Annotated in this window: 404 protein-coding genes, 2 tRNA genes, 4 other RNA genes, 7 pseudogenes, 2 riboswitches and 1 other annotated feature (2 of these 420 cut by a window edge); of the genes and pseudogenes, 229 read left to right on the top strand and 188 right to left on the bottom strand. The window is 57.9% G+C overall.

Annotated elements, in window-relative coordinates:
* Together ACL2XN_RS07325 and ACL2XN_RS07320 are read left to right on the top strand one after the other, a co-directional pair.
* Positions 1–95, top strand: the final stretch of a protein-coding gene (locus tag ACL2XN_RS07325; protein WP_410015432.1) for a DUF305 domain-containing protein. It extends 292 nt beyond the left edge of the window; 95 of the gene's 387 nt are visible here — the last part of the coding sequence; its start codon lies off the left edge, out of view; it ends in the stop codon at positions 93–95.
* Between the two features lie 335 nt (positions 96–430).
* On the top strand, positions 431–562 hold the full coding sequence (locus ACL2XN_RS07320; protein WP_410015431.1) for a hypothetical protein: 132 nt from the start codon (positions 431–433) through the stop codon (positions 560–562).
* A 601-nt stretch (positions 563–1,163) separates the two neighbouring features.
* On the opposite strand, the gene ACL2XN_RS07315 is transcribed toward ACL2XN_RS07320, so the two are convergent.
* The 4 genes from ACL2XN_RS07315 to ACL2XN_RS07300 form a co-directional block, all read right to left on the bottom strand.
* Positions 1,164–1,535 carry a helix-turn-helix domain-containing protein gene (locus ACL2XN_RS07315; protein ID WP_410015430.1) on the bottom strand — a complete coding sequence of 124 codons (372 nt, stop codon included), beginning with the start codon at positions 1,533–1,535 and terminating at the stop codon, positions 1,164–1,166.
* A gap of 188 nt (positions 1,536–1,723) precedes the next feature.
* The gene (locus ACL2XN_RS07310) at positions 1,724–2,944 is read right to left on the bottom strand and encodes a glycosyl transferase (RefSeq protein ID WP_413730567.1); all 1,221 of its coding nucleotides are present in this window, start codon (positions 2,942–2,944) and stop codon (positions 1,724–1,726) included.
* 50 nt (positions 2,945–2,994) lie between these two features.
* Positions 2,995–3,789, bottom strand: a complete 795-nt coding sequence (locus tag ACL2XN_RS07305; RefSeq protein ID WP_410015428.1) for a mannosyl-3-phosphoglycerate phosphatase-related protein — start codon at positions 3,787–3,789, stop codon at positions 2,995–2,997.
* A gap of 522 nt (positions 3,790–4,311) precedes the next feature.
* Complete coding sequence (locus ACL2XN_RS07300; RefSeq protein WP_410015427.1) at positions 4,312–4,545, bottom strand: DUF2525 domain-containing protein; 234 nt, start codon at positions 4,543–4,545, stop codon at positions 4,312–4,314.
* A 182-nt stretch (positions 4,546–4,727) separates the two neighbouring features.
* Here ACL2XN_RS07300 and dsrB point away from each other — a divergent pair, with 182 nt between their 5' ends.
* Entirely contained in the window at positions 4,728–4,925 is a 198-nt protein-coding gene (gene dsrB, locus ACL2XN_RS07295; protein WP_410015426.1) for a protein DsrB, read from the top strand.
* Positions 4,926–5,010: 85 nt separating this feature from the next.
* Here dsrB and rcsA read toward each other — a convergent pair whose 3' ends face one another.
* Positions 5,011–5,646, bottom strand: a complete 636-nt coding sequence (gene rcsA, locus ACL2XN_RS07290; RefSeq protein ID WP_410015425.1) for a transcriptional regulator RcsA — start codon at positions 5,644–5,646, stop codon at positions 5,011–5,013.
* A gap of 455 nt (positions 5,647–6,101) precedes the next feature.
* Between rcsA and ACL2XN_RS07285 the strand changes: the two genes are divergently transcribed.
* From ACL2XN_RS07285 to ACL2XN_RS07200, 18 genes are all read left to right on the top strand, one after another.
* Positions 6,102–6,359: a hypothetical protein gene (locus ACL2XN_RS07285; protein WP_410015424.1), complete on the top strand. Its 258-nt coding sequence runs from the start codon at positions 6,102–6,104 to the stop codon at positions 6,357–6,359.
* 260 nt (positions 6,360–6,619) lie between these two features.
* A complete protein-coding gene (gene otsB, locus ACL2XN_RS07280) occupies positions 6,620–7,417 on the top strand; it encodes a trehalose-phosphatase (protein ID WP_413730954.1) in 798 nt (265 codons plus the stop codon).
* Positions 7,414–8,796 carry an alpha,alpha-trehalose-phosphate synthase gene (gene otsA / locus ACL2XN_RS07275; protein ID WP_410015422.1) on the top strand — a complete coding sequence of 461 codons (1,383 nt, stop codon included), beginning with the start codon at positions 7,414–7,416 and terminating at the stop codon, positions 8,794–8,796. Before otsB ends, otsA begins: the two co-directional genes overlap by 4 nt.
* A 1,122-nt stretch (positions 8,797–9,918) precedes the next feature.
* Positions 9,919–10,269: a flagellar transcriptional regulator FlhD gene (gene flhD / locus ACL2XN_RS07270; RefSeq protein WP_410015421.1), complete on the top strand. Its 351-nt coding sequence runs from the start codon at positions 9,919–9,921 to the stop codon at positions 10,267–10,269.
* Positions 10,270–10,271: 2 nt separating this feature from the next.
* Entirely contained in the window at positions 10,272–10,853 is a 582-nt protein-coding gene (gene flhC, locus ACL2XN_RS07265) for a flagellar transcriptional regulator FlhC (protein WP_410015420.1), read from the top strand.
* A gap of 125 nt (positions 10,854–10,978) precedes the next feature.
* Positions 10,979–11,869: a flagellar motor stator protein MotA gene (gene motA / locus ACL2XN_RS07260; RefSeq protein ID WP_410015419.1), complete on the top strand. Its 891-nt coding sequence runs from the start codon at positions 10,979–10,981 to the stop codon at positions 11,867–11,869.
* Positions 11,866–13,035, top strand: a complete 1,170-nt coding sequence (gene motB, locus ACL2XN_RS07255) for a flagellar motor protein MotB (protein ID WP_413730566.1) — start codon at positions 11,866–11,868, stop codon at positions 13,033–13,035. Before motA ends, motB begins: the two co-directional genes overlap by 4 nt.
* Before the next feature lie 10 nt (positions 13,036–13,045).
* On the top strand, positions 13,046–15,103 hold the full coding sequence (gene cheA, locus ACL2XN_RS07250; RefSeq protein WP_413730953.1) for a chemotaxis protein CheA: 2,058 nt from the start codon (positions 13,046–13,048) through the stop codon (positions 15,101–15,103).
* A gap of 38 nt (positions 15,104–15,141) precedes the next feature.
* Positions 15,142–15,639 (top strand): chemotaxis protein CheW, encoded by a 498-nt coding sequence (gene cheW, locus ACL2XN_RS07245; protein ID WP_410015417.1) that lies wholly within the window; start codon positions 15,142–15,144, stop codon positions 15,637–15,639.
* Between the two features lie 1,205 nt (positions 15,640–16,844).
* The gene (locus ACL2XN_RS07240) at positions 16,845–18,515 is read left to right on the top strand and encodes a methyl-accepting chemotaxis protein (protein WP_413722605.1); all 1,671 of its coding nucleotides are present in this window, start codon (positions 16,845–16,847) and stop codon (positions 18,513–18,515) included.
* 40 nt (positions 18,516–18,555) lie between these two features.
* Positions 18,556–20,175 carry a methyl-accepting chemotaxis protein gene (locus ACL2XN_RS07235; protein WP_410016567.1) on the top strand — a complete coding sequence of 540 codons (1,620 nt, stop codon included), beginning with the start codon at positions 18,556–18,558 and terminating at the stop codon, positions 20,173–20,175.
* A 34-nt stretch (positions 20,176–20,209) separates the two neighbouring features.
* A complete protein-coding gene (gene cheR, locus ACL2XN_RS07230; protein WP_410015415.1) occupies positions 20,210–21,070 on the top strand; it encodes a protein-glutamate O-methyltransferase CheR in 861 nt (286 codons plus the stop codon).
* Positions 21,067–22,113, top strand: coding sequence for a chemotaxis response regulator protein-glutamate methylesterase (locus ACL2XN_RS07225; protein ID WP_410015414.1), 1,047 nt, complete (start codon positions 21,067–21,069; stop codon positions 22,111–22,113). Before cheR ends, ACL2XN_RS07225 begins: the two co-directional genes overlap by 4 nt.
* A gap of 40 nt (positions 22,114–22,153) precedes the next feature.
* Entirely contained in the window at positions 22,154–22,543 is a 390-nt protein-coding gene (gene cheY, locus ACL2XN_RS07220; protein ID WP_410015413.1) for a chemotaxis response regulator CheY, read from the top strand.
* Between the two features lie 12 nt (positions 22,544–22,555).
* On the top strand, positions 22,556–23,197 hold the full coding sequence (gene cheZ / locus ACL2XN_RS07215; protein WP_413722606.1) for a protein phosphatase CheZ: 642 nt from the start codon (positions 22,556–22,558) through the stop codon (positions 23,195–23,197).
* A gap of 148 nt (positions 23,198–23,345) precedes the next feature.
* On the top strand, positions 23,346–24,488 hold the full coding sequence (gene flhB, locus ACL2XN_RS07210) for a flagellar biosynthesis protein FlhB (RefSeq protein WP_413730565.1): 1,143 nt from the start codon (positions 23,346–23,348) through the stop codon (positions 24,486–24,488).
* A gap of 1 nt (position 24,489) precedes the next feature.
* Entirely contained in the window at positions 24,490–26,577 is a 2,088-nt protein-coding gene (gene flhA / locus ACL2XN_RS07205; protein ID WP_413730564.1) for a flagellar biosynthesis protein FlhA, read from the top strand.
* Positions 26,574–27,203 carry a flagellar protein FlhE gene (locus tag ACL2XN_RS07200; protein ID WP_410015409.1) on the top strand — a complete coding sequence of 210 codons (630 nt, stop codon included), beginning with the start codon at positions 26,574–26,576 and terminating at the stop codon, positions 27,201–27,203. The genes flhA and ACL2XN_RS07200 overlap by 4 nt, the downstream gene beginning before the upstream one ends.
* Here ACL2XN_RS07200 and ACL2XN_RS07195 read toward each other — a convergent pair.
* The 3 genes from ACL2XN_RS07195 to flgA all read right to left on the bottom strand — a co-directional run bounded on the left by ACL2XN_RS07195 (position 27,193) and on the right by flgA (position 28,785).
* Positions 27,193–27,636, bottom strand: coding sequence for a flagella synthesis protein FlgN (locus tag ACL2XN_RS07195; protein ID WP_413722609.1), 444 nt, complete (start codon positions 27,634–27,636; stop codon positions 27,193–27,195). The two genes, ACL2XN_RS07200 and ACL2XN_RS07195, sit on opposite strands and share 11 nt — an antisense overlap.
* Before the next feature lie 9 nt (positions 27,637–27,645).
* Positions 27,646–27,942: a flagellar biosynthesis anti-sigma factor FlgM gene (gene flgM / locus ACL2XN_RS07190; RefSeq protein WP_410015407.1), complete on the bottom strand. Its 297-nt coding sequence runs from the start codon at positions 27,940–27,942 to the stop codon at positions 27,646–27,648.
* Positions 27,943–28,038: 96 nt separating this feature from the next.
* Entirely contained in the window at positions 28,039–28,785 is a 747-nt protein-coding gene (flgA, locus tag ACL2XN_RS07185; RefSeq protein ID WP_413730563.1) for a flagellar basal body P-ring formation chaperone FlgA, read from the bottom strand.
* Between the two features lie 195 nt (positions 28,786–28,980).
* Here flgA and flgB point away from each other — a divergent pair, with 195 nt between their 5' ends.
* The 11 genes from flgB (at position 28,981) to flgL (ending at position 39,160) form a co-directional block, all read left to right on the top strand.
* Positions 28,981–29,391 carry a flagellar basal body rod protein FlgB gene (gene flgB, locus ACL2XN_RS07180; protein ID WP_410016566.1) on the top strand — a complete coding sequence of 137 codons (411 nt, stop codon included), beginning with the start codon at positions 28,981–28,983 and terminating at the stop codon, positions 29,389–29,391.
* A 7-nt stretch (positions 29,392–29,398) separates the two neighbouring features.
* On the top strand, positions 29,399–29,803 hold the full coding sequence (gene flgC / locus ACL2XN_RS07175; RefSeq protein ID WP_410015405.1) for a flagellar basal body rod protein FlgC: 405 nt from the start codon (positions 29,399–29,401) through the stop codon (positions 29,801–29,803).
* A gap of 12 nt (positions 29,804–29,815) precedes the next feature.
* Positions 29,816–30,484 carry a flagellar hook assembly protein FlgD gene (gene flgD, locus ACL2XN_RS07170; RefSeq protein WP_410015404.1) on the top strand — a complete coding sequence of 223 codons (669 nt, stop codon included), beginning with the start codon at positions 29,816–29,818 and terminating at the stop codon, positions 30,482–30,484.
* Positions 30,485–30,541: 57 nt separating this feature from the next.
* Complete coding sequence (flgE, locus tag ACL2XN_RS07165; protein WP_410015403.1) at positions 30,542–31,747, top strand: flagellar hook protein FlgE; 1,206 nt, start codon at positions 30,542–30,544, stop codon at positions 31,745–31,747.
* Positions 31,748–31,768: 21 nt separating this feature from the next.
* A complete protein-coding gene (locus tag ACL2XN_RS07160) occupies positions 31,769–32,527 on the top strand; it encodes a flagellar basal body rod protein FlgF (RefSeq protein ID WP_413722612.1) in 759 nt (252 codons plus the stop codon).
* Between the two features lie 19 nt (positions 32,528–32,546).
* Positions 32,547–33,329: a flagellar basal-body rod protein FlgG gene (flgG, locus tag ACL2XN_RS07155; protein ID WP_410015401.1), complete on the top strand. Its 783-nt coding sequence runs from the start codon at positions 32,547–32,549 to the stop codon at positions 33,327–33,329.
* Positions 33,330–33,599: 270 nt separating this feature from the next.
* Positions 33,600–34,226 carry a flagellar basal body L-ring protein FlgH gene (locus ACL2XN_RS07150; protein WP_410016565.1) on the top strand — a complete coding sequence of 209 codons (627 nt, stop codon included), beginning with the start codon at positions 33,600–33,602 and terminating at the stop codon, positions 34,224–34,226.
* 93 nt (positions 34,227–34,319) lie between these two features.
* Entirely contained in the window at positions 34,320–35,384 is a 1,065-nt protein-coding gene (locus ACL2XN_RS07145) for a flagellar basal body P-ring protein FlgI (RefSeq protein WP_410016564.1), read from the top strand.
* Positions 35,384–36,358 carry a flagellar assembly peptidoglycan hydrolase FlgJ gene (gene flgJ / locus ACL2XN_RS07140; protein ID WP_413730562.1) on the top strand — a complete coding sequence of 325 codons (975 nt, stop codon included), beginning with the start codon at positions 35,384–35,386 and terminating at the stop codon, positions 36,356–36,358. The genes ACL2XN_RS07145 and flgJ overlap by 1 nt, the downstream gene beginning before the upstream one ends.
* A gap of 141 nt (positions 36,359–36,499) precedes the next feature.
* Positions 36,500–38,146 (top strand): flagellar hook-associated protein FlgK, encoded by a 1,647-nt coding sequence (gene flgK / locus ACL2XN_RS07135; protein WP_410015399.1) that lies wholly within the window; start codon positions 36,500–36,502, stop codon positions 38,144–38,146.
* Between the two features lie 48 nt (positions 38,147–38,194).
* Positions 38,195–39,160, top strand: a complete 966-nt coding sequence (flgL, locus tag ACL2XN_RS07130; RefSeq protein WP_410015398.1) for a flagellar hook-associated protein FlgL — start codon at positions 38,195–38,197, stop codon at positions 39,158–39,160.
* A 110-nt stretch (positions 39,161–39,270) separates the two neighbouring features.
* Here the strand turns inward: flgL and fliR are convergent, their stop codons facing one another.
* The 13 genes and pseudogenes from fliR to fliF form a co-directional block, all read right to left on the bottom strand.
* Entirely contained in the window at positions 39,271–40,056 is a 786-nt protein-coding gene (gene fliR / locus ACL2XN_RS07125; protein WP_410015397.1) for a flagellar biosynthetic protein FliR, read from the bottom strand.
* A 2-nt stretch (positions 40,057–40,058) separates the two neighbouring features.
* Entirely contained in the window at positions 40,059–40,328 is a 270-nt protein-coding gene (gene fliQ / locus ACL2XN_RS07120; protein ID WP_410015396.1) for a flagellar biosynthesis protein FliQ, read from the bottom strand.
* A gap of 23 nt (positions 40,329–40,351) precedes the next feature.
* Positions 40,352–41,116, bottom strand: coding sequence for a flagellar type III secretion system pore protein FliP (fliP, locus tag ACL2XN_RS07115; protein WP_410015395.1), 765 nt, complete (start codon positions 41,114–41,116; stop codon positions 40,352–40,354).
* 77 nt (positions 41,117–41,193) lie between these two features.
* A pseudogene (fliO, locus tag ACL2XN_RS07110) lies at positions 41,194–41,511 on the bottom strand (flagellar biosynthetic protein FliO); the annotation flags it as partial.
* Entirely contained in the window at positions 41,512–41,931 is a 420-nt protein-coding gene (gene fliN, locus ACL2XN_RS07105; RefSeq protein WP_410015394.1) for a flagellar motor switch protein FliN, read from the bottom strand. It lies immediately after the preceding pseudogene.
* Positions 41,924–42,925: a flagellar motor switch protein FliM gene (gene fliM / locus ACL2XN_RS07100; protein WP_410015393.1), complete on the bottom strand. Its 1,002-nt coding sequence runs from the start codon at positions 42,923–42,925 to the stop codon at positions 41,924–41,926. Before fliM ends, fliN begins: the two co-directional genes overlap by 8 nt.
* Positions 42,926–42,930: 5 nt before the next feature.
* Positions 42,931–43,410 (bottom strand): flagellar basal body-associated protein FliL, encoded by a 480-nt coding sequence (gene fliL / locus ACL2XN_RS07095; protein ID WP_410015392.1) that lies wholly within the window; start codon positions 43,408–43,410, stop codon positions 42,931–42,933.
* Between the two features lie 149 nt (positions 43,411–43,559).
* Positions 43,560–45,014 carry a flagellar hook-length control protein FliK gene (locus ACL2XN_RS07090; protein ID WP_413730561.1) on the bottom strand — a complete coding sequence of 485 codons (1,455 nt, stop codon included), beginning with the start codon at positions 45,012–45,014 and terminating at the stop codon, positions 43,560–43,562.
* Positions 45,011–45,454 carry a flagellar export protein FliJ gene (fliJ, locus tag ACL2XN_RS07085; protein ID WP_410015390.1) on the bottom strand — a complete coding sequence of 148 codons (444 nt, stop codon included), beginning with the start codon at positions 45,452–45,454 and terminating at the stop codon, positions 45,011–45,013. The genes ACL2XN_RS07090 and fliJ overlap by 4 nt, the downstream gene beginning before the upstream one ends.
* Before the next feature lie 18 nt (positions 45,455–45,472).
* Positions 45,473–46,834, bottom strand: a complete 1,362-nt coding sequence (gene fliI, locus ACL2XN_RS07080) for a flagellar protein export ATPase FliI (RefSeq protein ID WP_410015389.1) — start codon at positions 46,832–46,834, stop codon at positions 45,473–45,475.
* Positions 46,834–47,523 carry a flagellar assembly protein FliH gene (fliH, locus tag ACL2XN_RS07075; protein ID WP_410015388.1) on the bottom strand — a complete coding sequence of 230 codons (690 nt, stop codon included), beginning with the start codon at positions 47,521–47,523 and terminating at the stop codon, positions 46,834–46,836. Before fliH ends, fliI begins: the two co-directional genes overlap by 1 nt.
* Positions 47,516–48,508, bottom strand: a complete 993-nt coding sequence (fliG, locus tag ACL2XN_RS07070; protein ID WP_413722617.1) for a flagellar motor switch protein FliG — start codon at positions 48,506–48,508, stop codon at positions 47,516–47,518. The genes fliH and fliG overlap by 8 nt, the downstream gene beginning before the upstream one ends.
* Positions 48,505–50,226, bottom strand: a complete 1,722-nt coding sequence (gene fliF, locus ACL2XN_RS07065) for a flagellar basal-body MS-ring/collar protein FliF (protein WP_413730560.1) — start codon at positions 50,224–50,226, stop codon at positions 48,505–48,507. The genes fliG and fliF overlap by 4 nt, the downstream gene beginning before the upstream one ends.
* 234 nt (positions 50,227–50,460) lie before the next feature.
* On the opposite strand from fliF, the gene fliE reads away from it, so the two are divergent.
* The gene (gene fliE / locus ACL2XN_RS07060; RefSeq protein WP_410015385.1) at positions 50,461–50,772 is read left to right on the top strand and encodes a flagellar hook-basal body complex protein FliE; all 312 of its coding nucleotides are present in this window, start codon (positions 50,461–50,463) and stop codon (positions 50,770–50,772) included.
* 264 nt (positions 50,773–51,036) lie between these two features.
* Here fliE and lysM read toward each other — a convergent pair whose 3' ends face one another.
* The gene (gene lysM, locus ACL2XN_RS07055) at positions 51,037–51,474 is read right to left on the bottom strand and encodes a peptidoglycan-binding protein LysM (RefSeq protein ID WP_413730559.1); all 438 of its coding nucleotides are present in this window, start codon (positions 51,472–51,474) and stop codon (positions 51,037–51,039) included.
* Positions 51,475–51,634: 160 nt separating this feature from the next.
* Between lysM and ACL2XN_RS07050 the strand changes: the two genes are divergently transcribed.
* On the top strand, positions 51,635–51,883 hold the full coding sequence (locus tag ACL2XN_RS07050) for a hypothetical protein (protein WP_413730558.1): 249 nt from the start codon (positions 51,635–51,637) through the stop codon (positions 51,881–51,883).
* A 29-nt stretch (positions 51,884–51,912) separates the two neighbouring features.
* Here the strand turns inward: ACL2XN_RS07050 and ACL2XN_RS07045 are convergent, their stop codons facing one another.
* Positions 51,913–52,347, bottom strand: coding sequence for a hypothetical protein (locus ACL2XN_RS07045; protein ID WP_413730556.1), 435 nt, complete (start codon positions 52,345–52,347; stop codon positions 51,913–51,915).
* 518 nt (positions 52,348–52,865) lie between these two features.
* Here ACL2XN_RS07045 and ACL2XN_RS07040 point away from each other — a divergent pair.
* Positions 52,866–53,069 (top strand): hypothetical protein, encoded by a 204-nt coding sequence (locus ACL2XN_RS07040; protein WP_410015381.1) that lies wholly within the window; start codon positions 52,866–52,868, stop codon positions 53,067–53,069.
* 29 nt (positions 53,070–53,098) lie between these two features.
* Here ACL2XN_RS07040 and ACL2XN_RS07035 read toward each other — a convergent pair whose 3' ends face one another.
* The 5 genes from ACL2XN_RS07035 to fliD all read right to left on the bottom strand — a co-directional run bounded on the left by ACL2XN_RS07035 (position 53,099) and on the right by fliD (position 56,151).
* Positions 53,099–53,260, bottom strand: a complete 162-nt coding sequence (locus ACL2XN_RS07035; protein WP_410015380.1) for a YnfU family zinc-binding protein — start codon at positions 53,258–53,260, stop codon at positions 53,099–53,101.
* Between the two features lie 144 nt (positions 53,261–53,404).
* A complete protein-coding gene (locus tag ACL2XN_RS07030; protein WP_410015379.1) occupies positions 53,405–53,659 on the bottom strand; it encodes a CsbD family protein in 255 nt (84 codons plus the stop codon).
* A gap of 119 nt (positions 53,660–53,778) precedes the next feature.
* Positions 53,779–54,153 (bottom strand): flagellar protein FliT, encoded by a 375-nt coding sequence (gene fliT, locus ACL2XN_RS07025; protein WP_410015378.1) that lies wholly within the window; start codon positions 54,151–54,153, stop codon positions 53,779–53,781.
* Between the two features lie 141 nt (positions 54,154–54,294).
* Complete coding sequence (fliS, locus tag ACL2XN_RS07020) at positions 54,295–54,684, bottom strand: flagellar export chaperone FliS (RefSeq protein ID WP_413730555.1); 390 nt, start codon at positions 54,682–54,684, stop codon at positions 54,295–54,297.
* A gap of 39 nt (positions 54,685–54,723) precedes the next feature.
* Positions 54,724–56,151: a flagellar filament capping protein FliD gene (fliD, locus tag ACL2XN_RS07015; protein WP_413730553.1), complete on the bottom strand. Its 1,428-nt coding sequence runs from the start codon at positions 56,149–56,151 to the stop codon at positions 54,724–54,726.
* A 280-nt stretch (positions 56,152–56,431) separates the two neighbouring features.
* Between fliD and ACL2XN_RS07010 the strand changes: the two genes are divergently transcribed.
* The 3 genes from ACL2XN_RS07010 (at position 56,432) to fliZ (ending at position 59,571) form a co-directional block, all read left to right on the top strand.
* Positions 56,432–57,961, top strand: coding sequence for a flagellin (locus ACL2XN_RS07010; protein WP_410015375.1), 1,530 nt, complete (start codon positions 56,432–56,434; stop codon positions 57,959–57,961).
* A 242-nt stretch (positions 57,962–58,203) separates the two neighbouring features.
* Positions 58,204–58,926: an RNA polymerase sigma factor FliA gene (locus ACL2XN_RS07005; protein WP_410016563.1), complete on the top strand. Its 723-nt coding sequence runs from the start codon at positions 58,204–58,206 to the stop codon at positions 58,924–58,926.
* 135 nt (positions 58,927–59,061) lie between these two features.
* Positions 59,062–59,571: a flagella biosynthesis regulatory protein FliZ gene (gene fliZ, locus ACL2XN_RS07000; protein ID WP_410015374.1), complete on the top strand. Its 510-nt coding sequence runs from the start codon at positions 59,062–59,064 to the stop codon at positions 59,569–59,571.
* Positions 59,572–59,634: 63 nt separating this feature from the next.
* Here the strand turns inward: fliZ and putA are convergent, their stop codons facing one another.
* Positions 59,635–63,573, bottom strand: coding sequence for a trifunctional transcriptional regulator/proline dehydrogenase/L-glutamate gamma-semialdehyde dehydrogenase (putA, locus tag ACL2XN_RS06995; protein ID WP_413730552.1), 3,939 nt, complete (start codon positions 63,571–63,573; stop codon positions 59,635–59,637).
* Positions 63,574–63,717: 144 nt separating this feature from the next.
* On the opposite strand from putA, the gene ACL2XN_RS06990 reads away from it, so the two are divergent.
* Positions 63,718–64,023, top strand: a complete 306-nt coding sequence (locus ACL2XN_RS06990; protein ID WP_413730551.1) for a hypothetical protein — start codon at positions 63,718–63,720, stop codon at positions 64,021–64,023.
* 355 nt (positions 64,024–64,378) lie between these two features.
* Positions 64,379–65,170 carry a phosphate starvation-inducible protein PhoH gene (gene phoH, locus ACL2XN_RS06985; protein WP_410015371.1) on the top strand — a complete coding sequence of 264 codons (792 nt, stop codon included), beginning with the start codon at positions 64,379–64,381 and terminating at the stop codon, positions 65,168–65,170.
* A 125-nt stretch (positions 65,171–65,295) separates the two neighbouring features.
* On the opposite strand, the gene ACL2XN_RS06980 is transcribed toward phoH, so the two are convergent.
* The 4 genes from ACL2XN_RS06980 to ACL2XN_RS06965 all read right to left on the bottom strand — a co-directional run bounded on the left by ACL2XN_RS06980 (position 65,296) and on the right by ACL2XN_RS06965 (position 69,052).
* Positions 65,296–65,385, bottom strand: a tRNA-Ser gene (locus tag ACL2XN_RS06980).
* Between the two features lie 372 nt (positions 65,386–65,757).
* The gene (locus ACL2XN_RS06975) at positions 65,758–66,606 is read right to left on the bottom strand and encodes an ATP-grasp fold amidoligase family protein (RefSeq protein ID WP_413730549.1); all 849 of its coding nucleotides are present in this window, start codon (positions 66,604–66,606) and stop codon (positions 65,758–65,760) included.
* A complete protein-coding gene (locus tag ACL2XN_RS06970; protein ID WP_410015369.1) occupies positions 66,575–67,897 on the bottom strand; it encodes a flippase in 1,323 nt (440 codons plus the stop codon). The genes ACL2XN_RS06975 and ACL2XN_RS06970 overlap by 32 nt, the downstream gene beginning before the upstream one ends.
* 336 nt (positions 67,898–68,233) lie before the next feature.
* Entirely contained in the window at positions 68,234–69,052 is an 819-nt protein-coding gene (locus ACL2XN_RS06965) for a winged helix-turn-helix domain-containing protein (protein WP_413730547.1), read from the bottom strand.
* Between the two features lie 958 nt (positions 69,053–70,010).
* On the opposite strand from ACL2XN_RS06965, the gene ghrA reads away from it, so the two are divergent.
* Together ghrA and ACL2XN_RS06955 are read left to right on the top strand one after the other, a co-directional pair.
* Entirely contained in the window at positions 70,011–70,952 is a 942-nt protein-coding gene (ghrA, locus tag ACL2XN_RS06960) for a glyoxylate/hydroxypyruvate reductase GhrA (RefSeq protein ID WP_413730545.1), read from the top strand.
* A gap of 74 nt (positions 70,953–71,026) precedes the next feature.
* On the top strand, positions 71,027–71,578 hold the full coding sequence (locus ACL2XN_RS06955) for a molecular chaperone (protein ID WP_413730543.1): 552 nt from the start codon (positions 71,027–71,029) through the stop codon (positions 71,576–71,578).
* A gap of 31 nt (positions 71,579–71,609) precedes the next feature.
* Here ACL2XN_RS06955 and ACL2XN_RS06950 read toward each other — a convergent pair whose 3' ends face one another.
* The 4 genes from ACL2XN_RS06950 to mdtH form a co-directional block, all read right to left on the bottom strand.
* Positions 71,610–71,903 (bottom strand): hypothetical protein, encoded by a 294-nt coding sequence (locus ACL2XN_RS06950; protein ID WP_413730542.1) that lies wholly within the window; start codon positions 71,901–71,903, stop codon positions 71,610–71,612.
* 366 nt (positions 71,904–72,269) lie between these two features.
* On the bottom strand, positions 72,270–72,845 hold the full coding sequence (locus ACL2XN_RS06945; RefSeq protein ID WP_413730541.1) for a lipoprotein: 576 nt from the start codon (positions 72,843–72,845) through the stop codon (positions 72,270–72,272).
* Between the two features lie 150 nt (positions 72,846–72,995).
* A complete protein-coding gene (grxB, locus tag ACL2XN_RS06940) occupies positions 72,996–73,643 on the bottom strand; it encodes a glutaredoxin 2 (protein WP_413722630.1) in 648 nt (215 codons plus the stop codon).
* Between the two features lie 104 nt (positions 73,644–73,747).
* The gene (mdtH, locus tag ACL2XN_RS06935) at positions 73,748–74,953 is read right to left on the bottom strand and encodes a multidrug efflux MFS transporter MdtH (protein WP_413722631.1); all 1,206 of its coding nucleotides are present in this window, start codon (positions 74,951–74,953) and stop codon (positions 73,748–73,750) included.
* A 283-nt stretch (positions 74,954–75,236) separates the two neighbouring features.
* Between mdtH and rimJ the strand changes: the two genes are divergently transcribed.
* The 4 genes from rimJ to murJ all read left to right on the top strand — a co-directional run bounded on the left by rimJ (position 75,237) and on the right by murJ (position 87,502).
* Positions 75,237–75,821, top strand: coding sequence for a ribosomal protein S5-alanine N-acetyltransferase (gene rimJ, locus ACL2XN_RS06930; RefSeq protein ID WP_410015362.1), 585 nt, complete (start codon positions 75,237–75,239; stop codon positions 75,819–75,821).
* 21 nt (positions 75,822–75,842) lie between these two features.
* The gene (locus ACL2XN_RS06925) at positions 75,843–76,793 is read left to right on the top strand and encodes a Gfo/Idh/MocA family protein (RefSeq protein WP_413723431.1); all 951 of its coding nucleotides are present in this window, start codon (positions 75,843–75,845) and stop codon (positions 76,791–76,793) included.
* Positions 76,794–77,209: 416 nt separating this feature from the next.
* Entirely contained in the window at positions 77,210–85,753 is an 8,544-nt protein-coding gene (locus ACL2XN_RS06920) for a GH36-type glycosyl hydrolase domain-containing protein (protein ID WP_413730539.1), read from the top strand.
* Between the two features lie 213 nt (positions 85,754–85,966).
* Positions 85,967–87,502, top strand: coding sequence for a murein biosynthesis integral membrane protein MurJ (gene murJ, locus ACL2XN_RS06915; protein ID WP_410015360.1), 1,536 nt, complete (start codon positions 85,967–85,969; stop codon positions 87,500–87,502).
* Positions 87,503–87,643: 141 nt separating this feature from the next.
* Here murJ and argS read toward each other — a convergent pair whose 3' ends face one another.
* On the bottom strand, positions 87,644–89,374 hold the full coding sequence (gene argS / locus ACL2XN_RS06910; RefSeq protein WP_413730538.1) for an arginine--tRNA ligase: 1,731 nt from the start codon (positions 89,372–89,374) through the stop codon (positions 87,644–87,646).
* A gap of 661 nt (positions 89,375–90,035) precedes the next feature.
* Here argS and ACL2XN_RS06905 point away from each other — a divergent pair.
* Entirely contained in the window at positions 90,036–90,605 is a 570-nt protein-coding gene (locus tag ACL2XN_RS06905) for a VOC family protein (protein WP_413730537.1), read from the top strand.
* Here ACL2XN_RS06905 and ACL2XN_RS06900 read toward each other — a convergent pair.
* The gene (locus ACL2XN_RS06900) at positions 90,602–91,747 is read right to left on the bottom strand and encodes a MalY/PatB family protein (RefSeq protein ID WP_413730536.1); all 1,146 of its coding nucleotides are present in this window, start codon (positions 91,745–91,747) and stop codon (positions 90,602–90,604) included. The two genes, ACL2XN_RS06905 and ACL2XN_RS06900, sit on opposite strands and share 4 nt — an antisense overlap.
* A gap of 97 nt (positions 91,748–91,844) precedes the next feature.
* Between ACL2XN_RS06900 and cutC the strand changes: the two genes are divergently transcribed.
* Positions 91,845–92,603 carry a copper homeostasis protein CutC gene (gene cutC, locus ACL2XN_RS06895; RefSeq protein WP_413730535.1) on the top strand — a complete coding sequence of 253 codons (759 nt, stop codon included), beginning with the start codon at positions 91,845–91,847 and terminating at the stop codon, positions 92,601–92,603.
* Positions 92,604–92,705: 102 nt separating this feature from the next.
* Here cutC and cmoB read toward each other — a convergent pair whose 3' ends face one another.
* The 4 genes from cmoB to ACL2XN_RS06875 form a co-directional block, all read right to left on the bottom strand.
* Positions 92,706–93,677 carry a tRNA 5-methoxyuridine(34)/uridine 5-oxyacetic acid(34) synthase CmoB gene (gene cmoB, locus ACL2XN_RS06890; RefSeq protein ID WP_410015355.1) on the bottom strand — a complete coding sequence of 324 codons (972 nt, stop codon included), beginning with the start codon at positions 93,675–93,677 and terminating at the stop codon, positions 92,706–92,708.
* Positions 93,674–94,417 (bottom strand): carboxy-S-adenosyl-L-methionine synthase CmoA, encoded by a 744-nt coding sequence (gene cmoA / locus ACL2XN_RS06885; RefSeq protein WP_410015354.1) that lies wholly within the window; start codon positions 94,415–94,417, stop codon positions 93,674–93,676. The genes cmoB and cmoA overlap by 4 nt, the downstream gene beginning before the upstream one ends.
* 89 nt (positions 94,418–94,506) lie before the next feature.
* Complete coding sequence (locus ACL2XN_RS06880; protein ID WP_410015353.1) at positions 94,507–94,902, bottom strand: MAPEG family protein; 396 nt, start codon at positions 94,900–94,902, stop codon at positions 94,507–94,509.
* A 100-nt stretch (positions 94,903–95,002) separates the two neighbouring features.
* Positions 95,003–95,818, bottom strand: coding sequence for a DUF72 domain-containing protein (locus ACL2XN_RS06875; RefSeq protein WP_413730534.1), 816 nt, complete (start codon positions 95,816–95,818; stop codon positions 95,003–95,005).
* Between the two features lie 262 nt (positions 95,819–96,080).
* On the opposite strand from ACL2XN_RS06875, the gene ACL2XN_RS06870 reads away from it, so the two are divergent.
* Positions 96,081–96,377, top strand: coding sequence for a hypothetical protein (locus tag ACL2XN_RS06870; protein ID WP_413730533.1), 297 nt, complete (start codon positions 96,081–96,083; stop codon positions 96,375–96,377).
* A gap of 440 nt (positions 96,378–96,817) precedes the next feature.
* Here the strand turns inward: ACL2XN_RS06870 and ACL2XN_RS06865 are convergent, their stop codons facing one another.
* Positions 96,818–97,384 carry a hydrolase gene (locus ACL2XN_RS06865; RefSeq protein WP_413722640.1) on the bottom strand — a complete coding sequence of 189 codons (567 nt, stop codon included), beginning with the start codon at positions 97,382–97,384 and terminating at the stop codon, positions 96,818–96,820.
* Between the two features lie 330 nt (positions 97,385–97,714).
* Here ACL2XN_RS06865 and aspS point away from each other — a divergent pair, with 330 nt between their 5' ends.
* The 6 genes from aspS (at position 97,715) to ruvB (ending at position 103,015) form a co-directional block, all read left to right on the top strand.
* Positions 97,715–99,505 (top strand): aspartate--tRNA ligase, encoded by a 1,791-nt coding sequence (gene aspS / locus ACL2XN_RS06860; RefSeq protein WP_413730532.1) that lies wholly within the window; start codon positions 97,715–97,717, stop codon positions 99,503–99,505.
* Entirely contained in the window at positions 99,505–99,948 is a 444-nt protein-coding gene (nudB, locus tag ACL2XN_RS06855) for a dihydroneopterin triphosphate diphosphatase (RefSeq protein ID WP_410015349.1), read from the top strand. The genes aspS and nudB overlap by 1 nt, the downstream gene beginning before the upstream one ends.
* Positions 99,949–99,971: 23 nt before the next feature.
* On the top strand, positions 99,972–100,715 hold the full coding sequence (locus ACL2XN_RS06850; RefSeq protein WP_410015348.1) for a YebC/PmpR family DNA-binding transcriptional regulator: 744 nt from the start codon (positions 99,972–99,974) through the stop codon (positions 100,713–100,715).
* A gap of 40 nt (positions 100,716–100,755) precedes the next feature.
* Entirely contained in the window at positions 100,756–101,277 is a 522-nt protein-coding gene (gene ruvC, locus ACL2XN_RS06845) for a crossover junction endodeoxyribonuclease RuvC (protein WP_410015347.1), read from the top strand.
* Positions 101,278–101,378: 101 nt separating this feature from the next.
* Positions 101,379–101,999: a Holliday junction branch migration protein RuvA gene (gene ruvA, locus ACL2XN_RS06840; RefSeq protein WP_410015346.1), complete on the top strand. Its 621-nt coding sequence runs from the start codon at positions 101,379–101,381 to the stop codon at positions 101,997–101,999.
* Between the two features lie 8 nt (positions 102,000–102,007).
* Positions 102,008–103,015 carry a Holliday junction branch migration DNA helicase RuvB gene (gene ruvB, locus ACL2XN_RS06835; RefSeq protein WP_410015345.1) on the top strand — a complete coding sequence of 336 codons (1,008 nt, stop codon included), beginning with the start codon at positions 102,008–102,010 and terminating at the stop codon, positions 103,013–103,015.
* A 633-nt stretch (positions 103,016–103,648) separates the two neighbouring features.
* Here the strand turns inward: ruvB and ACL2XN_RS06830 are convergent.
* The 3 genes from ACL2XN_RS06830 to znuC all read right to left on the bottom strand — a co-directional run bounded on the left by ACL2XN_RS06830 (position 103,649) and on the right by znuC (position 106,035).
* On the bottom strand, positions 103,649–104,383 hold the full coding sequence (locus ACL2XN_RS06830; protein WP_413730531.1) for a metallophosphoesterase: 735 nt from the start codon (positions 104,381–104,383) through the stop codon (positions 103,649–103,651).
* Positions 104,384–104,497: 114 nt separating this feature from the next.
* On the bottom strand, positions 104,498–105,283 hold the full coding sequence (znuB, locus tag ACL2XN_RS06825) for a zinc ABC transporter permease subunit ZnuB (RefSeq protein ID WP_413730530.1): 786 nt from the start codon (positions 105,281–105,283) through the stop codon (positions 104,498–104,500).
* Entirely contained in the window at positions 105,280–106,035 is a 756-nt protein-coding gene (znuC, locus tag ACL2XN_RS06820; protein WP_410015342.1) for a zinc ABC transporter ATP-binding protein ZnuC, read from the bottom strand. The genes znuB and znuC overlap by 4 nt, the downstream gene beginning before the upstream one ends.
* A gap of 74 nt (positions 106,036–106,109) precedes the next feature.
* On the opposite strand from znuC, the gene znuA reads away from it, so the two are divergent.
* The 3 genes from znuA to lpxM all read left to right on the top strand — a co-directional run bounded on the left by znuA (position 106,110) and on the right by lpxM (position 109,493).
* Positions 106,110–107,042 (top strand): zinc ABC transporter substrate-binding protein ZnuA, encoded by a 933-nt coding sequence (gene znuA / locus ACL2XN_RS06815; RefSeq protein WP_413730529.1) that lies wholly within the window; start codon positions 106,110–106,112, stop codon positions 107,040–107,042.
* Positions 107,043–107,054: 12 nt separating this feature from the next.
* On the top strand, positions 107,055–108,383 hold the full coding sequence (gene mepM / locus ACL2XN_RS06810) for a murein DD-endopeptidase MepM (protein ID WP_410015340.1): 1,329 nt from the start codon (positions 107,055–107,057) through the stop codon (positions 108,381–108,383).
* A gap of 153 nt (positions 108,384–108,536) precedes the next feature.
* Positions 108,537–109,493, top strand: coding sequence for a lauroyl-Kdo(2)-lipid IV(A) myristoyltransferase (lpxM, locus tag ACL2XN_RS06805; protein ID WP_410015339.1), 957 nt, complete (start codon positions 108,537–108,539; stop codon positions 109,491–109,493).
* Between the two features lie 319 nt (positions 109,494–109,812).
* Here lpxM and pyk read toward each other — a convergent pair whose 3' ends face one another.
* Together pyk and ACL2XN_RS06795 are read right to left on the bottom strand one after the other, a co-directional pair.
* On the bottom strand, positions 109,813–111,255 hold the full coding sequence (gene pyk, locus ACL2XN_RS06800; RefSeq protein ID WP_410015338.1) for a pyruvate kinase: 1,443 nt from the start codon (positions 111,253–111,255) through the stop codon (positions 109,813–109,815).
* A 187-nt stretch (positions 111,256–111,442) separates the two neighbouring features.
* Positions 111,443–112,312, bottom strand: a complete 870-nt coding sequence (locus ACL2XN_RS06795; RefSeq protein WP_410015337.1) for a MurR/RpiR family transcriptional regulator — start codon at positions 112,310–112,312, stop codon at positions 111,443–111,445.
* A 327-nt stretch (positions 112,313–112,639) separates the two neighbouring features.
* Here ACL2XN_RS06795 and zwf point away from each other — a divergent pair, with 327 nt between their 5' ends.
* A complete protein-coding gene (gene zwf / locus ACL2XN_RS06790; protein ID WP_410015336.1) occupies positions 112,640–114,115 on the top strand; it encodes a glucose-6-phosphate dehydrogenase in 1,476 nt (491 codons plus the stop codon).
* Positions 114,116–114,230: 115 nt separating this feature from the next.
* The gene (locus tag ACL2XN_RS06785) at positions 114,231–114,872 is read left to right on the top strand and encodes a bifunctional 4-hydroxy-2-oxoglutarate aldolase/2-dehydro-3-deoxy-phosphogluconate aldolase (RefSeq protein WP_410015335.1); all 642 of its coding nucleotides are present in this window, start codon (positions 114,231–114,233) and stop codon (positions 114,870–114,872) included.
* A gap of 86 nt (positions 114,873–114,958) precedes the next feature.
* On the opposite strand, the gene purT is transcribed toward ACL2XN_RS06785, so the two are convergent.
* Complete coding sequence (purT, locus tag ACL2XN_RS06780) at positions 114,959–116,137, bottom strand: formate-dependent phosphoribosylglycinamide formyltransferase (protein WP_410015334.1); 1,179 nt, start codon at positions 116,135–116,137, stop codon at positions 114,959–114,961.
* A gap of 230 nt (positions 116,138–116,367) precedes the next feature.
* Between purT and ACL2XN_RS06775 the strand changes: the two genes are divergently transcribed.
* The 3 genes from ACL2XN_RS06775 (at position 116,368) to ACL2XN_RS06765 (ending at position 120,049) form a co-directional block, all read left to right on the top strand.
* Positions 116,368–117,081: a YebF family protein gene (locus ACL2XN_RS06775; protein ID WP_413730528.1), complete on the top strand. Its 714-nt coding sequence runs from the start codon at positions 116,368–116,370 to the stop codon at positions 117,079–117,081.
* A gap of 156 nt (positions 117,082–117,237) precedes the next feature.
* Positions 117,238–117,894, top strand: a complete 657-nt coding sequence (locus tag ACL2XN_RS06770) for a tellurite resistance TerB family protein (protein WP_410015332.1) — start codon at positions 117,238–117,240, stop codon at positions 117,892–117,894.
* Between the two features lie 97 nt (positions 117,895–117,991).
* On the top strand, positions 117,992–120,049 hold the full coding sequence (locus ACL2XN_RS06765) for a S9 family peptidase (protein WP_413730527.1): 2,058 nt from the start codon (positions 117,992–117,994) through the stop codon (positions 120,047–120,049).
* A 36-nt stretch (positions 120,050–120,085) separates the two neighbouring features.
* On the opposite strand, the gene exoX is transcribed toward ACL2XN_RS06765, so the two are convergent.
* Together exoX and ACL2XN_RS06755 are read right to left on the bottom strand one after the other, a co-directional pair.
* Positions 120,086–120,769, bottom strand: a complete 684-nt coding sequence (exoX, locus tag ACL2XN_RS06760) for an exodeoxyribonuclease X (RefSeq protein WP_410015330.1) — start codon at positions 120,767–120,769, stop codon at positions 120,086–120,088.
* A gap of 427 nt (positions 120,770–121,196) precedes the next feature.
* Positions 121,197–121,424, bottom strand: coding sequence for a DNA polymerase III subunit theta (locus ACL2XN_RS06755; RefSeq protein ID WP_410015329.1), 228 nt, complete (start codon positions 121,422–121,424; stop codon positions 121,197–121,199).
* Between the two features lie 367 nt (positions 121,425–121,791).
* Between ACL2XN_RS06755 and ftnA the strand changes: the two genes are divergently transcribed.
* The 6 genes and pseudogenes from ftnA (at position 121,792) to ACL2XN_RS06725 (ending at position 126,123) form a co-directional block, all read left to right on the top strand.
* The gene (ftnA, locus tag ACL2XN_RS06750; protein WP_410015328.1) at positions 121,792–122,307 is read left to right on the top strand and encodes a non-heme ferritin; all 516 of its coding nucleotides are present in this window, start codon (positions 121,792–121,794) and stop codon (positions 122,305–122,307) included.
* A 197-nt stretch (positions 122,308–122,504) separates the two neighbouring features.
* Positions 122,505–122,885, top strand: coding sequence for a CopC domain-containing protein YobA (yobA, locus tag ACL2XN_RS06745; protein WP_413730526.1), 381 nt, complete (start codon positions 122,505–122,507; stop codon positions 122,883–122,885).
* Positions 122,886–123,770, top strand: a complete 885-nt coding sequence (copD, locus tag ACL2XN_RS06740; protein WP_413730525.1) for a copper homeostasis membrane protein CopD — start codon at positions 122,886–122,888, stop codon at positions 123,768–123,770.
* A gap of 48 nt (positions 123,771–123,818) precedes the next feature.
* A complete protein-coding gene (locus ACL2XN_RS06735) occupies positions 123,819–124,166 on the top strand; it encodes a YebY family protein (RefSeq protein ID WP_413730523.1) in 348 nt (115 codons plus the stop codon).
* Positions 124,167–124,582: 416 nt separating this feature from the next.
* Positions 124,583–125,699, top strand: a pseudogene (locus ACL2XN_RS06730) (IS3 family transposase).
* Complete coding sequence (locus ACL2XN_RS06725; protein WP_413730521.1) at positions 125,662–126,123, top strand: hypothetical protein; 462 nt, start codon at positions 125,662–125,664, stop codon at positions 126,121–126,123. Before ACL2XN_RS06730 ends, ACL2XN_RS06725 begins: the two are co-directional and overlap by 38 nt.
* A gap of 217 nt (positions 126,124–126,340) precedes the next feature.
* On the opposite strand, the gene ACL2XN_RS06720 is transcribed toward ACL2XN_RS06725, so the two are convergent.
* The 4 genes from ACL2XN_RS06720 to flhD (ACL2XN_RS06705) form a co-directional block, all read right to left on the bottom strand.
* A complete protein-coding gene (locus tag ACL2XN_RS06720; protein ID WP_413730520.1) occupies positions 126,341–126,751 on the bottom strand; it encodes a type II toxin-antitoxin system death-on-curing family toxin in 411 nt (136 codons plus the stop codon).
* Positions 126,751–127,020, bottom strand: a complete 270-nt coding sequence (locus ACL2XN_RS06715) for a hypothetical protein (protein ID WP_410015322.1) — start codon at positions 127,018–127,020, stop codon at positions 126,751–126,753. The genes ACL2XN_RS06720 and ACL2XN_RS06715 overlap by 1 nt, the downstream gene beginning before the upstream one ends.
* 1,769 nt (positions 127,021–128,789) lie before the next feature.
* Positions 128,790–129,338, bottom strand: coding sequence for a flagellar transcriptional regulator FlhC (gene flhC / locus ACL2XN_RS06710; protein ID WP_413730519.1), 549 nt, complete (start codon positions 129,336–129,338; stop codon positions 128,790–128,792).
* On the bottom strand, positions 129,335–129,691 hold the full coding sequence (gene flhD / locus ACL2XN_RS06705; protein ID WP_413730517.1) for a flagellar transcriptional regulator FlhD: 357 nt from the start codon (positions 129,689–129,691) through the stop codon (positions 129,335–129,337). Before flhD (ACL2XN_RS06705) ends, flhC (ACL2XN_RS06710) begins: the two co-directional genes overlap by 4 nt.
* 1,168 nt (positions 129,692–130,859) lie before the next feature.
* On the opposite strand from flhD (ACL2XN_RS06705), the gene ACL2XN_RS06700 reads away from it, so the two are divergent.
* Positions 130,860–131,729: a hypothetical protein gene (locus ACL2XN_RS06700; RefSeq protein ID WP_413730515.1), complete on the top strand. Its 870-nt coding sequence runs from the start codon at positions 130,860–130,862 to the stop codon at positions 131,727–131,729.
* A complete protein-coding gene (locus tag ACL2XN_RS06695) occupies positions 131,683–132,144 on the top strand; it encodes a lysozyme inhibitor LprI family protein (protein WP_413730514.1) in 462 nt (153 codons plus the stop codon). Before ACL2XN_RS06700 ends, ACL2XN_RS06695 begins: the two co-directional genes overlap by 47 nt.
* A 116-nt stretch (positions 132,145–132,260) precedes the next feature.
* On the opposite strand, the gene ACL2XN_RS06690 is transcribed toward ACL2XN_RS06695, so the two are convergent.
* Positions 132,261–133,166 (bottom strand): LysR family transcriptional regulator, encoded by a 906-nt coding sequence (locus ACL2XN_RS06690; RefSeq protein ID WP_410015318.1) that lies wholly within the window; start codon positions 133,164–133,166, stop codon positions 132,261–132,263.
* Between the two features lie 97 nt (positions 133,167–133,263).
* Here ACL2XN_RS06690 and ACL2XN_RS06685 point away from each other — a divergent pair, with 97 nt between their 5' ends.
* The 5 genes from ACL2XN_RS06685 to ACL2XN_RS06665 all read left to right on the top strand — a co-directional run bounded on the left by ACL2XN_RS06685 (position 133,264) and on the right by ACL2XN_RS06665 (position 143,186).
* The gene (locus ACL2XN_RS06685; RefSeq protein ID WP_413722751.1) at positions 133,264–133,890 is read left to right on the top strand and encodes a glutathione S-transferase; all 627 of its coding nucleotides are present in this window, start codon (positions 133,264–133,266) and stop codon (positions 133,888–133,890) included.
* A gap of 2 nt (positions 133,891–133,892) precedes the next feature.
* Positions 133,893–134,807 (top strand): pyridoxamine 5'-phosphate oxidase family protein, encoded by a 915-nt coding sequence (locus ACL2XN_RS06680; RefSeq protein ID WP_413730513.1) that lies wholly within the window; start codon positions 133,893–133,895, stop codon positions 134,805–134,807.
* A 172-nt stretch (positions 134,808–134,979) separates the two neighbouring features.
* Positions 134,980–135,168 (top strand): hypothetical protein, encoded by a 189-nt coding sequence (locus tag ACL2XN_RS06675; protein ID WP_410015315.1) that lies wholly within the window; start codon positions 134,980–134,982, stop codon positions 135,166–135,168.
* 797 nt (positions 135,169–135,965) lie between these two features.
* Positions 135,966–139,244 (top strand): hypothetical protein, encoded by a 3,279-nt coding sequence (locus tag ACL2XN_RS06670; protein WP_413730512.1) that lies wholly within the window; start codon positions 135,966–135,968, stop codon positions 139,242–139,244.
* A 390-nt stretch (positions 139,245–139,634) separates the two neighbouring features.
* A complete protein-coding gene (locus tag ACL2XN_RS06665; protein ID WP_413730511.1) occupies positions 139,635–143,186 on the top strand; it encodes a hypothetical protein in 3,552 nt (1,183 codons plus the stop codon).
* Here ACL2XN_RS06665 and ACL2XN_RS06660 read toward each other — a convergent pair.
* From ACL2XN_RS06660 to yebS, 5 genes are all read right to left on the bottom strand, one after another.
* Positions 143,172–143,705: a hypothetical protein gene (locus tag ACL2XN_RS06660; protein WP_413722755.1), complete on the bottom strand. Its 534-nt coding sequence runs from the start codon at positions 143,703–143,705 to the stop codon at positions 143,172–143,174. The genes ACL2XN_RS06665 and ACL2XN_RS06660 overlap by 15 nt on opposite strands.
* 179 nt (positions 143,706–143,884) lie before the next feature.
* The gene (locus ACL2XN_RS06655; RefSeq protein ID WP_410015311.1) at positions 143,885–144,076 is read right to left on the bottom strand and encodes a YebW family protein; all 192 of its coding nucleotides are present in this window, start codon (positions 144,074–144,076) and stop codon (positions 143,885–143,887) included.
* 227 nt (positions 144,077–144,303) lie between these two features.
* Positions 144,304–144,549: a DUF1480 family protein gene (locus tag ACL2XN_RS06650; RefSeq protein WP_410015310.1), complete on the bottom strand. Its 246-nt coding sequence runs from the start codon at positions 144,547–144,549 to the stop codon at positions 144,304–144,306.
* Between the two features lie 233 nt (positions 144,550–144,782).
* On the bottom strand, positions 144,783–147,413 hold the full coding sequence (locus tag ACL2XN_RS06645; RefSeq protein WP_410015309.1) for an MlaD family protein: 2,631 nt from the start codon (positions 147,411–147,413) through the stop codon (positions 144,783–144,785).
* On the bottom strand, positions 147,385–148,635 hold the full coding sequence (yebS, locus tag ACL2XN_RS06640; RefSeq protein WP_410015308.1) for a membrane integrity lipid transport subunit YebS: 1,251 nt from the start codon (positions 148,633–148,635) through the stop codon (positions 147,385–147,387). The genes ACL2XN_RS06645 and yebS overlap by 29 nt, the downstream gene beginning before the upstream one ends.
* A 236-nt stretch (positions 148,636–148,871) precedes the next feature.
* On the opposite strand from yebS, the gene ACL2XN_RS06635 reads away from it, so the two are divergent.
* From ACL2XN_RS06635 to htpX, 4 genes are all read left to right on the top strand, one after another.
* Positions 148,872–149,369: a GAF domain-containing protein gene (locus ACL2XN_RS06635; RefSeq protein ID WP_410015307.1), complete on the top strand. Its 498-nt coding sequence runs from the start codon at positions 148,872–148,874 to the stop codon at positions 149,367–149,369.
* Between the two features lie 95 nt (positions 149,370–149,464).
* Positions 149,465–150,187 carry an RNA chaperone ProQ gene (gene proQ, locus ACL2XN_RS06630; RefSeq protein ID WP_413730510.1) on the top strand — a complete coding sequence of 241 codons (723 nt, stop codon included), beginning with the start codon at positions 149,465–149,467 and terminating at the stop codon, positions 150,185–150,187.
* A gap of 19 nt (positions 150,188–150,206) precedes the next feature.
* Positions 150,207–152,255, top strand: a complete 2,049-nt coding sequence (gene prc / locus ACL2XN_RS06625) for a carboxy terminal-processing peptidase (RefSeq protein ID WP_413730509.1) — start codon at positions 150,207–150,209, stop codon at positions 152,253–152,255.
* A gap of 196 nt (positions 152,256–152,451) precedes the next feature.
* Positions 152,452–153,333 carry a protease HtpX gene (gene htpX / locus ACL2XN_RS06620; RefSeq protein WP_410015304.1) on the top strand — a complete coding sequence of 294 codons (882 nt, stop codon included), beginning with the start codon at positions 152,452–152,454 and terminating at the stop codon, positions 153,331–153,333.
* A 12-nt stretch (positions 153,334–153,345) separates the two neighbouring features.
* On the opposite strand, the gene ACL2XN_RS06615 is transcribed toward htpX, so the two are convergent.
* The gene (locus tag ACL2XN_RS06615) at positions 153,346–154,749 is read right to left on the bottom strand and encodes an MFS transporter (RefSeq protein WP_410015303.1); all 1,404 of its coding nucleotides are present in this window, start codon (positions 154,747–154,749) and stop codon (positions 153,346–153,348) included.
* Between the two features lie 213 nt (positions 154,750–154,962).
* Between ACL2XN_RS06615 and kdgR the strand changes: the two genes are divergently transcribed.
* The 7 genes from kdgR (at position 154,963) to cspE (ending at position 158,966) form a co-directional block, all read left to right on the top strand.
* Positions 154,963–155,754 (top strand): DNA-binding transcriptional regulator KdgR, encoded by a 792-nt coding sequence (kdgR, locus tag ACL2XN_RS06610; protein WP_410015302.1) that lies wholly within the window; start codon positions 154,963–154,965, stop codon positions 155,752–155,754.
* 29 nt (positions 155,755–155,783) lie between these two features.
* Complete coding sequence (locus tag ACL2XN_RS06605) at positions 155,784–156,032, top strand: DUF2766 family protein (protein WP_410015301.1); 249 nt, start codon at positions 155,784–155,786, stop codon at positions 156,030–156,032.
* A 163-nt stretch (positions 156,033–156,195) separates the two neighbouring features.
* The gene (gene mgrB / locus ACL2XN_RS06600) at positions 156,196–156,339 is read left to right on the top strand and encodes a PhoP/PhoQ regulator MgrB (protein WP_410015300.1); all 144 of its coding nucleotides are present in this window, start codon (positions 156,196–156,198) and stop codon (positions 156,337–156,339) included.
* A gap of 97 nt (positions 156,340–156,436) precedes the next feature.
* Positions 156,437–156,709: a YebO family protein gene (locus ACL2XN_RS06595; protein ID WP_410015299.1), complete on the top strand. Its 273-nt coding sequence runs from the start codon at positions 156,437–156,439 to the stop codon at positions 156,707–156,709.
* 114 nt (positions 156,710–156,823) lie between these two features.
* Positions 156,824–157,810, top strand: coding sequence for an MBL fold metallo-hydrolase (locus ACL2XN_RS06590; protein WP_413730508.1), 987 nt, complete (start codon positions 156,824–156,826; stop codon positions 157,808–157,810).
* Between the two features lie 788 nt (positions 157,811–158,598).
* On the top strand, positions 158,599–158,733 hold the full coding sequence (locus ACL2XN_RS06585; RefSeq protein ID WP_132921323.1) for a DUF2627 domain-containing protein: 135 nt from the start codon (positions 158,599–158,601) through the stop codon (positions 158,731–158,733).
* Between the two features lie 23 nt (positions 158,734–158,756).
* A complete protein-coding gene (gene cspE / locus ACL2XN_RS06580) occupies positions 158,757–158,966 on the top strand; it encodes a transcription antiterminator/RNA stability regulator CspE (RefSeq protein ID WP_005968829.1) in 210 nt (69 codons plus the stop codon).
* A gap of 189 nt (positions 158,967–159,155) precedes the next feature.
* On the opposite strand, the gene pgeF is transcribed toward cspE, so the two are convergent.
* Positions 159,156–159,887: a peptidoglycan editing factor PgeF gene (gene pgeF, locus ACL2XN_RS06575; RefSeq protein ID WP_413730507.1), complete on the bottom strand. Its 732-nt coding sequence runs from the start codon at positions 159,885–159,887 to the stop codon at positions 159,156–159,158.
* Between the two features lie 278 nt (positions 159,888–160,165).
* Here pgeF and ftsI point away from each other — a divergent pair, with 278 nt between their 5' ends.
* Together ftsI and rlmA are read left to right on the top strand one after the other, a co-directional pair.
* The gene (gene ftsI, locus ACL2XN_RS06570) at positions 160,166–161,848 is read left to right on the top strand and encodes a peptidoglycan glycosyltransferase FtsI (RefSeq protein ID WP_413730952.1); all 1,683 of its coding nucleotides are present in this window, start codon (positions 160,166–160,168) and stop codon (positions 161,846–161,848) included.
* 84 nt (positions 161,849–161,932) lie between these two features.
* Positions 161,933–162,757 carry a 23S rRNA (guanine(745)-N(1))-methyltransferase gene (gene rlmA / locus ACL2XN_RS06565; RefSeq protein WP_413730506.1) on the top strand — a complete coding sequence of 275 codons (825 nt, stop codon included), beginning with the start codon at positions 161,933–161,935 and terminating at the stop codon, positions 162,755–162,757.
* A 9-nt stretch (positions 162,758–162,766) separates the two neighbouring features.
* Here rlmA and mntP read toward each other — a convergent pair whose 3' ends face one another.
* The 5 genes from mntP to manX all read right to left on the bottom strand — a co-directional run bounded on the left by mntP (position 162,767) and on the right by manX (position 167,003).
* A complete protein-coding gene (gene mntP / locus ACL2XN_RS06560) occupies positions 162,767–163,348 on the bottom strand; it encodes a manganese efflux pump MntP (protein WP_410016559.1) in 582 nt (193 codons plus the stop codon).
* A gap of 3 nt (positions 163,349–163,351) precedes the next feature.
* Positions 163,352–163,551: riboswitch (yybP-ykoY riboswitch) on the bottom strand.
* A 198-nt stretch (positions 163,552–163,749) separates the two neighbouring features.
* Entirely contained in the window at positions 163,750–164,211 is a 462-nt protein-coding gene (locus tag ACL2XN_RS06555) for a DUF986 family protein (protein WP_410015294.1), read from the bottom strand.
* Positions 164,212–164,286: 75 nt separating this feature from the next.
* Entirely contained in the window at positions 164,287–165,132 is an 846-nt protein-coding gene (locus tag ACL2XN_RS06550; protein ID WP_410015293.1) for a PTS mannose transporter subunit IID, read from the bottom strand.
* Between the two features lie 12 nt (positions 165,133–165,144).
* Entirely contained in the window at positions 165,145–165,948 is an 804-nt protein-coding gene (locus ACL2XN_RS06545; protein ID WP_410015292.1) for a PTS mannose/fructose/sorbose transporter subunit IIC, read from the bottom strand.
* Between the two features lie 89 nt (positions 165,949–166,037).
* A complete protein-coding gene (gene manX, locus ACL2XN_RS06540; protein WP_410015291.1) occupies positions 166,038–167,003 on the bottom strand; it encodes a PTS mannose transporter subunit IIAB in 966 nt (321 codons plus the stop codon).
* A gap of 640 nt (positions 167,004–167,643) precedes the next feature.
* On the opposite strand from manX, the gene ACL2XN_RS06535 reads away from it, so the two are divergent.
* On the top strand, positions 167,644–169,194 hold the full coding sequence (locus ACL2XN_RS06535) for a TerC family protein (protein ID WP_413730504.1): 1,551 nt from the start codon (positions 167,644–167,646) through the stop codon (positions 169,192–169,194).
* Positions 169,195–169,378: 184 nt separating this feature from the next.
* Here ACL2XN_RS06535 and ACL2XN_RS06530 read toward each other — a convergent pair whose 3' ends face one another.
* The 3 genes from ACL2XN_RS06530 to pabB all read right to left on the bottom strand — a co-directional run bounded on the left by ACL2XN_RS06530 (position 169,379) and on the right by pabB (position 173,158).
* Complete coding sequence (locus ACL2XN_RS06530; RefSeq protein ID WP_413730503.1) at positions 169,379–170,743, bottom strand: L-serine ammonia-lyase; 1,365 nt, start codon at positions 170,741–170,743, stop codon at positions 169,379–169,381.
* Positions 170,744–171,215: 472 nt separating this feature from the next.
* A complete protein-coding gene (locus ACL2XN_RS06525) occupies positions 171,216–171,794 on the bottom strand; it encodes a CoA pyrophosphatase (protein ID WP_413728502.1) in 579 nt (192 codons plus the stop codon).
* Positions 171,791–173,158: an aminodeoxychorismate synthase component 1 gene (gene pabB / locus ACL2XN_RS06520; RefSeq protein ID WP_413730502.1), complete on the bottom strand. Its 1,368-nt coding sequence runs from the start codon at positions 173,156–173,158 to the stop codon at positions 171,791–171,793. The genes ACL2XN_RS06525 and pabB overlap by 4 nt, the downstream gene beginning before the upstream one ends.
* Positions 173,159–173,325: 167 nt before the next feature.
* On the opposite strand from pabB, the pseudogene ACL2XN_RS06515 reads away from it, so the two are divergent.
* Positions 173,326–173,508, top strand: a pseudogene (locus ACL2XN_RS06515) (YoaH family protein); the annotation flags it as partial.
* A gap of 126 nt (positions 173,509–173,634) precedes the next feature.
* Here the strand turns inward: ACL2XN_RS06515 and ACL2XN_RS06510 are convergent.
* Positions 173,635–173,979, bottom strand: coding sequence for a RidA family protein (locus ACL2XN_RS06510; RefSeq protein WP_410015286.1), 345 nt, complete (start codon positions 173,977–173,979; stop codon positions 173,635–173,637).
* 125 nt (positions 173,980–174,104) lie between these two features.
* Here ACL2XN_RS06510 and ACL2XN_RS06505 point away from each other — a divergent pair, with 125 nt between their 5' ends.
* The 5 genes from ACL2XN_RS06505 (at position 174,105) to rnd (ending at position 180,501) form a co-directional block, all read left to right on the top strand.
* Positions 174,105–176,006, top strand: a complete 1,902-nt coding sequence (locus ACL2XN_RS06505) for an ATP-dependent DNA helicase (protein WP_410015285.1) — start codon at positions 174,105–174,107, stop codon at positions 176,004–176,006.
* Between the two features lie 118 nt (positions 176,007–176,124).
* Positions 176,125–176,826: a tRNA (adenosine(37)-N6)-threonylcarbamoyltransferase complex dimerization subunit type 1 TsaB gene (tsaB, locus tag ACL2XN_RS06500; protein ID WP_413730501.1), complete on the top strand. Its 702-nt coding sequence runs from the start codon at positions 176,125–176,127 to the stop codon at positions 176,824–176,826.
* A 78-nt stretch (positions 176,827–176,904) separates the two neighbouring features.
* A complete protein-coding gene (locus tag ACL2XN_RS06495; RefSeq protein WP_413730500.1) occupies positions 176,905–177,516 on the top strand; it encodes a Slp family lipoprotein in 612 nt (203 codons plus the stop codon).
* A gap of 127 nt (positions 177,517–177,643) precedes the next feature.
* On the top strand, positions 177,644–179,308 hold the full coding sequence (gene fadD / locus ACL2XN_RS06490) for a long-chain-fatty-acid--CoA ligase FadD (RefSeq protein WP_413723438.1): 1,665 nt from the start codon (positions 177,644–177,646) through the stop codon (positions 179,306–179,308).
* Between the two features lie 38 nt (positions 179,309–179,346).
* Positions 179,347–180,501: a ribonuclease D gene (gene rnd / locus ACL2XN_RS06485; RefSeq protein WP_410015282.1), complete on the top strand. Its 1,155-nt coding sequence runs from the start codon at positions 179,347–179,349 to the stop codon at positions 180,499–180,501.
* Positions 180,502–180,554: 53 nt separating this feature from the next.
* On the opposite strand, the gene minE is transcribed toward rnd, so the two are convergent.
* The 3 genes from minE to minC are packed head-to-tail and all read right to left on the bottom strand — an operon-like array spanning position 180,555 to position 182,345.
* Positions 180,555–180,824 carry a cell division topological specificity factor MinE gene (gene minE / locus ACL2XN_RS06480; RefSeq protein WP_162365215.1) on the bottom strand — a complete coding sequence of 90 codons (270 nt, stop codon included), beginning with the start codon at positions 180,822–180,824 and terminating at the stop codon, positions 180,555–180,557.
* A gap of 3 nt (positions 180,825–180,827) precedes the next feature.
* A complete protein-coding gene (gene minD / locus ACL2XN_RS06475; protein WP_331120874.1) occupies positions 180,828–181,640 on the bottom strand; it encodes a septum site-determining protein MinD in 813 nt (270 codons plus the stop codon).
* A 21-nt stretch (positions 181,641–181,661) separates the two neighbouring features.
* Positions 181,662–182,345 (bottom strand): septum site-determining protein MinC, encoded by a 684-nt coding sequence (gene minC / locus ACL2XN_RS06470; protein WP_410015281.1) that lies wholly within the window; start codon positions 182,343–182,345, stop codon positions 181,662–181,664.
* Between the two features lie 135 nt (positions 182,346–182,480).
* On the opposite strand from minC, the gene ACL2XN_RS06465 reads away from it, so the two are divergent.
* From ACL2XN_RS06465 to ACL2XN_RS06450, 4 genes are all read left to right on the top strand, one after another.
* Positions 182,481–182,753: a YcgL domain-containing protein gene (locus ACL2XN_RS06465; RefSeq protein ID WP_410015280.1), complete on the top strand. Its 273-nt coding sequence runs from the start codon at positions 182,481–182,483 to the stop codon at positions 182,751–182,753.
* A 118-nt stretch (positions 182,754–182,871) separates the two neighbouring features.
* The gene (locus ACL2XN_RS06460) at positions 182,872–183,948 is read left to right on the top strand and encodes a lytic transglycosylase domain-containing protein (RefSeq protein WP_413730499.1); all 1,077 of its coding nucleotides are present in this window, start codon (positions 182,872–182,874) and stop codon (positions 183,946–183,948) included.
* A gap of 93 nt (positions 183,949–184,041) precedes the next feature.
* Positions 184,042–184,698, top strand: a complete 657-nt coding sequence (locus ACL2XN_RS06455) for a fumarylacetoacetate hydrolase family protein (RefSeq protein ID WP_410015279.1) — start codon at positions 184,042–184,044, stop codon at positions 184,696–184,698.
* Positions 184,699–184,775: 77 nt separating this feature from the next.
* Positions 184,776–185,222, top strand: coding sequence for a YcgN family cysteine cluster protein (locus ACL2XN_RS06450; RefSeq protein ID WP_413730497.1), 447 nt, complete (start codon positions 184,776–184,778; stop codon positions 185,220–185,222).
* Between the two features lie 19 nt (positions 185,223–185,241).
* Here the strand turns inward: ACL2XN_RS06450 and ACL2XN_RS06445 are convergent, their stop codons facing one another.
* Positions 185,242–186,333: an acyltransferase family protein gene (locus ACL2XN_RS06445; protein ID WP_410015277.1), complete on the bottom strand. Its 1,092-nt coding sequence runs from the start codon at positions 186,331–186,333 to the stop codon at positions 185,242–185,244.
* 302 nt (positions 186,334–186,635) lie between these two features.
* Positions 186,636–187,166, bottom strand: coding sequence for a disulfide bond formation protein DsbB (gene dsbB, locus ACL2XN_RS06440; RefSeq protein ID WP_410015276.1), 531 nt, complete (start codon positions 187,164–187,166; stop codon positions 186,636–186,638).
* A 385-nt stretch (positions 187,167–187,551) separates the two neighbouring features.
* Here dsbB and fadR point away from each other — a divergent pair, with 385 nt between their 5' ends.
* Positions 187,552–188,271: a fatty acid metabolism transcriptional regulator FadR gene (gene fadR, locus ACL2XN_RS06435; RefSeq protein ID WP_413722768.1), complete on the top strand. Its 720-nt coding sequence runs from the start codon at positions 187,552–187,554 to the stop codon at positions 188,269–188,271.
* 149 nt (positions 188,272–188,420) lie between these two features.
* Here the strand turns inward: fadR and ACL2XN_RS06430 are convergent, their stop codons facing one another.
* Positions 188,421–189,956: a SpoVR family protein gene (locus tag ACL2XN_RS06430; protein ID WP_410015274.1), complete on the bottom strand. Its 1,536-nt coding sequence runs from the start codon at positions 189,954–189,956 to the stop codon at positions 188,421–188,423.
* 287 nt (positions 189,957–190,243) lie between these two features.
* On the opposite strand from ACL2XN_RS06430, the gene ACL2XN_RS06425 reads away from it, so the two are divergent.
* Positions 190,244–191,530, top strand: a complete 1,287-nt coding sequence (locus ACL2XN_RS06425) for a D-amino acid dehydrogenase (RefSeq protein ID WP_413730495.1) — start codon at positions 190,244–190,246, stop codon at positions 191,528–191,530.
* Positions 191,531–191,564: 34 nt separating this feature from the next.
* Here ACL2XN_RS06425 and ACL2XN_RS06420 read toward each other — a convergent pair whose 3' ends face one another.
* Positions 191,565–192,761 (bottom strand): multidrug effflux MFS transporter, encoded by a 1,197-nt coding sequence (locus ACL2XN_RS06420; RefSeq protein ID WP_413730494.1) that lies wholly within the window; start codon positions 192,759–192,761, stop codon positions 191,565–191,567.
* 130 nt (positions 192,762–192,891) lie between these two features.
* On the opposite strand from ACL2XN_RS06420, the gene ACL2XN_RS06415 reads away from it, so the two are divergent.
* The gene (locus tag ACL2XN_RS06415; RefSeq protein ID WP_413730951.1) at positions 192,892–193,326 is read left to right on the top strand and encodes a MarR family winged helix-turn-helix transcriptional regulator; all 435 of its coding nucleotides are present in this window, start codon (positions 192,892–192,894) and stop codon (positions 193,324–193,326) included.
* Positions 193,327–193,406: 80 nt separating this feature from the next.
* On the opposite strand, the gene ACL2XN_RS06410 is transcribed toward ACL2XN_RS06415, so the two are convergent.
* Complete coding sequence (locus ACL2XN_RS06410) at positions 193,407–195,137, bottom strand: potassium/proton antiporter (protein ID WP_410015271.1); 1,731 nt, start codon at positions 195,135–195,137, stop codon at positions 193,407–193,409.
* A gap of 388 nt (positions 195,138–195,525) precedes the next feature.
* Between ACL2XN_RS06410 and ACL2XN_RS06405 the strand changes: the two genes are divergently transcribed.
* Positions 195,526–196,917 (top strand): diguanylate cyclase, encoded by a 1,392-nt coding sequence (locus tag ACL2XN_RS06405; RefSeq protein ID WP_413730493.1) that lies wholly within the window; start codon positions 195,526–195,528, stop codon positions 196,915–196,917.
* A 104-nt stretch (positions 196,918–197,021) separates the two neighbouring features.
* On the opposite strand, the gene ACL2XN_RS06400 is transcribed toward ACL2XN_RS06405, so the two are convergent.
* Positions 197,022–198,296: a YeaH/YhbH family protein gene (locus ACL2XN_RS06400; protein ID WP_410015269.1), complete on the bottom strand. Its 1,275-nt coding sequence runs from the start codon at positions 198,294–198,296 to the stop codon at positions 197,022–197,024.
* 125 nt (positions 198,297–198,421) lie between these two features.
* Positions 198,422–200,356, bottom strand: a complete 1,935-nt coding sequence (locus ACL2XN_RS06395; protein ID WP_410015268.1) for a PrkA family serine protein kinase — start codon at positions 200,354–200,356, stop codon at positions 198,422–198,424.
* Between the two features lie 435 nt (positions 200,357–200,791).
* Between ACL2XN_RS06395 and ACL2XN_RS06390 the strand changes: the two genes are divergently transcribed.
* Both ACL2XN_RS06390 and ACL2XN_RS06385 read left to right on the top strand, forming a co-directional pair.
* On the top strand, positions 200,792–201,541 hold the full coding sequence (locus ACL2XN_RS06390; RefSeq protein ID WP_410015267.1) for a MipA/OmpV family protein: 750 nt from the start codon (positions 200,792–200,794) through the stop codon (positions 201,539–201,541).
* An 89-nt stretch (positions 201,542–201,630) separates the two neighbouring features.
* On the top strand, positions 201,631–202,485 hold the full coding sequence (locus tag ACL2XN_RS06385; protein WP_413730491.1) for an aldo/keto reductase: 855 nt from the start codon (positions 201,631–201,633) through the stop codon (positions 202,483–202,485).
* Between the two features lie 114 nt (positions 202,486–202,599).
* On the opposite strand, the gene ACL2XN_RS06380 is transcribed toward ACL2XN_RS06385, so the two are convergent.
* Positions 202,600–203,472 carry a D-hexose-6-phosphate mutarotase gene (locus ACL2XN_RS06380; protein ID WP_410015265.1) on the bottom strand — a complete coding sequence of 291 codons (873 nt, stop codon included), beginning with the start codon at positions 203,470–203,472 and terminating at the stop codon, positions 202,600–202,602.
* An 87-nt stretch (positions 203,473–203,559) separates the two neighbouring features.
* Complete coding sequence (gene gapA, locus ACL2XN_RS06375; protein WP_410015264.1) at positions 203,560–204,555, bottom strand: glyceraldehyde-3-phosphate dehydrogenase; 996 nt, start codon at positions 204,553–204,555, stop codon at positions 203,560–203,562.
* A gap of 350 nt (positions 204,556–204,905) precedes the next feature.
* Between gapA and msrB the strand changes: the two genes are divergently transcribed.
* Together msrB and ACL2XN_RS06365 are read left to right on the top strand one after the other, a co-directional pair.
* A complete protein-coding gene (gene msrB, locus ACL2XN_RS06370) occupies positions 204,906–205,319 on the top strand; it encodes a peptide-methionine (R)-S-oxide reductase MsrB (protein ID WP_410015263.1) in 414 nt (137 codons plus the stop codon).
* A gap of 88 nt (positions 205,320–205,407) precedes the next feature.
* Positions 205,408–205,680 (top strand): YeaC family protein, encoded by a 273-nt coding sequence (locus ACL2XN_RS06365; RefSeq protein WP_410015262.1) that lies wholly within the window; start codon positions 205,408–205,410, stop codon positions 205,678–205,680.
* 74 nt (positions 205,681–205,754) lie between these two features.
* Here the strand turns inward: ACL2XN_RS06365 and pncA are convergent, their stop codons facing one another.
* The 3 genes from pncA to sppA all read right to left on the bottom strand — a co-directional run bounded on the left by pncA (position 205,755) and on the right by sppA (position 209,368).
* Positions 205,755–206,390, bottom strand: coding sequence for a bifunctional nicotinamidase/pyrazinamidase (gene pncA, locus ACL2XN_RS06360; protein WP_410015261.1), 636 nt, complete (start codon positions 206,388–206,390; stop codon positions 205,755–205,757).
* Positions 206,391–206,403: 13 nt separating this feature from the next.
* Complete coding sequence (gene ansA / locus ACL2XN_RS06355) at positions 206,404–207,420, bottom strand: asparaginase (protein WP_410015260.1); 1,017 nt, start codon at positions 207,418–207,420, stop codon at positions 206,404–206,406.
* Positions 207,421–207,517: 97 nt separating this feature from the next.
* Positions 207,518–209,368 (bottom strand): signal peptide peptidase SppA, encoded by a 1,851-nt coding sequence (gene sppA / locus ACL2XN_RS06350; RefSeq protein ID WP_413730490.1) that lies wholly within the window; start codon positions 209,366–209,368, stop codon positions 207,518–207,520.
* Between the two features lie 252 nt (positions 209,369–209,620).
* Between sppA and ACL2XN_RS06345 the strand changes: the two genes are divergently transcribed.
* Both ACL2XN_RS06345 and ACL2XN_RS06340 read left to right on the top strand, forming a co-directional pair.
* Entirely contained in the window at positions 209,621–210,172 is a 552-nt protein-coding gene (locus ACL2XN_RS06345; RefSeq protein ID WP_410015259.1) for an NAD(P)H nitroreductase, read from the top strand.
* Positions 210,173–210,315: 143 nt separating this feature from the next.
* A complete protein-coding gene (locus tag ACL2XN_RS06340) occupies positions 210,316–212,268 on the top strand; it encodes a DNA topoisomerase III (protein WP_413730488.1) in 1,953 nt (650 codons plus the stop codon).
* A gap of 77 nt (positions 212,269–212,345) precedes the next feature.
* Here the strand turns inward: ACL2XN_RS06340 and ACL2XN_RS06335 are convergent, their stop codons facing one another.
* The 9 genes from ACL2XN_RS06335 to ACL2XN_RS06295 form a co-directional block, all read right to left on the bottom strand.
* Positions 212,346–212,750 (bottom strand): pyrimidine (deoxy)nucleoside triphosphate diphosphatase, encoded by a 405-nt coding sequence (locus tag ACL2XN_RS06335; protein ID WP_413730950.1) that lies wholly within the window; start codon positions 212,748–212,750, stop codon positions 212,346–212,348.
* Positions 212,750–213,556, bottom strand: coding sequence for an exodeoxyribonuclease III (gene xthA, locus ACL2XN_RS06330; protein WP_410015257.1), 807 nt, complete (start codon positions 213,554–213,556; stop codon positions 212,750–212,752). Before xthA ends, ACL2XN_RS06335 begins: the two co-directional genes overlap by 1 nt.
* Before the next feature lie 148 nt (positions 213,557–213,704).
* A non-coding RNA gene (locus ACL2XN_RS06325) (RtT sRNA) lies at positions 213,705–213,834 on the bottom strand.
* 41 nt (positions 213,835–213,875) lie between these two features.
* Positions 213,876–214,005, bottom strand: a non-coding RNA gene (locus ACL2XN_RS06320) — RtT sRNA.
* A gap of 41 nt (positions 214,006–214,046) precedes the next feature.
* A non-coding RNA gene (locus ACL2XN_RS06315) (RtT sRNA) lies at positions 214,047–214,176 on the bottom strand.
* 41 nt (positions 214,177–214,217) lie between these two features.
* A non-coding RNA gene (locus tag ACL2XN_RS06310) (RtT sRNA) lies at positions 214,218–214,347 on the bottom strand.
* 41 nt (positions 214,348–214,388) lie between these two features.
* A tRNA-Tyr gene (locus ACL2XN_RS06305) sits at positions 214,389–214,473 on the bottom strand.
* A gap of 135 nt (positions 214,474–214,608) precedes the next feature.
* The gene (purU, locus tag ACL2XN_RS06300; protein ID WP_410015256.1) at positions 214,609–215,457 is read right to left on the bottom strand and encodes a formyltetrahydrofolate deformylase; all 849 of its coding nucleotides are present in this window, start codon (positions 215,455–215,457) and stop codon (positions 214,609–214,611) included.
* A 66-nt stretch (positions 215,458–215,523) separates the two neighbouring features.
* Positions 215,524–216,030, bottom strand: coding sequence for a YchJ family protein (locus ACL2XN_RS06295; protein WP_410015255.1), 507 nt, complete (start codon positions 216,028–216,030; stop codon positions 215,524–215,526).
* A 430-nt stretch (positions 216,031–216,460) separates the two neighbouring features.
* Between ACL2XN_RS06295 and rssB the strand changes: the two genes are divergently transcribed.
* From rssB to ACL2XN_RS06275, 4 genes are all read left to right on the top strand, one after another.
* Positions 216,461–217,474, top strand: coding sequence for a two-component system response regulator RssB (rssB, locus tag ACL2XN_RS06290; RefSeq protein WP_410015254.1), 1,014 nt, complete (start codon positions 216,461–216,463; stop codon positions 217,472–217,474).
* 206 nt (positions 217,475–217,680) lie between these two features.
* The gene (gene galU, locus ACL2XN_RS06285) at positions 217,681–218,583 is read left to right on the top strand and encodes a UTP--glucose-1-phosphate uridylyltransferase GalU (RefSeq protein WP_410015253.1); all 903 of its coding nucleotides are present in this window, start codon (positions 217,681–217,683) and stop codon (positions 218,581–218,583) included.
* 38 nt (positions 218,584–218,621) lie between these two features.
* Complete coding sequence (locus ACL2XN_RS06280; RefSeq protein WP_413730487.1) at positions 218,622–219,965, top strand: UDP-glucose dehydrogenase family protein; 1,344 nt, start codon at positions 218,622–218,624, stop codon at positions 219,963–219,965.
* A gap of 10 nt (positions 219,966–219,975) precedes the next feature.
* A complete protein-coding gene (locus tag ACL2XN_RS06275) occupies positions 219,976–220,983 on the top strand; it encodes an NAD-dependent epimerase (protein ID WP_410015251.1) in 1,008 nt (335 codons plus the stop codon).
* Between the two features lie 261 nt (positions 220,984–221,244).
* On the opposite strand, the gene hns is transcribed toward ACL2XN_RS06275, so the two are convergent.
* A complete protein-coding gene (hns, locus tag ACL2XN_RS06270) occupies positions 221,245–221,652 on the bottom strand; it encodes a histone-like nucleoid-structuring protein H-NS (protein ID WP_410015250.1) in 408 nt (135 codons plus the stop codon).
* 565 nt (positions 221,653–222,217) lie between these two features.
* Here hns and ACL2XN_RS06265 point away from each other — a divergent pair.
* Complete coding sequence (locus ACL2XN_RS06265) at positions 222,218–222,838, top strand: thymidine kinase (RefSeq protein WP_410015249.1); 621 nt, start codon at positions 222,218–222,220, stop codon at positions 222,836–222,838.
* 443 nt (positions 222,839–223,281) lie between these two features.
* On the opposite strand, the gene adhE is transcribed toward ACL2XN_RS06265, so the two are convergent.
* Positions 223,282–226,002, bottom strand: a complete 2,721-nt coding sequence (gene adhE / locus ACL2XN_RS06260) for a bifunctional acetaldehyde-CoA/alcohol dehydrogenase (RefSeq protein WP_410015248.1) — start codon at positions 226,000–226,002, stop codon at positions 223,282–223,284.
* Between the two features lie 1,101 nt (positions 226,003–227,103).
* Between adhE and oppA the strand changes: the two genes are divergently transcribed.
* The 5 genes from oppA to oppF all read left to right on the top strand — a co-directional run bounded on the left by oppA (position 227,104) and on the right by oppF (position 232,738).
* Positions 227,104–228,741 (top strand): oligopeptide ABC transporter substrate-binding protein OppA, encoded by a 1,638-nt coding sequence (gene oppA, locus ACL2XN_RS06255; RefSeq protein WP_410015247.1) that lies wholly within the window; start codon positions 227,104–227,106, stop codon positions 228,739–228,741.
* A gap of 103 nt (positions 228,742–228,844) precedes the next feature.
* Complete coding sequence (gene oppB, locus ACL2XN_RS06250; protein ID WP_410015246.1) at positions 228,845–229,765, top strand: oligopeptide ABC transporter permease OppB; 921 nt, start codon at positions 228,845–228,847, stop codon at positions 229,763–229,765.
* A gap of 14 nt (positions 229,766–229,779) precedes the next feature.
* Positions 229,780–230,688: an oligopeptide ABC transporter permease OppC gene (gene oppC / locus ACL2XN_RS06245; RefSeq protein WP_410015245.1), complete on the top strand. Its 909-nt coding sequence runs from the start codon at positions 229,780–229,782 to the stop codon at positions 230,686–230,688.
* Between the two features lie 11 nt (positions 230,689–230,699).
* Positions 230,700–231,725 (top strand): ABC transporter ATP-binding protein, encoded by a 1,026-nt coding sequence (locus tag ACL2XN_RS06240; RefSeq protein WP_410015244.1) that lies wholly within the window; start codon positions 230,700–230,702, stop codon positions 231,723–231,725.
* Positions 231,722–232,738: a murein tripeptide/oligopeptide ABC transporter ATP binding protein OppF gene (gene oppF, locus ACL2XN_RS06235; protein WP_410015243.1), complete on the top strand. Its 1,017-nt coding sequence runs from the start codon at positions 231,722–231,724 to the stop codon at positions 232,736–232,738. The genes ACL2XN_RS06240 and oppF overlap by 4 nt, the downstream gene beginning before the upstream one ends.
* A gap of 1,433 nt (positions 232,739–234,171) precedes the next feature.
* On the opposite strand, the gene ACL2XN_RS06230 is transcribed toward oppF, so the two are convergent.
* On the bottom strand, positions 234,172–234,495 hold the full coding sequence (locus ACL2XN_RS06230; RefSeq protein ID WP_410015242.1) for an HI1450 family dsDNA-mimic protein: 324 nt from the start codon (positions 234,493–234,495) through the stop codon (positions 234,172–234,174).
* Positions 234,496–234,572: 77 nt separating this feature from the next.
* Entirely contained in the window at positions 234,573–236,033 is a 1,461-nt protein-coding gene (gene cls / locus ACL2XN_RS06225; RefSeq protein ID WP_410015241.1) for a cardiolipin synthase, read from the bottom strand.
* Positions 236,034–236,217: 184 nt separating this feature from the next.
* On the opposite strand from cls, the gene ACL2XN_RS06220 reads away from it, so the two are divergent.
* Positions 236,218–236,397 (top strand): YciY family protein, encoded by a 180-nt coding sequence (locus ACL2XN_RS06220; RefSeq protein WP_410015240.1) that lies wholly within the window; start codon positions 236,218–236,220, stop codon positions 236,395–236,397.
* Between the two features lie 109 nt (positions 236,398–236,506).
* Here ACL2XN_RS06220 and ACL2XN_RS06215 read toward each other — a convergent pair whose 3' ends face one another.
* Entirely contained in the window at positions 236,507–236,728 is a 222-nt protein-coding gene (locus tag ACL2XN_RS06215; protein WP_410015239.1) for a hypothetical protein, read from the bottom strand.
* Between the two features lie 620 nt (positions 236,729–237,348).
* Positions 237,349–237,645 (bottom strand): YciI family protein, encoded by a 297-nt coding sequence (locus tag ACL2XN_RS06210; protein WP_410016555.1) that lies wholly within the window; start codon positions 237,643–237,645, stop codon positions 237,349–237,351.
* A 216-nt stretch (positions 237,646–237,861) separates the two neighbouring features.
* On the opposite strand from ACL2XN_RS06210, the gene ACL2XN_RS06205 reads away from it, so the two are divergent.
* Entirely contained in the window at positions 237,862–238,605 is a 744-nt protein-coding gene (locus ACL2XN_RS06205; RefSeq protein WP_413730486.1) for an energy transducer TonB, read from the top strand.
* Between the two features lie 61 nt (positions 238,606–238,666).
* Here the strand turns inward: ACL2XN_RS06205 and yciA are convergent, their stop codons facing one another.
* Genes yciA through ACL2XN_RS06185 form a run of 4 tightly spaced genes read right to left on the bottom strand, consistent with a single transcriptional unit; the run spans position 238,667 to position 240,941 of the window.
* Complete coding sequence (yciA, locus tag ACL2XN_RS06200; protein ID WP_413722781.1) at positions 238,667–239,092, bottom strand: acyl-CoA thioester hydrolase YciA; 426 nt, start codon at positions 239,090–239,092, stop codon at positions 238,667–238,669.
* 51 nt (positions 239,093–239,143) lie between these two features.
* Complete coding sequence (locus tag ACL2XN_RS06195; protein WP_410015236.1) at positions 239,144–239,689, bottom strand: septation protein A; 546 nt, start codon at positions 239,687–239,689, stop codon at positions 239,144–239,146.
* 39 nt (positions 239,690–239,728) lie between these two features.
* Positions 239,729–240,484 (bottom strand): YciC family protein, encoded by a 756-nt coding sequence (locus ACL2XN_RS06190; RefSeq protein WP_410015235.1) that lies wholly within the window; start codon positions 240,482–240,484, stop codon positions 239,729–239,731.
* A gap of 52 nt (positions 240,485–240,536) precedes the next feature.
* Complete coding sequence (locus tag ACL2XN_RS06185; protein WP_410015234.1) at positions 240,537–240,941, bottom strand: YkgJ family cysteine cluster protein; 405 nt, start codon at positions 240,939–240,941, stop codon at positions 240,537–240,539.
* A 272-nt stretch (positions 240,942–241,213) separates the two neighbouring features.
* Here ACL2XN_RS06185 and ompW point away from each other — a divergent pair, with 272 nt between their 5' ends.
* The gene (ompW, locus tag ACL2XN_RS06180) at positions 241,214–241,849 is read left to right on the top strand and encodes an outer membrane protein OmpW (RefSeq protein WP_413730485.1); all 636 of its coding nucleotides are present in this window, start codon (positions 241,214–241,216) and stop codon (positions 241,847–241,849) included.
* 58 nt (positions 241,850–241,907) lie between these two features.
* Here ompW and ACL2XN_RS06175 read toward each other — a convergent pair whose 3' ends face one another.
* The 6 genes and pseudogenes from ACL2XN_RS06175 to ACL2XN_RS06150 form a co-directional block, all read right to left on the bottom strand.
* Positions 241,908–242,222, bottom strand: a complete 315-nt coding sequence (locus ACL2XN_RS06175) for a BON domain-containing protein (RefSeq protein ID WP_410015232.1) — start codon at positions 242,220–242,222, stop codon at positions 241,908–241,910.
* A 115-nt stretch (positions 242,223–242,337) separates the two neighbouring features.
* Positions 242,338–243,144, bottom strand: coding sequence for a tryptophan synthase subunit alpha (gene trpA, locus ACL2XN_RS06170; RefSeq protein WP_413722783.1), 807 nt, complete (start codon positions 243,142–243,144; stop codon positions 242,338–242,340).
* Positions 243,144–244,334: a tryptophan synthase subunit beta gene (gene trpB / locus ACL2XN_RS06165; RefSeq protein ID WP_410015230.1), complete on the bottom strand. Its 1,191-nt coding sequence runs from the start codon at positions 244,332–244,334 to the stop codon at positions 243,144–243,146. Before trpB ends, trpA begins: the two co-directional genes overlap by 1 nt.
* Before the next feature lie 33 nt (positions 244,335–244,367).
* Positions 244,368–245,723 carry a bifunctional indole-3-glycerol-phosphate synthase TrpC/phosphoribosylanthranilate isomerase TrpF gene (gene trpCF / locus ACL2XN_RS06160; protein WP_413730483.1) on the bottom strand — a complete coding sequence of 452 codons (1,356 nt, stop codon included), beginning with the start codon at positions 245,721–245,723 and terminating at the stop codon, positions 244,368–244,370.
* A gap of 3 nt (positions 245,724–245,726) precedes the next feature.
* A pseudogene (gene trpD / locus ACL2XN_RS06155) lies at positions 245,727–247,321 on the bottom strand (bifunctional anthranilate synthase glutamate amidotransferase component TrpG/anthranilate phosphoribosyltransferase TrpD).
* Positions 247,321–248,883: an anthranilate synthase component 1 gene (locus ACL2XN_RS06150; RefSeq protein ID WP_410015228.1), complete on the bottom strand. Its 1,563-nt coding sequence runs from the start codon at positions 248,881–248,883 to the stop codon at positions 247,321–247,323. Before ACL2XN_RS06150 ends, trpD begins: the two are co-directional and overlap by 1 nt.
* Positions 248,884–248,906: 23 nt before the next feature.
* Positions 248,907–249,012, bottom strand: a sequence feature (Trp leader region).
* Positions 249,013–249,195: 183 nt separating this feature from the next.
* Here ACL2XN_RS06150 and rnm point away from each other — a divergent pair.
* The 3 genes from rnm to rluB all read left to right on the top strand — a co-directional run bounded on the left by rnm (position 249,196) and on the right by rluB (position 251,834).
* Positions 249,196–250,098, top strand: a complete 903-nt coding sequence (rnm, locus tag ACL2XN_RS06145; RefSeq protein ID WP_413730481.1) for an RNase RNM — start codon at positions 249,196–249,198, stop codon at positions 250,096–250,098.
* A 49-nt stretch (positions 250,099–250,147) separates the two neighbouring features.
* A complete protein-coding gene (locus ACL2XN_RS06140) occupies positions 250,148–250,768 on the top strand; it encodes an L-threonylcarbamoyladenylate synthase (protein ID WP_410015226.1) in 621 nt (206 codons plus the stop codon).
* A gap of 178 nt (positions 250,769–250,946) precedes the next feature.
* Positions 250,947–251,834: a 23S rRNA pseudouridine(2605) synthase RluB gene (gene rluB, locus ACL2XN_RS06135; protein WP_410015225.1), complete on the top strand. Its 888-nt coding sequence runs from the start codon at positions 250,947–250,949 to the stop codon at positions 251,832–251,834.
* 123 nt (positions 251,835–251,957) lie between these two features.
* Here rluB and cobO read toward each other — a convergent pair whose 3' ends face one another.
* Positions 251,958–252,548 carry a cob(I)yrinic acid a,c-diamide adenosyltransferase gene (cobO, locus tag ACL2XN_RS06130; RefSeq protein ID WP_410015224.1) on the bottom strand — a complete coding sequence of 197 codons (591 nt, stop codon included), beginning with the start codon at positions 252,546–252,548 and terminating at the stop codon, positions 251,958–251,960.
* Positions 252,549–252,565: 17 nt separating this feature from the next.
* Positions 252,566–253,324 (bottom strand): YciK family oxidoreductase, encoded by a 759-nt coding sequence (locus ACL2XN_RS06125; protein WP_410015223.1) that lies wholly within the window; start codon positions 253,322–253,324, stop codon positions 252,566–252,568.
* Positions 253,325–253,547: 223 nt separating this feature from the next.
* On the opposite strand from ACL2XN_RS06125, the gene sohB reads away from it, so the two are divergent.
* Positions 253,548–254,594 (top strand): protease SohB, encoded by a 1,047-nt coding sequence (gene sohB / locus ACL2XN_RS06120; protein WP_413722790.1) that lies wholly within the window; start codon positions 253,548–253,550, stop codon positions 254,592–254,594.
* Positions 254,595–254,674: 80 nt separating this feature from the next.
* Here the strand turns inward: sohB and ACL2XN_RS06115 are convergent, their stop codons facing one another.
* Complete coding sequence (locus ACL2XN_RS06115) at positions 254,675–254,926, bottom strand: YciN family protein (protein ID WP_410015221.1); 252 nt, start codon at positions 254,924–254,926, stop codon at positions 254,675–254,677.
* A 421-nt stretch (positions 254,927–255,347) separates the two neighbouring features.
* Between ACL2XN_RS06115 and topA the strand changes: the two genes are divergently transcribed.
* The 5 genes from topA (at position 255,348) to ACL2XN_RS06090 (ending at position 265,970) form a co-directional block, all read left to right on the top strand.
* Positions 255,348–257,936 carry a type I DNA topoisomerase gene (topA, locus tag ACL2XN_RS06110; protein ID WP_413730480.1) on the top strand — a complete coding sequence of 863 codons (2,589 nt, stop codon included), beginning with the start codon at positions 255,348–255,350 and terminating at the stop codon, positions 257,934–257,936.
* A 1,014-nt stretch (positions 257,937–258,950) separates the two neighbouring features.
* Entirely contained in the window at positions 258,951–259,925 is a 975-nt protein-coding gene (gene cysB / locus ACL2XN_RS06105; protein WP_410015219.1) for an HTH-type transcriptional regulator CysB, read from the top strand.
* A 147-nt stretch (positions 259,926–260,072) separates the two neighbouring features.
* Complete coding sequence (gene acnA, locus ACL2XN_RS06100) at positions 260,073–262,745, top strand: aconitate hydratase AcnA (RefSeq protein WP_413722791.1); 2,673 nt, start codon at positions 260,073–260,075, stop codon at positions 262,743–262,745.
* Between the two features lie 480 nt (positions 262,746–263,225).
* Positions 263,226–264,515, top strand: coding sequence for an HAAAP family serine/threonine permease (locus tag ACL2XN_RS06095; protein WP_410015217.1), 1,290 nt, complete (start codon positions 263,226–263,228; stop codon positions 264,513–264,515).
* A 90-nt stretch (positions 264,516–264,605) separates the two neighbouring features.
* Positions 264,606–265,970 carry an L-serine ammonia-lyase gene (locus tag ACL2XN_RS06090; protein WP_410015216.1) on the top strand — a complete coding sequence of 455 codons (1,365 nt, stop codon included), beginning with the start codon at positions 264,606–264,608 and terminating at the stop codon, positions 265,968–265,970.
* Between the two features lie 137 nt (positions 265,971–266,107).
* Here the strand turns inward: ACL2XN_RS06090 and ACL2XN_RS06085 are convergent, their stop codons facing one another.
* Complete coding sequence (locus tag ACL2XN_RS06085) at positions 266,108–266,515, bottom strand: helix-turn-helix domain-containing protein (RefSeq protein ID WP_410015215.1); 408 nt, start codon at positions 266,513–266,515, stop codon at positions 266,108–266,110.
* 124 nt (positions 266,516–266,639) lie between these two features.
* Entirely contained in the window at positions 266,640–267,233 is a 594-nt protein-coding gene (gene ribA / locus ACL2XN_RS06080; protein WP_410015214.1) for a GTP cyclohydrolase II, read from the bottom strand.
* 270 nt (positions 267,234–267,503) lie between these two features.
* Between ribA and pgpB the strand changes: the two genes are divergently transcribed.
* From pgpB to ACL2XN_RS06030, 10 genes are all read left to right on the top strand, one after another.
* Complete coding sequence (gene pgpB / locus ACL2XN_RS06075) at positions 267,504–268,259, top strand: phosphatidylglycerophosphatase B (protein WP_410015213.1); 756 nt, start codon at positions 267,504–267,506, stop codon at positions 268,257–268,259.
* 319 nt (positions 268,260–268,578) lie between these two features.
* Positions 268,579–269,520, top strand: coding sequence for a D-ribose ABC transporter substrate-binding protein (locus ACL2XN_RS06070; protein WP_410015212.1), 942 nt, complete (start codon positions 268,579–268,581; stop codon positions 269,518–269,520).
* A 45-nt stretch (positions 269,521–269,565) separates the two neighbouring features.
* Entirely contained in the window at positions 269,566–270,183 is a 618-nt protein-coding gene (locus tag ACL2XN_RS06065; RefSeq protein WP_410015211.1) for a DUF2291 family protein, read from the top strand.
* Positions 270,180–271,700, top strand: a complete 1,521-nt coding sequence (locus ACL2XN_RS06060) for a sugar ABC transporter ATP-binding protein (protein WP_413722793.1) — start codon at positions 270,180–270,182, stop codon at positions 271,698–271,700. The genes ACL2XN_RS06065 and ACL2XN_RS06060 overlap by 4 nt, the downstream gene beginning before the upstream one ends.
* A 1-nt stretch (position 271,701) precedes the next feature.
* On the top strand, positions 271,702–272,802 hold the full coding sequence (locus ACL2XN_RS06055; protein WP_410015209.1) for an ABC transporter permease: 1,101 nt from the start codon (positions 271,702–271,704) through the stop codon (positions 272,800–272,802).
* A gap of 101 nt (positions 272,803–272,903) precedes the next feature.
* Positions 272,904–273,734 (top strand): transketolase, encoded by an 831-nt coding sequence (locus ACL2XN_RS06050; RefSeq protein ID WP_410015208.1) that lies wholly within the window; start codon positions 272,904–272,906, stop codon positions 273,732–273,734.
* The gene (locus tag ACL2XN_RS06045) at positions 273,727–274,671 is read left to right on the top strand and encodes a transketolase family protein (RefSeq protein WP_410015207.1); all 945 of its coding nucleotides are present in this window, start codon (positions 273,727–273,729) and stop codon (positions 274,669–274,671) included. The genes ACL2XN_RS06050 and ACL2XN_RS06045 overlap by 8 nt, the downstream gene beginning before the upstream one ends.
* Before the next feature lie 2 nt (positions 274,672–274,673).
* Complete coding sequence (locus tag ACL2XN_RS06040; RefSeq protein WP_410015206.1) at positions 274,674–276,161, top strand: FGGY family carbohydrate kinase; 1,488 nt, start codon at positions 274,674–274,676, stop codon at positions 276,159–276,161.
* A gap of 19 nt (positions 276,162–276,180) precedes the next feature.
* Entirely contained in the window at positions 276,181–277,608 is a 1,428-nt protein-coding gene (locus ACL2XN_RS06035) for an L-fucose/L-arabinose isomerase family protein (RefSeq protein ID WP_410015205.1), read from the top strand.
* A gap of 157 nt (positions 277,609–277,765) precedes the next feature.
* Positions 277,766–278,821, top strand: coding sequence for an alpha/beta hydrolase family protein (locus ACL2XN_RS06030; RefSeq protein WP_413730479.1), 1,056 nt, complete (start codon positions 277,766–277,768; stop codon positions 278,819–278,821).
* Here ACL2XN_RS06030 and ACL2XN_RS06025 read toward each other — a convergent pair.
* Both ACL2XN_RS06025 and ACL2XN_RS06020 read right to left on the bottom strand, forming a co-directional pair.
* Complete coding sequence (locus ACL2XN_RS06025; protein WP_413722796.1) at positions 278,775–279,803, bottom strand: helix-turn-helix domain-containing protein; 1,029 nt, start codon at positions 279,801–279,803, stop codon at positions 278,775–278,777. The two genes, ACL2XN_RS06030 and ACL2XN_RS06025, sit on opposite strands and share 47 nt — an antisense overlap.
* A gap of 76 nt (positions 279,804–279,879) precedes the next feature.
* Entirely contained in the window at positions 279,880–280,824 is a 945-nt protein-coding gene (locus tag ACL2XN_RS06020) for a sugar-binding transcriptional regulator (protein ID WP_410015203.1), read from the bottom strand.
* Positions 280,825–281,115: 291 nt separating this feature from the next.
* Here ACL2XN_RS06020 and ACL2XN_RS06015 point away from each other — a divergent pair, with 291 nt between their 5' ends.
* The 4 genes from ACL2XN_RS06015 (at position 281,116) to yciH (ending at position 283,746) form a co-directional block, all read left to right on the top strand.
* Entirely contained in the window at positions 281,116–281,421 is a 306-nt protein-coding gene (locus ACL2XN_RS06015; protein ID WP_410015202.1) for a LapA family protein, read from the top strand.
* Positions 281,422–281,427: 6 nt separating this feature from the next.
* Entirely contained in the window at positions 281,428–282,597 is a 1,170-nt protein-coding gene (gene lapB / locus ACL2XN_RS06010; RefSeq protein WP_410015201.1) for a lipopolysaccharide assembly protein LapB, read from the top strand.
* A gap of 100 nt (positions 282,598–282,697) precedes the next feature.
* On the top strand, positions 282,698–283,423 hold the full coding sequence (gene pyrF, locus ACL2XN_RS06005) for an orotidine-5'-phosphate decarboxylase (RefSeq protein WP_413730477.1): 726 nt from the start codon (positions 282,698–282,700) through the stop codon (positions 283,421–283,423).
* Positions 283,420–283,746: a stress response translation initiation inhibitor YciH gene (yciH, locus tag ACL2XN_RS06000; protein ID WP_410016553.1), complete on the top strand. Its 327-nt coding sequence runs from the start codon at positions 283,420–283,422 to the stop codon at positions 283,744–283,746. The genes pyrF and yciH overlap by 4 nt, the downstream gene beginning before the upstream one ends.
* Before the next feature lie 159 nt (positions 283,747–283,905).
* Here the strand turns inward: yciH and osmB are convergent, their stop codons facing one another.
* A complete protein-coding gene (gene osmB, locus ACL2XN_RS05995) occupies positions 283,906–284,124 on the bottom strand; it encodes an osmotically-inducible lipoprotein OsmB (RefSeq protein ID WP_410015199.1) in 219 nt (72 codons plus the stop codon).
* A 235-nt stretch (positions 284,125–284,359) separates the two neighbouring features.
* Here osmB and araD point away from each other — a divergent pair, with 235 nt between their 5' ends.
* The 3 genes from araD (at position 284,360) to ACL2XN_RS05980 (ending at position 288,617) form a co-directional block, all read left to right on the top strand.
* Positions 284,360–285,055 carry an L-ribulose-5-phosphate 4-epimerase gene (gene araD / locus ACL2XN_RS05990; RefSeq protein WP_413730476.1) on the top strand — a complete coding sequence of 232 codons (696 nt, stop codon included), beginning with the start codon at positions 284,360–284,362 and terminating at the stop codon, positions 285,053–285,055.
* A gap of 532 nt (positions 285,056–285,587) precedes the next feature.
* The gene (gene kdgT, locus ACL2XN_RS05985; protein ID WP_410015197.1) at positions 285,588–286,604 is read left to right on the top strand and encodes a 2-keto-3-deoxygluconate transporter; all 1,017 of its coding nucleotides are present in this window, start codon (positions 285,588–285,590) and stop codon (positions 286,602–286,604) included.
* Between the two features lie 408 nt (positions 286,605–287,012).
* Complete coding sequence (locus tag ACL2XN_RS05980) at positions 287,013–288,617, top strand: TcdA/TcdB catalytic glycosyltransferase domain-containing protein (RefSeq protein WP_413730475.1); 1,605 nt, start codon at positions 287,013–287,015, stop codon at positions 288,615–288,617.
* A gap of 74 nt (positions 288,618–288,691) precedes the next feature.
* Here the strand turns inward: ACL2XN_RS05980 and ACL2XN_RS05975 are convergent, their stop codons facing one another.
* Both ACL2XN_RS05975 and ACL2XN_RS05970 read right to left on the bottom strand, forming a co-directional pair.
* Positions 288,692–290,632, bottom strand: coding sequence for an exoribonuclease II (locus ACL2XN_RS05975; RefSeq protein ID WP_413730474.1), 1,941 nt, complete (start codon positions 290,630–290,632; stop codon positions 288,692–288,694).
* Between the two features lie 148 nt (positions 290,633–290,780).
* Complete coding sequence (locus ACL2XN_RS05970; RefSeq protein WP_413730473.1) at positions 290,781–293,087, bottom strand: FdhF/YdeP family oxidoreductase; 2,307 nt, start codon at positions 293,085–293,087, stop codon at positions 290,781–290,783.
* 274 nt (positions 293,088–293,361) lie between these two features.
* Between ACL2XN_RS05970 and ACL2XN_RS05965 the strand changes: the two genes are divergently transcribed.
* Together ACL2XN_RS05965 and ACL2XN_RS05960 are read left to right on the top strand one after the other, a co-directional pair.
* A complete protein-coding gene (locus ACL2XN_RS05965) occupies positions 293,362–294,960 on the top strand; it encodes a PTS transporter subunit EIIC (protein ID WP_410015193.1) in 1,599 nt (532 codons plus the stop codon).
* Positions 294,961–295,071: 111 nt separating this feature from the next.
* On the top strand, positions 295,072–295,974 hold the full coding sequence (locus ACL2XN_RS05960; RefSeq protein WP_413730472.1) for a LysR family transcriptional regulator: 903 nt from the start codon (positions 295,072–295,074) through the stop codon (positions 295,972–295,974).
* A 1,065-nt stretch (positions 295,975–297,039) separates the two neighbouring features.
* On the opposite strand, the gene fabI is transcribed toward ACL2XN_RS05960, so the two are convergent.
* From fabI to pspF, 7 genes are all read right to left on the bottom strand, one after another.
* Positions 297,040–297,828, bottom strand: a complete 789-nt coding sequence (gene fabI, locus ACL2XN_RS05955; RefSeq protein ID WP_410015191.1) for an enoyl-ACP reductase FabI — start codon at positions 297,826–297,828, stop codon at positions 297,040–297,042.
* 183 nt (positions 297,829–298,011) lie between these two features.
* Positions 298,012–298,824: a putrescine export ABC transporter ATP-binding protein SapF gene (sapF, locus tag ACL2XN_RS05950; RefSeq protein ID WP_410015190.1), complete on the bottom strand. Its 813-nt coding sequence runs from the start codon at positions 298,822–298,824 to the stop codon at positions 298,012–298,014.
* A gap of 2 nt (positions 298,825–298,826) precedes the next feature.
* The gene (gene sapD / locus ACL2XN_RS05945) at positions 298,827–299,819 is read right to left on the bottom strand and encodes a putrescine export ABC transporter ATP-binding protein SapD (protein ID WP_410015189.1); all 993 of its coding nucleotides are present in this window, start codon (positions 299,817–299,819) and stop codon (positions 298,827–298,829) included.
* On the bottom strand, positions 299,819–300,709 hold the full coding sequence (sapC, locus tag ACL2XN_RS05940; RefSeq protein WP_410015188.1) for a putrescine export ABC transporter permease SapC: 891 nt from the start codon (positions 300,707–300,709) through the stop codon (positions 299,819–299,821). The genes sapD and sapC overlap by 1 nt, the downstream gene beginning before the upstream one ends.
* Positions 300,696–301,661: a putrescine export ABC transporter permease SapB gene (sapB, locus tag ACL2XN_RS05935; protein ID WP_410015187.1), complete on the bottom strand. Its 966-nt coding sequence runs from the start codon at positions 301,659–301,661 to the stop codon at positions 300,696–300,698. The genes sapC and sapB overlap by 14 nt, the downstream gene beginning before the upstream one ends.
* Positions 301,658–303,277, bottom strand: coding sequence for an ABC transporter substrate-binding protein SapA (gene sapA, locus ACL2XN_RS05930; RefSeq protein WP_413723439.1), 1,620 nt, complete (start codon positions 303,275–303,277; stop codon positions 301,658–301,660). Before sapA ends, sapB begins: the two co-directional genes overlap by 4 nt.
* A gap of 386 nt (positions 303,278–303,663) precedes the next feature.
* Complete coding sequence (pspF, locus tag ACL2XN_RS05925) at positions 303,664–304,659, bottom strand: phage shock protein operon transcriptional activator (RefSeq protein ID WP_410015186.1); 996 nt, start codon at positions 304,657–304,659, stop codon at positions 303,664–303,666.
* Between the two features lie 184 nt (positions 304,660–304,843).
* Here pspF and pspA point away from each other — a divergent pair, with 184 nt between their 5' ends.
* The 8 genes from pspA to ycjG all read left to right on the top strand — a co-directional run bounded on the left by pspA (position 304,844) and on the right by ycjG (position 312,581).
* Positions 304,844–305,509 (top strand): phage shock protein PspA, encoded by a 666-nt coding sequence (gene pspA, locus ACL2XN_RS05920; protein ID WP_413722801.1) that lies wholly within the window; start codon positions 304,844–304,846, stop codon positions 305,507–305,509.
* Positions 305,510–305,542: 33 nt separating this feature from the next.
* Entirely contained in the window at positions 305,543–305,764 is a 222-nt protein-coding gene (gene pspB / locus ACL2XN_RS05915; protein ID WP_410016551.1) for an envelope stress response membrane protein PspB, read from the top strand.
* Between the two features lies 1 nt (position 305,765).
* Positions 305,766–306,125: an envelope stress response membrane protein PspC gene (gene pspC / locus ACL2XN_RS05910; RefSeq protein ID WP_413730471.1), complete on the top strand. Its 360-nt coding sequence runs from the start codon at positions 305,766–305,768 to the stop codon at positions 306,123–306,125.
* Between the two features lie 157 nt (positions 306,126–306,282).
* A complete protein-coding gene (locus ACL2XN_RS05905) occupies positions 306,283–307,194 on the top strand; it encodes an SDR family oxidoreductase (RefSeq protein ID WP_413730469.1) in 912 nt (303 codons plus the stop codon).
* A 150-nt stretch (positions 307,195–307,344) separates the two neighbouring features.
* Positions 307,345–308,742, top strand: a complete 1,398-nt coding sequence (locus ACL2XN_RS05900; RefSeq protein ID WP_413728456.1) for a YcjX family protein — start codon at positions 307,345–307,347, stop codon at positions 308,740–308,742.
* On the top strand, positions 308,739–309,806 hold the full coding sequence (locus ACL2XN_RS05895) for a YcjF family protein (protein ID WP_413730468.1): 1,068 nt from the start codon (positions 308,739–308,741) through the stop codon (positions 309,804–309,806). Before ACL2XN_RS05900 ends, ACL2XN_RS05895 begins: the two co-directional genes overlap by 4 nt.
* Positions 309,807–309,945: 139 nt before the next feature.
* Positions 309,946–311,517, top strand: a complete 1,572-nt coding sequence (tyrR, locus tag ACL2XN_RS05890; protein WP_413722805.1) for a transcriptional regulator TyrR — start codon at positions 309,946–309,948, stop codon at positions 311,515–311,517.
* Between the two features lie 95 nt (positions 311,518–311,612).
* Positions 311,613–312,581, top strand: coding sequence for an L-Ala-D/L-Glu epimerase (gene ycjG / locus ACL2XN_RS05885; protein ID WP_413730466.1), 969 nt, complete (start codon positions 311,613–311,615; stop codon positions 312,579–312,581).
* Positions 312,582–314,332: 1,751 nt separating this feature from the next.
* Here the strand turns inward: ycjG and mpaA are convergent.
* The gene (mpaA, locus tag ACL2XN_RS05880) at positions 314,333–315,064 is read right to left on the bottom strand and encodes a murein tripeptide amidase MpaA (protein ID WP_413730464.1); all 732 of its coding nucleotides are present in this window, start codon (positions 315,062–315,064) and stop codon (positions 314,333–314,335) included.
* A 141-nt stretch (positions 315,065–315,205) separates the two neighbouring features.
* Between mpaA and ACL2XN_RS05875 the strand changes: the two genes are divergently transcribed.
* From ACL2XN_RS05875 to ACL2XN_RS05855, 5 genes are all read left to right on the top strand, one after another.
* A complete protein-coding gene (locus ACL2XN_RS05875) occupies positions 315,206–316,822 on the top strand; it encodes an ABC transporter substrate-binding protein (protein ID WP_410015177.1) in 1,617 nt (538 codons plus the stop codon).
* Positions 316,823–317,177: 355 nt separating this feature from the next.
* The gene (locus tag ACL2XN_RS05870) at positions 317,178–318,743 is read left to right on the top strand and encodes a diguanylate cyclase (RefSeq protein ID WP_413728454.1); all 1,566 of its coding nucleotides are present in this window, start codon (positions 317,178–317,180) and stop codon (positions 318,741–318,743) included.
* Positions 318,744–318,860: 117 nt separating this feature from the next.
* The gene (zntB, locus tag ACL2XN_RS05865; RefSeq protein WP_410015175.1) at positions 318,861–319,844 is read left to right on the top strand and encodes a zinc transporter ZntB; all 984 of its coding nucleotides are present in this window, start codon (positions 318,861–318,863) and stop codon (positions 319,842–319,844) included.
* Positions 319,845–319,848: 4 nt separating this feature from the next.
* Positions 319,849–320,205 (top strand): hypothetical protein, encoded by a 357-nt coding sequence (locus tag ACL2XN_RS05860; protein ID WP_413730463.1) that lies wholly within the window; start codon positions 319,849–319,851, stop codon positions 320,203–320,205.
* Between the two features lie 19 nt (positions 320,206–320,224).
* The gene (locus tag ACL2XN_RS05855) at positions 320,225–320,416 is read left to right on the top strand and encodes a hypothetical protein (RefSeq protein WP_410015173.1); all 192 of its coding nucleotides are present in this window, start codon (positions 320,225–320,227) and stop codon (positions 320,414–320,416) included.
* Between the two features lie 5 nt (positions 320,417–320,421).
* On the opposite strand, the gene ttcA is transcribed toward ACL2XN_RS05855, so the two are convergent.
* From ttcA to nifJ, 3 genes are all read right to left on the bottom strand, one after another.
* On the bottom strand, positions 320,422–321,357 hold the full coding sequence (gene ttcA / locus ACL2XN_RS05850) for a tRNA 2-thiocytidine(32) synthetase TtcA (protein WP_413730949.1): 936 nt from the start codon (positions 321,355–321,357) through the stop codon (positions 320,422–320,424).
* 100 nt (positions 321,358–321,457) lie between these two features.
* Complete coding sequence (locus tag ACL2XN_RS05845) at positions 321,458–321,946, bottom strand: hypothetical protein (RefSeq protein WP_413730462.1); 489 nt, start codon at positions 321,944–321,946, stop codon at positions 321,458–321,460.
* 136 nt (positions 321,947–322,082) lie between these two features.
* Complete coding sequence (nifJ, locus tag ACL2XN_RS05840) at positions 322,083–325,625, bottom strand: pyruvate:ferredoxin (flavodoxin) oxidoreductase (protein ID WP_413730461.1); 3,543 nt, start codon at positions 325,623–325,625, stop codon at positions 322,083–322,085.
* 240 nt (positions 325,626–325,865) lie between these two features.
* Between nifJ and ACL2XN_RS05835 the strand changes: the two genes are divergently transcribed.
* Together ACL2XN_RS05835 and ACL2XN_RS05830 are read left to right on the top strand one after the other, a co-directional pair.
* Positions 325,866–326,084 carry a DUF333 domain-containing protein gene (locus ACL2XN_RS05835; RefSeq protein ID WP_410015170.1) on the top strand — a complete coding sequence of 73 codons (219 nt, stop codon included), beginning with the start codon at positions 325,866–325,868 and terminating at the stop codon, positions 326,082–326,084.
* Between the two features lie 173 nt (positions 326,085–326,257).
* Positions 326,258–326,851, top strand: a complete 594-nt coding sequence (locus ACL2XN_RS05830) for a hypothetical protein (protein ID WP_413730460.1) — start codon at positions 326,258–326,260, stop codon at positions 326,849–326,851.
* 55 nt (positions 326,852–326,906) lie between these two features.
* Here the strand turns inward: ACL2XN_RS05830 and ACL2XN_RS05825 are convergent, their stop codons facing one another.
* Positions 326,907–327,899 carry a 2-hydroxyacid dehydrogenase gene (locus tag ACL2XN_RS05825; protein WP_413730459.1) on the bottom strand — a complete coding sequence of 331 codons (993 nt, stop codon included), beginning with the start codon at positions 327,897–327,899 and terminating at the stop codon, positions 326,907–326,909.
* 156 nt (positions 327,900–328,055) lie between these two features.
* Between ACL2XN_RS05825 and ACL2XN_RS05820 the strand changes: the two genes are divergently transcribed.
* Both ACL2XN_RS05820 and ACL2XN_RS05815 read left to right on the top strand, forming a co-directional pair.
* Positions 328,056–330,851 carry a YdbH family protein gene (locus ACL2XN_RS05820; protein WP_413730457.1) on the top strand — a complete coding sequence of 932 codons (2,796 nt, stop codon included), beginning with the start codon at positions 328,056–328,058 and terminating at the stop codon, positions 330,849–330,851.
* A complete protein-coding gene (locus ACL2XN_RS05815) occupies positions 330,848–331,069 on the top strand; it encodes a YnbE family lipoprotein (protein WP_410015166.1) in 222 nt (73 codons plus the stop codon). Before ACL2XN_RS05820 ends, ACL2XN_RS05815 begins: the two co-directional genes overlap by 4 nt.
* 143 nt (positions 331,070–331,212) lie before the next feature.
* Here ACL2XN_RS05815 and ACL2XN_RS05810 read toward each other — a convergent pair whose 3' ends face one another.
* Entirely contained in the window at positions 331,213–331,818 is a 606-nt protein-coding gene (locus tag ACL2XN_RS05810) for an FMN-dependent NADH-azoreductase (protein ID WP_410015165.1), read from the bottom strand.
* Between the two features lie 277 nt (positions 331,819–332,095).
* On the opposite strand from ACL2XN_RS05810, the gene hrpA reads away from it, so the two are divergent.
* Positions 332,096–335,938, top strand: a complete 3,843-nt coding sequence (gene hrpA, locus ACL2XN_RS05805; RefSeq protein WP_413730948.1) for an ATP-dependent RNA helicase HrpA — start codon at positions 332,096–332,098, stop codon at positions 335,936–335,938.
* Positions 335,939–335,971: 33 nt separating this feature from the next.
* On the opposite strand, the gene ACL2XN_RS05800 is transcribed toward hrpA, so the two are convergent.
* The 4 genes from ACL2XN_RS05800 to rstA all read right to left on the bottom strand — a co-directional run bounded on the left by ACL2XN_RS05800 (position 335,972) and on the right by rstA (position 339,808).
* Positions 335,972–336,793, bottom strand: coding sequence for a trypsin-like serine peptidase (locus tag ACL2XN_RS05800; RefSeq protein ID WP_410015163.1), 822 nt, complete (start codon positions 336,791–336,793; stop codon positions 335,972–335,974).
* A gap of 396 nt (positions 336,794–337,189) precedes the next feature.
* Positions 337,190–337,531, bottom strand: coding sequence for an acid resistance repetitive basic protein Asr (gene asr, locus ACL2XN_RS05795; protein ID WP_413722817.1), 342 nt, complete (start codon positions 337,529–337,531; stop codon positions 337,190–337,192).
* Between the two features lie 241 nt (positions 337,532–337,772).
* Positions 337,773–339,086: a two-component system sensor histidine kinase RstB gene (gene rstB / locus ACL2XN_RS05790; RefSeq protein WP_410015161.1), complete on the bottom strand. Its 1,314-nt coding sequence runs from the start codon at positions 339,084–339,086 to the stop codon at positions 337,773–337,775.
* Positions 339,083–339,808: a two-component system response regulator RstA gene (gene rstA, locus ACL2XN_RS05785; RefSeq protein ID WP_410015160.1), complete on the bottom strand. Its 726-nt coding sequence runs from the start codon at positions 339,806–339,808 to the stop codon at positions 339,083–339,085. The genes rstB and rstA overlap by 4 nt, the downstream gene beginning before the upstream one ends.
* Positions 339,809–340,100: 292 nt before the next feature.
* Between rstA and ACL2XN_RS05780 the strand changes: the two genes are divergently transcribed.
* Positions 340,101–340,526 (top strand): hypothetical protein, encoded by a 426-nt coding sequence (locus ACL2XN_RS05780; RefSeq protein ID WP_410015159.1) that lies wholly within the window; start codon positions 340,101–340,103, stop codon positions 340,524–340,526.
* Between the two features lie 104 nt (positions 340,527–340,630).
* Here ACL2XN_RS05780 and ydgH read toward each other — a convergent pair whose 3' ends face one another.
* Positions 340,631–341,584 carry a DUF1471 family protein YdgH gene (gene ydgH, locus ACL2XN_RS05775; protein ID WP_410015158.1) on the bottom strand — a complete coding sequence of 318 codons (954 nt, stop codon included), beginning with the start codon at positions 341,582–341,584 and terminating at the stop codon, positions 340,631–340,633.
* Between the two features lie 330 nt (positions 341,585–341,914).
* Between ydgH and pntA the strand changes: the two genes are divergently transcribed.
* Entirely contained in the window at positions 341,915–343,441 is a 1,527-nt protein-coding gene (gene pntA / locus ACL2XN_RS05770) for a Re/Si-specific NAD(P)(+) transhydrogenase subunit alpha (protein ID WP_410015157.1), read from the top strand.
* Positions 343,442–343,452: 11 nt separating this feature from the next.
* Positions 343,453–344,841, top strand: a complete 1,389-nt coding sequence (pntB, locus tag ACL2XN_RS05765) for a Re/Si-specific NAD(P)(+) transhydrogenase subunit beta (RefSeq protein WP_410015156.1) — start codon at positions 343,453–343,455, stop codon at positions 344,839–344,841.
* A 618-nt stretch (positions 344,842–345,459) separates the two neighbouring features.
* Here the strand turns inward: pntB and uspE are convergent.
* Together uspE and fnr are read right to left on the bottom strand one after the other, a co-directional pair.
* Positions 345,460–346,413 (bottom strand): universal stress protein UspE, encoded by a 954-nt coding sequence (gene uspE / locus ACL2XN_RS05760; RefSeq protein WP_410015155.1) that lies wholly within the window; start codon positions 346,411–346,413, stop codon positions 345,460–345,462.
* A gap of 141 nt (positions 346,414–346,554) precedes the next feature.
* Complete coding sequence (fnr, locus tag ACL2XN_RS05755) at positions 346,555–347,307, bottom strand: fumarate/nitrate reduction transcriptional regulator Fnr (protein WP_331119250.1); 753 nt, start codon at positions 347,305–347,307, stop codon at positions 346,555–346,557.
* A 207-nt stretch (positions 347,308–347,514) separates the two neighbouring features.
* Here fnr and ACL2XN_RS05750 point away from each other — a divergent pair, with 207 nt between their 5' ends.
* From ACL2XN_RS05750 to ACL2XN_RS05720, 7 genes are all read left to right on the top strand, one after another.
* A complete protein-coding gene (locus ACL2XN_RS05750; protein WP_410015154.1) occupies positions 347,515–348,423 on the top strand; it encodes an L-lactate dehydrogenase in 909 nt (302 codons plus the stop codon).
* Positions 348,424–348,566: 143 nt separating this feature from the next.
* Complete coding sequence (gene smrA / locus ACL2XN_RS05745; protein ID WP_410015153.1) at positions 348,567–349,127, top strand: DNA endonuclease SmrA; 561 nt, start codon at positions 348,567–348,569, stop codon at positions 349,125–349,127.
* Between the two features lie 17 nt (positions 349,128–349,144).
* The gene (tam, locus tag ACL2XN_RS05740; protein ID WP_410015152.1) at positions 349,145–349,921 is read left to right on the top strand and encodes a trans-aconitate 2-methyltransferase; all 777 of its coding nucleotides are present in this window, start codon (positions 349,145–349,147) and stop codon (positions 349,919–349,921) included.
* A 315-nt stretch (positions 349,922–350,236) separates the two neighbouring features.
* Positions 350,237–353,506: a hypothetical protein gene (locus tag ACL2XN_RS05735; protein WP_413730456.1), complete on the top strand. Its 3,270-nt coding sequence runs from the start codon at positions 350,237–350,239 to the stop codon at positions 353,504–353,506.
* A 67-nt stretch (positions 353,507–353,573) separates the two neighbouring features.
* The gene (locus ACL2XN_RS05730; protein WP_410015150.1) at positions 353,574–353,978 is read left to right on the top strand and encodes an antitoxin Xre-like helix-turn-helix domain-containing protein; all 405 of its coding nucleotides are present in this window, start codon (positions 353,574–353,576) and stop codon (positions 353,976–353,978) included.
* Positions 353,972–354,685 (top strand): RES family NAD+ phosphorylase, encoded by a 714-nt coding sequence (locus ACL2XN_RS05725; protein ID WP_413722821.1) that lies wholly within the window; start codon positions 353,972–353,974, stop codon positions 354,683–354,685. The genes ACL2XN_RS05730 and ACL2XN_RS05725 overlap by 7 nt, the downstream gene beginning before the upstream one ends.
* Before the next feature lie 677 nt (positions 354,686–355,362).
* On the top strand, positions 355,363–355,908 hold the full coding sequence (locus ACL2XN_RS05720; protein ID WP_410015148.1) for a hypothetical protein: 546 nt from the start codon (positions 355,363–355,365) through the stop codon (positions 355,906–355,908).
* 771 nt (positions 355,909–356,679) lie between these two features.
* On the opposite strand, the gene ACL2XN_RS05715 is transcribed toward ACL2XN_RS05720, so the two are convergent.
* The 21 genes and pseudogenes from ACL2XN_RS05715 to pduA form a co-directional block, all read right to left on the bottom strand.
* Complete coding sequence (locus tag ACL2XN_RS05715; RefSeq protein WP_413730454.1) at positions 356,680–357,540, bottom strand: GHMP kinase; 861 nt, start codon at positions 357,538–357,540, stop codon at positions 356,680–356,682.
* A 35-nt stretch (positions 357,541–357,575) separates the two neighbouring features.
* Positions 357,576–358,655, bottom strand: coding sequence for a threonine-phosphate decarboxylase CobD (cobD, locus tag ACL2XN_RS05710; protein ID WP_413722824.1), 1,080 nt, complete (start codon positions 358,653–358,655; stop codon positions 357,576–357,578).
* 102 nt (positions 358,656–358,757) lie between these two features.
* Entirely contained in the window at positions 358,758–359,489 is a 732-nt protein-coding gene (gene cobA / locus ACL2XN_RS05705) for a uroporphyrinogen-III C-methyltransferase (protein ID WP_413722825.1), read from the bottom strand.
* Positions 359,479–360,687, bottom strand: a complete 1,209-nt coding sequence (locus ACL2XN_RS05700) for an acetate/propionate family kinase (RefSeq protein ID WP_413722826.1) — start codon at positions 360,685–360,687, stop codon at positions 359,479–359,481. Before ACL2XN_RS05700 ends, cobA begins: the two co-directional genes overlap by 11 nt.
* A gap of 17 nt (positions 360,688–360,704) precedes the next feature.
* Positions 360,705–361,133 (bottom strand): EutP/PduV family microcompartment system protein, encoded by a 429-nt coding sequence (locus ACL2XN_RS05695; protein WP_413722827.1) that lies wholly within the window; start codon positions 361,131–361,133, stop codon positions 360,705–360,707.
* A 3-nt stretch (positions 361,134–361,136) separates the two neighbouring features.
* Entirely contained in the window at positions 361,137–361,487 is a 351-nt protein-coding gene (locus ACL2XN_RS05690; protein ID WP_331119159.1) for a BMC domain-containing protein, read from the bottom strand.
* A 16-nt stretch (positions 361,488–361,503) separates the two neighbouring features.
* On the bottom strand, positions 361,504–362,613 hold the full coding sequence (locus tag ACL2XN_RS05685; protein ID WP_413722828.1) for a 1-propanol dehydrogenase PduQ: 1,110 nt from the start codon (positions 362,611–362,613) through the stop codon (positions 361,504–361,506).
* A gap of 29 nt (positions 362,614–362,642) precedes the next feature.
* Positions 362,643–364,028: an aldehyde dehydrogenase family protein gene (locus ACL2XN_RS05680; RefSeq protein WP_413728442.1), complete on the bottom strand. Its 1,386-nt coding sequence runs from the start codon at positions 364,026–364,028 to the stop codon at positions 362,643–362,645.
* Positions 364,025–365,074: a cob(I)yrinic acid a,c-diamide adenosyltransferase gene (locus ACL2XN_RS05675; RefSeq protein ID WP_413730453.1), complete on the bottom strand. Its 1,050-nt coding sequence runs from the start codon at positions 365,072–365,074 to the stop codon at positions 364,025–364,027. Before ACL2XN_RS05675 ends, ACL2XN_RS05680 begins: the two co-directional genes overlap by 4 nt.
* Positions 365,075–365,098: 24 nt before the next feature.
* Positions 365,099–365,371, bottom strand: a complete 273-nt coding sequence (locus ACL2XN_RS05670; protein ID WP_410015139.1) for a EutN/CcmL family microcompartment protein — start codon at positions 365,369–365,371, stop codon at positions 365,099–365,101.
* A gap of 3 nt (positions 365,372–365,374) precedes the next feature.
* The gene (pduM, locus tag ACL2XN_RS05665; protein ID WP_413722831.1) at positions 365,375–365,881 is read right to left on the bottom strand and encodes a PduM family microcompartment protein; all 507 of its coding nucleotides are present in this window, start codon (positions 365,879–365,881) and stop codon (positions 365,375–365,377) included.
* A gap of 2 nt (positions 365,882–365,883) precedes the next feature.
* Positions 365,884–366,513, bottom strand: coding sequence for a phosphate propanoyltransferase (locus tag ACL2XN_RS05660; protein WP_410015137.1), 630 nt, complete (start codon positions 366,511–366,513; stop codon positions 365,884–365,886).
* 401 nt (positions 366,514–366,914) lie between these two features.
* Positions 366,915–367,166: pseudogene (locus tag ACL2XN_RS05655) on the bottom strand (BMC domain-containing protein); the annotation flags it as partial.
* A gap of 15 nt (positions 367,167–367,181) precedes the next feature.
* Positions 367,182–367,472 carry a BMC domain-containing protein gene (locus ACL2XN_RS05650; protein WP_331119175.1) on the bottom strand — a complete coding sequence of 97 codons (291 nt, stop codon included), beginning with the start codon at positions 367,470–367,472 and terminating at the stop codon, positions 367,182–367,184.
* Positions 367,473–367,519: 47 nt separating this feature from the next.
* Complete coding sequence (locus tag ACL2XN_RS05645) at positions 367,520–367,873, bottom strand: glycerol dehydratase reactivase beta/small subunit family protein (protein WP_413728439.1); 354 nt, start codon at positions 367,871–367,873, stop codon at positions 367,520–367,522.
* Positions 367,860–369,695, bottom strand: coding sequence for a diol dehydratase reactivase subunit alpha (locus ACL2XN_RS05640; RefSeq protein WP_410015135.1), 1,836 nt, complete (start codon positions 369,693–369,695; stop codon positions 367,860–367,862). Before ACL2XN_RS05640 ends, ACL2XN_RS05645 begins: the two co-directional genes overlap by 14 nt.
* 30 nt (positions 369,696–369,725) lie before the next feature.
* Positions 369,726–370,247: a propanediol dehydratase small subunit PduE gene (gene pduE / locus ACL2XN_RS05635; RefSeq protein WP_413730452.1), complete on the bottom strand. Its 522-nt coding sequence runs from the start codon at positions 370,245–370,247 to the stop codon at positions 369,726–369,728.
* Positions 370,248–370,308: 61 nt separating this feature from the next.
* Entirely contained in the window at positions 370,309–370,995 is a 687-nt protein-coding gene (locus ACL2XN_RS05630) for a propanediol/glycerol family dehydratase medium subunit (protein WP_413723440.1), read from the bottom strand.
* Positions 370,996–371,009: 14 nt separating this feature from the next.
* A complete protein-coding gene (gene pduC / locus ACL2XN_RS05625) occupies positions 371,010–372,674 on the bottom strand; it encodes a propanediol dehydratase large subunit PduC (RefSeq protein WP_413728437.1) in 1,665 nt (554 codons plus the stop codon).
* 18 nt (positions 372,675–372,692) lie between these two features.
* Complete coding sequence (pduB, locus tag ACL2XN_RS05620; RefSeq protein ID WP_410015132.1) at positions 372,693–373,505, bottom strand: propanediol utilization microcompartment protein PduB; 813 nt, start codon at positions 373,503–373,505, stop codon at positions 372,693–372,695.
* Entirely contained in the window at positions 373,502–373,786 is a 285-nt protein-coding gene (gene pduA, locus ACL2XN_RS05615; RefSeq protein WP_331119187.1) for a propanediol utilization microcompartment protein PduA, read from the bottom strand. The genes pduB and pduA overlap by 4 nt, the downstream gene beginning before the upstream one ends.
* A gap of 626 nt (positions 373,787–374,412) precedes the next feature.
* Between pduA and ACL2XN_RS05610 the strand changes: the two genes are divergently transcribed.
* The 28 genes and pseudogenes from ACL2XN_RS05610 to ACL2XN_RS05475 form a co-directional block, all read left to right on the top strand.
* Positions 374,413–375,243 carry an MIP/aquaporin family protein gene (locus tag ACL2XN_RS05610; protein ID WP_413722833.1) on the top strand — a complete coding sequence of 277 codons (831 nt, stop codon included), beginning with the start codon at positions 374,413–374,415 and terminating at the stop codon, positions 375,241–375,243.
* A gap of 229 nt (positions 375,244–375,472) precedes the next feature.
* Positions 375,473–376,408: a transcriptional regulator PocR gene (pocR, locus tag ACL2XN_RS05605; RefSeq protein WP_410015130.1), complete on the top strand. Its 936-nt coding sequence runs from the start codon at positions 375,473–375,475 to the stop codon at positions 376,406–376,408.
* Positions 376,409–376,721: 313 nt separating this feature from the next.
* Positions 376,722–376,905: riboswitch (cobalamin riboswitch) on the top strand.
* Between the two features lie 124 nt (positions 376,906–377,029).
* The gene (locus tag ACL2XN_RS05600; RefSeq protein ID WP_413722834.1) at positions 377,030–378,394 is read left to right on the top strand and encodes a cobyrinate a,c-diamide synthase; all 1,365 of its coding nucleotides are present in this window, start codon (positions 377,030–377,032) and stop codon (positions 378,392–378,394) included.
* Complete coding sequence (cbiB, locus tag ACL2XN_RS05595; RefSeq protein WP_413722835.1) at positions 378,391–379,353, top strand: adenosylcobinamide-phosphate synthase CbiB; 963 nt, start codon at positions 378,391–378,393, stop codon at positions 379,351–379,353. Before ACL2XN_RS05600 ends, cbiB begins: the two co-directional genes overlap by 4 nt.
* Before the next feature lie 49 nt (positions 379,354–379,402).
* Entirely contained in the window at positions 379,403–380,056 is a 654-nt protein-coding gene (locus tag ACL2XN_RS05590; protein ID WP_410015127.1) for a cobalt-precorrin-8 methylmutase, read from the top strand.
* Entirely contained in the window at positions 380,053–381,177 is a 1,125-nt protein-coding gene (cbiD, locus tag ACL2XN_RS05585; RefSeq protein WP_410015126.1) for a cobalt-precorrin-5B (C(1))-methyltransferase CbiD, read from the top strand. The genes ACL2XN_RS05590 and cbiD overlap by 4 nt, the downstream gene beginning before the upstream one ends.
* Positions 381,174–381,818, top strand: a complete 645-nt coding sequence (locus ACL2XN_RS05580; RefSeq protein WP_413730451.1) for a cobalt-precorrin-7 (C(5))-methyltransferase — start codon at positions 381,174–381,176, stop codon at positions 381,816–381,818. The genes cbiD and ACL2XN_RS05580 overlap by 4 nt, the downstream gene beginning before the upstream one ends.
* The gene (locus ACL2XN_RS05575) at positions 381,808–382,386 is read left to right on the top strand and encodes a decarboxylating cobalt-precorrin-6B (C(15))-methyltransferase (protein WP_410015124.1); all 579 of its coding nucleotides are present in this window, start codon (positions 381,808–381,810) and stop codon (positions 382,384–382,386) included. The genes ACL2XN_RS05580 and ACL2XN_RS05575 overlap by 11 nt, the downstream gene beginning before the upstream one ends.
* Positions 382,370–383,143 (top strand): cobalt-precorrin-4 methyltransferase, encoded by a 774-nt coding sequence (locus ACL2XN_RS05570; RefSeq protein WP_410015123.1) that lies wholly within the window; start codon positions 382,370–382,372, stop codon positions 383,141–383,143. Before ACL2XN_RS05575 ends, ACL2XN_RS05570 begins: the two co-directional genes overlap by 17 nt.
* On the top strand, positions 383,124–384,197 hold the full coding sequence (gene cbiG / locus ACL2XN_RS05565) for a cobalt-precorrin 5A hydrolase (protein ID WP_410015122.1): 1,074 nt from the start codon (positions 383,124–383,126) through the stop codon (positions 384,195–384,197). The genes ACL2XN_RS05570 and cbiG overlap by 20 nt, the downstream gene beginning before the upstream one ends.
* A complete protein-coding gene (locus ACL2XN_RS05560; RefSeq protein ID WP_413722839.1) occupies positions 384,197–384,937 on the top strand; it encodes a precorrin-3B C(17)-methyltransferase in 741 nt (246 codons plus the stop codon). Before cbiG ends, ACL2XN_RS05560 begins: the two co-directional genes overlap by 1 nt.
* 59 nt (positions 384,938–384,996) lie before the next feature.
* On the top strand, positions 384,997–385,803 hold the full coding sequence (gene cobK / locus ACL2XN_RS05555) for a precorrin-6A reductase (RefSeq protein WP_413730947.1): 807 nt from the start codon (positions 384,997–384,999) through the stop codon (positions 385,801–385,803).
* On the top strand, positions 385,800–386,588 hold the full coding sequence (gene cbiK, locus ACL2XN_RS05550; protein WP_410015119.1) for a sirohydrochlorin cobaltochelatase: 789 nt from the start codon (positions 385,800–385,802) through the stop codon (positions 386,586–386,588). Before cobK ends, cbiK begins: the two co-directional genes overlap by 4 nt.
* On the top strand, positions 386,585–387,316 hold the full coding sequence (locus ACL2XN_RS05545) for a cobalt-factor II C(20)-methyltransferase (protein ID WP_410015118.1): 732 nt from the start codon (positions 386,585–386,587) through the stop codon (positions 387,314–387,316). Before cbiK ends, ACL2XN_RS05545 begins: the two co-directional genes overlap by 4 nt.
* A 15-nt stretch (positions 387,317–387,331) precedes the next feature.
* Positions 387,332–388,066, top strand: a complete 735-nt coding sequence (gene cbiM / locus ACL2XN_RS05540; RefSeq protein WP_413722842.1) for a cobalt ECF transporter S component CbiM — start codon at positions 387,332–387,334, stop codon at positions 388,064–388,066.
* A 1-nt stretch (position 388,067) separates the two neighbouring features.
* The gene (locus ACL2XN_RS05535; RefSeq protein WP_413728432.1) at positions 388,068–388,424 is read left to right on the top strand and encodes an energy-coupling factor ABC transporter substrate-binding protein; all 357 of its coding nucleotides are present in this window, start codon (positions 388,068–388,070) and stop codon (positions 388,422–388,424) included.
* Positions 388,417–389,094: an energy-coupling factor ABC transporter transmembrane protein gene (locus tag ACL2XN_RS05530; RefSeq protein WP_410015115.1), complete on the top strand. Its 678-nt coding sequence runs from the start codon at positions 388,417–388,419 to the stop codon at positions 389,092–389,094. Before ACL2XN_RS05535 ends, ACL2XN_RS05530 begins: the two co-directional genes overlap by 8 nt.
* 9 nt (positions 389,095–389,103) lie before the next feature.
* Entirely contained in the window at positions 389,104–389,919 is an 816-nt protein-coding gene (locus ACL2XN_RS05525; RefSeq protein ID WP_413730450.1) for an ATP-binding cassette domain-containing protein, read from the top strand.
* Positions 389,916–391,457 (top strand): cobyric acid synthase, encoded by a 1,542-nt coding sequence (locus ACL2XN_RS05520; RefSeq protein WP_413730449.1) that lies wholly within the window; start codon positions 389,916–389,918, stop codon positions 391,455–391,457. Before ACL2XN_RS05525 ends, ACL2XN_RS05520 begins: the two co-directional genes overlap by 4 nt.
* A pseudogene (gene cobU / locus ACL2XN_RS05515) lies at positions 391,454–391,996 on the top strand (bifunctional adenosylcobinamide kinase/adenosylcobinamide-phosphate guanylyltransferase); the annotation flags it as partial. The gene ACL2XN_RS05520 and the pseudogene cobU, both read left to right, overlap by 4 nt.
* 74 nt (positions 391,997–392,070) lie before the next feature.
* On the top strand, positions 392,071–392,820 hold the full coding sequence (gene cobS, locus ACL2XN_RS05510) for an adenosylcobinamide-GDP ribazoletransferase (RefSeq protein WP_410015112.1): 750 nt from the start codon (positions 392,071–392,073) through the stop codon (positions 392,818–392,820).
* Positions 392,817–393,425 (top strand): adenosylcobalamin/alpha-ribazole phosphatase, encoded by a 609-nt coding sequence (locus ACL2XN_RS05505; RefSeq protein ID WP_413730448.1) that lies wholly within the window; start codon positions 392,817–392,819, stop codon positions 393,423–393,425. The genes cobS and ACL2XN_RS05505 overlap by 4 nt, the downstream gene beginning before the upstream one ends.
* Before the next feature lie 29 nt (positions 393,426–393,454).
* Positions 393,455–394,510 carry a nicotinate-nucleotide--dimethylbenzimidazole phosphoribosyltransferase gene (gene cobT, locus ACL2XN_RS05500; RefSeq protein ID WP_413730447.1) on the top strand — a complete coding sequence of 352 codons (1,056 nt, stop codon included), beginning with the start codon at positions 393,455–393,457 and terminating at the stop codon, positions 394,508–394,510.
* Between the two features lie 213 nt (positions 394,511–394,723).
* Positions 394,724–395,884 carry an efflux RND transporter periplasmic adaptor subunit gene (locus ACL2XN_RS05495; protein ID WP_413730446.1) on the top strand — a complete coding sequence of 387 codons (1,161 nt, stop codon included), beginning with the start codon at positions 394,724–394,726 and terminating at the stop codon, positions 395,882–395,884.
* Between the two features lie 66 nt (positions 395,885–395,950).
* Positions 395,951–399,157: an efflux RND transporter permease subunit gene (locus ACL2XN_RS05490; RefSeq protein WP_413730445.1), complete on the top strand. Its 3,207-nt coding sequence runs from the start codon at positions 395,951–395,953 to the stop codon at positions 399,155–399,157.
* 166 nt (positions 399,158–399,323) lie between these two features.
* Positions 399,324–399,908 (top strand): TetR family transcriptional regulator C-terminal domain-containing protein, encoded by a 585-nt coding sequence (locus tag ACL2XN_RS05485; RefSeq protein ID WP_410015107.1) that lies wholly within the window; start codon positions 399,324–399,326, stop codon positions 399,906–399,908.
* A gap of 53 nt (positions 399,909–399,961) precedes the next feature.
* On the top strand, positions 399,962–401,191 hold the full coding sequence (locus ACL2XN_RS05480; RefSeq protein WP_413730444.1) for an MFS transporter: 1,230 nt from the start codon (positions 399,962–399,964) through the stop codon (positions 401,189–401,191).
* 220 nt (positions 401,192–401,411) lie between these two features.
* Positions 401,412–401,723, top strand: a pseudogene (locus tag ACL2XN_RS05475) (helix-turn-helix domain-containing protein); the annotation flags it as partial.
* Between the two features lie 197 nt (positions 401,724–401,920).
* Here the strand turns inward: ACL2XN_RS05475 and ACL2XN_RS05470 are convergent.
* From ACL2XN_RS05470 to ACL2XN_RS05435, 8 genes are all read right to left on the bottom strand, one after another.
* The gene (locus ACL2XN_RS05470; protein ID WP_413730443.1) at positions 401,921–404,413 is read right to left on the bottom strand and encodes a virulence factor SrfC family protein; all 2,493 of its coding nucleotides are present in this window, start codon (positions 404,411–404,413) and stop codon (positions 401,921–401,923) included.
* A complete protein-coding gene (locus ACL2XN_RS05465; protein ID WP_413730442.1) occupies positions 404,410–407,394 on the bottom strand; it encodes a virulence factor SrfB in 2,985 nt (994 codons plus the stop codon). Before ACL2XN_RS05465 ends, ACL2XN_RS05470 begins: the two co-directional genes overlap by 4 nt.
* 3 nt (positions 407,395–407,397) lie before the next feature.
* Entirely contained in the window at positions 407,398–408,855 is a 1,458-nt protein-coding gene (locus ACL2XN_RS05460) for an SrfA family protein (RefSeq protein ID WP_413722853.1), read from the bottom strand.
* 171 nt (positions 408,856–409,026) lie between these two features.
* Complete coding sequence (locus ACL2XN_RS05455; RefSeq protein WP_413730441.1) at positions 409,027–409,884, bottom strand: transporter substrate-binding domain-containing protein; 858 nt, start codon at positions 409,882–409,884, stop codon at positions 409,027–409,029.
* Between the two features lie 63 nt (positions 409,885–409,947).
* Complete coding sequence (locus tag ACL2XN_RS05450; protein ID WP_410015101.1) at positions 409,948–410,673, bottom strand: ABC transporter permease; 726 nt, start codon at positions 410,671–410,673, stop codon at positions 409,948–409,950.
* Entirely contained in the window at positions 410,673–411,389 is a 717-nt protein-coding gene (locus ACL2XN_RS05445; RefSeq protein ID WP_410015100.1) for an ABC transporter permease, read from the bottom strand. Before ACL2XN_RS05445 ends, ACL2XN_RS05450 begins: the two co-directional genes overlap by 1 nt.
* A 46-nt stretch (positions 411,390–411,435) precedes the next feature.
* A complete protein-coding gene (locus ACL2XN_RS05440; RefSeq protein WP_410015099.1) occupies positions 411,436–412,896 on the bottom strand; it encodes a M20 family metallopeptidase in 1,461 nt (486 codons plus the stop codon).
* 236 nt (positions 412,897–413,132) lie between these two features.
* Positions 413,133–413,498, bottom strand: coding sequence for a winged helix-turn-helix transcriptional regulator (locus ACL2XN_RS05435; protein WP_413728796.1), 366 nt, complete (start codon positions 413,496–413,498; stop codon positions 413,133–413,135).
* A gap of 148 nt (positions 413,499–413,646) precedes the next feature.
* Here ACL2XN_RS05435 and ACL2XN_RS05430 point away from each other — a divergent pair, with 148 nt between their 5' ends.
* From ACL2XN_RS05430 to ACL2XN_RS05415, 4 genes are all read left to right on the top strand, one after another.
* Positions 413,647–414,420 carry an SDR family oxidoreductase gene (locus ACL2XN_RS05430; RefSeq protein ID WP_413728422.1) on the top strand — a complete coding sequence of 258 codons (774 nt, stop codon included), beginning with the start codon at positions 413,647–413,649 and terminating at the stop codon, positions 414,418–414,420.
* A 90-nt stretch (positions 414,421–414,510) separates the two neighbouring features.
* Entirely contained in the window at positions 414,511–415,128 is a 618-nt protein-coding gene (locus tag ACL2XN_RS05425; protein WP_410015097.1) for a glutathione S-transferase family protein, read from the top strand.
* A gap of 170 nt (positions 415,129–415,298) precedes the next feature.
* A complete protein-coding gene (locus tag ACL2XN_RS05420; RefSeq protein ID WP_410015096.1) occupies positions 415,299–416,912 on the top strand; it encodes an inorganic phosphate transporter in 1,614 nt (537 codons plus the stop codon).
* Positions 416,913–417,106: 194 nt separating this feature from the next.
* A complete protein-coding gene (locus ACL2XN_RS05415) occupies positions 417,107–417,880 on the top strand; it encodes a DUF3750 domain-containing protein (RefSeq protein WP_410015095.1) in 774 nt (257 codons plus the stop codon).
* Here ACL2XN_RS05415 and ACL2XN_RS05410 read toward each other — a convergent pair.
* Positions 417,834–418,484, bottom strand: a complete 651-nt coding sequence (locus ACL2XN_RS05410; RefSeq protein WP_413730440.1) for a YceI family protein — start codon at positions 418,482–418,484, stop codon at positions 417,834–417,836. The genes ACL2XN_RS05415 and ACL2XN_RS05410 overlap by 47 nt on opposite strands.
* Before the next feature lie 239 nt (positions 418,485–418,723).
* On the opposite strand from ACL2XN_RS05410, the gene ACL2XN_RS05405 reads away from it, so the two are divergent.
* The gene (locus tag ACL2XN_RS05405; RefSeq protein ID WP_413730438.1) at positions 418,724–419,746 is read left to right on the top strand and encodes a PfkB family carbohydrate kinase; all 1,023 of its coding nucleotides are present in this window, start codon (positions 418,724–418,726) and stop codon (positions 419,744–419,746) included.
* Positions 419,747–419,816: 70 nt separating this feature from the next.
* On the opposite strand, the gene gap is transcribed toward ACL2XN_RS05405, so the two are convergent.
* Together gap and ACL2XN_RS05395 are read right to left on the bottom strand one after the other, a co-directional pair.
* Complete coding sequence (gene gap / locus ACL2XN_RS05400; RefSeq protein WP_413722859.1) at positions 419,817–420,818, bottom strand: type I glyceraldehyde-3-phosphate dehydrogenase; 1,002 nt, start codon at positions 420,816–420,818, stop codon at positions 419,817–419,819.
* 201 nt (positions 420,819–421,019) lie between these two features.
* Complete coding sequence (locus tag ACL2XN_RS05395) at positions 421,020–422,075, bottom strand: alkene reductase (protein WP_413730436.1); 1,056 nt, start codon at positions 422,073–422,075, stop codon at positions 421,020–421,022.
* A gap of 241 nt (positions 422,076–422,316) precedes the next feature.
* On the opposite strand from ACL2XN_RS05395, the gene ACL2XN_RS05390 reads away from it, so the two are divergent.
* Positions 422,317–423,171, top strand: a complete 855-nt coding sequence (locus ACL2XN_RS05390; RefSeq protein ID WP_413730435.1) for a hypothetical protein — start codon at positions 422,317–422,319, stop codon at positions 423,169–423,171.
* A 104-nt stretch (positions 423,172–423,275) separates the two neighbouring features.
* Here the strand turns inward: ACL2XN_RS05390 and ACL2XN_RS05385 are convergent, their stop codons facing one another.
* Positions 423,276–423,980, bottom strand: coding sequence for an SDR family NAD(P)-dependent oxidoreductase (locus ACL2XN_RS05385; RefSeq protein WP_413730433.1), 705 nt, complete (start codon positions 423,978–423,980; stop codon positions 423,276–423,278).
* Positions 423,981–424,155: 175 nt separating this feature from the next.
* Between ACL2XN_RS05385 and ACL2XN_RS05380 the strand changes: the two genes are divergently transcribed.
* From ACL2XN_RS05380 to treY, 4 genes are all read left to right on the top strand, one after another.
* Positions 424,156–425,082, top strand: a complete 927-nt coding sequence (locus ACL2XN_RS05380; protein ID WP_413730431.1) for a LysR family transcriptional regulator — start codon at positions 424,156–424,158, stop codon at positions 425,080–425,082.
* 228 nt (positions 425,083–425,310) lie between these two features.
* Positions 425,311–426,219: an EamA family transporter gene (locus ACL2XN_RS05375; RefSeq protein WP_413722864.1), complete on the top strand. Its 909-nt coding sequence runs from the start codon at positions 425,311–425,313 to the stop codon at positions 426,217–426,219.
* 180 nt (positions 426,220–426,399) lie between these two features.
* Entirely contained in the window at positions 426,400–428,187 is a 1,788-nt protein-coding gene (gene treZ / locus ACL2XN_RS05370) for a malto-oligosyltrehalose trehalohydrolase (RefSeq protein WP_410015086.1), read from the top strand.
* A 41-nt stretch (positions 428,188–428,228) separates the two neighbouring features.
* Positions 428,229–430,718 carry a malto-oligosyltrehalose synthase gene (treY, locus tag ACL2XN_RS05365; RefSeq protein ID WP_413730946.1) on the top strand — a complete coding sequence of 830 codons (2,490 nt, stop codon included), beginning with the start codon at positions 428,229–428,231 and terminating at the stop codon, positions 430,716–430,718.
* A gap of 361 nt (positions 430,719–431,079) precedes the next feature.
* On the opposite strand, the gene ACL2XN_RS05360 is transcribed toward treY, so the two are convergent.
* Positions 431,080–431,547 carry an NUDIX hydrolase gene (locus ACL2XN_RS05360; RefSeq protein ID WP_410015083.1) on the bottom strand — a complete coding sequence of 156 codons (468 nt, stop codon included), beginning with the start codon at positions 431,545–431,547 and terminating at the stop codon, positions 431,080–431,082.
* Between the two features lie 378 nt (positions 431,548–431,925).
* On the opposite strand from ACL2XN_RS05360, the gene ACL2XN_RS05355 reads away from it, so the two are divergent.
* Complete coding sequence (locus ACL2XN_RS05355; protein WP_410015082.1) at positions 431,926–432,198, top strand: DUF3811 domain-containing protein; 273 nt, start codon at positions 431,926–431,928, stop codon at positions 432,196–432,198.
* Between the two features lie 63 nt (positions 432,199–432,261).
* Here ACL2XN_RS05355 and dcp read toward each other — a convergent pair whose 3' ends face one another.
* Together dcp and ACL2XN_RS05345 are read right to left on the bottom strand one after the other, a co-directional pair.
* Positions 432,262–434,322: a peptidyl-dipeptidase Dcp gene (gene dcp, locus ACL2XN_RS05350; RefSeq protein WP_413730430.1), complete on the bottom strand. Its 2,061-nt coding sequence runs from the start codon at positions 434,320–434,322 to the stop codon at positions 432,262–432,264.
* A gap of 207 nt (positions 434,323–434,529) precedes the next feature.
* A complete protein-coding gene (locus ACL2XN_RS05345) occupies positions 434,530–435,570 on the bottom strand; it encodes an NAD(P)-dependent alcohol dehydrogenase (protein WP_413722868.1) in 1,041 nt (346 codons plus the stop codon).
* A 419-nt stretch (positions 435,571–435,989) separates the two neighbouring features.
* Here ACL2XN_RS05345 and ACL2XN_RS05340 point away from each other — a divergent pair, with 419 nt between their 5' ends.
* Entirely contained in the window at positions 435,990–439,226 is a 3,237-nt protein-coding gene (locus ACL2XN_RS05340) for an autotransporter outer membrane beta-barrel domain-containing protein (RefSeq protein ID WP_413730429.1), read from the top strand.
* 107 nt (positions 439,227–439,333) lie between these two features.
* On the opposite strand, the gene xdhC is transcribed toward ACL2XN_RS05340, so the two are convergent.
* From xdhC to guaD, 4 genes are read right to left on the bottom strand one after another with little or no spacing between them, the layout of a single operon-like run.
* On the bottom strand, positions 439,334–440,125 hold the full coding sequence (gene xdhC, locus ACL2XN_RS05335) for a xanthine dehydrogenase accessory protein XdhC (protein WP_413722870.1): 792 nt from the start codon (positions 440,123–440,125) through the stop codon (positions 439,334–439,336).
* Positions 440,118–442,586: a xanthine dehydrogenase molybdopterin binding subunit gene (gene xdhB / locus ACL2XN_RS05330; protein ID WP_413730428.1), complete on the bottom strand. Its 2,469-nt coding sequence runs from the start codon at positions 442,584–442,586 to the stop codon at positions 440,118–440,120. The genes xdhC and xdhB overlap by 8 nt, the downstream gene beginning before the upstream one ends.
* Positions 442,579–444,051 carry a xanthine dehydrogenase small subunit gene (xdhA, locus tag ACL2XN_RS05325; protein WP_413730427.1) on the bottom strand — a complete coding sequence of 491 codons (1,473 nt, stop codon included), beginning with the start codon at positions 444,049–444,051 and terminating at the stop codon, positions 442,579–442,581. The genes xdhB and xdhA overlap by 8 nt, the downstream gene beginning before the upstream one ends.
* Entirely contained in the window at positions 444,048–445,382 is a 1,335-nt protein-coding gene (gene guaD, locus ACL2XN_RS05320) for a guanine deaminase (protein ID WP_413730426.1), read from the bottom strand. The genes xdhA and guaD overlap by 4 nt, the downstream gene beginning before the upstream one ends.
* Before the next feature lie 508 nt (positions 445,383–445,890).
* On the opposite strand from guaD, the gene ACL2XN_RS05315 reads away from it, so the two are divergent.
* The 4 genes from ACL2XN_RS05315 (at position 445,891) to ACL2XN_RS05300 (ending at position 450,215) form a co-directional block, all read left to right on the top strand.
* Positions 445,891–446,949: an aldo/keto reductase gene (locus ACL2XN_RS05315; protein ID WP_410015074.1), complete on the top strand. Its 1,059-nt coding sequence runs from the start codon at positions 445,891–445,893 to the stop codon at positions 446,947–446,949.
* Positions 446,950–447,009: 60 nt separating this feature from the next.
* Entirely contained in the window at positions 447,010–447,759 is a 750-nt protein-coding gene (gene ydfG / locus ACL2XN_RS05310; protein ID WP_410015073.1) for a bifunctional NADP-dependent 3-hydroxy acid dehydrogenase/3-hydroxypropionate dehydrogenase YdfG, read from the top strand.
* Between the two features lie 244 nt (positions 447,760–448,003).
* Positions 448,004–449,590 carry a M12 family metallo-peptidase gene (locus ACL2XN_RS05305; protein WP_413730424.1) on the top strand — a complete coding sequence of 529 codons (1,587 nt, stop codon included), beginning with the start codon at positions 448,004–448,006 and terminating at the stop codon, positions 449,588–449,590.
* 13 nt (positions 449,591–449,603) lie between these two features.
* Positions 449,604–450,215 (top strand): hypothetical protein, encoded by a 612-nt coding sequence (locus ACL2XN_RS05300; RefSeq protein WP_413722874.1) that lies wholly within the window; start codon positions 449,604–449,606, stop codon positions 450,213–450,215.
* On the opposite strand, the gene ACL2XN_RS05295 is transcribed toward ACL2XN_RS05300, so the two are convergent.
* A complete protein-coding gene (locus ACL2XN_RS05295) occupies positions 450,216–450,545 on the bottom strand; it encodes a YnfA family protein (RefSeq protein WP_413730423.1) in 330 nt (109 codons plus the stop codon). It lies immediately after the preceding gene.
* A gap of 134 nt (positions 450,546–450,679) precedes the next feature.
* Here ACL2XN_RS05295 and ACL2XN_RS05290 point away from each other — a divergent pair, with 134 nt between their 5' ends.
* Together ACL2XN_RS05290 and ACL2XN_RS05285 are read left to right on the top strand one after the other, a co-directional pair.
* Positions 450,680–451,027 carry a DUF1283 family protein gene (locus ACL2XN_RS05290; RefSeq protein ID WP_413730422.1) on the top strand — a complete coding sequence of 116 codons (348 nt, stop codon included), beginning with the start codon at positions 450,680–450,682 and terminating at the stop codon, positions 451,025–451,027.
* A 76-nt stretch (positions 451,028–451,103) separates the two neighbouring features.
* A complete protein-coding gene (locus tag ACL2XN_RS05285) occupies positions 451,104–451,439 on the top strand; it encodes a DUF1161 domain-containing protein (RefSeq protein WP_413722876.1) in 336 nt (111 codons plus the stop codon).
* Between the two features lie 38 nt (positions 451,440–451,477).
* Here the strand turns inward: ACL2XN_RS05285 and bioD are convergent, their stop codons facing one another.
* From bioD to ACL2XN_RS05270, 3 genes are all read right to left on the bottom strand, one after another.
* Positions 451,478–452,173: a dethiobiotin synthase gene (bioD, locus tag ACL2XN_RS05280; RefSeq protein ID WP_410015067.1), complete on the bottom strand. Its 696-nt coding sequence runs from the start codon at positions 452,171–452,173 to the stop codon at positions 451,478–451,480.
* Positions 452,174–452,288: 115 nt separating this feature from the next.
* Positions 452,289–453,506 carry an ROK family protein gene (locus tag ACL2XN_RS05275; protein ID WP_410015066.1) on the bottom strand — a complete coding sequence of 406 codons (1,218 nt, stop codon included), beginning with the start codon at positions 453,504–453,506 and terminating at the stop codon, positions 452,289–452,291.
* Between the two features lie 125 nt (positions 453,507–453,631).
* Positions 453,632–454,525, bottom strand: coding sequence for a LysR family transcriptional regulator (locus tag ACL2XN_RS05270; protein WP_413722877.1), 894 nt, complete (start codon positions 454,523–454,525; stop codon positions 453,632–453,634).
* Positions 454,526–454,652: 127 nt separating this feature from the next.
* Between ACL2XN_RS05270 and ACL2XN_RS05265 the strand changes: the two genes are divergently transcribed.
* Both ACL2XN_RS05265 and tus read left to right on the top strand, forming a co-directional pair.
* The gene (locus tag ACL2XN_RS05265; RefSeq protein WP_410015064.1) at positions 454,653–455,930 is read left to right on the top strand and encodes an MFS transporter; all 1,278 of its coding nucleotides are present in this window, start codon (positions 454,653–454,655) and stop codon (positions 455,928–455,930) included.
* 136 nt (positions 455,931–456,066) lie between these two features.
* Entirely contained in the window at positions 456,067–456,996 is a 930-nt protein-coding gene (tus, locus tag ACL2XN_RS05260; RefSeq protein ID WP_413730421.1) for a DNA replication terminus site-binding protein, read from the top strand.
* Positions 456,997–457,161: 165 nt separating this feature from the next.
* On the opposite strand, the gene fumC is transcribed toward tus, so the two are convergent.
* The gene (gene fumC / locus ACL2XN_RS05255) at positions 457,162–458,559 is read right to left on the bottom strand and encodes a class II fumarate hydratase (protein WP_413730420.1); all 1,398 of its coding nucleotides are present in this window, start codon (positions 458,557–458,559) and stop codon (positions 457,162–457,164) included.
* Positions 458,560–458,740: 181 nt separating this feature from the next.
* Between fumC and manA the strand changes: the two genes are divergently transcribed.
* Both manA and ACL2XN_RS05245 read left to right on the top strand, forming a co-directional pair.
* Positions 458,741–459,916 (top strand): mannose-6-phosphate isomerase, encoded by a 1,176-nt coding sequence (gene manA / locus ACL2XN_RS05250; RefSeq protein ID WP_410015061.1) that lies wholly within the window; start codon positions 458,741–458,743, stop codon positions 459,914–459,916.
* A 135-nt stretch (positions 459,917–460,051) separates the two neighbouring features.
* Positions 460,052–461,373, top strand: partial view of a YdgA family protein gene (locus tag ACL2XN_RS05245; RefSeq protein WP_410015060.1) — the 5' portion only. It continues 196 nt past the right edge of the window; 1,322 of the gene's 1,518 nt are visible here — the first part of the coding sequence; it begins with the start codon at positions 460,052–460,054; its stop codon lies beyond the right edge, outside the window.

Raw genomic sequence — 461,373 nt, 5'->3', positions numbered from 1 at the left:
TGCGGCAGATGGCGGAGAGGGTGATTAAAGCGCAAAAAGCCGAGATCGATACCATGAACAACTGGCTGAAGGATCATCCCGATAAAGCGCGGTAATCGTTCCTTCTTGCATTTAGCGTCCAGGTTTGATAACTCTAGGTGGCCCGGGTGTTATCGGGAAGTCTTTTGGTCAACCCCCTAAATCTGACAAGTAAGCGAGGTGTTTATGAGTAGAGGTAAGGACAAGTCAGCCAAGAAGAGACCGGAGAAGACACTGAAGGAAAAGCGCGCGGACAAGAAGAGCAAGAAAGGGCTCGAAATCTGACCCTGCATTTTTTTCGCGACGTAACCCGGCAATGGCCGGGTTTTTTTATCCAGGGCTCGCAGGGTTAACGTTTTTATACGCAATTGGTTATACTGTCCTCGGTGCTCACTAACGGGATATTTGAACCATGAACGATGATATTTTTGAATTTGATATTGATGCCGAATTGGCCAAGGCGCAGGAACATGCCGAACAAAAAGCCAAGGAAGTGCCGGAAGCCTTTTCGGCAGAGGACGATTGTGAAGGCTGTAAAATTTAAGCTTTTTTTGTCCACAGCGCCTGACATTATGCCAGGCGCCTTCCCCGGTATGCTGGAAAGATCGCCCGCGGCATAATAAATTGGATAACGACGGGCATTTTGCCTACGCCGGGCAGTGTCGTGGTGATGTGTGATTAGTACTGCTGATATTTAAAGTCGCCTGTAGAGACAAATGATAATTTCAAAAAATAAAATCTTAGCGACTTCCAAGAAGAGAGGCAGAAAAAAGGAATGGTATATCAATGCGTTATGGGGCGTGGTAAAAAAGCCCGCCGAAAAAAGCGGGCAACATTACTTCTTAAGTTACACCAGGGAAATTAATCTTACTTATACATAGTACGCTAAACTTGGGGAATTACTATTTATTTCAGTCATGTTTTAGCGTGTAAGCGGAAATTAAAATTGAATAACGATATGCTTATTTGAATATCACGTAATGAAGTGAATATTTAAAAGAGCAAAGACATTGATTTAATTAGCATCATGCAGTCTCGCTAATGCCGTGACCCGCGTGTGGCGTGAATTAAATTAATTCATTTGTAATAACACTTTTATCCAGAAATAGACAGGCCCTCGTCCGGGCGATCCTTGACCTTCCTGCTTAATAACGCAGCGGCGGCGTTAATGGCAATATTAGCGAGCAATCGTTACGGCACGCCTGCGGCGTGATGCCAAAATATTTTTTGAACAACGTCGTGAACTGTGATTGGGAGTTAAAGCCATAATCGAGGGCGATGTCCATGATTCTGTTGTCGCTATTGCGCAGGCGATAGACGGCTTCCGTCAATTTGCGCTCGCGGATATAACGACCGACGGCAATGCCGGTGGTCGCGCGGAACACGCCTTGCATATGCCATACCGAATACCCTGACCGGGCGGCGAGCTCAGGCAAGGCGATATCCCGGTCCAGATGATCCTCGATCCACTGCGCAAGGGCGGCGACCAGGGGTTCATTCGGTTTCAGTTCGCGCATAATCATTCTTTTCCGCCCGGACGATGACCGGTTTAGCACAAAGACAATAACGGGTTTATGGCACAGCCAGCCACATGATGAGCAGGGTATCACCGCGCATGACTCATCACCCTGCGGCATAACGAAAGCCGGTGGCGGGCAAACCGGGGGCAGCATGCCAGCGGCCCGCTGTTTGCCGCCAGCCGCGACTATACGTCGCCGTTATTATCTTCCTCCACCGCATCATAGATGCGCTGCATAATATCGGGGAAAGCGGATTGCACCCGGCTCCAGCTCGGGATAAAGGGTTTATCGTTCGGGCGTTCGATAAAGGCTTGTCCGGCGTCAAGGATGCATTGCATAAACAATTCCACCGCCGCCTCCTCGCTGTGCTGGTCGAATTTCAGTCCGTTCATGATGGCGTCATGATGATAAAACTCCAGGATGTCCAGCGCATTGCGGTAATAGGTAGCCTTGAGCACCCGGAAGGAGTCGCTGGTTAAATTGACGCCCATCGTGGCCAGCTTACGGTACAGGGACTGGATAATATCGTTGCTCATGCGCTTAAGGCCGCCGGAGCCATCCTCTTCCGCCAGGGGCTGGTGCTTGTGGTCATAATTATCGGCGATTTCCACCTGGCAAATATGATTTGGCGAGTAGTTGCGGTAAATCTCGGACAATAACCCAATCTCCAGCCCCCAATCCCCCGGAATTTTCATATCATGCATGACGCGGGTGCGCATGGCGAATTCGCCGGACAGGGGATAGCGGAAGCTGTTGAGATAATCCAGGTACGGGGATTGGCCGTAGACGTTTTCCAGCGAACGCAGCAGCGGTCCCACCAGTAAGCGCACGACGCGCCCGTTCATCTTGCCGTTGGCCACCCGGGCATAGAAGCCTTTACAGAATTCATAACTGAATTTGGGATGGACCACGGGATACAACAGCCGGGCCAGCATGCCGCGATCGTAGGTGACGATATCGCAATCGTGCAGCGCCACCGCCAGCGTACGATCCGACGCCAGCGTATAGCCGGTGCAGAACCAGACGTTGCGTCCTTTTCCCGGTTCGGTGGGAGAAAGTCCTTCTTTTTCCAGCTCGGCGTCAATAGCCTTTAACCGCGGTCCGTCATTCCAAAGAATGCGGTGATGCTGAGGCAGCCGGGAAAAAAAATCCCGGGCAAAAAGGAATTGATCGCGGTCGGCGCGATCCAACCCGATAACGATTTCCTCCAGATAGGGCACTTTGGCCAATTCATCAACGATATGGGCCAGCGCCGGTCCTTCAAGCTCAGAAAACAGCGACGGCAGGATCAGACCCATTTTGCGCTTTTTGGCAAACCCCAGCAGCTCTGTTTCTAACTCATCGACCTTGCGATCGGAGAGGTTGTGAAAATTGGCGATAATTCCATTTTGATGAAAATCACTCATGCGTTTTCTCCCCAAGCTTTTTTTTTCTTAAAATTGTTATCCGACTCTGATTAAGCCGAGGTAATAAAATAATCCATCCCTTCGCACCAGCCTTCCGGTCCATAGGCGTTGGTGCGATAAACATACCGCTGCTGCGGGCTGACGGTGACCGGCGTTTTCGTGTAACCCCGAATGATGACCGCATAGTCCACCGCGTCCAGCAGCGAAATATCGTTTGGCCCGTCGCCCAGGCCTATGGATTGCCACGGGCGGCCGTCCTGCTGACGATAGTGCTGCAAAAGCCGGCGCACCGCGGCGCCTTTGCTGCTGCCTTGCGACATCACGTGATAAAACCGTCCTCCCTGGGTCACCGCCAGGCCCTCCTTGGCCAGGAGGTCGGTAAAGTCGCGCAGCCGCTCGTCGCTTTCACGCCAGATAAAGGCCTCCGAGGCCTGCCGACGCTGCGCCAGCAGCGCGTCCTGGGCGGATAACCCGGTCCATTCGCCGACCAGCTTCTCATCAACGTCGCCGAAGCCGAAGAATTTGAAACCGTATTCCTGCCGCAGCCGTTCCATCGCTGCGCGTACCGCGGCATAGTCCTGTCCCATGATCCTGCCGGACAGTTCGCCGTCAAGCTGTAACAACGCGCCGTTTTCGGCAATAAATGGCGTTCCCGACAGCCCCATGCTCTCTTGCAGCGGCACAATCTCGGCGGTGGTCTTGCTTGAGCAAAACACCACGGGGATATGATGGGCCTTAAGCCTATCAAGCCAGGGCGCGGCAGGTTGCCAACTGTAGGTATGATGGTCGAGCAGCGACCCGTCCAAATCGGTTATGACCACTAACGGGTCGGTGAGACTTGGCATGTTTTTCCCGCCTTTTTGACAGTTGCGACAATGGGCTGACGTCATCTTATAAAACTGAGTATATACGAAGGATTGCCGCGGAAGCGGCAAATGTTCGCCGGATTCGGGTCAAGCTAATCGTGCCGATGTGCTGTAAAGCAGCATTTTTCCTAAAGTATAATTAAGAATAATCCTAAAAAATAGCGCGTAATACCGGCTGGGCCAGCGTGGAAAAATTGGGCGCAAAATCTAATTATTTTTAATAATCATATGAAATTAAACAATTATTATCGGGGATGCCAGGTGTTTTTCATCGTGACGACCCTTTTTGGCGCGGTTGTGGCGCGTAATGCGATAGAGTAGCAACCATTATGTTACTTGCCAAATTAAGTGATGCCGCTACTATGGGCGGGTAATTTGATTTCCTAGTGTAACGAACTTTAAAATTCCTTATGCACCCCGCAAAGGAATATGCTTTTTTTCGCCCGGCCTGATCGGCCGGGGTCTTTTTCTGTGTTTATCGCTGCCGCCAGGCCGCCATGGTCACCGATTGACTTCTGCCACGGTATAATCGCGTATATCCAGGTCATAGGCTTCCGCCAGGGCGCCGTAGGTGTTAAATTCGCGCCCGTCGGCCGTGACCATATGGGCGTGTTCATTGCTCTGGTGTTCATGTATTTCCCCTTGCGCCGCCTCCCTGACCGCCTGTAGCAACGCATCCACGTCTATACTTATTTCTCGCTGCAGCTGTTCATTGAATTCTTTGGCAAAGGCCATGATGTTTCCCCTCTGTGAAGACCAGCAAAAACGTGCCTGTTAAGTATAGCTTTTGCCGCGGGTTTGGATCGCCTTGCGTACGTTGGCCGGGGTGGAATAAATGTCCCGGCCGATCGGGTACGGGCTGACTGGACGGGGTGTTTTATACTAAACTAGCTATCGGGCATATTTAGAGGTAAGTCATGAAATTACACGATCGGGTGACGGTGAAAACCGATGGCGGGCCACGGCGTAAAGGCAAAATCCAGGCCATAGAAGAATTCAGCGAAGGGGTGATGTATCTGGTGGCGTTGGATGATTATCCTACGGCCATTTGGTTTTTTAACGAGACCAGCCATCCTGACGGCATTTTTGTTGAACCCTTGCTGGAGGAGCGCTAGTACGACGTAAAAAAACGGTATCAGGCGGCGCCCTGATACCGAAAAGCCCCCGCGCGCCCAGGCATTAAAGCGACGGGGCCTGTGGTCAGCGTACGTTAACGTAGATGCCGTTGGTCACGGTGTCTGTCAGCCGCACGACGTGATAAATCACCTGCTTGTTATGAGTCTTGATTTTCCGCTTGATATTGCCTTTATGCGAAGAGACCGTCTTGGCCTTGATCTGCATGCGGTCCGATATCTGGATGGTGTCGTGACCGGACATCCACATGCGCAGCATATTGGATTCGGTCTGGCTTAACCGCACCGGGTTCAAATCCACCGGCGACTTGTGGGCGCCGTCATCCAGGCATTTATGTTTATTGCAGCCCGTAAGCAGCGAATTGAGCGTCTCGGGCTTAATCGATTTTGAGGTGATAATCAGGTTTTTACGCACAAACAGATAATCTTCAAAATGGATGTTGGTCATTGCCATAAAAATGAAAAACAGCGTATCGGGATGCTGGGTAATGATCTTTTTGATTCTATCCGTCGCATCCGGTTCATGGATAAAACACTCTTCATTCACAAAAACCACATCAGGCTTCACGCGCGTGCATTTTGTCTGCAACTGGCCGATATCAGCTACGATATTGATATTGCGCTTTTTTACACCGGTATCCGTCAAAAATCCGGTAAGACCAAGGCGGGTATAGCTGCATGAATCCATGATGATCGTTGGCATAGCGCACCCTCATTTAATTTGATTATCTGTTTTTAGCAACGATAAAATGCTTCTTATTGGCCTGTAGATTTCATAAAGCTTCACAGTTACCTAATGTTTTAACAACAATTCACAATTAAGTTCAACGATATTTTTTTGAGACCCCTCTCCCAAAAGTGAATCGATAAATTTGACTTAAGTCTAACGATGCACCGTTCAAGGCAGGTAACGCTTTTGCTGGCCGCCACGCGAAGGAACTGCGCACGTTTTGCCAAGCGGCAGGCGCTTCCGTTTAAAGGCAAGCGGTTTGTTCGGAAAATGATATTACAAATTAGTCAAAATAAACATAAGAAAAATTCATGGACTTTTTTGTATGATTTTTTATGTTCATGGCGGTTGACAATATGACGCCGATCTATGGCTATTTCAGATTTTTTCTATTAATAATTAATGGTTTAAGTGATGTGTGCGTATAAATGAAACTGATTATCGTTTATATTTGTCTGATTTTTGAGCAAAATGCCTTTTTTTTAGCCTTATACGTCAAGGCGTATTTAACTTTATATACAATTTTTGACTTTTCCGGGCCGCTTTTACCGCATTTAGGCCAGCAGAGACGCTATCATGAAATGGAACCTATCTATAACGTTGAAGTATTGCCTGCCATTGCTTGGCCGGGCGGGGCGTTTGCCGCCATTTATGACAGATCAAAAATTATTGTCTATACTAACTAAAGTGTTCACTGCCGCCCGAAGGACAGGTGGGACAGAAAGCATGCCTTACCGGCCATGCAAAAGCGTTTTCTTTGCGCCTTATGTTCCGCGATAACGCCAGCGCAGTTTCAAGGAGAACGACGATTTTAAAATTCACCTCAATGCTTCTCACTCCTTTGTTACCGCTTACCACTTGTCATCCGGGCTGCGCTAATGCGCTGTAGCGCAACCACTTATCCAGCGATGCGCCCGGAATGCTGCTCGCTCGCGGTAACAGGAGGATAACAGGTATGACAGACAGTGATTCGCTACCCCCGATACCCTTGGACACCTTCGCCTGTTTTTTTGATGTGGACGGCACCCTGGCTCCCATTGAAAAACGGCCCGAATTAGTGTCCATCCCCGATAATATCAAACAGACTTTATATGCCATCTCCAGCGTCGGCGGGGGCGCCGTGGCGCTGGTATCGGGCCGCTCCTTAACGGAACTCGACGCCCTCTGCGCGCCCCTGCATGGCCCTGCGGCCGGCGTGCACGGCGCAGAACGCCGGGACGCGCGCGGAGAAATCCACCGCACCGACTTATCGCCGGAGCTGGCGATGAAGCTTGAACGGGAACTGACGCAGGCCATCGCCGCATTTCCCGGCTGCCATGTTGAAGCAAAAGGCATGGCCTATGCCTTGCATTATCGCCAGGCGCCGCAATATCAAGACGCGATCATGGCGGTGGCTGAAACCTTTGCCCGCCGTTATGCGGAACTGGCCCTGCAGCCGGGCAAATGCGTCGTGGAGCTCAAGCCGAAGGGCGTCGACAAAGGCGCCGCCATCCAGGCGTTTATGCAGGAAAGCCCTTTTGCCGGAAGAACGCCGCTGTTTATCGGCGACGACTTGACGGACGAAGCCGGATTTATCCAGGTCAACGCCCTGAACGGCATCTCAATAAAGGTCGGACCGGGCGCTACCGCGGCGCGTTATCATTTGGACGATGTGGGGCACGTTCATCTTTGGCTATTGTCATTGCTTAAACAACAAGATAATTATTCTATTAAAACCAAAAGCTCGGTTGGGGAGGATTTATGAGTCGCTTAATAGTAGTATCGAACCGTATTGCGGCTATGGAAGGTAAAAAAGAAAGCGCGGGCGGCCTGGCCGTCGGCATTATGGATTCGCTGAAGGACGCGGGCGGCTTGTGGTTCGGCTGGAACGGCAAAATCAGCGAAGAAGAGCTTCCTTTGGAGAAACACCAGCAGGACAACATTACGTTTGCTGCGTTCACATTGAACCAAAGCGAATATGACCAATATTATCTCAATTTTTCCAATACCGTTATCTGGCCGGCGTTTCATTACCGCCTGGACCTGGTGCAATACCAGCGTGAGGATTATGACGGTTATTGCCATGTTAACGAGAAGCTGGCGGGACGTTTGCAGCCTCTCGTGGAAGACGACGATATCCTGTGGATCCATGATTATCATCTGTTACCCTTCGCCGCCGCCTGCCGCAAGCTGGGCATGACCAATCGCATTGGTTTTTTCCTGCATATCCCGTTCCCGACCTCGGAAATATTCAATGCCTTGCCGCCGCGAAAAGAATTGTTGGAAATGCTGTGCGAATATGATCTCATCGGTTTCCAGGCGGAAACCGACCGTTTGGCCTTTATTGAAAACCTGTCGCTGGTGACCGACGTGGAGCAACTGGATGAAGACCGCTTTGCCGCCTATGGCAAATCGGTCACGGTGCGCGTGTATCCCATAGGCGTGGAACCGGACAGTATCCGTGAACTGGCGGAAGGGGCGCTGCCGCCTAAGCTTGCGCATCTGCGGGATAAAATGAACGGCAAGCTGATTATCAGCGTGGATCGCCTGGATTATTCCAAAGGTTTGCCGGAGCGATTCCAGGCCTTCGAGACCCTGCTTGAGAACTATCCACAGCACCGCGGCAATATACGTTTTTTCCAGATAGCGCCCACTTCGCGCGGCGACGTCCAGGCCTACCAGGATATTCGTCACGAACTGGAGACGGAAGCCGGCAGGATTAACGGCCATTTCTCAACGCTGGAATGGACCCCGTTATTCTATCTTAACCAGCATTATGAACGCAGCCTGCTGATGAAGATTTTCCGTCATTGCGAAGTCGGCCTGGTCACCCCGCTGCGCGACGGGATGAACCTGGTGGCGAAAGAGTATGTCGCCTCACAGGATCCCGCCAATCCGGGCGTACTGATTCTTTCCCGTTTTGCCGGGGCCGCCAACGAGCTTACCTCGGCGTTGCTGGTGAATCCTTATGACCGCGACGGTGTCGCCGCCGCCCTGGATAAAGCGCTCTGTATGCCGCTGGAAGAGCGCATTTCTCGCCATGCGGAAATGATGAAGGTGATTAATAAAAATGACATCGTACACTGGCGTCAATCGTTCCTGAACGACTTAAAAGCCGTTCCGGCCACCACGGCGGCGCACTAAAGCCTATCGTCCCGTACCCGCCGCCGCGCCCTTACGCTGGCCGGGGGCGGAGGGAACGGCATAGGTCCCGGCCAGCGGGACGCTTGCCCCGGGGTCCGTGACATAGCCCTGCTCAACGTATCGCCGCCGTAAACCCGGACCGGAATTACGGCGGCATTTTTGTAGCTGTATGATAACGTTATGCGTTATCACCCTTATTTTCCCTAACGGACGTGGACATAAATACCCGTCGCGGCGTTGCAAATCCCCTGGTATAAAAAACGATCTAAAATAAAGAGTTACTGCATATTTTGCGAATATTTTGATCAGTTTTATCTCAAGTTTTGAATAAGTATGCCGATGATAATCATACATGGCTATTTTGGGTTGTGGGCATGCCCTCATCCTTTTAACAGCCACATAAATGTTTACGTATCATTTCCCTCCCCAATCTCATTCCTTCCATTGTTAACATTCCACTGTAAAATCGTTCATTTTTAATACAAAAGAATCTGACCCTGACGGGCAAAAGCCGTTGGTATGTTTCAATAATGTTATTGATGTATCCATGACGTTTATCCTGGAAAAACAGCATTAATACTGATGAATTTAATTTTAAAAGATATTTTAGGGTGCGAATTTGTTTTTTCGAATGATATTCTGTCAAAATCAATATGATCAGATGAATCCGCTGATTGTGCGGGGATTTTTGCTAAAAATTTGTTGCAATCTTTTTTTGTGTTCATTTTTTGATCAGCAATCACATCAGACCAGTAGCAATTCTGATCAAGTAAGCTAAATTTCTGTGATCTAGATCACACTTTATCTAAAATTTGCCCAGGGGTAGATTGTATGAACGACAGAATCGGCGTTAGAGTTGCGGCGCAATTAGGAATAATCTCACTAAATTGTAAAAATGTTTCACGGAAGAAACCTTAATGATTCATGTTAATTTTGGGCATATTTTACACCAAGAATATTTAACGGTACGGCTTTTATAATTAGCCGCTTCGATTACCGGACAATTTAAGTATGTACGGTATCGTTGATTTCATTAGCCACCCAGGGGAAAAATCCCCGGATACCGGGCGATATTTTATCACCCAAGTTATGTTTTTAAACATAGTCTAGAGGGATGGGAAAATGAATACGAGTGAAATACGTAAACATGTTTACGATATAAATTTATCATATTTATTATTGGCGCAGCGTTTGATCAACCAGGAAAAAGCGTCGGCAATGTTTCGGCTGGGGATTAACGATACCATGGCCGATGTTTTACTGAAACTGACCTTGCCGCAAATGGTTAAACTGGCCGAAACGAATCAGCTATTGTGCCTGTTTCGTTTTGACGATCACCAAACCATTACGCAATTAACGCAGGATTCCCGCGTGGACGAATTACAGCAAATCCACACCGGCATATTGCTATCCAGTCAACTACAGGAACGGCTGGCGGCAAAAGACAACCATCTGCCTAAGAAAAGGGCATAGCGATGGCCGGCAAAAGTATTGTCCAGGAAGCGAAGGATATTCAGCTGGCTATGGAGCTGATTACGTTGGGCGCCCGGTTGCAAATGTTGGAAAGCGAAACGCAGCTTAGTCGCGGTCGACTGATCAAATTGTACAAGGAGCTGCGCGGCAGTCCTCCGCCCAAGGGTATGCTGCCGTTCTCAACCGATTGGTTCATGACCTGGGAACAGAACATTCATTCGTCGATGTTTTACAATATTTTCCAGGTGTTGCTGCAAAACGGGCAATGCACCGGTGTTGAAGCGGTGATCAGGGCCTACCGGTTATACCTTGAGCAGTGTCCCCAGCAGGACGGTGAACAGCCGATACTGGCGCTGACCCGCGCCTGGACCCTGGTGCGGTTTGTCGAAAGCGGCATGCTGCAGCTAACCCCGTGCAGCCACTGCCATGGCCACTTTATCACTTACGCTCATCAGCCCATTTACGGGTTTGTCTGCAGTTTGTGCCAGCCGCCGTCCCGGGCGGTAAAAAGACGTAAACTTTTGCCGGTAGCGGCCGATATCAATACCAAGCTGCTGGATGAGCAGGCGCAGCATGCGGTGTGATGGGCAATCCTAACGGATGACGACATCCACGACGATATCCTGGCATAAGCTTGCCAAGACTGTCGTCGTTCGGTTTCCCGGATGTGCTGCGTGCAGGCCGACATCTTTTTACCGGGAGAACGGATGTGTTAGTGATAGTGGGATACCTTGTGGTAATGGGCGCCGTATTTGGCGGTTATGCCTTAGTCGGCGGCCATCTGGGCGCGCTGTATCAACCTGCCGAGTTTCTTATGATTGGCGGCGCTGGCCTTGGCGCCTTTATTGTCGGCAATAACGGCAAAGCGATCAGATTGACAATAAAGGCCTTCCCGCAGTTATTTCGTGGCTCTAAATATAACAAATCCCTCTATATGGACCTCATGGCATTATTATTCCGTTTAATGGCCAAGGCGCGCCAGCACGGAATGCTGGTACTGGAATTTGATATCGATTCCCCCAATGAGAGCGACATCTTTAAACTCTATCCGCGTATTCTTGCCGACAAACATCTGATGGACTTTATTACGGATTATTTACGCCTGATGATCGGCGGCAATATGAACGCGTTTGAAATTGAAACGCTGATGGATGAGGAAATCGAAACTTATGAGCATGAATGCGATATACCGGCCAGCAGTCTGGGGCAGGTAGGCGATTCGCTGCCGGCCTTCGGTATTGTCGCCGCGGTTATGGGGGTGGTGCATGCCCTTTCCGCAGCGGACCGCTCGGCCGTTGAGCTGGGTGCGATGATAGCTGAGGCCATGGTAGGTACCTTTTTAGGCATACTGCTGGCTTATGGTTTTGTCTCGCCGTTGGCGTCGCTGCTGCGGCAAAAGAAAGATGAAAGCACCAAAATGATGCAATGCATCAAAATTACTCTGCTCTCCAGTATCCATGGCTATGCGCCGCAAATCGCCGTGGAGTTTGGGCGAAAAACGCTGTTCTCCGCCGAGCGCCCGTCGTTCAGCGAACTGGAGGCGCATGTCAGGTTGGCCAGGGAACCGATTAAACAGCAGCCGGTGGAAGAGGATGCATGAAAAACCAGCCGATCATCGTGGTACGCAAACGGCGTGGGTCCAAACGCCATGCCGAGCACGGCGGCTCCTGGAAAATCGCCTATGCCGACTTCATGACCGCCATGATGGCGTTCTTCCTGGTGATGTGGCTGCTGGCCATCGCCACGCCAAAGGAGCGGGTTTCCATCGCCGAGTATTTCCGCACCCCCCTGAGCGTGGCGCTGACCGGCGGCAATCGCAGCAGTTCGGATACCAGTCCCATCCCCGGCGGCGGCGCGGATCCGACGCGTCAGCAGGGCGATGTGCATAAGAACATTAACGATCTGTTGGACAAGCTGGAAAAGAAACGGCTGAACAAGCTGCGCGAACGTCTGGACCAGCTTATTGAATCCGATCCGCGCCTGCGGGTGCTGCGTCCCCAGTTGCTTATCAATCTGGTGGACGAGGGGCTGCGTATCCAGATCCTCGATAGCCAGAACCGGCCGATGTTTGAAACCGGCAGCGCGCGGGTGGAACCCTATATGCGGGATGTGCTGCGCGGTATCGCGCCGATCCTCAATGATATTCCCAATAAAATCAGCATATCGGGGCATACCGACGCCGCCCCCTACGCCAATGGCGAACGCGGCTACAGTAACTGGGAATTATCGGCTGAACGCGCCAACGCGTCCAGGCGGGAACTTATCACCGGCGGGCTGTCGGAAGGCAAAATCCTGCGGGTGGTGGGCATGGCCGCCACCATGAGCCTTGCGCCGCAGCAGCCCGACGCGGCGATTAACCGCCGCATCAGCCTGCTGGTGCTGAATAAGCAAACGGAACTGAGCATTGCACATGAAAACGTGCAAAGCCAGGGGATGGAAATCAATAACTCGAAAGGATTAACGCAGCAGCCGTCATTTAAGGACGCTACCGATACGCCGCCGGTTCCGGACCCGGCGACGCCGGGAACACCGGAATCGACGCCAGTGAAACCCGCGGCGCCGCCAGCGGCAGGGGAGCCGGCGGTAATCCCGCCAGGAACCGCGGAACCTGTGCCGTCCACCGCCCGGCAGACCAATGCCGGCGTCAACGCGGCGCCGGCGAGTTCATCATCCGGGGGACCGGCCGCAGCCCCGGCTACTTTGCCATCCGGGGCCTCCGTTCCGGCTGCCTCGCCGTTTAACGAACGTGATTCACAGCAGAGGTGATTTCGTGAGCATGGAATTAAGCGCTTTTTACCAAACTTTTTTTGATGAAGCCGCCGAACTGCTGGCGGATATGGAACAGCACCTGCTGGTACTGGATCCGCAAAATCCGGATAGCGAACAGCTGAATGCGATTTTCCGCGCCGCCCATTCGATTAAAGGCGGGGCGGGAACCTTCGGTTTTACGGTATTGCAGGAAACCACGCATTTGCTGGAGAACCTTCTGGACGAGGCGCGGCGGGGGGAGATGTCCCTCAGCACGGAGATTGTTAACCTGTTTTTGGAAACCAAAGATATCATGCAGGATCAATTAGATGCCTACAAAACGGCTCAGGAGCCTGATGCGGCAAGCTTTGCTTATATCTGCGAAGCGCTGCGCCAGCTGGCTTTGGAAGCTAAAGGCGCCGTTGCGCCGGCCGACGGCGCCGTCGCACAGGCGGTGGACAATGTCCAGCAGGACGCGGCGCCGCGTCCCGGTCAAACGGCCGCGGCGGATGCTGCGCTGCGCATACGGCTTAGCGGCCTTAAAGCCAGTGAAATTCCGCTGATGCTTGAGGAACTGGGCAATCTCGGCACGGTGCTGGCTCATGAGGAAACGCCCGACGGCCTGAGCGCCAGCCTGCAAACCACGGTGAGCGAGGATGACATCTGCGCAGTGCTGTGTTTTGTGCTGGATGCCGATCAGATTCATTTTGACGCCGAGCCCGACGCCGCGACCGTAGCCGAAGCCCCCGAAGCCCCCGATGCCAACCCGTTGCCGGCCGCCGCCGGCCAGGCCCAGGTCGGCGAAATCGCGCACGCCGGCCACGCCGACAATGTCACGCCCATCAACGCCGCGGGCGCGCCGGCCAGACAGGCCGATACCGGCGCGGCACGAGTCAAACCCGCTGATACCAGTATCCGGGTGGCGGTAGAGAAAGTGGACCAGTTGATCAATCTGGTCGGCGAACTCGTGATTACGCAGTCCATGATTGCCCAGCGCGCCGGCGCGCTGGATCCGGTGGAACATAGCGATTTAATGATCAGCATGGGGCAATTGGAACGCAATGCCCGCGATCTGCAGGAATCGGTGATGTCGATCCGCATGATGCCGATGGAGTATGTCTTTAACCGTTTCCCGCGCCTGGTGCGGGATCTCGCCGCCAAGCTGGATAAGCAGGTGGAGCTGACGCTTGAGGGCAGTTCAACCGAGCTGGATAAGAGCCTGATCGAACGTATTATCGATCCGTTGACCCATTTGGTGCGCAATAGTCTCGATCACGGGATTGAGTCGCCGGATATCCGTACGGCGCTCGGCAAGCCGGCCGTCGGCAACCTGCAGCTGCGCGCCGAGCATCAGGGGGGCAACATTTGTATCGAGGTGATCGACGATGGCGCCGGCCTTAACCGCGAAAGAATTCTGGCCAAAGCGTTGTCCCAGGGACTGCCGGTGAGCGACAGCATGACCGACGAAGAAGTGGGCATGTTGATTTTCGCGCCGGGATTTTCCACCGCCGAACAGGTGACCGATGTTTCCGGACGCGGGGTGGGCATGGATGTGGTGAAACGCAACATTCAGGCGATGGGCGGCCATGTGGATATTTTGTCCCAGGCCGGCAAAGGCACCACCATCCGCATCCTGCTGCCCCTGACGCTGGCGATCCTGGACGGTATGTCGGTACGGGTAAACCAGGATGTGTTTATCCTGCCGCTGAATACCGTGATGGAGTCGTTGCAGCCGCAGGCGGACGATTTGCACCCGCTTGCCGGCGGCGAGCAGGTCTTGCAGGTGCGCGGCGAATACCTGCCGCTGGTGGAAATGCACCATTTGTTTGATATCAACGGCGCCAAGACCGATCCGACCCAGGGCATCGTGGTGATCCTGCAAAGCGCGGGGCGACGTTATGCCCTGCTGGTGGATCAGCTTATCGGCCAGCATCAGGTGGTGGTGAAAAACCTGGAAAGCAATTATCGCAAGGTACCGGGAATTTCCGCCGCCACCATTCTTGGCGATGGCAGCGTGGCGCTGATTATCGATGTGTCCGCACTACAGGCCCTGAACCGTAGTAAACGGTTGGCCGGTGCTGCTTAATTTATCTTATTTAGCCGACTGATTAAAAGGTGAAAACCATGGCAGGACTTGCAAGCGTCACCGCGCTGAACGGAGAAACCGTGGGTCAGGAGTTTCTGATCTTTACGCTGGGCGATGAAGAATATGGTATTGATATCCTGAAGGTACAGGAGATCCGCGGTTATGATCAGGTGACGCGGATCGCTAATACGCCGGCTTTTATCAAAGGCGTTACCAATCTGCGCGGCGTGATTGTGCCGATATTGGATCTGCGCATTAAGTTCGCGCAGTCGGATGTTATGTACAATGACAATACGGTCGTGATTGTGCTGAACCTGTACCAGCGGGTGGTGGGCATTGTTGTCGACGGCGTTTCCGACGTGCTGTCGTTGACCGCCGAGCAGATCCGCCCGGCGCCGGAATTTGCCGTGACCCTGGCGACTGAGTATTTGACGGGCCTGGGGTCGCTGGGCGAACGGATGCTTATCCTGGTGGATATTGAGCGGTTGTTGAATAGCGAGGAAATGGCGCTGGTGGATAGCGTCGCCATGGCGTAAATAAGCCCCATAGGCACGCTCTCCCTTGAACACGTCTGCTTTAAGCGCGGTGTTGGCGGGCATACCGTGCCATGGGGCGCTCGGTCGGGCAGGAAAATCACGCCCGATTCGACCCCAGTGGCACGCTCTCCCTTGAACACGTCTGCTTTAAGCGCGGTGGTGGCGGGCATACCGCGCCATGGGGCGCTCGGTCGGGCGGGAAAATCACGCCCGATTCGACCCCATTGGCACGCTCTCCCTTGAACACGTCTGCTTTAAGCGCGGTGGTGGCGGGCATACCGCGCCATGGGGCGCTCGGTCGGGCGGGAAAATCACGCCCGATTCGACCCCATCGGCACGCTCTCCCTTTAACACGATTGCTTTAGGCCCGGTGCTGGCGGGCATACCGCGCCATGGGGCGCTCGGTCGGGCAGGAAAATCACGCCCGATTCGACCCCATTGGCACGCTCTCCCTTGAACACGTCTGCTTTAAGCGCGGTGGTGGCGGGCATACCGTGCCATGGGGCGCTCGGTCGGGCAGGAAAATCACGCCCGATTCGACCTCATAGGCACGCTCTCCCTTTAACACGATTGCTTTAGGCCCGGTGCTGGCGGGCATACCGCGCCATGGGGCGCTCGGTCGGGCGGGAAAATCACGCCCGATTCGACCCCATTGGCACGTTCTCCCTTGAACACGTCTGCTTTAAGCGCGGTGGTGGCGGGCATACCGCGCCATGGGGCGCTCGGTCGGGCGGGAAAATCACGCCCGATTCGACCCCATTGGCACGCTCTCCCTTGAACACGTCTGCTTTAAGCGCGGTGTTGGCGGGCATACCGTGCCATGGGGCGCTCGGTCGGGCGGGAAAATCACGCCCGATTCGACCCCATTGGCACGCTCTCCCTTTAACACGATTGCTTTAGGTTTGGTGCTGGCGGGCATACCGTGCCATGGGGCCTCGGTTGGGCAGGAACACCATGCCCAATTCGACCCCATCGGCACGCTCTCCCTTTAACACGTTTGTTTTAGGCCCGGTGCTGGCGGGCATACCGTGCCATGGGGCGCTCGGTTGGGCAGGCCAATTCGACCCCATTGGCACGCTATTCCTTGAACAGGCTCGGTTTGGTACTGGGTGCTCGCGGGCCTGGCGCTAATTTCTGACGATAGCGGTAAAGTTTGGCGGTTGCCTGCCGATACAATTAGCACCAGTTGTAGTGGGAAAACAGGCATGTTTAACCGAATAAGAGTAGTGACCGGCTTAGTTCTTGTGTTGATAATTTTTTGTTTATTACAACTCTCCTCCGGAGGCGTGTTTTATCATTCGCTGAAACAAGATCAGCACTATTTTGGCGTGTATCAGAATCTGCGTAAGCAGCAAACCGCGCTGAGCGCCAGTTGGGTTGCCCTGGTCCAGACCCGTAATACCCTTAACCGGGCTGCGGTGCGTTACCTGATGGACGAGAATAAAATGGGCAGCGGCGCAACGGTGACCGAATTATTATCCGAAGCGGTGGGGACCCTGCGGCGTTCGGAGCAGACCTTCGGTAATTTCATGGCGATGCCGCGCGAGGAAGGGCAGGACGAGGCCAATATTCAGGCCATGAAACAGCGCTATGATGCCCTGCACTCCGCATTGGCCGAGCTCAATACCCAATTGAGCAACGGCAATATCGTTGATTTTTACGCGCAGCCTACCCAGGCGGTGCAAAATAATTTCGAGGATACCTATAGCCGTTACCTGGCCGGGAATATCCGCCTCTATAACGACGCGGTGGACATGAACCAGCAGTCCTATAACCAGTCCCTCGGCGTGCTGGGCGGTGTTCTGGTCATTTTTATTCTGATTTCCCTGTTGGTGTGGGTCGGCATCCGCCGCATCCTGCTGCATCCGCTGCGCTATCTGATAAGCCATATCCGCGGTATCGCCGCGGGCGATCTTACCCAGGCGCTGACATTAAACAGCCGTAATGAAATGGGCATGCTGGCGGAGAGCCTGCGGGATATGCAGCATGCGCTGACTGGCACCGTGCATACCGTGCGCCAAAGCGCCGACGCCATTTACAGCGGCGCCGGCGAAATCGCCGCCGGCAATAACGATTTGTCCGCGCGCACCGAGCAGCAGGCGTCGGCGCTGGAGGAAACGGCCGCCAGCATGGAGCAGTTGACCGCCACGGTGAAACAGAACGCCGAGAATGCCCGTCAGGCGCGGCAACTGGCTCTGAGCGCGTCGGAAACCGCGCAAAAGGGCGGCAAGGTGGTGGATAACGTGGTCACTACCATGCATGAAATTGCCGGAAGCTCGCAGAAGATAGCCGATATTACTGGTGTTATCGACGGCATTGCTTTCCAGACCAATATCCTGGCCCTGAACGCGGCGGTAGAGGCGGCGCGCGCCGGGGAGCAGGGGCGCGGATTCGCAGTGGTGGCGGGCGAGGTGCGCAGTCTGGCGCAGCGCAGCGCCCAGGCGGCGAAGGAAATCAAGGGACTGATTGACGATTCGGTTAATCGTGTCGACGTGGGTTCGGCGCTGGTGGAAAGCGCCGGCGAAACTATGTCGGAGATTGTCGACGCGGTGACACGCGTGACCGATATCATGGGCGAAATTTCTTCCGCGTCCGATGAGCAAAGCCACGGTATCGACCAGGTGGGCGAGGCGGTGGCGGAAATGGATCGCACCACGCAGCAGAATGCCGCCCTGGTGCAGCAGTCGGCCCAGGCCGCTGCTCAACTGGAAGCGCAGGCCGGCCTGTTGACCCAGGCCGTGTCGGTATTCCGGCTGGAGACGGCGGCGGCGCCCGCGACGGAAAAGGCGGTGGTCCCTGTGCCGCAAACGCCCTCGTCCGCGACGGCAAAAAAAACCACGGAAAGCACGTCGCAGGAAAATTGGGAAACCTTCTAACTACGCATTATATAAGCCACACACCGGCATGAGGTTAATGATGTTAACGCGTATACGGATTTCCACCAGCCTGATCATGATTGTTTTGATCTTTGGCCTGATGCAGCTGGTCAGCAGCGGACTCTCGTTTGAAAATTTCAGGCGCAGCAGCGAGAACTTTCATCAGGTAGAGGCGGACAACCTGAAACGTAACTCGCTAAGCATGAGCTGGTCGGAGATGCTGCAAACCCGTAATTCCCTGAACCGGGCGGCAACGCGTTTTGCGTCTTATACGCCGCTTGAGCAGATCCTGCCCCTGATGGCGGACGCCAAAAAAAGGCTGAGCCATGGGGAAGCGGTGTTTAAGGAATTCAACGCCTATCCGGCGGACAACGAAGCGGAGCAGGCGCTGCGCGTCAAGACCGTGAAGAGTTTCAAGGAATTCGACCAGGCGATGCATGAGGCGATAGAGATGCTGGACAACGGTAATGTCCAGGCCTTTATGGGCCAGCCCACGCAGAAGTTCCAGGATGCGTTCGAACTGCAGTACAACGCCTATATGACCCAGCTTTCCGGGGTGATTGGCGAAGCCAGCGAGGCAAATCGCATCGCCTATGGCCGTTCGGGCTGGATGCTGGGGCTGATGACCGGCATGACCGCGCTGCTGACGCTGGTGGCCCTGCTGTGGCTGAAACGTATGCTGCTGCGGCCGCTGGCCGTAATGAGCGGCCATTTCAACGCCATTGCCGGCGGCGACTTGGGTAACCGTATCGAGGTCAGCGGACGCAACGAAATCAGCCAGCTGTTTCATCAGTTGGAGACGATGCGCGATGAACTGGCGCAAACGGTGATGACCGTACGCCAGGGCACCGATGCCATGCTTAGCGGCATCCAGGAAATCGCCAGCGGCAATAACGACCTGTCGTCACGTACCGAACAACAGGCTGCGGCGCTTGAGGAAACGGCCAGCAGCATGGAGCAGCTGACCTCGACGGTGAAGCAGAACGCCGAAAATGCCCGCCAGGCCAGCAAACTGGCCAGCGATGCATCCAGCACCGCGCAAAAAGGCGGCACGCTGACCGGCAACGTGGTTAAACGCATGGCCGATATCGCCGTAAGCTCGCGCAAAATCAGCGATATCACAAGCGTGATAGACGGCATAGCCTTCCAGACCAATATACTGGCGCTGAACGCTGCGGTGGAAGCCGCACGCGCGGGCGAGCAGGGCCGCGGGTTCGCGGTGGTGGCGGGCGAGGTGCGCAGCCTGGCGCAGCGCAGCGCCCAGGCGGCCAAAGAGATCAAGGGGTTGATTGACGAGTCGGCGACCCGGGTACAGCAGGGATCAGAGCTGGTGGCCTCCGCCGGTGAAACCATGGATGAAATCGTGCGTTCGGTGGCCCGTGTCACCGATATCATGGGTGAAATCGCCTCGGCGTCGGATGAGCAAAGCCGGGGCATTGAACAGGTCGCCACCGCCGTCAATCAAATGGACGCGGCAACCCAGCAGAATGCGTCTCTGGTGGAACAATCAGCCGCCGCCGGCCATGCGCTGGAATCACAGGCGGAAGCATTAATGCAGGCGGTACGGGTATTCAGGCTAACGCAGCATGAGCTGCAGGAAAACCAGGATGAACCATTGGCTTCAGACCTCAGCACCCGGCAACTCGGGTCCATAACCTAACGCCAAACGCAAGCGCGGCGCAGCGAGAAACCCTATGTCAAACCAAGCTGAAATTGCCGCAAAATGGTCTAACTGGGCACAACAGGTGCCCTTATCCGATGTGCATTTCCAGCGCATCTGCCAATTGATCTACCAGCGGGCCGGCCTTGTGCTGGCCAGCCATAAGCGGGAGATGGTGTATAACCGCCTGGTCAGGCGGCTGCGTACGCTGAATATAGCGGACTTCGGCACCTATCTGGCGCTGCTGGATGCCGATGTCAAGGGGCCGGAGTGGGAGATATTCGTCAATGCGCTGACGACCAATCTGACGGCCTTTTTCCGTGAACAGCACCATTTTCCGGTATTGGCGCGGCACGCCAAGGAGCGGCCGGGACCCTACAGCGTCTGGAGCACCGCGGCTTCCACCGGCGAGGAGCCTTATTCCATCGCCATGACGCTGATGGAAACCCTGACGGGTTCGCTGGCGCAGGTGTCGGTTATCGGCAGCGATATCAATACCCAGGTGTTGGACAAAGCCCGCGCCGGCGTGTACCGCCATGAAGAACTGCGCGGGCTGAGCACCGTGCAGCGGCAGCGGTTCTTTCTGCGCGGCACCGGTCCCCATGACGGGCTGGCGCGGGTCAGGCCCGAACTGAACGCCATGGTGCGGTTTCAGTACCTGAACCTGCTGGCGGCAGAGTGGGCGTTGCCCGGGCCTTTCGACGCGATATTTTGCCGTAATGTAATGATTTATTTTGATAAGGAGACGCAGGAGCGCATTTTGCGCCGCTTCGCGCCGTTGCTGAAGCCCGGCGGGTTGCTGTTTGCCGGCCATTCGGAAAATTTTAGTCAGATAAGCCAGGATTTCAAGCTGCGCGGACAAACGGTCTATCAGCTTACTAAGGAAAGAATATGAGAAAAATCAGAGTGCTTTGCGTAGATGATTCCGCGCTGATGCGCCAATTAATGACTGAAATCATTAATGGTTTTCCCGATATGGAAGTGGTGGCCACCGCGCCCGATCCGCTGGTGGCCCGCGATCTGATTAAAAAATTAAACCCGGAAGTGCTGACGCTGGATGTGGAAATGCCGCGCATGGACGGGCTGGATTTCCTGGAAAAACTGATGCGCCTGCGGCCGATGCCGGTGGTGATGGTGTCGTCACTGACCGGGCGCGGCTCGGAAATCACCCTGCGGGCTTTGGAGCTGGGGGCGATTGATTTTGTGACCAAACCCCAGACCGGCCTGCGCGACGGCATGCTGGCCTATAGCGAAGCCATTGCCGAGAAGATCCGCACCGCCTCCCGCGCCAGGCTGCCGCAGCGGCGCTCGACCGATGCCGCGCCGATCATCCATGTCCCGCTGCTGAGCAGCGAGAAGCTGATTGCCATCGGCGCGTCCACCGGCGGAACGGAGGCGATCCGCCACGTTCTGGAGCCGTTGCCGGCCAATAGCCCGGCGCTGCTGATTACCCAGCATATGCCGCCGGGATTTACCCGCTCCTTTGCCGAACGGTTGAACAAGCTTTGCCAGATAACGGTAAAGGAAGCCGAGGACGGCGAGCGGATATTGCCGGGGCACGCCTACATCGCACCCGGGGCCCGGCATATGGAGCTGGCCCGCAGCGGCGCCAACTACCAGATCCGGCTGCATGACGGCGAGCCGGTCAACCGGCACCGCCCATCGGTGGACGTCCTGTTTCATTCGGTGGCGCAATTCGCCGGGCGCAACGCCGTCGGGGTGATCCTGACCGGCATGGGCAATGACGGCGCCGCCGGCATGCTGGCGATGCGCAACGCCGGCGCCTATACCCTGGCGCAGGACGAGTCCAGCTGCGTGGTGTTCGGCATGCCGCGCGAGGCGATTGCCATGGGCGCCAGCAACGAAACCGTGCCGCTGCATCAGATGAGCCAGAGAATGATGGCGCAAATCAGCAGCGGTCAGGCATTACGTATTTAGCGGCCCGCGAGCGGGTTACATGTTAATAACAGGAGTAGGTATGGCGGACAAAGAACTCAGGTTTCTGGTGGTGGACGATTTCGCGACAATGCGTCGCATCGTCCGTAACCTGCTAAAGGAACTTGGCTTTAACAATGTGGACGAAGCCGAGGATGGCGTCGACGCTCTCACCAAGCTGCGCGCCAACAAGATTGATTTTGTCATTTCCGATTGGAATATGCCGAATATGGATGGACTGGCCCTGCTGCAGAATATCCGCGCCGATGGCGCGATGGCCGCGCTGCCGGTGCTGATGGTGACCGCGGAAGCCAAGAAGGAAAATATCATTGCCGCCGCGCAGGCGGGTGCCAGCGGCTATGTGGTTAAGCCGTTTACCGCGGCGACACTGGAAGAAAAGCTTAATAAGATCTTCGAAAAGCTGGGGATGTAATCAGGAGGGGATATGAATAATACACCGACCATGCCGAATGTTAACGCCACCGCCACGGATATCATCTCCCGTATCGGACAATTGACGCGTATGCTGCGCGACAGCCTGAAGGAACTGGGCCTCGACCAGGCCATCGCCCAGGCCGCCGAAGCCATCCCCGACGCCCGCGACCGGCTGGATTATGTGGTGCAGATGACCGCCCAGGCGGCTGAGCGCGCGCTGAACTGCGTCGAGGCGGCGCAACCACGGCAGACCGCCATGGAACGTGGCGCCAAGGGGCTGACCACCCGTTGGGACCAGTGGTTCGACAGCCCCATTGAGCTGGCCGACGCGCGCGAGCTGGTGACCGATACCCGGCACTACCTGGCCGAGGTGCCCGGCCATACCGCCTTTACCCATGCCCAATTGCTGGAGATCATGATGGCGCAGGACTTCCAGGATCTGACCGGCCAGGTGATCAAGCGCATGATGGATGTGATCCAGGAAATAGAAAAGCAGCTGCTGATGGTGTTGCTGGAAAACATGCCAGAGCCGGCGAAGGGCAAACGCGCCAGCGACGGCCTGCTCAACGGCCCGCAGCTTGATCACAGCGTCGACGGCGTGGTGGCCAACCAGGGCCAGGTGGACGACCTGCTCGACAGCCTCGGTTTTTAAATCCTTTCTCCCGGCCCGGACCGTCGTCCGGGCTACGCCTATGCGCCAAATAACCGTCGCTTTAACGCGCTGTTCCCGCCATCGGTCCGGGCGTAATTTGTCATGCTGGTAAGATAATGCCCATGGCAAAACGCATTCGGGAACAGTGATGGCGGAAGACAGCGATCAGGAAAAAAACGAGGCCCCCACCGCCCACCGGTTGGATAAGGCTCGTGAAGAGGGACAGATCCCCCGATCGCGTGAATTAACCTCGGTATTGATGTTGGTGACCGGGCTGGCCGTGTTATGGATGGGCGGCGAGCCGCTGGCGCGTCAGCTGGCGGCGATGCTGGCCCAGGGATTGCGCTTTGACCACGGTATTATCAGCGACGACCGGCAAATCCTGTTCCAGGTGGAATCGCTTATCGGCCAAACCGTCTGGGCGCTGCTGCCGGTGTTTGCCGGACTGGTGGTGATGGCGCTGGTAGCGCCGTCGCTGCTGGGCGGGGTGATGTTTAATCCCGGCTCGATAAAATTTGATTTAAAAAAACTTAATCCGCTGCCGGGCCTGAAACGGGTGGTATCCGCCCAGTCGCTGTCGGAGCTGTTCAAGGCCATTCTGAAAGCGTTGCTGGCGGGGTGGGTCACCGGCTGGTTCCTGTGGCATAACTGGCCGCGCATGCTGCATCTGGTGCTGGAATCGCCGATCGCGGCGCTGGGAGATGCCCTGGGCCTGATCGCCACCTGCGCGCTGATGGTTATCCTGTCATTTATTCCCATCGTGGCGTTCGACGCCTTTTGGCAACTGTGGAGCCATATCAAGAAGCTGCGCATGACCCGCCAGGAAATCCGCGACGAGTTCAAGGACCAGGAAGGGGACCCGCACGTCAAAAACCATATTCGCCAGCAGCAGCGCGCCATGTCGCGCCGGCGCATGATGCGCGACGTGCCGGCGGCGGACGTTATCATCACCAACCCGACCCATTACGCCGTCGCGCTGCGTTATGAAGACAGTAAAATGAGCGCGCCGAAGGTGGTGGCCAAAGGCGCCGGCGACATCGCCATGCGCATCCGCGCGCTGGGGGAAACCCATCATGTGCCGATGCTGGAGGCGCCGTCGCTGGCCCGCGCGCTTTACCGGCACAGCGACATCGGCGAGGCCATTCCGGCCCAATTGTACGCGGCGGTGGCCGAGGTGCTGGCCTGGGTTTACCAGCTCAAGCGCTGGCGCAGCCAGGGCGGCCTGATTCCGAAAAAACCTGAACATTTACCGGTGCCGGCGGCACTGGATTTTGCCCACGAGAAAGAGTGATATGGCCAATCTGGTAGCATTATTACGTTTGCCTTCGAATTTCAAGACTATCCAATGGCAGATCCTGGCCGGGCCGGTATTGATTCTCATGATCCTGTCGATGATGGTGCTGCCGTTGCCGGCCCTGGTGCTGGATCTGCTGTTTACCTTTAATATCGCCCTGTCGATCATGGTGCTGCTGGTGGCGATGTTTACCCGCAAAACCCTCGAGTTCGCGGCCTTTCCCACCATCCTGCTGTTTTCCACGCTGCTCAGGCTGTCCCTGAACATCGCCTCGACGCGCATCATCCTGCTGCACGGCCATTCCGGCACCGCGGCGGCGGGCCGTGTCATCGAGGCGTTTGGCCATTTCCTGGTGGGGGGCAATTTCGCCATCGGTATCGTGGTGTTTATTATCCTGGTGGTGATCAACTTTATGGTGATCACCAAGGGGGCGGGACGTATCGCCGAAGTCGGGGCGCGTTTCGTGCTCGACGGCATGCCTGGCAAACAAATGGCCATCGACGCCGACCTCAACGCCGGCCTGATCGGCGAGGAGGAGGCCAAGTCCCGGCGCAGCGAAGTGACCCAGGAAGCGGATTTCTACGGCTCCATGGACGGGGCCAGTAAATTTGTGCGCGGCGACGCCATCGCCGGCCTGATGATCATGGTGATCAATGTGATCGGCGGGCTGCTGGTGGGCATGATCCAGCACGGCATGAGCCTGGGCAACGCGGCGGAAAGTTATACCCTGCTGACCATCGGCGACGGCCTGGTGGCGCAGATCCCGGCGCTGGTGATCTCCACCGCCGCGGGCGTTATCGTCACCCGCGTGGGCAGCAACGAGGACGTCGGCCAGCAAATGGTCGGCCAGCTGTTCAATAATCCGCGGGTGATGCTGCTGAGCGCCTGCGTGCTGGGGCTGCTCGGGCTGGTTCCCGGTATGCCCAACCTGGTGTTTTTATTCTTTACCGCCATGCTGCTGGGACTGGCCTGGTGGCTGCGTGGCAAGACCATGGACGGTCCCGCGGCCGATGCGCCGCCCGCGGTGGCGCAGCAGGAAAACGCCTTCGCCAAGGAAGCCAGCTGGAGCGATGTGCAGCTGGAGGATCCGTTGGGCATGGAGGTGGGGTACCGTCTGATCCCCATGGTGGATTTCCAGCAGAACGGCGAGCTGTTGGGCCGTATCCGCAGTATCCGCAAAAAATTCGCCCAGGAAACCGGTTATCTCCCGCCGGTGGTGCATATCCGCGATAACCTGGAGCTGCAGCCCGCCAGTTACCGTATCCTGCTGAAAGGCGTTGAAATGGGGCGCGGCGAAGCCTACCCCGGTCGCTGGATGGCGATTAATCCCGGCGGCGCGGCGGGAGAACTGGCCGGCGACGTGACCCGCGATCCGGCGTTCGGCCTGCCGGCGGTCTGGATTGACAGCGCCCTGAAAGAGCAGGCGCAGATACAAGGCTACACCGTGGTCGAGGCCAGTACGGTGGTGGCCACCCATCTCAACCATCTGATCGGCATCCATGCCAGCGAATTGCTGGGCCGTCAGGAGACGCAGCAGTTGCTGGAACGCGTTACCCAGGAAATGCCGAAACTGACCGAAGACTTTATTCCCGGCACCCTGTCGCTGACGATTTTCCATAAGGTATTGCAAAACCTGCTGGCGGAAAGCGTGCCGATCCGCGATATGCGCACTATTATCGAAACCCTGGTCGAACATGCCCCGGTACAAAAAGATCCGGTGGAGCTGACGGTCGTGGTGCGGGTGGCTCTGGGACGGGCCATTACCCAGCGCTGGTTTCCGGGCGACAGCGAAATCCAGGTCATCGGCCTGGATCTGGCGCTGGAGCGCGTCCTGCTGCAGGCGTTGCAAAGCGGCGGCGGGCTGGAGCCGGGCATGGCGGATCGCGTACTGGCCCAGGCCAGGGACGTACTGGCGCAGCAGGAAAACCTGAACGCGCCGCCGGTATTGCTGGTCAACCATAGCCTGCGCCCGCTGCTGGCGCGCTTTTTGCGCCGCACCTTGCCGCAGATGGCGGTGCTCTCTAACCTGGAGGTCAGCGACCAGCGGCAAATCCGCATGACCTCCATGCTGGGCGCCACCCAGTGACCGGGCGGCGGCAGCGAATCAGGCGTCGTCCGCTGGCGGGGTATCTGATTGCGGGCGCGCTAACCGGCCTGGCGCCGCTGGCCGCCGCCATGCCCGCACTGGGCAATGGCGTGCCGGCCGCCGGGGCGGCGCTTGGCGTCAGCGCGCGAGTGGTGGCGCCGGGGGGCGGTACGGGCCCTGTCCGTATGCCGCCTGCGGATCTTGCCGCGCGGCGCGCGGCGCCGGACGCCCCCGCGGGTTTTGGCCATCAGATCAAGGGCGGCGCGCAGGGAGGATGGCAGGGGACAGGGCAAATGCTGGTGCTTTCCCAGCGCGGCAGCGCCAAAAGCAGCCCGCCGATGCGCCCCTTCGCGCCTTTACCGGCCGGGGTGCGCGTCACGTCGATCAACTGGCGGATAGAAACCGGGCGGCCATTGCCGTCACAGGTTGTTCTGGCGCTCTGCATGCCGGGGAAATGTGTTTATCTGGACGGCCTGGCCGGGCGCAGCGACGCCATGGCTGGCCAGCCCGCGGACAATCCGGTGACGCTATTGATACAAGTCGCTGGGCGCGGGGTGATAAATCAACCGCTGATAGTAAACCGCTACCAGGTGCTGGTGAATTACCAGGGAGACATTAAACGCTGAATTTGCGCCCGAGCGCGCTGCCGCCCAGGGCCTGGCCGTCGGGGCCGTACATGCGGCGCTGGGTTTGATATTCATCCAATACCGATAATACCTGATCGTTATGCTTAAGGTGCTGCGCCAGCAATAAACCGTTACGGTAGTTATTGCGGCTGAGATCTTCCGTCAGGCGCGTGATGGCCAGCCAAATCCGGTGCAGGCCGGGATGCGGCTCATAAGGAGGATTGCCGGCGTCGCTGGCTTGCGCCTGCTGCTGGCGGTGGTGATCCACATACTGCAGGGTGGTTAACTGCTCGTTTTTGTTTTCCGTCACCCGGTGCAGCAACGCCGTATTCACCTGGCCGGCGCTCAATAAACGCTGTTCTTCCACCAAGGTCAGTTCCAATTGCTGCAAAATACCCAGCATCCGGGCGCAGATCTGTTCCAGTTCGTTCATGGCGGTCGCTTATTCATCCAGCATCGATTGCGTTTGCGCTATCAGCGCATCGGCAATTTTGCCGGTATCTATTTTTAATTCGCCGTTGCGGATCGCCTGCTTCAGGCTTTCCACCTTGGCGACGTTGATGTCATTGCTGCCGGGCTGGCGCAGTTGCGCCTGGGCATCGCTCAGCTTAACCCGCGTCTCTTCGCCGGGCGTGACGGCGGGAGCGGCGGCCTTGGCTTTCGGCGACTGGACAGTACCCTGGTCGTTACCCGGCAGGGTGGACAGGGGTCGTATCGGGCGCGTACTTTCAATACTCATACAATCTCGCTTAGGTAGGGGATAAATGGTGCTAAAGGCTTATCCTGAATTATCGGTCAAATTACCCAAAGCTTTAATTTTTAATCAGCGCGGCCGTTAAGGCTCAATGCGGATGCCGCCATCAGGGGTAACCTGGCCGACGACCATCTGGCCGGACTCCATCCGCACCCGCAGGCGATCGTTGACCGCCGCGTTGCCCATCGCCTTGCCGGTGCCTTGCACCGAAAATCCATCGCCCTGCGCCGTGACCTGCACGGGCTGGCCGGTTTTGACCAGCCAGGGACGACGCAGCATGGCGGCGGTCAATACCTGACCGCTGCCCAGGGCGCGTTCGCTGAGACTTCCGTAGACCCAGGCCATATCGGTGAGCGGCGTCACGGACATGTTGTCCACGCGCCCGGTCTGCCAGACAACATCCCCCTGCGCCAGCGTCTGGTTCGCGGAAATGGCGCGGGCGGTGACCAGATAGCGATCCGTGACCTGCACCTCGGCCTGCACATAGCGTTTTTGATTGCCGCAGATCACCTGGACACTGATATTCCCCCGGGCGCGATTATTGGCGGGCAATGAAAACTGCGGCTGTTCGCAGTCCGGCCGGCGGGCGGCCGGCGTTTTTACCACCACCTTCAGCTCGACCGGCGGCGAGGCATATTGCCGCAGCAAAAAATCGGTCAGTCCCTCGGTAAGGCGATCGGCCGCCCGGGCGCCGGTGGACAACAGCAGGGCGCCCGCCATGCCATACAAAAAACCGTTGGCTACGCGCCGCGCCGCCATACGCCAAGCACCGCTCGCCAGCGCCCGCGTGGGTTCGCCCTCCGGCTGTTGTCTGTTTTGTCCGCTCACGCCATGACCTTGTCGGTGGAGGAATTGCTGTTATCCGCCTCTTTGCGCGATAACCCCGGAAAACAAGTGTACCGGTCCCCGTTTGCCGCCAATGGGTAAATTAGCGCTGCAATTCATGCTTATTCCAACGATAGGGAAGGGAATGTTGCGTCTAAGCTGGCAAGCATAAATCAGTATAGCCTTCTTAGGATAATGATGATTGATAAGCTTGATGCCGCCCTGCAATTCCAGCAGGAAGCCCTCAACCTGCGCGCGCAGCGTCAGGAAATTCTTGCCGCCAATATCGCCAATGCCGATACCCCGGGCTATCAGGCGCGCGATATCGATTTTGCCAGCGAATTAAACAAAGCGATCACCCAGGGACGCGCCAGCGGCAACTCACTGTCGTTGACCACCACGTCGACGCGCCATATCGAGGCGTCCACCTCCACCCCCGCCGCCAGGGAACTATTATACCGCGTGCCGGACCAGCCGGCACTGGACGGCAATACCGTGGACATGGATCGCGAAAGAACGCAGTTTGCCGAAAACAGCCTGCAATATCAAACCGACCTGACGGTACTGGGCGGACAGATTAAAAACATGATGTCGGTGCTACAGGAGTAAATAGCCCATGGGTATGACTTCGATTTTTGCTATTTCCGGATCGGCGCTTACCGCGCAATCCCAGCGGATGAACGTGGCCGCCAGCAACCTGGCCAACGCGGACAGCGTCACCGGGCCGGACGGCCAGCCCTACCATGCCAAGGAAGTGGTGTTCCAGGTCGCGGCGCCCGCCGGGCAAGAAATAGGGGGCGTGCAGGTCAGCGGGGTGGTGGAATCGTCGGAAGCGGAAAAACTGGTCTTCCAGCCGGGCAACCCCATGGCGGATGAAAAAGGCTATGTGCGGATGCCGAATGTCAACGTGGTCGATGAGATGGTGAACAGCATGTCTGCCTCGCGCAGCTACCAGGCCAATATTGAAGTGCTGAACACCGCCAAAACCCTGATGCAAAAAACCCTGACGCTGGGTCAATAATCGGAGCAACCCATGAGCACCACCGTTAACACCAATAACACCACCGCCACATCCGCCGCCACCAGTACCAGTAGCAGCAGCGCAGACCTGCAGAATCAGTTTCTGAAGCTGCTGGTGGCGCAGTTGCAAAACCAGGACCCGACCAATCCCATGGACAACGCGCAACTGACCACGCAACTGGCGCAGATAAGCACCCTCAGCGGCATTGAAAACCTCAATACCACCCTGGGGTCGATTTCCGGTCAGCTGACCACCAGCCAGTCGCTGCAGGCGTCCACCCTGGTCGGCCACGGCGTGATGATCGACGGCAGCGGCATTCTGGTGGGCGCCGATAGCTCTACCACGCCGTTCGGCGTGTCGCTGGATAATGCGTCCGCCACCACCACCGTCACCGTTAAGGATTCCGCCGGCACCGTGGTGCGCACCGTCGATCTCGGCGCGCAAACCGCCGGCGTGCATAGCTTTTCCTGGGACGGTACCAACGATGCCGGCGCCGCCGTACCGGAAGGGGCCTACACCTTTACGGTGGCCGCGACAACGGCGGCCGGCGCCAGCGTGGTGAGCACGCCGCTGCAATACGCCGCGGTCTATGGCGTGAACAACAATGCCACCGGCGGCACGGAGCTGAATCTGGGCCTGGCCGGCAACATCACGCTGGATAAGGTTCGTCAAATCATCTAAAGGGCACGGGCGCCGTCGAGCGCGGCAGGCCGGGTGTTTTTACCACAGGAGAGTCAAATGGGTTTTTCACAAGCGGTCAGCGGGTTGAATGCCGCCTCAAATAATTTAAACGTTATCGGTAACAATATCGCCAACTCCGAAACCAGCGGCTTTAAATCAGCTTCCGTGTCCTTTGCCGATGTCTACGCCAGCTCCCAGGTGGGGCTGGGGGTCAAGGTGGCCTCGGTGTCGCAGAATTTCAAGGACGGCACGGTGAACACCACCGATAATAATCTGAACGTGGCGATTTCCAACAGCGGCTTTTTCCGCCTGACGGACGCCAGCGGTTCGGTGTATTACTCCCGAAACGGCGATTGGCATCTGGATCCTGAGCGCAACCTGGTTACCACCAGCGGCCTGAACGTGACCGGCTATGCCGCCACCGGCACGCCGCCGACCATACAGCAGGGCGCCAATCCGGTTAATCTCACCATCCCGACCACCGGCATGACGGCGAAAGCCACCACCACCGGCTCTATGACGCTGAAACTCAACTCCGGCTCGGCGATACTCGACGACACCAAGTTCAGCGCCGCCGATACCACCTCCTATAGTTTTGCGCAGCCGCTGACCACCTACGACAGTCTCGGCAATCCGCATAATATGAGCTTTTATTTTGTCAAGACCGCGGATAACACCTGGAAAGTGCATAGCATCGACGGCAGCGACAGCACCGGCACGGTCGACGATCTTGGCACCATGTCCTTCGACACCAACGGCCAACTGACCGGCACCGATAATTTTAATGTCGCTATGAGCGGCGTTAACGGCTCCCTCGCCGGCGCATTCAATATCAGCTTTAAGGGTTCCCAGCAGCAGTACACCACGACCAGCAGCGTCAGCGGCCAGGATCAGAACGGTTATTACGCCGGCGACCTGACCAAGTATGCCATCAATGACGACGGCACCATCACCGGCACCTACTCCAACGGCCAGAACCAGTTGCTGGGACAAATCGTGCTGGCCAACTTCGCCAATCCTCAGGGGCTGAAATCCGACGGCAATAACGTCTGGACCGCCACGTCCGCGTCAGGGCAGGCCGTGGTCGGCACCGCCGGCAGCGGTAATTTCGGTTCGCTGACCCCGGAAGCGCTGGAAAGCTCCAACGTCGATCTGAGCAAGGAGCTGGTCAATCTGATTGTCGCCCAGCGCGATTATCAATCGAACGCGCAGACCATCAAGGCGCAGGACACGATTATGCAAACGCTGGTCAACTTAAGCTGACCACTCTGACGGAATAAGCCAATGGATCACGCAATTTATACCGCTATGGGCGCCGCCGGCCAGACTCTTGACCAGCAGGCGATCATTACCAATAACCTGGCCAACGCCTCGACGCCGGGGTTTCGCGCGCAGCTGTTCGCCATGCGGGCGGTGCCCATCGAGGGCCAGACCCTGCCGACGCGCACGCTGGTGGTCGCCTCGACCCCCGGCGCGCTGATGACCCAGGGGCCATTGGATAACACCGATCGCCCCCTGGATGTGGCGGTTCAGGATCAGGGCTGGCTGGCGGTGCAACTGCCCGACGGCACCGAGGCCTATACCCGTAACGGTAATATGCAGGTGGACGCTACCGGCCAATTGCTGATCCAGGGATATCCCGTCATGGGGCAAGGCGGTCCGCTGACGGTGCCGACCCAATCGGCCATTACGGTTGCGGCCGACGGTACCGTTTCGGCGCTGGGCGACGGCGACGCGCCCAACACCATCGGGCCGGTAGGGCAGCTTAAGCGGGTTAAACCCGCCGACGCCAGCCAGCTGGAGCGCGGCGACGACGGCTTATTTCATCTTACCGCCGCCGCCAGCGCCGCGACGGGAGGAACCTTGCCCAACGACGAGACCATTAAGGTCATGCCCGGCGTGCTTGAAGGCAGTAACGTCAACACCGCGGAAACCCTGGTGGATATGATTGGCAGCGCCCGGCGTTTCGAAATGCAGATGAAGGTTATCGCCGATGTCGATCAAAACGCGGAGCATGCCAACCAGCTGCTTTCACTTAGCTAATTTTCGGGAGTATTAACGGATGATCCGTTCATTATGGATTGCCAAAACGGGTCTGGATGCACAGCAGACCAATATGGATGTGATTTCCAATAACCTGGCGAACGTCAGCACCAACGGCTTTAAACGCCAGCGGGCGGTATTCGAGGATTTGCTGTACCAAACGGTACGCCAGCCTGGCGCGCAGTCGTCGGAACAAACCACCCTGCCTTCCGGATTACAGCTGGGCACCGGGGTACGGCCTGTCTCTACCGAACGCCTGCACAGCCAGGGCAATCTTCAGCAGACGGAAAACACCAAAGACGTCGCCATTAACGGCAAAGGCTTTTTTCAGGTGCAAATGCCCGACGGCACCACCGCCTATACCCGCGACGGTTCGTTCCAGGTCAATCAAAACGGCCAGTTGGTGACCTCCAGCGGCTATCTTATCCAGCCGGCGATTACCGTGCCGGAAAATGCCCTGACCGTCGCAGTGGCCCGTGACGGGGTGGTGAGCGTCACCACCCAGGGGCAGGCCGCCGCCAGCCAGGTCGGCCAGCTCACGTTGAGTAATTTTATCAACGAGGCCGGTTTGCAGAGCCTGGGCGAAAATCTCTATCAGGAAACCGACAGCTCCGGCGCGCCGAATGAATCCACGCCGGGCCAGAATGGCGTCGGATTGTTGTACCAGGGGTACGTGGAAACCTCCAACGTCAATGTGGCGGAGGAATTGGTGGACATGATCCAGGTGCAGCGCGCTTATGAAATCAACAGCAAAGCCGTTACCGCCTCTGATGCCATGCTGCAAAAGCTGACGCAGCTCTAAACCGGGTAAAGGCATAGGTTACGTTGTAACATTAAATCAGCATTTCGTTACAACGTAACATATCGCCGATCATGGCGGATTTTTTTAAGTGACGGTGTCACGATCAACCGCGCTTCGCGGCGGCTGATTTGCCGGCCAGGATAGACAGGTCATATGAAACTGAAAAAGAGTACCTATGCATCGCCAGCAGCCAGGCCGGCGTTTCCGGGCCGGCCTCTGGCGCGCGTACTGGCGGCGCTCGGCCTGTTGACGCTGCAGGGCTGTGCGTATATGCCGCATAAAAACCTGGTGGAAGGCGAAACCAGCGCCCAGCCGGCGCCGGCTTCAATGCCCATTGCCAATGGATCGATCTTCCAGGCGGTGCAGCCGATGAACTACGGTTACCAGCCCTTGTTCGAGGACCGGCGGCCGCGCAACGTCGGCGATATCCTGACCATCACCTTGCAGGAAAACGTCAGCGCCAGCAAAAGCTCCTCCGCCAATACGGCGCGCAAGTCGTCCAATACGCTCAACCTGGCCACTACGCCCGCCATGCTGACCGGCGCCATTGGCAACGGCAAAGTGGATCTCGACGCCGCCGGCACCAATGATTTCGACGGCAAGGGCGGCGCCACCGCCAAGAATACCTTTACCGGCACTATTACCGTGACCGTGCAGCAGGTATTGGCCAACGGCAACCTGAAAGTCGTGGGCGAAAAGCAGATCGCCATTAACCAGGGCGCCGAATATATTCGTTTTTCCGGCATCGTCAACCCGCGCACCATTAACGGCAACAATGCGGTGGTATCCACCCAGGTTGCGGACGCGCGCATCGAATACGTCGGCAAAGGCTATATCAACGAAGCGCAGGAAATGGGCTGGCTGCAGCGCTTCTTCCTTAATATTTCACCCTTTTAACAGGCGGCCGGCACCATGCGGATTTCAACTTTACCCTTACGGTTAACCGCCGCCATCGCCGGGCGGTATCTCGCCTGCGCGCTGGCGCTGGCAATGTGCCTACAACCGGCCGGCGCGGAGCGCCTGCGCGATCTGGTGGATATTCAGGGTGTTCGCGATAACCCCTTGATCGGCTACGGGCTGGTGGTGGGGCTGGACGGCACCGGCGACCAGACCACGCAAACGCCGTTTACCACCCAAAGTCTGACCAATATGCTTTCGCAGATGGGCATTACGGTCCCCAGCGGCACCAATATGCAGCTGAAAAATGTGGCTGCGGTAATGGTGACCGCCAATTTCCCGGCGTTTGCGCGCGCCGGCCAGAATATCGACATCGTGGTTTCGTCCATGGGATCGGCTAAAAGCCTGCGCGGCGGCACGTTGCTGATGACGCCGCTAAAGGGATCGGATAACCAGGTCTATGCCCTGGCGCAGGGCAATTTGCTGGTGGGCGGCTCGGGCGCCTCGTCCGGCGGCAGCAAAGTGCAAATCAACCAGCTGGCCGGCGGGCGCATTAACAACGGCGCGGTGATTGAGCGCGAGCTGCCCAGTACCTTCGGCGCCAGCCGCGTCCTGACGCTGCAGCTCAAGCAGGAAAATTTCAGCCTGGCGCAGCGCATCAGCGACGCCATTAACGGCCAGAACGGCATGGGGATCGCCCGCGCCCTGGATGCGCGCACCATCGAGCTGCAGATGCCGGCCAATAACAGCAGCCAAGTCCGTTTCCTGGCGCAAATCCAGGATATCAATATTGCCATGGGTGAGATGGATGCCAAGGTGATTATCAATTCACGCACCGGTTCGGTGGTGATGAACCGTAACGTGATGCTGGACACCTGCGCCGTGGCCCAGGGCAACCTGTCGGTGGTGGTGAATAACCAGCAAAACGTCAGCCAGCCGGATACCCCGTTTGGCGGCGGCCAAACGGTGGTGACCAATCAAACGCAGATTTCGGTTAACCAAAGCGGCGGCTCGCTGCAGCAGGTCACTTCCAGCGCCAGCCTGAACAACGTTATCCGTACCCTTAACTCCCTGGGCGCCACGCCCAATGACCTGATGTCGATTTTGCAGGCTATGCACAGCGCCGGGTGCCTCCAGGCGACGCTGGAGATCATCTGATGGAGCTTAACGCCACCACCGATTTTTCATCCGCCGCCTATGACGTCAAGTCGCTGCAAAAGCTGCATAACCAGGCGGCGCAGTCCTCGCCGCAGGCGCTGAATGCGGTGGCGAAACAGGTGGAGGGTCTGTTTGTACAGATGATGCTGAAAAGCATGCGCGCCGCGCTGCCCAAGGGCGGGGTATTCTCAAGCGACCAAACGGAACTGTTCACCAGCCTCTACGACCAGCAGATGTCCCAACAGCTCACCGCCAAGGGGCTAGGCCTGGCGGATATGATGGTTAAACAGCTTGGCGGTCAGAACGCCGCGGCGGAGGCGGCGAAAAATCCCGTTCCCGCGGCCCTTTCCCAGGCCGATACGCCGGTCAGCGCCAACGTCATCAACGCGCAATTTATGTCGCCCGCGCTGCTGGGAGAATACTGGCGACGCGATCGTCAGCAATCCGCGCCGGCGCCGGTGGCGGCAACGCCCGGCGGGGCAAGTTTTACCGAACGCCTGTCGATCCCGGCGATGATTGCTAGCCGGCAAAGCGGCATTCCCCATCACCTGATTATGGCGCAGGCGGCGCTGGAATCAGACTGGGGCAAGCGGGAAATTCCCGCCGGCGACGGCAAGACCAGCTTCAACCTGTTCGGCATCAAAGCGTCCGACGACTGGCAGGGCAAGACCACCACCATCACCACGACGGAATACCAGAACGGCCAGGCGGTCAAGGTGCAGCAGAAATTCCGGGTCTATGACTCCTACCTGGACGCCCTGGGCGACTATATTCATGTCCTGACGAACAACCCGCGTTATCGCGAGGTGGTGAACGCCGTCCAGCCGGAGGCCGGGGCCTATGCGCTGCAGCGCGCCGGCTACGCCACCGATCCGGCCTACGCCGCCAAGCTTATCCGGATTATCACCCAATTGAAGCACGGCGCCCAGGAGGCGGCCAAATCTTACGGTAGCGATCTGGGCGGGCTGTTCTAGGCGAGCGGGGGTGCGTGGTTTTTTTGCCGCGGCGCTCAAGTTTGTCCCGGTGCGGACGATATAGATATATAGATATAAAGGGTGGAGCGCGCCGTCGCAGGTGAACCGGGCGTCATCGTCTCCCCGGCATAAGGAAAAACGATGTCCAATACGTTAGTGAATATTGCCTCCAGCGGCATCCAGGCCGCGCAGGCCGCGCAGAACGCGGTGGCGAACAACATCAGCAATGTGTACGTCCCGGGTTATAATCGCCAGACTGCGCAGCTGTCGGAAAAACTGACCAGCGGCATTTCCGGCAACGGCGTCTCGGTGACCGGCGTCAGCCGCGCTTATGATTCCCTGGTGGTGAACCAGCTGCGCTCCGCGTCGTCCACTTATGCCGCCTCCAGCAGTTATTACGACCAGATTTCGCAAATCAACACCCTGCTGTCGAACACCGACAGCGATCTGTCCACCATGGTCAGCACGTTTTTCAGCAGTATCCAGTCGCTGAGCAGCAACGCGCAGGACAACGCGGCGCGCCAGACGGTGATCAGCAGCTCGCAAAGCCTGGTCAACCAGTTTAAAAGCGCCAACACCTATCTGCAGAATATGGACGACGGCATCAATCAGCAGCTTTCCTCCAGCGCCGATCAGATCAACGTTTACGCCAAGCAAATCGCCAATCTTAACGATCAAATCGTGCGCCAGGGCGGGGGCGACACGTCCAATGCCCTGCTGGATCAGCGCGATCAACTGGTCAGCGAGCTTAACGGCATCGTCGGGGTAACGGCCAGCGTCCAGGATAATAATTCGGTTAACCTGACCTTCGGCAACGGCCTGACGCTGGTGCAGGGCAGCAGCGCCTACCAGGTCAAGGCGGTGACGTCAAGCGCCGACCCGTCGCGCAGCACCCTTGCCTACGACCGTGGCACCGGCACCCCCAGCGAAATTGATGAAAAAAGTCTGACCACCGGCAGCGTCGGCGGTTTGCTCAGCTTCCGCTCCGGCGCCCTGGACGATGCCCGCAACCGCCTCGGCCAGATTGCCCTGGGACTGGCCGGCAGCTTTAATGAGACGCATAAACTCGGTGTTGATCTTAACGGCGATGCCGGTGAGGATTTTTTCAGCTTCAGCGACCCTACCGTCAGCGCCAACAGCAAAAATACCGGCACCGCGGTGATGACCGTCACCTACAGCGATACCAGCGCGGTCAAGGCCAGTGATTATAATGTCAAATATTCCGGCGGCGCCTGGCAGGTAACGCGCGCCAGCGACGGTGCTGCCGTCGCCCTCACGCCCGCGCCCGTCACCGACGCCGCGGGCAACACCACCATGAGTTTCGACGGGCTTAGCGTCGCCATCAGCAGCGGGGCGGCGAGCAACGATAAATACACTATCAATACCGTCAGCAATGTCATCAACAGCCTGAACGTGGCGATTACCGACCCGGCCAAGATTGCCGCCGGTCTCGACGACAGCGCCGGCGGTGAAAGCGACAACCGCAACGCGAAGGCGCTGCTGGCGCTGCAAACCACCAAAGTGATCGGCGGAACGGCGACGATCAGCACGGCCTACGCGACGCTTGTGAGCAATATCGGTACTAGTACCAGCAACGCCGACGTGACCAGCACCGCGCAATCCAATATCGTCGATCAACTGACCGAGCGGCAACAATCCATCTCGGGCGTTAACCTGGATGAGGAGTATATCGACCTCACGCGTTATCAGCAGTATTACCAGGCCAATGCCAAAGTGCTCAATACCGCCAGCGATGTGTTTAATTCGCTGTTGTCGGCGCTCAGTTAAACGGCCCGCGGGCCACTCATTTACGTCTAAGCGGAAAGGATAAACACCATGCGTTTAAGTACCAGCATGATTTATCAGCAGAATCTGAACAGCATTACCAACGCCTACGGCAAATGGCAGGCCACCGGCACCCAGTTGGCCACCGGCAACCGGGTGAATTCCCCGGCCGACGATCCCATCGCCGCATCGCAGGCGGTGGCCGTCAACCAGATGCAGGCGCAGGGCGCGCAATATTCCGCGGCGCGCAGCACATCCGAGGCCAGCCTGTCGCTGGAGAGCACCGTTCTCGATCAGGTGACCACCGCGATCCAGGGTATCCAGACGCTGCTGGTGCAGGCCGGGGACGGTACCCAGGGCGATTCGGACCGGCAGTCGCTGGCGACCAAGCTGCAATCCTATAAGGATCAGCTGCTGACGCTGGCCAATACCCAAGATTCCAACGGCAATTATATGTTCGCCGGCTACAAGACCGAGACCGCGCCATTTGTGCAGGATGCCGACGGCAACGTCACCTACGTCGGCGGCACCGAGCCGGTCAGCCAGGACGTGGATTCGAGCCGCACCATGACTATCGGCGATACCGGCAAGACGGTTTTTGACAGTCTGGCCGCCGGTTATACCGTCGAACCGGACAGTACTGCCAGTGAAACCAACGTATTCAATTCCATCAACCTGGCGCTGAACGCGTTGAACACGCCCCAGGACGACGCGGATGACGCCACCCGCGCCCAGTACACCGCCGATATGGCCAAGGCCCAGCGCGGCATGGCCAACTCGCTGGATAACGTCTTGTCGGTGCAGTCGTCGACAGGCAGCAAACTCAATGAACTGGACACGCTCGATACCATCGGCACCGATCGGACCACTATCTATACCACCCGGCTTAACGATTTGATTGGCGCGGACCCCTACCAGGTGATTTCCGATTACAGCAAACAGCAGGTGGCGCTGCAGGCGTCCTACGCCACGTTTAACGCCATGCAGAAGCTGTCGCTGTTCCAGACCAATCAATAACCAGGCACCAAACCCGTCCGGTGGCTCTGGCGGGTAATTTTGGGCGGGTAATCATGTGTGCCGGCCCTGTTGGTATGCCATTCGGGTAACGACGGATGGCATACCTTTTTTTATCCCTTGGGCATTTCCGCCAGGATATCCGCCAGCAAATCGAAGGTTTCCCCCATCAGTTTTTCACTGTAGGGCGCCAGCAGCGGCAGCAGCAGGCCGAAGGTGAGGATGCCGATGGTCAGGGTGAGCGGAAAACCCACCACAAACACGGTCAGCTGCGGCGAAACGCGGTTCAGCAGGCCGAGCGCGATATTCAGCGTCAGCAGCAGCGTAATCATCGGCAGGGCCAGCATCAGGCCGTTGATGAAAATCATGCCGGCGGCGCGGCATAACGCCATAAACGCGTTGGCGTTCAGCGGCAGGCCGGATACCGGCAGGGAATGGAAGCTGTCCGCCAGCAGTGAAAGCATCCACAGATGGCCGTTCAGGCTGGTGAACACCAGCAGGGAGAGCAGATTAAGCAATTGCGCCAGCACCGGCATATTCAGGCCGCTGGCCGGGTTGAAAAAGGTGGCGAAGGACAGCCCCATCTGCAGACCTATCACTTCGCCGGCCATGCGTATGGCGGCAAAAGCAAACTGCATGGTCAGCCCCAGCGCGGTGCCAATCAGGATTTGCTCCGTCGCCAGCCAAAAGCCGGCGATGGAAAACAACGGCGTGTTGATGGGCGGCAGGCCGGGCGACAGCACCAGGGTCACCATCAGGCCCAGGCCAAGCTTGACGCGCGCAGGAATGATTTTTTCGCTAAACAGCGGCGCGGTGCCGATAAGCGCCAGGATACGCACCAGCGGCCAGAAATACTGGCCGATCCAGAACGCGAGCTGCGTGGTATCCAGTTGCAGCATCGTCAGCCGGCGAGCGCGGGCAGGCTGGTGAACAGCGTGCGCATATAGTCCAGGATCAGGTTGAGCATCCAGGGACCGGCAATCACGATGGTGGCCACCACCGCCAGTATTTTGGGAATAAACGATAACGTCATTTCATTGATCTGGGTGGCGGCCTGCAGCAGGCTGATGATAAGGCCGCTGAACAGGGCGGCCATCAGCAGCGGGGCGGCCAGCGCCAGCGCCACTAAAATTGCCTCGTGGCCCAGAGCCATTACCGATTCCGGCGTCATAATCTTGCCTGTCTTGTTAAGGGTTAAGTATAGAAACTCTGCGCCAGAGAACTCAGCAGCAGCTGCCAGCCGTCCACCAGCACAAATAACATGAGTTTAAAGGGCAGGGAGATGGTGGCGGGCGGCACCATCATCATGCCCAGCGCCATCAGTACGCTGGCGACCACCAAATCGATAATCAGGAAGGGAATAAAAATGGTAAACCCGATCTGAAAGGCGGTTTTCAACTCGCTGGTGACATAAGCCGGCAGCAGGATGCGCATGGGCACCGCTTCCGGGCCATCGAGCGGCGGCGCCTTGGCCAGCCGGGCAAACAGGGCCAGATCCGCTTCGCGCGTCTGGCGCAGCATAAAGGCGCGCAGCGGCTGCGCCCCTTTTTCCAGCGCGGCCTGCATGCTGATTTTGTTTTCGCTTAACGGCAAGTAGGCTTCGTCGTAAATGGTATTGAATACCGGCGCCATAATAAAAAAAGTCAGGAACAGCCCCAGCCCCAGCAAAACCTGGTTGGGGGGCGCGGAAGGCGTGCCGATGGCGCTGCGCAGCAAGCCCAGCACGATAATGATGCGCGTAAAGCAGGTCATCATCAGCAGCGCGGCCGGGATAAAGGTCAGCGAGGTAAGGAATACCAGCGTCTGCACCGGCAGCGACCAGTTTTGCCCGCCGCCCGCCAGCGGCTGGCTGATAATGCCGGGCAGTTGCGCCCAACCGCACGGGGCGACGGCCAGCAGCGCCAGCCCAAGAACGATAAGCCGGCCGTTTCCGGGCCGGCAGAGACACAACCTGTTCATCGGGCGTTCCCCGTCCTTTGCATCACCTGGCGCAGCCGCTGGCGAAAGTCCGGCGGCGCAACGCCGTTGTCCGTGGCGTCGGGCGGCGCGGGCAGGGTATGCAGCGGTGTAATCTGCTGCGCGGTAACCCCCAGCACCAGCCAGGTGCCCTCGACCTCCACCATCACCACGCGCTCACGCTGGCCCAGGGAGCAGCTGGCCAGTATTTTCAGCCGTTGCGATTGCCTTGCCGCGGGCGCCAGGCCCAGCTTACGCACCACCCAGGCGCCGAGGAGGATAACCAGCAGGATGGCGCCCAAGGCGCCCGCTACCTGGGTAAGGGCGCCCGCGCCGTTAAATTCATGGGCGGCGGGAGGCGAGGCGTGGGCCGTGACGAGGGGCTGGGCGGCGGTCATTTAGCGGCTCAACCGGCGCATGCGTTCGGAGGGCGTAATGATATCGGTAATGCGCACGCCGTATTTATCCGCCACCACCACGACCTCGCCCTGGGCAATCAGATAGCCGTTGATCAAAATATCCAGCGGCTCGCCGGCCAGGCCGTCCAGCGCCACCACCGAGCCCTGCGACAGCCGCAGCAGTTCCTTGATGGTCATTTTGGTCCGTCCCAGCTCAACGGTAAGCTTGACCGGGATATCCATAATCATATCGATATCCTGCAAGGGGCCGGCATTATCCTCGGCGGTCAACTGGTGGAAAATACCGTCGGTGGATGCCGGTGATTCCTTGCCGGCGGACTGCTGCTCGTCGAATGCCTCCGCCCACAGATCGTCGGCGGACGGCGTATCTGCGCCGGACGGATTCTTAGGGTCACTCATCGGGCTGTTCCTCATTAAGGGAGTTCAATACGGGGTTAATAAGTTGTTTTACGCTGAGCGCGTACTGACCGTTCAGGGTGCCGTAGGTACTGGTCAGCACCGGCACGCCGTCCACATGGGAAATCAGGTAATCGGGTTTATCGATTGGCAGCACGTCGCCGGGCGCCAGTTTGAGGATTTCCGACAACCGCAGCGAGACCTCGGCAAAATTCGCCACCAGCTCCAACTGCGTATGCTGGACCTGCTTCACCAGGTTTTCCCGCCATCCCTGGTCTTCCACCCGGGAATATTCGAGCGGCGGATTGGTCAGCAGTTCCCGTAACGGTTCAATCATGGAAAACGGAATGCAGATATAGAATTCGCCCACCATCGAGCCGATTTCCACATGAAACGGCGTGGTGACCACGATATCGTTAGGCGAAGTGGTGATATTGGTGAATTTCACCTGCATTTCGGCGCGCACGTATTCCACATGCAGCTTATAGATGGCGTTCCAGGCGTCTTCATAGCCGTCCAGCGCCAGTTTCAGCATACGGCGGATCACCCGCTGCTCGGTATGGGTAAATTCCCGGCCCTCGACCTTGATGGGAAAACGGCCGTCGCCGCCGAACAGGTTATCGACCGCGATAAACACCAGGCTGGGCGAAAACACCAGCAGGGCGGTGCCGCGCAGCGGTTTGAGGTGGATAAGGTTCAGATTGGTGGGCACCGGCAGGTTACGGGCGAAATCATGATAAGGCTGGATCTTGATGGCGCCGACGGTAATATCCGGGCTGCGCCGCAACAAGTTAAATAATCCCATGCGAAACGAACGCGCAAAACGTTCGTTGATGATTTCCAGCGCCTGCAGCCGTTCGCGCACCACCCGCCGCTGGGTATTGGGATTATAGGGTTTGACATCGTTTTCAATACCCGCGCTGACCGGCTGCTGTTCACCGTCGTCGCCATTGAGCAGCGCATCGATTTCGGCCTGGGATAATATGCTATCGCCCATGATGTTCAGCGCAGGATAAAGGCAGTGAAAAGGACATCATTCACAACGGGCCGAGGCTGGCCCGCCACCAAGGGTTCACTCAAAGTCAATTTAATCTGCTCGACCAACTGCTGTTTACCCTTATCATTTGCCAGCGCCTCCGCGTCCTGGCGGGACAGCAGCAGCAGCATGCGGCTGCGTACCGTCGGCATAAAATCAATCATCGCCTTGCGTGTGGGTTCGTCGGGCAGGCGCAGCGTCAGGCCGATGTAGAGCACGCGATCGGGATCGTTGGCCGGATTGACCAGGTTCACGGTGAACGTGTCCAGCGATAAAAATATCGGTATCGGCGCCACGGGCGCCGGGGCCTCCAAAGCTGTCTGACCGGGCAGGCGATGCTGCCACCAAAGGTAACCCGCCGCGCTGCCAGCAGCCAGGGCAATGACCACCAGGGCCATCAGCCATTTTGATTTTTTCCGAGCCGAAGGAAGCACATTTTGTGACATAACGATTAGGTATTCCTGTAAGCGTGACGGCATTTTTCCATGGCGACTGCCGTAAAATGCCGGTTATTGACGGTAATTATCCCGTCTCCCGCGTAATTCAATAGCGCGAATAGGCGCGGTAATTTGCCTTAACTTGCCCGTTTGCAGCATCAGGCGAAGGTATCTATGCCGGCGGCGCGACGGCCGGTGGTCTCGGGCGCAACAACGCCGCTGGCGTTCCCGGCGACGGCGTCAATGGTGAATCCCGATGCCGCGCGGGCATTGCCTGCGGCCTCTTGCCCGGCGCCGCCCCAATTGGGCGTGGCATCGCTGCCGACGCTGCTCTGGCCCAGATGGATACCGCTTTCCGCCAGGGAGGTGCGCAGCTGCGGCAGGGCGTCTTCCAGGGCGGAACGCACCTGGCTATGTCCCGAGACCAGATGGATTTGCGCCTGGTTGTTGCCGTCCATGCGCAGGCTGATCTGCAGGGCGCCCAGATTGTCCGGGTGTAAACGCAGCTCGGCGTTCTGCTGGCCGTTGCGCAACTGCATCAATACCTGCTGGCCGATGGCCTGGCGCCATTCGTCGCTGCCAAGCTGGGCGCTGATAAGCGCGGGGGCAGGTGCTGCGGGGGTGGTGACGGCCGCATCGGCGGCGCTCAGCGTAGGTGTGACCGGCGCTGTGGCGCCAGGCATGGACACGTCGGACAGGACGCCGGTGGTTTTTTTCAGGAGCAGGGCAGTGACGGCCGCCGGGTCGGTCCCTTCGTTAGCGCTATCGGTGCCGGCGGCGATCGCCGGATTGACCGGCGAGCCGGTCGCGGCGGTGGCGGCCGGCGGCGGTAATCCCGCATCGGCGACGGGCGATGGCTTGCCCTTGGTCACCGTGGCGGCGGGGACGGTTTTCAACTCAGGCGCCGTGGCGTCGACGGTCTTGGCGGAAACGAAACCCGCCACCAGGGCTGCCGGCGACGTCAACGGCGGCGTCGCGGCGGCGTCGTCCGGGGTGATAACGGTATTCTGCGCGTTGTCCGCCGTGGCGGCGGCGTTATTCGTCCCGACGCTCAGGGCGGCGGCGTTTTCGGCCTGGGCCAGTGGCACCGTCGCCACGGCCATGTCGCTGTTCTGGGCGGCAGCGGCGCTCAAGGCGGCAGCGGCGCTATCGGTATTAGCGGTGACGCCGGCGGCGGCCACGGACGTGTCAGCAACCGTCGGGCGGGTCAATGCCAGCAACGCCATCAGGGCGGCGGCGTCGCTGTTCAGGACCGGGTCCGCTTCCTGTGCCGTCGCCGCCGGCATGGCGGCTGGCGCGGTGGCGGTATCGCCGGCGGATGGCGGCAACGTCTCGTTCACGGCGCCGGCCGGGACATCGCCGGTCAGCTTGGCCGCCAGCTTTTCCGCCAGCAGGTCGGGACGTGCCGGTTCGGCCGTGGTCGCGACGGGAGCGTCCTCTGCGGCGTCGGCCTGGGCGCTGCCGGCGTCGGCTGCCGGCGCCGGCAGCTGGCGGTCGTTAACCTTGCCGCTCAGCATGGCGCTGAAATCCGGGGCGGCGTTGCCGGTGTTTTTAGCGCCGTTGCCGCCGGCCGTATCCTGCATGGAAGCAATGTCACTGACTGCGACTATCATGAGTGTTTCCTCGCGCACGCCCGTTGGGCGAACTCATCCATTCGTTTTTGATCCTGGCGGTTATCATGCGCCAGCTGAAGCTGTTGATGACGCGTATGCAACGTCACCAATGCGTTAAGGCGCTGATGTTTGTTCTGCCAGACCTGAACCGCCTGCTGCAGCCGCAGGCTCCATTGTTCCAGCAGGGTGCGGTGCTGTTCGATGGCGGTTTCCAGCGTGATGATAAACTGCTGATAGTTGTACCAGCTGGCCGAAGCCATGCCTTCGGTCATGCCGCGCTGTAGTTTCTGCCGGTATTCCCGTTCATATTCCTGTAGCTGCTCCAGCTGTTTACGGGCCAGTTGATGGGATTGGCGGATTTGCCCCAGGCGGATCGCCGCCTTGTCCAGTTCTTCTTTTGCCCGTTCGCGCAAAACGTCCAGCGGTGCATTACTTTTCATTGATCCTCGTTAACCGGCTTAACTGAATAATCCCTGCAATTGCTCGCAGGCCGACAGATATTCGCAACGCTGATGCATGTCCTGCTGTAAAAAAGCCTCGATGGCCGGATAAAGCGCGATGGCGCGATCGAGCTGTACGTCGCTGCCGGCGGCGTAGGCGCCGACGCTGATTAAATCCCGGTTGCGCTGGTAACGCGACAGCAGTTGCTTGAACTGCCTGACCAGCGTTTCCTGCGCCGCGGGCACGATGGCGGTCATGGCGCGGCTAATGGAGGCCTCGATGTCGATGGCCGGATAATGGCCGGCCTCGGCCAGCTGGCGCGATAGCACGATATGGCCGTCAAGTATGGCGCGCGCGGCGTCGGCGATGGGATCCTGCTGGTCGTCGCCCTCGGTCAGCACGGTATAGAAGGCGGTAATGGAGCCGCCGCCGCTGATACCGTTGCCGGCGCGCTCCACCAGCGCGGGCAGGCGCGCGAACACTGACGGGGGATACCCTTTGGTGGCCGGCGGTTCACCGACAGCGAGGGCGATTTCACGCTGCGCCATGGCGTAGCGGGTCAGGGAATCCATGATCAGCAGGACATGGCTGCCGCGATCGCGGAAATCCTCGGCGATGCGGGTGGCGTAGGAGGCGCCCTGCATGCGCAGCAGGGGCGACACGTCCGCCGGGGCGGCGATAACCACCGAGCGCGCCAGGCCCTCCCGGCCCAGGATATTGTCGATAAAATCCTTCACTTCGCGTCCGCGCTCGCCGATAAGCCCCACCACGATCACATCGGCCTGGGTATAACGCGCCATCATGCCCAGCAGTACGCTTTTACCTACGCCTGAGCCGGCAAAAAGTCCCATACGCTGACCGCGCCCGACGGTAAGCAGGGCATTGATGGTGCGCACGCCGACGTCGAGCACATCGTAAATCGGCGTGCGCTGCAGCGGATTGACCGGCGCAGTGTTCAATGACGCGCGGTAGCCGGTATCCGGCAGCGGCAATCCGTCAAGCGGCTTGCCGCTGCCGTCCAGCACGCGGCCAAGCAGGGCGGTGCCGAGCGGCAACTGCTTGCCGTTCTGGCCGTCTGCGCGCCGGCGCGCATAGACGCGCGCGCCCGGCACAATGCCTTCCACTTCCTCAAGCGGCATCAGGAACAGCTTATCGCCGTTGAAGCCAACGACCTCGCAGTCGATTTCCTCGACCATGCCGGCGTCGCCCTGGCGCTCAATCAGGCAGGGCGCGCCCAGCGGCAACTGCAGGCCGGTGGCTTCCATAATCAGGCCGGTGGCGCGGGTCAGCCTGCCGTAATGCCTGATCTGCGGCGTGGCGGACAAACGTTGCTCCAGCGTATCCATGGCGTCCAGCCAGCGGCCCAGACGGGTGGCCATTAGACGTCTCCCGGCGCGGCCAGGCGGCATAGTTCATGCCAGCGGGTGGCGAGACTGGCGTCGATATCGCCCTCCGGCGAGGTGACTTTACAGCCGCCGGGATGCAGTTCGTCGTCGGGGATCAGCCGCCAGCCGTGCAGTTTCAGTGTCGCGCCCAGATGCTGTTCCACCAGCGCCACCTGTGCCGGATGCACGCGCAGCTGCGGTTTGCCGCTCAGGAGCGGCTCCTGCTGCAGTAAACGCTGGATAAGGCGCAGCATGGCGTCGCCGCCGCCGGCCGGCTCCTGGCCCAACACCTGGCGGGCGGCGGTCAGCGCCAGCTGTGCGAGCCGTTCGGCCACCACGGTGTCAAGGGAGTCAAGGGAATGCTGGAACTCGTTGACCAGCATTTGCATTTGCGCGACGGCGGGCTGCTGGTCGCGCTGTATCTGCAGCAGGCCCTCCTCTTGCCCGGCGCGCAGCCCGGCCTGGTAACCTTCCTGCTGCCCCTGTTTAACGCCTTCCGCGTAACCGCTGCGGTGCGCTTCCTGTTTGGCCTGGTTGCGCAGGGCGTTGATTGCCGCCTGCTGGATTTGCGTATCGTCCGCCTGGGCGTCCAGTGCGATCGGCAGCATGTCCGCCGGCACCGGACTTGCCAGGTCGTTTAATGCCCAAGGGCGCCAGGGTAAGTGGTTAAATGCATCAGACATAGGTATCCTCTCCGCCACCGATCGCCATTTCGCCGCTTTCCGCCAGGCGGCGGACAATCAGCAAAATCGCCTTTTGTTCGTTCTCTACCTGCGACATACGTACCGGGCCACGGGTGGCCAGATCGTCGCGCAGGATCTCGGCCGAGCGCTGCGGCATATTGCGCAGGAACTTCTCGCGCAACGGCGGCTGGGCATTTTTCAGGGCAATCAGCAGGGACTCCGATTCCACTTCTTGCAACAACCGCTGGATGCTGCGGTCGTCCACGTCCACCAGATTTTCGAACAGGAACATTTCGTCGATGATTTTTTGCGCCAGTTCGTGGTCGTAGCCGCGTACCGCGTCGATGACGGATTCTTCCTGCTGCGTTTTCATCAGGTTGATAATCTCGGCCGCGGTGCGCACGCCGCCCATTTTGCTGCGTTTCAGGTTCTGGCCGTCCAGCAGGCCGTTTAGCACCTCGGTCAGCTCCGCCAGCGCGGCCGGCTGCACGCCGCCGAAGGTGGCGATACGCAGCATGACGTCGTTGCGCAGTTTTTCGTCAAACAACGCCAGGATATCGGCGGCCTGCGAGCGCCGCAGGTGGACCAGGATGGTGGCGATAATCTGTGGATGCTCTTCATGGATTAAATCCGCCGCATTCTGCGGCTCCATAAAGTTGAGGGTTTCCATGCCGGTGGTGGTTTCGCGGGTTTCGAGGATATCCTCCAGCAGGCTGGAGGCGCGTTCCTCGCCGAGCGCCTTGATCAGCACCGTGCGCAGGAAATCGCCGGCATTCACGCTGAGCGCGGCATACTGCTCGGACTCGGCTTCGAACTCTTTCAGCACCTCCAGCAGTTCCTGATGCGAGGTCTGGTGCATATTGGCCATGGCGTTGCTCAACTGCTGCACTTCCCGGGCCGACAGATGTTTGAAAACCTCCGCCGCCCGGTCTTCGCCCAGGGTCATCAATAACACGGCGCTTTTTTCGGTTCCGGTCATGCTCATTGTTCGCTGCTCATCCATTGGCGGATAACTAACGCCACGATACGGGGATCCTGATCCGTCATATCGCGGATCCGTTGGGTACGCGCCTCGGTGTTTTCCCGCTGCTGCGCCCGTTTCTGATCTTCTTGCTGATCGCGGCTGAGCCTGACCACCACATCCTCGGCGGCGGGGGATGCCGACGCCATCGCGCCTGCGCCCGCCTCCTTCACCGGCGCCTCGGGTTTAACCCGAAGCAGCGGTTTAACCAGCTTACGCCATAGGATCCATGCCACCAGCAGCACCAGCAGCCAGCGTCCCGCGGTCAACAGGCTGTCGAAGAAGGACGCCTGCTGCCAGAACGGCAGCACGCCGCCATTGTCTTCGGTGGTGACAAACGGCGTATTCACCACGTTAAGACTATCGCCGCGATCGGCGGAGAACCCCATCGCCTCGCGGGTTAAATCCTCAATCTGCTTGATCTGGTCCGGCGTAAGCGGCGTGCCGGGCTTACCGGCCTCGCCGGGCAGGTAGTTGACCACCACCGCCACTGACAGACGCTGCAAGTTACCCTCGCTGCGTTTTACATGCACTACCTTATGATCCAGCTCATAATTGATGGTTTCATCATGCCGGGTATTGGACGGTGTGGCGGTGGCCTTGGACTGGGCGGCGTTTTGCCCACTGACGCCGGCGCGGGCGCCAGGCGCGGTAGTCTGGCCGTTAGTATTGGCCACCGGCGGCTTATCAATGGGGGCCACGGCGGTGGGGGCCGGTTGGTTGGATAACGCGCCGGGCACGCCGCCCAACGGCGAACCGCCCAATTGCTCGCTTTGCGCCACCTGTTTGGAGCGAATGGCCGAGTTATCGTCGCGCCCGTTCGGCTGATACTGTTCCTCGGTCTGTTCGTGGCTGTCGAAATCGATTTGCGCCGTCACCTGGGCATGCACGTTGGCGCTGCCCACCACCGGCGCCAGAATGGTTTCGATGCGGCGCTGGTAGCGGTTTTCCAGCTCATTGTTGAATTTCAGCTGGGTCGCGTTCAGCGCGCGGCCGTTGGCGTCGGCTTGGGTCAACAGATGCCCCTGCTGATCCAATACCGTGACGCTTGCCGGCGGCAAACCGGCCACGCTGCTGGAGATCATATAGACGATGGCGTTAACCTGGCCGTCATCCAGCGCGCGGCCCGGCTGCAGGTTCAGGGTCACCGACGCGGAGGGGTTTTTCTGTTCACGCACAAACAGCGACGGCTTAGGCAGCGCCAAATGCACCCGCGCCGACTGTACCGGTCCCAGGGTTTCGATGGTGCGCGCCAGCTCGCCTTCCAGCGCCCGCTGGTAATTGATCTGCTCGCTGAACTGGCTGATGCCGAATTTTTCCTGATCAAGCAGCTCGAAGCCCACCGAGCCGCCCTTCGGCAGGCCGAGGCTGGCCAGTTTCAGGCGGGTTTCATGCACCGACTCGCTCGGCACCAGCACGGCGGTGCCCTGTTCGGTAAAACGGTAGGGGATATTCATCTGCGTCAGCTGCGCGACGATATCGCCGCCGTCGCGATCGCCGAGATTACTGTACAGCACCCGATAATCGGGGCTTTTTGCCCATAGTGCCAGTACCACCACAACCGCTATCATCGCGGCGGCGGCAATTGCCGCGGATATTTTAGGATGGCTGCGCAGCCGCTCCAGCATCGGCATGAACGGATTCTTGCCCTGTCCGGTAGAACCGTTTTTAACCGTACTCATCGCATCATTCCGCCATGAGTTGAACGGTATTGCTTAATCGCTGATAACAAATCACTCTCCCTGCGGTGCTTAACGGGCATAGCCGGCGGTCATCATATAAATGTGGATGCCATTATTTGCCTTTAGCAACACAATCGATGGCTGAAATAACCGGGTGTTTTAGCGTTATTTAGCGCCTTAGGCCGCCAAGGGTTCTGCTAAGGTAGCAGCCAACGTTAAAATTGAGGAAACGTCATGGCTATTCAGGGGATTGAATCAGCGGTTCAACAACTGCAGCAGGCCGCCAGGGCTGCGGGCGGCGTTAGCGAAGCCCCCGAGTCCGGCGGCGGTTTTGCCGGCATGCTCAGCGCTGCGCTGGATAAAACCAGCGATACGCAAAACCAGGTTCGCGTCCAGTCGGAAGCCTTCGCCACCGGCAATTCGGCTTTAGGACTCAATGATGTGATGGTGGATATGCAAAAATCTTCCATTTCGTTGCAAACCGCCGTCCAGGTGAGAAATAAAATGGTGGCGGCCTATCAGGACATCATGAACATGTCCGTGTAGGGGCACTGACGTACTGATAGTAATGTCCATTCCCTCACGCTGTTTCTCCATGGGGCATGGGTGGGGCAAAGAACGATAATGTCAGATAACGTGTTGTCCCGCGCGTTTATGGCGGTCAATGGGGGTGAATACAACAGGCAATGCGGGTTCAACGAACTAAAGAACCCGGATAAATTCATCCCTCAAAAGAGGGCCTGGCGGTTTCCTGCTCTCAGGTCATGGCGTTAGGGTTGCCCCGAATATAACGGTTAGCCACGCAGCCGGTTATTTTGGAATACGCAAAACCTGACCGGGGTAGATTTTATCGGGGTGGGAGAGCATAGGTTTATTGGCTGCAAAAATTTTGTTGTACTCGTTGGGAGTCCCGTAAACCTGCTTTGAGATGGCGCTTAATGTGTCGCCTTTCTTGACGGTATAGAATTCCGATTGGGGGACGTTATCGACCGCGGTAACGTTGTCTTCCACTTTCGTGATCCCGGCAACATTGCCAGCAGCGATAAGAATTTTTTCTTTAAGCTCTTGTGAAATCCCGGCACCGGTAGCTGTAACCGTATCACCGTTGACTTTGACCTCAACTTTATCACTGCCTGGCAATCCCAGCTTGCTGATGTGTTCTTGCAGTTTCTTGTTCGCATCATCACTATTACTGACGGCATCCCATAATTTTTCGCCTGCTTCTTTGACAAAACTGAAAAGGCTCATGATTAACTCCTTTGCTTGTGTTGAAAACTGATATTGCCCCTGGGAATATTAATATTAGTTTAAATATCCGATTTTGCATCCTAAAGCCCAGCGCCCGGACATTGGACAATGACCTATCGCCGTGCCGTCAGGCGTTCCTCAGTTAAAAGGGCGCCGAGGTGTGAGCGTGCTGATTGATAGTGGCGGCACGGTCGAGGATTCAGACAAACTGAGTGCTAATGTGCCTATACCCTATGACCGCAGTGTCATAGCCGGGGTAACTGTTGCGGTAAATGATGCTTATTTTATTATCCGTTGCAACGCCCTAGAGGGCCAACGCGGCATGATTGCATCTGCCCAGCCGCTCTGCCCGTTCCATGCCGATGAGGAAATTAATAACATTGATCCACTCCTTAACATATTAAATTGAAACGCCGCCTCGGGCGGCTGAGTCAGGCATCACAACTTGATGACAATTTTCCCACTCATTTTATTTACCTTAACGCGCTTAGCTCTGAAAATAAATGTGATGTAGGGAATCACAACTTTCCGCCATAGCGGTGTCTTTCTGTAGGATATTGAAAGTATTGAAATATGTTCTTGGGTGACGATTTTTTGAATGATATCTGTTCCACGCTGATCAAGGAGATGCGACTCAAAAGAAACAGTCTCATAACCGTCGGCCTTGAGCTTTTTCAAAATACTACGCAAAGAGCTATAAATCGCTGCTGATTTAGCGCGATTCCTTGGCGTCTTGCAAGGAATTAAATGCAAACCAACATCTTTTTTGCGCTTATTCGTGTATCTGAAACGGCCGTAACTCCCGATGGTCAACCAAGACCAAACATAACAACACCCAAGTAAACCCAGCAAAGTAATAAATACGTAATTCATATATTTCCCCTTATTCGTTTAATAGCTTATCGGCAACCAGAATAAAAAGGTTACGAGAATAACTGGCTAAACCAGATTGGGAGGCCATTACGTCGGTTTACCGGGGGATTGTTGTCTTTAAGATAAATAGGCTCTGTTCATGGCGTCAATGCAGGCACTCTGCGTTCTACGCGCGCATGCGAATGTCAATGACGGCCCAGGCGGTCGCTCCGTGGGTTAACGTGGTATTGGTGGTAATGATTCCTGCATGGAAGAGAAGGGGCAATATGCCTTTCGTAGCACGTTGAAGGGAGCTGCTACGAAAACGATTAAAGCGATCGGCATAGATTTTGTTAAGAAATTTTGCTGAAAAAACGTACTTATACGCAGACAGGCCAAAAAACGGATTTTATCCATCATGACTCTATTCGCCTGGCGCCGTTGTGTGCCGTCATATCCCCTGCGCCGTTATTCATTCTCTGTTCATTTTTCTGCAACATTACGCCGGCAAAATGATAAAGAGAAAATAGGAGACGGCGATGACAATACCCGCAGAGGCGTTGCGGCACACCCATGATACGGTAAGTCTGTTGATAGGCCAGGCCAGCCTGGCGCTCCACCGGCGCGGCGCCAAGATTCACCCGGCCGCCATCATGGCGTACCTGGCCGCCGAGCAGGAGCGGGAAAGCGACGAAACCCGGCGTTTTTTTATCGGCGTGGCGATAGGGTTGCTCGCGGTATAGCGCGGGCGAATTTCTCAATAGGGCAAAGCCTATTTGTCTTTCGGCAGAAAATAGTGACCGCATTTGGGACAAACTAACGTGATGTTTTTGCGTACTTTTTGGGCGGGTTGCTGGGTTGCGTTGCCGCATTCCGGGCACGTGACTTTAACTGAAGTACTGCCGAACGCCTTAAGCGCATCAAGGATAGACATAATAATCGCCGCGGCTATAAAGAGACGATGATGATAACACTTCGCCACCCGTATAGCTCTTGCTGCTTTTACAACCGCGGGCTTACCGCGACACCGGGCAACCGCATGTGGGACACGCCGTCGCCCGGCGCCAACCGGGCAGAATCAATGACGGCGATGGCCTAAAATTTTAGCCAGCAGGAAACCCACGCCGCTGGCAATCAGCAGCGCCGGAATCGGATCATTGACGGTTTTTTCTTTAATCTGATCAATACAGTCGTTCACGCTGTAAGACGCCTGCGCGGCGCGTTTACGCAGTTTCCCTTCCAGATGGAGCGCGTTGTCCCCGGTAGCACGGCCGAATTCTTCCTGGCCCTTGCCCGCAATTTCTTCCGCTTTATCTTTGGCTCTATCAAACATTGTTATCATCCTTATTGAGTGTTCACCCTGTAAATATAGGCGAAAATGACAATTTTGCCTCCCACGTGGGCCTGGACGCATTTTTTAGGATGATTCCCGCCTGATATCGTCGCAGGCGGTTATTTTTTTATCTCACCCGGCAGCATCGACGCCCGATCGGAAAACTTATGGTAGGCCGAGTTAATGGATTGCTGACGGTTTGACTGGCCGATGAGCTCTTTCAACTGATCAAGGCGTGATTGAAGCAATTGATTTACTTCATGTTCATTTTTCAGCAACTGCTGTAATACCAAGGCAATATTATCCTGGATAACGGTGGAAAGTGGATTTTCCAACAAAGAATTCAGTTCGGCGATCTTGGCCACCGCCTGAACATATTTTTCTTCAATATAGACCAAGGCATCCCATTCTGACTGACGGGCCATCGACAACATATTTTCGCTTAGCGCAAGAATTTGCTGATAATGGGCTAAAAGAGAAGGGCAAGCATCCATTATGGCTATCCTAGTAGGTATCGGACATATAAATTGGGTTAATTCTGCTCATTTCCTAGCTATTTTTATCACACACCCTGACGTGTCGGGATAACCATTATTAGAAACGAAACATGAATCTGATAATCAGAATATTCCTCATTAAGGTTGCGGGCCGCCCGGGGAAATATGCTTCCAGGCATCGGCGATCCCGGTGAGCATCAGACGGATTTCCTGCAGCAGGTCGCGATCGTTATGCAGATTGACCTGGATAAGCTGTCGGCAGAAGTAATCATACAGACCGGCCAGGTTATGGCTCAGTTCGCCGCCGTTTTCCATATCCAGACCCATTTTCAGTCCGTTATCGATGATCTCGATCGCTTTGGACAACGCAGTGCCTTTGGCGGCGATATTGCCCTGCGCCATGAAGATGTCCGCTTTCGCCAGTGCGCTGAGCGCCCCGTCAAATAACAAGGTGATAAGCTTATGCGGGCTGGCGCTCATGACGCTGCTCTGCAAGCCCACGACGGCATACGCATGTGAACCGTACATTGTTACTATCCTTCTCCCAGAAATTTACGCCCGCGGCAATCAGTTGCTGCTGGATGATATGTTAGAAATGGCATCAAACTGCTGGGTTAAATACGTCGCGGTATTGTTCAGCGACGAAACCAGCACGTCCAGTTGGGTAAACTGTTTTTTATAGCGGGCAATATTATTGGTGATGCTGGTCTGAACCTGGGTGTACTGCTTGTTCAGTCCGGTCAGCACGTCGGCCAGGCTGTCCTTGGTATCACTGATGGTGCCGCTGTCCTCGGTGAACGAGGTGACAATGGACGACATTTGGGTCGCCATTCCGGTGGTTTTGCCGTCGCCGGCGAAAAAGCCCGCCACCTGCGATGGATTGTCCGCCAGGTTTTTGACCAGTTTGGCCTCATCGGTGGCCAGGGTGCCGTCTTTATTCAGCGTGATGCCGACCTGGCTTAACGCCTTGATGCCGTCGTTGCTCTGGCCCGCGCCCAGCACGCTGCGCAGCTGATTTTTTACCGACGTCAAAACACTGTCGCTTAACAGAACCCCATTGCTGGCGTCCGGCGCAGTGCCGGCCGTTACGGGGGTATATTTTGTTAGCGTGGTAAAGGTGGTTTGCAGGGTGTTATACGCTGAGACCCACTCCTCGACGGCTTTGGTTGAATCGGTGGCGCTCTGGCGCACTATCAGGTTCTGTGCGGTGGTATTTTCCGCCGTCAGGGTCAGGGTAACGCCCTGGGGCACGTCGGTAATGGTGTTGCTGCTGCGTTCGACGTCGATACCGTTCAGCGTTAGCTTGGCGTTCTGAGCCGTCACGGCGGCATTCATGCCGGCGGCGGTTTTATCGGCGTCGGTGCCGTTGCTGTCGTAGCCCAGGATGCCGTTCAGGGTAGCGTCGCCGGTGACGCTCATGGTGACATTGGAGGAGGTACCGGTGGTGTTGGACGTGACGACCAGCTGGTAACCGCTGTCCCCGGACTGGACGATACTGGCGGTGACGCCGGCGTTGGCCTTATTAATGGCGTCGCGCACTCCGCCGAGTGTGGTTTGCGCGTCGGTCAGGGGAATGGCCACGGCCTTGCCGCTGCCCACCTGAATGCTGAGGCTACGGGTGGTGCTGCTGGCGCCGATAAGCGAGGTGGTATCGGTAAACACTTGTTTGGTGGCCAGCGACTGCGCCGTCGCCAGTTGGGTAACCTTAATGCTATAGCTGCCGCTGACCGCCGTGTCGCCCGCCGTCGAGGTAAACCCATCGGTGGTGCTGGTCACTTTTTTAGTATAAAGCGTGTTATCGGACAGGGCCTTGGTGGCGGTATTAAAGGTTTCCAGCGCGGTTTGCAGCGTACTGTAGGCCGCCACTTTGGCATTGATATTGGTCTGCTTGTTGGTTATCGGTGTTAACCGCTTGTTTTCGTCGGTGGTTAACGTATCCAGCAGGGTGCTTAGGTCCAGGTTGGACCCGACGCCGAGTGAACTGATGTTGGTCATGTTGCTCTCCTGATAATTACGCGGTAGGCGAAGCGGTTATCGGCACCGGCGGCAAGAAGTTTACCGCGATTTTTGCCGCGTCATGGAGGGTAGAGGGGAAAAGAAGGGGGTTAATTCCGGCTATTAAGGTCTTGCGGGGAATGGTAGGGCGAAATTTGCATTTTTCATTAAAGGTTACCGACGGCTCGCCGATACCTTGTGGGACGGCCATTAACACTTACTCGTATTGATGCCCGAATTAATTACTCAGTCCTGATGCATGATTTCAAAGGAATATACCATGGCTCAAGTTATCAATACTAACAGCATTTCCCTGCTGGCTCAGAACAACCTGAACAAGTCTCAGTCCAAACTGAGTACCGCTATCGAACGTCTGTCATCAGGCCTGCGCATCAACAGCGCTAAAGATGATGCCGCCGGTCAGGCGATCTCCAACCGTTTCACTTCCAATATCAACGGCCTGACCCAGGCGTCGCGTAATGCCAATGACGGTATCTCCCTGGCGCAGACCACTGAAGGCGCGCTGGACGAAATCAATACCAACCTGCAGGCCATTCGTACCCTGACCGTGCAGTCGCAGACCGGCACCAACTCCGCCAGCGACCTGCAGTCCATCCAGGACGAAGTCACGCAGCGCCTCTCTGAAGTCGACCGTATCTCCCAGCAAACCGACTTCAACGGCGTGAAAGTGTTGAGCCAGAATAAAACCCTGTCAATCCAGGTGGGTTCCAACGATGGTGAAGTGATCAATATCGATCTGCAAAAAATTGATTCCACCACGCTGACACTGAATACCTTTAATGTTAACGGCCCGAACGGCACCACGTCCGCCGCCGCCTTGTCAACCGGTACCGCTGTTGCTGCCACGGGCACCGTCGCACTTACTGCGACCGCCGCTGATGCGACCGGTGCTGATGCACCTGTCAAGGCAGCCATCGGCGCCAGCACCAAGGTAATTTCCGACGGTACCGATTATTATATCGAAGGTGATGACGGCAAGGCTTATAAAGCCACCACCACAATTGATAAAACCGGTAAATTAACGGCTACCGTAGGCGCCGGTGTGACTAACACCGACTTGACCGGTAAAACCGTCAATACCGTAACCGCCGGCAGCACCGCTGCCTACACCTCACTGGCTGCCACCGTGGATGCCGCCGGTAACGCCGACGCGACCAATATCGGTGCCGGTACCCTGGTTGCAGACGCCAAGGGCAATTACTCCGTCGTGACTTCCGCAGGTAAAAGTTATGCCGCCACCGTTTCTGTCGACGGCTCTGGCGTATTAACCGCGAAGGTTGAAGCTGCGACTACCGCTGCAGTTTCCGTTGCCACCGATACCAATAAAGACTCGAAAATTGATTCGGCCAATGTCAGTATTGTTCAAGATAAAAATAACCATTACTTTATCAAAGATACGACAGACGGCACCACGGCTGATAAAGTTAAGTATTACGCCGCTGACGTCACTACTGATGATGACGGCAAGATTACCAGCGCCGCTTACGATTCAAGCAAATCGCTGGCCGTCGCCACCACCGATCCGTTGAAAGCCCTGGACAGCGCGCTGTCCACCGTTGATACCCTGCGCTCCAAGCTGGGTGCGGTGGAAAACCGTTTTGACTCCACTATCAACAACCTGGCCAGCACCAACAGCAACCTGAGCGAAGCGCAATCCCGTATCCAGGATGCCGACTACGCGACGGAAGTGTCCAACATGAGCAAGGCGCAGATCCTGCAACAGGCCGGTACCTCGGTTCTGGCCCAGGCTAACCAGGTTCCGCAGACCGTGCTGAAACTGCTGCAATAATTTGTTCATCGCATTGTAATGCGTAAAAACCCCGCCCAGGCGGGGTTTTTTTTCGCTATATCATGGCCAATGTGAAATAAATACCGCCGCGGACGAAGATAAGCCACTGTTTATATAAAGTAAATTGCGTTCGATCCGGCAGGATATAAATAGAGGGGTATTTAAGCGACTATTCAGCCGATTGATCGTGCCGGCTAGCCGGATAATAACATCGATAAGAGGATCAATGTAGGATAGTCATGGTGAGCGATCTGTATACTGCCACGGGCGTAATAGATAAACAGTCCCTATGGCAACGCTATATTCCGTTGGTCCGTCACGAGGCCTTGCGTCTGCAGGTGCGGCTGCCGGCAAGCGTGGAACTCGACGATCTGCTGCAGGCGGGGGGGATAGGCCTGTTGAGCGCGGTGGAACGGTACGACTGCCTGCAGGGCACGACCTTTACCACCTACGCGGTGCAGCGCATTCGCGGCGCCATGCTTGATGAGCTGCGCAGCAGGGACTGGGTGCCCAGGAGCGTGCGGCGCCATGCGCGGGAGGTGGCGCAGGCCATTCATCAGGCCGAACAGCAGCTGGGCCGGGTTGCCACTGAACAGGAAGTCGCCCAGACGCTCAATATTACGCTTGGGGAATACCGGCAGATATTGCTCGACACCAACAACAGTCAGCTCTTTTCTTATGACGAATGGTGTGAAGATCACGGCGACAGTGCCGATAATCTAATGCCGGGACACGAAGACGCTAATCCGCTCCAGATATTAATGGAGAACAATTTGCGTGAAAGGGTCATTGAGGCCATCGACGGTTTGCCGGAAAGGGAAAAAATGGTCCTGGTGCTGTATTACCAGGAGGAATTGAACCTGAAGGAAATTGGCGCGGTGCTGGAGGTGGGTGAATCACGGGTAAGTCAATTGCATAGCCAGGCGATTAAACGTTTGCGCGCGCGCCTGAATAACGATCATTAGCGGCCGGGTAGGGGAATAATAAATTCCCCGTTGTTAAGCACGCTGATAGAGATATTAAAACATATTAATTAGCTTTCCATAGCGCAAGTCCAATGCGCTATTGAAAGCCCTATTCTTAGCACTAGGGAAAACGACATGTTAGCCAAAGTGGGTAAAAAACGGCCCTTGAGCCGTTACCTGAAAGATTTCAAGCACTGTCAAACCCATTGCTGCCAGTGCGGCAAGCCGTTGGATCGTATGACATTGGTGTTTCGCGGGCAGATTATCAATAAAGAAGCCATCGCCGGTATGGACCAGCTTATCGACGATCTCGTCTGGCAAAGCCTGAATAAAGAGCTGACGGCGCTGTGCCGGTTTTGCAGCGTAATTTCTTGCAATAGTGAAGCAAACTATTTCGATATCAAAGCGTTCAAGCAGTATTTATTTGAACAGACGGCGATGAGTCACAGTACTATTCGTGAATATGTGGTACGCCTGCGGCGCCTTGATGAAATATTGGCGGCCAGGAATTATCCCCATGATAAATTCGAGCGCCCCAGTGGCCCGCAAATGCTTATTGAGGACGTTCCGGACGCAGGGCAAAGCAATTACCGCATCGCCCTGCGTAAATACGATCAGTACCTCAATTGGCAGCGTAATTTTTAAAAGCCAGGCCGGTTGCCCGTCCACGCCATGTCTATACCATGGCGGCGGACGGGGGATAAAGGTTTAGCCGATGGTCATCAGGCTGGCGTTGCCGCCCGCGGCGGCGGTATTAATGCTGACCGACCGTTCCACTAATAAGCGCTCCAGTAAAATCGCCGTCTCGCCGCGCGCGTAGCCATGCACCTGGATAATGGGGCCGGGCCGCCGCGCGAGCGTGCCGCAGAGCGCCAGCAGCCGGTCCGAGTCGCCATGGAACAGCACGGCGTCAAACGGATCCGCCGCCTTGAGCCAATCATCGTGCAGGACAATGCGCGCCTGCGCCGCCTCCGGCAGACCGTCATACAGCACGCGGGTCTCCGGCCCGTCCTGCCACAGTGCCTGGGACCCGACGCTTAACACCGCCGCCAGTTGCGTTAGCCGGTCATTATTGTCTTCGGCCAGGCACAATACGCGTGCGCGCGGCAATAAGCGGTAGCTGTTCTGCTCGCCGGTCGGGCCTGTGAGCATCCTGACCGTGCCGGCCAATGACAGCTCGCCAAAGCGCCTGAGCGCGCGCACCTTCTCCGCCGGCATATTCTCCCCGGCCCATATCATCAGGGCGTCATAAGCCGGCCGCGGCGCGCACGGGCTGCCGGTCGCGTCCCCGGCGCGCAGCGCGTCGGGCCGTGCCTCGGGCAGCCGTTGGGATAACAGGCGATAAAGATACAGCGGGCCGCCGGCTTTGGGCCCGGTGCCGGAGAGTCCTTCCCCGCCGAAGGGCTGCACGCCGACCACGGCGCCGACCATATTGCGGTTGACATAACAGTTGCCTACCCGCGCCTGTTCCATTACCCGGTTTATGGTTTCATCAATGCGGGTATGCAGGCCCAGGGTCAGGCCATACCCGCCGGCGTTAATCTGCTCAAGCAAGGTGTTCAGGTCGCGGCTGCGGTAGCGGACCACGTGCAGGACCGGACCGAACACTTCCTTATCCAGCTGCGCCACGCTGTCCAGCTCAATCAGCGTGGGCATGACAAAGGTACCGGCGCCCAGGGATTGCCGTCCGGCGCCGTCGTTATGGGCGCCCTGCCATACCGGGTGGCCGGCTTCGCGCATGGCGGCGATATGTTCCTCTATAGCCTGCCGGGCCTGGGCGTCAATCACCGGACCGATGTCGGTGGCAAGCCATTGCGGATCGCCGACGCTGCACTGCGCCATGGCGCCGCGCAGCATGCGCAGAGTGCGTTCGGCCACCTCTTCCTGAATACATAATAAACGCAGCGCCGAACACCGTTGCCCGGCGCTGTCGAACGCGGAGGCGATGACATCGTTCACCACCTGTTCCGTTAAAGCGGAAGAGTCAACGATCATGGCGTTAATCCCGCCGGTTTCCGCCACCAGCGGCACCGGACGTCCCAGCGGGTCCAGCCGTTGGGCGAGCGTCGCCTGTATCAGTCGGGCGACGGCGGTGGAGCCGGTAAACATCACGCCGCGCACCCGATGGTCGCCCACCAGCCGCGCGCCGACGGTCTCGCCGTCGCCCGGCAGGAAATGCAGTACGCCGGGCGGCACGCCCGCTTCCAGCAGGATGCCGATGGCCTGCGCGGCCACCAGCGGCGTTTGTTCGGCGGGCTTTGCCAGCACGCTGTTGCCTGCGGCCAGCGCCGCCGCCACCTGGCCGGTAAAGATGGCCAAGGGGAAGTTCCAGGGGCTGATACAGGCCACCGGCCCCAGCGGACGGCAGCCGTCGCGATCGAATTCCCGGATCTGGCCGGCATAGTAGCGCAGGAAATCGACGGCCTCGCGCACTTCGGCGATGGCGTTGGCAAAGCTTTTACCGGCCTCGCGTATCAGCAGGCCGATAAGGGTGGGCATACGCTGTTCCAACAGATCCGCGGCATGGTTTAAAACCGCGGTTCGTTCGGCGCAGGGCGTGGCCGACCATATCGCGCCGTGGTGATCCGCGCAGGCAATGGCCCGCTCGACGTCGTCTTCGGTGGCGTCGCGGCATTCCCCGACATTATCGCGCGCGTCGGCCGGGTTAAGCACCGCATGCCATAACTCGCCGTCGCGTGACGTGCTATCGCCGGCGTGGGCGCGCCAGTGCAGGTTGGCGCTGTTGAGCAAGGCGCTGGAGAGCGAGGCGAGACGATGTTCATTGGCCAGATCGATCCCGGCCGAATTAAGCCGTAACGGACCGTACAGCCGACGGGGCAGGGGAATCAGCGGGTGCGGCAGGCCAACGCCGCCTTCCCGTTCGCCGATGGCCAGCGCCTCGTCCACCGGATCGGCAATCAGGTGATCCAGGGATAGGGCGCTGTCGGCAATACGGTTAACAAATGAGGTATTGGCGCCGTTTTCCAGCAACCGGCGCACCAGATAAGCCAGCAGGGTTTCATGGGTACCCACCGGGGCATAGATGCGGCAAGGGCGGTTCAGCCTGCCGTCGGCCACCGGTCCCACCACCTGGTCATACAGCGGCTCGCCCATACCGTGCAGACATTGAAATTCGTATTGGCCAGGATAATAGTTCTGCCCGGCGAAATGATAGATGGCCGCCAGCGTCTGGGCGTTATGGGTGGCGAACTGCGGGTAAATATGATGCGGCACCGCCAGCAGCTTGCGCGCGCAGGCAAGGTAGGCGACGTCGGTATATACCTTACGGGTATAGACCGGATACCCTTCCAGTCCCTCCACCTGGGCGCGTTTGATTTCGCTGTCCCAATACGCCCCTTTCACCAAACGGATCATCAGGCGCCGTTGGCTGCGCTGCGCCAGGTCTATCAGCTCGTCGATAACAAACGGGCAGCGTTTTTGGTAAGCCTGGATGACAAAACCAATGCCGTTCCAGCCGGCGAGCACCGGTTCAAAACACAGTCGGGTCAATAAATCCAGGGATAGCTCCAGGCGGTCCGACTCTTCGGCATCGATATTAATGCCGATATCATATTGGCGCGCCAGCAGGGTTAACGCCAGCAGCCGGGGATAGAGTTCGTCCATCACCCGCGCGTATTGAGAACGGGCATAGCGCGGATGCAGGGCGGAAAGCTTGATGGAAATGCCCGGTCCTTCATAGATGCCGCGGCCGTTGGAGGCCTTGCCGATGGCATGGATGGCCTGCTGATAAGAAAGCAGGTAGGCCTGGGCATCATCCTCGGTCAGGGCGGCTTCGCCCAGCATATCGTAGGAATAGCGGTAACCGCGCTGTTCCAGCCGGCGGGCATTGGCCAGCGCCTGGCCGATATTCTCGCCGGTGACGAATTGTTCGCCCATCAGGCGCATGGCCATATCCACGCCTTTGCGGATCAACGGCTCGCCGCTTTTACCGATAATACGGTTCAGGGAGCGCGACAGGCTGCCCTCGTTATGGGTGGCCACCAGACGGCCGGTAAACAGCAGTCCCCAGGTGGCGGCATTGACAAATACCGACCGGCTGCGGCCAATATGGGGCTGCCAATTGCCGCGGCTGATTTTATCGCGGATCAGCGCATCGCGGGTGGCCTTATCCGGCACGCGCAGCAGCGCCTCCGCCAGGCACATTAACGCCACCCCTTCTTGCGACGACAGGGAAAATTCCTGCAGAAATCCTTGCACCATGCCGGCGCGGCCGCCGGCGCTGTGCTGCTGGCGCAGCGTTTCGGTCAGGCGGCGGGCTAATTGGCTTATCTGCGCCGCGGCGGCGGGATGGCGCGCCTGTTCAATCAGCAACGGCACGGCTTCGGTTTCCGGACGTCGCCCTGCGGCGGTGACGGCGGCGCGCAATACCGATTGCGGCAATACCTGTTCGGCGAACTCCAGAAATGGCTGGCGCGTTTCTATTGCCGGCGGCTCCGCCGGGTCGTTGTCCCCGGGCATGGACGCGGCGTCTTGCCCAGGGGCATGACCCTTATCCAGCTCATCCAGGTAATGGAAGATAGCTTGCTTAATCAACCAATGCGGAGTGCGATCAATCAGCCGCGCCGCGTTCTTAATCCTTTCCCTGGCGGCATCGTCAAGCTTTACCCCCATCGTAGTGGTTACCATCGCTGTATCCCCGGCGAGCATGTGAGATATCACTATCGCCAATGTTGCAACTAAGTGCAACCGGGTTAATAAACAATTAACTTATAGTTAATAAGGTTGCAATCGTGGCGCGGGCGACGCCTGCACGCCGTAAACCGCAACGGCATGATGGCGCAAGAACGGCGTGACAGGGGTTATTTGATTAAATTTGTAATAATTGATGTTTTACGTAAGCCGCGGCTTTTTACCAGCGCAGCGGGAAAAAGCGTTCTGTGGGGCGATATATCAGCGGGCAATAAAGTCGGGGGGCGCTATTGGGTTAAGGTCATCCAGTTCAAGCGTAACGGCTATTGCTTATTATTTGGTCGAATGCTAAAAAAAATATTGCAATCCCAGCGCAAAGTGATGCAATGTCATTATACTCAAGACATCAAGCTAGTTCAGAAAGTTGTTCAGATGCGAAATTCATAACCTCACTGCGGGGATCGCTAATGACAGTGTCCTTTTATGGGCTGATGGCAATACCAGGTTCTGCACCAATCGCCTCCGGAACAGTCGGCGGTTGTAATTTCAACGCTTCGTTTCCAACTTCGTTTTTGCCGACCGGCAATGTAATTGTTCCCTTGTGTTCTCAACTCCGTTGCTTTTTTCCAACTGATGCGCACTCCGGTACGTCCGTATTGTCCATGCGGATGCAACGGGCCGTGTCATCTTATCTCATGGCTATTATTGGCTTTAAAGGAAGCCACAACCTCATCTGAATGTGAAGCGTAATCATCAGGCCTATGCCTGTGTGAATGGTGAAACAAACTGTAAGGTGCCACTTATGGGAAGACAAAAAGTAGTGATCAAAGCTCGTCGCGAAGCTAAACGCGTTATCCGGCGTGAATCACGCAATCACAAAATGCGTGAAGAGGACTCGGTCACTTCTCTTGTTCATATGAGCGGGATTGAATCGATAGGCATGGCGCGCGACAGTCGCGACACCAGGTTAATAGAGGCACGTAATGAAGTTCAGGAAGCTTATTTAACAGCCATTGAGACCAAACAGTTAATTTTCGCAACCGGCGAGGCAGGGTGTGGTAAAACCTTCCTTAGCGCTGCTAAGGCCGCCGATGCATTAATCCACAAAGAGGTTGACCGTATTATCGTTACCAGGCCTGTATTACAGGCCGACGAAGACCTGGGTTTCCTGCCGGGGGATATTGCTGAAAAATTCGCCCCTTATTTCCGACCGGTTTATGATATTTTGCTGCGCCGGCTGGGGTCGTCCTTTATGCAATATTGCCTGCGCCCTGAAATCGGCAAGGTGGAAATCGCTCCTTTTGCGTATATGCGCGGACGTACCTTTGAAAATGCGGTGGTTATTCTGGATGAAGCGCAGAATGTTACCGTCAACCAAATGAAGATGTTTTTAACCCGTCTGGGAGAAAATGTCACGGTTATTGTCAACGGTGATATTACGCAATGTGATTTGCCCAGAGGGGTAAAATCCGGACTGGCTGATGCTCTGGAGCGGTTTAACGAGGAGGACGAAATGATCGGTGTGGTGCGTTTCGGCAAACAGGATTGCGTTCGCTCCGCGCTGTGCCAGCGTACGTTGAATGCCTATCGCTGACGGTCGCTACGCATGCGGCGTCAGTATGGCGCATTATCATTGAGTTAAAAAAAGCCCGGATAATCATCCGGGCTTTTTATTACCGCCAGGCCAGGCTGTTAACAACAGCTTGACCCTAATAATTTTGGCGGTGAGGGAGGGGTTCGAACCCTCGATACGATTTCTCGTATACACACTTTCCAGGCGTGCTCCTTCAGCCACTCGGACACCTCACCACGCTGTTAACCAAGGGTCAACGGGGCGGTACTATAGGGATTCGTCCCATTCCGGTCAAGTATAATTTATCAGGGATGCGTTGTTTGCTCAGGGTTTGAGCGTATCGCTTGTCTGGCGGCGGTGGCGATGCCATCGGGCCTGCCGTCAGGGGTGAATAATGTGCGGCGCGGGGGAGGGCAGGGGGGTATTTCGCGCGGCAAGCCTCAGTATTATGCCGCCGGCAACGCCCAGCCGAAAAAGCTGGGAATAGCCCGCCCGTTCATGTGTGCAGACGGTGCTATTCCCGGTTCGCCTCTCAGCGATATCGGTGCAGTAAAATACCATTTAATGACATCTTATATTTATTATCATTTCTACCACGGGCCCCGGCGTTACTCGGTAAAAAAACTGCCCCATTGGTGCTGCACCCCTTCCGGATACATTTTGCACAGGCCACCGCCCGGCGTAAAGGTCAGCTCACCAAAATAGACATTGCCGTCGGCTTCATAAAAATCCACCCTGACATAATTAAAATCCGCCGCCAGACGTTTTGCCAGCGTCACCATTTCCGGTAAATTCTTAGGCGCGGGCATAGGGACAGGGTTGTTCGGCAAGCCCATCCTGATATCGGTCTTGTGCCATTCAGTATCAAATACGTCGCGGCGATGCAGGCCATAACGGTCGTAGTCAACCTGGATAAAAATATGCATCTCACCCTGCTGGTTAAAGCAGTGGAACTTGATATCGTTGGGTATATGGCCCTCGTCCTGCAGCAGGTGCTCCACCAGGATGCGGGGCTGGATTTTTTTATAATGCCGTTCTCTGCTGGTTTTATAATAGTTAGTCTTGGTCCAGAAGCGGGTTAAGGCGCTGAGTTGCTCAAACGTGGTGTCCGCTTTATCGTGCACTACCAGGTTAAAGCCCGAACCGTGGTTGGCTTTAATCACAAATGCCTGCGGCAGGCCGGCATAGATCTCCGGCGTCAGTTCATCAAATACGGCGTGTAGTTCAATAAGATATTTTTTGCCGATAGTATTGGCAATGTATTCACGCACGAGATATTTATCTGCAAGATTCGTATAGATTGCTTTCGGACGAAAATTGCGGATAGTGATTTTTTCGCTAAATGTCGTCGGTTGGGCAATGTTCGGCCATTTTTTGAATACGCGCACATATTTTAATTGATGATATAAAGAATCCGGCAACAATTTAGACGCTTGCCTGACGAGTGGATTTAACATAGTTTTGCACCTCAATTATAAATTTTGGAATACTTTTATAGGCACTGAGCAACTGATAAGTGACTAACCCTTTTTTGAACAACGCATTGAGCACGAACAGAGATATGGCCTCGGATAATAAGGTTGATAGCGCCGCGCCCTTTATGCCGAATAGCGGAATAAAGTGATAATTGAGGGCTATGTTCAGTAAGGCGATAACCGGCATCTTTAATGCGACAAAATGATAGCCGGAATGCATCAATATTATCCGGTACGAAATGGTGCCCAATACGCTGCAAAGGGATGTCAATGCACATATCAACAGGATGGACGCCGAGTCTTTATAGGCGGCACCATAAATTAACTGTATGATATCGTGACTAAAAAATCCTATGATGATTATCACCGGCGCGCACACTACCAGGGTGACCATATACAGCATGCGCACACGGTCCGCGGCCCTTTTGGCATCGCGCTCGCTGGCGATGGTGCTCATAAACGAGGTAATCAGCGCCATGGGAACCAGCATCCAGCCACCGCTTATCGCCAGTGCCGCGCTATAAATACCCACCGCATGATAACCAATGAATTTCGCCAGCATTATCTGATCAATACGGGTATAGATCACTATCGCCAGGCTGGATATAGCCAGTGGCAACCCCACCTTCAGTAAATAGATATTATAAAAGCGGCTGTATTTGGCCTTCAGCTTTCTTTTATAATGAATCCCTTTAGCCTGTTGATGGCGATAAAATAGAACCCTGCGCACAATATAAGGAACAAAGCTTCTGCCCGCCAGGGAAACCGCAAACCATATCAAGCTTAGCTGCAACCAGGCAAACAGCAGGTTGGCTAGCACAAATATAACCAATACCGTGTTGTTGATAATCAGGTTAACCTTGGACGCCAGAGTCGCGTCGTAATACAGTTTGTAAATATCCCTTAAGGTAAAAAACGTTCCCAGTAATAAAATCATTAAAATATAAAAGTGTTGCCGTGGGACAGCATAATATGCCCAGAGGAGCAGTCCCGCGCTGAAAATGATAAACAGCAGGAACTTTATCCGCAACGAGGCTGCCATTAGGTTCATGCCACTGTGCGGGTTTTTTGCTATGCGATTGAATAAGACATTGTCGCTGCCCAATTGTATAAAAGGCAATATCAATGCGATAATCGAAACTAAATAACTCAGCGTACCGAAATTTTCAGGTCCAAGATAACGGGCTATATACATTGCTGAAATGATGCCTGCGCCTGCAAAGCATAACTTCTCAAGTATGATCCACAATGAATTATAAATGATAGCTCTCATGTTCCTCTTCGGGTAAAAATGTCTCAAATTCCGATGTCAATAGAGCTGTTAAAAATTGCTTAACAAGGTAGCTACAGGCACGTATCCGAAATATAACTTTCTCGAATAATTGAAAAATATAGCTTTATGCTTACTTAGGCAAATAAAAAAAAGTAAAATAATTTTTAGAAAAATAATTTTAGTTTCATGGAATATAAGAATTGACTGAAAAAAGGATGATTTCACCTGAATTTCATTTCACTTAACGGCAGGAGAAATTTCTTTAGCCGATAAAAAAGCCCGAATATCTATTCGGGCTTTTTTATGAAAATAACGAGGGCGTCAGGGAGTGAAACGCTACTTTTCACCTAACACCTGGCAATCGAAAGCAACGCCGTCGAATTTGACCGTTAGGCTTTTGCAGGAAAATGCGTCACTGGAAGAACTATTATAACCTAACGGGCACGTCAGGGTCACCGCGTTGACTTTATTGAACCGCGCCAGTTCCAACGCATAAGACGCGAAAGGGATTTTAATTGTTGAAAAGGAATACATTATCAAAGGAGATAAAATAAAAAAAGCCATTGATCCCAATATGATTTTACTTTTTGTTTGCTGAATCCTGGCCGCAAAAGCGGAAGAAACATCTTTTAACGGATTCGATCTATTTACTGTCGGTCTGGTAATGGTTTTTGTAATTCTCGAAGGCGGCGGCAATGCCCAGGTGGGCTGGTCAAAAAACGCGTCTTCCATGGTGGCCGTTTCCTGGATATCTGGCTCGCAAGCCATGCGGGCCGCCGTAGCCGCTGTGGCCTGCGCGGGTTCCGGTCTTAAGGGCTCAGGTACGTATTCATCGACGGATTGAGGGTTAAAGAAAATATTAACCATTTGTTTTTCTTCAATGATATAGCCTATGCGCGGTATGGTTTTAATTATGTCATGGTTCTCATCCCCCAGCTTTTGGCGAATGGATTTTATCGTTTGGTTGATGGTCGAGTCCGAACAATAGGTTCCTTTCCAAATCTGATTAACCAGCTCGGCACGCGTCACCGCCGCTGGTGAATTCTGGATTAATAAATTTAGTATCTGGTACTCTTTCCAGCGCAGACGACTATGGATATTGGGCGCAATTGTTACATCAAGATGATTGATCGTGATGGGTTGTGTAAGTTTCATCTCAAAATACCTCAATAGTATTTTTTTTCTTATCATATCGCTGATCCGCAAGCTACACGCGATCATAAAATTTTCAAGAGTTATAAGGGGTAACTGTCTGATATTTTATTTTTTTCATCACTCATTTACCTGCTCATAGTTTTCTCCAATACCTGATAGTTCGGTTGTACGATTTGAGTCCTTATAAACAATAGTCGAGACCGGGGAAGTCGCGACGGTAATAAATCTGAATTTAAAAACATCAAATCGTACCTTTTTGCGCAAGTGAAATTACAAAACCTAATAGTTTATGGGGTTAATCACGCTTTTTTATAAAATTTCATTGTTTTATTTCCTTCTTCAGAGGAATAGATAAACGTTAATTTTAAACTTTTAGTTGTAAATGCCCGACTGGATAAGGGAGCCTACATTCAGGGCATGCAGGCCCTGATATCAGATTTTTGCGGTGGCGGGCTAAACACGCATGCAGCCGCCAGTCGTCCTACTATTGTCGTAAGATCATAATGTTGATTCGTATCATGACGCTATACCCTAAACGGTTCGGAATAATTATTCATGTCCAAGTCCATACAAAAAATGCGAAAAATAATATCGGCCAGTGAGTAATTTTTTTTTCGCTTATTCTTTTTCACAAGCAAATACCGCCCGATGTTTATTCCGCATTCAACCCAGCGCATGCATAAGATAATTCTTAATGATTTCACTTTTTGTCACTTAAATTTAGCTTTTTTATGTTATGGCGCCTGCATCAGCCGTCACAGGGCCAGGCAATAAGGCACAAAATGTTAACTGCTGGTAAAAAATGACTATATGCGCCAGCCTGAGTATTAGCGATTGCGATTTTTAGCATGGGCAACCGCTGTGGTTACCTGTCATACCGTTTGGCAAGATTGTGCTTTACCCAGGCTAACGGTATGTTAAATGGTGAAAAAAAGCTGGGATGGAAAGGCGTTTTATTATGAGGATCATTTTTTATCACCCGACGGACAACGCGGCGGTGTGGATCGACGGCTTGCGGCAACGATTTCCTGACGCTGATATCAGATTGTGGCGAGAGGACGTAGACCTGCCGGCCGATTATGCCGTGGTCTGGCATCCTCCCCGTGCGATGCTGGCCGGCCGGCCCGGCCTTAAAGGCGTGTTTGCCCTCGGCGCGGGAGTGGACGCCTTAATGGATCAGGTGCGCCTGCACCCGGATATGCTGCCGGCGAATGTACCGCTGATGCGGCTTGAAGATACCGGCATGGCGCAGCAGATGATTGAGTATACTGTCGCCGCGGTGCTGCGCTATTACCGGCGCCTGGATGAATATGCCCTGCAGCAAAGCCTGAGAGAATGGCGCGAGCTGGCGCTGCCCGCCAGGGAAACCTTTCTTGTCGGCATCGCCGGCGCGGGGGTGCTGGGCGGTAAAACGGCAATGGCGGTGCGCGCCATGGGTTTTCCGGTGCGCTGCTGGAGCCGCCGCGCGAAGGTCATCCCGGGAGTGGTCAGCTTTGCCGGCCGGGAAGGCCTGGACGCGTTTCTCAACGGCGTACAGGTACTCGTGAATCTGCTGCCGAACACGCCGCAGACGACAGGCATCCTGAACGCCGCGCTGTTTGCGCGCCTCAATCGCGGCGCGTATATCATCAATATTGCCCGTGGTGCGCATATGGTGGAAGACGACCTGCTTGCCGCTCTGGCGCAGGGGCAGATTGCCGCGGCAACGCTGGATGTCTGCCGGCAGGAGCCGCCGCCGCGCGATCATCCTTTCTGGACGGCGCCGCGCATTACGCTTACCCCGCATATTGCCGCCACGACACTGCCGTCGCAGGCCATGGACAGCATTGCCGATAACATACGTCGTATCGAGACCGGACAGACGCCGCTTGGCCTGGTTGATCGCCTGCATGGGTATTAACACCATTGCGTCAGGGGACGTTTTATGACAAGGTCGGCGCCGGTTTTACTTTGCTTACTAAAACGGATAACACGATGAATGATTTTTCCATGGTCTGCCGGGTGCTGGGAACGTTATTTTACCGCCAGCCGCAGGATGCCATGCTGGCGCCGCTGATGACGCTTATCAGCGAGGGCAAGCTGACGGCCCATTGGCCCCTGGAGCAAGACGCTCTGCTGGCCCGCCTGCAGCAAAGCTGCGAACCGCAGGCCCTGGCCGCGCAATACGCTTTGCTATTTACCGGCGACGAAGCAAAAGTCCCGCCACTGCGCTCGGCGTGGCTGGCGGCGGATGAGGGCGAGGTCGGGGCCTTCCTGCAACAGCTCGGCATGCCGGCCGGAGACGGCCCGGCAGATCATTTCGGCGCGCTGCTTCTTGCCGGCTCGTGGCTGGAAGATCATGCGCGATTGGATGAAACCCAGGCCCAAAGCCAGCTGTTCGATCTGTATTTGCTGCCCTGGAGCGATCGCTTTTTGGGTAAAGTGGAGGCCTGCGCCACCGGGGACTTTTATCGGGTACTGGCGATAATCTGCCGTGAAGCCCTTGAGGCGCTGCGCGAAGAACTGGACGAAACCCCTGCTGAATAATAGGGCGATCACCCATGCCGCATAAAGCCTGTTAAAGGGAGAGCCTGCCGATGGGGTTGAATCGGGCGTGGTTTTCCGCCCGACCGAGGCCCCATGGCAGGGTATGCCCGCCATCACCCATGCCGTATAAAACCTGTTCAAGGGAGAGCCTGCCGATGGGGTTGAATCGGGCGTGGTTTTCCGCCCGACCGAGGCCCCATGGCAGGGTATGCCCGCCATCACCCATGCCGTATAAACCCTGTTCAAGGGAGAGCATGCCGATGGGGTCGAATCGGGCGTGGTTTTCCCGCCCGACCGAGGCCCCATGGCATGCTAGGCCCGCCAACACCGGACTCAAGGCAGACGTGTTAAAGGGAGAGCGTGCCAATGGGGTCGAATCGGGCGTGGTTTTCCCGCCCGACCGAGGCCCCATGGCATGCTAGGCCCGCCAACGCCGGACTCAAGGCAGCCGTGTTCAAGGGAGAGCGTGCCGATGGGGTCGAATCGGGCGTGGTTTTCCCGCCCGACCGAGGCCCCATGGCATGCTAGGCCCGCCAACACCGGACTCAAGGCAGACGTGTTAAAGGGAGAGCGTGCCGATGGGGTTGAATCGGGCGTGGTTTTCCCGCCCGACCGAGGCCCCATGGCATGCTAGGCCCGCCAACGCCGGACTCAAGGCAGACGTGTTCAAGGGAGAGCATGCCGATGGGACTCACCCAAACGGGATAATCAGTTTGCCCGGTTTAACCTCCAATCCCTGCGCCAGCTTTTTCACCAACGCCTCATCTTTATTGCGATTGGCGTCCAGCACATACGCCGGCGTATTATCAAAATAGGATTTCAGCGCATGGTCGAGATAAGGCGACAAAGCGCGAAAGGTGGTGTCGACATCAGCCGGCTGAACCTGATAATCCACCAGACGCATATCTTTGAGAAACACCGCGCCCTGCGACTTATCATAATACGGCTGCGCCTGCAGGGTCAGCGTCGCCTCAGCCTGCTGCGACCCGAACAGGGTATCGACATTGACCGTGGCGTTACCGGATAACCGCACCTTATCGGGCTCGGCGCGTCCGATCTCGCTGGCCAGATGGGTGACGACGATATGGGCGTTGGCCAGTCCGGGAACGCCGATATTTTTACTGAAATCGTTATGCTTTTGCAGATAAGCGTTTATTTCCTGCTCACTGATGCTGTACTGCGTCAAATTATTGCAGCCGCTTAATAAACTGCCGGCCAGCACGCAGCTGAAAAGCAGCATAATCCATGCAACGAAACGATTTTTCATGCTGTCCTCTACCCTCAATACCGTGGCGTCTGCTCATTACAGGATAACCGTCTCGCCCCGGCGGATCATGCCGCACGCACCGGAAAAAACTCACTATGCCTCAGGACCGCCCCACGCCCGGCGTACCGCGGCCAGGCGCGGGCAAGCAGGTTATTGCGCTACGCTGGTAAGCAGATTAACCTGAGTCTGCTTGGCCATATTATCGCGATATTCAGCCACCCGCGTCGGCCATTCCAGCCCCGCAACGATGGTCAGGGAACGCAGACGGGCAAACAAATGGAAATCATCGTCGGACAGCTCGCCGTTACAGGCGTTGGACTGCTGGATCAACGGCTCAAGCTCGCGCAGCTGCTGGCTGACTTTTTTTACCAGCCCCGGGGTATGGGCCAGAAGTTCCTCAAAGCTGCCGCTGGCCGCTTCTTTTTTCCTGATAAAGTATTGGCGCGCCTCCGGAGTGGCAAACTCTGCAAACTTGCCGTTAACGTTACGCGGCAACACCAGCGGATAGGCGGCCGGATGGTTTGCTTCCAGCCATTTGCCGATAGCGGGATTGACGGGCCCCGTCACCAAAGGGCTACCATAATGGGTGTCGATATAATGGACGATATCCATGCTCTCCGGCATATAGCCACCGTCCTCCTTCTGCAGGATCGGCGCCACTTTTTTCCCCACCATGCCGATAGGTGTCGCCTCGTCGTCGTTCATCAATACCTGGAGACTGATAGGAATATTTTTCAGGCCGAATATCATCCGCGCTTTGACGCAAAACGGGCAGTGCTCATAAATGTAGAGTTTCATAATGAAGCATGTTCTCCTGGTTAAATGCGTGCGGCGCGCCATACCGCCGCGCGCCGGACAGGGTAATAAACATTATGGGACAACATGGGCCGGGCCACCAATCCTCAGCGACCGCTCAGCATGGCCGGTTCAATCCGGCGCTGATGGAATTGACGGTACAGCCCGAACAGGGTTGCGCACCCGATAAGGCCCAGCATTATCCAGGGCAGATCGGGAACGTCCAGCCGGTGCCCGACGTCATATAACCAACCGCCGCCGCTATAACCGATGGCGCCGCCCAGGGCCAGGCCAAGCCGGCTGAAACCCAGGTAGCTGCCCCTGGCCCGGCTGTCCGCCAGCGACGCGCTCAGGGTTTCCCTGGCCGGTTCGGCAATAATGGAACCCAGGTAAAACAGGCCGATCAGGCAGAACAACGTCTGCAGGCTGTCGGTCATGCCGATGGGGAACAGGCTCAGCGTCATGATCATCAAACCCGCCATCAGCCGCAATTCGAGGCTAAAGCGCTTTTCGCTCCAGCGGGCGATGGGGTAAAGCAGCGTCAGCGATAATACCGCCTCGATGGCGTACATCCATTTTACCGCGGCGGGCTGGCCGGCCACTTCGTTAACGCGGATCGGCAGCATCAGCATGACCTGCACCGCCAGCATATAATAACCGGTCAGCGTCAGCACGTAGGTGACGAAACGCCGATCCCTGAATACCCGCCGCATGCCGTCGCGCATGGGCGCGCGCACCGATGAGATGCGGTATGCCGGCAGCCACCAGGCGTTGAACATCGCCGCCAGGATAAACATCAGCGCTCCCGCCCAGCACACCAGATGGAAATCGTACTTTAATAACCAACTGCCGATCAGCGCCCCGACCACCGAACAGGCGCTGTCCTGCATCATCAACAGCGAAAAGAAGCGGCCGCGCTCGTGGGGCCGGGTCAGCTTGACCACCAGCGCGGTGCGCGGCGGATCAAACAGCGTACCGCCAAGGCCCGACAGCAGGCAGGAAAGCCAAAGTATCCAGGGTTGATCGGCGACCGCCATCAGCGCAAAGCCCAATGCGCGCAGCAGCATGCCGGTAATAATCATCGGCTTGGCGCCCAGGCGATCAGCGATGGCGCCGCCAAAAATACCCAGGCCCTGCTGGATGAGCTGACGCAGCCCAAGCGCAATACCGACCAGAAGCGCCGCCCAGCCCAACTGATCGACAAACCTGATGGAAATCAGCGGAAACACGACAAAAAAGCCCAGGACCACCAACATATTATCCATAAGCAGAAAATATTTACCCAAGCTCCGAGCTTGCGACACCGAGGACATGCTTCACCACAAACCAAAAAGAAATTTTACGAGAACACTTATTCTGAACGTAATGCGTCCATAACGATAGCCCGGCAAAGAGGATAATTTTTTATCGAAAATTATTAATAGAAACGCTAATTTATGAGAGGGATCATCTTCTCGCGCGTTAACAGGATAACATCGGCGCCGGGAGATTGTATGATGGTGACATACGCCGGGTTGTATCATCGCCGCGCATCACGCCGGTACCCAGACCCTAAGGTAAACATGATTCAATAATCGCCCGGACTGCGGAGGGAAGATGTTTGGCTATCGACAGGCGTCGCCAAAAGTGCGACTGGTTACCGCCAGACTGGTGGTGCGTTTGGTCCACGAACGCGATGCTTACCGCCTGGCGGAGTATTATGCCGGCAACCAGGCGTACCTGAAACCCTGGGAACCGGTGCGCGATGAAAGCCACTGTTTTCCGTCGGGCTGGCAGGCCCGGCTGGGGATGATCACCGAAATGCACCGGCAGGGCACCGCCTACTATTTTATCCTGCTCGATCCCGGGGAAAACGAAGTCTACGGCGTGGCCAATTTCAGCAATGTGCTGCGCGGCTCCTTCCATGCCTGTTTTCTCGGGTACTCGCTGGGCGAAAAATGGCAAGGGCAGGGGCTTATGTTCGAAGCGCTGCAGGCCGCCATCCGCTATATGCAGCGCCATCAGCAAATGCACCGTATCATGGCTAACTATATGCCGCACAACCAGCGCAGCGGTAATCTACTGGCCCGCCTGGGGTTCGAGCGGGAAGGATATGCCAAGGATTACCTGCTGATCGACGGGCAATGGCGCGACCATATATTGACGGCACTGACCTATGCCGCCTGGAAGCCCGGGCGGTAAGCGTTTTTTAGGGGCATTGACATTATGACATTACGTATCGGGATTGTCGGACTCGGCGGCATCGCGCAAAAGGTCTACCTGCCGCTGTTGTGCCAGGCGGGGGACTGGGAGGTGGCCGGGGCGTTTTCCCCCAACCAGGCCAAGGCGCGCACGCTGTGCGCGGCTTACCGCATCGAAAGCTTTCCCAGCCTGGATGCCCTGGCGCAGCGCTGCGACGCGGCGTTCGTGCATACCAGCACCGCCAGCCATTTTGCCGTGGTTAGCCATTTACTGGAACGGGGCCTGCACGTCTATGTGGATAAGCCGCTGGCCGCGACGCTTGAGCAGGCGGAACGGCTGGTCGCCCTGGCGGCCAGGAAACAACGGGCGCTAATGGTAGGATTTAACCGCCGTTTCGCGCCGCTCTACCTCAGGCTGAAACAACAGATGCGGCAGCCCGCCTCCCTCCGCATGGATAAACACCGTCTGGACAACGTCGGTCCCGAAGCGATGGGCTTCACGCTGCTGGACGATTATCTGCACGTGGTGGATACCGCGCTCTGGCTTGCCGACGGCGCGCGGGATCATGCCGCTGCGGCCAATGACGCCGCCGGCGGGCCCCGACTGACCGGCGGCATTCTGCGGGATAACGCCGCCGGACAGATGTTGTACGCCGAGCATCATTTTATGCACCGGGGCTGCGCCGTCACCACCAGTATGCATCGCCAGGCCGGCAGCCAGAGCGAAACGGTGATCGCGGTGACCGCCGGCGCGGTGTACCGCGTCGAGGAGATGCGCGTGTGGCGCAGCGAAAGCCAGGGCGTCATCAGCGAACTGCCGGTGCCCGCCTGGCAATCGATCCTGACCCAGCGTGGTTTTACCGGGGCGGTGGCGCATTTTATCGCGGCGGTGTCCCATCAAACCCAGCCTGAAACCAGCGGCGAACAGGCGCTGATGGCTCAGGCCTGGATAGAGCGCCTGCCGGCCGGTTAAACCCTCGTTCCCGCCGGTCCGTCCGAACCCCTTCCGGGACGGGACATAGCGTCATAGCCTGTTTGCAACGATTGTCATGACGGCCCAGGCATAATTGCATCAGGTTATTGGCGCAAATGACCTTTATGGTCCATAGTCAGAGAACCCGATATCGGCGCGCTGCAATGCGGCGGGCCGGGGGGCGTTTACGCGCCTCCCAATAAGTTCCTACATACCTATTTAGCCTTAAGGGCGTCTCATTCCAGGCGCGACGCATAGCGCCTCTTTCCAGGGTTTGTATCGCCGCCATGGCAAGGTGGATTTCGCCGTGTCATGGATAACGGCAACGAGTTGGCGCGCTGGCGATATAACGCCGTATTTGGCACCGATAACATTTTCGTAATGCCTGTGGCATGAAGCCGCAGGTTAAGGCTGCTATGAAAAAATTGCTTGCTGGGATCTACCGTTTTCGTGAAGCCTCGTCACCGTGGAACGATCCTGCCCCGGTCAGGAAAGAATTATTTGGTGTTGAACGTCTGGAGCAGCACGCGGAAAGCCTGGCGGCCGCCCAGGCGATCGCCGACCGCCCGCCGACCGTCTCGCCGCTGCGCCAGCGCCTTAATGATAATGCCGCGGTGTTGCTGGCGGCCTACCGCGCCAGCGCGCTGGAACTGGAAAAAGGCCGTACCGTGGTGCCGGCCGCCGAGTGGCTGCTGGATAACTATCATCTGGTCGAGGCGCAAATCCGTGAAATCCGCGAAGATCTGCCGCCGAGTTTCTACCGGCTGCTGCCTAAACTGGCGCAGGGGCCGTTTGCCGGTTACCCGCGGGTCTTCGGCGTGGCCTGGGCGTTTATCGCCCATACCGACAGTCATTTCGATCCGGAAAACCTCAAGCGTTTTATCGCCGCCTACCAGCGGGTACAGCCGCTCACCATCGGTGAACTCTGGGCGGTGGCCATCACCCTGCGCATCGTGCTTATCGAGAACCTGCGCCGGCTGGCGGATCAGATGAGCGAGGGGCGCCAGGCCAGGCAGGAGGCCGAGGACCTGGCCAATAAGCTGTTGGCCAAAGGCAATGCCCAGGCGGCGATGGAGGCGGCGCATTTATCCGCCTATACCTTGCCGCTTAATGAGCATTTTGCCGCGCAGCTGGCGAAACGCCTGCGCAACCAGGATCCCCGCACCACCCCGTCCCTGGCCTGGCTGGAAGAAAAGCTTCACCAGCAGGACAGCTCCATCGAATTGATTGTGCAAAACGCCCAGCAGCGCCTGGGCGCCTCTAACGTCACGGTGCGCAATATCATCACCAGCATGCGCCTGATCTCGGATATCGACTGGGCGACGCTGTTTGAAAGCATCAGCCTGGTGGATGAACGTTTACGCCGGCACAGCGCCTTTGACGAGATGAATTTCACCACCCGCAATCTTTACCGCAGCGCCATCGAGCAGCTGTCGCGCGGATCGTCCTTCAGTGAGCTGGATATCGCGGATAAGGTCCTGGCGGCCGCTCATGAAGCCGCGGCCAGCCAGAACGATCCTCTCGAGGCCGCCCGCGTCGGCGATCCCGGTTATCACCTGATTGCCGGCGGACGCAGGCGCTTTGAGCAGTCTATCGATTTTAAACCGCCATGGCGCTTACGCATCAGCCGTATGGCCATTGAACCTGGCATCGCCGGCTACGGCGGGGCGATTATCCTGTTAAGCCTGCTGCTGGCCGCATGGGCGGGGAGCAAGCTCTTGGCTGCCGGCCTCGGCGCCGGCGCCCTGGCGGTCTTTATTATCCTGGCGCTGCCGGCCCTGAGCGATGCCGCCAGCGCGCTGGTCAACCGGCTGGTCAACTGGCGCCTCGGCGCGTCGCCCCTGGCCGGCCTGGCGTTAACCGATGGGGTGCCGACGGCGTTGCGCACCATGATCGTCGTGCCGGTGCTGCTGACCGACCAGGAGGACATCACCGAGCAAATCGAGCGGCTGGAAGTCCACTACCTGGCCAGCGGCGAAGGCGATCTCACTTTTGCGCTGCTCTCCGATAGCCTGGATGCCCCGCTGGAAACGCTGCCCGGGGACGCGGAGCTTATCGCCTGCGCCCGGGAAGGCATCGAGCGGCTGAACCAACGTCATGGCCCTGGTCCCGCCGGCGCGCGTTTCTTGCTGTTGCACCGTCGCCGCCTGTATAACGAACGCGAATCCTGCTGGATGGGATGGGAACGTAAACGCGGCAAACTGCACGAACTGAACCGTCTGCTGCGCGGCGCGCGTGATACCAGCTTCCTGCCGGGCAGCCAGGTGCCGGAAGGGGTGCGCTATGTGATCACCCTGGACGCCGATACCCGGCTGCCGCGTGAAACCGCGCTGCTGCTGGTGGGGAAAATGGCTCACCCGCTGAACCGGCCGAAATTCGATGCCGGCAAAAAGCGCATCGTCAGCGGCTATGGCATCCTGCAGCCGCGCATTACGCCGTCCCTGCCGCTAGGCAACGACGGCTCTATCTACCAGCGCGTCTTCTCGGGGCCGGGCGGCATGGATCCCTATGCCTCGGCGGTCTCGGATGTCTATCAGGATTTGTTCGGCGAGGGATCTTATACCGGCAAGGGCATTTACGACGTCGATGCGTTCGACGCCGCGCTTGACGCGCGCATTCCGGAAAATACCCTGCTTAGCCACGATCTGTTTGAGGGTATCTATGCCCGCGCCGGCCTGGCCTCGGATGTGGAACTGGTGGAAGACTCGCCGGCGCGCTACGACGTGGTGGCGAAAAGACAGCACCGCTGGACGCGTGGCGACTGGCAGTTATTGCCCTGGATCATGAACGGGCGCAACGGCATCAGCCCGGTGCCCGCCGTCGGCCGCTGGAAGATGATCGACAACCTGCGCCGTTCGCTGCTGGCGCCGTTCAGCCTGCTGGCCCTGGGTTGGTGCTGGCTGCTGCCGCCGGCCGCGGCCGCGCTGGGCGTACTGACGCTGATTGCTGCCTTCGCCGTGCCATCGCTATTGCCGATTTTCTGCGATCTGCTGCCGCGCCGGCGGCGTATCCCGCTGCACAAGCATTTACATAACGTCGCCATCGATTTGCGCTATGCGCTGCTGCGCATCCTGATGCAGATCGTGTTTTTAGCCGATAACGCCTGGCATATGCTGGACGCCATTGTGCGTTCATTATCACGGGTATTTTTCAGCCATCGCAAGCTGCTGGAATGGACCACGTCGGCCCAGACCGGCGGCAGCCCGCGCCTGGGGTTGGGCGGGTTTTGCCGGCAAATGTCCGCCGGCATCCTGCTGGGACTGCTGATGGCGGCCCTGGCGCTGGCGCTGGCGCCGTGGAACTGGCCGCTTGTCGCCGTGTTCGCCCTTTTATGGCTGTTGTCGCCCGTCATGGCGTTATGGGCCAGCCGGGAGCCGGTGATTGCGCCGCAAGTGGCGTTGAACGATAAGGAAATTCAGACGCTGCGCCTGATTGGCCGCCGGACCTGGCGCTTTTTTGAAACCTTCGTTACCCCGGTGGATAATATGCTGCCGCCGGATAATTTCCAGGAAGAACCCAGGCCGGTGGTGGCCCATCGTACCTCGCCCACCAATATCGGGCTGTATTTGCTGTCCACGGTGGCGGCCCGCGATTTCGGCTGGGCGTCCACCGGGGCGACGCTTGACCGGCTGGAAGAAACCTTCGCGTCGCTGGATAAGCTGCAGCGTTATCGCGGCCACTTTTTCAACTGGTATGAGACCCGCAATCTCGAGGCGCTGGCCCCGGCATACGTATCGTCGGTGGATAGCGGCAACCTGGCCGGTCACCTGATCGCCCTGGCCAACGCCTGCGAAGAATGGCGCTGCGCGCCGGTGGCGCCGGGCTGGCGCGCCGGCGCCATGGATCATCTGTTGTTAATCCGCAGGGCGTTAAAAAAAGCGCCTGAAATCGACGGCTTGCCGCTCGACGCCCTGCTGGATGAAATCGCCGCCCAGCTGGCGCGGCAGCAGCCCGATAATACCTTGCTGCCCACGCTCGCCACGCTTAGCGAGGAGGCCTGCGGTTTAATGAGCGATCTGGCCGTATCCCCCGAGGCGGAACCGACTGATGACGCCTCGCACGACGACGCGCCGGAACCGGGGCTGATGTTCTGGCTGGAGGCCATGAGAACCAGCATCGCCGGACTTAACGCCGATCGCCTGTTGGCGGCGGACAGCTATAACGAACGCCTGCAGCAACTGGCGGATCGCGCCAGGGCGCTGGCGCTGGGCATGGATTTCCGCTTTTTGGTGGATGACGAGCGCAAACTGCTCTCCATCGGTTACTCCTTCACCGATAACCAGCTCGACAGCAGCTGTTATGATTTACTGGCGTCCGAAGCCCGCCTGGCCAGCCTGTTCGCCATCGCCAAGGGCGACATTCCCACGCGCCACTGGTTCCGCCTCAGCCGCGCCGCCATTCAGTCCGGTAAAGGCGCGGCGCTGATCTCCTGGTCCGGGTCGATGTTTGAATATTTGATGCCGTCCCTGGTGATGCGCGCCGCCGCCGGCACGTTGCTGGAGCAGACCAACCGGGTGGTGGTGGCCCATCAGCAGGCCTATGGCCGCATGCTGAAAATTCCCTGGGGCGTCTCGGAATCCGCCTACAACGCGCGCGATTTGGATTTAACCTATCAATATTCCAACTTTGGCGTGCCGGGGCTGGGGCTGCAGCGCGGCCTGGCGCAAAACCAGGTTATCGCCCCCTATGCCACCGGCCTGGCGTCGATGGTGGATGCGCGCGGCGCACTGCTTAATTACCGGCGGCTGGCGAAGATCGGGGCGCGCGGCGATTATGGCTTTTACGAAGCGCTGGACTTTACCGCCGCCAGGCTGCCTGATAACCAGAAAGTGGCTATCGTGCGCAGCTATATGGCCCATCATCAGGGCATGACTATCGTGGCGCTGGATAACGCCCTGCTTGACGGCGCCATGCGCGCGCGTTTCCATCGCGAGCCGATGATCCAGGCCAGCGAACTGCTGTTGCAAGAACGCATGCCAAGGGAAGTCGCCCTGACCAAACCGCATGCCGAAGAGGTGAAAAAAGCGGTGGTCAAATCCGGCCACGAGTATCTTACGCAGCGCCGGTATTCCGCGTTGCCCGCCGGCGCGCCGGTGACCCATCTGGTCTCCAACGGTCATTACGCCGTTATGCTGACCGTCTCCGGCGGCGGCTACAGCCGCTGGGGCAATATCGCCATTACCCGCTGGCGCGAGGATGTCACCCGCGACGACAGCCGTTCATTTATTCGTTTCCGCGATCTGCGCAGCGGCAAGATCTGGTCGGCCGGTCTGCAAATCCAGGGAACGGATTCGCTGAGCGAACGCCGCGTGCGGGCGTTGAAAGGGAAGTCTTTCAACCAGGTGATCTTCAGCGAGGACGACGCCACCTTTATCCACCATGACCGCACGTTGACCACCACGCTTAACGTGCTGGTGTCCGGCGAGGATGACGGCGAGGTGCGTCGTGTCATGCTGACCAACAGCGGCCGCCGTACCCGCGAAGTTGAATTGACCTCGTATGCGGAGATTGTGCTGGCGCCGGCGAATGTCGATACCGCCCATCCGGCGTTTGCCAAAATGTTTGTGCAGACCCGCTATCTGCCGGAATTTACCGCCCTGGTCGCCACACGCAGGACCCGAACCCCGCAGGAACCCCACGTCTGGGCGGCGCATCTGGCTATCGTGGAGGGCGAAAGCCTGTCCGACGCACAATATGAAACCGACCGGGCTCGGTTTATCGGCAAGGGTTCGTCGCCCACCTATGCCGACGCGGTGCTGGGACGGCAGCCGTTGTCCAATACGGTCGGCACGGTGCTGGATCCGATTTTCTCCCTGCGGCGACAGGTCCGTATTCCGGCGGGCACCTCGGTCAGGGTAACCTACTGGACGCTGGTGGCCTCTTCTGAAGAAGAGCTGATGAAGCTCATCGATAAGCACCACGACCGCAGCGCCTACAAACGGGCGAAAACGCTGGCCTGGACCCAGGCGCAGGTACAGTTGCGCCATCTGGATATCAACGCCGAGGAAGCGGCCGACTTCCAGCGCCTGGCCGCGCCGTTGCTGTATGCCGATTCGCGTTTCCGCGCGCCTTCCGCCTCGATTATCCGCGGTTCCGGCGTCCAGTCGGGCCTGTGGCCCTTGTCTATTTCCGGCGATCTCCCCATCGTCTTGCTACGTATCGACGATATCCAGGATATCGCCCAGGTTAAGCAACTGCTGCGCGCCCATGAATATTGGCATATGAAGTTGCTCAGCGTCGACGTGGTGATTATTAATGAACACGCCTCATCCTATTTGCAGGATCTGCAAATCGCCATTGAGACGGCGGTGCGCAGCAGCCAGTCCCACCCGCGTTACACCGGCGATGCCTCGCGCGGCGGCGTCTATACCCTGCGCGCGGATCTGATAAGCCAGGAAGCGCGTATGCTGCTGCAGTCCGTCGCCCGGGTGGCGCTGCTGGCGCGGCGCGGCAGCATCGGCTCGCAGCTGGCTTCGCTGGAACTGCCGCAGGTCTCCCTGCTGCCGCAGCGCAAGATGCGCCTGCCGACGCCCGGCGCGTTGCCCGTGCCCGCGGACCTGGCGTTCTTCAACGGCACCGGCGGGTTCGCCAGGCAGGGGCGTGAATATGTCACTGTGATTGACGCGCAAACCTGCCCGCCGGCGCCTTGGATCAATGTGATTGCCAATCCGGACTTCGGATTCCAGGTGTCGGCCCGGGGCAGCGGTTATACCTGGGCGCAAAACAGCCGCGAAAACCAGCTTACGCCCTGGCTGAACGATGCGGTGGCGGACAGCGGCGGCGAGGCCATCTATATCCGCAACGAGGTCACCGGCGCCTTATGGAGTCCCACGGCGCATCCCATCAATGATGGCGGTCGCTATCTCGCCCACCACGGTTTCGGCTACTCCCGCTTCGAACACAATACCCTCGAGGCGGCGGTAACGCTGCTTCAGTATGTGCCGCTGGAGGATTCCATCAAGATCTCCCGGCTGACCATTCGTAACCTGAGCGATCAAACGCTGCACCTGTCCGTCTCCGCCTATGTGGAATGGGTACTGGGCACTTCGCGCAGCGCGTCCGGGCCGTTTATCATCAGCGAGCATGACGAAAGCACCGGCGCGATGCTGGTGCGTAATTCATGGAGCACCGCCTTCCAGAACCGGGTGGCGTTTGCCGACCTCGACGGCCGTCAGGACGCGTTCAGCGCGGACCGTACCGAGTTTCTCGGCCGCAACGGCGCCATGGCGGCGCCCGCCGCGCTGGTCAACGGTGGTCGCCTGAGCGGCGCCTGCGGCGCGGGCTTTGATCCCTGCACGGTATTGCAAACCCATATCGAGGTTGGGGTAGATCAAAGCATAGAGGTGGTCTGGTTTATCGGCCAGAGCGACTCGGCCGAAAGCGCCCGCCGCTTAATCGAACGCTATCGCGCCGCCGATCTGGACGCGGTGCTGGCGGAAGTGACCGGCCACTGGCAACAGCGGCTGGGATCGATACAGGTGACCACGCCCGATCCGGCCATGGATATCATGCTTAACGGCTGGCTGCTGTACCAAACCCAGGCCTGCCGTATCCAGGCCCGCTCCGGCTTTTATCAGGCCAGCGGGGCTTATGGTTTCCGCGATCAACTGCAGGACGGCATGGCGCTGACCTTCGCGCAGCCGCAACAAACGCGCGGACATTTACTGCGCGCCGCCGGCCGGCAATTTATGGAAGGCGATGTACAGCACTGGTGGCTGCCTCACTCCGGCCAGGGCGTGCGTACCCGCATTTCCGATGACCGGGTATGGCTGTCGTTCGCCGTCGCCACTTATATCAACTGCAGCCGCGACGAAGCGGTGCTGGACGAAGTGCTGCCCTATCTTGAGGGGCCACTCCTGGCGGAGGGCGAACACGACGCCTTCTTCCAGCCGATGGTGGCCGCCGAGAGCGCGACGCTCTACCGGCATTGCGTACAGGCCATGGAGCAGTGCCTGGAACTTACCGGCGCGCACGGTCTGCCCCTGATGGGCACCGGCGACTGGAACGACGGCATGAACCGGGTCGGCGAAGGGGGCAAAGGGGAAAGCGTCTGGCTGGGCTGGCTGCTGATCCGCACCCTGACTTTGTTCATGCCATGGGTTGCGGCCCGCGAGCCTGAACGCGCGGCGCGCTGGCAGGCGCACAAGGAATCCGTGCGCCAGTCGATCGAGCGCGACGCCTGGGACGGCGAGTGGTATCGGCGGGCAACCTTTGACGACGGCACCTGGCTCGGCAGCAAGGATAACGATGAATGCCGCATTGACTCCATCGCCCAGACCTGGTCCGTGCTTTCAGGGGAAGCGGACCCCACGCGCGCGGCGACGGCCATGGCCGCGCTGGATCGTTTGTTGATCCGTCGCGAGGATAAGCTGGCGCTGCTGTTTACGCCGCCGTTCGATAAGACCACCCACGACCCGGGTTATATCAAGGGCTATCCGCCGGGATTGCGTGAAAATGGCGGCCAATATACCCATGCCGCCATGTGGGCCATCCTGGCGTTCGCCGGGTTGGAGCAGGGCGATAAGGCGCATGAGCTGTTTGCCTTGCTCAATCCCATCAATCATGCCCGCACGCCGCAACAGGTGGCGCGTTACAAAGTCGAGCCTTATGTTATCGCCGCCGATGTCTACTCCGTGGCGCCCCATGTCGGCCGCGGCGGCTGGACCTGGTATACCGGCTCGGCCGGCTGGATGTACCGCGCCGGCGTGGAAGGCATTCTCGGTATTCGCCGGGAAGGCGACGTATTGATTATCAATCCGTGCCTGCCTTCCGGCTGGCCGGGCTTCGACGCCGAGGTGCTGGTGCTGGACACCCGTTTCACCATCGAAGTCACCAATAGCGGCCTGCATCCGCGCGGGGTGAGCGAGGCGATACTTAACGACGCGCCTCTGGCGCTTAGCGACCGGCAGGCGCGCGCGCCGCTCGATGGGGGCGTCCATCACCTGGTGCTGAAGTTATAACGCGGCCTTGCCCCGGGAACGGGGAATATCTGCCGTCCGCGCCGGCCCGGGGTTCCGGGTTGTCGCGGGCGGACTTACGCCGCGTAACAACTCGCAGTAGCGATTTCCTGAAGTCAGGGTAGACTAGGCGCACTTATAAAAGGATCAGGGTGCCGGCGGGGGCGACGTTGTTCCCTTCACTCCGGCATCCGGACGCTGTAGAAAAATAACTCCATGAATTTATTGAAATCACTGGCTGCTGTCAGTTCCATGACCATGTTCTCGCGGGTGCTGGGTTTTGCCCGCGATGCGATCGTCGCCCGCATTTTCGGCGCCGGTATGGCGACGGATGCGTTTTTTGTCGCCTTTAAGCTGCCCAACCTGCTGCGGCGTATTTTCGCCGAGGGGGCCTTTTCCCAGGCGTTCGTGCCGATACTGGCGGAATATAAAACCCAGCAGGGCGAGGAAGCCACCCGTACCTTTATTGCTTATATCGCCGGCCTGCTGACCCTGGCGCTGGCCTTGGTGACGCTGGCCGGCATGCTGGCCGCACCCTGGGTTATCATGGTCACCGCGCCGGGATTCACCGATTCGCCGGATAAATTTATCCTGACCTCGTCCCTGCTGCGCATTACCTTCCCTTATATCCTGCTGATTTCACTGGCGTCGCTGGTGGGCGCCATCCTCAATACCTGGAACCGTTTCTCGGTGCCGGCATTTGCCCCGACGCTGCTTAACGTCAGCATGATCGGTTTTGCGCTCTTCGCCGCTCCGCACTTCCATCCGCCGGTGCTGGCCCTGGCCTGGGCGGTGGTGGTGGGCGGTGTGCTGCAGCTCGGCTATCAATTGCCGCACCTGAAAAAAATCGGCATGCTGGTGATGCCGCGCATCCAGTTTAAGGATGCGGGGGTCTGGCGGGTGCTGCGCCTGATGGGGCCGGCGATCCTCGGGGTATCCGTTAGCCAGATTTCACTGATTATCAATACTATTTTCGCTTCCTTCCTGGTCTCCGGCTCGGTCTCCTGGATGTATTACGCCGATCGGCTGATGGAATTCCCATCCGGCGTGCTGGGCGTGGCGCTGGGAACCATTTTGCTGCCTTCGCTGGCGCGCAGTTTTTCCAGCGGCAACCATGACGAATATTCCCGCCTGATGGACTGGGGGCTGCGGCTGTGTTTTGTGCTGGCGCTGCCCAGCGCCGTGGCGCTCGGGATCCTGGCGAAAGCGCTTACCGTATCGTTGTTCCAGTACGGACGCTTCTCGGCTTTCGACGCCGCCATGACGCAACGGGCGCTGATGGCGTACGCGGTGGGGCTTATCGGCCTTATCATGGTGAAGGTACTGGCGCCGGGGTTTTATTCGCGCCAGGATATCAAGACGCCGGTCAAGGTGGCGATCGTGACGTTAATCATGACGCAGCTGATGAACCTGGTGTTTATCGGCCCGCTCAAGCATGCCGGGCTGTCGCTGTCCATCGGCCTGGCCGCCTGCCTGAACGCCGGTTTGCTGTACTGGCAATTGCGCAAGAAAGACATGTTCCAGCCCCAGCCGGGCTGGTTGCCGTTTCTGGTGCGCCTGATCATCGCGGTGGTGGTGATGGCGGCAGCGCTGCTGGGCATGCTGTGGGTGATGCCCGACTGGGCGCAGGGTACGATGCTGGCCAGGCTGCTGCGTCTGGCGCTGGTGGTGGCGGTGGGCGTGGTGGCGTATTTCGCCACCCTGGCGGCGCTGGGGTTTCGTATCAGGGACTTTGCCCGCTCGGTCAGCTAACTCCAGCTTGCGCTGAGATCCTGGGTGTTTAACGCTGTTCACAGGGGCGTGGCTCACATCCCTGTGAGCCACGCCAAGCACGTCGGCGGCGACGTCGCGATTGCCGATGATGCCCGCCGCGCGGCGTGGGTTCGCCCGCGGCTACATCCGCTCGACGGTCTGGATGCCCAGCATCTCCAAGCCCTGCTTCAGGGTGCGTGACGTCAGCAGCGCCAGCTTCAGGCGGCTATGCATAACGCCGCCATTATCGGCGTTCAGGATTGGGCAATGCTCGTAGAAACTGGAGAACAATCCGGCCAGATCGTAAAGATAGGTGCACATGACATGAGGCGTGCCGTCGCGGGCCAAGACGGTGATGGCTTCCTCGAACTGCAGCAGGCGCGCCGCCAGCAGCGTTTCCTCTTCTTGCTCCAGCCTGACCGGCGACGTCAGCTGGCTTTCATCCAGTCCGCTGCGTTTGAATACCGACGCCACCCGCGTATAGGCATATTGCATATAGGGCGCGGTGTTGCCCTCGAAGGCCAGCATATTGTCCCAGTCGAAGATATAGTCGGTCGTGCGGCTCTTTGACAAATCGGCGTATTTTACCGCGCCAATGCCCACCACCCGCGCCAGGGTTTCCAGCTCGTCCGGCGACATGGCCGGATTTTTTTCGGCAATCAGCCGGCGGGCGCGTTCCAGCGCTTCATCCAGTAAATCGGCAAGCTTAATGGTGCCGCCGGCGCGGGTCTTAAACGGTTTGCCGTCCTTGCCGAGCATCATGCCGAACATATGGTGTTCCAACGGAACCGACGGGGGCACATAACCGGCTTTGCGCACGATGGCCCAGGCCTGCATCAAATGCTGGTGCTGGCGGGAATCGATATAATACAGCACCCGGTCGGCCTTCAGCGTTTCGTAACGGTATTTGGCGCAGGCGATATCGGTGGTGGTATAGAGGTAGGCGCCGTCCTTCTTCTGGATGATGACACCCATCGGCTCGCCTTCCTTGGTCCTGAACTCTTCCAGATAGACCACGGTGGCGCCGTCGCTTTCCACCGCCAGCCCCTTGGCTTTCAGGTCGGCGACAATGCCCGGCAGCATGTCGTTATACAGGCTCTCGCCCATGACGTCCTTGCGGGTAAGGGTCACGTTCAGGCGATCGTAGACCTGCTGGTTTTGCGCCATGGTGATATCCACCAGCTTGCGCCACATTTGCCGGCAGTATTCATCGCCGCCCTGCAGTTTGACCACGTAACCGCGGGCGCGCTCGGCGAAATCGGCGTCTTCGTCATAGGTTTTTTTCGCCGCGCGGTAAAATTCTTCCAGGCTGGATAACTGCATCTCCGGCTCGCCGCGCGACTGTATCCTTTCCAGATAGGCTATCAACATGCCGAACTGGGTACCCCAGTCGCCCACGTGATTGGCGCGGATCACCCTATGGCCGAGAAACTCCAGCGTGCGCACCGCCGCATCGCCGATAATGGTGGAACGCAGATGGCCGACATGCATTTCCTTGGCCACGTTCGGCGCGGAGTAATCCACCACGATGGTTTGGGGTTGCACGGGGGTAATATTAAGCCGCGGGGAATCCAGCGCGGCCTCGACCTGGCGCGCGAGCCATTCCCGGTCCAGGAAAATATTGATAAAGCCGGGGCCCGCGATGTCGATTTTCGCCGCAATGCCGCCAAGATCCAGCAGCGAAACTACCTTTTCCGCCAGCTGGCGCGGCGGCATGCCGAGGGCTTTGGCGACCGACATCACGCCGTTGGCTTGATAATCGCCGAACTGCGCCTTGGCGGACTGGCGCACCTGCGCTTCGCTTGCCGCGGGCGCGCCGGCCGCCGTCAACGCCTGACTGACTTTGTCTGAAAGAAGAGCCTGAATATTCACCGTATTACCTTTCTTACTAACGCTGGACGCGGGGGGAACGCCTCCCCGTGTTTCCGGCTACCTGATAAGCCGACCGCGCGCCGCGGCGGGGGGCTAACCGCCGGGCGCGTGTCGAAAAGTAAAAGAAACACCGCTTATACCATAAACGGCGCGTCGCGTCAGTATGACCGGCCTGGTCGATGTCAAGTTAACGTGGGGCGGGGGCGGGATAGAAGGTCAGAAACAAGGCGATTCACCCCGCGGTGGGGCGAGCGGGGGCTAACGATTGCGCGATTTTCTGGATGCGCCTAGCTGATTGCGATTCCGGGTGCGTAAATGTTGAAGTATTGAAAATACCGCAATAACAACAAGTATTATGCACAATGTTAATAACATCATAATTATATACTCAGAATAATACCGATCTCGAAAATAACGTAATTACCTGGCGTATACAATCCATCGAAAGCGCTTTAAGATAATACTGAGCATTTAAAGTTCATTGCTAATAAATGACATCAGCGGCGCTTACGCATGCCGTCAAGCGGGTAAGTTAATATAAAAAGTGTTTTTGGTAAACATCATTAAAGAAACATTAAGTTATGTATCAAAATAAGATATTTCTTAGCTCGCGTTATTTTGGTGCGTTAATTTTAAACCTACTTTAATTAAGGGAATGAGGATGCATTGGACCGCCGTGCCGCAATTAGCGGATCTCGTCACTGATTTGGCCTATTTTGAACAGCGGCTGTCGGCGCTGGCCGCGCGCCTTCATCTGGAATTGGCCGATCATCATGTCGATCATATCGCGCTGCGCTGCCATGAGGACGCCACGGCGCAGCGCTGGTTCGACGGCTGGCGGCAGTGCGGCCAGTGCCTGAAAAAAAACGACGTCAATGGTCGTGCCATCGCGCTGCTGGCGCTGCCGTCGCCCCTCGCCGTCGGGCCGCTGCGCATCGGCTGCGTGGAACTGCCCTGGCCGGGGCCGCGCCGTTATCCCCATGAAGGCTGGGAGCATATCGAAATTGTCCTGCCCGGACCGCCGGAAACGCTGGCGCGGCGGGCGCTGGCGCTGCTGGCCGATTCCGCCCTGGGGGCGCCCGACATCAGCCTGAAACACAGCGCGCCGGCGGGGGCGGGAGAACGGTTGCCCAATCCCACGCTGGCGGTCACCGATGGGCAGGTCACGATTAAGTTCCACCCCTACAGCCTGCGCGCCATCGTGAGCGATGAGGCGGACGGGCGCCGTTAGCCAAGCGCCTGCACCGCCCGTGCCATGCGTTCCACGGCCTGCACCAGCAGAGCGCGGGGGCAGCCGAAATTCAGCCGGACAAACCGGGGATCGCCAAAATCCGCGCCGGGGGAAAGACCGACGCCCGCCTGCTCGAAAAACCGCTGGAGATTGTCTACCCCAAGCCGGCCGGCATCGATCCAGGCCAGATAGGTGGCTTCCGGCGCCGCCATGCTTAACCCCGGCAGGGTATTGATGCGCGCGGCCAGCCAATCGCGGTTACCGCGCAGGTAATCGAGCTGTTCCTCCAGCCAGGGTTGGCCGTCGCGCCAGGCGGCGGTGGCGGCGACATATGCCAGCACATCCACATTCGGCACAATGCCGCTGCGCTGGGCGATAAATTTCATACGCAGCCGCGCATTGGGGATAATGGCCAGCGAGGCGCCGAGGCCGGCGATATTAAACGACTTGGATGGCGACATCAGGGTGATGGAGCGCTGTTCGGCATCCTCGCCGAGCGATCCGAACGGGATATGCGCCACGCCCGGTTCCAACAGCAGATCGCAGTGAATCTCGTCGGAACACACCAGGAGATCGTGGCGCTGCGCAAACGCCAGGTGCTGCGCCAGCTCCTCGCGCCGGTAGACGGTGCCGCCCGGATTATGCGGATTGCATAACATCAGCAATTGCTCCCATCCATCCATCTCCGGTTCGATCGCCGCCAGATCCACCCGCCAGCGTTCCTCCGCCAGGACCATAGGCGCCAGGCGCTGTCCCCGTTCCGCGCCGCGCGCCGCCGCGCGGAACGGCGGATATATCGGCGCGGGAATCACCACGCTGCTATCCGCCTGCGTCAGCGCGCGTACCGCCAGGTTAAGGCCGCTTACCAATCCCGGCAAAAAAACCAACCATTCGGGTTTGACGCGCCATTGATAACGCGTGAGCATGCGCTCGACAAACAGCGCGGCAAGCTCCGCGGGAGGTGCGCCGTAACCAAAGACGCCGTGCTCGACGCGCGCGTGCAATGCTTCGATAATACAAGGTGGCGAACGAAAGTCGGTGTCCGCTACCCACAGGGGGATCACGTCCCGATCGCGATACTTTTGCCATTTATAACTGTCGCTGTGACGTCGGTCGATACTTTCGTCAAAGTTGAATGCCATAGTTATTTCCTTGGGTGATAAATAAGAAATTATCGCGACTGCCATAGGCCCGTGTTTTAAATGCCTGTTATCCTGGGGCGTCTATAAGGAGTATACAATGCCTAAACTGGAAGTCTGCTGCTATAGCCTTGAATGCGCAATAACGGCGGAGCAAGCGGGAGCGGACAGAATCGAGCTGTGCTCGGCCCCGAAAGAAGGGGGGCTGACGCCGTCGCACGGCACGCTCCGGCTGGCGAGGGAGCGGCTGGCGCTGCCCGTTCATCCCATGGTGAGGCCGCGGGGCGGGGATTTTTGCTACAGCGAAATTGAGTTTGACAGCATGCTTAACGATTTAGCGGCCATACGCGCCATGGGATTTCCCGGCGTGGTGGTCGGCGTGCTGGACGAGGAGGGGCATATTGATTTGCCGCGCATGCGGCGCATCATGGCGCAATGTACCGGCGTGGCGGTGACCTTTCACCGCGCTTTCGATATGTGTATCAACCCCTACCAGGCCCTGCAGCAGTTAACCGATCTCGGGGTGACGCGTATCCTGACCTCCGGCCAGCAGCAGAGCGCCGAAACAGGTTTAGCATTATTAAGGGAACTGAACGCCCAAAGCCGTGGTCCAATCATTATGGCAGGCGCTGGCGTGCGATTGACCAATTTGCATAAGTTCCAGCAAATCGGCATCCGTGAACTGCACAGTTCCGCAAGACAGGTGGTTGCTTCCGGGATGCGTTACCGCAAAGCGGGTGTAAGCATGAGCGTCGACAATGAAACGGATGAATTTACCCGCTATTGCGTCGACGGCGATATGGTGGCGGCGATGAAGCATGCGCTGTCAACACCTTCATCCGCGCACCGGCCGGCCTGACCGCTGATTTTGCCGCGCACACGAACTAACCCACGTGATGCTTGCAAGTACCAAGCCCCGGACTCTTTCTTGGGGCTTTTTTTTATCCGCGGCGCGGCAACGTCAGGGCTTGCGGGCAATCACCACGGCGCGCAGCGGGGCGGGGTAGCCTTCGACCGTCAGCCTGGGGTCGTCGGGATGCAGGAAATCGGCCAGCGATTCGCTGGTCATCCAGGCGGTGCGCCGCTGTTCGTTGGTGGTGGTCAGCGACATATCCGCCAGCCGTACCTGTTCAAAGCCGCATTTTTCCAGCCATAACATCAGCGCGCCGGGGGAAGGAATAAAAAAGACGTTGCGCATCTGGGCGTAACGTTCCCCCGGCACCAGCACCTGCCTGTCGTCGCCTTCAACCACCAGGGTTTCCAATACCAGCTCGCCGCCGCTGACCAATTGGTTCTTAAGCTGCAGCAGATGATCCAGCGGCGAGCGCCGGTGGTACAGCACCCCCATGGAAAATACCGTGTCGAAGGCCGCCAGATCGGGTAATTGCTCGATCCCCAGCGGCAGCAGATGGGCGCGCTGATCCCCGCCCAGCAGTTTACGCACCGCCTCGAACTGGCAGAGGAACAGCTGCATCGGGTCAATGCCCACCGCCAGCTGCGCCCCCGCGCCGACCGCGCGCCACAGGTGATAACCGCTGCCGCAGCCCACATCCAGGATAACGCGTCCGGCCAGCGGGCTGATATGCGGCGCGACCCGTTCCCATTTCCAGTCCGAACGCCATTCGGTATCGATCTCGATATCGTAAAGGGAAAAGGGACCTTTACGCCAGGGCATCAACTGGCGCAATAAGGACTCGACGCCCTCTTTTTGCCCCGGGGGCAGCGGCGCTTCGCCCTGCGCCGTCACGCCGCGCAGCAGGTCCAGGCGCCGGGGCGTCAGCAGGGGCAGGCGCTCGACGGCGTTAAACCACTGGCGGAACTTGCCGTGCAGCGCGTCATGCTGCCAGGCGCTCAGCTGCGCGGGCAGGGTATTCAGCCAATGGCTCAGCGGGCCTTTGGCAATCAGCTGATAAAAATCACCAAAATCCGTCACGCCGCGTTCTCCGGTTTCACGGCGATCAAAGAACCGAAATTAAAGCACTGGAACCAGACCTCGGCATGGCCGAAACCGGCCTGGCGCAGCCTTTCCTTATGGGTTTCCACCGTGTCGGTGAGCATGACGTTTTCCAGCATGCTGCGCTTTTGACTGATTTCCAGTTCGCTGTAGCCGTTGGCCCGCTTAAAGTCATGATGCATGTTGAACAGCAGTTCGCCGATGCCCGCGTCGGTAAAACTTAACTTTTCGGACAGCACCACGGCGCCGCCGGGGTTAAGCCCGGCAAACACGTGGTCGAGCACCCGTTGGCGATCCGCCGGCTCAAGGAATTGCAGCGTGAAGTTCAGCACCACCAGCGACGCGTTGGTAATCGGCACGTCGCGGATATCGGCTTCGATAACCGTGACCGCCGTCGCGGCGCGAAACGACTCGATATGCCGGCGGCAGCGCTCCACCATGGCGGCGGAATTATCCACGGCGATAATACGGCAATCGTCGGCGGTGATATTGCGGCGCATGGACAGGGTGGCGGCGCCCAGCGCGCAGCCGAGGTCATACACCTGCGACCCGGGGGTGGCGAATCGTCCGGCCAGCATGCCGATCATGGCAATAATGTTGGAGTAGCCGGGGACCGAGCGCTGGATCATATCCGGGAAAACCTCGGCTACCCGCTCGTCAAAGGTCCAGTCGCCCAATTTGGCAATGGGCGCGCAGAAAAGATTATCGTGGTTTGTCATCGGAATATCGGGGTTGTTCAGGGTAAGCCGTTATTCTAACAGATTAGCGGCACAAAGCATGCGTCTGCGCGCCCTATGCCGCCGGCGGTTTAACGCCAACTGAAAACCAGCTCCCAGGGCAGATACCAGAGGTTGAGCAACACCATCATGATAAGCGACGCATAAGTGGCGCTCATGCCGGTGCGGCGCCAGCTGAATTCCCGCTGGCGCAGGCCCAGAGAGTGCATGATTCTGCCTGCCATCAGCATCAGCCCGCACAGATGCAGGGTCCAGTTCGGCGTACCGTTCATTTCCATGATCACCAGCAGCACCAGACCGATGGGGATATATTCCACCGCATTGCCGTGCACGCGGATCGCCGTCTGCAGTTCATAAAATCCACCGTCGCCGTAGGCCACGCGATATAACGTTCGCAGTTTAACGACATCCAATGATAATTTAATCAATAACATGGCGCCGAAAACCACGTAAAGCGCACTCACCATCTCTAACTCCATTTCCCAGAAAACGAGCAGCGGGCAAATAATATCCCGCCCGTGCAGCGCTGTCGTTAAAATCCTGCTTAAAATAACGGTTTTGCCAAGGTTAAAACAACGCGTCCTGCTGCGGCCAGGGAGGGATCGGCCCGAGTCCGCCGATCCTGGCCGCCAGGGACGGCCACACTTGTTGGGCCAGGCGCGGCGCGTGGCCGATGTCCGGCGTATGGATAAACAGAAAAGGGGTGCGGCTTTGCGACCATAACGCCAGTTTATCCAGCCAGGGTTGAAACAACCGCGCGCTGTCGTCGATATCGTCGTTGCCGATAAACCGCACCAGCGGCCGATCGCCGGTCAGCACGGCATGTACCGGCACCTTGGGCTTTTGCCGCCGCGCCGCCAGCATTGCGGGCGAGGTGCCGGCGCCCTGATGCACCGGGCGGCTGTCGAGGATCACCCGGCTGACGCCGCGCTGTTGCAATCCCCGGTTAAGGCGCCGCTCGTCGTCGCCCTTGGCGAAAAACAGCGGGTGGCGCACTTCCACGCCATAGCTGAACGCGTCGGACAAGGCATCGAGAAATGCCCACAGGTCGCCGAGTTGCGCCGGGCCGAAGGCGGCAGGCAACTGCAGCCAATACTGGCCGATGCGCCCGGCCAAGGGATCCAGTACCTGGTAAAATTGCGCCAGCGGCGCGCGGAAATCGCGCAAGCCGCCCTGGTGGCTGATAGCCGCGGGAAACTTGAAGCAAAAGCGAAAACCGTCGGTGGTCATGGCGTGCCAGTCATAAACCCGCGCCGGATCGGGCAGGGCATACAGCGTGGTATTACCCTCGACGCAGTTAAAATAACGGGCATACTCCGCCAGGCCGGTAATGCCGATGGCGTTCCACGCGCTATGTTGCCATTGCGGCAAGCCGATAAACATGAGGGTTAATCATCCTTAGCGTAAGCGGTTGATAAAATATCTTAGCATATTAATAATAACAGATGAATGCTATAGCTGCACGGTGCCCCGTATTTATGCTGCCCGCGCGCCGGGGACGGGCTAATACCGCGCGCAGCGAGGCTGCTATTTTTACCATGGCCGTTAATACAACACTACTGCATAATAAAAATAAACACGACATAATGGATTGTCCGATGAAAATTAAATCTCTTTTTTAAGAAATTTTAAATGCTTTGAATTATTGGAATTGCAACTTGAGGAGCGCCTCAATGTTATTATTGGCGATAACGCCACGGGTAAAACCCGTATTCCCTTCGCCATCGCGTTTGCCATTAACACTTTTTTATCGGCATCAGAAAAGTCACCGGCGCCAGCGCCCTGGCAATACGTACGCTGCGACAGCAGGAAAACAGGAACGTCCGGACGGGGAATCCGTTGCATGACCCACTGCCGTTTAACGTGGCGCCCAGCCATACCCGGCAAGAACATGTTGTCGCTGGGTTTACGGATTATAGAGAAAAATCGAATTTATGGATAATCCTGTCCCGGCCTATTTATTAACCACGGAGAGAAAAAAAGATGATAATGCGACCGCGTAATACCGCGTGTTCACCGCTGGGAAAAGGGAATATATCCCCTATGACAAGCCATCGGCAATTACTGTAGCTATTGCGAGCGCCGCAGCTACGCCTGCGGTATTGATGTGCCACATCTCCGGCACAAAAAAAGCCAATATATAAAAAGGCTACATTTAGAGTCCATTTTTTGCTGGCCTGTAAAAATCGCAACGCGGTAACAGGCGTCAATGTCGTAAGCGGCCAGTTTTCCCCCCCGTCAGCAATACGTTCCCTATTTTCGCCTATCAGGGGGATGGCCCGGCCATCCCCCTGATAGCCTGAAAGATAAACGCTGGAGCGGGCACCGGGCCGTCCTGGCGCCAGCCTGCGCCGGTGTACCGGCGCGGTATCCCCGCACAGGCTAGAAGGCGGCCAGAACGTCGTCGGTGGAGCGCACCCGGCTAATGCGCGGGAAAATGTTTTGCATGCTGCCGTCGTGCTGTTCCTGGTTATGGGCGCTGCAGGCATCCTCCACCAGCACCAGCTCGTAGCCCATTTCCCAGGCATTGCGCGCGGTGGATTCCACGCCGATATTAGTGGCGATGCCCCCCAGCACCACGGTGTCGATGCCGCGCCGGCGCAGCTGCAAATCCAAATCCGTGCCGTAGAATGCGCCCCACTGGCGTTTTTGGATGCGGATATCGCTGTCCTGCACGCCCAACTGTTCGGGGAATTCCCACCAGTCTTCCGGCAGGCTTCTTGCCCCCGTGGGCGCATCCACCGTTTGTTTCGGCGCATCGCCAAAATCCGGCGACCAGCCGACACGCACCAGGAACACCGGCGCGCCGGCGGCGCGAAAGCGCGCGGCCAGGGAGGCGGCTTTCGCCACCACCTGTTCACCGCTGTATGGACCGCCGGCAAACGGCAGGATCCCTTGCTGCAGATCAATCAGTACCAGCGCGGTGCGCGCGGGGTCGAGTTTAAGCATAAAATATCTCCGGTTGATAACAATACCCTCGATCCAGGCCGCAGCCTGTTCATATCGCCACCGCAAGAGGGTATGTTATCCGGGTGGGGGGATGACAGCGCCCAAAGGTGAATTTTTGTTAATAAATATGTTAATGAATAATTATTTAGCCAGCCGGGGCGCGCAGGGTGCTGACGGGCTTATCCTGCGGGTGAATTTCCTTTATAATGGCCGCCTTTCGAACGCCGGCAAAATACCGATGCATCGCCGCCACTTTCGTCATTAATGAATAACAGCCCTGGCCCGCTTTACCGAGCGGGACGGCACGGGCTGAAAATCAAGGATATCGTTATGCGTACTGTATATTGCGGACAGATCACTTTGTCCCATGTAGGCCAGGAAGTGACATTGTGCGGCTGGGTTAACCGCCGCCGGGACCTCGGCGGTCTGATTTTTATCGACATGCGGGATCGCGAGGGGCTGGCGCAGGTTTTTTTCGACCCCGATCGCCAGGAGGCGTTCAGCCGCGCGGCCGAATTGCGCAACGAATTTTGCATCCAGCTGACCGGCATCGTACGGGCGCGTCCCGACAGCCAGATCAATAAAGAGATGGCCACCGGCGCGGTGGAAGTGCTGGCGACGCAGCTTACCATCATCAACCGCTCCGAACCCCTGCCTCTCGATTCAAATCAAACCAATACCGAAGAGCAGCGGCTGAAATATCGCTACCTGGACCTGCGCCGTCCGGAAATGGCGCAGCGCCTGAAAGCGCGCGCGCGTATCACCAGCGTCGTGCGGCGTTTTATGGACGGCGAGGGCTTCCTGGATATCGAAACCCCGATGCTGACCAAGGCCACGCCGGAAGGCGCGCGCGACTACCTGGTGCCCAGCCGGGTGCACAAAGGCAAGTTTTATGCGCTGCCGCAGTCGCCGCAGCTGTTCAAGCAGTTATTGATGATGTCCGGTTTTGATCGCTATTACCAAATCGTGAAATGCTTTCGCGATGAAGATTTGCGCGCCGACCGCCAGCCCGAATTTACCCAGATCGATGTGGAAACCTCCTTCATGAGCGCCGGACAGGTGCGCGAGGTCATGGAGCGTCTGGTGTGCACCCTGTGGCAGGAAATCAAAGGCGTCGATCTGGGCGCGTTCCCGGTGATGACCTATGCCGAGGCGATGCGCCGCTTTGGGTCCGATAAACCCGATCTGCGCAACCCCATGGAAATCGTCGACGTCGCCGACCTGGTGAAAGACCTTGAGTTCAAGGTATTCTCCGGCCCCGCCAACGACAGCAAAGGCCGGGTGGCGGCGCTGCGCGTTCCCGGCGGGGGCCAACTGAGCCGCAAGCAGATCGACGAATACGGCAAGTTTATTGAAATCTACGGTGCCCGCGGCCTGGCCTACATCAAGGTCAATAAGCGCGACCAGGGTCTCGACGGAATACAGAGCCCGGTGGCCAAATTCCTCGACGCCGCCGTGCTTGAATCCCTCCTCGCCCGCACCGGCGCGCAGGACGGCGATATCCTGTTCTTCGGCGCGGATCGTTATAAAATCACCACCGACGCGCTGGGCGCGCTGCGCCTGAAGCTGGGCCGCGACCTGCAACTGACCGACGAGACGCGCTGGGCGCCGCTGTGGGTGATCGATTTCCCGATGTTTGAAGAAGACGACGAAGGCGGCCTGGCGGCCATGCACCATCCCTTTACCGCGCCGCTGGCCATGGATCCCGACGCGCTTGCGGCCGCGCCGCTGGACGCCGTCGCCAACGCCTACGACATGGTGTTGAACGGCTATGAGGTCGGCGGCGGCTCGGTGCGTATCCATCGCAGCGAAATGCAGCAGACGGTGTTCGGCATTCTCGGCATCACCGAGCATGAACAGCGGGAAAAGTTCGGTTTCCTGCTCGATGCGCTGAAATACGGCACGCCGCCCCATGCCGGCCTGGCCTTCGGCCTTGATCGCCTGGTGATGCTGCTGACCGGCACCGACAATATCCGTGACGTTATCGCTTTTCCCAAGACCACCGCGGCCGCCGATCCGATGACCGACGCGCCGAGCTTCGGCAACCCCGCCGCCCTGGCGGAATTGTCTATTGCCGTCATTGGCAAAGGCAAGGAAGCGGCGGAACGCGAGCAGCAATAATGGTCTGGAAACGCCCGGTATCGGTGCTGATCGTTATTTACGCCGGCGACAGCGGCCGGGTATTGATGTTGCAGCGGCGGGATGACCCGCAGTTCTGGCAGTCGGTGACCGGCAGCCTTGAGGACGGTGAATCGCCGGCCGCCGCCGCCAGGCGCGAGGTCAGGGAAGAGACCGGCATCGATATCGACGCCGAGCATCTTGAACTGCGGGACTGCGAGCGTTGTATCGAATTTGAAATTTTCAGTCATTTGCGCCACCGATATGCGCCGGGAGTGACGCGCAATACAGAATATTGGTTCAGTTTAACGTTACCCTCTGAACGGGTACCCGCAATCAGCGAACATCTGGCTTACCGCTGGCTGCCGGCCGCCGAGGCGGCCTTACTGACCAAATCCTGGAGCAATCGGCAGGCGATTGAAGAATTTGTTATTTATCCGGCCTGAGAAGGCTTATTTCGGAGAGAGTTATGGCAGGTCATAGTAAGTGGGCCAACACCAAGCATCGTAAAGCGGCTCAGGACAGTAAACGAGGCAAGATTTTTACCAAAATCATTCGCGAGCTGGTGACCGCCGCGCGCCTGGGCGGCGGCGACGTGGGATCCAACCCGCGCCTGCGCGCCGCGGTGGACAAGGCGCTGGCGAATAATATGACGCGCGACACGCTTAACCGCGCCATCGCGCGCGGCGTCGGCGGCGACGACGATACGCAAATGGAAACCATTGTGTACGAAGGTTACGGCCCCGGCGGTACGGCGGTCATGGTGGAGTGCCTGAGCGACAACCGTAATCGCACCGTGGCCGAGGTCCGCCACGCGTTTACCAAGACCGGCGGCAACCTGGGCACCGACGGGTCGGTCTCCTACCTGTTCACCAAAAAAGGCGTGATTTCCTATGCCCCGGGCCTGACGGAAGATCAGGTGATGGACGCGGCGCTGGAAGCCGGCGCGGAAGATGTGGTGACCTATGACGACGGCGCTATCGATGTCTACACCACGCCGGAAGATTTCGGCCGGGTCAAGGACGCCCTGGAGGCCGCCGGATTACACGCCGATTCTTCCGAGGTGGGGTTAATTCCTTCCACCAAGGCCGATTTGGACGAGGAAACCGCGCCCAAGCTGCTCAGGCTGATTGACCTGCTGGAAGACTCCGACGACGTCCAGGAAGTCTACCATAACGGCGAAATCTCCGATGAGGTGGCGGCGACGCTGTGACGGACTTCCGGTGTGACGGCAGCCTGGGCGGTGCCCGGATATGACGATTATCCTCGGTATCGACCCGGGTTCCCGCATCACCGGTTACGGCATTTTACGCCAGCAGGGACGGGTGCTCACCTATCTTGGCAGCGGGTGTATCCGCACCAAGGTGGATGACCTGCCCACCCGGCTAAAGCTCATTTATGCCGGCGTCAGCGAAATCATCACCCAGTTCCAGCCGGATTTTTTCGCCATCGAGCAGGTGTTTATGGCGAAAAACGCCGACTCGGCGCTTAAGCTCGGCCAGGCGCGCGGCGTCGCCATCGTGGCGGCGATGAACCATGAGCTGCCGGTGTTTGAATACGCCGCGCGCCAGGTGAAACAAACGGTGGTCGGCACCGGCTCGGCGGACAAAAGCCAGGTACAGCATATGGTGCGCGTACTGCTCAAACTATCCGCCAGCCCCCAGGCGGATGCCGCCGACGCCCTGGCGATTGCCATTACTCACTGCCATGTCAACCAGAACGCGCTGCGCCTAGGCAACAGCCGCCTTAATCTTTCCCGGGGCCGCCTGGGGTAAAGACGCCCCCGGCCCGAACCGGCTGGATATTCATCCAGCCTTTATTATGTTATAAACATGCCATCGCCATATGACAAATAAGCCCTGAAAGGAAGGTTACTGTGATCGGACGTCTTAGAGGCATCATTCTGGAAAAACAACCACCGCTGGTGCTGCTTGAGATCCACGGCGTGGGTTATGAAATCCATATGCCCATGACCTGTTTTTATGCGCTGCCCGAAACCGGCGTGGAAGCGATCATTTATACGCATTTTATCGTGCGGGAAGATGCCCAACTGCTGTTTGGCTTCACCAACAAACAGGAACGCGCGTTGTTTCGCGAGCTGATCAAAGTGAACGGCGTCGGCCCCAAGCTGGCGCTGGCCATCCTTTCCGGCATGTCGGCCCAGCAGTTCGTCAACACCGTTGAACGGCAGGAAATCAACGCGCTGGTCAAATTACCCGGCGTCGGCACCAAAACCGCCGAACGGCTGGTGGTGGAAATGAAAGATCGCTTCAAGGGCATGAACGGCGAACTGTTTGCCCTGGGCGGCGGCAGCGATATGCCGCTTACCGCGCCGGCCAGCGGCAAGCCGGATACCGATCCGGAAGCGGAAGCGGTTGCGGCATTGGTATCCCTGGGTTATAAGCCTCAGGAGGCCAGCCGCATGGTCAGTAAAGTGGCCCGGCCGGATGCCGATTGCGAATCGATGATCCGCGACGCCCTGCGCGCCGCGCTGTGAGGTAGAGGATGATTGAAGCAGACCGTTTGATTTCCGCCGGCGTGGTGATAGAAGAAGAGATTATCGACCGGGCCATCCGGCCGAAAACCCTGGAAGATTATATCGGGCAGCCCCACGTGCGCGAACAGATGGAAATCTTTATCCAGGCGGCCAAAATGCGCGGCGACGCGCTCGATCATCTGCTGATTTTCGGCCCGCCGGGGCTGGGGAAGACCACCCTGGCGCATATCGTCGCCAACGAGATGGGCGTTAACCTGCGCACTACCTCCGGCCCGGTACTGGAAAAACCGGGCGACCTGGCGGCCATGCTCACCAATCTTGAGCCGCATGATGTCCTGTTTATCGATGAGATCCATCGCCTGTCGCCGGTGGTGGAAGAGGTACTCTACCCGGCGATGGAAGATTACCAGCTGGATATCATGATAGGCGACGGGCCTGCCGCCCGATCGATTAAAATCGAGCTGCCGCCCTTTACCCTGGTGGGCGCCACCACCCGCGCCGGTTCCCTCACATCCCCGCTGCGCGATCGCTTCGGCATTGTCCAGCGTCTGGAATTTTACCAGGTGGCGGATTTGCAGCATATCGTCAAACGCAGCGCCCAATGCCTGGAGCTTAGTATCACGGAGGCCGGGTCCCATGAAATTGCCAAACGCGCCCGCGGCACACCCCGTATCGCCAATCGCCTGCTGCGCCGGGTAAGGGATTTTGCCGAGGTTCGCGCCGAGGGCAATATTACCGATGATGTGGCGGTCAACGCCCTGAATTTGCTCAATGTCGATACCGAAGGTTTCGATTTTATGGACCGTAAGCTGCTGCTGGCGATTATTGATAAGTTTATCGGCGGCCCGGTGGGGCTGGATAACCTGGCGGCGGCTATCGGCGAGGAGCGGGAAACCATCGAGGATGTGATCGAGCCGTTTTTGATCCAGCAGGGGTTTATCCAGCGCACGCCGCGGGGGAGAATTGCGACGGCGTTTGCGTATAAGCATTTTGGCATAGTGCGCGGGGAGCTTTAGAGAGGCATTAATCGCCGACGGTACAAGCGGCGTTGCTTTGCTTGTTGTGTGGGTCGGCGCCTTTTGAACGCTGAGTAAGTTTCGCTTCCGGTGTGGGGCACATGTTTTTAATGACGGCTGGGTGAGTTTCTCTTGCCGTGTGGGGCACATGCTTTTTCGACAGTGAGGAAAGTTTCGCTTGCCACAGGTCGCGGTGTTATATATTGCCCCGTGCGGGCAATCGACGATGGGCCGGCAGTCGCCCCGGCCCCCTCGACCCCCGGGCTACCGGCATATCGCGCGCCGCTGCGCGGTGCCTTCCGTTCCGGCTCACGTCCTTTGGACCACAAGGCACGCGCTCCCAGCGCGGGCCTTAGGCCTTAGCTCTCGCCGCATCCCTGCGGCTCGTCCGGTCGTGCACCGTGCCGTCAGCGCGCTTGATGCCGGTCTAAGGTCAAAAGCACGTTCAAGGTCAGAAGCAAAATCAATATCAACGACTAAGCAACGGCTTAATAAGCAATTTTATGCTGCGTGCTGACTTCTGCTCTCAGTCCTATGACCGGCTGCTTTATTAAGGAGAATGACGCATATCGCATGGAATCGGCTATGGGCGTGAGCACGCAAAATGAAAGCAGACGCACCCAATTCACGGACTCAAACGGAAATATGATGGCTAACCAGGGTACCGTTTACCCAGCGATGGATCATGAGCGCGGGCGGGTCGTTAGCCGGTGGGACGGTTTTCGCGCCAAACCACATAGGATTTGCGGGACAAATGGATCCGCAGATATAGGCGGGTATTCCCGCCAGTGTACCCGCGACAGGTCGATGAACATGACCTGTCGCTATCGCGACGGGGCGTCGCGGTTGTCTTCGCAAAAACTCACCCAATGCCACCGACCCGTGGCACATGATTTGATCCATAGGCGGGATGCCGCTCGCAAATACATGATGGTGCAAAAACAACACTGACGTTGCCGGCCCCTCAGATAATAGCGTTTTTTCCAACCAGGGAAGATGTTCATCCACGCTTCCCGCTGACGTTCCCTTAGCCGTTGAGTCAAGGCCGATAAGGCGAACACCCTCGATATCCGCCACAAAATGCAGTGCGCCAACAGCATCGTCGGCCCAGTAAGCACAGCCGAAAATGGCCCGCATCGAGGTGCGGTTATCGGAATTACCCGGCAGGATAAATGCAGGATAGGCCCGATTACCCAGACGGGCGGCAATCGCGGTATAGCCGTCGATCCAGTCATCATCAACCAGGTCGCCAGTGAGGACCAAACTGTCGGGTTTGATCAAGTCCAGCCATGCAAGGGCGCGGTCAAGCCGGGACAGGTTATCATTGTCCTGGGCCGCATGAATGTCTGTTATCTGGGCGATAATCACGCGTATCTCCTATCGTTAAGCAACATCCATGGACAACGCTCAGTTTACCGTATGGGTTGTTTGATTGCCGCCGCCGCTGGCACCTATTTGCTATTAATCAGCCGTTGGTTGGCGCTACACCCTCTGCCGACTCAACAAGCTCAACCCGAACAATACCGACGCGCACAACACCACCGATGGCCCCGCCGGCGTGTCATACCACGCCGATAGCGTCAATCCGCCGGTCACCGCAATCATGCCGGCCACTACCGCCAGTAACGCCATCTGTTCCGGCGTGCGGGAAAAACGGCGCGCGGCGGCGGCCGGGATAATCAACAGCGAGGTGATGATCAGCGCGCCGACAAACTTCATCGCCAGGCCGATAGTCAGGGCGGTGACCAGCATCAGTAAGAGTTTTACCCGCGGCAGGGAAATCCCATCCACATGGGCCAGTTCCGGACTGATGGTTACCGACAGCAGCGCCCGCCACTGCCAGGCCAGGAGTATCAGCACTACCGCCACGCCGGCGGCAATCAGTAAAATATCGGACAGGGTGACCGACAGCAGATCGCCGAACAGATAGGCCATCAGGTCCACCCGAACATTCGACATCAGGCTTACCACCACCAGCCCCAGTGACAGGGCGCTGTGGGCCATGATGCCCAGCACAGTGTCGATGGCCAGCTGAGGATAACGCTCAAGCCATACCAGCATCAGCGCCAGCACCAGCGTCACGGCGATGACGGCGTAGAAAGGATTGATATTCAGCAGCAGGCCGAAGGCAACGCCAAGCAGCGACGCATGGGCCAGCGTGTCGCCAAAATAGGACATCTTGCGCCAGACGACAAACGACCCCAGGGGACCGGCCGCCATGGCCAGCAATACGCCAGCCAGCCAGCCGGGCAGTAGCAGTTCAATCATAACGGGCCGTCCTCACGCCGGCGCACCACCTGGCCCTGCAGATCGTGGGCATGATTATGGTGATGCCGGTAAACGGCCAGCTGTTCGACGCCGTGATAACCGAACATGGCGATAAATTCCGGATGGGCGGAGACCGTTTCCGGCGAGCCGGAGCAGCAAATATGCTGGTTCAGGCATAAGACCTCGTCGGTCTTCGCCATGACCAGATGCAAATCATGGGAGACCATCAGCACTCCGCAGCCAAACCTGTGGCGAATTTGGTCGATCAAATCGTATAACGCCACCTGGCCGCTCACGTCCACGCCCTGGGTCGGTTCATCCAACACCAGCAACTGCGGTTTATTGAGCAGCGCGCGCGCCAGCAGCACCCGCTGCATTTCCCCGCCGGATAATTTCTGCATCGGCTGTTCCAGCAAATGAGCGGCCTGGACCTGCGCCAGCGCGGGTAGCACATCGTCTTTGCCGACCCCGGGCCGCAGGCGCATAAAGCGGCCGACCGTCAGCGGCAGCGTGACGTCAAGATGGATTTTTTGCGGCACATAACCGATGCGCAGGCGGGCCGTACGCGACAAGATGCCCGCCGTGGGCGCGATCAGGCCGAGCACTACCCGCACCAGCGTGGATTTTCCGGCGCCGTTCGGACCCATTAAGGTCAGGATCCGGCCGGCGCGCAGCGTTAAAGAGATGTGACTCAAGACGTGTTTTTGCCCGAAGGAGACGGAAATACCGTCAAGCGTTACCAGATTGGTCATGTGAATTACAGTTGCGAAACAGCCAAAATGTTATAATATCACACCCCCAACCGTTGCCGAAGAGAATTATCGCTATGAATTCCCGCAGTAAAAAATTCCCACGCCTGCTGCTGGCCGGCGTATTGACGCTTGCCGCGACCAGTGCCCCGGCCTGGGCTAATATCGTCACCTCCATCAGGCCGCTGGGATTTATAGCCTCCGCCATCGGCGACGGCGTGATGCCGACCGATGTCCTGTTGCCCGATGGCGCGTCGCCTCATGACTATGCGCTGCGGCCCTCCGACATCAAACGTATCCAGAACGCCTCCCTGCTGGTCTGGGTCGGTCCGGAACTGGAAGCCTTTATGAGCAAGCCGGCGGCGGCCTTGCCGGCGGACAAAAACCTGATGCTGTCCACGCTGCCGTCTGTCCGCCCGCTGCTGATAAAAGGTGCGGAGCACGACGACCCGGCGGATTCGGCCCACGCGGACGACCACCATCACGGCGAATATAATATGCATCTGTGGATGTCGCCGGAGATTGCCAAACAGGCCGCTTTCGCCATCCACGACCAATTATTGCGGCTGATGCCCGAAAAAAAATCACAATTGGACGCGAATCTGCTGTTTTTCACCGCGGCATTGACAAAAAATGACAAAAATATCGCTACAATGCTAGCGCCGGTAAGCGGAGAAGGGTATTTCGTGTTTCACGATGCCTATGGCTATTTCGAACAACACTATGGCCTGACCCCTTTGGGGTATTTCACCGTTAATCCCGAAATCCAACCGGGCGCCCAGGCATTACACCATATTCGAACACAGTTGGTTGAGCAAAAGGCCGTGTGCATATTTGCTGAGCCACAATTCAGGCCAGCCGTTATCAACGCTGTGGCCCAGGGAACGAGCGTGCGTATCGGCACCCTCGACCCGCTGGGGACTGGTATCGCATTGGGCAAGGCAAGCTACATTGACTTCCTGCTGCAATTGACGAACCAGTACGTGAGCTGCCTGGAGAAGAACTCATGAGGATAGTAATAAGTGCAGCAGATACTTCGCTCTATCACGCTGGCGTATAATAATCTGCCCCGACCCCACCGCGTCATGCTGGGGTCGCTCACCGTGGTTACCCTGGCCGTGGCGGTATGGCGGCCATACGTCTATTCCCCTGTTATGGAACCCACCGTCAGCCGGCCCGCGCCGGCGGTCGACGCGCCGGCCCGCGCTCTGGCCCCCGAGGCCAGCGAGCCTATCGATCAATCCGCCGCCGATAACGACGACGACGTGCCGCCGGAAGATGAACTGGACGAGAAGGTGACGGATGAAACGGGCGTCCATGAATATGTGGTGTCCACCGGCGATACCCTGGGCAGTATTTTGACGCAGTATGGCATCGATATGTCCGATATCGGCCAACTGGCCCAGCAGTTTCCCGATCTGCGTAATCTGAAGATCGGCCAGCAAATTTCCTGGACCCTGAACGACGCCGGCGAACTGCAGCGCCTGACCTGGGAAATGTCGCGCCGGGAAACCCGCACCTATGACCGTATTGACGGCGGTTTTAAACAAAGCGTGGCCAATCTGGCCGGCGAGTGGAAAAATATAGCGCTGACAGGCCAGCTCAACGGCAGCTTTGTCAACAGCGCCCGCGCCTCGGGATTGTCAAACGCCGAAGTCAGCGCGGTCATTAAGGCTATGCAGTGGCAGCTCGATTTTCGCAAGCTGCAAAAAGGGGATAAGTTCGCCGTGCTGACCTCCCGGGAAATGCTCGACGGGCGCAGCGAGCAAAGCGAACTGGTGGCCGTGCGCATCAACACCGGCGGCAAGGATTATTATTCCTTCCGCGCCGAGGACGGTAAATTTTACAACAACGACGGAGCCGGCCTGGCGCGCGGGTTTATGCGTTTTCCCACCATGAAGCAGTTCCGTGTATCCTCTAACTTCAATCCCCGGCGCCTGAATCCCGTCACCGGGCATATCGCTCCGCACCGCGGCGTGGATTTCGCCATGCCGGTGGGCACGCCGGTGCTGGCGGTGGGCGACGGTGAAGTGGTGGTCAGCAAAAACGGCGACGGCGCCGGCAATTACGTGGCCATACGGCACGGGCGCCAATATACCACCCGCTATATGCATTTAAAGAAATTGTTGGTGAAGCCGGGCCAGAAGGTGAAACGTGGCGATCGCATTGCGCTCTCCGGCAATACCGGGCGTTCCACCGGGCCGCATCTGCATTATGAAATCTGGGTCAACCAGCAGGCGGTCAATCCGCTGACCGCCAAGCTGCCGGTTACCGAAGGCCTGAGCGGCAAAGAGCGCCTGGACTATCTGGCGCAGGTCAGGCAAGCCATGCCGCAGCTTCAATTCGACTGATATGTTATCTTAACGGCAGCCGATAGATGATCGGCTGCCGTTTTATGTTTATGATTACCGCTACATTATGCCAAGAAGGGACATAGAGCCCGCCTCATCAATCGACAGCACGGGTTTTCGACCGTCAGGGCGATTGAAAGCAAAGAGAGTTGCATGGAAAACGATAACAAGATCACCGCCGTTGAATTCATTCCGCAATTTAAAACCGAGTTCTATCACCCGCGCTACTGGGGCGTCTGGTGCGGTATCGGCTTAATCGCCGGCGCGACCTTTATCCCGCCGCGTTTACGCGATCCGGTATTGGGCGGCATCGGCCGGATGGTGGGTAAACTCGCCAAAGGCGCGCGCCATCGCGCCCGGGCCAATTTACTGTACTGCCTGCCTGAGCTGAGCGAACCGGCGCGGGAAAAAATCATTGACGATATGTTCGCCACGGTACCGCAATCCACGGTGCTGATGGCCGAGCTGGCTTGCCGGAATCCCGACAGGTTGTCAAGCCGGGTTCATTGGCACCACGAGGAGATTATTGCGCAGGCTACGGCGCAGCAGCGCAATATTATTTTCCTGGTGCCGCACGGCTGGGCGGTGGATGTGCCGGCCATGCTGATGTCGGCGCGCGGGCAGAAGGTCGCCGGTATGTTCCATAACCAGCGCAACGAACTGGTGGACTATATGTGGAATCGGGTGCGGCGCCGCTTCGGCGGGCGGCTGCACGCGCGTAACGACGGGGTTAAGCCTTTTGTCAGCTCGGTGCGGCAGGGGTGGTGGGGGTATTACCTGCCGGATCAGGATCATGGGCCTGAGCATAGCGAGTTCGTGGATTTTTTCGCCACTTATAAGGCGACGCTGCCGGCAATCGGCCGTTTGATGAAAATCTGTCGGGCGGCGGTAATCCCGTTATTTCCGGTATACAACAGTAAGACCAGCCAGCTGGATATTTATGTGCGTCCGCCAATGGACGATATTGCCGGCCAGGACGATCGCTATATTGCCCGGCGGATGAACGAGGAAGTGGAAAACCTGGTGGGGCCGAATCCGGAGCAATATACCTGGATCCTTAAACTACTGAAAACGCGCAAGCCCGGCGATAAAGATCCCTATAAGCGTTAATTGCCCAGAACAGGCAAGAAAAAAGACCCCATAGGCACGTTCTCCCTTAAACACGACTGCTGTAAGCGCGGTGTTGACGGGCCTACCGCACCATGGGGCGCTCGGTCGGGCGGGAATACCACGCCCGATTCGACCCCATCGGCACGCTCTCCCTTAACCCGTCCGCGTTGAGTTCGGGGTTGGCGGGCCTACCGCACCATGGGGCGCTCGGTCGGGCGGGAATACCACGCCCGATTCGACCCCATCGGCACGCTCTCCCTTAACCCGTCCGCGTTGAGCTTGGGGTTGGCGGGCATAGCATGCCAAGGGGCGGCTGGTATTACTCCACCAGCAGGATGCGGCTGGTATTGGTGGTGCCCACCATGCTCATCACATCACCCTGGGTGATGATGACCAGATCGCCCGACATCAGGAAGCCTTTATCCCGCAGCAGGTTGGCGGCATGGGTGGCCGCGGCCACGCCGTCGCCGTCACTGTCGAAATATACCGGCGTGACGCCGCGATAGAGCGCGGTAAGATTGAGCGTATGCTCGTGCCGGGAGAGGGCAAAAATAGGCAGGCCTGAGCTGATGCGCGACATCATCAGGGGCGTGCGGCCGGATTCGGTCATGGTGATAATGGCGCTGACCCCCTTGAGATGATTGGCCGCGTACATGCTGGACATGGCAATCGCTTCTTCAATATTATCAAACTGCACGTCCAGGCGATGTTTGGACACATTGATACTGGGGATTTTTTCGGCGCCCAGGCACACCCGCGCCATGGCCGCAACCGTTTCCGCCGGATACTGCCCGGCCGCGGTTTCGGCGGAGAGCATTACCGCATCGGTGCCGTCCAGCACCGCGTTGGCCACATCCATCACTTCGGCGCGGGTCGGCATCGGGTTGGTGATCATCGATTCCATCATCTGGGTGGCGGTAATCACCGCGCGATTGAGCTTGCGGGCGCGCCGGATCAATTTTTTCTGGATGCCGACCAGTTCCGGATCGCCGATTTCCACCCCCAGATCGCCGCGTGCCACCATCACCACGTCGGAGGCGAGGATAATATCATCCATGGCCTCGTCGCTTGCCACCGCCTCGGCGCGCTCTACCTTGGAGACGATCTTGGCATTGCAGCCGGCGTCGCGGGCCAGGCGGCGCGCATAGTTCAAATCCTCGCCGGTGCGCGGGAAGGAGACCGCCAGGTAATCCACGCCGATTTTAGCGGCGGTGATGATGTCGGCCTTGTCTTTTTCGGTCAGCGCCGGCGCCGAGAGGCCGCCGCCCATTTTATTGATGCCCTTGTTATTGGACAACGGACCGCCGACGGTCACCTCGGTAAAGACCTTCATGCCCTGGACTTCACGCACCTTTAGCTGTACGCGGCCATCGTCGAGCAGCAGGACATCGCCGGGCACCACGTCACCGGGCAGGCCTTTATAATCGATGCCTACGCTTTCCCGATCGCCTTCGCCGATGCCCAAGTTGGCATCAAGGAGAAACTTATCGCCCACGCTCAGGAACACCTTGCCTTCCCTGAACGTCGATACGCGAATCTTAGGCCCCTGCAAATCGCCGAGTATGGCCACGTGTCGTCCCAGCTTGGCGGCGATTTCACGTACTTTGTTGGCCCGATTGAAATGATCTTCCGCCGTACCGTGGGAAAAATTAAGGCGAACCACATTGGCGCCGGCGGCAATAATTTTTTCCAGATTATTGTCGCGGTCAGTGGCTGGCCCCAGGGTGGTTACAATCTTGGTTCTTCTGAGCCGTCTGGACATGGATAACTCCGTTGACTTGGGCATTATTGGTGTAGCGAAAACATCGAAACCGGCGGTACTATCAGGCAGCGGTTGGATATCGCCGCCCGTTGCCGCCAGTCCGGCTGTGTTGAGACGTTCCCCATCTTTGAACCGGCCCGGTGTAGCCTGGGCTGCCATGAGGGGTTATTGTTCATATCTTACGATATTAATCAAATTTATACGCTGCTGAATCGGCTTTATCAAAGCGCGATTCCCGTAAAGCTTCCTTGACCCGCTTCAAGTTATCCCTGAATTTCGCACCCCGGCGCAAGGTAAACCCGGTGGCCAGGACATCTATCAGGGTTAATTGGGCAATACGCGATATCATGGGCATAAAGACATCGGTATCCTCCGGCACATCAAGGGCCAGGGTTAGCGTGGCTTCATGGGCCAGGGGCGAGTACTCGGAGGTGATGGCGATAACGGTAGCGTCATTCTCCCGCGCCAGCCGCGCCAGGTCCACCAGCATTTTTGTCCGGCCGGTATGGGATATCAGCACCACGACATCGCCTTCGCTGGAATTCATGCAGCTCATGCGCTGCATGACGATATCCTCGGAATACACGATGGGAATATTAAAGCGGAAAAATTTATTCATGGCGTCATGGGCGACCGCCGCGGACGCGCCCAGGCCGAAGAAGGAAATCTTTTTCGCCTGGGTCAGCAAATCCACCGCCCGGTTGACGGCGCTGATGTCCAGACGGGTTTTGACCTGTTCCAGGCTGGCCATGGTGGATTCAAAAATTTTTACAGTATAGGAATCGACCCCGTCGTTCTCATCGACATTACGGTTTACATAAGGTGTACCATTAGCCAGACTCTGGGCGAGATGTAATTTAAAATCAGGATAGCCTTTGGTATCCAGGCGGCGGCAAAAACGATTGACGGTAGGCTCGCTGACGTCGGCCATCCTGGCCAGTATGGCAATGCTGGAATGGATGGCGGTCTGGGGCGAGGCCAGGATCACGTCCGCCACTTTACGCTCGGATTTACTCAGCAATTCCATATGGCTGTTAATTTTTTCCAGCATGTTCATAAGTTAATAGCTCATGGGTTTAACCGATTTCACACAAAGGAGAAATCATTACCGATTTGATGAAATATACTACGACGCGCGGTGCAAAGGCAGTTAATCTGACCGGCACGGCAGGTTTTTTGCCAGACTATGAGCTGTGTCTAACTTTCAGAAGTGTAATGTATTGACAAAACTGTTAATAAATTACATTTTCATGGCGGACATGGTGTGATTAATGGTGAAAAAAAGCGTTTACACGCGGTTTTTTTGGCATTCTTTTGGCCGGCATCAAAATAAAACCATTTAAAATGTAATAAAATTACAAACATCCTGTACGAGGAGAGGAACATGGCGGTAACATCCATAGCCCAGGCATGCGATCTGGTGATTTTCGGCACCAAAGGCGATCTGGCACGGCGCAAACTGCTGCCCTCGCTATATCAGCTGGAGAAAGCCGGCTCCATACATCCGGAGACGCGCATTATCGGCGTTGGCCGTGCTGACTGGGACGTGAAAGCCTATACCAAGGTGGTACGCGAAGCGTTGGAAACCTTCATGAAGGAAACCATCGACGAGAAGCTCTGGAAAACGCTCAGCGGCCGCCTGGATTTCTGTAACCTTGACGTTAACGAGACCAAGCACTTCAACCGGCTGGGTGAAAAACTCGACCAGCAGGCCCGGGTGACCATTAACTATTTTGCCATGCCGCCCAATACCTTTGGCGCCATCTGCCAGGGCCTGGGCCAGGCCGGCCTGAATAAAGAGCCGAGCCGGGTGGTGATGGAAAAACCGCTGGGTACCGATCTGGCCTCTTCGCGCGTGATTAACGATCAGGTGGCGGAATATTTCAAAGAGTGCCAGGTTTACCGCATCGACCATTATCTCGGTAAAGAAACGGTGCTCAACCTGCTGGCGCTGCGGTTTGCCAATTCCCTGTTCGCCAGCAATTGGGACAACCGGACTATCGACCATGTCCAGATCACCGTGGCGGAAGAAGTGGGCATCGAGGGTCGCTGGGGCTATTTCGATAAAGCCGGCCAGATGCGCGACATGATCCAAAGCCATCTGCTGCAGATCCTGACCATGATCGCCATGTCGCCGCCATCCGATCTGACCACCGATCGCATCCGCGACGAAAAAGTGAAGGTATTGCGTTCCCTGCGGCCTATCGATCACACCAATGTGCGCGATACCACGGTGCGCGGCCAGTATACCGCGGGGTTTGTACAGGGCAAGAAAGTGCCGGGCTACCTGGAGGAGGAGGGCGCCAACAAGGCCAGCCATACCGAGACCTTTGTGTCTATCCGGGTGGATATCGACAACTGGCGCTGGGCGGGCGTGCCATTCTATTTGCGCACCGGCAAGCGTTTGCCGACCAAATGTTCCGAAGTGGTGGTGTATTTCAAGAACCCGGCGCTGAATCTGTTCCGCGACTCCTACCAGGAATTGCCGCAGAACAAGCTGACAATCCGCCTGCAACCGGACGAGGGCATGGATATCCAAATCCTCAATAAGGTGCCGGGGCTGGATCATAAGCATCGCCTGCAAACCACCAAGCTGGATTTGAGTTTCAGTGAAACCTTTAACCAGGAACATCTGGCGGATGCCTACGAACGGCTGCTGCTGGAAACCATGCGCGGCATCCAGGCGCTGTTTGTGCGCCGCGACGAAGTGGAAGAGGCCTGGACCTGGGTGGATTCCATTATGGAAGCCTGGGCGTCCGACAATGACGCGCCCAAGCCTTACCAGGCGGGCACCTGGGGGCCGGTGGCCTCGGTGGCCATGATTACCCGGGACGGCCGTTCCTGGAACGAGTTTGAATAACACCGCATTCCCCACCGGTGCCGGGTTGATCCCGCGCCGGTAATCTTTAGCCCGGTGTTTTGGCGTGCCACGCCTTAAACACGCGGTGATGATGTTCATACGGAGACAGCAAGTCATGAAGCATTGGAAAACAAGCGCGGAAACTATCCTGACCTCAGGCCCGGTAGTACCCGTTATCGTTATCAATAAGCTGGAACACGCGGTTCCTTTAGCCAAAGCGCTGGTCGCCGGCGGTGTGCGCGTACTGGAAGTCACGTTGCGCACCCCCTGCGCGATGGACGCCATCCGCGCCATCGCCAAAGAAGTGCCCGAGGCCATCGTCGGCGCGGGCACCGTGACCAATGTCGAGCAGTTGGCGGAAGTGACCGCTGCCGGCGCGCAGTTCGCCATCAGCCCTGGCCTGACCGAACCCTTGCTGAAAGCGGCCGTCGCGGGTACCATTCCGCTGATCCCGGGTATCGCCACTGTTTCCGAACTGATGCTCGGTATGGATTACGGCCTGCGCGAGTTCAAATTTTTCCCGGCCGAGGCCAACGGCGGCGTCAAGGCGCTGCAAGCGATTGCCGGTCCGTTCTCGCAGGTGCGTTTCTGCCCCACCGGCGGCATTTCACCGAAGAACTACCGTGATTACCTGGCGCTGAAAAGCGTGCTGTGTATCGGCGGTTCCTGGCTGGTGCCTAACGATGCGCTGGAAGCGGGCGATTATGCGCGCATCACCGAACTGGCTAAAGAAGCGGTGGCCGGCGCCAAGCTTTAAGCCGGCGCGCATCCGCTCCCGCCATTCAGGCAGGTAATAAGGGCTCCTTCGCAAGAGGAGCTTTTTTTTGGTTCAGGCCTGGCGCATCAGCCGCTGACCTTGACCGCCGCGGCACAGGCTTTGGCATCCTTTACCGCCTCTTCCACCGTCTGCGCCATGGCCAGGGCCACGCCAAGACGGCGCTTGCCGCCGATTTCCGGCTTGCCGAACAGCCTGATCTGCGTTTGCGCTTTCAGCGCCTGCTCCAGGCCGCTGAAACGCACGTCGCTGCTGGTCAGCTCCGGCAGGATAACCGCCGACGCCGCCGGGCCGTACTGGCGGATCGCGCCGACGGGCAGGCCGAGGAAGGCGCGCACATGCAGGGCGAATTCGGACAGATCCTGGGAGATAAGGGTCACCATGCCGGTATCATGCGGACGCGGCGACACTTCGCTGAATATCACCTCGTCGCCGCGCACAAACAGCTCAACGCCGAACAATCCGCGGCCGCCCAGGGCGGTCACGACCTGTTGTGCGATATCCCGCGCCCGTTGCAACGCCACCGCGCTCATGTGCTGCGGCTGCCAGGATTCCCGGTAATCGCCGTCCTCCTGGCGATGACCGATGGGATCGCAGAAATGGATACCATCGACGGCGCTGACGGTAAGCAGGGTAATTTCAAAATCAAAGGGGACCAGGCCCTCGACAATCACCTTGCCGCCGCCGGCGCGGCCGCCCTGCTGCGCATAGTTCCAGGCCGCGTCCAGGCCGGCGGCCGCGCGTACCAGGCTCTGGCCTTTACCCGACGAACTCATCACCGGTTTGATAATCAAAGGATATCCGATTGCCGATACCGCCTGGTCCAGCCCGGCGCGGTCGGCGGCAAAACGGTAGGCGGAAGTGGGCAGGCCCAGCGTTTCCGCCGCCAGGCGGCGGATGCCCTCGCGGTTCATGGTCAGGCGCGTGGCCTGCGCGCAGGGCACAACATGATGGCCCTCATGTTCAAGGGCTACCAGCATGTCGGTGGCGATGGCTTCGATTTCCGGCACGATAAAATCGGGCCGTTCCAGTTCAATCACCGCCCTGAGCGCATCGCCGTCCAGCATATTGATGACGTGCGCGCGATGGGCGACATGCATCGCCGGGGCGTTCGCATAACGATCGACGGCAATCACCTCGACGCCAAGCCGTTGACACTCAATCGCCACCTCTTTGCCCAGTTCACCGCTGCCCAGCAGCATGACCCGCGTGGCGCCGGGACGTAACGCCGTGCCTATGATTAACATCCGCTTTCCCCTGACCTGATAAAAATTGCGCGCAGTATAAACGAAAACGATTGCGCGTGCAGCAGCGCCGGTACGATGAGGGGAGAGCAGGACGTGGGAATCGGCCTGGACGCCGCCAAAAACGCCCGGCTTTTGTTATAGTTCGTATAATTCCCGTTCTCAACGTAATTTTAACCGGCTATTATCATTCAATACCTTGAGAACGGATAATCAGAACAAGTGGAGGTTTTATGCATAAAACGGGAATCGGCCTGTTAGGCGTCATCGTCATCGGCATGTTGCTGCCGTCACTCGCGGCCGCGGAAGATCAAACACCGCAGGCGGCTGGGCAGGCCGCCGCCTCGCAAACGTCCACGGAAGGCGCGTCCACCACTCAGCAGCCCGCCGGACAGACGCAGAATACCCAACAGGGCACCGCCGCCCCGGCGCCGGCGAATAACGCCGCTCCGGCACAGACACCGCCGGCTAATGACGCCGCGCCGGCCCCGGCAACGCCGCCGGCCGCCGCCCCGGTTAAAAAACAGCCGGAGGAGCCTCCGGCCGCCGATAAACCGGCGCCGGCTAAAAAGGCCCCGGCTGAGAAGGCCAAGGCGGAAGCCGCGCCGGCCGCCGCCGATAATAAAACGCCGGCGGCGAAGGAACCGGCCAAAAAAAGCCAGCCCGGGAAAACCTATAAGGTTGCGGCCTGTCCCGATCTCAACGCCCCCCAGGTGGCGGAACTGATTAAACAGGACTACACCCAGAATCGCTTTCCCCACACCGACGACGATAAAAAGGCCCTGGGCGGCGACACCATTGTCGCGCAGGTCAACCCCGAGGATATCACCGGCAACGGCGACAACTGGCAGGCGCCGCTGAAAATTCGCGGGCAAACCGCCGATCGCGCCTATGCTGTGAACCTTGATTGTGAAAAAGGTGAAATAAGTTATTCCCTCCAGCAATAACACTCCCTGCCGGACGCGCGGCGTGAAATGCGCGTCCGGACATCGGCGGCCCCGCTATCTTTGCAAACCCTTTTAACAACTTGACACAAAATCCGCTAGGTTAGGACATGTGGCGCCGGGCACCGTCCGGCATACACCACCTAAAGGGGAACGGCAATGAATCAGTGGCTGCAGAAAATCCAGACCCTGGTCCAGCAAAAGGGCGGGCCGGGGGATCAGGGCGGCAACCTGGCGGGCCTGCTGGCGCCCGGAGCGCTTGGCGGGCTGGCCGGCCTGCTGGTGGCCAATAAATCGTCACGCAAGATGATGGGCGCGGTGGGCAAGAACGCCCTGTTTATCGGCGGCGGCGCCGCGATAGGCGCGGTGCTGTGGGACCAATATAAAAAACGCGTGCGCGAAACCCATCAGCACGATGCGCAGTTTACCCAGCCTCCTACTCCCATCGACCGTCGCACGCAGCGGCTGGTGACGGCCCTGGTCTTTGCCGCCAAGGCCGACGGCCACATCGACGACCATGAGCAACGGGCCATTCGGGACAACCTGCAGCAGTTGGGACTGGGCGAGGATGTGGAGCATCTGGTCCAGGACGCCATCGCCCAGCCGCTGGACCCGGCGCGCCTGGCGCAGGATATTCACGGCGAGGACGAGGCCCTGGAGATCTATTACCTCAGCTGCGCGGTGGTCGACGTCGATCATTTTATGGAAAGAAGCTATATGGATGCGCTGGCGCTGGCGCTGAAAATTCCTGATGACGTAAAAACCGGCCTCGAACAACAGCTTAAAGCCCAGATAACCGCCGTCCCGCCACGCTGACCCCCCGTTGCCGGCGCAGGCGATAAAATCGGCTGCGCTTGGCAACCCGGCATATTCGTGCCACTCTGTTTCTTATGAGAAATAAGGAAGGGTGCGTATGAGATTTCCCCCAATAGCTGAAAAAAGACCGCATAACCTGACCGTGCATGGTGAGACACGCGTCGATGATTATTACTGGCTGCGCGACGACAAACGTGAAGACCCCGCCGTGCTGGACTACCTGGCCCAAGAGAATACCTATGGCGAAGCCATGATGGAGGGCCATGAGGAGCTGCGCCACCGCTTATTTACCGAAATGGTGGAGCGCATACCGCCGCAGGATCGCTCGGTACCCTACGTCCGGCGCGGTTATCGTTACCAAAGCCGCTATGAGCAAGGCAATGAGTACGCCATCTATACCCGCCAGCGCGCCGATCTGCCCGAAACGGCCGAATGGGAGATCCTGCTTGACGGCAACAAGCGCGCAGCGCAAAGCGAGTTCTATACCATGGGGGCGCTTGAGATCAGTCCGGATAACGCCATCATGGCGGCGGCGGAGGATTTTCTGTCACGGCGCCTGTACGGCATTCGTTTCAAGAACCTGGCCCGCGATTCGTGGTATCCGGAAGTGCTCGAGGATGCCTCGTCGGGTTTTGAATGGACCAGCGATTCACAAATCCTCTACTACGTGCGCAAGCATAAAAAAACGCTGCTGCCCTACCAGGTCTACCGTCACCGGGTCGGCACCTCGCCGGCGCAGGATGAGCTGGTGTATGAGGAAAAAGACGACACATTTTATGTCAGCGTGCATAAAACCACGTCGGAACGTTATATTATTATTGCGCTGGGCAGCACCACGTCGGGCGAGATCCTGCTGCTGGACGCCGACGATCCCCAGGCCAGCCCGCAGGTATTCCTGACCCGCCGCCATGACCATGAGTATTCGCTGGATCACTTCCAGGGCCATTTTTACGTCCGCTCCAACCGCGAAGGCAAGAATTTCGCCCTCTACCGCTGCGAAACGGGCGATGAAAAATTGTGGCAAACGGTGATCCCGGCCAGGGACGATGTGGTATTGGAAAACTTTACCTTATTCAGCGATTGGCTGGTGGTGGAGGAGCGCCACCAGGGCCTGACCAGCCTGCGGCAGATCCATTGGCAGACCGGGGAGGAGAAGGGCATCGCCTTTGACGACCCCACCTATGTCACCTGGCTGGCCTATAATCCCGATCCGCATAGCGCGTGGCTGCGCTATGGTTATTCCTCCATGACCACGCCGACCACGCTGTTTGAGCTGAATATGGATACCGGTGAGCGCCGGCTGCTGAAACAGTCGCAGGTGAAAAATTTCGACGCCGAGCACTACCGCAGCGAGCGACTATGGGTTCCCGCCCGCGACGGCGTCGAGGTGCCGGTGTCGCTGGTTTATCGCAAGGATCTGTTCCAGCGCGGGCAAAATCCGCTGCTGGTCTACGGCTATGGTTCCTACGGCAGCAGCATGGATCCCGATTTCAGCGCCAGCCGGCTGAGCCTGCTTGACCGCGGATTCGTCTTCGCCCTGGCGCATATCCGCGGCGGCGGTGAATTAGGCCAGCAGTGGTATGAAGACGGCAAGCTCTTCAACAAGCTCAATACCTTTAACGACTTTATCGACGTCAGCCGGCATCTGCTGGCTAACGGCTATGGGGACGAAAAACAAGCCTTTGCCATGGGCGGCAGCGCCGGTGGCCTGCTGATGGGCGCGGTGATCAATATGGCGCCGGATTTGTTTAAAGGCGTGGTGGCCCAGGTGCCCTTCGTGGATGTCGTGACCACCATGCTTGATGACAGCATACCGCTGACCACCGGAGAATATGACGAGTGGGGCAATCCGCAGGAAAAAGACTACTACGACTATATCAAGCGCTACAGTCCCTATGATCGGGTCAGCGCCCAGCCTTACCCGCATCTGCTGGTCACCACCGGTTTACATGACTCCCAGGTGCAGTATTGGGAGCCGGCCAAATGGGTGGCGAAGCTCCGGGCGATGAAGACTAACGATAATCTGCTGCTGCTGTGTACCGACATGGACTCCGGACACGGCGGCAAATCCGGGCGTTTTAAGGGCTACGAAGGTATTGCCATGGAGTATACCTTTATCCTGTCCCTGACGGACAAGGCGCCGCCGGCGGCATAATACGGCGGCGAAAGCATCTCAGGCGGCGCATTTCATTTATTGATGCGCTGCGTCTGAGGACTGCTTCAGGTAATGGTTAATGCTGTAACGCATATCCGCCGACAGGTCCTTGAGGTTGTTGAGCATCCATTTCAAATAGCCGGGGTCCTCGCGCGCGATCCGTTCCATCGGCTGGCCCCGGTATTTGCCGAATTTTAACGTCGTAAGCAGGGTGGTTTCATTGCTTAATGCCGCCATTTGCTCGGCGCTCCAGCCGGAATCCCCGATGATTTTCACCAGCAGGGCCGCGGTGACGTAACAATCATACAGGGCGCGATGGGGATAGAGACCCTCCGGCACGGCGACCTCGAGACCCAGCGCATAGCGCAGGTACTGGTTGCTGTATTTCAAACCCGGGTAGAGCTTGCGCGCAAGCTTGACCGTGCAGATCCATTGACCATGCATTTCCGGCAACATGCGCCGGTCGAATGCGGCGTTATGCGCCACGTAATACGGGCTGCCGTGATAGCGGCCAATCACCTTGGCGATACGCGGCTTATCCTCGACCATGGCTTCGGTGATATGGTGGATGGCCATGGCCTCGTAGCCGATGGGCCGGTCGGGGTTGACCAGATCGCTCATGGCATTGCATAACCGGCCGTCAACGACGTCCACCGAGGCGACTTCCACGACGCCGCCGTCCAGTCCGCAGGTTTCGGTATCGATAACACGAAAAGACATGACGTTACCTGTCCAAGGCTAAATAAAAAAGCCATTATGCCCTGAATAGCGCCGACAAAAAACCCGCATCAGATGCGGGTTTAATATGGGTTAGCCTTACACGATATCAGGCTGGGTCTTTCTGTTACGCTTGTCGGCGCGTTTTTCTTCCGGCGATTTCAGCGGTTTCTTTTTGGTGTCTTTCTTACGATCCATTCCCTTACTCATATTTACCTCTCTGTAAAAGAACCGGAAATGTAGAAATGATTAACTGCCTGTTGGCACTGATAATCAAGTCATTTTGTGCTATTTTGCCGCACGGCGGACAGCGCCGCGCGGGCCGGCAAGCCATGCACCGCGGGCGCGGCGCGCGGCGCCTGCTTGCCTTCCGGCCGTTGGTTCAGGTACGTGCCGGGGCATTGCCAGTCCAGTATAGGCCATTGGCGAATTATTTTCGTGGCTCATATGGCAAACGGGAAAAATTCAGCGACGCCTGGCGATAAAAGGCCACCCGCTCGCGAAAATAAGCGCGCAAAGGCTCCGGCTGTTCCCGTTCCACATGCTCGGCGACCACCGGCATATTGTACCGCTCCTTGAACGCCACGCCGGACGCGGCCAGATCGACATTGATCTTGTCCATCGCCTCGCTGCCCAGTGTGGCCAGATTATATTGCATACCGCCTCCTGCCGCTTGTAAGGTCAATGCTGCTAAAAATAAGGTACTGCGCGGCAAAACGCAAGGGTCGGCGGGACAGCGATACAAATAATAATCGTTTGTATTAACAGCCGACGCAATAATATGGCTATTATTGTCCGAAATAATGGCCTGGCGTATTCATAATACAAATAAGAATACCTATCACTACCATTAATAAATAATGATTTTATAGAAAAAATCTCAATATAAAAATAAATAACCTTATGAATTTAATACATAAAAAATATTAAATTACTCATTGGTTAAATTATAGTGTAATTTTTGTTAGCATTTGGGCATAATGTTTATATTCGTATTGGCGTAATCATCATAAGGAAGCCTGCCCATGCTAAAACAAGAAATGGCAATAAAGCTTAACGAGCAACTCAATCTGGAATTTTTTTCCGCCAATCTTTATCTGCAAATGAGCGCCTGGTGCAGTGATAAGGGCTACGAAGGCGCATCGGCCTTTCTCAAGACCCAATCTCTGGAAGAGATGGACCATATGCGCCGCCTGTTCGACTATCTCAACGATACCGGCACCATGCCGGTGCTGGGCGCAATCGAGGCGCCGCCAACCGGTTTTACCTCATTGGCCGAGCTGTTTAAGCGCACCTATGAACATGAGCAGATGATCACGGTGAAAATCAACGAACTGGTCCATGCGGCGATGATCTCCCAGGACTATTCGACGTTTAACTTCCTGCAGTGGTACGTCTCCGAACAGCACGAAGAAGAAAAATTGTTTAAATCCATCCTCGACAAGCTGGCGCTGGTGGATACCAATAACAGCGGACTGTTCTTTATCGATCAGGATTTGAAAAAAATGAACGGTGGCGACAATACGGCCGCGCCGATGTAAATCCCCGCGCGGACAGTGGTTTGCTCGACTTCAGCCCCGGCTGCCGTTATCATCAGTTTGCGTCCAGGCAAACCGGTAGCAGCGCCGGGTTTTTTGTTTCCCAAGAATAAACGAATAACCGGCAATGCTCCCGCGGTGGACCGCCAAGCGTCGGTTTAACCGACAGGATACCCGTTCAGTCTTAGGAAACGACATCGATGTCAAGCCAACCTTTTACCGCGCCCCTGTTGACGCTGTTAGTCACTGCCCTGACTTTGTTGGGATCGCAACAGGCCCAGGCGCATGCGCACCTGAAAACGCAATATCCGGCGGCCAACGCCACCATGACCGCCGCGCCGCAGGCGTTAACGCTCACCTTCAGCGAGGGCATCGAGCCTGGCTTCAGCGGCCTGACGCTAACCGGCCCCGGCAACACCGTCATCCCCACCGGCGCCATCAAGGTCGACCCCGCCAACCCTAAGCAGGTCATCGTGCCCATTGAAAAGTCCCTGGCCGCCGGCGAGTATCAAGTGCAATGGCATGTGGTATCGGTGGACAGTCATAAAACCCAAGGCAATTATCAATTCAGCGTTAAATAGATGCTAAGCCTGGCGGAGTGCTATTCCGCCTGCCGCTATCTCCATATCGCGGCGGTGATGCAGGCGTTCGGTACCGCCCTGTTTTGCGAGTACCTGGCGCCGCCCGCGCTGCGCGCCGGCCTGCGCGCATCCCTGGGCGCGCCCTTGCGCGTTCTGGCCTGGGTCGCCCTGGCGTCGGCGGTTGTCCTGCTGGGGTTGCAAGCCGGGCAAATGGGGGACGGCTGGACGCAAACCCTTTCCCCCGCCATCTGGGCGGCGGTGCTCGGCACTGCCTTCGGCACTGTCTGGCTGTGGCATATGGCTATCGCGCTGGCGGCGGTGTTGGCCGCGGGCCATGGGCCGATGACCGCCATCAGGCAGCGGGCATTGCTCGCCGCCATGGCCGGCCTGCTGGCAAGCCTGGCGCTGGTGGGCCACACGGCGATGAGCGAGGGACTGCGCGGCGTCATGCAGCGGCTCAATCAAATGGCGCATCTGTTTTCCGCCGCCTGGTGGCTGGGCGGGCTGCTGCCGCTGCTGTTTTGTCTGCCGCTGCTACGCGAGACGGCGCGTTCGGACGCGCTGCGCGCGCTGATTCGTTTTTCGCGCAGCGGACATGCTGCGGTGGCGCTGGTCATTTTCACCGGTATCGTCAATACCGCGCTGGTTCTGGGCCATTGGCCGCTCGATGGGTCGGCGCCGTACCAGCGGCTGCTGCTGATAAAAATAGCCGTGGTGGCGGTGATGGTGATCCTGGCGGTAACCAATCGTTATGCCGTGGTTCCCGCCATGGCGCGCCACCATCCCGCGGCTATTCGTATCTTGACCTTGCTGACGCTTGCGGAGATGATTCTTGGTAATCTGGTACTGATTTTGGTGAGTATTTTCGCCACGCTTGAACCCTGATCACATCCTGGCGCCGCCCAGGCGTCAGGTCCAATAGTAGGATAAAACATGAAAACCCGGAGTATCGCGTTATTGCTGTTAGCCTTTACCGCCCAGGCGGTCAGCGCGGCGCAAATTATCACCGTCAGCAAGTTTCAGTTCGGCAAGCAATGGGCCTTTACCAAAGAAGAGGTGCAATTGCTCTGCCGCCCGGACGGCTCGCTGTTTGCGCTGAATATGAGCACCCTGATGCAGTATCCCCTCAATGAACCGGCCACCCGTGCCATGGCCAGCGGCCAGGTCAACGCGACGCCCATTGACGCCATCCTGCTGGAAGACCCTGCTAATCCGGGGCACAAGATGAGCATCGCGCCGTTTGTCGAGCGCGCCGGCCAATTGTGCAACGCACCGGGCTGAGATGCCGGGATAGGACCCTCTTGCCGGCGGCGGGGCAGGGATGTGTATAGTGAGCTTATAGTTTAATATGTTAATAATTATAAGTGTGCTTGATATCACAAAGTTATCATTTGGTGAAACAATAGCGCCGGTAATGCGAGGCAGGCGATGGAAAAATCCCTGTCCATCTCTATACTCATCAAGTGTAAGGCTAAACAGCTTACATTAATGCCAACTTTTAGCGCACGGCTCTCTCCCAAGAGCCATTTCCCTAGACCGAATATAGGAATCGTATTCGGTCTTTTTTTATAAGGGTAGAGTAATCAATCACTTAACTAATAAATCAGTCACTTAAGCCCATCCTGTTCTACCGTATTCTACCCACTATGACGCCCTGTAGACACTTTGTAGTCATTCAAACCGGCTAATGCGTTGAGATGGATCGCGTCTTCCAGATGGTCGGGGGTCGTGGCCATTCCGTTTTAAGCGTGGCAACACGCCTCGATATCACCACACACAGTCTTTATGCGTGGATAAAGAAGTACGGCCCAGATTCTTCGGTAAATCAAGACCAGTCTGATGCTCAGGTTGAGATCCGACGGCTCCAGAAAGAACTGAAACGGGTTACTGATGAACGAGATATATTAAAAAAAGCCGCGGCGTACTTCGCAAAGCTGTCCGACTGAGGTACGTCTTTATTCGTGACAACAGTCGTGACTTTCCGGTTCGTTTGCTCTGTCGTGTTCTGGATGTTCATCCGAGTGGTTTTTATGCTTGGCTTCAGCAACCACATTCACGGCGATACCACACAGACCAGAAGCTGACCGGGCTGATTAAGCAGTTTTGGCTTGAATCTGGGTGTGTATATGGCTATCGCAAGATCCACCTAGCTCTGCGCGATACGGGTGAGCGGTGTGGTGCAAACCGGGTCTGGCGTTTGATGCACGGCGCTGGAATAAAAGCTCAGGTCGGTTATCGCAGTCCAAGATCGTACAAGGGCGAAGCAAGCATTGTGACGCCTAACAGACTCCAGCGGCAATTTAATCCGATGGCACCGGATGAGCGCTGGGTGACAGATATTACGTATATCAGGACGCATGAAGGCTGGTTGTATCTTGCAGTGATCGTCGATCTGTTCTCCCGCAAAATCATTGGCTGGTCGATGCAATCCCGAATGACGAAAGATATCGTTCTGAATGCTTTGCTGATGGCACTGTGGCGCCGTAGTCCACGAAAACAGGTACTGGTACATTCTGACCAAGGCAGTCAGTATACAAGCCATGAGTGGCAGTCATTCCTGAAGTCACATGGTCTGGAAGGCAGCATGAGCCGACGCGGCAACTGCCACGACAATGCAGTTGCAGAAAGTTTTTTCCAGCTTTTAAAGCGTGAGCGGATAAAGAAAAAGATCTATGGAACGCGGGAAGAAGCCCGCAGCGATATTTTTGATTACATCGAAATGTTTTATAACAGTGGCGTCGGCATGGTTCAAGCGATCAAATGTCGCCGAATGAATATGAACAGCAGTATCATCAACGGCTCGGAAGTGTCTAGATTACACGTAGCGATTCAGAAATCCAGCATATCGCGGCCTCAGCCAAGCCAAGCGCAGCCTGTGTCTTACGCCAATAAAGAGATAAGTCCGAACGTTAAAGACTTGAAAGAACCGCTGGCAACAAAACGCAGAAAATCCACCAAATCACCGAACGCGCCGACTCGCAAGCATTCGCAATCATTAATCGACGAAGATATTGCGCAAATTGCTTTCAACTATACAAACTCAAAAGGTGAATATAGTTTTCGTGAAGTGGATGTTAAAAAATTTGATGGCTATTACTTGGAAGGTTATTGTCACAAAGCTCGACGTTTTCGAACCTTCATCATCGATTCGATTGAAGATGAAGTGATCATTAGAAGTACTGGTGAAGCGATGAGTACTGACGAATGGGCGGAAAGGATGACGTTGGCAGTCGCGTGAATCTTATGGAATGGCTACCAGCTATTTGCAGGTATAAAAATCCCTGATAGATTGTGTAGCCATTTTGTAGGCACTTAATTATTTAGTTATGTCAAGTCATGATTTTTAAGTACTTTATTGGATAATAATAGTATTCGGTAATTTGTTAGCGGAGAAGACTTACCTTTGCAGTGTTTCTTTAATCTGCACTATATTATTAGCCATAACACCATTGAAACTACTCAGCATAGCTATCAATATTCTCTTCTAATAATTCGTTCATATAATTAGACAGCAGACGTAAAGCAAAGGTCGTTTCCTCTATATTGGCCTGATCCATAGCAGCAAAAAGAGTCAGCTTCACCAGATAAAGTGATTCATTTAATTCAATGCCATTCATCAACAGAAATACGGATGTCGCCTGGAACGCAGTTCTTTTATTAGCATCATTAAAGGCATGCGCTTTAGCAATGCTGATCAGATACATTACTGCCAATTTAAATACGTCATCGCAATTTTCATAATAATGTAAAGTCTCGACGCGGTTTAACGCCCCGGCAAGTTTATTGATATCCGGTTGGCCTGATTGCGGCAGCGTCAAAAATTGGATTTCAATCACTTGTTCTTGCGTCAGAAAATCAAAATCCATTATTTATCACCCAGAATCTTTATGGTATTAGCATGCCGGGTTCTTGTGGTCTCAAGCGCATCCTTAAACGATAATTTTTTATTGTCTCTAACTCTGCCTGAATTAGACGAAAGAGCAATGTCTTTGCTTCGGCCAGAGTTTGCGTCATTAGCAGAAGGTTTAACAGCTTTTTGCGCTGCCTGCTTGACGGATAATTCTCCGCCATCGCGTAAATAGGCCAGCCAGTAGGGAAGGTTTTGCTGAAATTCTTCATAGGATATTGATTTCATGGGCACCTCCTTTATCGTATAGCGCAATGATAGCATATAGCCTATCAAGTGAAAATGCGGCTATGGGGTAGGGTACTGGAACATAATTCCACATCACCATTAATCATATTTTTATCAATAAGATAAGGTGAGCATGCGTTGCCATGGCCTTACTTGGGGAGGATGACCGCTGTGTATCCAAAGCCCAGCCTTAGCTGCGTTAACCAACCGAGCCAAGGATATTGACGGTGCCATCAAGTGAGCCTATCTATCTCACTGCTGTTAACCGCGACATTTGACCGCCTAGTTGCTGATTTGCCGTTGAGTGTAGGCAAGGCGGCCACCGTCATAGTTTACCGTAGCCATTTTGTAGACACTTTTTGATATAATCTATTTAACTTATTGTATTTATTGTATTTTTATCAACGTGAACAGTATTCGATCTTTTTTTATGTCATTGATTTATATGAATAAGATTTGAACATCCGAAGTTGCCCGACATTTGTCCGAAAACTGATATCCGGTCTAAACTGACCCTACCCAGATTTGACGGACACGCTGTTAAGTGGGGTAAACTCATTGACGGAGGTGATCCATGACGAAATCGACAGCTGTTAAAAATAAGCCACGTAATCAATACACGCCCGAATTTCGCAAGCAAGCGTTGCCACTGGCCGATACCGTCGGCACAGTGCCAATGGTTGGCTAAGCCCGGAACAATAGGAACGAAAGAATCTCGCTTAGGGCTGTGTCCGTTATTGCTGGGTAGGATCACTGTTGCCCTACGCTGAAAACAGCTTCACGTAATCCGGGTGGGTAACCTGCGGCATCCTGCCGGCCCGTCACTCGCTGATGGAAGAACACCGCAAACGGAACCTGCCTGGGTGTCAAAAAATAGCCGGACCCGACGGCCCGGCCGACAAGATTAGCCTGCAAAAACAACCCGCTAATAATGCAAAAAGAGAAACATGTGTGAGGCTGTATAATGACAGAGCGTGCCTCAATGGTTCCATAACGGTTCCATATATTGCCAAATCAGTATGATGGGCACGGCAGTCAGCATCGTCAGGTCAATGTCGAACGGCAAGGCGAGTTCGTCATCCGCTTACCTATGAATCATCACGTAAAGAGCATGTTACGGGAGGGGATTTACTAGGTTCGGCAAGTTAGTTTGGGAGAAGGGTGTCATAGATAATAATTCGTACCGTCCGCTTGAACAACCTTGGCATCCTCAATAATGTTGAGTATAGGCAAGGCGGCCATCGTCATGATTTACGGTAGCCATTTTGTAGACACCTTTTCAAATGATCTATTTAATTTATTGTATTTATGGTTTTTTTAACAGCGTGAAGAGTGTTCGATCTTTTTTTATAGAAAGAAGCGACGTGGTTTATCAGTTTCAGTCGTCTTCAGCAATCAAACGGAACCGGAGGCTGGATATTGATGACAAACTGGGATCGGTAAAGGGGGGCGAGACGGCTTGGCAAACGGGTATGGATTGCTGTAAACGGCAGTGAATGAAAGGGTGCATGAGGCCGATGCAGGAGATATGCACTCATAATGTAAATAGCCTGGTGTTTTAAGCCTGCTCGACGCGGAATCTTCTGCAACCAATCCTGAAAATTCACATGGCGTCAATATCAACGGCATTTGATAGCTTAACATGTATAACAATGGCCGGGAGCGTAATGACCGGCCTGTTTGATTTTATGAAGAGAAGGAAAAGGCCATTTAAAATAGCCTTTATGCTTCTCATTAAGAATGATTGAATGTGACGATTTGGCACGCATTTAGTACTGTACCATCGGCAAGGCCGAAATGCTTTGCCGTTTTCTTACCGCACGCGACGGTGGTTGACAAAAGCTGCAGACAAATCCATGAATTGGATGATGGGCATAGGTAATAAATTTGCCATGGCAATGATTACACGACGTTAATTGCAGCATGCCGCTATTCATAAATCGCACCAAAATCCAGGCTCGGGTTATGCTCAGAAGCGGTGGTTCATTATCCAACAGCGGGCATTGCTCAAGATACAAACCGTACGCCTGGATAATTGTCACGAGATCGCCGGCGTCACCGTTTTTCTTTAATACCTGAAATATATTATAAAATGTGGATGAGTGCATATTCTGCTCCCATGTCATATACCAGTCGGTAGAAAAAGGCAGCATCCCTTTGGGCGGCGAGTTACCGCGCAACTCTTTATATAAGTTGACTAATCTTGCGCGGCTTATCTGCGTTTCACTTTCCAGCATTTGTAGCCTGGCGCCCAGGGTAATAAGTGCTATGGCTATCTGGATATCTTTTGCTTCCTGGACAATGCTTTTGCTCATCATAGATGTACTTTTTTGTGGGGCAACGGTATTATTTTTGCGCTTGTATTTTTTATTAACGACCCGGACAGTAAAATACCCGTATGAAGTTGTTGCAGGTCGTCCACCCGGGAATCCCATGTTAACAATCTGATGGTCTGAGACTCATCGAAACGAAACAAGCATAACAGCTGGCTGGCTTCCGATAACTTTCTCATCTGGGCGGGCAGCAAATTTCTCAGTGTATCAGCCATGGCGTCATCAATACCCAGGCGGAACATTGCCAGGGTCTTGTCCTGATTTATCAGGAGTTGCGCCAGGTATAAATAAGAGAAGTTAAAATCATGAATATGTTTACAAATTTCTTTGCTATCCATTCTGTTGTCTCCTTAAAATCACAATGATCCTATTTATCAGCAACAACTGTTTGTATAATACACGCCAGCGCTTGGCGTAGCACAGGGCCATGGCGTTATTGAGGGTTGTTTCATTCTTCGTAAAACAACGCTTACCGCATAACTCAGCTCTCACGCAGGTGTCCGTGGCGCGAGCTGACAGGTGACCGTTTTAGTAGTATGACGATTTAGCGCAATGATGGTGTTTTAGCGTTCAAGATTCCTTTTCGTCATCCCATATGAAGTTCATATGTAAAGTGAGTAATGATTATGTTTCTTAATGTTTTAAGTATAGCCCTATTGCGAGGGGAAATTTGCATTAAAATTAATTTCCCCTATAAAATCGTGTAATTATAATTTTTTTTTCGTATAATTATCATACAAATCAGATGCTAACCCTTCCGATTTATATTTCTATTTTTTATTAAAAATTAAAGTCACACATAGCCCTTGTAAATTAAAATTTTTTGTCGGATTTTTATTTTGAGTGCATAGTAATTCATTAAATAATTTTATTAGTGGCAAATATGCGACTTAAGGGAAATATTTATACTTTATGTATAAAAAATAGTCAGGTCTTACGGGATGTTGTCTTGCGGCAGGCAGCCTGCGACCAAAATATTAATACACCGAATCAACCCGCGGCATAGTAAAACAGTGTTGCCCATGTTGGCATAGTGGGGCCGCTCGAATTTATTTTGTTTGCGGGATAAACCGTGCGGCTCGCCAAACTGCCTTGAGGGTTCTGGCATTCAACCCTCTCTAGGCAGCGACGGCGTTGACTTTTTTCCACCACAGCCGCGCTTGATCATGGGCAGCGCAGGGATTCAGGCACGGTTGGGTCAAAGGACCTGGCGCTGCCAGTATTGCTCGTAGCCCCGTTGTCTTCTTCCGCGCGATGATAGTGAATAAGACGCAATAAACAACGTCGCCATGAAATCTGTAACCATGTTTTTAAATGATCTGTAAATCATGTGAATATTAACGGAATTATTGATGATGGACATTAACCGGGGAAATATAAAAATTCGGTTTATTCATCAATGCTTCTGAAACGGGTTTGTAGAAAAATACATTTAGGGATGTATCTGCCACGGCCATTAAGTACATTGGAACTAAATCCGATAATTGCAGCAGTCAAATGGAGGTGATGATGCGTATATCAGGGTCCGTTGGTCATGGGGGCGTAAATAATCCGGCAGAAGTGGCGGCAGTGCAAACGCTGCTGCAAGCCAACGGGTTTTCAATCAGGAATGATGGCGCTTGCAATCATGAAACCATCCGGGCGATGAAGCGTTTTCAGACCACGTCTCCCCCTCATCCTGACGGGATGATCACTTCAACCGGCAAAACGCTAAAAGAATTATCCGCGGGTCGTTCACCTGACTCGCCAACAGCGACAGGCCAGGAAAGCGGACATGCTGATTCTGGGCGCCTGACGGTCAGCGCCGGGCAGGTGACATTTGACGCCGAAGGCAATGATGATCCCTCCAGTCTCTATTTTAGCCGGCAGCTGCATTGGCCCCAGGGTGTTTCCGGTGTGACCCTGGGCCGCGGCTACGATATGGGCGGCCGCAACAAGAAAACGATTTTTGCAGAGTTAACCCGTGCGGGCATTCCCGCCGACCGGGCAGAAATAATCTCGCGTGCTAACTTGCTTCAGGGGGTGTCCGCGCAGCAATTTGTACTTAAACACAAAAAGGAATGCGGCGTTATTAGCTGCGAGGCGCAGGCTCGCTTGTTCGAGATAGTATACCCGGCATATGTTTTGCGGGCCAAAGCGATTTATGAATATAAAACGGCGCGCTTCCCCGCAAGAACCGCCTGGGAGGCGCTGAAACCGGTTATCAGAGACATCGCCGTCGATTTTGTCTATCAGGGCCTGGGCTTCGAAAGAACAATGAAAGCCTGTATGGGTAATGATATTAAAGCTTTGATTCATTTCATTGAAACTAACGATCAGCTAAAGGTTTATGAAAAGGGTCGCCAGCGCGCGAATTACCTCAGGAAACATCAGTAATATCGAGGTTGAAATGGAACGGAAATTTGTATTGGGAATGATCGTTTGTTTCACATGCTTAAGCGGGGCAGCGCATGCCGCGGCTGATTGTTCGAAGAAAAACAGCGATTCTGAGGTATATATCTGTGCGTTGGATAATCGTGTGGCCGCCGAGAAAGCGCTTAACCGAGAATATGCCGCAGCGAAAAAACGCATCCGCGGCGTTTTCGCCAACGAAGCGCAGGTAAAAAAAGAATACCAGGCCGTATTTTTAGCGGCGCAGCGGAATTGGCTAAATTACCGGGAGAATCACTGCAAGCTGGTGGCCCATGTTGCCGAGAAAAACAGTAATCCGTATAAGGTTTTTACTAATGAATGCGTCACTAAACTTAACGAGGAGAGAGTGAAGGAATTAAAGCGCATCCCCTATGATTGAACCAGAGGAAATAGCACTGGCCGAGGTTTGCGGCCAGTCTGCATAAGTAGGCCCCTTTTTGATGCGCATTTCCGCCTGGCGTGATCCGCATCATCTGTCAGCCTGGGGGGCGGCGGTTACATTCCCTGCGGCTGTATCGGCCCCAATCGGCTGAGCTGCTGATAAGCATAATCCCAAAACGCACGGACTTTTGGCGGCATGCGCTGCACATTATTCGCCACCAGCTGGACCGGCAGCGGCAAAGGTTCATATCCAGCCAGCAACCGGACCAGGGTACCGGCAGCCAGGTCGTCTGCCACCTGGTAAGACAGCAGCCGGGTAATGCCTTTACCGGCGCGCGCCGCCAGCAGCTGTGTTTCTATATCATTGAGCAGCAGGCGCGGCGCTAACCTTACCCGGTCGCTATTTTCATGCGGGCCGAAGCGCCATTCACGCAAAACGGGGCGTAGGGTGCCGACGATAGTGTCGTGATCGGCCAACTGCCCAGGTTCCCGTGGCTCCCCGCACCGGGCCAGATACGCCGGGCTGGCTACAATCACCCGTGTGACTTCGCCCAGCCTGCGCGCGACTTTGGATGAATCCTGCAAATGGCCGATGCGTATCGCCACATCAAGCCCTTCATCGATCATATCGAGATTACGGTCGTTCAGCAGCATCTCAATCTGGATATGCGGATAACGTTCAAGAAAGGACAGTACCACCGGCGCCACATGCCGGCGGCCGAACTGTACCGGAGAGGTGATGCGCAGCAAACCGGTGAGCTGAATTTCAGCGGTATCCATTACCGCGTCCTGGTAATCGTTCAACAGCGCGCGGGCGCGCTCTGCCAGCCGCAGGCCGGCCTCGGTCGGCGCCAGCCGCCGCGTGGTGCGCTCCACCAATCTGGCGCCGAACCGTTGCTCCAGCGCGGCAATGGCACGGGTTATCGCCGGTGCGGAGCGGTGCAGCTTACGGGCCGCGCCGGCCAGACTGCCGTGCTGGATTACCGCCACAAAAATAGTCAGTTCATCTAACCGGTCCATAAATTATTCCGATAAATGAAATTATCAATTGCCATATTCCCGCATTCTTTCCACATAACGCAAGAGTATTCTGGAGAGACCACATCAGGAGGTATTTATGCCAACGTTGCAACTTTACGCTACCCCGCATTCCGGGCACTGCCATCGCGTGGCCTTGCTGCTAGGTATGCTTAAGCTTTCTTATGATGTTATCGACGCCCCGGCCGCCCTACGGCGCACCGCCGATTTCCAGCGCCTGAATCCGGTTGGCCAGATTCCGGTATTGATTGATGGGGATAAGATCCTGACAGACAGCAATGCCATTATGGTGTACCTGGTAAAACGCTACGCGCCGGGCAGCCACTGGTTGCCCGAGGAGGCCCTGGCGGCGGCGCAGGTACAGGTATGGTTGTCCAGGGCCGCCGGGGAAGTACGCTATGGTCCCGGCTCCAGCCGGATGGTGGTGCAATTTGCCGCGCCTGAGGATTATCCGGCGGCGCTGGCCATCAGCGGGCGTTTTCTGCCGCAGATGGAACGACATCTGGCTAAACGGGCGTTTTTGGCCACCGACCAGCCCACCATCGGCGATTTGGCCTGCTATAGCTACGTGGCCGCGGCGCCGGAAGGCGGCATTTCGCTGGCGCCCTATCCGGCAATCCGACGTTGGATCACCCGCATCGCCGCGCTGCCAGGTTTCTTCGCCATGCCGTCGCTGCCGCTGCCGCAAACCGCCCAGGAGGAGTGAGCATGTTTCATCCCGACGAATTGCGCGCCCAGGCGCTGGCCGGCTTTGCCGCCGTCAGCGGCGGCATTTATTCCACCATGCCCGAGCAGCACCGCGAATTTTTTGCCGCGCTGCCATACCTGTTTGTCGCGACGCTTGATGATCATGACTGGCCGGTTGCCACGGTATTTAGCGGTCCGAAAGGGTTCGTGCGCGCGCCGGACGCTACGCATTTGCGTATCAGTTCACAGCGCCGGTTGGACGATCCCGCCCAGGCCGCGCTGCAAACCGGCCGCCCAGTCGGCGCGCTTGGGCTGGATTTCAGCAATCGCCGCCGCAATCGTGTTAACGGTTTCGTCGGGTGCACGGATAAAAACCGCATTGAGATTATTGCGCGCCAGAGCTTCGGCAATTGCCCGCAATATATCCAGCGACGCGAGCTGTACCCCGCGCCCGCGCGCCTTTTCCCCATCGAGCGCCTCGGCGCTCTGGACCAGGATGCCAGAACCCTTATCGCGCAGGCCGATACCTGCTTTGTCGCCAGCGCCGCACACGTTGAGCTGGCGGAGGGCGGGGTGGACATCTCACATCGCGGCGGCAAGCCGGGATTTATTTATCTGGACGACGAAACGCTGTGGATCCCGGATTTTCGCGGCAACCGTTATATGAACACGCTGGGTAATTTACTGGCGCAACCGCGCGCGGCGCTGGTATTTATCGATTTTGCCCAGGGGGATATTTTGCATCTGCAGGGAGAAACCCGGATCGTCTGGCAGTTGGCAAGCGGCGAGAATGTACAGGGCGCGGAGCGCTACTGGTGTTTTAAGCTGGTCAGCGCCTGGCGTATGCGACAGGCATTGCCCTGGCGCGGGCGCAATGTGGAGTTTTCTGCGGCGACATTACGCACCGGCATATGGCATGATGATGACCGTCCGTAAGGATTGACCCGCTTCATTACCCGGTTTTAAACGGGCGCGCCGCATCCCTTAACGACCGTCCCCGGCGCTGCCGTTGAGCCGTTGGGTGAATGTAAGACGGGAACCTGTGCGGTATTACCAAACAGCGGTGCTATAATGGGCAAGACAAAATAACGCGACTTAGGATAAAACAGTGGAATTTACCACCGAGAAAACCAGTAACGGTGAGTTATTAACCATAACTCTGATAAGCAAAATCGGCGCCGAAAATTACCGCGCACAGGAGAGCATACCGGTCATGTATGCCGACGCCGATGAAATCCGGCGTGCCAAAACGCGATTGCTCTCGCACTTTAACCAGCGTAACGAAGCTGCTGACTAAAACACCGCGCTATGCCAGGCGAAACACCTCCTGCGCGGACTTAAGCGGCCTGCCACAATCTACCGCTAGCCGCCCGCGATCGGTACTTAATTCCTATTGCGCCGTGATGCCCGGCGCGCGGTTAATTTGCCACGTCATCCCTATTAAGCCTGCTAAGGCGGACAGGCGGCGTGCTTGTGGTTGATCGCAATTTCCCCGGCTCAGGCACGCCTGGACAACGGAATAAAGTGAAGGGTTAATTCCCAGGGTGCTGATGCAATTTGTTTGATGAATATATAATTATTAAAATAAACTGAGTGATTATAAAAATAGACAAAATGGCTTTATGTCTCGGTGAATAACTATTGTAATACTGGCTTGTGTGATATTTCTAATGAGCGCCAATAGTTATGTGATAATGGCCATTCTTCTATTTTTCCTCATTATTCAGGATTAATATGTATATATCTAATAACGCCGAAACAATTACATCGTTAAATGAATTGCTAAAAAATGAAACCACCAATGAAGGTATTGTAGAAACCAAGAAATTATTCAGCGCCATCAAATCTTTGAATAATACCGACCCAGTACCGGCCCACCAGTTCATCCGACCCAGCAAATCCAAATCCACGCTGGGGCATAACCTGCTGCGTTATTTGTACTTGTCTCACTCTATGCTGCCTGATACCCCTAGGGTTGATGGTAACGCCTCTAGCGCATCTCGGTTTATCGCCGTGCCGGGAGCCTATCATGACGCCTTATCGCGTCCGGACAGGATGAACAGCACTGCTCATTATCCTGCGGATGCCAATGCAATGTCTGTTACAACCTTAGCCGTCCCCGCCCGCACAGACACCGGCGCGGTATCTTTTCCTGGCGGCAAATGCCAGCCGGCGGGCCGTAAAGCCGCACACAGGCCGTCGCTGGCGAAACAAAATGAAAATGTCGCCAATTATTTGCAGGTCGTCTCCCGGCAGGGAAAGGACGATGGCGCGCAAATAGAATCACTGATAAACCGGGTGATCGATTGCCTGCCACTGCCCGGAGAATGCTTAGCGGGATTAACCCGGGTATTATTGCGTAATACCGGTGAGTTTGGCGCCCAACCGGGGGAAAATCTCAGCGTTAACTATCAATTGAAGCAGGTAAAAAGCTGGGTTGCCGGCAATGTGCTCAACGGTACGGTGGATAATTTTATCGCGCAGATTATTCTTAATGCCGGGGCGGGGAAATATGGCGAAAAACCCCGTCTTGCGATTGATATTGCTGGATTAAACCGTAAGATTGATCAGCATTTTGCGATGTTTAAAACCCTGACGGTGGCCTCGGTCAAGTATATTTTCAGCCACATCATCGTGCCTGTTATGCCCACGCTTGACTTGCCGGCGGATAATGCCGCCGGAAAGATGAATGATATCGGGGATATTGATTGGGTCTACCTGCACGCAGGCACGCAATTTGCTCAGGAAATGCATCTTGACGTGGGGCAATGGTCTAGACAGGCGCTGTCATCCTTAGGCTTAGTCCTGGAGGCCATGCTGCTTTCCGATACGGTTTCGCCCGGCCTGATCCGCTTTTTCATCCGTCCCGCCTGCATTTATTTCCTGGTAAATAAAACTGTTGACGGCAAACCGGTAAACGATAGGTATGTTATGGACGACCCCGCCGTCAGGCGGCTGGCGGTGGAGCAGTTCTTCGACGATAGCCGGTTGCTAAAGGAACGTAATAATCCATTCAACCAATTCAGCGAGGCCATGCGGGGTTATCGCACCCGTACCCAATTAGCCGAAGATATTTTACATCAGCGCTGCGCGCCTGAGGCTACCGGTCATTACGCCGTTGATGTGGAGAGCTATAAAAATAATCACGATGAGTATAGCTGTTTAAAAAATAGCGCGGGTGCTAATCCTCTCATTGAGTTATTGCCTGATATTAATGAGCTGTTTCGTAAACAAAATCAACATATCGTCGACTGTTTCCGCGCGGTGGACGTGCTGACGCTGGCGGAAGCCTTTGCCACGCTGTCCCCAACGGATTTGCAACTGCTTAAAAATAACACCGTTAAGGTGGCTAGCGCGCATTTTTCCGCTTATGACCAATATCGAGGCGTGTTGGGAGCGCATACCATTCCACGTAGTACTTATATCATTCCCTTATCGGCAAGCGCGGTATTGTTCTCCACTACCGGCGCTGATGAACACATTTTTGCGCTTGACCGACGCGATACTTCCTACGGCTTAAAACGCATCGACCGCGACCCGCGTCATTATTATGCGTTACTGGATGACATCACGCCGCGTAAAGACCAGGATTATGTCCTGAAAATCATCGCGGGCGCCAGCGAGGCCGCGATATTAAAAAAAACAGGGCAACAACTGGATGATTTAATTCTGAGTTTGTCCAGGCTGGCGCAGGATGATCTGCGACTGCAACTGGATAAAGGCGGTTACGACGCCACCACCCGAGAAAAGGTGCTGCAGGGGATAACGTCTTTAGTACCGTTGCATGACTGTATTTCCGGAATTATCGCCCAGTCGAGGGAAGCGGTAGTTCCCTGCCTGTTTGATATTTTCAGCCTGATGCCATTACTGGGTAAGGCGGGATCGTTGGTTTCCCGTATGGCCCTGAAGGGCGGCATAGGGACCGCCGGAGCGGTGCGTATCAGCCTGGCCAGTTATGCGGCCAGGATGTCCCTGACCGAAGCGTTAACCGCCGGTGCCCGGCATTTTGTCCGCCACGCCATGGTGCCCGCCGCCGGCGAACTGAGCCAAAAGGCGCTTATCAGCCTGGCGGTGGACTTAGCCCGCTTTGCCGATCCCGCCATGGTGGAGGTCATGTTCCATGCCGGGGCGGCAGTGAACCGGCGGCTTGTTGTCGCGTTAAAAACCGTCGCCGGGTTTATGCCGGACATTGCGCCCATCCTGCCAAAACTAGACGTGCTCGCACATGCCGGCGGTAACGCGGTAAAGCCCGTTGTTTATAAAACCGCACGGTTGAAAGGAACCCAGCGCTATTTCCCCATCATCCCGTTAAACGGCGATACTTACCGGCGCAAAACCATTTATCTCCTGGTTGATTCCCGGTCGGGGGAGGCGAGCGGCATAAAATATACGCTGACGCGCAAGAATGAACTGGTTAGGGTACCGAAAAAAGCGGCGGTGAACCTTAAAAATATATTGCAGGAAGGGCTAGGCGGTAAAGGGAGCGGCAGGGCGGCAAGAGTGTGGAATACGCAGCTCAGCTATGATGATTTAATCGTGATGCCATTGCCGCAGTATCCTAATCCGCAATATCTTCAAATTGAAAGCTATGGCTCCCGCGAGGCTGAGACCATCCTGTTTCCCGAGCATGGCATCCCATTGCAGCAAACGCCGTTGGAACGCAAGGCCTATATCGAGATGTTTAACGCCCTGCCTAACAACCAAAAACTGGCCATGCGGGTATGGAGCATGATAGAAGGCGATAAAACCCGTTATCACGATGGACAAAAAAATCTGGCGCAAATAGGGCTGTCCCCGATCAACGCCGAAATCAATGTTCATCTGCATCAAAACCATCCGGTATCACGCTGGGATCATGCGGAGAAAATGGTATTTATGGGCTTGCTGGACGCGATTGCCAGCCCGCTGCCTCGCCAGGCCGGTGAATATTTGCGTGTGGCTGAGTACCAAGCCAATCAGGTTAATCCCTGGGGCGACAGTCTGGGGCCGGGCGAAATTGTGACTAATTTTCCGGCATTGATGAGCGTCTCCTCGCAGGATACCTATGCACGCTTGTTTACCGAACAGACCGCCGAAGAAGCGGCGGAAAATCAGGTACAGACATTGATTTATTATAAAATCAAAGACGGTGCCACGTGCCTTCCGCTGCCTTATCCCATAGCCAGTACCGTCGTCACCGAGCAGGAATATCTCTATGCGCCGCGGTCGTTTTTCCGCGTAGAAAGTGTTAGCAGCGTAACATTGGTCGGTGGTGAGATGTATCCGGCCAAACGTGTGGCGGTAGTGTTGCGAGAAATTAGCCAGCCAGTGGCCGCCGCCAAAAATCTTTTTACCGGCAAAACCATTCATTTTGACCTGCCTGGCGCGCCTTAACCCCGAGCCGAACAGGCTTAACGCTATTGTACGTTTATTGTAACCAATGTTTAAAGGGGTCGGCTTAATGTCAGGTATTTCCCATAACCCAGCGCTAGCGATACGGCGACTTATCGCACCGGCGAGCACGTAATGCACAATATTACATTCTAGATATATCACTTGTTAATAACTTCATAAGGCATGCTGTTTATTTAATAAGGAAATCGAATGGGATTATTCACAGTTCATCGACAAGCAAATCAGCCGGCTATTAATCAATTATTATTGTCCAATGACATCACCTCCCGCCAGCGGCAAAGTGCCGAAATGCTTTTCGGCGTATTAGATTTCGCGCGTAATGATTCCAGCTTATGGGTCGCGCCGCCCGCAGCGTACGCAAATAACTCTGTGAAAAACATCGGCGCGAGACTGCTTTATGCCTATGGTTTGCTGGCGCGCCCGCATCAATCATCCGGCGCCCCGCCGGGGGATGCCGCGGGGAAAAACGCGCTGGCGGGGTATAAAATGCCCCAGGCAACCGATGTGTCGCCGGAATATACCGAAACCAGGGTGCGGCGTGATTTACCTCTGACCGGAGAAGGGCCGGATCCTCATACTGCGGAGGATATCCGTGCGGCACGGTATATTGAACAGCGTAATAAGGGCTGGTCGAATAATAAACCTATCATCGACTTGAGGCGGCAAAATGAAAATATAGCCAGGTTACTGGATAAGCTTTCAGGGCATGCCATGGCTACCGGCAACCCTCAACTCCCTCCGGCAATGAATCTCGTGGCCCAAACGGCGCGTTTTCTTATCGCCACACCCGATGGAAGGGCCAGGATCGCCTATGTTTTGTTGCTGGATTCCGGTCTCTACGGCGCTTCTCCGGGTGAAAGGCTGACCAGAAACGCCATGAGCAAGGTGGTGAGTGACTGGATGGCGGAAAATATATTCGGGGCGGATATCGAAAGCTTCATGGCCCGGAAGATGCTGGGTCTCCTGGCGTCCGGGGCACGGGATCCGGCCTTTGGTTCAGCAGGTTTAAATATGGAGGCCGGTCGCGGCGTCATTAAGAGCATGCTTGCCTTATTCAATGGCGACGGGGCGGCTTCGGCCGGTTCGGCGGCAACCGGTGAATCACCCTGTTATCGTTACCTTATCGATCATATTGTCGCGCCGGTCCTGCCGACATTATTTTTTTTCCGGGAGGATATCCCCCCGCAGGCGCTTGTATTCGGCACGCTGGACTGGTGTTATCTGCATATCGGACTTACTTTTGCCGCTAAAAGCACGGTGGACATCGGCGATATGGCGGCGGCCGAAGTCATCGAAATCGGCTGCACATTATCGGCGCTGATGATGATGGGATCGCTGTCCGCCGGTCTGATTGATCTTTTTACGTTCCCCGCGCTGATGCACTATCTGAGCGCCAGGCTGGATGAAGACAGGGATGCCGCCCGTAGGATTGATGTGCGCGCGGCTGCTACCCAACAAGATGCGCTGATGCTTTTTTTTTCATCCGGCAAAGCCAGGGAAAAAGCGGTTAATCCGTTTAAACAGTTCGGCGACGCTATAAGTGGATATAAGTCGCGCACGGAGCTGGCCGGGGATCTCTTAACAAAACATTGTGGCGGCCTGCCGAAGGATGAATCTGCGCGCAGGGTGGCCGTTTACAAAAGCTATCCCGGCGGCTACGCCTGTCCGCCCGGGGCCGCCAGCCGCCAGAGCGCTAAGTCTTCGGAGAATCTTCCTGACCTTAATAAGATTTTCGCGGCGCAAAACCAGGATATTGCCGATAAATTCGCCATTATCGACCGTTTGCTGATCCTGGATGCCGTCACGTCGCTGCCGGCGCCGGAGCTGCAATTTTTCACCATGTCGACAATCCGCCGGGCGGGAGCGGATTTTTCCGAGCTTAATCCCCAGACCGGCCTGCCGGTAGAATATTTTATCGTCGGGGCGAAACCTGCTGTGCCGCTTTTGCCGGGCATCGAACTTTTGCTGGCCGTCAGCAACGGCGAGGAACGGATTTTTGCGTTGGGGCGCGATGAATCGGGCTATTGGATCAGACGCATCGATCGTGATAAGCAGAATTATTATTCTTTGATGAAAAAAAATCTGGCCGGGGCGGATAAAAATTATCGGCTTAATATCTACGCCGGTGAAAATGCGCAAGGCCTCTATAAAACCCCTGAAGAAACGTTGGCCGCGGTTAGCGAAAGACTGGTGAAGCAGCATAGAAAAAAACTGGCCGCACAGCTCTATACCCGGGGATATGAGGAAACCACGCATGAAGCATTCAGACGTTTCCTGCTGTCGTTTATTCCATTTTATCATTGTGTCGAATGGAACCCGCACCGGCAGGAGGAGGCCCTAATCTCCTGCGTTGTGGACGGCCTGAATTTCATCCCACTGGCGGGGCAATCCGCAGCGTTGTCATCACGGATACTGACAAAAGCGGGGATGGGCGGCCTGGCCTCAATGCGTGTGGGGATGGCCGGCTTCGCAGGTGGAAATAGCCTGAAAATCGCCATGGGCGCGGGGTTGCGATCCTTTGCCAACGTGGCCATGGCCACCTTGGCCGAAGAGCTTGACCGCAAGGCATTGACCAGCATGCTGCTGGCTTTGGCCCGGTCTTTAGACCCCGGTATTGAAATGGCGGGCATGCTGGGTAAAGCGTCAGTGCTGCAGGTACGTCTTGCCGCCAAATTACTGCGCGGCCATAGCCCGACCATGGAAAAGCTGATGCTGAAATTGGACGGCAGCGCGCTGAGCGACGCGCTGCCCGCCGGTATCGAACATTTTGAAACCGGGCGCCTGGCGGGATTCGAGCGTGATATCCCGATCGTCAGACTGGGTGGTGATCGTTATCTTGGCCAGCCGGTCTATGTCAGGATCAATCCGCAAACCGGCGACCGCTTCGGGATAAAATATATTCTGGCGCAAGGTAACAGGTTGGAGGCTGTGCCCGTAGCGGCGGCAGCGCGCTTAAAAAATATTCTGCATACCGGTCTGAGCGGCCGTGGCGCGGGCCGGGCGGCAAGACTCTGGAACCAACAGGCCAGCGTCGATACCCTGGTGACTCATTCTCTTTATGGCGTGGAGTGTACGGCGCATATCTCGCGTTATGGCGATCCGGGAAGCGAAGCGCTATTGTTCCCTGAAATGGGTATTCCCCTTACCCAGGCTCCCCTGGATTACGCGCAATATCAGGCTGTCTATCAAACCCTGTCGGTAAGCCAGACCATCGCATTGCATTTGTGGTCGTTGGAGGCCAATGGCATAAAAATATATAAATACAATAACCTGCTGTTGGATCTGACGGGTTTTTCGCGCGCCAAAAGCAGCATCAATGAAAATCTGTGGCATCAGGTACCGCTGGAGAGGTGGGCGCAGACGGACCGGTTACTTTACGAGGATTTAACCGGTGCCCTGCAACACCCTTTTCCCAGGCAAGAGGGAAGCTATCTGGCGGTGGGACAGTATCCGGCAACCGAGAGCATTCCCTGGGCGGATATCATCGCCCCAGGGGATATAGTCACCAATTATCCTACCTTTCTGACCGTCGCGCCCGGGGATAATTTTGCCAAGTTATTAACCGCCAGCGCCGATCGGCAAGGATTGGCGGGCGACCAACGCAGGCAGGCCATTGTGTATTATAAAATTGAAAACGCCCGGCAGGCGATACCCTTGGTAATCAGAGGCGATAATAATCAGATGGTGGGTCTCGAGCATATCTACCAGCCCGATCGTTTTTTCCGGGTTAAAAGTATCTCAACCGCCTATTTGATAGAGGGACAAATCCACCCTTCGCGTCGCATAGGTGTGGTTCTCGATGAATTGATTGGACCGGTAAACGAGGCGAAGAGCATGTTTACCGGTGAAAATGTGCCCGTCGCCAGCATGGAGTGGGCAAATATCGTAAAACGTTACCATAAGCCATTACTGTCTATCTGAGCCCGGTCCGGCGACACGGGTATTGACCCGCGTGATAAAATCCGCCTTTTCCACGGGCTGCGTCTCCAGCACCTGTTTCAATACCTCATAGCAATCCTCAATATGGGCGTTGCCGAGGACTTTCATGGCGCTGAAACTCAATCCCGCGGCGGCGGCCTGGCCGATAATCGGCACATAACGGGCCACCGACTTGGTGGCCACCCGCACACCCACTCGTTTAAGCACCATTTTTACCAGCTCACGGGTGACGGTGCTGCCGATAAGCCGGCTGCCAATACCGGTGATCGCCACCAGGGTGTATTTTTTGCGGTTGGGATGCAATTGCTCAATCTGGGTGGGCGACAGGCCGAATTTCTCGTTAATGGCCGGCAGCAGCGCCATCAGCAGCGACACATCGGTGCCGATATCGAAACCTGGGATGGGGATAACCGCGGCTCCGGCGGATAAACCGGCGCGGCGGGTGACCATTTTTTTACATTCCCTGCGCACCTGTTCCAATTCAGCCAAACTGTTGATCATAACGTATTCCTGTAGCGCTGATAAAACATACCCATAGGCGGCCGTTCGTGGCGCCCGCGGCTATCGTAGCGATAGGTTGCCGCGTTGGCCGGGATCGGTAGAATAGCACTCAACCCTCAGTAACATATTCCCTGACTGTCTTTAGTCGTCAGCCTTCGGGCTGACTTTTTTTTTGCCGCTTAAAAATCGGCATATTCACTGGCCGGCAGCCAGATGCCGTCAATAAACCGTTCGATGGGATAACACCCGCCGTAACGCAACCGCTGTTCCCGCATGATCGACAAACATTGCGTCTCGCTGCGATAGGCGCCAATGAAGACTTCCTCACAATCCTGTCCCAGGTAACAGATAAAAATCATTAATGCATACATGACGGGTAGCCCTTTACACAATGCCATCCGGCCTGTTGCCGGTTTATCTCTGGTAAGCGTGAAGTATAGCCCAGCTGCGGCAGATAATGGGGCGCGCATCTACGCCCTGGGTCTGCAGCGGGGGCACAACAATAGCGAAGGAGGGATAGTGGTCGGCAAAGGGGTATAACCCTGGCGACGGTGTATCCCGGCGGGAATAGCCCGCCCGTGCAGCGGGGTTGAATCTATTATTCCAGGCGCATAATCCAGGCATCATTATCATGATCGTAATGTTGCCGGAACAGCACCTGTTCTTTTCCGTCGAGGATCGCGGGGATGCTGGTATGTTCATCCCAACCGTCAAGCTGTTTGCAGAGATCGGGGTCGGATTTACAGGGAATACGCAGGAGATTTTGGACATTGCGATCCGCTCCGGCGGAGAGTTCGGCGTCGTCGACTTCGAAACTTCCTATTTTGACAGTAGTCTTGGTCATATTTTTAGCCCTTCTACGCTGTCTCGCCAGGGTCATTCCTGAGGCAAGCTACGTATTAAGCATAGCCAAGATCGCACAAAACGCTAAAAGCGCGCGCCCGATGGGAAGAGGGCAAACCAGCAAGCGCGGGTATGACGGGAAAATCGTAAAGGCGCCTTTAGCCTTATTACCCATCACACCCGTTCCGGTCTCTTGCGCACGCTTACCGTTATTCCAAGCGCAACCGGCGCTGTTTAACCCTGCGGAGGAATGGCGGTGCCCCATTCATGCCATTCTTTAGGCTCTTCCTCGCTGAGGACGAAATGCTTACCGGTGGCGGCTTTTGGCGCCAGCGGCGTCGTCGGCGGGGTGGCGAAGGCAATGCCGCCGCGAATAAACTGCTGGAAGGTGCCGCTTTTTACCGAGCCGCCGGTAAGACCGAATTTAAGATCATATCCGGATGCCAGCCAAAATACCGAATTATTGCGCACCAGATGCTGGTATTGCTTACTGATCCGCAGGGCGACATAAACCCGATCCGCCAGCGAACCCAGCGACAGATTGGTTACGGTGCCCACCTCGATGCCGCGGTATAATACCGGGGTGCCGATTTGCAATGAGCCGGCCTCGGGGGTGTCGACCACGACATTTAAGCCGTCCAGGTAACGTGAGTCGGTAATCGTGGCCTGCTGCAGCTCGAAATTACGCGTCGCCTGGCCGCGGCCGGGCTCGACGTTGATATAGGGCTGCAGCAGCGTTTCCAGATGATTGACGCCGGCGGCGGAAATCTCCGGGGTGACCACGGAAAAATGTGTTCCCACCCGGGCGAAGGTTTGCACATATTCCGGATAAAGCACGGCCTGGGCCATGACCTCGCTGTTTTCGGTGGACAGTTTTAACGTTTCCAACTGGCCGATATCGATCCCCAGATAACGGATGGGCATGCCCGGGGACAGCTTACTGGCATCATAGGTGCGCAGGACGATCTGGCTGCCTACCGCGCGGGCGGCGTTCTCCGAACCATACAGTTTACGCGGCGCGCCTTTCGCCAGCACCGCTCCGTCCAGGTTATCGAAGCTGATGGCGCCTTTCAGCGCACGGTCGAGCGGCGAAGCCTGCACGGTAATGCCGCTGCCGTTAATCTGCATGCGCGCGCCGCCCTCGGCCCAAAAAATACTATTGGGCGTCAGTAATTTGCGATACTGGGGATGGATATAGACATCGACATCGAAGCTTTTCGCCGTCGGGCGTACGTCGATGATTTCGCCCACCTGGAACTTGCGGTACATCACAATGGAGCCGGTCTGGATATCGGGCAGGCTATCGGCGGTGAGTGTCAGCGTCGGGGCGGGCTTGTCGCCCTGAATACCCTGTTCCGCCATTTCCCGGTTGCCATAAAGGGGATACTGGTCCAGCGGCGCCCCCTGGTTGCCCGGAATGACCACGATGCCGCCGTCCAGCCATTCCTGGGCGCTGGTGCCGAGCACCCGCACGCCGTCCAGTCCGAACTTCACGTCGACCCGGCTGTTAACGATAAATTTGGTGTTTTTATGCAATAGATCCGCATAGTCGGGTTTGATCGCCGCCTCGAACACGACCTGATTGTCGACCAGCTTGCGGCTCACCACTTTACCGACCGGGATGCCGTGCAGTGTCAGCGGCTGGCCGCTGTCGATGCCGTAACTTTGCGGCGCGGTCAGGCTAAAGGTGCGCACGCCGGGTTCCTGCAATAGCATATGATTGCTGTCGAGCAGGGTAAAATGCTGCTGCGGCTCGCCGCCGCCCGGCACCAGTTCCAGCGTTACGCCGCTAAGCAGGCTGCTGAGATTGGTGTTGTTTAACGACAACTGCGGCGTATGCATTTCGATACGAGTGCCGCTGCGCATTAAATCGACAATGGACGGATTGATGGTCAGTTCGCCGGTGACTTTTTTATCTTTCCCCAGCGTCAGTTTGGTCAGGGTCCCCACCTCCAGCCCTTGGTATAGCAGCGGGGTATGGCCCTCGCTGAGATTCTGTCCATCAGGCAGGTCGAGGGTGATTATCACGCCGCGCTGGCTGTGGGACAGGTCGGGATAGAGGATATAATTGTCGTCGGACCGGGCCTGTTCGCCCTGGGCGGGGGAGTCAAAGGCGATGGCGCCGTTCACCAGCGCCGCCACGCTTTCCATCTCCAGTTTGGCACCATGGAAATCCACATCGGCCTTCAGGCCGGAAACGTTCCAGAAGCGGCTTTCCTTTTTCACCAGATCGGTAAAGCGCCGGTCAATCAATACATCGATATTGACGCCGCCTTGGTCGCGGGAAACATCGTAGTCATAGACTTTTCCCACCGGCAGCTTGCGGTAATACACCAGCGAGCCGGTATTAAGCGAACCCAGGTTATCCGCATGCAGATGCACCAGCAGTTCCCCGGTATTCACCCGGTACTTGGGCTGGGTATCGAGGGCGATAAAATGATTTTCCTCTTCGCCTTTGCCCGGCATCATGCCGATATAATTACCGCCGACCAGCGCATCCAGTCCCGAAATCCCTGCCAGCGACGCCTTTGGGGTCACCAGCCAAAACTGGGTGCCTTTGCGCAACGCGTCGCGCATATCGCGCTTGATGCTGACCTCGACCCGGATGCTTTTCAAATCGTCGCTCAGCTTGATATTTTGCACGGTGCCGACTTCCACGCCCTGATAGCGTACCGGGGTGCGGCCGGCGACAATACCGTCGGCGGACACAAAATCAATGGTCACGGTGGAGCCGCGTTCCTGGATGGTGCTGTAAACCAGCCAGCCGGCAATCAGCAGGGCGATGAAAGGCAGCAGCCAGAACGGCGATATGCGGCGTTTATTCCTGACGGCCGCGCTAGTCGGTGTAGTCGGCGTTTGTTGCATGTGCATCCCATATCAAACGGCTGTCTAACCACTCGACAGCAAGAATTGTCAAAATAACGGCGGCGCCAAAATAAAACGCCGCCGGTCCCATGGTAAAGGCCAATAACTGGTCGCGATCCACCAGCGACATGGTGATGGAGATAACGAATAAATCCAGCATCGACCAGCGCCCGATCCAGGTCACGAAACGTAATAACCGAATACGTGTTTTCAAACCGTGCCGGACGTTAAAATGAATCGTGATTAATAAGGTCAGCAGCACCACGACTTTAATGAACGGCACCAGGATACTGGCGATGAAGACCACGGCCGCCACCGGGATATTGTCCGCCGCCAGCGAAATGATGCCGGCCATGATGGTGCTTTCGTTGCGGCTGCCGTTGATATAGATAATCGAAATCGGCAGCAGGTTGGCGGGTATAAGCAGCACCATCGCCGCAATCAGCGCCGACCAGGATTTTTGCAGGCTGTGGCGGCGCCGCGCGCGCAAGGGCACGTGACAGCGCGGACAGCGCCCGCGCACATCGGCTAAGCCGGTAAAATTACAGGCCAGGCAAACCCTGAGGGCCGCGGTATTGGTACGAAACGCCAGCCGCGCCGGCTGCGGATAAAACCGTTCCCATAACTGGCCGATATTTAAATGCGTCAGCGTCATGATACTTAACAGCGTCAGCGCGATAAACGCCGGCAGCGCCAGGCCGGTGGTCACGGCGGCATAATCCTTGACCTTAATGGCCGCCACCCCCATGCCTATCAGGTAAATATCCAGCATCACCCATTCTTTAAGCCGGTTGAGCATCAGCAGCACCGGGCGCAGGTTCATGCCCAGCCGTTGGCCGAAATACAGGTACAGCAGGGAAAACACCAGCGTGCAAGGCGCGCCGATGGTGCAGAAGGCCACCATGCTGGCGGTGATGGGGTCCCCCTGCATCGCCATCTGCCAGATGCCGTGCAGCAGGTTGGCGCTGATGGCGGTTCCCAGCAGGCGCACGCGAATCAGCGCATCGGCGTAGGCAAACGGCATCAGCAGCAGCATGGTCGCCGCCATGGCCGCCAGCCGGTTAATGGCCCACTCGTTGCCCACCGCCACCTTTGCCCGGCAGCGCGGGCAGAACGCATCCTGATATTGGCTTAATTCCGGCAGGATGAATAACGCGTCGCATTGGGCGCAGCGCTGATCGCGGCCCTGGGGGAGAGCGCAATGGATGTGCTGTATTTTCATATTCCGGGACGCTTCGCGGGGTTACGCGCCATCATGCCTGCCTTTCTTATTCCATCAAACGGCAATCGCCACCGGCATGATAGTGCCGGATAGGTTTGCGCAAACATACCTGCGGATACTGGCTTTGTGAAGTCATAACGGGTTAATCTTGTGGCCGTGGGCATTTATTGCTTAAGGTATTGCGACCGGTCCTGACGGCCGGCATTTGAAAGATTAGCTCATTTATTGGTTTTAATATGAAAAAACAACAATGCTATGCTGAATTACTACAAAATATGTCGTCGCTGATCGAGGGCGAGACGCATTTTATCGCGGCGATGGCCAACTGCAGCGCATTGCTCTTCGAACATCTTGATGGCGTTAATTGGGCGGGTTTTTATCTGCTTGACGGTGATACACTGGTGCTGGGCCCTTTTCAGGGTAAAGTGGCCTGTGTGCGCATACCGGTGGGCAAGGGCGTCTGCGGCACCGCGGCGGCGCAAAACAGGATCCAGCGGGTAGATGACGTACACGCCTTCCCCGGACATATCGCCTGCGACGCCGCCAGTAATGCCGAAATCGTGTTGCCGATTACCCTCGACGGCCGCGTGGTTGGGGTACTGGACATCGATAGCACGATTTACCATCGCTTCGACCAGGACGACGAGGATGGGCTGAAAGCCTTGGTGGAACGGCTTTGTCAGCAGTTGGAGCACACCGATCTGCGACGTTTTATCAATAATACTTTATATTGATAGACAGATAACGTGGCATTTGCCGATGGCGTCATTATAATGACGCCTGTTCATGCCTGCGCTGGTTGGCAAACCCGTTGTAATCAGGAAAATTCATGGAAAATCAACCCAAGTTGAACAGTAATAAAGAAGTCATCGCCTTTCTGGCCGAGCGGTTTCCGCTTTGTTTCACCGCCGAGGGCGAGGCACGGCCATTGAAGATTGGTATTTTTGCCGATCTGGTCGCGCGCATCCAGGGGGAGGACAGCCTGAGCAAGACGCAGTTGCGTTCCGCTTTACGGCTTTATACATCAAGCTGGCGTTACCTGTACGGCATCAAACTCGGTGCCCAGCGTGTCGATCTTGACGGTAATCCCTGTGGCGAATTGGAAGCGCAGCATGTAGAACATGCCCGCAAACAGCTTGAGGAAGCCAAGGCACGGGTCCAGCAGCAACGTGCCGCCCAGCAGGCGAAAAAACGCGAAAATGGCGAAGCGTCGGCACCGCGCCGCGCCGCGCCGGCCAACGAGGCCGCCGTAGCCAAAAAAGGCCAGGACGCCGCCGCGCCGCGCAGGCCGCGCCCAGCCAATCGTCCCAAGAGCGATGCCAAGACCGACGCTAAGAACGTCCGGGCATCACAACCGGTTAAACAGGCCGCTCCGGCGCGCCAGGTACCGGTTACCGATATATCAAAATTGCATATCGGCCAGGCAATCAAAGTCAAGGTGGGCAAAGATCCCATGGAAGCAACGGTTATGGAAATTGCCAAAGAAGGGGTACGTGTGCAGCTTTCTTCCGGGATGGCTTTGATTGTGCGCGCAGAACACCTGCAGTTCTGATACGGAGGCCGACCAGGGCATGAACAAATTTGTCAGAGTAACTGCAATTGCAGGGTTGTTACTGGCGGGATCGGCATCGGCGAATGATAATAAAATCACCCGCGCCGACCAGATTCCCCAGCTTCACGAAGAAGCGCAACAAGAGACCGTCAGCGAACGCGTCACCGCACGTTTCACCCGATCCCATTATCGCCAGTTTGATCTGGATGATGCGTTTTCGGCCAAGATTTTCGACCGCTACCTCAACATGCTGGATTACAGCCATAATGTCTTGCTGGCCTCCGACATCGCGCAGTTCGCGGATAAGAAAAACCAGCTGGATGATGAACTGAAAAGCGGTAAGCTGGACGTGCCGTACGCACTCTACAACCTGGCGCAGAAGCGGCGTTTTGAACGCTATGAATATGCCCTGGCCCAGTTGGCCAAACCGATGGATTTCACCGGCAACGATACCATAGAGCTCGATCGCAGCAAGGCGCCCTGGCCGCAAAACGAAGCGGAACTGAATAAGCTTTGGGATGCCAAGGTTAAATACGATCAGCTGAGCCTTAAGCTCACCGGCAAGGATGATAACGAAATCCGCGATGTGCTGACCAAACGTTATCAATTCGCCATCCGCCGCCTGGCGCAGAGCAACAGTGAAGACGTGTTCCAAATGATCATGAACGCCTTCGCCCATGAAATCGATCCTCATACCAATTATCTTTCGCCGCGCAATACCGAACAGTTCAACACCGAAATGAGCCTGTCCCTGGAGGGCATTGGCGCGGTGCTGCAAATGGACGACGATTACACGGTGATTAATTCGCTGGTGCCGGGCGGGCCGGCGGCGAAGAGTAAAACCATCACCGTCGGCGATCGCGTGGTGGGCGTCGGCCAGACCGGCAAGCCGATGGTGGATGTCATAGGCTGGCGGCTCGACGACGTGGTTTCCCTGATCAAAGGTCCGAAGGGCAGCAAGGTCCGTCTGGAAATACTGCCGGCGGGCAAGGGCACCAAGACCCGCATCGTCACCGTCACCCGCGAGCGTATCCGTCTTGAGGATCGCGCGGTGAAACTCACCGTCAAAGAGGTGGGCGGCCAGAAAGTCGGCGTACTGGATATACCCGGTTTTTATGTCGGCCTGACCGACGACGTCAAGGTACAGCTGCAGAAACTGCAAAAACAGAACGTCAGCAGCGTCATCATCGATTTGCGTACCAACGGCGGCGGAGCCCTGACCGAGGCCGTCTCCCTGTCCGGGTTGTTTATTCCCAGCGGCCCGGTGGTGCAGGTGCGCGACAATAACGGCAAAATCCGCGAGGACAGCGACAACGACGGCATTGTTTATTACAAAGGCCCCCTGGTGGTGCTGGTCGATCGTTTCAGCGCGTCGGCATCGGAAATCTTCGCCGCCGCCATGCAGGATTACGGCCGGGCGCTGATCGTCGGCGAGCCGACGTTCGGCAAGGGCACGGTACAGCAATACCGCTCCCTGAACCGGATCTACGATCAGATGCTGCGCCCGGACTGGCCGGCGCTGGGCTCCATCCAGTACACCATCCAGAAGTTCTACCGGGTTAACGGCGGCAGCACCCAGCGTAAAGGGGTGGTGCCGGACATCATCATGCCCACCGGCGACGAGACCATTGAAACCGGTGAAAAATTTGAAGATAACGCGTTGCCCTGGGACAGCATCAAGGCGGCCACGTTCACCAAGACCGGTGACCTGAAACCTTTCTCCTCCGAGCTGTTGAAAGCGCATCAGGAAAGGATTGCCGCCGATCCTGAATTCCAGTATATCGCTCAGGACATCGCCCGTTTCCACGCCTTGAAGGATAAGCGCAATATCGTCTCCCTTAATCTGGTACAGCGTGAGAAAGAAAATCACGAGGACGATGCCATACGGTTGCAGCGCACCAACGAACGCCTGGTGCGGCAGGGTAAAAAACCGGTGAAGACGCTGGACGCTATCCCTAAGGATTACCACGAACCCGATCCCTACCTGGACGAGTCCGTGCATATCGCATTGGATCTGGCTAAGGCCGAAAGCGCACAACCGGCAACGCAGCCGGCTGCCGTCAAGTAACGTAACATAGAGTCGATTATCGAGGCGCCTTCACGGCGCCTTTTTTATGACCGGCATACGGGCGGGAAAAAGCTTAACAAAATGTAAAGTTATGTCTTTTTAGGCACTTAATGCCACGCAATGCTTGAAAACGCCAGGGAAGCCCATACCATCAAGGCTAACGCAATGGGCGTTATTTTCAAGGAATCACCTTCTTATGATGCGTATCGCTCTCTTTCTACTCACCAACCTGGCTGTGATGCTGGTATTCGGTCTGGTACTGAGCCTGACGGGGATACAATCTTCCAGCGTGACCGGGTTAATGATCATGGCGGGTTTATTCGGTTTTGGCGGCGCGCTGGTTTCGCTGCTGATGTCGAAATGGATGGCGCTGCGGTCAGTCGGCGGGGAGGTTATTGAACAGCCCCGCAACGAGACCGAACGCTGGCTGCTGGAGATGGTCCGGCGGCAGTCGCAACAGGCCGGCATCGCCATGCCGCAGGTGGCTATCTACCCGGCGCCGGACATCAACGCCTTTGCTACCGGCGCCCGGCGTGATGCCTCGCTGGTGGCGGTCAGTACCGGCCTGCTGCAAAATATGAGCCGCGACGAGGCAGAGGCGGTCATCGCCCATGAAATCAGCCACGTGGCCAACGGCGACATGGTGACCATGACGCTTATCCAGGGCGTGGTGAATACCTTCGTGATCTTTGTCTCGCGCATCCTGGCCCAATTGGCGGCGGGCTTCCTGTCGTCCAATCGTGATGAAGGCGAAAGCAGCAACGGCAACCCGATGATTTATTTTGCCGTCTCCATGGTGCTGGAACTGGTGTTCGGCGTACTGGCGAGCATTATCACCCTGTGGTTCTCCCGCCATCGCGAGTTCCATGCCGACGCCGGTTCGGCAAGACTGGTCGGGCGCGAGAAAATGATTGCCGCGCTGCAGCGCTTAAAAACCAGCTATGAGCCCCAGGAGGAAAGCAGCATGCTGGCGTTTTGCATCAATGGCAAAACCAAATCGTTCAGCGAGCTGTTTATGTCCCACCCGCCGCTGGATAAGCGTATCGAGGCGCTGCGGGCCGGTACCTATCTCAAATAACGGCGGGGCGGACTAGTCGGCGCCGGAGAAGCTGTCGTCTTCCTGGCGCTGAGGGTTGCCCTGCTTAATGCGCAGCGCACTCACCAGCGCCGCCGCCGTCGCAAAGCACCCGGCCAGCACCAGCGCCGCGTGAGTGCCGGTGGCGCCGAACAGATTAAACATCAGCGCCACCAGCGCCGCGCCGGAGGTTTGGCCGAACAGCCGGGCGGTGCCGAGCATGCCGCTGGCCCCGCCGCTGCGATTGCGCGGCGCCGAGGTGATGATGGTATGGTTATTGGGCGACTGGAATAAACCAAAACCGGCGCCGCACAGCATCATCCGCCAGATGATTTCCCCATCCCCGGGCATGGCGGGCAACCAGGCCAGCGAAAACAGGCCCAGGGCAAAGGCGCCCAGGCCGATGGCCCCCAGCAGACCCGAATGTACGCGGCCTATCAGCCTTCCGGCCACCAGGGCCAGCAGCATGGTGGCCAGCGGCCAGGGCGTCAGCAGCAGCCCGGTCGCCACTTCGCTGCGGTTCAACACGCTTTGCAGATAAAAGGGCAGGGACACCATAGCCAGCATTTGGGCGCAAAAAGAACAAATAGAGGTTCCCATCGACAGCGCGAACAACGGGATCCGAAACAGGTCCACCGGCAGCAGCGGCCAAGGCTGCCGCAGCTGGTGCCGGACAAAAAACACGCCGATGACGGCCGCCAGGGCCAGCTCGAGCAGTATCCATTGGCCGCCGACGCGTTGTGAAAATCCCCCGAGCGCCGAGAGCAGCAGTCCGAAGGTCAGGGCGTTCAACAGGGCGCTGAACCAGTTAAACCGCTGTCCGCGGTTTTTCAGTGCGTTGACCGGCAGGAACCGCCGGCCCAGGTAAAACGCCAGCAGGCCGATAGGCACATTAATGGCGAACAGCCATTGCCAGGAGGCGATGGATAACACCCCGGCGGCTACGGTCGGACCGGCGGCGGTGGATACCGCCACCACCAGCGTATTAATGGCCATGCCGCGCCCCAACAGGCGCGAGGGATAAATTATGCGTATCAAGGCGGTATTGATGCTCATCAGCGCCGCGGCGCCCAGTCCTTGCAGCACGCGGGCGCCAATCAGCATCCAGAGATTGTCCGACAGGGCGCAGACCATCGACATCAGGGTAAATACCGCCAGCCCGCATTGATAGACCCGCCGGTAGCCGTAAATATCCCCCAGGGTAGCGAAGGACAGCAGCGTCATGATGATGGACAACTGGTAGGCGTTAATCACCCAAATCGACGCGGCGGGGCTGGCGTGCAGTTCACGGGCAATGGTCGGCAGGGCCACGTTGGCGATGGCGCCGTCCAGAACGGCAAGGCTGATGCTGATGATGATGGTTAATATTGCGCCGTAACGTTGTGGGACAGGCAGGCCGTCGGCAGAGTTCTGGGTCATGAAGGATTAACATCCCGTTAAAAGCATTATCCTAGCATTAAACAGGGGATCGGCGACCGCCGCGCACTCGGATAAATGTAATAAAACGTTCATGCCCGGTTAAAAACATCCTGCAAAGACAATGGTGATTGCGTTAATTGCAGCCTTGCCTTTATAATAAAAATCATGTTCTATTTTTTTTAAAACAAAACAATTATCAGGACTTTTATCACCATGGCGATAGCAGATTTAGACAGACAGCCCGACTCCGTATCGTCTGTATTAAAGGTATTTGGCATTTTACAAGCCTTGGGCGAAGAACGGGAAATCGGTATTACCGAGCTTTCACAGCGCGTCATGATGTCCAAAAGCACGGTCTATCGTTTTTTGCAGACGATGAAATCCCTTGGCTACGTGTCGCAGGAAGGCGAGTCGGAAAAATATTCTCTGACCCTCAAGCTGTTTGAGCTGGGCGCCAAGGCCTTGCAGAATGTGGATTTGATTCGCATTGCCGATATCCAGATGCGCGTGCTGTCCAACTTAACCCGCGAAACCATTCACCTGGGTTCGCTGGATGAGGACAGCATTGTCTATATCCACAAAATCGACTCCATGTATAACCTGCGCATGTACTCCCGGGTCGGTCGCCGCAATCCGCTTTACAGTACCGCTATCGGCAAAGTGCTGCTGGCCTGGCGCGACCGGGACGAGGCGCGGGAAATTCTTTCCGGCGTGGTGTTTAATCGCAGCACCCAGCGTACCGCCGCCAATGCCGCGGCTTTGCTGCCGGAATTGGATCTGGTGCGTGAACAGGGCTTCGGCGAGGATAATGAAGAGCAGGAAGAGGGGCTGCGCTGTATTGCGGTGCCTATCTTTGATCGCTTCGGCGTGGTGATTGCCGGCTTGAGTATATCCTTCCCGACCATCCGCTTCTCGGAAGAGAGTAAAAGCGATTATGTGAAGATGCTGCACGATGCGGCGCGGAATATCTCCCAGCAAATCGGCTATCAACACTATCCGTTTTAACCGGCGGTCCAGCGCAGAGAGGCGTAATCATGTCCCAACCCTTTTCGGAAAACCAGGAACTGGTCTCCGATTTAGTTGCCTGCCAGTTGGTTATCAAGCAAATACTGGATGTTATCGATGTCATCGCACCCGTTGAGATCCGGGAAAAGATGTCGGGCCAATTGAAAAATATTGATTTTGCCACCCACCCGGGCGCGCAGGATCCGGTGACCCGCCGGGCTATCGAAAAGGCGATCGCGCTTATCGATCTGAAGTTTGACCGGACGGCGCGTCCGTAATCTGATGCGGGTCTGCCGGGGTACATCCTTGGCACCCTATTTTCTTCCACCCATATCATCCGCTTTATAAATCATTATTCTGATAATGAAATCCCTGTGGTTATCATTCGTTTAAGTTTTGCTGGCTAGAATATTTGTATTGCGACGGTACAGGACGTGGGTTTTGAAAAAAAACACTTCAATATCAATACTGGTCATTTTACTGCTTTGCCTGCTGCTGTGGTTATCGGCCCTCAACAGTTTTTGCGATCAGGGCGGTGATTTTTTCAGCGGCATATGCCTGGTGACCAAGTGGATGCCCTGGTAAGCGGGGCGAAGAGGGCGGCAATTTTGACTTGCGGGGTACAATGAAGGCCGCGGAGTGATAAGATAGCTTCTGGTTTTTTCAGTGGCAAGGTCACTTTATGAACGTATTTGGATTTGATAGCATTAATATCGCCTCGATGGCGATTGCATTGGTTTTTTTTATTATTTGCCTGGTGGTCTGGTTTTACCTTAATCGCGCAAGCGTCAGGGCCAACGAACAGATCGCGCTGCTCAATGAATTGCTTGAACAGCAGAAAAAACAGACCGAACTGCTGCTGCGCCTGGGTCAGGCGGGTAATTCCGACAACGGCGCCAAGGCGCTGCCGGCAGGCGAACCCATTCTATTTAAAGATTTTATCGCCGAACGCTAATTTTTGCCTATTCTATGCCATCCTGCCCGGCGCAGCGGTGGCGGCCATCACATAATCCGGTAATCTGCGCATTTTTGCCGTTGGCTTGCATCCAATGGGAGAATCGAGAACACGATGACGAAGAAAAATCCCTGGTATGACGCCGCAAAACCCCACCACACCCCGGAAGGTTTCCGTAATATCGAACCGGGGACCAGAACCCCCGGCGCCTACAGGAAGTGGCAGGACGAGAGAAAAAAACAAGGCCTGCCCAAACCCCCCAGGGACGGCTATCCGGGGTTTATCGCGCGCTGGTGGCAACCTGCCGATTTCAGCGGCAAAGAGGACGCCGTATGGTGGCTGGGACATGCCTGCCTGATGGTGCGCGCGGCGGGCCGCTATTTGCTTATCGATCCGGCCCTGGGCAATCGCGCCTCGCCGCTGCCCTTTATCGGACCCCGCCGGAGAACACCGGCGCCGGTGGACATTGCCGGCTTACCGCCCATTGAGATGATCCTCTATTCTCATAACCATTATGATCATCTCGATAAAGGCACCCTAAAAAAGCTGCTCAAGCGTTTTCCGGCGATACAGGTCATGGCGCCGCTGGGCATGGGCGACTGGTTGCGTAAACGCGGCGTGCGCACGGTGAAACAGTGCGACTGGTGGGACAGCGTCGATAGCCATGGCATCCGCTTGCACAGCGTTCCCGCGCGGCACTGGAGCCAGCGTACCCTGAAAGATCACAATCGCAGCCTGTGGTGCGGCTGGGTAGTGGAAACCAAAGACTGGCGTTTTTATTTTTCCGGCGACAGCGGCTACAGTCCGGGCCTGGCTGAAATCGGCGCGCGGCTCGGACCCTTTAGCGTCGCCGCCTTGCCGATCGGCGCCTATGCACCAGAATGGTTCATGGGCGAGAGCCATATGAGTCCCGCCGGCGCGGTAGACGTCTATCAGCAATTGCACTGTCCGCGGGTGATCCCCATCCACTGGGGAGTATTTGACCTGGCGGACGAAGCGCTGGATGAACCGCCGCTGGAGCTGGAGCAGGCTTTATTAAACGCGGGCATTAAAGACCCGCATTTCCGTGCGCTGAAAATCGGTGGGAAAATAGCGCTGTAACAATGCCCTAGCCGCCGGGATATAATCCCGGCGCTAAACGCCCGGGGAAAATAGCCGCGACCGCCGGGCGGCGGTGGATATCACCGGACGTCCGCGCCCGGGTTAACACCCGTCCCGGATCCACATTATCCTGTTATTTATTTCATTATAATGACGCTAGTCATATAAAATATATTAAAAAAAATCTGGTTAAACCCTTTTCCTATATTAATAAGTTTCTATTAGCGGCCGAGTTAACCGATTTACCTGTTTGCCGTCATGGCGATAAATTAACCCTGGCGCGCTCGCGGCAATGGCGGGTTAAACGCCGGCGTGATTGCGCGCCGGCGGCGCTGCACAATATTGGGGATCACTGATGGCGCATCGTTTCTGCCATGGTCGCCGCGCCGCAGCCCGGCGGGCATGTTGCGGATCCCGTTTCGGTAAAACCCGCAGTGTAAATTTTATTCCATGGATAGCAGATTAGGGTATAAGCAAATCTGAAAAAATGTGAGCCATGCCTCTTGTTTTCTTTTCTAAGTAAATGAATAGTTATTCTTGAATATTGCATTGGACGTTGACAAGTGTTTGCGCTAAGGTTATCGATAAATGGTACAGAAATCATCGCGGTGGTTAACCTCGTAATCGAATGGGCGAAATTTTCAACTATTGGATGCGCTGATAACCTTCCCAATGCTACTGAACGATTTAATTATGTGCGACATATCCGGCCCTGCTCAAAAATGGCTTGCCATTGATAACAGAGTATGTGATAACGCATTTGGGTAAAACGAGGTACAGTTCTGTATATGAATGGCATTTTCAGTAAAGAAGTTTTGCGTAAAGACGATATCGTTGCATACCGCTTCTCTGCCGATCCTAATCTTAGTGCCTCAAGCAGTAACGACTCCAGTTTGTCTCTGTCTCGCCTCAGGGCGATTTAAACACTCCAAAGGAAATATGCAAGATGGCAAAGATCAAAGGTCAAGTGAAGTGGTTCAACGAGTCTAAAGGTTTTGGTTTTATCACTCCGGCCGATGGTAGCAAAGATGTGTTTGTTCACTTCTCCGCTATTCAGGGTAACGGCTTCAAAACTCTGGCCGAAGGCCAGAACGTAGAATTCGAAATCCAGGATGGTCAGAAAGGCCCTTCAGCAGTTAATGTAACTGCTCTGTAATCCACGCCGCTTCGGCAGCAATTGGCCATTTGGCCGATGGATAACATGTAATTCCCCCTGCCAGTGCCCCACTGGCAGGGTGTTTCATTCTTGCCCGACATCTTCCCCGCACTTCCCTCTGTTCCTGTTTTCCGTACCTGTGCCGCCCCGCGACGCTGGCTGTCGGGTGCCGAAGAATGAATCACGTCTTCAACCGGGCAAAATCACCAATCCCGAATGCTGATTGCGGCCGCTGATGGTCGGATAGGCGGGGTCGATGGCGCGCTTTACGCTGTTGCGACGAAAACTGGTATACGCGAAGCGCGTGCCTGCCTGCGTCATTCCGTCCCCGTTCGCGCACGTGGCGCAAATCGTGCAATGCCCGATATCGTCCACCGCCTGGAATCCCGCCGCCATAAGCTTATACCGGGCGATAGCGGCCAAATCCAGACGCCGGTACGCCGGCGTCACGATAGCGCTGGGTATCGGCAGGCGCGCTAAAAAATCCGCCACCAGGCTCTCGCCGACCTCGTAGCAGCACGGGCGGGCCGACGGACCGATGGCCGCCACCCACTCCGCCGGATTATCGTCCCTGGCCAGCAGCATGGCGGCGAATTGTTCAATGATGCCCGCCACCAGCCCGCGCCAGCCGGCGTGCAGCGCGCCGATCTTTTTGCCGTCGCGGCGGACGAACAGCAGCGGCAGGCAATCGGCGGTCAGTACACTCAGCAGTACGCCGGGAGTGGAAGTCACCACGCCGTCCGCCTCGCCGCACTGCTCGCCCGGTCCCGTAACCTCGCGGATTTGAATACCATGCACCTGTTTTTTTACCGCCAGGGTATCCTGCCAGGGCAGCAACCTTTCCGGCATCAGATGGGCTTTATCGCCAAAACCATGTTTTACGCCGGCGATGCCGTCAATGAGGGGAGAATAAGCTGTCATAATGTCCTGCGATAATGTCCCGCGCTGAAAACATAGAGTAGCGTAATTTTATCCGTTCCTGGCGCCGGTGTTTGTAACAAAGCAACAATCGGTGGCTGGCGAGAGGGAAATTTGCGCTTTGTTGCAAATTAGCAAGCCTTGTAGCATTGTTTTTGCGCGCATGCTCCGGCGAATAGGTTTTAATGCGTCTGATAATAAAAATAGCCGTATAAGAGAGCAGTGTGAAAACGAAGCCGGGTCAGGGTAAGCAGAATTTTATTCAATGGCGGTTTGGTCTGATGTGTATCGGTATTTCGGCCATACTGGCCGTGTTGCTGATGCGCATCGGCTGGCTGCAGGTGATCAAACCGGACAATCTGGTGGCGCAGCAGAACATGCGCTCGCTGCGCGTGGAGCAGACGCCGATACCCAGGGGGATGATAACCGATCGCAACGGCCAGCCGCTGGCGGTCAGCGTACCCGTTGACGCCATCTGGGCCGACCCGAACGAAGTGGCGCAAAAGGGCGGGGTGACGGCGTCCTCCCGCTGGCAGGCGCTGGCGCAGACGGTTAACCTGCCTTTCAACGAGATGTCCGCCCGGATCAATCACGATCCCCATATGCGCTTTATCTACCTGGCGCGTCAGATCGAACCTAACGTCGCCGATTATATCAAGCAACTGAAGCTGCCCGGCATCTATTGCAAAGAAGAGTCCAGACGCTTTTATCCGGCGGGGGAGACGGCGGCCAATCTGGTGGGTTTTACCAATATCGACGATCAGGGGATCGAGGGTATCGAAAAAAGTTTCAACCGCCTGCTGACCGGCGTGGCCGGACAGCGGGTGGTGCGCAAGGACCGGTTTGGCCGCGTGGTGGAAACCCTTTCCTCCACCGACAGCTCGCCCGCGCATAACGTGGCGCTGAGCATCGACCTGCGGCTGCAGCGTGAAACCGAGGAGGCGTTAAGCAACGCGGTGGCTTTCAATAAGGCGGATTCCGGCGCCTCGGTGCTGGTGGATGTCAATACCGGCGAAATCCTGGCCATGGCCAGCTATCCCACCTTTAATCCCAATAACCGCGCCGGGGCCGGCGAAGACGATTTTCGCAATCGCGCCATCAGCGATATTTTCGAACCGGGATCGACGGTAAAGCCGATGGTGGTGATGACGGCGCTCAAGCAGGGCATCGTCAAGCCAGACACGCTGCTCGATACCCATCCCTATACGCTTGACGGCCATCTGATCCGGGATGTGGCGTTTTATCCGCAGTTAACCCTGACCGGCATCCTGCAAAAATCCAGCGATGTCGGCGTCTCGCGCATGGCGCTGGCAATGCCGGTTACCGCCTTGCTCAATACCTATCGCGCTTTCGGCCTGGGCCAGCCCACCGACCTCGGCCTGACCGGTGAAAGCGCCGGCCTGATGCCGCATCGTATGCGTTGGGGCGAACTGGATCGGGCGACGTTCTCGTTTGGCTATGGCCTGATGGTCACCCCGGTGCAACTGGCGCGGGTCTACGCCACCATCGCCAGCGACGGCGTTTACCGGCCCTTGTCCATTACCCGTATCGACCCGCCGGTGGTCGGCCAGCGCGTCATGGACCCGGCGTTGGTGCATGAGGTGAAACATATGATGGAAAGCGTTGCCCTGCCGGGCGGCGGCGGCGTTAAAGCCGCCGTCAGGGGATACCGGGTGGCGGTGAAGACCGGCACCGCTAAAAAAATCGGCCCCGACGGCCGTTATATTGATAAGTATATCGCCTATACTGCCGGGATCGCGCCGGCCAGCCGCCCGCGTTTCGCGCTGGTGGTGGTGATCAATAATCCCCAGGCGGGTAAGTATTATGGCGGCGCGGTGTCGGCGCCCGTCTTCAGCACCATTATGGCTGAGGTGCTGCGCATCATGAATGTGGAGCCCGACGCCTTGCCGGAAGACAACAATCGCCTGGTGACCGCATCGAGGCCGGGCTCCGGCGCCTCCTGAGGCGCCGGCATGACATTCCCGCTGCCGGCGCGCCGGATTTACGGTAAGATGCGCACCTGATTGCGTTTACGTCCGGAACCGGTTATGCCCTGCTATCAATGCCCCCTTTGCCACCTGCCGCTCACGCGCGCCGAGAATTACTGGTCCTGCGCGCAGCGGCACCGCTATGACTGCGCCCGCGAAGGCTATGTCAATCTGCTGCCGGTGCAGTTCAAGCGCAGCAAGGCGCCGGGTGATAACCAGGAGATGATGCAGTCGCGCCGCGCGTTTCTTGATGCCGGTTATTACCAGCCGATGCGCGATCGGGTTATGGCGCTGGTCGACGAACTGCCGTGGGCGCCGGGCGGCGACTGGCTGGATATCGGCTGTGGCGAAGGCTATTATACGCAGGCGCTTGCGGCGACGCTGGCGCAACGTCCGGGAGGCGGGCGGGTGTATGGGCTGGATATCGCTAAAACGGCGGTGCGCCTGGCGGCGAAGCGTTACCCGCAGGCGCGGTTTTGCGTTGCGTCCACCCAGCGCCTGCCGTTTATCGACGGTTCGCTCGGCGGCATATTGCGTATTTACGCGCCCTGCAATCCCGCTGAAATGTATCGCGTCATAAAGCCCGGCGGGCTGGTGGTCACCGTCGCGCCCGGACCCCGGCATCTTTATCAGCTTAAAGCCTGCATCTATCCCCAGGTCATGCTGCATCCGTTAAAGGATGAGCATTTCGCCGGCTTCACCGCGCTTGCGACGCACCGCCTGAGCTATGATATGGAGATGACCGGCGAGGCCGCAGCCAGTTTGCTGCAAATGACCCCGTTTGCGTGGCGCGCCACGCCCGAGGTCATGACGCGCTTAGCCGGACTGGGGCGGTTTGCCTGCGAAACCGATTTTATCATCCGCGCCTGGCGGCGGGAGGATTGAGACCTGCCCCTACAGGCCGGGCAGGGCGGCCTGGGCGTAATGGGCATACAGGATATTGCAGCCGATGCCGATCAGGATGGCGCCGCCGATAATTTCCGCTTTTTTGCCGAGCCATGGGCCGATAAAGCGGCCAAGCAGCATGCCCAGGGTGGCCATGATCATGGTGGCCAGGCCGATAATCATCGCGGTATGCAGGATATTGACTTCCAGGAAGGCCAGCCCCACGCCCACCGCCATGGCGTCCAGGCTGGTGGCGAAAGCGGTGGTCGCCAGCACCCTCAGGCTATGCTGGCCCAGGCGCGGCGCGGTCTCTGTTTGACGGCGCCAACCGCCGGCCACCATGCGCATGCCCAGGCAGCCCAGCAGGATAAACGCCACCCAATGATCCCACGCCAGAATATAGCGGCTGGCCATCAGCCCCAGCGACCAGCCGATCAGCGGCGTAACGGTTTCGATGGCGCCGAAAATCAGTCCGGTGCGCAACGCTTCGCGCAGGGGGGGATTATGCAGGGCGGCCCCTTTGCCGATGGAGGCGGCAAAGGCATCCATGGACATGCCGAATGCAAGGATCAGGGTCGCGGACAGGTTCATCATAATCAGGCCTCGGCTGGGAGCCAATATACACGCTTCCCCATCATCCCAACCCCACGATGGTTCGTCGTGTCTATAGTCTCGCCGACCGTCCTGGTCGCCCGCACCACGTTTACGCCGGATGAGCGGCGTATAACGAGTATGTTGATACGGGCATTTCCGCCTGCTATGGTGGAAACCGGCTACTCCCTAATGACCGCAAAACCATAACATCGTATTTACCGTATAACAACCACAAAAATAAAATAGCATTTTTGCATACGCTTATTTATCGCATACCTATAAAAACATCAACCTTGGGGTTATTTAATAGCATACATTGTAAGGTTAAAAATTTCGCCATGGCCCATCGCAGTAAGGCCATCGGCGGTGATAACCTTATATTATAGGTTGTTATTACGTTAATTATTTTCCATGAATTGATTATAAATCCTTTCAAGATCATCAAGATGCTGAACCTGGATCAATAACCTTCTTTTCTCCAAATCTATAGCCAGAAAACCATCTTCGGATAAGTTCATATTTTTAATCCGGTCATAGCGGATAAAAACATTGGCATAATAAAAACCCGCGGTTTTGAAAATGAGTTTTGGCCGGCGGATATAGGCAAGATAGGTCGCCATAAATGCCAGGATTAATAATAAAGTGGTGGTAAAAACCGTACCTTTATTAGTGATGTTCTGGTACACCAGAATCAGCACCAGGCCGATAAATATCAGTCCATCGATACGGCTTTGGCGCTTAAGCCCGATTTTCAGCCGGGTTTTGCCCTTAAGCATGCCGGCTACGACAAACTCGTCGTAAAGGGCGAACGCCAATGCCAGCGTGATGATAACCAGCAGGACAATATCGGTAACAGACATCCTGACTCCTTGCGAAAAATAAAAAAACCGGGGGATGGCCCCCGGTTGCGCATTACCACGTTTGCATCACTACGATTACAGTCCCAGCAGGCCTATCCAGTAGCCGAAGATACCGATGGCGAAGAAGCCGACGATAATCCACAGCGCATTGACCTTGCGGCGCAGCAGCCACATGCACCCGAAGGTCAGCAGCAGCGGCACCAGGCCCGGCATCAGCTGATTGAGGATGCTTTGCACGGTGGTCACCGTGGTCTGGCCGTCCGGACCGGTGATACGCGAGACCACCATGGGAATATTCACATGGGTCCACTTATTCACCAGCGCCCCCATGACAAACAGCCCCAGTATCGAGGCGCCCTCCGTCAGCTTCTGCAGGAAACCGCCGCCCATATCGTTAACGATATCCACGCCTTTTTTGTAGCCGTAGGCCACGCCGTAATAACGGGTTGCCAGACGCACGGCGTTAAACAGGATAAAGAACAGGAGGGGGCCAAGCAGACTGCCGCTCATGGCGATGCCGGCACCCAGCGCGGCGAACACCGGACGTACGGTACCCCAGAAGATGGGGTCGCCCACGCCCGCCAGCGGTCCCATCAGGCCCACTTTCAGGCCGTTGATGGCCGCATCGTCGATGGGAGCGCCGTTGGCGCGCTGTTCTTCCATTGCCATGGTTACGCCTAATACCGGCGCCGCCACGTACGGATGGGTGTTAAAGAATTCCAGGTGACGTTTAATCGCCTGTTTGCGATCGTCATTGTTCTCAGGATACAGGCGACGGATTACCGGCACCATCGAGAAGCAAAAACCCAGCGCCTGCATACGTTCAAAGTTCCATGATCCCTGGAAAAGGTTCGAGCGAATAAAGACAGCACGCACATCGCCGGGAGTCAGTTTCTTTGGAGCAGTTGTTATATCGACCATTTCGCTCACCTATTAATCAAGTTCATTATCAAGATCGTTAACGCCCCTGGCGCCGCCGCCGTTTCCGCCGTTGGTCTGGTTATATTTCGGACTCAACTGGATATACAGGACAGCCATGACCACGCCAATCACACCCAGGGAAACCAGGTTGAAGTTGGTGAAAGCCGCGGTGACGAAACCAAGATAGAAGAAAGGCATCAGGTAGCCGGCACGCATCATGTTGATGACCATCGCGTAACCTACTACCACGATCATGCCGCCGGCGATGTTCAGGCCGTTGGTCACGACTTCCGGGATGGAACTGAGCATGGCGTGGACGGCGTCGGTACCGACGGAAACACCGACGATCACGGCCGGAATGGCGATACGCATGGCCTGCAACAGCAACGCGCCGACGTGGATCCAGCTCAGGGCGCTGAGGTTGCCGTTTTCCGCGGCTTTGTCAGCGGCATGCTGGAAGGCCACGGTAATGGTACGTACGATAATGGTCAGTACCTGGCCGGCGGCAGCCAGCGGGATAGCCAGCGCGATGCCGGCACCCACGCTTTGATTGCCGGCAATGACCAGGATGGTGGAAATAATGGAGGCCAGCGCGGCATCGGGCGCCACGGCGGCACCGATGTTCATCCAACCCAGGGCAATCATCTCCAGCGTACCGCCGATGATGATACCGGTCTTCATATCACCCAGCACGAGGCCGATTAACGTACATGCCACCAGCGGACGGTGGAACTGAAACTCATCGAGTATTGAACCCATGCCTGCGATACAGGCCACTATAAAAATCAGCACAATCTGAAGCGTGGTGATCTCCATTGTACTTCTCCTCTGACAAACGTAAGAGAGCGGTAAATCTTTTTTTCAGGAAAGTGATACGCTCGTAGGTGTTAGTTTTTCCGGCGAATTTATTTACCGAGTTTATTTATCAAATCCATCATCTTCAGCGGCGAATCCGATGAGACCTTACGCACTTCAAGCTCAATTCCCCGATCGTTTAACTTACGAAACGCGGCGATATCTTTCTCATCAACCGATACGGCATTGTTAACCTGGGTTTTACCCTGGCGAAACGCCATGCCGCCGATATTTACCGTGGTGATTTTGACGCCGCCTTCCACGACGCGCTCAACGTCGGTGGGGTTGGTAAACAACAACATCACGCGATCCTTGGCATAAGCCGGGTTGTTGTAAACGCGGATGGCCTTGTCCACGTCCACCACATGCGCGGTGACGCCTGGAGGAGCGACCTGGGTCAATAACGTTTTGCGCACGGTATCGGCGGCAACTTCATCGCTGACCACGATAATGCGTTTAACGTTGGTTTCCTTGGTCCAGCGGGTGGCGACCTGGCCATGGATCAGACGATCATCGATGCGCGCCAGACCGATGGTCATATGACCGCCGGCATTGGGATGCGGTTTGGCGGCAGGGGTTGGCGCGGCAACCGGCGCGGGGGTGGCCGCCGTCTGCGGTTCGGGCGCTTTGAGGGCCTTGACGCCGGCGCGTCCGGTTTCGACGGCGATGTTCACCAGCGCGGCAAAACCCGGCTTGTCATCACGCGCCATAAAGGTTTCCGCCAACATGGGAATATTAACGCCGGTGACGACTTCGTAATTCTCCTTATCGACCACAATGCGGCTGGCGGCGTTGAACGGGCTGCCACCCCAGGTATCAACCAGAAATAACACACCTTCCTGGGTATCAAGTTGCGCAAGGCGCGCGGTATATTTTTCAATCAGTGTTTCAGCATTCTCCCCGGGAACAAAATCTATCCAGGCGACGTTTTCTTGCGCGCCCAATATCATTTCAGCCGTTTTAAGCAACTGCTCGGCTGCTGACCCGTGAGTGCCAATTATGATAGCAATACTCACTGATACCTCCTCTGTTAACTAATTGGGTTAAGCAGTCAGACCGCCTGGCGTGTTTGCTACCAGTGAGCACGGGCGGTTTTAACTTCTTAGCCAGGGTATTTTTATTCGCCACCCTGTTTGATGTCCGCTGTGTGTGTTGAAACGATTCATGTGAAGATGTGAATCAATAGCGGTTAAACGCGATTTATTTTAGTGTGTAAAAAAATAAAAATTGTGACGGCGCTCAGTTATTTGTGCATGAGGAAAACAATGAGCTCACAAATCAGTGTAGAAGACATGCATGACAACTTGCAGACAAAAATAGTTTTATGCGTCCGCAAAGTTACCTGATAGAGTTGAATGTCTTACTTATCGATAAGGAGCGATGGGCCACAGCCCCCCCTATGGACTGTCACCGAAAAAACGTCACCCCTGATGTATGGTTTTCTCCTTTACCCGTCCAGGCTCCGCCGGCATGTTGCGCCAGCCGCGGGTCGCACCTTCCCGCACCGCCGGGAATCCAACCCGTCATCCCTGTGTCCCCTCTGTGGGAAAACGCCGCGCGTTCTACGGTCTTTGCGGACGTGACGCCGCTTGCCCACGCGTGCTGCCGCGGTGTTTTATTGCGCCGTTTTAATGGACTGTCGATCTGGAGCGCCCAATGGAATTCTTAATGGACCCGACGCTGTGGGTGGGTCTGCTGACGTTGATACTGCTGGAAATTGTGCTGGGTATCGATAACCTGGTATTTATCGCTATCCTGGCCGAGAAGGTCGCGCCGAAAAAGCGGGACAAAGCCCGGGTTATCGGCCTGGCGCTGGCGTTGCTGATGCGTTTGGGGCTGCTGTCGTTGATCTCGTGGATGGTTACGCTGACCAGACCGTTGCTGAGCGTGGGCATGTTCAGCTTTTCAGGCCGGGATCTGATTTTGCTGCTGGGCGGATTGTTTTTACTGTTCAAAGCCACCACTGAGCTGCATGAACGGCTGGAGAACCAGGATGTGCAGCATGACGCCAACCGCGGTTACGCCAGTTTCTGGGCGGTGGTGGTGCAAATTGTTATCCTGGACGCGGTATTTTCCCTGGATGCGGTGATCACCGCGGTCGGCATGGTCAACAACCTGCCGGTGATGATGACCGCCGTGGTTATCGCCATGGGCATTATGCTGCTGGCGTCCAAGGCCTTGACCCGTTTTGTAAATGCCCATCCTACCGTCGTGGTGCTGTGCCTGAGTTTTTTGCTGATGATAGGCCTGAGCCTGATAGCCGAGGGCTTTGGCTTCCACATCCCCAAAGGTTATTTGTACGCGGCCATCGGTTTCTCGGTGCTTATTGAGCTGTTTAATCAGATAGCCCGGCGCAATTTTGTTAGAAACCAGGCGCGCGGGCCGATTCGCCAGCGCACCGCCGAAGCCATTTTACGTTTGATGGGCGGGCCCAGGCTGCGCGAGGAGGGGGCGCAGGAGATGCCAAACGAACCTAAGGCGGAGTTTGCCGACGAGGAGCGTTATATGATTACCGGCGTGCTGTCCCTGGCGTCGCGTTCGTTGCGCAGCGTGATGACGCCGCGCAACGAAATCTCCTGGGTGGATTGCCGGCGTCCGGTGGAGGAGCTGCGTGCTACGCTTTTGGCCACGCCGCACAGTATGTTTCCCGTGTGCGACGGCGAGCTGGACCAGTTGATCGGCGTGGTCCGCGCCAAGGACCTGATGGTGGCGTTGGATAAAGGCGAAGATGTGCAGGAGTATGCCGCGCAGAATCCGGCCATCGTGGTGCCGGAAACCCTGGATGTGCTGAACCTGCTGGGGGTATTGCGCCGGGCGCGGGGTAGCCTGGTGGTGGTGTCGAATGAATTTGGCGTGATCCAGGGGCTGGTAACGCCGCTGGATGTGCTGGAAGCCATTGCCGGCGAGTTTCCGGATGAGGACGAAACGCCGGATATTGTGGCGCAGGAGGACGCCTGGCTGGTAAAGGGTGGTACTGATTTGCACGCTTTGGGTCAGGCGTTGGACGATAATGAACTCACCCGCGGTCACGAGAATGTCGCTTCACTGGCGGGATTGCTGCTGGCCGAGCGGGATCAACTGCCGGTGGTGGGTGAGGTTATCGAACTGGGCCAGTGGCGGTTTACGATTTTGCAGATGCTGGAATACCGTATCGAGCTGGTGCGTATCGAACGGATAGCGCCGCCGGTGGAGGATGAGGAACAGTAAACACGTGACCCGCCCTCCCTTGAACACGTCTGCCTTGAGTCCGGCGTTGGCGGGCCTGGCATGCCATGGGGCGCTCGGTCGGGCGAGAAGGCCACGCCCGATTCGACCCCATTGGCACGCTTTTACTTGAACACGTCTGCTTTACGTTCCGCGTTAGCGGACCAGCGGGTTGTGGATGATGAGATCAGTCGCACTGGACCTTGATGGCCAGGCCGCCGCGCGAGGTTTCGCGGTATTTGGCGTTCATGTCCTTGCCGGTTTCGTACATGGTTTCAATCACCTTATCCAGCGACACCCGCGGCGCGCTGGTGCGCCGCAGCGCCATGCGCGAGGCGTTGATGGCCTTGACCGAAGCGATGGCGTTGCGTTCGATGCAGGGGACCTGTACCTGGCCGGCCACCGGATCGCAGGTCAGCCCCAGATTATGTTCCATGCCTATTTCCGCCGCCACGCAGACCTGCTCGGGACTGCCGCCCATCAATTCCGTCAGTCCCGCCGCCGCCATGGAGCAGGCGACGCCTACTTCACCCTGGCAGCCGACCTCGGCGCCGGAAATGGAGGCGTTCAGCTTATAAAGAATGCCGATGGCGCCGCAGGCCAGGAAATAACGCAGGTAGACCTCGGGCGTGACCGGATCGATAAAATGATCGTAATAAGCCAGCACCGCCGGCACGATGCCGCAGGCGCCGTTGGTTGGCGCGGTGACCACCCTTCCGCCGGCGGCGTTTTCTTCATTGACCGCCAGCGCGAACATATTCACCCAGTCAATCGCCACCATCGGATCGCTGGAGAGCTTATCCGTGGAGACCAGCATGCGCCTGAGCGCCGATGCGCGCCTGGGCACCCGCAGCGGGCCGGGCAATACGCCTTCGGTATTTAGCCCGCGATCGATGCAGGCGCGCATGGTCTGCCAAATATCGGCGAAGTAATTGTCGATATCGGCGCGGCTATGCAGCGCCAGTTCATTAAGCATCACCAGCCCCGACAGCGACAGACCGGTCTGTTTGCACTGGTCGAGCAGCTGCTGGGCGCTGGCGAAAGGGTGGGGCACGGCGATCTGGTCGATAACCGGCTGGCCGAAATGGGCCTCATCAACGATAAAACCGCCGCCGACGGAATAATACGTCTGGCTGTAGATGACCTGTTCGCCAGCGAAGGCGTGAATGCGCATGGCGTTTTCATGCAATGACAGGTAGGAACCGTGGAATACCATGCCGCCTTCGCGGGGAAAATCCACTTCGTGCGGCCCGCCGGCCAGCATCAGGCGCTGGCGTTGCTCAACGTCGCGGATAAAGGCCGGCGCGGCGTCGATATCCACCGTATCGGGACGGTTGCCCGCCAAGCCCAGGATAATGGCGATGTCGGTATGGTGTCCCTTGCCCGTCAGCGATAACGAACCGTAAACATCCACGGCGATGCGCGTGACATCATTGAGCAGCCGTTTATCGACGAGATCGTCCACGAACTGTTTACCGGCTTTCATTGGACCCACGGTATGGGAACTGGACGGGCCGATGCCGATTTTAAACATATCGAAAACGCTTATCACGTTGACTCTCCTCAGAACTGATAAAATACGCATACCCGTGGGTAATGCAGTTAATTGTAATGACTCATGCCGGGTTAGGCTTGCGCTTTCGCATGATAAAAACTAATCCAAAAAAGCGCTTCCTTTGCGTTTGACGACCGATACGAAGCGGTCCTCTACCCCGGGGCGGCCTGGCGTCATGCTGGTTATGGCTAATCTGAAAGCAAGCCGTTGCCCGTGGATCATCTCCTTTCACGTGCGTGCCGGAGACGGTTTTTTGTCGTCAGAAATAACGAGATATACAACCTATATAAATGACTATGTTTAATTATTAATATGGAGTTATATTTCGCAAATATGGCAAAGATAGGAGATTGTAACGGTTTTCATCGCGTTGGGAAGTCTTTTATTGCCGGGACGCGATGACCATCACGGCGCGGGTTGGTAGGGATAGCGGCGGCCCAACCGGCGGCCGGGAACGAAGGGACGTGCGTTAAAGATGGATGTGTTGGCCCAGCCGATACAAAATCTGCGCGGTCATGCCCCAGACCATATGGCTTTGATACCAGGAAAAATAAACCTGCAGGTTTTTGGCGCGGCGCTGTATTTGCAGGGGAGTATAGCTGGCCAGGGATAACGCCTGGTGCAGGGGCATTTCAAACATGTCCGCCACCTCGTCGCGGCTGGCCCGGAAACGGGTGCCGGCCGCCAGCAGGCCGACGATGGGCGTGACCTGGAAACCGCTGCTGCTGTCCACCGGCGGCAGTTGCCCCAGGACCCTGACCGACGAGGCCGGGATGGCCACTTCTTCGTGGGCCTCGCGCAGCGCGGTGGCGATTAAGGACGCGTCTTCCTTATCCGCCGCCCCGCCGGGGAAGGCCACCTGGCCGGCATGCTTGCGCAGTGTCGCCGATCGGCGCGTCAACAGCACCGTCGGCTGGTGATGGCAGATGATGGGTATCAATACCGCCGCCCGGCGCTGGTTGCGCGCCGGCTCGCTGGGTTGCGGCAACTGCAGTTGGAAACGGGTGATGAAATCCGTAAGCGTCAGGGTGTTGTCAGTGCTGTTCATGGGCGATTTAACTCCAGCAGCAGCGGCAGTATCTTGGCGACCTTGTCCAGGGTTTCCTGGTATTCCGCTTCCTCGCAACTGTCGGCGACGATGCCGCCGCCCGCCCAGCAATAGATGCGCCCTTGTTCCGTGAGCAGCGTGCGGATGGCGATATTGGTGTCCAGGGTGGCGCAGCGGCTCAGGTAGCCGATGCTGCCGCACCAGGCATTACGGCGCTGCGGTTCGAGCTGGTCGATTAACGTCATGGCCTTGATTTTGGGGGCGCCGGTGATGGACCCGCCGGGAAAACAGGCGCGCACCAGATCGCACGGCGTACGATGGGGGGGCAGCCGCGCGGTAATGGTGCTGACCATATGATGGACTGCCGGAAAGGCCTCGATTTTAAACAGTTCCGGCACCCGGACGCTGCCGGGGACGGCGACCCGTCCGATATCGTTGCGCAGCAAATCCACGATCATCAGGTTTTCCGCCCGGTCTTTTGGCGATGCCGCCAGTTTTTGCCCTTGCAGCCGATCTTGCTCCGCATCCGCCAGGCGCGGCAGCGTGCCCTTGATGGGCCGCGTTTGGATCTGTCCCGCGTTTACCCGCAGGAACCGCTCCGGCGACAGGCTCAGCACCGCCTGGCCGGGCAGGCGCAAAAAAGCGGAAAACGGCGCGGCGTTATGCTCCAGCAGATGACGGAACGCCTGCCATTCATCGCCCGCGAACGCCGCGCTGAAGCGTTGTGCCAGACAGACCTGGTAACAATCACCCGCCAAAAGATGTTCCTGGATGCGGCGGAATTTTTCGCCATACTCGCCCCGGGTCATATTGGCCTGCCAGCCGCTGTTTAAACGAAAGGGCCGGTCGGGTTCGGGTGCCGGCGGCGCCAGAAAATCCCGCTTCAGCGCCTCCGGATCGCGGTAGCTCACCAGGGTCAGGCGGCCAAGGCGATGGTCGGCAATCACCGCCCAGTCATACAGGCCGACGGCCATATCCGGCAGCGTTAAATCCTGTTGGGCATGGGCAGGCAGAGTTTCAATGCGCCGGCCGAGATCGTAGCCGAACAGGCCCAGCGCGCCGCCCAGGAAAGGGAGATCGTCCCGGGCTTCCGGACGAATCCCCATACTGTCCACCTGCTGTTGCACCAGCATAAACGGGTCGCCGCCGCTCATATGCGATTGACCGTCGCGGGAAATCACCGTAACGGCGCCGCGGGTGGTCAGCGTCGCCACTGGGTCAGCGACCATGATATCGAAGCGGCTGTCCGGATGGTCGGCATGGCCCGAGTGCAGCAGCATCGACCAGGGCCGGGCGGCGCGGGGGGCGAACAGGGCGGTAATGGCGTCGCGGTGATAGGGTAAGGCAGTCAGCTGTGGCAACATATCGACACTATGATCCAGGTAATCCAGTCCAGTCTGCCGGCAATAAGCGCCTGGCAGGTGCGAACAGCATGATATCGGCTTCATGGCTGAACATAAAGCGCATTGATTGGCATCGCGGGCGGCGGCGTGAGATAATAACGCATCGACCCGCCCTCTGGAGAACACGCATGCTGACCGATATGCCAGCGTTAAATCACGAACAGCAGCAGCAGGCCGTTGAGCGCATCCAGGCCCTGATGGCCGACGGCATGAGCAGCGGCGAGGCCATCCGGCTGGTATCCAATGAAATCCGCGCCACCCATACAGGTGAACGGGTATCAATTCGCTGGGATGACGACGAAGACGACGATCGTTCCTATGCCGAGCGCAACGCCGATGAACGCGACGCCCGCAACGCCGCCCTGGAACAGGACGACGACGACGAGGACGGGGCGCTGTAAACGTCCCCGCCGGCCGCACGGGTACCGGCGCGCCGGTCAGATCGCCGCGATGACCTTGATTTCCACTTTGTAGCGCGGGTTCATCAGCCGCGCCTCGACGGTACAGCGCACCGGCGCGCTCCCCGGCACCACCCAGGCGTTCCAGGCGGCGTTCATGGCGGCGAAATCATCGCCGTCGGCCAGGAACACGGTCACATCCAGCAGCCGCGTTTTATTGGAACCCACCCGCTTTAGCAGCCGGTCGATAATCGCCAGCGCCTCGGCGGTTTGCGCGGTGGCGTCGCCATCCAGGTTTTCCGGCACGCTGGTGTAATATACCGTCTGGTTGTGGACAACCGCTTCGGACATGCGCGCGCCGGGATCGATTCGTTCAATGGTCATACTGTTCGCCTTAAAGCCATCATGTAAACCGCCAGCATAACATAGTGTCGTTTTAAGCAAAGAAGGTGGTGGACAACCGCCGGCCTTGGCATAATCCGACAGCAACCGAATGACAGAGAGACAGCGTGACAGATGATTTTGCGCCGCAGGGCGCGTTGGCCAAGGCCATCACCGGATTTAAACCGCGCGAGTCGCAACGCCTGATGGCCGAGGCGATAGCGCAGGCCATCGACACAAAACAGCCGCTGGTGGTGGAGGCCGGCACCGGGACCGGCAAGACGTATGCGTATTTGGTGCCGGCGCTGCGTTCAAAACGCAAGGTTATCATCTCCACCGGCTCCAAGGCGCTGCAGGATCAGCTGTATGCCCGCGACCTGCCCAAAGTGGCGGCGGCGCTGGCGTACCAGGGTCAGGTCGCCCTGCTGAAGGGACGCTCCAACTATTTGTGCCTTGAGCGCATGGAGCAGCAGCTCGCCGGCGGGGTCGGCATGGCGCCGGAAACCCTGGCGGAGCTGGCGGGCGTACGCAACTGGTCGTCGCAGACGGTGGATGGCGACGTGGCCAACTGCGGCGGCATCGCCGAAGACAGCCCGGTATGGCCGCTGGTCACCAGCACCAACGACAACTGCCTGGGCGGCGATTGCCCGCTCTACAAAGAGTGTTTTGTGGTCAAGGCGCGCCGTAAAGCCATGGAGGCCGACGTGATCGTGGTAAACCATCACCTGTTCCTGGCGGATATGGTGGTTAAGGAAGGCGGTTTCGGCGAGCTTATCCCCACCGGCGAGGTGATGATTTTCGACGAAGCGCACCAGATGCCGGATATCGCCAGCCAGTATTTCGGCCAGCAGCTCACCAGCCGTCAACTCATGGATCTGGCGCGCGACATGACGCTTGCCTACCGCACCGACGTGCGCGATATGGCCCAATTGCAAAAGAGCGCCGATCAGCTTACCTTCCGCACCCAGGATTTCCGGCTGGCGCTGGGCGAACCGGGTTTTCGCGGCAACCTGCGCGACGTGCTGACCCAGCCTTCGCTGCAGCGCGCGCTGCTGTTGCTTGATGACGCACTGGAATTATGCCACGACGTGGCGAAGCTGGCGCTGGGACGGTCGGCGCTGCTTGATGCCGCTTTTGAACGCGCCAGCCTGTACCGCGCGCGGCTCAAGCGTCTGAAGAATACCCAGGAACCGGGTTTCAGCTATTGGTATGAATGCAATGCCCGGCACTTTGTGCTGGCGTTGACGCCGTTATCGGTTTCGACCCGCTTTCGTGAGGTGATGAGCGAAAAAGAGGGCACCTGGATCTTTACCTCCGCCACCCTGTCGGTCAACGATCGCCTGGAGCATTTTACCCGGCGGATCGGCCTGGAAGACGCAAAAACCTTGCTGCTGCCCAGCCCGTTTGATTACGCGACCCAGGCGCTGCTGTGCGTGCCGCGCTTCCTGCCGGAGCCGAACCAGCGCGGGGCGGCGGTGCAGCTGGCGCGGATGCTGGCGCCGGTGATTATCGCCAATCGGGGGCGTTGCTTTTTCCTGTGCACCTCTCACCAGATGATGCGGGATCTGGCGGCGGAGTTTCGCGCCACGCTGACCCTGCCGGTGCTATTGCAGGGCGAGACCGGCAAACGCCAGCTGCTGCAGCAGTTTGTTACCGCCGGCAACGCGCTGCTGGTGGCGACCAACAGTTTTTGGGAAGGGGTGGACGTGCGCGGCGATACGCTGTCTTGCGTGATTATCGACAAGTTGCCCTTTACCGCCCCGGATGACCCGTTGCTTAAGGCGCGCACCGAGGATTGCCAGCTGCGCGGCGGCGATCCCTTTGCCGAGGTGCAGATCCCCGAGGCGGTCATCGCCCTAAAGCAGGGGGTGGGCAGGCTTATCCGCGACAGCGACGACCGGGGCGTGCTGATCATCTGCGATCAGCGGCTGGTGACCCGGCCCTATGGCCAGATTTTCCTCAACAGCCTGCCGCCGGCGCCGCGCACCCGCTCGCTGCAGCGCGCCATCGACTTTTTGCAACACCGCTGACCGGTGGCGTATATTGCCCCTCGCCCCCGCAGGCATCCCGTATCCCTTTGCCCCAGCGGGTATGCTACAATACCCGCCCGGTCCGGCACCACTCTTTTACACCCGCCTGAGGTTTGGCATGTCTACGCGAATTTTAGCTCTCGATACCGCAACTGAAGCCTGTTCCGCGGCGCTTTGGATCAACGGTGAAATCAGCGAACGTTTTGAAATTTCCCCCCGCGAGCACACCCGGCGCATTCTGCCGATGGTCGACAGCCTGCTGGCCGAGGCCGGCATCGAGCTGGCGCAGCTTGATGCCCTGGCTTATGGGCGCGGCCCCGGCAGCTTTACCGGCGTGCGCATCGGCATCGGCATCGCCCAGGGCCTGGCGCTTGGCGCCGGGCTGCCGATGATCGGCGTGTCGACCCTGGCGGCGCTGGCGCAGGGCGCCTGGCGCCGGTGCGGCATCAGCCGCGTGCTGTGCGCCATCGATGCCCGCATGGGCGAGGTCTACTGGGCGCAGTACCAGCGCGGCGACAGCGGCGCATGGTTGGGCGAAGCGGGCGAAAAAGTGGTTAAACCCGATCAGCTGGCGCCGCAAGCCGCCGAACTGGCCGGCCAGTGGGCAACGGCCGGCACCGGCTGGCAAACCTATCCCGGACTTATCGCGCCGCCGGCCGTGCAGCTCGTGGACGGCCAGACCCTGCTGCCGTCGGCCGTGGATATGTTGCCGCTGGCGGTGCTACGCTTAAGCCAGGGCGAGGTCTTGGCGGTGGAATTGCAGGCGCCGACCTATCTGCGCAATGAAGTGACGTGGAAAAAGCTGCCGGGACGCGAATAAAGAGCAACTTATGCCGCCGCCACGGGTCAAAGTAATAACCCATGTATACCGTTAAAGGTATGAGGAATCTAGCGCAAGATGTTTAAGCAAACTACTGTCCGCAGCGCGCAGCGCCGTCGTTTTACCTGGCCGGCCCTGGCCGTGGTCATGATGCTGTCCGGCTGCGCCACGGTGCCGGACGCCGTGCGCGGCACCTCGCCCACCCCCCAGCAGGATCTGGTGCGCGTGCTTAACGCGCCGTCCCTGTATGTCGGTCAGGAAGCCCGTTTCGGCGGCAAAGTGGTTAAAGTCACCAATCTCAACGGACGCACCCGGCTGGAAATAGCCTCTGTGCCGCTGGATGATTCGGCGCGGCCCAGGCTGCACCAAGTCTCTACCGGCAGGGTGGTGGCCTATATCAACGGCTTCCTGGAACCGATGGACTTTAATCACCAGTGGATCACCGTGGTCGGCCCAATCACCGGTACGGAAAAGGGCGCCGTCGACAAGGCGGAGTATACCTTTGTAGTGGTGCGCGCGGACGGATATAAACGCTGGCAGCTGACGCAACAGGTGGTGGCGCCGATGGGGCCGCCGATGTCCCCCTGGGGCTGGGGCGGCCGCTACGGCCGCGGCTGGGGGCCGGAGTGGGGCGTCGGCTACGGCTACGGTTACGGCAATGCCCAGGTTGAAACCGTACTGACCGAATAGTGACGAAACGCTCAATCCTGATATCGATTTCCACCCGATTGCCCAGTTCCATTACCATTACAGATAAGAATCCAGGCAATATGGGGCGGCGATGAGCACATCGGCTATTGATAATACAGGGCAGGGCATGGCGCGGATATGGACCGGGCGTTACCCTGCCGATGTCCCGACGGATATCGATCCCGATCATTACCGATCTATCGCCGTTCTGTTCGCCAACGCGGCGCGCCGTTTTGCCGATTTGCCGGCATTTATCAACCTGGGGGAGACCCTGACATTTCGCCAGCTCGACGCGCTCAGCCTGGCGTTTGCCGCTTACCTGCAGCGGGTCATTGGCCTGCAGCCAGGGGATCGCGTAGCCCTGATGATGCCCAACCTCCTGCAATACCCGGTGGCGCTGTTCGGCGTCCTGCGCGCCGGCATGGTGGTGGTGAACGTCAATCCGCTTTACACCCCGGACGAACTGCGTCACCAGCTTAACGATAGCGGCGCGGCGGCCATCGTTATCGTGGACAATTTCGCCCATACCCTGGAGAAGGTGCTGGCGGAGGTTGCCATTCGCCATGTGATACTCACGCGCCTGGGCGATCATTTCCCGCTGTTGAAGCGCACGCTGGTCAACGCGGCGGTAAAACACCTTAAGCGCAAAGTGCCGCCATACCGCCTGCCGCAGGCGGTTTCCTATCGCCGCGCCCTGGCGCAGGGGCATCGGCTGGAGTTCAGCCCGCCCATTATCAACGGCGACTCGCTGGCCTTCCTGCAATACACCGGCGGCACCACCGGCGCGTCGAAAGGCGCCATGCTCACCCACCGCAATATACTCGCCAACCTCGAGCAGGCGAAAGCCGCCTACGGGCCTATTTTGACCCTGGGGCGCGAAATGATGGTCACCGCCCTGCCGCTGTACCATATCTTCGCCCTGATGATAAATTGCCTGCTGTTTGTGGAAATGGGCGGCTGTAACCTGCTGATTACCGACCCGCGCGATATCGCCTCCCTGGTCGACGCCATGCGGCGTCACCATTTTACGGCGATTTCCGGGGTGAATACGTTGTTCAACGCCCTGTTGCATAACGCGGCGTTCCGTCGCCTGGATTTTGCCTCGCTGCATTTGTCGGTGGGCGGGGGGATGGCGCTGCAGCAACCGGTGGCGGATGACTGGCATGCGCTGACCGGTAAGCACCTGCTGGAGGGGTATGGCTTGACCGAATGCTCGCCGCTGGTGACCGGCAATCCCTATGATTTGAACCGTTTCAGCGGCAGCATCGGCCTGCCGGTGCCCTCCACCGATATCCGCCTGGTGGATGGGGCCGGCAATAACGTGCCGCCCGGCGCGCCCGGGGAGCTGCTGATCAAGGGACCGCAGGTCATGGCGGGCTATTGGCGCCAGCCGCAAGCCACCGCCGAGACGCTGAAAGACGGCTGGCTTTCTACCGGCGATATCGTTACAGTGGATCAACAAGGCTTCGTGCGCATCGTGGATCGCAAGAAGGATATGATCCTGGTGTCCGGCTTCAATGTCTACCCCAATGAAATAGAGGATGCGGTGGTCCGGCATCCGAAAGTGCTTGAGGCGGCGGCGATAGGCGTGCCCAGCGATGACACCGGCGAAGCGGTAAAAATTTTCGTGGTGAAAAAAGAGCCTTCCCTGACCCGCGAGGAACTCATTGCCCACTGCCGTTTGTACCTGACCGGCTATAAGGTGCCAAAACTGGTGGAATTCCGCGCTGAGTTACCCAAATCCAATGTAGGCAAAATTCTGCGCAAGCAATTACGCGTCGAGCACGGATAAACGCTTTTTGCCGCCATGACTGACAGTAAGAGAACTCTGTGTCCAATTACCAATTAATTACCCGCGATGAAGATTTACAAAGGATATGCGCGCTTGCCCGCCAGCACGATCGGGTGGCGCTGGATACCGAATTTGTCCGCACCCGCACCTACTATCCGCAGTTGGGTTTAATCCAGCTATTTGATGGTGACACGTTATCGCTCATCGACCCCCTGGCTATTTCGCAATGGCAACCGTTCCGGGAACTGCTGGCCGACCGGGGGGTGGTGAAAATTCTGCATGCCTGCAGCGAGGACCTGGAAGTTTTCCTGCATTCCTTTGATCAGATGCCGGTGCCCATGCTTGATACACAGGTGCTGGCCGCGTTCAACGGCCGCCCGCTGTCCTGCGGCTTTGCCGCGCTGGTGGCGGATTACCAGCAGGTGGTGCTGGATAAAAGCGAATCCCGCACCGACTGGCTGGCGCGGCCGCTAAGCGCCAGGCAATGCGATTACGCCGCGGCCGACGTGTTCTGGCTATTGCCGATGGCCGATCAGCTGATCCGGGAAACCGAAGCGGCGGGCTGGACCGACGCGGCCAGGCAGGAGTGCGACGCCTTATGCCAGCGGCGCCAGGAAATCGTCGATCCGGAACTGGCTTATCGCGATATCGGCAATGCCTGGCAGTTGCGCACCCGGCAACTGGCGTGCCTGCAAAAATTGGCCTCCTGGCGCCTGCGCAAAGCGCGCGAGCGGGATATGGCGGTGAACTTCGTCGTACGGGAAGAAAATTTATGGCAGGTGGCGCGTTATATGCCGGGATCGCTGGGCGAACTGGACAAACTGGGGTTAAGCGGGCCGGAAATCCGTTATCACGGCAAAATGCTCCTCGCCCTGGTGGAGGAGGCGGCGGCCATGACGGAAGATCAGCTGCCGGAGCCGGTGGTTAATCTCATCGATAAACCCGGCTATCGCGCGCTGTTTAAAACCATTAAGGAACATATCGCCATTGCCAGCGCGGAATCCGGATTAAGCGTGGAACTGCTGGCGTCGCGCAGGCAAATCAATCAATTACTCACCTGGCATTGGCGGCTGACCCCGGGGCAGCGCACGCCGGAATTGCTCAGCGGCTGGCGGGAAACGCTGTTTGGCGCGCGGTTACGCGCAATACTCGACGGTGAGGCGGCAACCACCGACCTGCCCGCGGCATTATAAATCCCCAGGCGCTCTTTTCCCCCTGCACCGGCAGGGGGATTATTGGCTGGTGATCATTTCGGCGTTTCTTCCGCTTCCGGCAGCGTTACGTTCAGCTCGAGGATGGAAATATCGCCTTCCCGCTGCTCAAGCTGCACGGAGACCATTTCCGGATCGATCTGCACATATCGGCAAATGACCTCGAGAATATCGCGTTTCAACTGCGGCAAATAATGAGGCTCGCTATCGCCCCGCCGGCGTTCCGCAACGATAATCTGCAGCCGTTCCTTGGCTATATTGGCTGTCGTTTTTTTACGGGAGAGAAAAAAATCGAGTAATGCCATGGTTTATCCCCCAAACAGGCGTTTTAAGAAACCCTTCTTCTCTTCTTCAATGAAGCGGAAGGGACGTTCTTCTCCTAACAGGCGGTCAACCGTGTCTGAATAGGCTTGGCCGGCATCAGATTCAGCATCGAGTATTACCGGCTCACCCTGATTGGAGGCCCGTAATACGGACTGATCCTCGGGGATGACGCCCAGCAGGGGAATGCGCAGTATTTCAATCACATCTTCCATGCTCAGCATATCGCCACGGTTTACGCGACCGGGGTTATAGCGGGTCAGCAGCAGATGTTCCTTAATCGGGTCCTGGCCATTCTCAGCGCGCCGGGACTTTGACGACAGTATCCCCAGGATACGGTCCGAGTCGCGCACCGACGACACTTCCGGGTTGGTGGTGATAATGGCCTCATCGGCGAAATACAGAGCCATTAACGCGCCGGTTTCGATGCCGGCCGGCGAATCGCAGACCACAAAATCAAAATTCATTTCGCCGAGGTCGTTGAGGATCTTTTCCACGCCCTCGCGCGTCAGCGCATCTTTATCCCGGGTTTGCGACGCCGGCAGGATATACAGGTTATCGGTGCGCTTATCTTTGATCAGCGCCTGGTTCAGCGTGGCGTCGCCCTGGATGACATTAACAAAATCATACACCACGCGCCGCTCGCAGCCCATGATAAGGTCCAGGTTGCGTAAACCGATATCAAAATCGATCACCACGGTTTTTTTACCTTTCCGGGCCAATCCGGTAGCAATGGCCGCGCTTGATGTGGTTTTGCCAACGCCCCCTTTGCCCGAAGTAACAACTATAATGCGTGCCATAATGGATTCCTTGTCAAGGGCTTAATTTAAAGGTTGAATGGTAAGCGTATTATCTTGCAGGCTGAGACGGGCGGCTTTACCCGCGTATTCAGCCGGGATCTGATCGCTTAACCAATACTGACCGGCAATGGAAACAAGTTCCGGGGAGAGGTGGGTGCAGAAAATCTGGCACTGCGCATCTCCCGACGCACCCGCTAACGCCCTGCCTCGCATCATGCCATAAATATGGATATTGCCGTCGGCAATAAGTTCGGCGCCGGCGCTGACGCTGCTGGTGACGATCAAATCGCAATCGCGCGCATAAATCTGTTGACCGGAACGCACCGGGCTATCGATGCGCCGGGTCTTCAAGGCCGTCGCCGGTAGGGCAGGCGCCGCCTTTTCGGCGCGTTTGGGCGCCTTGCCCTCGTTCAACAGCGGCAAGCCGCTACGCACAATGGCTTTTTTCAGCCGGTCATCCTTGCATCCGCTGACGCCGACCACATGCAGGCCGGTGGACAGGATGGTCTGGCGCAACGCTTCCCAGTCGGTGTCCCGCGTCAGGGTGGAAACATTGATTACCACCGGCGCATCCTTCAAAAAAGCAGGTGCCTGTTCGATTTTTTCCTGTAATGCCTGACGAATATCCTCAGGTTGGGCGTCATGAACATGAATTACCGATAAGGTAAAACTACTGCCTTTTAACTCAATGGGCGTCTGTGACATCTATCCTGACTCAGTCTTGACTCATGTATTTTCCCGGTAAGCTACCGGTAAGCGATATTCCGAAGCACTGCATGCATGTTATAGTTACTGCTATATACAGGCAAGACACTAAACCATGTTAACCAGGTAAAAAATATGTTTTGTGTGATCTACAGAAGTACCAAACAAGATCAAACTTATCTTTATATCGAAAAAAAAGATGACTTTTCCCGGGTGCCGCCCGACCTCATGGCCCGATTCGGTAAACCGGTGCTATCAATGTTATTCCCGCTAAATGGTAGCAAAAAACTGGTCGCGGCGGATATAAATAAAGTCAAACAAAGCCTGGTCGATCAGGGTTTTTATCTGCAATTACCCCCGCCTGTTGAAAATTTACTGGCGCAGCATCATAACGCCCGCGCAAAATAACTGTTCATTGATCCACTATTTAATGGCGAATGCGCCATGATGGCATTATAACGTTCCTGTAATATCTCGGCTGCGCGGGCGGCCCCGCGTAAAAATATCGCGCTAAGGAAATAGCCTTATGAAATTATCCGCCATCCCTCTCCTGGTTAGCAGCCTTATGCTGGCCGGTTGCAGTCATCATCCCCAGGCCGCCAACGCCGGGCAGGCGGCCGTGGCGCCGCAGCCGGCGGCAAAGCCCGCGGCCGACGCCCAGGACGGCAAAACCCTGCTCTCGCAACAGAGCCGTGATCCGGCCGAGTTTCCCGCCTATCTGGAGCAGTTAAAAACCGAGGCGCTGGCCCAGGGCATTAATGCCGGCGTCGTGAACCAGGCTTTTGCGCAAACGCACTTTGTCGATCGGGTCATCAGCTCCGATCGGAACCAGCTGGAAAATAAAGTCACCCTGGATGAGTACCTGCAGCGCGTGCTGCCGGCCTGGAAGATAGAACAGGCGCGGACCCAATACCGGGACTACCAGCCGCAGCTGGCGACCATCAGCGCCCGTTACGGCGTGCCGGCGCGCTTTATCGTGGCGTTGTGGGGCATGGAAAGCGGCTTCGGCAAGATTCAGGGACGTGAGGATGTCGTCTCCGCCCTGTCTACCCTGGCGTTTGAGGGCCGGCGTGAAAAGTTCTTTAAAAGTGAATTGTTCGCCGCACTGCGTATCCTGGAGCAAAACGACATCGGCGTCGGTGAGCTGAAAGGCTCGTGGGCCGGCGCCATGGGGCAGAGCCAGTTTATGCCCAGTTCCTACCTGCGCTATGGCGCCGACGGCGACGGCGACGGCAAAATAGATATCTGGAATAATGTGATGGACGTGTTTGCCTCCACCGCCAATTATCTGGCCACGGAAGGATGGAAGCCGGGGCAGGGATGGGGGCAAGAGGTCCGCCTGCCGGCGGGGTTCCCGGCGCAGGCTGCCGGACTGAAGGACACGCAGGCGCAAACGGTGGACGCCTGGAGCGGGCAGGGCATACGCCTGGCCGACGGCAGTCCCCTGCCGGCTTCGGCGCAGCGCGCCTGGGTGATTATCCCGGACGACAATCAAAGCCGGGCGTTCCTGGTCTATGATAATTTCCGCACCCTGATGCGCTGGAACCGCTCTTATTATTTTGCCCTCAGTATCGGCACGCTGGCGGATGCCCTGGGTCAATAACGACCGCCGTGAAGGTTTGCGGCGACTGGGGTATGATAATAGCGGAAACTACTATGTAATCGACTCATCATTTACCGGCAGGAGACTGTGGACATGTATCAACATCGCGATTGGCAAGGCGCGTTACTGGATTTTCCGGTGAGTAAGGTGGTCTGCGTCGGCAGCAACTATTCCGACCATATCAAGGAGATGGGCAGCGCCACGCCCACCGAGCCGGTGCTGTTTATCAAACCCGAGACCGCCTTGTGCGATATCCACCAACCCATCGCCATTCCCGCCGATTGGGGGGAAGTGCACCATGAGGTGGAACTCGCGGTCCTGATCGGCATGCCGCTCAAGCACGCCGATGAGGCCCATGTGGCCCGCGCCATCGCCGGCTATGGTGTGGCGCTCGACCTGACGCTCAGGGAGCTGCAGGCCAAATTCAAGAAAGCCGGGCAACCCTGGGAAAAAGCCAAAGGCTTTGACGGTTCCTGCCCGATTTCCGGCTTTATCCCGGTGGCGGAGTTTGGCGATGCGCAGCAGGCTACGCTGACGCTTAAGGTGAATGACGACGTGCGCCAGCAGGGCAACACGCGGGATATGATCACGCCCATACTGCCGCTTATCGCCTATATGAGCCGTTTTTTTACCCTGCGCCCCGGCGATATTATCCTGACCGGCACGCCGCAGGGCGTGGCAAAGCTGCAGTCCGGCGACCGGCTTACCGTGACGCTTAACGAGCTGGCCCTGGAAACCCGGGTTATCTGAATCTGATTTCATCGCCGCCTTGCGTCACGGCAAGCCGGCATCTAAAATAGCTGCCCGTCGTTTAACCGGATACCATTATGACAAGCCGCCCCTTTTGGCAAGAAAAAACCCTGGCCGAGATGACCGACGATGAATGGGAATCGTTATGCGACGGTTGCGGCCGGTGCTGCCTGCATAAGCTGATTGACGATGACACCGAGGAAGTCTATTTCACCAACGTGGCCTGCAACCAGCTGAATATCAAGACCTGCCAGTGCCGTCATTACGACACGCGCTTTGAATATGAACCGGATTGCATCAAGCTGACGCGCAAAAATCTCCTCACCTTTGACTGGCTGCCGCCCACCTGCGCCTATCGGCTGCAGGAGGAAGGCAAGCCCCTGCCGCAGTGGCATCCGCTGATCACCGGCTCCAAGGCCGCCATGCACGGCGAACGCATTTCGGTGCGTTATATCGCGGTGCGGGAAAGCGAGGTTACCGACTGGCAGGACCATATCCTGAACAAACCGGCCTGGGCGCGTTAAGCTGCCGCCCGGCGCGGGCTTAGCCCAGGGCCTTTTCCGCGCGCATCAGCGACGGGTATTGGAACAGTACGCGTCCGACGCCGCGGTTAAGCGCCCACCAGATGCCGATCGCGCCCGCGGTGCATAACGCGGTTGCCGCCAGCGGATACGCCGCCAGCCAAAACAGCGAGAACAGGCGATGGTCAAACGCGTGGTAACGCGCCAGCGCGCCCAGCATGGGTACGGCCAGCAGCTCGGTCAGCAGTTTATGCAGCACATAGATCTGCAGCGTATTTTTGCCTATCCAGTTAAGCATCCGCAACGCTTCGTTATGCCATGACCAGTTACGGTTCACCCACTGGCAGCACAGTATGGCGATACACACCGCCAGCGCGCTGGTAAACAGGCTCTTATCCATGGCAAGCACCGCGTGAATCAGCGCCAAGACGGCAAGGGATGCCAACAGTATCCGCCGCGAGCGGCTCTCGGCCAGCAGGGCGACGATGCGTGCGCCCAGGAAACAGCCGGTAAAAAAGAAAATCCCGTTTTGCGCCACGCTTGCCGGCCCCCACCACGGCACCATCCCCAGGACGCAGGCGTAATTCAGCAGCGCGCCCAGGATAAGCAGCGCCAGCCAGTGACGTCGCCACAGTTTGCAGACGACAAAATACATGGCCAGGGCGTACAGATACCAGGGGCTGGACATCGCGGTCGCCACATACAGCAGAAACTGGCCGGTGGAGGCCGCGTAGGCGGCGTTATGCGCCATCAGCCGCCAGTCGTCAAACGCCAGCTCGCGGTTGATGAAACTCACGCATAACCACTGTACGGCGCACCATAGCAGGTAAAGATAAAAGAGATTGACCGCTTTCTTGGTCGCCACCTCATGCCAGGAGCGGTTGATCACGCTGTCAGCGGCCAGCAGGCCGGAAATAAAGAAAAACGCCGGCATGCGCAGCGGCACCAGATAATGGTTAACCGCCACCCAGGCGCGGGTGAGAAATAGGTGCGCGTCAATCAGCGCGAGCGAGGGAATATAGCTGGTGGTAATGACATGATTTAATACCACCAGCAGAATGCAGATCCCCTTAAGGGAATTAATCCACTGAATTTTTTTGGCTGTATCGGGCATGAGCGACTCCCCGCGGGGCGATGTGGGCGAACCTGGAGGGAGAGTAGCGGGCGAGGGGGTCGGACACGAGTGAAATCGCTGTGTTTTTGTACGATTTCACTTTTACTTATTTCGTTCCCCCTCTCAGGTTTACGTAACAACAGCCATCGCCGGCATGGCGCAGCTCATAAAACACCGCCGCACGTCCCTGCGCGCCATCGGGCGATGCTCAGGGCGTCTTTGTCATGGCGCCCTCTACGTGATTATTGAGGCCTCTTCACCGTTTTGCCTGAAGAGCTGAAGGCGCGGCGGTCGATTTCCGGTTAACGGTTAAACAGGTCGCGTTTTTTGGGGCGAAACGGCTGGGCGATCAGGACCAGCACGCCGACCAGGAGATAAGCGCCAAAAATCACGATCATCCACTGCGGCATCTCCAGGGACATAAAATGCCATTGTCTGACCGCGCAATCACCGGTGGCGCTGAATACGGACGGCAGCCATTTATCCAAGGGCAGCCAGGAGGGGAAGCTGACAAAAAAATCACAGGTGACAAACGGCGAGGGATTAAGCTGGATATCCGTATGCTTCATCGCCAGCATTAGGCCTTCCCAGGCGCTGTAGAGCCAAATAATTAGCGCACCGTAGCGCAGGGGCGTCGACGGCGCGACGGCGCCGACGATGCCGGCACCCATAATGCCGAACAGCGCGCAGCGCTGGTAAATGCACAGTACACAGGGTTTTAATAACATGACATGCTGAAAATAAAGCGCCACCAGCTCCAGGGCGAAGGCGGTAAGCGCCAGCAATACCCAGGCACCACGCCCTCTTGAGCAGCGGTTAAAGAATTGCAACATACATTATTATCCAGGCCGGTTGGTTGCTTTTAAACAGGCAGTTTAAATCAATTAAAGCCAGAAGCCAGCCTCTTTTTTAGGAATATGCCACTTGATATCATACTTGTTTCCCTTTTATTCAATCTGATGGTGTTCTGCTTTTTCCGCTGCTATTTTGTCGTGCCGCCTGCGCGGGAATCGCCGCAGCGGAATCATGCCGAATAAGGCCGTTATGCGCAGTGGGAGGAAAACCCCGCCGGTAATGCGGCGGACATGACATTTTATTGCCGGATATGGCAGGGTTTTGCTGTTACTATCCCTTAACGCTGTATATCGGGTTCACGCGTTCTGATATCATTAGGCCGTTTTTAGCTCACATACGCATGCTGCTACGGAACATAACATTATGGTCATTAAGGCGCAGAGTCCTGCCGGTTTTGCGGAGGAGTATCTGATTGAGAGTATTTGGAACAATCATTTCCCGCCAGGTTCAATCCTGCCCGCGGAGCGCGAACTGTCCGATGTGATAGGCGTTACGCGCACCACCCTGCGGGAAGTGCTGCAGCGGCTGGCGCGTGACGGCTGGCTGACAATCCAGCACGGCAAGCCCACCCGGGTGAATAATGTCTGGGAAACCTCCGGGTTGAATATCCTGGAAACCCTGGCCCGCCTGGACCATGACAGCGTGCCGCAGCTGATTGATAATTTATTGTCGGTGCGCACCAATATCGCCTCGATCTTTATCCGCATGGCGATACGCTTTTATCCGGATAAGGCGCAGAACGTGCTGGCCCAGGCGAAAGACCTGGAGGATCAGGCGGATGCCTTCACCGAAATGGATTACCGTATTTTCCACGAGCTGGCCTATGCGTCGGGCAATCCTATCTATGGCCTGATCCTGAACGGCCTGAAAGGCATGTACCTGCGGGTGGGACGTTATTATTTCTCCAATCCCCAGGCCCGCGAGCTGGCGCGTAACTTTTACACGCATCTGGCGGCGCTGTGCCGCGACGGCCTGTACGATCAGGTTATCGATCTGGTCCGCCACTACGGTAATGAAAGCGGCGTCATCTGGAGCAGCATGCAGTCCGCCATTCCGCGCGATATTGCCGAATTCAGGCGTTAACCTCAACGCCTGACAGGCCCGCAGAACCGTTTCCGGCCGGCGCGCACACGTCGGTATGCGTTTGGAATGTTATGGGAAAAGAATACAGACGATAAAGCGTAGCCGCGCTATTGGAAACGCGGCGCCTCTACAAGACGGCGCCCATGCCATCACAGCGGTATAGACCGCGGCGGACAGCGTTCAATCAACTCAATATTGCCATCGTCATTGACCTGTTCCATATAGACATCAAAACTCCACAGCCGATGAATATGCTTCATCACTTCGCGCCGGCTTTTAGCCAGCGGCGCGCGGTTTTGCGGCGTATAGCGCAGTGTCAACGAGCGGTCGCCGCGCAGATCGACATTCCAAATCTGGATATCCGGCTCCAGGTTGCTCAGGTTATATTGCGATGAAAGCTCCTGGCGTATGGCCCGGTAGCCCTCCTCGTTATGAATGGCGGCAATTTCCAGATAATTATTGTGGTCGTCATCCAATACCGTAAACAAACGGAAATCGCGCATGATTTTCGGCGACAGGAACTGGCTGATAAAACTCTCATCCTTGAAATTATGCATGGCGAAATGCAAGGTCTCCAGCCAGTCGCTGCCGGCGATATCCGGGAACCAGTGCTTATCTTCGTCCGTCGGCGACTGGCAGATGCGTTTGATATCCTGGAACATGGCGAACCCTAACGCATAAGGGTTGATGCCGCTGTAATACGGACTGTTATAGGGCGGCTGGTAGACGACGTTGGTGTGGCTGTGCAGAAACTCCAGCATAAAACGATCGGTGACTTTTTTCTCATCATAGAGATGGTTAAGAATGGTGTAGTGCCAGAAGGTGGCCCAGCCTTCGTTCATTACCTGGGTTTGTTTCTGCGGATAAAAATATTGGCTGACCTTGCGCACGATGCGCAGGATCTCACGCTGCCAGGGCTCGAGCAGCGGGGCGTTTTTCTCCATAAAGTACAGCAGGTTTTCCTGCGGCTCATGGGGATAGCGGCTGGCCTGGGCCGGCAACTCTTCTTTTTCGCGCCGGGGCAGGGTGCGCCACAGTTCGTTAACCTGGCTTTGCAAATATTCCTCGCGGCTCTTTTGCCGCGATTTTTCTTCCTGCAGCGAGATTTTCTGCGGACGTTTATAACGATCGACGCCGTGGTTCATCAGCGCATGGCAGGAATCGAGCAGTTGCTCCACCTGCTCGACGCCGTAGCGTTCCTCGCATTTGGTAATATAGCCGCGGGCGAAGATGAGATAATCGACGATGGAGCTGGCATCGGTCCAACTGCGGAATAAATAGTTATTTTTGAAAAAAGAATTATGGCCGTAACACGCATGCGCCATGACCAGCGCCTGCATGGTCATGGTGTTTTCTTCCATCAAATAGGCAATACAAGGGTTGGAGTTAATGACAATTTCATACGCCAACCCTTGCTGGCCCTGCTTGTAACGTTGTTCAGTCTCGATAAATTTTTTGCCGAACGACCAATGGGTATAATTAATCGGCATGCCGACGCTGGAATAGGCGTCCATCATTTGCTCGGAGGTGATCACTTCTATCTGGTGGGGGTAGGTGTCCAGCCGATAAAGCTTCGCCACCCGGTCGATCTCGTCCAGATAATCCTGCAGCAGCTCAAATGTCCAGTCGGGTCCATCGCTAAGACAAGTGGTATCCTTAAAACTTTCGTCAAGAGAAATCGTCATCAGCGCACCTCATCGTTACAGACAGCACTTCATCATGCTGGCTTATAATTAATCCTAGTGCAAGATGAAAATGACGCAGGCGCCGCGCCAAATTTAATCCCGGCGCGATTATCCCCGGTTAATGGCGTATTGCCCTTGAAATAACCCCACGGCTGAGTATTTTAGGATGGGCTAACAGCAATGTCGCGGCTTGCGCCGGCCAAGGAAACGCTGGCCGGTTAACCGTTTTTTCTCCCCTACTACATTATTATTGTGCTGCGCAATGGGCGCCATAGGATTGGATAATCATGCGGGTCATCATTCTGGGTAGTGGCGTTATCGGCGTGGCAAGCGCGTGGTATCTTGCCCGGGCGGGGCATGAAGTGCGGGTGATTGACCGGCAGCCCGGACCGGCGCAGGAAACCAGCGCCGGCAACGCCGGACAGATTTCCCCCGGTTATGCCGCGCCATGGGCCGCGCCGGGCGTACCGTTAAAGGCTATAAAATGGATGTTTCAGCGCCATGCGCCGCTGGCTATCCGGCTGAAAGCCAGCGATCACCAGTTGCGCTGGATGTGGCAAATGCTGCGTAACTGCGACAGCCACCATTATTATATTAATAAAAGCCGCATGGTGCGCCTGGCGGAATACAGCCGTGATTGCCTCAAGGCGCTGCGCGACGAAACCGGTATCGCCTATGAAGGCCGCCAGGGCGGCACGCTGCAGCTGTTTCGCACCGACCAGCAGTATGCCGCCGCCGCCAGGGATATCGCCGTGCTGCGCGATGAAGGCGTCCCTTTCGCCCTGCTGGAAGCCCATCAGCTGGCCGGCGTCGAACCGGCGCTGGCGGGCGTGGCCCATAAGCTTAGCGGCGGGCTGCGGCTGCCTAACGATGAAACCGGCGATTGCCAGCTGTTTACCCAGCGTCTGGCCGCCATGGCCGCCGCGCAGGGCGTTGAATTTCAGTATAATTGCTCTATTACCGGCCTGATGCGCACCGGCAACCTGGTGGCCGGGGTCGTCTGCGACGGCGAGCTGCTGCAGGCCGATGCGTATGTGATGGCGCTGGGTTCGTATTCCACCGCCATGCTGCGCGACTTGATCGACATACCCGTCTATCCGCTGAAGGGCTATTCGCTGACCATCCCCCTGGCCGATGAACAGGGCGCGCCGGTATCCACGGTCCTGGATGAAACCTATAAAATAGCCGTCACCCGCTTTGATCGGCGTATCCGGGTGGGCGGCATGGCGGAAATCGTCGGTTTCAACACCGGCCTGGAAAAAGCCCGGCGCGATACGCTGGAAATGGTGGTGCGCGATCTTTTTCCGTTCGGCGGCCATATCGAGCAGGCCACATTCTGGACCGGACTGCGCCCGATGACGCCGGACGGCACGCCCATCGTCGGGGCCACGCCGGTGAAAAACCTGTATCTCAACACCGGACACGGCACGCTCGGCTGGACCATGGCCTGCGGGTCGGGGCGGCTGCTGGCGGATATCATCAGCGGCGCGCGGCCGGAGATTCCCTATGACGATTTATCGGTCGCCCGCTATGACGGCAATTTCAGGGCGGGCGTGGAGCCGAAAATGGCCTGACGAGCGCGCGGCGGCGGGGCCACCGCCGCCGGTGCTATTGCGGCAATGACGTCAGCCTCCCCGACAAGCGCCGGGTATGCAGGCGGGCGAGGCCGGCAAATACCGCGCCCAATAACATCACCAACGACAGCGACAGGCGCGGCGGCAGCGGCAGGGCGATAAACGCCAGGCTGATGGCGGCCGCGCCCGCCATCTGGACAAAGCCGTTCAGCGCGGCCGCCACGCCCGCCTGGTCGGGATACGGCTCCAGCGCGTAGCTGGCGGCGGGGCCCAACAGAAAGGCCAGTCCGGAACAGGCTATCGCCACCGGCAGCATATAGCTCAGCCAGTGGGTTTGCCATATCAGCGGCGTCCAGGCGACGCTGGTCAGTAACGTCAGGCTGCCCAGACCCATCAGCAGGGTACCGATGGTCAGGCAGGCGGGGCGGCCCGCTTTGCGGATCACCCGGTTGGCGATGACGCTGACCAGCATAATCCAGCCCCCATTGGCGCCGAAGGCCAGCGAAAACTGCAGCGGCGTCAAGTGGGCCACCCCCATCAGCACCTGGGATGAAAGCGACACATAGGTCAGCGCCATCGCCATGGCGCCGGTATTGACCAGGGAAAACACCCGAAACCGCCGCTGACCGAGGATCGCCAGATAGGCGTTCACCGGCAGGCCCAGGCGGCGCAGGGTATTGCCCGGGCGCGTTTCCGGCAATCCCCGGGCAATCAGCGCCAGCACCACCAGGGCATAAGCAGTCAGCGCCCAGAAGGGCGCGCGCCAGCCGAACCACTCGGCCAGCAGCCCGCCGGCCAGCGGGGCCAGCGCCGGCACGATATTCAGCGTGCCGTTCAGGAAGCTGAAGGCGCGGGCCGCGTCGTCGCCGTTGAGCCGGTCGCGCACGCAGCTGAACAAGGCGACGGTGGTACAGCATACCGCCAGGCCCTGCAACACCCGCGAGCACAGGAACACCGCGGGCAGTTGGGCCAGGGCCGCCATGGCGGCCCCCAGGCCGTACAGCGCCACGCCCGCCAGCGCCATGGGCCGGCGGCCGAAATAATCCACCAGGGGGCCGGTAAGCAGCTGACCGACGCCCATGACCAGGATAAACAGCGGGATAGTGGACTGGATCAGGGACTCCGGAGTACCCAGTCCTTTGGCGATGCCCGGGATCACGGGCAAATAGAGATCGATACCCAGCGGACCCAGCAATACTAATGACAGCAACAGCAGCAGAAATTTTCGCATCTATAACCACATATTAAGAACGAGCTTAAGAATAGGGGCAGCCGGCGGGCAAGGAAAGAGGAAAAATGGTCATCCAGGCTAATATATGATAATTTTTGTCACATTGTTTCTGATGTTGTTACCCGCCTTTATGAAAACGGAATATAAAAGTTTTTCCAAATTGTTGCATTTGACTTCCAGGGCATTGCGCATGGCGATTGACCGGCGTTTGAAATATCTCGGGCTCAGCCAGGCCAGCTGGGTGGCGGTGGCGGCGATAGCCGGCGCGCAGTCGCCGCTGTCGCAAAGCGAACTGGCGCTGATCCTCGGCGTCGAAGGCGCCACTATCGTCTCCATGATAGACCGCCTGGTGAAGCTGGATTTGGTTCAGCGCATTCCCACCGCCCAGGACCGGCGCAAGAAATTGCTGGTGGTCACCGCCGAAGGCAAGGTATTGTACGAAAAAGTGCGCATGGAAGCCGATGCCATCGGTAAGGAGATCCTGGAAAACGTGACCGAACAGGATATCCAGGTTGCCATGCAGGTGCTGACCAAAATCTACGCCGCCACCGAATCCCTGGATTGACGCCCCCGTCCGCCGTGCCGACGGCGCTGGCACCGGCCCATCCGGGCAGATGGCGACGTTTTTGCGTTGCCGCGGTGCCGTTAAACCTGCTCTTCGGCGATTTTAATACCGATTTTACTCACTTTCTGATCGTCTTTTTCGGCGATGGTCCACACCAATCCTTCCGAGACGACGTTATCGCCCACCACCGGTTCGCCGCCGCCCAATAATTGCATCACAAAGGCGCCCAGCGTCAGCTCATGTTCCACTTTCTCATGCAGATCGAGGCCATAGATGGCCGCCACGTCTTCCAGCCTGGCATTGGCCTCGAGAATAAAATCGCCGAAAAAACGCTGATCCAACGCCACCGGCGGCGACTGGCTGAACAGCCTGCCCAGCGCCGGCAAATCCCGTTCCCGGCCGATAACGCACAGTACATCGCCCTCTTTCAACCGGGTGTTGCCGGTGGGGTGCAACATCACGTTATCGCGAAACAACGCGGCGATACGGGTGTGCTTGGGCATTTTCATATCGCGCAGCGCGGCGCCGACACACCAGTTATCCTCATTAAGCTGGTAAATAAACTGTTCCCAGGGATTTTCGGGATGGATATCCATGCCCACCCGGTTGATAGGCTTGGCGGTGGGCGGCACCACCACCTTAGCCAGCCTGGCGGCAAAACCCAGCGACGTTCCCTGCAGCAAAAGTGAAATCAATACGATAAAAAACGCGACGTTAAAATACAGGCGCGCGTGGTCCAGGCCGGCCATCATCGGGAATACCGCCAGGATGATCGGTACGGCGCCGCGCAGGCCCACCCAGGAGAGAAATACCCGCTCCCGGGCGGTAAAGTTGCGAAAGGGCAGCAACCCGACCCAAATGGATAACGGACGGGCGACCAGCATCAGCCAGAGCGACAAGATCAGCGCCGGCACCGCAATCATCCACAAATCGCTGGGCGTCACCAACAACCCCAGCACCAAAAACATGCCGATCTGGCTTAACCAGGCCATGCCGTCGAAGGTTTGCAAAATACCGTGTCGGTTGCGGATCGGCCGGTTGCCCAATAAAAAGCCGCAGAGATAGACCGCCAGGATGCCGCTGCCTTCCAGCGCCGTGGTCAGGGAGAAAATCATGATGCCGCCGCTTACCGCCAGCAGCGGATACAGTCCCGGGGCCAGGGAAATTCGGTTAATGGTTTGCAGCAGCAGCCAGCCGCCGCCCAGGCCGAACAACATCCCCAGGCCGAACTGCTGGATCAAATGCACCAGGAACATCCAGCTTAAATGGGATTCATGTCCCTGGATCATCGAGATAAGCGTAATGGTCAAAAACACCGCCATGGGATCATTGCTGCCGGACTCGATTTCAAGCGTGGCGTTGACGCGCTCGTTCAGGCCTTTGTCGCCCAGCAGCGAGAATACCGCGGCGGCGTCGGTGGAACCGACGATGGCGCCGAGCAACAACCCTTCTATCAGGTTGAGGTGAAATAGCCAGGCCGCCACCATGCCGGTCAGTCCGGCGGTAATCAGTACGCCCACAGTCGCCAGCGACAGCGCGGGCCACAGCGCCACGCGAAACGAGGTGGCGCGGGTGCGCATGCCGCCGTCGAGTAATATCACCGCCAGCGCCAGGTTGCTGATGAGGTAGGCGACCGGATAATTATCGAAACCGATGCCGCCGATACCGTCCACCCCGGCCAACATGCCGATGGCCAGGAAAATAACCAGGATTGGAATACCCAAACGGGAAGAGAGGGAACTCAGCAGGATGCTGCCGCCCACTAAAATAGAGCCAATAATAAATAAACTGATGATGGTGCTGCTGTCCAACCTAACTCTCCTTTATTGTTTTCGCCGGCTCCCGCTCATCCTGAACGGAAATAAGAGGCTACTGTTCCAGACAATATTGCCGGGCGGTGATGGGTGCCGCTGTTTATGCATGGAGGGGGCTTTCAAACTACCTCCTTTCACGCCAACCACAAAGCCGTTTTTTGCCAAAAGGCTGTTTTTAGGCATTTCACGTCCAATACGCGGGATAATGGCTAAAAATCGACGCAAAGGGTTTTATGCCATGGCCGTGCCGGGATAATCATCGACATCGGCCGGCGGCTGGACAATGGGGTCTGAATGGAGCGCCCATGCTATGGCGCATGCCTGGGTTTTTCATTCATGTTACTATAAATTACCGCTGATAATGAATTACTGAATAAAAATTCCGATGAAATTTGACGGGCAATATTACGACATGCTGATCGTGAAGGAATGGCAGGATTTGATTGCCATCACCAGCGAGGCCGCACATAAGCTATTGATTTCATTGAACAATGAAGATATTGATTTATTGGTGGACGATTTTTACGATTATATGCTGGGGGATGATAGCGCCCGGCTATTTCTTTCCAGCCAGCAGGTCAAGGATCGTCTGCATGCCACGCTGGTTCAATGGCTAAAGGCGGTATTGAGCAGTTCCGCCGCCGATCTGCCGGCATTGATCAGCGTCCAGCGTAAGGTCGGCGACGTGCATGCCCGCATCGGCATCCCCATTGATCTGGTGGCGCGCGGCGCCCGACGTGCCAAAAGATCCCTTTATATCCTTCTGCGGCGCGATATTACCGATTTGGCCTTATGTTACGACGCCATGCGCTTTTCATCCCTGGCTATGGATATGGCTATCGAAGTCATGACCACGGCGTATTCCCGGTCCCATGAAAATACCACCAAGGACAAGGAGAATTTCCGCTTATTCTCCATTCTCGACAACGTCCATGTCGAACGGGAGCGCCAGCTTGCGGCGTTGCTGAACTGGGAAAACCAGTTTATCTACAACATCGCCACCGGTCTTCCCCTGGCGGAGATCGTGCCGCTGGCAGACGCGGAATTCGGGCTGTGGTTTCAGCACAAAGGACGGCACGTGTTTGAATCCGTTGACGAAGTCGCCGCCATCGAGGGATTGTTGGCCGGCGCCGACGCGTTTATTGCCTCCTACAGCGCCGATCGGGTGGCGGTAGCGGAACTGCGCCACACCCTGCTTCGCACCGTGCGTAACCAGGTAAAGCAGATCAGCACGCTGCTGGCGACGCTGTTCGACGAGCTGGCGAAATTTGAAAATGGCAAAGATCCCCTGACCAATCTGCTGAACCGGCGCTTTATTCCCACCATACTGCGCCGGGAAATCGCCCTGGCGATGCGCTCCGGCACGCCGTTTGTCATCGCCATACTGGATGTCGACTATTTCAAAAGCATTAACGACAGCTTTGGTCATGATGCCGGGGATGCGGCGCTGAAAAAAATTGCCGTGACCCTCTATGAGAGCGTACGCAGCAGCGATTATGTTTTTCGTTACGGCGGGGAGGAATTTATGCTGCTGTTTGTGGAAACGTCCGAAAGCCAGGCGGTTTCCATACTGAACACTATTCGCAACCGCATCGCGGAGCGGCCGGTCCAGCCGGCGGACGGTGGCAATATCACCCTGACGGTGAGCGTCGGCCTGTGCATATTCGACGGCCATCCCGATTATGAGCGCTTAATTAAAAAAGCCGACAACGCGTTATATCTGGCGAAACAAAACGGCCGGGATCGCATCGAAATCTACCGCGAAGGGCATCACTGAGGCGGGAGCTACACCTGGCAACGGGCGTTGTGGCAACGGGGCGGGGCAAAACCTAAATCAGCCAGAATAAAACCGCAGTCTGGCTGATTTACCTACAGTTGCGTTTATCTTTCGTTAACCTGTTTATGGAACAATTCCCTGAATACCGGATAGATATCTTCCTGATCGCGGATATGCTGCATGGCAAAATTGTCATATTTGGCCTGCAGATCTTCATATTCCCGCCACAGGGTTTGATGCGCCCGGCGGGTGATCTCGATATAGCTATAATACCGCACCATCGGCAATAGCTTGCCGGCCAGCAGTTCGTGGCACAGCGGCGAATCGTCCGCCCAGTTATCGCCGTCGGAGGCCTGCGCGGCGTAGATATTCCACTGCGCGGGGTCATAACGTTCCTTCACCACCTCTTCCATCAGCTTCAGCGCGCTGGAGACAATGGTGCCGCCGGTTTCCTGGGAGTAGAAAAACTCATGCTCATCCACTTCCTTGGCCTGGGTGTGATGACGGATGTAGACCACGTCGACGTTTTTATAGGTCCGGCTGAGAAACAGATACAGCAGGATATAAAACCGCTTCGCCATATCCTTGGTGGCCTGATCCATCGAACCCGACACATCCATCAGACAGAACATGACCGCCTGGCTTGACGGTTCGGCGCGCCTTTCGAAATTTTTATAACGCAAATCAAAAGTATCGATAAACGGTACCCGGGCGATTTTCTGCCGCAGCTCCGCTATCTCCTTATGGATCCGCTCCTCCTCCAGCAATTGGGCCGGCTCGCTGTTGGCGAGCATGGCCAGCTCCTCCTCGAGCTCCCGGATGCTGCGGCGTTTGCCGGCGGTCATGGCGGTGCGCCGCACTAAGGAGTTTTGCAGCGAACGCACCACGCTGATATTGGCCGGCACGCCGGTGGACGTATAGCCGGAACGGTGCGTCTTGTACTCATTCAGCTGCTTATGCTGGTTTTTTTGCAGATTGGGCAGCGCCAGGTCCTCAAACAGCAGGTCGAGGTATTCGTCTTTCGAGATTTGAAAGACGAATTCATCCTCGCCTTCGCCGTCCTGGCTGGCATTGCCCTGGCCGCTGCCGCCGCCCCCGCCCGCGGGCGGACGCTCAATGCGGTCGTTCTGGATAAAGTGATCGTTGCCGGGATGCACCCGATGGCGCATGCCCCCACGTCCCTGATGGAAAATAGGCTCATTGATATCAGTATTGGGAATCGACACCGATTCCCCGCTTTCTATATCGGTAACCGAACGCTTGTTGATGGCCCCGGCAATCGACTGTTTGATTTGCGACTTATAGCGGCGTAAAAAGCGCTGGCGGTTCACCATGCTTTTGTTCTTGCCGTTAAGTCGTCGGTCAATAAAGTAGGCCATATATTTCCTCCGGGCGACACTGTCCACCAGCTTTACTTATGCCGAAATCCTCGACAATAAGCCACTACGGCCAGCCACGCCGCAGCACAAATGCGGCGGCGTGACGACAATGTCGGCTACTGCGATCAAGACGATTTCCTCACCCGCAGATACCATTCACATAACAGGCGCACCTGTTTGCGGGTATAACCCTTTTCCATCATGCGATCCACAAAGTCGTCATGTTTTTTCTGCTCATCGGTAGATGTTTTCGCATTAAATGAAATAACAGGCAACAACTCTTCGGTGTTGGAGAACATTTTTTTCTCAATAACGGTGCGCAATTTTTCATAACTGGTCCAGTTAGGATTACGTCCGTTATTGTTGGCGCGGGCCCGCAGCACGAAGTTGACGATTTCGTTACGGAAATCTTTCGGGTTGCTGATGCCCGCCGGTTTTTCAATTTTTTCCAATTCCGCATTCAGTGCTTCCCGATCGAATAACTGTCCGGTATCAGGATCGCGGTATTCCTGGTCCTGGATCCAGAAATCGGCATAGGACACGTACCGGTCAAATATATTTTGACCATATTCGGAATAGGATTCGAGATAAGCGGTTTGAATCTCCTTACCGATAAACTCGGCATATTTAGGAATCAAATAACCCTTGAGATGTTCGAGATATTTTTCGGCAATATCCTGCGGAAACTGCTCGCGTTCAATTTGCTGTTCCAGGATATAAAATAAGTGTACCGGGTTAGCCGCTACCTCGCCGTGATCAAAGTTGAATACCCGCGACAAGATTTTAAAGGCGAAGCGGGTGGATAAGCCGTTCATGCCTTCGTCGACCCCCGCGTAATCACGGTATTCCTGATAGGATTTTGCCTTCGGGTCGGTATCTTTCAGGCTCTCGCCGTCATAGATGCGCATTTTGGAGTAGATACTGGAGTTTTCCGGTTCTTTCAGCCGTGAAAGGATGGAGAAACGGGCCAGCGTTTCCAGCGTGCCCGGCGCGCAGGGCGACTCCGACAGCTCACTATTGACCAACAGTTTTTCGTAGATCTTGATTTCCTGCGAAACCCGCAGGCAATAAGGCACTTTGACGATGTAGACACGGTCAAGGAACGCCTCGTTGTTTTTATTGTTGCGGAACTGCACCCATTCCGATTCGTTGGAGTGGGCGAGAATGATGCCGTTGAACGGCAGCGCGGCGATACCTTCGGTACCGTTATAGTTCCCTTCCTGGGTGGCGGTCAGCAGGGGATGCAGCACCTTGATCGGCGCCTTGAACATTTCGACGAATTCCATGATGCCCTGGTTGGAGCGGCAAAGGGCGCCGGAATAGCCATAGGCGTCGGGATCGTTTTGGGCGTGGTCCTCCAGTTTGCGGATATCGACTTTACCTACCAGGGCGGAGATGTCCTGGTTGTTCTCATCGCCCGGCTCGGTCTTGGCGATGGCTATCTGCTCTAGAATGGACGGCCAGACCTTGACCACTTTAAAACGGGTGATATCACCGCCGAACTCGTGCAGGCGTTTGGCCGCCCACGGCGACATGATGGTGCCGAGATAGCGGCGCGGCACGCTATACTCTTTTTCGAGGATGTTGGCGTCTTCCTGCGGGTTGAACAGGCATAACGGATGATCGTTGACCGGGCTGCGCTCGCCGTTGGCGCTCAGGATGTAGATGGGCACCCGCTGCATCAGCGCCTTGAGACGCTCGGCCAGGGAAGATTTACCGCCGCCAACCGGTCCGAGCAGGTACAGGATCTGTTTCTTTTCTTCCAGTCCCTGGGCCGCGTGCCTGAGATATGACACGATTTGCTCAATAGCCTCTTCCATGCCGTAAAATTCTTCAAAGGCGGGGTAGCGTGCTATAACGCGGTTGGAAAACAGTCGGGAAAGCGGTGGCTCCTGGGCGGTGTCGACCATGACCGGCTCACCGATGGCCATTAACAGTCTTTCCGCCGCGTTGGCGAATGCGCTGCGATCCTGGCGGCAGATGGTAAGGAATTCCTGCAGTGTGAACTCTTCGTCCTTGGCAGCTTCGTAGCGCTGACGATACTGGTCAAATATGTTCATAGCGATGCCCGTCCTTCGTTATTAGCACAGGTTAAAAAGGAGCTAGGATAAGTATTTAGTGCTCCTGAAAAAATCGATCTCTCCTAAGTACAGCAACCACTATGCCAACTTTGTTTGCACTTTATTGTTACCGCTCTCAGGAAAAACCTTTCTCTATAATAAAGTTTAGTTGGCATCTGGCAAATGTCATTTATGTGTTACCGCTTTTTTTAAGATATATCAATGACTCAGTTAACGTTTTTTTACCAAAGCCCTGTGTGGCGCGGCCTGTAGGGCTGTGGACCGATTTTGGCATAGTGTATATAAAATTAGGATATAATTTAGACGTTAATTGTTCTTTTCTGTAAATAATCGGCAAACGGCGTTGGTTTACTTTACACTTCACGTTTATATTGCGGTTTGTTCGTTTTTTTAACACTACGGGAAGCATCCATTGTGAAAACTCACCCATTATCCTTACTGAGTCTCGCGGTAGCCCTGGGCCTGTGCGCCCCGGTGGCAATGGCCGGCACCTGGTCCGTGGGCGCATCCGCGCTGCACGCCACCAGCCCTTATAAAGGCGCCGACGACAGAACAATCCCGTTTCCCATCATTAACTATGACGGGGACAGCGTCTACCTGCAAGGCCTGAGCGCCGGCTATTATCTGTGGAAGGATGCGCAGAACCAGCTGTCGCTGACGGCCGAATATTCGCCGTTCGGCTTCAAGCCCAGCGACAATGATTACGGCTATATGAAGCAGTTGGATAAGCGGCGCGGAACCGCCATGGCGGGGCTGCGCTATAAGTATACGGCGCAATGGGGCATAGTTCGCGCATCCTATCTGGGCGATATCCTGGATAACAGCGATGGATTTACCGCCGATCTCGCTTATCTTTATCCTTTTACATTCGACCGGTTGACCCTGTTGCCCGGCATCGGCGCCAACTGGGCCAGCGATAACCAGAACGATTACTATTATGGCGTCAGCCGGCATGAATCCAGGCGCAGCGGCTTAGCGGAATACCAGGCCGACGACGGATGGTCGCCGTACCTAGAGCTGACGGCGGTTTACGCGTTGAACGAAAACTGGAATGCCTCGCTGATGGCGCGCTATACCCGGTTGAGCGATGAAGTGAAAGATAGTCCGATGGTGAATGCCAGCGCGACGACGCTTATCGGGGTAGGGATGACCTACCGCTTTTAAATGGTGCGCACCATGCTTCATTGGGGTGCATTTATGCGCGGGCGCACCAATCAGGTGCGCCCGCGGTGTTTTATACAACAGGAGGAACTATGGCCAGTAAACAGGTGATTTTTCCCGATGGGCATACCCTGCCCGCGATAGGTCAGGGCACCTGGTATATGGGCGAACGGTCCAGCGATATCCAGGCTGAGACGCGCGCGTTGCAGTATGGACTCGACCTGGGGCTGAGCCTGATTGATACCGCCGAAATGTACGCCGACGGCGGCGCGGAGCGCGTGGTGGGCCGGGCGATACAGGGCCGGCGCGAAGAGGTGTTCCTGGTGTCGAAGGTCTATCCGCAGAATGCCGGTGGCGCCAAGGCGCAGGCGGCATGCGAAAACAGCCTGCGCCGTCTGCAAACCGATTATCTTGATCTGTATTTATTGCACTGGCGCGGCGGCATTCCGTTGTCCGATACCATCGCCGCCATGGAGACGCTGCGCCAGGCGGGAAAGATCAAACGTTGGGGCGTGTCGAACCTGGACGTGGCGGATATGGAGGAACTGTGGTCGCTGCCGGGCGGCGATGCCTGTATGACGGATCAGGTGTTGTACCATCTGGCCTCGCGCGGTATTGAGTACGATCTGCTGCCGTGGTGCCAGGAACGGGGAATGCCGGTGATGGCATACTGTCCGCTGGCGCAGGCCGGCAAGCTGCGTAACGGGTTGATGGACAATCAGGCGGTACAGCGTATCGCCGGCGAACTGGCGCTTACGCCGGCCCAGGTGTTACTGGCATGGGTGATACGGCGTCCGGGGGTGATTGCTATTCCCAAGGCGGGAAGCCGGGCGCATGTGAAGGAGAATGCCAGGGCGCTGGAGGTGGTATTGAGCGCGGCGCACCTTGATGAATTGGATCGCGCGTTTCCCGCGCCCCAGCGCAAAACCCATCTGGATATCGTCTGATCTTAGCGACGACCCGAGAGGACCGGCCCGGCCCCACCGGCACGCTTTCCCGGTAACAGGTTCGCTGCAGTTTAGCGTGGGCGGCCCTGGCCGCCATGGGGCCGTAAGCCGCGGTCAGGCTTTACGTAGGCTGATAACCGTCGCCAGGCGCGCGGGGGCGGCCGGCGTGGCTACCAGCGGTTTATTGACGCGTGCGGTTTCCACGCAAACATAGGTTTTATAGCCCTCGTCCGTGATATCGCTGATTTTTTTCGCCAATTCCGCGCCGGGATTCCAGGCTACCACGTCGCTGTAGTGGTGATGATGGATTTCGATGACGCGTTTATTGCCCCGGTCGTTAATCAGGCTGATGTCCTGCGGGTGGGTATATACCCGATCCACTTCGCCGCTGAACGTGACGTCGCCCTGCTGTTGCGCGGTAACGCCGCCGTTCACCTTGTCGATATAGCTGTTGCCCAGTCCGCTTACGCTGACGTCGTTAATATCCTTGATATTAAAATAGCTGTGCAGGGCGGCGGTGTTCTGGAAATCGCCTTTGGCTTCCAGTTCGATGCTGCAGGTGCGGCCCAGGACAAATGTCGCGGTCAGGGTAAAGGGTTTCGGCCAGTATTGCTCGGTAACGGCGCTGTCGTGCAGGCTGAGGGACAGGGTGACCTGCTGATCGTTTTCCTGATGGACGTCGAGATGCCAGGGCAGGATACGCGCAAAACCATGGTTGGGACTGGCTACCTTGCCGAACCAGGGCCAGCAGACGGGCACGCCGCCGCGAATGGCCACGCCATCCTTGAATTCGCTGCTGTCGCTTAACCACAGCACCGGTTCTTCGCCTGCGGGCTGCCAGGCCACCAAATGGGCGCCCTGCAGGGTAACCGCCGCCTTGACGCGCGGATGATCGATGACGATAACCGGCAGTTCATCCATCTGACGCAAGCTGATGGAGGATGAGAGCTGCTCTTTGACGGGTAACGCAAAAACAGAGTTATGCATACATGAGCCTTGTGAAGTTAAGCATTGGAATCAAATAAAAAGGGCGACATTGCTGTCGCCCCATAAGCCGTTCTTTATCGACAATGATTACTTGGCGATATGGGAAATCAGATCCAGTACTTTATTGGAATAACCCGTTTCGTTATCGTACCAGGCTACCAATTTTACAAAATTCTTGTTCAGCGCGATGCCGGCTTTGGCGTCAAATACCGACGTCAGTTTTTCGCCGTTGAAATCGGTGGAAACCACGTCTTCATCGGTGTAGCCCATAACGCCTTTCAGTTCGCCTTCGGACGCTGCTTTCATCGCTGCGCAGATTTCTTCATACGTTGCGCTTTTTTCAATGCGCGCGGTTAAATCGACAACGGAAACGTTCGGGGTCGGAACACGGAAGGACATGCCGGTCAGTTTACCGTTCAGCTCGGGGATAACTTTACCCACGGCCTTGGCGGCGCCGGTTGAGGACGGAATGATGTTCTGGGACGCGCCGCGGCCGCCGCGCCAGTCTTTATGGGACGGGCCGTCGACGGTTTTCTGCGTTGCGGTGGTGGCGTGTACGGTGGTCATCAGCGCTTCAACGATACCGAATTTATCGTTAAGGACTTTGGCCAGCGGCGCCAGGCAGTTGGTGGTACAGGAAGCGTTGGACACGATATCCTGGCCATCATAGGATTTATGGTTCACGCCCATGACGAACATCGGGGTATTGTCCTTGGAAGGGCCCGTCAGGACCACTTTCTTGGCGCCGGCGGTGATGTGCTTGCGGGCGGTTTCGTCGGTCAGGAAGATGCCGGTGGCTTCTGCAACCACGTCAACGCCAACGTCACCCCATTTCAGGTTAGCCGGATCTCTCTCAGCGGTAACACGGATGGTTTTGCCGTTTACAACCAGATGGCCGTCTTTCACTTCCACGGTACCGTCGAAACGACCATGAGTTGAATCATACTTCAGCATGTAAGCCATATAGTCGGCGTCTAACAGGTCATTGATGGCGACGATTTCGACATCGTCACGTTCCTGCGCAGCACGGAAAACAATACGGCCGATACGGCCAAAACCGTTGATACCTACTTTGATAGTCATATATTCCACCAGCTAATTATTAGTGAATAAAAGGTTACTTGTAAACTTACAAAAACCTCGCGCAGCGTCAAGCGGAATCGTGTCAATTATTGCTGCAAATCAAACGTAATCACACCATTTGAACGTAAATTGTCCGTTCCGCCGCCCGCACAGCTACGAATAAGATGGGGGCCGTAGCCCGCCATTTAAACTGCACCTGGCAGCTAAATGTGATATGCATCACACTTACCGCTCACGTCGTTTCTCGCCCTCTAGTTTAAGCTAAAAATCATCCCGGTGTTGTTAATTATTTGTTATAATAAGCCGGTTCAAAACCCTTATCATTCATTCACCGCCTGAGAATCGCACGTATGGCTAAAAATGATCCCGATCGCATCGTCCCCGACCATCTGACCGATATGCAGCGCCACGTCACGCAGGAGCGGGGCACCGAGCCGCCTTATAGCGGTAAGTTGCTGGAAAATAAGCGCACCGGCCAGTACCACTGCCTGTGCTGCAACGCGCCGCTGTTTTTTTCTGCAACCAAATATGACTCCGGCTGCGGCTGGCCGAGTTTTTACGAGCCGGTTAACGAGTCCGCCATCCGTTATCTGGACGACAACTCCCATGGTATGCATCGCGTGGAGATCCGCTGCGGCAATTGCGATGCCCATCTTGGGCACGTATTCCCGGACGGGCCGCAGCCCGGCGGCGCCCGTTTTTGCGTTAACTCCGCTTCGCTGCGTTTTAAGGACCAGGAAAATGGCGAAGAAATCGACGGCTGATTCGCACGTAACACACCCGCGCGTATCGCTGCCGGCGGAGGCAAGCTTTATCGATTCAGCTAATTATTCTTATGATAAGGAATAAATCGTGGACGTTGATGCGCTACTGGCTAACCTGACGCCTGACATCTACCAGCGCCTGAAAACGGCGGTGGAACTGGGCAAATGGCCCGACGGCGTTCCCCTGACCGCCGAACAAAAGGATAACTGCCTGCAAATGGTGATGCTGTGGCAGGCGCGTCATAATCATCAGCCGGAGCATATGAGCATCGGCACCGACGGGCAAATCGTGATGAAAAGCAAGCGCGAGCTGCTTGAGGAGCTGACCGGGCGACCGGTGGCGCGTATCAAGCCCGAATAGCGCGGCCATCCCGGCAGGCGCGGCCGCGTCACCATGCCGGGAAACGCCTATCCTTCGCCGGCGCCGCTTCGCGCTCAGACGCCGCGCATCATCTCATCCAGGGTCACCAGCCTGGCGCCGTGGCGGCGCATTTCCTCCAGCGCCCTTTGGCTGTCGCCGGCGTCCAGGTTGACGCCGCGGCATCCTTCGGTGAGCACGTCGGTGCGATAGCCCAGCGACAGCGCGTCAAGCACGGTGAACTTTACGCAATAGTCGGTCGCCAGCCCCATCACCGTCAGATGGGTGATATCCAGCGCGCGCAGCCAGTCATCCAGCTCGGTCTGCTGGCGATGGCCGTTATCAAAAAACGCGCTGTAGCTGTCTATCTCGGGCTGGCGGCCCTTGAGGATCTTCTTATCAATCCATTGCTGATGCAACTGCGGGTGCAACTGCGCCCCGGGGGTATCCTGTACGCAGTGCACCGGCCACCATACCTGGCTGAGACCGTCCAGCATGCCGGTATCGCCCACCCGGGCGCCGGCGTTGACCGCAAAACTGCCGTGCTGGCGTGGATGCCAGTCCAGCGAGGCCGCCACCGGGAAACCCGACCGGCGGCAAAAGGCCATCGCCTGGTTGGCGACGCTTATCACCGCGTCTCCCTCGGCGACCGCCAGCGCGCCGCCCGGGCAAAAATCATTTTGTAAATCGATCAACAGTAAGGCGCTGTTCATAGATCTCTCCCGTTCACTCTTTAACGGTTAACTCCCCGCGCAGGTTTTGCTGCATCAGACGGCAAATATCGGCGGCCGGCAGCGACTGGCTCAATAAAAAGTGCAGTTTGGTCAGGGTGGCCTCGACGGTCATATCAAATCCGCTGATAACGCCGGCCCGCGCCAGGGCGTTGCCGGTAGCGTAGCCGCCCATATCGACCCGGCCGGAAAAACATTGGGTCAGGTTGACCACGATGCTTCCGCGCGCCACCGCCTGGCGCAATTCATCCAGCAGCGCCGGGTGCTGCGGGGCGTTGCCCACGCCGTAGGAGCGCAGGATCAGCGCTTTCACCGGCTGGCGTAAAAAATTGCCCACCACATCGGCGGAAATGCCGGGATAAAGCGTGACCACCCCGACCGGCTGCGGCGTGATCGGATGACTGATAAGCACGCCGTCGCCCCCGGGCGGCAGCGGGGAGGCCATGCGGCGTATATGGATGCCCGCTTCCAGCAGCGGCGGCAAATTGGGTGAGGCAAACGCGTCGAAACCGTCGGCGTGGGCTTTGGTGGCGCGGTTGCCGCGAAACATCTTATTGTTAAAAAACAGGCTGACTTCATTTACGGGATAGTTGGCCGCCAGGTACAGCGCGTTGAGCAGATTGGTCTGGCCGTCGGATCGCAGTTCCTCCAGCGGGATCTGCGATCCGGTGACGATCACCGGCTTATTCAGGTTTTCCAGCATAAACGACAGCGCGGAGGCGGTGAACGCCATGGTGTCCGTGCCGTGTAAAATAACAAACCCATCATAGCGATGATAATTTTCCGCGACATCCTGGGCGATATGTTGCCAATCGTCGGGCGTCATATCGGAGGAGTCGATCAGCGGCGTGTATTCATGCACGGTGAAATCGGGCATTTCCGGGCGATAGAATTCCGGCATCAGGGCCAGCTGACGCTGCAGATGCCCCGAGACCGGGATATAACCGTTTTCGGAACGTTGCATACCAATGGTGCCGCCGGTATACGCAACATAAATGGATTTTTTTGACATGAAGGGACAGGCGTTGACGGGATAATACGCTAATTATACGTCCTGCAGGCAATAACACCAGCCCCGGACGGGGCTGGTATCGGTTGGGGCGGCCAGGTTATTGGACGTCACCGCAGGTAAGGCAATAGGCGTAACGGTTCTGGGGGTCGTTCAATTTCGGAAACGCGTTGGCCTGGGTGGAAAACAGGGCGGAAACCTGCGCGGCCGGCACCGGCAGGAACGCCTGGATCATGACGGGCAGATGCGCATAAACCGCGGCGCTGGTTTGCGACATGACCATATCAAGCAGGCTCGGCTCATCCAGATACCAGTTCAGGTAGTATTGCTGTAATTTCGCCAGTTCGGCCGCTTTCGCCACCGCGTCGTCAAAATCCCCCAACTGATCGACCAGGCCGTTGGTCTTGGCATCGCTGCCGACCCAGACATGACCCTGGGCAATCTTATCGACCTCCTCGGGAGATTTGTTCCGCGCCTTGCCCACAAGCGTAATAAAGTTCTTGTAGCCGTTCTCGATGTTGAGCTGCATCATCTGCGAAAATTCCGGCGGCAGCGCCTTGGTCATCGACAGATCGGCCAATGGCGAGGTGGCGACGCCATCGGTATGGACGCCTATGCTGCCCAGCGAATCCTCGAAGGTGTTGATAACGCCGAAAATACCGATCGAGCCGGTGAGGGTGCTGGGACTGGCGATGATGTAGTTGGCCGGGGTGGAAATCCAGTAACCGCCGGATGCGGCCATGCCGCCCATGGAAACCACCACCGGTTTACCCGCGGTGCGCGCCGCCTCGAGCTCGGAACGGATCATCTCGGAGGCGCTGACGCTGCCGCCGGGACTGTTAACCCGCAAGACGATGGCCTTGACATCGGGATCCAGCCTGGCGTCGCGGATCTGGCCGGCGGTCGTGTCGCCGCCGACCGACCCCGGGGTTTCTGGGCCGTCGATAATGGCGCCGTTGGCGAAAATTACCGCAATCTGGCCGCCTTTTTGCGGTTGCCGCGGCGTCTGGTAATCATAAATACTGACGGCGTTAAACGCGTTTTTTTGCTTGTTCCAGCCAAAGGCCTTAGTCATTTCCGCTTCGATGGCCACACGGGAGGCCACGGTATCGACCCACTTATTCGCCAGCGCGAACTGCGCCGTATCGCCGTCGACGGACCGCAGGCCGGCCACCATCGCCTGGGCGCCGGGGAACAGCTGATCAGACGTGATCTGGCGGTTTGCGGCCACGGTATCTACATAGTGCTGCCATAACTGGCCGAGCCAGCGGCTGTCGGCGTCACGGGCGGCGGGGGACATATCATCGCGCAGGAACGGCTCCACGGCGGATTTATAGGTGCCGACCCGGAAAATATGGGTATTGACCTTCAATTTATCCAGCAGTGATTTGTAATACAGATTATTGGTGGCCAGGCCATGAAGATCCACCGCGCCCTGGGGCGTAAGGTAGATTTTATTGGCGAAGCTGGCCAGGTAGTACTGCGCCTGGTTGTAGCTGTCGCCGGCGGCATAGATCGGCTTGCCGGAGTCGCGGAATTCGCGCAGCGCCTTACCGATATACTGCAGCGAGGCCTGGTCCGCGCCGGCGAAATCCTTCAGCGAAAGCACCAGGCCGGTAATGTTGCCATCGGATTTTGCCTGGCGCAGCATATCCACCACGTCAAACAATGAGTTTTCCTGCAAACGGTTACTGGATGCGCCCAGTAATTCACGGCCGATTTGCCGTAATTTATTATTGACCGACGGCTTTTCGACCACCACCCCGGTAAGATCCACCAGTAGGGCGCCTTTGCCCGGCTCCGGCGCCGACCGGTGCAATTGCAGGTAAATACCTACGCAGACGACAATAATGAAAATAAGAAACAGGTTCAGGATAAATTCGCGGATGAAATTTAACAAACGCCAGCACCATCTGAAGGGGCCGGATATTATTCGCCACAATGTGCGCATGTGTGCTCCATAAAAACTACGTGTGCAGGAATCATAATCTAAAATCAACTCAGCAACGTTTAACCATCAACGTTACGATGGCTGAATAGTCGTCACAATGCCGATGAGAGTGTGTTGTCAGGTATCCTAAAGATCCCCCCGCTAAAAGTCAGCATTAAAGATAAGAAAAAATCCGCTTAAAAAGCGTCATACTGTTTCCAACCAAGGGCATATGTTACCGTAGCGGTCGTGCCCACCATCAGGAGTAAGGTAATGGATGCATTAGAACTTTTGTTAAACCGGCGTTCGGCGTCACGACTTGCCGAGCCGGCGCCCGCCGGCGACGTCCTGGATAATATTATCCGCGCCGGCATGCGCGCCCCGGATCATGGCGCGCTGCAGCCGTGGCGCTTTGTCATCATCGACGGGGAAGGGCGTACGCGTTTTAGCGAACTGCTGCACCAGTCGGCACTTGAGGCCGGGCTGGACGAAAAGGGCGTTGAAAAAGCCCGGCAGGCGCCGTTCAGGGCGCCGATGATTATCGCCGTACTGGCCTGGTGCGATACCCAGACCAAAGTTCCACGATGGGAGCAGGTCATTTCGGCGGGATGCGCAGTGCAGGCGATGCAGATGGCCGCCCTGGCGCAAGGCTTCAACGGCATCTGGCGCACCGGCCTGTGGGCGACGGCGCCGGCCGTGAAACAAGCGTTCGGCTGCCGTGAACAGGATGAGATCGTCGGCTTTTTGTATTTGGGTACCCCGCAGTTGAAAGCCTCCACCACTATCCTGGCGCCGGATACGGAGCCGTTCGTGCGTCACTTCTAGCCGTTCCCGGCGGGCCGGCGTTGCGCGATGTGCCCGCGCCGCGCGCCGGCGGCGCGTGGCGCAGCCTGGCCAACAGTGGTATCCTGATGCCCGTAGATCCGGCCCTGGCGGCCTGTGTGTAAGAGTAAAATAGAGGGTGCGCGATGCAGCTTTTTATTGCTGAAAAACCCAGCCTGGCCCGGGCGATTGCCGATGTCCTGCCGCAGCCCCACCGCCGGGGAGACGGCTATATAGCCTGCGGACCGGACCATGTGGTGACCTGGTGTATCGGTCATCTGCTTGAGCAGGCGCAGCCCGACGCGTATGACAGCCGCTATGCCCGCTGGTCGCTGGCCGATTTACCTATCGTGCCGCAAAAATGGCGGCTGCAGCCGCGGCCATCGGTGCAAAAACAGCTAAATGTGGTGAAAAAGCTGCTGGCCGACGCCGCGGAAGTGATCCACGCCGGCGATCCGGACCGCGAGGGCCAACTGCTGGTGGATGAGGTGCTGGATTATCTGGCGCTGAGCGGGGATAAACGTCGCAATGCCAAACGCTGTCTGGTCAACGATCTCAATCCGCAGGCGGTCAGCAAGGCTATTTCCCGTCTGCGCGAAAACCGCGAATTTATTCCGCTGTGCGTTTCCGCGCTGGCGCGTGCGCGCGCCGATTGGCTTTACGGCATCAATATGACCCGCGCTTATACCCTCCTGGGCCGCAACGCCGGCTATCAAGGCGTATTATCCGTGGGTCGCGTGCAGACGCCGGTGCTGGGGCTGGTGGTCAAGCGTGATGAGGAAATCGAGAACTTTGTGCCGAAAACCTTTTTTGAGGTTAAGGCGCATATTGTGACACCGTCACAAGAACGCTTTGTCGCCCTGTGGGTGCCCAGCGAGGCCTGCGAATCCTATCAGGACGAGGAAGGACGCCTGCTGCATCGCGCCCTGGCCGATCATGTGGTTACCCGTATCGCCGGCCAGCCGGCGCGCGTAACCCTGTATCAGGATAAGCGGGAAGCCGAGGCGCCGCCGCTGCCGTTCTCGTTGTCAACCCTGCAAATCGAGGCGGCCAGGCGCTATGGACTTAGCGCCCAGCAGGTGTTGGATGTCTGCCAGCGCCTGTACGAGACCCATAAGCTGATTACCTATCCCCGTTCGGACTGCCGTTACCTGCCGGAAGAACATTTTGCCGGGCGCCAGGCGGTGCTTAACGCCATCCAGGCCCACCAGCCGGACCTCATGACGCAGGCAACACTGGATAAAGACCAGAAAAACCGCGCCTGGGATGATAAAAAGGTGGACGCGCATCATGCCATCATTCCCACCGCCCGCGGTGGCAAAACGACGCTCACCGAGAACGAGCATAAGGTGTATGCGCTGGTGGCCCGGCAATATTTGATGCAGTTTTGCGCCGATGCGATGTTTCGCCGCTGCGTGATCAATCTGGATATTGCCGGCGGCAAGTTTGTCGCCAAAGCGCGCTTTCTGGCGGAAGCAGGATGGCGCACGCTGCTGGGCGGCAAGGAGCGCGACGAGGAAAATGACGGCACGCCGCTGCCGGTGGTGGCGAAAGGGGATGAACTGCTGTGCGAGTCGGGGGAAGTGGTGTCCCGCGAGACCCAGCCGCCGAGGCCGTTCAACGATGCGACGCTGTTGTCCGCCATGACCGGTATCGCGCGGTTTGTGCAGGATAAGGAATTGAAAAAAATCCTGCGGGCCACCGACGGGCTGGGCACCGAGGCCACCCGCGCCGGCATTATCGAGCTGCTGTTTACCCGCGGGTTTTTAGTGAAAAAAGGGCGAAATATCCTCTCGACCCCCACGGGACGCGGCCTGATCCATGCCCTGCCGCCCAGCGCCGCCAGCCCGGATATGACCGCGCATTGGGAGGCGACCCTGACCAAAATCAGCGAAAAACAGTGCCGCTATGAGGATTTTATGCAGCCCCTGACCGCTACCCTGCAAAGTCTTATCCAGCAGGCGCGACAGCAGCCGGCGCCGCCGTCACTGCGCGGCCTGCCGCCTGCCGCTGCTAAGGGAAATACCGGCGCGACAGGCAAAAAAACCTTCCGGCGCGCGCCCCGCGGTACGCCAAAACCCCAGGCGGGCGCCGCCTGAGGCATTTTGTGACGCCGTCACATTTTTTCTGCCGGCATGGCCATAAAAATACCTGTGCCCGGCGTTGGCCGCGCGCCTTATTGCCTGCGTATACGTATAAAAGCCTGTAACAGCGGCCCATCCGCGGGCGCCAGCGCATAGGTGGCGGCAACCGCCGGTGGAAGCCAGGCAATTTCACTGTGACAGTGTAACGATATCCTGCCGCTAAAAGCCGTCACGTGCCAGGCGTGCAGCTGGATATGGCGGTCGGGCAGCGTAAGGCGTTCGCTGCCGATATACGCGCCGATTTGGGCGTCGATAGACAACTCCTCTTGTAACTCGCGCCGCAGCGCCTGCTGCTGGCTTTCCCCCGCCTCCTGTTTGCCGCCGGGAAATTCCCACAGGCCCGGCTGATCGCGTCGGGCATCCCGCCGCGCCACCAAAATGCGGCCGTCGCGCTCGATAATGGCCGCCACCACCTCAATGACCGGGGACGGCGCAATCACAGCGTGAAATCCGCCCAGACCGGCGCATGATCGGACGGTTTTTCCATGGCGCGGATAGCATAGTCGATGCCGGTGGCCGTGCAGGTCTGCGCCAGCAACGGCGACGCCAGCAGCAGGTCGATGCGCAGTCCGCGATTTTCATCAAAGCCGCGCGAGCGGTAATCGAACCAGGAGAACCGGTCGGCGCTGTCGGGAAATTGCTGGCGGAAGGTATCAACCAGGCCCCAGGTCTGCAGACGTCCCAGCCATTCCCGCTCTTCGGGCAAAAATGAGCATTTGCCGGTGCGCAGCCAGCGTTTACGGCTTTCCTCGCCGATGCCGATATCCAGGTCGGTGGGACTGATATTCAGATCGCCCATGATCAGCAACAGGGATTGCGCATTGTGGTGTTGTTCAACGTAGTGTTGCAGATCCTGGTAGAAACGCTGCTTGGCGGGAAACTTAACCGGATGATCGCGGCTTTCCCCTTGGGGGAAGTAGCCGTTGACCAGCGTCAGGATGCCTTTCGGGGTAGCGAAATCGGCCATGATAATGCGGCGCTGGGCGTCGGCCTCGTCCGTCGCGAACCCGCGGCGCAGCGCCAGCGGCTGTTCGCGGCACAGCAGCGCCACGCCGTAGTGGCCTTTTTGGCCATGGTAATAGACGTGGTAGCCGTGGCGGGAGACCTCTTCCAGCGGGAACATATCGTCATGCACTTTGGTTTCCTGCAAGCCGATAACGTCGGGCTGATGCTGCTCGATAATGGCCTCGAGCTGATGGGGCCTGGCCCGTAGCCCGTTGATGTTAAAGGAGACAAACTTCATTTTGTGCGCCATCAAGGAAGTGATACGTGATGGTAGCAGAAAAAAAAACGGTTATAAACGATGGCGAACCTGGCGAAGGTTTCATCCTCCCCCCAACGGGAAGTCGGTAATCCTGGGTGCTTTGGGAAATAACGAGGCGTATACAAGATGGTGGTGGGGGAAGGAATATTCGTCGCTGCGCTCCTCACCCTGCGGGCCGATGCTGGCGCATCGTTGTCTCGCTGCGCTCGGCTCGAACCTTGGTCGAAGGTTCTCATCCTCCCCCCAACGGGAAGTCTGTAATCCTGGGTGCTGTGGGAAATAATGAGGCGTATGCAGATGGTGGTGGGGGAAGGATGATTCGTCGCTGCGCTCCTCACCCTGCGGGCCGATGCTGGCGCATCGTTGTCTCGCTGCGCTCGGCTCGAACCTTGGTCGAAGGTTCTCATCCTCCCCCCAACGGGAAGTCTGTAATCCTGGGTGCTGTGGGAATGTATGCGGCGTATGCAGATGGTGGTGGGAGAAGGAATATTCGTCGCTGCGCTCCTCACCCTGCGGGCCGATGCTGGCGCATCGTTGTCTCGCTGCGCTCGGCTCGAACCTTGGCCGAAGGTTCTCATCCTTCCCCAACGGGAAGTCGGTAATCCTGGGTGCTGTGGGAAATAATGAGGCGTATACAAGATGGTGGTGGGGGAAGGAATATTCGTCGCTGCGCTCCTCACCCTGCGGGCCGATGCTGGCGCATCGTTGTCTCGCTGCGCTCGGCTCGAACCTTGGTCGAAGGTTCTCATCCTCCCCCCAACGGGAAGTCTGTAATCCTGGGTGCTGTGGGAATGTATGCAGCGTATGCAGATGGTGGTGGGGGAAGGATTCGAACCTTCGAAGTCAGTGACGGCAGATTTACAGTCTGCTCCCTTTGGCCGCTCGGGAACCCCACCTGGCTCAGAAATGAATATCTGGTCAAGCGGGGCGCATCATATCAAATAAGACGGCACTGTAAAGAACAAACTTGCGTTAAATGATTCACTTGCCGTTTTTTTCGGCACAAGGCGGCAAAACCGCCCTGGAACCCCTCACAAGATAATGGTGCGGTTACCGTAAACAAAGACCCGCTGCGCCAACACCCGGTACAATGCCCGGCTCAGGACGTTTTTCTCGACGTCGCGGCCGGCGCGCATCATATCCTCCGCGGTATAGGTATGATCGACGTTAATCACGTCCTGGCTGATAATAGGCCCCTCGTCCAGATTATCGTTCACGTAATGTGCGGTGGCGCCAATGATCTTTACGCCGCGCTCGTAAGCCTGGTGATAAGGCCGCGCGCCGATAAAGGCGGGCAGGAACGAATGGTGGATATTGATAAGCTGGTTGGGATAGCGGCGCACAAACGTAGGCGTCAGCACGCGCATATACTTGGCCAGGACCACATAATCAGGGTGGTAGCCATCGATCTGCTCCGCCATGCGCGCATCGTGCTCTTCGCGGGTAAACCCTTCGTGGCTGACCAGATGAAAGGGAATTTCAAACCGCTCCACCAGCGTGCGCAGCGTCTCGTGATTACCGATCACCGCGGCGATGTCCACATCCAGCCCGCCGTAGGTGCTTTTCATCAGCAAATCGCCCAGGCAGTGCGCCTCCTTGGTCACCAGGACCACGATGCGGCGCCGCCCGGCCTGGTTCAGCTCGCGCACCGTGCCGGCCGGTAAAACCCGATCTAGGTCGGCCAGCAGCCGCGCGTCGTCAAATACGCCTTCCAGCTCGGTGCGCATAAAAAAACGCCCGCTGCGATGATCAACGTATTCGTTATTTTGCACGATGTTTAAATGATGGCTGAAACAAATACTGGTGATTTGCGCGATCAGGCCTTTTTCATCCGGGCAAATGGTGCGTAAAATTTTTCTTTGTATAGTTTGCGACTGCATTAACTTGCTGATCCTGTCGAAGCCGATGATATGTCATGAAAAGCATACCGGAACGAACCGGCCGGGTCAGCGTCCACAACACTTCTTGTATTTGTTACCCGAGCCGCAGGGGCAGGGCTCGTTTCTGGCGGGCTGCTTATGCAGGCCGTCGACATAATACCAGCGATCGTCCATGCGGACAAAGCGTGAACGTTCATGGATAAAGCCCGGCCGCTGCCGCTGCTCATCAAAAAAGCGGGCGATGAATTCAACATAGCCTTCCTGCGCGTCCCGGCCGGCGGATTCCGCCTTGACCAGAAGCCCGCGCCATTGCGTTACCGCGCATTGGGCGGTTAATTCAGCGCGCCAGCGCGCCGCTTCGCAGTCCGGATGCCAGGTGGCAATCAGGTAATCGACGTTACGTTGCGTGAACGCGGTATAACGCGATCGCATTAACTGGCCCGGCGTCCGGGGCGGGCGGGCGCCGCTGATAAACGCAGCGCAACACTGGTCCGGAGGCAGGCCGCTATCGCATGGGCAAAGAATATCCACAACACCTCTTGTCACGACGGCAAAGCCGCCTTGTATTACCATTGCTACCGGTCAGATCCGGCGCCGGGTACGGCGCGCGGACTGTAAAGACGCTATTTTATGCCATACCTCAAGCCAAGGCAAAAAATCAATGATTTTGAACAAAAAAGCATATGGTTTTACAACGAAAAGGCTATTTATCCTTGTCAAAATATGCCGAAACCGCCATCATTTTGCCCGGAAAGGGTGCATTTTTACCTAATGACTACTACGCTCCTTACTTAAGCAACATCATTTTAACGCCGTCGAGAAGGTTATCCGGCTTGTTGAATGGGGTATCAGGGGATAGGTCGGTAACCAATGTAGCCGATTGCTGTTCAAACGCAGGAACGCATAAATTATAAGCAACACACTAATCAGCCCCTGAGATTTCTTAAAAGTAAAAGTGGTCTGCTTGAGCCGCTGTTAAGCTGATTGGAAAAAGAGGTTTTTGATGGCGAAGCCGTTAGTAAACAAACAAATTTTAGTTGTTGAGGACGAGGCTGTTTTTCGCTCCGTACTGACGCAATTTCTTCAATCGCTGGGGGCCGTTGTTCATGAAGCATCCCATGGCGGCGAAGCGCTGAGCATGCTGCCTATCACTAAACCGGACCTGGTAATCTGCGATCTTGAAATGGCCGAAATGAACGGCCTGACGTTTGTGGAGCGTTTCCGCTCGGTGGATGCCGCCACGCCGGTATTGGTGGTTTCCGGTACCGATCAGATGACCGATATCGCCAAGGTCCTGCGGCTTGGGGTGCAGGATGTGCTGCTCAAGCCCCTTGATGATTTTGTCCGTCTGCGGGAAACCGTGCTTGGCTGCCTTTACCCCGATATGTTTACCTCGCAGGTGGACGAAGAAGAGCAACTGTTCCAGGATTGGGACGCCTTAAGCCAGCACCCCGGCGCCGCCGCTAAGCTGCTCAAGCAATTGCAGCCGCCGGTGCAGCAGAATATTGCCCGCTGCCGGGTGACCTACCGGCAGCTTACCATGGCCGAGCAGCCTGGACTGGTGCTGGATATCGCCGCCTTATCCGAGCACGATTTGGCCTTCTATTGCCTGGATGTGACCCGGGCGGAGGAAAAAGGCGTTTTGGCCGCCTTGCTGTTGCGCGCCTTGTTTAACGGGCTGCTGCAGGCGCATCTGGCCAATCGCGCCCATCGCCTGCCGGAGCTTACCACCCTGTTGAAACAGGTGAACCAACTGCTGCGCAAGGCCAACCTGGACGGCCAGTTTCCCCTGCTGGTGGGGTACTACCACCGCGGCCTGAATAACCTGATTCTGGTATCGGCGGGGTTGAACGCCACGCTCAGCGCCAATGAGCAGCAAATCCAGCTCAATAGCGGCGTGCCGCTGGGCACGATGAGCGGCGCCTATTTAAACCAGGTGAGCCAGCATTGCGACGCCTGGCAGTGCCAGGTCTGGGGCGCGGGCGGCAGATTACGGTTAATGCTGTCCACGGAATAATCGCATCCTGCGGCATGCGTTGCAGGTTGCCGTTTATTTGACCAGCCAAGTTATTAATTTATAACCCGTTCTAAAATGGGTAATTGTCCTAATTTCTTCACAAACCCCTCCTTTCATCAGGCACCTTCTTCGTAAACTGATATACTTGATAGGTTTAAAATTAGATAAAAAAATTTATTATCTTGATGATAAGAGAGAGGTGGTTGATGTCTGCAATTAATACCAAAGTAAGAAAAGCGGTGATTCCTGTGGCCGGTTTGGGAACGCGTATGTTGCCGGCGACCAAGGCTATACCGAAAGAAATGCTACCTTTAGTCGATAAGCCCCTGATTCAATATGTTGTCAACGAATGTATCGCTGCCGGCATTAACGAAATTATCCTGGTCACCCATTCTTCTAAAAATTCCATCGAAAACCATTTTGATACCAGCTTTGAGCTGGAAGCCATGCTGGAAAAACGCGTTAAGCGCCAGCTGCTGGCTGAAATCCAGGCCATCTGCCCGCCCCACGTTACCATCATGCAAGTGCGCCAGGGCCTGGCGAAAGGGCTGGGACATGCGGTTATGTGCGCCCATCCGCTGGTGGGCGACGAACCGGTGGCGGTTATCCTGCCGGACGTCATTATCGACGAATACGAATCCAACCTGAAAACCGAAAATCTCAGCGAAATGCTGGCGCGCTTCGCCGAAACGGGCCGCAGCCAGATCATGGTTGAACCGGTGGAAGACGTAACCAACTACGGCGTGGTGGATATCCAGGGCAAAGAATTGAAACCCGGCGAAAGCGCGCCGATGGTCAACGTGGTGGAAAAACCCGCCGCCGAGGACGCGCCGTCCAACCTGTCGGTGGTGGGCCGTTATGTGTTGTCCGCCGATATCTGGCCGCTGCTGGCTAAAACGCCTCCGGGAGCCGGCAATGAAATCCAGCTCACCGACGCCATCGCCATGCTGATGGAAAAAGAAACGGTGGAAGCCTATCACCTGAAGGGGCTGAGCCACGACTGCGGCAATAAACTGGGTTACATGGAAGCCTTCGTCGAATATGGCATTCGTCATGAAAGCCTGGGCAAAGAATTTACCCAATGGCTAAAAGAAACCATCGTGGATTGATTTTTTTTTGAGCGCATTTTTTTACCAGGAATTTCAACATGAAAGTGACTGTGTTTGGTATCGGTTATGTTGGTTTGGTGCAAGCGGCGGTACTGGCTGAAGTGGGTCACGACGTGCTTTGCGTCGATGTCGACGCGCGTAGAGTCGAGAATCTGAAAAACGGCAACATCCCCATCTATGAACCAGGGCTGACCCCGCTGGTGCAGCAGAACTACGAATCAGGCCGGCTGCAGTTCACCACCGACGCCAAGGCCGGCGTTAGCCACGGCATCATGCAGTTTATCGCGGTGGGCACCCCTCCCGACGAGGACGGCTCGGCGGATCTGCAATACGTCACCGCGGTGGCCCGGACCATTGCCCAGTATATGGACGATCATAAAGTGGTGCTGGACAAGTCCACCGTACCTGTCGGCACGGCGGATAAAGTTCGCGCCGTTATGCAGGAAACCCTACAGGCGCGCGGCAGCAAGCTGACTTTCGACGTGGTCTCCAATCCCGAGTTCCTTAAGGAAGGCGCCGCGGTGGCCGACTGTATGCGTCCCGAGCGTATCGTGGTCGGTACCGATAACGATGACGTGGTTGAACTGCTGCGTGAACTTTACGAACCGTTCAACCGCAATCATGACCGTATGATCCTGATGGATATCCGCAGTGCGGAATTAACCAAATATGCGGCTAACTGCATGCTGGCCACCAAGATCAGCTTTATGAACGAGATCTCCAACCTGGCGGAGCTGCTGGGCGCGGATATCGAGAAAGTGCGCCAGGGCATTGGCTCGGATCCGCGTATCGGCTATCACTTTATTTACCCTGGGTGCGGCTACGGCGGTTCGTGCTTCCCTAAAGACGTGCAGGCGCTGATCCGCACCGCCGAGCATATCGGCTACCAGCCCAAACTGCTGCAGGCGGTGGAAGACGTTAACTACCAGCAAAAGGATAAGCTGCCGCAGTTTATCAAGCGTCATTTCGGCGACAATCTCGCGGGCAAAACGTTTGCCTTGTGGGGCCTCTCCTTCAAGCCCAACACCGACGATATGCGCGAAGCCTCCAGCCGGGTATTAATGGAAGCGCTATGGCAGGCCGGGGCGCAGGTACAGGCTTTTGACCCGGAAGCGATGGACGAAACCCAGCGCATCTACGGCCACCGTGCCGACCTGAAGCTAATGGGCACCAAGGAAGCCGCGCTGCAGGGGGCTGATGCCCTGGTTATCTGTACCGAATGGCAAAATTTCCGCGCGCCTGACTTTGATATGCTGAAATCGGCGTTAAAGCAGCCGATCATTTTCGACGGACGCAACCTGTACGATCCGGAACGCCTGGCCAGCCGTGGTTTCACGTATTACGCCATAGGTCGTGGGGCTTCGCTCGCGTCTTATAAGTAAGAGGGGCCCCATGAAATTTTTGGTCACCGGCGCCGCGGGTTTTATTGGTTATCACGTCAGCAGGCGCCTGCTTGCTGACGGCCATCAGGTCATCGGCATTGATAACCTGAACGACTATTACGACGTCCGCCTTAAGCAATCGCGGCTGCTGCAATTGCAGGGCGACACCGCCTTTACCTTTCATCGGCTGGATTTAGCCGACCGCCAGGGAATGGCGTCCCTATTCGCCGGGGAAGGGTTCGAACGCGTGATCCATTTGGGCGCGCAGGCGGGAGTGCGTTATTCGCTGGAAAACCCCCTGGCGTACGCGGACTCCAACCTTATCGGCCATCTGAATATACTGGAAGGGTGCCGTCACAATGGCGTCGGGCATTTGCTTTATGCCTCATCCAGCTCGGTATATGGCCTCAATCGTAAAATGCCGTTTTCCACCGACGATACGGTGGATCATCCGGTGTCATTGTACGCGGCGACGAAAAAAGCCAATGAGTTAATGTCTCATACTTATTCACATCTTTATCAACTGCCAACCACGGGTCTGCGTTTTTTTACCGTATACGGCCCCTGGGGCCGGCCGGATATGGCATTGTTTAAATTTACCGAAGCCATGCTTGCCGGCAGACCTATCGATGTGTATAACCGCGGCGAGATGCGGCGTGATTTCACTTATATAGACGATATCGCGGAAGCCATTATCCGTTTGCAGGATGTCATTCCCACGGCGGACAGCCAATGGACGGTGGAAACCGGGTCTCCCGCCACCAGTTCCGCGCCGTATCGCGTATATAATATCGGCAATAGTCAACCGGTCCAATTGATGGAATACATCAAGGCGCTGGAAAATGCGCTGGGCATTAAGGCCGAGATGAATTTATTGCCGATGCAGCCCGGCGATGTGCTTGAAACCAGCGCGGATACCGCGGCGTTGTACGCAGCCATTGGTTTTAAACCGCAGACGGAGGTAGCGGAAGGAATACAACATTTTGTCAATTGGTATCGTGATTATTATCACCAATGACTTTAGGGGGATGTTGCGATTAATGTCAAAAAGGCGACCTTCAGGTCGCCTTTTTGTGAGCGCTGCCCGCTAACGGTTAATCACTCCACCGGCGGCGGCAGTAAAGGACAAATTGCCTGGCACCCGGATCGAACGCCAAATGTTTCTTATGCTAATAATGCTGCTCATAATTTATGCACATTATGAGCTGAGGTTTGCTTACCGGTAAAAAAAACACCCGCTGAGTATTCAAACGGGTATTTATAATAGCGGTAATTTGGATTAAAGCAGGAAATCGTCCAGCGTCTTGCCTTCATCTTCAATAGACTTCTTGATGACGGCAGGCGTACGGCCTTGGCCGGTCCAGGTTTTGATTTCACCGTTTTCATCGGTGTACTGATATTTAGCCGGACGTGCCGCACGCTTGGTTTTACCCGTTGCTTTAGAAGCGCTCATGGTTTGCAGCAATTCATTCGGATCGATACCGTCGGCAATCAGCATTTCACGATATTGCTGTAATTTGCGGGTGCGTTCTTCGATTTCAGCCTGTGCTTGGCTGTCTTCCTCACGGCGTTCGTTGACAACGACCTCAAGTTTCTCCAGCATTTCTTCCAGAGTCTCCAGGGTACATTCTCTCGCTTGCGCACGCAGAGTTCGGATGTTGTTAAGAATTTTAAGTGCTTCGCTCATTGTCCTAATCTCGAATAATATAAATGGGGCGTCGGGGTAATAATAGAGCGGTAGTTTCTTTTCTGCAATAGCTAGTTTGTAAGTAAAGTAAAAAATAATCTTTTTTTTAAACCACCGCAGCCAAACGACAGTAAATATAAGGCTTGGGGCGAGTAACGACAAATTGATTCGCCATGTTGCGTTTTTCCCCTACTGCACTTTATGGAGCGCATATTGCACAAGACGTTTCATTATGAGCCATGTTTATATCAGGGGGAAATAGCAGGGTTATAAGCCTCCCATTAACCTCCGCCGGTTAATGAAGGTCCGACCTGGCGCCGGGGTAAGCGCGCCTGGCAAATGACCGGAGGGTGAATGGTAAAGTAGCCTGTAAATGATTCAATAAAATTACACTATTTTTATTCATTGCGGCGGGGGCGCCTTATTAGACCCGGCCCGGCCAACCGCCGCGCAGGGCGGGGGGAGTGAATCCGACGCGGGGCGGGGTGGGCCTTTGTGTTAAAGAATATGATACACTTATGGTCATATTAATTATGTCATGATTTTTCACCGGGGTATGGGGCTGATGGCTCAACTATATTTTTATTATTCTGCGATGAATGCGGGTAAATCGACGGCGCTGCTGCAATCTTCCTATAATTATCAGGAACGGGGCATGCGTACGCTGGTATTTACCGCGGAAATAGATAATCGCTTCGCGCGCGGGCAGGTCCGTTCCCGTATCGGCCTTTCCTCGCCGGCCGAGCTATACCGCCCCGATACCGATTTACTGGCCGTCATCACGCAGGCGCATCAGCTTGAGCCGTTGCACTGCGTGTTAGTCGACGAAAGCCAGTTTTTAACCCGGGAACAGGTTAACGGGTTGTCCGATGTCGTGGACCAGCTCGATATTCCGGTGCTCTGCTACGGCTTAAGAACGGATTTTCGCGCGGAATTGTTTCCCGGCAGTCAATATCTTCTTGCCTGGGCGGATAAATTGATTGAACTGAAAACTATCTGTTATTGCGGTCGCAAGGCGAACCGGGTATTGCGGCTAAATGACGAGGGCAAGCCCGTGCATGATGGGCAACAAGTGGTTATCGGCGGGGATGAGCGTTATGTCTCCGTTTGCCGCAAACATTACAAACAGGCGCTGGAACAGGATGTGTCCGTGCCAGGTTACACGCGCCTGACGCCGTCGGCTTAGGTTCGCGCCGGTCCCGACCGGCGGCGAATCCGCCAGGCAGGCAGCCCGCGCGCTTAAACCGCCCAGGCGGCGCGCAGCGGCTGCCAATGACCGGGCCTGGGCGTCGGCCGCGCCCAGGCCCGGGAATCCCGTGTCGGGGCCTTTAGGGGCCTTCAGCGGTCTTTGTCTACGAGTGGCGGCGTTGCCGGCGAAAGCCGGGAACGGTATTGAGGACTGGGCGGTGGGACGCGCCGGGGACGGCTAAAGGCAGGCAAGGGCACCCGGAGTTATGAATACCCCGTACGGCGCTGGCGTTGCGATAGCGCGTTAAACGGCCCAGGCGGGCCGTAGCGCGCATCCCCAGGCGGGGGCGTAGTGATAGCGCTGCGGACACAAAAAAGCCCCTTACGGGGCTTTTTTGCGTTTCCCCCGCCGGAACGGGGGACTAACAGGCATCAGCAGTATCAGCTGGTGACTTTCTTGCCTTTCTTCTCGGATTTCACGACGTCATTTATCGTCGCTTTGATATTACCGACAGGGGCGGGCGCATTGGCCGCCGCGACGGCGTTTTCAAAGGGTTCGACGAATTTACGGCCATAGTAGGTATCCATCAGGATTTGCTTAAGTTCGGCAATCAGCGGATAACGCGGGTTGGCGCCGGTACATTGGTCATCGAACGCATCTTCCGACAGCTTGTCGACTTTTGCCAGGAAGTCTGCTTCCAGCACGCCGGCTTCGCGAATAGAGGTCGGGATGCCCAGGTCTGCCTTGATTTCGTCAAGCCAGGCGAGCAGATTCTCGATCTTCTGCGCGGTACGGTCGCCCGGTTTGCTCAGGCCCAGATGGTCCGCCACTTCGGCGTAGCGACGGCGTGCCTGCGGACGGTCGTACTGACTGAACGCGGCCTGCTTGGTCGGGTTGTCGTTGGCGTTGTAGCGGATCACGTTGGAGATCAGCATAGCATTGGCCAGGCCATGGGGAATGTGGAATTCCGACCCCAGTTTATGGGCCATGGAGTGACATACGCCGAGGAAGGCGTTGGCAAACGCAATACCGGCGATGGTGGCGGCGTTATGCACGCGTTCACGGGCCACCGGGTTCTTGGCGCCTTCATGATAGCTGGCCGGCAGGTATTCTTTAAGCAGCTTAATGGCCTGCAGCGCCTGGCCATCGGAAAACTCGGTGGCCATAATGGACACATAGGCTTCCAGCGCATGGGTTACCGCATCCAGGCCGCCGAAGGCGCACAGGGATTTAGGCATGTTCATCACCAGGTTGGCGTCGACAATCGCCATATCCGGCACCAGGGCATAATCCGCCAGCGGGTATTTCTGGCCGGTGGCGTCATCGGTGACCACGGCGAACGGTGTAACTTCCGAACCGGTGCCCGAGGTGGTGGTAACCGCAATCATCCTGGCTTTTACGCCCATTTTCGGGAACTTGTAGATACGTTTACGGATATCCATAAAGCGCAGCGCCAGCTCTTCGAACGGGGTGCCCGGATGTTCGTACATCACCCACATGATCTTGGCGGCATCCATCGGCGAGCCGCCGCCGAGGGCAATGATGACATCGGGTTTAAACGACATCATCTGCTCGGCGCCCTTGCGCACGATGCTCAGGGTCGGATCGGCCTCAACCTCGAAGAACACTTCGGTTTCAATGCCGTGGTTTTTCAGCACCGAGGTAATCTGGTCGGCATAGCCGTTGTTGAACAGATAGCGGTCGGTGACGATAAAGGCGCGTTTTGCGCCGTCGCTGGCCACTTCGTCCAGGGCGATCGGCAATGAACCACGACGGAAATAGATGGATTTAGGAAGCTTATGCCACATCATATTTTCAGCTCGCTTGGCCACGGTTTTCTTGTTGATGAGATGCTTGACCCCGACGTTCTCGGAGATCGAGTTCCCGCCCCAGGAACCACAACCCAGCGTCAGGGACGGCGCCAGCTTGAAGTTATAGAGGTCGCCGATACCCCCTTGGGAGGCCGGGGTGTTGATCAGGATACGCGCGGTCTTCATCTTGTCGCCGAAAAAATTCACGCGTTCAGGCTGGTTATCCTGGTCGGTGTACAGACAAGAGGTATGGCCGATGCCGCCCATCTCCACCAATTTTTCCGCTTTGATCACGGCGTCTTCGAAATTCTTGGCGCGGTACATGGCCAGCATCGGCGACAGTTTTTCATGGGCGAAGGGTTCTGAGTCGTCCACGACGGTCACTTCACCGATCAGCACCTTGGTGTTGCCCGGCACTTTGATGCCGGCCATATCGGCAATCTTCGATGCCGCCTGGCCGACAATGGCCGCGTTAAGCGCGCCGTTTTTCAGGATGATGCCCTGAACGGCTTTCAGTTCCTCGCCGCGCAGCATATAGCCGCCATGGCTGGCGAAACGTTCGCGTACGGCGTCATAGATTTCGTCGACCACGATAACCGACTGTTCGGAGGCGCAGATGACGCCGTTATCGAAGGTCTTCGACATCAGGATGGAGGCTACCACGCGTTTGATGTCCGCGGTTTCATCCACCACGACCGGGGTGTTGCCGGCGCCGACGCCGATGGCAGGCTTGCCGGAGCTGTAGGCGGCCTTGACCATGCCCGGACCACCGGTGGCGAGGATCAGGTTGACCAGCGGATGATGCATAAGCTGGTTGGATAATTCCACGGTCGGCTCGTCTATCCAGCCGATGATGTCTTTCGGCGCACCGGCGGCGACAGCGGCCTTAAGCACGATTTCCGCCGCGCGGTTGGTGGCGTTCTTGGCGCGCGGATGCGGCGAGAAAATGATGCCGTTGCGGGTCTTCAGACAGATTAACGCCTTGAAGATAGCCGTCGATGTCGGGTTGGTGGTAGGCACGATACCGCAGATGATACCGATGGGTTCGGCGATGGTGATAGTGCCGAACGTATCGTCCTGGGCCAGGATGCCGCAGGTTTTTTCATCTTTATAGGCGTTGTAAATATATTCGGAGGCAAAATGGTTTTTAATCACTTTATCTTCGACGATGCCCATACCGGATTCGGCTACGGCCATCTTGGCGAGGGGGATGCGCGCATCGGCGGCGGCCAGGGCGGCGGCGCGGAAAATTTTATCCACCTGCTCCTGGGTAAAATTGGCATATTCGCGCTGGGCTTTTTTGACGCGTTCTACCAGCGTATTAAGTTCAGCGACATTAGTAACAGCCATAATGCTCTCCTAATAAATGTTAAAATTTTGGGTTAGATTGTTAAACTCTTTAAGTAAAAAGCCTGCCCGCCTCGCCCACAAAGATATATATGACTAATATTATATCAGTTAGTCTATCTGCCCAATCAGGGATATGCATTGGCACAATGAGCTTTTTACTTAATGAGTTTCTTCAATCACCTACTTTAACAAAAAATTCAGTTAAATTGCCGCTTTTTTATGCTTACCCGGCTTTGCGTTAAAGGGATCTTAAAGAGTATTACCGCAGTTATATGTGATACATATCACAAATTATGCATGCTGACTCCATTCAGCAGGGAGGGGTAGCCGCAAAAGTTACACAGGTGCCTTAATTACGTTAACCGATGAAATGTCGGGATAAATACGATTACAATTAATTAACAAACTGGCTGCAAAATTCGCCCCAAATAGCGATTTACCGCCGGGGGAGAAAGCAAAACGGCAGGCCGCCAGAAAAATCCACCTTAACATTGCCTGCCTAACCCCGCGCAGCGATGCTCATAACGGTCAGCATCAAAATAGGACAAAACATGCACGGAATTGGCCAAAATGCACCATAAAGCATCAGCGTATATTAACTGCGCAATGGGATTTTGTCGGCATAATGGGAAATTAATCGTGCTTTATTTCAAAACGATAGCGGGTTTTATCGGAATTTTCCGGATTTTTTTTCAGCCTAAGCGGCAAAGGGTCTTGTCACAATGCTACTCAGATGTTATTAGTGTTTATTCACGCATCATTAGGCGTTTATTCTCTTTACAGGCCATAAATTGACCTTATGTGTTTTTATGTAACAAATGATTAAATAATAATTATTTTTCCATGTAAGGCTGATATTTTTTGATGCCATGATAACTGTAAATAACTTCTTGCCAGGCCTGTGTCCCACCCGATTGCTGTTTTTGCCGGCGCCGCGCCGGCTTGTTTCCTTTATAGCCTTCACCAATAAGGAATACCGCTTCTTTGCCTTGTGGTTTCGTTCACCATAATTGGCGTGGGAGTTGTCATACCCGTTTAACGGGAACCTGCGTGCCGCAAAGCCGGGGCCACGCAATAATAAAAAACTGGAGTGCACTGATAATGACCAACATCACGAAAAAGACACTGCTGGCGGCGGGCATCATTGCCGCACTGGGCGTCGTGTCGGTAGGATCCTCTTTCGCCGCGGACGTTCCCGCCGGCGTGCAGCTTAGCGACAAACAGGAATTGGTGCGCGGCAACGGCGCCGAAATACAGTCCCTCGATCCCCATAAGATAGAAGGGGTGCCGGAATCCAATATCAACCGCGATGTGCTGGAAGGGCTGACCATTAACGACCTGTATGGCCATACGCAGCCGGGCGCCGCCGAAAGCTGGGAGACCAAGGACTCGAAAGTCTGGATCTTCCATCTGCGCAAAGACGCCAAATGGTCCAACGGCGATCCGGTGACGGCGCAGGATTTTGTCTATAGCTGGCGTCGCCTGGCCGACCCGCAGACCGCGTCGCCGTATGAAAGCTATCCGCAGTACGCCCATATCGTGAATATCGATGAAATCATTGCCGGCAAAATGAAACCCGATACCCTGGGCGTTAAGGCCGTGGACGATAAGACGCTGGAAGTGACCCTGAGCCAGCCGGTGCCTTATTTTCCTAAATTACTGAGCAACCCCGCCATGTCGCCGGTGCCGCAAAAGGTGGTGGAGCAGTTTGGTGAAAAATGGACCCAGCCCGCCAATTGGGTCGGCAACGGCGCGTATAAAGTAAAGGATTGGGTCGTCAACGAGCGTCTGGTGCTGGAGCGTAGCCCGTCCTATTGGAATAATGCCAAGACGGTGATCAACCAGGTGACCTACCTGCCGATTTCCTCGGAAGTAACCGACGTGAACCGCTATCGCGCCGGCGAATCCGATATGACCTATAACAATCTGCCGATCGAATTATTCCAGAAGCTGAAACGCGAAATCCCGAAAGAAGTGCATGTCGATCCGTATCTGTGTACCTATTATTATGAAATCAATAACCAAAAGGCGCCCTTTACCGATGTGCGCGTGCGCACTGCGCTGAAACTGGCGCTGGATCGCGATATTATCGTTAACAAGGTCAAGGCCCAGGGCGACTTGCCCGCCTTTGGTTTTACGCCTCCGTATACCGACGGCGCCAAGCTGACCCCGCCGGAGTGGTTTGGCTGGAGCCAGGACAAACGTAATGCCGAAGCGCGTAAGCTGCTGGAGCAGGCCGGCTACACCAAGGATAAGCCGCTGACCTTCGATTTATTGTACAATACCTCCGATCTGCATAAGAAACTGGCGATTGCCGTTGCGTCGATATGGAAAAAGAACCTGGGCGTGGAAGTCAAGTTGGTAAACCAGGAATGGAAAACCTTCCTCGATACCCGTCACCAGGGGACCTTTGATGTATCCCGCGCCGGCTGGTGTGCCGATTACAACGAACCCACCACCTTCCTGAACATTATGCTGACCAATGGTTCGAGCAATACCGCCCATTACTCCAGCCCGGCCTTTGATAAACTGATTGCCGACGCCGTCGACGCCAAGAGCGATGATGCGCGCACAACCTTGTATCAGCAGGCTGAACAGCAACTGGATAAGGATTCCGCCATCGTTCCGGTGTATTACTATGTGAACGCCCGGCTGGTGAAACCTTATGTTGGTGGATATACCGGTAAAGATCCGCTGGATAATGTGTATGTAAAAGACCTTTACATCATCAAACATTAACCAGGCGTAATGGATGACAACAGGGCAGGGTCTTCACGGGCCGTGCCCTGTTTTTCCTGTTCAAGTGAACGATTTGAATAAATGCACGTTATAGGTATTGGGCATGTTAAAGTTTATTATCCGCCGGTTGCTTGAAGCGATTCCGACGCTATTCATATTGATCACCATTTCATTTTTCATGATGCGGCTGGCGCCCGGGAGTCCGTTTACCGGCGAGCGCGGCCTGCCGCCGGAAGTGATGGCCAACATCGAAGCCAGGTACCATCTCAACGATCCGATGATAAAGCAGTACGGCGCGTATCTGGTCCAACTGGCGCACGGTGATTTCGGCCCGTCGTTCAAATATAAAGACTATTCGGTTAACGATTTGGTGGCCAATTCTTTTCCCGTCTCGGCCAAGCTAGGCCTGGCGGCGTTTATACTGGCGATGGTGGTGGGGGTATTCGCCGGCGTCATGGCGGCGCTGCGGCAAAATACCAAATGGGATTACCTGGCCATGGGTTTTGCCATGACCGGCGTCGTCATACCCAGCTTTGTGGTGGCGCCGCTGCTGGTGCTTATCTTCGCCATTACGCTTAAATGGCTGCCGGGCGGCGGCTGGAACGGCGGCGCGCCCAGGTTTGTGCTGCTGCCGATGATTGCCCTGTCGCTGGCCTATATCGCCAGCATCGCCCGTATCACCCGTGGCTCGATGATTGAGGTGCTGCACTCCAACTTTATCCGCACCGCCCGGGCCAAGGGACTGCCCATGCGGCGCATTATTTTCAGCCACGCCCTCAAACCCGCGCTGCTGCCGGTCATTTCTTATATGGGACCGGCGTTTGTCGGCATCATTACCGGCTCCATGGTAATAGAAACCATCTTCGGACTGCCGGGGATCGGCCAGCTGTTTGTCAACGGCGCGCTGAACCGTGATTATTCGCTGGTGTTAAGCCTGACCATCCTGGTCGGGGCGCTGACGATTTTATTTAATGCGATTGTCGATGTGCTGTACGCGGTTATCGACCCGAAAATACGTTATTAAGCTGGAGCACGCACATGATGATTGGTAACAAAAATAGCGAGGCTCTGGAGAAACTCAGCGAAACGCTGCAAGTGGAAGGCCGTAGCCTTTGGCAGGACGCCCGCCGGCGTTTTATCCATAACAAGGCCGCGCTAACCAGCCTTATCGTTCTGGCGCTGATCGTGGTGTTTGTCGCCCTGGCGCCTTCCCTGGCGCAATTCAGTTACGACGATACCGACTTTGCCATGATGTCGGCCGCGCCGAGTATGGAATCCGCGCATTATTTCGGCACCGATTCCTCCGGCCGCGATCTGCTGGTGCGCGTGGCCATCGGCGGACGGATTTCCTTGATGGTCGGCGTCGCCGCCGCGCTGGTGGCGGTGATCCTGGGCACGCTTTACGGTGCGCTGTCCGGCTATCTCGGCGGTAAAACCGACTCGGTGATGATGCGCCTGCTGGAAATCCTCAACTCTTTTCCGTTTATGTTTTTCGTTATCCTCCTGGTGACTTTTTTCGGTCGCAATATCTTTTTGATCTTTATCGCCATCGGCATGGTGTCCTGGCTGGATATGGCGCGTATCGTGCGCGGCCAGACCCTGGGGCTGAAACGCAAGGAGTTTATCGAGGCCGCGGTGGTCAGCGGGGTGCGTACCCGCAATATTATCCTGCGCCATATCGTCCCCAACGTGCTGGGCGTGGTGGTGGTTTATGCGTCCCTGCTGGTGCCGAGCATGATCCTGTTCGAGTCGTTCCTCAGTTTCCTGGGGCTGGGCACGCAGGAGCCGCTGAGCAGCTGGGGCGCCTTGTTAAGCGACGGCGCCAATTCCATGGAAGTGTCGCCCTGGCTGCTGATGTTTCCCGCCTTTTTCCTGGTGGTGACGCTGTTTTGTTTTAATTTTATCGGCGATGGCCTGCGTGATGCCCTCGACCCGAAAGATCGTTAAGGAGTGCCGTGATGAGCATAATCGACCCAAAAACGCCGACGCCCTCCCTGGCGTCGGCAGCGTCCGCGCCGGCATTGCTGACCGTTAAGGATTTGCGCGTGACCTTCGCCACCGCCGACGGCGATGTGACCGCGGTTAACGACCTGAACTTTACCCTGCGGGCCGGGGAAACGCTGGGTATTGTCGGCGAGTCCGGCTCGGGTAAGTCTCAGACCGCGTTTGCCCTGATGGGACTGCTGGCCGCCAACGGGCGTATTGAGGGCTCCGCCGCCTTTAATGGCCGTGAAATTCTCAACCTGCCGGAGAAGCAGCTGAACAAACTACGCGCCTCGGAAATCTCGATGATTTTCCAGGATCCGATGACGTCGCTTAATCCTTATATGCGGGTGGGCGAACAGCTGATTGAAGTACTGTTGATGCATAAAAAAATCAGCAAGCATGAGGCGTTTGAAGAGTCGGTGCGTATGCTCGACGCGGTAAAAATGCCCGAGGCGCGCAAGCGGATGCGGATGTATCCCCATGAGTTTTCCGGCGGCATGCGTCAGCGGGTGATGATCGCCATGGCGCTGCTGTGCCGGCCGAAACTGCTGATAGCCGATGAGCCTACCACCGCGCTGGATGTCACCGTCCAGGCGCAGATCATGACCTTGCTAAACGATCTGAAACGCGAGTTTAACACCGCCATCATTATGATTACCCACGATTTGGGTGTGGTGGCCGGCATCTGCGATCGCGTGCTGGTGATGTACGCGGGCCGTACCATGGAATACGGTACGGCGCGCGATATTTTTTACCAGCCCAGCCATCCTTATTCCATCGGCCTGCTGTCGGCGGTGCCACGGCTGGATGCCGACGGTTCCACCATGATGGTGACCATTCCCGGCAATCCGCCCAATCTGCTGCGTTTGCCGGAGGGCTGTCCGTTCCAGCCGCGCTGTCCTTACGCCATGGATATCTGCGTCAACATGCCGCCCCTTGAGCGGTTCGCCACGGAGCGTCTGCGCGCCTGCTATAAGCCCCTGGAGGAATTGGTATGAATGCCATGGACGAACATAAAAAGGTGCTGCTGGATGTCGAAAACCTGAAAGTGTATTTCGAGGTGAAAGGCGATAAACAGTGGTTCTGGCAACCGGCCAAGAGCCTAAAGGCGGTCGACGGCGTGTCCCTGCGGCTGTACGAGGGAGAAACGCTGGGGGTGGTGGGCGAGTCGGGCTGTGGCAAATCGACCTTTGCCCGGGCGCTGATTGGCCTGGTGAAATCCACCAGCGGGCGTATCGCCTGGCTGGGCAAGGAATTGCAGGGGATGAGCAGCGATGAGTGGCGCGAGACGCGTAACGATATCCAGATGATTTTCCAGGACCCGCTGGCCTCGCTTAATCCGCGCATGACCATCGGCGATATCATCGCCGAGCCGTTGCATACCTATCATCCGAAGATGCCGCGCCAGTTGGTGAAAGACAAGGTGCGCAACATGATGCTGAAGGTGGGGCTGTTGCCGAATCTTATCAATCGGTATCCGCATGAGTTTTCCGGCGGGCAGTGTCAGCGTATCGGCATCGCCCGCGCGCTGATACTTGAACCCAAGCTGGTGATTTGCGACGAGCCGGTGTCGGCGCTGGACGTGTCGATCCAGGCGCAGGTGGTGAATTTATTGCAGCAGCTGCAGCGTGAGATGGGGCTGTCGCTGATCTTTATCGCCCACGATCTGGCGGTGGTGAAGCATATTTCCGATCGGGTGCTGGTGATGTACCTGGGCCACGCGGTGGAGTTGGGTACGTATGATCAGGTGTATCATAATCCTCAGCATCCCTACACCAAGGCGTTGATGTCGGCGGTGCCGATACCGGATCCGGATAAGGAACGTAATAAGGCCATTCAACTGCTGGAAGGGGATTTGCCGTCGCCGATCAATCCGCCGTCGGGGTGTGTGTTCCGTACCCGGTGCCCGATTGCCGGCGAGGCGTGCGCGGTGACGCGGCCGATACTGCAGGGCAGTTTTCGGCATGCGTGCTCCTGCATTAAGGTGGATGTGAGCCAACTGGCGCAATAATCGGGAATAAAACCCACTTTACGCCAGCAGGGTGCCAGCGGGCGTACCAATGATATGGTCTGGTGATATTGGAACGCCGGATGGATGTCGCCACGTTTATGCCGCTGCGGCGAGGGTTTCGCTGGTGGTTGGGGGGAGACTTATGCCGCTGCGGCGAGGGTTTCGCTTGCCGTGCGTTAGGTTGTTTTATGTCTTGCCCGGTGCCGGCAAGCGACAAGAAGGGTGGTTCGCGCCACCCTTCTTGACTTCCGCGCGTCCGGCAGACCGTGCGCCGCTGCGCGGTTCCCGGCATCACCCATCCCGTCTTTTGGACCGCACGGGACGCGCTCCCGGCGCGCCCTTTGCTTTCGCCGCTCCCGGCGGCTCATCCAGCCGCTATGCGCGCCGCCGGCGCACTCTATGCCGGCACCACGTCAACACCATCGTCTGTGAGTAAATTAATGTTTTAGGGTTCTCAGCGGTATGCGTTTACCGGGAAAAATATCAGCATCCAATTTGGGCTAAAGTCTACAATCTAATGGCTAATGGCTAATGGCTAATGGCTAATGGCTAATGGCTAATGCTTACTGTTAAAACTTAAAACTGAATGATGAATGCCTTACTGCCTTATTACATGACGGCTCTACCGCCTTACTGCATGACTCCATGTCTGTATGACCTGCTTTTCGCTGTGCCAGCTGCTTTTTTCCATACGCGTTGCATCCCATAACCGTCAATCCTATCCCGACGCCAAACTCTATCCAAGCAAAAGCGCCGCTATCGCTTCAGAAAATACATTGCCAACAGCGACATATGTCCCGGCATAAAGCGCGCTGACGGCGCCAGTGCCCCCGGCATGAGCCGCCGGGAGCGGCGAAAGGCCCGGTGGCGCCGGGAGCGCTAACCGGGCCGGTGCATCACGGGGGCATGGGCGGCGGAAGGCATCGCGCAGCGACGCGCGACCTGCCGGGCGCGCGGAGGTCAAGGAGGCCGTCGCGGTACGGCCTCTTTGTCGCTTGCCGGCACCCGGCACTGCATATAACCACCGAACGCACGGCAAGCGAAACCTCCGCCACGACAACATAAACCCTATCGCAGCGGCATAACCTCCGCCACGGCAACATAAACCTTATCGCAGCGGCATAACCTCCGCCACGGCAACATAAACCTTATCGCAGCGGCATAACCTCCGCCACGGCAACATAAACCCTATCGCAGCGGCATAACCTCCGCCACGGCAACATAAACCTTATCGCAGCGGCATAACCTCCGCCACGGCAACATAAACCCTATCGCAGCGGCATAACCTCCGCCACGGCAACATAAACCCTATCGCGGCGGCATAACCTCCGCCACGGCAACATAAACCCTATCGCAGCGGCATAACCCCCGCCACGGCAACAGAAATCCCCCAGCCTAGAACGGACCTGGCATGTCATGCGGCACTTGTGAAGTTATTCTTTCCAGAGGATATGGCAGATTTTTTCCGCTTTATCGCGGCAGATCAGCATGCGCGCAAAAACGTCGTTGACCTCCTGTCCGTCTTCATCCGCCAGGCCGATAACCACTTCAGCGAAAAAATCCGGATTGAGGTCAAAATCCACCTGCTCGTGCCATTCTTCCGACGGGTCAAACAGCTCAGCCGCGCCGCGTTGTTCAAACTGCAGATTAAAAAGAATCAGATCGGCCTGATCAAGGTTATCCGGCGCCAGTTCAAGAAAAATATCATAAGCCTGCTCCAGCGTTTCATCATCTGTCAGGCGATTGTCCAAATCCATAACCGGGGTCCTGTGTGGGTATCACGGAGGCATCAAGGGCGTTGCATGGCGCTATTACATCATGGCCTTCGCTAAATTTACAGCAATGGACTGAAAAAGTAGAACAGGCGCTCGACAATGCGTTGCCAGTAGGGGCGTTTGGCCCAGACCTGCGGGTCGATAAGCCGGGAGCGGGCGATATAATCCTCCTGGACCCGCGCCAGGTCGCTGCCGAAGTCATCATCGTCAATCACCAGGGTAATTTCAAAATTGAGCCACAGGCTGCGCATGTCGAGATTGACGGTGCCGACCAGGCTGAGCTGGCCGTCCACCAGTACGCTTTTGGTATGCAGCAGGCCACCCTCGAACTGATGGATATTGACGCCCGCTTCCAGCAGTTCGGCGAAAAAGGCCCGGCTGGCCCAGCCGACCAGCAGGGAGTCGTTATCGCGCGGCACCACGATATGCACGTCCACGCCGCGCTGGGCCGCGGTGCAAATGGCGTGCAGCAGATCGTCGCTCGGCACCAGATAGGGCGTGGTCATGATTAACTGCTGTCGCGAGGAATAAATCGAGGTCAGCAGGGCCTGGTGGATCATGCCTTCCGGGAAACCGGGGCCGGAGGCAATGACCTGGATAGTATGTCCCGTCGCCTGTTCAAACGGCATGATATTGACATCGGGCGGCGGTGGGAGCACCCGCTCACCGGTCTCGATTTCCCAGTCGCAGGAATAGATAATGCCCATGGCGGTCGTCACCGGGCCTTCCATCCTGGCCATCAGGTCGATCCATTGCCCGACGCCGGCATCCTGCTTGAAATAGCGCGGATCGACCATGTTCATGCTGCCGGTGTACGAAATATAGTTATCAATCAGCACCATCTTGCGGTGCTGACGCAAATCCATGCGCCGCAGAAAGACGCGCAGCAGGCTGACGTGCAGCGTTTCCACCACCTCGACGCCGGCGTTACGCATCATGGCCGGGTAGGGGGTGCGGAAAAACGCGACGCTGCCGGCGGAATCGAGCATCACACGGCAGCGCACGCCGCGCCTGGCGGCCGCCATCAGCGCCTCCGCCACCTGGTCCACCTGGCCGCCGGCCTGCCAGATATAAAACACCATCTCGATATTAGTCTGCGCCAGTCCGATATCCCTGATCAAGGCTTTAAGGGTGGCGTCGGTACCGGTAAGCAGCTGCAGCTGGTTGCCTTTCAGTCCGCCCATACCCTGGCGTAACTCGCACAGCTTGAACAGGGAGCGGGCGACTTCGCTGTTTTCGGTGGCGAAAATCCGCGTGCACTGCTTGAGGTCATGCATCCACTTGGCCGTGGACGGCCACATGGCCTTGGCCCGTTCCGCGCGGCGCTTGCCCAGGTTGAGTTCACCGAACAGCAGGTAGGTGATGATGCCCACCAAGGGAAGGATATAGATAACCAATAACCAGGCCATTGCGGAGGGGACCGCGCGCCGCTTCATTAACACCCGCAGGGTGACACCTGCGATCAGCAACCAATAGCCGAATACTATTAGCCAGTTGATTACAGTATAAAAAGTTGTCATAGAGGCGAAAAATCCTGTTCGCAAGGCGTTAAGCATGAGTGTACGCATACGGGGCGAAAAGAGGAAATTTTTTCGCCCCGCGCGCGCCCTTTACCAGTCCGCCGCGCCGGCGTTACAGCCTTGGCAGTCCGGGAAAATGGTTTATAATGGCGCCCTTATTATCCGGTAAGAGTCCGTTCGTGCCATGAAAAGAAGCAGAAATGAAGTCAGCCGCTGGCGCATGTTAAGGCAGGCGCAGCGCCGGCGTAGCCAGTGGGTGGAAGCACAGTCCCGCACCTATCGGCATCTGACGCGTTTGCGGCATCTTCAGTTGAAACAGCAGCGCCGTTCGTTGCTCTTTTCCGTAACGTCTTATGGTCTGTGATCCGCGCTAAATAACAGCGATAAAAAAACCGGCTTTTGGCCGGTTTACCGTATTTGAGTTCCTTATTACGGTTTTAATCAGGATTATCCCTTTCCTTATGATGTCTCTGTCACTGTGTGGCGGTGGTCGTTGATGTCGACGTCGACGTAGACGTCCCAGTGCCTTCCGGGTCGCTGGCGGATGCCATGGCGGCCACCGAGCCGGAAACCAATCCCGGATCGGTGACCGTCGCGGCACCGGAAGCGCTTTGCGTAGCCGCTTCCGTGGTTCCCGCGGCGCCGGCTGCAAAAGCAGTACCGGTGCCGGCGGCGGACATAACAAGTAGTGCCATAAAGATTTTCTTCAACATACTTACCTCCGGTTGTTAACTTCTTAACGGGGAGTACAGCAATTCCAAAGTATTAGAAATTGCCGGCGCCTACAAACCGGATATTGGCGCCCTGGCGCGTATTAACTGAATATTTATGCTGTCTTGGCCGGTAAGAGTCTGATTAAATGTTGGTTATTTTTTATACTAAGATAATTCCTAAATGATAATGATATGCCGGGACGATCACGGTAATTTCTATCAATTTTAAGGGGTTAATAGCCGTTACGTTGATTAATTGCCGTTAAGTATTAGTCGGCGTTAAGTAACAAGCGAAATAATAATGAGGCGACCAAAATAGGCGGCAGAAAAGAAATAGCATTAAGGGAAAAACAAATTCGCCGACGGCAGGGGTTGGCATGCATTATATATAGCCCCGGCGATATCCGGGTCTGGCCAACAGAGAAAATAATGGCGTTGTTTGCCGGTAAGTCCGTTGGCGCAGCCTCCTTAATAGAGAGGATAAATGATAAGCATGGATAATGATTGATGGGTTTTGCCGCCGGGTAAATTAACCTATCGGGCAATCAGCGTTATTTCACGCCCGGGCCGCGTGGCGGCGCCGGGATGCAATAGGGTAATAATCAGAAGGTTTTACGGTAGGGTTTAACCTGCACCTGCTTATAAACACCCGCGGCGACATACGGGTCGGCATCCGCCCATGCCTGCGCCGCTTCGAGGGAATCGAATTCAGCAATAATGGTGGAGCCGCTGAATCCCGCCGCCCCGGGTTCGTTACTGTCTATCGCCGGCAGCGCGCCCGCCGTCAGTAAACGACCCTCATCGCGTAGCAGTTGCAGCCGGGCGACATGAGTGGCGCGTACGGATTGGCGTTTTTCCAGGGATCCGGGCACGTCTTCAGCATAGATAACATAGAGCAAGGGCATTACTCCCAAAAGAATGGATTCATTTCAAGTAATTTACGTTAAGACATTGAACCCCGCGGCGCAATGAAAAAATTTTCCTGGCCGCTGACGGTTGTTCAGACAGGGATAATTGCCGGTTTATCCTGTTAACCTGGCAAGAGTTTGTTTTGAGTTATTGAATATGATTGCTATTTGCATTTAAACTTCACCTTTACTGAAACTTTTGTTGATATGGCGTTGATAATTTTGAAACCGACCCGTCGATTTTCGTGGCCGTTTGTCTTGTCCGCAGGGCTGCATACCTCGCTGGTGGCGGGATTGCTGTATACGTCGGTAAACCAGATAACCGCGCCGACCGCGGTTGAGCAGCCGATGAGAGTTACGCTGGTGGCGCCGGAGCCTGAGCCGGTGGCCGCGCCGCCGCAGCCGCCGGTGGAACCGCCCGAGGTTGAGCCGACGGCTGCGCCCGAACCCGCCCCGGAGCCTGTGCGCGAACCGGATCCCATCCCCGCGCCTGAGCCTCCCGCGCCGGTACAGCAGCCGAAACCCCTGCCCAAGCCCAAGCCGGTGCATAAAGAAGCGGCTAAACCCAGGCCCAAGGTGACCGAGCCGCGCGCCGAACCGACACCGCTCGCCGCTCCACCCCGTGAGGCGCCCGTACGTGCCGCTCCGGCGCCCGCGCCGGCGCCGTCCGCACCGGTGGCCGATACCGGCCCGAAAGCCATCAGCCGCCCGGAACCGGGCTACCCTGAGCGCGCCAGGGCATTGGGCATCGAGGGAACGGTGAAGATCCAGTTTGATGTCGATGATAGCGGCCAGGTGGAAAACCTGCGTATCATTTCCGCCACGCCGCGCAATATGTTCGAGCGCGAAATTCGCCAGGTGATCCGGCGCTGGCGCTACCAGAGCGGCAAACCGGGCAAAAACCAGACCACGACCATCGAGTTTAAGCTGTCGGGCGTCAGCAGCAGCTAGGCCGGGCCGCGGTGTACGCGCAAGGCCCAGCACGGGCCGCCGCCTGGGGCAAAACGGGCGGCTAAGCGCCGCCGGGGGCGAAGTGGCGCTTGCCGTCGGGCAGGGGACGCGCCTTGCCTTCGTCGTCCACCGCGACATAGGTGAAAGCCGCTTCGGTGGCGCGGTAGCGCTGGCCGATGGGGGCGGAAGAGACTTTTTTGATCCAGACTTCCACGTTAATGCTCAGCGAACTGTTGCCCGTGCCGGTACAGCGGGCGTAACAACAGACCACGTCCCCCACCGCCACCGGTTTCAAAAACGTCATGCCGTCGACGCGCACCGTGACCACTCGGCCCTCGGCTATTTCCTTGGCGAGGATAGCGCCGCCCATATCCATTTGCGACATCAGCCAGCCGCCAAAAATATCACCGTTGGCATTGGTGTCGGCGGGCATGGCCAGCGTGCGCAGCACCAGCTCGCCGGAAGGTAAAAAAGGATTGTCGCTCATCAGGGGTTCCGCTTGGTTTGACATCGGTCCGCCCCGCGGCGGACCGGGGGATCAACGGGAGTTTTTCTGGTCTTCCGTCATATGACGATAGACATACACTCCGCTTAACAGGGTGAATACCAGCGTCAGGCCGGTCAGGCCGAACACCTTGAAATTCACCCAAACGTTTTGCGGCAGCCAGAAGGCGATATAGATATTCGCCGCGCCGCAGCCCAGGAAAAACAGCGCCCAGGCAATATTAAGATTGTTCCAGACGCGCTCGGGCAGGGTCAATTCCTTGCCAAGCATGCGCTGAATCAGCGGCTTGCCGAGCATAAACTGGCTGACCAGCAGCGCAATGGCGAACAGGCCGTAAATGACCGTGACCTTCCATTTGATGAATTCGGCGTTATGGTAATACATCGTCAGTGAGCCGAAGATGGCAACCATGATAAACGTCAGCAAGGTGACTTTTTCCACTTTCCGGTAGCGGATCCAGGTATAAATCAGCACCAGCGCCGACGCGGCAATCAGCGCGCCGGAGGCAATATAAATGTCGTACAGCTTATAAAAGACAAAGAACACCACTAACGGCAGAAAATCCAGAAACTGCTTCATAAAAAAATCCGTGGTTGGTTAAGTGACGCCGGCTTGGTTTCAGGCCTGGCGCAGCAACATATACAGGCGATACAGGTAAATCAGCAACAGTGCGGAAATAATATTACTTAAGCCGTTAAGCAGCACCGCGGCCACCAGCGACGACACCTGGGTAAACTGTGCCGCCAGCAATAATACCGCCGCCTTGGCCAGCAGCCATACCAGCACCGCCGGGGCAACCAGCCGTACATTGGCGAAAGCCAGTTTACTACTCAGGCGCATCGACTTGAATACGCCCAGATTGTCGCTGGCGGCAATCACCGGCGCCATGCTGAACGCTATGGCAATCAGGATCCCCGGTATCACAATCAATAATAGCCCGAGTTGCACCAGCAGCGTGGTAATAAATACCAATAACAGCAGGCGGGGCAGGATGGGCGCGGACAGCCCGATGGCGCGCAGCACGCTGACCGGCTGCCGGTCGGATACCAGGCGAATCATGGTCAACAGCGCCCCGGCCAGGATGACGTTGCCCACCAGACCGGCGAAAGTGCCCGCCGCAGAGGCTTTCAGCAGCACTTTTTGCTGTTCAGGCGTCATTTGCTGCACCAGTTCCTGCAGGCTGAGGCTGGATGAGTCGGCCATGTCGGGACCGTCGGCGCTCAGGATGACCAGCTGATCGCTACTGGGCGATAAGGCATGGCCGAGCACCACGCTAATCAGCGCCGCCAGCAGGGCCAGCAGGATGATGCTGGTAAACTGGTTACGGGTAAAATTCAACATGTCGCGATACAGGGTACTTGCCATAATTGGCATGTAGAGCTCCTTGGCAGAACGTTCTAAATTATCAGCCCGGTATTCTACCCTGTTAATGCCCCGGAGGGCACCCCGCGACATGATGATGCTGATTTTCCACCCTAATAAGCGTCTGCGCGGGCGCTGCGAGCGGCGGCAGGCCGTAATGCGCCCTGGCGCGATCGCAGGCGTCGTTGGGCCGCCCGCCGTCGCCGGCCATGGCAAACTCCCGGCAGGGCGAGGGACGACCGGCATAAATGGTGCAACGGACCGCTTTACCCACCTCGCCCGCCAGGGCATGGCAACGCGGCGTCCGCTCGTTGGTGCCGCGCATGCAACGTAAGAAAGGGGTAAGGGGTTCAGTTAAGGCATGGGGCACCGGGCCGCCGCCGTCATCGCCCTCGGCCCAATAAAAGGATACGCGGAACCACGCGCAACACGCGCCGCAGCTCATGCAGGGATTACTGTTATCGCTCATCGTGTCACCCGCCGACTCCACGGCGCCGAATCAGATTTGCCTGTCTGTTAACTTACGCCCGGTGCGCGGGAAAGCAACTGCCCGGAAAAAGTATTTTTTTTGTCCTGTTTCGGTCCTGGTTGATTTGGATCAATCTCAATCAAGTCAATCCCTTGGTATAAAACATGATAAACAAGGTTCAGCTCAAATTTACCCTACGATGTGCCAAAGTAACATTTGTGAACTGAATCAACTTTGCGTGGCAAAGGCATTATCTCAACAAGGAGCGGGACATGAACAAGTGTGTTATGGGCTTGGCGGCGGCGGCCGCGCTGCTGTCGGCAACGGCGCAGGCGCATCAGGCGGGTGATATTATTGTTCGCGCGGGCAGCGCCACGGTACGGCCGAGTGAAAGTTCGGATAACGTGCTGGGGATGGGCGAGTTTAACGTGGATAACAACACCCAGCTCGGCCTGACGTTCAGTTATCTGGTCACCGACAATATCGGCGTGGAGCTGCTGGCGGCAACGCCCTTCAAGCACCATGTCGGGCTGAAAAGCACCGGCGACATCGCCTCGGTTAAACAACTGCCGCCAAGCCTGATGGCGCAGTATTATTTTGGCGACGCCCCGGATAAACTGCGGCCATACCTCGGGGTGGGCATCAACTATACCACCTTCTACGACGCGCACTTTAACCAAACCGGGCAGGACGCCGGACTGAGCGATTTAAGCGTCAAGCACTCCTGGGGCATCGCCGGCCAGGCGGGGCTGGATTATAACGTCAATGAAAACTGGCTGGTGAATATGTCGGTATGGTATATGGATATCGACACCGACGTGCGTTTCAAGGCCGGCGGCCAGCAGCAATCAGTGCATACGCAAATCGATCCCTGGGTATTTATGTTCGGCGTCGGCTATCGCTTCTAAAACGAGGGTGCGGATCTGAAACCGTGCCGGCGACGCGTGCGCGCCGCCGGCAACGGGATTATTTGATACTGATGTCGTTTTCCACCGAACGCACGCCCTTGACGCCGCGGGTAATGGTCACGGCGCGGTTGGCGTCGGCCATCGAGCTGGCGAAACCGCTTAACTGCACCCGGCCCTTAAAGGTTTCGACGTTGATTTCGGTGCCCTTTAAATGGTCATCGGCAAGCAACTGCGTTTTCACTTTGGTCGTGATCACGGTGTCGTCAATATACCCGCCGGTGCCTTCGGTCTTGGCGGTCGGCGCGCAGCCGGCCAGCACGGCCGCGACGATTGCGGTTGCTGCAAGTGTCGTAAGGGATTTCCAGTTTTTCATTTTTTCTCCTTGGATTTGAATTATTTATTATAATATATCACCCGCATCTTACAGGATGGCGGCGTAATTGATACGCCGCCATTAGAGTGTTGTGGATAAAATGATTTTTTTCAAATCAACCGCGCGTGGCGGCCTTCATTTTACTGACGAAGGTGCTTAACTGCGTCAGCATGGCCGCCGGGTCTTCCAGGTTGCGCTCGATAATCTTGACGATGGCCGAGCCGGAAATGGCCCCGGCCGCGCCCGCCGCCAGCGCGTCGCGCACCTGCGACGGCTCGGAAATACCGAAACCCTGCAGCGCGGGCGCGGCATGGAACTCGGTAAGCGTCGTCACCAGATGGGCCAGCGGCACATGGCCCTGGTTTTCACTGCCGGTTACGCCTGCGCGGGATAATAAATAGGTGTAAGCCCGGCCGTGGGAGGCGATTTCACGCAGCAGGTCTTTATCGGCGTTGGGCGGGCAGATAAAGATAGGCGCCACGCCGTGGCGCATGGCGGCGGTACGGAACGGCAGGCTTTCTTCCAGCGGCACGTCGGCCACCAGCACCGAATCCACGCCAACCTCGGCGCAGCGGGCATAAAACGCATCGATACCTTTGTTAAACACCAGGTTGGCGTACATCAGCAGGCCGATGGGTATGGCGGGGTATTTCTGCCGGACAGTGGCCAGCAGTTCGAAACACTGATCCGGCGTCACCCCGGCGGCAAATGCCCGCAGGGTGGCGTTCTGGATGGTCGGGCCGTCCGCCAGCGGGTCGGAAAACGGGATGCCCAGTTCCAGGGCGTCGGCCCCGGCCTCGATTAAGGTATCGATAATTTTCAGCGACAGGCCGGGATTAGGATCGCCCAGCGTGACGAAGGGCACGAAGGCGCCTTCTTTACGGCTGTGCAGCGTGGTAAACAGTTGCTGATAGCGTTCCATTACATTTCTCCTCGCGCTTTTAATATATCGTACACGGTAAAAATATCCTTATCGCCGCGGCCCGAGAGATTGACCACCAGGATCTGCTCCTTGTCCGGCTCCGCCTTGATCATTTTCAGCGCGTGCGCCAGCGCGTGTGAGGATTCCAGCGCCGGGATGATGCCTTCATGGCGCGACAGGGCCTTGAACGCATCCAGGGCCTCCTCATCGGTCGCCGAGACGTATTCCGCGCGGCCGATACTGTCCAGATAGGCATGCTGCGGACCCACGGAAGGGAAATCCAGGCCGGCGGAAATGGAATAGGATTCCTCTATCTGCCCGTCGGAGGATTGCATCATCGGCGACTTCATGCCGAAATAGATGCCGATGCGGCCGTGTTTGAGCGACGCGCCGTGCTGGCCGGTCTCGATGCCCAGGCCGCCCGGCTCGACGCCGATCAGACGTACCGACGGCTCATCGATAAAATCGGCGAACATGCCGATGGCGTTGGACCCGCCGCCGACGCAGGCCAGCACCGCGTCAGGCAGGCAATGCTCCCGTTCCTGCATCTGCGCCTTGGTTTCCTCGCCAATCATGCGCTGGAATTCGCGCACGATGGTGGGGAACGGATGCGGACCGGCGGCGGTGCCCAGCATATAGTGGGCGCGCTCATAGCTGCCGGACCAGTCGCGCAGCGCTTCGTTGCAGGCGTCCTTTAGCGTCGAGGAGCCGCTGTGCACCGGGATCACTTCCGCGCCCATCAGACGCATGCGGAACACGTTGGGCTCCTGGCGCTGAATATCCTTGGCGCCCATATAAATGCGGCATTTCAGCCCCAGCAGCGCGGAGGCCAGCGCCGAAGCCACGCCATGCTGACCGGCGCCGGTTTCGGCGATGATTTCGGTTTTTCCCATGCGCTTGGCGAGCAGGGCCTGGCCGAGCACCTGGTTGGTTTTGTGCGCGCCGCCGTGCAGCAGATCCTCGCGCTTAAGATACAGTTTGGTCTTGGTGCCCGCGGTCAGGTTACGGCACAGGGTCAACGGCGTGGGGCGGCCGGCATAATTAGTTAACAAATCGCTGAATTCCGCCTGGAATGCCGGGTCGCTTTGCGCGCTGACAAAGGCGTCCTCCAGTTGCAGCAGCGCCGGTACCAGGATCTGCGGCACATACATGCCGCCGAATTCGCCGAAATAGGGATTTAATAGTGTCATGCGTTCCTGTCTCTTGTTGATCTGGGCAATCGATTAATAGGCGCGCAGCGTCTGAAATACCGTAGCCAGTTTATGGTGATCTTTAATACCCGGGGCGCTTTCAACGCCGGAGTTGAAGTCCAGCCCAACGCAGCCTAATTGCGCGGCGGCCACGCAGTTATCCGCCGCCAGCCCGCCGGCGAGCATGACGTTATCCAGACGCAGTCCATCCAGCAGCGACCAGTCAAAGGGTTTACCGCTGCCGCCGCCATTATCGAACAGATAACGATCCACCGCGCTAAAATCCCGCGCCGGCGCATGGGTCCGCATATCCAGGGCTTTCCAGATACGGCAGGCGGAAGGCAGCGCCAGACGCAGGGCGCTTATATAGGCCTGGTCCTCGTCGCCGTGCAGCTGCACGGCATGCAGCGCCAGCGCGGCGGCGCTGCATGCCACCTCCTCGATGGGGGCGTCGCGGAATACGCCGACGTAGCGCAGCGGCGCGCCGGCCATCACCGCGCGGGCGCGGGGGATATCCACACGCCTTGGCGACGAGGCGGCAAAAATCAGGCCGCCATAGAGCGCGCCGGCGTCATATGCCGCCCTGGCATCCTCGGGACGCGTCAGTCCGCAGACCTTATTCTCGCCGAGCAATACCCGGCGCACCGCGCCGTCCAGATCCGGTTCCGCCATCAACGCGCTGCCGATCAGGAAGCCGTTGGCGAAATGGCTCAGTTCCCTGACGTGGCGATAGGCGGTAATGCCGGATTCGCTTATCACCGTCACTCCCGGCAGCAGGGGCGCCAGGCGGCGGGTACGGTTTAAATCGATGGATAAATCGCGCAGATCGCGATTGTTAATGCCCACCACCCGGGCGCCGAGCGCCTGGGCGCGCCGGCACTCCTCTTCGGTTATCGCCTCGGTGAGCACGCCCATTTCCAGGCTGTGCGCCAGGGCGGCCAACTGACGGTAGGTGTCGTCGTCCAGCACCGACAACATCAGCAGAATAGCGTCCGCCTGATGATGACGCGCCAGGTAAACCTGGTAGGGATCGATGATGAAATCCTTGCACAGCACCGGCTGGGGTACTACTTGGCTAATCTGGCGCAGGAAATCAAAGCTGCCCTGGAAGTATTTTTCGTCGGTCAGGCAGGAGATGGCGGCGGCGTAGTGTTTATACACGCCGGCGATGACGGCCGGGTCAAAATCCTCGCGGATCAGGCCCTTGGACGGCGATGCTTTTTTGCACTCGAGGATAAACACGGTGCGCGAACCCTGGAGGGCATGATAGAAGCTGCGCGTGCTGGGGCGCACGTCGTCGATGAACCCGTCCAGCGGCTGGCGTTGCTTACGCTCGGCCAGCCATACTTTTTTATCAGCGACAATGTTTGTCAGTACCGTATCCTGCATGTCTTATCCTCTGGCCGCCAACGCGACAACACGTTCATAGGCGCCGCCGCCGCGGATGGCCGCCAGCGCCTGTTGGGTATTTTCGCGCAGATTCTCCTGGCCGAATAGTTTTAATAACAAGGCGACATTGGCGGCAACGGCGAATTCATGGGCATGTTCGCCTTTACCTTGTAACAACCGCGCCAAAATGTCACGATTTTCTTCCGGCGAGCCGCCCAGCAGGGCGTCCATTGACTGTTCCCGCAGGCCGAAATCCTCCGGCGTCAATTGATAGCTGGCGATCTCGCCCTCATTGAGTTCGGCCACCTGCGTCGGCGCGTGCAGCGCCACTTCATCCATGCCGCCGCCATGGACTACCGCTGCGCGCTGATAGCCCAGCACCCGCAGCGTTTGGGCGATGGGCAGCACCAGCTCCGGGCTGTAGACCCCGATCAGCGCCAGCGGGGGACGGGCGGGGTTAATCAGCGGCCCGAGCACGTTAAACAGCGTGCGGGTTTTCAACTGCTGGCGCACCGGCATGGCATGGCGAAAACCGGTGTGGTACTGGGGCGCGTACAAAAAGCATACTCCCAGCTCGTCAAGCGCCTGGCGCGACGCTTGCGCCGGCATATCCAGCCGGATGCCGAAGGCCGCCAGCAGGTCCGAGGAACCCGAACGGCTGGACACGCTGCGGTTGCCGTGCTTGGCCACCCGTGCGCCGCAAGCGGCGGCGACAAAGGCGCTGGCGGTGGAAATATTGATGCTGTTGCTGCCGTCGCCGCCGGTGCCGACGATATCGGCAAAAGGATAATCAGGGCGCGGGAACGGCAGGGCGTCCGCCAGCAGGGCGGTGGCCGCGCCGGCAATTTCATCCGGATGCTCGCCGCGGATTTTCATGCTGATCAGCGCCGCCGCCAGCTGCGACGGTTCCAGCCCGCCCTGGATAATCTGGCTAAAAAGCTGTTCACTTTCCTGGCGGCTGATGCGCTCGGCGCGGTAAAGTTTTTCCAATATCTGTTGCATGATCAGGTTCCTATCGTTCAGGCCAGCGCCCAGTCCAGGGTTTGGTTAAGCAACCGCGCGCCCTGGGTGGTCAGGATGGATTCGGGATGAAATTGAAAACCGCAGACGCGATCGGCGTCATGACGCACCGCCATCACCATCTCGTTAAAGTGCGCATTGACCGTCAGTCCCGCCGGGATTTCGCTGCCCACCAGCGAGTGGTAGCGCGCCACCGGCAGCGGGTTCGGCATGCCGGCGAACATGCCGGCGCCATCATGGGTGATAAGGGACGCCTTGCCGTGCAGGATTTCCCCGGCCTGGCCGACGTAGCCGCCGTAGGCTTCCACAATCGCCTGGTGGCCGAGGCAGATGCCGATAATCGGCATCTGCCCGCGCAGCCGCGTAAGCAACTGCGGCATACAGCCGGCGGCGGCGGGGGTGCCGGGACCGGGGGAAAGCATCAGTATGGGATTATCCATGGCCATCAGATGGCCGATGATGGTCTGCGCCGGCAGTTGATTGCGATACACCATCACCCGGTGGCCGGTGGCGCGCAGCTGATCCACCAGGTTGTAGGTAAAGGAGTCGATATTATCGAGTAACAGGATATCAGCCATCAGAACACCTCCCTGGCATGATGTGCGGTGGCGATGGCGCGCAGCACCGCGCGCGCTTTATTGCGGCTTTCGTCGGCTTCCGCCTGCGGCACCGAGTCCAGCACCACGCCGGCGCCGGCCTGTACGGTGGCGATGCCGTCCTCGACATAGGCCGAACGGATAACGATACAGGTATCCAGCAGGCCGCTGCCGGTAAAATAGCCGATGGCGCCGCCGTAGCTGCCGCGCCGCGTGCCTTCGGCCTTGGCAATCAGCTGCATGGCGCGCACTTTGGGCGCGCCGCTCAGCGTGCCCATGTTCATACAGGCGCGGTAGGCGTGCAGCGCGTCAAGATCGGCGCGCAGGGTGCCGACCACCCGCGAAACCAGGTGCATGATAAAGGAGTAGCGATCGACCTTGGTCAAATCGGCGACATAGCGGCTGCCGGGTTCGCAGATGCGCGCCAGATCATTGCGCGCCAGGTCGACCAGCATCAGGTGTTCGGCCAGTTCTTTATGATCGGTGCGCATTTCAAGCTCGATACGGCTGTCCAGATCGCGATCCAGCGTGCCGTCCGGCCTGCGCCCGCGCGGACGGGAACCTGCAATGGGATAAATTTCTATCTGCCGGTTGGCGGCATCGTATTTCAGCGAACTTTCCGGCGAGGCGCCGAACAGGGTAAAATCGTTATCCTGCATAAAAAACATATAGGGACTGGGATTGCTCTCTTTCAGAGTATGGTAGGCGGCCAGCGGCGACGGGCAGGGCAGCGAAAAACGCCGTGAAGGCACCACCTGGAAGATTTCCCCCGCGCGGATCGCCTGCTGCATGCTGGTCACGATGCGGCCGAACTCCTCGTCGCTGCGATCGGTTTCCAGGGTCATGCTGTCGATCACCTGGTGGGGGATCGGCCCCGGCGCCTGCTGCAACTGATGCTGCAACTGCTCGATGCGCGCCTGTAGACGGCGTTTTTCGCCGGCCAGAGGAGTGAACAGGCTGCCCTGCAGCCGGCAGGTGCGCTGCTGATGATCAAGTACCAGCAGGGTTTCCGCCAGGTAGAAGCAAAAATCCGGACAGCGCTGCCCCTGGCTGACCGCGGGCAGCGTTTCAAAACCCGCCACCAGGTCATAGGCGAACAGGCCGCCGAGGAACAGGGCATCCGGCTGATCCGCCGGCGCCGGCACCAGGGTCAGCAGCAGGCGCAGGCAATCGAATACCGACAGGCCGCGCAGCCGCGCATCCTCATCCATGTCGTTGCCGACGGACGGAAACACCAGCTCGCGGCCGCTGGGATGGGCGTTCACCTCAACCCCGGCCGGCAGCGCGGCGTCCAGCAGCGGCAGCAGCGCCGCGCCGTTGGCGGTCAGCGCCTGCAGCGTAACCCGCTGGCCGAGGGCGGTAATGCGCATGGCGCTGTCAAGCACCATCAGGCTTTGCAGGTTTTGCTTATTATCGATTTCAGCCGATTCCAGCAGCAAGGTGGCCGGCCGGGCGCCGCAAAGCTGGTTGAACATCGCGGTAGGATCGTCGCGATAAGTGGCGGTGGCCTGCAGCAGTTCTAATTGAGGTTGTGTGGCTTGCATAGTGTGTTCCCTGATTATCGCCCATAAAAAAACCCGCTTGAAAGGCGGGTTAGTAGGGATCTTGCTCTGTCCGACGACAGCGACGCATGATAACACCACCCGCTAAAGGGAAGTGCGCCACCAGCGAAGCGTTACCACGGTTAAGGTTATCATCGTCAGATTCTCATTGGTTGTCTTAATGTGTACTAGTAAACTAGTTCAGCAATGAAATGTCAACAGTCACCGCTTAAAAACAGTTAAATATTTAACAGGTTCGATTCACGGGCATTTGACGTTATGATAGGAACATTCATTTTGGAAGGTAGCCTATCGTTGACTGAGATCTACGTTAAATCATCGTTGCTGACCCTATACGATCTGCACAGCCATACCACCGCCTCCGACGGCCAGCTTTCGCCGGCGGATCTGGTGGCGCGCGCCGTGGCCATGGGCGTCGACGTGCTGGCCGTGACCGATCACGATACCGTGGCCGGCCTCGCCGGGGCGCGGCAGGCGATCGACGACGGCGCGCTGCCCCTCACGCTGGTGGCCGGAGTGGAAGTCTCCACCCAGTGGCAAAACCATGAGATCCATATTGTCGGCCTCGGTATCGATGACGCGCATCCGGCCATGGACGGGCTTCTGCGCGCCCAGCGGGAAAGGCGCCTGGCCCGGGCCCATGCCATCGCCGAGCGGCTGGAACGCGCCGGTATTCACGACGCCTGGCTGGGCGCCAGCCGTTTGGCCCAGGATGAACTGGTCACGCGCGGCCATTTCGCCCGTTACCTGGTCAGCATCGGCGCCGCCGATAACGTGACCAAGGTATTCAAAAAATACCTGTCCAAGGGTAAAACCGGCTATGTGCCGCCGCAGTGGTGTACAATCGAGGAAGCGGTCAGCGCCATCCACCAGGCGGGCGGACAGGCGGTGCTGGCCCATCCCGGCCGCTACCAGCTGTCGACCAAATGGCTTAAGCGCCTGCTGGACCATGTTACCGACGCGGGCGGCGACGGTATCGAAGTGGCCATGTGCCAGCAGTCGCCGCAGGAAAAAACCGCGCTGGCGGGGTATGCGCGCGAGCGCGGGCTGCTGGCCTCCCAGGGATCCGATTTTCACCAGCCCTGCGCCTGGATCGAGCTTGGCCGTAAACTTTGGCTGCCGGGCGGCGTGGAGCCGATATGGCGCGATTGGCCGGTCGGCCGGTCGGCGGTAGCAGAAGGCTTGTCAGAAGGATAATCGCGGTATGCCGGGGGTGTTCTCCCGCCAGACTATATAAGGAGTCACAATGAGTCAGTTTTTTACCATTCATCCGGAAAACCCGCAGCCGCGGTTAATTAACCAAACCGTCGATCTGCTGCGCAAGGGCGCGGTTATTGTCTACCCCACCGATTCCGGCTACGCCCTCGGCTGCCGTCTGGAGGATAAAACCGCCATGGAGCGCATCTGCCGCATCCGGCAGCTGGACGGCAACCATAATTTTACCCTGGTCTGCCGCGACCTGTCCGAACTGTCCACCTATGCCCATGTGGATAACCAGGCGTTCCGTCTGATGAAAAACAATACGCCGGGCAAATATACCTTTATTCTCAAAGCCACCAAGGAAGTCCCCCGGCGGCTGATGAACGACAAGCGCAAGACCATCGGTCTGCGCGTGCCGAGCAACCCCATTGCCCTGGCGTTGCTCGAAACCATGGACGAGCCGATGATGTCCACCACCCTGATGCTGCCCGGCAACGATTTTGCGGAATCGGACCCGGAAATGATCAAGGATCATCTGGGCAAACAGGTGGATCTGGTGATTCACGGCGGTTTTCTCGGCCAGCAGCCGACGACGGTAATCGATTTGACCGACGACACGCCGGTGGTGGTGCGTGAAGGCGTCGGGGATGTTTCCCCCTTCCTTTAACGGCCGGCCGGCGGCGTTTTTACACCGCCGCCCCCGTCACCGTAAACTATGGATTGTGATCCGCGGGACCATAGTGTAAAATAGCCCCCTATCTTTCAGTTAAGTTACTGATAAGCTTACTAAATTATGGCGAAAGCCACCATTCGACGCCTGTGAAGGCGACAGCCGAGGTTGCTCAATGAGCGAAAAGCTGCAAAAAGTCCTGGCCCGCGCCGGGCATGGTTCCCGCCGTGAAGTTGAATCCCTGATTGAACAAGGCCGCGTCAGCGTTGACGGCAAAATCGCCACGCTGGGCGATCGGGTCGACGCCGTGAGTTCCATGAAAATCCGCGTCGATGGCCGGGTGGTTTCCATCACCGCGTCAGAAGAGGCGGTGTGCCGGATTCTGGCCTATTACAAACCCGAGGGCGAACTTTGCACCCGGCGGGATCCCGACGGCCGGCCGACGGTATTCGACCGTTTGCCTAAACTCAACGGCTCGCGCTGGATAGCGGTTGGGCGTCTGGATATCAATACTTCCGGCCTGCTGTTATTCACCACCGACGGGGAGCTGGCCAATCGCCTGATGCACCCGAGCCGGGAAGTGGAGCGCGAATACGCGGTACGGGTCTTCGGCCAGGTGGACGACGAAAAACTGCGGCTGCTGACCAAGGGCGTCACCCTGGAAGACGGCACGGGCGCGTTCCGCACCTTGAGCTTCCAGGGCGGGGAAGGGCTGAACCAGTGGTACAACGTGACCCTGACCGAAGGGCGCAACCGCGAAGTGCGGCGTTTATGGGAAGCGGTGGGCGTGCAGGTCAGCCGGCTGATTCGCACCCGCTACGGCGCCATTCCCCTGCCCAAAGGCTTGCCGCGCGGCGGCTGGACTGAACTGCCGCTGGGTGAAATCAACTATCTGCGCGAACTGGTGGAACTGGCGCCGGAAACCGTCACCAAAGTGCCGGTGGAGAAAGAGCGCCGCCGTATGAAGGCCAACCAAATCCGCCGGGCGGTGAAACGCCACAGCACGGTCACGCCTACCCGGCGCGGCGGCCAGAGCAGCAAGCGCAACTCCGGCACCAAATAAGCCCGTCCAGGCGCCCGCGCCAAACGCCGGCTTGGCCGGCCGCGGCGCGCAATGCGTCTTCCCGGTCGCCATCCCGCCGCGGCCTGGCCCCGTCTGATTGACCGGGCCAGGCCCGCAGCCGCCTCACCAGTCCACGCCCTGTTGCGCCTTGATGCCCGCGTCGAACGCATGTTTCACCGGGCGCAGCTCGCTGACCGTATCCGCCAGCTCCAGCAGTTCGCGGTGGCAGGCGCGGCCGGTGATGATCACCGTCTGCCGCGGCGGGCGATGGTTCAGTGCCGCTATCACTTCGGGTAAATCCACATAATCGTATGTGATCATATAGGTCAGCTCGTCGAGCAGCACCAGATCCAGGCTGTCGTCCGCCAGCATGCGCAGGCCGTGGCGCCAGACCTCTTGGGCCGCGGCCCGATCGGTGACCCGGTTCTGGGTATTCCAGGTAAAACCGGTGGCCATTACCTGGAATTCAACCCCATGCTGCTCCAGCAGGTTTCTTTCGCCGTTCGGCCATTGCCCCTTGATAAACTGGATCACGCCGGCGCGCATGCCGTGGCCTATCGCCCGGGTCACGGTGCCGAAGCCGGCGGTAGTCTTGCCTTTGCCGTTGCCGGTAAACACAATGACGATGCCGCGCTGCTCCGTGGCCGCGGCAATGCGGGCATCCACCTGTTCTTTTAAACGCTGCTGGCGCTGCTGGTGCCTGTCTTCACTCATTTGCTGGTCCTGTATGATTACGCCGGGCCCGGTGTACGGTCCGGCTGGGCATCGAAACTGATCCCGGTTTTGCGGCGGCTGTCGTCCCCCATTAAATAAAGGTAGATGGGCATAATCTCGGCGGGGGTCTTGAGGCGATCGGCATTTTCATCCGGAAAGGCGCTGGCGCGCATACCGGTACGGGTGCCGCCGGGGTTGATGCAGTTAACCCGCAGGGTAGCCGCGGGATATTCGTCCGCCAGCACCTGCATCATGCCTTCGGTGGCGAACTTGGAGACAGCGTACACTCCCCAGTTGGCCCGTCCCTGGCGCCCGACGCTGGAACTGCTGAATATCAGGGAAGGCCGGGACGCCTGCAATAACAGCGGCAGCATCGCCTGGGTCAGCATAAAGGCGGCGTTCACGTTGACCGCCATCACCTGCTGCCAACTGGCGGGGGACTGCTGCGCCATCGGCACGATTTCGCCTAACAGGCCGGCATTGTTCAGCAGGCCGTCCAGGCGCGGAAAGTCGGCCGCGAGCCGCTGGCCCAGCAAGGCGTAATCCTCCGCTCCGGCCACCGCCAGGTCAAAGGGGATAACCCGCGCCGGCTGGCCGCCTTCACCGGCAATCAATCCCGCCACCGCCGCCAGCTTGGCTTCGGTGCGCCCCAGCAGCAATAGCCTGGCGCCGTGGCGGGCGTAAGTCAGCGCCGCCTCGCGGCCGATGCCGTCGCCGGCCCCGGTCACCATAATGATGCGGCCGGCCAATAAGTCATGTTTGGGCTGGTAGTACAAGGGACGCTCCTTTGCTAACCCGTCACCCTGGAGGTGATATTAGCGCTCTTTTTACCCGACGGTCTCTCATTTTATGCCTGAAACCTGACCTCATTTCAATCGTTAACGGTTTACCGACTTAATATACGTAAACCTACGTAATATTCTGATTTTCCCGGCGACGTATACCCGCGCCTTAGCTAGAATAGACCGCAACGGAAAACACATTCAGCAAGGCGACAGCGTGGAATTTATTACTCTTTATGGACTCTTCCTGGCAAAAACCATCACCGTGGTGCTGGCCTTCGGCGCGATTTTGCTGCTGGTCATGGGATTGCGTCAGCGGCAGCGCCGGCGCAAGGGCGAAATCCAGATAACGGATCTGGGTAAACAGTATCGTGAGATGCAGCGCGAAATGCAGCTGGCGCGCATGGGCGAGGCCGAACAGCGTATCTGGCACAAGCGGCATAAGAAGCAGGAAAAAGGCGAGGCGAAACTGGCGCGCGCGCGCGCAAAGCATGGCGAAAAAACGCCGCAGAAATCCTGTTTGTACGTACTGGATTTCAAAGGCAGCATGGATGCCGGCGAGGTCGCTTCGCTGCGCGAGGAAGTGTCCGCGGTGCTGGCGGTGGCGAAACCGGAAGATGAGGTGCTGCTGCGCCTCGAAAGCCCCGGCGGGGTGGTGCATGGCTACGGCCTGGCCGCCTCGCAGCTGCAGCGCCTGCGCGATCGCGGCATCCGCCTGACGGTAGCGGTGGATAAGGTGGCCGCCAGCGGCGGTTATATGATGGCCTGCGTCGCCGATCGCATTATCGCCGCGCCTTTCGCCATTGTCGGTTCCATCGGCGTCGTGGCCCAGATTCCTAACTTCAACCGGCTGCTCAAGCGCAATGATATCGACATGGAACTGCACACCGCCGGAGCCTATAAGCGGACCCTGACCCTGTTTGGTGAAAACTCGCCGGAAGGACGGGAAAAGTTCCAGCAGGATCTGAACGAAACGCATCAGCTCTTCAAGCAGTTTGTCCATGACATGCGCCCCACGCTTGATATTGAAGCGGTGGCGACCGGCGAGCACTGGTACGGCACCCAGGCGCGGGAAAATGGTCTGGTTGACGGCATCGGCACCAGCGATGATCTGCTGATTGCCGAAATGGCCAACCATGAGGTCATTAGCGTGCGTTTCACGCGGCGTAAACGTTTGCTTGCGCGTTTTACCGACAGTGCGGCGTTAAGTATCGAGCAGCGCCTGTTGCATTTATGGCAACGGGGCCAAAAACCCCTGCTGTGACGGCTCCCCGCCCCGAGGGCGGGTATGTCCGGCGGTTTGCGCCCGCCCGGGAACGGGAAACCGGCCCGGGCATGGGTCATTTATTCCTCCAGGTGATACTTTTCTGACAACACCACGGCGAGATGTTTAAACATATTGAACACTGCCGTGGTTTTACGGGTGGGTAATCCATCCTGATCGAAAAAGAATTCACCGCGGAAAATCAGCACGCCGCCTTTCTGTTCTACCTCGGTGGCCTCCATGCCGTGCATATATTCATCATGCGCGCGAATAATCCGGTTAGCCTCAATAAGCAGGCTGTTGCGATCAATGGGGGTGGTGTTAGCGTACATACCTATTACTCCTTAGATGTCTTCCGGCCTATTGTAATCCCCGGTTGTGTTTGGCTGCAAACAGACTAAGGTTTATTCGTCGAACGGGCTTTTTAAACGCTTTTGCCGCCCGGGAAATTTTTTGCGCCGCTAATAAGTTGCACCAACTTTTTTATCATGTAGAGTGTGGGCCTTCATCAACTGGCGGGGATAACCGCATCCCAATCAATAGTTGATTTATCAATATTCAATGAAAGTATTGATAAATTAATTTTATTTTTCAATAGGTTAATCTCATGGCAAAGGCGAAAAAGCAGACTGGCTGAACAGAGGTTGATTTTTGACGGCGCTGCCGCAATATAAAATTAGTAAATGCCCAGCCAGGGTCTGGCGCACAAAATGCTTCTTAATTACAGAAGAAATCATTCAGGTAAAGGTAAACATGGGTAAAGCTCTCGTTATCGTTGAATCACCGGCTAAAGCCAAAACGATTAATAAATATTTAGGCAATGACTACGTCGTTAAATCGAGCGTCGGTCACATCCGTGATTTGCCCACCAGCGGTTCCGCCACTAAAAAAAGCGCCGACGCCACCAAAACGAAAAAAGTGAAAAGCGACGCGCAAACCGCACTGGTCAATCGCATGGGCATTGATCCTTACCACGGCTGGAAAGCGCATTACGAGATCCTCCCCGGCAAAGAAAAAGTGGTCAACGAGCTCAAAGCGCTGGCGCAAAACGCCGACCATATCTATCTCGCAACCGACCTTGACCGCGAAGGGGAAGCCATCGCCTGGCACCTGCGGGAAGTGATCGGCGGCGATGACAAGCGTTTTAGCCGGGTGGTATTTAATGAAATCACCCGCAATGCCATTACGGCGGCGTTTAAAAAACCCGGCGAGCTGAATATTGATCGGGTCAACGCCCAGCAGGCCAGGCGTTTTATGGACCGCGTGGTGGGCTACATGGTCTCGCCGCTGCTGTGGAAAAAACTGGCCCGCGGCCTGTCCGCCGGACGCGTGCAGTCGGTCGCGGTACGCCTGGTGGTCGAACGCGAACGCGAGATAAAAGCCTTCGTGCCGGAAGAGTATTGGGAACTGCACGCCGACCTCAAGGTGTCGGACAAGGCGCAACTGCAGATGCAGGTCACCCATCATGGCGACAAGCCCTTTAAGCCGGTCAACCAGGCGCAGACCCAAGCCGCCGTCAAGCAGTTGGAAAACGCGCAGTATGTTATCGCCGACCGTGAGGACAAGCCCACCAGCAGCAAGGCCGGCGCGCCCTTTACCACCTCGACATTGCAACAAGCCGCCAGCACCCGCCTGGGTTACGGCGTCAAAAAAACCATGATGCTGGCCCAGCGCCTGTACGAAGCGGGGCATATTACCTATATGCGTACCGACTCCACCAACCTGAGCCAGGACGCGCTGGCCATGGCGCGCGATTACATCGGCGCACAGTTCGGCGCCAAATATCTGCCTAAGCAGGCCAATGAATACGCCAGCAAGGAAAATTCCCAGGAAGCGCATGAAGCGATCCGTCCTTCCGATGTCAATAATCTGGCCGAACAGCTAAAAGATATGGAAGTGGACGCGCAAAAGCTGTATCAGCTGATCTGGCGCCAATTTGTCGCCTGCCAGATGATGCCGGCGCAGTACGATTCCACCACCCTGACGGTCAAAGCGGCGGATTACCAACTGCGCGCCAAGGGCCGCACCCTGCGCTTCGACGGCTGGACCAAGGTCATGCCCGCGCTGCGCAAAGGGGATGAAGATCGCACCCTGCCGCCGGTTAGCGTGGGCCAGACGCTCGGGCTGGAAAAATTACTGCCCAGCCAGCACTTCACCAAGCCGCCCGCGCGCTACAGCGAAGCGTCCCTGGTCAAGGAACTGGAAAAACGCGGCATCGGCCGGCCGTCGACCTATGTGTCCATCATCTCCACCATCCAGGATCGCGGGTATGTACAGGTAGAAAACCGCCGTTTCTACGCCGAAAAAATGGGCGAAATCGTCACCGACCGCCTGGAAGAAAATTTCCGGGAACTGATGAACTACGACTTTACCGCCCGCATGGAAGACAAGCTCGACCAGGTGGCCAATAACGAAGCCGAGTGGAAAGCCGTGCTGGACTCATTCTTCAGGGAGTTCAGCGAACAGCTCGAAAAGGCGGAAAAAGATCCGGAAGAGGGCGGCATGCGCCTCAACCAAATGGTGATGACCAGCATCGATTGTCCCACCTGCGGGCGCAAAATGGGCATCCGCACCGCCAGTACCGGCGTGTTCTTGGGATGTTCGGGGTATTCACTGCCGCCGAAAGAACGCTGCAAGACTACCATTAATCTGATCCCGGAATCGGAAACCCTCAATCTGCTGGAAGGCGAGGATGCCGAAACCAATGCTCTGCGCGCCCGTCGCCGCTGCCCTAAATGCGGCATGGCCATGGACAGCTACCTGATTGACAACGGCCGCAAGCTGCACGTTTGCGGCAACAATCCGCTTTGCGACGGCTATGAAATCGAGCAAGGCGAATTCAGGATCAAGGGCTACGACGGCCCGGTGGTCGAGTGTGAAAAATGCGGCTCCGATATGCATTTAAAACTGGGACGCTTCGGCAAATACATGGCCTGTACCAACGAGGAATGCAAAAACACCCGCAAAATCCTGCGCAACGGCGATGTTGCGCCGCCAAAAGAAGATCCGGTGCCGCTGCCTGAGCTGCAGTGTGAAAAATCGGACGCTTATTTTGTCCTGCGTGACGGCGCGGCTGGCGTATTCCTTGCGGCCAACACGTTCCCGAAATCACGTGAAACCCGGGCACCGCTGGTGGAGGAACTGGCGCGCTTCAAAGATCGCCTGCCGGAAAAACTGCGCTACCTGGCCGACGCGCCGGCAAAAGACCCCGAGGGCAACAAAGCCATGGTGCGCTTTAGCCGCAAGACCAAACAACAGTACGTTTCTTCCGAAAAAGACGGCAAGGCCACCGGCTGGACGGCGTTCTACATCGACGGCAAATGGCAGGTCACCAAAAAGTAGCCATGCGCCAGGCCCGCCAACACCGGGCTTAAAGCAGATGTGTTCAAGGCAGACCTAGCCAATGGGGTCGAATCGGGCGTGGTGTCCCCGCCAAACCGAGCCCCATGGCGCGGTAGGCCCGCCAACACTGCGCTTAATGCAGACGTGTTCAAGGGAGACCGTGCCAGTGGGGCCGAATCGGGCGTGGTGTTCCCGCCAAACCGAGCCCCATGGCGCGGTAGGCCCGCCAACACTGCGCTTATTGCAGGCGTGTTCAAGGGAGAGCGTGCCAATGGGGTCGAATCGGGCGTGGTGTTCCCGCCCGACCGAGCGCCCCATGGCGCGGTAGGCCCGCCAACACTGCGCTTAATACAGACGTGTTCAAGGGAGAGCGTGCCGATTGGGTCGAATCGGGCGTGGTGTTCCCGCCCGACCGAGCGCCCCGCGGCGCGCCAGGCCCGCCAACACAGAGCTTAATGCAGACGTGTTCAAGGGAGACCGTGCCAGTGGGGCCGAATCGGGCGTGGTGTTCCCGCCCGACCGAGCGCCCCATGGCGCGGTAGGCCCGCCAACACTGCGCTTAAAGCAGACGTGTTCAAGGGAGACCGTGCCAATGGGGTCGAATCGGGCGTGGTGTTCCCGCCCGACCGAGCGCCCCATGGCGCGGTAGGCCCGCCAACACTGCGCTTAAAGCAGACGTGTTCAAGGGAGACCGTGCCAATGGGGCCGAATCGGGCGTGGTGTTCCCGCCCGACCGAGCGCCCCATGGCGCGGTAGGCCCGCCAACACTGCGCTTAATGCAGGCGTGTTCAAGGGAGAGCGTGCCAGTGGGGCCGAATCGGGCCGGCAATCATCAACCAACCTACGGGTTGGTTTTTTTATGTCTTATAAATAAGTTATATATAGCGATTTTTTATGATTAAATAGTATTAATTGCAAGATTAGCTTTCCCGCTGACGCCGGGGAAAAAAAACGCCCCCAGGCCGCGCCGCTGACAAGTAACTCTTGCGCCAAATTTATGCCAGGATGACAAAAATGAAATTGCAGCAACTTCGCTATATTGTTGAAGTCGTGAACCACAACCTTAATGTCTCCTCCACCGCCGAGGGGCTGTACACCTCCCAGCCCGGCATCAGCAAACAGGTACGGATGCTGGAAGACGAACTCGGGGTACAGATCTTCGCCCGCAGCGGCAAACACCTCACCCAGGTTACGCCGGCCGGACAGGAAATCATCCGCATTGCCCGCGAAGTCCTCTCCAAGGTCGACGCCATCAAGGCGGTGGCGGGCGAACATACGTATCCGGATAAAGGCTCGCTCTATGTCGCCACCACCCACACGCAGGCGCGCTACGCGCTTCCGGATGTGATCAAAGGGTTCATCGAACGCTACCCCCGCGTTTCCCTGCACATGCATCAAGGCTCGCCGACGCAAATCGCCGAAGCGGTCTCCAAAGGCATCGCGGATTTCGCCATCGCCACCGAAGCGCTCCACCTCTACGACGACCTGGTCATGCTGCCTTGCTACCACTGGAACCGCGCCATCGTGGTACTGCCCACCCATCCGCTGGCGGGCAAAGACCAGATCACCATTGAAGAACTGGCCGCGTTCCCCCTGGTCACCTACACCTTTGGGTTTACCGGCCGCTCGGAACTGGATACCGCCTTCAACCGCGCCGGGCTCACGCCGCGCATCGTCTTTACCGCCACCGATGCCGACGTGATTAAAACCTACGTCCGCATGGGCCTGGGCGTCGGCGTCATCGCCAACATGGCGGTCAGCAGCGAGGCCGACCCCGATCTGGTAAAAATCAACGCCGACGCCATGTTTGCCCTCAGCACCACCAAAATCGGCTTTCGCCGCAGCACCTTCCTGCGCAGCTACATGTATGATTTTATCCAGCGCTTCGCGCCGCATCTCACCCGAGACGTCGTGGATACGGCGGTGGCCCTGCGCTCCAATGAAGAAATCGAAGCGATGTTCAAGGATATTAAATTACCGGTAAAGTGACGCGCCGGTGCCGGCACCGGCATGACCGCATCGGTGAACACACTTTATGTTATGAAAAAGTTGCGTAATTCTTGTAAATTGTTTACTGCAATGCCTCAACCTGGATAGGGTTATGACTATAATGAAGTAAAAGTCTGGAGGAGAGCTATGTCGACAACGATTCGAGAAGCCAGTAAGGATCAACTGGTCATACGTGATAAAACCTACCGCTATTACAGCCTGCCGCGCGCCGCCCAACAGCTGGGCAACCTCGACCGGCTGCCCAAATCCATGAAGGTCCTGCTGGAAAACCTGCTGCGCAACCAGGATGACGACATCGTCACCGAAGCGGATCTGCGCGCCCTGGCGGGCTGGCTTGAGCACGCGCACGCGGACGGTGAAATCGCCTACCGTCCGGCGCGGGTGCTGATGCAGGATTTTACCGGCGTTCCGGCGGTGGTAGACCTCGCGGCGATGCGCGAAGCGGTAAAGCGCCTTGGCGGCGACGTCGATAAGGTCAATCCGCTCTCGCCGGTGGATCTGGTTATCGACCACTCGGTCACCGTCGACAGCTATGGCGACGATCGCGCTTTTGCCGAAAATAACCAATTGGAAATGGAACGCAACCTCGAGCGCTATAAATTCCTGCGCTGGGGACAACAGGCGTTCAGCCGTTTTCGCGTGGTGCCGCCTGAAAACGGCATCTGCCACCAGGTCAACCTGGAATATTTGGCGCTCACCGTCTGGCATGAAGAGCAGGATGGCGAGGCGGTGGCGTTTCCCGACACCCTGGTCGGCACCGACTCGCACACCACCATGGTCAACGGCCTGGGCGTGCTGGGCTGGGGCGTAGGCGGCATTGAGGCGGAGGCGGCCATGCTGGGCCAGCCGGTCTCGATGCTGATCCCCGATGTGGTCGGGTTTAAACTTATCGGCAAACTCAATGAAGGCATTACCGCCACCGACCTGGTGCTTACCGTCACCCAAATGCTGCGCAAACACGGCGTGGTGGGCAAATTCGTTGAATTCTACGGCGACGGGCTGGACGTACTGCCGCTGGCGGACCGGGCCACCATCGCCAATATGGCGCCGGAATACGGCGCCACCTGCGGTTTCTTCCCGGTGGATGCCATTACCCTGGATTACCTGCGCCTGACCGGCCGCTCCGAGGAGCAAATCGCCCTGGTGGAAGCCTACAGCAAGCAGCAGGGATTATGGCGCCACCACGGCGACGAACCCCGCTTTACCAGCACCCTGACGCTTGATATGGGAAGCGTAGTGGCAAGCCTTGCCGGACCGAAGCGTCCGCAGGACCGGGTGGCGCTGCCGGGCGTGCCCGCCGCGTTTCGCGCCAGCGACGAACTGGATTTTACCCGGCGCACCCACCATCCTGATTTCCAGACCTTTGAACTGGATGGACAACAGCATGAACTGCACCAGGGCGCGGTGGTGATTGCCGCCATTACCTCCTGCACCAATACGTCCAACGCCAATATCCTGATGGCCGCCGGCCTGCTGGCCCGCAACGCGGTCAACAAGGGATTGCGGACCAAGCCCTGGGTCAAGACGTCCCTGGCCCCCGGTTCCAAAGTGGTGACCGATTACCTCGCCGCCGCCGGCCTGACGCCTTATCTGGATCGCCTGGGCTTCAACCTGGTGGGCTACGGGTGCACCACCTGTATCGGCAATTCCGGCCCGTTAAAGGAATCCATCGAGGCGGCGATTAAATCCGGCGACCTGACGGTGGGAGCGGTGCTTTCCGGCAACCGCAACTTCGAGGGGCGCATCCATCCGCTGGTGAAAACCAACTGGCTGGCTTCACCGCCGCTGGTGGTGGCCTATGCCCTGGCCGGCAACATGCAGGTGAACCTGAGCGAAGATCCGCTCGGCACCGACCCGCAGGGACAACCGGTATATCTCAAGGATATCTGGCCCAGCTCGGCGGAAATCGCCGATGCGGTGGCGCTGGTCAACAGCGCCATGTTCCACAAGGAATACAGCGCGGTCTTTAACGGCAACGCGCAATGGCAAAATATCGAGGTCAACCGCACGCCGACCTACGACTGGCAACCGGATTCCACCTATATCCGCCTGACGCCGTTTTTTGACGATATGCAGCATCAGCCGAAGCCCGTGGAAAATATCACCCATGCCAGAATCTTGGCCATGCTGGGTGATTCCGTGACCACCGATCATATATCGCCCGCGGGCAATATCAAGGTGGACAGCCCGGCCGGCCTGTACCTGCGCGAGAACGGCGTCGAAGCCGGTAACTTTAATTCCTACGGCTCTAGGCGTGGTAATTACGAAGTGATGGCGCGCGGCACCTTCGCCAATATCCGCATCCGCAATGAGATGGTGCCGGGCGTGGAAGGGGGGATTACCCGCCATATCCCGTCAGGCGAGGAGCTGGCGATTTACGATGCCGCCATGCGTTACCAGCAGGAACAGGTGCCGCTGGCAATTATCGCCGGGAAAGAGTACGGCTCCGGCTCCAGCCGCGACTGGGCCGCCAAGGGGCCCCGGCTGCTGGGTATACGGGTGGTGCTTGCCGAGTCGTTCGAGCGAATCCACCGCTCCAACCTGATCGGCATGGGCATTTTGCCGCTTGAATTCCCGGCGGGGGTCACCCGGAAAACGCTGGGCCTGACCGGCGACGAAAGCATCAGCATCAGCGGACTGGACGAACTCGCGCCGGGCCAAACGGTACCGGTGCGCATTACCTATGCCGACGGGCGTATTGACGTGGTGCCGGCACGTTGCCGCATCGATACCGGCAATGAGCTGACCTACTTCCGCCATGACGGCATTTTAAACTACGTGATCCGCAAAATGTTGTAATCTCCCGGCGCTTCCCGCCACTCGCCAGGGCGGCGGGAAGCGCGCTGGACAGGACGCGATGCGAATAAACGACAGAATCTGCGTGACATTGGCGATGCCGGGTATATTATTTCCCCGGCATATTTATTTTTCTCGCCAGACTTAATTATTTTATTTATTGGCCTGACAAGGTTATTCTGTTATTATGTTGGCATATAAAGTATCAAATTAGCACCCTTACAGCGCGCCGGTGATAAAGTATTAATATTGACATTTTAATTTAAATACCGTTTTTTATCCTCTCAATTAATACCTGCAATTTTGTGATCCCTACAGGGTTATTATTAATTCCATTTGATATAGAATGCCGCCACTGAAAGATAGCGCCTGCGGATGAAAATAAAAATCTATTTTCATGAGTGGTTATTTTTAACCTTAGCGCAATATCTTTAACATATTCGCGGCATTTTTATTTCATCGTTCCCTGAGGAGAACACTATAATGAATAGCATCACGGAAAGCGCATCGGTGCTGGAGGCGTCCTCCGCCTCCAGCTGGCGCAGAAGCGACACCATGTGGATGTTGGGCCTGTACGGCACGGCCATCGGCGCGGGCGTGCTGTTTTTACCTATTAATGCGGGCATCGGCGGGCTGTTGCCGCTCATTATTATGGCGATTCTCGCCTTTCCCATGACCTTTTATGCCCATCGCGGATTATGCCGCTTTGTATTATCAGGTAAAAATGGCGGCGAGGATATAACTGAAGTTGTTGAAGAACATTTTGGCGTGGGTGCGGGTAAATTAATCACCTTGCTGTATTTTTTTGCAATATATCCTATTTGTCTGGTGTATGGCGTCGCCATCACCAATACCGTTAACAGCTTTATTACCCACCAGCTCCATTTGGTGGCGCCGCCGCGGGCGATATTATCGCTGATATTAATTGTCGGGCTGATGACCATTGTGCGCTTCGGCAAAGACATGATCGTCAAAGCGATGAGTATCCTGGTTTTCCCTTTTGTCGCGGCATTGATGTTGCTGGCGCTTTATCTTATTCCCAACTGGAGCGCCGCCATATTCGATAACGCGTTCGTTGCCGGCGCCGCCACCGGCCATGGTCTGATGACCACGTTATGGCTGGCGATCCCAGTCATGGTCTTCTCGTTTAACCATTCGCCGATTATCTCCTCGTTTGCGGTAGCCAAGCGTCAGGAATATGGCGTGGGCGCGGAGAAAAAATGTTCCCGCATCCTGGCCTGCAGCCATGTGATGATGGTAGTAACGGTGATGTTTTTTGTGTTTAGCTGCGCGCTCAGCCTGTCCACCGCCGATCTGATGGAAGCCAAGGCGCAGAATATTTCCATCCTGTCCTACCTGGCCAATCATTTTAACAACCCGCTGATTGCATGGATGGCGCCGATTATCGCCACGGTCGCTATCAGCAAATCCTTCCTTGGCCACTACCTCGGCGCCCGCGAAGGCTTCAACGGCATGATGATCAAAGCATTACGCAGCCGTGGCAAAACCGCCTCCGAAGAAAAGCTTAACCGCATCACCGGCATCTTTATGCTGCTGACCACCTGGCTGGTGGCGACGCTTAACCCCAGCATCCTCGGCATGATTGAAACCCTTGGCGGTCCGGTTATCGCCATGCTGTTGTTCTTGATGCCGATGTACGCCATCCAGAAAGTACCGGCGATGAAAAAATACAGCGGCCACTTCAGCAACGTATTTGTGGTGTTTATGGGCCTGATCGCCATGTCGGCGATTATCTACAGCCTGATGGGCTGATGGCCAAGCCGGGTCCTTCGGGCCCGGTCCGCTTTTCGCGCCGAGGATGTCGATGGAAAACCTTCGGCGCCGCATAATAAGGACAGGGTTATGGTTAGCATTTTTGATATTTTCAAGATAGGCATCGGTCCTTCCAGTTCGCACACCGTCGGCCCGATGAAAGCCGGGAAAATGTTTACCGATGATTTGCAGGCGCAGGGGCTGCTTTCCTCGATCGACCGCCTCGGCGCGGACGTCTATGGTTCCCTGTCATTAACCGGCCGGGGACATCATACTGATATCGCCATCATCATGGGCCTGGCCGGCAAGGCGCCCGATACGGTTGACGTGGATGCCATCCCGCAGTTTATCCAGCAAGTGCGGCAGCGTGGGCGGCTGCCCCTGGCGGACGGCCACGAAGTGGATTTTGCCGTGGCCTCGGCCATTGTGTTTCGCGATGAGAACCTGCCGTTGCATGAAAACGGCATGATGTTCAATGCCTACCGGCAAAATGCGCTGGTTTACAGCAAAACCTATTATTCCATCGGCGGCGGGTTTGTGGTCGATCGGGAAAACTTCGGCAAAAAGATCCCATCCGAGCAGGCGGTGCCGTTTCCTTTCTTTTCGGCGCAGAACCTGTTGCGCCACTGTCGCGATAATTGCCTGTCGCTCTCGGCGGTGGTGATGAAGAACGAACTGGCCCTACATACCCGGGAGGAGATCGAACACTATTTCGGCGCGGTATGGCTCACCATGCAAAACGCCATGCAGCGCGGCATGAATACCGAGGGCGTGCTGCCGGGGCCGATCCGGGTGCCGCGCCGCGCCTCCAGCCTGCACCGGCTGCTGTTTACCAATGATCGTTTCTCCAGCGATCCGATGAACGCCATGGACTGGGTCAATATGTTCGCCATGGCGGTGGCCGAGGAAAACGCCGCCGGCGGGCGGGTGGTTACCGCGCCGACCAATGGCGCCTGCGGCATTATCCCAGCGGTGCTGGCCTATTATGATCATTTTATCCAGCCGGTGACCCCGGAGGCGTACCTGCGCTATTTCCTGGCCTCCGGCGTGGTCGGCGCGCTGTATAAAATGAACGCGTCCATTTCCGGCGCCGAAGTAGGGTGCCAGGGTGAAATCGGGGTGGCCTGCTCGATGGCGGCGGCGGGGCTGGCGGAGCTGCTGGGCGGCAGTCCGGAACAGGTGTGCATCGCGGCGGAAATCGGCATGGAGCATAACCTCGGCCTGACGTGCGATCCGGTGGCGGGCCAGGTGCAGGTACCCTGTATCGAGCGTAACGCCATTGTGGCGATGAAGGCGATTAACGCCGCGCGCATGGCGGTGCGGCGCACCACGGAACCGCGCGTGTCGCTGGATAAGGTTATCGAGACCATGTATGAAACCGGCAAGGACATGAACGCCAAATACCGCGAAACATCGCGCGGCGGACTGGCGATCAAGGTTGTGTTATGTGAATAGCGCGGGGCATGAAATCAGCTGAACCCGGCGGCAAGGATGGCCGCGTCCGGGTCCGCCACGGGCATTGCGGCCTCAGGGCCGGGGAAGGCGGCGATGACCGCCGCGATAGGTGCTCCCGCCGCCGGGAGGGCCGGGTTTCACCACAGGATATTGTTTTCGGCGGCGGAGATATACCAGTCGACGGCAGAGGCATCCGCGCTTTTTTCCACCAGGGGTTTGTCCGCTTCATCCACGGTTGCGGCTTTTTTGCGGATCCGCAGCGGCGTGTTCGCTTTTTCGCCGCTGACCTGGGCGTTAAAGGCGCGCACTTCGGTGTCGAACAGCACCCCTTCCAGCTGATGCAGGCGATTGAGGCCGCGCAGAATGCAGATAAGCGTGCTGAGCGTGACCGAACCGCCCATTTCGGCGCGTTTGATGGTGGCGATGCCCAACCCGGAACGCTCCGCCAGATCAATTTGCGACAGGCGCTGCTCAATGCGCGCATCCTTAATCCGGCAGCAGAGATCGGCAATGATTTCGCTGTCGTTCATGGTACTGAACTTCATGGTTTATAACCCTGTATTTAAAGAGAGTAATATACCTTAATCATGGGCCCGGATTCGGGTGGCCGATCTCATAATCAGGCTCCAGGGGCGCGCCGGATGGCGCGGCCCCATCATCCGCGGGGCGTTATTTAATATCCAGCAAATGGCCCATTTTGGTCGCTTTGGTGTTCAGGTAGCGTTCATTTTCCGGGTTGCGCCCGACGATAAGCGGCACGCGCTCGGTAATGTTAATGCCCGCCTCCGTAAGGATTTCCACCTTTTGCGGATTGTTGGTCAGCAAACGTACCGATTCCACGCCCAGCAGTTTGAACATATCGGCGCACAGGGTGAAATCCCGCTCGTCGGCGGCAAAGCCCAACTGGTGGTTGGCCTCAACGGTATCGGCGCCTTTATCCTGGAGCGCATAGGCGCGTATTTTATTCAGTAAGCCGATGTTACGGCCTTCCTGGCGGTGATAGAGCAAAATGCCGCGGCCTTCCTCGGCAATGTGGGTTAACGCGGCCTCGAGCTGAAAGCCGCAGTCGCAGCGCAGGCTAAACAAGGCGTCGCCGGTGAGGCACTCGGAGTGCACCCGCGCCAGCACCGGTTCCACGCCGGTAATATCACCGAAAACCAATGCCAGGTGATCGTGTCCGGTCGCTAATTCCTCGAATCCCACCATCAGGAAATCGCCCCAGGGTGTCGGCAGTTTGGCTTCTGCCACACGTTTAAGCTGCATGTTGCTCTCCAAAACTTCTTTATCGTCGCTCATCTCACTCTCGATGATGCCGTCTGACCAAGCATGGTGCGGTCGAGTGCGCGAAGATTCATTAATAGTGCATTTTGCCATAAATTTACCGAAAACTGACGGTTGAAAATCCTGTTTGCTGGCAAAATAGTCATTAGATTGTCACAATTGCTTACCGACCGATCGTTCTTATTAGGAAAATTGCCGCCGCCCTGACGTTAAACTGTTCAGCGGTAAGACATTTAACGGAAAATTATCTTTATGTTTGAAATAGCGAAACGCACCGGCCTGGGCGCGGTAATACTTATGATAATACCACTTTTGGTCTGGGTCAGTGGCTGGCAGTGGCATCCCGGCAATGAGGCCGGCTGGTGGCGGGGTATGTTCTGGATAACCCAAACCGTCAGCGCGCCGTGGGGCATGGTTACCAGCGCGCTGCTGCTGGGCTGGTTTCTCTGGTGCCTGCGCTTTCGCTTAAAGCCCGCCCTCGCACTGGCCTGTATCCTGGGCGTGACGATTTTAGCGGGCCAGGGCCTGAAAACGGTTATCAAGGAGCGGGTGCAGGAGCCGCGGCCCTATGTGCTGTGGCTGGAGAACGCCTTCGCCATCGACGATCGGGCGTTTTATTCGCTCCCGCCTAAAGCGCGCGCGCAATGGGTGAAAAAGGAGCTGCAGAACGAGGAGCAGATCCCGCCGTGGCTGCGTAAGCACTGGCAGCATGATACCGGTTTTGCCTTCCCTTCCGGGCATACGATTTTCGCCGCCAGCTGGGCGCTGCTGGCGCTGGGGCTGCTGTGGCCGCGCCGGCATTTCGCCTCGGTGGCGATTATCATGATCTGGGCGGTGGCGGTCATGTGCAGCCGGCTGATCCTGGGGATGCATTGGCCGCGGGATTTGGTCATGGGAACCGTGCTGAGCTGGCTGATGATAACGCTAGCCTGCTGGCTGGTGCAGCGCTGGATTGGCCCGCTGACGCCGAAAATCGACGAGGCGCGGGATATTAAATCCCGCGCCTAGCCGGCTGCCGCCCCAGCGGCGCGTTCTCGCAAACGCACCCTTGCCGGGAAAAACATAAGCCTCATCGCATGCCGTCCCGTGCCGGCCAGCCTGGCGCGCCACGAGGTCGCGGGCGGGCGGGGGAACCACGCCCGATTCGACCCCAGCGGCATGTTTTCATTTCCCCGCATCCGATGTAATCATCTTGTTGCTTTTTGTGACAGCACTCGCTATTCCCAACAATCGTAATGGACATTATCGCGGGGACTTGCCACACTCCAGTTGAATATAAAATCAAAAGTGAATATATATTCACGTGTATTCATCCAGGAGAACAACAATGAACACCTTCCTACTGAAACCCTGCGTTGCCGCCGTCCTCTTGTCATTATCCATGGCGTCCTTCGCCGCGGATAAAGGCCTGATTGCCATCATTACCCCGTCCCATGATAACCCGTTCTTCAAGGCGGAAGCCGATGCCGCCTCGGCCAAGGCCACCGAGCTGGGATATACCACGCTGGTGGCGTCCCATGACGATGACGTCAGCAAGCAGAACCAGCTGATTGAAACCGCCATCGCCCGTAAGGCCAAGGCAATCGTGCTGGATAACGCCGGGTCCGACGCCACTATCGGGCCGTTGAAAAAGGCCAAGGCGGCCGGTATTCCCGCCTTCCTGATCGATCGTGAAATCAATGCCACCGGCGTGGCGGTGGCGCAGATCGTGTCCAATAACTACCAGGGCGCGCAGCTGGGCGCGGAGAAGTTCGTCAAGCTGATGAACGGCAAAGGCAAGTATGTGGAACTGCTGGGCAAGGAATCCGATACCAATGCCCACGTGCGTTCGCAGGGCTACCACGATGTGATTGACGAATATACCGGGCTGAAGATGGTGGCGCAGCAAACCGCCAACTGGAGCCAGACCGAGGCTTTCAGCCGGATGGAATCCATTTTGCAGGCCAATCCGGATATTACCGGCGTGATCTCCGGCAACGATACCATGGCATTGGGCGCCGAAGCCGCGCTGAAGGCCGCCGGGCGCAAGGACGTGATCCTGGTGGGTTTTGACGGCAGCGATTATGTACGCGACTCGATAATCGCCAAGGGCAATATCAAGGCCACGGTGCTGCAGCCGGCCGCGGCGCAGGCCGAAATGGCGGTGGAACAGGCGGATGTGTACCTGAAGACCGGCAAAGCCGGTAAAGAAGAGAAGCAACTGATGGATTGCGTGCTGATCGACGAGACCAACGCCAAAAACCTGAAGACCTTTAGCCTGAAAAACTAATCACCTGTGGCAAGGGGCCGGACGGCCCCTTGATTGGGAGACGACATGCAGCTCAACGCATTACGCAAGACGGGAATAGGATGTGTGATCCTGCTGCTGCTGACGGCCTGTGACGTGGTCGGTTTGGACAGTAACGGCAAACCTGTTATCCCCGCCGATCCGTCGGCCGGGCCGGATTATTCCAACCAGACGCCGGCGCAAATCGCGCAGGCCTTCTGGGCGCCGAAGGTGCTGCCGGCCGCGCACGCCCAGGCACTTGACTGGACGGCGCTCAAGCAGGCCCAGGGGCAGGTGAAGGGCGTCGACGGCAAGAGCGTCTATACCCGGTTCAGCGGCAAGGTGACCGCGGTGGATGCCGACGGCCTGGAACGCAAGCTGACGCTTAGCGTTAACAACGAGCCGGTTACCCTGCAGTTGGGACCGATTATCAGGGGCAACGCCGTGCGCGATGCCGCCGGTTTTCTTCGTTTTGAGGATTTTAAAAACCAGGTGCAGTTTGCCCAGGTGGCCAAGGCGCTCAATAAGCAGGCGTTAAGCGGCCTGCCGGCGGTGGATGGCGGCTGGGTCGGGCAGCAGGTGGACGTGCTGGCGGCGGTGACACTGCGCGCGGACAGTATTGATGACGCCGTGGCGCTGGAGCTTAAACGGGGGACGGCACAATGAGCGAGACACCGGACATTATCCTGCGCGCCAAGGGCATCACCATGCTTTATCCCGGCACGCTGGCGCTGGATAACGTGGACTACAACGTCTATCGCGGCAAGGTGAATGTGATTATCGGCGAAAACGGCGCCGGTAAATCAACCCTGATGAACGTACTGGCCGGCGTGCAGCAGCCTACCTCCGGCCAGATGCTGCTTAACGGCGAGCCGGTAAGCTTCGGTAATACCCGGGACGCGGCGGCCAAGGGGATCGGCATGGTGCATCAGGAGCTGAACCTCTCGGAAAACCTGAACGTGGCGGAGAATATTTTTCTCGGACGCGAGCATCAGAAGGGATTATGGCCTATCGATCAGGCCGGGCAGGAGCGCATTGCCGCCGAGCTGATGAATCGGCTGGATCAACCTATCTCGCCGCGCGAACTGGTGGCCAACCTGAAGGTCGGCCAGCAGCAAATGGTGGAGATTGCCAAGGCGCTGGCGGAACAGGCGGATATTCTGATCCTTGACGAACCCACTTCGGCGTTAAGCAAAACCGAAGTCAACGTGCTGTTCCGGGTGATCCGCGAGCTGACGCGCCAGGGAGTGACGATTATCTATATCTCCCACCGCCTGGAAGAGCTGATGACCATCGGCGATTACATCACCATTCTGCGCGACGGGCGTTTCCAGGCCGAGGCGCGGGTCAGCGAAATCGACGTGCCCTGGATCGTGCGGGAAATGCTGGGAGGTGACCCTGTCACAACATTTCTCAAGCCGGGCCGCACTTTTGGCCTGCCGGTGTTGCAGGTCGATCATATTACCAGCGTTAACGATGCCGGGCATCCCGTGGTCAACGACGTGTCCTTTAGCGTGCGCGCCGGCGAAATCGTCGGCATTTACGGTCTGATGGGCGCCGGCCGCACCGAGCTGTTTGAATGCCTGCTCGGCACGGAAAAAAACTATCTGGGCAAAATCTGGCTGGGGGATTTGCCGGTGTCGACGCGTATGCCCACCGCCAACCGTATCAAGCTCGGCATGAGCCTGGTGCCGGAAGATCGCAAAAAAACCGGCATTTTCCCGGCATCGAGCGTCGCGGTCAACCTGACCATTGCCAGCCTGTGGCGCCGCTTGCAGCACGGTTTCAGCATCATGCGCCAGCAGGAGCAGCAGGCGGTGGCCACCACCATCGGCAATCTGTCGATCAAGGTCTCGTCGCCGGATGTGGAGATCCAGGCGCTGAGCGGCGGCAATCAGCAAAAGGTGGTGATCGGACGCTCGCTTTTGACCAACCCGAAACTGCTGCTGCTGGACGAACCCACCCGCGGCATCGACGTGGGCGCCAAGGCGGATGTGTTCGAGATGATGGTGGCGTTGTCGGAGAAGGGCATCGGCATTTTGTTCTCCACCTCGGATTTGAAAGAAATCATGGCGGTCTCCGACCGTATTCTGGTGATGTCGAACGGTAAATTGACGGCCAATGTCGAGCGTCAATCGGCCCAGGAATCGGCATTGGTCTCGGCGAGTGCAAAAGGGTTTTGATATGAAAGCAACCAACACCGCGACATTAGCGCCCCTGACGGGCACCCGGCGTTTTCGCTCGCGCGAAAATATGCTGCTGCTGCTGCTTAAATTGCGCACTTTTATCGCGTTATTCCTGATCCTGGGGTTTTTTACCACCACGGTGCCCGGATTTCTCGAGACCGGCAGCATCATCATCATGATGAAACACATCTCGATTAACGCCTTTTTGGCGCTCGGCATCACGTTTGTCATCATCACCGCCGGCATCGATCTGTCCATCGGCGCCACCCTCGGCCTGTGCGGCATGTTCGCCGGCTGGATGCTGACCCAGGGCATCGTATTGCCGATGTTCGGCATCGCCATATTTCCCAGCGTCTGGGTGATCGTCCCGGCGGTACTGCTCCTGGGGGGCCTTATCGGCGCCATTAACGGCTGGATTATCACCCGCTATAACGTCGCGCCCTTTATCTGCACCCTGGGCACCATGTACATCGTGCGCGGCGCGGCGATGCTGCTCTCCAACGGCGAAACCTTTCCGGGACTTGACGGCAACCCGCGCCTGGGCAACACCGGATTTGATCTTATCGGCGCGGGAACGCTGTTCGGCGTGCCCTACAGCATCTGGATGATGTTTGTGCTGGCGCTGGCGATTGCCTATATCGCCCGCCGCCTGCCGTTCGGCCGCCATGTGTACGCCATCGGCGATAACGAGCGCGCCGCCGAGCTGTCCGGCATCAAGGTCAAGCAGGTCAAGGTCTGGGTGTACACCATCTCGGGGCTGTGCGCCGCCGTGGCGGGGATCGTGGTGTCCTCGCAGCTGGTGGCCAGCCATCCCGCCACCGGCACCGCGTTTGAAATGAACGCCATCGCGGCGGTGGTCCTGGGCGGCACATCCCTGGCCGGCGGGCGCGGCACCATCGTGGGCACCCTGATCGGCGCCTTTGTCATCGGCATCCTGGCGGACGGGCTGGTGATGATGGGCGTCAGTGAATTCTGGCAAATGGTCATCAAGGGCATGGTCATTATCGTGGCGGTGATTATCGATCAGATGCAAAACCGCATGCAGCGCAAGGCGGCCATTGTCTCGCAAAAAATCATTAAAGAGGGCGCGCCTGAATAACGCTACGCTCGCATCGCGGCGGGTATCGTTTTTTTTGGCTTATCCGAATAAATATTCTTTTATGCGTAAAAATTCGCTTCAAGCGAAAGAGAGGTAACGTGATGAACCCCTATTCATTATCAGTCGATGAACTGGTCAAGAAGGCGCGTCAGATTCGCCGCCGCATCGTAGCGTTGAACGCCGGAAGCCCGGCCGGCGGCCATACCGGCGCCGACCTCTCCGAGGTGGAAATCCTGACGGCGCTTTATTTCCGCGTGCTGAACTGCGCGCCCGACAGGCTAGACGATCCCGCGCGGGATATCTATATCCAGTCAAAGGGCCACGGCGTCGGCGGTTATTACTGCACGTTGGCCGAAGCCGGCTATTTCCCCATCGATTGGCTGCCGACCTATCAGCATGCCAATTCCCATTTGCCCGGCCACCCGGTGCGCCATAAGACGCCCGGCATCGAACTCAATACCGGCGCGCTCGGCCACGGCCTGCCGGTGGCCGTGGGCATCGCCCTGGCGGCCAAACGCGACCATAGCGCCAGGAAAGTGTTCGCGCTGACCGGCGACGGCGAACTGGCCGAGGGCAGCAACTGGGAAGCGGCGCTGGTGGCCGCCCATTACGGCCTGGATAACCTGGTCATTATCAACGATAAAAACAAACTGCAGCTGGCGGGCCTGACGTGCTCGATCATGAATACCGATCCCCTGGCCGACAAGTGGCTGGCCTTCGGCCTGAACGTGACCGAATGCGCCGGCAACGATATGCAATCAGTCGTGGATACGCTGGAAAACCTGCCGGCCAACGGCAAGCCTAACGTGGTGATCGCCAATACCGAAAAGGGCGCGGGTATCTCTTTTACGCAGGGACGGGCCGAATGGCATCACCGCGTATTCAAAGGGGATGAAATCACTCAGGCGTTGGAGGAATTAAAAGATGAGTAATGCAGAACATTTGGCAAGCGTGATGGTGGAGCAGCTAATCAAGGCGGTAGACAATGGCATGGACGTGGTGCCGGTGCTGGCGGATTCCACCTCCACGGCCAAGATCGGCCCGTTTATCGCGCGGTTCCCGGATCGCATCGTCAACGTCGGCATCGCCGAGCAAACCATGGTGGGCACCGCGGTGGGGCTGTCCATCGGCGGCAAGATTGCCGTGACCTGCAACGCCGCGCCGTTCCTGATTTCCCGCGCCAACGAGCAGGTCAAAATCGATGTCTGTTATAACAACTGCAACGTCAAGCTGTTCGGGCTTAACGCCGGCGCCAGCTATGGGCCGCTGGCCAGCACCCATCATAGTATCGATGATATCGCGGTGCTGCGCGGTTTCGGCAATATCCAGATCTTTGCGCCGTCGTCCCCTGAGGAATGCCGCCAGATTATCGATTATGCCCTGTCTTACGTCGGGCCGGTCTATATCCGTCTTGACGGCAAAGCGCTGCCCGCGCTGCACGATGCCGGTTACCGTTTTAAACCGGGACAAATCGACATGCTGCAACACGGCGGCGACGTGGCGCTGGTGGCCATGGGCTCGACGGTGCACGAGGCGGTGGAGGCCGCCGGTCTGCTGGCGGAGCAGGGCATTTCTGCCGCGGTCGTCAACGTATCCTCTATTCGCCCGTGCGATACTCGCCAACTCCTGGCGCTGTTAAAAGAGAGTCAACGGGTGATTACGCTTGAAGAGCACAATATCAACGGCGGCCTCGGCAGCCTGGTGGCAGAGGTGCTGGCCGAGGCGGGCTGCGCCATTCCGCTGGTGCGCCTGGGCATTGGCGACGGCGAGTACGCCATCGCGGCGGACCGGGCGGCGATGCGCGCCCATCACGGTTTTGACGCCGCGGGCGTGGTGCGCACCGCCCTGCGCGTGTGCCGGGGGGCCTGACGATGACGACGCCCATCATCCTCGCCATTGACGAGGGCACCACCAACGCCAAGGCGATTGCCGTCGATCGCGCGGGGGCGATCCTCGCTAAGGCGGCGGTTCCCCTGGTTCTTTACCATCCCCGGCCGGGCTGGGCCGAACAGGATCCCATGGCCATCTGGCAGGCGGTCTGCCAGGCGGTGGCCGCTTGCCTGGCGCAGGTCCCCGACGCGCTGGTAAGCGCGGTGGCCGTCAGCAATCAGCGCGAGTCGGTGATGATTTGGGAGCGGGCCTCCGGCGAGCCCCTGACGCCGGTCGTCAGCTGGCAGTGCCGGCGCTCGCAGGATTTTTGCCGCGAGCTGGCCGCAAGCGAACACGCATCGCTGATTTACCAGCTCACCGGGTTGCCCATCGACCCGCTGTTCCCCGCCGCGAAAATACGCGGCATGCTGGCCGCGCTGCCGCAAGGCGTGGAACGCGCCGCCCGCGGAGAACTGTGCGTTGGCACGGTGGATGCCTGGCTGAACTGGCAACTGACCGGCGGCCTGGCGTTCAGCACTGATTACGCCAACGCTTCCCGCACCCAATTATTCAATATCCACGAGCGCCGCTGGGATGAAAGGCTGCTGGCGATTTTTTCGATACCCGCCGCCTGCCTGCCGGCGGTTAAACCTTCGGCGGCGGTGCACGGCCATACCCGCGCCGGACAGGTACCCGGACTGGCGCAAGGCATTCCCGTCGCCGCCCTGATCGGCGATTCCCACGCCGCGCTCTATGGCCAGGGCGGCAACCAGGCCGGCGACGTCAAGGCCACCTATGGCACCGGCTCATCCCTGATGCTGGCGGTGGACGCCGTCGGCGCCGGTGGGGAAGGGTTAAGCGCCACCGTGGCCTGGCATGACGGCGAAATCCGGTATGCGCTCGAAGGCAATATTACCCACACCGGCGCCGGGCTTTCCTGGGTGGCGCAACTGCTCGGCGTGACGTCGCTGACGCGGCTGTCCGAGATGGCCTTAAGCCCGGCGGGCAACCAGGGCGTGTTTTTTGTCCCGGCGCTGTCCGGCCTGGGCGCGCCCTACTGGGACAGCCGGGCGCGCGGCCTGATCTGCGGGCTGACCGATGCCGCCACGCCGGACGTCCTGGCGCGGGCCGGGCTGGAATCCATCGCCTATCAGGTCGCCGATGTGTTTTTTGCCATGGAACGGGCCGCCGGAAGACGGCTGCCGGCCTTGCGGGTGGACGGCGGCGCCACGCAAAACCGCTGGCTGATGCAGTTCCAGGCCGATTTATTGCAGCGCCGGCTGATCCGCAATCTGAACGCCGAGGTATCGGCGCTGGGCGCCGCCTACCTGGCGGGCAGGACGCTGGGCTGGTGGCCTGATAACCAACATATCGCGGCGTTGCCCCGAGAAGTGGAATACATCGAACCGCGCGCCGAGACCGCGGAGATGCGCGAGAACTATATCCTCTGGCAAACGGCCGTCGCGCGCGCCCGTTATCAGCCGGACTAACCCTATCTGGAGTAAAGCAATGTCGACAAAAATAATTGAAAATCTGACCCTGGCCGTGATCGTCGGCAATCGGGGATTTTTTCCCAGCTATCTGGTGACGGAGGCGCGTCGCGACGCGGCGGCGGTATTCGAGCGCTTGGGCATCAATATCGTCTGGCTGGACGAAACCCAAAGCAAACTGGGCGGGGTGGAAACCTGGCAGGACGCCAAGGCCTGCGCGCAGCTGTTTCGCCAGCGACGCGACGACATTCACGGCGTGGTGGTGCTGTTGCCCAACTTCGGCGACGAAAAAGCGGTGGCGGACGCGATTCGCCTGTCGGGGCTGACCGTGCCGGTGCTGATCCAGGCCGAGCAGGACAGTCTGGATAAAATGGGGCTGGCAACCCGGCGCGACAGTTTCTGCGGCAAGATTTCGCTGTGCAACAATCTGCGCCAGTGCGGCATTCCGTTTACCCTGACCCAACGCCATGTTTGTACCGTGGCGGGCGACGCGTTTGCCCAGGACCTGCGTCAGTTTACCCAGCTTTGCCGGCTGGTACACGCCATGAAAGGCGTGCGTATCGGCGCCATCGGCGCGCGTCCCGCCGCCTTCAACACCGTGCGCTACAGTGAAAAATTGCTGGAGCGCATGAACGTCTCGGTGGAAACGCTGGATTTATCCGAAATTTTTACCCGCGTCGGCAACCTGGCCGATAACGACCTGCGGGTGGGAGAAAAGCTGGCGCTGTTAAAAGACAACGCGGATACCGGGGCCATTCCCCCGGAAAAACTGCATACCATGGCGAAGCTGTTCGTGGTGATAAGCGAATGGGTGCAGGCGAATGATATCGACACCACCGCCATCCAGTGCTGGACGTCGTTGCAGGAAAATCTCGGCATCAACGTGTGCTCCATCATGAGCGTCATGTCGGGGCAGTTGATGCCCAGCGCCTGCGAAGTGGACGTGATGGGGGCGCTGTCGATGTACGCGCTGGCCAGCTGTTCGCTGTCGCCCGCCTCCATCGCCGACTGGAATAATAACTTCGGCGATGAGCAGGACAAATGCGTGCTGTTCCACTGCGGCAACTTCCCCAGTGAAAGCCTGGAAAACCCGGCCATGGGCACGGCGGACATTATCGGCACCACCGTCGGCTGCGAAAATACCTGCGGCGCGGTGCATGGGCGCATGAAGGCCGGCCCCTTGACCTATTTCCGTCTGTCGTCGGATGATTTTACCGGTAAGGTCCGGGCTTACGTCGGTGAAGGCTCGGTGGTGAACGATCCGCTTGATACCGTCGGCTGTCGCGCGGTGGTACAAATTCCGGCCATGGAACCGTTGCTGCGCCATATTTGCGAGCAGGGCTTCGAGCACCATGTGGCCATGAACCATTCGGCCACCGCGGCGGTGCTGCATGAAGCCTTTACCAAGTATTTGGGCATAGAGTGTTACTGGCATGCCAGACCCTAACTCACCACCGGCTGGGCAGGGAGGCCCGGCGATGGCCGGACGTTAGGAAAGGGTAATAAAATAATCAGAATTCACGACCTCGATCGTGTTCCGGGGCGCCCTGATACCGAACTTCATAATATAACTGCGGCACAATTTCATCACCGCAGGGTCATTAATGATGTTCATCAGAGGGTTTCTTTTATTGTCTGCTTTGCTGTTGTGTATACAGGTGCAAGCAGCCCCGGGCTTTCGTCAGCTACCGTTGTCGGACCAGAAGGGGGACGCGCTGAATGTGGCGGTGTGGTATCCGGTTTCTTCCGCGGGAATAACGGAATCGGCCGGGGATAATCCCGCTTTCATCGGCGTTGCCGTCATCCGCGATGCGCCGCCCGCGCCAGGCGCACACCCTCTCCTGGTTATTTCACACGGTTACAATGGCAACTGGCGGAATTTGTCCTGGATTGCCGCGGCCATGGCGGCGCAGGGATATATTGTCGCCGCCCCGGATCATCCGGGGACCACCACCTTTAATCAGAATCCTGCAGACGCTAAACAGCTGTGGCGGCGTCCGCGCGATCTTAGTGCGGTTATCGACCTAGTCATTCACTCTCCCGGACTGTTCGGGACAACGGACAAAGACCGGATTGCCGCGTTGGGGCATTCCCTGGGAGGATGGACCGTCATGTCGCTGGCGGGGGCACGCTTTGACCCTGCCCGGTTTTTGCACGACTGCCGGCAACACCCACAACGGGGCGACTGCCGGTTAACGGACAAGCTGGGCATCGATGAAGCGCTGTCGCAGGAAAAATTATCTGCAGATCACCGGGATGCAAGAATCAGAGCCGTCGTGTCTCTCGATCTCGGCTTGGCCCCCGGGTTTACCCCCCACAGTCTGCATGATATTAGCCTGCCTGTCCTGATCCTCGCGGCCCGGATGGACCAGCTGGCGGCGTTGCCAGCCGAAGAGGAATCAGGGTACCTTGCCGCCGCAATGCGTCCGCAATGGAGACAATTCGACATCATTGATGGGGCTACCCATTTCAGTTTTATGTCGTTGTGCAAGCCCGGCGCTGAAACGCTTATCAATGAAGAATCCCCTGGCGATGGCATCGTCTGCCGGGACGGTAGCGGAGCAAGCAGGTCTGGTATTCATCAGGCGCTGGTGGGTAAGATCAGTGCATTTCTCAATGCGTCGCTTGATTATCATGCGCCCGCTGGCGAAACACCGTAGGAGACACGCCGGAAACCCGCTGAAATTCGCGGTTAAAATTAGATTTAGTCATAAATCCTGACTCCAGCATGATATCCGTAACGGGCATCGGGGTGCTTAGCAGCAGTTCCTTTGCCCGTTCAACCCTGAAACCGTTGATCCACTGCGATACGTTGCACTGACTTATCGCATTTACCGCACCTGAAAGCTGCCGCGCGGGCACCCCTGTTTTCCTGGCCAGAAGACTGAGTGTGAGATCGGGATTGAGGTAGATTTGCGATTCACGCACCTGTTTCTCCAGCAGGCGATATAGTCCCGCCAGTTCTCCCGCGGGTAACACGGCGCGTGCAGGTGGCGTTGCTTCCCGGGCAGCCGATCCGGATAGCGCCGCCGTACTTCTTGCACTGACAATGGCAGCCCCGATAAGCGGCAGCAGCATGACCTGAAAAATAACAACCATAACAGGAGCCTGTTTGCCGCCGGTGATGCTGAAGTCAAATGACACCGCAAGATCTGTCAGCGCGGATAAGCACAGGAAGCAGCCGGCGAAAAAAGCCATCCTTGTGGTATGCGATGACTCGCCCAGTCGGCTCAGCGTGAAGTTATGCTCTCCCTGCCATGCCATACGCAACAAGCTGCATCCGTAGCCGGCAAATAGCATAAACAAGATAAAATCTGTCGCAGCCGGCCAGAATATCCTGATAAAAAAGGCGAGGGTTGCAGGGACGAACAGCAGTAGCCAATGACGTTGCCTGTTGATTTCAGTCATTGAGATGAAGCTGTGCCAGGCGACAGGCGGCAAAAGCAGCGCCAGCCCCGACTGGATATTCCTCAGCATGGCGGAATGATATTCCCAGCGCAGCGTACTTACAGACAGGAGGACTATGCAGGCAACCAGGAAACGTAGCGTACCGCCGTGGCGTTGTTTTTTAGGAAACAGCGCCAGTGCCAGTAAGAAAAGCAGCGCGGATACAGTAATAACGGGAAAGGGAACAGAAAGCATGGCAGCGGCACCACAACAGAAAGTTACCGGGAATATTTACACACATCGGGCCACGGGGCAATGACGCGCCCGCGGGCTATACCAGCTGTTCCGCCACCAGGCGATCCGTTATCAGCACATCAATATACCGTCCTTCCAGCGCGCCCTTAATCGCGGCGACCTTTTCCTGTCCGCCGGCCAGCGCCACCACCCGCGAGCATTGCCGCACCTGCGGCAGCGGCATGCCGATGACAGGATCCTCGTCGTCCTCGAGCACCGCCTCGCCCCGGGCGTTGAAATAATGCAGGCAGATATCGCCCACCGCGCCGCGCTCCGCCAGCAGGCGCAGCATCTTTTCGTGATAGTAGTTGCCGGAATTCATCAACAGCTGCGACGGCTCCAGGGCGCCGATGCCGACCAGCGCCACGTCCACCTCGCCGAACTTGGCCACCACATCCGCCACCTCGCTACTGTTGACCAGCCGCATACGGTCCTCCACCGAGCGCTCGATACTTTGCGCCGGCAAAAGATAGGCCTTGCAGTTGAGCTGATCGGCCAACAGCTGGGTGAGCAGGGTGGCCTGAACGTTGCCGTTGGGGCCGACACCGCCCAGCAGTTGGATAACGCCGCTCGCCTTGACCGCCAGAGGATGAAGGTTGTCCACCATTTCCCGCAGCGTGCTGCTCCACGACGAAATGCCCACCAGGTCGTCCGGCCGGATGCTGGTCTGCATATAATGCGCCGCGGCGGAACCGATGGCCTGCTTGATTTGCTGCGCCCCGGCGTTATCGGGCACATCCACCACGATGGCCTGGTCGATGCCGTAGCGCTGCTGGATGGCCGACTCCAGGCCCATAAACATATTCGGCGGTTGCACCACGCTGATTTTCACCACGCCGTCCTTGATGCAGCGGGTGATGGCGCGGGAAACGAAGGATTGCGACAAATGCAGGGCGGCGGCGATATCCGCCTGTTTTTTATTTTCCGTGTAATATAACGTCGCAATTTTAACCAATAAACGCTGTTCGTCTTGTCTGGACATGCGGCGTTCTCCAACGGGTCCCTTTCATGCTTACATTTTTATGCATAACTGAATAAATAACAAGCTGTGCATGATCTTGCGGTTGGGTTTTCTGCCGGCGGCACCTATAGTTTTAAGACCGGCTTCATGAATCGGGCAGGCGCAGACGGTTTCCAGGAAGGTCGGCAACAGATAATGCCGTTATGTTGTCTACAGCATTTCCTTCGTAACGCGGGAAATGCTAATTTATACCATCTTGGCGCCGGTTTATGGACGCGGCCCATCCGAATAACGTGGTTTGCGGGAAAAAATGTGAAATATGCTCTGATATTTTTGCTGGTTCTGGTGATTTTTATTATTTCTTTCACCTTTGGAGCCCATAACGATCAGGTGGTGACCTTTAATTATTTACTGGCCCAGGGGCAATACCGGGTATCTACGTTGCTGACGGTCCTGTTTGCGATGGGATTTATCCTCGGCTGGGTGATCTGCGGCCTGTTTTATCTGCGCGTGCGTCTGGCCTTGTTGCGCGCCGATCGCAAAATCAAGCGTCTGGAGCAGCGGCCGGCGGCCGGCGCCGACATCGCCACGACCGTACCCACAGCCGCGAAGGAATAACCGGTTATGCTAGAGCTGCTGTTTCTGTTGTTGCCCGTGGCGGCCGCATACGGCTGGTACATGGGGCGCAGGAGCGCGCAGCAGGATAAACAACAGGATGCCAACCGCCTGTCGCGCGAATATGTCGCCGGGGTCAATTTCCTGCTGTCCAACCAGCAGGATAAGGCGGTGGACCTGTTCCTGGATATGCTCAAGGAAGACAGTAACGCCGTGGAGGCCCATCTGACGCTGGGCAACCTGTTCCGCTCGCGCGGCGAAGTGGATCGCGCCATCCGCATTCACCAGGCGTTGATGGAAAGCACCGCCCTGAGTTTTGAACAGCGCCTGCTGGCCATCCAGCAACTGGGCCGGGATTACATGGCGGCGGGTTTTTACGATCGCGCCGAGGAAATGTTCAACCAGCTTATCGAGGAAGAGGACTTCCGCACCGGCGCCTTGCAGCAATTATTGCAAATTTACCAAGCCACCAGCGAATGGACCAAAGCCATAGAAACGGCCGAAAAGCTGGTCAAGCTGGGTAAGGATCACCGGCGCATCGAAGTTGCCCATTTTTATTGCGAACTGGCCCTGCAGGCCATGGGCAGCGACGATCTGGACAAAGCCATGGCGTTGCTGAAAAAAGGCGCGGCGGCCGATAAGAACTGTGCGCGGGTGTCCATCATGATGGCGCGTATTTTCATGGCGCGGGAGGATTACCCGGCGGCGGTGGCCGTATTGCAACGGGTGCTGGATCAGGATAAAGAGATGGTCAGCGAAACCCTGCCGATCCTCCAGACCTGCTACCAGCATCTGGATCAGCCGCAGGCCTGGGCCGATTACCTGCGGCGCTGCGTCGAGCTCAATACCGGCGCGGCGGCGGAACTGCTGCTGGCCGACGTCATTGAGCAAAACGATGGCACCGAGGTCACCCAGATCTATATCAACCAACAGCTGCGCCAGCACCCCACCATGCGCATGTTCCACCGCTTGATGGATTTCCATCTTAACGAGGCGGAAGATGGCCGGGCCAAGGAGAGCCTGCAGGTGCTGCGCGATATGGTCGGCGAGCAAATCCGCACCAAACCCCGCTATCGCTGCATAAAATGCGGTTTTACCTCCCACAGCCTTTACTGGCATTGCCCTTCCTGTAAATCCTGGGCCTCCATCAAGCCGATTCGCGGCCTCGACGAGCAATAAGCCGGCCTTGACGGCTAGGCATTTGTCCCGGCGGCAGGTAACATATCGCCATAAATCAAGGCTGCCCCGCTAAGGCATTACATTATTAAAGGTTCTCGTCATGACAAGCGATCTTATATCAACCCCCTCGCCGGTGATCGTCGCCCTGGATTATGCCGACCGCGGGCAGGCGCTCTCCTTTGCCGACCAGGTTTCCCCCCGCGAGTGCCGCCTGAAAATCGGCAAGGAAATGTTTACCCGGTTTGGCCCCGAGCTGGTGCGCGAACTGCGGCGCCGGGGATTTGATGTTTTTCTCGACCTGAAATTCCATGACATCCCCAATACCGTGGCCAAGGCAGTGGCGGCGGCGGCGGAGCTCGGCGTGTGGATGGTAAATGTCCATGCCTGCGGCGGCGAGCGTATGATGAGCGCGGCCAAAGCGGCGCTTGCGCCCTATGGCGACCAGGCGCCGCTGCTTATCGCCGTCACCGTGCTGACCAGCATGGCCGATGCGGATCTGGCCGGCCTGGGCATTCCTTATACCGCTGCCGACTATGCCGGCCGCCTGGCCGAGCTGACGCAACGCTGCCATCTGGACGGCGTGGTCTGTTCGGCCATGGAGGCGGCGGCGTTTAAAGCCCGTTTCGGCCGCGATTTTCGCCTGGTGACGCCGGGCATACGCCCGCAGGGCAGCGACGCCTCCGATCAGCGGCGCATCATGACGCCACTGCAGGCCCGGCGCGCCGGGGTGGATTATATGGTCATCGGCCGCCCCATAACCCAAGCCGCCGATCCGGCCGCCGCGCTGCAGGCCATTTTACGCCAATTGCAAACGGGAGAAGCCTGATGGACGACAACAGCCGGTTGGTTTATTCCACCGACCGCGGGCGCATCGACGACCCGCCACAGACCGCTCCGCGCCCCGCCGGGGACGGTATCGTACGTATCCAGCGCCAGACCAGCGGCAGGAAAGGCAAGGGCGTTTGCCTGATCACCGGGCTTGCGGGGGACGATAACGCCCTGGCCCTGCTTGCCGCCGAGCTGAAGAAAAAATGCGGCTGCGGCGGCGCGGTTAAACAAGGGGTTATCGAAATCCAGGGCGATAAGCGGGAGTTGTTAAAACAATTGCTGGAAGCGAAGGGACTGAAGGTAAAACTGGCCGGAGGCTAGCATCGGCGGATGACGGTGATGCGCGGCGGCATGTGATGCCGGCGGGTGGCGAGGGGCACGCCAAGCACGCGCGCCTGACTACGGCGGTCATACCGGCGCCGACGGCGCCGGGAACGCGTCCCTCAATGGGGGATGAAGCTTTACCCGTCCGTGAGGGTATTAATGAACCTGATGGCCGATAATACCGCCGACCGCGGCGCCGCCTACCGTGCCCAGTCCGCTGCCATTGGTGAGCACCGCGCCGCCCAGGGCGCCGGCGCCCGCGCCGATGGCGGTGTTACGGTCACGTTTTGACCAGTTTGAGCAGGAACTTAGCGACAAGGCGAGGGTGACCGCTAATACTGCGGCGGCAATACGTTTTGTTGAATTATTCGTCATCGTCAACTTCTCCATAGGTGTCAATAATAAGTATTTATTATAGTACCGACTCGGTTGTTTAGCTTGTATTGCTATAAATAAAGTCATTCGCTATGACGGGGCCGAAAGCGGACCGGTCAGGGCACGCTAAAACGGGGCAATAGCAGAAGACAACCGGATCTTCAGCCGTTTTGACCATACCGGTGGCGTCCGGCTGCCGGGACAATGTCCTCATGGCGTTTCTGAGGACAACACAATGCTTAACGAATTAAAAGAACAGGTTCTGGCGGCCAATCTGGCTTTGCCGCGCCATCATCTGGTGACCTTCACCTGGGGCAATGTCAGCGCGGTCGATCGCGGGCAGGGGCTAATGGTGATCAAACCCTCCGGCGTCGGTTATGAAGCCATGACCCGCGACGATATGGTGGTGGTGGAGCTGGAGACCGGGCGCGTGGTCGAAGGCGGCAAAAAGCCGTCATCGGACACCGATACCCACCGGGTGCTTTATCTTGAGTTCGCCGGCATCGGCGGCATTGTCCATACCCACTCCCGCCATGCCACCATCTGGGCCCAGTCCGGCCTGGATATCCCCGCCTGGGGCACCACCCATGCGGATTATTTTTATGGCGCCATCCCCTGCACCCGTTTGATGACGGATGCGGAAATCCAGGGACGTTATGAATGGGAAACCGGCCGCGTGATTGTCGAAACGTTTAAAACGCGCGCCATCGAACCCACCGCCATCCCGGCCGTGCTGGTCAACTCCCACGGTCCGTTCGCCTGGGGCAAAGATGCTGATACGGCGGTGCATAACGCCGTGGTGTTGGAGGAGGTGGCCTATATGGGTATATTCTCGCGTCAGTTGACGCCGCAACTGCCGGCCATGCAGCCGGAATTACTGGATAAGCATTATCTGCGTAAACATGGCAAGAATGCCTATTACGGTCAATAGCCCTGCTTTACGACACCCGCTTAGTCCCTGGTGATTAATTAACCATTGGCGGAGTGGGTGTTATCATTATTGTATTTAAATTAATTAATATAATAATTATTGTTTTATATACGTATATAATCCGCATTATTTTTCACTTCGGCTAAATATTCTCCTCAGGCTTTTTGTCAAGCGCCATGCTTTCCCCTCCCTGGTGTTATTGATGCGCAGCGCCGCGCCGTTGTCTACACTTAGCCCGGGAAACCCGCGCCACCAGGCGCAACGCCTTGCCGCGCCGACTGGCAGATAGTTATCTTTACCAGAACGATGGCGGAAACGTGATCTTCATCTCATTTTGAAACCTTATATCCATTCAATTAAAATGATCTTCTTTTAAAAAAGAAACATTGTTTCATTTTATGCTCCAGATCACTGTATTACAGGATGTAACCGGTTACTTTAACGCTCAACTGACCCCGTCAATGAATGGGGCATGGCCACGGAACGGCGCCCTACGACTCATGGGAATACTTCGAACTTAGGTGGAATCACGATGCAAATCAAACGTGCAATTGACAAAATCCCTGGTGGTATGATGCTCGTGCCGTTATTTATCGGCGCGTTATGTCATACTTTTGCCCCGGACGCGGGTAAATATTTCGGATCATTTACCAACGGCCTGATCTCCGGCACCGTGCCTATTCTGGCGGTGTGGTTTTTCTGCATGGGAGCGTCAATTAAACTCAGCGCCACCGGCACCGTTTTGCGTAAATCCGGTACGCTGGTGGTAACCAAAATCGCCGTTGCCTGGGTGGTCGCCGCGGTAGCGTCACGTTTACTGCCGGCCAACGGCGTGGAAATCGGCTTCTTTGCCGGCTTATCCACCCTGGCGCTGGTCGCCTCCATGGATATGACCAATGGCGGGCTGTACGCCTCCATAATGCAGCAATACGGCACTAAGGAAGAGTCGGGGGCATTTGTCCTGATGTCGCTGGAATCCGGCCCGTTGATGACCATGATTATTTTGGGCACCGCCGGTATCGCTTCTTTCGAGCCGCATGTGTTCGTCGGCGCGGTGCTGCCGTTCCTGATTGGGTTTGCCCTGGGCAACCTGGACCCGGAGCTGCGGGATTTCTTCAGCAAAGCGGTGCAGACGCTGATCCCGTTCTTCGCCTTCGCACTCGGCAATACCATTAACCTGAACGTCATCGCGCAAACCGGCCTGCTGGGCGTGCTGCTGGGCGTTTCGGTTATCATCATCACCGGTATTCCGCTGATCCTGGCCGATAAGTTTATCGGTGGCGGCGACGGTACCGCGGGTATTGCCGCCTCCAGTTCCGCCGGGGCCGCGGTGGCCACGCCGGTGCTGATTGCCGAAATGGTGCCGGCCTTTAAGCCGATGGCGCCGGCGGCAACCGCGCTGGTGGCCACCTCGGTGATTGTTACCTCAATACTCGTGCCGATTATCACCGCGCTGTATTCCAAACGCGTGAGAAAAGGCCATGTCAGCCTGATGGATGAAGAACTGGCCGCGCAGGCCGCGCTGAAATCCAATGCCGCCGAAAGATAACGCTGACGATGAGCAGTAGCAAATAAAAATCCCCGCAGGTGAAGTAAACCCCGAAAGTTGGACACCCAACGAGTAGGGGTTTTTGCTTATGGGGCAAAATAAAATGCCGGAGATACGACAACGTTTTTTCCGGTGTTAGCCGTATACAGGCGCAGGCGAGTCGCCCACATTCCGTTTAGCCGGGTGGTGCGAGTGTCGGTTTGAGAATAAAACCCAGGTACTTAAATCCACCTTGTTTATATTATATTGAAATATTCGTGATGGATTTTGTTATTATCTGCCGGATTTTAAATCTACTGCGCAAGTATAGTAAGAGTAACATTATTTATTACCTGCATTCTTTTATCATAAACAGAAAGCCGATTTTTAATGGACTTTTTTCTTTTTATTTTTTTATGGATAAAAAAGTTGATTACCTTATCATATATCTCCAATGAATTATTTCCATTACGGCATGAAAGCACTGATTTTGGCGAGAAGGGCGATTATTATCAGGCACTGAACCTGTGGAAAAGTGAAGCCCGGAACGGCTTTGGGGAACGTCGCGATATAGCGGCTGACATAATAAAAAACTGCATCGAGACGGGCAGCGTGACGTTGAATTTAAGCGGTCTTAACTTAACCAGTCTGCCGGTTTTACCACCGCATATCGAAGAGCTCAATGTTGGTAATAATGTACTGAAAACATTGCCTTCTTTTCCAGATACATTGAAAATACTTAAAGCCAGCCATAACAGGCTTATGACGTTTCCCGCAATTGCGTCGGGATCATCATTGGAAGAGTTATATTTAGCGGATAACTTCATTAAAATAAAACCACAATCCGCAGGTTCGCTGCAACATCTTGACCTTAGTAACAATCCACTCTGTTTTGTTATCCCAAAAATTATCCATCATATTTGGTTGGGTGACGCACCTCTTCCTTATGAAGCGATGATAAATCTTGTACGAAATGTAGACTTAAATCCTGATTATGTCATTAAGCTATGGGTTGATAATCCTAAGCGCACGCACTCGGAACTGATGACCGTCGGATTAACATCAGCGATCTTTGCTCGTGTTGAGATTTTGAGGTACTCGGCACCCTATGAACTTGAAGCTATAATTTTAAGAGAATGCGCGGATACCCCCTATAAGAATTACGCAGCGGCGTCTGATGTTTTGCGCTTGTCCGTACTCAGGGATTTTGGCGGTATCTATATGGATGTTGACATTGCTTTGAGCGAATCTTTGGGCGACATATTAATTGATAATCAGTTTGGGCAACCTGCGGTAGATTCACTCTTCAAATATGATAGTGTGACTACGTCTGATGACGATTTTAAGGTGGGTGTAATCAACGGTGTTATTGCTGCCCTTAAAGACGCCAAGGATATCAATTTTCTCTTGGAAGCAATAAAAGCTGTTTACACAGGCAAAGAGTTTACATTGGGACCTAATAAAACAAAATTCATGGATTTTTTTAAGCATTTTTGGAGTGGTTATTCTGGCGACAACAGTCTAACCGCACAAATAAAAGTTAGGGAAATTTTACGTACGCAAGAAAAATTGAATGGATCAGCCAAGTTAGAAGCATTAAATCTGTTAGATGAAACAGAGAAAAATAAACGACTGGAAGCATTGAGTAATTATAATAGAAATTTATTCAGCGATGATGCCGATTTTGCGAATATCACATGGGGCCTTAAGCGGGAACGAGCGCTGGTGAGATATACAGGTACTTTAATTTTTACGGGACCCCTATTACTTTTCTTATATCTGAACAATGAAAAACCGGGTGATCTTATACCTGCTAATTTACAGCAAGACCCCAAAAATGGTTTTCACAGTGTTAGGAAATTCATTAAGACTGATATTTTTGGGAAAATAGAGGACCCGTTTGGTAAATGGATTGCAGATGAAAATGGTAAGGGTGGCCGCGTGGAACATCCTATGGGTAGATGGACGCAAAAAAATAACGACACGGGTGACTGGATCGCTCCCGCCATGCATGGCTGGATCACTGACATCTGACGGCAAATACTGCCCGTCCCATCTGTTTATCAAACCAACCGGGGAGGCGTAAGCCTCCCTGAATTATTACGCCATCAAACCGGGCGGGCTATCACCGAACGGGTTTCCTGGCGCACTTCCGCCACGGTCACCTCAATGGTGTCTCCCTGGCGGTAGCGCTCCTCGCCCTTCACCTGCACGGTGCCGGTTTCCTGGCTGCACACCAGTTCATCGCGCACGCTGTGGATAAAGGGCGCCGGGATAAACGCCACCGCGCCGTTCTCAATAAGCCGCACGCGCATGCCGCCGCGCGAGACATCGATGATTTCAGCGCTATAGCGGGTATCGCTGCCGGCTTTACCCGCCAGGTAACGGGCATAGAGCCAGTCGCCCACATCACGTTCCGCCATGCGGTTTAGGCGGCGGCGTTCGGACATCTGCACGGTAATCTCTTCCGACGGCCGCACGGCGCTGCCCTGGCTTATCAACGCCTTTAGCAGGCGGTGGTTGATCATATCGCCGTATTTACGGATAGGCGACGTCCAGGTGGCATAGGCGTCCAGACCCAGGCCGAAATGCGGGCCGGGTTCGGTGCTGATTTCCGCGTAGGTCTGGAAACGGCGCACGCGGCTGTCAAGGTAGGAGGTCGGCATGGCGTCCAGCCGGCGGCGCAGGGCGCAAAAGCCCGGCAGCGTCAGCAGGGTGGCGGCGTCGGCCTCGACATCATTGGCGGCGAGGATCGCCACCGCCTGATCCACCAGGGTCTCGTCAAAGCCGTTATGCACGTTGTACACGCCATACCCCAGGCCGTCGCGCAGCACGCGCGCGGCGCAGACGTTGGCGGCGATCATCGCTTCCTCGACCATGCGGTTGGCGATGCGCCGCGGTTCAATCTGTATGGACAATACGTCGCCTTTACCATCAAGGATAAAACGATAATCGGGACGATCCTTGAAGACCAGTGCATGAGCCTGACGCCAGGCGGCGCGGGCCAGACAGGCGCGCTGCAGCAACCGAATCTGTCCGGCGATGGCCGGATTGCCGGGCTGCCATGCGCTGTTGCCTTCCGCTTCCAGCCAGTCGGAGACATCGTCATAGGCCAGCTTGGCCTTGGATTCGATCCAGGCGGCAAAAAAGTGCGGTTCGTCGCCAAGCGAGCCATCGCCGTTAATGACCACGCGGCAGGCCAGCGCGGGACGGCGTTCGTTGGGACGCAGCGAACAGACATTATCGGACAGATCGCGCGGCAGCATCGGGATATTGAATCCCGGCAGATAATTGGTGAACGCGCGTTCCCGGGCAATCAGGTCAAGCTTGCTATCGGCCTTGACATAGGCCGTCGGATCGGCGATGGCGATAGTCATCACCAGCGCGTCGCCTTCGCCCGCCTCGACGTACAGCGCGTCATCCATATCTTCGGTGCTGGCGCTGTCGATGGTGATAAAATCCAGCGCGGTTAAATCTTCGCGCGGCAGGTTGTCGTCGTCCAGCACCAGCCCTGCGGGCATCGGCGGCGCCTCGCGCTCCAGGTTATGCCGGGCGAGGGTGACCCACCAGGGGGCGAAATGGTCGTCGCCGACGGTCACCAGTTGGGTGATCTCGGCATAAAATTGCCGGTCGCCCTTAAGCGGGTGGCGGCGCATTTCCGCCACCGCCCAATCGCCGGTCTGGAACGCATGCTCCACGCCGCGCACCGGTCGGCAGGGGATGACTTCACGGATCAGCGGATGGTTCGGCACGATGGACAGGCGGTCGTCCTTGAGCTGTACGCGGCCGACAAAGCGCGACAGGAACGGCTCCACCAGTTCTTCCGGCTCGACAATTTCCCGGTCTTTTTCAGAGCGCACAGTGGCGGTGATCCGATCGCCGTGCATGACTTTTTTCATGAACGGCGGCGGAATGAAATAGCTTTTTTGAGCATCGACTTCAAGGAAGCCAAACCCTTTCTCAGTGCCTTTGACCACGCCTTCGACACGCGGCGTCTGAGAGTGAAGTTGCTGTTTTAGCTGTGCGAGCAGCGGGTTATCTTGAAACATAATGTCCAGAAATAAGAAGGTAAAAAGGCTTCAATAACGGCAGACAGTTTTACGCGAATCGGCCGGCGGCGGCAAGTATAACCACCCGCTTGCCGATGAAAAAAGCCGCCCGCGCGGACGGCGGGCGGGCTGAGCGGCGAAAACGGGATTAAATAATGCGCGCGTCGGCGGCCACCGGGCTGCGTACCAAACGCACCGGCACCGATTTGGAGGTCGGGGTATGGGTGTCGTCGCCAAAGCTTGACAGCGGCACCAGCGGATTGGTTTCGGGATAATAGGCGGCGAGGTTGCCGCGCGGGATATCGTAGCTTATCGCCTTGAATCCGCAGACTTTACGGTCGACGCCGTCGTGCCATAGCGTTTCGATATCCACCCGGTCGCCGTCGGCCAGTCCCAGCGTCGCCAGATCCTCCGGATTGACAAACACCACGTCCCGCTGGCCGTAAACGCCGCGATAACGATCATCCATACCGTAAATGGTGGTGTTGTACTGGTCGTGCGAACGCAGGGTCTGTAAGGTAAAAGGCGCCGTCCGTGCGCCGATTTGCGGGAACAGCGTGTCCGGCAGTGCGGCGGCGCTGAAATGCGCCTTGCCGTCGGGAGTGTTGAAACGCAGTTCGGCGGCGGCGTTGCCCAGGTAAAAGCCCCCCGGTTGTTCGCAGCGGCGGTTAAAATCGGCAAACCCGGGCAGGGTGGCCTCGATATGATCGCGGATCAGATTATAATCGCCCGCCAGCCGCGGCCAGTCGACTTTTTCGCCGCCGAGCACCGCGTGGGCGATGCCGGCGACAATGGCGGTTTCCGAGCGCTGCAGCCCGGAGATCGGCGGGTTTACCCCTTCCGAGGCATGCACCATGCTAAAGGAATCTTCCACCGTGACGTACTGGCTGCCGGTGGCCTGCATATCCCGTTCGGTACGGCCCAGGGTCGGCAGGATCAGCGCGTCGGCGCCGGTAATCAAATGGCTGCGGTTGAGTTTGGTGGCGATATGCACCGTCAGGGCGCAGCGCCGGATCGCCTGCTCGGTGCGCGCGCTATCGGGCGCCGCCGCCGCCAGGTTGCCGCCGAGCGCAATCAGCACCCTAATTTCGCCGCGCAGCATGGCTTCCAGCGCCTCGACGGTGCTGTGGCCGGGCGCGCGCGGCGGCGTGAAGTCAAAATGCGCCGCCAGGCTGTCGAGCATGGCGGCGGAGGGCTTTTCATCAATGCCCATGGTGCGGTTGCCCTGCACATTGCTGTGGCCGCGTACCGGGCACAGGCCGGCACCCGGCTTGCCCAACTGGCCGAACAACAGCTGCAGGTTGACGATTTCCCGTACCGTGGCCACCGAATGTTTATGCTGGGTCACGCCCATCGCCCAGGTGCAGATCACCCGTTCGGCCCGGCGGTAGATGTCCGCCGCTTCCCGCAACTGCTGTTCACTCAGGCCGGACTGGCGGGTAATGTGCTCCCACGTGGTGGCGTCCACCGCCGCCAGGTAGGCTTCTACACCCTGGGTATGCGCCTGGATAAAGTCAGCGGCAAACAGCCCCGGCTGGTTGTCCGCCAGGCGCCGGCGATGGGTTTCCAGCAATGCCTTGACCATGCCGCGCACCGCCGCCATATCACCGCCCAGGTTGGGCTGGAAATAGCGCGAGCTGATGCGTCCTGATTTGGGCGTCAGCAGTTCCAACGGGTTTTGCGGGTCGGCAAAGCGTTCCAGGCCGCGTTCGCGCAGGGTATTGAAAGTGACGATACTGGCGCCGCGGTCGGCGGCGTGGCGCAGGCTGTGCAGCATGCGCGGATGGTTGGTGCCCGGATTCTGGCCAAAGACAAAAATGGCGTCCGCCTGCTCGAAGTCATTGAGGTGGATGGTGCCCTTGCCGACGCCGATACTGTGTTTCAGGCCGGTGCCGCTGGCCTCGTGGCACATATTGGAGCAGTCGGGAAAATTGTTGGTGCCGAACATGCGGCCGAACAGCTGGTAAAGATAGGAGGCTTCATTACTGGCGCGCCCGGAGGTGTAAAGCTCCAGCTGATTGGGATGGTCCAGTGCGCGCAGATGCTGCGCTATCAGGGCAAACGCGTCTTCCCAGCTTACCGGCGCGTAACGATCGGTCTGGGCATCGTAACGCAGCGGCTGGGTCAGCCGGCCCTGGTATTCGAGGAAATAATCGCTTTGCCGATACAGGGCGCTGACACTGTGTTGGGCAAAAAAAGCCGCGTCCAGCCCTTTGCGCGTGGCTTCCCAACTGACCGCCTTGGCGCCGTTTTCACAAAAACTGAAGGTACTGGTATTGTCGTCGCCCCAGGCGCAGCCGGGACAGTCGAACCCTTTGGATTTATTGACCCGCAACAGGTTACGGATATTTTTAAAGGCTTGTTTACTGTCGAAGACATAACGGGTGGTGGCTTCCAGGGAGCCCCAGCCGCCCGCGGCGCCGGTATAGGGTTTTATCGCAGGTTTAAATTTCATTATGGGTATTCGCAGGTGAATGATACGGGCTGAATGTTAAATAATCTTTAACGCCTTGCTCTTATGAAGTTAAGTTTAAGCGGTTCGGTATGTTGCGTCTAATCGAATGCGGTTATCGCAGCATAGAGCGGAACTATGGCGATCGCGGGGGCGGTCAGGGGGTGGTTATTTGTGATCCCGCTCTAAATTCCGCTCATCGGGCCGCGTTGCGGGCTGACGGCGGCGCAGGTTGACGCATAATTAACCTCTTGATGACACAACGAGATTACCCCGTATGAAAGACCTAGCCAGCCAAATCCACGGATTTGGCAAAGCGTTAATGATGCCGATTTCGGTTATCGCCGCCGCCGGTATTTTCCTCGGGCTGGCGGCGGCAATGCAGAATCCGGCGGTTACCGGCGAGGCGTTCGCCAATCTGCATTATCCGCAACTGGTTATCGGGTTTATCCGCCAGGTGGCGGGCGCCGTGTTCGCCAATCTGCCGCTGTTTTTCGCCGTGGCCAGCGCCATTGGCCTTGCCAAGGCGGAAAAACCCACCGCGGCGTTCGCCGCCGTGATCGGGTTTATCGCCATGCATGTCGGCGTCAGCGCCAGCCTGGCGGCGCAGGGCCTGACCGCCGCCACCACAACGGTGCCGGCCTTGACCGCGCACGGCATGGCCCAGAATGCGGCGTTGGTCTATTCCGCCGAATTTATTCCGATGCTGGGTATTTTTACCTATAACATGAGCGTGTTGGGCGGGGTGATCGCCGGGCTTATCACCGTGGCGCTGCATAATCGTTTTTATACCCAGGTATTGCCGACGGCGATCGGTTTTTTCGGCGGCCGACGGTTTGTACCTATCGTGACGGTGGTGGTGTTGCCGCTGGTGGGGCTCGGCCTGTCGTTTATCTGGCCCACCGTAGGCGCGGGCATTGCCTGGGTCGGCCAGCTGATTGGCAAAAGCGGCCAGTACGGTATGTTTTTATATGGCTTCGGCGAACGCCTGCTGATCCCGACCGGCCTGCATCATATTCTTAACGAGACCGTGCGTTTTACCCCCATCGGCGGCATGACGACGGTGGATAACCAGACCATCGTCGGCGCGCTGAATATCTTTAATACCGCGCTGACCCATCCCGGGCTGCTGAGCGATCAGGTGGTGCGCGACGCCACCCGTTTCCTGGCGCAGGGCAAGATCCCGGTAATGATGTTCGGCCTGCCCGGCGCGGCCCTGGCGATGTATCACTGCGCACGTCCCGAACATAAAAAACGCGTCAAGGCGCTGATGATGGCGGGCATGCTGGCGTCGTTCACTACCGGCATTACCGAACCGCTGGAGTTTTGCTTTATCTTCGTGTCGCCGGTGCTGTACTTGCTGCACGCCGCACTGAGCGGCCTGTCGTTTATGCTGATGGATATACTGCAGGTGATGATCGGCAACGTGCAGGGCGGCGCCATCGATCTGGTGGTTTTCGGCATTCTGGGCGGGGCGAAAACCCACTGGTGGTATCCGGTGATGCTGGGGGTAATCTACTTTCCTCTTTATTATTATATTTTCCGGCTGGTCATCATCCGCATGCGGGTGGAAACGCCGGGACGCGAGGCCGAGGAAGTGGAGGAACCGGCGCGTAAGGCGGTGAGCGCCGATGAGCGCGCCGGGAATATTATCACCGGCTTGGGCGGCCAGCCGAACATCGCTGACGTCGATTGTTGTTTTACCCGTCTGCGGGTGCGGGTGAAGGATATGCGCCTGGTGATCGACCGCACGCTGATGCTGACCGGCGCCAGCGGCGTGAAGCGCGTCAGCGCTAATGATGTCCAGGTTATTTATGGGCCGCAGGTGGAAAAAATCGCCCAGGACGTCAAGACCTCGCTGGGCGTGAATACCTGAGGGCCGTCCGGTGCTATTGCCGGAGGCGGGCCGCCGGCGCGGCCTGTTCCGGCATGGCATCGGGCGCGATGATGTTATACTGGTTTCCTGCGCCCCCGCCAGTCAGAATCTATGGATATTAAACAGCTTATCTATTTATGTAACCTTGAGCGTGAACGCCATTTCGGCCGCGCCGCCGAGGCCAGTTTTGTCAGCCAGCCCACGCTGTCCGCCCGTCTGAAAAATCTGGAGCGTGAATTGGGCGTGGCCCTGATCCACCGCGGCAACAGTTTTCAGGGCTTTACCGCCGAGGGGGAGCGGGTGCTGACATGGGCGCGGGAAATCGTGTCGGTGTACCAGGGGCTGAAACTGGACGTGGAGTCTCTTAAGCAGGGGCTGGAGGGGACGTTGCGTATCGGTATCGTGCCGCAGTGCGGTATTCCGCTGGCGCAGCTGCTGTATGATGCGCGTCTGAAGTATCCCGCGCTGGAGTTCCAGGTGACGGTGCTGAGCGCCGATCCGTTGCTGGAGGCGCTGACCAATCATAGCGTGGATATTGGGATCGGTTTTTTTGAACTGGGGCTGCTGGCCGAGCTGCATTATCAGGTGGCCGCCATTGCCGATCGCGGCGTTGAGCTGGTATTCCATCCGCGGCATTTTCCGCAGTTGGCCGAGGGGCGTACCCTGACGCTTGCGGAGGTGGCGGCGTTGCCATTGTGTTTGGCCGAGCCGAGTCGTTATTTCCGGCGTTATCTTGACGAGCATTTTCGCGCCGGCGGGCTGCGGCCGCATATCCGGCTGGAGAGCGCGTCGATTTTCCAGTTGTTGCAGGGGGTGTTCGCCGGCTTGGGCTGCGGGATGATGCCGCGCGGGCATTTGTTGCCGGGGATGACGCCTGAGTTGCGTTCGGCCCTGATAAGCCTGCCGGTGATGAAGCGCCAGAGCGCGATTGTGATTACGGAGGCCGGGCGGGCGACGCCGCTGGCGAGGACGTTGTTTGAATTTGCGCGGGAGTGGCTGGCGCAACGCAATTAGGGCACGGTGGTGGGGGTGTCGCTGGCGGCTTGCGGCCGGGCTTTATGGTAGTCAGGCGAGGATTTCGCTGGCGGCTTGCGGCCGGGCTTTATGGTAGTCAGGTGAGGATTTCCCCGCGTCCGGCAGATCGTGCGCCGCTGCGCGGTCCCCGGCAGCGCCGTATCCCGGCTATTGGACCGCCCGGTAGCGCTCCCGGCGCAACCGGGCTTTCGCCGCTGCCGGCGGCTTATCCAGCCGAGATGTGCGCTGCCGGCGCACTCTATGCCGGCACAACGTCAACACCATCGCCTGTTGGCAAAATAGCGCTTTGAGGTTATATGGGTTATGCACCTACCGGGAAAAAACAGTTCTGATTTTACCCAATCGCCATGGGCAGGATATTAATTCCCAACGGCTAAATGCCAATATCCAATAGCTAAGAACTAAGAACTAAGAACTAAGGACTAAGAACTAAGAACTAAGGACTAAGAACTAAGAACTAAGGACTAAGAACTAAGAGGTGGGTGCTGAGTGCTATGAGGTGAATATTTATGTCTCACTTGTGGGCCTGATATTTCGCTATGCCAATGGCCTTTCATAATAGTTAACCGTATCTTGACGCCCGATCCGATCCTAAGCAACAGCGCTGCTATCGCTTCTTAATGTGCATTGCCAACAGCGACGCAGGTCCCGGCATAAAGCGCGCTGACGTTGCCTGTGACCCCGGCATGAGCCGCCGGGAGCGGCGAAAGGCCCGGTTGCGCTGGGAGCGCAAACCGGGCCGGTGCATAACGGGGGCATGGGTGACGGAAGGCATCGCGCAGCGACGCGCGACCTGCCGGGCGCGCGGAGGTCAAGGAGGCCGTCGCGAAACGGCCGCCTTGTCGCTTGCCGGCACCCGGCGTTACATATACAGCTCAACGCATGGCAAGCGAAACCCTCGCCGGGGCGACATAAACCTTACAAGCACGCCGCCCGCGAAACCCTCGCCGGGGCGACATAAACCTTACAAGCACGCCGCCAGCGACCCCTCGCACGAGGCGACACAAACCTTACGGCATGCCATGCCATAGAATGGGCCTGGTTTTATTCGGCGTCGAGTTCGCCCATGGCGGCGATGCTAAAGCCCCCGTCCACGTGGATCACTTCACCGGTGATGCCTGAGGAGAGATCGGAGCACAGGAACGCGGCGGTATTGCCCACGTCCTCAATGGTGACCACGCGGCGGATCGGCGTGACCGATTCGCAGTGGGCCAGCATTTTCTTGAAGTTTTTAATGCCGGATGCCGCGAGGGTGCGGATGGGGCCGGCGGATATGGCATTGACGCGGATGCCCTGCGGGCCCATGGCATTGGCCATATAGCGGGTGTTGGCTTCCAGGGATGCCTTGGCCAGTCCCATGACGTTATAGTTAGGAATGGCGCGTTCGGCACCCAGGTAGGTGAGGGTCACCAGCGCGGAATTCGGGTTCAGCATAGGGCGGCAAGCTTTCGCCATGGCGACAAAGCTGTAGGAACTGATATCGTGGGCAATGGCGAAGCCTTCGCGGGTGACGGCGTTGACATAGTCGCCGTCCAGCTGGTCGCCGGGGGCAAAGGCGATGGCGTGCACAAAACCGTCAAAATTTGGCCATACGTTGGCCAGCTCGGCAAACAGCGCCTCGATGCTGGCGTCTTCGGCCACGTCGCAGGGCAGTACGATGCTGGAGCCGAGTTCGGCGGCAAAACCTTCCACCCGCGACTTCAGCTTGTCGTTCTGGTAAGTGAACGCCAGTTCGGCGCCTTCACGGTGCATCGCCTGAGCGATACCGAATGCGATAGAACGGGTGCTGGCCACGCCAGTGACCAGAATGCGCTTACCGGTAAGAAAACCCATAGCATTAATCCTTGTGATCATTATTACATGCGCGCGCCGCGTCTGTATGGCATGACGCCGGCGACGCTGCGTTTCGACGTTGATAAACCGGCGAAGTGTAACATATATCGCCGGGGGAGGTGTAGACCCCGCCGGTGCCAGCGTGACGTGACGCGCCCCGGCGTGCGCAGGCCAGGTGCGCGATCAGGCGATAACCCCGTCGCGCCGCCAGGCGTCGGCGGTCAGCGCTTCGCCGAAATGGCTGGTTATCAGGCGTTTGGTCAGGTCATGGAGCGGCGCGGCCAAAACATCGGCGGTATTGCCGCGTTCCACCACCTCGCCGTTTTGCATCACCATAATCTGGTCGCTGATATGCTTCATCATACCCAGATGCTGGGTAACATAAATATAGGCGATGCCGTGTTTGGCCTGCAGTTCCAGCATCAGGTTGATGATTTGCGAGCGCATCGACATATCAAGCGAAGCCAGGGCCTCGTCCGCCACGATAACCTTAGGCTGCAGGATCAGCGCCCGCGCCAGGCCAACGCGCTGTTTTTGCCCCGGCGCCAGCATATGCGGGTAATAAAACGCGTGATCGGGACGCAGACCAACCTGGCGCAGGGTTTTGTCTATGGCGCGCTCGCGCTCGGACGCGGGCAGATCGGTATTCAGCCGCAGCGGCACGTCAAGCAGTTGCCCGATGCGCTGCCGGGGGTTGAGGGCGTTGCTGGCGTCCTGGAAAATCATACGGATGCGTTGGCTGCGGTAGCGGTAATCGCCGAAGGTCAGGGGGTGATCGTCGATAAACAGCTCGCCGGCGGTGGGCGCCAGCGTGCCGGCCAGCATTTTGGCAAGCGTCGATTTTCCGGAGCCGTTTTCGCCGATAATCGCCAGCGTCTGGCCCTCGCGCAGGATAAAGCTGATGGGTTTAACCGCCTCGACCTGATGGCGGGTAAAGAGTCCGGTGCGATAGCGGAAGGTTTTAGTCAGGTTGCGCGCTTCCAGCAGGGTTTCCATGCTTATTGCCCCTCCATGTTGAGCGGAAAATGGCAGGCGAACCAATGGTTTTTCACCGGCACCAGGGGTGGCATCTGGATACAGGTTTTCTGGGCGTAGGGACAGCGCGGCCCCAGGCGGCAGCCGATGGGCAGGTTTTCCAGGGACGGTATGCCGCCGGGCAGGGTGTTCAGCCGGCTTTTAGGCGGCATGGAGCGGCCGAAATCGGGGATGGCGCGCATCAGCGCCTGGGTATAAGGATGATGCGGCGCGGCGATCAGCTCCTCGCAGGTGGCGCTTTCCACCGTCTGGCCGCAGTACAGCACGTTGATCCGGTTGGCCCATTTGCTCATCATCTGAATATCATGGCTTATCAGCAGGATGGTGGTGTTGTTATTCTGGTTCAGCCCCGCCAGCAGGCGGAATATCTGCGCCTGGGTGGTGGGCTCCATGGCGTTGGTCGGCTCGTCGGCAATCAGCAGCCTGGGCTGGTTGGCCAGGGCGATGGCAATCATGACCTTCTGGCATTCCCCCTCCGTCAGCTCGTAGGGGTAGCTGCCCATGATATCCTTGTGATCCTTGATGCCGACCCGGTGCAGCAGCTCGATGGCGCGGCGTTTGCGCCAGCCGGGCCGTCGCCACCAGGTGCCTTTATAGGTCCAGCCCGGTACGGCCTGGCTCAGCTGGCGGCCAATGGTTTCCGAGGGGTCGAGGCAGGACTGCGGCTCCTGGAAAATCATCGAGACGTTATGTCCGACCAGCCGCCGGCGCTGGCGCGGCGTCAACTGCAACAGGTCGATATCGTCAAAACGGAACCGGTCCGCCGTGACGCGCCAGTTATCCTTGGTGACGCCGCAGATGGCTTTGGCAATCAGGCTCTTGCCGGAGCCGGACTCGCCCACCAGGCCGCGCACCTCGCCCTCCGTCAGGGTAAAACTCACCCGGTCGACGGCTTTGACCGGCCCTTCGGCGGTCATGAATTCAATGGTTAAATTACGGATATCCAGTAACGGCATTATTCCACCCCCGAGATCATGGCGCGGCGCAGACCGTCGCCCACGATATTGACGATCAGCACGCTGGCCATGATGGCGCCGCCCGGCAGCATCACCGTCCAGGGGGCGACATAGACCAGTTCCAGGGTATCGCCCATCATCGCGCCCCATTCCGGGGAGGGCAGTTGGGCGCCGAGGTCGAGAAATCCCAGCGCGGCGATATCGAGTATCGCCATCGACAGGCAGCGGGTAAATTCAGATACCAGGACGCTGGCGATATTCGGCAGCACCGCGTAGCGCAGGATATGCATCATCGACGCGCCGTCGATGCGCACCGCCAGCACGTACTCCTTGTCCAGTTCGTCATGCACCGCGTCATAGACCGTGCGCACGACGCGCGGCAACAGGGCCAGCCATACCGCCAGCATCGCATGCTCCAGCCTGGGGCCGAGAAACGCCACCACCACGATGGCCAGCAGCAGCGAAGGAATCGACAGCAGGGTGTCCAGCACATGATTGAGCACCGCCGAGCGCAGGCCGCGGGTGATGCCCGCCAGCACGCCGAGCGTGACGCCAAATACCGAGGCGGCGATGGTCACCACCAGCGCCGAGCCGAAGGTGGGCGCGGTGCCGGTCAGCAGACGGCTTAACACGTCGCGCCCCAGGTCATCGGTGCCGAGGAAAAACGACACATCGCCATAACGCGACCAGGACGGCGGCAGCAGTTGGTAGCCGAGAAACTGCTGATCGAGCGCGTAAGGCGCCGCCACCGTACCAAACAGGCATAATAACAGCAGGGCGAGAAACCCATAGAAGCCGATCATCGACAGGGCGTCATGATAAAATATGCGCCAGATATGGCGCAGCGGGCTGGGCATGCGTTTTTCGCGGTAAATATTATCTGAGAGCATACCATTCCTTATGGCGCAGCGGGTTCGCCAGCGCGCCTACCACGTCGGCCAGCACATTGACGCAGATAACCAGCGTCCCCACCACCATCACCCCGGCCGAGATGGCGGCGTAATCCTGCTGGCGGATGGCGTTGACCAGCCAGCGCCCAAGACCCGGCCAGCTGAATACCACCTCGGTTATCATCGCCAGGGTCAGCATGGTGGAAAACTGCAGGCCCAGCTTGGGAATAATCGGCGGCAGCGCGTTATGCAGGACGTGGCGGCGAATAATGGTGAACAGGGTCAGCCCGCGGGTCGCCGCCGCTTTGACATAATTGCTGCCGAACACGTCGGCGGTGCTGACTCGCATCAGCCGGATGACCTCGGTGGTGGGCGCCACCGCCAGGGCGGTGATAGGCAAGACCATGTGCCGCAGGGCGCTGGTCAGCATTTCATGGCGGTAGGGGGAATCGGACAGCCACGCGTCGAGCAGGGCGAAACCGGTGACCGGCCTGACCTGGTAAAGCAGGTCGTAACGCCCGGAAACCGGCAGCCAGCCAAGGTGCAGGGCAAAAAACAGCGTCAGCAGCAGGGCCAGCCAGAACACCGGCATCGACAGACCCAGGAGCGCGAAAACGCTGATGCCCGCATCCTGCCATTTATTACGCGTTACGCCGGCGATAATGCCGAGCGGAATACCCACCATCAGCGCCAGGATAAACGCCAGGATGCACAGCTCAAGCGTCGCCGGGAACACGTCGCGCAGCTGTTCGCCGATGGGCTGGCCGTTAATGCTCGACACGCCGAAATTCCCGTGCAGCAGGCTGTTGAAATAATAGAGATAGGCGTCGGTCAGCGCCGCGCCGCCGAGCGGCGCGTGCGGGGTAAAATAGCTCAGGCTGAAGGCGACCAGCGTCAGCAGGATCAGGGTGATCAGCAGCAGCACCAGCCGGCGCAGGGTAAAGATAATCATGGTTTCTTTTCCTCGTTATCTTCCCGGTATACCCCGGCAAAGGAAGCGTTGCCGAAGGGGCTGAGCACCAGTCCCTTGATATCATAGCGATAAGCCTGCAGGCGCAGTGAAGACGCCAGCGGCAGCACCGGCAGCTCCTGCTCCAGCATTTTCTGCACGTTGCGATAGGTGTCCATCCGTCCCGACAGTTGCTGCGACAGCAGCGCCGCGCGCAGCAAATTATCAAACTGCGGCTGGCACCAGTGCGCGTAGTTGGTTTGGGAGCGAATGGCGGCGCAACTGAGCAGCGGCCGGAAGAAACTGTCCGGATCGTTACTGTCGGTAGACCAGCCGGCCAGGGTCAGGTCATGATTGTTGGCCATCAGCCGCGCTTCCTGGAACCGGCCCTCCACCGGCACGATGGTAAGCGTAATGCCTACCTGCGCCAAATCGGCCTGGATCAGCTCGGCGGTTTTCAGCGGACTGGGGTTATAGGACTGCGAGGCGGTCGGCACCCATAAACTCATCTCCAGGCGCTCTTTGCCCAGGGAGTGCAGGATCGCGCGCGCCTTATCCGGGTCATATTCAGTCACCTTGGCATCGTTGTCGTAAGCCCAGGAGGCGCGGGGCAAAATCGAGGCCGCGGTCTCCGCGGTGCCGTAATAAATCGATTGCATCAGGCGCTGGTTGTTGATGGACAGCGCGATGGCATGGCGCACCCGCGCATCGTCCAGCGGCGGTTTGGCGGTGTTGAACGCCAGGTAGGCGATATTCATCCCCGGGCGCAGCGTCAGGCGCAGGCGCGGATCGTCGCGCAGGATGGTCAGCTGGCTGGCGGCCGGATACGCCAGCACGTCGCATTCGCCGGTTAACAGTTTAGACAACCGGCCGATGCCGCCGGCCCCCAGGTCGATGACCACCTGCGCCATGCGCGGCAGCCCTTTCCAGTAATGGTCGTTGCGTACCAGGCGGATATACTGGCCCGCCCGGTATTCGTTCAGCATAAAAGGACCGGTGCCCACCGGCTGGCGGTCGATTTGCTCCTGGCGGCCGGCTTTGCTCAGCTGTTCGGCGTACTCCTGTGACAGCACCGGGGCGTAGTGGGTGGCGATATGCCACAGGAACGAGGCGTCCGGCGCGTTCAGGCGGAACTCCACCGTATCGTTATCCAGCTTCACCACGCTGTGCACCGAGTCGGGGAACTGCAGGCTGTCGAAGTAGGGATAAGCGCCGCCGTTGATGTCATGATAAGGATGGCGCTGGTCGAACATGCGCGCAAAGCTGAATACCACGTCGTCGGCGTTCAGCACGCGGGTCGGGGTAAACCAGGCGGTATGCTGGAAGGGCACGTTTTTGCGCAGGTGGAAGCGATAGGTGGCGCCGTTATCCAGCACTTCCCAGCTTTGCGCCAGCTCCGGTATCAGCCGGTAGGTGTAGGGGTCCACGGCCAGCAGGCGATCGTAGAGCTGGGCGGAAAGGGTATCCACCGTTAATCCGCTGCTGGCCATCTGGGGATTAAAGGTGTTCAGCAGTCCGTTGACGCAATAAACAAAACCGCTCTGACGTATATCCGGCGGCGCCGCCGCGGCGAACTGGCCGCCCAGCGTCAATAAGAGCGCCCACGGCAGTAACCGCAGGGACACCCTATGCCGGCGCCACGCGCGCCGCCATGCCGGCACAAAACACGCCTGCCAGGAAAACCATTTAATTCGCATATACGACTTACATCTCATGGGGCAATGATCCCAGTTTACCTTACTCTGCCTTGACACCCAATTCATGGCGCGAATATAGCTGACGCAACGGGTTAAAAAGCGCCAAGGCGGCGAAAAGAACCCCAATAATAGTATGGTAATGAGAATAATTATCAACAAAATGCTTTACAGACGATAGTGATAACTATTATCATCGTTTTGCTGTCAACCGACAGGCCTCGTTTGCCGGTCGTCAGCACGACATTGCTCACATTGCTTCCAGTATTATTTTAGCCAGCTTGGGTGCTGGCTTTTTTTTTGCCTGATCGTTACTCCCCGCCGCCCACCCTGATGCCGTGTTTTTTCATCATGCCGCGCAGCTGGTGATAGGTCAGCGCCAGCAGGTCCGCTGCCTGGCGCTGGTTATAACGGGCTTGCGCCAGGGCGCGCTCCACCCATAGTCGCTCCTGCTGATCCAGGGTGCGCTTCAAATCCAGCGGCAGGGACGCCGGTTCGTCCGCCGCCGGGACGGCCGTCTCCGCCGGCGGCGTTACCGACGCAAACGGATCCAGTAGGATGGCGTCCAGCGGCCGTTCGGTGGTGTCATGGCGGTAAATAGATCGCTCGACGACGTTTTTCAGTTCGCGCACATTGCCCGGCCAGCCATAATCCAGCAGGGTGCGGCGCGCACGGGCGGTAAAGCCGGGGAACAGGGGCAGCCCTATTTCCCGGCACATCTGGATGGCGAAATGCTCGGCCATCACCATGATATCCTGCGGCCGTTCGCGCAGCGGGGGCAGCGCCACCACGTCGAACGCCAGCCTGTCCAGCAGATCGGCGCGAAAGCCGCCCGTTTTCGCCAGGCGGGGCAGGTCGGCGTTGGTGGCGCAGACCAGCCGCACATCCACCTGCAGCGGCCGGCTGCCGCCGACGCGTTCCAGCTCGCCGTATTCAATCACCCGCAGCAATTTTTCCTGCACCATCATGGGCGCGGTGGCCAGTTCATCAAGAAACAGGGTACCGCCGTCGGCGCGTTCAAAACGCCCCTGGTGACGTTTTTGCGCGCCGGTAAACGCCCCGGCTTCATGGCCGAATAATTCCGAATCCAGCAGGTTTTCATTGAGCGCGGCGCAGTTCAGGGAGATAAACGGGCCTTGCCAGCGCGGCGACAGGTAGTGCAGCCGCCGGGCAATCAGCTCTTTGCCGGTGCCCCGTTCGCCTATCACCAGCACCGGCTTGGTCAGGCGCGCCAAGCGGGACACCTGCTCCAGCACCTCGAGGAAATTATTGGATTGCCCCAGCAGATTATCATGGGTCTCGGTCATGGTTAATTTCGCCAATAATTGGTAATAATATTCACTATAACTGACGCATCGGCGCCGTCAATTTTAAAAGTTATTTTAAATCAATAAATTAAATTATCAGCGCTCTTGGCACGGTAATTGTAATGATAGGGTGGTGAAGGATGACGACATCTTTCGGCCATGACTGTTTATAGAGGATCAAGCTATGGGTATTTTTTCTCGTTTTACCGATATTGTGAATGCCAACATCAACGCACTGTTGGATAAAGCGGAAGATCCGGAAAAACTGGTGCGCCTGATGATCCAGGAAATGGAAGACACCCTGGTCGAGGTACGCACCACTTCCGCTCAGGCGCTGGCGGAAAAGAAACAATTGCTGCGGCGCATCGACCAGGCTGAAACCCAGCAGGCCGACTGGCAGGGCAAAGCCGAGCTTGCGCTGGCCAAAGACAAAGAAGATCTGGCGCGCGCCGCGCTGATGGAAAAACAGCGCCTGACGACCATTATCGCCACCCTGCGCCAGGATGTTGCGGTTATCGAGGAAACCCTCGATCGCATGAAACGCGAAATCGGCGAGCTGGAAAATAAGCTCGCGGAAACCCGCGCCCGCCAGAAAACCCTGACCCTGCGCCACCAGGCCGCGGCCTCTTCGCGCGATATCCGCCGCCAGCTGGACAGCGGCAAGATTGATGAGGCCATGGCCCGCTTCGAGCAGTTTGAGCGGCGCATCGATCATATGGAAGCGGAAGCGGAAAGCGTCGGTTTCGGCAAGCAGAAATCGCTGGACCAACAGTTCGCCGAATTACGGGCGGATGATGAAATCAGCGCCCAGCTGGCGGCGCTGAAGGCCAAAATGAACCAAAGCGAATAATAAAAGCCACTTAAAGGAGCCATCATGGAAGCCGTGTCGATTGTGCTTGCCATTCCGCTGACCATTTTCATCCTGTTCGTGGCGCCGATATGGCTGTGGCTGCATTACAACAGCCGCCGCAGGCAGGGTTCGGCATTGCAGGCGCAGGACAGCCGCCGCCTGGCCGAACTCAACGCACAGGCGGCGCGCATGCAGGCGCGCATCCGGGCGCTGGAAGATATACTGGATGCCGAACACCCCAACTGGAGGCAATGATATGGCTCAACCTTTTAAACAGCCGCTGTACCTCAGGCCGGAAGAAGGCATGTTCAAAGGCGTCTGCGCCGGGGTGGCGCATTATCTGGACGTACCGGTGAAACTGGTGCGCATTATCGTGGTGCTGTCGATGTTCTTCGGCCTGTTTTTGCTGACCCTCGCCGCCTATGCCATCCTGGCCTACTGGCTCGAGCCGGCGCCGGCTGACGAAGCGCCGGCCGGCCGCTCGCGCATGCCGCCGGCCCAGCAGATCGAACTGCTGGAATTGCAGCTGCGGGACAGCGAGCAGCAACTGCGCGAGGTAGAGCGTTACGTCACCTCCGACACCTTCGGCGTGCGCAATCGCTTTCGCCAGCTGTAACGCCTTGCCGGCACTGCATGTCATGCCAAGGCGCGAAAGGGATGGCGTGCCGGGGGATACCGCGATCCTGTTACTCTTTATACTAGGATAAAGCCACTACTTTTATCGCCCGGACTTTAGGAGAATACTTGCTGCACGACCACACAGGAGGTATTTCATGCGCGTATTTCTCACTGGCGCGACCGGCTTTATCGGCGCGCGCATTGTACCCGAACTGCTGGCGGCCGGACATCATGTCCTCGGCTTGACAAGATCCGACGCCGGCGCCCAAGCCCTGGAGGCGGCCGGCGCGCAAGCCCATCGCGGCGCCCTGGAAGATCTCGACAGCCTGCGCGCCGGGGCAGCCGCGGCCGACGCCGTTATCCATACCGCATTCGATCATGATTTCGCCCACTTCGCGGCGAACTGCGAAAAGGACCGGCGTGCCATCGCCGCCTTGGGCTCCGCGCTTAAAGGCACCGATCGCCCCCTTATCATTACCTCCGGTACCGGCATGGGCGATGCCGGCCACGGCCAGCCCGCGACGGAGGATGTCTTTAACGCCAACCATCCCAATCCGCGCGTGGCGTCCGAGCTGGCGGGCCATGCGCTGCTCGAGGATGGGATAGACGTGCGCGTGGTGCGGCTTCCTCAGGTCCACGACACCGTTAAACAGGGGCTGATTACGCCCTTTATCGCCATCTCGCGTGAAAAGGGCGTGGCGGCCTATGTCGGCGACGGCGCCAACTGCTGGCCGGCGGCCCATGTGCTCGATGTGGCGAAGCTCTATGTGCTCGTCCTGGACAAGGGCAGCAGGGGCGCGCGTTATCATGCCGTGGCCGAGGAAGGGATACCGGCGCGCGACATCGCGCAATGGGTCGGCGCGGGGCTTGGCGTGCCCGTGGTTTCGCTGTCGGGTGGGGACGCGGCACCGCATTTCGGCTGGTTCGCCATGTTCGCCGGCATGGATCTGCGGGCTTCAGGCGTTTGGACGCGCCGGCAGCTCGGGTGGGAGCCGACCGGCCCGTCGCTTATGGCGGATTTGCAGCACATGGACTACTCGGTTGGCGCGGCGCCGGCCCGGAGGTGAGCTCGCCCGTCCGGCATCGGCGGCGGAAATTTGTTTGTTAGGCCATTGGGCGACATAATAGACTTCTTTCAACCAGGAGGAATATATGTTCGCTCAGGCCACGGTGCGGTTTTTTTGCTTTTTTTATGCCCCTTATCCATTGAAAGCGTTATGAGCCGGCTGCAAAATGATCTCGGCGCGTTGCTGAACCGCGGCCTGGACCGCCATTTGCGCCTGGCGGTTACCGGACTGAGCCGCAGCGGCAAAACCGCGTTTATCACCTCCTTTGTCAATCAATTGCTGATGGTCAATAACGGCGCGCGCCTGCCGATGTTTTCGGCCGTGCGCGACGGCCGTTTGCTCGGGGCCAAGCGGGTGCCCCAGCGCCATCTGGGCATTTCGCGCTTTGCCTATGACGAGGGCATTGCCGCGTTGTACGGCACGCCGCCCGCCTGGCCGGTGCCGACGCGCGGCGTAAGCGAAATGCGCCTGGCGCTGCGCTATCGTTCACGCGATTCCCTCTGGCGCCATATCAAGGATACCGGCACGCTGTATCTGGAAATTGTCGATTACCCCGGCGAATGGCTGCTGGATTTGCCGATGCTGGAGCAGGACTTCCTGTCCTGGTCGCGGCAGATGCACGGCCTGCTGCAGGGCGATAGGGCGCAATGGGCGGCGCCGTGGCTGGCGAAGTGCGCCGCGCTTGACCCACTGGCACCGGCCGATGAGCGCGCGCTGGCGGATATCGCCGGCGCCTATACCGATTACCTGCTGCACTGCAAGCGCCAGGGCCTGCACTTTATCCAGCCCGGGCGTTTTGTCCTGCCGGGCGATATGGCCGGCGCGCCGGCGCTGCAGTTTTTCCCCTGGCCCGATGTGACGGACGACGGCGAGGCACGGCTGGCACAGGCGGCAAAAACGTCCAATCTCGGCATGCTGCGCGCGCGATATCACTATTACTGCCAGGAAGTGGTCAAGGGCTTTTATAAGCAGCACTTTACCGGGTTCGATCGGCAAATCGTGCTGGTCGACTGCCTGCAGCCGCTAAACAGCGGCCCCCATGCCTTTAACGATATGCGCCTGGCCCTGACCCAATTGATGAGAAGCTTTCATTACGGCAAGCGCAGCCTGTACCGCCGTCTGTTTTCGCCTTGTATCGACAGGCTGATGTTTGCCGCCAGCAAGGCCGATCACGTCACCACCGATCAGCAGGCCAACCTGGTGTCGCTATTGCAGCAACTGGTACAGGACGCCTGGCAAAATGCCGCGTTCGAAGGCATCACCATGGACTGTGCGGGACTGGCCTCGGTGCAGGCCACGCAAAACGGCCTGGTCGATCATCAGGGCGGCGCCATTCCCGCCCTGAACGGACATCGTCTGGAAGACAACCAGCCGCTGACCTTTTATCCGGGCGACGTGCCGGCCCGTTTGCCGGGCGCCGCCTTCTGGCGCGAACAGGGATTCGCCTTCGAAAATTTCCGTCCGCGCGCCATGGACCCCGACCGGCCGCTGCCGCACATCCGCCTGGATGCGGTGATGGAGTTTTTATTGGGAGATAAACTACGATGAACGATCCCGTAAAGCCCCGTATCGATTTTCCACCACAGCCGGACAAGCCGCTGGCGCCGCCGGCGGAGCCCGCGCTGCGCGCCAAGCTCACCTTTGAGCAGTTACAGGATGCGCAGTTTCATCCGCTGACGCCGCCGGAGCAGGAGCAGGATGAGGAAGGGCGGGCGGAGCAACTGCTGGTCAACGCCCTGCGGCCGAAACGCAGTATCTGGCGCCGCATGGTCATTGCCGGCACCGGGCTGCTGGTCGTCAGCGCGGGGGCGCAGGGGGCGCTGTGGGCCGCGCGCGCCTGGCAGCAGCACGACTGGCTGGCGCTGGGCGGGCTGGGCGCCGGCGCCCTGTTTGTCCTGGCGGGCGCCGGGTCGCTGGCCACCGAATGGCGGCGGTTATATCGCCTGCGCCAACGGGCCGGGGAACGCGACCGGGCCGGGGAGCTGCTGCGCAGCCACGCGCTGGGCCAGGGTCGCGCGTTCTGTCTGCGCCTGGCCAGCCAGGCCGGAATTGACGATGCCCATCCTGCATTGCGGCGCTGGCAGGCGATGCTGCACGATACCCACAGCGATCGTGAAGTGGTTATGCTGTACGCCAAAATAGTGCAGCCGGTCATCGATGGCCGGGTGCGGGCGGAAATCAGCCGTTCCGCGGCCGAGTCCGCGCTGATGATCGCGGTCAGTCCGCTGGCCATCGTAGACATGGGGTTTATCGCCTGGCGCAATCTGCGGCTTATCAACCGGGTGGCGGCGCTGTATGGCATTGAAGTGGGGTATTTCAGCCGCATTCGGTTATTCCGGCTGGTATTGCTGAACATCGCCTTTGCCGGCGTCAGCGAATGGGTGCGCGAAGTGGGACTGGACTGGATGTCGCAGGACCTGACCGCGCGCCTCTCCGCCCGTGTTGCCCAGGGCATGGGCGCGGGCCTGCTGACCGCGCGCCTGGGCATCAAGGCCATGGAACTGTGTCGTCCGCTGCCCTGGATAGAGGGCGACAAACCGCGCCTGGGGGACTATAGGCGGGAAATTATCGGCCAGTTGAAAAGCCTGATGGAGCGTAAACCCGCCCCCTGATGCTCCCGTCCGCTGCGCCGTGGCCCGCGCCGGGCGGAAAATTTTCCATCCTGGCAACTTTTTGTGACAGATGACTTCATCCCGGACGCGTCGCCACGTATTATGTAGCCAATATTGTCATCACGGGTAAGAGGCGTACATGCGTTTGGAAGTTATTTGTCAGGACCGCCTCGGTCTGGCCAGGGAATTGCTGGATTTACTGGTAGCGCGCGGTATCGATTTGCGCGGTATTGAAATCGACCCCAGCGGGCGGATCCATCTTAATCTGACTACGCTTGAAATCGACACCTTTCGGGCGCTGATGGCGGAAATCCGCCGCATCCCCGGCGTCTGCGACGTGCATACCGTCGCGTTTATGCCCTCCGAGCGCGAGCACCGCGCGCTGGAAGCCATCCTGGCCGCCATGCCGGAGCCGGTGTTGTCCATCGACCTCAAAGGCCGGGTGGAACTGGCTAACCCGGCCACGCTGGCCCTGTTCGGCCAACGCGCCGATCAACTGCACCAACAGCCGGTAAACCAGCTGATCGGCGGTTTTAACGTCGTGCGCTGGCTTGAGAGCGGCCGGCAGGCCGCCGAAAGCCTGCGGGTGGTGATCCAGGGCCAGGACTATCTGCTGGAAATCACCCCCGTTCAGCTGACCGGCGAAGACGGACAGCCCGCCACGGTGGGCGGGGTGATATTGCTGAAATCCGCCGTGCGCATGGGACGTCAGCTGCAGGAACACGCGCCGAACGATGATAGCGAATTCAGCCATATCATCGCCGTCAGCCAGGCCATGCGCCAAACCCTCGATCGCGCCAGACGGCTGGCGATGCTGGATGCGCCGCTGTTGATTACCGGCGAGACCGGCACCGGCAAGGATTTGCTGGCCCATGCCTGCCACCTGCGCAGCCGGCGCGGCAAACACCCGTTCCTGGCGCTGAACTGCGCCGCGTTGCCGGATGATGTGGCGGAGAGCGAATTGTTCGGCCACGCCGCCGGCGCCTATCCCAACGCCCTTGAGGGCAAAAAAGGCTTTTTTGAACAGGCCGGCGGCGGCTCGGTCTTGCTCGACGAAATTGGCGAGATGTCGCCGAGCATGCAAAACAAACTGCTGCGCTTTCTTAATGACGGCACGTTCCGCCGCGTGGGCGAGGATCGTGAAATGCACGTGGATGTGCGCGTCTACTGCGCCACCCAGAAAAACCTGCTGGAACTGGTCCATAAAGGACAGTTTCGCGAAGATCTTTATTATCGCCTGAACGTGCTGACGCTCAGCCTGCCGCCGCTGCGCGACCGGCCGGACGATATCATGCCGCTGGCCGCGCTGTTTATCGCCCAGTTCTGCGATGAGCAGGGCATCCCCCGCCCGCGGGTCGCGCCCGACCTGGCCGCTATGCTTAACCGCTACGCCTGGCCGGGCAATGTACGCCAGCTGAAAAATGTTTTAACCCGCGCCATGGCCCAGCTGGACGGGGACGAACTGCGCGTCGCCGATATTGATCTGCCGGATTTCGACCTGACGCAGCCCATGGCGGAGGAAATCCTCGACGGGTCCCTGGATGAGATCAGCAAACGCTTCGAACGTTCCGTGCTGACCCGCCTTTACCGAACCTATCCCAGCACGCGCAAACTGGCCAAACGCCTGGGCGTTTCCCATACCGCCATTGCCAATAAGCTGCGCGAATACGGCCTTAGCGCCAAAAAATCCGGCGAAGAGGGCGAAAGCTGACGCCCGCGCCGCGCCGCGTAAATATCTTCATGACCTTGTGTTTGCCGGCAGGGTTGTTTAGTTTTGATTTATTATTGCTTATCTAAGGGGTCACAATGAGAGTAATGCGTTTCTATCCGGAGGCATGGCCGCTGCATACGCCGTTTGTTATTGCGCGCGGCAGCCGTACCGAAGCCCGGGTAGTGGTGGTGGAGATAGAACAGGACGGCGTCCGGGGCATTGGCGAATGCACGCCTTATCCCCGCTATGGCGAAACTGAGCAGTCGGTCATGGAACAGCTCGCCGCCGTGGTTCATCCGGTGGAACAGGATATCACCCGCGACGTATTACAGCAGCTGTTACCGGCCGGCGCGGCGCGCAACGCCGTCGATTGCGCGCTCTGGGACCTGGAACGCCAGCTGGCCGGCCAAACCCTGGCGCAAAGGGCGGGCGTGGCGCTGCCGGCAACCATCGCCATGGCGCAAACGCTGAGCATCAACGATCCGGAGCGCATGGCCGAGGCGGCGCTGGGTTACTGGCAGGCGGGGGCGCGGCTGCTGAAAATCAAACTTGACGACCGGCTTATCACCGAGCGCATGGTGGCCATCCGCGCCGCAGTGCCGGACGCCACGCTGATTGTCGACGCCAACGAAGCCTGGCAACCGGAAGGGCTGGCGTCCCGCAGCCAGCTGCTGGCGGATTTGGGCGTGGCCATGCTCGAACAGCCGCTGCCCGCAGAGCAGGATGCCGCGCTGCAGCATTTTATCCATCCGCTGCCCATCTGCGCCGACGAAAGCTGCCACACCCGCCAGCAGTTGCCCGCATTACGGGATAATTACGAGATGATCAATATCAAGCTGGATAAAACCGGCGGCCTTACCGAAGCCCTGCTGCTGGCGCAACAGGCACGGGAACAGGGTTTCGGCATTATGCTCGGTTGCATGCTGTGTACCTCGCGCGCTATCGCCGCCGCGCTGCCGCTGACGCCCGGGGCGCGGTTTATCGATCTCGACGGTCCGACCTGGCTGGCGCTGGATGCCGAACCGCACCTCAATTTCGGCTGCGGCTCCATCACCCTGGACTAAAATGGCTTCGTCTGCCGTCCGCCGCTCTTTTCGCCAAACTTTGTAAGTGAAGTCACCAATCGTGGCGGGGGCGCTGGCGGCTGGCGGGGAGGCTTATTTTGTCGCGGCGGGGGCGCATTTGCGGATGGCAAAATGGCTTATGTGGCCGCGGCGGGGGTTTCATTTGCGGATGGCAAAATGGCCTATGTTGCCGCGGTGGGGGTTTCATATGCGGATGGCAAAACGGCTTATGTGGCCGCGGCAGGGGTTTCATTTGCGGATGGCAAAATGGCTTATGTTGCCGCGGCGGGGGGTCATTTGCGGAAGGCAAAATGGCTTATGTTGCACCAGTGGGGGTTTCGCTTGCCGTGCGTGAGGTGTTCATATGTAGTGCCGGGCGCCGGCAAGCGACAAAGAGGCCGTACCGCGACGGCCTCCTTGACCTCCGCGCGTCCGGCAGGTCGTGCGCCGCTGCGCGGTGCCCGGCATCACCCATCCCGGCTTGTGGACCGCCCGGTATGCGCTCCCGGCGCAAACCGGACTTTCGCCGCTCCCGGCGGCTCATCCAGCCGTGATGCGCGCTGCCGGCGCACTCTATGCCGGCACCACGTCAACACCATCGCCTATGAGAATAACAGCGTTTTGGGGTTCCTAGCGGTATGCGCTTACCGGGAAAGGTCTCAGTATTCATTTTGCTCTAAAGTGTACAGCCTGATGGCTAATGGCTAATGGCTAATGGTTGAAAGCGTAATGCTTACTGTTAAAACTTAAGCTTAAAGTTGAATGATGACTGCAAGACTGCAAGACTGCATGTCCAACATTTCGTTGTGTCAGCTGCATTCCACAGCAATTGCATCCCATGATGGTCAATCCTATCCCGACGCCAGTCCCTATCCTAAGCAACAGCGCCGCAGTCACTTCATAAAACGCATGGCCAACAGCGACATGTGGACCGGCATAAAGCGCGCTGACGGCGCCTGTGACCCCGGCATGAGCCGCCGGGAGCGGCGAAAGGCCAGGTTGCGCCGGGAGCGCTAACCGGGCCGGTGCATAACGGGGGAACTGGCGGCGGAAGGCATCGCGTAGCGACGCGCGATCTGCCGGGCGCGCGGAGGTCAAGGAGGCCGTCGCGGTACGGCCTCCTTGTCGCTTGCCGGCGCCCGGCACTACATATGAACACCTCACGCACGGCAAGCGAAACCTTCGCCAAAGCAACATATGCCCTGGCGCACCCTCACGCACGGCAAGCGAAACCTTCGCCAAAGCAACATATGCCCTAGCGCACCCTCACGCACGGCAAGCGAAACCTTCGCCAAAGCGACATATGCCCTGGCGCGCCCTAACGCTGGCACCCTCACGCACGGCAAGCGAAACCTTCGCCAAAGCGACATATGCCCTGGCGCACCCTGACGCTGGCACCCTCACGCACGGCAAGCGAAACCTTCGCCGAGGCGACATATGCCCTGGCGCGCCCTAACGCTGGCACCCTCACGCACGGCAAGCGAAACCTTCGCCAAAGCGACATATGCCCTGGCGCGCCCTAACGCTGGCACCCTCACGCACGGCAAGCGAAACCCCCGCCGCAGCGACATCACCATGGCGACATTCATCTTCACGTAAGCCCAATATTACCAGGACGGCGATCGCCAAACCTACACAAGACGTGTTAAAGGGACACCGTGCCGATGGGGTCGAATCGGGCGTGGTTTTCCCGTCCGCTCGAACACCCATGGCAGGGTATGGCCGCCGATACCGGACTTAAAACCGGCTGGTTAAAGGATAAGCGTCTCGCGCCCGGCATTCCCATCGTAGTTCAGCAGCTCAACCAGCGCCGCCAGGTAACGATCGGTGGCGGCGTCGGCCGACACGGCGGGAAGCTCGGCGGTAATACAGGGCAGACCACGATCTGAGCACCAACTCCCGAACGAACCCGGCGTCTCGTAGCCCACGCTTGTCACCAAGGGCAGCGCCAGCCGCGCCGCCAGCCAGGCGCCCAAAGGCGATGGCACGGCCTCTTCCACGCAGGCCAGCGGCTCATGAAAAGACGCCACCCAGGCGGGGGCGAGTCGCGCCACCAATCGGCATAACGCCGCCGTTTCCGGCTCCGAGCCCGGTCCGGCGCCGGTGGACAGCAAGACATCCCGCTCCGCCGCGCTGCTGGTCCAACGGTACACCGTCTCCTCCGGTCGCCAGTTGGCGGCGGGAAAATTGCGGTTCAGGTCCACGCCGTTAGCATTAGCCCGCAATCCCAATTGGCAGCCGTCCGGATTTACCGCCAGGATCACATGATGACGCGCAGGATGGCCAAGCGTGCGCAGCGCGCACGACAGCGCCACCACGCTTGCGGTTTCGTCGCCATGGGTACCGGCGATAATCAACCCGGTATCCGGGGCTGGGGCGGCGGCCGGGAAAAAAAGCAACGGCGCGCCCAGCACCGACCGGCCGTAGGGCTCGCCCAGGGAAGGCAGCTTTCCCCGCCGCGCGCGTGGTTGAAATAACTCCATACTGTTTCCTGACCGAAAATAATACGTTACATTGATTCATCTACTTTAGCGCAAAACGTCCGGCGTTATTATCCCTGGCAGGAAAAACACCGGGAAAGCGCCGGGCCGCTCTGCACCGGTTACGATAACAAGGATAATGCCATGCCGCGTTTCAACCCTACCTTATGTGCGTCGTTTATTATCGCCCTGAGCGGCAATCTCTGGGCCGCCACGGTACCCGAAGGCACGCAGCTGGCCGAACAGCAGCACATCGTGCGCCATATCAAAGATGAACCGGCTTCCCTCGATCCGATCAAAGTGGTCGGCCTGCCCGAAGCCCAAGTGGTGCGCGATCTGTTTGAAGGACTGGTCAATGAGGACGCCAAGGGCAATCTTATCCCGGGGGTGGCGACCCGCTGGCAAACCAACGATAACCGCACGTTTATTTTCCACCTGCGCCACGACGCGCGCTGGTCAAACGGTGACCCTGTCACGGCAAATGATTTTGTCTACAGCTGGCGGCGTCTCGCCGACCCGAAAAACCTGTCCTCCTTCGCCTGGTTCGCCGAACTGGCCGGCCTGGAAAACGCAGCAGACATCACCGCCGGGAAACTTCCCGCAGAACGGCTTGGGGTCAGCGCGCCGGATGATTACACCCTGAAGGTGCAACTCAGCAAACCGGTGCCGTATTTTGCCAGCCTGACCGCCAATTTCAGCCTGTTCCCGGTGCATCGCGCCACGGTGGAAAAATACGGCAACGACTGGACCAAGGTCGGCAACCTGGTGGGCAACGGCGCCTTCGCCCTGCACGAGAGGGTCGTAAATGAAAAAATCGTCCTCACGCCCAATGAACATTACTGGGATCATCAGCATACGGTATTGACCCAGGTAACCTTTATTCCGCTCAATCAGGAATCGTCCGCCCTGAATCGCTACCTGGCCAACGATATTGATATCACCGAATCCTTCCCCAAAAACCGCTACCAGCAGTTGCTAAAGGATATTCCCGGCCAGGTTTATACCCCGGACCAGTTGGGCACCTACTATTACGCGTTCAACACCCGGCGCGCGCCCACCGACGATGTGCGGGTGCGCAAGGCGCTGTCCTATGCCATTGATCGTAAAATTATCGCCGAAAAAGTGGTCGGCACCGGCGAAAAACCCGCCTGGCATTTTACCCCGGATGTCACCGCGGGTTTCACGCCGCAGCAGAATTTCCTGCAGCGGCATTCCCAGGAAGAGCTGGACGCCGAGGCAAAAGTGCTGATGAAAGCGGCGGGCTACGGCCCGGAGAAACCGCTGACCCTGAGCCTGCTGTATAACACGTCGGAAAGTCACGAAAAAATCGCTATCGCCGTGGCCTCGATGTGGAAGAAAAAGCTGGGGGTAAACGTCAAGCTGGAGAACCAGGAATGGAAAACCTATATCGACAGCCGCAATACCGGTAACTTTGACGTGGTGCGCGCTTCCTGGGTAGGGGATTACAACGAGCCTTCCACCTTCCTGTCATTATTGACCGCCACCCATAGCGGCAATATCGCCAAGTTTAATGATCCCGCCTATGATCGCCTGCTCGCCGAGGCCAGCCGGCAAACCAATCCGCAGCGCCTCAGCGCGGATTACAATAAAGCGGAAGATATGATAGCCGAGCAAGCGCCGATTGCGCCCATTTACCAATATACCAACGGCCGTTTGATCAAACCCTGGGTGCAGGGGTATCCGATAACCAATCCGGAAGATGTGGCTTATAGCCAGACGATGTATATCCTCAGGCACTAAGTCCGCGCCGTTGCTTTATCACTGTCCGCCGCTTGGCGCATAGCCCTGTTAACCCGCTGAAGTTCTGCGGGTTATTGCTCTTCGTCGCGCTATATTATTTTGCTGGACGGCATCTGCCGTCGCCGTCAACGCCTTTTTGGGGCAAAGACGCGGACGGTATTTCTGACGGATTTTGCGGACTCCGCTTGTCGCGCATGGCCTGGAAATTCCGCGGTCTATCCCTGCGGCTTGTCCGGGTGGGGTTATTAATTGCAAATTACATTAATTAGTTTAATACTTAACTGAAATTCCCTGCCTCCTGCGCATAACAGTACGCCGTCGCAGCTGATGTAAAACCTGTAAAATCAAGGAATAGATGGATTATTCGCCGAATGGTGCCTTACGCCTGCTGCATAAGGTCGTCAATCATGCTTCGCTGCTGATCCATGCCGCTATTTTTATTGTGGTGGTGGCCTGCGCCATTATTTTCCTTGATACCTGGCAAATCTGGAATGCGCATGGGCGCGATCTGGTGAATGCCGAACAAGATTCCGCCAATCTGTCGCGCGCCCTTTCCCAGCATGCGGAAGACACCTTTTTGCAGGTGGATATTACGCTGCAGGATTTGATGGAACGCCTGGACACGGACGGCCTGTCGCAGGCGCGGCTGCCGCGCCTGCAAAAAGTCATGAGTGAGCAGCTTAAACTCCTGCCGCAGCTGCACGGCGGGTTTATTTATGACGCCCAGGGGCACTGGCTGGTGACGGCTTCGGGTATTATTCCGCCTCATGCCAATAATGCGGATCGCGAATATTTCAAATATCACCAAGCTCATAATGACAATCGCTTATATATAGGCAAGGTGATCCGCAGCCGATCCACCGGCGATCTGGTCATTCCGGTGTCGCACCGGATAAATAACCAGGACGGCAGCTTCGGCGGCGTGGCGCTGGCGACGGTCTATGTCAGCTATTTCCAGGAGTATTACAATCATTTCGCCATCGACAATGACACCGCCCTGGTATTAATGCTGGCCGATGGCACCATTTTATATCGCCGGCCTTATGAGGAAAGCGCCATCGGCCGGAGCATGGCCAAAAGCACGCTGTTTACCGATGTGTTGCCGCGGGCCAAATCCGGCAATGCAACGATTATTTCTTATTACGATAAGGTGGAACGCATCTTCGGCTATTCCAAGCTGGATCAGTATCCGCTGGTCATCGCGGCGGGTTTGTCTAAAAAGGAAGTTTTGCGTGGCTGGCTTACCGACAGTATTATTTTTGCGGCGGGCGGGGCGGGGATCCTGATCATTTTAACCCTGCTGGCATGGGCGCTGCTGCGGCAAATTAACTTCAGCCTGCGCTCGGAAAAAGACCTGCTTATCGCCCGGGACTTATTGACGGAATTAAATCAAAAGCTGGCTGTTCAGGCCCTGCATGACGGTCTTACCGGCCTCGCCAATAGGCGCCAGTTTGATATCGTGCTGCAAAATGAGATGCAGCGCGCCTGTCGCGACCTGACGCCGTTGGGGCTGATCCTGCTCGATATCGACTTATTTAAAAAATATAACGATATCTACGGCCATGTCTCGGGGGATGAATGTTTGCAGCGGGTAGGACAAACGCTGCTGGCGCTGCCGCGCCGGGTGAACGATCTGGTGGCGCGTTACGGCGGGGAAGAGTTCGCCGTTATTCTGCCCGGCACGGATCTCGCCGGCGCGCGTACGTTTGCCGAGACGGTGGTCAGGGCGGTGCATGAATTGCAAATCCCCCATGACGCCAGCCCCTTTGGCGTGGTGACAATCAGCGCCGGCGCCCACGCCGCCATGCCGGTGAGACCGGAAGATACGCCCGCCGCATTTATCCGCAGCGCCGATGCCGCGCTGTACGCGGCCAAAAGCCGGGGCAAAAACCGCGTATGCGACGTCCGTCCGCGCGCATAGCGGGGGTGCCGGCATCACGTGCTGTAACCTCGAGGTTTTATAATTCTTTATATCTTCCCGTTTGGCGCTAGACTTGACATCAATCCGTGCCGAATCGTGCCGAATAAGGAAAAAAAGTTGGAAGTACTCGATCGTGAAGCCTTGCATATCAACGGCGTGGTCTACGCCGGACAATTAGACGGCCAGGGCGGCATTACGCCTATCGAGGCCTCGGACATTGCGCATTGCCTCCATCCCTGTTGGCTGCACCTGGATACGGAACATCAGGCCAGCATGGAATGGCTGGCCACATCGCCGCTGATACCCGATCCGGTGCGCGAATCGCTGGCCGGCAACAGCACGCGGCCGCGGGTTAACCGCATTCCCGAAGGCGCGCTGATAATTTTGCGCAGCATTAACTTCAATACCGAGGAATACCCGGAAGAGCTGATTGTCCTGCGTATCTATATCACGGAAAAACTGATCGTCACCACCCGTAACCAGCCGATCCAGGCGGTGGAGGAGATGCTTGACGAATTGCAGAAAAAACAGGGGCCGGTGGACAGCGGCAACTGGCTGGTGGATATGTGCGATACCCTGACCGATCACACCAGCGAGTTTATTGAAGATATGCATGACCGCATCATCGTATTGGAAAACGATCTGCTGGACCAGCAGATCCCGCCGCGCGGCCAGCTGTCGAAACTGCGCAAGCAGCTGATTGTCCTGCGGCGCTATATGGCGCCGCAGCGCGATGTCTTCGCCCGCCTGGCCAGCGAGCATTTGCCCTGGATGGGGGATGACGACCGCAGGCGCATGCAGGATATCGCCGATCGCCTGGGGCGCGGCATCGACGATATCGACGGCGGTATTGCCCGCACGGCGGTGATTGCCGATGAAATTAACTGGATTACCGCCGAGTCGATAAACCGCCGCGGTTATACCATGTCGCTGATGGCCATGGTTTTCCTGCCGACCACCTTTCTTACCGGTTTGTTTGGCGTCAACCTGGGCGGCATCCCCGGCGGCAATATGCGTTATGGTTTCAGTATCTTCTGCCTGGCGTTAATTATCTTGGTGCTTTGTGTGGCGCTATGGTTAAAACGGCGTAAATGGTTATAGCCATATGCATAGCGTGGCGGCGATGCGCGGCAAAATTTACGCAAAAAACGCAAAAAAGCCGGCTAATATTGAGCAATATCAAAAAGCAGGGGCGCGGGATGGGGCACTATCGATCCCGCAGGTGAATGCAACGTCAAGCGATGGGCGTTGCGCTCCATATTGTCTTACTTCCTTTTTTGAATTATTGCATAGCATATTTAATTCATACGATGCCGGGTTTATTAACCTGGCATTTTTTTTTGGTTTTTCCCCGGCGGGCATATTAACCGGGCGGCAGGGCGGGGATTTGTCCTTACCCCAATTGCCCACTATCCTTAAAGTGAGTCCGCAGCAAACGCGCTGCTTTGATAAGACCCTTTAAAGAGGTGGACAGTATGCCTATGACTATGACACCCCGGGTGCGCCAGGCACCGGTTCCGTATCGAATGAGCATTCCAGGCGATCCGATACCGGAAGAACCCATCCCGACCGATCCGCCGCCTATCCCGAACCCACTGCCGGATCCGCCCCTGGAGCCGCCCTATAATCCCGACCCCAAGCCGATACAGGACCCGCCGCCGCATATGTGGTAGCCGCGCTATTTTATTTCCACGACGTCGAGGCGCGCGCCGGCAGGCGGCAGGGCATCAACGTCATCATCCGCCAGCCAGCCCGCGGGCTGCGCCGGCAGTTCCAGCGGGTCAAACGCCATATCGCCGCCGTCGATGATGTCGCCGCCGGCATGCAATTGCCTGAAATCAAACAACCCGCCGTCGGCGAGATGGGACGGCACCACGTTTTGCATCGCGCGGAACATGGTCTCCAGGCGCCCCGGGTAGTGTTTATCCCAGTCCCTGAGCATATTGCCTATCACCTGCCGCTGCAGGTTGGGCTGCGAACCGCACAGGTTGCAGGGGATAATGGGAAAGGCGCGCGCCTCGGCAAAGCGCTCGATATCCTTTTCGCGGCAATAGGCCAGCGGGCGGATGACGATATGTTTACCGTCGTCGCTCATCAATTTCGGCGGCATGCCTTTTAACTTGCCGCCGTAGAACATATTCAGGAAGAGTGTCTGCAGGATATCGTCGCGATGATGCCCCAGGGCAATTTTATTGGCGCCAAGCTCGGTGGCGGTACGGTATAAAATGCCGCGCCGCAGGCGCGAACACAGGGAGCAGGTGGTTTTACCCTCGGGGATCTTATCTTTGACGATACCGTAGGTATTTTCTTCAACGATTTTATACTCGGCGCCCAAGGCATCGAGATAGGCGGGCAGGATATCGGCGGGAAAGCCCGGCTGCTTTTGATCCAGGTTGACCGCCACCAGCGAGAAGCTGATCGGCGCGCTTTGCTGTAGATTGCGCAGGATTTCCAGCATGGTGTAGCTGTCCTTGCCGCCGGAGAGGCATACCATGATGCGATCGCCGTCTTCGATCATATTAAAATCGGCAATGGCCTGCCCGACGTTGCGGCGCAGGCGTTTTTGTAATTTGTTCAGGTTGTACTGCTCTTTTTGGTCGACCACGGTGGTTATGCCTTTGACTGTTACCGGCGCGCCGCCAAGCCCGCGGCGCCGCGATGTGAGGACTCTTGTCGGGGATTGTACGCGATTATGGCGGCGACGTTGAACACTTTCAGTTGGGGAAATCCTGCATCAGCTTTTGGTTGATGACCGCCGCCGCCTGGTTGCCGCGCTTGATGTGGGTTACCAGGATTTCGTTCGATTGGGTAAAGCGGTGGCCGACGCGGACCCGGTACGACTTGGTCAGCCAGCTGAAAAACCCGGTGTCAAACGTGGCCTCGTCAATATCGCGCCATTTGACGCCGCCGACGCCTTTTTTCCACGGCAATAGGCCGCGGAACACCCAGACGCCGTCATCATCATAATAAAATACGAAACGCCTGCGCCAGGCAAAATCGTAGATTACCTTGATAATAGCCACAAACAGGATGCCGTAGCCCACCAGGATGAAATTGGCGTCGCGCGCAGACTGCGACACGATAAGGCCGATGGCGCCCATTACCAGAAACAGCACCACGGGGCGAATATAGGCCACCCATGAGAGATAAAAAACGTCCAGCGCCGGCTGTTGCACCGCGAAGGTCACGTCGCCCTGATCCATTGCGTACCTGAATAATCGCTAAATTATGCTTAATAATAACCCCTGGGGCGGCGACTGGAAAGTCCATGCCGCCTCATGGCGTCGATATTCGCCGCCTGCCGGCCCGCAGCGTTGATAACGTAACGCCGGCGGTCGGCTATTCCGCCGCGTCGGTTTTACCCGCCATGCGGGCCAGGAAGTCATATTTCGCCTTCAGGTCTTTTTCCGCCGCCTGGTAGAGGGCCGCGGCCACCTCCGGCTGCTGGGTATTCAGCCGCCGGAAGCGCTGCTCGTTAAGCAGTGTGGCGCTCAAATCGCTGCTGGGCGGGCGCGAGTCCAGCGCCAGCGGCAATTTGCCTTCGTCGCCGCGGCGGGGGTCGAACCGGTACAGTGGCCAAAAGCCGGTGGCGGTAAGCTGGCGCATCTGATCGTGGCTTAGCGCCAGATCATACCCATGCTCCTCGCACGGGCTATAGGCGATGATCAGCGACGGGCCCGGATAGGCTTCCGCTTCCTGGATGGCTTTCACCGTCTGGTTAAGCTGGGCGCCGAGTGAAATCTGCGCCACGTAGACATGGCCGTACATCATCATGCTGACGCCCAGATCCTTGCGGGTTTTGCGTTTGCCCTGTTCACCGAATTTGGTCACCGCGCCCAGCGGCGTGGCCTTCGACTGCTGGCCGCCGGTATTGGAATAACATTGGGTATCCAGCACCAGTATATTGACGTTTTCCGTCAGGCTCATAACGTGATCCAGCCCGCCGAAACCAATATCATAGGCCCAGCCGTCGCCGCCGATAAGCCAGATGGATTTATCCACCAGGTAATCGGCGTCTTGCGCCAGCTGGCGCAAGCCGGCGTCGACGCTCTGCGTTTGCAGCAGCGGGCGCAGTTCGGCGCGAAGCCGCGTTATCTGCCCGCGCCGCGTTTCCACCGCCACGCCGTCCGCCCGCAGTTCGCCGACCAGATCCGCCGGCAACCGGGGCGCGTGCTCTTCAAGCAAACGCAGCACGCGCCGGCGATGGTGATCCACCGTCAGGCGAAAGCCCAGGCCGAACTCGGCGTTATCCTCGAATAACGAATTGGCCCACGCCGGACCGCGGCCTTCCGCATTGGTGGTGTAGGGGGTGGACGGCAGGTTGCCGCCGTAAATGGAGGAACAGCCGGTGGCGTTGGCGATTAACAGCCGATCGCCGTACAGTTGGGTCAGCAGCTTGATATAGGGGGTTTCGCCGCATCCGGAACAGGCGCCGGAGTATTCGAACAGCGGTGTAATCAGCTGTGAGGTGCGGATATCGATGCGTTCCAGCTGGGACACGGCCATCTCGGGCAGATCCAGGAAAAAGTCATAATGGATTTTTTCCTCCTCCACATGCTCCAGCCGCGAGGCCATGTTAATGGCCTTGATGGCGGGATCCTGCCGATCCTTGGCCGGGCACACCTCGACGCACAGGTTACAGCCGGTACAGTCCTCGGGCGCCACCTGCAGCACATATTTCTGGCCGCGCATATCACGGGATTTCACGTCCAGCGAAGCCAGGCCGGCGGGGGCGGCGGCCATGGCCTGCGGCGCCACGACCTTGGCGCGGATGGCGGCATGGGGACAGGCGGCGACGCAATGGTTGCACTGGGTACACAAATCCGGCTTCCAGAGCGGGATTTGTTCGGCGATATTGCGTTTCTCCCAGCGGGTGGTGCCGACCGGCCAGGTGCCGTCGGGCGGCAGCGCGGAGACCGGCAAGGCGTCCCCCAGGCCCGCCAGCATGGCGGCGGTTACGGTTTTGACAAAGTCCGGCGCGGCGTCGGAGACCACCGGCGGACGCATGGGGCTGCGATCGTTAACGTCTTCCAGCGGCACGGCGAACAGGGCTTCGCGCGTGGCGGCCAGCGCCTGCCAGTTACGCTCCACCAGTTCCTGGCCTTTGCTGCGGTAGCTGCGGGCAATGGCCGACTGCAGCTCCGCCAGCGCGCTGTCCGCGGGTAGAATCGCGGCCAGCTGGAAGAACGCCATTTGCATTACGGTATTGATGCGCGCGCCCAGTTGGCATTCGCGGGCAATCTGCGCCGCGTTGATGATATAAAACCGCGCCTGGCGCGCCTTCAGCAGCGCCTGCACTTCTTGCGGCAGGCGCGCCCAGATCTCATCGGCGCCATAGGGGGTATTCAGCAGGAAGATACCGCCGGGGCGCAGCCGCTCCACCATCTGGTATTTATCGATAAACTGCGACTGGTGGCAGCCGATAAAGTCGGCGTGGCTGATAAGGTAGGCGGAGTTAATCGGTTTTTCGCTGACCCGCAGGTGGGAAACCGTCAGGCCGCCCGCTTTTTTCGAGTCATACACAAAATAGCCCTGGGCGAACAGCGGGGTGCTGTTGCCGATAATTTTAATATTATTTTTGGTGGCGGACACCGTGCCGTCGCTGCCGAGTCCGTAGAACAGCGCCTCCAGCTTTGCCAGGCGCGGCAAATCCGCTTGCGGCAGGGGGAGGGACAGGTTGGTGACGTCGTCATAGATGCCCACGGTAAAGCGCGGCTTGGGCCGCGGCAGGGACAGCTCGTTGAAAATCGCCAGCACGCAGGCCGGATCGAACTCTTTCGACGACAGGCCGTAGCGACCGCCTATGGTACGCGGCAGGCTATCCCGCTGTCCCTGGCTGTAGGCTTCCGCCAGCGCGGTCATCACGTCCAGGTAAAGCGGTTCGGCCAGCGCCCCCGGTTCCTTGGTGCGGTCGAGTACCGCGACGGCCTTGACGCCCGGCGGGATCTCGGCCAGCAACGCATCGGCGCGAAACGGGCGATAGAGCCGCACCTTGACGATGCCGACCTTTTCACCCCGGGCGAGCAGGGTATCAATAACTTCTTCACAGGTGCCGATGGCCGACCCCATCAGGATAATCACGCGCTCGGCCTCGGGATGGCCGTAATATTCAAAAGGACGATACTGGCGGCCGGTGGCGCCGGCGAAGGCGTCCATGGCCTGGCGCACATGGTCGTAAGCCTGGTGGTACCAGGGGTTGGTGGCTTCGCGCGACTGGAAATAGGTATCCGGATTGGCCGAAGTGCCGCGAATCACCGGGCGATCCGGCGTCAGCGCGCGGGCGCGATGGGCGTCGATGGCCTCCTGCGGCAGCAGGCTTTTCAGCGTGGCGTCCGCCAGCGGCGCGATTTTATTGATTTCATGCGAGGTGCGGAAACCGTCGAAGAAATGGATAAACGGCAGCCGGCTATTGAGACTGGCGATCTGTGATATCAGGGCGAAATCCTGCGCTTCCTGTACGCTGGCGGCGCACAGCATCGCGCAGCCGGTCTGGCGTACCGCCATCACGTCCGAATGGTCGCCGAAAATCGACAGCGCGTGGGTGGCCACGGTACGGGCCGCCACATGCAGGACAAACGGCGTCAGCTGACCCGCCAGTTTATACAGCGTCGGGATCATCAGCAGCAAACCCTGCGACGAGGTAAAGGACGTGGATAATGCGCCGGTCTGCAGCGCGCCGTGCACCGTGGCGATGGCGCCGCCTTCGGACTGCATCTCCACGACGCGGGGAACATCGCCCCAGATATTGGCGGTGCCCGCCTCGGACCAGGCATCGGCCTGCTCCGCCATGGTGGAACTGGGCGTAATCGGATAAATGGCGATAACTTCATTAATGCGATAGGCCACCGAAGCGACTGCGTTATTCCCGTCTGTGGTGATCATGCTGTACCTTTTCTGTTCACGGTTGATAACCCATAAATCATTGGGTTACCCCTTATGGGCGCCAGTATACCAGTAGCAACCCTAGGGGATTTTTGCTTTTGTGCGATGAAGCGCGCGGATAATTGTAAAACCGGCCCCGCAAGACTCGACGTCAAGACGCTGTGCGACTAGAATGCAAGCTTCAGACTATTCCTAGTACAATTATTACGGAGCTGATTAATGACGTTTTCACGGTGGTTGATGGCAACATCCGCGCTATTATTAGTCGCCTGCAGCAGTTCCAATAATGACGAGCCCGAGCAGATGGGCCAGCAGGCTACCACCGCCAGCCTGCCGCAGCGCGTGGACGTGCCCAATACCCCCCGCTGCATGAACGCGGGCGGCACAATGACCCTGGCGCGCCAGCTTGACGGCACCACGGTGGGCATGTGCCAACTGGCCAACGGCAAGCGTTTTTAAGCATCCCGCTCCCATCCCCAGCCAGGCAATACGTTCTTGCCTGAACCTTCGGGCAACGCCGGTCCGATAGCGTTACGGGGAGCCCCCTGATGGCATAACATCGTGGTCCTGCTGGCAACTGCCGTTGACAGGGGCCAGGATCGTTACACGTCCATCAAGGATAAAACGCTATTATGAACCCATTTCTGAATATACTCTCCCCTCCCGCCATGCCTGATGCCGTCGGTTTATCCCCGGCGGGAGATGATGCTGCCCGGCGGCGGGCGCCTTGGCCGCGGGCCGTCAGCCACGCGCCCGCCGACATCAGCCTCGCGCCTGCCGGCATCGGCCGGCAGCGCAAGCGCGACGCCGCTGTCGCCGGGCAAGACGCCGGCGCTGTCGTGCCGGTAAAGATCAGGTGCTGCGAACCGGGCGCCGCCTTGGCTGCCGGGAGCTCATGGTCTGCCAGCCATTTTCTTGCCGCATGCGGCGCGTTTGGCGAAAGTATCGAGGCGCTATGCCGGGATGTGCAGGCCCTGCTACAGGATATCAATGCCGGCGCGAGGGAGGATGGGGGCGCGACACAGATCAACTGCCCGAGGCAGTTCGACCGTCTGATGGACGTAATGGACCGATATGTGCAATGGCTGCGGGAACTGAATAATGACGCTTATCCGCTGGAGGCAATAAGAGCCGAGGTACAGGAGAATTTGACCCGGCTGGGTCCTTATATCGATAAAATGAGCCTGCTAATCGAGAGAATGGGCTTAATCACTGACGCCAGGTAACCCCCAGCCGCGTTTAGGCCGGCCCCGCGTATCATCAGGCGGGGCCGGCCGGGTATCAGGCGGTAACCAGGTTCGGGCAGTGCTCGCCCTGGCTTAGCTGGCGCAGGTTTTCCAGCGTAACCTCGCCGATGCTGGTCAGCGCTTCTTCGGTCAGGAACGCCTGGTGGCCGGTGAACAGCACGTTGTGACAGGCGGAGAGGCGGCGGAACACATCATCCTGGATTACGTCGTTGGAGTTATCCTCAAAAAACAGATCGCGCTCATTTTCATAAACGTCCATGCCCAACGCGCCGATTTTCTGCAGCTTCAGCGCTTCTATGGCCGCCTGCGAATCGATCAGGCCGCCGCGGCTGGTGTTGATAATCATCACGCCGTCCTTCATTTGCGCGAAGGCTTCCCGGTCAAGCAGATGGTGGTTTTCCGGCGTCAGCGGGCAGTGCAGGGTGATCACATCCGATTGCGCGAACAGGGTCTTTAAATCCACATATTCGGCGCCCAGCGCCAGGGCCTGGGCGCTGGGGTAGGGATCAAACGCCAGCAGGCGCATGCCGAAGCCTTTCAGGATGCGCATGGTGGCGACACCGATTTTACCGGTGCCGATCACCCCGGCGGTGCGGTTGTGCATATTAAAGCCGATTAAGCCCTCAAGAGAAAAATTGGCGTCGCGGGTGCGCTGGTAGGCGCGGTGAATGCGCCGGTTCAGGCACATCATCAGGCCGATGGCATGTTCCGCCACCGCTTCGGGCGAATAGGCGGGTACCCGCACCACCTGAATGCCAAGCTCTTTGGCCGCCGCCAGATCGACATTGTCGAAGCCGGCGCAGCGCAGCGCCAGCAGCTTTACGCCCATTTCGGCCAAGGCCTCCAGTACGTCGCGCCCGCCGTCGTCATTGACAAAAATACACACCGCATCGCAGCCTTCAGCGGTCTTGGCCGTACGCGGCGTCAATTGAAATTCAAAAAATTCTATTTCAAAGCCAACATGTTCATTTACCTGTGACAAAAATTTATGATCATAATTTTTAGTGCTGTAGACGGCTAGTTTCATCAGTCCTACTCCATAAGATCGGCCGGCAGGTGGCGCGGTATCATTCAATGTATCCTTCTCAGACGGATAAAAGTACGCGTTTGTGCCGTATCACCTAAAATGTTGCGTGGAATATAATTATGGTATCTTGCAGGCTTAGGGACAATAAGGAATGTCATGACCGACGCATCAGGCGCATACAGGCGCGCAGGCCTTTTTCTACGCCGTTCCGGAGCGGTTGCCCTGTTGCTGCTGGCGCTTCTTGGGCTGTCGGTGGCAGTGGGGTGGTTTTTTTTACCGCTCTGGCTGCCGGTGGCGGCGCGGTTGGTGCTGCCCGCCGATGTCGATATTACCCTGACCGGCCGGCCGCGCTGGCATCAGGGGACGGTGATCCTGCCCGGCTTTGCGTTAAACCGTCCGTCCTGCGTCTGGATAACCGGCCAGAATATCAGCGCCCGGCGCCAGGACGGCGCATGGCGCATCCTCGCCGGGCAGGTAACGGTGGACAGCACCTGTAATGCGCCCCGCGCGCGTGAAGAAAGCGGCGAGCCGCTGACCTGGGCGGCCGTCGAGCAGGTTCTGCCGCGCTTTACGCTCGGCATCGGCCGCCTGACGGTGGCGCCCTGGCAGGCCTATGCCGGCGAACTGGAGCTGGAGCATCTTGCCGCCGGCACCCGGGCATATTACCACAATGAACATCTGCGCCTGGCCTTGTCGTTGCGCGATCGTCAACTGTCGATAAGCGACTTGACGTTTACCGGCGCGCAGCCGCAGCCCCCGCGGGCCTTACCGGCGCTGCCGGTCTTCAACGCGCCCTTCGGCTTACAGAACCCCGCGCCGGCGTCGTTAGCCGCGCCGCCCCAGCCGGCACCGCTATTTCCCGCGCGACCGGCGGTATTATCCGGGGCGCTGCACATCGGGGTAACCGGGGATATGACGTTGTCGCCCCAGGTGATGATGCCGCCGGAACAGGGCGAACTGACCGCCGGCCTGGTTTTGCCCGACGGCAGGCCGGTGAACGCCGATATCAGCTGGCGGCAGCGGCAGGGGGCGTTATTGGTGACCGACGGTCAAACCGATATCAGGCTGGCGCGCTTGCCCTGGCGCATCGCCGGCGATGACCTGCAGATTACCGACGGCGAGTGGCGCTGGCCCTATGCCACCCAGCCCCTGTCGGGCAATATCGCCCTGACCCTGGCGCATTGGCTGGACGGTCCCGACGCGCTGGGATTAACGGCGCGCATGAATATGCTGACCCAGGGCCTGCGCGGCAAGGCCAATGCCGTATTGACCGTCGGCCCCGGCCCGCTGCGCCTGAGTGACAATGCGCTGGATTTCCGTTTTACCGGCACGGCTAACCAGGGGGGGCTCTCGTTAAGCGCGTCGATTCCCGGCCAGTTGCGCGGATTGCTGACCGATCCGACCCTGGCGCTGCTGCCCGGGGCGTTATTGCGCGTCACCGGACTGATTTCCGAGGCGCTGAGCATCAACAGCGCGCGCCTGCCCCTGGCCGGCGTGCAGGTGTCATCCCGGGGCCTCAGCGGGCGATTGCAGGCCATCTTACAGGCTAACGTGCCGGATTACGGGCACTTCACCCTGCATATGGACGGCCGCGCGCTGGATTTCCTGCCCGATAAGGGCGAGTGGCGCTGGCGTTATTGGGGCGGGGGCAACCTGACGCCGTTCGAGGCGCGGTGGGATATCGCGGGACGCGGATCCTGGCTGGCGGACCAGATTGAACTGACGGAGTTGTCCAGCGGCCTCGATCAAATCCACTACGGTCTGGTCAGCGTTGCCGTCCCGCGCCTGGCGCTTACGGCGCCGCTGCGCTGGCGCCGTGGGGAGCATAATCCGGCCTTCAGCGGCGCGCTGCGGGTCAATGCCCGCCGGATCGATATTGCCCGCGGCGGCTATTTGCCCCAGCCGGTGATGACGCTGCGTTTCACCGGCACCACGCCGCAGGATTTTCTGTGGCAAGGCCAGCTTCAGGCCGGCGTTACCGGGCCGGTGCGCCTGAATGGCCGCTGGGACGGCAACCGACTGCGCGGGCAGGCCTGGTGGCCGAAACAGCCGCTGAAGGTCTTTCAGACCTTACTGGCGCCGGATTTGCGCATTACCCTGCGCGACGGGCAATTCAACGCGCAAAGCGCGTTTTCCGCCGCTATCGGCCAAGGCTTCCTGGCCGGCGGACATGCCACCGTCGGCCAGGGAGAGGTGTGGGTGGGCGAAAATCATCTGTCGGGCGTTGCGCTCGGGCTTTCTTATCGTTTGCAGGACCAGCGCTGGCAACTGGGCGTAAAACAGCCGGTCAGCCTGCGTGTCGCGACGATTATCACCCCGGTGACGCTGAATAACCTGGCGATAGGACTACAGGGGTATTACCCTTATGATGAACGTCGTCCGCTGACGCTCACCGGCGTGGATGTGGACGCGCTGGGCGGCAAGATCCACCTTACGCCGCTAAGCCTGCCTCAGCGCGACGCCGCGGTGCTCAGCGTCAAATCCATTGAGATGAGCGAGCTGATTACCGCGCTTAAACCTAAGCAGTTTGCCCTCTCCGGCCGTGTCAGCGGCGAGCTGCCGCTGCATTTTAGCGATCGGGCGGGGTATATCCGCGGCGGCTGGGTCGCCGGCGACAACCGGATGGCTTTGCGACTGGATAAACAATTCGCCGACGCCATCGGCAGCCGCAACCTGGCCACAGGCGCGGCCATCAACTGGCTGCGTTATATGGAAATCAGCCGCCTGCGGGCGGATGTCAACGTGAACCGCGACGGCGAGCTGGATTTACTGGCGCATTTTATCGGCACCAATCCGCAAATCAATGCCCAGCGCGAGGTCAGGTTGAATTACCATCATCAGGAAAATATTTTCATGCTGTGGCGCAGCCTGCGCTTTGGCACCAACGTGGAGCAGGCCCTGGAAAAACAGGCCGGCACCGTCCCCGCCGGGGCAGCAAGGAGAGAGAGATGAACACAGGATATAAGCTGGCCGGCCTGCTGTTGACGCTGGGCGCCGCCGCCTGCGTGCCGCGCATTGAGCTGGCGATGCCCAGCGAACCAATTACCATTAACATGAACGTGAAAATCGAACACGACATTACCATCAAGGCGGACAAACAGAGCGTGGCGCTGCTGCAGCCGACGCTGTGCCAGGACTCGCAGACGCAGCCTTGCGTGCCGGCCAAATAAAAAAGCGCATCCGGGATGCGCTTTTGCAATCTGTAAGCGTGCAGCGGCACTGATGGCCAGGGCGCCGCGCGCGGATTGTATTCCAGGGACGTCGGGATGCAGGGTGTCTTGAAGACCTTACCCATCATGCCGCCGTCACGGCATCAGGCGGCGATAAACTGGCTGATGGCGGCTTTAGCGTCTTCCTGGGCTTTGCCCGCCACTTCCGGACCGTAGGCCACGCCTTCGGCAAACACGAATTCCACGTCGGTGATGCCTAGGAAGCCCAGCATCAGGCGCAGATAGGACGTCACCAGATCGCTGGGGGTGTCTTTATGGATACCGCCGCGGGTGGTCAGCACCACCGCTTTTTTGTTTTTTACCAGGCCTTCAGGGCCTTGTTCGCTGTAGCGAAAGGTCACGCCGGCGCGCGCAATCAGGTCAATATAATTCTTTAACTGGGTAGGGATGTTGAAGTTGTACATCGGCGCGGCAATGACGATCACGTCGTTGGCCTGCAGCTCATTGATCAATTCATCGGATAAATCCAACGCTTCCTGCTGGCGGGGCGTCAGGGTCGCGTCCGCCGGGCGCAGGGCGCCGACCAGCTCGCCGTCCAGTACGGGTACCGGCTGCGCGGCCAGGTCGCGTACCGTAATCTCGTCGCCGCTGTGGTTTTTTTGCCATTGTTCGATAAAGAAGTCGGCCAGCTGGTTGGACTGGGAAAACGTGGCAAGAATACTCGATTTAAGAATTAATACTTTGCTCATCAGATGTTCCTTATAATTCAATAGGTCATTAACCCTTAGGCGTTGAGAAACACTCTATTGATTATCCTCCCGCAGTGATAGCGCAATATTTCGAGCTGTTTGTTCGAATTTCCTGAACGATGGGAAAGGCGGCTAAAGCCGGCGCCGGGGATATGGTAAACTAACGGCATAAGCACATTCTATTCGGGCCGGAACAGCGCCTGTATCCGGTCGCAGTATAAGGAAAGGTATCGTGAAGTCATCGCTGGCGGCACTGTCCGCTTCGCTGGAGTCGGTTATGCTCCGCGATAAAACAGTTTTACGTCGCCGTCTGCAGGGGGCGCAAAAAGTCACCCGGCCCGAGGCGCAGACCGCTATCGCCGAGCAAATCGCCGCCGATATCCAGGCGTCCGCGCAACGCGCGGCAAACCGCCTGGCCGCCCGCCCGGCCATAACCTATCCGGAAAATCTGCCGGTCAGCCAGAAACGCCAGGATATTCTCCAGGCCATCCGCGATAACCAGGTGGTGATTGTCGCCGGTGAAACCGGCTCCGGCAAGACCACCCAGATCCCCAAGATCTGCCTGGAGCTGGGGCGCGGCATCACCGGTCTCATCGGCCATACCCAGCCCCGGCGCCTGGCGGCGCGCAGCGTGGCCGATCGCATCGCCCAGGAGCTGGCGGTGCCGTTGGGCGGGGCGGTGGGGTATAAGGTGCGTTTTAACGATCAGATAAGCGACAACACGCTGGTCAAGCTGATGACCGACGGTATCCTGCTGGCGGAAATACAGCAGGATCGGCAACTGCTGCAGTACGACACCCTGATTATCGACGAAGCGCATGAACGCAGCCTGAATATCGATTTTATCCTCGGGTATCTGCATCAGCTATTGCCGAAACGTCCGGACTTAAAGGTGATTATCACATCCGCGACCATCGACCCGCAGCGCTTTTCGCGCCATTTTAACAACGCGCCGATTATCGAGGTTTCCGGACGCACTTATCCGGTGGAGGTGCGCTACCGTCCAGTGGTGGAGAGCGAGGAGGACGGCGACCGTGACGTGTCCCAGGCCATTTTCGACGCGGTGGATGAACTCAGCCACGAGGCGCCGGGGGATATTCTGATCTTTATGAGCGGCGAGCGTGAAATCCGCGACACCGCCGATGGCCTGAACAAGCTCAACCTGCCCCATACCGAGGTGCTGCCGCTGTACGCCCGCCTGTCCAATAGCGAACAGAACCGGGTATTCCAGTCCCACAGCGGCCGGCGTATCGTGCTGGCGACCAATGTGGCGGAAACCTCGTTGACCGTGCCCGGCATTAAATATGTTATCGACCCCGGCACCGCGCGCATCAGCCGCTACAGTTTCCGCACCAAGGTGCAACGGCTGCCCATCGAGGCGGTGTCGCAGGCCTCCGCCAACCAGCGCAAAGGGCGCTGCGGCCGCATATCCGACGGTATCTGCATCCGGTTGTATTCAGAACAGGATTTTCTCTCCCGGCCGGAATTTACCGATCCTGAAATCCTGCGCACCCATCTGGCCTCGGTCATCCTGCAGATGACCGCGCTCGGCCTTGGCGATATCGCCGCCTTCCCGTTTGTGGAAGCGCCGGACAAGCGGCAAATCCAGGACGGCGTGCGGTTATTGGAGGAGCTGGGGGCGCTGGAGGCAGAATCCGCGCGCGGCTACCGGCTTAGCCCGCTGGGCCGCCAGCTGGCGCAGCTGCCGCTCGACCCCAGGCTGGCCAGGATGGTGCTTGAAGCGCGTAATAATGCCTGCGTGCGCGAGGTGATGGTGATCGCCGCCGCGTTGTCCATCCAGGATCCGCGCGAGCGGCCGATGGATAAAAAACAGGCCGCCGACGAAAAACACCGCCGTTTCGCCGATAAAGAATCGGATTTTATCGCCTTCGTCAAATTGTGGGATTATGTGCAGGAACAGCAGAAGACGCTGTCCTCCAGCCAGTTCCGCCGTCAGTGCCGGGTCGATTTCCTCAGCTACCTGCGGGTACGCGAATGGCAGGATGTCTATACCCAGCTGCGACAGACGGTAAAAACCCTCGGGCTGCCGGTCAATACCCAGCCCGCGGATTATCGCGGCCTGCACTGCGCCCTGTTGTCGGGCCTGCTGTCCCATATCGGGCAAAAGGACGCTGAAAAACAAGAATACACCGGCGCGCGCAACGCCCGTTTTGCCATTTACCCCGGTTCGGGGCTGTTTAAAAAACCGCCTAAATGGACCATGGTGGCCGAACTGGTGGAGACCACCCGGCTGTGGGGGCGCATTGCCGCGCGCATCGATCCGGAATGGATAGAGCCGCTGGCCCCGCATCTGGTTAAAAGCAGCTACAGCGAGCCGCATTGGGAAAAGGCGGCCGGATCGGTGATGGCGGTGGAGAAAGTCACCTTGCTGGGGCTGCCCATCGTGGCCGGCCGCAAGGTCAATTACAGCGCTATCGATCCGGCGCTGTGCCGTGAACTGTTTATTCGTTTCGCGCTGGTGGCCGGCGAGTGGCAGACCCGGCACGCGTTTTTCCATGCCAACCGCAAGCTGTTGACGGAGGTGGAGGAGCTGGAGCATAAATCACGCCGCCGCGATATCCTGGTGGATGACGAGACGCTGTTTGCCTTTTACGATCGGCGCATCGGCGCGGAGGTGGTCTCGGCGCGGCATTTTGACAGCTGGTGGCGAGACGCGGCCAAACAGGACCCTGATCTGCTTAACTTTGAAAAAAGCATGCTGATCAATCCGGGCGCGGATGCGATAAGCGCCCTGGATTACCCCAACGTTTGGCACCAGGGCAATCTGAAATTAAAACTCAGCTATCAGTTCGAACCCGGCGCGGACGCGGACGGCGTCACGGTGCATATCCCGCTGCCGGTACTTAACCAGGTCACCGCCGCCGGTTTTGACTGGCAGATCCCGGGCGTGCGGCGGGAGCTTATCATTGCGCTGATTAAATCGCTGCCTAAGCCGTTACGGCGTAACTTTGTGCCGGCGCCCAATTACGCCGAAGCCTTTCTCGGCAGGGCCACGCCCGCCGACGGGCCGCTGCTCGATACGCTGGAGCGCGAGCTCAAGCGCATGACCGGGGTGGGCATCGACCGCGACGCCTGGCAGTGGGATCAGGTGCCGGATCATCTGAAAATCTCGTTCCGGGTGGTGGATGATAAACATAAGACGCTGGCAGAAAGCCGGGATCTCGACGCGCTGAAGCTGCAGCTAAAAGACAATGTGCAGCAAACCCTTTCCGCCGTGGCCGACGACGGCCTGGAGCAGCGTGATTTACATCTGTGGAGCTTTGGCGATTTACCCGAACGCTATGAGCAAAAAAGAGGCGGCTATTCGCTCAAGGCTTATCCGGCGCTGGTGGATGAAAAAGACAGCGTGGCTATCCGCCTGTTTGAAACCGAGCACGATCAGCGCCGGGCGATGTGGCAGGGCATCCGGCGCCTGTTGCTGATCAATATCCCCTCGCCGATAAAATACCTGCATGAAAAATTGCCTAACAAAGCCAAGCTGGGGCTGTATTTCAATCCATTCGGCAAGGTGATGGAGCTGATTGACGACTGCATTACCTGCGGCGTCGACAAGCTTATCGAGCAGCGCGGCGGCCTGGTCTGGCGCGAGGAGCAGTTTGCCGAACTGCAGGAATACGTGCGCGCCAACCTGAACCCGACGGTGGTGGAGATTGCCGGGCAGGTGGAGCAAATACTGACGGCGGTGTTCGCCATCAATAAACGCCTGAAAGGACGGGTGGATATCAGCCTGGCCCTGGCGCTGTCGGACATCAAGGCACAGCTGGGCGGCCTGGTTTATCGCGGTTTCGTCACCGGCAACGGCTGGAGACGGCTGCCCGATACGCTGCGCTATCTGCAGGCCCTGGAACGCCGCCTGGAAAAACTGCCCAACGATGTGCATCGCGATCGCGCCCAGATGTTGAAAGTCGAGCAGGTGCAGCAAGCCTGGCGCCAGTGGCTGGACAAGCTGCCGCCGCTGCGGCGCGAAGATGAGGATGTCAGGGAAATCCGCTGGATGATTGAGGAACTGCGGGTCAGCTATTTTGCCCAGCAGCTCGGCACGCCTTATCCCGTCTCGGAAAAACGCATCTTGCAGGCGATGGAACAGATAGCGGGTTAATCGGGAAATGTAACGGGCTACGCTGAAAATCCTTCACTTCGCCAAGGCTTTCCCCGGTTTGTCGGCCAATGCCGACAGGCCATCCTGAATGGCGGTCACCGCCAGCGCGCGGTTATCCGCCCGATAACGGTCCTTGCCCAGCGGGGCGGAACTCTGGATTGCGATTAAACGCCAGCCGGTAAGGGTATACAGCATTAACGGCGAACCGCTGTCGCCCGGCAGGGTGTTGCAGCGATGGGATAACACCTCCGACTGCGCCCAGCCGGTCACCAGGCAATCCTGATGACGATAGAGCGTATCCAGGTGATCCTCGGGATATCCGGCCTGGGTGACCTGGTGATTGGCCTGCTTTAGCTGCAGGGTCAGTTCCTGATGGTCGCCCTGCCACAGCGGCAGTGGTTTGATTTTTTTAAATGTTTTGGTCAGGCGGATAAGGGCGAAATCCAATGCGGCCGCATCGGGCGGCACGATCCAGCCGTCGCCGGAGGGTTTCAGGCGTTGACCCAGCTGTTTGTCGACCAACGTATCAATGGCGCTGGTCTGATAACGCCAGAGCTGGTTTTCCGCCACGAAACGCAACATCACCGCTTTATCAATAACGCCGCCCGCGGTCAGCACGCAATGACCGGCTGTCAGCGCCAGGTGCGGCGAAATCAGAGTGGCGGTGCAGAGATTGCCGCTGGCGGTTTCCACCTGTCCGATGGCCTGCCACGGCCATTCATCCGGCTGGGTGATGGCCTGGCGGTGGTCATGGCCGAAAAACAGCGCCTTCTGTTCTTTACTCAGTCCGGCCGATGCGGCGTTAAAGGTAGCGAGAGGCAACAAACACCACAGCAACAGCGGAACAATACGCATATACAAGCTTGCCTTATGATAAGTGCTGATATCATCCATGAAAAAATATTATCTCAATATAGCTTATAAATAGGGGAATACAGAGAAAAATCGTTGTGTTTCAGCACGCTAAAACAGATCGCCGTTAAGGCGGAAAATACGCAGGCGCTGGGCAAGGGAAGGGACTTAAATAAAAAAGAAGGTGCTGACAACGGCGCAAATAATCAGGCAACCCAGGATGATTTCATACCTATATCGGCGCAGCATAGACGAAGCCTTAAGAAACCGACACCCGGCGAACCGGGTGTCGGTGAGTCAATAATAATGCGCTAAAATGACTATTTCATCAGCTCTGACAGCCATGATATTCCGACTCCGGCCTGAACGGCGTTAAACCAGGTTCAGGCGCGGCGCATCTTATGATGCAGGGGTCGTGGTGGCAGCGGCAGCGGCCGGAGCGGCTTTCTTATGCTGCACTTTTTTCACGTGTTTTTTAGCGGCCTGGGCAGTCTGCGCCGGAGCGGCTTTCTTCACTTTCTTCACGTGTTTTTTAGCGGCCTGGGCAGTTTGCGCAGGGGCTGCTTTTTTCACTTTCTTCACGTGTTTCTTGTGAGTAGTCGTGGTGGTTTTAGCCGGTGCAGCGGTAGTCGTGGTGGTGGTCGTCGCGGCAGGAGCGGTAGTCGTAGTGGTATCGGCGGCAAACGCAGCGGTGGACAATCCCATGGCGGCAGCAATAACCAGTGCAAGTACTTTCTTCATTGTCAAATCCTCAGAATTGCGGTTTCTATTTACAACCCCGATTCGGGGCCGGTGAAGACACAATAAGGATTTAACGCCGCGTTGTCCGTGAGTGTTTGGTTTCGGCGTGTAACCGAATGTACAGGCGGAGAAACAAAGAGGTACCACCCTCGCCGCTGTATTTTAGTTACAACATACAATTCCGTGTATCCATCCACCACCTCGGCCACGGATATCTTCTGACATCCCGCAGCCACGCAGGTTACAGCGGGCTTTTCAGCGCCAGCGGGTCGCGCGCGCCCTGGTTTACCGGCCAGCGGTATAAAAAGCTGGCCCCGCCGAGCGGGCTCTCGTTCACCGCCACCTGGCCTTCATGCGCCAGGGCGATGGAGCGTACGATCGCCAGACCCAGCCCGCAGCCGCCGGTGCTGCGGTCGCGGCTGGGGTCGAGACGGACGAAAGGCTCGAACACGCGCAGGCGCTCATCCTGGGGAATGCCCGGCCCGTCGTCGTCAACCTGCAGGAAGCCGTAACCTCGCTCGATGCCGAGCCGGACCATAACGGCTTCCCGGCTGTAGCGCAGCGCATTATTCACCAGATTATCCAGCACCCGTTCCATTAGCCGCGCATCGACCTGGCCGAAATCGCCGGAGGCGGTGATTTCCTGGCCGATAATACGTTCCGGATGCAATAACCTGATGTCCTTGAGTTTTTCCGTAAGCCAGGCGGGCAGGTTCATGGGAGCCAGGTTAAGCGTGACCTGGGGCCGGTCGAGCCGGGCGAAGGTTAACAGCTCATCGATCAAGCCTTCCAGCTGGCTGACATCATGATTCAGCCGTTCCTGCTCCGCGGTGGACAGCCCTTCGCTCATGGCCAATCGATAGCGTAGCCGCACCAGCGGAGTGCGCAACTCGTGGGCGATATTATCGATAAGCTGTTTTTTACTGGCGATCAGGGTATTAACATTATCCGCCATCTGGTTGAAGGCTACGCCGAGACGCAGCAGGCTTGATGCGCTGTCGAAATGGATGCGTTCTTCCAGGAACCCTGCGCCCAGGCGCTGCGCCGCCGTTTCTAACCGCAGCATGTCCTGCCAGTGCGGCCGCATCCAGATAAATACCGGAAACGCCAGGGAGAGTCCGATAAAGACCAGCAGCGCCAAATCCAGTAACCGCATTTCATGAATAAAAAACAGATAGGGTATGGGGCCGACCGCCAGCACATAATTACTGCGCGGTATGCGCTGGATAAAAGTGTATTCATCGTCCAGGGCGACGATTTCGCCACGTCTAAGGCGCAGATCATCATGGGGATTCAACTGGTACTTTTTCAGCGGTTCAATATGCAATTGAAACGACAGGTTAAGATCCAGCTTATTGATGGTTTTATTCCAATCGCGCGGCGGCGTGGCGCGCAGCTCGTTGCGCAGCAGATAAATCGAGCTTTTCATCAGGTCGTCCATTGATTTCCTGCCGGCGCGTTCGGCCGTCACCTTATACACCAGCCCGACCAGTAAGGTCATGACCAGAAAACAGACGAACAGCAGCAGATAAAATTGAATGAACAGTTTCCTCATGACCCGGCGTTCTCCCACGCATTCGGTGCGAACAGGTAGCCTTTATTACGCACGGTTTTAATCCGGAACGGCTCCAGCGCGTTGTCATGAAGTTTTTTCCGCAATCGGGAAATAGCCACGTCGATGCTGCGGTCCAAACCGTCATAGCTGACGCCGCGCAGGTTTTTGAGCAAAGCCTCGCGGTCCATAATATGGCCGGCGTGGGTGGCCAACTCCCATAGCAACTCGAAATCCGAGGTCGAGAGCAGGATGGTTTCGGTCCCTAAAATCACCTCGCGATTAATCAGATCGATGCTCAACTGGCCGAAGTGCAGCACGCTGCCGGTCGTGGCCGGCGTCTGCGCGGCGGGGCGCGGGATAAGCGTATTCTGCCGCAGGTGCAGGCGCAGGCGCGCCAGCAGTACCGCCGGCGGCGTCGTTTTAAGGATATAGTCGTTGGCGCCCATCTCCAGCGCCAGAATATGATTCATATCGCTGTCCAGGGAGGTCAGCAGCACGATCGGACCTTCGTATACCGGGCGTAGATCGCGGCAGATGGTCATGCCGTCCTTGCCCGGCAACAGGATATCCAGTAGCACCAGGTCGGGGTTAAGCCGGGTTATCACCTCCTGCGCCCGGTCGCCGCGGGGTTCTATGGTTACCTCGAAGTCATGTTTGCCTAGCCACGCGGCAATCAGGTTGCCGACCTCGGTATCATCTTCAACAAAAACGATCGTGTTCATAACGCCAGTAATCTGCTTAAAATAGGTGAAGGTTATCGGTAGCCGCCATGAGCATACCGCCTGTATTGATGTTGCGCCATCGGATAAGCGTTAATGGTTTTTACCGGTGCGATTTACCGGCGGCCGAACCGCGGCGGCGATAAGGGAGGACCGGCGGCACAAAATTTTACCATTAAGTGATGGGCGCATCTGGCGCTGATTCGCCTATTATTGATCGCGATATGCTATAATAATCGCCACTTTTTCGAACACGGGCATTCAACTTCGGTTGGTCACGAGAGGAACGGGCTAGATGGCTAATCATCTGCGTGCGACGGCCGGTCAAGGCGAAAAACTCTGCTTTGATTATACGAATTATCTTTCGGCTAGTTGCAAAAAACGCTGGAGTTTCATCGACGCGATTTATGGCGTAATGCCCATCTTCGGCATTGTCACTAAAACCCCGCAGAAACATGTCCAAACCCGGCAGGAGCAGTTGAAGGCCCTGGCGCTGCAAGTCCTGTCCACCCAGGTCAATGATGAAACTAATGTCATCAGGCTGATTGCCCTGGCGCAGCAGCAGGGTATCGGACGCTTTGATATCAAGCTGCCGTATTCCTTGGATCGCGCGCAGCTCGGCGCAATCCAGCAGGAATTTGGCGAGCAGCTGTTGCTTAACCAGCATGACGAGCGATTGTCCGTGGTGCTGCCGCTGGTAAGCGAAAATCCCGCCGCCTGACGGCAGCCAATAAAAATGGGCAAGTTTCCTTGCCCATCGCGCTGCGCGTCATTCTCATTGTCCTGCATTCCGGCCTGCCAACGACACGCCGGACGGCGGATTCGCTATTTAAACAGATCGGCGCTGACGGTCAGGTTGCCGCCGCTCTGGTTTTGTTCCCATTGCCGGGTAATATGATAATATTTGGCGCCTTTTTTCGCGCCGAGCCGGGCGACTTCATGCGCCACGTCGGTTGAACTGTTGTAATGCCCGGTGAAGGTCACGGAATCGAAAGGCACCATTTGCGCCGCGGTGATTTTATTGACTTCCTGCACTTTGGTGCCGTCGGGTAGCGTTACAGTGTAACGACCGCCGGTGGTGGATTGCGTTTCATAGAACCGGCCGACGGTACGACTCGGTGACTCGGACGAAGCCACCCCGGGAATTTCGACCTTGGCGGCGGCGGCGCCGCCGGCGGCCAGCGCGGCTTTACCCGCCTGCGAATCGGCGGGGATGGCGTCCGGGCTTTGTACTACGCGCTTGGCGGCGTCGGCTTTGTACACGTAGGCGGTAACAAACTGATTGCCGCCTTCGTTGGCGTCAATTTGGCGCACGATAAAGAATGAGGCCGCGCCCTTGGCCTGGGCGGCTTTGGAAATGGCGTCGTTGATATCAGGCTGGCTATGGAAAAAGCCTTTTACGCTGACGGTGTCATACGGTTCCAGCAGGTTGGCTTCCTGGCGCGGCAGTTCTTTTACGCCGTTAAAATAGCGGTATTGGGTTTCCTGCGAGGCGGCGGGGGCGTCCTTATGATACAGGTCCGCGGTGACGCGCCAGTTGCCGCTGTTGTTGGCGTCGTTAATGCCCTGGATATAATAGGCGTAGGCGCCTTTGGCATCGGCGCGGCGCGAAATCTCATCGTTGGCGTCGCCAATGGCGTTAAACCGCCCGGTAATCGTAATCCGGTCAAACGGCTGCAGACTGGCGGCTTTTTCCGGCGTCAGCTCTTGGGCTGCCTGCGCGGATAACGCCGTCAAAGTGAGTAACGCAGAGACCAAAAATGTGTTCTTCAGCTTCATAAAAAATCCTTTCGACAAACGCTTTCAGGCTAAACATGCTGAACTGTTGATGTATAACAGATTAGCTGGCGATTATGGCATGTAATAATGGTGAGTGTCTCAGCAATTTATGTCACTGTGAATAACAATTGCTTGAGCAGGGGCAAACAGTACGCCAATTTTAGGGGAAAATGCTGTTTGTCCGCACAAAATATAGACCGCTGAAACTATTTTCAGTAGGTTATTGTGTGGCTCTTGTAGGGTGATCCCAGGGTCTACCGTATGACACATTTGACTTTTGGGTCAGGATGACGGTTATCTTCAAAAAAAACGGTTAAAAAAGGGAAAGCTATGCGTATTGGTGTACCAAAAGAACGCCTGGCCAATGAGGCCCGCGTTGCCGCAACGCCCAAAACGGTAGAGCAGTTGCTCAAACTCGGCTTTACCGTGGCGATTGAAAGCGGCGCAGGCAAACTGGCCAGTTTTGAAGACGCGGCCTTTCTGGCGGCCGGCGCCTCTGTTACAGATACCGCCGATGTCTGGCAATCCGATATCATCCTCAAGGTCAATGCGCCGCTGGATGATGAAATCCCGCTCATCAAACCGGGCAGCACACTGGTCAGTTTTATCTGGCCGGCGCAGAATCCTGCGCTGCTGGAAAAACTCAGCGCCAGCAAGATCACCGCGATGGCGATGGATTCGGTGCCGCGCATTTCCCGCGCGCAGTCCCTGGACGCCCTGAGCTCCATGGCCAATATCGCCGGTTACCGCGCCATAGTGGAAGCCGCCCATGAATTCGGCCGTTTTTTCACCGGCCAGATTACGGCGGCGGGTAAAGTACCGCCGGCCAAAGTGATGATTATCGGCGCGGGCGTCGCCGGGCTTGCCGCCATCGGCGCGGCGGGCAGCATGGGCGCCATAGTGCGCGCCTTCGATACCCGTCCCGAAGTCAAGGAGCAGGTCCAGAGCATGGGCGCGGAATTCCTTGAGCTGGATTTTGAAGAAGAAGCGGGCAGCGGCGACGGTTATGCCAAAGTGATGTCTGAGGCGTTTATCAAGGCCGAAATGGCGTTGTTCGCCGCCCAGGCGCAGGATGTGGATATCATTGTCACCACCGCGCTGATCCCCGGCCGGCCGGCGCCGAAGCTTATCACCAAAGAGATGGTCGCCTCGATGAAACCGGGCAGCGTGATTGTCGACCTGGCCGCGCAAACCGGCGGCAACTGCGAGCTGACCGTGGCCGATACCATCACCGTTACCGATAACGGCGTGCGGATTATCGGTTATACCGATCTGCCGAGCCGTTTGCCGACCCAGTCCTCCCAGCTCTACGGCACCAACCTGGTCAACCTGCTGAAACTGCTGTGCAAAGAAAAAAACGGCGAGATCCTGGTGGACTTCGACGATACGGTCATTCGCGGCGTCACGGTAGTCAAAGACGGCGAACTGACCTGGCCGGCTCCACCGATCCAGGTTTCCGCCCAGCCGCAGAAGCCGACCGCCGCTCCGCTGCCGAAACCGGTTGCCAAACCCAGTTCGCCGGCCCTGAAATATGGCCTGATTGCGCTGGCGATTATTTTATTCGGCTGGCTGGCCAACGTGGCGCCGCGTGATTTCCTGTCGCATTTCACCGTGTTTGCCCTGGCCTGTATCGTGGGTTATTACGTTGTTTGGAACGTGAGTCACGCGTTGCACACGCCGCTGATGTCGGTAACCAACGCTATTTCCGGGATAATTGTTGTTGGTGCGCTGCTGCAAATCGGCCATGGCGGATGGGTGTCTTTCCTTTCCTTTATCGCCGTGCTGATTGCCAGTATCAATATTTTCGGTGGCTTCACCGTGACTCAGCGCATGCTGAAAATGTTCCGTAAAAATTAAGGGGTAAACCCATGTCTGAAGGATTAGTGACGGCGGCGTATATAGTTGCCGCTATTTTATTTATTTTCAGCCTGGCGGGGTTGTCCAAACACGAAAGCTCACGGCAGGGCAATCTGTTTGGTGTCAGCGGGATGGCGATTGCGCTTATCGCCACCATTTTTGGCCCCCATGCCGGCAATGTCGGCTGGATCATCGTCGCCATGGTGATAGGCGGCAGCATCGGGGTTTACCTGGCGCGTAAGGTCGAAATGACCGAAATGCCCGAACTGGTGGCCATCCTCCACAGCTTTGTCGGCCTGGCCGCCGTCCTGGTGGGCTTTAACAGCTATCTCGATCATGGCGATATCATCAATGCGGTGATGGAAAATATCCATCTGACCGAAGTGTTTTTAGGCATCTTTATCGGTGCGGTCACCTTTACCGGTTCGATTGTGGCGTTTGGCAAACTGCGCGGTAAAATTTCCTCGCGCCCGCTGATGTTGCCGTACCGCCATCATATGAACCTGGCGGCATTGGTCGTGTCGTTCCTGCTGCTGGTGCTGTTTGTCAGGACCGAAAGCGTCGCCCTGCAATCCATCGCGCTGCTGCTGATGACCATTATCGCGCTGGTGTTCGGCTGGCACCTGGTGGCTTCCATCGGCGGGGCCGATATGCCGGTGGTCGTGTCGATGCTGAACTCCTATTCGGGGTGGGCGGCGGCGGCGGCGGGTTTTATGCTCAGCAACGACTTGCTGATCGTGACCGGCGCCCTGGTAGGGTCATCGGGGGCGATCCTGTCCTATATCATGTGTAAAGCCATGAACCGCTCGTTCCTGAGCGTGATTGCCGGCGGGTTCGGCACCGACGGCTCCGGCGGCGGCGAAGAAACCGAGATGGGCGAATATCGCGAAACCACGGCGGAAGAAGTGGCCGAGCTGTTAAAAGGCTCGAGTACCGTCATTATCACCCCCGGCTACGGCATGGCGGTAGCGCAGGCCCAGTATCCGGTGCATGATATCACCGCCAAGCTGATTGCCCGCGGCATCAAGGTCCGCTTCGGCATCCATCCGGTGGCGGGGCGTTTGCCCGGGCATATGAATGTGCTGCTGGCGGAAGCCAAGGTGCCTTACGATGTGGTGCTGGAAATGGATGAGATCAACGAGGATTTCAGCAGCACCGACACCGTGCTGGTGATCGGCGCCAACGATACCGTTAACCCGGCGGCGCAGGAAGATCCGCGCAGTCCGATTGCGGGGATGCCGGTACTGGAAGTGTGGAAAGCGCAGAATGTGATCGTGTTTAAGCGCTCCATGAACACCGGCTACGCCGGGGTGCAGAATCCGCTGTTCTTCAAGGAAAACACCCAGATGCTGTTTGGCGATGCCAAGGCCAGCGTCGAGGCGATCTTGCGCGCGTTATGATGTGATGGGATAGTGCCGCGAAGGTTTCGCTTGCTCGGTGTTTTATGGTGCGCCAGTGAAGGTTTCGCTTGCCATCCGTTGGGTGACTATATGCTTAGCCGGGCGCAGGCAAGCGATAAGGAGGGCCATACGCCTGGCCCTCCTTAACCTCCGTGCGTCCGGCAGATCGCGCGCCGCTGCGCGGTCCCTGGCTTCACTGCATCACAGCTTTGGACCGTACGGGATGCGCTCCAGGCGCAGCCCGTCCTTTCGCCGCTCCCGGCGGCTCATCCAGCCGTGATTTGCAAAGCCAGCGCACTCTATGCCGGATCAACGTCAACACCATAGTCTGCATGACATGGTGTTTTTTATTTATGGAAGCAGGCATGTTTCGGGGAAACTATCGACTGTCGGTATCTTGATGCAACGTCCCGTCCACCAAGGCAACAGCAACGCAATTTCTGCATAAATGCAATGCGTAAAGCGACATTTAACCCGGCATAAAGCGCGCTGACGGCGCCAATGACCCCGGCAAGAGCCGCCGGGAGCGGATCGAGGCCCGGTTGCGCCTGGAGCGCATAACCGGGCCGGTGCATAACGGGAGCATTGGCGGCATAAGCCAATAACCCACGCCGATCTTTATTCGTACTTATCGCCGCCTTCCAGCGTCACCGGCGAGACATAGTCGTCCGGCTTGATAGCCAGCAAATCGCATTTCAGATGATCGATCACCAATTCGGTGGTATTGCCGATGAACGCGGCGGAAAACCCGGTGCGGCCGATGCTGCCCAGCACCACCACACCGGCATCCAGATGCTCGGCCAGATCGGGAATGACTTCCTCCGGCAGGCCTTTTTCCACATGGGTGAATTTTTCATCCAGCTGGAATTTCTGGCGCAGGCTTTTCATCGCGATCAAATGCTGACCGCGAATGGCGTCGTTATAGACGCTGGGATCAAAATCCGGCAGTTCAATGGCGATATTAATGGGCGTGACCGGGTAGGCGCCCACCAAATGAACCTCGGTCTGGTTCACCTGTTTCGCCAGGGCCAGGGTTTCGGTGACCAGCTTGATGTTCAGGGGATCGTGATACGGCTCCTCGCCGGAGAGATTGACCGCCACCAGCGCCTTGCCGCCTTCCGGCCACGGCTGATCCTTCACCATCCAGACCGGGCAGGGGCATTTGCGCAGCAAATGCCAGTCTGTCGGGGTAAATATCACTGATTCAAACCTGTCGTGCTGATGGGCCATTTTCAGCACCAGGTCGTGTTTATGGGCGATGACTTCCTGGATAATGGCTTCGAACGGACGGTTATGCCACACCACCTTGATTTCGATGGGCACGCCGCTGCTCAAGTAGTGCTGGCACTGCTCCTCTATCCAGGCGGTACGCTGGCTGATGACGCCCTGGCGCATCGCGGTGCGTTCGTCGGGGGAGAGCAGCGTGGTCATTTCGTAGGAAAAATCATAGATGGGCAGGAAGGCTTTGATGGAACCGCCCAATTGATGCACCAGATACACGGCCCGGCGCAGGGCGGGCTGATCATCCTGGTTAGGATCGATTGCGACTAATAAATTGCGATACTTGGCCATTAAGAGACTCCTTCATTTCTGTAATGCCACAGAATGTTAAAATAAGAGTAACTCATTGGAACAATCACGGACAGAAGAGAAGTGAAGCCGGATCAATAAAATAGAAAATTATGTCCCCGGCCGGAGGCTAAATGCTTGTTATCAACTTACCTTTTGCGGCGTGCCGGCCAGCTCCGACAACGCTTCGCCGTCTTCAATGGTGATGTATTTACCTTTCACCGCCAGCATGCCGCTTTTCTGGAACCGGCCCAGCAGGCGGCTGATGGTCTCGACGGTCAGGCCGAGATAGTTGCCGATATCGCCCCGGGTCATGGTCAGGCGAAATTCACGGGGTGAGAAGCCGCGCTGGGCAAAACGCCGCGACAGATTATAGACAAAAGCCGCCAGCCGTTCCTCGGCGTTCTTTTTAGACAGCAGCAGGATCATATCCTGATCGCCCTTAATTTCGCCGCTCATGAGCCGCATCATCTGCTGGCGCAGGTTGGGCATCTTGCCGGACAGGTCGTCGAGGGTTTCAAAGGGGATCTCGCATACCATCGAGGTTTCCAGCGCCTGGGCGAAGCTGGGATGCTGGCCGGCGCCGATGGCGTCGAAGCCCACCAGATCGCCCGCCAGATGAAAGCCGGTAATCTGCTCGTCGCCCTGCTCGGTGATGGTGTAGCTTTTGATGGTGCCGGAACGGATGGCGTAGAGCGATTTAAGCTCGTCGCCGGCCTTGAACAGCGCCTGGCCCTTCTGAATGGGTTTTTTGCGCTCAATGATATTGTCGAGCTGGTCCAGCTCGTGCTCATTGAGGGTAAAAGGAATACATAATTGGCTGATACTACAATCCTGACAGTGGATCGCACAACCGCCAGACTGGATTCGTCTGATAATACGCTTTTCCTGGATGATCATATCTCGCCGCTCATGCATTACTTGATTTGGGTCAATTTTACCATCAATTGGTGTCGATGATAAAGTGTCCAGCGACCCTGGTGCACATTTAGCTAAAATATCCCGGGCGCGGGGGACATTTTGCCGGTGGGTTTTGCGTTTTAAAAGGTGTAAGGTAAAAAAAACACGGGGATGAAACACCTTTAACATCAGGGGATAACAGCTATGGGGCGGACAGTAGGCATTATCGGCGCGGGCCATGTGGGGGCCGATACGGCATTTTCCCTGGTGACCCAGGGATTGTGCGACGAAATCGTCTTAATCGACACTAATGAGGCCAAGGCGCGCAGCCAGGGGCTGGAACTGCGCGATATGGCGTCCCTGGTCGCGTCCAGGGTGCATATCGTCGTTAATGATTATGCCGCTCTGCAGCGGGCGCGGGTGGTGGTCATGGCGATCGGGCCGACGACCCTTTTGCGTGAAGACCGGATGGAAGAGCTGGTGGAAACCAGCGCCACGGTCTCGCAGGTGGTGCCGCGCATCATGGCGAGCGGTTTTAGCGGCGTCATTATCAGCATCACCAATCCCTGCGACGTGATTGCCGCCGTCATCCAGCGGGAAAGCGGCCTGCCGGCATCACGGGTGTTCGGCACCGGCACGTCGCTGGATACCGCGCGTATGAAAAGGGTGGTCGGCGAGTTTTTCGCGGTGGATCCCAAAAGCGTCAGCGGCTACGTGATGGGCGAACACGGCGAATCTCAATTTGTCGCCTGGAGCACCGTGCGCATCGGCGGGCTGCCGGTCAGCGAATGGGCCGGCGATAAACAGCCCGATCTGGCGGCAATGAAAGATCAGGTGCGCGCAGGGGGCTGGGAAATTCTGCAGGGCAAGGGCTGGACCAGTTTCGGCATCGGCACCGCCACGGCGCGGCTGGTGGACGCGGTGCTGTCCGACGGGCAGACCGTATTCCCGGTGTCGGCGTGGGATGAGCGGGAAGGGGTGTATATCGGCCAACCGGCCATCGTCGGGGCCGGGGGCATTGAGCGCACGCTGCCGGTGACGCTGGCGCCTGAGGAACAGCGGGCCTACGCCGCGTCGGCCAGGGTGATCGGCCGCGCCTTCGCGTCTCTCTGAGCGGCCGCCGCCGTCGGGGAGGAAAATAGACCGGCCGTGAAATTACGCCGCCGCCGGTCTATAGTAAACCGGTACTGCAAGTGATGTGTGACTGATTAACACCAGGGCGAAACCGGTCGCCCCGGTAAGCGCGAGTGACAACAATGACCTGTAATGATGAAGATCTGTTTAAAGAGGCCATGGACGATGTCAAACCGCTAAAGGATCCGGCCAACGTGGTTTTCCTGCGGCATAAACCCCCGGTGGCGAGGCGCCGGCCAGACGACGCTGTCGATAATTTCCTTGTCACCGCCCTGCATGACGTCATCCCGCTCGATCTTCCCCTGAGTTATAAGCGGGACGGCATTCAGCAAGGTGTGCTTGATAAGCTGCGCGGCGGCCGCTATCCCATCGAGGCCACCCTGAACCTGACCCGCGCGCCCGTGGAGACCTGCCGGCTGAATCTGTTTGCCTTTATGCTGCGCCTGCAACGCGCGGGCGTGCGCACGGTATTGATTATTCACGGGAAAGGGCGTAATCACGACAGTCATGCCAATATTGTGCGCAGCTTCGTGGCGCGCTGGCTGGCGCAGTTTGACCAAGTACAGGCGTTTTGCAGCGCGCAGGCCTGCCACGGCGGCGCCGGCGCCTGCTACGTAGCGCTGAAAAAATCCGACATTGCCCGTAGCGAGAACCGTGAGCGTTTTGCCCGCCGGGGGCGTTAATTGATGAGGACCGCGCCATGACAGATTGGAATCCCACCCTTTACCGACAATTCGAGGCGGAGAGAACCCGCCCGGCGCTTGAACTGCTGTCGCGCATTCCGCTGACGTCGCCTGCGCGGATAACGGATCTCGGCTGCGGCCCCGGCAACTCCACCCAGGGGCTGCATGAGCGCTTTCCGCAGGCGGTGATAACCGGTATCGACAGTTCGGCCGCCATGCTGGGCAACGCGCGCGCGCGCCTGCCGCAGTGCCGGTTCAGCCAGGAGGATATCACCGCCTGGCGGCCGGACGCCGCTCAGGACATTATTTACGCCAACGCTTCGCTGCAATGGGTGCCGGACCATGAGACCCTGTTTCCCCGGCTGTTTTCCCTGACGGCACCGGGCGGCTGCCTGGCGGTGCAAATGCCGGATAACCGTGAGGAGCCCAGTCACAGCGAAATGCGGCGTATCGCTCAGGAAGCGCCCTGGCGGCAGCATATCGGCGATGCGGCGGGTATCCGGGTAAAGATAGTAAGCGCGCGGGATTATTATGATCTGCTGGCGCCCGATGCGCTATCGGTGGATATCTGGCGCACCACCTATTTCCATGTCATGCCGTCGGCGGGGGCGATCGTGGAATGGCTGCGCGCCACCGGCCTGCGCCCGTTCTTGGAGCGGCTGGACGATGCGCTGCAGGCGTCGTTTATCGCACGCTATCAACAGGCGCTGGTTAACGCTTATCCGGCGCGCGCCGACGGCAAGGTATTGCTGGCGTTCCCGCGCCTGTTTATCGTCGCCATGAAGCGGGTTTAAGCCCCTGCAAACCGGACGTGCGGCGGCCCTTCCCGCGCCGCAACATGGCCGTTGCCGTTGCCGGCGGCATTCCCGCTCCTGGTATCCGTCTCTTCCTCCTATTCCGCAGCGCCTATTTATTGTCTGTTATATGCGCATCGCGACCGATAAATACAGAAATTAGCAAAAAATTGAGATATTGATCAAATTATTTCATTAGCACTTGCCAGTGCTAACGCTGATAATTACCGGCGCGAATTCTGGCGCAGTCAATATGCAGTTTCCTTGCGCTAATAATAGAGTCGGTTAATAATAATCTCTAACATAGGGAGGGTTATGAAATATGTAGATAATACATATCCTTGTTATAAGGATAATGTGGATGATATATCTGAATCATTTGCCATAAAATTCTGCCTGTCTAAAAATTCTACGTTGCGGCGTAATTTTCAAACCGCGAGAAATGACGGTGAAAAATTATCATTGCAATATGCATCGATTCCTGATGCTTTAAATGCCGTAAGCGGAACAAAGGAGAACGATCCCCCCTTAGCGACATTTATGCTACGTCGTACGGAAGCGTTATCTGATATAAACAGTGAGTCTGATCTTGTGCTTATAAAAAGCACGTTGCGTTATGATCTCGCCGGCGCGGATTATGCGCTTGATGCCGCCCAGTATGTTTATAGCGGTTCCCTGCGCGATGGTTTCTTTTTGCAGCAAGGCATAACCCTTGACCAGGAAGGGAGGATAGTACTGGTAAAAGGCAAGCAAAAGGATTTTTTCAAAGGCGCCTGGCAGAAGGTCATGGGGACGAAAAAATTTTATATTGCCACGGTTGATTTTAAAGACCATGACGACCTGCGCTTTGATCGATTAATCGTCAATGATAAGGGCAGCCTGATAGGGAAAAAAAAAGGCGCGGCCGATTATTATAAATTAACGCTGAATACCGACAGCACCACGACTACCCTCGACGTCAATGCCGGATTCGATGCCTGTTTCAATATCAGCATCTTACTGAAAAAATTGCCGCAAGCGGGACGGATGCCGGATGATCTATGCTTACACAGCCATGATCGGAAGACGGTAGAATTGGTCTTTAAAGAGGGCAGCCTTTTTCTGGCGATCCCGGCACAGGGTTACGATCACACCCGGGGCCGCCGGGAGATAAAACTCCGGTTACCCCTATCCGGGGCAGTTAACATTTTATCCGCTTGCCAAATACTCAATAGGGTTAAGCTAACGGTGAATCACAACGGGAAATTAAACGTTTTTTACCTGGATGCCGACCATGTGGATGCCGTGAAGGCCACTATCAGGCATTTAAGCCAAAAACCGCCGCAGAATTTTTCGTCAGGCTCCGGAAACAACCCCTATGATAAGGTATTTTCAGGCCAGCCTTTTACCAACTACCGCTGGGGAAAATTCAGCAGCCGGCGGATCCCGTTATTGGCTAAAACCATTGATAATTTCAGGGTGAGACTAAAGCGCGCCAGAGCATTGAACTACCGTGGCGATCGCAGACGTGCCGGTATCGCACTGGCGCAAGCGGTGGACCCCGGGGTACGATGCCTGGCGCAAACCCTGACCAAAAAAATCGCCCAGCCCCCACGCGTCGCCGCGCCACAAACCGGGACTCATGCCTTCACCCGTGAGTTCGGCGAAATAAATAAGTTCGTAAATAATAAAGAAATGAACAAATTATTTGCTTCTGCTTCCTCTTATCTCAGCGCTAAGGAGGATATCAGCGACAAAATAAGATACACCTTATCCTTGCTGGGAAAAAATGAATCGATTTCCCTGAACAAATTGTTCGATGCCTCTTTTTTTTTCGGTATCGCCGCGGCCGGACTGCCCTTTATGCCCGGCTGGTTTACCGGCGCCATGGTCCGGTATAGCCGGGGGCAATCGTTAACGTTGACCAAAAATGACAACGGAAGTATCAAATTAAATTATAACAAAATTAATTATAAGACATTAATTGCTATTCTAGGAACCGGCCAAGGTTTAGAAGAGAATGGTAAATTATTAAATTATAATAATATTGATTTCTCTACGGTATTGCCCTTAGAAGCGAATGCCATACTGGTGGCTAACAAAAACGCGCAATTTAATTTTAGTATCGATGTCTGCGAACAGGAAATCGGCCTGCTGCTTGACGCTATTTTTATTCCGCAAAGCGCAGCCCTGCATCGCGAACAGCACCTCGCACCTTATTTCGCGAAATTGATCCGGCAAGCGATAACCAAAACCTGCCGCGGCCAGGGGGCAACCCTGCTGCTGGAAGCCAAAAGCGAGCTGCGGGCACAGGTGGGTTTTATGGCCGATCCAAACACCTTTATGGTGCTGCCGCGCACCGCCTTGGGGGCAGGCGGCGCGGTAAATATTTTTGATATCAATAAGCAAACGGATGAGGTCACCACGTATTTTTCCGGGCAACCCGTCAACGACAGGCAGGTTAACCTGCAGCAAAAATACCTCGGCTTCTCCTTATTTTCTTATCAGGAGAGCAAAATTATGCCCATTGCCATGACACCGGCACCGGGTAATACCCTGCTGTGTTTTCCCTTGCCTTTAACCGAGGAGCTCAAGCAGACGCTGCCCGTCACCCGCAATGCCGCGGCCAGACATTATCGCCTGGACGGGGCGACGTTGAAAATTGAGTCGTCCCCCCTGATTACATTGCCCGCAGGCAACGCTGAAACAGGGCGGGAGCAGGAAGCGGAGCCGGCGTTTAACCTGATAGCCAACGAGCTTAACTACGTGATTGCCGGCTTTTTGAAACGATTGCCGAAACACGTCGGCGACCAAGTGGAATCGCTAAGCAAAATCCTCAAGAATGCCGTCGATCGCTTCCACGGTTATCAAAGGATAAAAGCGGGGGAGGAGATCAGTACGTTTATTGTATCCCCGGGGGACTATAAACAGAATCTGCGGTTATTTAATCAGCAAAAAACCGCGGAAGTTATTATCTATCCCCCTGCGCAAAAGCCCTTTTACCTGCGGCTGAAAAAGTCCTTGCGACCTTGGACCATGAATACCACGCTTGGCGAATATTTGCTCGTTAAAAAGAAAGACCCGGGCTGCAATGCGGGCCAAGGGCAGGGACAACAACTCCATCTATACGATATTATTCACGCCGTCGAGGACTATGCCGCCCGAAGCAACATCGACAGTTTAGATAAACGTTCCGCGGTGAGGGCAATCGCGACTTATACAATCCAAAAGAAGGTGCTCCGGCAGATTTATGATGAATTTATCATTGCGCTCAATCAGATGATGTCGGCGCTGGCGGCCGATAAAAGCTACGATCCGGCCCTCAAGCGGCTGGAGCATCTTGCCGATAGCTGCAGCCTGCAGAACGCGGGGACCAATCCGCTCTTCCAGCTTAATGATATCCAATTGGTCAGGCAGAATACGCTGGCATCGCGTGTCGGCACCGTGCCTTGTACCTTACTGAATGTGGCCGCCAGAAATGAATTAACCTATACCGCCTCGCTTGGCACCATCAGGTTTATGTACCGCGATAAAGAGGTATTTCCTCATAGCTTAACCCTATCGCTGGATATCCTGCCCGATCTGTGGTTTCAGTGCCCGTCATAGTCTTTAGGTAGACTAATATTGATAATTGGTCCATAATAATACCAAGACGACAGCGGAGGGCTCAGTAATGGTATTGCCGCACAAATTACCGTTTAACGACGAGAAACGGCATGTCGCCGCCGTTGGGCTTAAAACGGTGATGGCTATCCTTGATAAATGGGGGTGCACCCCTGAACAGGCGCAGGCCATTTTGCAGATCTCAAAAGCGTCCTTTTATAAATTCAGGAAAGATCCGGCCGCAGCCCAGCTGACCAACGATCAATTGGAGCGTTTGAGCTACCTGCTCAATATCCACGCCTCGCTGCGCACGTTATTCGAAAACCCCGAAAACGTGTATGGTTTTATGGCGCTGAACAACCATAATCCTTATTTTAGCGGGCGCAGGCCGCTGGATATGCTCAGCACCGGCCATTTCGGCACGTTATACGAAGTCCATAAACAGCTGGACGCGCTGCGGGGGGGGCAATGGTAGTCACGGCCCCACCCAGACTGCCCGCCCTGGAGATCGCGCAACAGCGCGGCTACCGGCTGATTACTTCTAAATATCCGCCGATCGCGTTATTTGAGGATGTGGCCGACGAGGCAGAGTTCGACATCCTTTATGCGCTACAGGCATTGACCAACCCCAGGCTGCAAAATGAAACCGGCGACCTGGCGTTTTTGGCCGCCGGGGAAATTCCGTTCGGCATTGCGGGCTGTTCCTACGCGGTAGCGCCGTTTACCCATGTTAATCCGCTGGGCAGCCGTTTTTCCGACGGCACGTTCGGCATGTTGTATCTTGCCGATGAGATGGCCACCGCCCTGGCGGAGGTGGCCTATCACCAGGAGCGCTACTGGCAGTTTATCGATGGACTGAAATATGATCGCCTGGTGATGCGCGGCCTGGTGTTTATTTTCGATCCGGCGCCGGCTTACGACGCGCTGGTGCTGCCGCTTGCCAACGTGGTCTATGATCCGCTTAGCTATACCGCCGCCAGGGAGCTGGGGCGCTCTTTGAAAGCCAATGGATGTGCTGCGCTGCGCTATCGTTCGGTCCGCCGGCCGGGCGCGGTCTGCTGGGGACTGTTTACCCCGAAAGGAGTGAAAAGCGTCCAGCAAAGCGCGCATTATGAGTTTATCTGGGACGGTAAACGGATCGCTAAAATAGATCGCATTGTGTCCACCCAGGCGCTGAGGTAACGGCATGGGTGTAAAGGCATCGTTGGCGGGTAACATTAATCCGCGCCGCAGGCGTCAGATGGCCACGAATAAACCTGTTCCGGCGTAAAACAGTTAAGCGGTTCCGATGCTACGCTTAATATATTGTCAAAGCCCACGGCAAAAATATAAAAATCATGGCGTGTATTCGGGGATAGATAACAAATTGATACGGATGTCTCATCGCCGCGGGTTTGTGCTATCCACCCCCCGGGAAACCCCGCGTGCAATGCGCGGTAATAGGCGGTGGGCGCGCCGCCCTGGCCAGCGTCCCAGGTTAAAATAGCGGTGGTCGCGGTAAGTATGGCGAGATTCAGGTTTACGGGAACCGCCGGGCGCAAAAATACAGGGGCATTGCGGTCCAGGGAAAATTGATTTTGCATTATAATACCCTCAATGTTCACTATTTAAATGTTGGCTTATCATTATGATTATAGCTAAAATGCTGGATTGAGTTTTTCCCCCTGTCATCAATTTCAATTAATGATCTTTATTTATTGATAAAGTATAAAATTAATAAAACAAACCCATTATTGGTTTGCCTGTTTTTGCTGCCCGTTAAACGGGCAGCTGGGAGGGTGTTATTTAGTAGTAAATTAATATCGTTGATGTTCACCAGACGGACGCGGCGGATAATAAGGCGGGCGCGGCGGCTCGCAATGCTGATGCGGCGGATAATAAGGCGGGCGCGGCGGCTCGCAGGGCTGATGCGGCGGATAATAGGGCGGGCGCGGCGGCTCGCAAGGCTGATGCGGCGGATAATAGGGCGGGCGCGGCGGCTCGCAATGCTGATGCGGCGGATAATAAGGCGGGCGTGGCGGCTCGCAATGCTGATGCGGCGGATAATAGGGCGGGCGCGGCGGCTCGCAATGCTGATGCGGCGGATAATAAGGCGGGCGCGGCGGCTGGCAATGCTGATGCGGCGGATAATAGGGCGGGCGCGGCGGCTTGCAAGGCTGATACTGTGGATAATAGGGCGGGCGCGGCGGCTCGCAATGCTGATGCGGCGGATAATAGGGCGGGCGCGGCGGCTGGCAATGCTGATGCGGCGGATAATAAGGCGGACGCGGCGGCTCGCAGTGCTGATGCGGCGGATAATAAGGCGGACGCGGCGGCTGGCAATGCTGATGCGGCGGATTATAGGGCGGGCGCGGCGGCTTGCAATAGTCGTGCGGGTAGCATCCCGGGCGCGACGAACCCGGTAACGCATTCGTGAAAAAGTGAAAAGGCCGGTTGAGCCTGCTCGGTGTGCCGTCGTAGCCTATGCCAACAATAAATATAGTATAGAAGGTATAGGGGTATAAATCGGTAAGAAAAAGTCTATGGGGAAATCCCGGAATGTATTTTATGACCACATTTCTCTCACTGTCGAAAATCTGCCAATATTGAACTGGCGCGCCTTCGCTAATATCCCAGAGTATCGTGACGGTGGTTGACGTAACGTTTTCTAAATGTATATTTACCGCTGTTGATGGGGGGGCTAGAGTGGGTTGATTGCAATTACTTACAAATGAATTTTTCATGTATAATTCCTCGTTATAATATGTGCGATTTCATAAAATATGAGTATTTTTCAATTAATATCTCGTCGTTGTTGAAATGGATGGGATAATCAATTTATCAATATAAAAATTGCGATAGTAAAAAAACCTGAAAAAAAATTTATTTCACTGGCGTCGCCTCCAGGGATGCTGCCCGGTGTCCCTGTCATATTCTGGCTTATTAACTGCAACGGGAATAATCACTTCCTTATATTGCTATCTCAAAATTATATTTGAATCTTATAAATGAGGGCGATGACCTTATATCTTTCAAAAAATATCGGCAGGTCAGCCCTTCGTTATAGGTTGAAAAATAAAATTAATAAACATTTTATCAAAGCCAGTAAAATATAATCACATAGGAAGTAATACTAAGTATATTGCCTGGTATGAAGTAGTCAATTGCCTAATAGGGCATGTTGTTTTTTGATAGGGCTAACGCACGCCGCCCGCTACCAGGCGCGTAATATGCTGGCGGGTGTAGTGGCGCAGGAGGCCGGTTTCCGCCAGGGCGGCCATAAGCCTGTCGGTGTCATGTGTCCTCGCATTGAGCAGCAGGCCCACCACGGTGCCGCTGTGGGCGACGTTCAGGCCGTAGAGATCCTGCTGTTCCACAAAGCGCAGCAGCGTCTCGAACCCGGGTTTCGGCAACAGCGCATTACGCGCCCGGGCGCTGAGGGTGGCGGCGGCGCCCAGCTGGCCGGGAGACTGCGCGACGCAGCTTTGCTGGAACAATAGCCAGGCATTTTGCAGCGGCTGCGCCTGCGTGCGAAGCTGATCATCGTGAATTTGCTGATGTGACGCGGCGGTGGTAAGCGTATGCGGGCTTTCCAGGATAAGGATATCGAGCTGGGGCAACCAGTGATGGGAAATATGGCAGGTGCCCCGGCGGTGGTCAAACAGCGTCAGCGCTTTAAATACCGTGCTGTCTGTGGGCTCTAGCCGCAGGCAAAGCCGCGCCAGGGTCATTTCATCAAGCTCCCGCCCAAGCCAGCGCGCGGTGGCCACTGCCGTGGCGGCAATATCGGCGGTGCTGCTCGCCAGCCCCTTGGCGATGGGAATGGTGGACCGGCGCTCGATGCGCAGCGGCGGCACGTCACCGGGATTGACACCAAAATGCTTGATAACCTGATCGAGCATGCGCCGGCTGAGCGGGCGTTCATCCGCCATAGGCGGCCCCGCGCGCACTTCCACCTCGCTAAACCAGTCGATAGGGCAGGACACCAGCTTTTCGCCGCCGTTAATCCAGCCCTGCAGCAGCTCGCCGCAGGAAGCGGGGCAGCGTGCCTCAGCCATGGGTATACCACGGGCCGCTGGAATGACAGCATTGTTTAATCATGGGCAAACACCTTGCGCAAGGCGTCGAGCAGGCGGCGGTTATCCGCCTTATCCTTGATCGCCACACGATAATACTCGCCGGACAGGCCGGCATAGTTGGCGCAACTGCGGATAAGCAAGCCCTGTCGCAGCAGCAGACCCTGTAAATCGAGGCCGGGGCGCAGGCAGCGAAAAAAGATAAAATTGGCCGCCGGCCGCCAGACCTTGAGCGCTGGCAGGGCGTTAAGTCCTGTAAACAGGTATGCCTGTTGCTCTTGCAGCCATTGCCTTGAATCACGCTGATAATCCGCATCGTCCAGTACCACTTCACCGGCCAGCGCGGCGTAGGCGTTTATGGTCCAGGGAGGGCGGCGTTCGCGCAACCGCGCCACCGCCTGCCCGTCGCTGCTGACCATATAGCCCAGCCGCAGGCCGGGGATGGCGTAAAATTTAGTCAGCGAACGCAGAACAAATACCGCAGGCAAACCGGACAGGCTATCAATCATACTGACGCCGCCGGGGATGAAATCCATAAAAGCCTCATCCACCACCAGCGTAATCGCCAGTTCGCGGCAGCGCAGGGTGATGGCCTGCATAAGATCAGGTTCAATCAGCTGGCCGGTGGGATTATTGGGCGTGCAGAGAAACAGGCAGTCGATGCCGGGGCCGAGCGCCGCCAACAGGCGAGGGTCGGGGCGAAAATGATCTTGCTCCGCCAGCCGATATTCCCTGATGCGGCAGTCCATGCCCTCCAGGGCGAGCCGATATTCGGCGAAACCCGGGCTTAACAGCAGCACGGTTTTGCCGCGCAGCAGGAACGCGAGATCATAAATCAGCTCGGTGGCGCCGTTGCCCGCCAGGATCCAGGATGCCGGGCAGCCATGGTGCGCGGCAAGCCTGGCGTGCAGCCGGCGATAGAGCGGATCGGGATAGCGCTCCGCCAGCGCCCACGTTTCGGCCAGCGCCCGCCTGAGGCTAGGCGGCATGCCGAGCGGATTGATATTGGCGCTGAAATCCACGATCGAGGCTTCATCCACCCCCGAGGCTAACGCCATGTCCAGTACGTTGCCGCCGTGCTGATTGGCTTGCGCCATAAATAACTCCCTGCAGATCTATCGGGTTGCCGGCAAGGCCATGGACGCCGCGCAGCCAATGATATCGCCAATATTATATAACAGGCGGCCGCGCCGCCGTCATCATAACGATTGCAGCAAGGTCAGCGCGGCCACGTCGCCGATGACAATCAGCGACGGCGCCGCCATTCCCGCCCGCGCGCTTTCTTGCGCAAGCGTGCCGAGGGTGGCCAGCACGGTGCGCTGTTCCGGATGGCTGGCGTTCATTACCACCGCCGCAGGCGTATCCGCGTCCCGGCCATGGAGGATAAGCTGCCGGCAGATATCCGCCAGCCGCGACATGCCCATCAGGATAATCAGCGTGCCGTCCAGCTGCGCCAGCACCCGCCAGTTATGCGGATCCTTGCCGTCGCGCAGGTGCCCGGTAATAACATGAAACGAGGAGGCGAAGTCACGATGGGTTACCGGGATGCCGGCGCGCGCCAGGCCGCCGATGGCCGAGGTAATACCCGGCACCACCTCGCAGGTAACGCCGGCGCGCACCAGCGCCTCGGCCTCTTCGCCGCCGCGGCCAAAGACAAAAGGATCGCCGCCTTTCAGCCGCACCACCTCGCGGCCCATATTCGCCTGTTCGATCAGAATGGCGTTAATCCGATCCTGCGGGATCGGGTGGTGATCGGCGCGTTTGCCCACGTCGATCAGCACGCAGTGCGCGGCGGCTTCTTTCAGCAGCAGTGGATTGACCAGGCGATCGTAGACCACCGCGTCGGCGCGCTTCAGGCAGTCCAGCCCCATCACGGTTATCAGCCCGGGATCGCCCGGACCGGCGCCCACCAGCCATACCTTACCCGACATGTTGCACCTCTTTTGGTTGCGCCAGACCGACACGCATGACATCGCGGGCGATCATCAGTTCTTCATTGGTGGGGATCACCGCGACGATAACCGGCGCGCCGTCCTGCTGGATAAACGTGGCGTGACGCTCGTTTTTGTTTTCGTCCACGCGGATGCCCAGAAATGCGAGATTGCGGCAGATTTGCCAGCGGATGCCGGCGGCGTTCTCGCCGATGCCGGCGGTAAAAATCACCACATCCACGCCGTCCATTTCGGTTGCGTACGCGCCGATAGCGCTGCGGATGCGATCGGTGAACATGGCCAGCGCCAGCGCCGCGCGGTGATTGCCCGACTCGGCGGCGCTTACGATATCACGACAGTCATTGGAGATCCCAGAGACGCCCAGCAGCCCGGACGCGTTATTCATGATCTCAAGCAATTGTTGTGCAGATTTATTTTCGCGCAAGGCGATAAACGGCACTATCGACGGATCGATATCGCCGCAGCGCGTGCCCATCATCAGTCCGGCCAGCGGCGTAAATCCCATGGAGGTGGCGACCGACCGGCCGCCGTTAATGGCGCAGATGCTGGCCCCGTTGCCCAGATGGCAGGAGATGATGCGCAGGTCCCTCCGCCCCAGCAGACCGGCGCAGGTTTCGGCGATGTATTTATGGCTGGTGCCGTGAAAACCGTAGCGGCGGATGCCGTAATCACGGTAATAACGGTAGGGCAGCGGATAAAGATAGCCGGCCTCGCTGATGGTCTGGTGAAAAGAGGTATCGAACACCCCCACGCAGACCGCGTGCGGCAGACGCCGCTGGAACGCGCGGATACCCTTGGCGTTAACCGGGTTATGGATCGGCGCCAGGGCGCCGAGTGCGTCGATTTCCTCCAGCGCGGCGGCGTCGATAGGTGCGGAATCCTTGAAATATTCGCCGCCGTGGGCCACCCGGTGGCCGACGCCGTCGATATGCGCCAGGGAGTCGACGATGCCGCGTTGCAGCAGGGTATCCAGTAAATACTCCGCCGCCTGCTGGTGATCGTTAAGCGCTACGTCGGCCTGATGTGTGCCCCCGTCCGCGCGCAGGGTAAAGCGCGCGCTGCCGCTGCCCAGCCTTTCAAACAGCCCCTTGGCCAGGGTGATTTCCTCCGGCATGGCAAATAATTCGAACTTAAGGGACGAGCTGCCGGCATTCACCGCCATAATTAGGTGTGTCATCTGTTACTCCGAAACTGTTATTCCAGATACGTCAGCAGTGGCGCAATACCTTCCCGCCGGGTGGCCGATACCAGAAACAGCGGATCCGCGCCGGCCTGCTTTAATTGATGAATAACGAAGGCTTTTTGTCTTTCATCGACCGCAATGTCGCCCTTGGTGATAATGCCGATAACCGGTTTATTAAACAGGGTGGCGAACATGGGTGAAAAATAGCTGTTTTCACTGTCGAGGCTTTGTACCAAAGCGACGATATCCGCTTCATAGGAACTTGAGAGCAGCGCGCTGTAAAAATGGCGGTTCTCGATATATTCCCCCGGGCTGTCAATGGCGTCGGCCAGGTAAACCATGGACTGCGTTTTGCGGTAGACCAGGGGATCGCCCCGCAGGCATTGCAACAGCGTGGTTTTCCCCGACTGACTGGGTCCGAGCAGCATCAACCGTTTCATGGCTCAGGTCCGGGTCAGCGCGCAGGGGGTGAATTTCATCATCTCACCCAGGGTATACAGCACCTGTTTCAGGGCATATTCCACCGAGGACACATCGCCGCAAATAATTACCGCGCCGGTAAAACGGTCGATAAAGCCAATCTTTATCGCGCCGGATTTCGTGGCGATATCGCTGGCGATAATCGAGGCTTCGCTGGGCGTGATGGTGAGAATGCCGATAGCATTGTCATCCTCATTCAGCCCCAGTTTTTTATAAATATCCTTATTGGGATTGGCAATTAAATGCGCCAGCGTAATTTGTTTGCCGGGAACATATTCCTGAATGACCCGCTCGGTTTTTATCTCGCTATTCATAATGTCCTGTTTTTCGCTATATCACGGCGCCGATAATCGCCCCGATATCGTTATCCGACGCCGGGCGCGGATTGGTGGTTAACGTGGCGTCGCTTAACGCCGCCCGGATCATAGGGGGCGTGGCGAGGCGTATTTTTTCCGCGCCAAGGCCAAGCGCGCCCAGGCCGGCGGGGATGCCGATGGCGCGTTTTAACTGGCTGATATGGTTGAGCAACTGATTTAGCCCGGCCCGATCGTCGTTTTGCCGGGCGGCCAGGCCACAGAGCCTTGCCAGGCGGGCATATTTTTTCGTCGCCCGCGCGTCCGCGCTGTTAAAGCGGATCACTTCGGTGAGCAGCAGCGCGTTGGCCAGACCGTGCGCCACATGCAGTTGCCCGCCGAACTGATGGGCGATGGCGTGGTTTAAACCCAGCCCTGCCTGGCTGAAGGCCATGCCGGCCAGGGTCGCGGCGTTGTGCATTTTTTCCCGCGTGCGCAGGCAGTCTCCCGTGGCATACGCGGCCGGCAGGTAGCGGAACACCAGCTGCGCGGCCTTCTCCGCCAGCGCGTCGCTGAAATCGCTGGCGCCGGTGGACACATACGCCTCAATGGCATGGGTCAATACGTCCATCCCGGTATTGGCCGTGACCGCCGGCGGCACCGATACCACCAGTTGCGGATCGAGCAGGGCGATATCGGGATAAATGGCATCGTCGAACAGGGGATATTTGATGCCCTGCGCCGGATCGCTTATCACGCTGGCGCTGGTCACTTCCGAGCCGGTGCCGCTGGTGGTGGGAATGGCGATAAAGGTGTCGATGGCGATGCCCACCCGGCGGCCGAAAAACACCATGGCCTTGGCGGCGTCGATGGCGGACCCGCCGCCGAACCCTATTACCACGTCCGGCCTGACCGATTGCAGCTGCGCGATACCGGCCACCACGGTGGCGATGGGCGGATCCGGCATGATCTCGCTGAACAGGCTGACCCGGTCGGCGTCCAGATGCGCCAGCAGGCGCGCGATGGCGCCGCCCTTGGCCAGGAAGCCGTCGCAGACCACCCAGATTTTCTTGCCGCGGTAGCGCTCCAGGCGCTCCAGGCTGTCGATGCCGCTGTAGACGCGGGTCGGGATGACAAAACGTTTCATCGTCTTTCCTTTACCTCAACGCAATTTGTTCAACGGATGGAGAACGCATTCGTCAACACACAGCGGCGGTGGCGGGCGAAGGTGCGCGCCGACGTGGTGCCTTCGCCGGTGGGGGTGGCGATGGTGAAGGTGGCAAACCCTTCGGCGCCCACGCCGATCCCGGCATAGGACGGGCCGTTTTTGACAAAAATGGAGGTTTGCAGCAGCCTGGCCGCCTTATTGAGCCGCGAGACATTTTGCGAATGCATGGTGGCGGTGTGGTGCAGGCCGCCTTCGACCTTGAGCGCCAGCTGCAGGCCGCTGTCGAAATCACGTACGCGCACCACCGGGAGGATCGGCATCAGCTGTTCCACCGAGACAAACAGGTCGCCGGCGCCGACCTCGACCAGCAGCAGGCGCGGCGCCTTATCGGGCCGCGGCAGGCCGGCGGCCTGCAGCAGCGCCAGCGGGCTTTTGCCCACCAGCGCCTTATTGGCGTGGCCGTCGATAATGGCGACGTTGCGCAGCTTGTCGATATCGCCGCCGGCGACCATCAGCGCGCCGCATTTTTGCATTTCGGACAGCAGGGCGTCGGCCACGCTTTCCACCACGATCAGGCTTTTTTCGGCGGTGCAGGGCAGGTTGTAGTCAAAGGAGGCGCCGCTGACGATATCCTGCGCCGCTTTATCCAGCACGGCGGTTTCATCCACCAGGCTCGGCGGGTTGCCGGCGCCGGCGCCGATGGTTTTTTTGCCGCTTTTCAGCGCCATGTTGACAATACCGGGGCCGCCGGTGATGGCCAGCAGGGCAATCAGGGGGTGTTTCATCATCTGTTGGGTGGACTCGAAGCTTGGCTCGCGCAGGCAGGTCACCAGGTTATGGATGCCGCAGGCGGTGAAAATAATGGCTTCGATCTGCTCGATAAGCCACAACGACACATTTTTGGCCCCGGGATGCGGGCTGAAGAAGATGGCGTTGCCGGCGGCCAGCATGCTGATACAGTTATTGATAATGGTCTCGGTGGGATTGGTGCTGGGCGCCACCGATCCGATCACGCCGAACGGCGAATACTCGAACAAGACCATGCCTTCGTCGCCGGTGATGGCCTCGGTGACCAGGTCTTCCACGCCGGGCGTTTTTTCCAGCGCCACGCGGTTTTTCAGCAGCTTATCCTCTACGCGCCCCATGCCGGTTTCCTCGGCGCCGCGCTCGGCCAGCACCTGCAGATGCGGCACCAGGTCATGGCGAATGGCGGCGATCACGGCGTTGCGCGTTTTCAGCGGGCACTGCTGATAGGCCAGGAACGCCGCGTGGGCCGCATCGATCGCCTGATCGACGTGGTCGAACAGGGCCGAGGTGGTTTTTTCCCGCCGCGCCGGCTCGAGTTTTTCGCGCACTATGGTGCGGATCAGCGTTTCCAGTTCATTTGTATTCATGACTCTTTCCCCACATGACATTGAGTGATAGCCCATTGGGCGATGTGCCGGTCCTGGTCGACGGTGCCGCCGCTGATGCCCAGCCCGCCGATAAGAAGGCCCGCGCGGTAAAGCGGATATCCGCCGCCAAAGGTGACAATCCTGCCGCCCGATGAGGCTTCTAATTGATACAGTGCGGCGCCGGGCTGGATGTCCGGGCCAAGTTCATGGGTGGCGGTTTTCAGCGCCACGGCGGACCAGGCCTTTTTCGGCGCCAGATCGATGGCGGCCAGCAGCGCGCCGCTCATGCGATAGGTGATGACCGGATTGCCGTGCCGATCCACAACGGCCATCACCACCGCCACCGCCAGTTCGCCGGCCGCCGCCATCGCCGCGCGCAACAGGCGATGGACCAGCAGAAAGTCAAGGTCCTCCGGCGCGCCGGGCGTTTCGCCGTCAGGCGGGGCGGGGTCCGCCCCGGCCTGGCCGGCGGTGGACCCCGCGCTTGCCTGATAGCGCCGTAGCACCTCGCCGACCACGGCGTCGGTTTCGGCACAGCGATCCTCAAAGCGGGCCAGCGCATACAGGCAGTCCGATAACCGGTTGATAAAACCGAGCACCTCGCCGCGCACCGGCGTCTCGTCCGCCAACTGCACCAGCAGTCGCTCGGCGCGCCTGGCCACGGTGCGCGCCAAATGCAGTTGACTGCCGGCCGGGCTGTCGCCGGGCAGTACAAAGCCCGTGACCGGCGGCAGCGCCGCCATGCAGCGATCGATGGCCTGCTCCAGCTGCGTTATCTGTTCGGCGCCCAGGCGCTGGACGCTATCGGATCGCAGGCCGGGCCGTTCGTCGGCCAATTCCGCGCCCAGCCAGAACAACTGCTGTTGGATGGCGCGCAGCAGACGTCGGTTTTGCGCGTCGCGCACCTGATGGGCGGCCACCGCCAGGCAGGCGTTCAGTTCATCCACCGTGCCGTAGGCGTCGACGCGCGGGTGGTATTTTTTAATGCGTTGGCCGCCGATAAGCGAGGTGGTGCCTTTATCGCCGGTTTTGGTATAGATGCTCATAACCCGCTCCTGATCCGGCCCCTGCTAAGGCACAATGGTGTCGACGATGCCGACAATCGCCAGGTCGATGGCCTGGTTGGGCTCGGCGAATACCCAGCGCGCCGACGCCCCCCGCGCCAGCAGCACGATTTCGCCTTCGCCCGCGCCGACGGAATCCACCGCCACCTCCTGCTGCGTGAAGCCGCTGGGGGCCGAACCGTCGACATTGACCGGTTCCACCACCATCAATTTTTTACCCAGCAGCGAAGGCGCTTTCTGCGTCGACACCACCGAACCGATTACGCGAGCCAGTTGCATGTTCTAGTCCTGCCTGTAAAGTTGAAGACGACGTTTAACAATTTCATCCCTGGCCAATGCGGTCAGCAGGACATGGCGCGCCACGACGAGATATCCCGGCGGCAGCGGTCGGACATCGGCGTAGCCCGCCACCCGGCGCGCCAGCAGGTGAACCGGCCTGCCGTCCGGCGCGCAAAAACGCAGCGGCAGCCGTAGCAGCCCGGCGACCGGCAGCAGGCCGAAGCAGGCGTTATCGATTTCAAGCCATACCTGCATGCCGTCGCGCCAGGCCCGCCTCAGCGCGTCAAACGCCGCATCTTCGTCCCCGCCGCCGGCCAGCCGTTGCCAAAAAGCCGGCGTGGTGTGCGTCACCCGCAGACGCGCATGGTTCAGCGCGGCGTTCGCGGGCCAGTCGCGGGTTAAGCGCGGCAGCGGCAGCACCAGCTCAGCCCGCTGGCGCTGTTGTAGCCGCTGCAGTACCCGGACGACGCATTCCGCCAGCCATTGTTCGCGCCCGCCTTCCCAAACCATCCTCAGCGCCCCAGCAAAACCGCGGTGGCGCCTTTGTCACCGGCGTCGGCCGCGTTGGCCTCGTCGGTATCAATATGCATTTCCAGGCGCATATGCTCGCCCACCCGGATCACCACATCGTCAAAGATCAGCCGGCGGCCGGTGCCGTTCAGGGCTACGCGCACCACATCGCCCGGCTTAACGCCGAACAGCAACGCATCAAGGGGCGACATATGGATATGCCGTTGCGCCACGATCACGCCATGGGGTAATTCCAGCTCGCCGCTGGCGCTGACCAGCCGGATGCCCGGCGTGGCGTCCAGGTTGCCCGACAGGCGCAGCGGCGCGGCAATGCCCAGCAGCCGGGCGTCGGTCCGGGAAATTTCCACCTGGGACCGGCCGCGCAGCGGGCCGAGGATGCGCACGTTTTTCAGCGTGCCTTTCGGACCGACGAGGTTGACCACCTGCTCGGAGGCGAACTGTCCGGGCTGATACAAATCCTTTTTGAAGATCAGCGGCCGGCCGGGAAACAGATGTTCATAATCCTCAAGGGACAGATGCAAATGCCGGTTCGATACGCCAAGCGGCACGGGGCGCCGCCGCATATCGAGCAGTACGTTTTCCACCAGGGACTGCAACTCCAATGTTTCCATCTGACTTAGCCTCTTTCTCCGTCATGAATACATGTCGCGCGGGGGTCGCCTTTGCGGCGCGGACATGCCGGGTCGTGACATAAATTACATTCGCCCGGCACCCGCCCAGGCAGGTCCGGCAACATTGCCGGTTCGCCGCGTATTTCCGCCGCCGGTTTTACCGGCGGGGCGGTGAGGATCGCCGCCGGCGGTGCGGCGGGTTCCTCTCCCGCCGCGATCGCGCCGGCCGGGGCGATATCCGCCGCTGCCGGGATACTGGCCGCGGGTGGCGCCGCGCGGCTTGCGAGCGCAACCGCGCCTGATTCCGCCGGCGCGCCGGACGCGATATCGTCATGCCGGTCCAGGGCATTGTTGCCGCCGTCGGCGGGCCGGGTTTTTATCGCGCCGTCCAGCCAGCCGTCCAGACCGTCCGCAGGACGGGCGATAACCCGTTGCGCCACCCAGCCGTTTTCCCGGCGCGCCAGCGCCGCGCCGTTGGCAATGGCCGAATTGACCGCCGCCACGTCACCGGTAATGGTGATCAGCATCCAGCCCGAGCCGTTGGTCCTTTCGATGCCGGTCAGGGCAACGTTCGCCGCCTTGGCCATGGTGTCGGCCGCCTTGACGGCCAGCGCCAGACCGGCGACTTCAAGCAAACCCAGTGAGGTTTTCACGCGGTCACCTTCAGGTTATTCACCCAGTACCGGGGTGGCGGTGGGCAAAAAGCCCTCGACATCCGAATGCGGACGGGGAATAACGTGCGTGGAGACCACGTTGCCGATGCCCTGGGCCGCCGCCGCGCCGGCATCCACCGCCGCCTTGACCGCCCCGACGTCGCCGCGCACCATGACCGTTACCAGACCCGAGCCTATTTTTTCATAGCCCACCAGTTGGACGTTGGCCGATTTGACCATGGCGTCCGCGGCGATAATGGCGCCGACCAGCCCTTTAGTTTCAATTAATCCCAATGCGTTGTTCATGCTTTCTCTCCTGTTGTGGGCGACGTGATGTGGTTGATTGCCCGGCATTATTTAAACGGTAACCCTTTCACCAGCCGTGCCGCGTTGCAGCCCAGCCGGCGGATTTCTTGCGCCGGCAGCCGCGTATAGTCCCTGAGGACAAACAGCGGGCGGTCGGCGGGTAAATGCGGATCGTGCACCGCGATATCCTGCGCGCCGACCGCCACGCCCACCGCCAGCGGCGATGCGTTCGAGGCCTGGTGCGCCAGGAGGGCCAGCGGGGTGGCGTCATCGCCGGCGTCATGCAGCGCATACGGGATGCCTTCCTCTTCCATGCCCAGCAGCAGCTGTTGCCAGCCGGGACGCCCGCCGCCGCACAGGATGACGATGATGGCCGGATGGCTGATATCAGGCAGGCTCATGCGCCGCCTCCCCGGTCCATGACAGCACCAGTCCCGTGGCAACGGCGTTGCGCGGGCCTTCGCAGCCGCGCACGTTGCCCTGGCCGGCCACCAGGTGGAAATGGGCTAGCGCGTCCGTCACCAGCTGCGGTATTTCAAAGTCCAGCGCGGAGCCGCCCACCAGCACGACGAAGGGAATATCGCGAATGCTGCCGGTCGGGCTGACCTGGGCCAGCGCGCGCAGGGCATTGGCGACAAACACCCGTTGCTTGGCGCTGCGCCGCACCACGCGCACTTTTTCCAGCGCCAGATCGGCCGGCAGGGGCACCATGCCGTCCTCCTTGACCACCACCACCCGGGCAAACACGTCGGCCGGCAGGGGGTGGTCGAAAAACTGCACGCTGCCGTCCTCATGGCGGATATGGAACAGGCTCTCCACCTTGGCCAGGGGATACTTTTTGATGTCCTCCGCCAGTTGGCGCTGTTCAAGCCCCAGTTCGGAATTGATCAGCAGCGTCACCATATCGCCGGCGCCCGCCAGGTGCGTGGCGACGATGCGGCCGTTGCCGTCGATGATTGAGGCGTCGGTGGAGCCGGCGCCCAGATCGAGGATCGCCAGCGGCCGCTGCGTGCCCGGCGTGGTCAGCGCGCCGAGGATGGCGGCCTCCGCCTCGGCGCCGCCGATGGCGACCCTGACCCCGGTCTGCTGTTGCAGCGCGTCGGCGATGTCCATCATCTGCAGCCGATCGGATTTCACCATCGCGGCGATGCCCACCGCCTGTTCCATAAAGAATTCCCCGGCCAGGCCGCCTTTAACGTTTACCGGCACGAAGGTATCCACCGCCAGCAGATCCTGGATGGCGATGGCGGACGGATCCTTATTGGTCAGTTCCGCCATGGTCTGGCGCACCTGCTCCAGCATGCCGCCGATATGGGTGCCGGATTCGCCGCCGGCGTTGTCGAGCCGGCCGAGGGCGGACACCGCCGCCATGATTTTTTCCGCTCCCTGGTGCACATCGATGCGCGTTACCCGGTTACCGGCATACAGCTCCAGATGTCCGGCCGGGATGGTGCGCGCCTTGACGTCGCCTTTGGGCGTTTTCACCACCACCGCGGAGCGGGTGCCGATAAGCGAACGGGCCACCGGCACGATGGCGCGGGTTTCGTCGGCGTTCAGCTTGAACACGGTGGCGATGCCGTAAGGATTGGCCAACTGGGTAATCACCTTGCCGGGGGCGGCCACTTCCACCGCCGCGGGCATGCCGAGCGGGATGCGCTCGATATGACGCACCTCGTCGACGATGGGGATGGGCTGGTCCAGCCGGTTGCTGACCAGCACGCCGTCGTCGCGCTGCAAAATAGCCGCCGTAATACGAAAACCGGCCTTGACCGCCGCGTTGATCATCGCGGCGATATCGGCAAAATCGAGCGCGGCGGGGGCAATGACGATATAGGGTTCCTCCACGGAGCGCGTCAGCAGTTCGTCGAAGCCGATGGTAATACCGGCCCCCAGACCCAGCCCCCCCGGCGTTTTGGGGTTATGGCCGATCATGGTGGACTCGGTAATCACGGTTTCGGTGATGGTTTCCATCGCCACGTCGCCGATGACCGGCGTTGCTTCGTTGAGCCGTATCAGCGTCAGGTCGGCAATGCTGATGCCGGCCCGCGCCACCACCGCGTTCAGGGCCTGCATAATCCCGAACACGTTGCGTTTGGTGCCTTTGATACCGGTGGTTTCCGCCAGAGAACTGGCGATAAATGTCAATGCCCCGCTGGCGGAGGCCTGCGCCAGCGCCGCCTCGGTGGAGGCATTACCGATATCCACCCCTACGATATAACCCATCTGTTGCTCCCGCCCGCCGGTTCCCCGGTGTTAATCATCACCCTTGAGCTTTTTACGCTGCAGGTAATACCCCGCGGCCTCGCGGACAAAACCGGCGCAAATCGTCGCTTTGTAGCGCGACTCAAGCTCACCGGCTATCGCCAGTAATTCTTCCTGGCTTGAGCGGAACGGACGCAGGGCGTTATAGATTTCCAGGACCCGCTCATCCGGCACCGCCGTCAGCTCGGCGGCGCGCTCGAAGTTCATCGCCAGCAGGGAACGTCCGGCGGAGCGGGCGATATCCGCCTGGATGCGCAGGATTTCCGGAGTGATCCGCACGTCCTGGGCGGTGACGCGGCCGTTAAGCACGTTGGCCAGCGTCAGGTCGTCCAGGGTTTTGCCGGTGGCGGTCTTGACCCAGTCCGGGTGCTTATTGGTCAGCGGATAATCCGCCACGCCGGCCGTGAAGGCCTTGGGCGCGCTGGACGCCGGGGCCGGCGTTTGCACCGCGTCCGGATTGTTCATGCGTGCCAGCACGTCACGCACCATGGTTTCAATTGCTTCAGCATTCATCGTCGTTACCTTAATTCGCGCATCGCCCGCGGCGGGCGCGTAGAGGTTAAAGTCGTGGCGTTCAGAGGGCGACGCTCAGTTCCTGCGGCTGCTTGCCGGTCACCACATACTTGGTTTCCTTGATATGCAGCACCGCGGATTTGGCCTGGTATTTCGGCCGGGCCATCTGATCGTTGAGCGTCGGCACCGGATCCGGCGATTCGCCCTTGGCGTAGCGCGCGGCGTTTTTACCGATATGCCGGTAGGTCTCCAGCGTCAGCAGCGGCGCCTGGGGGAACAGCTCCAGGTTGGACAGCGGCGGCAGGCCGCGCTGGTGGATAACCGTCGTCCCTTTGGACTGGATGCCGATGGAGATGCCCGACCCGCTGAGCCGGTTGCCTTCCACCGCCACAAACGCCACGTCGGAGGATTTAAAGCAGCGGATCACCCGGGCGCGCACGCCTTCCTCCTCGATGCCGGCAATCAGTTCGCGCAGGATCTGCTTATGGGGCAGGCCGATGATATTGACGGTCTGCGACAGGCCGAACGCGGGGCCGACCGCGATAATCACCTCGTCTTTATGGGTGCCGGGCCGGGCGTCGCCCACCACCTTGAGAAAATCGCAGGTCTTGCCGTCGCCGGTGGGCGCCGCCGCCGCCGCGGGTTTGGCCGCCGGCGCGGGGGCGAAGGAGACCTGGTTATCCAGCGGCTGCATCTGGCTGAGCACGTCGCCGATGATTTGCCGTAATAGTGTTTCGTTAATTTCCATCATGGCCGCCTTGGTTAACCCAACTCACTGGGATCGAGCGCGTTGGGAATGTTTTTGATTTCTTCCCAGCGTGCGCCCTGCAAACGGTATCCGGTGGCCGGACCCGCGTAATCATTCACGTCGTTCACCGCCGACAGGACCTGGCCGTTGCCAACGATAATGGCCGAGGTATGCAGGTAATCGCCGGCAATCTTGGCTTTCTGGATATCCAGCACGCTTTGCGCCACGTCCGTGAAACCGCCTTCGGCCAATGCCTTGACCACTTCCAGTCCGGTACGGTTCTTCTCGATAATCTCCTGGGCGAACTTCATGTCCTCCACCTTATTGCGCGCCGGCATATCCTTCGAACCGTGGGCATAGGTGGCGGCGGTGACCTCCTCGTCGCTAATGGGCGGCAGGCCCATGCCGGCGAACGTGGCCTGCAGCGCGCGCGCCGCTTTATTGCGAATGGCCACCACCTGTTCCTCGCGCACCGGACGCAGCCCGCCGTCCACTTTTAAATCCCGCTGCAGGATGTTGTAGTCGTCGAAGTCCTCGGCGTCTTCATTGGAGCCGGCGAACATATTGTCGTAGTTCGGCACCGCCGAATAACCGGAGGAGATAAAGTCGGTGCCGGGCAGGAACTGCATAAGCAAACGCGCGGTACGGCGCATATCGGAATGGGTGAAGGTCTGGTCGTTGCTGGAGGCGCACTCCAGATCCAGTGACGAGCAGATCAGGTTTTCCGCCAGCACCGCGCGGATGCCCGAGGGAACCGCCGACGGGATGCCGATACAGCTTACCGACCCGTTTTGCAGCCCCTGCACCCCGGCGGCGCGGGTAATAAAAATACAGCGGGCTTCCAGGTACAGCATGGATTTGCCTTCGGCGTAGCCCATCTGCACTTCCGAGCCGGAACCGGAGGTAAAGCGCATCTTCAGGCCGCGCGAGGCGTAGGAGGAGGCGAGAAATCCTTTCGACCAGGGCGTATCGTCGCCGTCGGTAAACACCGGTTCCGTGCCGTAGACGGAAATGGTTTCGGCATAGCAGGTATGGCCCAGCATGCCGAGTTTCAGTTCGGTGGCTTCCTCCAGCGAGCATTGCGTCAGCACGCCCGGCCGGCCGACCTGCGAGCCGATAAGCAACGCGATGGCGTTAAACGGCGCGTAGCGCGCCACCGCCACGGTGGTTTCCTGTTCGTCAAAGCCGCGGAAGGCGCCTTCGGCGGCGTCGGCGGCAATCTGCACCGGATTGTCCTGGATATTGGTGACGTGCGCCTGCTGCGAGGGAGTGCGCCGGGCGCGCATCTTCTGCATCGACATCATCATTTCCACCACGTTCATCTGCGACATCACTTCGACGATTTTCGCCGGCGTCATGGCGGTGGTCAGCGGGATGATATCGGCGCGCGACACGTTGGGGTCGCACAGCATTTTTGCCAGTTGTACCGAATCCATCGCCATGACTTCTTCCGACCGCGCCAGGTTAATGCCGTAGTTGGCGATAAAGTGATCGATCAGATCGAAGTCGGCGCGGGCCTTGCCGTCGAGTTCGGTAACCTTGCCGTCGACGATTTTGATCGACGGCTTGGGGTCGTTGGGACTTTCCATGGCTATAAAGCCTTCCTCGACCCACTCTTTGACGAAACCGTCCTGGTTAACCGGCCGTTTCGCCAGCGCTTCAAATCGCTTGGATTTCATGCCATCCCCCACAAGGAGTTAAATATAAGACGGACGATCGTTATGCGGCACCGCGCCGAGCGTGCCGAGCAGGGTCTTGCCGATTTCACGGGCGGAGGTCACCGCCTGGCGCACCGCGCCGGAATCGCCGGAGACCACCAGGATCACTTCGTTGCTGAAGCTGGTGCCGTTGGACGGGGAGCTGTAGGAAACCACATCGACGTTGGCGGATTTCACCGCCGTATCAGCCATCACTACGCCGATGGCGGCGGGGGCGCCGACTATCACGCCGCAGGCTTTGCCGATCGGCGCGCCGAAGGCTTTTTCCAGCGCGTAGCTGGCGCGGGCGCTATACTGCAGTTCGATATGGCCCGCCTCATTGCTGTAGACGTCGCCGAACGTCCGGTCCAGTTCCTTGAGCGCCACTTCCACCGCGCGTTTCACATCGGACACGTCCTCGCCGCCGAAAATGATCAGCGAGCCGTGTCCCGCGCCGCCTTTAGTGTCGCGGGGTAATTCGATGCTGACCACTTCGGTATTGGTCGCCTTGACCGCCTCGTCCGCCGCCATAATGTGCGGACCCGCGCCGATGCGCGTGCCGAGAATACCGATCGAGCGGTAGCGTTTTTCCAGTTTCATCGCCGTCAGCACTGCGCTGTCGACATTGGCGATCACCAAACCGATGGTGTCGCCCATGGCCGTGCCGACGAATTCCGTCAGGTTACAGGTGTTTTCCGACATATCCGGACCTCGTTCCAATGGGGAGAGAGAAGGGGGCGCCGCGGGGGCGTCGTCACCGATTTTCGCCATCACCTGGGCCAGGATCGCCTCGATGACCTTATCGGTGTTCATTCGCGGGTTCCTTTAGGCAAAAATTTCTCCACATCCGCGTGGGGACGTGGGATGACATGGGTGGCGATCACTTCACCGACGTTGGCCGCCGCCATGGCGCCGGCATCGGTGGCGGCTTTCACCGCGCCGACGTCGCCGCGCACGATAACCGTCACCAGACCGGAACCGATTTTTTCATAACCGACCAATAACACATTGGCCGATTTCACCATGGTATCGGCCGCCTCAATCGCGGCGGTCAGACCTTTGGTTTCCACCATGCCCAGGGCTTCTTGTTGCATTTTTATTACCTCGACCAATCATTAAAATTCTGAGGATGTCCGAGGTAAAATATACGCATAAGCGATAAAAAATAGTGGCTTGATTAGGGTGAAAATAGAAGAAATGATTGGCGGTGGCATAGCAAAAAATTGTCATTTCAGTTTGAAAATGCGGCGCCCTGGCTGGTTTTTATCGACTTGTGCAATAACACCAATTAATTTTTTACCTTCCATAATTCAATAATTGATCTTGAAATTCAGGCCAGGCTGTGATTTTGCCGGCGACACGTTAACGGTAAAAAATAATGCCAGAGCAATAATGTAGTATGGCGAAAAAACGGCAATGCCTTGCGCGGCAAGGCTTGCAGCTCCTATGACCCATAAAAATTATCGACTGTGGCGATTATTTTATATTTTAAAAAACGAAATTTTATGTCTTGTTTTTGTTACGTAAAAAGATAATTGCAGGCGAGATCTCATTTGATTGATAAATAACTTTGCTAAACGCCATGGGGGCATATAGCGTATTGCCTTGAAGGCCTTATGTTCATTAAAACATTTTTTAAAAATAGACAAAATGTCAGTCGGAAGCAATGCGATTTCACGCTAATAATTATTTCATTTCGACCTCATACAGGAAAATTACGATGAGCGACACTCTACGAACGGTAAAAGGGCAATGTGTTGCCGAATTGCTCGGTACCGGGCTGTTTATGTTTTTCGGCACCAGCGTGCTGTGCGCGGCCAAGCTTGCCGGCGCCAGCTTCGGCCTGTGGGAGATTTGCGTGGTGTGGGGGCTGGGCATTGCGCTGGCGGTGTATCTGACCGCGGGTATTTCCGGCGCCCATCTGAATCCGGCGATAACCATTGCCCTGTGGCTGCTGGCTAATTTCGAGGGCAGGAAAGTGCTGCCCTATATCCTGGCCCAGGTGGCGGGGGCCTTCTTTGGCGCGGCGCTGACCTATCTGCTGTACCATAATATGTTCGGCCTCTACGAGCAGGCCCACCAGATGGTGCGCGGCAGCCAGGAGAGCCTGTTCCTGGCCAGCATCTTTTCCACTTATCCGGCAAGCGCCATCAGCGTCGGGCTGGCCGCGCTGGTGGAAACCGTCATCACCTCCATCCTGATGGGGCTTATCATGGCGCTGACCGATGACGGCAACGGCGTGCCCAAAGGTCCGCTGGCGCCGTTGCTGATCGGTATCCTGGTGGCGGTGATCGGTGCGTCCACCGCGCCATTGACCGGTTTCGCCATGAATCCGGCGCGTGACTTCGGCCCCAAGCTGTTCACCTTTTTTGCCGGCTGGGGCGAGGTGGCGATGACCGGAGGCCGCGAGATTCCCTACTTTATCGTGCCCATCGCCGCCCCCATCGTCGGGGCGATCCTGGGCGCCGCGGTATACCGCTTCCTGATAGCGCCCCATTTGCCCGGCAATATTAAACAGGACGCGGCGGGACAACCGCCGCTGCAATCTTAAACCCCGGGCAACCCGGCCGGCACCCGGCTTCAGGACCGGGTGCCGGCGCAATCCTATAATTGTGTGATAGAGCACGGTTTTGAATAAGGAAAAAATGATTAAATCCCAAACGGCTTTAAGATATTGCGTCGTAATCGCTGCATCTTTCATTAAAACGTAACAATCAGGCGAAATATATCTTTTTTGTTACTGGTTTATTAAAAATAAGTAAAGCGCGAGAGGGCATAATATGAATTCCGGTAGTTTTATGGATTCAGAACTGATAAATAAAATCGCGCATGATTTCGCTAATGCCACCAATTTGGCTGTAGTGGTAGTCAATATCCACGGCGAGGAAGTTTCGGATTTATATCATTTCACCCCGTTTTGCCAATCATTGCGCCAGGATCCGGAAATGGGCCGCCGCTGCCGCATGAGCGACCGCTGCGGCGGACTTGAAGCCTCTAAATCCAATCAGCCCTGTATCTACCGCTGTCACGCCGGATTGACCGATTTTTCCATTCCCCTGGTCATCGGCGGCCATTTGGTGGGATTTGTGCTGTGCGGCCAGGTGCGCATCAATGATACCGTCAAGCTGCCCGAAGTGCAGGAGAGCAGTTCCTTCACCTGGCGCCAGAACGGCGTGCTGGCCGAGCATTTCGAGAACATTCCGGTTATCGATTACGACCGGTTGCTGTCTTCCGCCGATTTGCTGAAAATCATCGTTGATAATTACCTTAAGCAACAGCTTGATTTCGTGGTGATTAAGGAACACGCGCCGGCGAGCGCCGGGCACCGGGCGGCGATCCCAAGCGCGCATGACGGCAAAATGAAAAAGGTGCTGCGTTATATCGACAGTCATTACTCCGAGGACCTGCGTCTTGAGGACGTGGCGGCGATGGTCTATCTCAGCCCTTATTATTTCAGCAAATTATTCAAAAAATACCAAGGCGTGGGTTTTAACGCCTACGTGAACCAGCAGCGTATGGAAAGCGCGCGCCAGATGCTGGAGCAAAGCGACTGGTCCATCGCCGTCATTGCGCGCAACCTCGGTTTTTCCCAGGCCAGCTATTTTTGCAAAGTATTTCGCCAGGCCTATCGCATTACCCCCCAGGCGTATCGTGAGCAGCGTTTATCCGCGCTGAATAACAGCCCGGCGAAAAATATCGCCATGCCGCGTAATTAATCCTTTTTCCCTTTTGTCGCTTTAATTATTGTGACGTTATTATTTCCAGCCGATCGTGATCTCATTTTTTAAATTTAACCAACGCTATTTAATGCTATGGCTTTCGCCGCTGAAAATGGCCGCTCATCGCGCCATGCCGTGGCATGGCTAATTGCCGATAGCTAAAAAGTGTTATCCCCCGACAATAAATTTTAATCAAATCATCGCCGGCGAACATTTTTTTTGATCCAATCCGGGGTATATTTTCCCCAGATACTTTAGATTAACGATGACAGGGGCGCCGCCGGCAACGATTTGCCATTTCCGCGCGGCGCCAATGCCAATGTTACCAGGTTGCACGCGCCGCAAGGCCGTCAGGGAAGGAGGTGTGAATCCTCCGCAGCCCCCGCTGCTGTAATGCCGACGAATCCGGCGTCACCACTGATCGAAAATGATTGGGAAGGGCCGGAGGAGGATGACGCAAAGCCAGAAGACCTGCCTGATAACAAGAGCCGTACCGGCTCGGTAACAACTCCTTCGGTGGGAAGCGGGTTGTCCTAACGACTGCGTCGGGATAGCGCCTTTCCGCCGCCGTTGCTTACGACAATCCCGTTCGGCCCGCCCTGGCATTACGGGATACGGATGAAAGCGATACTGATTGGCGGCGCGCAAAGCGGGACCGGGAAAACATTGCTGACGCTCGGCCTGCTGCGGGTGCTGGCCAGGCGCGGCCTCAGAGCGCAGCCGTTCAAGTGCGGGCCGGATTATATCGATACCGGCTGGCATGAAGCGGTCAGCGGCATCGCCTCGCATAACCTGGACGCCTATATGCTGGGGGCTGACACGCTTAACGGCCTGTTTAACCGGCATATGCAAACTGCCGACGTGGGCGTTATCGAAGGCGTCATGGGACTCTACGACGGCCTGGGCAGCGACGGCGGCGACTGCAGCAGCGCCGCGCTGGCCAAGCAGCTGGGCGTGCCGGTGGTGCTTATTATCGACGGCAAGGCGGTATCCACCTCGGCCGCCGCCACCGTACTGGGCTTTCAACTGTTTGATCCCGCCGTCAACATCGCCGGCATTATCGTAAACCGGGTATCCTCCGCCAATCATTTCAACCTGATTAAAACCGCCATTACCCGCTACTGCGATCTGCCGGTGCTGGGGTATCTGCCGCCGCTCAGCGACTGGGCATTGCCCTCCCGGCATCTGGGCCTGGTGCCGGCGCAGGAAAACCGGCGCCTGGAGGCGCAATGGGACCAACTGGCGGATGCGGTGGAACAGCATATCGATATCGATTGTCTTCTGCGTCTTGCCGACTGCCAGCCCGCGGCGGGCCGCCTGCCCGCGCCGCCCGCCGCGCCGCGTTATGCGCAGCTGACGCTGGCGCTGGCCGAGGACGAGGCGTTTCATTTCTATTATCCGGATAATCTGCAGCTCCTGCGCGATATCGGCGTGCGTATCGTGCCGTTCAGCCCGCTAAACGATCGGGAACTGCCTGCGTGCCAGATGATTTACCTCGGCGGCGGTTTTCCGGAACTCTTCGCCGACCGGCTGACGGCCAACGGCGCGATGCGGGCAGCGCTGCTGCGGGCCGGTCTGCAGGGCACGGCCATCTACGCCGAATGCGGGGGGCTGATGTACCTGGGGACTTCCCTGGAGGATCAGCAGGGCCGCGTCTTCCCCATGGTCGGCCTGTTGCGCGGCGTCAGCCGCATGAGCGAGGGACTCAAGCGTTTCGGCTATTGCGAGGGGCGGGCGCTGGCCGATAATCTGCTGACCGCCAGGGGAGAAACGTTACGCGGTCACGAATTTCACCATTCCGAATTTATCACCGATGAGCCGCCGCTGTTTACCCTCACCAAACGCGCCGCCGGCGGCGAGGTAAAACAGTGGCCGGGCGGTTATGGCGACGCCACGCTTCTCGCCAGCTACCTGCATGTGCATTTTTACCAGCGCCCGGCCTTGCTGCGGCGCTGGCTGGATAAAGGATGCGAGCTGCTATGACCTTGAGCGCCTACCTCGCCGGCTACCTGCTGGATCTGTGGCTTGGGGATCCGCCGCACTGGCCGCATCCGGTGCGCTGGATAGGCCATGCCGTCACGGGCCTGCAACGCGTTATCCGCCGTTGCTGCCGCAGCCGCCGGGCGCTGTATATCGGCGGCGGCGCGCTGTGGCTGCTGGTGGTGGGCGGCAGTGGGGGATTGACCTGGGCCTTGCTGCGCCTGCTGTCCTTTTCGCCCGCGCTGGAGTGGCTGGCCACCGCCTGGCTCACCTACACCCTGCTGGCGACCCGCTGCCTGCGCGATGCCGCCATGGCGGTTTATTACGTGCTGCGCGCGGACGACCTGGCGGCGTCGCGCCGGCAGCTGTCCTACATTGTCGGCCGCGATACCCAGCACCTGACGCGGCCGCAAATGATGCGCGCGGTGGTGGAAACGGTGGCGGAAAACAGCGTTGACGGCGTAATAGCGCCGCTGTTCTGGCTGTTTATCGGCGGCGTGCCGCTGGCGATGGCCTATAAGGCGGTCAATACCCTGGATTCCATGGTGGGGTACCGCACGCCGCAGTACGAAGCCATCGGCTGCGTATCGGCGCGAATGGACGACGCGGCCAACTGGCTGCCGGCGCGATTGGGCTGGCTGCTGCTGGCGCTGGCCGCCGGCCTGTTGCGTCTGGACGGGCGCGGCGCCTGGCGCATTGGCTGGCGCGATCGCTATCAGCATAAAAGCCCGAACTGCGCCTGGTCGGAGGCGACGGTGGCGGGCGCGCTGGGGGTGCGGCTGGGCGGACCCAATGATTATTTCAGCATCCGGGTGGAAAAACCCTGGATTGGCGAGGCGCGGCGCGAGATTGCCCTTGGCGACATCATCCACAGTATCCGCTTGATGTATGTCGCCTCCGCGCTGATGCTGGCGACGATGTGCCTGCTCCGCGCCGGCGGCGCGGGATTAGGGTGGTGGTGAGACTTAACAGGGCTGTATAACAGGGCGCAGGCCCGGAGCTGTAACGCGAATGAGTTATATCAAACAACCGCAACAAATCGAGCGCACCAGTTTTGCCATTATCCGGGAGATCATTGCCCGCGAGCGTCCCGATTTCCATTTCCAGGATATCTGGCAGGAAAAAATCATCCTGCGCGCCATCCACACCAGCGCCGATTTCGACTGGCTGGATATTCTGCATTTCTCGGCCGGCGCGGCTGAACGCATGGCCGACGCCCTGAGCCGGGGCTGCACGATATATACCGATACCACCATGGCGCTGTCCGGCATCAATAAGACCGCGCTGGCGCAGCTGGGCGGCAAAGCGGCTTGTTATATCGGCGATGCCGGTATCGCCGAGCAGGCGCGGGCGCAGGGCATGACGCGCTCAATGGCGGCGGTGGACTATGTGGTGGCGCGCGCCGGCCGGGAGCCGGACAACAGCCTGTTTGTGTTCGGCAACGCGCCCACCGCGCTGTTTCGCCTGCTGGAGCATGTCGGTCGGTCGGATTACCGGCCGCAGGGGGTGATAGGCGTGCCGGTGGGGTTTGTCGGCGCCAGCGAATCCAAGCAGGCGCTGGCCGACAGCCCGTTGCCGTGCATCGCCGCGCTGGGCCGCAAAGGCGGCAGCAATATCGCCGCGGCCATCGTCAACGCCCTCCTTTATCAGCTGCGGGAGGCATGATGGACGACGTGGTCTGGCACAATGGCCGGGCGCTGCGCAAGGGGTATACCACCGGATCCTGCGCCACCGCGGCGGCTAAAGTCGCCGCCGAGATGCTTTTGCGCCAGCAGGTGATAGATACCGTTTCCATCGTGACGCCGTCCGGCGTCACGCTGTGCCTGAACGTCGAGCTGCCGTTGATAAGCCCCGGCGAGGCCACCGCCGCCATTCGCAAGGACGGCGGCGATGACGTGGACGCCACCGACGGCATGCTGATTTTTGCCCGCTTAAGACTGCGCGCCGATGCCGCCATTATCATTGAGGGCGGCGCCGGCGTGGGCCGGGTAACCCGCAACGGCATCGGCCTGGCTATCGGCCAGGCGGCGATTAACAACACTCCCCGTCATACCATCGAGACGGCGGTGCGCGAGGTCATCGGGCCGGATCGCGGCGCGGATGTGGAGATTTTCGCCCCGGAAGGGGAAGCGCGGGCGCGGAAAACCTATAACGCGCGCCTGGGCATCCTGGGCGGTATTTCCATTATCGGCACCAGCGGCATCGTGACGCCGATGTCGGAGGAAAGCTGGAAGAAATCCCTGTCGCTTGAGCTGGGCATGAAGCGCGCCGACGGCATGGACCGGGTGATCCTGGTGCCGGGCAACCACGGCGAGCGTTTCGTCGGCGAACGGCTGGGCATCGATAAACGTTACGTTGTCACTATGAGCAATTTTGTCGGTTATATGCTTAAGGAGGCGGAGCGCCTGGGGTTTCGCCAGATCCTGATGGTCGGCCATTTCGGCAAACTGGTGAAGGTGGCGGCGGGGATCTTCCATACCCATAGCCATATCGCCGACGGACGCATGGAAACGCTGATTGCCTGGCTGGCCTTGTGCGACGCCCCCCACGCGCTGATGCATCAGGTGGCGGCGTGCGTGACCACCGAGGAGGCGATGGCGTTAATCGACGCCGCCGGCTGGCAGCGGGTATACCCGGCCATTGCCGCGCGCGTCGCCGCCCGCATGGCCGAGCTGTTGCGTTTTTCCTCTGCGCCGCCCCGCTGCGATGCGCTGCTGTTCTCCTTCGATCAGCAGATCCTCGGCAGCAGCCGGCCGGCGGCGGAACTGAGAGAGGCCTTCCGATGAACAGGAGGGTTGACGATAACGGCCACCGGCACGCGCCCCGGTTAAGCGTGGTCGGGCTGGGGCCGGGGGATGGCCGCTACCTGACGCCCGGCGCCTGGCGGCTGATCGAGCAGTGTTCGGTGCTGATCGGCAGCCCGCGCCAGCTGGCGTGTTTTCCTGGGTTCCAGGGCGAAAAGCGGCCGTTCGGCCCGTCCCTGGCGGCGCTTGCGGCCTGGCTGGACGCCCATCCCGACGTGGACACGGTGGTGCTGGCTTCCGGCGACCCGCTATTGTACGGCATCGGCGATTACCTGAGCCGGCGCATGGGGGCGGAAAACCTGCATATCGAGCCGGGGATCAGCGCGGTGCAATACCTGTTTTCACGCCTGCGCATGGCGATGAACGATGTCTATCTCACCAGCAGCCATGGCCGCGCGCCTGATTTTGATTTTTTGCTGCTGCACCCCAGGGTGGCGATGGTCACCGACGAACGCATCGGTCCTTATGAAATCGCCCGCGAGATCCTGGCGCGCGAGCGGCCGCGGGTCATGATTATCGGCGAAAACCTGTCCTACCCCGATGAACGTATCCACCGGCTGCCGCCCGCGCAAGTGGCGCGGCATTATGCAATGAACGTGGTGGTGATCCTCGATGAGAGATGAAGAATTTATCCGCGGCCCGGTGCCGATGACCAAACGCGAAATCCGGCTGGCGTCGGTGGACCGGCTGGAGCTGGCGCAGGCCCGGCTGCTGATTGACGTCGGCGCCGGTACCGGCAGCGTCGGCATCGAGGCGGCCAGCCGCTACCCCCAGCTGCGGGTGATGGCGGTGGAGCGCAATCCCGACGCGCTGGCGCTGATTCGCGCCAACAGCGCCAAATTCGCCCTGGACGAGCGTATGGACATCGTGGCCGGCGACGCGCCGCTGCCGCTGGCGGTAAGCGCCGATGCTGTTTTTATCGGCGGCAGCGGCGGCAACCTGGCGGCGATTATCGGCTGGGCCGGTGAACTGCTGGTGCCGGGCGGACGCCTGGTGATTAACCTGATTTTGCAGGAGAACCTCGGCGAGGCGCTGGGCGCGCTGCGCCAGGCGCCCTTCGTTCGCGCGGACTGCGTCCAGATGCAGGTTGCCAGCCTGGCCCCGCTGGGCAGCGGACACTTTTTTAAACCGAACAATCCCGCTTTTATTATTTCCTGTCTCAAGGAGAACACTCATGACAGAGCCCTTTGACCGCCGGCTGATCTGGTTTGTCGGCGCAGGACCGGGCGACCGGGAACTGATCACCCTGAAAGGCTACCGGCTGTTATGCGCGGCGGACGTGGTGATCTACGCCGGATCGCTGATTAATCCCGCGCTGCTGGACTATTGCAAGCCGGGCGCGGCCTGCTATGACAGCGCCGGTCTCAACCTGCGGCAGATTATCGGCCATATGAGCGAGGGTATCGCCGCCGGCAAGCTGGTGGTGCGCCTGCAAACCGGCGATTTATCCCTGTACGGCTCGATCCGCGAACAGATTGAAGAACTGGCGTTGCTGAATATCGGTTTTAGCACCGTGCCCGGCGTCAGCGCGTTTCTCGGCGCCGCGGCGCAGCTTGGCGTGGAGTATACCGTGCCGGAAGTGGCGCAAAGCCTGATTATCACCCGTATGGAGGGGCGCACGCCGACGCCGGCGCTGGAAGCGCTGGAAGCGTTTGCCGCGCACCGCACGTCGATGGCCATTTTCCTGTCGGTACAGGCTATAGAGCGCGTGGCGCAGCGGCTGGTGGACGGCGGTTATCCCAGCGACACGCCGGCGGCGGTGATTTTCAAGGCCACCTGGCCGGAGGAAAAAACCGTACGCGGCACGCTGGCGGATATCGCCGGCAAGGTCCGCGCGGCAGGCATCGGCAAGACGGCGCTTATCCTGGTGGGCGCCTTCCTGGGCGACGAATACCACTACTCCAAACTGTATCACGCGGAATTCACCCATGAATATCGTCAAGCCTGAGTCGGTCGCCCTGTTTTGCCTGACCCCCGGCGGCGTTCAGTTGGCCAAACGGCTGTCGGCGCTGATCCCGATGACCTGTTTTACCAGCCAGAGTTTGCTGGAGCCGGGATTTGATGCGTTTCACGGCACGCTGTCCCATACGGTGGCGGAAGTGTTCAATACGTATTCGGCGCTGATATTTATCTGCGCCACCGGTCTCACGGTGCGGGTTATCGCGCCGCTGATTAAAGATAAGTTCAGCGATCCGGCGGTGGTGGTGATCGACGATCGCGGCCACCATGCCATCAGCCTGCTGTCCGGTCATATGGGGGGCGCCAACGCGCTGACCGGCTATATCGCCGGACTAATCGGCGCCACGCCGGTGGTCACCACCGCGACCGATGTCAACCAGCTGGCCGCGGTGGATATCCTGGCGCAGCAGTTGAACGCCACCATGACGGATTTTCGCCAGACGGTGAAAAAGCTTAACCAGTTGCTGGTGTGCGGCGGGCGCGTCGGGCTGTATTGGGACCAGACGTCGCTGGCGACGATAAAAATGCGCTGGCCGGAAGAGTATTGCGATACCCGCGGCCTGGTGCTGGTCACCGATCTGGACGATTTGCCCGAACTGGACGCGCTGCTGTACGTCAGTTTGCACGACAGCGTGCCGGAGGTGCCGGTGCCGGTGTACAAACTGGTGCCGCGCTGTGTGGTGGCGGGTATCGGCTGCCGGCGCGACACGCCGCCGTCCACCGTGGCGAACCTGCTGGCGCGGCAACTGGCGGGACTGCATATCGACCCGCTGGCGCTGCGCGCCATCGGCAGCGTGGCGATTAAACGCGACGAACCCGCGCTGCGCCATCTGGCCAATCAATGCTGCGTGCCGTTCGAGATTTTTTCCGTCGATGCCCTGAAACCGGCCGCCGCCCGATTTCCCGGCTCGGACTTCGTGAAGCGCGTGGTGGGCATCGGCAGCGTCTCCCAACCCGTCGCCTGGCTGATGAGCAACGGCCGCCTGGTGGGCGATACGCTGCGTACCCAGGGCGTGACCATAACCTTAGGAGTTTCCTGCTGATGCTGTATGTGATTGGTATCGGCCCGGGCAGCCAGGCCGCGATGACCCTGGAGGCGCTTGACGCCATCCGCGACGCCGACATTATCGTCGGCTACAAAACCTATACCCACCTGGTCAAGCACCTGACCGGCGACAAACAGGTGATCAAGACCGGCATGTGCAAGGAAATCGAACGCTGCCAGGCCGCGCTCGATCTGGCGGTCACCGGCCAAAAGGTGGCGCTGATCAGTAGCGGGGACGCCGGCATCTACGGCATGGCGGGCCTGATCCTGGAACTGGTGACGGCGCAGGGGCTGGATGTGCAACTGAAGCTTATCCCCGGCGTCACGTCCAGCACCGCCGCCGCCTCACTGCTGGGCGCGCCGCTGATGCATGATTTTTGCCATATCAGCCTGAGCGATCTGATGACCCCCTGGCCGGTGATTGAACGGCGCATCCTGTGCGCGGCGCAGGCGGATTTCGTGATCTGCTTTTACAATCCGCGCAGCCACGGCCGGCCGGATCACCTGGCCAACGCCTTTGCCCTGATGGGCCGTTATAAATCGGCGCACACGCCGGTGGGCGTGGTACGTGCCGCCGGGCGTAAAAAACAGGAAAAATGGCTGACGACGCTCGGGGATATGGACTTCGCGCCGGTGGACATGACCTGTCTGGTGATTGTCGGCAACCAGGCGACCTATTGCCGTGACGGCCTGATGATCACGCCGCGCGGCTATCAAATCCAGGCGGACGCGCAGTGACGGCGGGCCGGATATGCCCACCTGCAGCAGCCCGGGAGCCGGTTGACGGCGGCGGCGGGATTGTCCGCGCGCCGGCGCCCCAGGTGCATATCCTCGGCGGCACGTCCGACGCGCTGGCGTTATGCCGGGTGATGGCCCGGCGCGGAGTGTCCTATAGCCTGTCGGTGGCCACCGCCACCGGCGAGGCGCTGGCGGCGGGCGTGGGCGGCGCCCGGCAGGTGGGCCGTATGGACGCCGCCGGCATGGCCGGGTGGCTTTCGGGGGCGCGCTGGGTTATCGACGCGTCCCATCCCTATGCCGAGCTGGCGTCGCAACATCTGGCGGCGGCGTGTCGGGCGCTGGCGCTGCCGTTGACGCGTTATGAACGTCCCAGCGATATCGACGCCATCACGCATCCCCGTTTATTACCGGTGGATTCGATAGAGCAGGCGTGCCGGACGGCGGCGGCGCTGGGACAGCGCATCCTGCTGACCACCGGCAGCAAACAGCTGGCTGATTACGTCAGGCTGCTGCCGGGCAAAACCCTCATAGCCCGCGTGCTGCCCACCGCCGCGATCCTGGCCCAGTGCGCGGAGCTGGGCCTGGGCGTCAGCCAGGTGATCGCCATGACCGGTCCCTTCAGCCGCGAGCTGAACCTGGCCCTGTACCGCCAGTACCGGCCAGAGGTCATGATCACCAAGGAATCCGGCCGGGAAGGAGGCTACGCCGAAAAGGTCTTGCCTTGCCTGGCGCTGAATATCCCCTGCGTGGTCATCCGCCGGCCGCCGATGCGGTGGGATGACGTGATAAGCACGCCGGACGCGTTTGAACACCGGCTGGACCAGTGGCTGAACGCCGCCGGCACGGCGAATAAGGAATCATCATGAAAAAAGCGCTGTTGACCATCAGTTTCGGCACCACCTACACCGAGGCGCGCGAGCGCAATATCGACGCCTGCGAACGGCGGCTGGCCGCCGCATTCGCCGATCGCGTCCCGTTTCGCGCCTTCACCTCCGGCATGGTCATGCGCAAGCTGGCGCAGCGGGACGGCCTGTTTATCGATTCGCCGCAGCAGGCGCTGGAAAAACTCTGGCAACAGGGCTATCGGGATGTGGCGATCCAGTCGCTGCATATCATCAACGGCGATGAGTACGAAAAAATCCTGCATCACGCCGCGGCCTGGCGCGGACGTTTCGACCGGCTGCATATCGGCGCGCCATTGCTTAACGACGAGCGCGATTACGGGCGGCTGATGGCGGCGCTACAGGCGCAAATGCCCGCGCTGGCCGACGACGAGCGGGTGGTGTTTATGGGACACGGCACCCGCCATCATGCGTTTGCCGCCTACGCATGCCTGGATCATATGCTGGCCGCGCGCGGTATCCCCGCGCTTATCGGCGCGGTGGAAAGTTATCCCGACCTGCAACTGGTCATCGCGCGGCTGAACGCCCAGAAGGTACGCAAGGTGCATTTAATGCCGCTGATGCTGGTGGCGGGCGATCACGCCATCAACGATATGGCGTCCGGGGAGCCCGATTCCTGGAAAAGCCAACTACAGCGTGCCGGCTACGCATGCCGGTGCTGGGTACAGGGGTTGGGGGAAAACCCGCTGGTCCAGCAGCTGTTTGTCGATCATCTCCTGGATCGCGTCACCGAAGAGGTGATGCCATGACCGGCCGGCTGTATGCCATCGGCACCGGGCCGGGCGCCGCCGATTTGATTACGGTGCGCGGCGCCCGCGTGCTCGGCCAACTGGATGTGCTGTACGCGCCGGCGGGACGCAAGGGCGGCGACAGCCTGTCGCTGAGTATTGTGCGCGAATATCTCGCCGCGCGGGTCGATATCAGGACGCGCCATTTTCCCATGAGCCTGGACGCCGGGGAAAAGGATGCCGTGTGGGACGCGGTGGCCCGCGAAATGGCCGCTGATGTGGAGCAGGGGCTGCAGGTGGGTTTTATTACCCTGGGAGACGCCATGCTGTACAGCACCTGGGTATTTTTACTGGCGCGGCTGCAGGGGCGCATACCCATCGACATTATTCCCGGCGTCACCTCGTTCGCCTGCATCGCCGCCCGGGCGCAAATGCCGCTGGCGATGGAAAGCCAGTCGCTGGCGGTGATGGCCTGCACCGATGATGAAAGCGCGCTGGAACAGGCGCTGCTGTCCCATGACTGTGTGGTGCTGATGAAGGTGTATGGCCGTTTTGCCCGCATCCAGGCGCTGCTGGGCCGCCTTGGCCTGCTGGAACACGCCCTGCTGATGGCGGACGCATCGTTGCCGCAGGAGAGGTGCTTCCGCGCGCTGGGCGACCTGGCGCCAGATCAGGCGTTACCTTATTTTTCCACGGTGGTGGTCAATAAAGGCTGGCCCGCCGCCGCAACAGCGCATTTTAATGGATAACCGAGGAGTTAACCGATGAACCTACAGATTGGCAAGGGGATGTCCGCGTTCGGCGCCGGCATGACGCTGTTATTGCTGGTGGTGCCGCAGGATGCGTACGCCATGCATATCATGGAGGGTTTCCTGCCGCCGATGTGGGCGCTGGCCTGGTGGCTGCTGTTTTTACCCTGTCTGGCGATCGGACTGACGCGCATGCGGCGGATTGTGGCCGAGGACAGCAACCGCAAGGTGCTGCTGGCGCTGTGCGGCGCGTTTATCTTTGTGCTGTCGGCGCTGAAAATCCCGTCGGTGACCGGCAGCTGTTCCCATCCCACCGGGGTGGGCCTGGCGGTGATTATGTTCGGGCCGTGGGTGCTGTCGGTGCTGGGGGCGGTGGTGCTGCTGTTCCAGGCGCTGCTGCTGGCCCACGGCGGCCTGACCACCCTGGGCGCCAATGCCATTTCCATGGCGGTGGTCGGCCCGATGGTGGGGTATGTGGTCTGGCGGCTGTCGCTGCGCTTAGGCCTGCGGCGCGATGTGGCGGTGTTCCTGTGCGCCATGCTCGCCGATCTGTCCACCTATATGGTGACGTCGCTGCAACTGGGACTGGCGTTCCCCGACCCGGTGTTTGGCTTTACCGGCTCGGCGCTGAAATTTATGGGCGTGTTCTGCCTGACGCAAATCCCCATCGCCATCGCGGAAGGACTGTTAACCGTTATGATTTACGACCAACTGACCAAACGGCAGTTGTTAACCGTCGGGAGTCATTAAAATGAAAAAAATGCTGATATTGCTTTCCCTGGTGGTGGCGCTGATGGTGATGCCGTTTTTTATCAACCATGGCGGCAGCTACGGCGGATCGGACAACGAGGCGGAAGGTCTGATAGGCACCCTGGCGCCCAATTATAAACCCTGGTTTTCGTCGCTCTATGAACCCGCCAGCAGTGAAATCGAAAGCCTGCTGTTTACCCTGCAAGGCTCGATCGGCACCGGGGTGGTATTTTATATTCTCGGTTTTTATCGCGGCAGGGAGAGCCGCGGCAAAAACAAGCGCGGTGGGGAAGGCCGCGGCGATGGCCGCCAGCCCGAAGATGAAGACGACGCCGGCCGGGACGGACGTCATGCTTGAAATCGATCGCCTGTCCTGGCAAAACCGCTGGCAGGCGCGGGATCCGATGCGCAAGTTCGTTCTCTATGCGGCCTTGCTGGGCATTGCGCTGCTGACATCGCCGCTGTATCAATGCGCCACCCTGCTGCTGCTGATCCCCTTGACCTGCTATGTGGCGCGTGTGGGTCTGGCGCGCTATCTGCGCTGGCTCAGCGTGCCGCTGGGATTTCTGGCGGTCAGCCTGCTGAGCATCGCGGTATCTTTTGCCTGGTCCGGCGGTAGTATGATCTACAGCGTGCGGTTGGGAAGCCTGTACCTGGGGCTGGATAAACAGGGCCTGGCGTTGGCCAATCTGGCCATGTGGCGCAGCATGACCGCCCTGGCGGCCACCTATTTATTCGTGCTGACCACGCCTTTTACCCAGATTATCCAGATCCTCAAACGCTGCCGCCTGCCGCGGCTCTTGATCGAGCATACCCTGCTAAGCTATCGCTTTATTTTTATCTTTCTTGACGAGGCCAACGCCATCCGCCAGGCGCAGTCGCTGCGCTTCGGTTACTGTTCGCTGCGTACCGGCTATCATTCGCTGGCGATGCTGGTGGGCATGCTGATGCTGCGGGTCATCACCCGCTACCGGGAAATGTCCGTCGCGCTGGAGGTGAAATTGTACCAGGGCGAATTCCATTTATAAGGATCGACGATGTTAGCGACCGAAGCACTCAGTTTTTCCTGGCAGCAGGATCAGCCGGCGCTGTGCGATTTAACGCTGGATTTCAGCCGCGGCCGGGTCACCGGCTTGATTGGCGCCAACGGCTGCGGCAAGTCCACGCTGTTCATGAACCTGCTGGGTTTGCAAAAGCCGCAAAGCGGCAGGGTGCTGTGGCGGGGCAAGCCGCTGGACTATGATAAACGCAGCCTGCTGGCGCTGCGCCAGCAGGTGGTCATGGTGTTCCAGGAACCGGATCACCAACTGTTCTATACCGATATCGACAGCGATATCGCGTTTGCCCTGCGCAACCTCGGCGTGGATGAAGCGGTCATCCAGGCGCGCCTGGCGCAGGCGTTGACGCTGGTGGGGGCCAACGGCTTTCGCCACCGGCCGATCCAGTACCTCAGCCATGGCCAGAAAAAACGCGTGGCCATCGCCGGGGCGCTGGTGATGCAATCGGATTACCTGTTGCTGGACGAACCCACCGCCGGGCTGGATCCGCAGGGCCGCGAGGCGATGATCGGCATTATCCAGCGCATCGCGGCCCAGGGCCGGCACGTCATCATCGCCAGCCATGATATCGACCTGATTTATCATATCTGCGATTACATCTATGTCATGGCGCAGGGACGCCTGCTGGCCGAGGGCAGCGAGCGGGAGGTGTTCCAGCAAGCGGCGATGCTGGCGCGCGCGGGGCTGAGCCAGCCTTGGCTCATCAAGGCGCATACCCGGCTCGGCATGCCGCTGGTGAAGACGGAAGATGAACTGTTCGCTTTTTACGAACAATCCCGGGAGGCAAAAGTATGACGATGTCAATCATGGTACAGGGCACCGCGTCCGACGTGGGTAAAAGCGTCCTGGTGGCCGGGCTGTGCCGTATTTTTGCCCAGGACGGCCACCGCGCGGCGCCGTTTAAGGCGCAGAATATGGCGCTGAATTCCTGGATCACCCGCGATGGCGCTGAAATGGGCCGGGCGCAGGTGTTCCAGGCCGAGGCGGCGGGCATTGAGCCGGACGTGCGCATGAACCCGGTATTGCTCAAGCCGACCAGCGATCGGAAATCGCAGGTGATCGTCATGGGCGAGGCGCTATGCCACATGGACGCCATGGATTACCATCGCTACAAGCCGCAGCTGCGCGCGCGGGTCGGCGAAGTATTCCGCAGCCTGGCGGCGGATTTCGACATTATCGTGCTCGAGGGCGCCGGCAGTCCGGCGGAGATCAACCTGCGCGATCGCGATATCGTCAATATGGGCATGGCGCAACAGGCGAACGCGCCGGTGCTGCTGGTGGCCGATATCGACAAGGGCGGGGTGTTCGCCGCCATTTACGGCACCCTGGCGCTGCTGCGCCCGGATGAAAAAGCGCGGGTCAAGGGGGTGATTATCAATAAATTCCGCGGCGACCTGGCGCTGCTCAAGCCCGGGATCGCGCAAATCGAGGCGCTGACCGGCGTGCCGGTGGTGGGCGTGATGCCATGGTTCGACGAGCCGCTGGAAGATGAGGACGGCGTCGCCCTGCAAGGGGATAAATACCGCCTGGGCGGCGCCCGTGAACTGGATATCGCCGTGGTGCAGTTGCCGCATATCGCCAACTTTTCCGATTTTAACGCGCTGGCGGTGCAGCCGGATGTACGGCTGCGTTATGTAAAGCGCGGCGAAGCGCTGGGCGTGCCGGATCTGCTGATTATTCCCGGCAGTAAAAACACCTTGGGCGATCTTGCCTACCTGCGGGAAAACGGCATCGATGCCGCTATCCATCGCGCCCATGGGCAGAGCGTGCCGGTTCTGGGCATCTGCGGCGGTTTCCAGATGCTGGGCAGGCGGGTCACCGACGGCATCGAATCGGGCATCGCCGAAACCGACGGCCTGGGGCTGCTTGATTGCGACACCCGCTTCGAGCCGCGTAAAATCACCACCCAGGTGGAGGCCGGCGTACAGGCCTTGCCGGCGGGCATCTTCGCCGCCGCGGGCGGCCTGGCGCTGAGCGGCTATGAAATCCATATGGGCCAGACCACGCTTGGCACCGGCGCGCGTCCCTTCGCCACGTTATTACGGCAAAACGGCCGCCCCTGCCGGCAGGACGACGGCGCGGTTAACGCCGCGGGCGACGTGGCCGGCAGCTATATTCACGGGCTGTTCGACAGCCCGTTGTTTACCCGGGCGCTGCTTGACGCGCTGCGCGCGCGGCGCGGCCTTGATGCGCTGGATACGCCGGTGACCGGCTGGCGCGAGCGCAAGGAGCTGTCGTTTGATGCGCTGGCAGGCCAGATGCGCGCCCATATCGATATCCCGCTGCTGTACCGTATTATGCGTGAGCAGGCGGCGACGGGAGAACCGGCATGATACTGGTGACCGGCGGCGCGCGCAGCGGCAAAAGCCGCCTGGCCGAAAGCCTTGCCGCCCGCGACGGCGGCGCGGTGCTGTATATCGCCACCTCGGTGGTGACCGACGAAGAAATGGCGCAGCGGGTGGAAAAACATCGCCGCGATCGTCCCGCGCACTGGCTGACCTGGGAAGGCCATCGCGATCTTGACCGGGTGATCCGCGCCCATGCCGGCCGGGTCGATGCGGTGCTGCTGGAGTGCGTCACCACGCTTATCACCAACCTGCTGTTTGACCAGGCGGGCGCCACGCCGCCCGATGCGATGGATTTCGACGCCATCGAGCGCCATATCGCCGGGCACATCGACGCGCTGATCGCCGCCTGCGCCGACGCGCGCTGCCGGGTGGTGCTGGTCACCAACGAACTTGGCATGGGCATCGTACCGGAAAATCTGCTGGCCCGGCGGTTTCGCGATATCGCGGGCAGGGTCAACCAGCGGCTGGCCGCCGCCGCTACCGACGTCTGGCTGGTGGTATCCGGCATTCCGGTGCCGATCAAAGGCGGCGACCAGAGGGACCAGCCTGCCGGCAATCCCTGCGTAAATACTCACCATCGCCGCGGCGGGGCAACACAATGACGTCTTTTCTGGCCACCCTGCAATTTATGACCCGCCTGCCTGTGCCCGCGCGCTGGACGCGGGATTTGCCGCTGGACGCCTATGCGCGCGGCGTGATCTGGATGCCGGTGGTGGGATTGGTGGTGGGCGGGTGCTGCGCGCTGGTCTTCGCCCTGGCGCAGCCGGCGTTCGGCACGCCGCTGGCCGCCCTGCTGGCGGTGCTGGCCAATGCCATGGTCACCGGGGCCTTTCATCTCGACGGGTTGGCGGATACCTGCGACGGTATTTTCTCGGCGCGCAAGCGCGAGCAGATGCTGGAGATCATGCGCGACAGCCGTATCGGCACCAACGGCGCGCTGGCCATGGTATTCGCCATCGGCCTGCGGCTGGCGGCCATGGCGGCGCTAAGCCTGCATCCGGGCGGCGCGCTGCCCTATATCATCGCCGCTCCGGTGGTAAGCCGCGCCCTGATAAGCATTCTGATGTATCACCAGCGCTATGCCCGCGAAACGGGGCTCGGCAACGTCTATATCGGCAAAATCAGCGGCCATCATTTTGCCGTGACGCTGCTCGCCGGCATGCTGCTGACCCTGGCGATTGCCGGCCTGCGCGGCCTTGCTGCGGCGCTTATCGTCCTGGCGCTGGCCTACGGCTACCGCGCCAGGATTAACGCGGTGCTGGGCGGCCAGACCGGCGATACCCTGGGCTGCGGCGTGGAGGTATTCGAATGGCTGTTTTTGCTCGCGGCCCTGGCCGTTCCGCTATGAGACTCTATTTAGTGCGTCACGGCGAAACCCAGGCCAACCGCGACGGCGTTTACTGCGGCGTCAGCGATGTGGTCCTGACGCCGAAGGGACGCTTCCAGGCGCACCGGGTGGCCTGGCAACTGGCGGAGATTCCCTTCGGGCGGGTCCTGACCTCCCGGCTCAGGCGCAGCCGGGAGACGGCCGATATCATCCGTCCCGGCATGCCGCCTGAGGCCTGGCAGGAATGGGACGAAATGAATTTCGGCGCCTGGGAGCTACGCCATCATCGCGATCTCGCTACGCAGGATCCGCAGCGCTATGCGGCCTGGTGCGACGATTGGCAGCATGTGGCCCCGCCCGGCGGCGAAGGGTTCCAGGCGTTTGCGCGGCGGGTGGGGCTTGCGGCCGCGCGCCTGCGCGAACAGGACGGCGCGGACGCCATCTTGCTGGTGGCCCATCAGGGCGTGCTCGGCGTACTGCTGGCCACGCTGCTGGGAATGCCGCCCGCCGCCATGTGGCATTTTCCCTTCCGCCAGGACGCCTTTACCCAGGTCACGCTTAACGACGGATTTTGTGTACTCAACCAGTTAAACGACAGCGGCCGGGCCATGATGCCCGCACGCTGAAACCGTAACCCATTTTCCAGGAGAAGGTAATGAAAACACTGCAACAGGTCATCGACGCCATCCGTCCTTTGGACGAGAAAGCCATGGCGCGGGCGGAACAGCGTCTCGACGGCTTGCTTAAGCCGCCGGGAAGTCTTGGCCGCCTGGAGACGCTTGCCGTCCAGCTGGCGGGCATTATGGGCGACCGGCCGCTGGCGTTTGCGGGTAAAGAGATGATGGTGATGGTGGCCGATCACGGGGTATACGAAGAAGGGGTGGCGGTATCGCCGCGCATCGTTACCGCCATCCAGGCGGCGAATATGGTCAAGGGCACCACCGGGATCTGCGTGCTGGCGGCCAACGCCGGCGCGGCCGTCACCGTGGTGGATCTGGGCATTGACTGCGAGCAGCCTTTGCCCGGACTGCTGGACCGGCGCATGGGCCGCGGCTGCGGCAATATCGCCACCGGTCCGGCGATGACCGCCGGCCAGGCGCGCACCGTACTTGAAACCGGCGCGGCGCTGGTTGCCGACGCGGTTGGCCGGGGCATCACCTTATTCGGCGTCGGCGAGCTGGGCATGGCGAACACCACGCCCGCCGCCGCGCTGGTGAGCGTGTTAACCGGCGCGCCGGCGCAGGACGTCGTCGGCCGCGGCGCCAACCTGCCGCAGTCCATGCTGGCGCATAAAATCGAGGTGGTGGAGCGCGCCATCGCCGTAAACCGCCCGGATGCGCGGGATGGCCTCGACGTGCTGGCGAAAGTGGGCGGTTATGATCTCGGCGGCATGGCCGGCGTCATGCTGGGCGCCGCCGCCGAGGGCGTCCCGGTGATACTGGACGGTTTTCTGTCCTACGCCGCCGCGCTGGTCGCCTGCCGCATCGCCCCGCAGGCGCGGCCTTATTTCATCCCCTCGCACCTTTCCGCGGAAAAAGGGGCGAAGATCGCCCTGGCCCATCTGGATCTGCGGCCTTATTTTGATCTGGAGATGCGCCTGGGCGAGGGCAGCGGCGCCGCGCTTGCCATGAATCTGGTGGACGCCGCCTGCGCCGTTTATAACGACATGGGCACGCTGGCGGACAGCGCTATCGTCCTGCCCGCCCATTAAACGCCACCGCGGGCGGCAACGTGCCTATCCCGCGGTTGCCGCCCGCCCCGGCGGCCATTAACCCGCGCTGACCCGCGCCAGCGGCAATATCGTGCCTTTTGCCGCCGCCCTCTATTGACCCTCCCGCGCTTACCCTGCATGCTCTGCAATACGACCGGTCGTATTATTTTTTCTCTTTTATCGTCTTTTATCTTTTCAGGCAGAGGATGTTCCATGAGCACACCCAAGTACGGCGCGCGCCTTGCGCCGCTATTATTGCTGCCGGCGCTGGCTGCCCTGATGGCCGCCGGCTGTAAGCCCGCCGCCCCGGCGCAGCAAACACAGCAGGCGATCCCGGTGGCGGTGACCACCGTGATGTTCCAGCCGGTACGCCAATGGGACGATTTTACCGGCCGGCTGGAAGCCATCCAAAGCGTGGACGTCAGGCCGCGGGTCGGGGGTTTTATCGATGCTATCGCGTTTGACGACGGCGCGCGTGTCCATAAGGGCCAGGTGCTGTACCAAATTGATCCCAGGCCCTATCAGGCGGAGGTGGACCGGCTGGAGGCCGGGCTCCAGCAGGCGGTGGCTAACGCGGCGCTCGCCAGGACCAACCGCGAGCGCAGCCGGCGGCTGATCGTGGTGAACGCGATTTCCAGCAGCGAGCTGGATGCCCAGGAGGCCAACGCCAAAGTCACGGTGGCCAATGTGGCCGCCGCGCAGGCGGCGCTGGCCACGGCGCGGCTTAACCTGTCGTTTACCCAGGTGAGCGCGCCCATCGACGGGCGCATTTCCAAGGCGCTGATCACCCGGGGCAATCTGGTGACCACCGACAGCCTGCTGACCACCATTGTCTCCGATAGCCCGATATACGCGGCGTTCAATGTGGACGAGCAGGCCTACCTGAAATATGCCGCCGCCCAGCGCGGCAAGGATAACGCGGTCTTTATCGGCCTGATGGGCGAAAACGGTTTTCCCCACCGCGCGCGCCTGCGTTTCCTGGATAACGTGGTGGATCCCCGCAGCGGCACCCTGGCGGCCAGGGCGGTCTTGGATAATGCCGACGGCAGCCTGACGCCGGGCCTGTTCAGCCGGGTGCGCCTGGTGTCCTCCGAGGTGCAGCGGGTCGCCCTGCTGCCGGAACAGGCGCTGGGCACCGATCTGGGCAAACGTTATGTGCTGGTGCTGGATAAGGACCGGCGGGTGCAATATCGGGCCATTACCCTGGGACAGGCGGTGGGCGAGTGGCGCATCGTGAAAAGCGGGCTGAACGAGGGCGAACAGGTGGTGGTGGACGGGCTGCAAAAAGTGCGGCCGGGAGACGTGGTGGCACCGCACGCCGCCGCCACGGATACGTCGCCGGCCGCGCTGGCCGCCTTGCTTCCCCATGATTAGCGGTGACCTGATGAAAGGCGTCCGCGGCAGCGGCGCCATGGCCTGTTACCTATCTATGAGATTATTATGAATATTTCACGGTTTTTTGTCAGCCGGCCCCGGTTCGCGGTGGTGCTGTCGCTGGTGATTTTCGCCGCCGGCTTAGTGGCGCTGCCGCTGTTGCCCATTGCCGAATATCCGGAAGTGGTGCCGACCACCATTGTGGTCAATACCACCTTTGCCGGGGCGGATCCGTCCGTTATCGCCGAAACGGTGGCCTCGCCTATCGAACAGGCGATTAACGGCGTCGAGGGCATGCTGTATCAATCCTCGCAGGCCACCAGCGACGGCGCCCTGACCGTGACGGTCACCTTTGCGCTGGGCACCGACGGCGACAAGGCCCAGGTGCTGGTGCAAAACCGCGTGGCGCAGGTGCTGTCGAGGTTGCCGCCCGAAGTGCAGCGGGTCGGCGTGACCACCAATAAATCCTCGCCCACGCTGATTGAAGTGGTGCACCTGACCTCGGACGATAACCGTTATGACATGCTTTACCTGGCAAGCTATGCGCAACTGCATGTCAAGGATGCGCTGGTGCGCGCGTATGGCGTGGGTGATGTCAGCGTCTTCGGCCTCGGGCCCTATTCCATGCGCGTCTGGCTCGATCCGGAACAGCTGGCGGCGCGCTCCCTTACCGCCGGCGACGTGGTGGCGGCGCTGCGCGAGCAAAATATCCAGGTGGCGGCGGGGCAGGTAGGCGGGTCGCCCGCCGCCAGCCAGGCGCAGTTCCAGATTTCCGTGGTGACCCAGGGACGGCTGGAAACCGAAGAGCAGTTCGGCGATATCATCCTGCGCGCCGACGGACAGGGCAAGATTATCCACTTGCGCGATGTGGCGCGCCTGGAACTGGGCTCGGACAACTATTCGTTGCGTACCCTGCTCGACAACCAGCCCGCGGTGGCGCTGGGCGTTTTCCAGCGTCCCGGCACCAACGCCCTGCAGATGGCGGATAACGTCCAGTCCACCATGGACCGGCTGGCGAAGGATTTCCCCCAGGGCGTTAAATACCATATCGTCTACAACACCACCGGCTTTGTGCATCAGTCCATCAATGAAGTCGTGCATACCCTGTTCGAGGCCGTCATCCTGGTGGTGCTGGTGGTGATTTTATTCCTGCAAAGCTGGCGCGCCTCGATTATTCCGCTGGTCGCCGTGCCGGTAAGCCTGGTGGGCACGTTTGCGGTCATGCTGCTGATGGGCTTTGGCCTGAATGCCCTGACCATGTTCGGCCTGGTGCTGGCCATCGGCATCGTGGTCGACGACGCCATCGTGGTGGTGGAAAACGTCGAGCGCAATATCGCCCTGGGATTAGCGCCGGTGCAGGCCACCCATAAGGCGATGAGCGAGGTCAGCGGCCCCATTATCTCCACCGCTCTGGTGCTGTGTTCGGTCTTTATCCCCACCGCCTTCCTCAGCGGTCTGACCGGCGAATTTTATCGCCAGTTTGCCCTGACCATTGCCATTTCCACGGTGATCTCCGCCTTCAATTCCCTGACGCTGTCGCCGGCGCTGGCGGCGCTGCTGCTGCGCCCGCATCACGCCGCCCGGGATAACTTCCAGCGCTTTATCGACCGGGTGTTCGGCTGGCTGTTCCGGCCGTTCAACCTGGGGTTTGTGCGCTTGTCCCATGGCTATGTCGGGGTGGTGTCGCGCGTACTGCACCGGTCGTCGGTGGCGCTGCTGATCTACGGCGGGCTGCTGGCGCTGACCGTCCTGCTGTTTATGCGCACGCCTGGCGGATTTGTGCCCCAGCAGGACAAGCTTTACCTGGTGTCGGTGATCCAATTGCCGGACGCCGCCACGCTCGATCGTACCGAGGCGGTGGTGCGCCAGGTCAGCGATATTGCGCTGCATACGCCGGGCGTCAGCCACGCGGTCGCGTTTCCCGGTCTGTCGATTAACGGATTTGTGCGCAGCACCAATTCGGCGGTGGTCTTTTTGCCGCTGGATGATTTTAGCGCCCGCCGCGACCCGTCGCTTTCGGCCGGGGCCATCGCCATGACGCTTAACCAAAAGCTTTCCGGCATAACCGAAGCCAATGTGGCGGTGTTCCCGCCGCCGCCGATCCTGGGGCTGGGCTCGCTCGGCGGTTTTCGCCTGCAAATCGAGGATCAGGCCGATCGGGGGCCGGACGCCTTGTTCCAGGCAACGCAACGGCTCATCGCCGCCGCCGCCAAAGATCCCGCGCTGACCGGATTGTTCACGTCCTATCAGATTGGCGTGCCGAAAATCCATGCCGACGTCGATCGGGAAAAGGCCAAGGCGCAAGGGGTATCGCTTACCGATCTGTTTGAGACCATGCAGGTGTATCTCGGCTCGGTCTATGTCAATGATTTCAACCGCTTCGGCCGCACTTACCAGGTGAATGTGCAGGCGGACCAGCGTTTTCGCATGCATGCCGAGGATATTGGCCATTTGCAGACCCGTAACGCCGCCGGGCAGATGATTCCCATCGGCGCGTTTGTCACCACCTACGACACCACGGGTCCGGATCGCATCAGCCACTATAACGGCAGCCTGACGGCGGAAATCAACGGCGCGCCGGCGCCGGGCTTCAGTTCGGACCAGGCCCAGGCCAGGCTTGAGGCCCTGGCGCAACAGGAATTACCTCATGGGATGAGTTTTGAATGGACGGAACTGACCTATCAGCAAATCCTGGCCGGCAATACCGCCATTTATGTCTTTCCCATCTGCGTGCTGCTGGCGTTTCTGGTGCTGGTGGCCCAATACGAAAGCTGGACGCTGCCGCTGGTGGTGATCCTGACCGTGCCCATGTGCCTGCTGTGCGCGCTGATCGGCGTGCAGTTGACCCATGGCGACAACAACGTCTTTACCCAGATTGGTCTGGTGGTGCTGGTGGGGCTGGCATGTAAGAACGCCATCTTAATCGTCGAATTCGCCCGCGACCGCGAGCTGGAAAACGACAGCCTGCTGCAGGCGGTGCTGAGCGCCTGCCGGCTGCGGCTGCGGCCGATCCTGATGACGTCGCTGGCGTTTATCATGGGGGTGGCCCCGCTGGCGGTGTCGGTGGGCGCGGGGGCGGAGATGCGCAATGCCATCGGCATCGCGGTATTCGCCGGCATGCTGGGCGTGACGTTGTTCGGTTTTATCCTTACCCCGGTCTTCTACTGGACGATTCGCCGCATCACCGGCGGCACGCTCAAGGGCGGACAGGACGCGCCAGGGACGGACGCGACCGCCGCCCCGGCCATCGCACCAACGGGCAAAGATGGCTGACAGGATAGGCTATGATGACAGGAGCGCTTTTCAGCGGCTGAAAAGCGCGCCGCGCCGTGGGCCGCCTGGCGGTAAAGGGCGGGGCGCCCGGGACGCTTTGCTTGCAAAATACGACCGGTCGTCTATATAATCATGCGGTATTCGTTATCTGGAGGCTCTGTTTTTTATGGCAAAACCAAGCGTACGCGATAAAATTGTCGACGCCGCGCTGGAACGTTTTCATACGCTCGGTTTTAGCGCGTGCAGCGTGCAGGATATTGTGGATACCGCCGGCGTGCCGAAAGGGTCTTTTTATAACTATTTCAAAGCTAAAGAATTACTGGCGCTGGAAGTACTCTCCATTTATGGCCAGGACTCGAACCGTGAAATCCTTGAAGACGCCAGCCTGCCGCCCATTGAGCGTCTGCGCGCGCATTTCGAGTACATGGCCGCCTATTACGCCGACTTCGGTTATGAAAAAGGGTGCCTGATCGGCAACCTGGCCGCCGAGATGACGGATAACACGCCGCTGCTGCGTCAGGCCATTTGCCAGTCGCTGGAAAAATGGACCGCCGCCGTGACCGCGACCCTGCGCGAAGGGCAAAAGGACGGCACCATTATCGCCAGCCTGGATGCGGAAAAAGTGGCCCGTTTTGTTATCAATAGCTGGGAAGGCGCGGTTGTGCGCATGAAAATAGCCCGTTGTCGGCAGCCGCTGGATGATTTTTTCGCCGTGGCCTTTCCGTTATTAAACCGTCCGACGCCGGAATAATCGCCACAGCTATTTGCCTGACGCCCGTTTCTTTTCCTGACTGCGAGCCTATCATGACCGGAAGGACCTTGACCCTCGGACGCCGGGCCAGTTTTTGGGTGGCCGCCGCTGTTGTCGGCCATACTATCTGGACCAGCGCCGCGCCCGCCATGACCTATCCGCTGTATGCCTCGGAATGGGGCCTGACCACCACCCAAACGTCGACTATCTTTGCCATCTATCCCATCGTGGTGGTGGCCATCCTGGTGTGTTTCGGCGATATTTCCGATTATATCGGGCGGCGCACCACCATGTTGTTGGGATTGGCGGCGTCGCTTATCGGGGTATTGCTGTTCGCCGTCGCGCCTGGTTTGTGGTGGATTTATCTCGGGCGGGTCTTCATGGGCATCGGGGTGGGGTTGTCGGCGGGGCCGTCCACCGCCGCCATGATTGAGTTTAGCGCCGAGGGCCAGGCCAAAAAAGCCAGCGCCATTACCACGGTGTCGCAGGCGGTGGGCCTGGCGCTGGCGACGTTGGTGGGCGGCGCGCTGATAGAGTACGCGCCTTTTCCCACGCGGCTGAACTTCTGGCTGCTGCTGGTTATCATCCTGGCTATTTTTGCCGCCGCCTGGTTTTTGCCGCGCCATAGCGCGGTGCCGGGGCAGGGACGCTGGCGTCCGCGAACGCCGTCGGTTCCCTCGGGCCTGGGCGGCGTGGTGCTGACGGCGGTGGCGGCGGTGGTATGCGCCTATTCTATCGGCACCGTGGGGTTATCGCTGGGCGCCAAGATAGCGCGGGATCTGATCGGTTCCGCCAACGTGCTGCTTAACGGCGCCACCATGTCGGTGTTCGCCATCGTGCTTGGCGTGGTGGGACTGGCCTGCAAAAGTATGCCGTCGCGTACGGCGATCGCTCTGGGCGGTCTTTGCACGGTGGCGGGCATGGCATGCCTGGTGATCTCGGTATCCTGGCATTCGCTGCTGCTGTTCCTGGCCTTTTTAATCGCCGCCGGGTGCGGTTATAGCCTGTTGTTTATGGGCGGGCTGGGGCTTATCAATATGTATGCGCCCGCCCGTCTTCGCGGCGGCACGCTGTCCGCGCTGTATTTGGTGGCCTACCTGATCCAGGGGGCGTTTGCGCTGCTGCTGGGCGCCAGCGCCAGTCGTTGGGGGCTGGGCTTCGCCATCGACCAGGGCGCGGTGGTGATTGCCTCGCTGTGTCTTATCACCGGCGCGATTGCCGTCTTTATGACCGTACCGAAAGCCGCCCACCTCGCGGTACGGTGCGTGGAAAAAAATCAGTGACAACGTCACAATAATCCATTCCCGGCTGTTAACACGCCTGCCGCGCTGGCAGGCGGCAAACCCCGTCCTATCGGCACTTTCTCCCGCGCCCGCCTGTCATTGACGTGCCGCCGGCAAACGGCTTATGATAAAATTATCGTTCGTTAATAAAAAGAGGTTGACTAAAAATACGACCGGTCATATTGTAAGTGCAAGGTTATCAATTACGGGGAATGTCTATATGAATCAGAAGGTCATTATTCAGGATTTGATGGAATGGTTGGAAAACAATCTGGATAAGTCATTGTCTCTGGATCACGTAGCCGCCAAATCCGGGTATTCAAAATGGCATTTACAGCGGATGTTCCGCAATGTGACCGGCGATGCGCTGGGCACCTATATTCGCACCCGCCGGCTGTCACGCGCCGCGTCGGAACTGTGTCTTAAGGACCAAAGCATCCTTGATATCGCCCTGCAAAGCGGCTTCGATTCGCAACAGTCCTTCAGCCGGGCGTTCAAGCGCCAGTTCAGCCAGACGCCCGGGGCCTATCGTTCGCGGATGGCTTATCCTTACCATCCGGAAGAGTCCATGGAGGATAAGTATATCCCGGCTAAGCGCGCGGCTCATGCGTCGCAGCCGGTATTTTAAGTAAGCAGATTTGACAGTCCGGCGACGACGCGGCTAGCCGCCCGGAAATACCAACCCGGCCGCCGGCGGCCGACATTGCCTCCGGCAAGCCGGTAGCGGCTCTAGGCTTCGGCCGCTGTGATCAGGTTGATGATGGCGCCCAGGCGCTGGCGCTGTTCAAGGCTGATTTCCGCTCCACCCGCATATCCCGCATTTTGCCGTATCAGTATATTCAGGCCCACCAGCCAGTCGTAGACATAGAAGGCGGTATTGTTCACCGGGGCGGCATTAAGCCGGGTCAAACGGTGGGACGCGTCGATGTCGTGCCCGGGCGCCGCCGGGCGCGTAAAAATTTTATGGCCGGGATTGATGCGGCTGTCGGGCCGTTGCGCGTCGCTTAGCCGCGTAAACCCCAGCCAGGCGACGAAATCACCCAATACGGCCAAGGCCCGCGCCACCTGCCGATCGGCCTTGCTCTCAGGCGGCAGGCCCGCCGGCGCCATATCCATCAGCATGTGCTCAAGCGACCCCAGGATATCGAGCCGGATGGCGGCGGTAATCAACTCCGCCATCAACATGGCCATGGTCGGCCTGGCGATACCGAGCAAGGCCAGCAGCGGCGCGTTTTCCGGCAGGTTGCGCAAATGATTTATCCAATAGCGTTGCACATTGCGGGCAAACATTTTGTCGTCCGTCGCGCCGGTGAAGTCTGCGGTGTTGATGACCTGGCCGGTCGGCGCCTCGGGCGCGCTGAGCAGATCGAAGGCAATGCCGACGCCAAAGGGGCCGGCGCCGTCCGCGGCCGGTTCGGTATGGCCGGCGGCGTCCGGTGGTAGCTGCAGGTAGAGGCGGCGCATTTCGTCACGCGTGGGCAGCAGGTGCTCGAGCAGTTCTCCGTGCATGCCGGCGCGCGCCTGCAGCGCTTTAAGCAGTGTGTGCGCGACGTGTTGTTTGGGTAATGTCTCCGCGTCCTCCGCCGCGGCCTGCTGCCATTCGCCGAGCAGGTTTTCGGCCAGTTCCGCCTGCAGCGCCTTCGTCTGTTCGCCCAGGCGCTCCAGGCCCGCCTCGCGCTGCGCCGCGGGGGCGAGGTAGGCCGCCAGGGCGTTGACGCCCCGCGAATCCATCGCCAGCAACGTGCCCCAGGTATCGCCCGGATTGCCGACATAGCGCTGCACGGCGGCATCGTAATTAGTGCCGTGGACCACACGTTGATCGAAGCGGGTCAGCGCCCAGATCAGGGCGGGTTTGCGCCGGCCGCGCACCCCGGCGTTTTCTCCCTGGCTGCGCCTGACCCAATAATCCAGCAGCCTGCCGACTTCGGCGACCGCCGCGCGGTCCTGCGCCGCGGTACAGACCATCAGCACATTCACCGTCTGGGCATCGGTATAACGTTCGGGCAGATAAGCACAGCGGGCGCGCAGCAGGGCCGGCGCCAGCGGGTAGGCGGGCTCGCCGCCCGCGCCGGTGGCCGCCGTGGTTTCAAGGCTGCCGTCGATACCGGCGAAATCGATAAAATCCACCTGCGCGCCGCCGCTTCCGCTCACGCCGGCATCCAGCGGCATCAACAGTTCAACGGCCAGCATCGCCAGCTCGGCCATCGTCAGTTCAACCGGCTTTCCCGCGCGGCCGTTCAGCATGGGGATCACCTGCAGCAGCGGGTCGGCGGCGCTATGCAGGCGCGACAGCGACGCGATATTCAGGATGCCGTCCGCCTGGCGCATCGTATCGTCCACCAGCGCGCCAAGCGGCGCCAGCACGTGCTGCGCGCCGCCCAGATGCTGCGCGATAGCGGCAAAATGGCGGTAGGCGTCGCTCAAGTCCGCGCGCCCTCGCCACAGCACCGAGAACAGCTCGGCGCGATCCTCGACGCTCAGGCAGGGCGCCAGCTCGACCGCCGCCGGCCAGAACCGCGTCTCCAGCTGTTTCTGCCGCCGCCGATCGTGGCGGGAAACATAATCCCAAATCGCCACCACGGCATCCCCGCTCATGCCGGCGACCGGTTCCACCTGCCGCCGCGCGAGCAGCCGGTCCAGGCGGTCATCCAGCGCGCGATCGTCCAGGTCCCGGGCGGTGTTTTCGCCCCCGGCTTCACGCAGGGAGAGGGTAAACAGCAGCATGGCGATATCCGCTTCACTGAGCAGCGACAGCTGGACCGGATAGGCGGCGTTTTCCGCCTGTACGCGCTGGGCGAAACGCAGCACCAGGCCTGACGCCCGGCTCTGCGGCTCGATAAGGGACAGGACATCCAGCCGTTTGCCGCCAAGCGTGGTGGACAGCCGGTCGTCCTGCCCCACGGTCAGCGCCGTGATCAGATGCAGTTTTCCCCGCGCCGATTGCCCAAAAAAACCAATGGCGCCGGCGGTGTGCGACGCGTTGTACAAATGGCTGGCCTGCAGGCGGCAGCGGCGCAGTTTTATGCCCAGCCGGCCGGCTTCCATATCCAGGCGCGGCGCATGCCGGCGCGTGGCCGCAATCCAGTCGATCGCCTGGTCGATGCCTTGCAGTACCTGGCGCAGCTGGTTATGCAACTGGTTTTGCAATTGGGGAGCCAGCGGGTTGGCAACCGGGTTTAATTTACGCCGCGCCGGTATCGGGGAAGAGATTAATTGACTCATTTTTTCACTATGCTCCCGCTATCGATCCAATATTCGGTCGCGCCTGAACCACTGTCGGCCAGGGTATTTAACGTCAGGCGCACATGGTGCCGCGGCACGGGCGTACCGTCTTCCAGCACCGCCTCCGCTATCTCGAAACGCTCAGGTCCCGCCCGGGAAGTGTCCTGCGCCACCGCCAGCCTGATGCGCAGTTCGCTTTCCCCGGCCACGCGCCGGGCGAGCGCAGGATCGGCTATCGACAGCGTATACAGCGCGGAGGCCGGCCAGCGTTCATTATCCAGTTGGCGAAAGCCCAGGCATAACGCGCCGCGCATGCGAAAGCTGGCGGTGGCGTCCAACGCGCAATCCGGCGCGTCAAGATCGATATCGCGGTAAAAAACATTCTCGTCGGCCAGGGTGTGGTTGCCGTCCAGCATGCCCAGATAGCGCAGGGTGGAGTAGGGCTGGAAGTCACCGGCTTTGAAATAGAACCCCGGTAAACGCAGGCTAAGCGCCAGCAGGCACAGCATCGCGCCAACCGCCGCGGTGGATTTGGGATTATCGATGCGTCCCCGCTGGTTAAAGGGATACCACGCGCTGGTATGGTAGCCGTCCAGCGACAGAATCCGGTTATTGGGCAGCGGCTGCAGGTGGCGGAACAAGGCCTGGATGCCCGGGAAACGCGCCGGCCGCCCGGTAAGCAGCAGCACGTCGCAATCGTGGAGCGAGACGACTTCAGACAACGAGCGCAGGTGTTGGGTAATCGTCATGCGGTTGGCCAGGAACTCATCATGCAGTTTGCCCAGCCTTATCTGGAGCGGGACGCCTAGAATATCGAACGGAGAGGCATCCGCCGGCAGGCCGCGCTGCACCTCGCCATGGATATACGCCAACACGCCAGGCGTGGGCTGCTGGGTCAGCAACTCGCCGAAGACGGCATCGATTTCCGTGCGGTTTTCCAGGGGATCGAATCGTTCATAGGCCGCCAGGATCGCGCGGCCGACGGGCATAAACAGCTGCAGCGTCGTCTGCTGGCGCAGCGTGCTGTGCCCGTCCATGCGCCCGTCGCCGCCAAACAGCCGGGCGAGCAGCATGCCGGGGTTGTCCAGGCCGGCGCTGAGCAGCGCCGCCTCCAGGGCGGGCAAGACAAACAGCTGGATCACCTCCAGCAGGATATCGTCGCCCGCGACTTTAAAACCTTCGCGGAACAGCAGCCGCGGGGTGATTTTGACATCTTTGCCGCTGCCGTCGTCCAGGCTGTACTGGGTGATGGCTAAATCGGTGGTGCCTCCGCCGATATCAATGGAGGCGATGCGTAGGGTCTTGCCGGCGCTGCCGGCGGCGGATGCCTTATCCGGCCGCGCCATGGCGCCAAAAAATGCGTTGGTATGACCGGCGAAGTTAACCTGGGTTTCGTTATACAGATAGACCATCTGGCCGCAGGTGGCCTCGTCCCAGTCCATCCGCACTTCGGGCGCCGGTACCCGGCTGCCGGCCCGGTCGCTGGGGGAGGAGAAGGGTTCGTCCGCGCGATGCCAGCCCATCGTTTTCCATACCAGGCCAATCGCTTCGTTCATCCGCCTGAGGAAGATTTCCCGCTCCGGTTTCGGCATCGCCGAGGGCAGGGTCAGGACGATGGTGCGCAGTTGACGCGGCGCCACGTCGTGGCCCATCTTCAGCCGCTGCGCCACGCTGTTGATTTGCATTATCGCCTGCGCCAGCAGTTCCGACAGCATCAGCGTCATCAGCGAGCTGCGGCTGTAATGCGGCGAAAAGACCGGCAGGCGGTCGTCCAGCGCCAGCAGGTACAGCGGCTGGCCCTCGTCATTGATCAGGTGGGTAAACGGCGCTTGCACCGCCGGCGGTTCAAGCGCCGGTCCGCCAGCACCCTGGCTGAACCGCCAGCCGGGAGCATAACTTTCCTCATCCCACAAATAGCGCCGCGGACTGGAAAGACCGGTGGATCCGTCGACGCCCCGGCGCTGCAGCGCCAGGCGCGCCGCCTCCCGGCCGACGCGGGTAATGGCGGGCCAGAGAAAGGCGTCGTCGCGCCCGCTTTCGAGCGAGAAACCGGGTTTGCCGAAAGGCGCCTGGGCAAACTCGACACGGCTTTCAAACAGTTCGTTATATAAAAACTGCGGCTCGCCCAGATCGCGGATCAGCAATTCATAGGCAAGCTTGAGGCCGTTGGGCTCATCGGCATGTTCTTCCACCAGGACGCCGCAGGTATGCGAATTGCCGACATCCAGGATCAAATCCACTTTTACCACCGGCTCCTGAAGCGTGCCGGCGCTGATTTTTATTTCCGGCATAGGCAGCTGTTCACCCAGCAGCGCCAGCAAATTGAGATAATGGGCCTGATATTCAAAGGAACGGAACGCCACCTCCATCTCCCGGGCGCTGCGATCGTCCTGGCGCGATGCCTGCTGGGTAAACACCTCGCGCAGCCAGCCGTCGACCCAGGTAAGATCGAGAAATTCGCCCAGCTCGTCGCTGCGGTGCGCCAGAGTAAAGCCGATGCCGTTATGGATATCGTTTTCGTTGGGGGCTACCGGGGCGTCGGCATGGCCGGCCGGATACACCCGGGTGTCAAAGGCGACGCTGACCCGGTGGGTAAAGCCGTGCCGGTCCGGCGCATCCAGGGCGCAAATGCGCACCCGCGCCCAATTATCCGGTCCTCCCAGCAGGGTGCGCGGGGGCATAAAGCGGAACACGGGCAGCGGCAGCCAGAGCTTGTCCAGCAATGCCAGGGATTGCTCAAGGCTGAAACTGAACTCGGGCTTTACCACCTCCGGCGGCGCGCCCGCCGGTACCGGAACGGAATATTTGCCGGTCTGCGCGTGGTAATCCAGGCGCAGCAAGGGTCCGTTGGCGGTCTGGCGGACAAACTTGCCGGGCAGTTCGGCGTTATAGCCGGGCGTCAGGGCGAAATCCAGAAACTGGATACCGCTGTCGCGAATCAGCGTGATGTTTTTTGGGTAATCCGTAATCGTCGCCAGCATTTATTATTCACTCTCGCGCTTCATCGTTATCGGAAAAGCCGTATTGGCGTCATAACGGCCTTTGCACTCGGCGACGCCCTTCGCGCCTTGTCTGCAGACGATTTCCGGCATTTGATAGCGGGTGCCGTCGCTGCAGCGGGCCTTGGCCCGGCTGTTGATGATCAGATTGCCCGATTTCATCAGCCCGGCGTCAACCGCCGTGCGGCAGGTCACCCCGTCGCCATGGGTGATTTTCACCGTGCCTTTGCCATGGTTAAGCTGGTATTTAAGGCTCGGTGGCTTACCGGTCAGGGGTTCCTTGATATCCACCGTGGCGCGCCAGCCGCCGTTAAGAAAATCCGTCGAGCCTATTTTTACCGTCTCGGGCGGCAGAACCAGCGCGTTCTTGCTGATGGCGGCCGGCGCGACGGCCGGGACCAGCGCCTCCGGCGCCGCGGCGGCGGGGAGCGGCGCGGCTTGCACATCCGGCAATGGCGCTATGGCGGGGGCGGACGCCCTGATCCGGCCATCGCCCGCGGCGGCGGGGCCGTTTGCCAGCGCCGCCGCGCCGTCGGCGGGCTTTGGCTGCGCCGCGGCGGCATCTAAGGATAGCGCCTTATCGGCGGGATTGGCCGCGTCTGACGCCCTCAGCCCGCCGTTCGTGGCGCTGGAAAGCTGTTTTTCCAGCGGCGGCCGGGGGGCGTCGGTCAGGGGACTGGCGGCGGGCAGGGCGCGTTTTTCCGCCTCAAGGGCGGTCAGCGCCGAGGCGGACAGGACAGGCGGCGGGCGGGAGACGCAGCCGCGGATTTGCAGCGCCAATATGGCCAGCAGGGCAAGCGCCGGCGGGATCCACCACATGCGCCGCCACGATAGCGCCGGTGCCGCCGCAGCCGCAGCCGGCGCGTTTTCCACGGGGGCGGTGGCCGCGATGCGTGGTGAAGCGCGGTCAACATCCCGCGCCAGGTCGGTAACCAATGCCGGGTCCAGGACGGTGTTATCGACGGGTGGGCGCAGGCTGGCAAAAGCATCGGCGTCGGTTTTTTTATCCGTGCCGACAAAACCCCAGAACGTCAATACCGGTTTGCCGCCCACCAGATAGACATAATGCTGATCGGGAAAACGCATGGCTTTCGACAGCAGCGCGCCAAACAGCCTGAGTGAGGGTTTTTCCGCCGCGGCGGCGCGCTGGCAAAGGCCCGCTGCGGCGGCCTGGCAGCCTTCCAATTCCGCAAGGGCGGACGCGCGTTCGGCATCGCTGGCGCCGGCCCAGGAGGACACCTTGCCCGCGCGCGGCGAATACCAGTCGATCCGATCGCCATCCTCGTTGGGCTGGGGGATCGCCAGACAGTCGGCGATCCGCGGCCGTTGCCGCAGACGCAACGTTTCCCTTATTTCCAACGCCGATGCATACACCGGCCGGCCCTGTTCGCCCAACGCATAAATATCAAGCAAACCGCCGCTACGTAAAAATGTTTTTGCCACGCAAAAGGGACCTATGAAAAGTAACACCCGACGGGGAATAAAAATTTTTTTCTATCAGCTGATACTGTAAATCGAACGCAGGCAAATCAAACGCCCGAATAGGCGGCAAAAAAGACAAATATTCGGGGTATCGAAAGAAGAGAGTCCCGGCCCGGCGGCCGGGAAAGGGCTTTATTGCGGGGTAGTATCCATACCGAACCATTTAATGGTCAGCGTTTTCAGCGTGCCGTCCTGCTTGGCGCTGGCAATGGCCTCGTCAAACATCTTTTTCAGTTCCGGATCGGTTTTGCGGATGCCCACCGCCGATCCGCTGCCCAGGATACCGCCGATAAACTGCGGGCCGGCCAGGACGATATCCTGGTTGCCGGGCTTGGTCTTGGCGCCGTTCAGATAGGTGACCGAGGCGAAGACCATATCCACCCGGCCGGATTTAAGATCAAGATCGTGCTCTTCGGTGGTTTTATATTCGCGCACCGTCACCACGCCTTTTAAATATTTTTCCAGGAACTGCTGGCCGATGGAGGAGCCTTGCACGCCGATGATTTTGCCTTTAAGCAGCGGGGTCAGTTTGTCCAGTTCGGCTTTTGCGCCCGCTTCATCGCTGGTAAGCGAAAACCGGGTTCCCAGGTCCGGCAAGGCGGCCAGCGGACTGTTTTTCAGCACCGCGAAAGTTTGTCCCGCATTACTGTAGGAGGCAGAAAAATCAATGATTTTTTTACGCGCCTCGGTGGCGGACAGACCGTCCATGATGGCATCGAATTTGCCGGCGTTCAGCGCCGGGATGACGCCGGCAAAAGGCTGTACGATAATCTGGCATTCCACTTTCATTTTTGCGCACAGCACTTTGTAGAGATCGATTTCAAATCCATCCAGGGTACCGTCGGGTTTGGTAAAGTTATATGGCCGGAACGCCCCTTCGGTGGCGATTTTCACCACCGTCCATTTTTTCCCCTCTTCGGCATGACCGCCGAAGCTGGTCGCCAGAGTGGTGGTAATGCACAACGCGCGTACCAGGTTTACCAATTTCATTGTTTAACTCCTGTATCAATGGGGAAAAATTCGCCTTGCGGCGCAAAAAAGGTTCGGGATGACTCAATGCGCATTCTCCAGCGGCTTTTTATCGACCGTGGCGACGCGCGCGCGCAGATGCGGGGTCAGTCGGTATTCCAGCCACATCACCAGCCGGGTAATGATCAGATTGATCAGCAGGTAAATCAGCCCCGCCACCAGGAAGACCTCCAGCGCCCGGTAGGTATTGGAAATGATTTGCGCGGCGATGCCGGTAATGTCCATCAGGGTGATGATCGAGGCGAGGGAGGTGGATTGCACCATCGAAATCAGTTCGTTGCCGTAGGCCGGCAGCGCCTGGCGGATCGCCATTGGAAACAGAATGCGCCGTACCACCAGCAGGCGGCTCATGCCGCAGGCGCGCGCGGCCTCCAACGCGCCATGGGGCACCGAAAGCAGGCCGCCGCGCAGGATCTCGCTGCCGTAGGCGGCGGTACACAGCGACAGCGACAGCAGCGCGCAGCCATAAGGTTCGCGCAGGACGGGCCACAGCACGCTATTGCGCACCGCCTCAAACTGGCTCATGCCGTAATAAATTAAAAACAGCTGCACCAGCAGCGGCGTTCCCCGCAGGCAAAAAACATAAAACCGCGCCGGCGCGCTGAGCCAGATAAAGGGCGAGAGCCGGGCCAGCGCCAGCGGGAAAGCCAGGCAAAAGCCCATGGCCACCGAGTAAAAAGCCAATTTCAGCGTCAGCGGGATGCCGGGGATGAGCTGCAAAAAGGTCTCCCAAAGAAATGCCACGTCCATCAGCGTCTTACCCCGCGCGAGTAGTAGGTTTCAGCTTTACCTAGTGACCAGCCCGAACAGGCGGAAATCACCAGATACAGCAGCGCCGCGGCACAGTAGAAATCAAAGGGCTTGCCGGTGGAGCCGGCGCCGGTTTGCGCTTTGTTCATCAGTTCGGCCAGGCCGGTCACCGACACCAGCGCCGCGGCCTTGAGCACCAGTTGCCAGACGTTGCCCATGCCCGGCAGGGCGTGGCGCAGCAGCAGCGGGATAATAATGCGGCGCATGCGCACGGACGCGGTCATGCCCAATGACGTGGCCGCCTCCAGCTCGCCAGGCGCAATGGTCAGGAACGCGCCGCGAAAGACCTCGGTCTGCTGTGCGCCGGCGGCGATGCCTACCGCCAGCATGCCCGCCAGAAAGCCGGGGAAACTGATAAACTGCCCATCGCCGAACAGCCTGCCCAGCGATGTCAGCGCCTGGCTGCCGCCAAAATACAGCAGATAGATTATCAGCAGGTCCGGGATGCCGCGGATAACGGTGGTATAGATATCGGCGACACAGCGCACCGGCCGGTTGCCGCTAATCTTTGCCCAGGCGAACAGCGCGCCGATAACGCCCGCCAGCAAAAAACCCGACACCGCCAGGGCTACCGTCATCAGCGCGCCGGACAACAGCATCGGCCCCCATCCCTCAGGGCCAAAACTCAGGGTCTGGAAAAAACCTAGCTCCGCCATGCTATCTCCTTAGCGTTTAATCGGCAGCCGGCCACAATGGCGCTCATCAGTGGCTGCCGGGAAAGGGAGGCATGACATCGTCGGGGATCGGATTGATAAACGGCGTACCGTTCAACTGGCGCAGATGCTCTTGTTTCGCCGCCGCGATAAGCGCCGGCTGCTTTATGAGGCTGATGGCCGTGCTGGCCATGATTTTGGCCGCATGGGTCAGGCCTTTGTGGGCCAGCGTGGATTTGCCCTGCGCCACCAACTGCCACGAGTGCCCGGGGGTGCCGATGGTATAGGTGGCGCTTTGCGCCTGCACGGTCGGGACCACCCAACTGACCGAACCCACGTCGGTGGAGCCGATCATGGTGCTGGCCGGCCGATCCAGGGGCAGCACATAATCGCACAGCGTTTCCCCAGGCGCCATGGCCTTGCCCGCGCGGTGAAACGCGCTGTGGATTTCCTCGGCGGACATGGTTTGCTGAAACCGGGCCGCATAGGCGTAATCGGCCTCATCAAAGCCCGGTCCGCCGAGCAGTTCAAGGTGCGACTGCATCAGTTCTTCCAGCACCGGGTTCGCCACCAGATTGGCATCGCCGCTGAGGATATTGCGTTTCATGGTGGTTTCGGTCATCAGCGCCGCGCCCGCGGCCACTTTGTCGACCCGCGCCAGGAGTTCCAGCAGTTCGGGCAGGGTACGGGTACGCACCAGATAACGCACGGTCGCCTTCGCCTGCACCACGTTCGGCGAAAAGCCGCCTGAATCGGTAATGGCATAATGGATGCGCGCGCTGTTCGGCATATGTTCGCGCAGGTAGTTGACGCCCACGTTCATCAGCTCAACCGCGTCCAGGGCGCTGCGGCCCAGGTGGGGCGTGGCCGAGGCGTGGGAGGCGCGGCCGTGAAAATGGTAGTTGATTTCATTGCAGGCCAGGGAATTGGGCTCCTTGACGCAGTTAAACGCGCCGGGATGCCAGCAGATGGCGATATCCACGTCATCAAACAGGCCGGCGCGCACCATAAAACCCTTGCCCGCGCCGCCTTCCTCCGCCGGACATCCGTAAAAGCGCACCCGGCCGGCGATGCCCTCGGCGGCCAGGTAATCCTTGACCGCCGTCGCCGCCAGCAGCGCGGCGGAACCCAGCATATTATGACCGCAGCCGTGGCCGTTGCCGCCTTCTTCCAGCGGCAGCGGCTGGGTGGCATCCGCCTGCTGGCTCAGGCCGGGCAGGGCATCGTATTCGCCGAGAATGGCAATGACCGGGCCGCCCGCGCCCGCTTCGCCCATCATGGCGGTCGGCAGGCCGGCGACCCCCTCGGTCACGCGAAATCCCTGCGCTTTCAGGATCTCCAGATGCGCCCGCGAGGATTTTATTTCGGTGTAGTTCACCTCGGGCGTGGCCCATATCCGATCGCTGAGATCGCAAAATATCGTCTTTTTCTCATCAATTAACGACCAGATCTGATGCAACAACGCGTTGTCGACGGTCCCTTTCTCTTCATTGATAGTGCGCAACGGCATGACAGCGATCCTTAAACGGCAGTGAATGAAGTTATCTATACATGTACAACTGCAAAGCAAGATCGAGGCCAGTTATGTTCGCCGCGCGCAGGGCGCCGCCGCTGCGCAAGCGGCCCGGGGTGGCATTAAGGGAAAGGGGTGTGTACTAAAATGAGGCAGGCGGGCGGGCGGTGCGCGATAAGGGTGCAACGGCGCGCGACAATGCGGGATAAGCGTGCAACGCCGCGGATCCCGCATTAACCGACATCCGCCGCATTCTGCGCCGGCGCTGATAAATGCTCGCGCTGCTCCGCCCAGGTCAGCAGCGCGTCAAGGGCGGGACACAGCGCCTGTCCCCATGCCGACAGGCGGTATTCCACCTTCGGGGGTACCTGGGGATAGACGTGGCGCAGCACGATGCCGTCGCCTTCCAGCTGACGCAACTGCTGGGCCAGCATTTTCTGCGATATGGTCGGGATCAGTTTCTCCAGATCGGAATAGCGTCGTACCTGTCCGCCGAACAAATGAAACAGGATCACCAGCTTCCAGCGGCCTTCCAGCAGCCGCAGTACGTTTTCCACGCCGACGGCGGCGGTCACGGGCGTATAGGTGTGCTTTACCATTTGGTTAGTCACTTACTTTTTCGTGCGTTCTTGCGGTAAGGAAAGTATATGGCGATACTCGCGCTATGGCAACGTGATGTGCGGTCACGATGAAAACGGCGCATTTGTTTCGTCGCTGAGGCACGCTTAATACACCGGAGAGCATCTTATGGATTTAGAACTGAAAGACCAGCGCGTGCTGGTTACCGGCGGCACCAAGGGTATCGGCGCCGCCGTGGTCGCGCTGTTCCGCCAAAGCGGCGCTAACGTGATAACCACGGCGCGTACCCGCCCGCCGTCGCTGCCCGACGGGATGTTCGTCGCCGCCGACGTGACGACGCCCGCGGGCTGCGGCGCCGTCGCCGCCGCCGTTAACGACAGGCTGGGCGGGGTGGATATTATCGTTCATGTCCTGGGGGGCTCGACGGCCCCGGGCGGCGGCTTTGCCGCGCTGGGAGATGATGAATGGCATCAGGCGCTTGATCTCAATCTTTTCCCGGCGGTACGGCTCGATCGCGCCCTGCTGCCCGGTATGCTGGCCCAGGGCCGCGGGGTGATTATCCACGTCACGTCTATCCAGCGCCAGCTGCCGCTGCCCGAGTCCACCACCGCCTACGCGGCGGCGAAGGCGGCGCTGTCCACCTACAGCAAGAGTCTCTCGAAGGAAGTCAGCCCCCATGGCGTACGCGTGCTGCGGGTTTCCCCCGGCTGGGTCGAAACCGAGGCCGCGGTGGCGATGGCGCAAAGGCTCGCCGCACAGGCGGGAACCGATTATGACGGCGGTAAGCAGATTATCATGAAGTCGCTCGGCGGCATCCCGTTGGGCCGCCCGGCGCAGCCCGGGGAAGTGGCCGATCTGATCGCGTTCCTGGCTTCCGCGCGGGCGGCGTCGATTACCGGCGCGGAGTATGTTATCGACGGCGGGACGGTGCCCACCGCCTGATGACCATCGGGTACGCGGCGCCGGGCCATTTTGCTTATTTCGCGCTACAGTTATCACCATCAACCACGTTATAGCAGGCATGAGGTGATCATGTTCACACTGTATGGCGCGCCGGGCGCGGGATCGGCAATTGTTGAAATCATGTTCGCCCTGGCGGGCGAGCCTTATCAATGGGTAAATGTCGACGGCTATGATCGGCCGGGCGCGGCCCGGGATACCCTGGCCGCGCTCAATCCTTTATGCCAGGTGCCGACGCTGGTGCTGGACGACGGCGGCATCATGACCGAAAGCGCCGCCATCGCGCTGCTGCTGCTCGATAGCCACCCCCATCTGGCGCCGGCGGCCGGCACCGCGGATCGCCGGCAATTCTACCGGTTGCTTGTTTGGCTGGTGGCGAATGTCTATCCCACCTTTACCTATGGCGATTATCCGGAACGCTGGGCGCCAGGGCAGCCCGGCGAACTGGTCGCCAGCACCGACCGCTACCGCGAACGTCTTTACCTGTGGCTGGAAACGCAACTGGGGGCGGGGCCGTATTTATTCGGTGACGTTGTAACATTAATTGACGCTTACTGGCCGGTGCTTGTCCATTGGGGGCCGAGAAAACCCTGGTTTAAACAGCATGCGCCGCGGCTGTTCGCCATGGCCGAACACGTAGGCCGGTTACCCGAATTACAACCCATCCTGAAAGCCAATACCCTGGTGTAGGCGGGGCCGGCGCCGGCTGTTCAGCCTGTTGCGCCGGCGGCGCGGCGCTTAATGGCCGCCCGGTAAATCGGCCGTCATCAAAAATTCATCTTAACCCTGAATAATGACCCGACACGCTCAACATGTCGTTGACAGGCATCCAGCACGAGAATGTGAGACAGGGGATTATTATGAGTGATAATAGCGCTGCCCGATCCAGCCTTTCCTTTGACAGCGGCAAACCCAAAATTTACCAGAAAAACAGCCGATCGTCCGTGGTGTTATTCGTCTTGCTGCTGGTGCTGGGCATCGCCTTTGCCGGCGTCAATCTGTTTAACGATGTTTCCGATGCCGGCGCCACTTATACCAGCTATGTGCCGTTCTTATTGCTGGGGCTGGCGCTGTTAATCGCCCTGGGCTTCGAGTTCGTCAATGGCTTCCATGACACGGCCAACGCCGTGGCAACCGTGATTTATACCCATTCGCTCTCGCCCATGGTCGCCGTGATCTGGTCCGGGTGTTTCAACTTCCTCGGAGTGTTGCTGTCCAGCGGCGTGGTCGCCTTCGGCATCATTTCCTTGCTGCCGGTGGAATTAATCCTGCAGGCGGGAACCGGCAGCGGCTTCGCCATGGTCTATGCCCTGTTGTTCTCGGCCATTATCTGGAATCTCGGCACCTGGTGGCTGGGCCTGCCGGCGTCCTCGTCCCATACGCTGATTGGCTCCATTATCGGGGTGGGGGTCGCCAATGCGCTGATCCACGGCCGTACCGGGACCAGCGGCGTGGATTGGTCGCAGGCCATAAATATCGGCTATTCCCTGCTCTTATCGCCTGTCATCGGTTTTGTCTTTGCCGCGCTGCTGCTGCTGGTAATGAAAGTGCTGGTTAAAAATCGCGCGCTGTATACCGCGCCGCAGGGGAATTCGCCGCCGCCGTTATGGATACGCGGCCTGCTGATTTTAACCTGCACCGGGGTGTCGTTTGCCCACGGCTCCAACGACGGCCAGAAAGGGATGGGGCTGATTATGCTGATCCTGGTCGGCACCGTGCCGATTGCCTACGCGTTAAACCGCTCGATGCCGCCGGAACAAATACCGCGCGTAGCCGCGCTGGCGACGGCCACGCAGCACGAACTGCTGCGCCAATTCCCCGCCGGCGGCCCCCAACCGGCGGCCCGCGCCGTCCTGACCGGCTATGCCCGCACCAACACCCTGACGCCGGCCGTCATTCCCGCGCTCGCCGGGCTGGCCGGGGCCATTGGCGCCGAACTGAAACAATATGGTTCGGTAAACGAGATACCGGCCCGGTCGGTATCCAATACCCGTAACGATATGTACCTGGCTTCGGAAACCATTAAGCGCCTGAAATCGGAAAAACAGCTCAATCTCTCCCCTGGCTCCAGACAAAACCTGGACGCCTTAAAACACGAGCTGGACGGCGCAACGCGTTATATCCCGTTCTGGGTCAAGGTGGTGGTGGCCATTGCCCTGGGTCTGGGCACCCTGGTGGGATGGCGGCGTATCGTCGTCACGGTGGGAGAAAAAATCGGCAAGACGCACCTTACTTACGCCCAGGGCGCCAGCGCCGAACTGGTGGCCATGACCACCATCGGCGCGGCGGATGCCTTCGGGCTGCCGGTGTCCACCACGCATGTTCTGTCATCCGGGGTCGCCGGGACCATGGCGGCCAACAAATCCGGCCTGCAGATGGGCACCCTGCGCAACCTGCTGATGGCCTGGGTATTGACCCTGCCGGCGTCAATCCTGCTTTCGGCCGGGCTGTACTGGATTTTTAATCACTTCTGAGGCGCCTTGCCGCCGGGAAAACACCCACCGTAATTATCCTCTCGCCCCGGTTGCCGAAAACACCTCGCTGCCGGGGCCATCCTGTCCGCCCCGCTGATGCGTATATTTTGTACACGCGCGCATAAGCGCTTATATTATTCCTGACATGCCCCTTATTACCCCTAACCGGGGGTCGGCCGGCTGACAAAGGATATATGGGCTCTCTAAAACTACTCAGTATTGGGTTTCTCTGCGTGTTATTACTGTCTTTCGGGCAGAGTCTGGCCAAGGCAGCACTGGCGGGCGACGTTTTTTCCGGCGGCGATTGGCGGACGGCACGGCGCGATTCCACCGGGATGGCGCCGGATCCGGTACAGCTGCGCGACACCGCCATCGTGCAAATCTATGCCGCGCCCACTTTTGGCTGGCGTGGACTCGTGGCCGTCCATCCCTGGATTATTTTTAAGCCGGCGGGAGCCAGTCAATACAGCCGCTACGAGGTCATCGGCTGGGGCGGGATTGACGCGGTGCGCCGTAATTACACCCTTCCCGACGGATACTGGTTTGGCGCGCGTCCGACGCTGCTGGTGGATCATCGCGGCGCCCATGCCGAGGCCATGATCCCGCGTATTGAAGCGGCTATCAAACGCTATCCCTATGGCCGCACCTACCGCAGCTGGCCCGGCCCAAACAGCAACACCTTCCTGGCCCATATCGGCCGGGAAGTGCCGGAGCTCAAGCTGGACCTGCCGGCCAATGCCATCGGCAAGGATTTCCGTTCCTTGACCCATCCTGTCGGGTTGCCTCCTTCCGGCAAAGGCCTGCAGGTATCGTTGCTGGGCGTGCTGGGCTTTACCCTGGGCGTGGAAGAGGGCGTCGAAGTCAATATCCTGGGATTAAACCTGGGGGTGGATATTCTGACGCCGGCGCTGCGGCTGCCGTTTATCGGCCGGCTTGGCCTGGGCAAACAGGAAAAGGATGACAGTTGACAACGGCAAGGGCCGATGCGGGCGTGCCGGATGGCACCGAGGGGTCGGGCAGGGTGACCATGATATGAATGGCGATCCGATCGCTGACCATGGGAATAAAGCGCGTCATGGCAAAGGCCGACCGCGCAATGGCGGTGTCGGCATAAAAGGTCAAATGGCGTTCGCCGGACCGGGGGTCGTTAAGGGAGACCAATTTTGCCGCCAGGATAACCGGGTGGCTAATGGTCTTGATTTGCAAGGTGCCGAACACCTTATACTGGTCTTTGCCATCCGCCACCACCCGGCTGCTGGTAAACGTCGCGTTGGGGTAGCGGGCCTGATCGAAAAATAGTGGACTTTTAAGCTCAGCGGACAGTATCCCGTTATGGGCATCAATATTGCCCACGGGGATAGTCACTTCCACCCGGGCATTGCCGTCCTGCCGGGGATTAAGGTCCAGCCGTCCGGTTATGCCGGTAATATCCGCATGGGAATGGCCCGCGCCCAGCACTTTCCACGATAAGACCACGGCGGTGGGCACGGTATTGATGTCGTAGTGCAGCGGGGCCGCCGCGGCGGCGGCGCAGACTAACAATAACGGTAATAGCGATAAAAAGCGCGGCATGGGTAAATCCTCAACGAGGGCAACTGGGGAGTTAACACCTCAGGCGGCGCTTTTATTCATTTTACCCACTCAATGCCGTCCCGCCCTGGCGTTCAGGCCGCCGCGGCCAGGGGAACGGCGCCCTGGCGTGGTTAATTTTTCGCCAAATACAGCGTTTTTTTACCTTTAATCAAGCTTGCGCCCGCTTTTTATCTGCATAGTGTCGTCTGTAAAAATCATTTAAGGATACGGAATAAAGCATGAAAGTATTAACGTTGGGAGAAATGATGTTGCGATTGAAGCCGGTCGGCAACAATCGCATTATGCAATCAGATGTTCTGGAAGCAACCTATGGCGGCGCCGAGGCCAACGTGGCCGTGTCCTTAGCCCTGTTAGGCGACGAGGTGGCCTACTTAACCAAATTACCGGCTAATTTGCTGGGGGAAACCGCGCTGTCGACATTGCGCAAATACGGTGTCGATACCACGAAAGTCCTGCGCGGCGGCAATCGTTTAGGCATTTATTTCCTGGAAAAAGGCGCCAGCGTGCGGTCCACCAATGTGGTCTATGACCGGGCGGGCAGTGCTTTCGCCGAGGTCACACAGGCGGAATTCGATTGGGACGCGATTTTCAGCGATATCGATTATTTTTATTTTTCCGGCATCACCCCGGCCATTTCAGCCGAATTAGAGCGGATTGTCACCGCCGCCTGTGAGTATTGCCAGGCCCATGATATCCCGGTTATTTGCGATATGAATTACCGCGGTAAAATGTGGTCGCCTGAAAAAGCCCAGCGCGTCATGTCGACGCTGATGCCCTATGTCGCGATTTGCATCGCCAATGATGAAGATTTCGCCGCAACGCTCGGGATTGATGCTTTTGACGGCGATATGTCGCGTGGCATCGATCAAAAAGAGTCCTTCAAAGCAGGCATGCTGGCGGTAACGCAAAAATACCCGGGCTGTAAAATCGTGGCCAGCGTCTTGCGCAACATTCATTCCGTGGAAGACAGTCAATGGATGGGCCTGTTGCTGAAAGACGGCGCGTTTTACGAGTCCACCGCCTATAAGATGCATGTCATGGAAGGCGTCGCGGCGGGCGATGCGTTTGGCGCCGGCTTAATGCATAGCCTGCTGCATAACTTCGCCGCCCAGGAATGGATTGATTTTGCGATTGCCGCCAGCGTCTTAAAACTGACCGTCAGCGGCGATTTAAATCTGGTGCACGAATCTGAAATCCGCGCGGTAATGAAAAAAGGCGGCGGGGCGAGCCTCAATCGCTAACCGACGGTCTGGCTTGATTCACCCTCTCCTTGACCTTCTCCAGCGGGAGACGGCGGGGAGAGGGCGAAAATCAGTACGCCGCCACTTTATCCAGCACCCGCACCAACTGGGTGACAAAGCCGTACTCATTATCGTACCAGGCGACGGTTTTCACCAACTGCACATCGCCCGCCTCGCTGATTTCCGTTTGGGTCGCGTCGAATACCGAGCCGAAGTGGGTGCCGACGATATCGGAAGACACAATCTCCTCGTCGGTATAACCGAAAGATTCATTCCCCTCGGCCGCTTTTTTCATGGCGTCATTGACTTGCTCGACGGTGACTTTTTTCTCCAGCACCGAAACCAGTTCCGTAACCGAGCCGGTAATGGTCGGCACCCGCTGGGCATGGCCTTTCAGTTTGCCCTTTAATTCCGGGATCACCAGGCCAATCGCCTTCGCCGCCCCGGTGGTATGCGGGATAATATTTTGCGCCGCCGCGCGCGAGGCGCGCAGGTCTTTACCGCGCGGGCCGTCGACCAACGACTGGGTGCCGGTATACGCGTGGATGGTGGTCATGGTGCCCACTTTGATGCCGAAACTGTCGCTCAGGACTTTAGCCATCGGCGCCAGGCAGTTGGTGGTGCAGGACGCGACGGAAAGAATCCGGTCTTCCGCCGTGATGGTGTCGCAGTTGACATTAAAAACAATGGTTTTCATATCTCCGGCCGGCGCGGAAATCAGTACTTTTTTCGCTCCCGCGTCCAGGTGGGCCTGCGACTTTTCGGCGGAGGCATAAAACCCGGTGGATTCCACCACGATTTCCACGCCAAGGGTGCCCCAAGGGATATTCTTGGCGTCTTTTTCGGCATACACGATGATTTTTTTATCGTTAACGATAATCGCGTCGTCGGTATAATCCACCGTACCGTCAAAATGGCGATAGCTGGAATCATGCTTTAACAGATAGGCCAGGACCTTAGGCGAGGTAAGATCGTTGATGGCGACGATCTCTACTTCGCTGCGGGTTTCCAGGATGCGCCGCAACACCAAACGTCCTATACGGCCAAAACCATTAATACCAATCTTTTTCATCTCATAATCCTCATATAAATATGTCGGCTATCTAGCAAAAGATCAAAACTGGCACCTGCCTCCTGTGGAGTCAAGATGGATAAATTCTGAAAGCCAGGCCGTTATCCGGCGGCGCTGCGGATCCTGCGCACGGCCCGCCGCCTGTCGCCGGATGGCGGGTTTATGCTGTGGCGGCTGCTTGAGACGGCATCCCCGTTGCCTTCAGGCCAGGGCGGGGTAATCGGTATATCCGGTGCCGCCTTCGGCATAGATCGTCTGCGGGTTAAGCGGGTTAAGGGCGGCGTTTTGCTTAAAGCGCCGCACCAAGTCGGGATTGGCGATATACAGGCCGCCAAACGCCGCCGCGTCGGCCTCGCCCTGGCTTATCAACGCTTCGGCGGACGCTTTGGTTAAGCCTTCATTGGCAATCCAGGCACCGGAAAAAGTTTTCCTTAAGTCCGGTCCGAAACGGTCCGGAAAAGTCAATGATTCACGGGCGAAGATAAACGCCAGCCGCCGTTTATTCAGTTCCTCGACCACATAGCTGAACATGGCTTTGGGATTGGAATCATGCATTGAGTAAGAGCTGGACATTAAATTAAGATGCACGCCAAACCGTTCCGCCGGCCAGACCGACAATAAGGCATCGACGGTTTCCAACAGAAAACGCGCCCGGTTGGCGATGGTGCCGCCGTATTGATCGGTGCGTTTATTCGAACCGTCATGCAGGAACTGATCAAACAGATAACCGTTTGCCGCATGGATTTCAATGCCGTCAAAGCCGGCGCGCCGGGCATTTTCGGCCCCACGGCGGAAATCCGCCACGATGCCGGCTATTTCTGCGGTTTCCAGTGCGCGGGGGACCTCGTAGGGTTTTTGCGGCCGCAGCACGGAAACATGGCCTTCCGGCGCGATGGCGCTTGGCGCCACCGGCAATTCTCCGTTCAGATACACCGGATCGGATATCCGTCCCACATGCCATAACTGAATGACAATTTTGCCCCCGGCCTGGTGCACCGCGTCGGTCACCTCGCGCCAGGCAGCCACCTGTTTTTCCGACCAGATTCCCGGCGTATTGGGATAACCCACGCCCTGGGGCGATACCGACGTGGCTTCAGTCAGGATAAGACCGGCGCTGGCGCGCTGGACATAGTACTCTTTGGTGATGGCGCCGGGGCTGCGCTCGTCGACGGCGCGCATGCGGGTAAGCGGGGCCATGACGATACGATTGCTCAGTTCAATGGCGCCGATATTAATGGGGTCATACAAGGTTGGCATAGGTTTTCCTGTCGCTATATCAGTCATTTATTGGTTTCATTCTAAACCCTAAATGATGAGCAGGGTGTTACTGCATGTGCGGTACGCCATCCCCATTCGGCCGGGCAATTACCCGTCATCGCGGGCATAAAACCATAAGCAGATTTCTCCTAGTTCACAGGCCGGCGCATTCATCTCAATATCGATTTCTGTTATATTGGCGATCTAGATCACAAAAAGCACTAAAGGATGATACCGCGCTATGATCAACCGTTTCACCCTCGCCGCCATTGCGGCTGCTTTTGCGCTGACCGGCTGCGTAAAACACTCATTTGACGAACCCGCGGCTGACAAACCTGCGGCAGACTTTACCACTGGCCCGACGCTTGTCACCGTGACGCATGTGCCCGCCCGCACCGCGGATGGCGCGACCATCTATGTTACCGTCGACGGCAGCGACGCCGGCGCTCTGGCCACTGGCGAAAGCGTAGCCCTGCATGTACCCGCGGGCAAGCATCAGATCGGCGGTTACGCCCGGTCGCTGGTTGGCCATGTCACCATTCCGCCGGTGCAGATCACCACCACGACCACCAGTGCGAAACACATCGCTTATACCGTAGTAAAGAGCAAACCGGTGTTTACCGAATTGAAAGACGACCCGGTCCCGCAGACGACAGCGACACCGCAGGCAACCGCGACGCCACAGACGACAGCGACACCGCAAACAACGGAAACATCGCAGGCAACCGCGACGCCACAGACAACAGCGACACCGCAGGCAACGGAAACATCGCAGGCTACCGCGACGCCACAGACGACAGCAACGCCGCAAACAACGGAAACAACGGAAACATCGCAGGCTAGCGCAACACCGCAGACGAAAGCAACGCCGCAAACAACGGAAACATCGCAGGCAACCGCGACGCCGCAGACGACAGCAACGCCGCAGGCAGCGGAAACATCGCAGGCAACCGCGACGCCGCAGACGACAGCAACGCCGCAGGCAACGGAAACATCGCAGGTAACCGCGACGCCGCAGACGACAGCAACACCGCAGGCAGCGGAAACATCGCAGGCTACCGCGACGCCGCAGACGTCCGAGACATCACAGCAATAACGCAATGCCGGCGGCACCGGCCCCGGTTTATCACCTCCATTCAGGCTACGATAAACGAGGGCCGGCGCTGGAGAAGGCGGCGGCGTGATAGCGATGGCGTTGACTCACCAGGGGACGGTTCTTCCCAGATAGTCCAGATAATGTAATCCCGTGCGCCCGGCACAGGCCTCAATGGTGTTAAGCAGGGCCGGGATGCTTTCTTCGATAGTCAGCCGCGCTTCCGGCCCCCCCATATCCGTGCGCACCCATCCCGGCGCCATCAGTAGAAACGTTCTGGGATCGCCCTCGTGGCGCGCAGCAAAGCTGCGCATAAACATATTTAGCGCCGCTTTGCTGCCCCGGTACACATCGTAATGACCATTGGTGTTATTAGCGATGCTACCCTGGCCGGAAGACATGACGCCGAGGGTACCCGTCGGCGGAACAAGGTCCTCAAACGCCTCGATAACCCGCATCGGGCTCAGCGCGTTCGTTACCATCACGCGAATAAACTCATCGGTCGACACGTCCGCTATCGTTTCCCGATCGCTATTTTTGACGCCGGCATTGACAAAAAGCAGGTCAATGCGCCGATCGCTGAGCCGCTCATGTAACGCATCGATCTGCTGGGGCAGCGTAATATCCACGGTCTCCACTTCAAGTGAATCAGGAAAGCGTTCAGCCAGATGAAAAAGTCGGTCAGCAGACGAGGCTCGCCCGGTGGCTATTACCCCACAGCCGCGTTTCAGCGACTCTTCCGCCATCGCAAAGCCCAGGCCGCGGGAGGCGCCGATAAGAAGGACCGTCTTTTGGGAAGGTGGTGTTGGCATGCTTTATTTCCTCTGCGTGTGCGCTGCCTGGCGATAAGCTATCCATCAATGCAGCTATTGACGTTGGATGCAGTCACTATATCCCTGCGCAATACAGGGCGGAAGACGCAGCATTTGCACTGATAACATGCATCCAACGCCTTCCCTCATTTTTCCGGCCGGGATACAATGCTTCATGACTGAACCCGACCTCAATTTACTTATTGCGCTGGATGCGCTGCTGGCTGAGACCAGTGTGGCCGGCGCCGCGCGCCGGCTTGGATTAAGCGCCTCGGCCATGAGCCGCACGCTTGGCCGCCTGCGCGCGGTCACCGGCGATCCTTTACTGGTCAGGGCCGGGCGCGGCATGGTATTGACGCCCTATGCCGGGGAAATACGGGCGCGTACGCAACGGACGGTAGCGGAGGCGCGCGCCGTACTGCGGCCTGCGGCGTCGGAACTGAATTTAGCCACGCTTGACCGCACCTTTACCCTGCGTGCCAACGATGGTTTTGTCGAGGCGTTTGGCGCATTGCTTATCGCCGCGGCGGCGACGGCGCCCTACGTGCGGCTGCGTTTTGCGCCCAAGCCGGAAAAGAGTCCACGCTATTTGCGAGAAGGACTGGCCGATCTTGAGATAGGCGTAGCCGAGGCCATGGGCCCGGAAATACGGTTGCAGACGTTATTCAGGGACCGGTTCGTAGGTGTGGTGAGAAAAAACCACCCGCTGGCGCTGGAGCCTAACATCACCGCCAGCCTGTATGCGTCTTTCGGGCACGTGGTCGCCTCCCGCCGGGGGCGGATTGCCGGACCGGTAGACGAAGCGCTGGCCGAATTAGGCCTAACGCGCAAGATCGCGGCCGCGGTGCCGAGCTTTCCCGCCGCGCTGGCCGTGGCTCAGGCGTCCGACCTGGTGGCGCTGCTGCCCGCGTCATTTCTCATCAATCAACCGGTTATCACTATCATGGGCGAGCCGGGCTCGCTCTGTCTTTTTGAGCTTCCTGTAAAAACCCCGGGCATTACGGTATCGCAGATGTGGCATCCGCGTTCAGAGGTCGATCCGGCCCATCGCTGGCTAAGGCAAATGGTGCTGAGGGTCTGTCGCCAGCAGTTGCCGGAGTGACACCGCGCGGCACGGCAATCAATCCCTTTACGGTGGGTAACCCTACTTGGCATGGCCGCCGTAACCCCAAACCCTTGGCGCCCGCGTTTTCCTAACCGACTGTACTGTTTTATTTCAATGCCATCTGTATGTATAAATGAAGTTGTTTTGCAGGTACTTTAATTTAATGGGTAAATGGTGCAAATTGCATAATAAGCTTAAATATCATTAATATTGAAGGAACCGGGGATGTCTGTAAAAGATACGCTGTTGGCACTGTTGGTGGTCATAATCTGGGGCGTTAATTTTGTCATTATCAAAGTCGGCCTGCACGGAATGCCGCCTTTCCTGTTGGGCGGCCTGCGGTTTCTGCTGGTGGCCATTCCGGCTATTTTTTTTATCCCCGTGCCTAAAATCCCCCTGAAATGGCTGGCGCTTTATGCGTTGACCATCAGTTTCCTGCAGTTCGCCTTCCTGTTTTGCGCCATTAATATCGGCATGCCCACCGGCATTGCTTCGCTTATCCTTCAGTCACAGGTATTTTTCACCATCATCCTGGGGACGATTTTCCTGGGGGAAAAAATCAAGGCCATGCAAATCCTGGGTACGCTCATTGCCGCGGCGGGCATGGCGGTGCTGGTGGAAGGCGGCATGAGCAACGCGTTGTCCGCCATTCCTCCGCTCGGTATGTTATTAACGCTGACCGCCGGCCTGTGCTGGGCGCTGGGCAATATCACCAATAAAAACATCATGACCGCCGCGCCCAACACGCCGATTCTGTCGCTGGTTGTCTGGAGCGCCTTGATTCCCGTTATTCCTTTTTTAGTATGCTCGTGGATCTTCGAAGGCCGGCAGACCATCGTCGACAGTCTCGTGGATATTAAGGCGCCCACGGTATTTTCACTGATTTATCTGGCCTTTATTTCCACTATTATCGGCTATGGATTGTGGGGCGCGCTGCTCTCCCGCTATGAAACCTGGCGCGTCACCCCTTTCGCGCTGCTGGTGCCGGTGGTGGGATTAACCAGCGCCGCCCTGATATTGGGGGAGTTGCTCAATATCCTGCAAATCATCGGCGTTGCCGTTATTATGCTGGGCCTGTTGATCAATGTTTTCGGTTCCCGCCTGATAAACCGATGGCTGGCGCCCCAGGTCTAAGGGCGCCTTACCCTTATTAACGCGCCCACAGCCGGCGTCGCGCCATAACCGCTGCCTGTCGCAGCGGCACATCACTTCCTGCATAATTGTCTATGATTGTTCTACGTGAAACTCGCATCACCGGCATAAGACGGGGCGGTATCGTCCATTGCTTACTTCCGGGTTAAACGAGGCAATTGAATGAAATCCAAATCATTTACTAAAAGCTGGGGCGCCGAATACGTCGCCGCCGGCGTCGTTCGCTTTCGTCTCTGGGCGACCGGACAGGACAAGGTGACGCTCAGGCTTTCCGGCGAAGACAGGGCGATGAACCCGAGCGGCGACGGCTGGTTTGAGCTGGTGGTCACCGGGGTTTCTCCCGGCGCGGAGTATCATTATATCCTTGCCGACGGCACGGCCGTGCCGGACCCCGCCTCCCGCGCCCAGAAGGCGGATGTCGACGGTCCTTCCCTCGTCATCGACCCGGCGCGTTACCGCTGGCGGAATACGCAATGGCGCGGCCGCCCGTGGGAAGAATCGGTCGTCTACGAGATGCATATCGGCACGTTCACGCCGGAAGGGACGTTCCAGGCCGCGATCGATAAGCTGCCTTACCTGGTCGAAACCGGCATCACCATGATCGAGGTCATGCCCGTCGCGCAATTCGGCGGCAGCCGCGGCTGGGGCTATGACGGCGTGCTGCTCTACGCGCCGCATTCCGTCTATGGCGCGCCGGAGGATTTCAAGGCCTTTATCGATGCCGCCCATGGCCATGGTCTCTCGGTGGTGCTGGATATCGTCCTTAATCATTTCGGGCCACAGGGCAATTATCTGCCGCTATTGGCGCCGGATTTTTTCCACAAGGAGCGCAAGACGCCCTGGGGCGCCGGCATCGCCTATGACGTTGCCGCGGCCCGCCGTTATATCGTGGAAGCGCCGCTCTACTGGCTGGAGGAATTTCACCTTGACGGCCTTCGCTTCGACGCCATAGACCAGATCGAGGACAGTTCCGCCAAGCACGTGCTGATCGAGATAGCCGAGCGTATCCGCGCCGGCATTACCGACCGGCCGATCCATTTGACGACCGAGGACAGTCGCAACGTCATTTTCCTGCATCCGCGCGGGGAGGACGGCTCCGTACCGCTCTTCACCGGCGAGTGGAACGACGACTTCCACAATGCCGTCCACGTCTTCGCCACCGGCGAGACGCATGCGTACTACCAGGACTTTGCCAGGGAGCCGGAAAAGCTGGTCGCCCGCGTTTTGGCGGAAGGTTTCGCTTATCAGGGCGAGGTCTCTGCGCAGACCGGCAAGCCGCGCGGCGTGAAAAGCACGGGACAGCCGCCGGCGGCCTTCGTCGATTTCATCCAGAACCACGACCAGGTGGGCAACCGCGCCCAGGGCGAAAGGCTGATTGCGCTGGCCGGCGCCGACCGTACCCGGGTTCTGCTCGCCGCGCTGCTTTTCTCGCCGCATATCCCGCTGCTTTTTATGGGCGAGGAATATGGCGAGATGAATCCCTTTTTGTTCTTCACCGATTTTCATGGCTCCCTCGCCAGGGCCGTGCGCGAGGGCCGCGCGCGTGAGTTCGCGGGCCATGCCGGCCACGAGGGCGAAAGCGTGCCCGATCCGAACGCGCAGACCACCTTCGACATGTCGAAACTTGACTGGAAAAAGCGCGATAGCGGGGCGGGCAAAAGCTGGCTGGCGCTGACCAAAGAATTATTGGCGCTGCGCCAGAAACAGGTGGTGCCGTTGCTCAGCACCGCCCGCGGCGATGCCGGCCACGTGGTGCAGACCGCGCCGGGTTTCCTTGCCGTCACCTGGACCTACCCGAAAGGCACGCTGTCCATCGCGCTCAATATCGGCAAAACACCCCAGCCGCTTCCCGACCAGCCGGGCGAGACGATATTCGCCTGGCCGAAAGCGGCAAATGACCTGCCGCAAAACGCCATTATTGTCCGTGTTGCCCCGGGAGACGCAAAGTGAAGATTCCAACCGCTACCTACCGTATTCAGTTCCGCAACGGCATGACCTTCGACCGCGCCGCCGGCCTGGTGCCTTATCTTAAGCGGCTCGGCATCAGTCATCTCTATGCCTCGCCGGTCTTTACCGCCACGTCCGGCTCGACCCACGGCTATGACGTCACCGACGCCAACGAGATCGATCCTTCGATCGGCGGCCGGGCAGGTTTCGATCGCATGGTAAAGACATTGCAGGGCGCGGGGCTTGGCCTGATCCTTGATATCGTGCCGAACCACATGGCCGCTTCGCTGGAAAATCCGTGGTGGCGCGATGTGGTAGAGAAGGGCAAAAACAGCCGCTACGCCCGGCATTTCGACATCGACTGGTCCGAGCGCCTGACCTTGCCCTTCCTCGGCGATACGTTCGAACGCGCCCTGGAAAACGACGAGATTGCCGTAAAGCCCGACCCGAAAACCGGCAGGCCCGCTTTCGCCTATTACGACACCTTCTACCCGCTTGCCGCCGAAACCTGGCAGGGCCGCGAGGCCGAGGTGCTGAATCTCACTGACAAGGCGGCGATTGCCCGGCTCCACGGGCGCCAGCCCTATCGGCTGATGTCCTGGCGCGATGCGCCGCGCGACCTGTCCTACCGGCGTTTTTTCGAGATAACCGGCCTCGTGGGCGTCCGGGTTGAGGACAGGGCCGTGTTTGACGATACGCACCGGCTCATCCTCGAGCTGGTCAAAACCGGCGCGGTCGACGGGCTGCGGGTGGATCATGTGGACGGGCTTGCCGATCCGAAAGCCTATCTTGAGCGCCTGCGGCAGGAAGCCGGGCCGGACTGCTATATAACGGTGGAAAAAATTCTCGGCAAGGGCGAGCAGATCCCGCCGGACTGGCCGATTTCCGGCACCACTGGTTACGAATTCATCGCCGCGCTCTCCGATGTGTTGGTGGACGATGAGAAGATAGACCTGTTGCGGCAGGCCTATGACGATGTCGTGGGCAGGCCTGTGGATATGAAAGCCGAACTGCGGGCGGCCAAGCTGCTGATGGTGGACAGGAATTTCGCGGGTGAATTTACCACGCTCCTCAAGCTGGTGATGGCGATCGCCGGGATGGAAAGGGTGGCGCTGGATGAAAACGCCGCCCGATCGGCTCTGCGCGAGCTGTTGGTCGCCTTCCCGGTCTACCGCACCTATGGCACGGCGCAAGGGCTGCCACCGGCGGGCGATGAGATGCTGCGCAAGGTGACTGGAAAGGTGAAAGCCAGCGTGAACGCTCCCGACCCCGGGGCGCTCGATTTCCTGACCCGCCTGCTCGCGGGCGAGGTCTCGGATATCGCTTCCGGCGAAGCCGCCACTTTCCGCACTCGCTTCCAACAGTTGACGGGCCCGCTGATGGCGAAATCGGTCGAGGACACGCTATTCTTCAGGCAGAACATGGAGCTGGCCCTGAACGAAGTGGGCGCCGAACCGATGCCGCGCGCCTTCTCGCTCGACCGCTTCCACGCGGAAATGCAAACGCGGCTCGAACGGCAGCCGGATGCGCTGTCAGGCACCTCGACCCATGATACCAAACGCGGCGAGGATGCCCGCGCACGGCTATATACGCTCACCGAAGCGCCGGAGCGCTGGGCGGAATGCGTTGCCCGCTGGCGCCGGATGAACCAGGCCAGCGTCGCCGTGCTTGACGACGGCGCGGCGCCAAAACCGGCGGTCGAATGGATGATCTTCCAGGCGCTGGCCGGTGTCTGGCCGGTGACGCTCGACCCGCAAGACGGGAAGGGCCTGCAGGCGCTCGAAGAGCGGTTTCTGGCCTTTGTGGAGAAGGCGCTGCGGGAAGCAAAACTGCGCACTGACTGGAATGACAGCAACGACGCCTATGAAAAAGCCGTGCTCGACTATGTCCGCCATCTGCTCTCGCCGTCCAACCAAACATTTTTACAGGATTTCACCGGCGCGCTGCAGCCCTTTATCCGCGCCGGCCTGGTCAATAGCCTTACGCAGACGGTCATCAAGCTGACGGCGCCGGGCGTGCCGGATATCTACCAGGGTAGCGAAGCGCTGAATTTCAGCCTCGTCGATCCCGACAACCGGCGAGAACCGGATTTTGCCGCCCTTGAACGTCTGCTTGCCGGGAGCGAAAAACCTGTCGTCGCCACGGAGGAGGGCTGGCTTAGCGGCCAATTGAAGCAGCATATCATCGCCAGGATCCTGCCTTTGCGCCGGCAGAAGACGGCGCTGTTTCGCCGCGGCGACTATTTGCCGCTCACCGCCACCGGCAAACAGGCAGAAAACGTCATTGCCTTCGCCCGGGCGGAAAGCGACGATGCGCTGATCGTTATCGCGCCTCGCCTTGTCTTCGGTATGCTGTACGACAATCCGGCTCAACTGCATCAGCAACGCTTGACCCAGGCGGAAATCGCTTTGCCCGGGCGGCTCGCCAATAGCCGCTACCGCGATATTCTCAGCGGAAAAGAGATCTTCCTGACCGATAGGATAGACTTGGAATCCGTTGACTGCCGTTCGGCGGTGATATTGTTAAAAATTTGATTTTATAGATATAACATCGTGGCACGCCAAGCCTTCGGCTATCACTGCGGGGGGCTCGGGTATAAGGTGGCGCCCTATGCCGGGCAACCGGTGAATGGCGCACCTGCCGTGATTCAGCTATGATCCAGGCGCTCACGCAGGCACTTTCAAACTGTACATGTTTTCATGGGTAAACGCGTAGGGGTAATATAGGCGTAGTGATGTGAAAGGGCTGGTTACGAACGTAGCGCGCGTATATCGTTGAGACTCATCCTTCTTATTTAACATAATATACATTATGCGCACCAAGATGACTTCATGTGGATGCTGGATTTCGCCTTGCCTCATCAGGCTAATGCGTATTTGCCGGCATCCCGTCTTACTATGGATGTCCGCTCTCAATATCCACTCCAATCGATTTCACCATCTCAGCAATATTCTGCGGGTAAACGGCTTCGTTCATTGCGCTCAATTCTTCGGCATGCCACCAGTAGCGCCCGCTGATAACACTCTTTTCGTTACTGCTCCAATTCACAATGCTTATGTCATGGTCAGTCACTCGCACCAGGTAAAACTTTTCCTGGGCTGCAACCATTTCACCGCTCGGTAACTTCATTACAAAATTTCTTTCTGCCACACACCGGCCAACGTCGCTGCGTATGATACCGGTTTCTTCCCATAATTCCCTGACGGCTGCTTGCTCATATGTCTCACCTTGTTCAACGCCACCGCCTGGCGTTGCCCAGTATGAGGTTCCTGCCAGCGCATCCGTGCGGTGCATAAACCTAAACAGTAAAATGCGTCCGCAAGGATCGATAATCAACAATCTGGATGCTGGCCGTGATGTCATCTTTTCTCCTGCATGCCGTGCTCATAAACCCGTAATTTTGATCGCGCTACGTGAAATCTGAGAAACCCTGGCTACGGTTATACAGCAAATATAGCGCAGCGACAGGGTTCGACAAATGACCCAGGACGCCGCAACAGCAGTTCACGCACGCTTTTATTCCCTGTATCTCAGGCCGGACAAATCGACGGCCCCGCAGCCCGCAGCCCGGAGCTTGGGCTGCCATGGCCATATCATTGGCCATCATTTAACATAATGTTGAGGTCTGATCGCGTTTGTCGCTTTTCCGCCAGGCAGTTTGCACATTAAATGAGGTTTTTACTGAGACTACGCCAACTTTCCTTTACAATGGTAGTCCTTTCCCTTTTCAGGCCGACATTTATGCTCATTCCCAAGCTGACGCAGCAAGACATGACGGAAAGCGAACAACGCCAACTTAAGACCCTGCTCGACCAGGCTAAAAAAGCCAAAGGACTTCCTCTCTCCAACTCAGAAACCAACCATGTCAAGGATGATTACATCGCCCAGCTGATGGCTGAACGTGAGATCATTGCCAAACAGGTTCGGGTAGTGAAACGTCAGAAGAAGCTAAAGCCTGACATTTCAGCCACTTATGAATGGACTGCCAATATGCATTCGCGTGGTAAACGTTAACGTCGTGTTTAAGGTCTAAATCAATCACTCAGGGCGAGGACCTTCCCCGCCCCTGGCACTGCTTTACTCCTGTAAACCACGATTAACCAGCATGGGCGTTATATCGGGTTCCTTGCCACGCCAATCCTTATACACCTTGGCCAGGTCCTGGCTATTGCCTTTTGACAGCACCTCATCACGAAAACGCTGCCCGTTGCGCGCCGTTAAACCCCCCTGCTCCGTAAAGCCCGCAAAAGCGTCATCCGCCAACATTTGCGTCCACAAATAAGCATAATAGCCGGCCGCATAACCGCCGCCCCAGATATGCTGGAAATAACTGGAGCGATAACGCGGCGGGACATAAGGCAGGTTGACGTTGAACTCAGCCAGGGCGGCGGCTTCAAACTCGGCTACCTGTTGCTCCGGCAAGCCGGCGCTCAACGTATGCCAGCGCATGTCCAGGAGCGCGGCCGCCAGCAGTTCGGTCATTTCATACCCTTTATTGAAACGCGACGCCTTTTCAATTTTTGCCAGCAACTCGTCGGGCATTGGCGCGCCGGTCTGATAATGCCTGGCATAATTAGCGAAGACCCGGGGTTCGTCGGCCCAGTGTTCATTGAATTGGGAGGGGAACTCGACAAAGTCCCGCGGCGTCGACGTACCGGAAAGACCCGGATATTCCTGGCTGGCAAACAGGCCGTGCAGGGTATGGCCAAATTCGTGAAACAAGGTGACGACGTCATCCCAGGATAACAGGGCGGGTTGCCCCTCGGCGGGCTTGGCGAAATTGGCCACATTATAGATAACCGGCCGGGTACCCAGAAGCAGGGATTGGTCGACAAAATTGCCCATCCACGCCCCGCCGCCCTTATTGTCGCGCTGAAAATAATCCGTATAAAACAGCGCCATGGACGCCCCGTCCTGGTCGAAGACTTCATATACCCGGACATCGGGATGGTAAACCGGAAGATCGGCGCGCGCCTTGAGGTCAATACCGTACAGCAGACGGGCGGCGTAAAATACGCCCTGTTCCAGCACCCGGTTCAGCTCAAAATAAGGTCTGATCTGCGCGTCGTTAAGATCATATTTCATTTTGCGCACGCGATCGGCGTAAAACTGCCAATCCCACGCCGCCAGGGTAAATTTATCCTGGCCGCTGTCGATCAGCGCCTGGATATCGGCGGCTTCCCGCCCGGCCCGCGCCGTGGCGGCGGGCACTATGCGCGTCATAAACTCCAGCGCCGCGGCCGGCGTCTTCGCCATCTGATCCTGCAGCGCCCAGGTGGCATAGTCGGGAAAACCCAGCAGGCCGGCCTGCTCGGCGCGCACCTGCGCCAGCCGGAGAAGAATGGCCCGCGTGTCGTTGCCGTCGCTCTTTTCCGCCCGTGAAATGGAGGCGCTGAACAGCGCCTGGCGGGTGGCGCGCCGTTCCAGGGTTTGCAACTGCGGTTGCTGGGTGGTGTTTTGCAGCGCCAGGAGCCAGCGTTCGCCAAGATTGCGCTCATTCGCCGCCTGCCGCGCCGCCGCAATCTCCTGCGCCGACAGCCCGTCGAGTTGGCTGATATCGTCAACCAGCAATGCGCCCTGTTTGGTGGCATCCAGCAGCCGATGAGAAAACTGCGTGCTTAAGGTCGCCGCTTCCTGATTGAGTGTGGAAAGCCGTTGTTTTTGCGCCGCGGATAATTGCGCCCCGGCCAGGACAAAGCGCTGATAAGTGACGTCGATAAGCCGGCGCGATTCGGCGGAAATCGTCAGGGATTCCCGCTGGTCGTACACAGTTTTCAGGCGGCTGAACAGCCTGGCGTTAAATTTTATCGCATCGTTCATCGCGGCCAGTTTCGGCGATTGTTCCTCATCAATGCGCTGTAGCGAATCGCTGGTATTCGCGGAGGTCATGGCGCCGAATACGCTCATGACCCGCTTTAATAACGCGCCGGAGCGCTCCAGCGCGGCATAGGTATTATCGAAGGTCGGCTCGTCGCGCCGTGCGGCAATATCATCAATCTCCGCGAGATAGGCGCGCATGCCCTCCTCGATTGCCGGTGTATAGTCGCTTTCCCGGATCAGGTCGAAGGGGGGCGCCTGGAAAGGCAGCTGGCTGGGCTGGTAAAACGGATTTTGCTGCTGAAGGTGATTGTCGCGCATGTTCTGCTCCTGCCGAATCGGTCGGTAAACCCTGATCCCATGCTAGCACGCCCCAGGTGAAAAGACAGTCTTGCCCCCGTCCTGAAGAATATGGGCAAAAAAAAAATGCGCCGAAGCGCATTTCAGACTGCTGACAATCCTAGCCATCATGCCCGCAAGCACGAATTTGTCATCAAACTGATTTAGGCCAGTAGGCATCAACAGCCGTTACAGGGAGGCCATATCGATGACGAAACGATAACGCACATCGCTTTTTACCACCCGCTCATAAGCATCATTGATTTGCTGGATATTAATCTTTTCAATATCGGAAACGATATTGTGCTCGCCGCAAAAATCAAGCATCTCCTGGGTTTCCTTAATCGAACCGATGCCGGAACCCGCGAGACTGCGGCGCCCGCCGATCAGGGCCGCGGCGTGCAGCGGCACCTTCTTTTCCGGCAGGCCGACCAGGACCATGGTGCCGTCGATTTTTAACAACGACAGATAGGCGCCCCAGTCGATTTCCGTTCCGACGGTGCAGATTATCAGATCAAAGGTGCTTTTTAACTTCTCGAAGGTGGCCGGATCCTGCGTGGCGTAATAATGTTGGGCGCCCAGACGCAGACCGTCCTCTTTCTTAGACAGGGTCTGACTGAGCACGGTCATTTCCGCGCCCATGGCTTTGCCCAGCTTCACACCCATATGGCCTAAGCCGCCAAGACCGATAATAGCCACTTTTTTACCCGGCCCGGCCTGCCAGTGACGCAATGGCGAGTAGAGGGTAATGCCGGCGCAGAGCAAGGGAGCCGCCGCGTCCAAGGGTAAATTATCGGGAACCGACAGCACATAACCCTGCTTGACCACGATATGGTCGGAATAGCCGCCCATGGTTGGCGTTTTGCCGTCGCGCTCCACGCTGTTATAGGTTAATACCAACCCTTCCTTGTATTGCTCTAAATCCACATCGCGCTCGGCGCAATGGGTGCAGGAATCCACAAAGCAACCGACGCCGACCCGATCGCCTACGTTAAACTTTGTCACGCCGTCGCCTGCGGCGACCACCTCACCCACAATTTCATGGCCGGGCACCATGGGGAATATAGCCCCGCCCCACTCGTCCCTGGCCTGGTGAATATCCGAATGGCAAACGCCGCAGTAGGCGATTTTGATCACGACATCATCGGGGCCGGGGGCGCGTCGCTCAAAAGAGTAAGGCGTAAGAGGCGCCTTGGCGCTGAGCGCGGCATAACCTTTAGCTTTAGACATATGACAAACTCCGGGTTGCTTGATAAAGGAGATGGCGCAGGTTCGCCATGCATCCACTGTTGCCCTATTCTGCCAGCAATCATCCCGGATAAGGTAGACGATTATTCTTGCGTTATTGCCTGATCCTGCAATCAGGGCCATAAATCGCATTGAAAAGTAAACGCGCACAAAATAATTACTGTTTGGCTTATTATTGCTTTGGTTAATATGTAAATTGTGAATCAAAAAGGTTAAAAAACAACGGCCGCCGTAATGAAGGTAAAACCTTCCCTAAACAATAGTTTATTTTAAGCTGTATTTGTTTTTTGTCTGGCTAGAATAGCTTCCCGTTATCTCACCTCGCTATGGGTAACAATCAATAAACTTATCGATAGTATTTTTGAGTAATTTTTAAATAAAATCTAAATAAATAGGCGATCATGAAAAAAACAAGAAAGACCTTTATCGGCATCCTGACGGTAGTCGGTGGCATAACGCAGGCTTATAGTGCCAGTGATAGTGAGAGCAAAGTCAATGAAAGTGATTTACACGGTTCTCCGCCCGCTGCCAGTACTAATATAAAGCCATTTTCGAATATCATAAAAATAAAACCTTCTAAAAGTACATTTGAAAATCCAAATTCAGATTCATCGAAAATCCATAGTTTTGATAATAGATCATTAGGTTACGACTCGGGAAACGACAGTACGTACCATATTGTGGATTTGTATAGCAAAAAGGGGGAAACCAAGAAAGTCGATAAAAAAATGTTGACTAAAGGCAGACCCAATGATTTAAAAACCGTCGTGTTTTTTAGAGGCGGGGGGGAGTTTGTCATTAAAGAAGGCATACCGGAAAATCTCAACATTGAAGCGATTATGGTAGACAACTCAACGCTGCTGCTGCAAAATTCTCCGCAAATTTTCGCAAAAGAGATCTGTGCTTCCAAAAACGCCACAATCCAGGGCAATGGCATAATACAATCAAATGTCATCAACGAAGGTACCCTTTCAGTTGATCCTGAAACTAAAAAGCCGAGCAAGTTCAATAGTATTGGTGATTTCTTCAGCAAAAAACCTTTACATGCAGAGAAGGGAATTACCCCTGGTCAAAGCCTTCCGCACACCACGCTTACCATTGATGGCGATTATATCTCAAGAGATAACGGGATCATTGTTCTGAGGGTAAATAAAAAAAATGATAATCCTGATAATAATCAATTGGAGATTAGAGGCAACGCTCCAAATAAAAGCAATATTTTTGTAAAAGGTAATATTTTGAATAGTAATCCAGAAAATATAGCCTCTATTAAGTTAAATGGCAATGTTTCTGAAGATGCCTTCATGTTTCTAAATACACCCGCCTCAAGCGAAAATGAAGCCAAAGTAAGAAAAGAAAATAACCGGCTTGTGGCATTCATTGCCGAAAAAAAGGATGGGGTAAATAAACCATCTTCTGATCAAATCCATCTGCAAAAAAAGATACCTGCCGCAGATGCGCAGGATAACACGGCGAACCATTACAGAAGCGGGCCTGCTAAGCCGCCGCGTACTTTCCAGCATAAAAATAATAACATGACCATTCAGCCGAAACCAACGGATCGGACTGTTCTCCCAGACCGAATAGAAAAACCACCATACCCCAAGGTCCAGTTTAATATAATAAGCAGTACGAGTGACCTTGTTGGCAGTTATGATCACGACTGGACTCAAAGCAATGCCTCTATAAATGACGCGATTGATAAAATTTACGGTGACTTGGGACCCGTGCCTGAAAGGGATGGGAATAACGCTAATGCGCTCGTTTATACGCTCACACACATAAAAGCAGACCTGAGCGAGGGTAAAAATTTCAAAGGTCTGATTAACAATACTGCCAATACCGTGCCGCAAGATGCAAACATAGCCCCCTACAGCCAACTTGGCAGGTTCGATAAATATTTACATGGCGAGGGCTTTGAAGAGAATGACTACGAGCGGGATTATCCCGCCCATGGCTGCGGCGATGATGATGGGATGGATAACGGTTCCGCTGCTCGGTTTGATGAACAAAGAGCTGCGTCCCAGCCGCTTGATACAAATGCAGACTCTACCCGCGGCGATAAGGAGGAGGAGGATTTCGGCCTCGCTGCCTTGTTCAACGAACAAAGCGACGCTTCTCGGCCGCCTGTGCAAAATGCGCACGCCGTTGCCGGCGGCGGCGATGAGGAGGAGGATTTCGGCCTCGCTGCCTTGTTCAATGAACAAACGGACGCGTCCAAGCCGCTTGATAAAAATGCGGACTCCGCAGTCCGTGGTGATGATGAGGAGGAGGATTTCGGCCTCGCGGCCTTGTTCAATGAACAAACGGACGTGTCTAAGCCGCTTGATAAAAACGCGGACTCCGCTGCCGGCGGCGACGATGAGGAGGAGGATTTCGGCCTCGTGGCCTTGTTCAATGAACAAACGGACGCGTCCAAGCCGATTGATAAAAATGCGGACTCCGGTGTCCGTGACGATGATGAGGAGGAGGATTACGGCCTCGTTCTCTTATTCACTGAAGAAATGGACTCTCCAGAGTCGCTCGATGAAAACCTTGATGCTACCGCGCCGCCCGATGATGATTTGGTTGATGATGGACTCTTAGCCTTGTTCAATAGTAATCAGGACAATCAGGGGGTTGATGCGGGCAATGGCTTGCTGGCCCGCAGCAGTTTGCAGCCGGCGGCGGGTATCTATGCCGCCAATATGGCAACCGCCAATACCCTGTTTGCGACCCGCATGCACGATCGGGTCGGCGCCACGGAATTCCCGTCCGCCTTTAACGGCGCCGATGGCGCAGGTCAATCTTCTTTCTGGCTGCGTATCGCCGGCGGTCAAACCGGGGCGCGTATGCGCGACGGCGCGTTATCTGCCAGCACCAATACCCAAAAGGTGCAATTGGGCGGGGAAATCGTTAGCGGCAGCCGCGACGGTATCGACGGACTGCATTTCGGCGTGATGCTCGGCGCGGGTAAAAGCCGCAGCCATAGCCATGCCATTAACGGTAAAGGCGCCCAAGGCGGACTTGAGGGATATGGCGCCGGTATATACGGTACCTGGTATCGCAACGACGGCAATCACGAAGGCCCCTATCTTGATGGCTCGCTAAACTATAACTGGTTCGGCAATCATGTTAAAAACGGATCGTCGGCAAATAAATCCGCCGATACGGCAACCTACCGTTCCGCTGGATTTGTCGGCACAGTAGAAGCCGGTCATAGCTGGCGACTGTTCTCCGCTGCCGCCTTTGACACCTATTTACAACCGCAAATACAGGTCGCCTGGATGGGCGTCGGCGCACGGGATCAGAAAGACCCGAACGGCGAACGCATCACCATGCTGGGCCATGATAATATCCAGACCCGCCTGGGCGCACGGCTGTATATGCGCGGTTATGCCAGCATGGATGAAGGCAGGCAGCGCATGTTCCAGCCCTATGTCGAAACAAACTGGATCCATAATACCCACGACTTCGGCGTTTGCCTGGGTAAGGATGCCTACTCCCAGGAGGGCGCCAGGGATATCGGCGAGATTAAAATGGGTAATGAGGGACAAATTAATGAGCATCTGGCGCTATGGGGCAGCATCGGCCAGCAAGTCGGCGGCAAGGGATACCACGACACCACCGGTACGTTAGGCGTGAAAGTGAATTTCTAAGCGGCGCGGCGCGCCGTCAGCTCAGGGCCGGCTCGGCCGGCCCTGTTTTGGAGCCGTGCGTACGCTGGCGTGAGAGGACGGCGGGTGCCATCCCGCCGCCTTATATATCATGATATTTCGCCGCTGCTATTTGCCTGCCGGTTATAGCAACCAATCACCTCGCCCGCTATCGACACCGCGATTTCCGCCGGCATTTTTCCTTTCACCGTCTCCAAACCGATGGGACAGCGCAGTTGCGCCAATGCCTCGGCACCCATGCCGCGCTCGCCAAGGCGATAAAGAAAGCGCCGGCGTTTGGTGATAGACCCAATAAGCCCGCAATACCGATGGCCGCCGCGTTTAAGTACCTGCTCAACCAGCATAAAATCAAGCTGATGATCGTGGGTCATCACGATAAAATAGCTGTCGGCCGGCATGGCGTCCAGGGCATCGAGCGGATCGTCGATAATCACCTTGACGCGTTGATCGCATGCCGGTGGAAACTGGTCGGCACGGCTGTCCACCCAACTGATATCACAGGGCAGCTCCGCCAGGATCCTGACCAGCGCCTTGCCTACGTGCCCGGCGCCGAATACCGCGATATGAGGCCGCGCCATAATCACCGGTTCGAATAGCACTGATGTCATGCCGCCGCAGCATTGCCCCAGGCGCGCGCCAAGGGAAAAACGCTCCGTGCGGCAGGCCGGGCGAGGCTCGCCCAGCAGTTCCCTGGCTATCCGCGTGCATTGAAATTCCAAATGACCGCCGCCGACCGTGCAAAATTGCCGGCTGCTGGTCACCACCATTTTGGTGCCGCTGTCGCGCGGCGTCGAGCCCTGTTCATCAATAATCGTGACCAATACGGCCGGGGTGCCTTCCGCCTGCAGTTGCGCCAGCGCTGAGATCCAATTATCAGTCATAGGGAGATTCCTTTCCCTGGCGCGCAGGCGTTTGACCGCCGGCCAGCATCGTTTGGGCCGATGCTGCCGGGGCGGGGTTAATAGCACTTTTAGTGACATTGTCACCTAATGTCGGGGCCAGCAGCGCATCCACGGCCGCCAGGACCCGCTCCGGCGTGGCCGGGGCATCGATATCGGGCAGACGGCGATAATCGGCCAGACTGGCCACCGCGTCCCGGATGGCGCACCATACTGAAATGGCCAGCATAAACGGCGGCTCGCCCACCGCTTTGGAATGGAATACCGTCTGCTTGGGATTGGCGCGGTTTTGCAGCAAATGTACGTTCAGCTGCGCCGGGGTATCGCCGATAGTGGGAATTTTATAGGTGGCCGGGCCGTCGGTCAGCAGGCGGCCCCGCGCGTTCCAGATCAGTTCCTCGCTGGTCAGCCAGCCCATACCCTGGATAAATCCCCCCTCCACCTGGCCGATATCGATGGCCGGATTAAGCGAATCGCCTACGTCATGCAGGATATCGGCGCGCAATAACCGGTACTCGCCGGTTAAGGTATCCACCACCACTTCGGAACAGGCCACGCCGTAGGCAAAATAGTAAAATGGCCGGCCGGCGGCTTGCTGGCGATCATAATAAAGGGACGGCGTGGCGTAATAGCCCTGGCTTGCCAGCGATACCTGCTGGAGATGAGCCAGCTCGGCGACTTCGCCCAGGGTAAAGATCCGGCCCGCAACGTCGACCATGCCGTTGCGAAAATTAATTTGCTCCGGTTCGGCGTGATGGACCCGGCATAACATCGTCACCAGGCGCTGTTTCAGCGTTTCGGCGGCGGACTGGGCGGCTTTGCCGTTCAAATCGGCCCCCGAAGACGCTGCGGTGGGCGACGTGTTGGGAATTTTACCGGTATCGGTGGCGGTAATCCTGATCTTCGCGGGATTGACGCCCAGCACCTGCGCCACGACCTGTATGACTTTGGTATGCAGGCCCTGCCCCATTTCCGTGCCGCCGTGATTGAGCTGCAGCGTACCGTCGGTATACATCAGCAGCATGGCCCCCGCCTGGTTAAGAAAACCGGCGGTAAACGAGATACCGAACTTGACCGGCGTCAGCGCCAGCCCGCGTTTTAATATCGGGCTGGCGGCGTTATAGGCGATAATCTCCCGGCGTCGTTGCCGGTAACCGGCGCTGGTTTCCAGGGCGTCGGTGAGTTCGTCGAGCAGATTATCTTCCACCGGCTGTTGGTAATGAGTGATATTGCGCGTTGTTTTGCCGTAATAATTCAGCCGTCGCACCGACAGCGGATCCAGACCGGTCTCGCGGGCGATATGTTCAATAATATGCTCGATGGCCAGCATGCCCTGTGGGCCGCCGAAGCCGCGGAACGCGGTATTGGAAGCGGTATTGGTCCGGCAGCGGTAGCCGGTTATCAGCACATCGGCGAGATAATAGGCGTTGTCGGCATGGAACATGGCGCGGTCGACGATGGAGGGAGATAAATCGGCCGAATAACCGCAGTTGGCCGCCAATTCCAGCTTCAGGCCGAGGAGATGCCCGCGCGCGTTAAAACCCACGTCGTAGCGTACCAGGAACGGGTGGCGTTTGCCTGTCATCAGCATATCGTCGCGGCGGCTCAGACGCATTTTAGCCGGTTTGCCCGTGAGCCGGGCCGCCAGGGCGCATAAGCAGGCGGGACCCGCCGCCTGAGTCTCCTTACCGCCAAAACCGCCGCCCATCCTGCGCATATCGACGGTAATATCCTTCATATCCACGCCCAGCACCGACGCCACCAGTTTCTGTACCTCGGTCGGGTGCTGGGTCGATGAAAAAACCTGCATGGCGCCATCCTCGCCCGGGATCACCGACGCCACCTGGGATTCCAGATAAAAATGCTCTTGCCCGCCCATCCGCAGGCTGCCCTGGAGACGACGCGGCGCGGCGGCCAGCGCCGCGTCCGGGTCGCCGCGCCGATGGCAATGCGGCGCGTCGACATAAAGCGCTTTTTCCAGCGCCTCCTCGATGTCCAGCACCGCCGGCAAAGGCTGGTATTCGATAACGGCCGCCGCCGCCGCGCGCCGGGCTATGACCGGGTCCCGCGCCGCCACCACCAGGATCACCTGGCCGGCATAGTCAACCCGATCTTTGGCCAGCAGCGGATCGCCCGCGACCACCGGGCCGATATCCAGTTCGCCGGGTACATCCCGCCAGGTCATGACCCGCTCGACGCCCGGCATCAGATAACAGGGGGACGTATCAACACGGGTAATCAGCGCGTGGGCATGTTCGCTTAACCGCGGCGCCAGATGCAGCTGGTGTGGCAATTCAGGCCGATCGTCAATATATATCGCATCGCCGCTGACGTGTTTGGCCGCGCTTTCATGGGGCTGCGGCTGGCCTACGCCGCCTGTGGCCGGCTGGCGGTAGCGCTGCTGGCGCTGCGCGGCGGAAAATCGTTTTGCCTGCTCAGACATAATGGTCGACCTCCAGGCGATGACGTGGCAACGAGGCGGACAGATAAAACCGACGCAGTAAATTTTGCGCCACGCGCAGCCGGTAGGCGCCGCCGGCGCGCAGGTCGCTTAACGGGGTAAAGTCGTCCGCAAGTCGCAGACAGGCGAGCTCGACCGTTTTTCGCTCCCAGGGTTGGCCCAGCATTGCGCCCTCAGCGCCGGTGGCCCGGCGGGGTATCTCCGCCATGCCGCCGTAGGCCAGACGGGCTGAACGGATGATGCCTCCCTCGATTTCGCAGCAAAAGGCGGCAAACACTGCCGATATATCATCTTCACGCCGTTTGGCGACCTTATAAAATTGACATTTATGTGACGCCGTCACTCTTGGTACGATAATGCGTTCGATAAATTCGCCCGCCGCCAGCGCGGTATGGCGGTACGAGAGGAAAAACTGCGCCAGCGGCAACTCCCGGGCGTCGCCGCCGCGGCGTAGTACCAGACGCGCGTCCAGCGCCAGAAGCATCGGCGCCCCATCCCCCACGGGCGAAGCGTTGGCCAGGTTGCCGCCGAGCGTGGCCTGGTTGCGCACCTGCCGCGAGGCGAAGCGCGTCAGCGCGGCGCGAAATTCCGGCAAATGCCGCGCTAAAAACGGTTCGCAGGCGCTGAGCGAGGCGGCGGCGCCGATTTCCAACTGCTTTTCGGTCGCGGATAAAATTTTCAGCTCGGGAATATGGTTAATATCAATCAGTAACGGCAGCGTCTCGCGGCGCAAGGTAATCGCCAGCGCCAGATCGGTGCCGCCGGCCAGCAGTCTGGCGTCGGGATGGCGTAGAAAGGTGGCGCCCAGCTGCGCCAGGGTGCGGGGACGCAAGCTGACAGGTCTGGCCGGGACACCGGCACCGTCGACAGGCCCCGATAGCGGCGCGGAGACAGACTGATCGTCCTGCTGTTGTAGTTGGGCCAGCTGCGCCAGCGTCTGGTTTTCCTGATCGGAAAAGCGGTCGTCCACTGCCCGGCAGATCTGCCGGGCGGCGTCCATAATCGGACGGTAGCCGGTGCAGCGGCAGAGATTACCGCCCAGCGCCTGCGTGATGGCGTCATCGGTGTCCCCGGCGGCGGATTTTTGCAGGGCGAACAGCGACATAACAATACCCGGCGTGCAAAAACCGCACTGCGAGGCGTGGTTATCTACCATGGCCTGCTGCACCCCGTGTAATTGTCCCTGATGGGATAAATCCTCCACCGTCAGCAATTGCTTACCGTGCAGCGCGCCGATAAGGGTAATGCAGGCGTTGATGCTGTCATAGCGCAATTTGCCCCCGGCGGCCTGTACCAAAACCACAGTGCAGGCGCCGCAGTCGCCGGACGCGCAGCCTTCCTTGGCGCCCATGCGCCCCTGACGGCGGCGCAGATAGTCTAATACCGAGAGATTGGCGTCCAGGCCGGTTTCGCTGACCAACGTTTGGTTAAGTAAAAAACGGATCATGCCGCCCCCTGTTTTATCATATCCACATCGCGCCGATAAACCGGTTCGCCCTGGATCCAGGTTTGAAAAATAGTGCGGTCGTCGCCGAGTATCATCATCAGGAACAAGCGTTCCCGCAGCGTCTTGCTGTTGGTTTGCCGCAATCGCTGCAGCGGCGTCGCCCTCGGGTCGAGCACGACGAAGTCAGCCTCTTTGCCGGGCATGAAATTGCCCAATACCCCGTCCAGGGATAAGGCTTGTGCGGCGCCAAGGGTGGCATGGTACAGGGCTTCGTGGATCGACAGATGGTAGCCCTGCAGCTGGCCGATCTTATAGGCCTCCGCCAGGGTTTGCAGCAGGTTAAAGGTGGTGCCCGCCCCTACATCGGTGCCGATGCCCAGCGGTATGCCCAAATCCCATGTTTTTCGCAGGTTAAACAACCCGCTGCCAAGAAACAGGTTAGACGTGGGACAAAACGCGATGGCGGAATGTGAGTGCGCCAGATCGCGCCATTCCTGCTCTTCCAGATGCAGGCAATGGGCGAATATGCTTTTACGGCCCGCCAGGCCATAATGCCGGTAGACATCAAAATAGCTTGCGCGCTCGGGGAACAGTTCTTTGACCCAGGCGACCTCCCGCGTATTCTCGCTCAGGTGGGTTTGCAGATACAGGTCGGGAAACTCCCGCCGCAGCCGCCCCGCCAGTCTTAGCAGTTCGGGAGACGAGGTCGGCGCAAAACGCGGCGTCAGGGCATAACCCAGCCGTCCTTTATTGTGCCAGCGCCTAATCAGCCCGCGGGTGGCTTCTTCGCTTTGTGCCGGGGTTTCCAGCAGCGCGTCCGGCGCGTGGCGGTCCATCATCACTTTACCGGCGATAAGGCGCATCCGGCGTTCGAAGGCGGCGGCAAACAACGCGTCGACGGACTGGACGTGAACCGTGCCGTAGACCATGGCCGTGGTGGTGCCGTTACGCAACAGCTGGTCCAGAAAAAACGCCGCCATGCCGGCGGAGCGGTCCGGGCAATGGTATTGGCTTTCGGTGGGAAACGTATAATGGTTCAGCCAGTCCAGTAACTGAGCGCCGTCGGCGCCGATCATTTCCGTTTGCGGGTAATGGATATGGGTGTCGATAAAACCCGGCATGATAATATTATCCGCCAGATGTATGATCTCCTGCCGGGGGTGCAACTGGTCTCGTCCCTCGGGCCAGGACTGCAGGGAAATAATGGTTCCGTCCTCGATTAATAACAGGCCGTCCTCGATAAAACGGGCGGATTCTTCCAGTTCTTCCGGAGCCGATACGCCTGCCCTAAAATCAAAAAAACTGCTGCGAATAGCGGTAATATTACTCATAACAGCGGCCTCGGTAATGGCCCTCGGATATTATGCCATGTATAAGGATGCTGTTCCGTATACCCATGCGCATAGAGGGGCGATAAAATGCAATGCAGCGTTACCTAGATACTGGCAATATTTGTGCCAATATCAGCCCAGCGACTTTTTATTGAATATGCCTATATATCAATTGGTTAATAATATTTTACCGTCAGGCCGCACGCATATCGACTGATTAAGCCCGCGAACGGTAAAGGCAAACGTTTGCTTCAAATGACAACCGTTTGCTTATACTCTGTACGGCTGGATAATCATCATTTCTTCAGCTTCGGACCGGGGTAATAAATAATAAATCGTCCCTAAATGTTAACAGAAAGCACAATCGCAATACTTATGCACCAGAATGTGGCAACGCTGCCAGACAACAGACTGTTGATGGCAAGGACATTAGTCTATGCTCTAGGTCTGTAGGCTCGATTGCGGGCGCTTGATATATCCGACATGTACTACTGCGAGGAGAATTCTTATGGAATATCGTCTATTGGGCCGTTCCGGCTTGAAAGTATCGGTATTGAGTCTCGGCACCATGACCTTCGGCGGCAAAGGGAAATTTGCCAAAGTGGGCGATACCGGCGTGGCGGAAGCGCGCCGCCAGTTGGCCCTTTGTATCGACGCCGGCATCAACCTGTTTGATACCGCCGATGTGTATTCCCAGGGGGTTTCGGAAGAAATTTTGGGCGAAGTGCTGAAGGAAAAGCGCGACAGCGTCCTGATTGCTTCCAAAGCCCGTTTCCCCATGGGCAATGGACCCAACGATCGCGGGTCATCGCGTCACCACCTGATCCGCGCCTGTGAAGCCAGTTTAAAACGGTTGAATACTGACCATATCGATTTATATCAGTTGCATGAATGGGACGGCCAGACCCCGCTGGAAGAAACCTTATATGCCCTGGAACACCTGGTGAGCAGCGGTAAGGTGCGCTACGTGGGGATTTCCAATTTCTCGGGATGGCATATCATGAAAACACTGGGCGTTTGCGAACGACTCAACCTTATCCGCCCGGTAAGCCAGCAAATCCATTACTCCCTGCAAAGTCGCGAGGCTGAGTATGAATTGTTGCCGATCACCCAGGATCAAGGATTAGGCGTGTTGGTCTGGAGTCCGCTGGCCGGGGGACTGCTATCCGGAAAATATCGCCGGGACCGCCAGCCCGAAGGCAGCACCCGCCATCTTGAAGAGTGGAATGAACCGCCTATCTATAATCAAGATGCCTTATATAACATCATCGACGTCCTGGTTGAAATCGCAGAAGAGAGGAATGTCTCCGCCGCCCAGGTGGCCCTGGCCTGGCTTATCAGCCGCCCCGCCGTCACCTCCGTTATTATCGGCGCGCGTACCGAGGAACAGTTAAAGGATAACCTGCGCGCGGCGGATCTGGTCCTGAACGCCAATGAGATTTCCCGCCTGTCCGACGTCAGCCGCCCGCCGCTGATTTATCCCTACTGGCACCAGGCGCAGACCGCCTCCGACCGGCTGTCTCCGGCCGACCTTTCGCTTATTGCGCCTTACCTGCGCAAACCCTGAGGCGCAGGCTCAGGCTAATTGATAATGCTGTCATTATTCAGAAATAAAAGGACCCGCTGCATGATTATCTTTATTACCGGCGCCACCGCCGGATTCGGCGAAACCATCGCCCGTAAATTCCTCAAGCAGGGACATAAGGTGATTGCCACCGGTCGCCGCCAGGAACGACTTGATCAATTGCAAGCCGAACTGGGCGATAACCTTTATCCCCTGCGCCTGGACGTGCGCGATCGTGAAGGCATTACCCGCGCCGTTGCCTCCCTGCCCCCGGCCTGGCGCGAAGTGGATGTGCTGGTCAACAACGCCGGCCTGGCATTGGGCATGGAACCGGCGCATAAAGCCAATCTTGATGATTGGGAAACCATGATCGATACCAACAATAAGGGATTGGTTTATATGACCCGCGCCCTGTTGCCCGGCATGGTGGAGCGGCGGCGCGGCCATGTGGTTAATCTCGGCTCGACCGCCGGCCGCTGGCCTTATGCGGGCGGCAACGTCTACGGCGCCACCAAGGCTTTTACCCGGCAGTTCAGCCTTAACCTGCGTACCGATCTGGTGGGTACCAAGGTGCGCGTGACGGATATCGAGCCGGGCCTGGTGGGCGGCACCGAATTTTCGGCGGTGCGTTTTAAGGGCGACGACAGTAAGGTGGAAAATACCTATAAAAACGCCGATCCGCTGATGCCCGAAGATATAGCCGAAGCGATCTATTGGGTCACCACCCTGCCGGCCCATGTGAATATCAATGTGCTGGAAATGATGCCGGTAAACCAGTCGTTCGGCGGGCTTAGCGTCCATCGCGACGAGTAATCTCCCCCTGCCCGCGGGTGGTCAGCCTCTGCCCGCGGCGCAATTCCCCGGTAAAATCCTATTATTCCGCTAACCCTTTCTACGCCAAGCCAGGATATTTTTTTTGAAACGGAATAACAGAATTTGGCATTTGTATTTAACATAACAGTTCCTGGATTTTTGTTAAGAATTTATATTATTTTTATTTTTTTTATGATAAACCTCTAGCGAAACATACTAAATCTATTTTCTAGAGAAATCCACCATGAGATTTTATAATAACTATTTTTATTCTCTAAACGCTATAATTAAAGTTATGAGCTTAATAAAAAATAACATCTATTATTTATTGTTTTTTTTATTAGCGTTTCCATTTTTTTCATCGGCAATAACCTTATCGCCAAACCAAGTACCCAATGGACAACTGCCTTCGGGATTCAGGAATATAAATTTCCATACCGCAAATGGAAATTGGGCGGCAGAAATACATTTGCCACAACAGCCTTTAAACGATGATCGCGTATCAATTCTATCCCGCGCAACGCTGCAATCACGTATTATGCCGCAGAGACAGCTTTTCGCCAGCACAACGACATTACTGACAAATGATAATTATATTTTCATATTCCGGACCGATCTTAACCGCTGGGTTATCACCAGTTCCCCGCCGAGGGATATATCGGTACAAACGATAATCAATAATGGTCACACCATACCCCGACCTACTTCCCCTCTAACGAGGGTTAATTTCAATACTAATACAGTTTTGCCTTTGATTAGGTTGCCGCTAAGCGCCAACAATCGTGATTTGATCAGAGTTCATAATGGTTCCGCCCCCAGGCTGGGCATCGACAATGTCAACTTGAATTTCAATGCCCCGGTGTATGCATCGACCGGGCAGCAATATGCTTTCCGTTATATAGCTGAAAACCCGTCCGGACGTCGCTGGCAAATTGTTACCGATCCCCTGCCGACGTTGCAGGCCTCAAGCCTGACGAACGGCGTGATACCAGCGTTACAGTCGCCTCGTGCAAGGATCCAGGTCAGCAATGACAATTATCAACAAAGGCTAACTTTACCCAACAATCAGGCACCGGGGTATCGTTTGATCGTTGAAACCCGCGCAGCGTTATCTTTCAATGTTATCGCTGGCAATCGGTCTTTTCCCATATACGATGGCGAGACGGTTTCTTTTGTTACTGACAATAATCGGCAATGGCAGCGAGAAACAGTAACCATTGACATGTTGATTATTTATAGCCAAACCGCGGTAGCGCGTATCGGTGCCGCCGCAGTGCGGACCCGGAATATTGAATCATTTAACCTTATCAATGAGGCATTGGAAAACTCTGGCGCTAACTTTCGAGTGCGCCTGGTCGGCATGCGGCAATTCAATGAACCAGCCAACTGGAATAATGCCGACGCCATATTAAGTTCTTTGAATGTCAACACGAAAATACAATCCTGGCGCCGGGAGTTAAGGGCGGATGCGGTATATTATACTAGCATATGGGGGCCGCAATGCGGCTTAGCCTTTTTAAATGGCCAAGCGCACAGGGACGCGATGTTTGGCTATGAGAATTTACTGTCATCTTGCAATCGCCTTACTATTATGAGACATGAGTTCGGGCACAATATGGGAGTATTTCATGGAGGAGTAACTAATGCTACCCCACCTTTCGCCGTGGGAAATTCTTTGGCAAGAACCATAATGGGTGGAAATGCCATCCCATTTTTTTCGACACCGCTACGATTTACCGATGATTTAGGACTGCCATTGGGAACGCCAAATCTGATAGATGCGGTCAGGACTATGAATAATTTATCTCAGCGTGTATCTAATTTTTATTGAATAAGGTTATATTATGAAAATTATATTATCATTCCTGGGCGCGTTATTTTTTTCGATTATATTAAGCATCGACATTTTACCTTCTGCTTCCGCCCTGGATAAAGCCGGGACGACAGTAGCGGCAAAAATAGCGCCTGGAGTTGCAGTGGACTCCGGCGTTACAACGCTTAACACTCCGCCTTCACTTTTAGTCAGGGAGTTTGCCGGCGACAGGCGGCGGCTCCAATCCCTCGATCTGGCGATGGATCCAGCGATGCTGGCTAAAGGGCGTTATGTTTATTTTGATCTTCCGGCAGCCCGCAGTTTAAAAGTGGGTGATACTTTCAACATTGTGTTGGCCACGCACGGCCATCCATACCTGGCTACAGTTCGCAATGCAGCGCGGCAGGAAGGTATTGTCATACTAAGCGGCGAGCTCGCGGGTAATGAACAAGAGTTGCCTGGTGAGTTTAGCTTAAGCGTAGACCCGGACGGCGGCTATGCTGCCGGGAATTTTTCCACGCCTGCGACCAACTTTTCACTTCAGGCCCGTCATGATATTGCCTGGATTATCGACAATAATGCGATTGATCATCGTGAGGGCATCTGTTTTACGCGGTCGAAAAGCGAGTTGTACTGCGAATGATCACGGATTTCTGGACCATCCGGACAGCATAATCATCACTCCGGCGCAGATCACCGCTGCGCCCAGCCAGTCCTGCGGCGATAATTTTATGCCGTCGATGAACCGAAGCCATAGCAGCGCGGTCAATATATATATCCCGCCGTAGGAGGCATACACGCGCCCGCTGGCGGCGGGATGCAGCATTAACAGCGCGACAAAAGCGATAAGGCTTGCCGCCGCCGGTATCAGCAGCACTATGCCGCCCTGTTGTTTAACCCACAGATAAGGCAGGTAGCACCCCAGAATTTCCGCCACGGCGGTGGCCATAAACAGCAACATTGTCTTGAACATACCGGAGGCTGTTCCTTCATTTTCGTTAACGATGACGAATGGTTTTTAACCATAAGGCAATGTTATTATGCCTGCGCGCGCAATGTTGATTTTACCTGCGTTATTATCCACGTAAAGATTAAAAGGAAGACGTTATGAAAACCACCTCTTATTCACGACTGCTCGGCGGGATGCTCGCGGTCGCTTTGATGGCCTTCTCCGCCGCCGGTGTCGCCGCCACCAACACGCAACGTCTGATCATCGATTCCGGTGATAACGCCCAATCCCGCGAAGAGGCGCGCCAAAGCCAGGAGCAGTGGAACGCCACCCATAATCTGCGCAACAAGCAGATTACGCGCGATGAAAAGGACTTTGATAAATATGACAAAACCATTGATTTAAAGGAAAAATGCAATAGCAGTGAGAACGTAAACGCCTACTGGGAGGACACTACGGCCCGCTGTCTTGATCGCCGTACCGGCCGTACGTTAATGGCTCCCTGATAGGCGGTTATTATCCGTTTCCGGCAGCGCTGCTATCATTGTAACGGGTACTTCATTCTCTGATAAGGACGGTAATATGAGCAATCAAGGCAAGATGAAGGGGCTAAGCCATCAACTGAGCGGAAAAACAGGGAAACGCTTTTTTATCCTGGGCGCGGCGGTTGCCATGATGCTGCCGCTGGCGGCGCAGGCGTCGTGTGAAAGTGTCAAAGCGGATATCACCCAAAAAATCATCGCCAACGGGGTGCCGGAATCCGGCTTCCGCCTGGATATCGTGCCGAACGATAGCGCCGACCAGGCGGGCGGCCAGGTGGTCGGCCACTGTGAAAACGATACGCAGAAGATTGTCTATATCCGATCGGCCGAAGGCGCCGACAGCGCCGCGGCCGCAAGCGACGCGCCAAGCCCGTAAAACAACCGGGGCGGGAGATTTACCCTTCCGCCCGGGAATCACATCTGCTGCGCGGTAATAACCTCCGGTAGCGTTATATTGCTCAAATCTATATATCCCGAAAGATCGCGCTGCTCCGGCCTGGGTAAATAAGGCAATTCACCCAGCTGCGGTGCCGGGATTTTATTACGCAAGATATCCATTATTTCTGCATAATGCGCCAGCCCGGGATTAATGCGATTAGCAACCCACCCTAATAAGGGCAAGCCATCGTTAATAATGGCTTGCGCGGTTAATAACGCGTGGTTAATACAGCCAAGCTTGATGCCGATAACCAGGACTACCGGCAATTGTTCCTGCACCACCCAATCGGAATACGGCCGATAGTCGCTCATGATGGTACGCCAGCCGCCGCTGCCCTCCACCACCACCATGTCGGCCAGGCCGGACAGATGCTTCAGTCCCCGGGACATCAAGCCGTAATCGATGTCATCGCCGGAATAGGCGCTGATTTCCTCCTCGCGCAGGGTGATGGGATTGATCTGCTCATAAGGAAGCTGCAGCGTGGAGGAAGCGCATAACACCAGGGCATCTTTATTGCGCAGCCCTTCCGCCGTTTCCTGGCTGCCCCGGGCGATAGGCTTGTACCCGGTAACGCTGAGCCGGCGCGCCGCCAGATATTGCAAAATGGCGCGCGAGACAATGGTCTTGCCGACAGCGGTATCCGTACCGGCTACAAAAATACGTTTTAACATGACGACTCCAGCCTGGCGTTAATCCATTGGACATGTTTGGATAAGGTGGTTGATTAACGTAAAATGTAACCGATATAGCCTTGCCACGGCTTGCGTTAGCTCAATATTTATAGCCTTACCCCTGGACCAGCTTCAATAACAATGAGCCGTCGTACAGCGCATCCTTAACCAGCGCGGCGCCCGGCATGGTACCCTGGTTTTTAAATCGCGTCGCCTGCACGGTGATGTCCTTACTGTAATCAGGCAGCGACTGTTGACGTATATTGGAGAGAATTACCGGGAATAAAATATCCGATGCCTCATTTAATGGCGAGCCGACCAGGATTTTTTCCGGATTGAATAAATTGACCATGATGGCCAGTATGCGTCCCACGCTGTTACCAATGCCGACGATGATGTCCCGCGCCAGGGTATCGCCCGCCATGGCCGCCTGGCACAGCGATTCAACGCTTATCGCGGCGTCATTCATGATGGAATGGCTGTTCAGCGCCAGGCGTTGGCGCGTCAGTTCCAGTATGCTTTCAATCCCCGCCACCGTTTCCAGGCAGCCGCGGTTACCGCAATAGCAACGTTTGCCATACGGCTCCACCTGGGTATGCCCAATCTCCACCAGGCTGCGGCTGCCGCCGTGCAATAGCGTGCCGCCGGTGATCACGCCGGCGCCCACGTTATGATCGATAACGATCTGGATAACGTCATTGCATCCGCGCGCCGCGCCGTAAAGCGCTTCCGCCATGGTCCAGGCGCAGATATCGTGCTGCAGGTAGGCCGGCACGCCGATATGTTCGCTCAGCGCCGGTCCCAGCGCCATGTTGTTGACGTCATACCACGGCATACGGTGCACCATACCCGCCGCGGCGTCGATAATGCCCGGCAGCGTCACCGCCACCGCGGTAAGACGTTCCAACTGATGCTGATGACGGATAAAAAACTGATCGATGGTTTGGATCAGGCGAACCAACAGCGGTTCCGGCGCCGTGGCCGGCAGCGGCACGGTATCTTCGACAATCAGCTTGCTGCTGAGCTCGCGCAGCGCCAGGGTCATGGTGCCGTGCCCGATGCGTACCGAAAGAAAATGCCAGGCCTGGGTATCAACCACCAGTCCGATGGCCGGCCGGCCGCGCAGGCCATTTTCCTGATACTCGGTTTCGGTGACCAAATGAGCCTCGACTAGTTCGCGCACGATTTTAGTGATGCTGGCGGGCGCGAGTCTGGCGAGTTTTGACAAGGCGATACGCGAAATAGGGCCGAATGAATCAATCAGGCGATACACGACTCCCGCGTTAGTCTGCTTGATTTGATCGATATGTCCTGGTTGACCATGGCCAATCACTCACCTTGCTCCTGATATTTTCACGCTATAAAATAATATATTGGGGCTATGGTGGGACTTTTAAAATTAGCCGTCAAATATTTGATTAGTTATGTGATTTACCGCACACAACAACCATACTAGCATTATTGCTTTAACATTAAATTGATCAGCATCCGGGCGGCGGCAGAAAGCTCCTTTTGTCGAAGGGTCACCAGCCATACCTCGGTTTTTGCCTGTGGTTCCTCCAGTGACAGATAGCGCACGCTATCGACTTTGATACGCGCAAAGGACGCCGGCAGGATAGAGACACCCAGCCCCGCGGAAACCAGGCCGATAATCGTCATTGCCTCGCCGACTTCCTGGGTAATGTAAGGCGTAATGCCGAACCCTTTTAATAACAGCAACGTTTCGTCATACAGCGCCGTACCCACCTTGCGATCAAAGAAAACAAAGGGTTCCCTGGCCAGCTGCAGCACGCTGATCCGGCCGCCGGCGGCGCCTGCTAATGGATGATCCTGATGCACTACCGCCACCAGGGATTCCCGCAGCAGCAATTGATAACCCAATGCCTCCGGCAATGGCGTATTGCGCATGACCCCCATATCGAACTTACCGTTCATCAGGGGCTCGATCTGTTGCTTCGTATTGGTTTCGACCATCTGGATATGCACGGCGGGATGCTGTTGGCGAAAAGCCAGCAGACTTGCCGAGATACGTTGATTAAACGGCGTTGACGACGTGAAGCCGATAGTGATTTCGCCGGATTCGCCGCGATGGATCCTGGCGGCCCGCTCCGCCGCCTGGTTAACCTGTTCAATAATCGACCAGGCCTGTTCCAAAAATTGTTTTCCCGCGGGCGTCAGCCTGACGTTGCGGTTATTGCGTTCCAGCAATCTGGCGCCGATCTGTTGCTCAAGGATTTGGATTTGCTGGCTAAGCGGAGGCTGAGAAATATGAAGTTTCTCCGCTGCTCTGCCAAAATGGAGCGTTTCCGCCACGGCGATAAAATAACGCAAATGACGCAATTCGATATTCATACTTTAAACATATTAAATGAGAGTATTAATATATTAGACAACAAATTGCTTTGTTCCTATCATTTTCAAATTATTACCGCAGACAGATCCCCGTCTGTGGATTTTTTCGTTTTCCCGAGGATTTATTGTGAACACCCTATCGCGTACCGGCGCGCCCGCCCGTGAGACGCCCGCAGTTAAAGCACCCGACTACTTCGTCCCCGTCAAGCAACCTTTTATCAAACGTGGCACCCCGCAGTTTATCCGCGTCACCCTGGCCTTGTTTTCCGCCGGATTGGCGACCTTTGCCCTGCTCTACTGCGTCCAGCCGATACTGCCGGTATTATCGCATGATTTCGGTGTATCGCCGGCGACCAGCAGCCTATCCCTTTCGGCCGCCACCGGCCTGATGGCCGTAGGACTGCTGTTTACCGGTCCGCTGTCCGATGCCGTGGGGCGCAAGGCGGTGATGGTGGTGTCATTGCTGCTGGCGGCGTCATTTACCCTCGTCAGCGCATTTATGACCGACTGGCAGGGTATTTTGATCGTCCGCGCGCTGGTCGGCCTGTCGTTAAGCGGAGTAGCCGCCGTGGCGATGACCTATCTCAGCGAGGAAATCCACCCGAGCGTGGTGGCGTTTTCCATGGGGCTTTATATCAGCGGCAATTCGATTGGCGGTATGAGCGGCAGGCTGATAAGCGGGGTGCTGACGGATTTTTTTAACTGGCGTATCGCCGTCGGCGCCATCGGCGTGGTGGCGTTAGGCGCGGCGCTGATGTTCTGGCGCATCTTGCCCGCGTCGCGCCACTTCCGCGCCGGGTCGCTCAAACCGCGGACGCTGGCGATCAATTTCCGCCTGCATTTCCGCGATGCCGGTCTGCCGTTGCTGTTTATCGAAGGTTTTTTACTGATGGGGTCGTTTATTACCCTGTTTAACTATATTGGTTATCGTCTGCTCGCCGGACCCTGGTACTTAAGCCAGGCCACGGTCGGCTTGCTGTCTGTCGTGTACCTGACAGGCACCTTTAGCTCGCCCAAGGCCGGCAGCCTGGCCGGGCGCTATGGCCGCGGACCGGTGCTGATGGTCTCGATGACGATTATGCTGGCCGGGCTTTTGCTGACCTGGTTCTCGTCACTGATAGCCATCCTGGGCGGTATGATGCTGTTTACCGCCGGTTTTTTCGCCTCGCACTCCACCGCCAGCGCCTGGATTGGCCGCCGCGCCCGGCGCGCCAAAGGCCAGGCGTCTTCGCTTTATCTGTTCTGCTATTATGTCGGGTCAAGCGTTGCCGGCACCGTCGGCGGCTTTTTCTGGCATGGATTCGCCTGGAGCGGCGTAGTGGTATTTATCGCCGTTATGCTGCTGCTGGGGATATATGTGGCCCAGCGCTTGCGCATGTTGCCTGAACTGCGCGCCCTCTCATAGCCGATGAGCCAAAACAGCGCCTGCGATAATACCCAGGGCGCGACGTTTCTGCTGTTAAGCGAAAACAACGGCATTGGTGAAGTGGCGACTAGGAGGTATACTTTAATGTATGTTGTAACTAAATGGTCATCTTAATATGCCCGCGCTAGACTTGATCGACCGACTTAATCAACATTTTAACCAGCTACAGGCCCACTTAACCGAGTGGCAGGGGATGATGGGCGGATTTCGCTTGCTTGCCGGGCGGGTCTTTGAGTTGCCAGAGGTTCCAAAAGGCAAAGAGCATGAGGATACGGCGCAGATAAAGGTTACCCAGCACGTGGGCGCCCAGGCTGGCACCCTGGGGCTGGCGCACTTCCAGCGCATGTTTATCTATCATCAAAAACAGGACACCAGCGCCAAGTCGGCCATTCGCCTGCCGGGCGTGCTCTGCTTTTCCGTCGACGACGCGCAGTATCATGCGGCGCAGGCGCTCACCGCCGCGATAAACCAGCTAAAAGCCGAACTGGCGCATCTGATCACGGTAGAGTCGCAACTGCCGCCCGAACTGCGCTTTGAATTTGTCCATACCCACCTGCGTGGTTTAAAAACCCTCAGCGCCTACCGCGCGCTGCAAACAGTGACCGACCCGGCAAGCGTTCGCTTCGGCTGGGCCAATAAACAGATTATCAAGAACCTGACGCGCCAGGAGGTGCTGGCCATGCTGCAAAAAAGCCTGGAAGCCGGGCGGGCGGTACCGCCTTATGATAAAACGCAATGGGCCGAACGCATCCGGCAGGAAATCGACGCGGTCAGTAAATTGCCTCCCGACATTGCGCTCAAGATAAAAAGACCGGTCAAGGTTCAGCCTATTGCCAGGGTTTGGTATCAGGACAGCCAGCGGCAGGTGCAGTACGCCTGCCCTTCCCCGCTGATAGTGTTATGCCGGCAGTCGTCAGGCGCGCCGGTGCCGAAGCTGGGTGGCTTGCTGGATTACAACCGCGAGGGGGTACGCCATAAGCACAAGCCGCCGGGGCTGCCCGCGCGTCTGCTCATTAAACGATTGCACCTGTACGTGGCGTCCTGATGCCCATCGGGCAATAGGCAACGACATGAAGGAAAACAGGGCGCGCTGACGGCGTCGAGTCGATAAGCAAAGCGCCGCCCAAAAGCGGCGCTCGACAGGACGCGGGCGCAGTAATTATCGCCGCGCCCCGTTACGCGGTGGAGAAACCGCAGCGGCCCAGGCCCATCAGCTTTTCAGCGACCCCACCATATCTTCAGGCCGCACCCATTGATCAAACTCATCGGCGCTCAAATAGCCCAGCTTAAGCGCCGACGCTTTCAGCGTCAGTCCTTCTTTATGGGCTTTTTTAGCAATTTCCGCCGCTTTGTCATAACCGATATGGGTATTCAGCGCGGTCACCAGCATCAGCGATTCGTTTAGCAACTGGTCAATACGCTCCCGGTTGGGCTCGATGCCCACGGCGCAATGATGGTTGAAACTGTCCATGCCGTCGGCCAGCAGGCGTACCGATTGCAGAAAATCATGGATAATCATCGGCCGGTAAACATTCAGCTCAAAATTGCCGGACGCGCCGCCGATATTGATGGCCGCGTCATTGCCCAATACCTGGCAACACAGCATGGTCATGGCTTCGCATTGGGTCGGGTTGACCTTGCCCGGCATAATGGAACTGCCAGGCTCGTTTTCGGGGATGCTGATTTCGCCGATGCCGCAGCGCGGACCGGACGCCAGCCAGCGTACATCGTTGGCGATTTTCATCAGCGACGCGGCCAGCCCTTTCAGCGCGCCGTGGCTATGGACCAGCGCGTCGCAGGTGGCCAGCGCTTCGAATTTATTCGGCGCGGTCACAAAAGGCTGTTGGGTCAACTCCGCCAGCGCCTTGGCGACACGCACCGCATATTCGGGATGGGTGTTCAGCCCGGTGCCCACCGCGGTGCCGCCCAGCGCCAGTTCGGCCAGATGGGGCACGCTGTGTTCGATATGGGTGAGATTATGATCGAGCATGGCGACCCAGCCGGAAATTTCCTGTCCCAGCGTCAGGGGGGTGGCATCCTGCAAATGGGTACGGCCGATTTTCACGATAGTGGCGAAGGCGGCTGATTTTTGCGCGAGCGTCGCGCGCAACGTCTTCAGCTGCGGGATTAAATGTTCGCGCAGCGCCACAACGGCGGCCACGTGCATGGCGGTGGGAAACACGTCATTGGAGCTTTGGCTCTTATTGACATCGTCATTGGGATGCACCAGGCGGCCTTCGCCGCGCTCTCCGCCCAGCAGCTCGCTGGCGCGGTTCGCCAGCACCTCGTTCATATTCATATTGCTTTGCGTGCCGGAACCGGTTTGCCAGATGGCCAGGGGAAACTCCAGCGGGTGGCTGCCGGCCAAGACCTCATCCGCCGCGCGGATAATGGCGTCGGCGCGCTCAGCGGGCAGTAAACCTAAATCTTTATTCACCGCTGCGGCGGCGCGCTTGGTTTGCGCCAGCGCAGCGATAAGCGCGGGCGGCATTTTTTCACTGGAAATGCGGAAATGTTCAAGGGAACGCTGCGTTTGCGCCCCCCATAAGCGCTCCGACGGCACCTCGATCGGGCCCATGGAATCTTTTTCTATGCGGGTTGCTGCCATTTTTCCTCCTGGTATTCTTCCTAAAGATCAATATCCTGCCCGTGCGCGATGCCACGAGGACGGGACATCGATAGTCTGTCTTTGCTAGACTGACATTGATAGTATAGCGCCGAAGAAAAGCTTACCATTATGCGACCGCCTCGCGTTATCACATTTAGGCTTCACCAAGGGCAGTAAATCCATGAAAAAAATGATCAACTCGGTACAGCATTATGCCTGGGGCAGTAAAGACGCCCTCACCCGCCTGTATGGCATCGCCAACCCGGGCCAGCAGCCGATGGCCGAGCTGTGGATGGGCGCGCACCCCAAAAGCAGTTCGCGTATCAGCGACGATCGGGGCAACGAGATTTCCTTACGGGACTACATAGCGCAACAGCCCGAGGCGACGCTCGGCGCGGCGGTTGCCCGGCGTTTTGGCGAGCTGCCGTTCCTGTTCAAGGTCCTGTGCGCGCGGGAACCGTTGTCCATTCAGGTTCATCCCAGCAAATCCGCGGCTGAACGCGGTTTTGCCCTGGAGAACGATCGTGGCGTCCCTCTTGACGCCGGCAATCGTAATTACAAGGATCCCAACCATAAACCGGAACTGGTCTTTGCACTGACGCCGTTCCAGGCGATGAACGGATTTCGCGAGATGACCGCCATCGTCTCCCTGCTGCAGCCTGTGGCGGGCGCTCATCCCGCCATTGCGCATTTTTTGCAACATCCCGATGAAACACATCTGGCGCAGCTGTTCGGCGATTTGCTCAGCATGGCTGGCGAGGAAAAATCCCTGGCCCTCGATGTGTTAAAAAGCACCCTTGGCCATCAGCACGGCGAACCCTGGGCGACCATCGGCAACATAGCGGCAGAGTATCCTGAAGACTGCGGCTTATTTTCGCCGCTGCTGTTAAATGTCATCACCCTGCAACCGGGCCAGGCTATGTTTCTTTATGCCGAAACGCCCCACGCCTATCTGCGCGGCGAAGCGCTGGAGGTGATGGCCAATTCCGACAACGTTCTGCGCGCCGGCCTTACCCCTAAGTATATCGACGTGCCCGAACTGCTGGCCAACGTACAGTTTATCGCCAAGCCCGAGAACCAACTGCTGGCCCGACCGGTGGCGGAAAACGGCGCCCTGCGTTTCCCCATCCCGGTGGAAGATTTCGCCTTTGCGCTGCACAACCTGTCTTCCAAGGCCCAGGCACTGGCCCAGGACAGCGCCGCCATCGTCTTCTGCGTCGACGGGCAGGCGGTGCTGGAAAAAGACGGCCGGCAACTGACGCTGAAACCGGGTGAATCCGCGTTTCTGGCAGCCGGCGATTCACCGGTCAATGCCAGCGGCAATGGCCGTCTTGCCCGGGTTTACAACGAACTGTGACAACACAGCCCACGCATTGGCCGGCAGTTGCTATTATTAGAACCATATACACGTGGCGGCAACACAGTATTTTGCCTGCGCCCCGGGGCGGTCAGTCAATCTGGAACAGGAAATTATAATAAGGATGAACCAAGCATGAAAAAAACACTTATAGCGGTTGGCGTGATTATTGTCCTCGGCGCGGCCTGGACCGCAAGCGCATGGTATACCGGCAAACAGTTCGAGCAGCGCCTGCCTACGGTGGTCGCCGACGCCAATGCCCGTATCAAGGCGGCGTTCCCCGAAGCCGGCGTCAACCTGGTTATCGAAGACTACCAGCGCCGTCTGTTCTCCAGCCACGTTAACCTGGTGCTGGTATCCGACGGCACCACCGGCGAAAACAAACCCCTGAAACCCGGCGATCGCCTGGTGGTCAACGAAGCCATCGACCATGGCCCGTTCCCGTTCGCCGAGTTAAAAAAAGGCGTGCTGATCCCCAGTATGGCCTCGGTACGCAGCCAGTTGGCCGCGACGCCGCTGGTTAAACCGCTGCTTGACGCCAGCAAGGGACAGTCGCCGGTCACCGCCCTGACCCGGGTGGCGTATAACGGCGATACGGTATCGGTTATCGATGTGATGGCCCTGGATTTTAACAGCCCCGCCACCGTATTCCGCACCAGCGGCGGGACGTTTAACGCCGCGATAGACCATGACATGGACAAGATGTCGGTCGACGGCAGTATCGCCAGCCTGTTGATCGGCGGCCTGAACCAGTGGCAACAGCATGAGCAGGTTACCGTGCAGGAGTTCAGCCTCGACAGCAGCACCCATAAAGGCAAGCTGGATTACAGCGTCGGCGACAATACCATGAAGGCCAAGACGCTGGTGTACAATGTCGACGGCAAGGACATGCTCAGCGTCGATAACCTGTCGCAGGTGACCAGCGTTAACGAGGAGGCGGATAAGCTCAATGCGCAGGTGGCCTATAACCTGGATGCGCTGCATGTGCAGGGGCAGAATTTCGGCGCCGGCAAGCTGGTTATCAAGCTGTCGAATCTTGATCCGAAAGCGATCGCCGATTTCAGCGAAAAATATCATGCCCAGGCGCAGCAGATCATGCAACAGACCGGCCAGGCCGATCCGGCGACTCAGCAGCAGTTGATAAGCCAGGCGCTGTTCCAGAACCTGCCGCTGGCGCTGAAAGGCAGCCCGTACCTGACCATTGCGCCGTTCAGCTGGAAAAACAGCAAAGGAGAAAGCGCGTTTAACCTGACGCTCAATCTTAACGACCCGTCCCAGGCTCCCACCACGCCGGCGACGCCGGATCAGCTGTGGGCGCGGTTTGTCAACAAGCTGGATGCCAAGCTGACCGTGCCGCTGGACATGGCCACCGAAACCACCACCCAGTTCGCCAGACTCCAGGGCTATAACGACGAGGATGCCCAAAAACTGGCTAAACAGCAGGTACAGGGCCTGGC

It is taken from the genome of Sodalis sp. RH22, assembly GCF_047324165.1.
Taxonomy (GTDB): Bacteria; Pseudomonadota; Gammaproteobacteria; order Enterobacterales; family Enterobacteriaceae; genus Acerihabitans.
This window is presented reverse-complemented; position numbering and strand designations above follow the sequence as displayed.

Bases quoted from the DNA above. Each gene is read 5' to 3' on its own strand.
- ACL2XN_RS07320 (WP_410015431.1), top strand. From the start codon at position 431: ATGAACGATGATATTTTTGAATTTGATATTGATGCCGAATTGGCCAAG.
- ACL2XN_RS07315 (WP_410015430.1), bottom strand. From the start codon at position 1,535: ATGCGCGAACTGAAACCGAATGAACCCCTGGTCGCCGCCCTTGCGCAG.
- ACL2XN_RS07310 (WP_413730567.1), bottom strand. From the start codon at position 2,944: ATGAGTGATTTTCATCAAAATGGAATTATCGCCAATTTTCACAACCTC.
- ACL2XN_RS07305 (WP_410015428.1), bottom strand. From the start codon at position 3,789: ATGCCAAGTCTCACCGACCCGTTAGTGGTCATAACCGATTTGGACGGG.
- ACL2XN_RS07300 (WP_410015427.1), bottom strand. From the start codon at position 4,545: ATGGCCTTTGCCAAAGAATTCAATGAACAGCTGCAGCGAGAAATAAGT.
- dsrB (WP_410015426.1), top strand. From the start codon at position 4,728: ATGAAATTACACGATCGGGTGACGGTGAAAACCGATGGCGGGCCACGG.
- rcsA (WP_410015425.1), bottom strand. From the start codon at position 5,646: ATGCCAACGATCATCATGGATTCATGCAGCTATACCCGCCTTGGTCTT.
- ACL2XN_RS07285 (WP_410015424.1), top strand. From the start codon at position 6,102: ATGAAACTGATTATCGTTTATATTTGTCTGATTTTTGAGCAAAATGCC.
- otsA (WP_410015422.1), top strand. From the start codon at position 7,414: ATGAGTCGCTTAATAGTAGTATCGAACCGTATTGCGGCTATGGAAGGT.
- flhD (WP_410015421.1), top strand. From the start codon at position 9,919: ATGAATACGAGTGAAATACGTAAACATGTTTACGATATAAATTTATCA.
- flhC (WP_410015420.1), top strand. From the start codon at position 10,272: ATGGCCGGCAAAAGTATTGTCCAGGAAGCGAAGGATATTCAGCTGGCT.
- motB (WP_413730566.1), top strand. From the start codon at position 11,866: ATGAAAAACCAGCCGATCATCGTGGTACGCAAACGGCGTGGGTCCAAA.
- cheA (WP_413730953.1), top strand. From the start codon at position 13,046: ATGGAATTAAGCGCTTTTTACCAAACTTTTTTTGATGAAGCCGCCGAA.
- cheW (WP_410015417.1), top strand. From the start codon at position 15,142: ATGGCAGGACTTGCAAGCGTCACCGCGCTGAACGGAGAAACCGTGGGT.
- ACL2XN_RS07240 (WP_413722605.1), top strand. From the start codon at position 16,845: ATGTTTAACCGAATAAGAGTAGTGACCGGCTTAGTTCTTGTGTTGATA.
- ACL2XN_RS07235 (WP_410016567.1), top strand. From the start codon at position 18,556: ATGTTAACGCGTATACGGATTTCCACCAGCCTGATCATGATTGTTTTG.
- cheR (WP_410015415.1), top strand. From the start codon at position 20,210: ATGTCAAACCAAGCTGAAATTGCCGCAAAATGGTCTAACTGGGCACAA.
- ACL2XN_RS07225 (WP_410015414.1), top strand. From the start codon at position 21,067: ATGAGAAAAATCAGAGTGCTTTGCGTAGATGATTCCGCGCTGATGCGC.
- cheY (WP_410015413.1), top strand. From the start codon at position 22,154: ATGGCGGACAAAGAACTCAGGTTTCTGGTGGTGGACGATTTCGCGACA.
- cheZ (WP_413722606.1), top strand. From the start codon at position 22,556: ATGAATAATACACCGACCATGCCGAATGTTAACGCCACCGCCACGGAT.
- flhB (WP_413730565.1), top strand. From the start codon at position 23,346: ATGGCGGAAGACAGCGATCAGGAAAAAAACGAGGCCCCCACCGCCCAC.
- flhA (WP_413730564.1), top strand. From the start codon at position 24,490: ATGGCCAATCTGGTAGCATTATTACGTTTGCCTTCGAATTTCAAGACT.
- ACL2XN_RS07195 (WP_413722609.1), bottom strand. From the start codon at position 27,636: ATGAACGAACTGGAACAGATCTGCGCCCGGATGCTGGGTATTTTGCAG.
- flgM (WP_410015407.1), bottom strand. From the start codon at position 27,942: ATGAGTATTGAAAGTACGCGCCCGATACGACCCCTGTCCACCCTGCCG.
- flgB (WP_410016566.1), top strand. From the start codon at position 28,981: ATGATTGATAAGCTTGATGCCGCCCTGCAATTCCAGCAGGAAGCCCTC.
- flgC (WP_410015405.1), top strand. From the start codon at position 29,399: ATGGGTATGACTTCGATTTTTGCTATTTCCGGATCGGCGCTTACCGCG.
- flgD (WP_410015404.1), top strand. From the start codon at position 29,816: ATGAGCACCACCGTTAACACCAATAACACCACCGCCACATCCGCCGCC.
- flgE (WP_410015403.1), top strand. From the start codon at position 30,542: ATGGGTTTTTCACAAGCGGTCAGCGGGTTGAATGCCGCCTCAAATAAT.
- ACL2XN_RS07160 (WP_413722612.1), top strand. From the start codon at position 31,769: ATGGATCACGCAATTTATACCGCTATGGGCGCCGCCGGCCAGACTCTT.
- flgG (WP_410015401.1), top strand. From the start codon at position 32,547: ATGATCCGTTCATTATGGATTGCCAAAACGGGTCTGGATGCACAGCAG.
- ACL2XN_RS07150 (WP_410016565.1), top strand. From the start codon at position 33,600: ATGCCGCATAAAAACCTGGTGGAAGGCGAAACCAGCGCCCAGCCGGCG.
- ACL2XN_RS07145 (WP_410016564.1), top strand. From the start codon at position 34,320: ATGTGCCTACAACCGGCCGGCGCGGAGCGCCTGCGCGATCTGGTGGAT.
- flgJ (WP_413730562.1), top strand. From the start codon at position 35,384: ATGGAGCTTAACGCCACCACCGATTTTTCATCCGCCGCCTATGACGTC.
- flgK (WP_410015399.1), top strand. From the start codon at position 36,500: ATGTCCAATACGTTAGTGAATATTGCCTCCAGCGGCATCCAGGCCGCG.
- flgL (WP_410015398.1), top strand. From the start codon at position 38,195: ATGCGTTTAAGTACCAGCATGATTTATCAGCAGAATCTGAACAGCATT.
- fliR (WP_410015397.1), bottom strand. From the start codon at position 40,056: ATGCTGCAACTGGATACCACGCAGCTCGCGTTCTGGATCGGCCAGTAT.
- fliQ (WP_410015396.1), bottom strand. From the start codon at position 40,328: ATGACGCCGGAATCGGTAATGGCTCTGGGCCACGAGGCAATTTTAGTG.
- fliP (WP_410015395.1), bottom strand. From the start codon at position 41,116: ATGAACAGGTTGTGTCTCTGCCGGCCCGGAAACGGCCGGCTTATCGTT.
- fliN (WP_410015394.1), bottom strand. From the start codon at position 41,931: ATGAGTGACCCTAAGAATCCGTCCGGCGCAGATACGCCGTCCGCCGAC.
- fliM (WP_410015393.1), bottom strand. From the start codon at position 42,925: ATGGGCGATAGCATATTATCCCAGGCCGAAATCGATGCGCTGCTCAAT.
- fliL (WP_410015392.1), bottom strand. From the start codon at position 43,410: ATGTCACAAAATGTGCTTCCTTCGGCTCGGAAAAAATCAAAATGGCTG.
- ACL2XN_RS07090 (WP_413730561.1), bottom strand. From the start codon at position 45,014: ATGATAGTCGCAGTCAGTGACATTGCTTCCATGCAGGATACGGCCGGC.
- fliJ (WP_410015390.1), bottom strand. From the start codon at position 45,454: ATGAAAAGTAATGCACCGCTGGACGTTTTGCGCGAACGGGCAAAAGAA.
- fliI (WP_410015389.1), bottom strand. From the start codon at position 46,834: ATGGCCACCCGTCTGGGCCGCTGGCTGGACGCCATGGATACGCTGGAG.
- fliH (WP_410015388.1), bottom strand. From the start codon at position 47,523: ATGTCTGATGCATTTAACCACTTACCCTGGCGCCCTTGGGCATTAAAC.
- fliG (WP_413722617.1), bottom strand. From the start codon at position 48,508: ATGAGCATGACCGGAACCGAAAAAAGCGCCGTGTTATTGATGACCCTG.
- fliF (WP_413730560.1), bottom strand. From the start codon at position 50,226: ATGAGTACGGTTAAAAACGGTTCTACCGGACAGGGCAAGAATCCGTTC.
- fliE (WP_410015385.1), top strand. From the start codon at position 50,461: ATGGCTATTCAGGGGATTGAATCAGCGGTTCAACAACTGCAGCAGGCC.
- lysM (WP_413730559.1), bottom strand. From the start codon at position 51,474: ATGAGCCTTTTCAGTTTTGTCAAAGAAGCAGGCGAAAAATTATGGGAT.
- ACL2XN_RS07045 (WP_413730556.1), bottom strand. From the start codon at position 52,347: ATGAATTACGTATTTATTACTTTGCTGGGTTTACTTGGGTGTTGTTAT.
- ACL2XN_RS07040 (WP_410015381.1), top strand. From the start codon at position 52,866: ATGACAATACCCGCAGAGGCGTTGCGGCACACCCATGATACGGTAAGT.
- ACL2XN_RS07035 (WP_410015380.1), bottom strand. From the start codon at position 53,260: ATGTCTATCCTTGATGCGCTTAAGGCGTTCGGCAGTACTTCAGTTAAA.
- ACL2XN_RS07030 (WP_410015379.1), bottom strand. From the start codon at position 53,659: ATGTTTGATAGAGCCAAAGATAAAGCGGAAGAAATTGCGGGCAAGGGC.
- fliT (WP_410015378.1), bottom strand. From the start codon at position 54,153: ATGGATGCTTGCCCTTCTCTTTTAGCCCATTATCAGCAAATTCTTGCG.
- fliS (WP_413730555.1), bottom strand. From the start codon at position 54,684: ATGTACGGTTCACATGCGTATGCCGTCGTGGGCTTGCAGAGCAGCGTC.
- fliD (WP_413730553.1), bottom strand. From the start codon at position 56,151: ATGACCAACATCAGTTCACTCGGCGTCGGGTCCAACCTGGACCTAAGC.
- ACL2XN_RS07010 (WP_410015375.1), top strand. From the start codon at position 56,432: ATGGCTCAAGTTATCAATACTAACAGCATTTCCCTGCTGGCTCAGAAC.
- fliZ (WP_410015374.1), top strand. From the start codon at position 59,062: ATGTTAGCCAAAGTGGGTAAAAAACGGCCCTTGAGCCGTTACCTGAAA.
- putA (WP_413730552.1), bottom strand. From the start codon at position 63,573: ATGGTAACCACTACGATGGGGGTAAAGCTTGACGATGCCGCCAGGGAA.
- ACL2XN_RS06990 (WP_413730551.1), top strand. From the start codon at position 63,718: ATGATGGCGCAAGAACGGCGTGACAGGGGTTATTTGATTAAATTTGTA.
- phoH (WP_410015371.1), top strand. From the start codon at position 64,379: ATGGGAAGACAAAAAGTAGTGATCAAAGCTCGTCGCGAAGCTAAACGC.
- ACL2XN_RS06975 (WP_413730549.1), bottom strand. From the start codon at position 66,606: ATGTTAAATCCACTCGTCAGGCAAGCGTCTAAATTGTTGCCGGATTCT.
- ACL2XN_RS06970 (WP_410015369.1), bottom strand. From the start codon at position 67,897: ATGAGAGCTATCATTTATAATTCATTGTGGATCATACTTGAGAAGTTA.
- ACL2XN_RS06965 (WP_413730547.1), bottom strand. From the start codon at position 69,052: ATGAAACTTACACAACCCATCACGATCAATCATCTTGATGTAACAATT.
- ghrA (WP_413730545.1), top strand. From the start codon at position 70,011: ATGAGGATCATTTTTTATCACCCGACGGACAACGCGGCGGTGTGGATC.
- ACL2XN_RS06955 (WP_413730543.1), top strand. From the start codon at position 71,027: ATGAATGATTTTTCCATGGTCTGCCGGGTGCTGGGAACGTTATTTTAC.
- ACL2XN_RS06945 (WP_413730541.1), bottom strand. From the start codon at position 72,845: ATGAAAAATCGTTTCGTTGCATGGATTATGCTGCTTTTCAGCTGCGTG.
- grxB (WP_413722630.1), bottom strand. From the start codon at position 73,643: ATGAAACTCTACATTTATGAGCACTGCCCGTTTTGCGTCAAAGCGCGG.
- mdtH (WP_413722631.1), bottom strand. From the start codon at position 74,953: ATGTCCTCGGTGTCGCAAGCTCGGAGCTTGGGTAAATATTTTCTGCTT.
- rimJ (WP_410015362.1), top strand. From the start codon at position 75,237: ATGTTTGGCTATCGACAGGCGTCGCCAAAAGTGCGACTGGTTACCGCC.
- ACL2XN_RS06920 (WP_413730539.1), top strand. From the start codon at position 77,210: ATGAAAAAATTGCTTGCTGGGATCTACCGTTTTCGTGAAGCCTCGTCA.
- murJ (WP_410015360.1), top strand. From the start codon at position 85,967: ATGAATTTATTGAAATCACTGGCTGCTGTCAGTTCCATGACCATGTTC.
- ACL2XN_RS06905 (WP_413730537.1), top strand. From the start codon at position 90,036: ATGCATTGGACCGCCGTGCCGCAATTAGCGGATCTCGTCACTGATTTG.
- ACL2XN_RS06900 (WP_413730536.1), bottom strand. From the start codon at position 91,747: ATGGCATTCAACTTTGACGAAAGTATCGACCGACGTCACAGCGACAGT.
- cutC (WP_413730535.1), top strand. From the start codon at position 91,845: ATGCCTAAACTGGAAGTCTGCTGCTATAGCCTTGAATGCGCAATAACG.
- cmoA (WP_410015354.1), bottom strand. From the start codon at position 94,417: ATGACAAACCACGATAATCTTTTCTGCGCGCCCATTGCCAAATTGGGC.
- ACL2XN_RS06880 (WP_410015353.1), bottom strand. From the start codon at position 94,902: ATGGTGAGTGCGCTTTACGTGGTTTTCGGCGCCATGTTATTGATTAAA.
- ACL2XN_RS06875 (WP_413730534.1), bottom strand. From the start codon at position 95,818: ATGTTTATCGGCTTGCCGCAATGGCAACATAGCGCGTGGAACGCCATC.
- ACL2XN_RS06865 (WP_413722640.1), bottom strand. From the start codon at position 97,384: ATGCTTAAACTCGACCCCGCGCGCACCGCGCTGGTACTGATTGATCTG.
- aspS (WP_413730532.1), top strand. From the start codon at position 97,715: ATGCGTACTGTATATTGCGGACAGATCACTTTGTCCCATGTAGGCCAG.
- nudB (WP_410015349.1), top strand. From the start codon at position 99,505: ATGGTCTGGAAACGCCCGGTATCGGTGCTGATCGTTATTTACGCCGGC.
- ACL2XN_RS06850 (WP_410015348.1), top strand. From the start codon at position 99,972: ATGGCAGGTCATAGTAAGTGGGCCAACACCAAGCATCGTAAAGCGGCT.
- ruvC (WP_410015347.1), top strand. From the start codon at position 100,756: ATGACGATTATCCTCGGTATCGACCCGGGTTCCCGCATCACCGGTTAC.
- ruvB (WP_410015345.1), top strand. From the start codon at position 102,008: ATGATTGAAGCAGACCGTTTGATTTCCGCCGGCGTGGTGATAGAAGAA.
- znuB (WP_413730530.1), bottom strand. From the start codon at position 105,283: ATGATTGAACTGCTACTGCCCGGCTGGCTGGCTGGCGTATTGCTGGCC.
- znuC (WP_410015342.1), bottom strand. From the start codon at position 106,035: ATGACCAATCTGGTAACGCTTGACGGTATTTCCGTCTCCTTCGGGCAA.
- znuA (WP_413730529.1), top strand. From the start codon at position 106,110: ATGAATTCCCGCAGTAAAAAATTCCCACGCCTGCTGCTGGCCGGCGTA.
- lpxM (WP_410015339.1), top strand. From the start codon at position 108,537: ATGGAAAACGATAACAAGATCACCGCCGTTGAATTCATTCCGCAATTT.
- pyk (WP_410015338.1), bottom strand. From the start codon at position 111,255: ATGTCCAGACGGCTCAGAAGAACCAAGATTGTAACCACCCTGGGGCCA.
- ACL2XN_RS06795 (WP_410015337.1), bottom strand. From the start codon at position 112,312: ATGAACATGCTGGAAAAAATTAACAGCCATATGGAATTGCTGAGTAAA.
- zwf (WP_410015336.1), top strand. From the start codon at position 112,640: ATGGCGGTAACATCCATAGCCCAGGCATGCGATCTGGTGATTTTCGGC.
- ACL2XN_RS06785 (WP_410015335.1), top strand. From the start codon at position 114,231: ATGAAGCATTGGAAAACAAGCGCGGAAACTATCCTGACCTCAGGCCCG.
- purT (WP_410015334.1), bottom strand. From the start codon at position 116,137: ATGTTAATCATAGGCACGGCGTTACGTCCCGGCGCCACGCGGGTCATG.
- ACL2XN_RS06775 (WP_413730528.1), top strand. From the start codon at position 116,368: ATGCATAAAACGGGAATCGGCCTGTTAGGCGTCATCGTCATCGGCATG.
- ACL2XN_RS06770 (WP_410015332.1), top strand. From the start codon at position 117,238: ATGAATCAGTGGCTGCAGAAAATCCAGACCCTGGTCCAGCAAAAGGGC.
- ACL2XN_RS06765 (WP_413730527.1), top strand. From the start codon at position 117,992: ATGAGATTTCCCCCAATAGCTGAAAAAAGACCGCATAACCTGACCGTG.
- exoX (WP_410015330.1), bottom strand. From the start codon at position 120,769: ATGTCTTTTCGTGTTATCGATACCGAAACCTGCGGACTGGACGGCGGC.
- ACL2XN_RS06755 (WP_410015329.1), bottom strand. From the start codon at position 121,424: ATGCAATATAATCTGGCCACACTGGGCAGCGAGGCGATGGACAAGATC.
- ftnA (WP_410015328.1), top strand. From the start codon at position 121,792: ATGCTAAAACAAGAAATGGCAATAAAGCTTAACGAGCAACTCAATCTG.
- yobA (WP_413730526.1), top strand. From the start codon at position 122,505: ATGTCAAGCCAACCTTTTACCGCGCCCCTGTTGACGCTGTTAGTCACT.
- copD (WP_413730525.1), top strand. From the start codon at position 122,886: ATGCTAAGCCTGGCGGAGTGCTATTCCGCCTGCCGCTATCTCCATATC.
- ACL2XN_RS06735 (WP_413730523.1), top strand. From the start codon at position 123,819: ATGAAAACCCGGAGTATCGCGTTATTGCTGTTAGCCTTTACCGCCCAG.
- ACL2XN_RS06725 (WP_413730521.1), top strand. From the start codon at position 125,662: ATGAACAGCAGTATCATCAACGGCTCGGAAGTGTCTAGATTACACGTA.
- ACL2XN_RS06720 (WP_413730520.1), bottom strand. From the start codon at position 126,751: ATGGATTTTGATTTTCTGACGCAAGAACAAGTGATTGAAATCCAATTT.
- ACL2XN_RS06715 (WP_410015322.1), bottom strand. From the start codon at position 127,020: ATGAAATCAATATCCTATGAAGAATTTCAGCAAAACCTTCCCTACTGG.
- flhC (WP_413730519.1), bottom strand. From the start codon at position 129,338: ATGATGAGCAAAAGCATTGTCCAGGAAGCAAAAGATATCCAGATAGCC.
- flhD (WP_413730517.1), bottom strand. From the start codon at position 129,691: ATGGATAGCAAAGAAATTTGTAAACATATTCATGATTTTAACTTCTCT.
- ACL2XN_RS06700 (WP_413730515.1), top strand. From the start codon at position 130,860: ATGATGCGTATATCAGGGTCCGTTGGTCATGGGGGCGTAAATAATCCG.
- ACL2XN_RS06695 (WP_413730514.1), top strand. From the start codon at position 131,683: ATGAAAAGGGTCGCCAGCGCGCGAATTACCTCAGGAAACATCAGTAAT.
- ACL2XN_RS06690 (WP_410015318.1), bottom strand. From the start codon at position 133,166: ATGGACCGGTTAGATGAACTGACTATTTTTGTGGCGGTAATCCAGCAC.
- ACL2XN_RS06685 (WP_413722751.1), top strand. From the start codon at position 133,264: ATGCCAACGTTGCAACTTTACGCTACCCCGCATTCCGGGCACTGCCAT.
- ACL2XN_RS06680 (WP_413730513.1), top strand. From the start codon at position 133,893: ATGTTTCATCCCGACGAATTGCGCGCCCAGGCGCTGGCCGGCTTTGCC.
- ACL2XN_RS06670 (WP_413730512.1), top strand. From the start codon at position 135,966: ATGTCTGTTACAACCTTAGCCGTCCCCGCCCGCACAGACACCGGCGCG.
- ACL2XN_RS06660 (WP_413722755.1), bottom strand. From the start codon at position 143,705: ATGATCAACAGTTTGGCTGAATTGGAACAGGTGCGCAGGGAATGTAAA.
- ACL2XN_RS06655 (WP_410015311.1), bottom strand. From the start codon at position 144,076: ATGTATGCATTAATGATTTTTATCTGTTACCTGGGACAGGATTGTGAG.
- ACL2XN_RS06650 (WP_410015310.1), bottom strand. From the start codon at position 144,549: ATGACCAAGACTACTGTCAAAATAGGAAGTTTCGAAGTCGACGACGCC.
- ACL2XN_RS06645 (WP_410015309.1), bottom strand. From the start codon at position 147,413: ATGCAACAAACGCCGACTACACCGACTAGCGCGGCCGTCAGGAATAAA.
- yebS (WP_410015308.1), bottom strand. From the start codon at position 148,635: ATGAAAATACAGCACATCCATTGCGCTCTCCCCCAGGGCCGCGATCAG.
- ACL2XN_RS06635 (WP_410015307.1), top strand. From the start codon at position 148,872: ATGAAAAAACAACAATGCTATGCTGAATTACTACAAAATATGTCGTCG.
- proQ (WP_413730510.1), top strand. From the start codon at position 149,465: ATGGAAAATCAACCCAAGTTGAACAGTAATAAAGAAGTCATCGCCTTT.
- prc (WP_413730509.1), top strand. From the start codon at position 150,207: ATGAACAAATTTGTCAGAGTAACTGCAATTGCAGGGTTGTTACTGGCG.
- htpX (WP_410015304.1), top strand. From the start codon at position 152,452: ATGATGCGTATCGCTCTCTTTCTACTCACCAACCTGGCTGTGATGCTG.
- ACL2XN_RS06615 (WP_410015303.1), bottom strand. From the start codon at position 154,749: ATGACCCAGAACTCTGCCGACGGCCTGCCTGTCCCACAACGTTACGGC.
- kdgR (WP_410015302.1), top strand. From the start codon at position 154,963: ATGGCGATAGCAGATTTAGACAGACAGCCCGACTCCGTATCGTCTGTA.
- ACL2XN_RS06605 (WP_410015301.1), top strand. From the start codon at position 155,784: ATGTCCCAACCCTTTTCGGAAAACCAGGAACTGGTCTCCGATTTAGTT.
- ACL2XN_RS06595 (WP_410015299.1), top strand. From the start codon at position 156,437: ATGAACGTATTTGGATTTGATAGCATTAATATCGCCTCGATGGCGATT.
- ACL2XN_RS06590 (WP_413730508.1), top strand. From the start codon at position 156,824: ATGACGAAGAAAAATCCCTGGTATGACGCCGCAAAACCCCACCACACC.
- ACL2XN_RS06585 (WP_132921323.1), top strand. From the start codon at position 158,599: ATGAATGGCATTTTCAGTAAAGAAGTTTTGCGTAAAGACGATATCGTT.
- cspE (WP_005968829.1), top strand. From the start codon at position 158,757: ATGGCAAAGATCAAAGGTCAAGTGAAGTGGTTCAACGAGTCTAAAGGT.
- pgeF (WP_413730507.1), bottom strand. From the start codon at position 159,887: ATGACAGCTTATTCTCCCCTCATTGACGGCATCGCCGGCGTAAAACAT.
- ftsI (WP_413730952.1), top strand. From the start codon at position 160,166: ATGTGTATCGGTATTTCGGCCATACTGGCCGTGTTGCTGATGCGCATC.
- rlmA (WP_413730506.1), top strand. From the start codon at position 161,933: ATGCCCTGCTATCAATGCCCCCTTTGCCACCTGCCGCTCACGCGCGCC.
- mntP (WP_410016559.1), bottom strand. From the start codon at position 163,348: ATGAACCTGTCCGCGACCCTGATCCTTGCATTCGGCATGTCCATGGAT.
- ACL2XN_RS06555 (WP_410015294.1), bottom strand. From the start codon at position 164,211: ATGTCTGTTACCGATATTGTCCTGCTGGTTATCATCACGCTGGCATTG.
- ACL2XN_RS06550 (WP_410015293.1), bottom strand. From the start codon at position 165,132: ATGGTCGATATAACAACTGCTCCAAAGAAACTGACTCCCGGCGATGTG.
- ACL2XN_RS06545 (WP_410015292.1), bottom strand. From the start codon at position 165,948: ATGGAGATCACCACGCTTCAGATTGTGCTGATTTTTATAGTGGCCTGT.
- ACL2XN_RS06535 (WP_413730504.1), top strand. From the start codon at position 167,644: ATGGAATTCTTAATGGACCCGACGCTGTGGGTGGGTCTGCTGACGTTG.
- ACL2XN_RS06525 (WP_413728502.1), bottom strand. From the start codon at position 171,794: ATGAACAGCACTGACAACACCCTGACGCTTACGGATTTCATCACCCGT.
- pabB (WP_413730502.1), bottom strand. From the start codon at position 173,158: ATGTTGCCACAGCTGACTGCCTTACCCTATCACCGCGACGCCATTACC.
- ACL2XN_RS06510 (WP_410015286.1), bottom strand. From the start codon at position 173,979: ATGACCATTGAACGAATCGATCCCGGCGCGCGCATGTCCGAAGCGGTT.
- tsaB (WP_413730501.1), top strand. From the start codon at position 176,125: ATGTCTACGCGAATTTTAGCTCTCGATACCGCAACTGAAGCCTGTTCC.
- ACL2XN_RS06495 (WP_413730500.1), top strand. From the start codon at position 176,905: ATGTTTAAGCAAACTACTGTCCGCAGCGCGCAGCGCCGTCGTTTTACC.
- fadD (WP_413723438.1), top strand. From the start codon at position 177,644: ATGGCGCGGATATGGACCGGGCGTTACCCTGCCGATGTCCCGACGGAT.
- minE (WP_162365215.1), bottom strand. From the start codon at position 180,824: ATGGCATTACTCGATTTTTTTCTCTCCCGTAAAAAAACGACAGCCAAT.
- minD (WP_331120874.1), bottom strand. From the start codon at position 181,640: ATGGCACGCATTATAGTTGTTACTTCGGGCAAAGGGGGCGTTGGCAAA.
- minC (WP_410015281.1), bottom strand. From the start codon at position 182,345: ATGTCACAGACGCCCATTGAGTTAAAAGGCAGTAGTTTTACCTTATCG.
- ACL2XN_RS06465 (WP_410015280.1), top strand. From the start codon at position 182,481: ATGTTTTGTGTGATCTACAGAAGTACCAAACAAGATCAAACTTATCTT.
- ACL2XN_RS06460 (WP_413730499.1), top strand. From the start codon at position 182,872: ATGAAATTATCCGCCATCCCTCTCCTGGTTAGCAGCCTTATGCTGGCC.
- ACL2XN_RS06455 (WP_410015279.1), top strand. From the start codon at position 184,042: ATGTATCAACATCGCGATTGGCAAGGCGCGTTACTGGATTTTCCGGTG.
- ACL2XN_RS06450 (WP_413730497.1), top strand. From the start codon at position 184,776: ATGACAAGCCGCCCCTTTTGGCAAGAAAAAACCCTGGCCGAGATGACC.
- ACL2XN_RS06445 (WP_410015277.1), bottom strand. From the start codon at position 186,333: ATGCCCGATACAGCCAAAAAAATTCAGTGGATTAATTCCCTTAAGGGG.
- dsbB (WP_410015276.1), bottom strand. From the start codon at position 187,166: ATGTTGCAATTCTTTAACCGCTGCTCAAGAGGGCGTGGTGCCTGGGTA.
- fadR (WP_413722768.1), top strand. From the start codon at position 187,552: ATGGTCATTAAGGCGCAGAGTCCTGCCGGTTTTGCGGAGGAGTATCTG.
- ACL2XN_RS06430 (WP_410015274.1), bottom strand. From the start codon at position 189,956: ATGACGATTTCTCTTGACGAAAGTTTTAAGGATACCACTTGTCTTAGC.
- ACL2XN_RS06425 (WP_413730495.1), top strand. From the start codon at position 190,244: ATGCGGGTCATCATTCTGGGTAGTGGCGTTATCGGCGTGGCAAGCGCG.
- ACL2XN_RS06420 (WP_413730494.1), bottom strand. From the start codon at position 192,761: ATGCGAAAATTTCTGCTGCTGTTGCTGTCATTAGTATTGCTGGGTCCG.
- ACL2XN_RS06415 (WP_413730951.1), top strand. From the start codon at position 192,892: ATGAAAACGGAATATAAAAGTTTTTCCAAATTGTTGCATTTGACTTCC.
- ACL2XN_RS06405 (WP_413730493.1), top strand. From the start codon at position 195,526: ATGAAATTTGACGGGCAATATTACGACATGCTGATCGTGAAGGAATGG.
- ACL2XN_RS06400 (WP_410015269.1), bottom strand. From the start codon at position 198,296: ATGGCCTACTTTATTGACCGACGACTTAACGGCAAGAACAAAAGCATG.
- ACL2XN_RS06395 (WP_410015268.1), bottom strand. From the start codon at position 200,356: ATGAACATATTTGACCAGTATCGTCAGCGCTACGAAGCTGCCAAGGAC.
- ACL2XN_RS06385 (WP_413730491.1), top strand. From the start codon at position 201,631: ATGGCCAGTAAACAGGTGATTTTTCCCGATGGGCATACCCTGCCCGCG.
- ACL2XN_RS06380 (WP_410015265.1), bottom strand. From the start codon at position 203,472: ATGCATAACTCTGTTTTTGCGTTACCCGTCAAAGAGCAGCTCTCATCC.
- gapA (WP_410015264.1), bottom strand. From the start codon at position 204,555: ATGACTATCAAAGTAGGTATCAACGGTTTTGGCCGTATCGGCCGTATT.
- msrB (WP_410015263.1), top strand. From the start codon at position 204,906: ATGGCTAAAAATGATCCCGATCGCATCGTCCCCGACCATCTGACCGAT.
- pncA (WP_410015261.1), bottom strand. From the start codon at position 206,390: ATGAACAGCGCCTTACTGTTGATCGATTTACAAAATGATTTTTGCCCG.
- ansA (WP_410015260.1), bottom strand. From the start codon at position 207,420: ATGTCAAAAAAATCCATTTATGTTGCGTATACCGGCGGCACCATTGGT.
- sppA (WP_413730490.1), bottom strand. From the start codon at position 209,368: ATGCGCACATTGTGGCGAATAATATCCGGCCCCTTCAGATGGTGCTGG.
- ACL2XN_RS06345 (WP_410015259.1), top strand. From the start codon at position 209,621: ATGGATGCATTAGAACTTTTGTTAAACCGGCGTTCGGCGTCACGACTT.
- ACL2XN_RS06340 (WP_413730488.1), top strand. From the start codon at position 210,316: ATGCAGCTTTTTATTGCTGAAAAACCCAGCCTGGCCCGGGCGATTGCC.
- xthA (WP_410015257.1), bottom strand. From the start codon at position 213,556: ATGAAGTTTGTCTCCTTTAACATCAACGGGCTACGGGCCAGGCCCCAT.
- purU (WP_410015256.1), bottom strand. From the start codon at position 215,457: ATGCAGTCGCAAACTATACAAAGAAAAATTTTACGCACCATTTGCCCG.
- ACL2XN_RS06295 (WP_410015255.1), bottom strand. From the start codon at position 216,030: ATGGTAATACAAGGCGGCTTTGCCGTCGTGACAAGAGGTGTTGTGGAT.
- rssB (WP_410015254.1), top strand. From the start codon at position 216,461: ATGGCGAAGCCGTTAGTAAACAAACAAATTTTAGTTGTTGAGGACGAG.
- galU (WP_410015253.1), top strand. From the start codon at position 217,681: ATGTCTGCAATTAATACCAAAGTAAGAAAAGCGGTGATTCCTGTGGCC.
- ACL2XN_RS06280 (WP_413730487.1), top strand. From the start codon at position 218,622: ATGAAAGTGACTGTGTTTGGTATCGGTTATGTTGGTTTGGTGCAAGCG.
- ACL2XN_RS06275 (WP_410015251.1), top strand. From the start codon at position 219,976: ATGAAATTTTTGGTCACCGGCGCCGCGGGTTTTATTGGTTATCACGTC.
- hns (WP_410015250.1), bottom strand. From the start codon at position 221,652: ATGAGCGAAGCACTTAAAATTCTTAACAACATCCGAACTCTGCGTGCG.
- ACL2XN_RS06265 (WP_410015249.1), top strand. From the start codon at position 222,218: ATGGCTCAACTATATTTTTATTATTCTGCGATGAATGCGGGTAAATCG.
- adhE (WP_410015248.1), bottom strand. From the start codon at position 226,002: ATGGCTGTTACTAATGTCGCTGAACTTAATACGCTGGTAGAACGCGTC.
- oppA (WP_410015247.1), top strand. From the start codon at position 227,104: ATGACCAACATCACGAAAAAGACACTGCTGGCGGCGGGCATCATTGCC.
- oppB (WP_410015246.1), top strand. From the start codon at position 228,845: ATGTTAAAGTTTATTATCCGCCGGTTGCTTGAAGCGATTCCGACGCTA.
- oppC (WP_410015245.1), top strand. From the start codon at position 229,780: ATGATGATTGGTAACAAAAATAGCGAGGCTCTGGAGAAACTCAGCGAA.
- ACL2XN_RS06240 (WP_410015244.1), top strand. From the start codon at position 230,700: ATGAGCATAATCGACCCAAAAACGCCGACGCCCTCCCTGGCGTCGGCA.
- oppF (WP_410015243.1), top strand. From the start codon at position 231,722: ATGAATGCCATGGACGAACATAAAAAGGTGCTGCTGGATGTCGAAAAC.
- ACL2XN_RS06230 (WP_410015242.1), bottom strand. From the start codon at position 234,495: ATGGATTTGGACAATCGCCTGACAGATGATGAAACGCTGGAGCAGGCT.
- cls (WP_410015241.1), bottom strand. From the start codon at position 236,033: ATGACAACTTTTTATACTGTAATCAACTGGCTAATAGTATTCGGCTAT.
- ACL2XN_RS06220 (WP_410015240.1), top strand. From the start codon at position 236,218: ATGAAAAGAAGCAGAAATGAAGTCAGCCGCTGGCGCATGTTAAGGCAG.
- ACL2XN_RS06215 (WP_410015239.1), bottom strand. From the start codon at position 236,728: ATGGCACTACTTGTTATGTCCGCCGCCGGCACCGGTACTGCTTTTGCA.
- ACL2XN_RS06205 (WP_413730486.1), top strand. From the start codon at position 237,862: ATGGCGTTGATAATTTTGAAACCGACCCGTCGATTTTCGTGGCCGTTT.
- yciA (WP_413722781.1), bottom strand. From the start codon at position 239,092: ATGAGCGACAATCCTTTTTTACCTTCCGGCGAGCTGGTGCTGCGCACG.
- ACL2XN_RS06195 (WP_410015236.1), bottom strand. From the start codon at position 239,689: ATGAAGCAGTTTCTGGATTTTCTGCCGTTAGTGGTGTTCTTTGTCTTT.
- ACL2XN_RS06190 (WP_410015235.1), bottom strand. From the start codon at position 240,484: ATGCCAATTATGGCAAGTACCCTGTATCGCGACATGTTGAATTTTACC.
- ACL2XN_RS06185 (WP_410015234.1), bottom strand. From the start codon at position 240,941: ATGAGCGATAACAGTAATCCCTGCATGAGCTGCGGCGCGTGTTGCGCG.
- ompW (WP_413730485.1), top strand. From the start codon at position 241,214: ATGAACAAGTGTGTTATGGGCTTGGCGGCGGCGGCCGCGCTGCTGTCG.
- ACL2XN_RS06175 (WP_410015232.1), bottom strand. From the start codon at position 242,222: ATGAAAAACTGGAAATCCCTTACGACACTTGCAGCAACCGCAATCGTC.
- trpA (WP_413722783.1), bottom strand. From the start codon at position 243,144: ATGGAACGCTATCAGCAACTGTTTACCACGCTGCACAGCCGTAAAGAA.
- trpB (WP_410015230.1), bottom strand. From the start codon at position 244,334: ATGACACTATTAAATCCCTATTTCGGCGAATTCGGCGGCATGTATGTG.
- trpCF (WP_413730483.1), bottom strand. From the start codon at position 245,723: ATGCAGGATACGGTACTGACAAACATTGTCGCTGATAAAAAAGTATGG.
- ACL2XN_RS06150 (WP_410015228.1), bottom strand. From the start codon at position 248,883: ATGCAAGCCACACAACCTCAATTAGAACTGCTGCAGGCCACCGCCACT.
- ACL2XN_RS06140 (WP_410015226.1), top strand. From the start codon at position 250,148: ATGAGTCAGTTTTTTACCATTCATCCGGAAAACCCGCAGCCGCGGTTA.
- rluB (WP_410015225.1), top strand. From the start codon at position 250,947: ATGAGCGAAAAGCTGCAAAAAGTCCTGGCCCGCGCCGGGCATGGTTCC.
- cobO (WP_410015224.1), bottom strand. From the start codon at position 252,548: ATGAGTGAAGACAGGCACCAGCAGCGCCAGCAGCGTTTAAAAGAACAG.
- ACL2XN_RS06115 (WP_410015221.1), bottom strand. From the start codon at position 254,926: ATGTACGCTAACACCACCCCCATTGATCGCAACAGCCTGCTTATTGAG.
- topA (WP_413730480.1), top strand. From the start codon at position 255,348: ATGGGTAAAGCTCTCGTTATCGTTGAATCACCGGCTAAAGCCAAAACG.
- cysB (WP_410015219.1), top strand. From the start codon at position 258,951: ATGAAATTGCAGCAACTTCGCTATATTGTTGAAGTCGTGAACCACAAC.
- acnA (WP_413722791.1), top strand. From the start codon at position 260,073: ATGTCGACAACGATTCGAGAAGCCAGTAAGGATCAACTGGTCATACGT.
- ACL2XN_RS06095 (WP_410015217.1), top strand. From the start codon at position 263,226: ATGAATAGCATCACGGAAAGCGCATCGGTGCTGGAGGCGTCCTCCGCC.
- ACL2XN_RS06090 (WP_410015216.1), top strand. From the start codon at position 264,606: ATGGTTAGCATTTTTGATATTTTCAAGATAGGCATCGGTCCTTCCAGT.
- ACL2XN_RS06085 (WP_410015215.1), bottom strand. From the start codon at position 266,515: ATGAAGTTCAGTACCATGAACGACAGCGAAATCATTGCCGATCTCTGC.
- ribA (WP_410015214.1), bottom strand. From the start codon at position 267,233: ATGCAGCTTAAACGTGTGGCAGAAGCCAAACTGCCGACACCCTGGGGC.
- pgpB (WP_410015213.1), top strand. From the start codon at position 267,504: ATGTTTGAAATAGCGAAACGCACCGGCCTGGGCGCGGTAATACTTATG.
- ACL2XN_RS06070 (WP_410015212.1), top strand. From the start codon at position 268,579: ATGAACACCTTCCTACTGAAACCCTGCGTTGCCGCCGTCCTCTTGTCA.
- ACL2XN_RS06065 (WP_410015211.1), top strand. From the start codon at position 269,566: ATGCAGCTCAACGCATTACGCAAGACGGGAATAGGATGTGTGATCCTG.
- ACL2XN_RS06060 (WP_413722793.1), top strand. From the start codon at position 270,180: ATGAGCGAGACACCGGACATTATCCTGCGCGCCAAGGGCATCACCATG.
- ACL2XN_RS06055 (WP_410015209.1), top strand. From the start codon at position 271,702: ATGAAAGCAACCAACACCGCGACATTAGCGCCCCTGACGGGCACCCGG.
- ACL2XN_RS06050 (WP_410015208.1), top strand. From the start codon at position 272,904: ATGAACCCCTATTCATTATCAGTCGATGAACTGGTCAAGAAGGCGCGT.
- ACL2XN_RS06045 (WP_410015207.1), top strand. From the start codon at position 273,727: ATGAGTAATGCAGAACATTTGGCAAGCGTGATGGTGGAGCAGCTAATC.
- ACL2XN_RS06040 (WP_410015206.1), top strand. From the start codon at position 274,674: ATGACGACGCCCATCATCCTCGCCATTGACGAGGGCACCACCAACGCC.
- ACL2XN_RS06035 (WP_410015205.1), top strand. From the start codon at position 276,181: ATGTCGACAAAAATAATTGAAAATCTGACCCTGGCCGTGATCGTCGGC.
- ACL2XN_RS06030 (WP_413730479.1), top strand. From the start codon at position 277,766: ATGATGTTCATCAGAGGGTTTCTTTTATTGTCTGCTTTGCTGTTGTGT.
- ACL2XN_RS06025 (WP_413722796.1), bottom strand. From the start codon at position 279,803: ATGCTTTCTGTTCCCTTTCCCGTTATTACTGTATCCGCGCTGCTTTTC.
- ACL2XN_RS06020 (WP_410015203.1), bottom strand. From the start codon at position 280,824: ATGTCCAGACAAGACGAACAGCGTTTATTGGTTAAAATTGCGACGTTA.
- lapB (WP_410015201.1), top strand. From the start codon at position 281,428: ATGCTAGAGCTGCTGTTTCTGTTGTTGCCCGTGGCGGCCGCATACGGC.
- pyrF (WP_413730477.1), top strand. From the start codon at position 282,698: ATGACAAGCGATCTTATATCAACCCCCTCGCCGGTGATCGTCGCCCTG.
- osmB (WP_410015199.1), bottom strand. From the start codon at position 284,124: ATGACGAATAATTCAACAAAACGTATTGCCGCCGCAGTATTAGCGGTC.
- araD (WP_413730476.1), top strand. From the start codon at position 284,360: ATGCTTAACGAATTAAAAGAACAGGTTCTGGCGGCCAATCTGGCTTTG.
- kdgT (WP_410015197.1), top strand. From the start codon at position 285,588: ATGCAAATCAAACGTGCAATTGACAAAATCCCTGGTGGTATGATGCTC.
- ACL2XN_RS05975 (WP_413730474.1), bottom strand. From the start codon at position 290,632: ATGTTTCAAGATAACCCGCTGCTCGCACAGCTAAAACAGCAACTTCAC.
- ACL2XN_RS05970 (WP_413730473.1), bottom strand. From the start codon at position 293,087: ATGAAATTTAAACCTGCGATAAAACCCTATACCGGCGCCGCGGGCGGC.
- ACL2XN_RS05965 (WP_410015193.1), top strand. From the start codon at position 293,362: ATGAAAGACCTAGCCAGCCAAATCCACGGATTTGGCAAAGCGTTAATG.
- ACL2XN_RS05960 (WP_413730472.1), top strand. From the start codon at position 295,072: ATGGATATTAAACAGCTTATCTATTTATGTAACCTTGAGCGTGAACGC.
- fabI (WP_410015191.1), bottom strand. From the start codon at position 297,828: ATGGGTTTTCTTACCGGTAAGCGCATTCTGGTCACTGGCGTGGCCAGC.
- sapF (WP_410015190.1), bottom strand. From the start codon at position 298,824: ATGGAAACCCTGCTGGAAGCGCGCAACCTGACTAAAACCTTCCGCTAT.
- sapD (WP_410015189.1), bottom strand. From the start codon at position 299,819: ATGCCGTTACTGGATATCCGTAATTTAACCATTGAATTCATGACCGCC.
- sapC (WP_410015188.1), bottom strand. From the start codon at position 300,709: ATGCTCTCAGATAATATTTACCGCGAAAAACGCATGCCCAGCCCGCTG.
- sapB (WP_410015187.1), bottom strand. From the start codon at position 301,661: ATGATTATCTTTACCCTGCGCCGGCTGGTGCTGCTGCTGATCACCCTG.
- pspF (WP_410015186.1), bottom strand. From the start codon at position 304,659: ATGACCGAGACCCATGATAATCTGCTGGGGCAATCCAATAATTTCCTC.
- pspA (WP_413722801.1), top strand. From the start codon at position 304,844: ATGGGTATTTTTTCTCGTTTTACCGATATTGTGAATGCCAACATCAAC.
- pspC (WP_413730471.1), top strand. From the start codon at position 305,766: ATGGCTCAACCTTTTAAACAGCCGCTGTACCTCAGGCCGGAAGAAGGC.
- ACL2XN_RS05905 (WP_413730469.1), top strand. From the start codon at position 306,283: ATGCGCGTATTTCTCACTGGCGCGACCGGCTTTATCGGCGCGCGCATT.
- ACL2XN_RS05900 (WP_413728456.1), top strand. From the start codon at position 307,345: ATGAGCCGGCTGCAAAATGATCTCGGCGCGTTGCTGAACCGCGGCCTG.
- ACL2XN_RS05895 (WP_413730468.1), top strand. From the start codon at position 308,739: ATGAACGATCCCGTAAAGCCCCGTATCGATTTTCCACCACAGCCGGAC.
- tyrR (WP_413722805.1), top strand. From the start codon at position 309,946: ATGCGTTTGGAAGTTATTTGTCAGGACCGCCTCGGTCTGGCCAGGGAA.
- ycjG (WP_413730466.1), top strand. From the start codon at position 311,613: ATGAGAGTAATGCGTTTCTATCCGGAGGCATGGCCGCTGCATACGCCG.
- mpaA (WP_413730464.1), bottom strand. From the start codon at position 315,064: ATGGAGTTATTTCAACCACGCGCGCGGCGGGGAAAGCTGCCTTCCCTG.
- ACL2XN_RS05875 (WP_410015177.1), top strand. From the start codon at position 315,206: ATGCCGCGTTTCAACCCTACCTTATGTGCGTCGTTTATTATCGCCCTG.
- ACL2XN_RS05870 (WP_413728454.1), top strand. From the start codon at position 317,178: ATGGATTATTCGCCGAATGGTGCCTTACGCCTGCTGCATAAGGTCGTC.
- ACL2XN_RS05860 (WP_413730463.1), top strand. From the start codon at position 319,849: ATGCATAGCGTGGCGGCGATGCGCGGCAAAATTTACGCAAAAAACGCA.
- ACL2XN_RS05855 (WP_410015173.1), top strand. From the start codon at position 320,225: ATGACTATGACACCCCGGGTGCGCCAGGCACCGGTTCCGTATCGAATG.
- ACL2XN_RS05845 (WP_413730462.1), bottom strand. From the start codon at position 321,946: ATGGATCAGGGCGACGTGACCTTCGCGGTGCAACAGCCGGCGCTGGAC.
- nifJ (WP_413730461.1), bottom strand. From the start codon at position 325,625: ATGATCACCACAGACGGGAATAACGCAGTCGCTTCGGTGGCCTATCGC.
- ACL2XN_RS05835 (WP_410015170.1), top strand. From the start codon at position 325,866: ATGGCAACATCCGCGCTATTATTAGTCGCCTGCAGCAGTTCCAATAAT.
- ACL2XN_RS05830 (WP_413730460.1), top strand. From the start codon at position 326,258: ATGAACCCATTTCTGAATATACTCTCCCCTCCCGCCATGCCTGATGCC.
- ACL2XN_RS05825 (WP_413730459.1), bottom strand. From the start codon at position 327,899: ATGAAACTAGCCGTCTACAGCACTAAAAATTATGATCATAAATTTTTG.
- ACL2XN_RS05820 (WP_413730457.1), top strand. From the start codon at position 328,056: ATGACCGACGCATCAGGCGCATACAGGCGCGCAGGCCTTTTTCTACGC.
- ACL2XN_RS05815 (WP_410015166.1), top strand. From the start codon at position 330,848: ATGAACACAGGATATAAGCTGGCCGGCCTGCTGTTGACGCTGGGCGCC.
- ACL2XN_RS05810 (WP_410015165.1), bottom strand. From the start codon at position 331,818: ATGAGCAAAGTATTAATTCTTAAATCGAGTATTCTTGCCACGTTTTCC.
- hrpA (WP_413730948.1), top strand. From the start codon at position 332,096: ATGCTCCGCGATAAAACAGTTTTACGTCGCCGTCTGCAGGGGGCGCAA.
- ACL2XN_RS05800 (WP_410015163.1), bottom strand. From the start codon at position 336,793: ATGCGTATTGTTCCGCTGTTGCTGTGGTGTTTGTTGCCTCTCGCTACC.
- asr (WP_413722817.1), bottom strand. From the start codon at position 337,531: ATGAAGAAAGTACTTGCACTGGTTATTGCTGCCGCCATGGGATTGTCC.
- rstB (WP_410015161.1), bottom strand. From the start codon at position 339,086: ATGAGGAAACTGTTCATTCAATTTTATCTGCTGCTGTTCGTCTGTTTT.
- rstA (WP_410015160.1), bottom strand. From the start codon at position 339,808: ATGAACACGATCGTTTTTGTTGAAGATGATACCGAGGTCGGCAACCTG.
- ACL2XN_RS05780 (WP_410015159.1), top strand. From the start codon at position 340,101: ATGGCTAATCATCTGCGTGCGACGGCCGGTCAAGGCGAAAAACTCTGC.
- ydgH (WP_410015158.1), bottom strand. From the start codon at position 341,584: ATGAAGCTGAAGAACACATTTTTGGTCTCTGCGTTACTCACTTTGACG.
- pntA (WP_410015157.1), top strand. From the start codon at position 341,915: ATGCGTATTGGTGTACCAAAAGAACGCCTGGCCAATGAGGCCCGCGTT.
- pntB (WP_410015156.1), top strand. From the start codon at position 343,453: ATGTCTGAAGGATTAGTGACGGCGGCGTATATAGTTGCCGCTATTTTA.
- uspE (WP_410015155.1), bottom strand. From the start codon at position 346,413: ATGGCCAAGTATCGCAATTTATTAGTCGCAATCGATCCTAACCAGGAT.
- ACL2XN_RS05750 (WP_410015154.1), top strand. From the start codon at position 347,515: ATGGGGCGGACAGTAGGCATTATCGGCGCGGGCCATGTGGGGGCCGAT.
- smrA (WP_410015153.1), top strand. From the start codon at position 348,567: ATGACCTGTAATGATGAAGATCTGTTTAAAGAGGCCATGGACGATGTC.
- tam (WP_410015152.1), top strand. From the start codon at position 349,145: ATGACAGATTGGAATCCCACCCTTTACCGACAATTCGAGGCGGAGAGA.
- ACL2XN_RS05735 (WP_413730456.1), top strand. From the start codon at position 350,237: ATGAAATATGTAGATAATACATATCCTTGTTATAAGGATAATGTGGAT.
- ACL2XN_RS05730 (WP_410015150.1), top strand. From the start codon at position 353,574: ATGGTATTGCCGCACAAATTACCGTTTAACGACGAGAAACGGCATGTC.
- ACL2XN_RS05725 (WP_413722821.1), top strand. From the start codon at position 353,972: ATGGTAGTCACGGCCCCACCCAGACTGCCCGCCCTGGAGATCGCGCAA.
- ACL2XN_RS05720 (WP_410015148.1), top strand. From the start codon at position 355,363: ATGCTGATGCGGCGGATAATAAGGCGGGCGCGGCGGCTCGCAGGGCTG.
- ACL2XN_RS05715 (WP_413730454.1), bottom strand. From the start codon at position 357,540: ATGGCTGAGGCACGCTGCCCCGCTTCCTGCGGCGAGCTGCTGCAGGGC.
- cobD (WP_413722824.1), bottom strand. From the start codon at position 358,655: ATGGCGCAAGCCAATCAGCACGGCGGCAACGTACTGGACATGGCGTTA.
- cobA (WP_413722825.1), bottom strand. From the start codon at position 359,489: ATGTCGGGTAAGGTATGGCTGGTGGGCGCCGGTCCGGGCGATCCCGGG.
- ACL2XN_RS05700 (WP_413722826.1), bottom strand. From the start codon at position 360,687: ATGACACACCTAATTATGGCGGTGAATGCCGGCAGCTCGTCCCTTAAG.
- ACL2XN_RS05695 (WP_413722827.1), bottom strand. From the start codon at position 361,133: ATGAAACGGTTGATGCTGCTCGGACCCAGTCAGTCGGGGAAAACCACG.
- ACL2XN_RS05690 (WP_331119159.1), bottom strand. From the start codon at position 361,487: ATGAATAGCGAGATAAAAACCGAGCGGGTCATTCAGGAATATGTTCCC.
- ACL2XN_RS05685 (WP_413722828.1), bottom strand. From the start codon at position 362,613: ATGAAACGTTTTGTCATCCCGACCCGCGTCTACAGCGGCATCGACAGC.
- ACL2XN_RS05680 (WP_413728442.1), bottom strand. From the start codon at position 364,028: ATGAATACAAATGAACTGGAAACGCTGATCCGCACCATAGTGCGCGAA.
- ACL2XN_RS05675 (WP_413730453.1), bottom strand. From the start codon at position 365,074: ATGAGCATCTATACCAAAACCGGCGATAAAGGCACCACCTCGCTTATC.
- ACL2XN_RS05670 (WP_410015139.1), bottom strand. From the start codon at position 365,371: ATGCAACTGGCTCGCGTAATCGGTTCGGTGGTGTCGACGCAGAAAGCG.
- pduM (WP_413722831.1), bottom strand. From the start codon at position 365,881: ATGGTTTGGGAAGGCGGGCGCGAACAATGGCTGGCGGAATGCGTCGTC.
- ACL2XN_RS05660 (WP_410015137.1), bottom strand. From the start codon at position 366,513: ATGGAAACATTGGAGTTGCAGTCCCTGGTGGAAAACGTACTGCTCGAT.
- ACL2XN_RS05650 (WP_331119175.1), bottom strand. From the start codon at position 367,472: ATGAACAACGCATTGGGATTAATTGAAACTAAAGGGCTGGTCGGCGCC.
- ACL2XN_RS05645 (WP_413728439.1), bottom strand. From the start codon at position 367,873: ATGAGCCTGCCTGATATCAGCCATCCGGCCATCATCGTCATCCTGTGC.
- ACL2XN_RS05640 (WP_410015135.1), bottom strand. From the start codon at position 369,695: ATGGGTTATATCGTAGGGGTGGATATCGGTAATGCCTCCACCGAGGCG.
- pduE (WP_413730452.1), bottom strand. From the start codon at position 370,247: ATGAATGCTGAAGCAATTGAAACCATGGTGCGTGACGTGCTGGCACGC.
- ACL2XN_RS05630 (WP_413723440.1), bottom strand. From the start codon at position 370,995: ATGGAAATTAACGAAACACTATTACGGCAAATCATCGGCGACGTGCTC.
- pduC (WP_413728437.1), bottom strand. From the start codon at position 372,674: ATGAAATCCAAGCGATTTGAAGCGCTGGCGAAACGGCCGGTTAACCAG.
- pduB (WP_410015132.1), bottom strand. From the start codon at position 373,505: ATGAACACCGATAAGGTCATCGAGGCGATCCTGGCCCAGGTGATGGCG.
- pduA (WP_331119187.1), bottom strand. From the start codon at position 373,786: ATGCAACAAGAAGCCCTGGGCATGGTGGAAACCAAAGGTCTGACCGCC.
- ACL2XN_RS05610 (WP_413722833.1), top strand. From the start codon at position 374,413: ATGAGCGACACTCTACGAACGGTAAAAGGGCAATGTGTTGCCGAATTG.
- pocR (WP_410015130.1), top strand. From the start codon at position 375,473: ATGAATTCCGGTAGTTTTATGGATTCAGAACTGATAAATAAAATCGCG.
- ACL2XN_RS05600 (WP_413722834.1), top strand. From the start codon at position 377,030: ATGAAAGCGATACTGATTGGCGGCGCGCAAAGCGGGACCGGGAAAACA.
- cbiB (WP_413722835.1), top strand. From the start codon at position 378,391: ATGACCTTGAGCGCCTACCTCGCCGGCTACCTGCTGGATCTGTGGCTT.
- ACL2XN_RS05590 (WP_410015127.1), top strand. From the start codon at position 379,403: ATGAGTTATATCAAACAACCGCAACAAATCGAGCGCACCAGTTTTGCC.
- cbiD (WP_410015126.1), top strand. From the start codon at position 380,053: ATGATGGACGACGTGGTCTGGCACAATGGCCGGGCGCTGCGCAAGGGG.
- ACL2XN_RS05580 (WP_413730451.1), top strand. From the start codon at position 381,174: ATGAACAGGAGGGTTGACGATAACGGCCACCGGCACGCGCCCCGGTTA.
- ACL2XN_RS05575 (WP_410015124.1), top strand. From the start codon at position 381,808: ATGAGAGATGAAGAATTTATCCGCGGCCCGGTGCCGATGACCAAACGC.
- ACL2XN_RS05570 (WP_410015123.1), top strand. From the start codon at position 382,370: ATGACAGAGCCCTTTGACCGCCGGCTGATCTGGTTTGTCGGCGCAGGA.
- cbiG (WP_410015122.1), top strand. From the start codon at position 383,124: ATGAATATCGTCAAGCCTGAGTCGGTCGCCCTGTTTTGCCTGACCCCC.
- ACL2XN_RS05560 (WP_413722839.1), top strand. From the start codon at position 384,197: ATGCTGTATGTGATTGGTATCGGCCCGGGCAGCCAGGCCGCGATGACC.
- cbiK (WP_410015119.1), top strand. From the start codon at position 385,800: ATGAAAAAAGCGCTGTTGACCATCAGTTTCGGCACCACCTACACCGAG.
- ACL2XN_RS05545 (WP_410015118.1), top strand. From the start codon at position 386,585: ATGACCGGCCGGCTGTATGCCATCGGCACCGGGCCGGGCGCCGCCGAT.
- cbiM (WP_413722842.1), top strand. From the start codon at position 387,332: ATGAACCTACAGATTGGCAAGGGGATGTCCGCGTTCGGCGCCGGCATG.
- ACL2XN_RS05535 (WP_413728432.1), top strand. From the start codon at position 388,068: ATGAAAAAAATGCTGATATTGCTTTCCCTGGTGGTGGCGCTGATGGTG.
- ACL2XN_RS05530 (WP_410015115.1), top strand. From the start codon at position 388,417: ATGCTTGAAATCGATCGCCTGTCCTGGCAAAACCGCTGGCAGGCGCGG.
- ACL2XN_RS05525 (WP_413730450.1), top strand. From the start codon at position 389,104: ATGTTAGCGACCGAAGCACTCAGTTTTTCCTGGCAGCAGGATCAGCCG.
- ACL2XN_RS05520 (WP_413730449.1), top strand. From the start codon at position 389,916: ATGACGATGTCAATCATGGTACAGGGCACCGCGTCCGACGTGGGTAAA.
- cobS (WP_410015112.1), top strand. From the start codon at position 392,071: ATGACGTCTTTTCTGGCCACCCTGCAATTTATGACCCGCCTGCCTGTG.
- ACL2XN_RS05505 (WP_413730448.1), top strand. From the start codon at position 392,817: ATGAGACTCTATTTAGTGCGTCACGGCGAAACCCAGGCCAACCGCGAC.
- cobT (WP_413730447.1), top strand. From the start codon at position 393,455: ATGAAAACACTGCAACAGGTCATCGACGCCATCCGTCCTTTGGACGAG.
- ACL2XN_RS05495 (WP_413730446.1), top strand. From the start codon at position 394,724: ATGAGCACACCCAAGTACGGCGCGCGCCTTGCGCCGCTATTATTGCTG.
- ACL2XN_RS05490 (WP_413730445.1), top strand. From the start codon at position 395,951: ATGAATATTTCACGGTTTTTTGTCAGCCGGCCCCGGTTCGCGGTGGTG.
- ACL2XN_RS05485 (WP_410015107.1), top strand. From the start codon at position 399,324: ATGGCAAAACCAAGCGTACGCGATAAAATTGTCGACGCCGCGCTGGAA.
- ACL2XN_RS05480 (WP_413730444.1), top strand. From the start codon at position 399,962: ATGACCGGAAGGACCTTGACCCTCGGACGCCGGGCCAGTTTTTGGGTG.
- ACL2XN_RS05470 (WP_413730443.1), bottom strand. From the start codon at position 404,413: ATGAGTCAATTAATCTCTTCCCCGATACCGGCGCGGCGTAAATTAAAC.
- ACL2XN_RS05465 (WP_413730442.1), bottom strand. From the start codon at position 407,394: ATGCTGGCGACGATTACGGATTACCCAAAAAACATCACGCTGATTCGC.
- ACL2XN_RS05455 (WP_413730441.1), bottom strand. From the start codon at position 409,884: ATGAAATTGGTAAACCTGGTACGCGCGTTGTGCATTACCACCACTCTG.
- ACL2XN_RS05450 (WP_410015101.1), bottom strand. From the start codon at position 410,673: ATGGACGTGGCATTTCTTTGGGAGACCTTTTTGCAGCTCATCCCCGGC.
- ACL2XN_RS05445 (WP_410015100.1), bottom strand. From the start codon at position 411,389: ATGGCGGAGCTAGGTTTTTTCCAGACCCTGAGTTTTGGCCCTGAGGGA.
- ACL2XN_RS05440 (WP_410015099.1), bottom strand. From the start codon at position 412,896: ATGCCGTTGCGCACTATCAATGAAGAGAAAGGGACCGTCGACAACGCG.
- ACL2XN_RS05435 (WP_413728796.1), bottom strand. From the start codon at position 413,498: ATGGTAAAGCACACCTATACGCCCGTGACCGCCGCCGTCGGCGTGGAA.
- ACL2XN_RS05430 (WP_413728422.1), top strand. From the start codon at position 413,647: ATGGATTTAGAACTGAAAGACCAGCGCGTGCTGGTTACCGGCGGCACC.
- ACL2XN_RS05425 (WP_410015097.1), top strand. From the start codon at position 414,511: ATGTTCACACTGTATGGCGCGCCGGGCGCGGGATCGGCAATTGTTGAA.
- ACL2XN_RS05420 (WP_410015096.1), top strand. From the start codon at position 415,299: ATGAGTGATAATAGCGCTGCCCGATCCAGCCTTTCCTTTGACAGCGGC.
- ACL2XN_RS05415 (WP_410015095.1), top strand. From the start codon at position 417,107: ATGGGCTCTCTAAAACTACTCAGTATTGGGTTTCTCTGCGTGTTATTA.
- ACL2XN_RS05410 (WP_413730440.1), bottom strand. From the start codon at position 418,484: ATGCCGCGCTTTTTATCGCTATTACCGTTATTGTTAGTCTGCGCCGCC.
- ACL2XN_RS05405 (WP_413730438.1), top strand. From the start codon at position 418,724: ATGAAAGTATTAACGTTGGGAGAAATGATGTTGCGATTGAAGCCGGTC.
- gap (WP_413722859.1), bottom strand. From the start codon at position 420,818: ATGAAAAAGATTGGTATTAATGGTTTTGGCCGTATAGGACGTTTGGTG.
- ACL2XN_RS05395 (WP_413730436.1), bottom strand. From the start codon at position 422,075: ATGCCAACCTTGTATGACCCCATTAATATCGGCGCCATTGAACTGAGC.
- ACL2XN_RS05390 (WP_413730435.1), top strand. From the start codon at position 422,317: ATGATCAACCGTTTCACCCTCGCCGCCATTGCGGCTGCTTTTGCGCTG.
- ACL2XN_RS05385 (WP_413730433.1), bottom strand. From the start codon at position 423,980: ATGCCAACACCACCTTCCCAAAAGACGGTCCTTCTTATCGGCGCCTCC.
- ACL2XN_RS05380 (WP_413730431.1), top strand. From the start codon at position 424,156: ATGACTGAACCCGACCTCAATTTACTTATTGCGCTGGATGCGCTGCTG.
- ACL2XN_RS05375 (WP_413722864.1), top strand. From the start codon at position 425,311: ATGTCTGTAAAAGATACGCTGTTGGCACTGTTGGTGGTCATAATCTGG.
- treZ (WP_410015086.1), top strand. From the start codon at position 426,400: ATGAAATCCAAATCATTTACTAAAAGCTGGGGCGCCGAATACGTCGCC.
- treY (WP_413730946.1), top strand. From the start codon at position 428,229: ATGACCTTCGACCGCGCCGCCGGCCTGGTGCCTTATCTTAAGCGGCTC.
- ACL2XN_RS05360 (WP_410015083.1), bottom strand. From the start codon at position 431,547: ATGACATCACGGCCAGCATCCAGATTGTTGATTATCGATCCTTGCGGA.
- ACL2XN_RS05355 (WP_410015082.1), top strand. From the start codon at position 431,926: ATGCTCATTCCCAAGCTGACGCAGCAAGACATGACGGAAAGCGAACAA.
- dcp (WP_413730430.1), bottom strand. From the start codon at position 434,322: ATGCGCGACAATCACCTTCAGCAGCAAAATCCGTTTTACCAGCCCAGC.
- ACL2XN_RS05345 (WP_413722868.1), bottom strand. From the start codon at position 435,570: ATGTCTAAAGCTAAAGGTTATGCCGCGCTCAGCGCCAAGGCGCCTCTT.
- ACL2XN_RS05340 (WP_413730429.1), top strand. From the start codon at position 435,990: ATGAAAAAAACAAGAAAGACCTTTATCGGCATCCTGACGGTAGTCGGT.
- xdhC (WP_413722870.1), bottom strand. From the start codon at position 440,125: ATGACTGATAATTGGATCTCAGCGCTGGCGCAACTGCAGGCGGAAGGC.
- xdhB (WP_413730428.1), bottom strand. From the start codon at position 442,586: ATGTCTGAGCAGGCAAAACGATTTTCCGCCGCGCAGCGCCAGCAGCGC.
- xdhA (WP_413730427.1), bottom strand. From the start codon at position 444,051: ATGATCCGTTTTTTACTTAACCAAACGTTGGTCAGCGAAACCGGCCTG.
- guaD (WP_413730426.1), bottom strand. From the start codon at position 445,382: ATGAGTAATATTACCGCTATTCGCAGCAGTTTTTTTGATTTTAGGGCA.
- ACL2XN_RS05315 (WP_410015074.1), top strand. From the start codon at position 445,891: ATGGAATATCGTCTATTGGGCCGTTCCGGCTTGAAAGTATCGGTATTG.
- ydfG (WP_410015073.1), top strand. From the start codon at position 447,010: ATGATTATCTTTATTACCGGCGCCACCGCCGGATTCGGCGAAACCATC.
- ACL2XN_RS05305 (WP_413730424.1), top strand. From the start codon at position 448,004: ATGAGATTTTATAATAACTATTTTTATTCTCTAAACGCTATAATTAAA.
- ACL2XN_RS05300 (WP_413722874.1), top strand. From the start codon at position 449,604: ATGAAAATTATATTATCATTCCTGGGCGCGTTATTTTTTTCGATTATA.
- ACL2XN_RS05295 (WP_413730423.1), bottom strand. From the start codon at position 450,545: ATGTTCAAGACAATGTTGCTGTTTATGGCCACCGCCGTGGCGGAAATT.
- ACL2XN_RS05290 (WP_413730422.1), top strand. From the start codon at position 450,680: ATGAAAACCACCTCTTATTCACGACTGCTCGGCGGGATGCTCGCGGTC.
- ACL2XN_RS05285 (WP_413722876.1), top strand. From the start codon at position 451,104: ATGAGCAATCAAGGCAAGATGAAGGGGCTAAGCCATCAACTGAGCGGA.
- bioD (WP_410015067.1), bottom strand. From the start codon at position 452,173: ATGTTAAAACGTATTTTTGTAGCCGGTACGGATACCGCTGTCGGCAAG.
- ACL2XN_RS05270 (WP_413722877.1), bottom strand. From the start codon at position 454,525: ATGAATATCGAATTGCGTCATTTGCGTTATTTTATCGCCGTGGCGGAA.
- tus (WP_413730421.1), top strand. From the start codon at position 456,067: ATGCCCGCGCTAGACTTGATCGACCGACTTAATCAACATTTTAACCAG.
- fumC (WP_413730420.1), bottom strand. From the start codon at position 458,559: ATGGCAGCAACCCGCATAGAAAAAGATTCCATGGGCCCGATCGAGGTG.
- manA (WP_410015061.1), top strand. From the start codon at position 458,741: ATGAAAAAAATGATCAACTCGGTACAGCATTATGCCTGGGGCAGTAAA.